Here is a 385067-nt window from a genome sequence, read left to right on the forward strand (position 1 = left end):
GGTACGAAGCTGAAGTAACCCGCGTTCCGCGCGTGCGAAGGCCCCGGGCCGGTGACCCGGGGCCTTCGCCGTGCCGGTCCGGGGCCTGCGCGGTGAGACCCGGGGCCTTCGCTGTGACACCCGGGGCCTTCGCCGATACGGCATGCCGCAGACTTGGACCCATGGCCATTCACAAGGATCTGCTCGGGGGACCGCCCCCGACCCACCTGCCCGACGACCCCGAGCCGCGCGAGCTGCTCGCGAACGGCGCGGCACCCGCCGACGTCGCCGCGAAGTACCCGACGTCCTCGCTCGCCTGGGCCCAGCTCGCCGACGAGGCGTACGAGCGGGGCAGCGTCGTCGAGTCGTACGCGTACGCCCGCACGGGTTACCACCGGGGCCTCGACTCCCTGCGCCGCAGCGGCTGGAAGGGCCACGGCCCGGTGCCGTGGGAGCACGAGCCCAACCGCGGCTTCCTGCGCGCGCTGCACGCCCTGGCGCGGGCCGCGCAGTCGATCGGCGAGCAGGAGGAGTACGAGCGCTGCGCGGGCTTCCTTCGCGACTCGTCCGAGACCGCGGCGAAGACGCTCGGCTGACGTGAGCGGGGTCCGGGGCTGCCGTCACGGGGGCGATGCCCCCGGACCCCCACCCTCGGGGGCGCCGCCCCCGGACCCCCTCATCGGCCTGAACGGCCTCGTCCTCAATCGCCGGACGGGCTGAAACCCTCCCCGGCGCCGCTCAGCCTTCAAGGGGAGGGGAGAGGTCTCGTTTTTAGGGGCGCGGGGAACTGCGCGATCAGCCACCGCGGGCCCGCGGGAGGAGTCAGCTCAGGCTGCGCAGCATCCCCGCGTCGTACGGGATCGCCTCCCCGAGGCGGTCCGTGAGGGCCTTGTTCGCCCACTCCGGGTCCGCGATCAGCGAGCGGCCCACCGCGATGACGTCGAACTCATCGCGCTCCATGCGGTCGAGGAGCAGGTCGATGCCGGTCGACGCGGTCTTTTTGGCGAAGCCCTGCGGGCCGATGAACTCCTTGTCGAGGCCGACCGAGCCGACCGACAGCGTGGCCTTGCCGGTGAGCTTCTTGACCCAGCCCGCGAGGTTCAGGTCGTCGCCGTCGAACTCCGGGAGCCAGTAGCGGCGCGTGGAGGCGTGGAACGCGTCGACGCCCGCGGCCGCGAGCGGGGCGAGCAGCGCCTCCAGTTCCGCCGGGTCCGTGGCGAGCCTCGCGTCGAACGCGTACGCCTTCCACTGGGAGAGCCGGAAGATCACGGGGAACGAAGGGGAGACCGCCGCGCGCACCGCCTCGACGATCTCCGCGGCGAACCGGGTGCGGGACGCGAGGTCGCCGCCGTAGCCGTCGGTGCGTCGGTTGGTGCGGCTCCAGAGGAACTGGTCGATCAAGTAGCCGTGCGCGCCGTGCAGTTCGACCCCGTCGAAGCCGATGCGCTCGGCGGCGGCCGCACTGTCCGCGAAGGCCTGGATCACGTCGTCGATGTCGGCGCCCGTCATCGTGTGCCCCTTGGCGTTGCCGTCGAGGCCGAGTCCGGAGGGGCCCGCGGACGGCGCGGAGGGGACCGGGCCCTGGCCCTCGTCGCGGTCCGTGCCGACGTGCCACAGCTGCGGGACGATCTTGCCGCCCGCCGTGTGCACGGCCTCGGCGACGCGCTGCCAGCCCGCGAGCGCGGCCTCGCCGTGGAAGCGCGGGACGCGGTGGCTGCTGCCGGCCGAGTCGTGGTCGACGTACGTGCCCTCGGTGACGATCAGGCCGACACCGCCCGCGGCGCGGCGCGCGTAGTACTCGGCCACATCGGCGCCGGGCACGCCGTCCGGGGAGAACTCGCGGGTCATGGGGGCCATGGCGATGCGGTTGCGCAGGCTGAGGCCGTTGATGTCGAAGGGGCGGCCGAGGAGTCGGGCGGCACGCGAGGTGGTGGTTTCCGTGGCATCCATGCGGGCATCGTACGCCCATGACAGCACTGTAAGTATTTAGCTCATGTCTTTCGGGGACGGTGGCCGAGAGGCTAGTACCGTGAAGGGCATGAACTGGCCCGCGACCGAGCGCCTCGGCCTGACCCCCGCGCCCGGCGGCCTCGCCCTTGTCCAGGACCTCCTGAACACCGCGCCCGCCGACCGCCCCGACTCCGTCGACCTGCTCGCCGACGGGGCGCTCGACCGTGCCCAGGAGTGGGCCGACCCCGTCGTGCGCGGCTGGGCGGCCGAGACGGGGCGCGGTGACGTACGCCTGTCCCTGTCGGCGGAGGACCTGTCCAAGCTGCGCTGCCTGCGCGACCAGGTGCGGCGCGCGCTCGCCGCGGGCGACTGCGGCGGCGGCGCGGTGCGCTTCACCTCCGCGCCGGTCGTCGTCGGGCTCGCGGGCGACGGCACCCTCACCCTGGAGCCGGAGGGCGCGGGCGCGCGCTGGCTGGCGTCCGCGGTGCTCGCCGAGGGCCTTCTCGCCCAGGCGTCCGGCACCTGGCGCCGCCTGAAGATCTGCCGCAACACGGCCTGTTCCGCCGCGTTCTACGACCGCTCGCGCAACAACAGCGGCGTCTGGCACTCGGTCCGCGGCTGCGGGAACGCCGCCCATCTGCGCGCCTGCCGGGAGCGGCGCCGCGGACACGCGGGCGCGGAGGAAAGTGGCGTAACGGCTTAGCTGCTGTCACGCGAGGGCATGCCTTGCCGATTCGGGGAAAGTTGCAGAAGATTCCCGTGGGGACCGGGGCCCCCGTGTCGGTAACGGCAGGGGCGGACCGCTACCCGGAGTACGTATCGAGGAGACAGTGATGTCCCCAGAGACGCAAGAGGCATCCCCCGAGGAGCGCGCGGCGTCCACCGAGGCCAACGAGGCGGAGAGCCCGAACCTCGACTTCGCAGGCACCACCCCGTACGAGGACTACGTGCAGGCGGACGTCCTCACCCACCTCCAGCACCTGCGCTCGGACGACCCCGGCGAGATGGTCTTCCTGGTCACCACCCAGGTCATGGAGCTGTGGTTCACGGTGATCGTCCACGAGTGGGAGACCGCGGCGCACGCCCTGCGCCGCGACGACATCCCCGTGGCGGTGGCCGCGCTCAAGCGCAGCCTGCGCGAGCTGGAGGCCCTGAACGCATCCTGGCGTCCGCTCGCCCAGCTCACCCCCGCCCAGTTCAACTCGTACCGCGGCGCGCTCGGCGAGGGATCCGGCTTCCAGTCCGCGATGTACCGCCGCATGGAGTTCCTGCTCGGCGACAAGTCCGCGTCCATGCTCGTCCCGCACCGCGGGGCGCCCCGCGTCCACGCGGAGCTGGAGAAGGCCCTCCAGGAGCCGAGCCTGTACGACGAGGTGCTCGGCCTCCTCGCCCGCCGCGGCTACGCGATACCGGCGTCCGTCCTCAATCGCGACCTCTCCAAGCGCTACGAGCCGTCGCCCGAGGTCGAGGCCGTCTGGACCGAGCTCTACTCCGGTGACGAGAGCGCCGATCTGGCCCGTCTCGGCGAGACGCTCACGGACGTCGGCGAGCTGGTCTGGCGCTGGCGCAACGACCACCTCGTCGCCACCCGCCGCGCCATGGGCTCCAAGACGGGCACGGGCGGCTCGGCGGGCGTCGCCTGGCTGGAGAAGCGCGCCACGAAGAACGTGTTCCCCGAGCTGTGGACTGCGAGGAGCCATGTCTGACCCGCGCGAAGACCTCCCGCGCGAAGACCTCCCGCGCGAGGACCTCAGATCCGAGGCCGAGGCCCTGGACGCCAGAGACGAACTCGCCGCGAAGCGCAAGGAGTTCGTCCTCGACGAGACGGTGTACCTGGACGGCAACTCGCTGGGCGCCCTGCCCGCGAACGTGCCGGGCCGCCTCGCCGAGGTGATGACCCACGAGTGGGGCAGACTCCGCATCCGCTCCTGGGACGAGAGCGGCTGGTGGACCGCGCCGGAGCGCATCGGCGACCGCATCGCGCCGCTCGTCGGCGCCGCCCGGGGCCAGATCGTCGTCGGCGACTCCACCAGCGTCAACGTGTTCAAGGCGCTGGTGGCCGCGGTCCGTATCGCGCGGGCCTCCGGCAACCCTTCCGAGGGGCGCGACGAGATCGTCGTTGACGCCACGACGTTCCCCACGGACGGGTACATCGCGGAGTCGGCGGCCCGCCTCACCGGATGCCGTCTGATCCCCGTGGCGCCCGGCGACGTCCCCGGCGTCCTCGGCGACCGCACCGCCGCCGTCCTGCTCAACCACGCCGACTACCGCACCGGCCGCCTGCACGACCTGCCCGGCCTCACGGCGGCCGTCCACGCGGCGGGCGCGCTCGTCGTCTGGGACCTGTGCCACACGGCGGGCGCCCTCCCCGTCGGCCTGGACGAACACGGCGTGGACCTCGCGGTGGGCTGCACCTACAAGTACCTGAACGGCGGCCCGGGCTCCCCCGCCTACCTCTACGTACGCGAAGCCCTCCAGCCCCGCTTCGACTCACCGCTGCCCGGCTGGAACTCGCACGCCGAACCCTTCGGCATGCGCCCCGAGTTCGCGGCGGCGGACGGTGCGTTGCGCGGCCGCGTCGGCACGCCGGACATCCTGTCGATGCTCGCCCTGGAAGCGTCCCTCGACGCCTGGGACGGCGTCTCCATCGACGCGGTCCGCGCCAAGTCCCTGGCCCTGACGGACTTCTTCCTGCGGTGCGTCGGGGCGTACGTGCCGACGGGCCGCGTCGAGTCCCTCACCCCGGCCGCGCACGCCGAGCGCGGCAGCCAGGTCGCGCTGCGCTGCGAGGGTGCGGGTGACGTGATGCGGCGCCTGATCGAGCAGGGCGTTGTGGGCGACTTCCGCGCCCCGGACGTGCTGCGGTTCGGATTCACGCCGCTGTACGTCTCCTTCGGCGACGCCGAGCGGGCGGCTCGTGTACTCGCCCGCACGCTGGCCTGATAGCGTCCGGCGGATCTTGCCCCCGCTTTCCCGTGCGCCGGGAGAGCGGGGGCCGAACGCCAGCCGCACTGCTGTGGAGAGGTTGCCGCATGCCGGACGACGCCGCCGTGGCCCGCGATGCCGCCGAGGCCGAAGCCGCCTTCTCGCATCCCGCCGTGGAGCCGGACGCCACCGTCGCGTACGGCGACCACCCCGACCAGGTCGTGGACCTCTACGCCCCCAGGGGCGACACCCCGCGCCCGGCCCCCCTCGTCGTCGTCCTGCACGGCGGCGCCTGGCGCGCGCCCTACGACCGGCAGCACGTCACCCCCTTCGCCGACTTCCTGGCCCGCCGCGGCTTCGCGGTGGCCAACGTCGAGTACCGCAGGGGCAGCCCGATCCCCGCCCAGGGCGGCACCGGCCCCGTCGCCGGGCGCTGGCCGGAGACCTTCGACGACGTGGCCGCCGCGTTCGACACGCTCCCCGCGCTCGTACGGGACGCGCTGCCCTCCGCCGATCCGCGCCGCACCGTGGTGACCGGGCACTCCGCCGGCGGCCACCTCGCGCTGTGGGTGGCCGCACGGCACCTGCTGCCCGCCGACGCTCCCTGGCGCACCGGCAGGCCCGCCCCGCTGCGCGGTGTCGTCGCGCTGGCGCCGATCGCCGACTTCCGTACCGCGGAGGCGCTGGAGGTCTGCGGGGGCGCGTCCGCGCAACTCCTGGGCGGCGCGGCCCGCTTCGAGGAGCGGCTGCCGTACGCCGACCCGGCCGCGCTGCTGCCCTCCGGCATCGCCACGACGGTCGTGCAGGGACGCACCGACATCGTCGTGCCGCAGGCCGTGTCCGAGGCGTACGCCGACGCGGCGGCCAGGGCGGGCGAGGTCGTGGGCCTGACGCTCCTCGAGGACGTGGGGCACTTCCCGTTGATCGACCCGGCGGCCGACGCGTGCGCGGTCGTCGCGGAGGAGATCGCGCAACTGGCCTTCTGACGACCGTCGGTGGGCGCCCGTGGGATGGTGGGGGCCCGTGGGATGGTGGAGGCCCGTGGGGCCCCGGGATACCCGTAATACCTGAGAGCTACGCGCGGCTGTATACCCCAGCGTGATGTGAGCTACAGAGCCTGATCCATAACTTCCTTTCCGTGAGCGCGAGTCGGAACCCCGGCCCGCGAAGAAGCGGAAGGGTAGGACGTGATGAGGTTCCGGGCCGGACGGCTGCGCCGCACCCTGTTGGCCGTCGGCGTCGCCGCCGCCGTGGTGATCCCGCTGTCGGGCGCCGCCCGCCCGGAGATCCCGGCCCCCGCCCCCGCCTCCCTCGGCCGCGTCACGGCGGCCACGCTCCCCGGCGCGTACACGGCGAACCGGGCCAACGCCAGCCGGGCGGCGGCCCTGGCCGAGGGGTACGGCGCGAAGGAGCGGGCCGCGACCCTGCGCGCCATGGCCTCCCCGCACCGCACGTTCCTCGCCTTCGACGGGCGCGGCACCGGCCGCACCGCCGAGGTGTTCGGCGACCTGGCGGACGCGGACCGCGTCGCCGTCCTCGTACCGGGCTCGGACACGTCCCTCGACTCGTACGACAGGCTGCGCTCCGGCGCCCTGGCCCTGCGCGCGGAGCTCGACCGGCAGGCCGGGCCCGCCCCGCGCACGGCCGTCGTGGCCTGGCTCGGATACGAGACGCCGGGCACCGTCAGCCCCGCCGTCCTCACCACGGGCCGCGCGGACGCCGCGGCGCCCGCCCTGCGCTCCTTCGTCGGCGGACTCCACGCGATCAACGCCCACGCGCGTGTGTCCCTGCTCTGCCACTCGTACGGCTCGGTGGTGTGCGCCAGTGCCGCGGCGGACCCGCGCGGCCTGTACGTCGCCGACATCGCGCTCTACGGCAGCCCGGGCACCGGCGTCGACAAGGCCGCCGACCTGCACACACGGGCCCGGATCTGGGCGGGGCGCGGCTCCGACGACTGGATCGCCGACGTGCCGCACACCAGCGCCGACCTCTTCGGCACGACCGTCGGCTTCGGCACCGACCCGGTCTCCGCGGAGTACGGCGCCCGCGTCTTCGCGGCGGGCGACGGCGGCCACAGCGACTACCTGAAGCCGGGCTCGGTCCCGCTCGGCAATCTCGCACGGATCGTGCGAGGCGACGCACCGGAGGTCACTCATGCGTGAGCACCGCCTTTCCGCCCACCGCCTTTCCGCCCTCGTCCGGCGCGTGGACGCCGCCACACCACCCGGCAGGGACCGTGCCCTCGACGCGCTGCGGGCCCTCGCCATCCTCGGCGTGGTGGGCGGCCACTGGCTGGTCACCGCCCTGGTCCCGGACGGCGGCACGCTGCACACGGCGAGCCCGCTGAGCGGCATGCCGTGGCTCGCGCCGATCTCCTGGGTCTTCCAGACGCTGGCCGTGTTCTTCCTGGTGGGCGGATACGTGGCGGCGAAGGGGTACGCGGCGGCCCGCGAGCGCGGCACCGGATACCGCGCGTGGCTCGCCGCCAGGATCGGCCGCCTCTTCAGGCCGGTCGCCGCCGTACTCGCGCTGTGGACCGCCGTCACCGCGGGCCTGCTCCTGTCCGGCGCGGACCTGGCCACCGTCCACACGCTGGTCGAGCTGGCGCTCTCGCCCCTGTGGTTCCTGCTGGTCTTCGCGGCGCTCACCGCCGCCACCCCGCTGGTGCGGCGGCTCAACCCGCTGTGGCCGCTGGCCGTCGTTCTCCACGTGGACCTCGTGCGGTTCGGCTTCGGCGGCCCCGCGTGGCTGGGCTGGGTGAACGTGGCGGCGGGCTGGCTCGTGCCGTACACCCTGGGCGCCGCCTGGTCGCGGGGCGAGCTGACGCGGACGGCGGGACGGGTGCTGCTCGTGGGCGGCGCGGCGGCCACCGCGGGCCTCGTCCTGTGGGCCGGCTACCCGGCCGCGATGGTCGGCGTGCCGGGCGGGACGGTGTCGAACCTGGACCCGCCGACCCTGGCGGCCGCCACCTTCGGCCTCGCCCAGTGCGGCCTCGCGGTGCTGCTGCGGGAGCCCCTGGGCCGGTGGCTGCGCAGGCCCGCGGCCTGGGCGGCGGTCGCCCTCGTGAACCTGTCCGCGATGACGATATTCCTCTGGCACCAGACCGCCCTGATGGCGGTCACCGCGCTCGGCCTGCTCGCCGGAACCCCGCTGCCCGGCCTGCACACGGCGCCGGACGGCCCGAGCTGGGTACTGGCCCGCGTCGCCTGGCTCCCGGCCTTCGGACTCGGACTCGCGGTATGCCGGTCGGCGTTCCGCACGTACGAGAGGGGCGCCCGGGGCGGGACCCCCGGTGGGCAGGCGCCGGCCCCCGGTGGGCAGGCGCGGCGTGGGGTCGGGGGCGTGGCGGCGGAGGGGGTGCGGCGTGCCTAGGGTTGATCTTGTGAAAGAGGCGGACCGCGGCAGCGGTGACGGGGAGCGGTTCGACCGGGCGGTCGTGGCGGGGCTGAAGGTCTTGCGCCGCGATCTGGGGACGGCGGCGCGCATGCCGCTGCCGCCGTTCCGGCAGCCCCGGCTGCTGCGCTGGTTCCCGCACGTCGTGGTCGTCGGCGTCACCGTCACCACGACCGTCGGCAACCTCGACCAGCTGTCGCAGCGCTACCACCTCGGGCACACCGTCGGCACGCTGATGGCGCTGCTGCAGGCCGCCGCGCTGCTCCTCGCGCTGGTGCGGCCGGTGCCCGCGTGGTGGCTGTCCCTCGCCATGAACACGACCGCCGCCGCCCTGACGACGGTGCCGTCCGTCCAGGGCGCCGCCCTGGTGGCAGTGCCGTCCGACCAGGGCCCCCAACCCTGGCCGTGGGGCCCGCCCGCACTCTTCGCACACGCCACGGTGACGCTGCTGCTCGCGCTGCGGCTGCCGGCCAGGGCCGCCTGGGCGGCGTGCGGGCTGAGCGTCGGCGTCCCGCTCCTGCTGCAACAGACGAGCAACCCCGGCCCGTACGACACGACGGTGCCCCTCGCGGCCCTCGTGTTCGGCGCCGTCACCCTCGTCGGCACCCTCCTGCGCGGCCGCCGCGAGGTCCGCACCCGGCTCGTCGAGCAGGAGACCATCACCGCCGAGGAGCGGGCCCGCCGCACCCTCCTCGAGGAGCGCAGCCGCATCGCCCGCGAACTGCACGACGTGGTCGCCCACCACATGTCCGTCATCTCCATCCAGGCGCAGGTCGCCCCGCACCTGGTCGAGGACCCGCCCGACGAGCTCAGGGAGAACCTCGCGGGCATCAGGGAGAACGCCCTCGAAGCCCTCACCGAGCTGCGCCGCGTCCTCGGCGTCCTGCGCTCGGAGAACCCCGGGGACCCGGAGGCCGCCCCGCAGGCCCCGCTGCCCACCCTGGACCGTCTGGACGTCCTCCTCGACAACGCGCGCGCGGCCGGGCTCACCGTGCGCCGCGAGAGCGCGGGGGAGCCGCGGCCGCTGTCGCCAGGCGTCGACCTGTCGGCGTACCGCATCGTGCAGGAGGCGCTCAGCAACGCGATCCGGCACGCGCCGGGCTCGACGGTGCGGATCGACCTCACGTACGCGCGGCCCGGGCTCCACGTCCGGGTCACCGACTCCGGCGCGCGCACCGCCGCGCCGCCGTCGCCCGGCGCGGGCCACGGGCTGCTCGGCATGCGGGAGCGGACGGCGATGCTGGGCGGCGACCTCGCCACGGGCCCCACCCAGGACGGCGGCTACGAGGTATCGGCCTTCCTGCCGTACACGACCACACCCACACCCACATCCATGACACCGACCGACGGAGAGACCACGCCATGACGATCAAGGTCCTGATCGCCGACGACCAGATCATGGTCAGGCAGGGCTTCTCCGTCCTGCTCAACGCCGAGCCGGACATCGAGGTGATCGGCCAGGCCGTCGACGGCGCGGACGCGGTCGCCAAGGTCGCCGGGCTCGTGCCGGACGTGGTCCTCATGGACATCCGCATGCCCGAGCTGAGCGGCATCGAGGCGACCCGCCGCATCACGGCGGCCCAGCCCGACGTGCGCGTCCTGGTCCTCACCACCTTCGACCTCGACGAGTACGTGTACGAGGCGCTGCGCGCGGGCGCCTCCGGGTTTCTGCTCAAGGACGCGTCGGCGGACCAGCTCGCCGAGGCGGTCCGTGTCGTGGCGGCCGGGGACGCGCTGCTCGCGCCGGGGATCACCCGGCGCCTCATCGCGGAGTTCTCCCGCATGGACGGCGGGACGCGCGGCCCGCTCAAGCCGCGGGTCGGCGAGCTGACCGGACGCGAGACGGAGGTCCTCGCCCTGATCGCGCAGGGCCTGTCGAACGCGGAGATCGCCTCCCGGCTCGTGGTCGCCGAGCAGACCGTGAAGACGCACGTCGGCCGCATCCTGGTGAAGCTGGGCCTGCGCGACCGCACGCAGGCCGCGGTGTACGCGTACGAGACGGGCGTGGTGCGCCCGTCGGGCCGCGGCACCCCGTAGGGCCGCCGAGTAGTACCTGCGACGGACCCCGCGGAACCCGTCTTGCTGTGGACGACCCGTCTGCCGCCTGCCCTTACCTTCGTAGACGTGACCGATACGACTGAGCAGCTCAAGGCCAGAGGCCGGAAGAGCCCCGAGTACCACCTCGTGCGGGAGGCCTTCGGCGGCCTGCGCGAGGCGCTGTTCCACGACGCCTTCGCCTACCGGCTGCTGCCGCCCGCGGCGACGGAGGGCCGCCTGGCCCGCCTCCTCCCGCAACGGATACGCGGGTACGCCGTGTGGACCCCGCACGCCCTGGTGGGCGCCGCGGCCCTCTTCACCCTGACCATCGCGTACAACGTGGGCCTCGGCACCGACGAGGTCGCGCACCTCCTCACCGGCTTCGTCCCGGCGGCCGCCGTCCTGATGACCCTGGTCAGGCCGGTCGGCGCCTTCTGGGTCTCGCTCGCCACGACCCCGTTCACCGCGGTGCTCGGCAACACGTACGACGGCTGGCCGTGGACGCCCGCCGCGTTCTTCGCGCACATCGTGGTGATGGTCGTCGTCGCGGCCAGGACCGGCCCGCGCACCGCCCTGTGGATGTGGCTCGCCACGGCGGCGTACAGCCTCGTCACGGAGGTGTGGCTCGGGTCGCCCGGCGCCTCCGACGCCCCGATGATGCTGTTCTTCTCGGCGCTCGCACTCCTGGTCACCACCGTGGTGCACGTGCGCCGCGAGGCGCAGCGCGAGGTCACCGTGCAGCGCACCGTCACCGCCATCGAGCGCGACAAGCGCACGCTGCTCGAGGAGCGCACGAACATCGCCCGCGAGCTGCACGACGTGGTCGCCCACCACATGTCCGTCGTCGCCATCCAGGCCGAGGCCGCGCCCTACCGCGTGGAGAACCCGCCGCCCGAGCTGGAGCAGGCGTTCGTGACGATCCGCGAGAACGCGGTGTCCGCGCTCACCGAACTGCGCCGCGTCCTCGGCGTCGTACGGGCGGAGGACTACGAGGCGCCGGACGCCCCGCAGCCCACGCTCGCCGACCTCGACCGGCTCCTGGACAACGTCCGCGACGCCGGCCTGACCGTCGACAAGGTGATCACCGGAGCGGTCAGGGAACTCCCGCAGGGCGTGGAGCTCTCCGCGTACCGCATCGTGCAGGAGGCGCTGAGCAACAGCCTGCGCCACGCGCCCGGCGCCGCCGCGCGCGTCGAGGTCGGCTACGTCCTCGGCGGCCTGGGCCTGCGCGTCGTGAACGGCCCGGCGACCGGCCTGGTCAAGCCCTCACCGGGCGCGGGCCACGGCATCACCGGCATGCGGGAGCGCGTGACGATGCTGAACGGCGAGATGACGGCGGAACCGGCCGCCGACGGCGGCTACGAGGTCACGGTCTTCCTGCCGGTGCCGCTCGCGGACCGCATGGACCCGGCGGGAGATGACGCATGACGATCAAGGTGCTGATCGCCGACGACCAGATGATGGTGCGCGAGGGCTTCTCCGTCCTCCTGAACGCCATGCCCGACATCGAGGTCATCGGCGAGGCCGTCAACGGACGCGAGGCGGTCGAGCGCGTCCGTGAACTCGCCCCCGACGTCGTCCTGATGGACATCCGCATGCCCGAGCTGAACGGCATCGAGGCGACCCGCGAGATCATCGCGTCCGAGGGCAACTCGAAGGTGCTCGTCCTGACCACCTTCGACCTCGACGAGTACGTCTACCAGGCGCTCCGCGCGGGCGCCTCCGGCTTCCTCCTCAAGGACGCGTCGGCACGCCAACTCGCGGACGGCGTAAGGGTGGTGGCGTCCGGCGAGGCACTGCTCGCGCCGACCGTGACGCGCCGTCTGATCACGGAGTTCTCGAAGCTCGCGGAGACGCCGCGGCTCTCGGCGACGGTCCAGGCGCAGCAGTACGGGGAGCTCACCGAGCGCGAGACGGAGGTCCTCGTCCTCATCGCGCAGGGCCTGTCGAACGCGGAGATCGCCTCCCGGCTCGTGGTCGCCGAGTCGACCATCAAGACGCACGTCAGCCGGGTCCTGGTGAAGCTGGGGCTGCGGGACCGCACGCAGGCGGCGGTGTTCGCGTACGAGGCGAGGCTGGTCACGCCGGGCTGAACGGGACTAGCGTCCGTCCATGGACGTAGCCTCCGAGGTCTTCGCCCCCTCGTCACCGGAGTTCCTGGCCGACCCCTACCCGGCGTACGCACGCCTGCGCGAGGCGGGCCGCGCCCACTACTACGAGCCCACCGGCCAGTGGCTGATCCCGCACCACGCGGACGTGGCGGCCCTCCTCCGTGACCGGCGCCTGGGCCGCACGTACCTGCACCGCTTCACGCACGAGGAGTTCGGCCGCACGCCCCCGCCGCCCGAGCACGAGCCGTTCCACACCCTCAACGACAACGGCATGCTCGACCTGGAGGCTCCCACCCACACCCGCATCCGCCGCCTGGTCTCCAAGGCGTTCACCCCCCGAACCATCGCCCAACTCCACCCGTACATAACCCAGTTGGCGGAAGACCTCGTAAGCGACTTCCTGACGGCCGGCGGCGGCGACCTGAAGGCCCGCGTGGCCGAACCGCTGCCGGTGGCGGTCATCGCCCAGATGCTGGGCATTCCCGAGAGCGACCGGGCCCTGCTGCGCCCCTGGTCGGCGGCGATCTGCGGAATGTACGAGCTGAACCCCTCCGAGGAGACGGCGGCACAAGCGGTCCGCGCCAGCCGCGAATTCACCGCATACCTACACGAACTGATAACGGCCCGCCGCAACAAACCGGGCGAGGACCTGATCTCGTCCCTGATCGCGGCGTACGAGGACGGGGAGTCGCTCAGCGAGCAGGAGATGATCTCCACGTGCGTGCTGCTCCTCGACGCGGGCCACGAGGCGACGGTGAACGCCACGGTCAACGGCTGGTACGCGCTGTTCCGCAACCCGGCACAGCTGGCCGCGCTGCGGGCCGACCCGGCCGGACTCGCCCCCACGGCGGTCGAGGAACTGATGCGGTACGACACCCCGCTCCAGCTCTTCGAGCGCTGGGTCCTCGACGACATCGAGATCGGCGGCGTGACGATCCCGCGCGGCGCGGAGCTGGCACTCCTCTTCGGCTCCGCCAACCACGACCCAACGGTCTTCGACGCCCCCACCGCACTGAACCTGTCCCGCCGCGACAACCCGCACATCTCCTTCAGCGCGGGCATCCACTACTGCATCGGCGCGCCCCTGGCCCGCATGGAACTGACGGCATCCCTCCACGCCCTGCTCCGCCAGGCCCCCACCCTCACCCTGGCGACACCCCCGCCCACCCCCCAAAACTTCGTGATCCGAGGCTACGAACACCTCCTGGTAACCCCCTGAGCCCGCATCCCGCCCCGCCCCGCCGCCGCACCCGCGTACGAGACGCGAGGGGACGTGGGGGTATGTGCGCACGGAGCACAGAGCAAACGAGGACGCCCGGAAACATCCGACCCTGACGCAGGGATGGCGAGTACGCACATACCCCCGCGGCCCCGCCCCCCACCGAACGCCAGGCGCAGAAACCCAGCCCAAGGCGCCCCCCCCTTAAGGCCCCCCAAGGCGCCCCGCCAGAACCCTCACCGAGGCAACGTAAGCCCCCAGGCCCGAGCCCGCACCGTCCACGTACGAGTCCGCACAGGCCCCGCCACCACCGAGTCCGCCCGGTACCGAAAATCCGCCCCCGAAACAGTCACCGTCCGCGCCCGCACCCGTACCGGCGAAGCATCCGCCCCCGCCGACGGCGACGGACGGACCTCCACACGGGCCAGCCCACCGCCTCCCGCGGTGACGCGAACGCCCTCGACGGGCTGGTCGAGGCCCACGAGCGTGACCCCGTCCGCCTCGATCCGGAGCCGGGCCGGCGGCGCGGTCCGAGAGGGCCGGGCGGGACGCGCCGCGAGCGTGCGTACGAACGACTGGCAAGAGCGGAACCACGCATGCCCCTCCGCCGTGCCCCCCACCCTCCCGGCGACCACCCGAGAGGACCCCGCGCCCACAGCCGAGGAGACGGCATCCACGTCATCAACCCCCACCCGGCCCCTGCCCACCGGCGGAATCCGAAGATCACCGACCACGACCCCGTCACTGTCGTCCACCAGCAGGTCGAGTCTCCGTTCGGCGCCCTCGAGGACCGCCCGCGCCGCGGCCACGGCCCCCGCCGGCACCCCGAGCCCGCGCGTCAGCGTCAGCGTCTGCGCGGCGCCCACGGGGACGACGGAAAGCGCGCACCCGGCGAGGTCCCGCTCCCGGTGCAGCACCCCCACCGCCCGCAGCAGCGCCCGGTCGTCCCCGACCACCACGAGCCGCCGCGTACCCCTCCTGGCCAGCGCTTTCGTGAAGTCCTCGGGCCCGTCCGGCAGGCAGAGACGGACCGCCGCACCCGCACCGAGCACGTCCTTCGCGATCCGCACCGACTCACCGTCCGTGCGCCGGGCGACCGGGTCGATGACGACTAGGAGCTGGTCGCGAGCCGACAACGTGCGCCCTTTCTTTTAGCCGTTCTTTGAGACCTCGGGTAGCATCTTTGTGCAAGAGCCCCTTGCGCTATTGCGCCAGGGGCTTCGTCTATTCCGGGGCAGCATCCAAGGCACACCCATACGGCGGCTACGGCCCCAGACCTTGGACATGCCCCGCCCGGAAGGGGTGTACGCCTGTGCCCGCACTTGTGCTGCTCGGTGCTCAGTGGGGTGACGAAGGCAAGGGAAAGGCCACTGACCTGCTCGGTGGCTCCGTGGACTATGTAGTGCGCTACCAGGGCGGCAACAACGCCGGCCACACGGTCGTCGTAGGCGACCAGAAGTACGCGCTGCATCTCCTCCCTTCCGGGATTCTCTCCCCGGACTGCGTGCCCGTCATCGGCAACGGAGTCGTCGTCGACCCGTCGGTCCTGCTCTCCGAGCTGAGCGGTCTGAACGAGCGCGGCGTCGACACGTCGAAGCTGCTGATCAGCGGAAACGCGCACATCATCACGCCGTACAACGTGACGGTCGACAAGGTCGGCGAGCGTTTCCTCGGCAAGCGGAAGATCGGCACGACGGGCCGCGGCATCGGCCCGACCTACGCCGACAAGATCAACCGCACCGGCATCCGCGTGCAGGACCTCTATGACGAGTCGATTCTGCAGCAGAAGGTCGAAGCGGCCCTGGAGCAGAAGAACCAGCTCCTGACGAAGGTGTTCAACCGCCGCGCGATCGAGGCGGAGCAGATCGTCGAGACGCTCCTGGAGCACGGCGAGAACATCAAGCAGTACGTCGCCGACACCACGCTGATCCTGAACAACGCGCTCGACGACGACAAAGTCGTCCTGTTCGAGGGCGGCCAGGGCACGCTCCTGGACGTGGACCACGGCACGTACCCCTTCGTCACCTCCTCGAACCCGACCGCGGGCGGCGCCTGCACGGGTACGGGCGTCGGCCCGACGAAGATCAGCCGGGTCATCGGCATCCTGAAGGCGTACACGACCCGCGTCGGCGCGGGCCCCTTCCCGACCGAGCTGTTCGACCAGGACGGCGAGGACCTGCGCCGCATCGGCGGCGAGCGCGGTGTCACCACGGGCCGTGACCGCCGCTGCGGCTGGTTCGACGCCCCGATCGCCCGCTACGCGACGCGCGTCAACGGCCTGACGGACTTCTTCCTCACGAAGCTCGACGTCCTCACCGGCTGGGAGCAGATCCCGGTCTGCGTGGCGTACGAGATCGACGGCAAGCGCGTCGAGGAGCTCCCGTACAACCAGACCGACTTCCACCACGCGAAGCCGATCTACGAGATGCTGCCGGGCTGGTCCGAGGACATCACCAAGGCGCAGACCTTCTCCGACCTGCCGAAGAACGCGCAGGGTTACGTGAAGGCGCTGGAGGAGATGTCCGGCGCGCCGATCTCCGCGATCGGCGTGGGCCCGGGCCGCACGGAGACGATCGAGATCAACTCGTTCGTCTGAGCCGTCGTCGCGAGACGACGGGTAGCTCACTCGAAGGGGTGGGTCGCGCTGGAGTGCGACCCACCCCTTCGTCATGCCCGGAAGACTGGCGGGCATGACAGCCAGCGGCGTTACCGTGGGAGGGCATCTCCGACATGCCCGAGCGAGGAGTAGGCCGATGAGTGCGCAGCCTTGGCGGAGAACCGGGGTGAGCGGGTGCGGGCAGACATCACGGATCAGGAGATCACCGTCCACATGATGTCCCCCTCCAATCCGCGCGGTCGGATCGTGATGCAGATCGGCCTGCAGGTCGAGAACCAGGATCGCGACGCAGTCGCCCTCCCCGGAACACGGGTTCACCGTCCCGACCTGGGCCTGGGCCGGACGGCTGACCTGCTGATTCTGACGACCGAGGCCTGGGACCGGCAGACCGAGGACTTCGCCACCTTCGCCCCCGACGTCTCCGCCGCTGTCGAAGTCGTCTCCCCCTCGAACCCGGGTAACGACCACGTCACCAAACTCCGCGACTACCCCCGCATGGGCGTACCCGTCTATGTGATCGTCGACCCCCGTGACGGCACCATCACCGTGCACTCCGGCCCCGACACGTCCGCCGGCGAACCGCGGTACGCGGACGCCCCGCGCCACTACAAGTTCGGTGACACCGTCCAGATGGGTGCCTGGTCCGTCGACACCGGCAACTTCCCCCGCTACCGCTCCTGCCCCCGTCAGCCGGGCCGTGAGTCGTCGCCGCAGACGCGCAGGCCCTCCGGGGTCGCGCACGGCAGATGGCCGTGGGTGCGGATGACGTCGAGGCCGGTGCCGCGCGCGTAGGCGAGGAACCCCGCGGCGAGGGAGTCGGCGGGCGGCAGGCCGTAGGTGTAGGCGTACTCGATCTCGCGGTAGGGGTAGCCGGTCTTCAGGAGCTGGTCGGTCGAGGGGGCGTGGCCCTCCAGGTCGAGGCGGTGCAGGCCTTTCAGGCCGGAGGCGGCGCGGAGTTCGCTGTAGCCGATGGCGCCGGGGATGCGGCCGACGGCGTCGAGGACCTGGTCGGTGGAGTCGAGTTCGCAGCGGGTGACGGGGACGGACCGGTCGTCCTGGGCGAGGCAGTCGTTGGACGACGCCTTGATCTCGAAGGTGCCGCCGAGGACGCGCCGCTGGAGCGTGTCGCGGGTCCCGGAGCTCGAACCGCGGCTGACCAGGACGACCGGCAGGTCGGGCCCGCCGAGCTCCTTCCAGTTGCGGACGTCGCCGCGGTAGAGGCGGCGCACCTGCGGCAGGGTCAGGTTCCGCAGCGGTACGCGGTCGTTGAGGACGAGGGCGAAGACGGAGACGGCGACGCGGGTCTCGGCGAGCCGGGGCAGGCCGTCGGACTTCGGCCCGTCGGAGAAGGCGAGAAGAGGAGGCGCCCCTTTGCCGCCCCCCGCCCGCCCGTACTTCCGCCCCGCGTCGTCCAGTTCGCGCACGCCCGCCGCGCTGCCGTGGGCGCTGACCGTGATGTCGGAACCGGGGCAGTCGTCCTCGTACTTGTCGGCGAGCTCCTCGACGACCGGCGCGAACGCCGTCGAACCGAGCACCGTCAGCTCACCGGCCGCGCACTCGATGGGCGGCGGCGGGTCGTCCTCGCGGAGCACGATGATCGAGGCCAGGGTGACGACGGACAGGGTGAGCAGGACGGTCAGGAGCTGTGCGGGCCGGGACAGCAGCGGCGGCTTGTCGTCGAGGGTGGTGGAGCGGTTGGGCTGTACGTCACCGGCCTGGATGCCGCCGGACAGGGTGACCTCGCCGCCGACGGGCCCGCCGGTGAGCAGGACGAGCAGCTTGTAGTGCTGTCCCCTGTTGAGCGGGACGCGCGGGATGTGCAGGGTGCTGCCCTCGTACCGCAGCCCGGCCGCGGCGGTGAAGTGCTCCATCAGGTGGTCGTCGCCGGACGGCGCGGTGACGGCGAGGCCGCGGACGGTGCGTCCCGTGAAGACGGCGGTGAGTCCGTGCAGCGCGCGCCCGCTGTAGTCGGCGTCGGAGACGGCTTGGGAGCCGTCGTTCTCGACGCGCAGCAGGACGAGCGTGGCGTCGGACATCTCGGGGGTCTCGTCGAACAGGCCGAGGCGGGCGTTGGCGCCGCCCGTCCGCACGTTGTCGCCTATGGCGGTGTCCAGCTGCACCCGGTAGCCGATCCGTTTGCGCCGAGGGACGCGCCGCTCGTACCAGAGCGCGCCGACCGTGGCGGCGAGCCCGAGGACAGCCGTGAGCACGGCGATGGTGTTCTCGGCGCTCAACCAGTCCATGGGCGGTGACGGTAGGCGGCGCGGGCGGGCCGGGGGCGCGGGCTTCGCCGTCTGGTCGACGACTGTTCGCGGAGGATTCAGTTCCCCCGCCGTACGTCTTACGGGGCTTCAGTTCCCCCGCCCGTATGCCTTAAGGGCGCTCAGTTCCCCTTGTCGTACGTCAACTCGCCGCTGCCGTCCGTGTTGGCGCGCCGCAGCTTGCCGTTGCCGAGGATGGTGATGACGCTCGGGTCGCCGGGCGTGCAGGACACCATGGGCTCGCCGACGGTGATCTCGGTGGGTCCGATGCGCAGCCGCTCGCCGGACGCGGAGACGAGTTTGCCCTGGAAGACGCAGTGATAGGTGCCGCCCCCGGCGGCGGGTCCGTCGGCCGTCACGGACAGCACGGTGTCGCCCTCCTCGCCCTGCTGGATGGTGAGTTCGCGGGTGCTGTGACCGTCTTTGGTGTCGAGGCCGCCGGACCAGGTGCCGAGGTACTTGTCCGGGACGGCGCCTTCGCCGGTGCCGGACGCCGACGGGCCGGGCGTGCTCGGCTCGGGCGTCGGCGAGGCGGAGTCCGGAGTCTTGGGCGCGCTGCTGGCGCTGTTCCCGTTGGCGGAGTCGTCGCGCGTCTTGTCGTCGGTGCCGTCGCCGTTCATGACGGCGTAGACGGTGCCGCCCGCTCCGAGAGCCACTATCAGGGCGACGACGATGAGCGCGGCGGTGGACCGCCCGCTGCGCCGCGCGGGCTCGGGCGGCGGGACGGGCCCGTACGGGGGAGTGGGGCCAAAGCCGGGCGGGGCGGCCTGGTGGGGGTAGCCGTAGGCGGGGTGCTGGGGTGGCTGCGCCGGGACGTGCTGCGGATATCCGTACACCGGGACGCTGGGCGGAGGCGTGGAAGGGGCCTGCCCGGAGACCATGGTGGGCAGGTGGTCGAGGGGAGCGGTGCCGGGCTTGCCGGGCGGGGGAGGAGTGGCGTCCTGCGCCGCACCGACGGAGCCGTCGCCGGCACCCCCAGCACTCCTACCACTCCCAGTACTCCCCGCACCCTCAGCACTCTCCGCGTCGTCCTCGGGATCCTCGGTCTCCAGCAACTGGACGGCGTGGCGTCCCAGTTGGGCGACGAGGGCTCCCGGGAGCCAGGGATCGAGGGTGTGCCCGTCCCCCAGGGCGTCGGCGGCCCCCGTACGCTCAAGGACCTCGTCGAGGGAGGGCCGGTCGCCCGGTTCCTTGCGAAGGCAGGCGGCGATCAGCTCCGCGAGCCCTTCGGGAAGCGCCGCCAGATCCGGCTCCTCCTGCGCGATGCGGAACATCAGCGCGTGCACGCCGCTGTTGGCGGTTCCGAAGGGCAGGGCGCCGGAGGCGGCGTAGGCGAGCACGGACCCGAGACAGAAGACGTCACAGGCAGGAGTGATCCGATCCCCCCGCACCTGTTCGGGGGCCATGAAGCCGGGCGACCCGACGAGCGCGCCGGTACGGGTGAGACCGCCGTCGGTGACGGTCTCCAGCGCTCGCGCGATCCCGAAGTCGATGACGCGGGGCCCGTCGATGGTGACGAGGACATTGCTCGGCTTGAGGTCACGGTGGACCATGCCGGCGGCGTGGATGTCCTTGAGGGCGTGCGCGAGCCCGGCGCCGAGGATGTTGACGGACCGCTCGGGCAACGGCCCGTGATCGTGCGAGACGACGCTCTGCAGCGAGGGCCCGGCGACGTAACCGGTGGCGAGCCACGGGATGGCGGCCTCGGTGTCGGCGTCCAGGACCGGCGCGGTCCAGGCGCCGCCGACCTGCCGGGCGGCCTGCACCTCCTGCCGGAACCGGTTCCGGAACTCCTCCTGCTCGGCGAGCTCCTGCCGAACGAGCTTCACGGCGACCGTGCGACCACGCTCGGACCGAGCGAGGTACACGTGCCCCATGCCCCCGGCCCCGAGCCGCGCCAACAGACGGTACGCGCCGATCCGCTGCGGATCCCCAGGCACGAGCTTCTCCATCGCCGCACCGACCTCCCCCACTGGTGTGCAACAGGGTGAGGAGTCTACTGACCGTTGACACGGCGGGGAGGCAATAGGGCGCTGGTGGTGCGGGTGTTCAGAGATCGGGATCGGCGGCGGCGGATCGCCGGTCCGCGTCGACGACGTCGTCCAGGACCGTGGCAAGGCGTTCCAGCACCCGTGCCGTCTCCGCGAACTCCGCCTCGCCGAGCGCGGCCGCCAAGCGGTCCGCCAGTTCCGCGTGGCCCGGGTCGATGCGGGAGACGGCCGCCCGGCCCTCGTCCGTCGGGCGGAGCAGTTTGGCGCGGCGGTGGGCCGGGTTCGGGGTGTATTGGGCGAGGCCCTTGCGGACGAGGAGGTCCGCCACCCGCTGCACGCTCTGGCGGGTGATGCCCATCGTGCGGGCGATGCCCGCGACCGGCAGCGGCTCGCGCAGCACCGCGCCGAGCACCTGCCACCAGGCCGCGGTGAGCCCCGCGGGCCCGGCCAGTCCCTCGGACGCGGTGAGGAACCGGCCGTTGAGGCGGAAGACCGTCAGGGCCGTGCGGGTCAGCAGGTCCTGGTGGGAGGGGGCGGGGGAGGGTGAGGGGGAAGGGGAAGCGGGCGTGGGCATCTGTGCGTCGTCGCTCACGAGTTCAGCGTCTCGTACGCCGCCGGGTCCGAGTCGTGGAAGAGGCGGTACCACGCGTCGAGCTTCTCGCCGTCGAGCACGTCGCCGAGGCGGCCGAAGATCTCGCGGGCGAACGCGACCGGCTCCGTGGGGCCCGCCGTGATCAGGTCGCCGTCGGTCACCGCGTCCGTCTCGACGTATCTCTCGCCGCCCTTGTAGCCGGTGGCGGTCAGGTACATCGACGCCGCGCTCGTGTGGGCGCGGTCGTCGAGCAGGCCCTCGCGGGCGAGGCCCGCCGTGGCTCCGCAGATCGCGCCGACAGGGACGCCCGCGTCCAGGAACGCGCGGGCCGTGCGGGCGAACGGGGCGAGGTCGTCGCTCGTGTCCCACAGGTCCGCGCCCGGCAGGATCAGCAAGGAGCTGTCCTCGGGGCGCAGTTCGGGGAGGGAGAGGTCGGGCTGGACGCGCAGGCCGCCGATGGAGACGACGGGTTCGGCCGACGCGGCGACCGTACGGACCTCGTAGCCGAAGCGGGCGAGCCAGGCCGTGGCGTGGCCGGTCTCCCAGTCGGCGAACGTGTCGTAGAGGGCGAGGTGCACGGGCTTGCGGGACGTGGGGGACATACGAGCCTCCGAGAAAGCGAGTGGCGTGCCTTGCGCTTCTGTAAGCATGCTGTCCTAATGACAGCATGCTGTCAATCAATCGGCATGGGTCGCGCGGGGGCTAGTTCGTTAACGTCCGCCAGGGGCGCCCTTAACCCGCCGCTCCCTAGCGTCCTTGCCATGGACAGCACACTGACCCTCTGCGCCCACCTGGGGCTCGACCTGGCCGCCGTCGCCCTGTTGACCTTCGGCGTGTTCTATCCGCGGCACCGGAGGCGCGAGCTCGTCCCCGCCTATCTCGCCCTGAACGTCGCGCTGTTCGCGATCGTCGCCGGGCTCGGGACCGTCGGCGGTGACGGCGGGCTCGCTCTCGGGTTCGGGCTCTTCGGCGTGCTCTCGATCGTGCGGCTGCGCTCCGACGCGCTGCAGCACCAGGAAGTCGCGTACTACTTCATCACCCTCGTACTCGGTCTCCTCTGCGGTCTGCCCGCGCTCGGACTGCCCGTGGCGGCGCTCCTCGCCGGTGTCCTGCTCGTCGTGATGTACGGCGCCGACCACCCCCGCCTCTTCGCTCGCGACCGGCGGGCCGTCGTCACGCTGGACTCCGTCCACCGCGAGGAGGAGTCCCTGCGGGCGGAGCTCGCGCGGCGGCTCGGGGAGCCGCTCGGGTGGACCGTCCAGGAAGTCGATTACGTACGCGACCTCATGGTCCTGGAAGTACGTTTCCGTCAGCCGGAACCTTCCGCGGTGTCCCGGGAGTTGACGGTACGACGACGCACGACCCGGTCCCGCACGATCGCCCCCAGCCACCCGAAGGAGACCGTGTGAACCCCGCCGTACGCGCCATCGGCCGCGCCGCCACCGCCGCGCACCCCATCGCGCTGGACGAGGTCAACGCAAGGGCGGAGCTGCTCGCCCGCTTCGACAACAGCTACCTCGTACCGGTCGAGATCTTCGAGGACCTCGCCGCCCTGCTCACCGATCCACGCAGGGCCGGCGGCCCCTTCCGGGCGCTCAGCGTCGGCGGCAAACGCTGGTTCCGCTACCACTCGACGTACTACGACACCCCCGACCTGGGCACCTTCCACGACCACCGCCAGGGCCGGCGCCTCCGCTACCGCATACGGGAGCGCGTCTACCGGGACAGCGGCGAGCGGCAGTTCGAGATCAAGCTGAAGAGCGGACGCGGCGAGACCGTCAAGCACCGGCAGCGGCTCGAAGGCGACGATCACGCCCTCGACGGGGTGCGGCTCGGGTTCCTCGCGGGCGTGCTCCGCGGTTCGTACGGCATCGAGGCGCCGGACGGCCTCACCCCCTCGCTCGTCACCGACTACCAACGGGCCACGTTCGTCGCCGACGGGCAGCGCGTCACCTGCGACGCGGGGCTCGTCGTGCGGGACACGGTGACGGGACGCAGCGCCGCCGCCGACAGCGGACTCGTCCTGGTGGAGACCAAGACCAAGGGGCATCTGACGGAGGCCGACCGCGTGCTGCACCGGTTCGGGGTGCGGGCGGCGGACTTCACCAAGTACTGCGGGGGGTACGCCGCGGTCAGGCCCGAGCTGGGCATCAACAAGTGGGCCCGGGCGGTACGGACGGCGTTCCCGCGGGGTGCTCGCGCGGGGGCGTGAGGGGAAAGGTCAGGGTGACGCGGGCGCCGGAGCCCCGGGGCGTGGCCGTCGCCGTCTCGAACGTGCCGCCCGCCTCCTCCGCCGTGCGGCGCGCGATGTCCAGGCCGAGGCCCGTGGAGCCCGCGCCGCTCGTGCCGCGGTCGGGGGCGGCCCCGGGGTCGGGGAAACCGGGCCCCTCGTCGGCGACGGTCAGCTCCGCCTGCCCGTCTGATGTGCGGCGGACCGTGAGGGAGAACGCCGTGCCGTGCGGGGTGTGGTCCAGGACGTTGCCGATCAGCGCGTCGAGGGCGGCGGCGAGTTCGTCCGCGGGCACCGGGACGGGCACGGAGACGGGTGCGGGGGCGGGGACCTTGCCGTCGTCCGGCGTCGTGGTCCGCACGGCCCGGTTCTGGTCCTCCGCCAACGGCGCCCAGAACGACGTACGTTCGCGCGCCACCGCCGCCAGGTCCGCGCGCGGAGCCTCGCGCAGGGGACGCCGCGCCTTGCGGATCACGTCGTCGACGCTGCGCTCCAGAGCCGAGACGTCCGCGGCGATGCGGTGTGCCTCGTCCGGATCGCGGAGGGTCTCCGCGTCCAGGCGCAGGGCGGCCACGGGGGTGCGCAGCCGGTGCGCGAGGTCGGCGGCGTTCTCGCGCTCGGCGGTGAGGAGCTCGTCGATACGGGCGGCGAGACGGTTCAGCTCGCCCGCGATCAGGCGCAGCTCGGGCGGGCCCTCCGGCTCGGCGCGGGCCGTCAGGTCGCCGGCGGCCAGCCGGTCCGCGGTACGGGCGAGGCGGCGCGTCGCACCGACCAGGCGCGCGCCGAGCCGGTCGGCGAGCAGGAGACCCAGGAGCACGAGGCCGACGCCGATGCCGGCCAGCACGAGCCAGGACGCGAGCGTGCCCGCGTACAACTGCCGCTCGCTGAGAGTCACTTGGACGACGGCCGTGCCGTCCTTGGCGCCCTGCACGGGGACCAGGACGAGGCGGCCGCCCGAGCTGGTCTCGTAGGTGAAGGCGCGGCCGGTACGGGCGAGGCGCACCGGGTCCGTGACGGCGGACCCGTGTCCGAGGCGGGGTCCGACGACCCGGCCGTCGGCGAGGATGAGCGACGTGCTGGGCAGGTCCTTCCCGTTGACGCTCTCCACCGTCTGCTCGGCCGTCTCCCGCTCGTCGGCGGTCGCCAGGGCCGGGCCGAGGGCGTGGGCGACCCACTGGGCGCGGGCGGTCGCCTCGGCCGTGGCGCGGTCGGCCGCGTGGCTCCGGGTGAGGAGGGTGAGGGGGACGAGGAGCGCGGTGAGGACGAGGGCGGTGGTGGCGGCCGTCAGGAGGAGGAGGCTGCGGCGCATCAGGAGGGGTCCTGTTCGCCGGGTGCCGCGAGTTTGACGCCGACCGTGCGGACGGTGTGCAGGTAACGGGGGCGCTGGGCCGTCTCGCCGAGCTTGCGGCGGAGCCAGGACAGATGGACGTCGACGGTCTTGTCGGCGCCGCCCAGGGGCTGTTGCCAGACCTCGGCGAGGAGTTCGCGGCGCGAGACGACCTGGCCGGGGCGGCGGGCGAGGTAGGCGAGGAGGTCGAACTCGCGGGGGGTCAGGTCGACGGCGGCCTCGTCGAGGGTGACCTCGCGGGAGGCGGGGTCGACGGAGAGGCCGCCCACGCGCAACGGCTCCTCGGTCTCGGTCACGCCGAGCCGGCGCAGTACGGCCTTGATCCTCGCGTCGAGTTGGGCGGCGCCGAACGGCTTGACGATGTAGTCGTCCGCGCCGGCCTCCAGGACGGTGACCATCTCGGGTTCGTCGTCCCGCGCCGTCGCCACGATGACGGGGACGTCGCTGACGGCACGCAGCATGCGCAGTACCTGCGCCCCGTCGACGTCGGGCAGCCCCAGGTCGAGCACGACCAGGTCGGGCCTGCTGGTCACCGCCGCGTCCAGACCCGCCATGCCGCTCGGCGCGGTCGCCACGGCGTGCCCCTTGTCGCGCAGGGCCCGCACGAGCGCGCCGCGGAGCTGGGGGTCGTCCTCGACGACGAGAAGATGCGCCATACAACCACCGTAGTCAGGGCCGGGGTGCGCGCCTTGGCGGGGTCTTAACCGGACGTTAGGAAACGATGCGGCACAGTGGCGGGATGAGGAAGTGGCGGAACGCGGTCGTGACGGCGGCGTGGGTTGCCGTGGGGACGGCTGCGGGGGCGCTTGGCGCTTGGCAGTTGGCGAGTGCTGATGGGGCGGGGGGTGCGGCGCACAGTCGTCCGTTGGACGAGGCGGCGGTACGGAGAGCCTTGACGGCGTTTTCGTCACCCCCCACGTCACGCCCTACGCCGACGATCCCGCCCCCTTCCTCGCCCTCGTCCCCCTCCTCGACGCAGACGCCGCCCCCCTCCTCGGCGCCCTCCGCCGACCGCTCCACGGTCCGCTTCACCGGTGGCTCCGCGACGGTGGAGTGCCGGGCCGACGGTACGGTCCGCCTCGTCTCCTGGAGCCCGGCGGACGGGTTCCACATCGACGACGACGTGGAGCGTGGGCCTGCGGCGGTGGCTCGCCTGGAGGCGGAGCCGGGCGACGACGACGAGCAGTCCGACCTCCCGTACGAGATTCGCTGCGCGGGGGGCACGCCGAGGGCGAAGGTCGTCCCCGACACGGACGACGACTGAGGCCACCCTTCCCGTGCGGGCCGCCCGTGCTTGCTCGGACGCGGTCTGTTCTTCCGCGCGGCCCGAATGCGGCCGCTCGCGCAGTTCCCCGCGCCCCTAGGCAGTCCCCCCACAGCCCCCCGTCCGACCGCCCCCGACGGACCTGGCCTCTGGGGAGGCGCCCAGGAGTCCCACCCAAGGGGCGCGGGGAACTGCGCGATCAGCCCCCACCGGCCCGCACCCGGGCAACACGGCACCCGAGCCCCGGGTGACCCAGGGGCGCGGGGAACTGCGCGACCAGCCCCCACCGGCCCGCGGCCGAAAAGCCACCGCCCCCCCGGGGGAGCGAGCCCCGTGTGGCCCCGCACGAACGGAGGCGGGGAAGCCGCCCCGCCACGCGACACTCTGTCGGGTTCCACACGTCACGTGAGACAAGACGCCCATGTCCCGTCCACTCCGTGGACATCTACCCTCGGCCCCATGACCCCTCAGCCGAATCCCCAGGTCGGCGCCGCCGTGAAGGCCGCGGACCGCGCACACGTCTTCCACTCCTGGTCCGCGCAGGAGCTCATCGACCCGCCGGCCATCGCCGGTGCCGAGGGCGCCTACTTCTGGGACTACGACGGAAACCGCTACCTCGACTTCACCAGCGGCCTCGTCTACACCAACATCGGGTACCAGCACCCGAAAGTCGTCGCCGCCATCCAGGAGCAGGCGGCGACGATGACGACGTTCGCCCCCGCCTTCGCCGTGGAAGCCCGCTCCGAGGCCGCACGCCTCATCGCCGAGCGGACCCCCGGCGACCTGGACAAGATCTTCTTCACGAACGCCGGCGCCGACGCGGTCGAGCACGCCACCCGGATGGCCCGCCTGCACACGGGCCGCCCCAAGGTGCTCTCGGCCTACCGCTCGTACCACGGCGGCACCCACCAGGCCATCAACCTCACCGGCGACCCGCGCCGCTGGGCCTCCGACACCGGCACGGCGGGCGTCGTCCGCTTCTGGGCGCCGTTCCTCTACCGCTCCCGCTTCTACGCGGAGACGGAGGCGCAGGAGTGCGAGCGCGCCCTCCAGCACCTGGAGGACACGATCGTCTACGAGGGCCCGCAGACCGTCGCCGCGATCATCCTGGAGACGATCCCCGGCACCGCCGGCATCATGATCCCCCCGCCCGGCTACCTCGCCGGCGTCCGCGCGCTCTGCGACAAGTACGGCATCGTCTTCATCCTCGACGAGGTCATGGCCGGCTTCGGCCGCACCGGCGAGTGGTTCGCCGCGGACCTGTTCGACGTCACGCCGGACCTCATGACCTTCGCGAAGGGCGTGAACTCCGGTTACGTACCGCTCGGCGGCGTCGCCATCTCCGGCGAGATCGCGGAGACCTTCGCCAAGCGCCCCTACCCGGGCGGCCTCACGTACTCCGGGCACCCGCTGGCCTGCGCCGCCGCCGTCGCCACGATCAACGTCATGGCGGAGGAGGGCATCGTCGACCACGCGGCGAACCTCGGCGCCCGGCTCATCGAGCCGGGCCTGCGCGAGCTCGCCGAGCGCCACCCGTCCGTCGGCGAGGTGCGCGGCGTCGGCATGTTCTGGGCCCTGGAACTCGTGAAGGACCGGGAGACGCGCGAGCCGCTCGTGACCTACAACGCCACCGGCGAGGCGAACGCCCCCATGGCCGCGTTCGGCGCCGCCGCGAAGAAGCACGGCCTGTGGCCGTTCATCAACATGAACCGCACCCACGTGGTCCCCGCCTGCACCATCACCGAGACGGAGGCCAAGGAAGGTCTCGCGGCTCTGGACGCGGCGCTTTCAGTGGCGGACGAACACACCGTATAGCGCCCCTCACCTGGGGTGACGGCTCAGGTGGGGGTGCCGTGCGCGCTCCCGGGGCCGGAACCCCGACCGCGTAGTCTGGCGTGCTCGTAAGCAAGACGACCACGCCAGACTCCGCGGGGGAATCCAGATGCCCGGCACCGACGGCCCCGCCGTCATCCGCAGCACTCTGCGTCAGCAGATCGCCGACGCCCTCCGCGACGAGGTCCTGGCCGGCAGGCTGGAGCCGGGCCAGGAGTTCACGGTCAAGGAGATCGCCGAGCAGTACGGCGTCTCCGCGACCCCCGTCCGCGAGGCCCTCGTGAACCTCACCGCGCAGGGCCTCCTGGACGCCGACCAGCACCGCGGCTTCCGCGTCCACGAACACACCCTGGACGACTACCGCGGCATGCTGCAGGCCCGCGCCCTCATCGCCGACGGCATCTTCCGGGACCTCACGGCACACGGCGCCCGCAGGGACACGGCGGACGCCCTGTTCTCCGTACGCCGCCGCGGCGAGGAAGCCGCCCGCGCCGCCTGCGCGGGCGACCTGACCGTCCTCATCGGCTACGACCTCCGCTTCTGGCGCGAGCTCAGCGCCCTCTTCGGCAACGCCTACCTCTCCGACTTCCTGCACCGCCTGCGCGTGAAGTCCTGGGTCTGCGCCGTCACCCACCTCCGCCGCTGGAGCGACATCAACGGCGGTGACCTGCGCGGCCTGCTCTGGTCCCGGCACACCGAGCTCGTCGACGCCCTGGTGCGCAAGGATCCGCGGGCGGCCCACGAGATCGTCAGGGAGTACAACGCGCACTCCCTGTCCCTGATCGAGCGGCTGGCCGCTGCATGAGTGTGGACCTGTCCGTCGTCGTTCCCGCCTACAACGAGGAGCAGCGCCTGGGCCCCACGCTCGACGCGCTCCGTGACCACCTCGAGACGACCTACCGGGGCGCCTGGGAGCTGATCGTCGTCGACGACGGCTCCACCGACCGGACCGCGGAGATCGCCGCGGAGGCGTCCGCCGCGGACCCCCGCGTCCAGCTCCTGCGGGGCGGCCGCAACCGCGGCAAGGGCCACGCGCTGCGGCTCGGCGTCCTCGCCTCGTACGGCCGCCGTGTCCTGGTGACCGACGCCGACCTCGCCGCGCCCATCGAGGAGCTCGACCACCTCGACAAGGCGCTCACCGACGGCCACGCGGCCGCGATCGGCTCCCGCGCCCGCCCCGGCGCGACGATCGACACCCACCAGCACCGGCTGCGCGAGCTCCTCGGCCGTACCGGCAACTTCCTCATACGGTCGGTCGCCGTCCCCGGAATCCGCGACACCCAGTGCGGCTTCAAGCTCTTCGACGGCGACCGGGCCCGTGAGGCGTTCACCGCGTCCCGGCTGCACGGCTGGGGCATCGACGTCGAGATACTGCAGTACTTCGAGCGGGCGGGCTGGCCCGTCGCCGAGGTGCCCGTGCGCTGGTCCCACCAGGAGGGATCGAAGGTCAGGCCCCTCGACTACGTGAAGGTCCTCGCCGAGCTGACGACCCTCAAGGCCCGTTCGGTCCGCCGGGCCGACCTCCTCGTCGCGCTGCTCTTCCTGACCCTGTCGGTCACCCTCTACTCCAGCCGCTGGACGGCTCCCGCCCACCGCTACATCCCGGACTCGCTCCAGGACCAGAACCAGTGGGAGTGGTTCTTCGCGGTGACGGCGGACAACGTCCGCCACCTGAACAACCCCCTGTTCACCACCCTCCAGAACGTGCCGGACGGCGTGAACCTCATGGCCAACACGGTCATGCTGGGCCTGTCCGTGCCGCTCGCCCCCGTGACCTGGCTCCTCGGCCCGGCGGTCGCCCTGAACGTGGCGATGACCGGCGGCCTCGCGGCCACGGCCGTCAGCTGGTACGCGCTGATCCGCAGACGCCTCGTCCCGCACCGGGGCGCCGCCGCCGTCGGCGCGGCCCTCGCCGCGTTCGCGCCCCCGATGGTCAGCCACGCCAACGCCCACCCGAACTTCATCGTCCTCTTCATGATCCCGCTGATCATCGAGAGGGCACTGCGGCTCTGCGAGGGCACGCGCGTCGTACGCGACGGCGTCGTCCTCGGGCTCTGCACGACGTACCAGATCTTCCTCGGCGAGGAGCCGCTCCTCCTGGCGGCGCTCGGCATGCTGCTCTTCGCGCTCGCGTACGCGGCCGTGCGCCGCGACGTGGCACGCGCCGCCTGGCGCCCGCTCGCGCGCGGCCTCGCCATCGCCCTCGCGGTCACGGTCCCCCTGGTCGCGTTCCCCCTCTACTGGCAGTTCTTCGGGCCGCAGAGCTACAAGAGCGTGCTGCACGGCGACAACGTGGGCAACAGCCCGCTCGCCTTCTTCTCCTTCGCGGAGCGCTCGCTCGCCGGCAGCCACGAGACCGCCGACCACCTCGCCATGAACCCGACCGAGCAGAACGCCTTCTACGGCTGGCCGCTCGCCGCCCTGGCCTTCGCGATCGTCGTACGCCTCTGGGAGCGCACGGTCGTCAAGGCGCTGGCGTTCACCGTGCTCGGGGCCGCGCTGCTCTCGCTCGGGCCGAAGTTCCGCGTTCCGCTGACCGACATCGTCCTGCCGGGGCCGTGGGCGGTGCTTTCCGGCCGACCTCTCTTCGAGTCCGTCATCGAGTCGCGGGTCGCGATGGTGTGCGCCCCGGCGCTCGGCATGCTGCTCGCGCTGGCGCTCGCCCAACTGCTGCGCGCTCCGCGGCGCGCACACCGCCTCGCGGGAGTGGCGGCCGTCGCCCTCGCGCTGCTGCCGATCTTCCCCGCGCCGCTGAAGGCCGTGGACCGGGTCGACGTGCCGCCGTTCATCGCGCAGGGCACCTGGCGGACGTATCTGGGCGAGGGCGAGACCCTCGTCCCGGTGCCGGTCCCCGACCCCGCCAACGCGGAGGGCCTGCACTGGCAGGTCGACGCCGACCTGGGCTTCCGCATCCCCGGCGGCTACTTCAACGGCCCCTGGGGCCCGGACCGCGTCGGCATCTACGGCCCCTCGCCCCGCAACACCTCCACCCTCCTCCGCGACGTCCGCTCCTCGGGCCGCGTCCCCGAGGTCACGCCCGCCTGGCGCGAGGCGGTCCGCCAGGACCTGGAGTACTGGAAGGCGGGCCTCCTCGTCCTGGCCCCGCAGCAGAACGACGGGGAACTGCGCGCGACCGTGGACGCACTTCTCGGCCGTCCCGGAAAGTGGGTGGGCGGCGTATGGATATGGGACCTGCGCAAGGGCAGTTAGGGGACAGGAGCGCGGCTACGCTGCCTGCACGCGGGGCCGGGTCGCGTCCCCGCGGTCGTGGGCGGGCGTGTGCCCGCGGTCGTGGACACGTCCCTGCCGTAACCGCACGTGCACGTAACCGTTCCCGCCCCCACCCGACCCGAGGAGACCTTCTTGGCCTGCGACTTGTGGCTGGTTCCGCTCGTCGACGTCTTGTGTCACAGCGCCGACAACCCGTTCGCGGAAGAGCTCGCCGTCTACGACAAGGCACTGCACGAGGCGGGCCTCCCGCCCGTACCCGTCTTCGCCTACATGCCGGGCCTGTCCGGCGACGTCGCCCCGGTCGCGGGCTTCGACTACGACGCGCTGCATTTCCTGCGCCGCGCCTACCTCCTCCAGATCTGCGGCCTCGAGGTCACGCCCGTGGACGAGCTGGGCGGGGACTACGAACAGCTCCTGGAGATGTTCGACGCCACGGCCCAGCAGTCCCACCTGGTCTGGCACTACGACCACGCGGGGGCGTACGTCCCCGTGGACTTCCCGGCCCCGCTCTCCAACGACGAGCTCCTCGCGGGCGGCGGCCCGCTGGGCTCCTCGCAGGCGCTGCTGCGGGAGCTGGAGTACGTCGCCCCGTCGATCGGCATAGACGCCGCCAACCCCCCGCTGGCCCCGGCCCCGCCGTCGGCCCCCACGTCCCTGGAGGAGCCCGCGGCTCCGCCCCCGCCGGACGAGAGCCCCTTCGCGCGGGAGCGCCACGTGTGGCTGGGACTGCACGCGGCGGCGACACGGAGTCTGGCGCAGGGCTCAATGATCATCTACAGCTAGCGATGAGTTCGGGCGCCCGGCCCGGTCTGACTGTCGTACGCGCGTGCACGCGCGTACGTACAGACGATGGAGGAGCGACGTGAACCGGAAACAGAAGCGGCGGCAGCTGCTGAAGGTCCAGAACTTCATGGTGTCGCAGGACGGCTTCGGCACCGGAGAGGGCCAGAGCCTGGAGCGCCCGTTCGGCCACGCCGACCCCCGGGAGATGTCCGCCTGGGCCGGCGCGACGGCGAGCTGGCCGAACCGCACGGACGACGGCGGGACCCGCGGCCTCGACGACTACTTCACCCGCGACTTCAGCCACAACATCGGCGCCGAGATCATGGGCCGCAACAAGTTCGGCCCTCAGCGCGGGCCGTGGCAGGACCACGAGTGGCGCGGCTGGTGGGGCGACGAGCCCCCGTTCCACACCCCGGTGTTCGTGCTGACCCACCACGAGCGCCTTTCCTTCACGCTCTCCGACACCACGTTCCACTTCGTCGCCGGGGACCCGGCCACGGTCCTGGAGCAGGCGAAGGAGGCGGCGCAGGGCAAGGACGTCCGGCTCGGCGGCGGTCCCTCGATCGTCCGCGAGTTCCTGGAGGCGGACCTGGTGGACACGCTGCACGTGGCGATGGCGCCGATGAAGCTCGGGGCGGGGGTAAGGCTCTGGAACTCGCCCGAGGACCTGACCGACCGCTACCACCTGGAGGTCGTGCCGAGCCCGAGCGGAGTGACCCACCACTTGTTCTGGCGCAGGTAGAACGCCGCTCGGGTCACCGGGGCTCGGGGGGCCGCTGCCGGGGCATGTTGGGCCGGGCCCCTGGCGGCAGCGGAAACCGCCCGGGGGAGGCCGGTGCCTCGCGCGGCGCCCCGCCCGGCACCGTCGCGTGCATGGCGGGCGGCACGGGCCCGGCCCGGAACTCCACCATCCAGTCGGAGGTCTCCGCGCGCACGAGCTCCGTCACGTCGTCGGTGAACTTCCGCAGCACCCCGAGGCACCGCTCGGCGGCCTCCCCGGCGGTGCCGTCCGTGGGCCCGAGGACCTCCCGCACGCTCTCCGAGGCCCAGTCGAACTGAAGCACCTGCAGTCGCCGCTGCACGGCCTGCGCGGTCGCCACGTCCCGCATCCACCCGGACGTGAGCCCGAAGAACCGGTCGCAGCCCACGCACGCGACCCCCAGGAGCAGCGACACGAACCCCCATCCGGCGAGGCCACCGGTGGCCCCCTGGCTCCCCGCCCCCGCTCCCGCCAGGTCGAGCAGCGGCAGCACGCCGGCGCCCACGGCGCCCAGGGCGGCGCCCACGCGCAGCAGGCGCGCGGCGCGCCGCTTCCTGCCGCGGTCGGTGAGGTACCAGTCGGCGGTGTTCAGGGCGCCCCGCTCCACCCAGCGGTAGAGCTCGTCGAGCCGCCCGGCGGGGTCGCCCCAGTCACCGAGGGGAAAGGCACGCCCGGTCAAATCCCGCGAGGGGGCGCCCCCCGATGGGGTGGCCCCTGATGGGGTGCCCCCCGAGCCCCCAGAACCCTGCCCCTCGGGGGGCTCGGGGGGCACCCCCTCGGGCTGCATCTCCGGCTGGCTCACCCGGCACTCCTCCAACGAGATCACGCGTATCGACCCCAATTCCTACCGCCCAATGGGTGGCCATGAGCCCTGTTTCACGGCTTTTCCGCCTGGAAGAGCTGCTTGATCAGGTATAGGAGGACGCTGGATCTCACTCGAAAGAGTGCTGGGGCGACCCGCCCGCCGACCACGTAGGCTCGTTCTTGGCGGCAACCCCGCCAGATGGACCCGCACAAACGGACCCGTACGAAAGGGAGCTGATCGTGATCCCCGGTGGTGGCCAGCCCAACATGCAGCAGCTGCTCCAGCAGGCCCAGAAGATGCAGCAGGACCTCGCGGCGGCGCAGGAGGAACTGGGCCGCACGGAGGTCGAGGGCCAGGCGGGCGGTGGCCTCGTGAAGGCGACGGTCAACGGCTCCGGCGAGCTGCGCGGCCTGGTGATCGACCCGAAGGCGGTCGACCCCGAGGACACGGAGACGCTGGCGGACCTCGTCGTCGCGGCGGTCCAGGCGGCCAACGAGAACGCGCAGGCGCTGCAGCAGGAGAAGCTGGGCCCGCTGGCGCAGGGCCTGGGCGGCGGTGGCGGCATCCCGGGGCTTCCCTTCTAAGAAACCCCCCGGCCAACTACGGTACGTAGAAGACCGGCACCCTCGGCAGGACAGCTGCCGACAGCACTACGGGAAAGGCGTTCCGTGTACGAAGGCGTGGTTCAGGACCTCATCGACGAGTTGGGCAGGCTGCCCGGCGTCGGTCCCAAGAGCGCGCAGCGGATCGCCTTCCACATCCTCCAGACGGAGCCCACGGACGTACGCCGCCTCGCCCATGCCCTCCTCGAGGTCAAGGACAAGGTCCGCTTCTGCGCGACCTGCGGGAATGTCGCGCAGGAAGAGCTCTGCAACATCTGCCGCGACCCCCGCCGCGACCCCTCGGTGATCTGCGTGGTCGAGGAACCGAAGGACGTGGTGGCAATCGAGCGGACCCGCGAGTTCCGGGGCAAGTACCACGTCCTGGGCGGCGCGATCAGCCCGATCGAGGGCGTCGGCCCGGACGACCTGCGCATACGGGAACTCCTCGCGCGCCTGGCCGATGGCACGGTGACGGAGCTCATCCTCGCCACGGACCCGAACCTGGAGGGCGAGGCGACGGCGACGTACCTCGCGCGCATGATCAAGCCCATGGGCCTGAAGGTCACCCGCCTGGCCAGCGGACTCCCTGTCGGGGGAGATCTGGAATACGCGGACGAGGTCACCCTGGGCCGCGCCTTCGAGGGGAGACGACTCCTAGATGTCTGACGCGACGCTGAACACCGTGACCGACAACCCGGACGACTTCGCCGTCCAGATCTCCGACCAGATCGGGAGCTTCATCGTCTCGGTCAGGGAGGTCGCGAAGGGCGACGAGCCGGACTCGGCGGTCCCCTTCCTCCTCCTGGAGGTCTCCCAGCTCCTCCTGGCGGGCGGCCGCCTGGGCGCGCACGAGGACATCGTCCCCGAGGAGCGCTACGAACCGGACCTGGGCCCCGAGCAGGACGTCGACGACCTCCGCGAACGCCTCGCGTCCCTCCTCGACCCGATCGACGTCTACTCCGAGGTCTTCGACCCGTACGAGCCCCGCAAGGCCCCGGTGCCCTGCCGCATCTCGGACGACCTGGCCGACGTGGTCGCGGACCTCTGCCACGGCCTGGCCCACTACCGCGCGGGCCGCACCACGGAAGCCCTCTGGTGGTGGCAGTTCTCCTACTTCTCCAACTGGGGCTCCACAGCCTCCGGCGCCCTCCGAGCCCTCCAGTCCCTGGTGGCCCACGTCCGCCTGAACCAGCCCCTGGAAGACCTGGACGGCCTGGACACGGACGAGGACCTCCAGGCGGACGGCCTGGAGGAGGAAGCGGGCCGGGTCATGGCGGAGGAGATCGCGGGGCCGTTGGGGCTGCGGACGGTCAAGTAGGGCCCTGACCCACAAATGGCCCCCATTCACTCGTTGAGCTGAGCATATAAGGATTTCCTTCTAAAGGCCGGACGCTGGAGGGACTGGTACCAGGAGGCGATGCCCGTGGCCGAGGCGCGCTATGACGAGTACCTGGCGTCACGGGACGGTGCAGGAGAGGGCGGAGGCGTCTGATGGGTGAGTACAGCAGCTGGGCAGAGGTGAAGCGCCGGATGCGGGAGAACGCGCCCGACGTGTCCGACGCCGAGTCGGAGCGCCGCAAGCAGACGGCCCGCACCGCCACCGAGGCACACGTCCTCGGGCATCATCTGCGGGAGATCCGCGAAGAGCAGAACCTGACACAGGCGGACGTCGCCGAGGCGGTCGGGATCTCACAGGCACGGGTTTCACAGGTCGAGCGGGGCGAGATCCACAACTTGGAGACGATGCGCTCGTACGCGGCGGCGCTCGGCGCGAGACTCACGGTGTCCATCGAGTACGGGGATCGGGTCGGCGGCGCGGCATGAGGTGGTCAACTCGCCCCGGACCAGCCTTCTTTGCTGTGACACGGCGCTACGCTGAAGCACAGAACCACGCTAGAGGTGGGGGCCATGGCGGACGAGGCGAAGGCGGCGCGCTCCAAGGGCACGGTGAACCGGCTCAAGGTGACGTTGCAGCCGGTCGACTCGGAGACGGGTGAGGACGCGCAGGTCGGGGACGACGTGGGGGAGCGCCCCCGGTAGGGCGGCGGCCACGTCATGGACGTACGACGGGTCGTGGAGATCTGGAACCCGGGGGCGAGGTGCGCCGGGACCGGGTACTTGGTCGTGGACCGGATCGTCCTCACGGCGCTGCACAATGTCCGGGGCGTCGGGCGGCTGGAGGTCCGCCGACTCGGCCCGGACGGCCACGAGCAGTGGACCGAGGCCGAGCTGCTCTGGCCGGAGCAGAGTCCGGATTCGCAGCAGGACGCGGCACTGATCTACGTCACGGGCGCGTCCTGGACGCCGCTGCCGCCCGGTGCCACCCCGATGCGGTGGGGCCGCATCGATCCGGCCGTCGCCGACAGCAGACTCGGCTGCCTCGCGGTCGGGTTTCCGCGGTCGGAGGTGCGGGACGGGGTCCATGACACCAAGGAGATCCGGGGGCATGTCGAATCGCTGACCGGGCTGAAGTCCGGCGGTGAGCGCATCACGGTGTACGTGGACGGGGTCGCCGCCCCCAGCAAGCCGGACGGCACGTCGCGTTGGGCGGGGACGTCCGGCGCGGCGCTGTTCGCGCGGGGCCGGTTGATCGGCGTCGTCACGACCGACCGGGCGCGGGACTACGAGGCCGATCAGCTCACCGCCGTCTCCGTGGCGTCGCTCGCCGCGCGGCCCGGGTTCGCGATGGCGGTGAAGGCGGCGGGCGGGGACCTGGTCCTGGAGGACGTCAGCGCGGCGTCCGACACGGGGCCCCCGCGCACGGCGTACGACGTCGAGGTGCCCAGGGGGATACATAACCTCCCCGACCTTCCGTCGCGCATCTTCGTCGGTCGGGACGAGGCGCTCGCCGCGCTGGGCCTGGCCCTCTCCGAGGACTCCCAGACGATCACGCAGACCCTGCACGGGCTGGGCGGCGTCGGCAAGACGACGCTGGCACTGCACTACGCCCACGACCACCGGAACGCGTACCGGCTGGTGTGGTGGATCCCCGCGGACACACCCGAGCTGATCGACACGGGCCTGGCGGCGCTCGCGGCACGTCTGAGGGGTGACCGCGCGCCCGCCCTCGCCACGGCACAGGCGGCATCCTGGGCCATCGGCTGGCTACAGACCCACCCGGGCTGGCTCCTGGTCTTCGACAACGTGGAGAGGCCGGAGGACGTTCGCGCGGTGACGGGCCAACTCCGGAACGCGGGACGCCAGTTGATCACCAGCCGCTGCAAGGGAGGCTGGTCGGGCGAGCCGATCCCACTCCCCGTACTGGACGCCGAAGCGTCCCTGGACCTGCTCGCCCGCCTGACGGATGGCGACGAAGAGGAAGAGGCCCGCGCGCTGGCCGACGAGCTGGGCCACCTGCCCCTCGCCCTGGAGCAGGCGGGCGCCTTCATCGCGCAGACCTCGATCACGATCGGGGAGTACCGCGAGATGCTCCGCGCGTACGCGCGGCACACGACGGACGCCGCCCCCGAGGGCTCGGACCCCGCACGGACGATGGCCCGGATCTGGCGCATCACGTTGGACGCGCTCCACGAGCGGGACCCGCGCGCGGTGGACCTCCTACGGATCGCCGCCTGGTACGCCCCGACGGGCATCCCCCGCGACCTCTTCACGCCACTCGCCGAGAACCCCGTCGACCTGGCCGCGCTCCTGGCCCTCCTGGCCAACTACAACATGATCACCCTCGACCGCTCGACGCTCGGCGTCCACCGCCTCGTCCAGACAGTGGCCCGCACACCGTCGGAGGATGACCCGCACCGCACCGATTCCCTGATCACAAAGGCCCGCGACCGAGCTGCGGCTCGGATGTGCGACATGCTCCAGGGCGACCCGCTGGGCAACGTGGCTGTATGGCCGACGTGGAGAAGACTCCTGCCGCATGCCGAAGCCCTGTTGGAGGCGTGGTGTTCTGGCGAGGACACCGAGGACACCTCGGACACCGAGGACACGTGCGTAGTGATCAATAAGGTCGCGTCATACCTTGAAGGTCAAGGGGAAGTCCGTAAGGCCATCAGTCTCTTTCACCGCGGTGCGGAATCTGCCGATCGAGTGTTCGGCGAATCGCACCCGGACACGTTGAAGCTACGCAACAACTTGGCGGGGGCCTATGAGACATCCGGTGATGTGGTCCGTGCGATCTCTCTGTACGAGCAGACGTTGTCCGATTTGCTGCGGGTGTTGGGTGAGGATCACCCGGACACGTTGAGGGCGCGGAACAACCTGGCCTTCTCGTACAGGACGGCGGGCGATGTGGGCCGTGCGATCTCTCTGTACGAGCAGACGTTGTCCGATTTGCTGCGGGTGTTGGGCGAGGATCACCCGGACACGTTGAGGGCGCGGAACAACCTGGCCTTCTCGTACAGGACGGCGGGCGATATGGGCCGTGCGCTTCCCTTGTACGAGGAGACGCTGACCGCGCGACAGCGGGTGTTGGGCGAGGATCACCCCGACACCCTGTCGTCACGCAACAACCTGGCGGGCGCCTATAAGGCGGCGGGTGACGTAGGTCGTGCGACCGCCTTGTACGAGGAGACGCTGGCCGCGCGGCTGCGGGTGTTGGGTCCGGATCACCCCAACACCTTGTCGTCACGGAACAACCTGGCGGGCGCTTATCAGGCGGAGGGCGATGTGGTGCGTGCGCTCGCCCTGTACGAACAGATTCTGGCGGACAGCATCCGTGTGCTGGGTGCGGACCACCCGGGTACGTTGACGTCGCAGAACAACCTCGCCTTTGCCTATGAGTCGGCGGGTGATGTGGGACGTGCGCTCGTGTTGTACGAGCAGGTGCTGGCCGACTGCGACCGGGTATTGGGCGCGGATCACCCGAATTCACTGGGAGCGCGGAACAATCTCGCCTTGGCCTACGAGTCGGCGGGTGATGTGGGACGTGCGCTCGTGTTGTACGAGCAGGTGCTGACGGACTGCGACCGGGTATTGGGCGCGGACAGCCCGCAGACGCTGAAGTGCCGGAACAATCTGGCGGGTGCGTACATGCGGACGGGTGATGTGGGCCGTGCCCTTGAGTTGTACGAGCAGGTGCTGACGGACTGCGACCGGGTACTGGGCGCGGACAGCCCGCAGACACTGCTGTCCCGGAACAATCTGGCAGGGGCGTACATGGCGATGGGTGACGTGGGTCGCGCCATCCCTCTGTATGAGGAGACGTTGGCCGCGCGGCTGCGGGTGTTGGGCGCGGACCACCCGGACACACTGCTGTCGCGGAACAACCTCGCGGGCGCTTGTGAGGCGGCGGGCGACCTGGGGCGTGCGGTTCCCCTGTGTGAGCAGACGCTGAGCGACTGCGTTCGGGTGCTGGGGACGGAGCACTCGACCACCGTGGTCGTACGTCAGAACCTGGCTGCCATGCGTACCCGGGACCGGGACTGGCAGTTCGGGGAGTCTACGGACTGACCGGGTCCAGGGCCGCCAGCAGCTGGCCCGGCACGACGTACGGTGCGGTCGGGGTCGGTTCCGAGTACCAGAACAGGGGCCACGTGTTGCCCGCCAGGGCCGGGACGCCGATGTACGTCACCGTGCGGCACCCCGCCCCGCCGAACCGCTGCACGCCCAGCGGCCAGCTGTGGTCCCTCGCCGCGCCCGGCGCCACGAGGAAGTACATCCAACGGAACCCCGTCGCCTCGCAGATGACGGGGCCGGCGTTCCCGTCCGCCTGCGCGACCAGCCGCGCGGCGACCTGCTCCCCTCGTACGCCCTGGATGCGCAGTGCGTCGAAATGGACGCCGGAGACGCGGAGATGGTGGCCCGCCAGGGGAACCCACTCCGGCCAGTGAATTGCGTTCGTCATGGTCACACCGTGGTGCGTGCGGGGCTACGCTCGGTAGTGACTGAGGGGATACGCGCCTCCGTGTATCCGACGGAGGTGGTCACTGTGTCCGTGCAGTACAACCCGACCTGGCGGTACAGCGGGAACCAGTTGAAGCGGTGGCGCATGAAGGCGAACGTCACGCGTGAGGAGCTGGGTGCCGCCTCCCATTACGCGCCGGACACCATCAAGGCCATGGAGCAGGGCGTCAGGATGCCGACCGCCCGGGTGCTGGACGTGGCCGACGGGATGTGTGGGGCGGATGGGCTGCTGAGCGCGGGTAAGGACTACGTCAGGGCGGAGAAGTTCCCGCCCCGAGCCCAGGACTTCATGGAACGTGAGCGCGAGGCCATCGCCCACTGGTCGTACGAACTGGCGCTCGTACCCGGCCTGTTGCAGACTCCCGAGTACATGCGCTTCCTGATCGGCAACCGACGCCCGCCACTCGATGAGCGCACGGCTCGGGAGCGGATCGCGGCGCGCGAGGAGCGGCAAAGGCTCCTGACGCGTCGACCGCTCTCGTCCTTCGGCTTCGTGCTGTACGAGGCTGTGTTGCGTTGTCCGTTCGGTGGACCGGACGTACACAAGGGGCAACTCCTGCGGTTGCTGGAAGCGGCGGAGTTGCCCAACATCGAGCTGCAAGTGCTGCCGTACGACCGGGCCATCTCAACGGCGCTCATCGACCCGATGGTGTTGCTGGAGACACCTGACCATGAGCGGTTCGCCTACTCGACCGGCCAGTCCATCAGCCAGCTGACTACTGATCCCCCGGTGGTCAGCGCACACATTGAGAGGTTCAGCATGATTCGCACTGTCGCATTGGATCCCGTCGAGTCGGCCCGGTTCATCGAGCGGATGGTGGACGCGCTGTGAGTGACCGGCTGACGTGGTCCAAGTCGAGCTACAGCGACGACGAGGGCGACAACTGTGTGGAGGTCGCCCTCGACTGGTTCAAGTCGAGCTACAGCGACGACGAGGGAGCCAACTGCCTCGAAGTCGCCCGGGGTTCGGGCACGGGCATGACCGTGGCCGTCCACGTCCGGGACTCGAAAGACCCCGCGAGCCCCGAACTCACCGTCTCCGGCCCCGCCTGGGCCACCTTCATCACCGCAGTTCAGCCCGGGGCTTGAGCCCCGGGACCCGAGCTCTTTCCTGGGTCTGGTTCACCGATGAAATGAACCCAACCAACCTGACCAAAAGGGGAGTTGCGGGTTCCGTCACCCTCAAGGGTGACTTTCCGTAGTCAGCTTGCGTCGGAACGTAAAGCCGCTCTAGGTTCGCGGCAATAGAACGGCCTCGGTCGGTGCGCCAACACCGGCTCCGAGGCCTAGTCCTACGATCGATCAGAGGTCGACCGTGGCTTGCGCCAACCTTAATGCCGCCCTCCCCTCCCCGTCCCACCCGATGGCCAAATCGGGGTACGGGAAACGCCTCGCGGGTGACGCGAAACCGGACACCGAGCCCGACTTCGCACACTTGGCTCCCCGCGACGCCGAGTTCGCGACGTTTGTCGATCACCTCCCCGACGGTGCCGCGATGGGCCACAAGGTCATCGCCGCCGAACACCCCCGCTACGGCCAGCAGGCCACCCGCACCTCCCTGCGGCGCCTCACCGAGGCCGGTCACCTGCGCTGGGTCAAGGAACACATCACCGTCGAGGACAACTCGATGCGGTGGGTGACCAGGACGTACTGGTCCAGGGAGCCCAAGTCCCCGGCGTGGTGGGCCGAGTTCGTACGGGCCCGGCACGGGCGGGACGTCACGGACGCCTACCAGTCGGGGCTGGCCAGGGCGACCGAGCCGGAGCAGGATCAGGCCCCGCCGCCCGCCGACGAGCCGAGCACCGCCCACCACACCCTCGCCCAACTCCGCACCGCCGACCGCCGCATGGCCCTGTCCGAGGGGGAGTGCAGACAGCTGGAGCCCCGAGCGGCGGAGTGGCTGGAGCGTGGCGCGACGCCGCAGGACATCACCCGCGCCCTCACCGACGCGCTGCCGCCCACCGTCACCAACCCGGGCGGACTCGCCCGTACCCGACTGGAGAACAAGATGCCCCCCAAGCGCCGGGCCCCCGCCAAGGCACGTGGCCGCGTCACGCGAGCCGTCATGATCTGCCCGTTCTGCGAGGAGCCCGACACGTCCGTCGAGCTGATCAACGGAATCTGCACGGAGTGCTGCCCGCCGGAGGAGCGGTCGGGATACGTCCCGGACACGTTCCTCGCGAGGCCGCCGCGCCCGCGCCCCGCAGGAGGCGACGCGGGGCACGACTCCGTCGTGGACGTCACCGAGAAGGTGGCGGAGCTGCGCCGGGCCGCCGGGCTGCCGACGGGGCGGGGCGGCGTATGAGCGTGCAGGACGTGCCGGTCCGGGCACCATGGAGTCAAGGAGGCGACGCCATGACCCCCAGGACCACCGACCGGCCCCAGATGTCCGTCGAGGAATTCGAGGAGCTGGCCAGCCGTGCGCCCGAGACGGTGCGGTTGGAGTTCATCAATGGAAAGGTCCAGGTCAAGCCGGTGCCGGATGGTTCTCACGGCCAGATCGTCATGTGGCTGATCAAGCTCTGCATGCAGCAGCGCCCAGAGCTGTCCCTGTTCCCCGAGCAGGGCCTCAAGGTCGAGGGCTACCGGAACGGCCGGGCCCGCCCGGATGGCGTGCTCGCGCCGGATGAGAACTTCGTGGGCCAGGGGCAGTGGGCCGAGCCGGCCGGCGTGCTGATGGCATTGGAGGTTACCTCCTACGACCAGGACGCCGACCGGCGCGACCGTGTCGAGAAGCCCGACGGGTATGCCGCCTCCGGCATTCCGGTGTACCTCCTCGTCGACCGGGACGCGGGCGAGGTTCGGGTGTACGCGGATCCGAAGGACGGGAGGTACCGCAGCCTCGTCCGGCGGGCGTTCGGCGACGCCGTTGAGCTCCCCGACCCCGTCGGGTTCACCCTGGACACGGCCAAGCTCAAGGACTACACCGCCTGAGGCCCCCGGCCAGGCACCGTCAGAAGCTGTGACCCACCCCACTTTCCGGAGTGCCCCGCTCCGAACCGGGCATGTGCCAAGCCGAGCGGTCGGAACGTACGCCCCGAGAAGCGGGAACGTATGCCCGGATGATCAACTCGTGAGCGGGACATCTCACGATGTGATATCGGCCTGGCGAATTTCGGCCGCTCGTTAGACTGAGCCGACCGCAGTAGTGCGGTAAGAGACGGACTGAGCGAGGAGCGCACGTGAGCCTTGTCGTGCAGAAGTACGGAGGCTCCTCCGTAGCCGATGCCGAAGGCATCAAGCGGGTCGCCAAGAGGATTGTCGACGCCAAGAAGAACGGCCATCAGGTCGTTGTCGTGGTGTCCGCCATGGGTGACACGACGGATGAGTTGATCGATCTTGCCGGGCAGGTTTCACCGATCCCTGCCGGGCGCGAATTCGACATGCTGCTGACCGCTGGTGAGCGGATCTCGATGGCCCTGCTGGCCATGGCGATCAAAAACCTGGGCCACGAGGCCCAGTCGTTCACGGGCAGCCAGGCCGGCGTCATCACCGACTCCGTCCACAACAAAGCGCGGATCATCGATGTCACCCCGGGCCGCATCCGGACCTCCGTCGACGAGGGCAACATCGCCATCGTCGCCGGGTTCCAGGGCGTCAGCCAGGAGGGGAAGAACATCACGACCCTCGGGCGCGGTGGCTCGGACACGACGGCTGTCGCTCTCGCCGCCGCTCTCGACGCCGAGGTCTGCGAGATCTACACGGACGTGGACGGCGTCTTCACCGCCGACCCGCGTGTGGTGAAGAAGGCCCGGAAGATCGACTGGATCTCGTTCGAGGACATGCTGGAGCTCGCGAGCTCCGGCTCCAAGGTGCTCCTCCACCGCTGTGTGGAGTACGCCCGCCGTTACAACATCCCGATCCACGTGCGGTCCTCGTTCTCGGGGCTTCAGGGCACATGGGTCAGCAACGAACCGCAAGGGGACCGCAAGGTGGAGCAGGCCATCATCTCCGGTGTCGCGCACGACACCTCCGAGGCCAAGATCACGGTCGTCGGCGTGCCCGACAAGCCGGGCGAGGCCGCCTCGATCTTCCGCGCCATCGCGGACGCCGAGGTCAACATCGACATGGTCGTGCAGAACGTGTCGGCCGCGTCCACCGGACTCACCGACATCTCCTTCACCCTTCCCAAGGCCGAGGGCCGCAAGGCCATCGACGCCCTGGAGAAGACCCGCGCGGCCATCGGCTTCGACTCGCTCCGCTACGACGACCAGATCGCGAAGATCTCGCTCGTGGGCGCAGGGATGAAGACCAATCCCGGTGTCACCGCGACCTTCTTCGAGGCGCTCAGCGACGCCGGCGTGAACATCGAGCTCATCTCGACCTCCGAGATCCGCATCTCGGTCGTCACGCGCGCCGACGACGTGACCGAGGCCGTCCGTGCCGTGCACACCGCCTTCGGGCTCGACTCCGACACGGACGAGGCCGTGGTTTATGGAGGCACCGGCCGATGAGCCGTAAGCCGACGCTCGCGGTCGTCGGAGCGACCGGGGCCGTCGGCACCGTCATGCTCCAGATCCTGTCGCAGCACGCCGACATCTGGGGCGAGATCCGACTCGTCGCCTCTCCGCGCTCGGCCGGCAGGAAGCTGACCGTGCGCGGGGAGGAGGTCGAGGTCGTCGCCCTCACCGAGGACGCCTTCGACGGGGTCGACGTCGCCATGTTCGACGTACCCGACGAGGTGTCCGCGCAGTGGGCGCCCGTCGCCGCCGCCAAGGGCGTCGTCGTGGTCGACAACTCCGCCGCCTTCCGGATGGACCCGGACGTCCCGCTGGTCGTCCCCGAGGTCAACCCGCACGCCGCGCGCGTGCGGCCGCGCGGCATCGTCGCCAACCCGAACTGCACGACGCTCTCGATGATCGTCGCCGTCGGCGCGCTGCACGCCGAGTTCGGTCTGCGCGAGCTCATCGTCTCCTCGTACCAAGCGGTGAGCGGGGCCGGACGCGACGGCGTGGACACGCTGCGGCGGCAGCTGAAGCTGGTCGCGGGCAGCGAGCTCGGCACCAGCCCCGGAGACGTACGCCGTGCAGTCGGCGACGACACCGGCCCCTTCCCCGAGCCCGTGGCGCTGAACGTCGTGCCGTGGGCCGGGTCCCTGAAGGACGACGGCTGGTCGTCGGAGGAGATGAAGGTACGGGACGAGTCGCGGAAGATCCTCGGGCTCCCCGGGCTCCGCGTCGCCGCCACCTGCGTACGCGTCCCCGTCGTCACCACGCACTCCCTCACCGTCCACGCCCGCTTCGAGGACGAGGTGACGGTGGACCGGGCGCGCGAGATCCTCGCGACCGCGCCGGGCGTCGTGCTCTTCGACAACCCCGCCGCCGGGGAGTTCCCCACCCCCGCGGACGTCGTGGGCACCGACCCGACCTGGGTGGGGCGGGTCCGGCGGTCGCTGGACGACCCCACCGCACTGGAGCTCTTCGTGTGCGGGGACAACCTGCGCAAGGGAGCCGCGCTGAACACCGCGCAGATCGCGGAGTTGGTGGCCGCGGAGTTCACGGCCGGCTGAGGCCATCTCCGCATCTTCATCGGTATTGGTACATACCACCCCAGGGCCGAGCCCTACGGGGGATCTGTGTAAGTTCTGTGTCCAACTCAGTGGTCGTGCGTCCTTGAACTGGATCATCTCCACGTTCGAAGATTCGCATCTGATCACTGCAACCGGCGACAGGCGGGGGGACGTCTTTAGCGGTCGCCCTTAGGGGCGGCCCGAGCGCCGGAATAATGGGCATAGGGGAAGAGCTGGTACGCATGGGGGCATTTGATGCATCGTCACGAGCGGTGCCCGCGCGACCTGCCGCAAACGCGACGACAGATGCGTACAACCCTGACGGGGGGAAGCGTGTCCAACAAGCGTGGCAGAGGTACTCGACTTCACAGCGGTACAGGCGAGAGGCGCGGCGACACTGCGCCCCACTCGTCGTCCCCGCGCGACCGGTGGCATGCCGGTGATCGCACCCATGCCCGCGGCGCGTCCAACCCGCATCCCGGCGCAGCGCGAGGGCGCTGACGACACGATGACCGCGGGCACAACAGTCGACCATCTCACCGAGACCTACCGCGCCCACTACAGGTCGCTGCTCGGCCTCGCCGCGCTGCTCCTGGACGACACGGCGTCCTGCGAGGACGTCGTGCAGGAGGCGTTCATCCGGGTGCACTCGGCGCGCAAGCGGGTGCGGGACCCGGAGAAGACGCTGGCCTACCTGCGCCAGACCGTCGTGAACCTCTCGCGGTCCGCGCTGCGCCGGCGCATCCTCGGGCTGAAGCTGCTTTCCAAGCCGATGCCCGACATGGCGAGCGCGGAGGAGGGGGCGTACGACCAGCTGGAGCGCGACGAGCTGATCAAGGCCATGCGCGGCCTCCAGCGGCGCCAGCGCGAGGTCCTCGTGCTGCGTTACTTCGCCGACATGACCGAGGCGCAGGTCGCCGAGACGCTCGGCATATCGCTGGGTTCCGTGAAGGCGTACGGCTCGCGCGGCATCGCGGCCCTGCGGGTCGCCATGGAGGCGCCGGCATGAGTGAGCGCAAGCGTGATGAGCAGGGCGGATTTGAGCGGCATGGCAGGAACGACGACGTGAACCACGGTCCCGTAGGCGAGCCCGAATCCGATTCCGATCCCGCGCCCGATCGCGGGGCGGAGCCTGAGTCTGTGGCGGAGCCCGGGTCGACGTCGGGGGCGGAGCCGGGGGTGGATGCCGGTGCCGGTGCCGGTCTCGACAGGCTTCGCGCCGTGGTCGGGGGCGGGTCCGAGGGGGAGCGCGGCTCCGGGCGCGGCTCCGAGGGAGGGCGCGGCTCCGAAGGCGCGCAGGGTTACGAGGACGACCTCGGCTCCGACGAGCTCGCGCTGCGGCGGCTGATGCGGCAGGCCGTGCAGGAGATCGAGCCGGGCGACAGCGCCCTCGACCATCTGCGGAAGGCCGTCCCCGCGCGCAGGGCCCGCAAGCGTCAGGCCGTCGTCGGCCTCGCCGCCGCCGCGCTCTTCATCGGCACCGCCGTCCCCGCCCTCGTGCACGTCACCAGCTCCAAGGGCGACTCGGACGACCGCACCTCGATCGCGGGCAACAGCCAGGACGCGCAGGGCGGCTCCGGCCAGGGCAAGGGCCCCGACGGCGGCGAGAAGGACGCCGGAGCGAAGCCCGACAAGTCCAAGAGCAAGGACAAGAAGGACAAGAAGGGCAAGAAGGACGGCAAGGGGAAGGGCGGCACGGGCGGCGGCGGTACGGGATCGCCCGACCCCTCCACCTCCGAGGCCGCCAGCTCGCCCGCCTGTGACGCCACTCAGCTCGGTGCCACGGGCAGCACGAACCCGGCCGATGCCAACGGTGCGGTGTACGGCTCCTTCCGTGTCTCCAACATCTCCGACACCAGCTGCACCGTCGAGGCGGCGGGTGCCGTCGGCGCGGTGGCGCAGGGCGCGGCCGACCCCGCGAAGGTCGGCGTGATCGACCACACGGCGGGCGACGCGGCGGCCGGACTGCCCGACCCGTCGCAGGAGGCCAGCCCGCTCGTGCTGCAGCCCGGTGCGGCGTACGAGGTGAAGTTCGCCTGGCTGCCGTCGGACAAGTGTCCGGCGGACAGCGGAGAGCCGACGCCCAACCCGACGCCCTCCGAGGGCGGCGGCGGGACGCCCGAGGGCGGGACGCCCGAAGGGATGAACCCGCAGCTGGGGCGGACGGACGGCGGCGTGGCCGACGGCAGCGTCGTGGTGTCCCTGACCGCGGAGGCGGGGGCGCCGTCGGCGGGGACGACGATCACCAACGCGTGCGCCGGGACGGTGTACCGGACCGGGGTGCTGCCCGCTTCTTAGGCGGGCGGTGCGGTGGTCTCGGACGTCCTTGTGGTCCCGGACGTCTCCGTGGTCTCGGTGGTCTTCGTGGTCTCGGTCGTCTCCGTGGACGCGGTGGGCTCCGTTTCCGGGAGCAGGCCGAGTCGTGCGTCGCGTGCGAACTCCGCCTCGCGGCGGAACAGCCGGAACCACATGAAGATGACGAAGCCGGCGAAGACGAACCACTCGCCGGTGTAGCCGAGGTTCTGGAACGCCTTCAGGTCGAGGCCCGTGTTGTTCGGCGCGGTCGCCGGGACCGCCTTCATGCCCGCGTCGGCCTTGTCGAGAGTGATCCACGCGTCGTACACGTCGTCGCGTACGAGGTTGACCAGCGACGCCGAGCTGATCGCGCCCAGCTGGCCCCGGGGCAGGCCGCCGGCGGCGCTGACCCCGTTGGAACCCGGGCTCTCCGACGCCTGGAGTGCCCCCTTCACGGTGACCTCGCCCTTGGGGGCGGCCGGAGCCTTCGCGGCGTTCGCGTCGCCGGGCAGCCAGCCGCGGACCACGGGCAGTGACTTTCCGTCATCCGTACGGAGCAGGGTCAGCACGTAGAACCCGTGCTTCTCGTCCAACTCGCGACCCGGTACGAGGAGTTGCTTGCCGTAACGACCGGTTGCCGTGGCCTGCTCGCCGGAGGTTTCCTTGTCGACGGGTAGGAGGTCGTGGAGGGGGCGGGCCTTGGCGTCGCCGTTCGCCTCCGCGGACTGTTCCTTCGCCTGCTCCTTGGCGGACTCGTGATCCTGTACGCGGTCCTCGAAGCGGCCGAGCTGCCAGGAACCCATGAAGATGCAGAAGGGGATGGCCAGCGCGACGAAGACGTTGATCCCCCACCAGCGGGGCGTCAGCAGAAACCGGTACACACCCCCACGGTACGGGGCCCCTGCGGTCCGCCTGCCCCTGGGGTCCGCCACGTCTCACCGCCCCACGGGGCGCGCCGCCTTCCCGCCCCGCGCCGCAGGGTGGACGTAGGTGCCCCGCGTTGGCCGGTCGCCGTGTTTCGGGTTCCTGTCCCGCCGCTTCGCGGCGGATCACACCCACCCACCCGCCCGTTTGCCCCGCACCTAGCAGTGCAGGTAGGGGCGGGGGCCCTACGTCCACCCTGCGGTGCGGGGTGAACGGGTGGGTGGGTGGGTGGGATGGATCCGCCGCGAAGCGGCGAGGGAGCGTTCCGCTAGGGCAGGTGGCGGGACGTGAAGTTCAGTTCCAGGGCGACTTGTTTGATGCGTTCGTCCACGACCAGTGACCCGTGCCCCGCGTCATACCGGTACACCTCGTGCGTCGCGCCCCGCGCAACGAGGCGGTCCACGTAGTTGTCGATCTGGCGGATCGGGCAGCGCGGGTCGTTCACGCCCGCGGAGATGTAGACGGGGGCCTTCACGTCGTCCACGTACGTGAGCGGGGACGACGCGCGGAACCGGTCGGGCACCTCCTCCGGCGTGCCGCCGAGCAACGTGCGGTCCATCGCCTTCAGCGCTTCCATCTCGTCGTGGTACGCCGTCACGTAGTCCGCGACGGGCACCGCCGCCAGGCCGACCGCCCAGTGCTCGGGCTGGGTGCCGAGACCGAGCAGGGTGAGGTACCCGCCCCAGGAGCCGCCCGCGAGGACGAGCCGGTCGGGGTCGGCGAGGCCGGACGTCACCGCCCACTCCCGGACCGCCGCGATGTCCTCGAGCTCGATGAGGCCGACGCGGTGCTTGAGGGCGTCGGTCCACTCCCTGCCGTACCCCGTGGAGCCGCGGTAGTTGACGCGGACGACCGCGTACCCGTGGTCGACCCAGGCCGCCGGGCCCGCCGCGAAGGAGTCGCTGTCGTGCCAGGTGGGGCCGCCGTGCACCTCGAAGACGGTGGGGAGGGGGCCGGTGGAGCCCTCGGGGCGCTGCACCAGGGCGTGGATGCGGCCGCCGGGTCCTTCCACCCACACGTCCTCCACCGGGACGGACTTCGGTGCCTTCATGCCGGGCGGGTCGAGGACCACGCCGCCCGCCGTGGAACGGACCACCGGCGGCTCGGCCGCCGACGACCACATGTACTCCACCGAGCCGTCGGGGCGGGCCGTCGCGCCCGAGACGGAGCCCGCGGGCGTCTCGATGCGCACCAGCTCGCCGGAGGCGAGGTCGTACCGGAACAGTTCGCCGCGCGCCTCGAAGCCGTGCGCGACGAGGAGCGCGGACCCGTCCGGGTACCACTCGGCGCTCACGTCGCCCGGCAGGCCGAGCACCAGGTCGTTCTCATCGCCCGACGCGACGTCCCACACCATCGGCTCCCAGCGGCCGCGCCGCTGATGCCCGACGAGCAGGCGCGTGTCCCCGTCGACCGGGGCGAAGCCGAGGACCTCGAGGCCCAGCTCGACCGTGCCGCCCTTGGTGTCGTCCAGTTCGGCGACGGTCGAGCCGTCGGGCCTGATCACCCGGAGGGCGGAGTGCATCGCGTCGCCGTGCTCCGTGTGCTCGACGGCGATCAGCGTGCCGTCGTGCGAGAGGTCGCCGACGCCCGCCGACTCCCGGTGGCGGTACACCTCGACCGGGGCGGGGCTGTCGGGGCGTACGACATGGATCGTCGATCCTTCGTCGTCCGTCGAGCGGCCCACGACCACCGTCCCGCCGTCCCTGCCCAGGGCGAGACCCGCCGGATAGGAGGCCTCGAGGCCTTGCACCGCGGGCTCGTCGGTGCCACCTCCGAACGGCTGGCGCCGCCAGATGCCGAACTCGTCGCCGTCCGTGTCGTCGAACCACCAGATCCACTCGCCGTCGGGCGACAGCGCGCCGTCCGTCGTGCCGTTCGGCCGCTCCGTCACCTGGCGCTGGGCACCGGTCGCCCTGTCCCACGCGTACAGCTCGTACGTCCCCGTCGCGTTGGACACGAACAGGGAGCGCTCCGGAGCGTCCTCCGCCCAGTCCGGCAGGGACACCCGCGGCGCCCTGAACCGCTTCTCCCAGTCCGGCATGTCTGGCTCATCCGGCGCCGTCGGCATATCCGATGTCTTCGGCATGTCCGGCTTCTCCGGCACGGAGGTCTCCGCCCCCGTGACGTTCTCGGCACCCGGCCCGCTCGTCGCACCCGTCTCGCTCATGCCCCCATAGTGCCTGTCCCCGCCGACAAACCGCTGGCGGGATTCCCCAGCCTGTGGATAACTTTTCGACCATGTACTCCCGCACGCCCGCCGACTGGCGCGAGACCAACCGGAGACGCTGGGACGAGAGGGTTCCTCTCCACCTCGCCAGCGACTATTACGACCTCGACGCCTTCCGCGCCGGCAAGGACCCGCTGCGCGACCACGAGCTCGCGGAGGTCGGCGACGTACGCGGAAAGTCCCTGCTGCACCTGCAGTGCCACATCGGCCTCGACACCCTGTCCTGGGCGCGGCACGGCGCGTCCCGCGTGGTCGGGCTCGACTTCTCCGAACCCGCCGTCGAGGCGGCCCGCGAGCTCGCCGCCGAGCTCGGCCTCGCCCCGGAGCGGGCCACCTTCGTCGCCGCCGACGTGTACGACGCGGCGCAGGCGGTGCCCGACGCCTCGTACGACATCGTCTACACCGGCGTGGGCGCCCTCGGCTGGCTCCCCGACATCCAGCGCTGGGCCGAGACCGCCGCCTCCCTGGTCGCGCCCGGCGGCTTCCTGTACCTCTCCGAGTTCCATCCGCTGACCGACGTCCTGGACGACGCCACGGGTTCGCGCATCGAGTACGACTACTTCGCGCGCGACGCCTGGGTCGACGACACACCCGGCGGGTACGCGGACACGACGACCCCCACCGTCCACAACCGCACCGTCGAGTGGCAGCACCCGATCGGCGACGTCGTCTCCGCGCTCGCCGCCGCCGGACTGCGCATCGAGTTCCTGCGCGAGCGCGACCAGACCCTCTTCGAGCGCTTCGGCGCGCTCGAACTCCGCGACGGCGCCTACCGCTTCCCGGTGGACCGGCCCCGGATCCCCCTCATGTACTCCCTGCGGGCGAGCAGACCCGAGGGCCGGCAACCGCTACGGCAGAGGTGACGGCGGGCGCAGCCAGCCCTCCCGCTGCGGCGCGAACTCGCCCAGCTTCGTCCAGTCCCACGACTGCAGCACCTCCCGCCCCTGGTCGTCGTCCGGCCTGATGACGGCGACGACGACGTCCGACGTGTGCCGGGTGAGGAGCAGCGTCCGCAGTCGGTGCGCGACGTCCGAGCCGCGCTCCGCGGGCGCCACCATCACCTCGCTGAGCAGGAACACGCGTCCCGAAGCGGTCTGTTCGGTCAGGGCGGGGGACAGGATGTGGCGGAACGTCTCCCACCACTCGCCGCCCCGCTCGGCGCGGTAGCCGTAGAGACAGCCGACGAGGTTGCCCGCGACGTGGGCCACGACCATGTCGAAGTCCGTCTGCTGTACGTCGTGTTCGAAGCGGCGCAGGAAGTCCGGCCGGACGCCGGTGCCGGGCCCGCCGGTCGCATCCACATAAAGGTCGGCGACGGCCTCCCGCTGCCCCTCCGCCTGCCACCGGCTCTGCCGCCGCAGGAACATCTCCGCCATGTGCGCCTCCTGCCCCGCCCCGTCGAGGGCGACTCCCCCTGCACCGAATCCGCATGGTGAGCTTAATCCTGGAAGGACTGGGCAGGCGGGACAATGGATATCCGTCCCGTGCCCCCGAGCGAAGGTGAACCCGTGAGGACACCCACACAGTTGACTGCAGCATCTGTACAAGAGGAAGCACGCCCGGCTGTTGCTCCTTGGGAAGAGATGTCCAGCAGCGAGCTGCCGTGGGTCGAGGACGCGGGAAGCGTCGCGCCCAAGGACGCGCGGGATCTGTCGAAGATCTTCTTCGACAGGCTCCAGGTCCTCGAAGAGGGCACGCACGAATACCAGTACGCGCGCAACACCCTGATCGAGATGAACCTGTCGCTGGTGCACTTCGCGGCCGGCCGGTTCCGCGGCGGCAGCACCGACGTCGACGACATCGTCCAGGTCGGCACGATCGGCCTGATCAAGGCCATCGACCGCTTCGACCTGTCCCGCGAGGTCGCGTTCAGCACCTTCGCGCTGCCGTACATCACCGGTGAGATCAAGCGGTTCTTCCGCGACACCACCTGGGCCGTGCACGTCCCGCGCCGCCTCCAGGAACTCCGCGTCGACCTCGCGAAGGCCAAGGAGGCGCTGGGCGCCGAGCTGGACCGCGAGCCCACCGTCCGTGAGCTCGCCGACCACCTCGACCTCACCGAGCAGGAGGTCAACGACGGCCTCGTCGCCGCCAACGGCTACACGGCGGGCTCCATCGACGTCCCCGTCAGCCAGGACGACGGCTCGCAGGGCCGTGACTACGCCGACGTGCTCGGCGAGGACGACCCGGCCCTCGACCTCTTCGAGGACCTGCACGCGCTGGCCCCGCTCATCGAGCAGCTGAACGAGCGCGAGCGCCACATCATCGAGATGCGCTTCGGCCAGGAGATGACGCAGGCCCAGATCGGCGAGGTGCTCGGGATCTCCCAGATGCACGTCTCGCGGCTGCTGACGCGCACCCTCGCCAAGCTGCGCTCCGGGCTGCTCACCGAGCAGTAGCCCCACGTCGGGGACCAATTGGTGGACCTATTGGTGGACCTATCGGTGTCGTCCGGAGAACCGCTGAACCGTCAGCCGTACGTCCGCGGTCAGCGGGCGCGGTGACACCGCCGCCCTCGCCTCGGCCACCGTCCGGCGGGCCAGGCACCGCAGCACCGCCTCCGGTGAGGCGTCCGGCGACAGGGCCAGCGTGATGCGGGCGCGCAGCCGCCGCGGACCCCCGCGCAGCCGCACGCGCGCGTGGGCGACGCCGTTGATACCGCGCGCCCGCTCGGTCATCGCCGCCGCCAGCGCGGACCCGGACAGCGTGACGTCGGGCTGCCCCAGCGCCAGTTCGCGCAGCCGCCCGGAGCGCACCTGCGCCCACGCCCACCCCAGGAACAGCAGTACGCCGACGGAGAGCCCGGCGATCACCACCGGCGTCCACCAGCCGTGGTCCCGCCACCGCCCGAGCTCCGCCCCGTCGACCCACACCCGGTCGGCGCCGAGCCGCGGCACGTCCGACGGCAGCCGGTCACGTACGACATCGGTCGCGGACGCCAGCACGGCGCCCGCGCCCAGGAGCGCCGCGCCGAGACAGAGCAGGGCGGTGCGGTTGGCGCCGGTACGGAAACGGCCTCCCTGTAGTCGGCTCACTCGTCCTCGACCTCCCGCGCGGGCGCACGCCACGCCGGTTCCGTGCGCAGGCGGACCCGCAGCCGCGGCGCCCTCGCCACCCCGCACGACGCCAGGACCCGCTCGGCCGTCTCCGTCAACGCCGTACGCGCCGCGTCGAGTTCTCCGAAGGCGAGACCGGCGCGCACGGTGACCCCGCGCCGTCCGACCCGGACCCGCACGCGCGTGATGCCGGGCAGGCCCGACGCGGCCTCCCGCAGCAGCGCCGCCACCGTGCGCCGGTCGACGACCGCGTGGACGTCGGGCAGCGGCGGCCGCATCGGAAGACCGCCGCGGGAGCCAGGCGTGACGGCGAGGACCATCAGCCACACGCCGAGACAGAACATCGCGAACGCGGCCGCCGCGCCGGGCCACACACCCCGGTGCGGCCCGTGCGCGGCGAGCCAGTCCATGAGGTCGGACCGCCACCGCGCGGGCGGGCGCCCCGCCGCGTGCACGGCCAGGACGTCGTACAGGACCACGCCACAGACGGCGGCGGCGACGAGCGCCGCCACCGCCACGGGCACGCGGCGCGCGGACCACGGCCGCCGCGCCCGCAGGCCGCCACCGACCTCGTCCGCCGCCGGCTCCCCGGCCTCCGCGGCCCGCACACGCAGCTCCCGCACCCGCACCCGCGCCGACGGCACGGCGAGGCCGGTGAGCCGGGCCGTGCGGTCGGCGACGTGCGACCGGACGCGTTCGCCGGACTCGTCGAGCACCGCGGGATAGGGCAGCGTCACGGCGACGTCGACCCGTGCCCGGCGGCCGCGGACCGACGCCGCACTCCGGTCCGTCCGCACCTCACCGGGCGCGAGCGCCTCCGTGGCGGCCCGCTCGGCGATCCGCCGCACCGCGCGGTCGGCGATCTTCGTGGTGCCGCGGTCCGCCGCGGGGACGCTCATCGCCGCCCCCGGCCATGGCCGCCGAGGAAGCCCCGTACGTCCGTGCCGTCCTCCACGAGGCGGCCCACGACGTAGCCGACCGCGCCGAGCGCGCCGACCAGGAGGAACGCCCCGAAGCCGCCGAACCAGGCGGCGAACCCCAGGGCCATCCCGGCGACCAGGCCCACCAGAGCTGTGCTCACCGTTTACTCCACGCGCGTCTCGCCGGCGGAGTCCGTGCTGTCGTCGTCGGGCAGTCGTACGTCGTTGACGGCGACGTTGACCTCGACGACCTCGAGCCCGGTGATGCGCTCCACGGCGGCGATGACGTTCTCGCGGACCTCGTGGGCGACGTCGGTGATGGGCACGCCGTACTCGACGACGATGTCCAGGTCGATCGCCGTCTGCCGCTCGCCGACCTCGACCTTCACCCCGCGCCCGACGTTGGGGCGCCCACCGGGGACCCGGTCACGGACGGCACCTATCGTGCGCGAGAGCCCGCCGCCCATGTCGTGCACGCCGGGGATCTCCCGCGCCGCCGTTCCGGCGATCTTCACCACCACCACGTCGGCGATGGACGTCTTGCCGCGGGTCGCGGCCGGCTCGGTGGCCCCGGTGCGGCCCGTCACGGTCGTGCTGCCCGGCACGGTCTGCACGGTGCCGGTGAGGTGTTCGTCGCCGCGTGACGGCGTAGCGGCCGTCTTCGAAATGCTCTCCTGAGTCGCCATGAAAGGCATCTCCTCGTCGTCAGGTCGTCGGGGACTGCTCACCCCTATGACCCGGGTGCCCCGGATCCGTTACGCCCCTCGGAGGAATTTCCGCCGCGCGGCGGTTTCCGGCGGCTTCCGGCGGCTTCCGGCCGCGGATGCGCCCGTGCCGCGTAACGCGGGTGGTCCGCCTCGTGTCGTAGGTGTACGACTGGAGCGAGAGGAGCCACGTGTGCCGCGCGACGACGGGTTGCTGGCCGTACGGGCAGCCGAGGGCGACGAAGAGGCCTTCGAGCAGCTCGTGCGCCGCCATGCGCCCGGCCTGCTGCGGCTCGCCACGCGGCTGCTGGGAAGCCGTGCGGAGGCCGAGGACGCGGTGCAGGACTCCCTCGTGAGCGCCTGGCGGAAGGTGCCGGAGTTCCGCGGGGACGCGCAGTTCGGCACGTGGATGCACCGCATCGTCACCAACCGGTGCCTGAACGTGCTGCGGGCCCGCCGACCCGCCCTCGACCTGGGCGAGGTGCCCGAACCGCAGGCTCCGGATCACGAGGCGTCCCCGTCCAGGGTCGCCGAGTCGCACGCGGCGGTGGCGGACCTCGGCAGGGCGATGGAGGGACTCTCTCCGGAACAGCGCGTCTGCTGGGTGCTGCGCGAACTCAACGGCCTCCCCTACGACACCATCGCCGAGACGGTGGGCATCAGCCCGGAGGCGGTCAGGGGCCGCGTCTTCCGGGCGCGGCGCCATCTCACGGAGGCGATGGCCGCATGGCGGTGAACGAGGAGCACGGGCCGATGACGGACGAACCCATGACGGACGGACCCAACGAACTGCTCCCCTGCGGCCGCGAGCTGTGGGACGTCTGGGAACGCGCGGAGAGCGGCGGGCGCGATCCGCACGCCGAGACCTGCCCGCACTGCACGGAGGCGCTGCACACGTTGTGGCGCCTGGAGGACGTCGTGTCCGCCGCCCGCGAGCGGGATCGCGAGGGCGACACGCGGGAGTACGAGTCCGCCGCCTCCGCGCTCGTCGGCCGCGTCATGGACGTGGTCCGCCTCGAACTGCGCCCGGGCCGCACGCTGCCGCTGGGCGAGGCGGCGGAGGACCTGTGGATCGTGGAGGCCGCCGCGGCCAGGACCGTCCGCGCGGCCGCCGAGTCCCTGCCGGGGGTACGGGCGGGCAGCTGCCGCATCGAGGCGCTCGGCGAGGAGGAGGACGCCGGCCCGGCCGGCCGGTGGCCGCGCGGGCCCGTGCACATCCGCGCGGAAGTGGCGGTGACCCTCACCTGGAACCTCCAGGAGGTCGCCGGGCGGGTCCGCCGCGCGATCCTGGAAGCGGTCGACACCGAACTGGGCATGCGCGTCGCGGCCGTCGACGTGACGGTCGCCGACATCCTCGACGAAGCCGCCGATGACGGCGACACCACGGAAGGACGGCTCCCGTGACGGAACGACTCGATTCCGACGCCGCTTTGGCCGAGGCCGTCCGGGAGGCCGTCCTCGGCACGCCGGGTGTCGCCTTCCTGCGCCCGGGCCTCGCCGACCTGCTCCGCGCCGCCGCCCCGCTGAGACGGAGCGCCCTCGCGTCCCCGCGCTCCTCGGCGGTCCGCATCGGCCGGGACAGGGGAGGCGCGGGCCGGCACGCCGAGATCTACGTCGTCCTGCGCCGCGGCCACCGGACCCTCGACGTCACCCGCGACCTGCGCGCCGCGGTGACGGAGACGCTGGACCGGCTGACCGGGGAGCCGTCACGGGTGACGGTGACGGTGACGGGACGCGTGTGAAGCAGACGCGTGTGAAGCAGACGCGTGTGAAGCGGGCGTGTGCGGCCTAGGCGAAGGTCACGTCGCCCGTCGTGTCGGCGAGGGTCCGCGGCGTCGCCGTACGGGGATCCACCGAGGTCATCGCCACGGTGACCGAGGCCTTGGTGCCCTTCTCGACCCCTCCGGTGAAGGCGTGCCGCCAGGGGTGGGCCGTGGCGGTGCCGTCACAGGTGCCGTCGAGGATCTGCTCTCTGGAGGTGCTGGACGTGGCCGTCTTCGGGACGGGCAGCCCGGGGAGCCCCACCCACTGGTAGAGGCCCGACACCGCCTGCGCCTCGTCGGCGCTCAGCTTCCGCTTCTGCTGCGTCCGCAGCGTGACCCTGAGCCGTACGGGCCCTCGGACGCCCTCGCACGTGTACGTGCCGGTGACGACGGCTTGCGTGCCGTCCGGGGTGAGCCGGGCCGTGCGCTCCAGGGTGACCTCGTGGCGGTCGGCTGCGTTCGCCGCGCCGGGCAGCAGCGCCGTCGCCGCGGCCACCGCTGTCACGAGGACTGTCTTCACGTATCGCTGCACCGTGGGGACCGGCCCTTCCGGAGGGGAGTGGGGTACGGCCTCATGGAACCCCTTCCCTGCCGGTCCGCCCGGTAGCCACACGGGTACGTGCGGTGCCCGCCCGGGCGTGGTTCACGCGGCCAGCGGTACGCGCGCGACGATGCACTTCCCGCCCTCGGGAAGGTGCGTCACGGACACGTCGTCGGCCAGATGGCACACGGATGGCCAGCCGTGTCCGCCGCTCACGAGGAGGCTGGTGCGCGGGCGGGACCGCGGGACCACGTCGCTGCCGTCCTCGACGGCGATCTCGACGAAGCCGGACCGCACCCGGCACTCGAATCCGCGCAGGCCGCCTCCGTGCCTGAGCGCGTTGGTGACCAGTTCGGAGGTCACCAGAACCGCGTCGTCGACAGCCATTTCACTGGCGTCGCCGTGCCCCTGGCGCAGCAGTGCGCGTACGACATCCCGGGCGGCGGCCGGGGTACGGGGGCGGGTGAGGATGCAGCTTTCCTGCATGCTGTCGGTTGTCACAGCGCATCACTCCCACCGATGGTGTGGGGACTGTTCACTCTTCGGTTGCCCGACGAGTGCGGCCCCACACACGGCGTTCGGGTGGTCCGCCGACACGTGCCGCCGCCCGGGTGACGCGCCACGGGGGGCGGGGGAAGGCGTCGGCAACGATGTGCGGGCCTTCCCCCGCCGCGCCCCGAGGCGGAGCGGGGCCCTGGATCAGTGGTTGTGCGAGCCGTTGCCCGAGAGCAGCGGGATGTCCTCCAGGATGTGCGACAGCGGCTCGTCGCCCTTGGCCTGCGTCGAGTTCTCGACACACTGCTGCATCTGCGGCGCCGAGAGGATCGGGATGTCCTGAACGCCGACGTTGACCAGGGCGACGATGTTCTGGATGTTGGCCTTGGCCGGGAGGCCGACACAGAGCTTGTTCAGCGAGCCCTGAACCAGCGTCATCTGCGGGCTCATGTTGCCCTTGGTGGCGGAGTTACCGAACGCCTGGCCGGCATCGTTGCCGCTGACGGATTCGGTGCCCGTGTCGTCGCCGATGGCCATGGCCTGCGGAGCCGCGACGGTGGTCATGCCGGCGGCGGACAGGGCGATGGCGGCCGTTGCGAGCAGCTTCTTCATGGTGAGGGATTCCCTTCGAGTGAGGCTCCACTCCGGAGCCGCATGGTGACAACTGAGCGACGGAGCGGGAGTTGCGGCGATTGGGCCGTCCGGTGGATAAGTGTGCTGAATGGCGGTCGCGTTCGCGGCGTATTACGCGACGCTTCCGTCACGACGGACGCTGTTTCGTCGAGTACTTCGGCAGGAACGAAGACGGAGACGCCCCGACTCTCGATGAGGAAATATGGCTGACCGCACAGGACCATGGCAGCGGCTAGGTGTCATTCCGCCGAGCAGACAGTCACCGGAGTGCCGCGCCGACCCCATCTACGATTCTTTGCTCAGGAGTTGGTACGCGCAGGGAAAGACCATTCCCGGCCGCCCCGATCCCGAGTGGCGGAGGCTGGTCGAGCGCGACCCGTGGCCCCGGAATTGAGGTCGGCAGCGAGCCCCGGAAGCGGGGACCCGGAACGAACAAAGACAGAACGGCGGGCCGCCGAGGAGGATGCTGGCGGCCCGCCGAAAGGTGTTCTGTCTCAGTCGTTGTGGGCGCCGTTCCCGGACAGGATCGGCAGGTCCTCGAGGACGTGCGACAGCGGCTCGTCGCCCTTGGCCTGCGTCGAGTTCTCGGTGCACTGCTGGGTCTGCGGCGCCGAGAGGATCGGGATGTCCTGGATGCCGACGTTGACCAGGCCGACGATGTTCTGGAGGTTGGCCTTCGCGGGCAGGGCGATGCAGGGCTTGTTGAACGAGCCCTGGATGAGCGCCATCTGCGGGCTCATGTTGCCGTGCGTGGCCGAGTTGCCGAACGACTGCATGGCGTTGTTGCCGCTCATGGTCTCGGTGCCGCCGTCGTTGCCGATGGCGAGGGCCGTGGGCGCGGCCGCGGCCGACATGCCGACGACGGAAGCCGTGACCGCAGCTGCGGTCATAACCTTCTTGATCACAGGTGTTCCTCTCTGAGTTAGCCCCGTCCTCGGAGCACCCTGAGCAACTGCCGTGGGCGGGAGGAGTTGCTGAGATTCACTCCGATGGCCCAGTGATCGGTGTTCCGACGGGTGTGAATCACCGATCTTTGAATAATCAGACCGTCATTTCCGCGATGCGATTCCGTGAGCCGATCCGTCGCCCGGCCGACCGCAGACGATCCGATGGAGTGAATGCGCGGAACTAAACGTGGGGTGGGGAGTTGAGCAGGCCGCAGTAACGTGAGCGTCTGCCCCAGAAAAGGAACCACAAATGCTTAAGAAGGCAATGGCAATGGCAGCGGCCGCGGTGGCCGTGGCTGGTATCGCTTCCCCCGCGATGGCCATCGGTGACGACACCGGCACCCAGTCGTTGAGCGGCAACGGTGCGCAGCAGTCGTTCGGTAACTCCGCCACCAAGGGCGACATGAGCCCGCAGCTTTCCCTGATCCAGGGCACGCTGAACAAGCCTTGCATCGGCCTCCCGGTCAAGGCCAACATCCAGAACATCGTCGCCCTCGTCAACGTCGGCGTCCAGGACATCCCGATCCTCTCGGCGCCGCAGACCCAGCAGTGCACCGAGAACTCGACGCAGGCCAAGGGCGACGAGCCGCTGTCGCACATCCTCAGCGACCTGCCCGTCCTGTCCGGCAACGGCGAGCACAACGGCTGATCTGCCGCGCAGTCGAGACTGCTCGGGCCGCCCGGCCTTTTCCTCCTCGGGCGTCCCGGGCTTTCTCATGCGGTGGGGCAACTTCTTATTACGCCCGGTCATTTCGTCCGGCGTTCGCATGCGAGTGAACTTCCGAAGGTCGTCAACTTCGCGGTTTCCTCTGTCACTTCCAATCGTTAATCAGGGCTCAGGTCACGGTGCGGGGACAGGGAATGCCCGCCCGGCTTCGGCCGCCGTTCAGGCGTGACCCGAAAGAAGGGAAAGCTGTGAAGCTGAAGAAGAGCGCAACGATCATCGCCGGTGCCGTCATGGCCCTGAGCATGGCTGCTCCGGCGTTCGCCGACGCCGGTGCCGAGGGCGCGGCCGTGGGCTCCCCGGGCGTCCTCTCCGGCAACAACGTCCAGGTGCCGATCCACGTCCCCGTCAACCTGTGCGGGAACACCGTCGACATCATCGCGCTCCTGAACCCGGCGTTCGGCAACCAGTGCGCGAACGACTGACGTAGGCGCCCAGCTGTTCCTGCTGCGCCTCAGCCGGCCCCGGCAGCCCTTCCGGCGCCGGGGCCGGATTCCCCCTCGGACAGAGAAAGACCACTAGATTGCGACAGGCCCTCAGCAAAGGAATGCTCTCCGCCGCGGCCGCCACGAGCATCCTGTCCCTGTCCGGCGCCCACGCGTTCGCCGCCGGTGAGGCGAACGGGCAGGCGGCGGATTCGCCAGGCTTCTTGTCGGGCAACAACGTGCAGGCCCCGGTGGAGGTGCCGGTGAACGTCTGCGGCAACAGCGCCAGCGGCGTGGGGGTCGGCAACCCGGCCTTCGGCAACTCGTGCGGCTCCACCTCCCACGCGCACTCCGGGCCCCAGACGCCGCGCGGGGTGCCGAGCGCCCGGAAGGCGGCCTCGCACACCACCGACGACGGCTCCGCCCGCTCCACGGGCCCCGCCGCCTCCTCCTCCGCCGTCGGCGACGCGGCCCACTCGCCCGGCGCGTTGTCGGGCAACAACGCGAAGGCGCCCGCCGACGTGCCGGTGAACGCCTGCGGCAACACCGTGGGCGTGGTGGCCGCCCTGTCGCCGGTCATGGGCAACGGCTGCAACGCCGAGGCCGAGACCGAGGCCGGCACCCCGCACCACCAGCACCAGCACCAGCACCAGCAGCCGCCGTCCACCGGCGTCCCCCCGGCCGAGCAGGCCCCGGAAGGCCCCGACGCGCACCCCCGGGCCATGCCCCCGGGCCACCCCCACGCCCCCGAGCACTCCGCGATGTCCTCGTCCACCGCGCCGGGCCACGAGCCGCACGGCGGCCGGGCGGCGCGGCCGGTCCACGTCGCGTCGGCCCAGGGCGCGGGTGGCGGGCTCGCGATGACCGGAGCGGCCGACGAGCTGCTCGGCGCGGCGGGAGCCGGCGCGGCCCTGCTGCTCGGCGGGGCGATTCTGTACCGGCGCGGAATGGCATCCTCCCGGCGCTGACCGGGAATTGCGGGGCCGGGAACGGCAATACGCCGGCAGGGAAGCGGACGGAATTGCTTCCCTGCCGGCGCAAGGGAGGTAGAGACCTGCCTCATTGAATGTCGCAGTCCCACGGCATAGGAGCCGACGGCTGGTGGAAAGCGACCCGGCCTGTCCCGTGAAGCGCATTAAGTGCATCACCGCACGGCCCGCGCGGGAAGAGCCATTCACCCATTCGCCCGCGGTGTCACTCATAAGAGAGCCGCTTAGGCGGCCCGGCTTTGGTGGCTCGGCTTCGGTGGAGCGATCACGTACACGGAAGCCGAGCCCGGTGGCGTCGGCGCGTCACCTGAACCGAGGCTAGCGGCAACGGAGTTGGGCACCGGGCCCGCCACGCCCCCGCGGGTCCCGGTGCCACCCGTTCAGCGTGCGGCCGCCGCCGTCCGGCGCGTGTGCTCGTCGTACGACTGGACCGGCAGGGCCGTCCGACGTCCGCGCCGTACGTGCCGTTCGACGCCCCGCACCAGACGTTCGGCGGTGAACGCGGCCCCGTACACGAAGCGCATGGCGGGTCCGAAGCTCGACGCGGTCGTCAGGCCCGCGAGGAAGAGGCCGGGGTGCGAGGTCTCGAAGCGGTCGCTGACGTAGGGCGTGCCGTCAGAGAGACAGCGCAGGCCGCTCCGGAGCTCCGGGGGCAGGACGCCGATGCGGTCGGCCGTGGCCCGGAAGCCGGTGGCGGCGATGATGTGGTCCGTCGCGAAGCTGAGGCCCCCGCCGGTGGCGGCGACGGTGTTCACCCGGACGCGGCCGCCGACGGCGTCGGCCGACGCGACCCGGTGGCCGACCCGCACCTCGACCCGCGATTCGACGCGGTCCCTGATCCACCACGCCCCGGCCGGGCCCAGCGCGTCGGCGGCGACCCGGGCGCGGGCCGGCTCGGGGAGCAGCCGGAAGACGCCGGGGGTGTCGGCGTAGAACTTGTTGCGCCAGCCGCAGCCCAGGCCGGTGTGCGGGGCGCGCAGCGACTGCCACCACGGCCGCTGCCAGGCGGGCGGCACGGTGTTCCAGTCCACGCGCGGGGACCGGGCGAGGATCCGCACCCGGGTGCCCTGCTCGGCCAGGAGCGCGGCGGTCTCCAGGGCCGCCTGCCCGGCCCCGAGCACCGTCACGTCCCGGCCGCCAAAGCGCGCCAGGTCGGCGTGGTGGCTGCTGTGCGAGACGTGCTCGGCGCCCAGGTCCCGGACGGTGCGGGGGATCTCGGTGAAGGGCAGCACACCCACCGCGAGGGTCACCGCACGCGCGCGGTGGACCTCGCCGTCCTCGGTCCGCGCCTCGTAGCCGCCGGGGACGGCCCGGACGGAGGCGACGAGGCGCTCGTCGACGGGCGGGGAGGCCCGCTCGGCGAACCAGAGGCCGTAGGACGCGAAGTGCTCGATGGGCAGGGGCCTGCCGTGCTCGGCGGGCAGGGCCTCGCGGGCGCAGTACGCGGCGAGGCCGAAGCGGCCCGCGGGGTCGGACAGGTCGGACGCCCAGGGTTCCGACTTCAGGAACATGCCGCGCGGCATGTGGTCCCGCCAGGACGCCATGGGCCTGCCGAAGATCCGTACGTCCAGGCCGGCCGCCGCGGCGTGCGAGGCGATCGAGAGACCGTAGGGGCCCGCTCCGACAATCAGCAGGTCATGCATCGGTGACTGCTCGCTCTCTGTTGGGCGTGCCGGGGAGGACGGCGGGCGCGTGCCGGCGCGCCCTGATCGACAGGGACGTCAGGATCCGGTGCGCCCGGTGGCGTGTGCCGTCGCCGATCCTGCGCACCGCGTGGCGGCGCCACAGGCGGCGCAGGGCGGCTCCGGGGGCGGGGTCGTCGTCGGCGTGCCAGGCGAGTTCGCCGGCGGGGGAGGGGCGGGCGCCGGGGCGTGCGAGGGCGCGCAGGGCGGCCAGCGGGGCGTAGTTCTCCACCAGGAACGTGCGGCCCGGCAGGGGGGCGGGGGCCGGGGCCGGGCGGTGGGTCAGGTCGAGGTGCAGGGCGCGTACGACGTCCGTGTCCGTGCCGTCGGCGAAGAGGCGGAACTGGGCGCCGGGCCGCGGATTGAAGTCGATCAGGTGGAAGTCGCCGGTGAAGGCGTCCCTGCGGAAGTCCAGGTCGAAGATCCCGCGGTACTCCAGGGCGGCCACGACCCGCGCCGCCGCGGACCGCAGCGCGGGGTTGTCGGCCCATTCGCCGCTCACCGTCAGGCCCGCCGAGCGCGGCCAGGAGCGGTGCTTCCGTCCCGTGCCCCCGCCGCGTACGACACCGTCGCGGCCCGCGCAGCCGTGGACGAACCAGTCCGCGTCCCGGGCACCGGGCACGAAGGCCTGGAGGAGCAGGCGGCTGCCCGCCTCGGCGCGGCGCTCGAACAGCTCGGAGGCCTCGTGCGGGGAACCGATCACGGTGGTGCTGCGCAGTCCGGTGCCGCGGGGCAGCAGCCAGGGGCGGCTCCACTTCGCGACGGCGGGGGACCCCAGGCGGTCGACGGCGCCCGCGGCCTCGGCGGCGGACTCCGGTGCCAGCGTCGTGGGGTGGGCCACGCCCGCCTGCGCGCAGACCTGGGCGAGGGTCGCCTTGTCGGCGACGCGCTCGGTGACGTCGCCCGCCGTGCGGGGAAGCAGGAAGCAGTCGGTGAGCTCCTCGTACAGGGCGCTGACGGCGAGGGCGCTCGCGTCGTCCAGGGGGATCAGCACGGCGGGCCCGGACAGGCGCCGAGAGACCCGGCGCAGCACGGCGGCGACCTCGGCGAACGACGCGCCCGGCATGGGGGGCGCGTGCATCCGGTGGAGATAGCGGGAGCGCTGTACGGGGCTGCGCCGGTCGTCGGCGACCAGGTGCACCTCGACGCCGGCCCGCCCCAGCGAGCGTACGGCGCCCAGCGTCCCGTGGTGAAAGGGATTCCTGTCGATCCGCAACAGGACCGCAGGAATGCGTGTGTCCAGAGGCTGCAACGTAACCCTCGATTGTCGATCGCCCATGCGGGCGAAGTGGTGGAACACAGGATTAGAAGCTCGATTGGCGCAATAGAAATACATATGACGAAGTGTCAGTGAAAGAGGAGCGAACATGGCACCACACACCCCACAACGTCTTCGACGCCGTGGACGTGTCGCTTTCATCGCCGCGGGAATCGTTTCGTCGCTCGCCCTGGCCAACGTGCCGGGGCATACGGCGGGCATGGAACGGGACGGCGAACCACCGGGGGGCGTTTCCGCGGCCCCCGCCTTCGGCGCCTATCTCGATTACGGTCCCCGTGGGGTCGAGCGGATGACCGAACTCAGTCAATGGCTCGGCGGTGCCGAGCTGCGGGTCGGTCACACATACCTCCCGGGCGACCTCTGGAGCAACATCGAGGGCGCCCCGAACTTCCTGGAGAAATGGGCCGAGTGGCGCAAGGCGAAGGACGACAGGCTCTTCGTGCTCAACGTCCCGATGCTCGAGCGCAACGAGGACGGCGTCGGCGACGGCGAGGTGTCCAGGATGCTGAGGAGGGGGGCGAGGGGCGCCTTCGACGAGCACTTCAGGGCGCTGGGCAAACGCCTGGTCGACCTGGGTGTACCGGACACGGTGGTCGTGCTCGGCTGGGAGATGAACGGCACGACCTACACCCATCGCTGCGGTCCGGACCCGGAGTCCTGGAAGAAGTACTGGAACAGGATCGTCACCACGATGCGTTCGGTACCGGGGCAGAAGTTCCAGTTCGACTTCACGCCCAGCAGGGGCCGGGACGCCATTCCGTGGACGCAGTGCTATCCCGGGGACGACACGGTCGACATCATCGGCATGGACTCGTACGACCAGCCGCGCGGAATGTCATTCGACGAGCAGGTGAAGGAGCCCTATGGACTCCAGCACCACGTGGATTTCGCGGCGGCTCATAAGAAGCCCATCTCGTACCCGGAATGGGGTCTGTTCCGCAACGGCGACAACGAGGAATACATGCGCCGCATGCTGGAATGGATGAAGGAGAAGAAGCCGCTGTACAACACCGTCACCGACTACTGCCCGCACGGCGTGTGGCAGTGCAAGGAGAATCCGGAGTCCGCGGAGATCTACCGCAAGCTCCTCTCGGGCCGCGACACCGACCCGACCGTTCCCACCGAGCCGACCAAGCCCGAGACACCGTCGGACTGTTCACCGGTGGAATTCGGCGACTGGGTCGAATACTGGCTGGGCGGAAAGCTGTGCCTGCGCTTCGACTGGTACAAGGACCACAAGGATCCGCAGCAGACCGGGGACCCGAAGAAGTCCTGACCCCCCGCGGGGCCGCGGTGGTGCGAGCCGTCACGTCGAGGCTCCGCCACCGCGGCCGGACCCGCCGTTCCGCCGCTCCTCGCGCTCGCGCAGCCGCCGCTTCGCCCACTGGCGGCCCGCGACGCCCCAGGCCACCGCGCACACCAGCGGCGCGGTGCGCCTGCGGGCCATCAGCAGCCGCTGGTTGGCGACCGGTTCGGGCCGCCAGTGGTGCTTGTACGGCTCGTCGCCGCGCAGCAGGCTGAGCGCGCGCGGGTGCTCGCCGCCGGTGTGCCGGGTGCACGCGTCGAGGAGCATGGTCGCGACGTCGACCTTCCGCTCCCTGAGCCGCGGATGTGCCCCGTACAGGTAGCCGCCCGCCAGCGTGCCCGAGAGCAGCGTCAGGTCCGCCGCCATCACCTCGCCGTCCAGGCTGAACTCGGTCACCACCGCCTCGCCCGCCGCGACCATCGGGCGCATCGAGCGCAGCAGGTGTTCGTGGAAGCGCGGCTGGAGGTGCTCGGAGGTCACCTTCCGCCCCTGCCACTGGAGTTGGTGCAGGCGCAGCAGCGTGCGCACCGAGTTCTCCACCTCGTCGGCGGGTACGACACGGCTCTCCACGCCCAGCGCCGAGAGCTTGCGCATCTTGGCCCGGGTGCGCTGCGCACGCGGCGTCGGCAGCCGCTTGAGCAGCCCCTCCATCGGGAGCGCGGGAAGTTCGAGGCAGGCGGAGCCCGCGAGGGTGCGGCGCGGGCCCGGCCAGCGTGCGTACAGGCCCTCCACGCACGCCCCCGGCCTGACCTCGCCGAAGTCGATCAGCGCGGTCCTGGCCAGCGCGTACAGGCCGGACAGGAGCGCTTCCGTGCCCTCCTCCGTGCACGCGTCGTCCACCAGGACGTCCGTGAAGTCGGAGATCGCGCCGCCCAGCGGCTTCAGGGCGGGCAGCGGCCGGTCCACCCGCATCAGCGGCGCCGCGGCGATCAGCCGTGCGCCGTCGCGGACCAGCAGGACGCGCAGCCGCCCGGGGCTCCCGTAGGACTGCCACCAGGACGACAGCCAGGCGTGGCTCTGGAACGGCGTCGCCGCCGCGCACGACCGGTGGAGGCGGCCCCACGGCTCCGCGAGGGCGACGAACTCGTCCTCGTCCACACAGAGTTCGGCCGTCGGACGGGTGTCGGGCGTGGTGCGCGGCGAGGTGCGCGCTGCCGTACTCACGGGGCGCTCCGCACCAGCGCGGACGCGGGTCCCGGTACGGAGGGGCCCGCCACCGCCTCCGTACGGGCACGTGGGCGCACCAGAAGCGCGAGGCCGCCGAGCAGCCCGCCCGCGCATCCTCCGACCAGGGTCGTCACGCCGGTGGAGAGCGACGCGGGGGCGTTGGGCGGCAGGGCGCGCGAGAACGGGATCAGCTTGATCCGCGTGCTGTCCTTGGAGTGGTTGGCGCTGGTGGACAGCGACCGTGCCACCGCGTTGGCGGTGATCGCGGCGGACGACGGCTTGTCGGTGGTCGCCGAGACCGCGATCATCGGCGCGTCCGGCGACGTGGCGACCTGCACCTTGTCCTGCAGTTCCGCGGCCGACATGCCCGCCGCCACCTGCGCGTCGCCCAGCACGGCGAGCTGCGTCGCGACCCGGCCGTACGCCTGCGCGAAGCCGAGCGCCGTCGCCGGGTCGCCCTTCTCCTGCGGGACGGCGACGACGTAACTCGTGGCCGTGTACTGCGGGGTCTGGAGCGCGCCGTACCCGGCGCCGGCCAGGGCGCCGAGGATCGCGCAGGCGGGCAGGGCCCACCGGCGGGGGAGCCGCGCGGCACGCGCTCGCAGGGCGAGGGTGCGCGGGCGCTCGTTCACGGAGTCGCTCATCGAGGGGTCACCTCCAGGGTCGGGCCGGGAGCGACGGACGTGTATACGTCCATCAGTTGGCCGGCGCTTCGGCTGATGCTGTAGTGCCGCACCGCGGCCGGTGCCTCGCGGTGCGGCGGGACGTCACCGCGCAGGCCGTGCAGCGCCCGCGCGAAGGAGTCCGGATCGCTCGGGCAGTACGCGGCGCCGGACCGCTCCGCCGCGTCGAGGCCCTCGACGGCCGGGCAGGAGGCGTACAGCACGGGAAGACCACTGGCCAGGCCCTCCACCAGGGCGAGGCCGAAGGCCTCCTCGGGCGAGGGGGAGGCCAGCGCGTCCATGGCGGACAGGAGCGACGGCAGGTCCGGCACGTCCACGGCGGCGGCACCGCCGTGCTCGTGCGTGGACTCGCCCACGAACCGCACCCGGCCGTCGAGCCCGAGCCGGTGCGCGAGACGGCGCAGCGCCGGCTCCTCGGGGCCGCTCCCCACCAGGACGACGACGACGTCGTCCGGCAGCTGCGCGGCGGCCCGCAGCAGCACGTCGAAGCGCTTGCCCGCGGCGAGCCGTCCGACGCCGCCGACCACGAACGCGCCCGCGGGCAGCTGGAGGTGCTGCCGTGTGCGTGCCCGGCTCGCCGGGTCGAAGCGGAAGCGCTCCACCTCGATGCCGTTCGGCACCACCCGGATCCGCTGCCGCGGCACGCCCCACTGGTGCAGCCGCGCCCCCACGGCGGGCGAGACCGCGACCGTCACCCGGCCGAGGCGCTCCCCGGCCAGATACAGCGCGCGGACCCCCGCGGTCAGCGGCCTGCCCTCCATCTGCGAGTCGCCGAGGGAGTGTTCGGTGGCCACCACCGCGCGCACCCCCGCCATGCGGGCCGCGACGCGCCCGTACAGGCAGGCGCGGTAGAGGTGCGTGTGCACCACGTCGTACCGGCCCGCCCGGATGATCCTGACCAGCCGCGGCAGCGCGGCGACGTCACGGTTGCCGGCCATGCCGAGGTCGGTGACGCGGGTCCCGTCGGCGGCGATGCCCTGGGCGACGGTGCCCGCGTTGGTCAGCGCGACGACGTCGGAGTCCGTCGGCAAGTGGCGGAGCAGCAGCCGGAGTTGCTGCTCGGCGCCGCCCACGCCGAGCCCGGTGATGATGTGCAGGACCCTCATCAGGCCGTCACCGCCGAGCGGGCGAGGGCGCGGCGCCGCAGCCGGTTGGTGCGCAGCTTCAGGCGCAGCCGCCACGCGGTGTCGCTCTGCCCGATGTGGACGCGGGGCAGGGCGTACGGGCCGGTGAGGGCGCCGGGTGCGATCGCGCAGGCGTACCGGTACCCGGCCTCCCTGACGGCGGCCACGACGCGCTCGTCGACGGTGCCGTAGGGGTAGCAGAAGCCCTGCACCTCGGTGCCGGTCAGGTCGTGCAGGGCGGCCCGGCTGCCGCTGACCTCGCGGCGCAGGGCGCGGTCGTCGGCGGCGGTCAGGTCGACGTGGGTCAGCCCGTGCGAGGCGATCTCCATGCCGCGCTCGGCGATGTGCCGGATGCCGTCGGCGCCGAGCAGCGGCTTGCGGGGGCCGAGCGGGTCCCACGCGTTGTCGCCGTCGAGGCGGCCCGGCAGGACGAAGACGGTGGCGGTGCAGTCGTACTGCTGGAGGAGCGGCAGCGCGTGGTCGACGAAGTCGCGGTACCCGTCGTCGAAGGTGAGGCCCACCAGGTTGTGCTCCTGGCCCTGCGCGCACGCCTCCAGGAGGTACTTCATCGAGACGCCGCGCAGCCCCTGGCGCCGCATCCAGCGCAGCTGCGCGCCGAGCCGCTCGGGGGCGATGGTGATCTCGTACGGATCGTCGGACGGGTCCGCGACGGAGTGGTACATCGCCACCCACGCAGGGGTGCGGGGCGGCCGCAGCCGCAGGAACGGCTCCGTGCCGGACGGTGCGGGCGGGGTGAGGTCAACGGACATGGCGCAGCTTTCTGCTGACGGTTCGAAGGGCGGACGGCCAGGGCTGCGCTCTCAGGAGCAGCCCGATGAGCACGAAGGAGACGGTCACGACGGTGAAGCTCGCGAGGACCGCGAGGGCGGGCTGCGCCACCCGCTGCGCGCACACGGCGCCGAGCACCGCCGCGCCCCCGGCGGCCGCCGCGAGACGGCCCAGCTGTCCGGCGAGGGCCCGTGTCCTGATCGGCACGGTGCGCGGGCCCGTGCCGCGCAGCAGGAGCAGCGCGGTGACGCAGATGCCGGTCGCGTTGGCGGCGGCGATCCCGTGGACGCCCCACGTGCCGACGGTCAGGAAGCCGATCCCGGCGGTGGCGACGACGCCGACGGACATCGCGCAGAGCGGGATCCACGTGGTGCGGGCGACGGAGAAGTGCGCGCGGGCCAGCGCGCCGACCAGTGTGTGGCCGAGGAGGCCGAAGGCGTAGACGCGCATGACGGACGCGGTGGCGGCGGTGTCCCGTGCGGTGAAGGCGCCGCGCTGGAAGAGCAGTTCGATGAGCGGGGGCGCGGCGGCGACGACGGCAGCGGCGCCGAGCAGCACCACACAGCCAGCCAGCACGATGTCCCGCTCGACGCGCTCGCGGGCCCGCTCCGTCTCGCCCTCGGCCAGCGCCCGCGCCACCACGGGGAAGGTGACCGTGCAGATCATGAGCGAGAGGACCATCGGCATCTGCGCGACCTTCTGCGCGTAGTTCAGGTGCGAGATGGCCCCGGCGGGCAGCGACGAGGCGAGGAACCGTTCGATGAGGACCTGCGACTGACGGCAGAGCGCGAACAGCAGGACGGTCCAGATGATCGCGGTCTGGAGGGTTCTGTCCGAGGAGGCCCCGGGGGCCGAGGAGGCCGCCGTAGCGGGCGCGGGCCCCGGCTCGGGCCGGTACGGGCGCCGCAGCTGCCGCCACAGCGAGGGCGCCTGTACGACGACCATGAGCACCCCGCCCACCGCCACCCCGGCCGCCGCGGCCCGCACCCCCAGCGGCGCCGCGAGCGCGAACAGGGCGGCGATGATCGCCGCGTTGTAGGCGACGTAGACCGTGGCGGGCGCGACGAACCGCTGGTGGGCCCGGAGCGCGGCGCTGCAGTAGCCGGTGAGGCCGAAGGTCAGGGCGCAGGTGGCGGTCAGCCGGGTGCAGTCGACGGCGAGCCGCGGGTCGGGCAGGCCGGGGGCGAGCACCGCGACCAGGTAGGGGGCGGCCGCGATGAGCAGGACGGCCGTGCCCACGAACCACAGGGTCATGCGGGGCAGCGAGGCCCGGACGAACTCGCGGACCGGGTCCAGGGGCGGGCCGTCCGCGCGGCGCGCGAGGGCCAGGCTGAACGCGGGCACGAGGAAGAAGGCGAGGCCGTCCTCGATGAGCAGCGTCGCGGCCAGCTCGGGGAGCGTCCACGCCACGAGGAAGGCGTCGGTGTCGGTCCCGGCGCCGAAGAAGTGGGCGAGGGCCTGGTCGCGTACGAGCCCGAGGAGCGATCCCGCGACGGACAGCGCGGCGGTGACCAGCGCGGCCTTGGCGAGGAACGAGCCGCCCGTCTTCTCGGCGGGCTGCCGCGCCGGGGGCGCGACGGTAGCGGTGGGCGGCGCGTCCGGGTCGGGGGCCACCTCCGGCGGCACGGTCGTCATCGTGCGCCCGCCTCTTCGCGGGACGCCGCCGCGGGCAGGTCGCGGGCGCCGACCGCCCACCAGGCGGCCATGCCGAAGGCGATGGCGGTCAGGACGGTGGAGGGCCCGCCGATGTCGGCGTACACGAAGTCGATCAGCTGCCAGACGAGCAGCCCGCACGCCACCAGCGCACAGTCGAGCCTCGGCCCGCCCGTCCGGTCCCGCCCCGCGCGCTGCCCCTTCCACCGGCGCACCGCGCACACCAGGAGCGCCGCCCAGGCGCCGGCCAGCGTGCCGAGGCCGAGCAGCCCCTGCTCGCTGAGCACCAGCAGGTACATGTTGTGCGGGGACAGCAGCGGCTGGCGTACGAAGCCGCTGCCCGCGCCCGCCGTGTCGCTGCCGGAGGACAGAGCGAGGGAGGCGTGGCTGTCGCGGTGGTCGGGGAACCCCTTCAGGCCGACACCGGCCACGGGGTGCTCGCGCCACATGTCGGTGGACGCCGCCCACATCGTGTAGCGGTCGGTCACCGACTGGTCGGGGGTGTCGGTGACCTGGGTGATGCTGCTGAGGCGTTCCTGGAGCATCGCCGAGCCCACGCCGAATCCGGCGACCAGGACGACGGCGGCGGCGCCCGCGACGAGCAGGACCCGGGCCGCGCGGCGCACCCCGGCGAGCACCAGCACCACGGCGCAGGCCGCCGCGGTGGCGATCCACGCGCCCCGGCTGAAGGACAGGGCGAGCGGCACGGTCAGGAGGCCCGCGCACACCACCGCCGCCGTCCGCTGACGCGGCGAGTGCGGCCGGAAGGCCAGCCCCAGCGCGCAGACGAGGCCGTACGACACGACGGTGGCCATCCCCATGACGTCCGTGGAGCCGAACGTGCCGACGGCGCGGATGTCCTCGCCCATGTACGAGGCGCCGGTGCCGGTGAGGTTCTGGTGCACGCCGATGACGCCCTGCCACAGCCCGAGCCCGACGAACGACCAGGCGAGGAGGCGGAAGTGGTGGGCGTCGCGGACGAGCATGAGGACGGCGGCCGGTACGAGCACGAAGATCTGCAGGTAGCGGGCGGCCCCGGCGACGCCGGTCGCCGCGGAGGACGCCCCGAACGCCGCCACGGTGATGCCGACGACGGGCAGACCGAGGAGGACGGCGGCGGTGCGGGTCAGCGGCCGCTGCCGGGAGCGCACGGCGCGGACGACGCAGTGGGCGACGACGAGGGCGGACACCGCGTCGGCCGCGCCGCCGGTGCCGCCACCGCCGGACGACGCGCCCTCGGCGGGCGCGGGCAGGGCGAGCAGCGCGACCATGAGCACCACCGGCAGCACCGGTGCGCTCCGCCGCAGCCCCGGCGGCAAGGTGTCGCACAGGTTCCGCAGGCGTGCTCCGTACGGGACGGCGGTGGACGGGTCGTGGGTCACCGTGGTCAGCTCCCCGTGCGGCGGACGAGGCAGCCGAGGGTGCGCAGCAGGATGCACAGGTCCTGCCAGAACGACCAGCTGTCGATGTAGGCGTTGTCGAAGCGGCACCGGTCCTCGATGGAGGTGTCGCCGCGCAGTCCGTGGATCTGGGCCAGGCCGGTGATGCCGGTGGGCATCCGGTGCCGGTGGGCGTAGTCCGGGTAGGTCTGGCTGAACTGCGTGACGAAGAAGGGCCGTTCGGGGCGCGGGCCGACCAGGCTCATGTCGCCGCGCAGCACGTTCCACAGCTGGGGAAGCTCGTCGAGCGAGGTGCCGCGCAGGAACCGGCAGAACGCGCTCATCCGGTGCTCGTCGGCGACGCTCCAGCGGGTCGCCGCCTCCTGCGGGTCGGCGGGCCGGTGGGTGCGGAACTTGAGGAGGGTGAACGGCCGCCCGTCCTTGCCGACGCGTTCCTGACGGAAGATCACGCCGGGTCCCTCGACGGTCCGCAGCACCAGCGCGCAGGTCGCGAGGACCGGCGCCGCCGCGAGCAGCAGGACTCCGGAGACCGCGATGTCAAGGAGCCGCTTGCCGGCGCCGGCCCCACGGGTCCCGGCGGGCGTCAGGGAGCGGCAGGCGAACCCGGCCACGTACTGCCGCGGCCCGTCCGGCACGGGCGCCGGGCCCGTGCGGCGCGCCTCGATCTCCCACAGGTCGCAGCCCAGGCCGTGCAGGACCGGCAGCCATCCGGCGGGCCCGTGGCCGTGCCCGGCGATGAGCAGCACCGCTGCGACGTCGTTCTGGATGACCGCGCGGTGGACGTCGTCCTCCGTGCACAGGACGGGGAGTTCGGGCCCTGGCCCGGCCTGCGCCTCGGAGCCGCTCTCCTGGTCCTGCGGGGGGTCCGCGGTCTCGCTCACGATGCCGACGGGCCGCATGCCGCAGCCGGGGCGCCGCAGCAGCGCGGCCGCCACACCGCGCGCCGGACCGCTCGGCCCGAGGACGAGGACCGGCCGGGGACTGCGCACGGTGGCGGCCCGCCGGTGCCGGTGGACCAGCGCCCGCCCGCAGAAGCTGAGCAGGCACTGGAGCGCGGCCGTGCCGAGCAGCGCCCGCGGGGCGAGCGGCCCGACCGCGGGCAGGGCGGTGGCGAGGACCGCGGTGACCGACCAGGCGAGCACGATCCGCCCGGCGAGCGACGGCAGCAGGCCGAGCGTGTCGGGCAGCGCGGCGTACTCGTACAGCCGGCCCTGCACGTTCAGGGCGAGCACGCCGAGCACGAGTAGCGGGGCGAGGACGGCCTGCCGGAGGGGGTCGTCGAGCGGCAGCAGGGCGGCCAGGGCGGCGGCGCAGTCGACGGCCACGAGGGCGGCGGCCGAGCGTCGTCGCCGGGCCGGACGCCGTGCCGTCGCCCCGCCGCGCAGGACCGTCGCTTCGCGTGGCGCGACGACGAAGGTGCCGGGCGGGGCCTGGGTGTCCTGCCGTGACTGAGCCGATGAGGAAGCAACGGTCCGTTCCGCACTCACGTCGTGCTGCACTCCCTGTACTCGGTGGGCACCGTGCCCAGAAGCTCGCCGTACACCGCGTCGACCGCGGCCGCGGCGCGCCGTGCGTCGTGGTGGTCCAGTACGTGCTCGCGGCCCCGCCGCCCCAGTTCGTTCCGCAGCGGCCCGTCCCGCAGCAGGGCGACCAGGGCCCGGGCAAGGGCGTCGGGGTCCTCCGGCGGTACGAGGGAGTGCGGGCGGTGGGACGCGGGCAGGCTCTCCCGCGCCCCGTCCACGTCGGTGACGACGACCGGACGGCCGCAGGCCATGGCTTCGAGCGGGGCCAGTGCCATGCCCTCCCAGCGGGACGGCAGGACGACCACGTCGGCCGCCCGGTACCAGGGCGCCGCGTCGGCCGCCGCGCCCGCGAAGGCCACCCGTGGCCCGGCTCGCTCCCGCAGCCGCGCGTCGTCGGGTCCTTCCCCGACCAGGACGAGCCGGGCGTCGGGCACCCGTGCGGCCACCGCGGGCCAGGCGCGCAGGAGTACGTCCTGTCCCTTCTGGCGGCAGAGCCTGCCGACGCACACCACCAGCGGGACGTGCGTGGGGTCCGGTCCGGTGGGCGCGAACCGGTCGGTGTCCACGCCGTTGGGGATCACCTGGTACGAGCCGGAGATGCCGGCGCGGCGGCCGGTCACCCACTCGGCCTCGCTGACGCAGACGATGCGGGCCGCCCACCGCGCGGCACGGCGCTCCCACAGGCGGGCGAGGAACGCGGTGGGGCCGCCGACCGCCTCGAAGGACCAGGCGTGCGGCTGGAACACCGTGGGGATGCTGCCGCGCAGCGCGAGTCGTGCGGCGAGCCCGGCCTTGGCGCTGTGCGCGTGGACGAGGCCGGGCCGTACGGCGTCGATGACGCGCCGCAGCTCCCGCACTTCACCCGCGAGACCGCGGCCGGGGGAGCGGGACGCCGTCCAGGGGTGGACGTGGACGCCGACGGCGCGCAGCGCGCCGGGCAGGAAACCGTCCGGGGGACAGGCCACGTGGACGTCGGTGCCGGTGGCGGTCTGGGCGGCGGCCAGGTCGACGACGACCCGTGCCACACCGCCGTCCACGGGCTGGCTGACGTGCAGGACCCGTGGGGGGAGGGGTGCTGAAGGCAGAGGCATGCGCGTCTCCTTCGAGTCGGTGCGGGCACCGCGGAAGCGGAGCGGGGCAACGGTGCTAGTGCTTCGCGCCGACGGCGGCGAAGACCACGCCGACCCACGCCGGGTCCTGCGAGGCGAGGTGGACCGTCAGGTCTCCGTGCCGCCGTGACGGGTCGCCGGCCCGGGAGTCCGGGGCCTTGGCCAGCGGGAAGACGTCGGAGTCGTAGCCGAGGGTGTTCGGGTACGCGGGGTTTCTGCGGGCCGGGGCGCCCGGCTCGCTGATGGTCGAGTTGAGCGCGTCACCGGCCGGGTTGGCGGCGTCCGTCAGTGGCACGGGGCCCGTGCGTCCGGCCGAGACGGCCACCGTGTCGCCGCGTCGTCCGCGGTCGCCGTCGTAGGCCACCACGCCGACGGTGCCCTCCGTCCCGCCGGGCACGCCGCGCAGCCGCACCGCGTGCCGGTCGCCGCGGTCGCCCATCGCGTCGAAGCCGTCGTGGATCGCGAGGGCACGCAGCGGTTCGGCGGTGTTCTCGTACGCCACGACCAGCGTCCAGCCGCCCCAGGCACCGGCCTTCGAGTGCCCCTTGGCGACGTTGACCTGCGCCACGGTGTACGCGCCTGCGCCGGCCGAGCGGACGAGCCGGGTGACGTCGGCGGAGGCCTGGAAGGCGTCGGCGCCGCCGGTGACGCGGTGGCCGACCGGGGTGTCGGCGATGACGGGTTTGTAGTTGCCGCCGGGCTCGGCGATCAGTACCCGCCCGTTGTCCTTGGGGGGCTTCTGCTCGCCGACCCTGAGGTTGCCACCCCAGTACAGCCGCGCGTACGACACGCGGGAGTGCCGGGGCAGACGGACCTCGCCCGTACTGGAGTTGTAGGTGTTCGGGTCGTCGTCGACGTCGACGTAGAACATGTCGAAGTCGTCGTTCGCACCCGGACGGCCGCCCCGCGTACGGGCGCAGGACTCCGCCGTACGGTCCACCGCGCGGCGGCAGGTGATCGCCGAGTTGGCTGCCCGGACGATCCCGCCGTGCTGCAGCGCTCTGTATCGCTGTGCGAAATCGATGCGCGTCCTCCCGTCGCTCTTCCCGTCGCTCTTCGCGCCGCCGGGCGGGGCGGCCGAACCGGTCCCGGTCGCGGCGAGGCAGGCGGCCAGTGCGAGAGGGATGACGAACACGCGACGCAGGCCCAGGGAGTGACGCATGACGGCGTTGGCCTTCCGAGTGTGTGAACTCTGAACCACAGCGGAGATAAGGGCGATTCACCCTGTTTGCACGAACCTGAGGGCGTATGACTGGAATGCCCTAAAGGGAAGCGCAACTGTAGCCGTAGACGCGGGAGGCTCGGCCGACCTCCGTGCGTGTGTCGGATTGGTGAAGGTCCGCGGGGCAATGGTTGCCGCCACGCATCACCCGTCTGGGCGCACAACTCGGCACCGAGATCGGCAGTTGATCCCTCCAGACGGGCAGCCCGCCCGTACGTCGCATCATCACCAAGGAGCAGCACTCCATGTCCCGTACCACCAAGGCTCTCGCCCTGTCCGCTGTTGCCGCCGCCGCCGTGGCCGGCTCCGCGGGCGTCGCTGCCGCCGACAGCGGCGCGCAGGGCGCTGCCAACAACTCCCCCGGCGTGATCTCGGGCAACAACGCGCAGGTTCCGATCCACGTTCCCGTCAACGTGTGCGGCAACAGCGTCAACGTCATCGGCCTGCTGAACCCCGCGTTCGGCAACCAGTGCGCCAACGACTGACGCTCCGTCGGTTCAGAGCGGCCGTCCCCGCGAAAGCGGGGGCGGCCGTTCCGCGTTCTGTTCCGGTGCCCGCTCCGGTACGACCGGTGGTGCCCCGAATGGAGTGCGCGCCGCCGAACGGCCGACCGACCGTCACATCCCTGCCCCACCTGCGCAGATGCCCTCATGAACCGCGACCCGCCGATACGTTCCGCAACCGCTCGGTTGCGGACGGCGTGCGCCGCTTTCACGGTGATCACAAGATCTGATGCATCACCGAAAGGGACACACCATGCGCGCTCTGCCTGTACGGCGCCTCGCGACCACCACCCTGTGTGCGGCGCTGCTTCTCGGCACGGCGGGACCGGCCCTCGCCGCCGACGGCGACGCCTCCCGCGACCCGGCCCGGACCGCCCCGCGCGCGCCCGCGGCGCCGGACCCGCTGGCCCAGGTCCAGCAGCTGACCAACATCGGAAAGGTCCTGACCCCCGTCACCGACCTGCTCACCGCCGTGCTCAAGGCGCCGGGCAACAAGCTCTCCGCCGAAGAGGCCAAGAAGCACGCCGACGCGGTGAAGGCGGCTCTCGACGCGGCGGCCAAGCCGCCGGCCAAGGGGGCCACCGGGACGACCACCGACACGGCCACCGCCGACACGGCCACCGGGACGGCCGCCAAGGTGGCACCGAAGCCGGCCCCCAAGGCCGCGGGCGGGGCCGCCAAGGCGCTCGACCCCAAGGCCGACGCCGTGGCCGCGCTGCAGAAGGCGGTGGACGCCCTCGTCAAGGCCGCCACCGCGGGTGATGCCAAGGCCGTCGCCGCGCAGGTCCCCACGGTCCTCACCGGCGTCGTCAACTTCCTCGTCGCCTCTGTCAAGGGCGGCGGCCTGCCCGCGCCCAACCTGCCGGGCCTGCCGAAGGCGCCCGCCCTGCCGCAGACCCCCGCTCTCTGAGCCCACGTCCCGGGACCGAGCCCCGCCGCCCGCCCCGCCGGAATCCGTTCCGGCCCGGCGGGCCTTTCCGTGTGCCGTCAACTCCGTTCATAAAAAGCGCGGTTGATATGAGGATGAGATGCGTTCTTCATTCGGGTGGGTTCGGGGAAGTCTCGGGGCCAGGGGTTTCCGTACCGGCCTGCGCTCGTTAGTCCCGGAGAACAGAGACAACAGGCGAACGACGCCTGAACGGTGCTCCCAAAGGCGGCGCGCGTCGCCAAAGAAAGGAACATGATGAAGGCCCTGAAGGCTGCTGCAGTTCTCGCCGGTTCGATCGCCATGGCCGGCTCCGCCGCGCCCGCGTTCGCCTCTGATCTGGCGCCCACCAGCCTGAACGGCGGCCTCGAGGCCATCGTGGGACAGACCCCGCACCTGCTCGACACCAAGCCGGTCAGCACGAACATGCTCGACACCGAGAACAAGGACTCGGTCGTCAGCACGGTCAAGGACACCACGGACGGCCTGAACTCCGCGGGCGGCCCCACGGAGCTCCTCGGCGGACTTCCCCTCGCCCAGTAGGAACTCGCGCCGTTCCCGGCAGAACAAACGTTTCTTGCCGGGGGCGGGACACGCGAATCGCCGGCGCTCCGTGCGCGCAAGGGCCGGTCACCTCTTCCACGGACCGGTCCTTCGGCATGCCCGCACGCCAGGTCCGCCCGCCGTGTCCGCCCGCCGTGTCCGCCCGGCGTGTCCGTACGGCGTGTCCGTACGGCCCGTCAGCTCCGCGGCCGACCGGGTGACCCCATCGTGTGATGGCGTTTCCGCGCTGGGCCACACGGGTGACAACAGGGCGGGCCCCGCACACCCACGTCTATACGGTTCCCCCCATGACCTCAACTTCCAGCGAACAGCGCCCCTTCCAAGTAACTGATCTGGGAACCCTGACTGTTCTCGTCTGGAGCGGTGAACACCCCGAGGACGAGAAGGACATGCCCTTCCTGCTGGCCTACTCCCTCGGCGACACCGAGGCCGGCCCGGAGGGCACCGCCGAAGCGATGCGCCTCCTCCTCGACGAGGCGGGACTGCCCATCGGCGGCCCGCTCATCGACGGTGCGCGCAACCCCTCCCTGCCGGTCAGCCTGCTCGTCGAGGGCGACCACGTCGTCGTCAACATGCCCCAGCTGAACGCCCAGTGCGTGGCGCCGCCGGAGTGGCTGGCCGCCGTCAAGCAGCGCGGCCACGCCTACCTCATGGCCACCACGCGCGCGTGGCCGGAAGCCAAGCCGGGCGAGCCCGTCTCCGAGGAGCGCCTCACCGCGTTCGCCGGGGACGAGGAGACCGTGCTGAACGCCGCGCACTGCCTGCTGCCCGCCCGCAGCCTGCGCTGATGAGCCGCACCACCGACCTGCCGCACCGGGTACCGCTCCAAACCGTCCGAGACCCCGGTGCGGCGGGAGTGGCGGGAACGGCGCCCGCCGCACCCGCCGCCGGATGGCGGCTCGGCCTGCTCCTTGCGGCCACCGGCGCGGCGGGGCTCCTGGCCGCCTGGGTCATCACCCTCGACAAGCTCCACCTGCTGAAGGACCCGGACTACGTCCCCGCGTGCAGCCTCAACCCCGTGGTCGCCTGCGGCAACATCATGCGGAGCGAACAGGCCGCGGCCTTCGGATTCCCCAATCCGATGCTGGGACTCGTCGCCTACGCCGTCGTCATCTGCGTCGGTGCCGGACTGATCGGCGGCGCGCGCTTTCCCCGCTGGTACTGGCTGGCCTTCAACGCGGGCACGGCATTCGGCGTCGCCTTCTGCGGCTGGCTGCAATTCCAGTCCCTCTACCGGATCAATTCCCTCTGCCTGTGGTGCTGCCTGGCCTGGGCCGCCACCACGCTCATGTTCTGGTACGTGACGGCGCACAACGTGAGAACCCGATTCCTGCCCGCACCCCAGTGGCTGCGCACCGCACTCGCTGAATTCACCTGGGTCTTTCCCGCCCTGCACATGGGCGTCATCGGAATGCTGATCCTGACGCGCTGGTGGGACTTCTGGACCGGCTGACAGGACCCGTCGACGAAAGGACGCCATGGGCACCCCGTTCCTCGACCGCATGACCCGCCGCCATCTCATCGGCACCGCGGCCACGGCGTGCCTGGCCGCCGCGGGCATCGCCCGCGCCGTACCGGACACACCCCCGCAGGAGCCGCCGGTTGACGCACCGTTCGACGAGACGTACCGGGGGCGGCGCATCCAGGGCGAACCCACGGCCCACCAGGGCGGCCACACCTCCGGAGGCTGGCGGATCACCGTCGACGGACGGCAGCTCGGCCTCATGCGCCGCGCGGACGGCAGCTACCTGAGCATGGTGGACCACTACCAGTCGTACGCGACTCCGCTCGCCGCCGCGCAAGGAGCCGTCGACGAACTCGGCCCCCTCCGCGCCCTCAGCGGCCGCGTCCACTGAGGGGACGGTCATGGCTCACACACGCAGGAACCAGAGCAGCCTCAGCCGGGCCGAGCGGCGCCGCTTCGTCGACGCGGTGCTGAAACTGAAGCGCCGGGGCGAGTACGACGAATTCGTCCGCATGCACATCGACTTCTACGTGTCGGACGGCGACGACCGGCTCCGCGTCGCCCACATGACCCCCTCGTTCTTCCCCTGGCACCGCCGCCTCCTCCTGGAGTTCGAGCGGGCCCTGCGGCGCATGGACCCCGGCGTCACCGTCCCCTACTGGGACTGGACGAAGGACCGCGGGCGCGGCGGAACGCTGTGGGGCGCCGACCTGATGGGCGGCAACGGACGCCGGGGCGACCGGCAGGTCACGACCGGTCCTTTCGCGTACCGCGGCGGGCACTGGACCATCAAGGAGGACATCACCGACGGGGAGTTCCTCACCCGCGACCTCGGCCGCCCCCAGGACCCCATCGACCTGCCCACGGCACGGGACGTGGCCCGGGCCATGGAAGACCCCCGCTACGACGTGCCGCCCTGGGACTCCACCGCACCCGGGGGCTTCCGCAACAAACTGGAGGGGTGGACGTCGGCGCGGGGCGCGGAACGCTGGCGCAACCACAACCGCGTCCACCGCTGGGTCGGCGGACACATGCTGGGCGGCGCCTCCGTGAACGACCCGGTCTTCTGGCTCAACCACGCCTTCGTGGACCTGTTGTGGGACCGGTGGCAGCGCCGCCACCCCCGCTCCGCGCGCTACCTCCCGGAGCAGCCGCCCGGACCCGGCGAGCCCCAGTACCGGCGCATCGTGGCCCGTCACGAGCCGATGCCGCCGTGGGACGTCCGACCGGACGAACTCCTCGACCACAAGGGCCTCTACGCGTACGGGGATTAGCGCGCGCCCCGGGGGAGGCGCCCGGAACACGGCGAAGCCCCCGGTGGAACGTGCACCGGGGGCTTCGTCAGGGTCGGGTCAGCTGCCGTACCCGGCGCCGCCGCCGTGGTGGCCGCCGTGGTGGCCGCCGTGGTGGCCGTTGTGGTCGCCGCCCGGGTTGGCGCACTTGTTGCCGAAGGTGGGGTTCAGCAGGCCGATGACGTCGACGGTGTTGCCGCACAGGTTCACCGGCACGTTAATCGGGGCCTGGATCAGGTTGCCCGAGACGACGCCCGGGGAACCGACCGCAGCGCCCTGCGCTCCGGCGTCCGCCATGGCCATGCCGGCACCGCCGAGGACGACGGCTCCGGTGCCGAGGGTGACAGCGGCTGCCTTAGCGATGCGTGACATCACGTTCTCCTTTGACTTTGACAGAGCGGCTGCCTACACACAGCCGCGTATTTTCTAACGCCGTGCGTCAAGGCGAGGTCACGGCGTAACACGTACCGAATGCCGTGCGGGAGATCCGATTTCAGGAGTGCGAAGAGATATCGGTGAAAGAGATTCCCTCCGGTGAGAAACGGATCTCCTTCTTGACGAAGTAGGCGGTGCCGTCCGCGCGGAACCCGGAAGAGGTCACGGTGTGCCGCATCGAGTCCTTGCCGAACGAGAAGGACTCCCCCGCCCAGGCGGGCGAGGGAGCCTCGGAGTTCCAGTCGGGAGGATTCGGCGCGGCCTGCGCCGTCGGCGCTCCCGCCACCGTCAGCACGGCGGCCGCCGCCACTGCGGACATGAGGAGATGACGTGCTTTCACGAGGCTTCCCTTCCCTGGGTCCTGCCGCGAGGAGTGCGAACGTGTCTCACTTTGCGCGCAGAGAACGCGGGCGTGGGAAGTGCCCCGGCCGTGCCGGGGTGAGTAATGCGGTCATCCAACCCGATCAGCTCAAAGTATGTGGTCCTTCTCAGTCCCACACGGTGGTGTCGGTGAATTTGCCATGCGTCGAGGAACCGTTCGCCGGGGCGGTCGGGAGCTCCGGGGCCGTGGGCGCCGCCGGCGGAGTGGGGTCGTCCTTGGCGGAGGTGCGGGCGTTTGGCGCCTTGGCCGCGGGGGCCGTGGCGGCCGCTGCGGGGGTGGTGGCCGGTGCCGGGACGGCCGCCGGGGTCGTCGCGGCGTCCTGCCGGGGCGCGGTGGCCGCCGGGAGCAGCGGGTCGGCGGGCAGCGCGGCCTCGTCCGTGGAGCCGATGCTGGTGGTCGAGGTGCTCGGGGCGAACAGCTCGTTGCCCGCGAAGGCGGCCTTCACCGAGCGCGCGGAACCCGGGCTGACGGAGACCGAGCAGCTGAAGGTGCCGCGGTCGGTGGTGCGGGCGTGACAGCGCGCGGGCGTGCCTGCGGTCGCGTCGGTGACCTGGACGGTCAGCGGGATCCTGGCCAGCGGGAAGGTGAGCGTGGAGCCCTCGACGAGCCGCCCCGTGACCTTCACGCGCGCCGACGCTCCCGAGCTGATCACCTCGGCGGAGAGCTCGGTGATGGCGGAGGCGGTGCGGGTGCTGTCGGTCCGCGTGGAGACGGGGGGAGCGGAGACGGACGGTGCGGTGGCGTCGGGCGCGGCGGCGGGCTGCGCCCCGTGGCCGGTCAGGGCGGTGGCCGTCGTGGCGGTCCCGGCGGCGAGGCAGGCGACGGCCAGGGCCATGGTGCTCAGCATGGTGCGGGGGGCGGGCATCGGAACTCCGTTTCGGGCGGGTGCTGCTGGGTGCGTGGGGGGAGAGGTGCGGGTGCGGGGAGTGGGCCGCACCGGCAGGCCCCGAGGAATGGCTCCTCGGGGCCTGCTGCCCTACGGCTCCAGTGGAGCCGCCGGGTCAGGAATGCGAACCGGTCGCGTTACCCGTCGCACCGATGGAGTTGGCCGCCTTCGAGATCTTCACGAAGTAGGCCTTTCCGTCCTTGAAGCCGCTCAGGGTGTGGGACGACGAACCGCCGTAGATGGTCGCCGAGTTGTCCGACTTCCCGTAGCCCGGGCCGCTGTCGGCGGACGCGACGGTGGCACCACCGAGGACGACCGGGACGACAACGGTTCCAACGGCGATCGCCTTGGCAAGCTTGCGCATGTGACGCATTCCCTTCGATTGGCGCGAGCATCGGAGTGGCCGAGACCCCGAGGACGGGGGTTCAGGACGTTCCCTGACGGCCACGGTCAGGGCCCGCTCGCTCTGCCCTGCCGACACCACCGTGAGCACGTCCGCGCGGATATGCCTGCCGAGAATTCCGGGCGGCCGCGGCACGATCATCGGATTGCCTCCGCCACGCTGCGCTGACCTGCGATGACGAGGCGTCACCACCGTGTCCGGGGGATTTTTCCCGCGTGCACTAAAGGGGTGACGAGAGGTGGGTGATGCCCCGTCTGATCAGCGTGCCGTCGTGGTCGCGCCGGCCGACACCGCGGGCACGAACATCCCGAGCGAGCCCATGCCCAACGAGGCGGAGACCACGCACTCGTGGCCCCGGGCGAGGGGCGGCCCCGCCGCGCGCGACGCTCGCACCCGTGCCACCCGTGACGTGCCGTCACAGACGGCCGGAGCGGTGCCCGTGAAGACTCCGCCTCCCTGCGTGTCGGAGACGCCCACCTGCACCGAGTCCAGACCGGTCAGGGCGTCGCAGCGGTAGCGGACCTGTACGGACGGCTCGGCGGACGCGACCGTGAGCCGCACCACCGAGACGCTGTCGGCGGCCTGCGCGGGCGTCACGCCGCCCAGCGCGACCGCCGACGGCAGCGCACACAGCACCGCGGCCCGCAGCGCGGCCCGCGCGGCCCGTCGACCTCTCCGAAGGGTTCTCTTCGCTCGCACCGTTTCCATCGCTCTCATCGACTCTCGTCACTCCTGCTCGTGTTCGCCGGAACGGAGCCCGGCCGGGGGGCCGGTCGCGGGACCGGCGGGAAAGGCAGGACGGCGTGTGCCGCCGTGGGCGGCACACGCCGTCTCGTGTTGCCACGCAGACTCAGCACATGGGCCGGGGGCCCCGCACCTGTGTCAGGAGTGCGAACCGGTGCCGCTGCCCCAGGCGCCGTTCGGACCCGCGGTGCGGCTGACCTTGTAGAAGTAGGCCTTGCCGTTCTTGAAGCCGCTGACGACCTTGGTGCACGAACCGCCGTTCACGCCGGCCGAGTGCGTGGACTTCTCGTAGGCCGGGCCTTCGTCGTGCGGGGCCGCGGAGGCGAGGCCCGCACCGCCCAGTACGAGGGGAGCGGAGAGGGCGACGACCGCCGCGGCCTTGGCGAAGCTGCGCATCAGACTTTCCTTTCGAGGAACGGGTGCACGACAGACACGGGCGTGCCGCGCGCAGACTCAAGCTGGACCGGATCGGCGGCGTCCGCGCGCGGTCAGTGGATCCGTGCTAGGTCCGCACGTGTGAACGACAACGGATGTGTACGGCTGTGACCTGCGGCGACGCGGGCGGCAACGTGCTGTGCGACAAGTAGTCCGGCCGGGTGGTGGCCGGCTGCGGCAGGGCGTACCCCGCGTACCCGGAACGGCGGATGAGCTTCCCGAGTGAGGACGGCGCCGAACCCGTGACCTTCGCGCGGTCCGACAAGTTTTGAAAACATGACATCAGCACGACGACTCATCGCCGCCGTCTCGCTGGCCGCCGGAGCGGCGGCCCTGGCCGCGCCGGCCGCTCAGGCGTCCGCCCCTGTCCCTTCCCCCGACGCGGGCATGCTCTCGGTGACCAGCACCGTCGACGACCTCGCGACGTCCGGCATGCCCGAGGAGCAGCGCGCCCAGATGCCGAGGCTCGAGAACCAGCTCGCCGGCCTCAACCGGCTGAACGATCTGAACCAGCTGGAACAGCTGCACCAGGTCACGGACCTGGTGGCCCCCGTCACGAACCTGCTGCCCGCCGTTCAGTGACGTCGTCCGTCACCGGCGCGGCCACCGTCTCCGTCACAGGAGCCGCACTCCGCGTCTGGCCAGGTAACTCACCGGATTGATGTCCGATCCGTAGTCGCGGCGGGCCCGCACCTCCAGATGGAGGTGCGGGCCCGTGGCACGTCCGGTGGCGCCGCTCCTGCCGAGGAAGGTCCCGGCGTCGATCCGCGTGCCCTCGCGGACCGCGATGCTCGACAGGTGCGCCACGAGGGCGTAGTGCCCGTCCGCCATCCGTACCGTCACGGCGTTGCCGTACGCACCCGACCACCGTGCCACGAGCACGACGCCCGAGCCCACGGCGTAGACCGGCGTCCCCTGCGGAACGGCCAGGTCGATGCCGGTGTGGTGCCCGGCCAGCCAGTCGCCGCGGATTCCATAGGGCGCGGTGACCCTGAAGCCGCGGCGCAGCGGCAGCGCGTACTGCTGCGGAGGCCCTTCCGGGATGCCCCGCATCTCCTCCGCGCCGAGGAGGTCGTCCGCCGCCGCCAGGGATGCCTCGAACTCGGCGTCGTATCCGCCGGTACAGACATGTTCCGAGGTGTCCGGCGCGTCCGGCGGCGCATCCTCCGAACGGGCCGCCGCGCGCGACGCCGCCAGCGGTACCGTCCCGCCGACCAGCAGCGCCACGGCGGCTCCCAGAGCACGACGCCGGGTGGTGGCCGCTCCTGCCGGGCTCGCTATGTCGTGTTCCATGCCGTCAGCTCACTGGTGCCGGGCCCTGATCGCATCTCGGGGTGAGCCGCCTGGCGTACGTCGCGCGCGGCTCCGCGCAGCTAGGCGGGCGGGGACACGCCTTCGTCCGAACTCCGGTCCGCGGGCGGCGGCCAGTGCGGACGGGCGTGCTCCGGCAGGGTCCGCAGGGCCTGGCCGACCGAGTTGTGTGCAGAGAACAGGGCCGTGCTGCCGCTGTGTTCGAGCAGCGCGGCGAGGCGGCGGCCCACGCCCGCGAGCATCAGGGCGCCGGCCCTGCGCCGCAGGAGCCAGTGCAGGGCGAGCAGGCAGTTCAGACCGCGCGAGTCGCAGAACGTCAGGGCGGTCACATCGAGGATGATGTGGCGCCGGCCCGCGTCGACCGCGACGGCAAGCGTGTCCATGAAGAACTTCTCGGACGCCCGGTCGAGTTCGCCGCTGAGCCGCAGCACGGCGCAGACGTCGGAGTGCGCGAGGCCCGCGACTGACAGACGGTGCGGCGACATACCCCTCACACCTCCGGGGGCCGACAGCGAGTGCGGGACCGACGACAAGTCCGGACCGGCTCGGACGATCTGCTCTCTGCGGGTATACAGGATCGGCAGGGAGACGTCAGCCCACCGGGGACAAGTCACGGCCGCCACCCGTACCCGTCCGGCCACCGGGCCGCCTCGGGTGACTCAGTCCCGTCCGGTGGACTCGGCCCGGTCCTGTCTCCAGTCCTATCTGACGAACAATGCGCCGCCCGTGCGGCACACGTGTGCGCCTGTCGTCAGGAAAGACGTTTCACCCGTCCGTCCCGCAGCGTGGCTCACCCCGCACGTACCGCCGCCCCTTACGTTGAGGCTCCTCCCGAAGACAACAGGAGCGCGCGTGAAGATCGATTGCGTCGGTGGCGGGCCCGCCTCCCTGTATTTCGCCATCCTCGCCAAACTCCGGGAACCGGCTCACGAGGTCACGGTCCACGAACGGCACGCGGCCGGAACCAGCTACGGCTGGGGCGTGACGTACTGGCCCGACCTCCTGACCGACCTGCACGCCCACGACCCCGAGTCCGCCCGCCTCATCGAGGAGCAGTCCGTGTGCTGGCGGGGCGGGTTCGCGTACATCGGCGACCGCACCACCGCGCACGACGGCGACCCAGGACACGCGATCGGCCGCCACCGGCTGCGGACGATCCTCGCCGACCGGGCCCGTTCGCTGGGCGTGCGCCTGGAGTTCGGCAGGGAGATCGGCGGGCGCGCGGACCTGCCGGGCGCGGACCTCGTCGTCGCGGGCGACGGGGCGCACAGCAGGCTCCGCACGGAACGGGCGGCGGAGTTCGGCACCCGCGTGACCTCCGGCGCCAACCGCTTCATCTGGCTCGGCACCACCCGGGCCTTCACGGCGTTCACCTTCGCCTTCGTCGAGACCGGCCACGGCTGGATCTGGTGCTACGCGTACGGGTTCAGCGAGGAGCACAGCACCTGCGTCGTGGAGTGCTCCGCCACGACCTGGTCGGCCCTCGGCTTCGACCGCCTCGGCCACGCGGAGGCCCTGCGCCTGCTGGAGAAGCTCTTCGCCGACCTGCTCGACGGCCACGAGCTCCTCGGCCGCAAGGACATCGAGAGCCACGCCCAGTGGCAGGCCTTCCCGACCGTGACGAACACGGCCTGGTCGCACGGCGACATCGCGCTCATCGGCGACGCCGCCCACACCACGCACTACTCCATCGGGGCCGGCACGACCCTCGCGCTCCGCGACGCGATGAGCCTGGCCCGCGCGGTGGGCTCCGTCGCCGGTCCGCGGGAGCTCCCCGCCGCACTCGCCACGTACGAACAGGAACGCAAGCAGGCCCTGCTTTCGGTGCAGAGCGCCGCGCGGCACAGCGCCCAGTGGTACGAGAACCTGCCGCGCTACACGGGCCTGGAACCGCACCAGATGTTCGCGCTGCTAGGCCAGCGCCACTCGCCCCTGCTGCCCTACGTGCCGCCGCAGCTGTACTTCCACGTCGACCGGGCCCTCGGCCGCCTCCAGGCCCTGCGCTGGCTCAAGCAGCGCCTCGGCCCCCGCCTCGCCCGCACTCTGCAGAGCCGCCGCACCCCGGGGCCCTAGACGGGGTGCCGGTCGCGGGCCGGGTGGGCGTACGGAAAAGCACCGGCGCCGACGGTGTCACGTCCGTCGGCGCCGGTGCTCCGTACCGCTGCGGGTCTGTACCGCCGCGGGTCCGTACCGCTGGTGATGCTCCGTACTAGCTGTTGGCGGCCTTCGCGCCGGTCTGCACGGCCTGCATGCCGGTCTCGATCACCGTCAGGCCCGTCTTGCCCGCGTCCAGCACGTCCCGGCCCGTCCCTGCCGGGTCCATCAGGGTCTCGCCGACGACACGGCCCACATTGCGGGCGCCGTCGCCGGAGGTGGCGGCCTGGGCGGGGGCGGCAGCGGCGACGGAGGCGGCGGCCGCCGTCAGGGTCAGGGCGGTGAGCATGCGCTTCGAGGTGTTCATGGTCTCTCAAACGGGACAGAGCGCAGGAAAGGTGCGCCCGACATCATTAGTAACCCGGGCAATTCCACCTTCCGAGCGACCCGCGCCTTTACCCGCACCTTCCGCGCGGTCTGTGAGGGTGGGAGCCGTTCACGTCTGTTCCGAGGTGAGAGGAGCGTCATCGTGGGACTGCACCAGGTGTCCACCGGGACCCGTCAGACGTACGACGACATCTACAGCACACCGATCAGCGCGCGGAACCTGGCCGCCCACCGCATCCCCGAGCACAGCTCGGACCCCCGCGCGGTGGCGGCGATGGTCGAGGACGAGCTGGCGCTCGACGGCAACTCGTCGCAGAACCTGGCCACGTTCTGCACGACGTGGGCGGAGCCCGAGGTGCACCGCCTGATGGACGTCTGCATGGACAAGAACATGGTCGACAAGGACGAGTACCCGCAGACCGCGGAGATCGAGTCCCGCTGCGTCCACATGCTCGCCGACCTGTGGAACTCGCCCGAGGGCGAGCCCACGATGGGCTGCTCCACCACCGGCTCCAGCGAGGCGGCCATGCTCGGCGGCCTCGCCCTGAAGTGGCAGTGGCGCGAGGCGCGCAGGGCGGCGGGCAAGCCGGCGGACCGGCCCAACCTCGTCTGCGGCCCGGTGCAGGTGTGCTGGGAGAAGTTCGCCCGCTATTTCGACGTGGAGCTGCGCCAGGTCCCGCTGGAGCCGGGCGCGACGGGCCTGCGGCCGCACCAGCTCCGCGAGTACGTCGACGAGAACACCATCGGTGTCGTCGCGATCCTCGGCGTCACCTTCACCTGCGACTACGAACCCGTCGCCGAGATCGCCGCCGAGCTCGACGCGATCCAGGCGGACACCGGCCTCGACGTGCCGATCCACGTGGACGCGGCGAGCGGCGGCTTCGTCGCGCCCTTCCTCCAGCCCGACCTGGTCTGGGACTTCCGCGTGGACCGGGTCGTCTCCATCAACTCCTCGGGCCACAAGTACGGGATGGCGCCGCTCGGCGTCGGCTGGATCGTCTGGCGCACGGCGGCCCACCTCCCCGAGGGCCTGGTCTTCCACGTCGACTACCTCGGCGGCGACATGCCCACCTTCGCCCTCAACTTCTCCCGCCCCGGCGGCGAGATCGTCGCGCAGTACTACACGCTGCTGCGGCTCGGCCGCGAGGGCTACCGCAAGGTGTACGAGGCGTGCGCGGCGAGTGCGCGGGCGCTGGCCGACGAGGTCGCGGCCATGGGCCCCTTCACGCTCCTCTACGACGGCCGCGGCGCCCTGCCCGCCGTCTCCTGGACCCTCACCGACGGCGCGGCGTCCCCGGGGTTCACGCTCTACGACCTGACGGAGCAGTTGCGCACCCGAGGCTGGCAGGTCCCGGCGTACCCGCTGCCGCCCGAGCGGCAGGAGACCGTGATCCAGCGGGTCCTGGTCAGGCACGGCATCGGACACGACAAGCTCATGCTGCTCGCCAAGGACCTGCGGGCGGCCGTGGTCCGGCTGTCCGGCGGGTCGACGGGGGCTCCGGAGTCACCGGCGTTCCACCACTGATCCGTCCGCCGCCGCGCGCCGCCCGTACGTCAGAAGTGCATCATCGACAGCAGCTCGGGACTGCGCATGCCGGCCGACATCTCGGGGAGCCGCTGCCCAGGCCGCATCCAGCCCGCGCGCCCGGCGGCCGCGACGGCCGCCGTCTCGGCCTCGTCCGCCGCGGTGTTCAGGGCCTCGTCCACACCGAGGCCCTCCCGGCCCGCGGCGGCCGCCGCGGCCCGCGACGCCGCGAGCGCGGCACGGCAGGCGGCGACGGCGAGTTCGCTCTCGCCGTCGTGCAGCTGTCCCATCTGCGCGGTCTGGGCCGCGGCCGCCGCCGCGTTGCGTGCGCAGCGCGAGTCCGCCGCCGGATCCGCGGCGGACTCGGAGAGCACGGCGAGGGCCTGGAGCGCCACGCGGGCGGCGTGCGCGGCCTTCCGGACGACGTGCTCCGGCGCCTCGTGCCGCTCGACGTGATGGCAGACCGAGGCGGCGCGGAGAGCCGCGCTCCTGGCACGTGCGGCGTGGCTGCGTTCCGTCATGGCCGTCTCCCTCTCCGCGGGCGGATCGTGCCGGATGTGCGGCAGGGTGCCAGCCCGGGCTTCAACTGGCCAGACGTACGGCGGCAGTACGGGGAAACGTCAGGTGCGTTCCACGGGCGGGAGCAGCAGGTCCCTCTCGGGGTGTTTCTCGCCCACGACGCTTCCCTGGATTCCGAGGTCGCGCCGTGCCGCCTCGTGGAAGTCGTTGATGGCCCGGAACGCGGCGCGGTTCCGGTCGCGCCACTCCGCGAGGTTCCCGGTGATCAGTCCCGTGGCCTGCCAGTCGACCTCGGCGATCAGGGCGTTGAGCTCGTGCCCCGCCTCGATGGCGTCGTCGCCGCCCAGCAGCATGACCCGTTCGAAGGCGCTGCCCCAGATCCGGTCCGCGTCGGCGAGGTCGGCGCGGAGTTCCTCCTCCGAGCGGTCGGCGTAGCGCGCGTGCTCGCGGAACTCGTAGAGCCGGACGGCCAGGGCGATCCTCGCCTTCGCCGCGTCGACGTAGGCGCCGTACGCCTCCACCTTCTTGTCGTCCCAGCGGGTCTGGAGCTGGTGACGGTTGCGGGAGCGCTCCATCAGGTAGTTGGTCGCGTGCGTCGACAGCGCGCCGAGCAGGACGGCCCCCACGGTCACGAGTTGCTCTCCCGTACCCAACCCGCCCCCAGCCACGTCCTCTTGAGATGACCGGACGATCTTACGAGAGCGGGCCGGGGTCGCGCCCGTGGTCGCCCGTAGTCGCCCGTGGTCAGAGGAACATCCCCAGCGCGTCGTCCAGCGACCACGCCTGCCAGCTCATCGTGAAGAAGGCGACGAACGACGCCAGCGCCATCATGAGGTTCTGTCCCTGCTCGGCCCAGTCGTGGATCATCAGGATGAGATAGACGAGGTTGAGGACGAACCCGCAGATCAGGGCGATCGGCGTGAGGAATCCGACGATGAGGCCGAGGCCCAGGGCCAGTTCCGCGTAGGCGACGACGTACGCCATGACGCGCGGCCGCGGCTTCACCACCACGTTGAAGCCCTCGCGCACCGCGGACCACCGGTGCTTCTCGGCGATGCCCGCGGCCCACCCGATGCCGCCGCCGCCGAACCACTCCTTCTTGTCCTTGTGGCGCCAGCTCTCCAGCCACCACAGGCCGATCCCGATCCGGAGTACGGCCACCCACTCGGCTCCGCCGAGCCAGATCGTCTGCATTGCGCGGCCTCCCAAGGCAACCTGACGGGGCGTCAGTTCAGCGGATCGGGCCGCAAGACGCAAGGGGTCGAGTTGGGGGCGGACGCTTGCCGACGGCGGGGGGAGGCCATAACCTCGGTCGGAAGGCAAATCTGATGGAGCGTCAGATTCGGGTCGTGGAAACCGGCAGGCAGCGGCAGCAGTAGGGGGCACAGCAGTGGTCAGCAGCGAGGACGGCAGCAAGGAACTCCCCCGGGTCATCAGCGTGGACGACCACGTGATCGAGCCCGCGCACCTCTTCGAGACGTGGCTCCCGGCCAAGTACCGCGACCGGGGACCGAAACCCTTCACCGCGGGCATCGGCGAGCTGGAGTACGTAGGCGGCAAGTACAAGTTCACGACGGACCCGGCCGGACAGATCACCGACTGGTGGGAGTACGAGGGCAGCATCTTCCCGTACAAGCGCATCATCGCCGCCGTCGGATTCTCGCGCGACGAGATGACACTGGACGGCATCACCCGCGAGCAGATGCGCAAGGGCTGCTGGGACCCCAAGGCCCGCCTGGCGGACATGGACCTCAACCACGTCGAGGCGTCCCTCTGCTTCCCGACCTTCCCCCGCTTCTGCGGCCAGACGTTCTCCGAGGCCAAGGACAAGGAGGTCGGCCTCGCCTGCGTCCGCGCCTACAACGACTGGATGGTCGAGGAGTGGTGCGGCGACAGCGGCGGCCGGCTGATCCCGCTCTGCCTGATCCCGCTCTGGGACGTGGACCTCGCCGTCGCCGAGATCAAACGCAACGCCGCACGCGGGGTGCGGGCCGTCACCTTCAGCGAGATCCCGACGTACCTGGGCCTGCCGTCGATCCACTGCGGGTACTGGGACCCGTTCTTCGCGGCCTGCGAGGAGACCGGGACCGTCGTGAACATGCACATCGGCTCGTCGTCGCAGATGCCGGCCGCCTCCCCGGACGCGCCGCCCGCGGTCCAGGCCTCGCTCTCCTTCAACAACGCGATGGCGTCGATGATGGACTTCCTCTTCAGCGGCGTCCTGGTGAAGTTCCCCCGGCTCAAACTCGCGTACAGCGAGGGTCAGATGGGCTGGATCCCGTACGCCCTGGAACGCGCCGACGACGTGTGGGAGGAGCACCGGGCCTGGGGCGGTGTGAAGGACCTGATCCCGAAACCCCCGTCGACGTACTACTACCGGCAGATCTTCTGCTGCTTCTTCCGCGACAAGCACGGCATCGAGGCGATCGAGACCGTCGGCGTCGACAACGCCACCTTCGAGACCGACTACCCGCACGTCGACTCCACGTGGCCGCACACCAAGGAGGTCGCCGCCGAGCACGTCGGCCACCTCCCGGAGGAGATCGCGTACAAGCTGCTGCGCGGCAACGCGATCCGCATGCTGGACCTGCCGTTCGACCGGGCCGGGAGGTAGCGGGCGGGGGAGGGGCGGATACGGTTCATTCGACCGCGACAGCGACCGCCGCGAAGGCGCGCGCGACGGAGAGGCGATCGAATGAGCACCCCCCTTTCGGAGCTTTCGCAGCTTTCAAGGCTTTCGAGGCTTTCGGAGACGATGGTCACGCTCGGGCGGCGGTACGTGCGTGACGCCCCCGGCACCGCCGGCAAGGCGGCGCTGGCCGCCCGGTTCCTGAACCCACGCCTCCGGGAGAACCCGCGCCGCCGCGTCGTCGCCGACCGGTACGGCAACCGGTTCGCCGTCGACACCCAGGACCTCATCCAGCGCTACGTGTACCTGTTCGGCGCCTGGGAGCCGCACATGACGCGGTGGCTGCGCGGGCGCCTCGGGCCCGGGGACGTCTTCGTCGACGTCGGCGCGAACGTGGGCTACTTCGCCGTCCTGGGGGCGGGGCTCGTGGGCCCGGAGGGGCGGGTCGTGGCGGTCGAGGCCTCACCCGCGTTCCACGAGCGCGTGCTGCTGCACGCCGAGCTGAACGCCCGCCCCAACATCCGCGCGGTCAACGCCGCGGTGTCCGACGCGCACAAGCGGCTCACGTTCATCCTCGCCAGCTCGAACAACATGGGCGCGAACAGCATCGTCCCGTACGACGGGCCCGCCGAGTCCACCTTCGAGTCGGACGCCGTACCGCTGCCCGAGCTCCTGGCACCCGACGAGCTCGCCCGGGCGCGCGTGATCAAGATCGACGTGGAGGGGGCGGAGGGTGGCGTCGTCCGGGGACTCGCGCCCGCGCTGGGCGGTCTCCGCGAGGACGTGGAGATCGCCGTGGAGGTGACGCCGGACCGCATGGAGCAACTCGGCGACTCCGTGGACGAGCTGATGAAGACGATGAGCGACGCGGGCTTTCACGCGTACCGGCTGACCAACGAGTACGCCCCCGACACCTACCCGGCCGCGATCCGCCGCCCCGCGCCCCCGGTGCGGTGGCGGGAGCCGATCACCGGCGAGACGGAGCTGGTCTTCTCACGGGTCGACGCGGAGACGCTCTGAGGGTGGGTGGTATGCGGGGCAGGGCGGTGTGCGGGGCGGGCGGTGTGCGGCGAGGTCAGTCCGCTGTCGGCGGGAAGCGCCACTCGAACGCCGAGAGCGCCCTGGCCCGCTCCGCCACCACCGCCATGCGCGCGTTCCGCTCCGCCGTGTCGGTGTGCGCGCTCTGGCCCGTCACCTGGCCCTCCCACTTGCGGTAGAGGAGTCCCACCTCGGACGAGAACCAGCCGCGCGCGACGGAGTTGAGCGCGAGCAGCAGACCCGTGTCCTCCGAGGCGGGCAGCGCCATCCAGCCGCCCAGGGCGACCAGCAGTTCGCGGCGGACGAAGAGCGTCGCGGGGTGGACCGGCGCACGGTAGTCGTGCCCCGACCAGTGGTCGACGACCGTCATGCGCTCGACGGGCCCGTGCTCAGGGTCGCCGGGGAAGCCGACCGTGGAGCCGTCGGGCAGCAGGTCGAGCACCCGTGACGTGGCCCAGCCGAGCGCCGGGTCCCCTTCGAGCGCCGCGAGATCGCGGGCCAGCGCGCCGGGGGCGAGCTGGTCGTCGGCGTCCAGGACCTTCACGTACTCCCCGTCGGCGTGCGCGAGCGCCATGGTGCGGGCGACACCGGGGCCGCCGGGCCGCCCCTGCCGGAACGTGACGCGCTCGTCGTCCGGGACGTGCGGCGCGACCCGGTCGGTGGTGCCGTCCTCCTGGACGATCCAGTGCCACTCCCAGCCCTCGGGGAGCTCCTGCGCGAGCAGCGACGCGTACGCGTCGGACAGGAACGGGGCCGACGGCGCGTGAACGGCGGTGACGATGATGATGCGCCGGCGCACGGCAGCACTCACCACCTTTCCAGGGGAGTGGTGAAGACGGCTTCCGTACGGTCGCCGGGCAGGATGACGTGGGCGACCTCGACGACGCGGCCCTCCGTGTCGTACGACGTCTTGCGGAGCAGCAGCACGGACGTGCCGGGCGGCAGCTCCAGTTCGGTGGCCTCCTCCGGCGTGGGCGGCCGGGCGGTGAGGCGCTCCTCGACGCGGTCGAGCTCGATGCCGACGGTGGCCAGCTGGTTCTGCGTGCCGCCGGGCCACGGCTCCTTGGTGTCGTCCAGGAGGTCCGGGTTCCCGGCGATCCGGTCGCGGACCAGATAGGAGGTCGCCAGATTGAAGGGGGCGTCCTCGCCGGCGTACCGCGTCCGGTAGGAGCGCTCGATCAGGGGCGTCCCCTCCGGAACGGCGAAGGCGGACGCGAGAGGCTCGTCCGCGCGGACCTCGCGGTACTCCGCGTGGAAGACGAGGTCCTGGAGTTCGAGTCCGGTGTCGTGCTCGGTGGCGCTGGTGCGCGCCCTGCGCTGTTCCGGCTGGTGCACGCGGTTCTTCTCCCACTGGTGGCGGGAGTTGTCGCGGACGACGCCGGCGCGGGGCCTGCGGACGAAGTTGCCGCGCCCGTGCTCCTTCTCGATGAGCCCTTCCTCCCGCAGGAGGCGGAGCGCGTCGCGGAGCGTCGGGACGCTGCGCCGGTACTGCTCGGCGAGCTTCGTCTCGGCGGGCAGCCGCTCTCCCGGCCGCAGCAGGCCCGCGCGGATGGAGCGGCGGATGTCATCCGCTATCTGCTCGTATGCCTTCGGCATCGCGCTCACCGTCCGTCGTCGGGGGACCGGCCCACACCCTACGACTCCTAAAGAGGAGTTGACGACTTCGACGGAAAGTTTCCCTACGAAACGATCTCGTGCCTAAAAGGTAAAAGCGTCGACGCAAATGGAAGGGCCCGATCGCTGGCGACGGGGGATGCACCAGCGATCGGGCTCTGTTCCAACACTAACAAGGTCGAATGGATAGTGGGAGTCAACTCCGCGAATAAAGTATGGAGTTGTGATCGGGATCACGTACCCGGCTGATCGGCCGAGAAGGCAGGCAGGGTGCCCGAACGGGCAGGACTCTGGCCGAAAAGGCGCGGGCGCGGGTGGAAACGGACCGTCCGTTACTCTGCGCGCGGCGATCGGTTACTCGCCGCGCAGTGCCCCGTTACTCGTCGCACGGCGGCTCGTACGAGAGGCGGGGCAGATACTCATCCCATTTCTCCCGCGTGAGAACACCCCGAGTGGTCGAGCAAATACGGTTAACGGCTTCCTCGGTGTCCAAGTTCCACAACCGGACGGTATCCGTGCCGCTCGCCACCCCCAGCATGTCGCTCTGCGGGCTGAACGACAGGAAGCTGCCCATCTTGGTGTTGGGGCTCATCGACTGCCCGATGGGGGAGGTGTCGGTGGGGTCGGCGACGTTCCAGAGCCGCACCGTGTTGTCGTTGCCGCCCGTCGCCAGCTTGTGGCCGTCCTTGCTGAACGTCAGCGACACGACCGCGTCGGTGTGGCCCGCGAGGGAGGCGTCGAGCCGGACCGGTTCGCGCGGGTCGCCGATGTCCCAGAGCCGCACCGTGCCGTCGTCGCTGCCACTGGCCAGCGTGCGGCCGTCCGGGCTGTAGACGACTTGGTTGACGGGACCCTGGTGACCCTTGAGGGGCGCCTGGAAGGGCACGGCGCGCCGCGGATCGGTCACGTTCCACAGCCGTACGGTGCCGTCCGCGCTGCCGCTGACCAGGGTGCGCCTGTCCTTCCCGAACGTGAGGGAGTTGACGTACCCCTGATGGCCGGTGAGCGGCTCCCCGAGCCTGCGCGGGCGGGCGGGAGAGGTGACGTCCCAGAGCTGGATGGTGCGGTCGGTGTAGGGGGTCGCGAGTGTCCGGCCGTCCCTGCTGAAGGCGAGCGCGGCCGCGAACCGGGTCCGCAGCCGGACGGGCGGCCCGTAGGGGACGGGGTGCTTCGGATCGGCGACGTTCCACAACTGCACCGCGCGGTTACCCGTGAGCACGGCGAGCGTACGGCCGTCCGGTGAGAACACCGGCGCCCGGACGTTGCCCTCACCCGGCCGGAACGGCTTGCCGAGCGGAGCGGGCCGCTCGGGCCGCTCCACGTCCCACAGCCGTACCTTCTCGTCCCGCGAGGCTGTCGCCAGCACCTTCCCGTCCGGCCGGAACGCGCCTATCCGGCCGAGCATGTCCCCCGTCGAGATCGACCAGAGGCGGACCTTGTTGTCGCCGCTCCCGGTGGCGAGGAACCGCCCGTCGGGGCTGAACCCCAGGGCGTACATCTCCCCGCTGCTGCCCGCGAGCGGCTCGCCGACCTGCGACGGATGCGACGGGTCGCGGACGTTCCACAGGCTCGCCGTGCTGTCCGCGCTCGCGGCGGCGAGCATGGTGCCCGCCGGGTTGAACGCCACCGACCAGAGCGGACCGGTGTGTCCGGTGAGCGGCGTCCCGAGCGCTGTGCCGTGCTCCGGGTCGGAGACGTCCCAGAGCCGGATCGTGTTGTCGGCGCCGCCACTCGCGAGGGTGTTGTCGTCCGGGCTGAAGGCCACGGAGTGCACGGTGGTCGAGTGCCCGCGCAGCACCGTGCCGACGGGCTCGGGCCGACGCGGGTCGGCCGTGCTCCACAACCGGATCGTGCCGTCGTCCCCGCCGGCCGCGAGGGTCCTCCCGTCATGGCTGAACGCCACCGAACGCACGGCTTGGGTGTGCCCGGTCAGTGTGGCGATCCGCTTCGGCTCGCGCGGCTCGTCCACGTCCCACAGACGCACGGCCTTGTCCTCGTTGGCGGCGGCGAGGGTCTGCCCGTCGGGACTGAAGGCGAGCAGGTAGATGGCTCCGCCCTGTCCGGTCACGGGGCTGCCGAGGAGCCGCGGATTCCGCGGGTCCCGTACGTTCCACAGCCGGATCGTGCCGTCGTCCGACGCGCTGGCCAGTGTGTTGCCGTCCGGGCTGAACACCGCGGTGCTCACCCAGCTCTTGTGCCCGGTGAGGGGCTTGCCCAGCGGTTCGGGGCGCGTCGGGTCCGAGAGGTCCCACAGGCGTACGGTCCGGTCGTAGCTCGCCGTGGCGAGGAGCCGCCCGTTCGGGCTGAACGAGGTGAGGTAGACGGCGCCCTTGTGGCCGAGGAGCGGGGTGGCGAGCGGCGCGTTCACGATCGAGACCAGCCGGTTCCGGGTGCCCTCGTCGCCGGGCCGCAGCCGGTGGGCCACCAGGTCCAGCTGGGCGGAGAGGGACGGATCGGTGTGCTGGGCGCGGTCGGCCTCCGCGACCACCTGCTCGAACACGGCGTCGTCCCGCTGCTGTCGGGCGACGACCGCGGACACGACGGCGACCATCGCCAGGACGACGAGGGTCGCCACCGCGCCCCGGCTGATCCACACCATGCGCCTGCGCAGCCGTGCCGAAGCGGCGAGGAACTCCACGGCGCCCTTGGTCAGATACGTGTCTCCGGCGTCCCGGGCCCACTCCCGGGCCTGCTCGAGCCGAGACCCCCTGTAGAGCAGCGACGAGTCGCGATCGGAGTCCTCCCAGGACTTGCCGTCCTCCTCGAGCCGCTGCCGCAGCAGATGGTCGTTCCTGTCCTCGTCGATCCAGTCGCGCAGGCGCGGCCAGGCGTGCAGCAGCGCCTCGTGGGTGATCTCCACGGTCTCCGCGTCGAGGGTCACAAGCCGGGCGCGGACCAGCGCTTCGAGGGACTCCTCCGTCTTGTGCGGGTCGGTCGACTCCTCCGCGAGCTGCCGCCGCGTACCGCGCCGCCGGGTGGCCTGCGTGTCCTCGCCCAGCCGGACGAGCCGCAGCAGGAGCAGCCTCGCCGCCGTCCGCGCCGCCGGGTCGAGCCCGGACCAGGCACGCTCGGCGGTCGCCGCGACGGCCCCCTGGATACCGCCCGCCGCCCGGTACCCGGCCAGCGTCAGCCGCCCCGTCTTCCGCCGCTGCCAGGTGGCGAGCAGCGCGTGCGACAACAACGGCAGCACACCCGCGTCGTGCGCCCCGCGCGGCCCGTCCGTGCTCACCTCCCGCACGATCAGCTCGGCGAGCCCCGGCTCGAGTTCGAGCCCCACGGCCTTGGCGGGCCCGGTCACCGCCTTGCGCAGCTCGGAGCTGGTCAGCGGCCCGAGCACCATGTGCCGGTGCTGCAACGCATCGGCCAGCTCCGGATACCCGAGGCACTCCTCGTAGAAGTCGGCCCGTATCCCGAGGACGACGAGGGCCGGAGCGCGGTCGGCGCCCTCGGCGGGGGAACAGGCGGCGTGCAGGACCCTGATGAAGGCCCGACGGTCCGCTTCGTCGGGGCAGAGGGTGAAGGTCTCCTCGAACTGGTCGACGATGATGACGGGCACGGGACGGGCGGCCGCCTCCGGGCCGATGGACCCCTCCTCCTCGGCGGCGGAACGCTCGCCCCACGCCGCGATCGCCTCCCGCACGCCCTGCGCACACGCACGAGCGCCGTCGTCCGCTTCCGCACCCGGGTCGTCCTCCCCGGCGGGCAGGACACGGGCGAGCTCGGGGATGTTCCGGGTGAGCTCGGTCAGGGGATCGGCACCGGGTACGAGCTGAATGACAGGCCCGGCGACCCACGCACTGCCCGATTCCCGGGCCAGCGAGGCACCCCCCTGAAGGGTCGGCACCAGCCCGGCATTGAGGAGGGAGGACTTCCCGGCTCCCGACGCGCCCACGAGCATGACGAGACCGCCCGACTCGGCGGCGCGGAGCTGGGCGACGAGGGCGTCGGTGCTCCGCTCGCGACCGAAGAACCACTGGGCGTCCTGCTGCCGATAGGAGGCGAGCCCGCGATAGGGGCAGACCCCAGGAACCCCGGCCCCACCACTGCCGGCCCCGTCCCCACCCCCGCTCCCCGTCCGCTCCCCACTCTCCGGGGTGCCGTCGGGACCGGCTGCCGCGCGCTCGCCGACGGGATCGGCGACGGCGAGCTCCCAGAGGCGGTGCCACTGGGCCATGTCGTAGAGACCGGGGGACACGGGCGCGGGCCGCTCGCGGCGCGCTTCGGGGATGAGGACGTGGAGCACCGCGGCGAGGGCGGCGAACTGGGCCGGCACGTTCTTGGCCCGCCGCCAGTCACTGATCCGCTGGGCGGACACGCGTACGGGTCGCCCGCGCTCGTCGACCCGCTGGAGGCGGACGACCGCTTCGGCCACACGCTTGAGGGGCGGGTTGCCGGCTTCCTTGTACAGCAGCGCGAGACGCTCCGCGAAGCTTGTGCGTGCCCCTGAGTCGGAACTCAAGGCCTCCACCCCTTACTTCCGCCGCACTTGGTCATCCGGACCGGAAAACTCACTTTATACGGCTGACCTGCGGCGAAGGAGTCCGGACGGATCCGGTGCCTCCTCTGCGGGACCCGTAACTGGCAGGATCTCGTCGCAGTAGCGAACCCACCACGCAGCGTCCTGGCAGGTCATCGGCTCACTGCTCGCGAAGGCGGCTGACACCACCGATCGTTCTGAGCCTGGCTTGTACCGGAGTGACCACGGGACCGCCGTGTGGGCCCCGAAGACTTGTGCAGACGGCTATACCCGGACCGCATTCACATCGAACGCGGATCCGGATTTTCCCTGATCCGCGCCGATACGCGGGAGCACCACGGTTCGGCGCCGTCCGCGTCGATCGGTGCCGGTCCCCACGAGGGGAGGGACCGGCACCGATACGACGCGGAGAGTACGACCTCTACTCGCCGGCATCCTCGGCGAGCGTGTGAGCCACGAGCGCGTTGGCGTGCCCGTGCCCCATCGAGTACTCGTCCTTGAGCCAGGACACGAGCTCCATGTGCTTGCGCAGCGGCGAGGCCCGAATGACCTCTTTCCACTCGGCGACCGGCCGCCCGTACTTCTTCTCGATGGAGGGAAAGTAGGCGGCGGGGCCTTTGGGGGGCTGGGGCATGGCGGGGTCCTCTGCGTAGGTCTGGTCGTGACGGGTCCGACTGATCGTCACGGGTACGTCTGATCGTCACGAGTACAGACGAGGGCGGGCGCGATGACTCATCGTCGGGGGTGGGTGATCTGCACCACGGGCCTCCGGCGGTGCTGCGGGGGAATCTCGGTGGAACCACGGCGGACCCCGGGTGGGACCCCGATGAATCACACCTTTTTGACGACGATCGTGTCCGGGACGAGCTTCTCCAGGTCGTCCACGTCTGAGGTGAAAACGGTGACCTGCCCCTTCTGCCGTCGCGCGATCACGGCCAGTACGGCGTCGATCGCGTGCTTGTGGCCGTGCAGCTCGGCGTCGACGAGGAGCCGGCGGGCCTGGCGGGCCTCGTCCTTCCCGATGTCGGCGACCTGAAGCCGGGAGAGCACCCAGTCCCAGCGCTGCTCGGTCGTCCGGCCGTCGTACGCCTCGACCAGGGGCATCGGCGACGTCACCACTTCGGCCTCCCCCCCCCCCCGCCGCGAGGTCGAGCCGGGCGATCATCATCCGGTCGCCGCGCACTGCCATGGAGAGGGCTTCACGGTCCAGGACGAAGACACGCAGTGGCCTCTGCCCTTGCGCACCGGCTCGCTTCTTCACGCGGCCTCTCCGGCGTCGCGCTGTCCGGAGGTGCGGCGCCGCGCGTGCTCGACATCGAGCTCCTCCATCTCCTCGAGGGCTGCCGCACGCTCGTCCTCGGTTACGGGACCGTGCTCTTCCTGCAACCAGTCGACCAGTTCCAGAAGCCGGTCCCGACCGAGGGTCGGCCCCCGCCGCCGTCCGCCGTGCCCCCGGCACTCCACCCAGAGGCAGCCGAGAAGGTTCGTCTACTCGAAGCCGTCCAGCATCAACCAGACAGAGTGGGCAGCCGGTGCCGGTCGTGCCCGTGAGATTGCGCGGCACCCACGGGCGCTGTTCCCGGTTCCGCAGGTTGCCCCGCATACCCGCCCCAGAGCCAGACCGTCAGGACGGGCCAAACTTCTGCCACAGGGGCCCCAGTCGCACTGTGCCGACCGCGCGCTGCTCTTCCAGGTCGGACAGCGACGTTGCGTACCTGTCACCCCAGGAGATATAGTTGTCGACCAATTTCTGACGTTCGGTGGCCAGGGCTCGCCCCACGCGGACGAGCAAGTCGTTTTGCAACTCCTTCAGCACGAACACACGCGCTGTCGGCCCGGGCGCCGAGCCCGGCGCAATGCTTTGCTCTGCTTCCCAATGCCTGACGACTCCGAGATACCCGTGGTGCCCCAGGCTGCGCAGATCCTCCCGCCTGCCCTCCCACCAAGCAGCGAACACCCCGTCGAGCTGATATTTGTCCAACGGACCCTCTGCGACAAGTCGTTGACGGAACGAATCCATGAGCTCAGCGCGACATGCGGCAGTCTCTCCACTGCCTGCCAAATGGGTAAGGCGCTCCTCTGCCTCACACCACCAGGTGCGCGTGCACTCTATGAAACGGGCTTCTCGGGAGGCGGCGAGCTCGGGGATGGCGGCGGACGTTGCGAGACAGCCCTCGCGTGGGAAGTCGAAGTAGTGGGTGTCCTTGGTTTGGAACAGATCGGCAAGATTGATACCGAAGGACTGGAACATCTCTTCCTGTGCCTCGACCTCTCTACGAGGCACGCCTCCGTGGAGCGCAGCACGTACGTCCAGCAGGGGTGCCGCGGGCGGTGTGGCATCGACGTAACGCTGAATGTTGAGGTTGTAGTCGTTCGCTTCGATCTCCTCGATCGGTACGAGACGGGAGAAGCCCGGCACCTCAAGTCTGTTCCGGAAGGCGCTGACGATCTTCTCGGTGTGCTCCGGCTCGATCCGGTTCTGCGTGCGCCCTGAAACGACCTCGTTCTCAGCGTTGATGAACAGCACCTTGCCACGGTGTTCTCGTGCCGGGCCGTTCGAGCCGCGTAGGACGAGCACGCAGGCGGGAACGCTCGTGCCGTAGAACACGTTTGGCCCGATTCCAATTACGGCTTCGATCCTGCCGTCCTTGATGATCCCGCGGCGGATATCGCCCTCGGTACCTCCTCGGAACAACACGCCATGGGGGGTGACCACGGCGCCGATCCCGTCCGGACGCAACACTGCAAGCATGTGCTGGACGTTCATCAGGTCGGCCTTTTTGCCTTGCGGTGGGGTCACCCCGTACGACATGCGTTCGGTATGCCTCATCGCGTCCGCCGCATAATTCATGGAGAACGGCGGGTTGGAAAGCACTCGGTCGAAGCTCCGCAGCCGCCCATCTGTGTCCTCGTGAAGGGGATCGACCAGTGTGTCCCCCTGGAGGATCGATGCGTCGGACGCACCGTGCAGCAGTAGATTCACTCGCGCGGTGAACCAGGTGGCAGAGTTCACTTCCTGCCCGAAGAGGGGCAGGTCGACACTCCGATTGGTGTGTTCCTCGACGTACTGCCGGGCGTGCACGAGCATGCCGCCAGAACCAACGCACGGGTCATAAATGGATTGATCCGGCTCGGGGCGGACAAGCCGAACCATCATGTGCACCACGGATCGGGGGGTGTACCAGTCCCCGCTGCTTGCGCTGCCGGCCTCGGCGAATCGTCCGAGGAGGTGGTCGTAAGCGCGGCCGACAACATCCTTGAACTCCAGGTTGTCTTCGCTCAGCGAGACGCTACCGAAGTGCTGCATTAGTGCCCTGAGTTGACCTGATTGCATTCGACTTCCTTCGAAGTCGAATGTGTCAAGCAGGCCCTCCAGCGCCTTGCGCGGACGGCTGTTACCCAGCTCTTGCAGCGCTCGGTTGAGTGTTTTCCCCGGCCTCGATTCGTTGGACGCGACCTGGTAGAGCTGCCGGTACTCCTCGGTCACCTCGAGCACACCGGTCTGGTCTGCCGCCCACTTGAGGAGGAGTAGTCCCGAGATGGCGTGGCGAATCTCGGAGACGTCCATCCGGCCGCGCAGGATGTCGGCTGCCGCGACGAGATGCTTTTCCAGTTGCCTGACGGTCAAGAGTTCCATGTCGGCTTGGCTCCCCAGGCGAGCTCGTCGAAGACTGCCGGCCGCAGGGCCAACAGGCGATCAGCCATCTGCTGATGGATCGCTACCTGATTGTCGATGTCGGCCAGAGCGGCGATGACGGTTCGCTGCTGGTCCATGGGTGGCACAGCGATGTGCAGCTGCCTCAACGTCGCTGAGTTCAGAGAAGGCACCGTGCTCGGCTGGGCCAGCCTCAGTAGTGCTTTCTGTACCGGCGGATGCGAAAGGTATGTGGCCAGATACGCGGGGAGGATCACGCTGCAATTCGGCCTCAGACGCAAGCATGACGAACCGTAGATCCAGCCGGCATGCTCCGGCCCAATGAGCCCGAGGCGCCCGAGCGACCCTTGCCGAACGATGAGGAGGTCGCCTGTGCGCACAGTGAATCGGGCGAACTTGGCCGCCGCCGCCTCCGGAACCTTCCGCAACCGGCGTGTATCCACTCCAAGTGGGCCAATGAGATCGGGTGGAGAAATCACCGGCACACCGTCGGGCCTCTCGTGCAAATCACCTACCAGGCTTCCGGAAGGGCCTGCGGCCATCTCGCAGAGGTCCCCTAGAAGGACATGCTCGATCTGGGGTGTCACTGCGTTCTCCGTTCCCACCGGGCCGGTTCTCCTCTCTCTGCGCCGCCTCTGCGGTACGGGCCCGGGTGGGCCGCGGGCCTGCGTCACCGCGGCTCACCCGGTAACGATCAAGCCATACGCAGCCCGTGTCGCATTGAGCGACGGACGAACTGCTCCGCCGCAACGGTGAGCGCCGCGGTGGCGATCGCGAGCAACGCGGCCTTGAGGTCGAAGGGCGCGATGATCGCAACCGCAACGACAATGATCACCAGAAGCCGCCGCACTTCCTTCCTGGCGCGGGGCGGCAATCGCCGTGCATCATGGGTGTTGACGTTCCTCACTAGGGCGTCCTTTCTGTCCCCGTGCTGGAGCACGAGGTGACAGGGCGCCGTGCCGCCCGGCACGTTTTCGACCCGGCAGGGCGGCGCGGCGCAGTACCAATTAATTACTTCATGGCCTACTACACGCGCGATTTCGGCTGCCCAACTCTTCCTTCTCGTTGTCAACTCTAGCACCGCACCACTGTCGAAGCTAGCTTCGACAGTGGTGCGGTGCTGCTTGAGGGAAGGTGGCGACGTCGCAGTGGCACGATAAATACGCCCTAATCGGGCATTCCGTGGACGGGGGTCCGTCAAGGTGAGATTCGTGAAGATGGTCGGTACCCAGCGCCGGCTGGCGGCGGTAGTCGTCACTCGCACACGGCAACACTGTGATGTCCGGAGGCGGTGCCTCTCCACTGGCCCGGGGTCGGCACATGCCGGGCTTCCCGGAGGCCGCGCGGGTGAAGGTGATCGCGATTTGGGCGCGCCCCCCGAGCCCTTCAGCGCGAGCTGAACGGCGAAGGTCCGGCGAAGCCGCATGGCGGCGCAGTCGCCGTACTGGTTGACGTACGCAGTTTGCAAAGGCGGGGCCATCGACAGGTGGCCGGCGAGGAGCCTGATCTTCAGGGTGGCCCCCAGGGACCACAACGCACATCAGGCCCGGTGCTGATCTCTCAGTACCGGGCCTGACCTGGTGTTTCAGCTGTCGGGGTGGCGGGATTTGAACCCACGACCTCTTCGTCCCGAATGAGGTTCGGGCAAGATCCCTACCGGGTCGGATGGGAATAGTGCCTGGTCAAGGGGTTGGAGTGGGGTGCCCTCGCGTGGTCTGGACGGGCCTTTGGGAGAAGATCATCTCCCAGATTTCTCCCAGCCGGGCGCGGAGACGGGTCTGGGCCGTGCTCGCGCATCACGTTGCGCGAGCAAGTTTGCGCAGGTGCGGTGTCACGCGAGGAAGTGCTGGAGCTCGCCCAGTCTTAGGCGCGCGTCCGGCTCGGGACGATCCCTGCTGACGCGGACTGAGGTCGGTGGCACCGTGGAGGATCACAGACCGCTATGGTGCGCTGGATCCGGCAGCCTCCTGTTTCCCCAGCGCCGGTACCAGGACCTGATCGGTGTGAACCCGCCGTACTCGACGTACAGAGGGCTCGCCACGACAAGACGGCTCATCCACCTCGTGTCGTCCAGATGCATGACCACCCGGGCGAGGCCGGCGAGGCGTTGCCGCTGGTGGCGAGGGTGATGCGTGTCAATTACGCGGAACACCCAATGGGCCACTTGATCAGGGTCGTTGACCGACCAGGCGCGGCGCTCGGGATTCACGATCTCTGGAGGAAGGGTGGTCATCCCGTCCTCGTCACGGGAGTTGAGGAGCGTGATCATCTCGTGCAGCCAGCGGGTGCCGGACCCCATCCGGCTGTCGTCGCTTCCGCCCGTCGCGGGAGCGCACCGGTCGGTGAGGTGACACGCTGAGCCGCACAGCAGTAGCTCGACGGGCCTTGCCGAGTCGGCTTGAGGCGCATCACCCCCGAACAGGACGACATCGTCCGGGAGATCGGGTAAGGCGGAGTCCTCGTGCACTGTGCCGTAGCCCATCGGCATGTCGAACCGAATCCACTCGCCAGGTCGCACCGACCGGTCATGAATCCCTCCCGCCCGGCGCGCGATGTGCTTGATGACCTTGCCGAAGCGGACCGGCTCGTTAGTGCTTTCACCGTTGGGCGAGCCCGCCTCGATCCGCGCATTGACCACCGAGACATCGACGCCGAGCTCTGCGGCTCGCAGAGCGATCGGCTGCCCGTTGGGCATGAACGTGTCGAGCTTCGGTCGTGACAGGTAGAGCAGCTCTCGCATGATCCCCTCCGCGTATGTCGCGAACAACGTGACGATTCAGTCCTCCCCTGCGAGGTGCCGCCGCAGTTCGACATGTCGGAACTCATAAGTGCCGCCCACCTGTCGGAGTACGCCGCGGTGGTGCGCGTCGTCCAGGAAGGCGAGGAGCCGCAGAGGGGTGCGCCCGGTGAGGCCGTGCCCCAGACAGGCAAGGGCGAAGTGCCCGCACGCGGTCTGGCAGTACGCGGCGATGAAACCGACAGCCATGCCGAACCCGGCCAAGAGTAAGAAGACTTGGGCGACGGTGAGGAGTAACTCCCCGTACCCGATGCCTGTCTGGTCGAGCCTCGGCAGGCTGGACCAGACTGAGGGCGCCAGAATGGAAGAGAACGTCAGCGTGATGATGAGCGTCCAGGTCAGCTGGCATGCGAGAAATGTGCGGCGGTCCTGACGCAGCAGAGACAGCGGTGTCACGGGGCGGTCGCGGTCGGCTTTGCGGGGACGCCAGCCGCAGATGACGGCACCGAGACAGGCAAACAGGGCGGCGAAGACGACGTACGAGACAGGTTCTTCAGGGAGGGCGCCGGCCTCGACGTGCGTATGGGCCATGGCCGCGCCCATGAGTGCGCCGAAGCCGACAGGGATGGGAATCCACCGCCAGTGCCAGCCGAGTCCGGCCGCTGGGCCTCGGCCGGCTGTGGGATGTCTGAGAACGGCGTGACCGAAGCCGAAGAGGACGAGGGACGCGAACAGAGCGGAGGGAAGGACGTCGGGGTTCTTGACTCCGCTCAGAAGCCAGGGGACTGCCACCATGAGCGATATCGCCCACGCGAGGCGGCGCCGGATCCGTGGACCGAGATGGTGGAGCTGCCACCAGGAGAGGTCGGTCCCCGAGCCAACGACGGACGCGGTGGCCCGTCGGTGGCGGGCCAGGTGGCGCAGAGCACGATCGGCCCGCTCGGCGGACCACGGGGGCTGCTGTTCTGCCCTGCTTTCCCGGTACACCGCCGGAAGAAATGCTTCGAAGAGGTAGGTGCGCAGGGTGAGTTCGTCTCGGAAACGGGTGGTGTCGAGGAGTTCGCCCGGCGATGCCCCGGGCGTTAGTGCCGCCCGTTCGTATGCGGTGCGGCACAGAAAGAGGGTCAGAGGGCTGCTCAGGGCGGCGCCGACTGGGCTGTCCGTGCCGAGGCTCTGCTGGAGTTCGTCCCAGTCGCCCTCCTTCTGGCGGAGGTACTTCGCGGCTTGGTCTGCTGGTACCGGCAGCAGCTCGATAGCCGCGGCGCCAGGGAGCAGATGACGGCCCGTGCCGTCCGGCGCCTCGACTGCTTCACGGTATTCGTCCGGGCGGCTCACGAGCACCAGCGGCCGCTTCGCCCGCAGTGCCGCGCTGATCTTCCGCAGCACGTGACGTCGTGCGCCGAGTGGCAGTTCGTCGAAGCCGTCGAGGACGGGCACGATCAGGCCCTCGTCCAGGAGCGCGTCGGCCCGACGGACGCGCCTGCCGTGGTTGCGTGGTGCGAACGAGCGCAAGGAGGGTTCGATCCGGATCAGGTATGACGCCATCCATGCGTCCAGATCGGGCCCTTCCAGCGGCCAACTCCCCAGCGGAATACGGACATGGACGGGACCACCTGCCGAACGCTGTCCCAGCATGCCGTGCAGTAGGCGCTCGACCAGTACTGTCTTCCCGGATCCCGCCCGACCGAGGATGACGAGGCGACCTGTCGGTATCCGGTCGCGCAGGATCTGGGCGAGATCAGCGCCCTCGCCCGCTAGTTCGTCCCCAACAGCGGGAGGCGCCACAGCGTTCGGAGGCTGTTCGGCCGCTGACTCCCACGTTGCGGCCACTTCGCGCACGGCGGCGAGATCGAGCGAGAGCCCTGAGGTGTCGCTGCGCCAGGCGACCGACAGAGCGTGGTCGTCGTTGAGCCGGTGCAGGTCCTCAGCGGCTTCCCAGTGTTGACGCATCCGCCGGGCCACCAGGTCGGCGCTGGCGCTCAGCGGCTGCTCACGTTCCCCCTCCCGTCGGCCGTCGAACTGGGACCAGAAACCCCACGCGATGGCCACCAGTGCCAGCGCAACCCCGAGTCGGCCCGTCACATCCCCGTCTTCGAGGCCCTGCTGCTTGGCACGGTAGGACCACAGGAAGGAGGCGATCCCCGCGCCCGACGCCACGGCCAAGAGCGTCAGAACGATGCGTTGTGATCTGCGCATGCCAGTGATGCTGCCATGGGTATCGGGACGCGGACGGGGGTTCGTGCGATCGGTACCTCGTGCCGTTCGGAGAGCGCAGCAGATGCAGCCGAGGGGGCACACCAAAATCGCATCAGGGGACGTGTCCGCCGTGGTGGACGAGGGCGCGTAGAGAGCGCAGCCAAGGGCGTGCCCGGCGCCGCACATCGCCACGGTGACTACGGCGCTCCGGTGGCTGGCCTTGGTGTGAGGTGAGCGCGTCGGTCGATGACCATGCTGCGCCATCGCTGGCGCACCGTCTGCTGCTCGTCGAGCCACTGCGCGCGGGAGGGGTTGTCGAGTGGAAGGTCGGCCATGAAGTGGGCGATGTCGACGTAGTAGGCGTAGTAGCCCTCGCGGGTCAGCTCACGGAGCCGGCTGATGCTGGAGGCGACGCCCGCCTGGTCGTCGCGTATGGCGTGGTGGAAGGCGCGTGCCAGCTCCAGCTTGGCCTGGACGAAGCGCAGCCCCGACGTGCTGATCTCTGCCGCGAGTACCTGTGCCCGGTCCTCGACTCCCGTGGCGGTGCCGGCGTCGCGCAGAAGCGTTGCGATCCGTACGTCCAAGGTCGCGGCGCGCAGGTCGACCTGGGCCAGGAGGTGTTCACCGAGGTCGATCTCGTCATTGATGACGGGGTCGGTCGTGAAGGCGAGGGTGAAGGCGCGCATGGCCTGTGACATGGCTGCCTCCCCGTTCTTGCCGTGCTCTTCGGCCTCCGTGCGTGCCGCCCCGAATGCCTGTGCGGCCAGGGGCATGTCGCCCTGCACCCAGCGCACGTCGCCAACGACGCGGTGGTGCCGCCCTGCCCAGCCCAGGTGTTCGGCGGTCTCAAGAGCGGTCGGGAAGTCACCGGCGAGCCGGGAGAGATGGGCGAGCCCGCGGCGTGCGTTCGGCGCAAGACGTCCTCCACCGGCGGCGACCAGTTGCATTCCCTCGCGGGATCCCTCGGTGCGTCCGAGGTCGCGCTGCGCCTTGGCCCGGTAGTAGACGGCCATGTCGGACAGCTCCGCAGGCAGCAGGCCGGTGTCCGTGACCGCGACCAGGCGTTCCACGGTGCGAGCCCTGTTCTCGTGCTGTCGGCGGGCGAGCGCGCTGAGCAACTCCACCAGTGCATCGGCGGCCGTAGCCGGGGTGCCTGCCGCCTCAGGGCTGTCGGCCAGGTCGAGCGGCTCCCACACGGAGTCGCTCACGTAGGTCCATGCGGCCTCGGTGAGCCAGCCGAGGTCAAGGCGGTAGTTGCGGGCGATGGCCAGTCCCTGCCGCAAGCAGCCGACAAGAAGCAGCCGGTCACGATCCGAGCCGTCCCTCCACTGCTCTCCCAGAGCGGCAAGGGCCCGGGTGGCGGCTTGCTGCCAGTCGGCGGGCGACCATCGGTCGTCGGTCTGGTCGTCGGCGCCCCGGATCGTCGCGCGGATGAGGGCATGGAGGTGGTAGGGCCACAGCCCGAACGGAGTCTCCCGAACGAAGGGACGCTCAATGAGCCGCAGTGCCGGCGCTTGTTGGGGCAGGCCCGCGGCCCGGGTCGCCAGGGCGATGTCGAAGGAGGAGAAGAGGCTGACGGAGCGCAGCACGTGGCGCTCGGGGGCGGTGAGGTCGGAGAGCGTGCGGGCGATCAGCGCCGGGAAGTCGTGGTCGAAGTCGGTCGGCTGTGGGGTGTGCCCGCTTCGACGGAGCTCCAGGAACCTCATCACGGAGAGGTCCAGGTACAGCGGCAGACCGTGCGAGCGCTGTCCGATCACCCTGCGGATGGGGTCGCTGATGAGGGGGCGGCCGTCTGTAGAGAGGCGGCGGGCGAGGTAGTCGTCGCAGTCCTCGAAGGAGAAGTCACCGATTAGCATCTGCCGTTCGGGGCCGGGGGGAGGGAACTCGGTAAGGGCCTGGGGGATGTCGTGGGCAGACAGGCCGGGCCAGGCGGTGGGGCCGGTGAAGTCGAGCTGCCCCTGGAGTGCTTCGTCTGCCCACTGCAGGCGAGAGCGGCCGGTGATGACGAAGAAGGCGTTCGGCATCAGCCACACCAGGCGCTGCAGGAGGCGTTCGAAGTCTCGATGGGTGCGGTCCCCAATCTCCTCGAAGGCGTCCAACAAGATCACCGGCGTGACCCTCTTCCCGACGGGTAACCGGGCGAGCTCGAAGGCGAGCAGGTGTGGGTAGTAGGACAGGGAGTCCAGATCCGGCTCACTCTCCAGGAGGTCAGCCAGGCGTGCGCAGCCGGCGAGCGCACGCACGGTCTGCCGACGCTCGCGCAGCGCTCCGACGAGCGCCCCGGTCACCTGCCCGACCGCGGAGCCCACTGTGCCAGGCAGCAGCAGCATCTGGGCGACGTCGGCGAGCGCGGACTGCATCTGCTGCGGCAGCGCCCTGCCGAACCGGGCGGCCAGGCCGCCGCGGTTGAGGAAGTCCTCCAGCGGCTCCCCCGGATGCTGGTGCTCCCAGTAGCGGCGCAACGCCAAGTCGAAGGCAGACAGAGGTTGGCCGATCTGGGCCAGCGCGAGGCGGAGGCTGAGCACGACCTTCTCGAAGTCGGGATTCGCGGAGCGTGCGAGATCGATCCGTACCGGCAGGATCCGCGCCCCGCCCCATTCGAGGGCACCCCACTGGGCGGGGCGCTGCCCCGGGTCGGCGAGGGCCGCCTCGAACTTGCGCGACAACGTGGACTTCCCGATACCGCCGACCCCGTGGAAGACCACCACGTTGTCCCGGGCGGCCTCCAGGTCCTCAGGGTCAAAGGCAGGGGTGCTGACATGCCGCAGGTGCTCGGTGAGCGCGGCCACCGCGAACTCCCACTGCGCCTGGCGGTTCGTGAACGCCTCCGCAGTTCTCAGCGTGCGGTCGTTCGTACTGAACAGCGTCCGCAGATCCCGCCCTGCCACATCAACCCCCGAACGAAGATCACCTAGGTGTCAACTTATGCCCGCCCAGTTCCTGTTGGGGAAGAATTCCCGAAGACCGCTGCGCCCGCACCAGTGCGAATTTGCCACCGGGGATGAAAGGACAGGGTCGCTGGTCGGTGAATCACCAGGCTGCGGTGCTTCATCCGGTTCCATCGAGTCGTCCCGGACAGGCCCTCAACTTCCCTGCTGGCCGAGGGATTTACCCGCCGCCTGCTCCCGGCTCACCCCCGCCACCACCCTGCACCGCTGGTGGCGAGCCTGGACGGACACCGACCCACCACCCGCAATGTGAAGGACGGCGATTTTCCCCACCCTGAACGCCATGAAATGGGACATGGGCTCAGCCCAGGTGGGGAATTACGCCGACAGGATCATGTAGATCGTGGGGAATTACGCCGTCGCTTGACGCCGAACTCCAGGCCCTGATCGACGCGGTCGCCACCGGCAGACCCCTTGGTCTCTACCACTGCGTTTAGCGAACTACCGGTAACTACCACTGCCTCTTTCTGGGCTTGGTCCAGAAACCCAGAAAGAAGTAGATCCACCAGGCGGGGTTGATGAAGTTGATCCAGTTCTTTCTGTTCTTGAGGTGACGTTCCCAGTAGGCGTCTTGTTCCTCCACGGAGCCAATAAGCCTGGCCGGGCAGTGGCCAAATGTCGGAACCAGGTCGCGAGTTGTCGACGGAAGGTGCATGTGCAGAACGTAGACCATCCATCCGCCATGCGATTTGGAGAGCCCTGATGGCCTGACATCAACTCGCGCGCCATTGCAGCAGATAGTTACTCCTTTCGGAGCCAGCTCCGCCCGAATGGATCGCAGTGCCTCGAAAACGTTGTCCCCGCTGGCCGCGGCTTCGACACCGCCAGGCGATTCCAGTCGTAGGTGCCAGGGGCCTTCGCCTTCGACGGCCACCTTCCATTCGACTTCCCGGCCGCCAACTTGGACGTAAAGTGGGATGTCTTCATTCATTGCCTGTATCCCGAGTTCTCGATGATCTCGCCGGTGGGCCTTGCGTAGCGCCATCGTTCCGCGCGGACGATACTACTCGGATCGATGTTCCGGTAAATCACTTCTCGTTCGGTCGGGAATCCGGTACCGCGTATCCAGGATCGAATGGCGCCGCCCATTGCCCGGTTCACATCGACGCCGTATCCGTTCCCGCGGATCTCGTATACCCATGTCCCACGGCCTCGGGCCGACTGCGGGAAATTGCCAGCCTGCATGGCGCTCTTGCTCGTACCTACCCAGTTCGACGGTGTGTCGTAGAGCGCGTACTGGCCGATATCTTCGTTGGTCCCCTTCGGGTGGAAGCCGTTCTTGAACATCTCCTCGGGAGATCGCAGATCTCCGCGGAACACGCGTTTCGGGTTGACCACGGCTCTGCGGCGGACGTTGAAACTGTCCGCCACGTCTTGCCGACAGGGTGCGAGTCCCTCCGGGTCAGTCGCCGCCAGCGGGTTGTGGACGTAGGTGAGGGGGTTGGGGGCCGGCGAGAGGCCGAGTGGGTCGGGGCTGGTGTAGCGGGCGGTGGTGGGGTCGTAGTGGCGGTGGTGGTTGTAGTGGAGGGCGGTTTCCACGTCGGCGTACTGGCCGGGGAACCGAAGCGGGGTGTACGCAGTGGCGTCGCTGTTCCAGGTGGTGGAGCCCCACAGCGTGGTCTGTGTGTGCCAGGCGATGTCTCCGTGCTCATCGACGAGTTCGGTGGGGGTTCCGACCAGGTCGGTGACGATCGCGTAGAAGCGAGCGTCGACCTCTTCCTGTGGTGAGGACGGCGTGAGTTTGCGCTCGAGCTGGGTCAGAGGGCGATAGCCCTCGTGGTCCCAGGTGAGGACGGTTCCGGTGGCGGGGTCGTGCTGTTCGGCCAGGACGGGGCCGTCCCAGGCGAAGTAGAGGGACTCTCTGGGGGTTTGGTCGTCGCCTGCCATGCGGTGCTTGGCCGTGCGGCGGCCCAGAGGGTCGTAGGTGTAGGTCCACACCGTGCCGTCTGGGGTAGTGCAGGATGTCAGGCGGTCTTCCGCATCCCAGGTGTAGTGCCATACGTCTGGGGTGCGGGACAGGCGTGTTTTACGGCGGTGGGTTATGCGACCTGCGGCGTCGTATTCGTAGTGGATCTGCCCGGCTGAGCGGAGGCGGGTGCCAGCGTAGGTGCGTTCACCGCGCGCTTCGGGGTCGGATGAGCGGTCCGGCCAGTGCGCTTGGGTCTGGTTGCCTGCGCTGTCGTATGTGTAGGTCTCTCTCCAGCCGTCCGCGGTGACCTCGGTCGGGCGCCCCACCGGGTCGGCGTTGAAGCGCCGTACTGTCCCGGTGAGTTGGTCGGTGATCTGGGCGAGATGGCCGTCCACGCGGTAGTCGTAGGAGCGCTGGCGGAGGGCGCCCCGGGCAGTGGTGAGGGAACGGCTAGTGAGGCGGCCCAGCTGGTCCCAGGCAGAGGCAAGAGTCACGTGGCCGGAGGCCGTGCTCAGGGTGCGTTCGCGTTCACGGCCGATCTCGTCGTGGGTGAAGGCGAGTGTGCGGCCGTGTACGGCCAGTTCGGTGCGGTTTCCTGTCGCGTCGTAGGACAGATGCGTGACAGCACCAGAGGGTGTGGTGCGCGAGGCGCGCTGCCCCAGGGCGTCGTAGGTGTAGCAAGTGGAGTGGCCGTCCACCGTCTCGGAGAGCACCTGGCCCAGGAGGTCGTACTCCCGCGTCAGCGTCGAGGAGGGGGACGTCGCAGAGGTCAGAAGACCTGTCGCGTCGTACTCGAACCGAGTCGTGACGCCATTGGCGGTCTTGGCTGTGAGATTGCCGAGTGCGTCATAGGTATGGGTGATTCTGTCGCCCAGGGGCGTGGTTCGTGCGAGCAGTTGGCCGACGGCGTCCAGTTCGTAGTGCTGTTCCCTGCCGTCGAAATCAGACTCAGCGACGAGCCGACCTGCGGCGTCATAGATGTAGTTCCAGTTCAGGCCCTGAGGGTTGGTTACCTGGGTGACATGCAGTTCGGTGTCGTGGGCGAATTCGTAGCGTGCTCCGTCCGGGCCTGTGCGGGCGGAGAGCAGGTCGAAGTGGGTGTACTCAAAGCGGGAGACCGCGCCCGTGGCGTCGGTGTGGCTGGTGCAGTTTCCTTCGCCGTCGTACGTCCACGACTCGGTGGCGCCGTCCGGAGAGATGCGGCGAGCCAGGTGACCTTCGGCGGTCCACTCCTGGCGGATCGTTGCTCCGGTGGCGTTTGTGATCGCGGTCGGCCTGCCGAAGTTGTCCCGCTCGTAGCGGGTCTCCGCTCCCAGTGGGTCAGTGATCGAGATCGGGAGTCCGGCGGCGTCGCAGTGGATCGTCGTGGTGTTGCCCAGTGGGTCGATCACCGCAGTGGGGAGGCCGTTCACGTCGTAGGTGAAACGGGTCGTCTGCCCGGCCGGGTCGATGATCGCCGTACGGTTGCCGCGCTCGTCGCAATCCTGCCGCCAGACAGCGCCTGTGGGGCCGTGCACCGCTACGGGCAGGCCGAGGTCGTTGTACTCCGTCCGTTCCTCGAGTCCATCCGCTCGTTGGATCGACACGAGGTGCCCGTTCTCGTCGTAGGAGAAGCGGGTGATCTGGCCGAGCGGATCAGTGACGGCAACCAGCTGGTGCAGGTCGTCCCATTCCTGGTGTACGGACTGCCCGTGAGGATTCGTCTCGCGTATGAGGCGGCTGGCCTCGTTGTGCTCGTAGCGGGTCTCGTTGCCCAGCGAGTCGGTGACCGTGGTGGTTCGCGTCGTGTCGTCGTAGGCGAGGGTGCCGGCGAGGAAGCCGTCGCTGCCTTCCGTGCGGACAACCCGGCCCCGGTCGTCGTAGGTGTAGTGGTAGGCAGTGTTGTTGCGGTCGGTCCAGGAAGTGATGCGGCCAGCTTCGTCGTAGGTGAAACGCAGCGGAATCCCAGAGGAGTTGGTGACCTCGGTGAGGTGGCCCTCGTCGTTATAGCCGTAGGAGACCAACAGCGTGCCCGTGCTGTCCCAGGGCTGGTCCGGGCCGAGCAGACGCACGGCGCTGATCCGCGGCAGATCAGGGTGGCAGTCGAGCTTGAGTCGGTAACCGCCGCTGTGGACGAGCCCCATAGGAGTGCCATCGGCCTCGTAGTGGATGGTGATCCGTTGGCCGTTGCGGTCCACAATGGCCTGCAGGGGTAGGTCGACGGCTTCCCCATCCGCCGTGGGATGCGGTGTGTGGAATACGTACCCGAGCCCGGATACCGGATCAGTGACGCGCAACGCGCCATCGACCTCGGTGTCCCAGGTGAGAGGCAGTCGCCCCCCAGACTCAGGGAGAACCGGTCCGTCCGTGTCCGGGCTCAGTCCCGGGTAGATCAAACGGGCGCCGTCGGGTGCGGCGTAGATGAAGCCCTCGTCGTCGGCCTGCAGACGCTGATCGAGGGTCGAGGCCCACGAAGGGCCGAACCAGCCGCCCCACCGGTAGGAGGAGATGTGGGTGCGTTCCAGGACCAGCGGCAGGGCAGCCGGGAGCTCGACGTCGGTCTGCGGCAGCAGCATGTCACCGGTGGCCACGTCGATCGGGTCGAGCTTGACCTTCTTGAGCGCGGCCCGGATGGAGGCGGGCAGTTTCTCCCACTCCGAGGGGCGCAGCTTGAGCCGGGACAGGCCCGAGCCGTCCAGCTTCAACATCTTGCCGAGCCTGTCGAGTTCGCTGGGCTTGAGCTTGCCGAGGCCCTTGCCGAGAACCTTGCCCAGACCGCCGATGCCCACTCCGAAGGCGGCCCCCAAGGCCAGGGTCTCCGCCAGTTTGTCCGGGTCCTTAAAAGTCCCCGGATCCCGTAGGGCAGCGTCGAAGGCGGCGAACTTCATGCCCTCGCCCGCGAGTTTGCCGGCCTTCGCGATCGTCTTGATCTCGCCGAGGGCCTTCAGCGCCCGCTCCAGGCCGCGGATCGCCTCCATCACGGTGCGGATGACCGAGGCCATGCGGGTGCCGGACTTCTCGATGCGGCCGATCAACACCATGATCTTCGCGGCCCGCGCTCCGGCCGCGAGGTTCCCGGCGATCACGGACAGGCCGCCGGTCAGCACCGACAGGGCCAGGCTCGCGATCTCGAACTCGGCGATCTCCGCCAGGATCACGCCGATCTCGGTCAGCAGCTCGTGGGCCTCGTCGGCGAAGTCGTCCAGCGCCTTGGCCCCGTCCCGCAACGAGTCGGCCATGTTGGTGGCCTGCGTGCGGGCGGTCTTGGCCCGCTTGTGGAGGGCCTTGGCGGCCTGGCCCTCCCACTCCAGATCCTGGAGCGCCGTCTCGGCGTCGTGAGAGGCGGCGTCGAGGCCCTTGGCCAGGCCCCGCCATTTCTTGGCGATCTCCCGGATGCCGTCGGGGTCGATGAGCGGGTCGGTGATGCCGAGGAACTCCAGGCCGCTGGCGAGGGTGTCACCGAAGGCGTGGTTGGCCTTGTTGATCCATTTCAGCGGGTTGAGGTCGTCGGCGTCGATGCCGGGGATGTCGAAGCCCATGGACGGCTCAGCCCTTCTTGGCGCGGGCCGCGGCGGTCAGCAGGACATCGAGGAGGTCGAAGGCGTCGGAGACATCGCCCAGGAACTTCGCCTCGCTCTCCCACTCCTTGTGCAGGTTCTTGGTGAGCTTGGCGATAGTGTCCATGCCGTCCTGGATGTCGTCCTTGGCGCTCATCAGCGAGCCCAGCACCCCGAAGGCGGACATGTCGTGCGAGGCGGCCTTGAAGTCGTGCAGCGGCTTGGTGGTGTGGTGGTCGACCTTGCCCAGGGCAGACGCCGCCTTGTGGAGGGATTCCGCATCCTTCTTCAGGTCCGACATGCCTGCCCGCCCCCGTGGGTTGAGATGGTTCTACGTGTGACGCGCTAACGGGTATAGACCGGATCGGCCGACAGCCTCGGTCAGCGGTTGATGGACTGGATTTCCTGGACGTTCATGTCCTGGGTGGTCTCGAAGGTGCCATCGGGCAGATCACCCTTGGTCTTCCCGCTGCCGTGCCACTCGATGGCCCAGGTCACCGATGCCTTCAGCTGATACGGCTGATCACCCGTGGCGCGCAGGTACTTGATGCCGCACGGCGGATCCTGCTCGGCATTGCCCTTCTTGTACGGGGTGCCGATGGAGCCGTCCTTGTTGAAGGTGCACTCGCCGGTTGCCGGGTAGGTCTCCGCGTCCTCCGTGCCCGGATTCAGGTGGAGGCTGACCGGCTTCGCCGTGGTCTCCGCCCACAGTCCCGTGTCGGGCAGCTCGGCACGGACCCTGATCTCCTTGAAGGTCCCCTTGTCCAGCCACACCCAAGTGGGCAAGTTCACCGTTGACGTGGCCTCGGGCTTCAGCTCGACCTTGGTGTCCGGCACCTTGGTCTGCTGGTAGGCGAGGGCGGCGAGGGTCTTGGGGTTGATGGCCTGGGGAACGTTCGCAGGCTTGCCCTTGTCCACCCAGAAGGGAGGCCGGGTGCAGGCCCGAGCAGCCGGATCGTTCTTCATGTCCTTGTTCTTGACGGCCACCCACCACATGCCCTTGCCGTTCTTGTCGGCATTGAAGTTCTTGTAAGGGTGTCCGCCCTTATAACGCTCCTTGGCGCCGGCGATCTTCTTGGGGTTGCCGCCCGCAGACTTGTGGATCGACCACTGCGCTTCCATGAAGGTCTTGAAGTCCTTGGCCTTCCAGTACGGCTCGTACCAGCAAGCGGGGATCTTCCAGTCCAGCGCCGTGGGAGTCAGGCTCCCGGAGCCATCGGCGGAAGCCTGGCGGCCCTCCACCTTGAAGACGACCTTGGACATCAGGAGCGGGCCCGTGGAGTCGCCACTCGTATCGGACTTCTGCTCGCCGGTGTCGCCGAACCCTCCAGCCGCCGCAGGGGACGCAGAGAGCAGGCACAGTACGGTAGTGAGCGCCGCTACCGCAGTGCGGCGTGTCACGGCTGGCACTTCTCGGCCCCCCGGTCCTCGCTGATGTCCCAGATCTGCCACACGCCGTCCTCGTTCTTCTTCACCCCGGCGTTGTAGTAGACGTAACTGTTCGGCGTGGTCTTGGTCCCCTGCCTCTTACCCGTCTTGCGGTTCTTGAGGTCCGCCCGGCTCTCGTCCACGCAGTACGTCACCGCGGCTGACGTCTTGCTGAACGTGGTCACTTGCCGGTCGTAGTAGCGCAAGGTCCCGGTCCAGCTGATGTTCTTGTCGATGTTGGAGGTGGCGTACTTGTACACGCCGGTCAGCGCTTGATCCGTGTAGTAGAAGGCCATCCCCGCGTGCTTCGCGTCCCCGGTCACCATCGCCTGCCACACCGTACTGACGGTTCGCTCGTTGTCCGCCAGGATGGCGTCCTTCACCGCGTCGCCTGTCTCCCGGTCCTCGAAGACCATCTTCATGTCGGACGGCAGCTTGATCACTGGCCGGTCGATCCCGTCCGCCGTCGCGGACGGCGATGGCGAGGCCGACTTTTCGCCGCCCGCGTCAGCGCCAGCGATCTTGTCGTTGTCCTTGCTGTCGTCCGACCCGCCGCAGGCGGTCAGCAGCAGGGCCGCGCATGCGGTGAGTGCGGACGTCGCGAGCCGGATCGAGCGATTCACAGAGTTCTCCGGGACGTAGGAACCGAGCCAAGCAAGTCAACGCTATCCGTGACCGCACGGTGACAATGAGGCGGGGGTGAACAACGGCCGGAGTGCGCCGGAGCGGATTGGACAATCCGGGTGGGACATGCACGAGTCGCACGGGGGTATGGACCGCGTGGGGCTGAAAATCGCTCACGCTGCGTAGGGGAGTGCAGCATGTGGGTGTTCCGTTCCGGTACGTGAAGCAGCGCGCCCGGTCCTGTGTCAGCTCCGACTGACGGCTTCTTGGGACACGGAGATAGCGAGTGCAGGCACTCGATCACCGCTCCCGCGCACCGCGGCAGTCGGGGCTGCATGCGTAACAGCCCCGTTCGCAACGCGCCTCATGTGGAACGGGGTCCTGGGCGTGAGTGCCCAGGACCCCGACGGACGATCAGTGCAGGAGCGGTGAGCCGTTCACCTGCTGTGTGATCTCACCCTTGTCGTCCCCGGCGAGGTCATAGATGACGATCGAATCCGCGGACCACCACAGGTCCTTGACGAACGGGGTTGTTGGGGGCTTGCAGCCGTTGTCCGGATTCTCGTAGTCGTCCTCCCGACCGGTGTAGGTGTCGTAGGTGTTCACCAGCTCCGTCAGGTCGCAGGTCTTGGATGTGACGACCTTGTCGTCGGCGAAGGGAGGAGTCGGGGCCGTGCGTGCTTCGATGTTTGTCGTGATCTTGAAGGAGTTGAACCGCTTGCGGGTGTCGGGCTCGGGCCCTGGGTTGATCACCCGCCAGACGGTAAGGCTGTGGCCGGTGACCTTTCCGTTCGTGGCGTCCGCACAGTTGGTGACGTAGAAGTTCGCATCAGGTCTGTCACCAGGAGTGACGATCTTGAACTCGCTCTTGAGCGTGTCAGAGCATGAGCCGACGGCGGAAGCCGGTGCCGCAAGTACGACACCTCCAGCAACGACACTGGCCGCGAGCACGCCAGCAGTAAGGCACTTGCGCATGGTGGTTCTCCGTTCCTCAACGTGCACTGGGGAAAGAGCTGGGCGGGGTGTGCCGATGCCCCGGCTGCCCGGCCGCGGGTTCCCGGCGTGGATGGGAGCTGCCCTGCACGGATAGAGCGGTGCCCGGTGGCACGTCCGGGCCATGTCCAGCCAGGGCCAGACAGTGGGTTGTCCGTTTCCGGCGCGCGCCATCGGGGCTGGGCGGGCGAGCGTTGTCGCCGAATGGGCCGTCACACGACTCAGAGAATCGTTTCTTCTTCGGCTATGCGCGGCGGATCTCGAAGACGTCGACCTTGTCGTTCCAGTTCCCGCCGCCGGGGTAATCGAGGTTCTTGAAGTTGGAGATGTGGGCCGGTGCATCGATGGCCCTGACGCGGTCGGCGGTCGGCCAGGAACGCCAGTCGGTGATCTTCGCGTCGCCGTAGTTGAGGGTCCAGTGCCAGATCCAGTAGTAGACGGAGCTCAGCTTGTTGTTCATACCCCAGTCTTTGAGGGTCTTCTTGCCGTCGGCGGAGAGCCGGACGAGCTTGCCCTTGTAGTCGGCGTGCTCGTACATGCACCAGTAGTCGGCGATGCAGCCTCTGGGCCGCGCAGCCTCGGCTCCAGGCTCCGCTTCGGCGGCCTTCAGGGTTTCCTTACGATTCGCAGCCGGCAGGTCGGGGTCGGCCAGTGCCTCCGCGTCCGAGTCATAGCAGTGGACTTCCCCGTTGGGCAGCTCGGTGCAGCTGTCCGCGCCTTCCCATGACTCGGCGAGGTTGATCTTCTGCCCCTTGTACTGGGCGATCACTGGGTTGGACAGCTCCTTGTCCGGCTCGTCGGCCGGCGGCTCTGTCGTCGGCGCCGCTGTGACCGATGCCTCCGGGGCGGGCTCATCGGCGTGTGCTGCCGTGGCGGCGGTGACCATCAGGACGGTGCTCGAGGCGGCGGCAGCGAGAAGGGTGGCGAGCGGCTTGCGTCTCAAGAGGTGTTCTCCTAGGTGGTGTCGTAGGTGTGCAGCCGGGTCCCGTCCGGGCCGAACACGTTGAGCACGTAGCCCTGGTCCAGGCGGATACCTTCGTCGGTCAGGAAAGTCGCCAGCTTGGTGGCGAAGTCATCAAAGGACGGATAGCCGGTCTTCTTGCGGGTCCATACGGTCAGCACGGGGACGTTGCTCTTGTCCTTCGCGTGACGGATGCCGTAGACGTCGCGGTCTCCACCGGCCTTGTGGTAGCGATCGGCCAGATCGCTAGCAGTTCGGTTGGGAGACGCGGTCAGGGTCGGAGGTCCGTCTCTGTCCGCGTCGTTCGCGCTGCATCCCGGAAGGAGGAGGGCACCGGCTACGGCAAGGGCGGTCAGGGTTCGTCTCATCGCGCCAGTTTCACGGGTACACGGCAGTTCCTGTGGATGGTTCGGCCAAGCGGCAGCCGACGATGGCTGCATCCCGGCACACGAACACACGAGCAGGCTGCTCGTACGTTCGAATCCGGAGGTGTGGATCAACCTGCCCGGCGCAGGTGCGTGACGGCAAGGAGTTATCGGGGTGACACAGAGGGCGATGGCGCGAAGTTGCGTTGCAGGGCTGCCCGCTCCGGAATATTGGTCTGGACCAGAAGGGGCACGTCCCGCCGCTCAAGCCGCAGGAACCGGAGGCGGCGGCCCCGATACCCCGCAAGCATTCAAAGTGGCTGGGTCCTATCGGTTGAAGGTCGCGACGAGATCTTGCTTCGGGCCGGGCGTGGGATCGGGCGCAATGAACTGTGAGTGCTGATAGGGCTGTTGCTGCTGTCACCTGGCCGCATGCCCTCAACCAATACGAGCTGCACAGACGCCGCACTCTGCTGATGCCCTGCCGCGGGGATGCTCCGAGCGTCACCGGCCAGGGCGAGCCGCAGCTCCCGGGCGCCGTCGACAGCTACCACGGGCGATGGTGAACCAGCCATTCTCTTAACTTCCGGAATCTTCCACTCAGTCCCATGCTTCACAGCACTCGCATGATCTATGCGTGAGGTTCACCAACGGCGGCCTCGTGAAGTTACAGTTCCGGATTTCGGACTTTCCGGCCACTCGCTCACCGCATGCCGGTGGAGTCGCCGATCAAGGTCTAGACCGCAGCTACGGTGATCGGGCTCGCAGCGCCGGACATGCCCACCGCCGCTCTCGATCCGTGAAGGAGAAGCCCCGTGGCTGACGAGATGGTGCGTCGCGCCCAGAGATTCATCAACACCACCTACAACGACGGCTCGTCGCTCGGCATATCGAAGCTGGAGGAGAACGGGAGAACGTCCTGGACTGTCATGTACGCCCTGACCCGGGCGCTCCAGTACGAGATGGGGATCAAGGCCCTGTCGGACGCTTTCGGCCCGACGACCTTGGCAACGATCGCCGAGAAGTACGGCAAGCTTGACGCGACGACCATCCCGTCGGCGAACTTCTGCCGGGTCATCCAGTCCGCTCTGTACTGCAAGGGCTACGACGGCGGCGAGATCGACGGCAAGTACAACGACCGGGTCAAGGCCGCCGTCGCCAAGTTGCACCGGAACATGGGCGTGGACGGAATCTATCCAGAAGGCTCACTGTGGCCGAAGACGGCCAAGGGCCTGTTCAACATGGACGCCTACGACACCGTCAGCGGAGGCTCGGACGCCATCCGGTCCATCGAGCAGTGGATGAACGGAAAGTACGTCCTCCGCAAGGACTACTTCATCATCCCCTGCGACGGTCACTTCTCTCGTGACGTACAGAAGTCGATGCTGTTCGCTATCCAGTACGAGCTCGGCATGGCTGACGGAGTGGCCAACGGCGTCTTCGGCCCCGGCACCAAGTCCGGGCTCAAGGAGCACACGCTGTCGACTGGCTCCAGCGGTACCTGGGTGCAGCTCTTCTCCGCCTCCATGATCTTTAACCGGCGCCCGGGCGTCTCTTTCACCAGTAGCTACACCTCAGCCTTGGCCAACGCCGTCCGCTCGTTCCAGAGCTTCCTCAAGCTGAGCGTCAACGGCACCGCGGACTTCCAGACGTGGGCTTCGCTCCTGGTCTCCTATGGCGATGACACCCGCAAGGGAACCGCGTTCGACTGCGCCGACGAAGTCACCGCAGCCCGCGCCAAGTCCCTGCACGCAGCTGGATACCGAGTCGGCGGCCGGTATCTGACGAATGTCCCCGGCACCAGCCTTGACAAGGTGATCAAGCCAGGCGAGCTCAAGACCATGGCCGATGCCGGACTCAGCTGCTTCCCTATCTACCAGACATACGGCGACAGCTCGTCCTACTTCAGCCGCTATCAGGGCACCTCCGATGCAGTCGCCGCCACCGAAGCTGCTATCGGGCACGGGTTCAAGAAGGGCACCCGTATCTACTTCGCCATCGACTACGACAACACCGACGAAGAGATCACCTCCCACCTGATCCCCCACTTCGAGGGGATCAACGAGGGGATAGCGCAGGCTGGCGGTCTCTACAAGGTCGGCATCTACGCCACCCGCAACGCCTGCTCCCGCGTGTCCGAGGCCGGGCTGGCCAGCGCAAGTTTCGTCTCCAATATGTCTGCCGGCTACTCCGGGAACCTCGGCTTCCCGATGCCGTCCAACTGGGCCATCGACCAGATCAAGACCGTCTCTGTCGGTTCCGGCAACGGCAAGATCGAAATCGACAACGACATCGCCTCCGGCCTGGAAGTCGGCCAGAACAGCTTCAACACCCCGCCGGCAAAGGCGGATCTGGACGTCGCCTTCGATATGTCCTGGAAAGACCAGCTGATCAAGGACGTCCAGGCGTACATGAAGTCGATCGGTATCCCAGAAGACGGTCCGCCGGATAGCTGGCCCTCGCTCGGGAAGACCAAGTACACCACCAGTTTCTGCGTCAAGTTCATGCTGAACTGGGACGACTTGTTCACCTCACTCGCCCGCATCCTGAAGATGCGCAAGGCGCTGATCCAGGTCTCTGCTATCTGGGAACTACGACACCACAACATCACGGCCATCGCTGACCTCCCCGTCCCCAAGGCCAACGACGACTTCTCCGACGCCTGCGTGTATGACTACTACAACGACGGCAACCTCCCGGACTGGGTAACTCAGTTCGGAAACAAGCTCACGCCGTTCAACGATTGCTCCACCGGCATCGGGCAGATCTTCGGCACCCGGGCCATCGTTGCCCGCAACTACGGCGTCGACTTGGGACTCCTGGACGAGGCCAAGCGTGACCCATCCAAAGATGCTGATATCTGGCCCGTCTGGGAGAAGCTGCACTTCAATCAGTCGTACAACATCTCGACCGTGCCGTACATGCACATTCTCCACGCACACGAGAACGGGCTGGCCCGCCCCGGCCTGACGACCAGTGACAAGGACACCGAGGCCCTGTTGAAGTTCTACCAGGGCAACACGAGTGAAGCGGCGCAACAGGCCAAGCTGCGTATGGGCCTGTACCGGCTGTTCGAAGACAAGTACAACAGCGTATTTCGCAAGTACGCGATCCGTGGTGTGACCCCGCGCATGAGGTGAGGACGACGAGAACTCAGGACAGCGACACCCCAGTCCGGCCCGTCCGATGGAAACGTCTGGTCCCGGTGGGGGTCAACCTGCTGCTCGGCATTCCCGCCATGCTCCCGATCCACTCTGCTTGGCTACTGCTCACCAAGTACCGGCCGTGCGCTTGGGATACCTCCGGATACGCCTCTGACTGCGGCGATCCGAGCATGATCGAAGCGGCCGGATGGCACAGGACAAGTGTGATCCTCATCGGTGGACTGGGACTGCTGCTGGTCCTGACAGTCGATGTGCTGTTCCCCGCCAGTACCGGACGGCGCTGGCGGCATTGGCTCGTGGCCTCCCTCGCTCTCCCTGTGCCCTACCTACTCACCGTGATCGCGTTCGCGCTCTTCAAGTGAAGGAACGGTTCAGCCATGACACAAGAGGCAATGCCGCGACGGGCACTGCTCAAGAGCATCGCCGGAATCAGCGTCGGCGCAGCTATCGTATCGACGTCGGCAGGGCTGCTGGCACCCGCATCAGCAGTGGCCGAGGCAGGCAGACCAAGCCCTGACGCTGACGCGCATCCGACGTCGACCAACGGCTGGGCATTGGCCGACAGTGCCAACGCCGGTCAAGGAGTGTGGACTTGTTCCATACCTGGGACAGGATTCAGCATCGACACTCGGATCGGCATGGTCGAGACCCTCCTCGTGCACGTCATCCGACGCTGGCACTACGAGATCGAGACCCTCCGGAAGGGCGAAGTGCTCGGCTGGCGTCCCATCGAGGAACTGGATGCCAAGGGACCGGAATCCAACCAGGCATCCGGTACTGCCGTAACCATCCGCCCTGGCGCCTACGTCAAGGGGATCAGCGGCGGTCTGACCAAGGCACAAAGACAAACCGTTCGCAGCATCCTGGACGACTGCGGGCGAGTCATCCGATGGGGCGGCGACGACAGCAACCCATACGAAGCCCTCTTCTACATCAACACCTCTCCGAGTGCGTCGACCCTAGACTCCATGAGCAGCCCGCTGGGAAAGGCAACCGACAGGCTAAGGAGCTGGAACCAGACCCCCGGTATAGGGGCTGGCGCTACAGCTTGATCAAGTGCCAGGGAATAGCAAGCATTCTGGCCGTTCGCAGAGACGAACTTACAGGTGCCCTGCTTCGGGAGCGCTTGCTGTAGCTTGTCGCGGCAGCTCTGGTCGGATGGTCCGGAGACGCCCTGTTCTTCTGGGCCAGGCACCGTTTGGAGGCGCGGGACAACTCTTTGCTCACTCGTGACGGTCCGGTCCTCCTGTGCGACGTCCTGCCGAGGGTCATGGTTGTGATCTGCGGAGGCATTCTGTTCGTGATGCTTCCTCGCATCTCTCCATGATCACCGCTCGTCCGCACCGAGCGCACCATTCTCGGCGCCTTCACACGAGTGCGCCAGCGCCCGCTCGCAACAGAACCGCCCCGCTGTACGACCAGTACGGCGGGGCGGAACCCGAGGGTGCGCCCCTGTGCCCCGAGGGCACACGCAGGGCACAAGGGCCAGGAAGAGCCCGGAAAACGGCGACAACTACTGAGGGTAGTTTTCGCAACTCACAGGCCCTTCCGGCGTAAGATCGCAGGTCAGACGATCACCCGAGAAGTTCGTGACCACCCGGTGACCATGAGAGCGGGTCGGACTTTAGCTGAGACGTGGCTGTGCTGAACCGCCCCGGTTCGGGTGGAGACCGCGGCGATTCCGCTACGCACGCCCCTTCTCCAGATTCTCCAGTACCTGTCCAGCCACCTTGCGCACCTGGCTGTTGAGGTCCTTCTCGGCCACCACGTGGGCGGGCGAGTACCTCTCGACGTACAGGAACTGACCCGCTCCGATGTCCACCGTGAGCGACGACCGTCAGGTGTCGCCGTACATGACCTGCCGCGCAGCGTTACGGCCCTTGAGGACCACAGGGACGGCCTTCGTCGGGCTGGAGTCCGTCGCGTCGGCGACCTGGAGCAGCGCGGTTTCGTTCTTGAACAAGCTGACGACGTAGCCTGCCGAATTTTCTTCGTCGGACGTCATCAAGAAGTAGCAGCTGACCTCGCCCTTGTCGGAGTCGGGCTCGGTGTCCTCGATACCGGCGGCCTGCTGCTGAGCATCCGTGAGCGCGGCTCGGCAGATGGAGTTCTTGTCGATTCCATCTGCCTTGATCGGTGCGGCGGCCGCCGCACGTTCGGCGGCGGGCTTGGCGGACGTTGTCGCCGGGGATTCCGAGGAGGAGCATCCCGCCATCAGCAGAGCAGCGAGTGGCACCAGGGGCCGCGCGCGCGACGACATACGCACTGCGGATTCTCCTCAATCAGCCTTGGGCTGCGGCGAGCTGAAGCGGGCACGACATCGTAGCCACCAGATCACCGCCCACCTCACGCCAACAGCAGTGCAACCTCCCGAGCGCACCCCCATGACGAGGTCACCCCGGCGCCTCTGTACCCGTAGTCGTGCACCACGGACGCCCTGCCGCCCTCACGGGTGTCGACCTCGACCTGCACCTCGGGACTGCTGCCGTCTCAGGTGAAGACGAGCCTGCGGAAGGTATTGCGGATGTCTGTCAGCGGCTGGCGGTCGCGGGTGTAGTAGAGCTTGTTGGCCAGCAGCACCGCCCACCGTTGCTGACGAGGCGAGATCCACATGCCGGTGCCGGTGAAGCCGTAGTGGACCCAGACGTCGTCGGTGGGGGCACTGCCAGGCGCGGGGTGCCAGAACAGGCCGCGTTCGGGCTCCAGTTCGCCGGTCTGTGTGGTCAGCGATTCCGTGGTCCAGGCGGGGCCGAATCCTGCCCGTCCGGGTGCAGCGGCGGGGGTGAGCATGTGGCGCAGGAAGGCGACGAGGTCGTCGAGGACGGTGAAGGCGCCGGCGATGCCGCACACTCCGCCCAGGAGCCGGGCGGAAAAGTCGTGGGCGATGCCCTTGAGGTGGGTGTCGGTGTCCTGGTCGAGTTCGGTTGGTGCGCACTGTGTGGCGATCTCGGCGGGCAGTGGTCCGAAGCGGGTGGAGTCCATGCCCAGTGGCTGCCAGGTCCGTTCTGTGGCGAGCTGGTCGAGGCGCTGGCCGGAGAGGTACTCGGCGAGGTATCCGAGAATGAGGGCGGCTCGGTCGGTGTACTCGACGGCCTCGCCGGGCGGGCGGTGCAGGGCCTCGTGGAGGACGCCGTCGCGGACGTCCTGGGGGTCTGTGCCGTACAGGTTCTTGAGCTGGGCTCGCAGGGGGACACCGGCGGTGTGGGTCAGCAGGTGGCGGGCGGTCACGATCCCGAGCGGGTGGCTGTCGACTTCGGACCAGAAGGAGCCGAGCGGGGAGTCGAGGTCGAGCTTGCCCTCCTCCCAGAGGGCACCGATCGAGGCCCACACCGCGAGGATCTTGGTGAGGCTGGCGGCGTCGAAGACGGTGTCGGCCCGCACCGGCACGTCCGGCTCGTTGGGGTCGAGGAGTCCGGTGGCACCGCGGGCGCGGATGCCGGTGGCGTCACCAACTGCCCATACGGCGCCGGGGTAGACCTTGTCGCGGACGCCTTCGCTCAGCAGTTGCTCGATGCGGTCGATGTGGTCGGTCATGGTCTCCCTGTTCGCCGTCGGCATCCTGCCGAGTCAGCGTAGTGACGCGGCCAGGGCTGGTGGAGCAATGGCGTGTCGTCGGCACCGGGCGCGGTAGACCGTTCTTCGAGACCCGGTTCGGAGTCCCGCTCATGTGAGTTGGTCGCCCAGGTCGATCAGTGCCTGAGCAGTCGTCGACAGGGGGTAGCGGGCGGCGTTCGTGTAGCCCGCCTGTCGCAGGGCAGCCAGCAGTCCGGATGCGGTCCGTAGGCGGTCGAGGTCGCGGGCGAGCACGGCGGAGTGGGTGAAGTCGGTGGTCGCTCCGGACGCGGCGAGGACCTCGTTGAGGCCGGGTACGGGCTGGTAGAGGACGGGCAGGCCGCAGGCTTGGGCCTCCAGCGCGACCAGTCCCATGGCTTCCAGGGTGGTGGACGGTATGACGAGTACGTCGTGCTCGGTGAAGGCTTTCCACAGCTGTGGGCGGCGGAGCCAGCCGAGGTAATGGGCTCTCACTCCGGTCCGTTGGAGCAGCGGGGCCAAGGCGTTGAACTGGGATCTGGGGGCGGCGATGCTCAGTTCGATGCCAGGGATGGGGGCCAGGCTGGTGATCAGGTGCTCGGCGCCCTTCTCGGCGGTCAGCCGTCCCGCGTACAGCAGCCGCAGGTGGCTGATGGAGGTGCGGGCGGGCCGGGGTGGTGGGTCGGTGAGCAGGCGGTCGGGGATGCCCCAGGGAATGTGGACGATCTTGCGGCGGTCGGCCTGTGGGGCGAGCTTGAGCAGGTGGTCGGCCATAGCGCTGGTGGGGACCACGATGGCGTCGGTGGCCCTCGTTGTCTCGCGCAGGACTTGGAGCTGGTCGCGATGGGCTTCGGCGAAGAGCAGGTCGGTGCCGTGGACCAACGCGATCCGGGGGTGGGATGGCAAGGCCCGGAGCAAGGCGGGGGTGGCGCCGAACGTGAGGTGTTGCAGGTGCAGCACGCCGATCTGGGATGGGTCAATCGCGGTCACCAGGGCATGACGCAGAGCTGCGACGTAGCGACCGAAGGCGGCGCCTTCCAGACACTTCCCGGTCACCGTCAATAGGTCGAGCCCAGTTGGTAGTTGGGGTCTGGATGGCGCGGCGGGGGCCAGCATGAAGGCCCGTGCGGGGATGAGGGGCTTGTCGCCGGTGTAGAGGTCGAGGAAGAGTTCGACGCTGCCGCCGGGGCTTCCGGCTGGGAGATCGAGGAAAGTGGCGGTCAGTGGGCCCGCAGCCGGGCGTACGAGAGGGCTCACAGCGCTCCTTGGGGGTTCTCTTCGTACAGGCGGGAGATGTCGATGCCGTTCGTGGCCGCGTACTTGGCGCGCTGTTGCTGGTAGCTGGCCGGGGTGCCGAGGGCGGTGAGGAAGACGAGCTTGCCGAAGGTCATTCCCGGATAGACGCGGGCGGGCTTGGCGGCGCAGATCTCCAAGGTCCAGCGGATCGCGTGGCCCTGGTGGCCGAGCGGGGCCGAGACGTGAACCCAGATGCCGAGGGTGCCGATGGTGCGGTCGCCGTTGAGCAGCTGCGCGTACGTTTCCGAGCCGGTCTTCTCCAGCGTGACGCCGAGGTAGAGCACGCCGGGCTGCAGGACCAAGCCGGAGACGGGGATGGGGTGTTCGGTGAAGGCGGTGGGAGCGGCGGCGTCCAGATCCCTGTCGCAGATGCGGATCGTGTCGCCCAGCCGCCAGTCGTAGGCATTGGGGGACAGCCGCGCAGGGTCGTAGGGAGCGATGGTGATCTCGCCTGCGCGGACGGCGTCGGCTATGGCCCGGCCCGTGAGGATCATGAGGCGACCGCCTGGATGCGCGCCGCGTCCCGCCAGTAGCGGGAGGACTGCGGGCCGACGGCACCCTGGTACTTGCCGCGGTACAGGTCAACGTCGCCGGTGGAGACGAAGAACATGATCTGCCCGATCTTCATGCCCGCATACACCCGCAGCGGGCGGATGGGCGAGAGCATCAAAGTCCACTGGCCGTGGAAGCCGATGTCGCCGATAGGGGAGGTGATCTCGACGAACAGGCCGAGGCGTCCGACTGAGGAACGGCCGAAGAGCAGTGGGACGAAGAGGTCCGAGCCGACCTCCTCGATGGTGTGGCCGAGGTACAGCTCGCCGGGCTGAAGTACGTATCCGTCCTTGCCGATCCGGATCGAGTGAGTGGGGTTGGAGCGATGGGCGTCGATGACCTTGGTGGTGTAGGTCATCAGGGTGGAGCCCAGGCGGATGTTGTAGCTGTTGGGGTTCGTCTGGTCCGGAGCAAAGGGGGTGATGCGCAGGCGGCCGTCGGCCACAGCCGCTTTGATCTCAGGCCCGGTGAGGATCATTGTTCGCATCCTTCGCTGGCGTCGGCAGGGTCGGAGAGCGGGGTGGCCAGCACACGGCATACGACTTGACCGAGCCCTATGCCGGCGAGTTGGGTCTCGCCTGCCTGAGCGGAGCCGCGAGCTTGGGGAAGGGGCCGCCCGCCGAGATAGTTGTCGGCGAGGTAGTCGGTGGTCAGAACGGTGCGGATCGTCGGAGCCAGGCGAGCGGGGGCGATGACCAGAGGGCCGACGAGTTCAGTGAGGTGGGCGAGCAGCTCGTCGTGGTCCTGGGTGCGATCCTCGGGGAGGAAGGCGTGCACGAGCTGGTTGCCAAAGGGCTCGATGGCCAGCAGGTCGCCGAGGGTGAGGGTGTCACCGAGCTGCACAGTACGCAGCGCGGTCTCGTTCAGAATGACCGCGTCGGCGCCGAGGCCGGTGTGCAGTCGCCTGGCGATCTCTTCGAGTAGTCGGCGCCTGTCCAAGGGCACGTTTCGGTAGAGCTCGTTCACGTTGCCGACGCGGCTCCTCAGCCGTCGCCTTACGGACGAGACCTTTCCCAGCAGTGCGTCGAGGTCGTGGGGGACGGTAGAGGCGCCAGGGAAGACGCCGGTGCGGGCGGCCCAGCGTTCCCCAAGTTCTCGGCTTCGCTCGAGCAGGGGAGACCCCAGCCCAACGGGTTCGGCGGTGGCGTATCCGACTCCGAGTTCACGTCCCTTGACCACAAGGGTGTCGCCGACGTGCACGGGGCCGAGGGCGTCTGTGTGACAGTGCCCGGCGAAGATCACGTCGATGAACGGGCAGGCGGCGGCCAGTTTCAGGTCCTCCTCGAAGCCGGAGTGGGACAGCACCATCCAGGAGTCGACGCGGTGTTGGTGCTCCAGCATCACTTCGCGCAGGGCCTGGGCAGGGTCGCTGACGCGGTGGCCGGTGCGTTGGCCGGCAGGGATGGCGTTGAACGCCTGCGGGCCCATCACCGCGGTGACGGCGACTCGTCGTCCGCCGATGTTCTGGATGCGTACGCGGTCGAAGAGCGGACTGCCGCTGTCGTCGATCGTGTTCGCACACACCGTCATCCGGTGCAGCTGCGGCTCGAAGTAGTGCGGCCAGCCGTGGTTTCCGGGCGCGAGCAGGTCGTACAGGGTGGTGAGGACTTCGCGCTCGATGCGCCCTCTGCCGAGGCGGTAGAAGCCGCTGCCCTCGAAGAAGTCTCCGCAGTCCACGATCAAGCTGTCGGGCCTGGCGGCGTGGAGGTAGGCGAGCATCGGGGCGGCCGCGTCGAAGGCGGAGTGGACGTCGGTCGTGGCGATGATCTGCCGGAGCTGCCGGTTCACGGGATCACCTCGCAGATGTCGGCGCCCAGGGCGTGCAGCTTGACGGGCAGGTCGGCGTGACCGCGCCGGAGCTGGTCGAGGCCGCCGAGGGTGGTGACGCCACGAGCGGTGAGGCCGGCGATGAGCAGGGCGGAGCCGGTGCGGATGTCGGTGCCTTCTACTCCAGCGCCCGTGAGCTGCTGCGGACCGGTGAAACGGCATTGCGTGGGGGACAGTTCGTCGATCTCGGCTCCGAGGCGAGCGAGCTGGGGCAGCAGATTGCCGTGGCGGCCGGGGTTCATGGCATCGGAGAACAGGTGAGTGCCGGGAAGGGTGAGCGCCAGGGCTATCAGCGGTGGTTCGAAGTCCGCGTCCAGGCCGCCGGGAGCCAGGGAGGCAATGGCTCGCAGCGGTCGGCCGGTGGGCTGGGCGTCCTGGGCCTGGACGGCGAGGGCGCCGCCCTCGGCATCGGCGGGTACGCCGAGCCAGCGCAGCGCGGTGACCAGCGGAGCGATGTCGTCGCTGCGTACGCCGAGGATGTGTGCGTTGCCGCCGCTCACCGCGACCGCGCAGGCCAGGGTGCCTGCCTCGATCTTGTCGCCCGGCACCCTCCACGCGAGGGTGTCACCGGAGACGGACCGAGGCGGCTGGAGCGCAAGGACGGTCTCGGTGATCCGGCACTCCCACCCGGCTGTCCGCAACGCCTCTACGACACTGAGCACTTCGGGCGACAGATTCGGTTGGCCCAGACGTAGCGGCCGTCCGGCGACGACCGCGCGCAGGAGGGCGGCGATGCTCGCACCGCGGGAGCGGAAGGGCAGCATGACTGACGCCGTCCCCTGTCCGCCTGCGGCTGCCTCCACGAGGTAGCCGTGGTCATCTACGGTCGAGCGGTCACCGAAGCGCTCGTACACCTTGAAGTGCTGCTCCATCCCGCGTTCCCCGATGTCGCAGCCGCCTGGCCAGGGCAGGCGGGCCCGTCCGTAGGCGCCGAGCAGGGCCGGGACCAGGTAGTACGAGGCCCGGATACGGGCAGCGATCTCGGGGTCGGGATCCGGCTGCGGCTTGTCGCTCGGCAGGATCACCGTGGTGTGCGGATCGCTGACCGGACGGGCCGCGTGCCAGCCGGCCTGCTGGAGAAGGGTGAGCATCGTCTCGACATCCGTGTTCGCCGGGACATTGCTCAGGTGCACCGGGCGATGCATGGTCGCAGCGGCGGCCAGCAGGGGCAGTGCCGCGTTCTTCGATCCATCGACGGTCACTGTCCCGGCCAGCGGAATGCTTGGTCGTACGGCGACCACTTCCGCGGCGACTGGGGGAATGCGTACGGCTGGCAACAGTCAACTCCTCTGCAGGGGCAGGTGTGATGCGACGGGTAGGAGCGGGGCACTGAGCTCGAACTCGGCCCAGCAGCGCTTGCCGGAAGGCAGCTGGTCGAAGCCGTGGCGGTCCGCGAGTGCGGCGACGAGGAACAGCCCGCGTCCGTCTTCCTGGTCCGCATCCGGCAGGCCGACTGCTGGAATGACGGAGCTGGTGTCGATCACCGTGATCCTGAGTGCCTTCTCGCTCAGGTAGGCGCCAGCCGTGATCGGGCCTTCGTGTGCGTGCCGCACCGCGTTCGTGATCAGCTCTGAGGCCACCAGCTCTGCCGTGTCCAGGAGTTCAGCCCCGAGAAGGGCGTCCCAAGCCCGTATCCCCTCCGCGATCTGCCGGCGCGCGGACGCGGCACCGGCTGGCGTGCCGGAGACGGAAGTCCGGATCTGGTGCGCTTCCATGAGCGGCCTCCTGGATCGGTTCGGCCACTCCACGCAACCGCCACACGGGCCCCTCGAACCAGGACGTGTGCCAGTGCTGCATCGTCTATGCAGGAGCTGCATCACGGTGAACTGCCAGTCCATTACGCTCGGTTGAGCAGGCAGGATCGGCGACGGCAGGAGGAGCCGTGGCACAGATGGCCGAAGCGCAAAGCGAAGCGAGACGGATCGGTGAAGTGATCCGTCAGGCACGCGTATTACAGCGGCGCTCGCAGCGGGACGTCGCCTCCGCCCTGGGCTATCACCAGTCCAAGGTGAGCCGCCTGGAGAACGGCAGGGGTACGGAAGACGTTCGCATGCTGCGCGAGATCGCGCAGGTGCTGGCGATTCCGCCACACCATCTCGGCCTCGCCGCCGCTTCGGACATCAGCCCTTCCGACCCCGAGACAGAGGACATGCGCCGCCGTACCGTTCTCGCCGCCGGCATCGCCGCGCTCGCGGCCCCGACCATCCCCAGCGCAGCTCACCAGGATCTGGTCCAGTCCCTGCTGCCCGGAGCGGCCCACGCGGCCACCGAACCGGTGCCGGATCTCCAGAACCTGCGGGACCAAGTCGCAGGCGTACGCCGCCTCTTCTGCACCTGCGACTACACCCAGCTGGAGACCACGCCGCCCGTCCTGATCGGGCAGCTGCGGCAGGCCATCAGCGACACCCCTGGCTCGAGCGACCTGTCCGGTCTCCTCGCCACCGCGTACCAGACCTCGGCGAGCCTGCTGCTCAAGCAGAGCGACCAGGGCAATGCCTGGCTCGCGGTCGGACGCGCCATGGCCGAGGCCGAACGCTCCGGCGATCCCGTCGTCCTCACCTCCAGCGTCCGCGTCCATGCCCACGCTCTGGCCCGTGACAGCCACACCGCCCAAGCCGTCACCCTCGTCCGCCACACCGCCGACCAGCTCACGGGCTCGTACGACCAGCGCTCCCCGAAGTACCTCGCGGCACTCGGCCTGCTGCTTCTGCGCGGAGTCACCGCCGCCAGTAGCGGTGGCGACCGCTCCGCTACCGAGGACTTCCTCACCGAGGCGAAGGAAGTCGCCTGCTACGTCGCGCTCGACAACCCTGACGCCTGGGCCAACTTCAGCCCGACCAACGTCGCCCTGCACGGACTCAGCGCGGCCGTCGCCTTCGGGGACGCGGGCATCGCCCTGGAGACCGCCCGCCCTCTCATGCGCCGGCACATCCCTGTCCCCGAGCGCCGTGCCGCCCTGTGGATCGAGGCTGGCCGCGCCTACAGCCAGCAGGGCCGCCTGGCCGACGGATACCAGGCCCTCCGTATCGCCGAGAGCTGCGCGGCCCAGGACATCCGCCGCCCGGCCGTCCGCGAACTGGTGGCTGACATGGCCGCCCGCGATCGTCGCCGTACGCTGCCTGAACTGCACCGCTTCAGTCGTCAACTGGGAGTCCCCGCGTGAGCGATCAGTCAGACCAGTCCGCCCAGCAGGCCAAGAAGCCCTTCCTGTACGTCGTCGTGTGCGCGGCTGGGATCGCCGGCGACGTCGGCAAGCTGATCACCGCGGCCCAGGAGGCGAACTGGGACGTGGGCGTCGTCGCCACTCCGCAGGGCCTCGGCTTCATAGACGCCGAGGCGGTCGAGGCGCAGACCGGCTACCCGATCCGCTCGGCCTGGCGCTCGCCCGGTGACCCGCGCCCGCTGCCGCCCGCCGACGCCATCGCGGTCGCCCCGGCCACCTTCAACACGATCAACAAGTGGGCCGCGGGGTTCTCCGACACCCTGGCCCTCGGCATCCTGTGCGAGGCGTACGGCTTCGGCATCCCCACCGCCGTCCTCCCGTACCTCAACTCCGCCCAGGCCGCCCACCCCGCGTACCGCCAGAGCCTGGACCGGCTGCGCGAGATGGGCGTCCTGATCGGCTCGTACGAGCCCCACCGGCCGAAGGCCGGAGGCGGGGCGGACCGCTTCCAGTGGGAGGAGGCACTGGAGCTGCTTACTCCCAGGCTGTCCGCCCCGGCGTGATCTGCGCCGCCGTGCTGGTCAGGTTGTGGGTCGAAGAGCGGGTTTTGGGGGTGAGGCCGTCGAGGATGTCTCGGGGATCCGGTTCGAGCGTGGCCCCTGACACCTGGGCTCCTGGTCCACTGTCGTCGGCACGATCGCCGTCGTGTGGGTCGTGGTGATCACGGTGCTGTTCATGCTGCCGCAGAGCTCCCCGGTCATCGTGGGTACCTTCAATTACGCCCCGATCACGATCACGGGCAAGAGGCGGCGTGTCTGTACGCACTTCTCTTGGGGTCTGGCCCCAATTCGTTTGAGTGGTTCCGTCGGTCCCCGACATGGCCGTGATCGACGGGAGACACCCTGCATCCGATCTGTGGGCAGCCGAACGCATGCACCCCAACGTGGTCCTGTCACCCGCGGGTTGCCGTTTCCCGCCTCATGGTGAAGCCCCTGGTCGCTGGTGGGGCGGCCGAGCGCGACAGCCCTGGCCGCTCGGTCGAGTACCTCCGGTTCGCAGTGCTCGTCACGCCTGTGGCATCGCTAATCCTGTGGCCCTCCGGCGACCTCGTATTCCACACTTGACTCCAGGCCGATACGAGGCAACCCGCTCGGCAGCGGGAACTGTCCATGCCCGAGCGTTCCAACCCGCAAGCCCGAGGTCACCACTGCGACTTGGGTCACTGCCAGTCGGCAACTCCGCTCCCCGCAAGCACCTATGCCTGCACGTTCACACGCTCCCGGACCAGGGCACCACCACGCCTCTTCCGGGATGCTCGACAAGAGAGGGAGGACGTCCGTGCCGAAGCCCCCGCGCGTGGAGTACGTCATAACCAAGCCCAACCCGCCGTCGTGGTGGAGGAGGAACCGTCACCTGGTCCTGCTCGTCGTGGGCCTCCTCGTTGGTGCGTGGCTGGTCAGCGACCACGACAGCACGGCCACGCCCTCCCCTGACCGGACAAGACCGGCCCATTCGAACGTGCCCGAACCCGGGAACAGCGTGCGCTGAGGTTTCGGGCTGCCCCGGCTCCGCGCAGTGACTGGATGCCCGGGGCGTCCGCCACCCGACCGTCCGAGAACGGTGGAAACGGCTGAAGTCAGCCGAACGGCCCAGGAAGGCCGCAGGTCGCCGACTCCCCGACTCCTGGGGCGCACGGCCGTTCTGACCGAAAGCGATGCACTCCCGGTGATCGATCCCTGACGTGATGTCAGTGCTGCGTGCTGTCATGCGAACTGTGCGGGAATGCGTGACCAACAACCTTGGCTGGAGGGGGAGTTCTTCCATGGCGGTTCAGGTGAAGGCGCACGTTCGGGGTGGTGTCCCGGTACGGGCGCACACCCGGTCTTATCCCGGATCCGGGCTTCAGCTCGCGATCGCGGCCGTTGTCGCGCTCCTGGTCTGGGGAGCATCCGAGGGCGGCATCAAGTTCGAGGGGGAGGTCAAGACACCTCCGCCGCACCGCTCCCCTTCCACCGCGCCCGCACAGCCTGGCGGGGTCCGATGAGCCGCCGCCCGGTACGGCGCACCTCGCGGCGCCGTCCGGTGCGCCGTCGTTCCAGGAAGCAGGACGAGCAGGTCGCTCTGCTGGTGGCCGCAGTCGTCGCGATCGGCCTGGTCGCCGCCGTCGTGCAGTGGCTGCTCGTGCACTGGTGGGTCCTCCTCCTCGCCGCCCTGGTCGCCGCCGGCGCGGGCGGCCTGTGGCTCCGGCAGGTACGGCAGCGGGCCGCCTGGGCACGCGTGCGTGCCCAGTCCCTGCGGCTGCGTATCGCCGAGATAGATGCCCTGGACCATCGCGCGTTCGAGTTCGCCATACGGGACTTGATGCGCCGGGATGGCTGCCAGGCCGAGCAGCTCGGCGGTGCCGGGGACAACGCCTGCGATGTGCGTGCCGTCGACCCTGCGGGCCGGGTGTGGGCGATCCAGTGCAAGCATCGCCGCGACGGTGACCGTGGCTCAGCCGTCGGCGTCGGGGTGCTCCAGCAGGTCAACGGCACCGCCCGGCAGATTCATGGGGCGGACATTGCCGTCGTCCTCACCAACGGCCGCTTCTCCTCGAAGGCGATCCCCTGGGGCCGGGAGCACCGTATCCATCTCGTCGACCGCCGCATGCTCGGGGAGTGGGCTGCAGGCTCGCGTCCGCTGTGGGACCTGCTGGACCGCATCCCACCGCCGCGTCGCCCGACGCCCCTGTCCTGACCCGTCAGGCGCAAGGGAAGCGGCATGGTGCATTCCGGGCGGCTCCGAACGCGGATGCTGCGGAGCCTGCCGGGCAACTCGTTCCACTTTTTCACCAGTTCGCCGGGGGCAGACAGGAAAGTCCCCGCAATGACTGGAGTGCTGGCGCACAGCATGCGAACGTACAACGCCCTGCTGGAAGACAGACCCCGAGCTCACGGAGGCGCCCCTGCACCCGCACGATCCCAGCGATCCCTCCCGCACTACCCCGCCGAACCCGGTGTACTGGGTCACCCCTCGCCACCTGGCCGGTAACGACGGCGTCCTCGCCGAGCAGATCGGCGCCATCTTGGTCGGTCTCGGCTGGCGTATGTGGCCCACTTCCCGCGACACCCTGCTGTATGTGAGCCCGGACGGGTTGTGCGGTGCCGAGTGGATCCTCGCCGGCTATCCGTTCGAGCTGGGTGGACTGCCCGTTGCCTGGCAGCTGAGCGCCCGCCCGGATGCCACTTCCGCGATGACGGAGTGGAACGCGTACTTCACCGCCGGCATCCCGCACGAGGCGCTCGCCGATCTCCTCGTCGCACTCGACGCCCACGAAGCACCCGACGTCGGATTCGAGGGACCGGAGACGGTCCTTGCCGCGCTCGGCGCCCAGGGTTGGATCCGCGACATGGACCGGCCCTTTACGACCGCCTCGGATCCCGGGTTCTCCGCCAGTGTCTCCCTGGAGCCGCTGCCGCCGCTCATCCAGGACGCAGACCTTCGCCCCGACCTGCTGGGCTGGCAAGCATGGGCAGAACCCGTGCTCGGCGCCCCGTATCTGTGGTGCGCCAGCTTCAGCACCAGCGTCCCCCATGACCTGGTCGCCGCGTTCGCCTCCTCACTCGCCTCACCTGTCCCGGTGCCCCGCCGCACGCTCCCTGAGAGCGCCGAGGGCCGGCTCATCGTCGTCCACCGCGGCTGAGCCGACCCACGGCCCTGGAGCGGCCGCTATGCCGCTCATTGCCGAGGCCCTGACCTGCCTGTTCCCTGCCTTGATTGATGACGGAGATGGAGTTCGCATGTTCCGAATGATTCGACGCCGTGCCCGCGCCGACCGTGAGTGGCGTGAGGCCCAGCGTGCGGGCCAGGCGATGCTGGCGATGCACGCCGAACTGCCGGCGCCCGACCTTCATGGCCCGGCCTCCGGCACGGCCACGGCTACTGTGCCGGAGGCGGCGGTGGTGCCCGACTTCCTGCCGCCCAACTTCCGCGCGCCGTCCCTGCAGGATGTTGCCGGGTTCATGATGCGCTGGGACCAGCCGCTCGTCATCGACGGGGAGATCCACGCGTGCCCGACGTGCGGCGCGTACCGGAACTGGGTCGTCTTCAACATGCGCGACGGCGCTATCTGGCTGCGCTGCCAGGCCGACCACTACACGCATGAGCGGCGTCTTGATTCGGCCTGGTACAACCGCAACTCCGGTCCGGCCGACCACTACCACCCGAACCTTGAGGACGGGCTGCGCCACCTCGGCCACTGAATCCCCAGAAACCCAACTCCCCTGTTCCTGCGCATCGCCGGCGCCTGGAGGGCCGGCCCAGTCAGACCGTCCGCTCGGCACCAACTCTTGGGTTTCACATGCGCTTTCACACCACGGCCGTCCTCCACCTGAGCGCCCTCGCTGCCCTGGCCCTGGCAGGCTGCTCCGTCGGCAGCACTCCCGCCACGACCCCGACCTCCTCGGCTGCTGCCCGCCAGGAGCACAGGAACACCCCGGCGGCCACGCCTTTGTCCTCGGCCGCGCTGCGTGAGCGGCTCCTGGACGAGCGCGACCTGGGCGAGGACTACATCCGCAGGCCGGAACGGCCCGAGCGGCACGACGACGTCACGGTGACTGGATGCCCCGCGCTGGCCAAGCTCGGTGAGGCAGCAGCTGGGGGCAGCCTCACCTTCCCCCGCCAGGCGAAGGTGTCCTTCACGTACGCGGGCGGCAGCGGCTCGGAGCTGGCAGAGGAGCTCTACAGCGCCACCAAGGGCGAGCTCTCCCGCGGCGTGAGCCGGATCGTCGGGGCGATGACGGCTTGCTCGGCCTACGACGTGCTCGCTGGTGGCACTCCGGTCACGGTCGTGCCGCGGAGGGTGCCTGCCCCGCGGCTGGGGGATGAGCGGTGGAGCCAGCTGCTCACCTTTACTGCGGGTGGGCGCAGCAGCGTCGTCAAGCAGACGGTCGTGCGCATCGGGACGGTGGTCGTGGTGGTCTCGGGGTCGGCGGCGTTGGTCGATGCCCATGTGGAGAAGGCGGTGGCGAAAGCCCGTGTGACCCGTTGAGACTGTCCAGACGCGCCGCAGGCCCGACCGGTGTTCCCGGTCGGGCCTGCGCGTACTGGTGCCGGTGTCGGCGGTGAGGGCGCCTGCGCTGGCCGAGTCTTCACGTCGGCCTATGAGCGGTGGTGGTGTTGGTCAGAAGGTGTACGGGGTGAAGGGGCGAAGTGGTTCGTCTATGAGCATGAGAAGGCGGTCGAGCTCGGCCCGGTCGTCCTTGGTCATGATCTCGACTGCGTTGCCGAGGGTCTTCTTGGTGAGCTGTTCGAAGAACGGGGCGAGGAAGTCCTGCAGGGCGTCGGGGGCTTCCTGCCACTTGCGCCGGTAGTCCATGTAGCGGTTGTGCTGTGCGTGGAACTCTTCGAACTCGGTCCGGGTGGCCGAAAAGGCGGTGGCCTGTTCCTCCTTGGTGAAGGGCCGTCCGTCGCGGTGGCTCCAGGTGTTGGTGTCGGACCGGAGCTTGCAGTCCGCGTCGCACAGGAGGGCGATGATGTGGGGTCGGATGTCGGTGTGGGGCATGCAGGGGTCTTTCCGGTGTTGGGGTTGGGACTATCAATGCTCCGGACGATCCCCGGTTTCGGTAACCGGGGATCGTCGGCTATGTTCCGCTCGCTTGTGCGGTTATCGCCGCCGCGCTGGGGGCCGCTGCTGGGTGGGAACGGTGGCCGTGGCGTGGACGGGGGCACCGGGGCGCTGTGCGGCGCGATGGGCCTGGGCGCGAGGGCCGGGGGCGTGACGTTCGCCGAGGCGGCGGATGCGCCAGGTCAGCGCGCGGGCGGGGCTGCGGGCGTCGTCCAGGGTGCGCTGGCCAAGTGCCTGGTCGAGGACGGTGGCCGTGTTGTGGCCGACGGCCTCTGCCTGGGCGAGCACGGAGGCGAGTGCGTCCCAGGCGGGATCGCCCAGGATGCGCTCGGCGTGCTCGGGCACTGCCTCCTGGAGGTAGTGGGCGAAGCGGCGCTTGGCCTGGGCACTGGGGGCGCGTTGCGCGAAGCCCGTCAGGACCGGCTCGGCGACCTGCTCGTACGCGATCTGCAGGTGGACGAGGGCCTGCTCGGCTGCCGCTTCCTGCTGGGTGTGCTGGCGGGTGCGGTGCCAGTGCATCGCGAAGGCCACCGCGGTGAGAGCGGCGTTGACGAGCATCGCGAACCCGCTGCCGTCCCCGTCCTGAGTGCGGTCATGCCAGATCGTCTGGATGCTGCGGCGCAGGACGCGGGTGCTGTCGAGGTCGGCTGCGATGCGGGAGCGGGTGGCGCGTTCGAAGGCGGCAGCAGCCTGTGCGAGTTGGGCCTTAGCTGCGGCCGGTGCGATGTCCGGCATCAGGTCCAGTGCCGTGCCGAGCACCACGAGTTGGCCCTGGGCGGTCGGGTCGTCGCTGTGGGTGAGGTGGTGGGGGATGCGTTCGGTGGCGGCGGTGGCCTGGTGCCAGGGATTGCCCGGTGGGATGGCGACGGGCTCGGGGCCGGTGTCGGCCAGGTGCTGGCGGATCTTCGGCAAGGAGAGATCGCCGGCGAGGGTGGAGCCCGCGAACCAGATGGGTTTGCCCTGCTTGTTGGCGTCGCCGGGCAGGGCGACGCTGTAGCCGGTCACGTCGCCGGACGGCTCGGTCTTGGGCCGCACGTTCACGCCGGTCGCCTCCAGGAGGGCGAAGAACTCGGCTTCGCTGGAGGCGGCGGCAACCGCGCGGCGCACCCGCAGCCGCAGGACATCGCGGGCGGCGGCGTCCTGGCCCAGGCGCTTGGCCTTGAAGTGCTCCTTGCTGGTGGGGCGTTTGGCGCCGGTGCCGTCGCCCGGCTTCAACCGCCTGAGCCCGTAATCGACTTCGATCTTTCGGGCCTCCTTCTGGACGGCGCGCTGGTCGTAGCCGCGCTGGGGGCGGCGGCCATCCTGGCGCACGAGGGTGGCGGCGATGTGGATGTGGTCGTCGGCGTGGCGAACGGCCACCCAGCGGCACGCTTCCTCGTCCCCGGTCGGGGCGATACCCGCCGCGGCAACGATGCGGCGAGCGATCTCGGCCCACTGGGCGTCGGTGAGGATCGGGTCCTCGGGTGCGGCGCGCACAGGGCAGTGCCACACGGTGTCCCTGGGCGCCTTGTCGCCCAGCATCCTTATGGGCTGGTCGAGTTGGGCGACGAGCTGCTTTTCCGCCTCCTTCGGGTCGCGGTGGGGGCTGCGGCCGGGGTCGGGGGCGAAGCCGTTCCAGGAGGCCACCAGGTGGGGGTCGGTGTGCTCGTTGGCGCGGCCCGGCCCGAAGAGGTAGCCGATCGTGCGGCGCGTGGCTTCCGGCCCCTTGCTGATGATGATCTTGGGTATCACCGGCTCCTACCGTCCCTCGGTGACCTGGGCGACGGCTGCGTCCACGTCGGCGATGGATGCCTCAACGCGGTGCAGGAGGTGCTGGACGGTGTCGCGGTGGGGCCAGGCACGGTCCTGGTTGAGGTGCCAGGTGAGCTGGTTGAGGTTGTTGCCGATCATGCCGAGCTGTCCGTTGGCGGCCATCAGCGCCTTGACCATGGCGCGGTAGTCGGCGACCGCGGCGGTGGGGTCCTCGGCGCGGGCCGCGGCCAGCGAGCACTCGGCGACGTAGCCGCCGGGCTTCATGCGGCTCAGGGCGGCGGCGTTCTTCACGAGGGCGAACTCGTCGTCGTTGTAGCGGGGATGGACGCGGTGCTCGCGCAGCTGCTTGTCGCGCAGACGGCGACGCGGCGCAGGCTGCTGCGGCACGCTCGACGACGGCTCGATACCCCCTGTCTCGGTCGGCACCCCCGGGCCGGCCGACTCCGGCGCCCCCTTGGCACCGGAAGCCTCCGCCACCCCCGGGGCGGAGGCCGGGTAAGGACTCCTTACCCCACAACTTGCTGCGCGTGTGACGGGTGTGGTGGTCGTCTCCGGTTGTGGGGTGGGCAGTTCGTGCTGTGGTGCGTGCATGGGTGACCTACTCGGGGGTGTTGATGGGGGAGGGCGGTGATGTTGGTGCGACTCGTCGCCGATGGGGGACTCGTCCCCGCGCTGGCCTGCGCGGGGACGAGTGATGCGGGACGCGGTCGGCAGGGGGCGGTGGTCAGGAAGCGATCGCCGCTGGTGTGGTCTCGCTCGGTTCGGCTGCGGCGGCTTTGTCGAGTTCGGCCTGGAGCGCGTCCTTGACGCGTTCTGCCTCGTCCTTGCCGATCGTGCGGCCGGTGCTGCGGACGGTGTCCTCGATGTGGCGGCGTGAGGCTTTGCCTCCGCGTCCAAGCGGCGCACAGCGGGCGAGGGCGAGCAGCTCGGGATCGACTGTGTCCGCCTCCTCTTCGTCGGCCGCGGGGGATGAGGCGGAGGGGTTCGCCACATCGGCAGCGTCCTCCGCCACATCTGTCGGGGCGCCCGCCACCTTGAGGCGCGCGGGCATCTGGACGTCCGAGGAGGCGCTGGCACCCAGCTCGGCGTCCTCCTGCTCAGCGGCCAGCGCGAGGTCACGCTGGATGATCTGGTAAAAGTGCACCGCGCCAGCCAGCGCGAGCGGCGGGAGCGCCGAGAGCACGGCCACGGTCCAGTCGCCGAGCTGCAGACCGCCCAGGGCCTGCTGGTTGAGGCGTACGGCGTGGAGCGCGTTGGCCCAGATGCTCAGCGCGGTGGCCAGGCTGACGAGCACCCACACGTACACACGGGCGGCCTTCGACGCGGTGCGCACCAGGAGCAGGGTCCCGATACCGATGGCGATGAACCCGTCGATCACGAGCGGGAAGCCGATCGCGAAGAGCGGGCGGATGTGGGCGGCGATGGCCATTTGCCGCAGGGCGTCGTAGGACAGGACGAAGCCGATGGTGCCGAGCAGGGCGATGCCGAAGCGGATGGCTCCGGTTTTTGGCGCGGTGGATTCGGGTGCGGTGGATTCGTGCGAGGGCAGGGGAGACCTCCGGTGGGTGGGCGGCACCTACGAGCAGGCGGGGCAGCGGGGCAGGGCGCTGTGTCTGCGAGGTGCTGGGACTCGTACCACTCGTCGCGTGCCTGGTCAGCACAGGTACGAGTGGCGTGGTGATGTCGAGACGACTCGTTGCGGGCTGTTCACTCGTCCCCGCGCTGACCTGCGCGGGGACGAGTGATGCGAGTGGCGTCGGGTCAGGCTGCGGTGCCGGGCAGCGGCCCGTCCGCTGGCGAGGCGGGCGCGTCAGCAGCCTTCGGCTCGGGGCAGTACCGCGCCCACGTGTCGAGGAATTGGTTGCGCGCGAAGCCCTTGGCCTGGGTGCCGTCGGGGAAGCGGCGGTTGGCCGAGCTGATGCCGTAGGGCTTCAGGAGCAGCTGCAGACCGCGCGGGGTCAGGCCGTTGGCGCCGTACTCCGCCCACGGTGCTTCCTTGTCCGCGTTGAGGGACTCCAGCAGGTGCTTGGTGCTCAGCACGGCCGGATCGCCGACGGTGGCGAAGGCGCGGCGGATGCCGACCAAGAGGCGGGTGCGCAGGCCGCCCTCCTCGTCTTGGCCGGCCTCGTAGTCGGTCATGGTGCGGCAGGCGGTGCGCGCCAGCATCGGCCAGTCGCCTCCGGCGAGGTCGGCGATGATCACCAGCGGTTCCCAGGTGTCCGCCGCGCGGTCCTCGACCGGCATGGCAGGCTCCATCTCCAGGGCCTGCGCGTAGAGCGGCTGGAGCCAGGCGTGGAGACGGTCGCGGATCGCGTTCAGGGCGGGGGTGTCCCGGCCGGTGCGGAAGGACGCCACCTTCTCGCCTGCCGCGCGGCGGCGCATCCGGATGACCACCGCCCGGTCCTGGATCGTGTCGGGCAGATCGCCGATCCCGGCAAGTGCGGCCATGGCGAAGGTGGGGAACTCCTGCACCTGGTGCTCGGGACCGGACACCCGCAGAGTCGGCCGACCACGCTGGTGCCCCGCGTTGATCAGGCCACGGACCTCCTCGTTCTTCTCCGCGGCCTTGGTGGTACCGAAGAGGGTGTCGGCCTCGTCGACCAGGAGGGTCGGCGGGTCGTCCCCGTCGATCGACCGGAAGATCGCCGCCGCGCTGGCGTTGACCGTGATCAGCCGGTTGTGCACCGTCTCGGTCACCACGTCCAGCAGACGGGACTTACCGCACCGCTTCTCCGGAGCGACGATCGCCAGGCGCGGCGCGTGCTGCCACGCGCGCTGCAGATGCGTCGCCGCGATCCACAAGGCCACCGCCGTGACGGCCTCCTCGCTCGGCATCGCCACGTACCGCTTGATCTGCACCCGCAGGTCGTCCAGGATCTGCGCCCCCTCGGTCCGCAGTGGTGATGAGGTGGTGTCGTCGCGGTCCCCCTCTGGCGGAGGCGCAGCGGAGCCGGACGGTTGGCCGGGCACGGCAACTGGAGGCCACGACGTGCCGGAGCCGTCGGGAAGGGATGGCGTATTCGGCTGAGGATCGGTCATACTGGGCATCAGCTCCTCTGCTTGCGGGCCATATGGGACGGCAATCCCGGTCTCCGCAGGTTGATCGCTAGGGATGGCGGTTGAGAGGTTTGCGCTTGAGCCCCCGGCATCGCCGGGGGCTTCTTTCATGTGACGTGCGGTCGTGCGGACTCCTGAGGTCGGTGGGGTGGGGTGCCACCACTATGCCACATTAATTGCAGATCGCAGAAGTGTTTTGCATCTCGCAGTGGAGGTGCTACTGTTTAGGCTGTGCTGCAAACCGCAGTGCATCGCTACGAACGGAAGGAGGTGGCGGTGGTCGAGGAAGAACCGTCCGAGGGCGTCCTGCTCAGCGGCGAGGCGAACGTCGCGACCCGCATCAGGGTGGAGCGCGAGGCCCGAGGCTGGAGCACCAACGCCCTGTCCGACCGGCTCAACGAGGCCGGCTTCGAGATGAACCCGTCCGCGGTCTGGCGGATCGAAAACGGGAAGCGCCGCATCAACCTCGACGACGCCATCGGCTTCGCCGAGGTCTTCGGCATCGACCTGCGCAACCTCGTCGGGCCACCGCAGCTGGCGGCCAAGGCCCGCGCCATGGAGCTCATCGACGAGGTCGTGGACGCGTTCCGCACGACGCAGAGAGCCAACATGGCTCTCACAGAGGCGCGCGACGCCCTCGACGCCTACCTCACCGAGCACCCCGACATCCGCGAGGAAGCCGACCTCATGGTCCAGAGCGCCATCGCGGAAGAGGCCAACAAGACCATGCTGAAGATGCATGGCCCTCCGCCTGGTGACAGCGACGCCCACCCCGCCGACGAGGCATAGCCTCCGGCGCCCACTCCCGTCCCGGGCCGCAAACCCCCAGTACGGGCAGCTCATCTCTATCCCTAGCGATCGACCGGCGGGTCGGCGTTGCCGCGCCTCATGCCCGCCAGAAGAGGACTCACCCCTTGCGCGAACCCGCGATAGCCCCTGCCTCCACACCGACTCCGCACGCCGAGGTCGGCCTGCCGCGCCTCTATGTCCCCGAGGAAGTTGCCGCCGTCCTCGGCTGCTCCGCCTGGTGGGTCAAGGACCGCGCCCGCCGCCGGCTCATCCCGTTCACCCGCGTTGGCCGTGCGTACCGCTTCTCGGACGAACACCTCGCCGAGATCATCCGCATGCACGAAGAGCGTCCGGCCCTGAAACCGCAGCGCCCTGGCGTTGCTGCTGCGCCGACTCGCAAGCCTTCCGCTCGGCAGCGATCTGAAGCGGCTCTGTCCGCTGTCCGCCTCAAGGCCCGGCCGCCGCGCCGTATGGCCAAGTCCCAGTACGGAACCGCTGCTTAACGCACCCCACACGACAGAAGGGAGGGAAATCTGTGGGGTACGCCGAGAAGCGCAGCGGCTACTGGCGCGGCCGCTACAAGATCGAGGACGGCAAGTACGGCACCGTCGCCGATTCCGCAGGCGCCGTGGTCAAGTTCGCCACCAAACGCGAGGCCAAGCAGGCCGCAGACGCCGAGGAGGTGACCGTTCGCCGTGGCCAGTGGCGCGACCCGGGCCTCGGCCAGGAGACCTTCGGCGAGTACGCGAGCCGCTGGTACGCCGCCCAGGACCTGGCGGCCTCGACGATGCAGAACTACAAGCGCCACATCGAGGAGCACCTGCTCCCCGACTTCGAGGACAAGGCGCTCGCCGGCATCCTGCGTACGGACGTCGATGCCTGGGAGAAGAAGGAGAAGGCCGCCTACGCGGCTTCCAGCGTCAAGACCTGGCGCTCCACGCTCCACCTGATCTTCGAGGACGCGATCGACGAGGGCCTGCTCACGTCGAACCCGGCGGCCAGGCGGCGCGGACGGGGCAAGCGCGCTGGCCGCTCGCGCGACCGCGGCCCGGAGAAGGTCGTCACTGACGCGCTCGGCATCCTGCTCACCGCCGAGCGGGCGGCCTTGCTCTCCGGTCGCGACGACGAGTTCGTTGCCACGGTCCTCAAGGGCTACACCGGCAAGCGCTGGGGCGAAATCGTCGGCCTGGAAACGGAGTTCGTCCGGCCGAATGCCTTCCGGGTCGAATGGCAGCTCTACGAGCTGGACACCGGCGAGCTGGTGCGCTGTCCGCCCAAGGACGACAGCTACCGCGACATCGACTCGACGGACTGGCTGTCCGCCCTGGTCTTCAACCACATCGCCCGTACGAAGCCGACTCCCTGCCCCTGCCACGGCAGGACGTACGTCTTCCGAGGGCAGGGCGCGGCACGCACCGGCGGCCATCAGGGGGCGAAGCTCGTCGACGTCGCACGACGCGCCAGAGTCTCCACGGGCACGGTCTCGAACGTCCTCAACCACCCCGACCGCGTGCGCGAGGACACTCGCATACGCGTCGAACTCGCCATCGCAGACCTCGGGTTCGTACGGGGCGGCACCACGTCGGAGCACGCGGCCCACTGGCGCCGAAACGGCTTCGCCACCTGGCTGTTCACCCCGGCGGCCTCCGGCTGGTACCCGAAGAAGGCACCCCAGGAGGCCCGCCCGGTCCCGATCCTCGGCGAGCCGTGGCCCGGGGTTCCGGCCCGAGGTCGAGGAGCTGCTGCTCGGGCGGACGCCTGCTGGCTCCCGATCGCCAAGGGCCTCACACCCCACGGTCTCCGCCATACCCATCGGACGATGATGGAGGACCTCGGCACCGAGAAGGTGCTCATGGACGAACGCATGGGCCACATCGACGGCTCGGTCTCCGCGCGCTACGCCCACGTCACGCCCGGCATGCGTCGGCGCCTCATGGTTGGCCTGACCGAGCAGTGGGAGGCGGCACTCGCCGCCAGGCGTGCGCTACACCCGCGTTCCCCGGTATCTGCGCTGGACCGGCTCCTGCAGGCCGGCGGCTGACGCGTCAGGCCCAGCCCTCCTCCTAGGAGGGCTGGGCCTCGCCAGGTCCCCAGGCGTCTCCCTTGCGGATGTTGCAGATCCAATGGGCTGCCTGCAGGTTCTCGGCTGTGTGCGCGCCGTTCTCTGCAACAGGCTGGATGTGGTCAAGGGTGGCGGACCACGGATCGGGCCATTCAACGGCGGAGTCCATCGCACGGTGGCACAACTGGCAGACCCATTGGTCGCGTTCGTAGATGTCGAACGGGTCCACTTGGTCGGCGTCGGCGTTGAGCATGCCGTAGCCGCGCATACGGGCCTGGTAGCTGTTGCGGGCCCGAGTGGAGCGCCGCCGCTTCTCGGAGCGGGCGGTGTAGGCCGGGGTCCAGAGCGTGGGCGTCGGTTCGGCGACGCAGACCCAGGCTTCCCAGTCGTAGGTCTTCCCGCTCTCGTCCACGTCACGGAAGATCTCGTTCTGCCAATGCCACTGCCGCCCGTCGTCCCCCGCGAACGACGTTTGCTGGACGAGGGGGTGCTCCTGGCCAGGCACCTTGGTCCACCACAGGACGCGGCCCGTGTAGGCGAGGAGCGCGCCGGTCCGCTGGTGGATTGCGACCATCGGCTCTGCGTCGGGTTCGGAGTTGGCCCGCACCAGCGCGACGAGCTCGTCGGCGCCCAGGGAGGTAGCGGTGGCGTACGTCGTGACGGAGCCGTGCCGCTCGATGACATCGCCCTCGATGGGGCTCAACCCGTGGAACTCATAGGGGAAGTCACCATCGGCGGCCCTGGTGCAGAAGACCCGCGGCTCCCGTGCAGCCCCGAACCGAGCTCGCTGGTCGGCATCGGCGGAGGATCGGTCGCCGTGATCCGCGATGGCGGGCACGTCGATCTCACCCCTTTCGATCCGCACCTTCGTGCGCCGCTTGAGTGTGGTGTTGCACCGACTCGAGCAGACGTGCCGGTCGCGGTGCTCCCAGTGCGCGCTCCTTGGAACGGGCTCGCCGCAGATCCGGCAAGGTTCGCCGCCGGTGGCACGTTCGGCAGCCGCGAGGATCGGGTTCCAATGAGGATCACCGGGAACCTTGCGGGTCCTGGAGAGGTCGGGCACAGGCGGTGTCCCCGGCGTGAGCGTTTGCTTCGGACGCCGCACCTTCGGCGCGTCCTTCGGTCGTTCGGCGCGCTGTTTCTTGGCGGCCGAGGTACGGCAGGGATCGGAGCAGTATTTCTGGCTGCGTGGGCGCCAGTACTCCATCACTGTGCCGCAGACCGCGCAGGGGCGCCCCGCGTGCTCAGGGGTGCTGTTGTCGGCGTCGTGGCTGCCGCCGAAGCCGTGGTCCACAGGCTGTCCTCGGGTCGAGTGGCCGACTGGAGTTCGCGAACGCGCAGGTACGAGCGGACGCGCGGGAGACACGCCGCCCCCGCCGGGCGATTGCCTGCCGGGAGAAGCCGACCAAGATCTTCTCCCAGATTTCTCCCAAACGATCACCGGAGACGCAGAAAGGGCCTGATCCGAATCCGGATCAGGCCCTTGACCTGGTACTTCACTGTCGGGGTGGCGGGATTTGAACCCACGACCTCTTCGTCCCGAATGAGGTTCGGGTGGGAGTGGCACCGGCTGTGTTGCTGTTTTGCCTGTTCAGGACGTTGGTGTGCGGTGGTCCCGGACGGTCCGGGAGGGTTCCCGGGAGGGATCCGGCTCCCAGATGGCTCCCAAGGGGGAGTCATCACTAGGACGCGTCGCTTAGATACCAAGGCTATGCCAGTGGTGTGGTCGACGGCGGTGCCCCGAGCCGTGTGGCATGAGATCAGTCTTGGCACGCGTCTCGCCTGTAAGCCGGACCGCTGGAGCGAGTGTCACGTACAGTTCGGAGCTGTCGCACGCTGGCCTATCCGTGAATCAGGGAACGCTGATGACGCAGCAGCTCTGGACCAGTCAGAGACATAACACCGCCATCGGTCGTGTCGGCCTGTCGCTCCCCGCTCGTCGTGCCGTTGGCGACCTTCAGCTGGAACCAGACATGGGGGTACTCGATTACGGGTGTGGACGTGGCGGCGATGTACGGGCATTGCTGCACCTCGGCCTCGATGCTGTGGGCTGGGACCCGGTGCACTTTCCTAACGGGCGGCGTGAGCCGGCCGAGGTGGTCCTTCTCACCTATGTCCTGAACGTGATTGAGAATCCCGCCGAACGACGCGAGACGCTCCTTCGGGCCTGGGACCTTGCCAAGTCGGTGCTAGTGGTGTCCGCGAGGTTGAGGTGGGAGCGCAACCAGATCAAAGGCACCGAGTACGGCGACGGCATCCTCACCCAACGCCGTACCTTCCAACACCTCTACGCCGCCGGCGAGCTTCGCGACTACGTCGAGGAGGCCACCGGTGTCCGCTGCGTGTCGGCTGCGCCCGGCGTCGTTTACGCGTTCAAGGACGATGCGGCCCGCCTGAGTTACCTCGCCCGACAGGTCGCTCCTGACGGGGGGTGGCTGGCGTCCGAGGACACCGCCTCGGCGATCACCTCGGTCGTCGATCATCTCGAACAGCGCGGCAGGATGCCTCAGCTGGAGGAAATGCCGCAGCCCATCATCAGCCTCCTTGGCCACCTGCGCCCCGCTGAACTCAAGCGCCTTGCCGAGCAGGAAGCCGACCCCGCGAAGGTAGAACGAAGCGCCGAGCGCGGAGCCCTCGACACACTGCAGTTCCTCGCGCTGGAGCTGTTTCACGGCCGAGGCCCGGTTAGCAGTCTGCCCCTGCCGGTTCAACTGGACATCCGTGCCTTCTTCCCGTCGTATACCGAGGCGTGCCACCGAGCGGATCGGCTGCTGTTCAAACTGCGCGACGACGCCTACGTCCGCCGGGCGATGAACGGATCGATCGCCGGCAAGTTCACCGCGACCGCTCTATACGTTCACCGCCGCGCACTCCATCGGATCCCGGCCGTGCTGCGCCTGTACGAGCAGTGCGCGAGCATTGCCGCCGGCCGTCCTGGCGAGTGGTCTGTCGTCAAGCTCCGCCATCAGGGCCGCGGGGTCAGCTGGCTCGATTATCCCGAGTTCGACGCGGATCCCCACCCGCGAATCGCGGCCTCGTACGCCGTCGACCTGAAGACCCTTAAGTCCTCCTTCACCTCGTACGCGGACTCCACCAACCGTCCCCTGCTGCATCGCAAGCACGAGTTCCTTGCCGAGGATGATCCCGACGCACCCAAGTACCGGAGGCTCACGGACGCCGAGGTTCGCGCCGGTCTTTACGAGAGCCCGCACCTGATCGGCACAGAAAAGGGATGGGAGCGCGAACTCGTTCGCTGCGAGCGGGAGTTGCGAGGCCACAGGCTCGTACGGCGCACCACCAGTACCTGAGCCTCGCTCCGGCTCTCGGCACCGCAGTGATTGTCAGTGCTGTGTGCCACGCTCCACCCATGACCACCACCCGGATGGAGGGCTCCTGCTTGCCCTCATACCGAACGCTGTCCACCCTCGCGCTGTCCGAGCCCGAGGACCATGTCCGTGAACTCACCGACTGGGTGGAGCATGCCTCCGCCGTCACAGGAGCCCCCGGGGCGCAGAGCGGCTGGGATACGGCCTACAAGTGGCTGCGTCTCGCCCAGGGCCTGCGCACGGTGACGTTCGACATGTCCTACGACGACGGCGGCATGTGCTCAGCGGGCCTCGACTTCGACGCCGTCTGGACCGAGATGATGGAGGAGTGGCAGCAGCACCAGGTCCGTCTCGGCTACCTGCGCGCAGCACTCGAAGGATTCGTCCGGCTGCTGTACCCGGACACCGCGGAGTCTGGTCTGGCGGTGGAGGCCGCTGAGCAGCAGCTGCAACACCACGCCGACGCGTGGCCGGTGCACGCGCATGCGGTCACCGACCATTTGCGGACGCATGCCTCGGACGGCGTGCCGGGCGCTGGCCCCTCGGTGGCGGCAGCGGTGACCCAGGCGATTGTCCTGCACGAGATGACCGTCCGGGGCCGCGCCGCCATCCCCGAGCCGGGAAGCGACGATGACGGAAAGGTCTTTCCCACTGGACACGCCGAGGTCTGTGCGACCAAGGAAGCCTCCACGGTACTGCTGCTGGGGATCCAGCTGTTGATGACCGCGGCGGTGAAGGAAAACCGCGTCGCTGTCTTCGACGACAAGTACCTCCTCGACGGCATGTGGATTCCCGACTCCGCAGGCGGCAGTCGATGGGTGGACGAAGAAATGCCCTACGGCGAGTACCTCGCCGTTCTCCACCTCCAGCCCGGCGAGCCGCCCGAGCTCTGATTCCGCCACCAGCAGCGCCCTGCGACGGCCACGTCGGCAGCCTAGAGGCAAACGACGGGTGGGCCCGAGGCCAATGGCTTCGGGCCCACCCGTCGTGGCCTGCTCGGCAGGTATCAGGTCATGCACCAGCCGGAGTCACATGCCCCGTCATCCTCATCGGCTTCGCCTTCCCCCGGGCTCTCATCGGGGATGGCTTGAGTGAGCGGGATCCCGTACCGCGTGAGATAGACGTCATCCCGGCCGAGCGCCGCCCTTCGGTGGTTGATCGTCTCCTCCAGCCGGACCGACTGTGCGAACAATTCGGGCTCGTGGCGACGCTGATGACGCCAGGCGTCGACGGTACGGAAGGGACAGAAGAAGCAGGAGCTCTTGGGCGGTACCGGCAGGCCGGCCTCGGTGATGATGCGCTCGCAGTCGTCTCGGCGCAACCCGAGGTCGAGGAGGGGGTACTCGATGACCTCGTGGGCTTCCCTCCGCCGACGGTTGGCGCGATGGATTTCGTCGAGCGAAATGCCGATGCCGACCGCCGCCGGTGCCTTCGCGGTGGCGCCATGCTCCCGAAGCCACCGCCCGACCACCTTGATCTTGAAGTCTGCGGTGCAGTTGCGGCGGCCAGGAGCGCCGTTGGCCATACGGACCGGGATGGGGATCGACCGGGTATCCGGCCGGTTCAGCCGCTGCATGAGGGTTTCCGTGGTCCCGTCACGACGGCGTCGCTTGAGCTCGTAGATGTGCAGTCCCGCACGCTCGGCGTAAGGGATGGCGATCTCGCGAACGTACGCGAGAGTCGCCGGGTGCTCGCTGTCGTCCCCGACATTGGCGAAGAGGAAGGTGGAGAAGTCGATCCCGCGCTGGGCGGCTAGCACCAGCAGCGCCGTCGACTGGACGCCTCCTCCGTAGGAGATAACCCTCATCGGGGATTCACTTGACTGGTGAGCCGCCAGGTCGAGGACGGCCCGTGGGCTCGATTCCGTCGGGTTGTCGTGGTGGGCTCCGGGGATGCGTGACAAGATCGGCATGTGAGAGACAGTATGGATGAAGCGTCGCGGCATCAAGTGTTCCTCTCACGGCTGTCGGCGAACACTGCTTAACTAGGCGGCATAGCGTCTCGGGGATCCATCCCAGTCAGGCAGGGGGAGGCCGACTAAGGTCGCGGCTCGATGACCACAGAATGTCCCTCCGCCAGGACTGCTGCCAGGAACTCGGCCGCGGCTACTTGGTCGGCACCAGTGAATGTTCGTGCTGCGGGCGGGGCCTTGTGCGGCGGCTGGGAGAGGGGCTCTCTTTGCCTACGCCCACGTGGTTTCTGCGGGGCGCGATGACCTGTACGCAGCAGCTCGACCTCGGACGAGAGGATGGTGCGCTGCCGCTGTTGCGCATCATCCACGATGGTGTCCAGGAGCCAGAGAGGGGACCCGGAGAGGGTCAAGTCAGCCTCGGCGATTTGTCGCCGGTTACGCCATCGGGAGATCGCCTGCGCGTCCCGCGCGAGGACGCGGGCGGCCTCCTGGATGCCGAGGATGACGGGTAGGTCCTCCTTGTCCTGGACCTCGTAGCCGCGGGGGATGCTGGTCTTGTAGGAGGCCAGCCGGTCTCGCGCCACGTGGCGGTCGCCGACGTCGTCTAGCCGCATTACCGTCGCCAGCAGCCAGTACGGGTTGCCGGACGCGACCAGGTCAGGTGCGGCGAGGGCGCCCTCTGTCCGCCATTTCTGCGATGTTTGGCGCTCCACTCGATAGAGGGAGGCGATTTCGGCATGGCCCAGCAGGAACGGGACCCGCACCTGTGCCATGAGGGGGCCTTCCTATCACCTTCGTCTCCGTGGGGTGGCGATGAGCGGGGGAGTTGCTCCGCCGCTCTACGCCGTGCACGCAGATCTTAGGTGTGCTCACGTCCTGGCCGCAGCTCCCACGAGCCCACCTCGGTGTAATAGCGGCCGAAGTGCTGCAACCAGGCCGCGAGGGTCTCCGTTGTCCTCCGGGCCTGGTCTTCCGGGTCTCCTGTCCGTTCCACGATGGCCTTCTCGAGCTCGATGTTGCTGAGGCGCTCGCCGACGAGCAGCTTGTGGAGTTCTGGGATGGCGTGCAGCCGAGCTTCGACCGCCGATTTGAAGTCGTGCTCCGCCAAACCTGCCGGGACATCGAGCAGGGCAAGGTCCTGGATGATGCCGGCCTCAACCGGCGAGGTGAATCGCGTTCGCCCGCTGTAGAGCGCAAACACGTTCTCCGGGCGCCTCGTCTCCGGGTACCAAAGGGGGGCGGGTTCACCCTCGGCCGGGGGCGCGATGCGTTCCTCCTTGAGAAGTTCTGCTTGCTGCCGGACGAGGGCGGCCACCACAGGTGTGGCCGCTGTCGAGCGGGACTCGATCAGACTGAGAACGCGCTGCACTTCGGGATGGGTGACGGGCGCATCCAGCAAGAGCTCCACGTTGGCGTTGGGGACTCGGCCGGTGGCCTTGCCGGTCAGGTTCGCGGATCCGACCAGGCATCGGTCGTCGGCGACGTAGATCTTGGCATGCAGCGACGGGCAGAGAGTGATCTGCACGCGCTCGTCCCGCTCCGCCGCCTCGACGATCTCGGGGTCGGAGACTCCGGCGGCTACTTCCGCCGGAGTCCAGCGCGTGACGCATCCGATCTTCTCCACCGAGGTCGGCACCGAGGCGAGGGTCTCCTCGAAGACGGCCTTTTTGATGAAGGGCGCCACGAGGATCACTCGCGTGGTGGCGCCCTTCATCAGGTGGGCTATCTGCTGCCAGACGTGGTCCGGCTGCGTCACTCGTCATCGCTCCCGTCTTCGATGAAGTCGCGGGCGTAGCGGCCCCAGTCGCGCCGGGCGTCCGAGATCCTGGCGCGGTCCCGCTTGTTGGGGATCTCGTCCTCCATGCGGGCCCAGGAGAAGACGAGGAGTTTGAAGGTGTCGGAGGCGCGGGCCAGGCGTTGGCGGAGTTCGGTCTCGCTCGCGTCTTCGGGCACATCTTCAAGGACGGTCATCAGCTCGCTGTGCAGCGGGTGTTCGGTGTTGAAGATCACCTGGAGCATGCCGGCCATGAGGTCGATGTTGAAGAACGCCGTGGAGTCCTGCGGGCTGGAGATCCAGCGGACACGCCAGTCTTTCTCCAGCGCCTCGTCGACCATGGACTGGGCGGTGTCCTCGTCGAGGTGATGCCGCTCGGTGAGCGCCGCGAACTGCTCCTGGCGCTTGTCGTTCTCGGTGGCTTCCTCTGCCAGCCGGTCGGTCGTTCCCGTGTGGCCGTCCTCCTGCCGGCGCTTGACCGCGTCCGTGGCCTTGGACGTGACGACGTCATCGTGACGCTTATTGCCCCCCCGGCCCATCCTGCGCTGCTTCAGCTTCCGCCGCATTTTGGGCAGGAGGTTCTTCTCCAGATAGAGCGCGAGATCGATCAGGGGCAGGCGCGGGTCGCCGAATTCGGCGATGCGGTCCTTGAACGCCTTGGGCGTCTCGTCCCCCTCGGCCTCGGCCGTCCAGTCGAAGTGGGCGAGAGACGAGAAGACCGTGGCGGTCTGCTTGTTGTTCGTGACGCCGAAGATGTCGTCGAGCTCCGGGGGGAACTCCACCTCGATGCCCCACCAACGCTCGACGGGGTCGTACCCGATGGCCCACTTGGAATCGAGGTCGAGTTCGCGCCCTTGCCGGACCAGGGAAATCCCGATGTTCCGTCGAGCATGCTGTCCCCACGGGTGGAAACCGGCGTCGCGGTTGGGGTTCGCGTTGTCGGGCCACGGATGACCTTCGACGTCGGCGCGGCGGGCCTCGGGCCGGGCGATGGAGGCCCGCACCTTCACGTTGTGCTTCGTCCCGTCGACCGTGATCGGGAAGTAGGCGACCCCGGGTTCCTTCTCGTTGCCCATGTCGAAGGGCTCGAACATGGGCTTGTTCCCGAACGGGGGCGGCGTCCCGGTTGAGTCCATGAGGTACAGGGGGTCGTTGGGCTCGGCGAAGTACGCCCCGTTGTCTCCTTCGAGGACCTTTCCTTCGCGGACTGGCGCCATCTTGATCTCCACCCTGCCGTCGTGGAGGTAGTGCCGGTACACACGGCCGATCAGCTCGGCAGTGTTCCGCAGGGTGGCGCCGGCTCCGTGCCATTTGACCCGGTCAAGGTCCGACCAGACCACGAGGGTGCCGGTGGTGCCCAGCGGTGCCTCGCTGAGGTCGCTCCAGTACTCCGGCACGGGGCGGTGTACGGGACTGGGGACGTCGTCGAGTCCGCCGTTGATCTCCTCAAGATCGAGGTAGGTGTACATGGCGTTCGGGGCGCCATTGGTCCAGGACCAGACCTCGACCTTGGTGCACTGGGACATGCTGGAGTTGGGCAAGCCCATGCCGAAGCGCCCGATGCGGTTGCGGTCGCCCCCGAGGCCGTCGCCGTACTTCAGGGCACGCCGCAGGAGTTCGGCGTCCATGCCCTTGCCGTTGTCGAGGACAGCTATGGTGTCCACCCGGTGCCTCGTCTGGGTGGCGCCCTGCACCGGGCTCTCACAGGCGAAGACCTGTACCAGCGTGGCTTCGGCGTCGATGCTGTTGTCGATCAGCTCGGCAAGCGCGTAGGCGGTGTTCTTGTAACCGCTGTCACGCATGGCCTTGACAGTCAGCGAAGGGCTGACGATCCGGTATTTGCTTTCCTCGCCGGTCACGCGGTCTCCCATACGTCTTCCCAGTTGGTGAATGCCTCGGCCACGTCTCCGAACCCGGGGAGTTCCGGGTCGACGACGGTGACGATCTCGCAGGTGGCGGTTCCGCCGGCCTTGGGCCCGCGGATGACGCGGCCGACCATCTGGCTGTACAGGACCAGTGACTTGGTCGGTCGGGCGATGACGGCAGCACTGGCCGCCGGGGCATCGAAGCCTGTGGTCAGGACCCCGAAGTTGCACAAAATCATGGGGCGTCGGCCGGCGCCCTTGAAGCGTCTGATGGCGTCGTTGCGGTGCCGGGGAGAAGACTCGCCGGTGACGAAGTCGGCATCGAGGCCGAGCGCCGACAGGACAGCGGCGATCAGGCGGCAATGGTCAACGGAGGCCGCAAAAACCAGGATCCTGCGGTGCTGGCGTTCCAGTAGCTCCAGCACGGTCTGGACGACCTTGAGGTTCCACTGCTCGTCGCTGGCCAGCGACGCGATGATGTCCGACGGGATGTCGAAGGACTTCGCGAGCAGCTGCTGATCGCGCGCGGACAGATGCAGGCCGGCTTCGGAGGCGACGGTCTTCATGATGGGCTTGGCCAGGTAGCCCTGTTCGATGAGGGCGGTTACCGGGTTGCTGTATCCGTCGATCTGCAGCATGACCTTCTGGCGGGCGAAGAAGTCTGACAGCCGCTCATCTTGCGTGACGTCTGCCCAGGTCCGGCCGGGGGTGGCCGTCAGGCCCAGCAAGCTGGCATCGGGGCGGATGGTGAGGGCGTCCACCACTCGCTGGTAGGTCGGCGCGATGATCTGATGAGCCTCGTCGAAGACTGTGAGGGTGCTGCGCGATGCGAGTTTGCGGAGAAGCTCCGGATCGCTCTTGTCCGCGGAGACGGCCTTCTCCAGCCCGAGGATGACAAGGCCGTCCGTCAGCGCCTCCACATCGGTGGGCGCCTCACCCCACATCCGGACGACCGCAATCGGACGGTCGCCGAGCTTGGACCACGCGCGCTCGAACTCCGCAGCCGCCTGCTCCAGCAGTTCCTGCCCACGCGCCAGCCAGACCACGAGCGTGGGCTCGTGCTGCCGCAGATGGTCGGCGATCAGGTTCATTCCGGTGCGGGTCTTGCCCACGCCTGTCGGCAGGTGAAGGACAACCCGCCGCGGCCCGTCGTACAGCAACTCCTTCACGCGTGCGGCTGCGCGCCGTTGGTGGGGGAACAACCCGTATTCGGGTTCGGAGTCTTGCCGAAAGAGCGGGGACAGCGCGGGTGCCCTGTCGACGCTGAAGCCGAAGAACTCCAGCAGCTCCCGCTGTTGCTCACTCGCCCACTTCAGACCGTTCAGGTAGACCAGGGCATCGGTGCCCGCGCCGTCCGCCCCAAGACGTTGGGCAAGCTCTGTCTGCTTGTCGGCGGGCAGGAGCCGCAGCAGCTCCTCGCGGTCCGTCTGATTGGACACGAGCTTCTCGGCGTCCACCGCCACGGCAGCGACTGCTCGGAGCCGCTCATCGCCGGCGCTTCCGCCGTCGATGAGGTCGAGCAGAGCGCACATGTGCTTGCCGAGCCGCTCGCGGATGTACGGCATGGGAGCGCTGTCCAGCACGGCTTGGAAGGACAGGCCGGGCGACCACGCTGTCATCGATTCACCACCCCTGCGGAACAGGGGAGATTTCCCCCGATGTCTGAATGTCCGTCAACTTGCGGAGCCCCCGCCTCAGTTCTGTGCATGCAGAGCTGCCCGCAACTCTGAGTCGCCCCAAAGTTACAGTGCCCGATCACCATAAACCCACGCACTGACACTCGGATCTCGGCGATTGATATTCACAGCTCAGGGGCGCTGATGAGGTGCGGTCGGCCCCTTAGAGGATCCCGTGCCGCCTCTGCGCCGATGTCCTTTCCCGATATCGGTTGCAGGCGCCCAAGCAATGGGGAACATTAGTTCGAGTTACAGTTTGCGCTCCGGGTTGAGTGTCGGTTTCGCTGACTGATCGATCTCGATCGCTACGATCGCGACTCACTCCTGGTGCCGCCCCCGGTGCGCACGTCCGGGTTCCACCAGGAGTAGATTGTGTGCGGTGCTGAGCGAGACGAGGTGGGGCATGAGGGATGAGTCTGATGGGCCGGTTTCGGCATATCTCGACTACAATGCGACGGCGCCAATTCGGCCCGAAGCGTTGGCGGCCGTTGTGGATGCCCTGCAGGCCGTCGGTAACGCGTCGAGCGTGCATCACCCCGGCCGGGATGCCGCCTATCGCGTAGAGGTCGCTCGTCGGCACCTTGCTGACCTGCTGAACTGCTCGCCCGGGGAGATCATCTTCACGTCAGGGGCAACCGAAGCGAACAATCTCGCGCTGCGCGCGGCTCATCGCCGCGGTGCCCGGATTGTGACGGGTAGTGCAGAGCACCCTGCGGTGCTGGAGACATCCCGGGATCTGGCCCAAAACGAGCCGGGATCGCTGACCGTCTTGCCGATGCGGGCGGACGGCCTGGTGGAAACCGTGGCCCTGGAGGAAGAGCTCGGCCGGGGCGATGTCGGTCTCGTCTCCCTGATGGCCGCCAATAATGAAACCGGCGTTCTCACCGACCTCACGCCGGTCGTCAAGGCGGCGCATGCCGCAGGCGCGCTGGTCCACACGGACGCCACACAGATGATCGGCCGGCTGACCCTGGACCTTTCCGAAGTGGACGTCGATCTTCTGTCCCTGTCTGCCCACAAGTTCGGCGGCCCTCAAGGCGTCGGTGCACTGTTCGTACGACGCGGTACACCGCTGCCGTTCAGGCCGCTGATCACCGGTGGCGGGCAGGAGAAGGGGTGGAGGGCCGGCACCCTCAACGTGCCCGGGATCGCCGGTGCCGGAGCTGCCGCTGCGGCCGTCAGCCGTGACCTTGCCGACGACGTCGCCCGCGTGACCCAACTGCGCGATCAGCTCGAACACATGGTGACCACGGCTGTGGACGGATGCCGTATCAACGGGCAGCAAGCCCCCCGCCTGCCCGGTGTGGCGAGCATCACGTTTGCAGGTGCCCCGGCTGACGCAGTCATGGCCGCCATGCCGCGCATAGCCGCATCCGACGGAAGCGCCTGCGCCTCGGGAGCCCCAACCCCCAGCCATGTCCTGCTCGCTATGGGGCTGAGCCGGGAGGAAGCGGAGTGCACTGTGCGCTTCTCGCTCGGCTACGCCACAACCGCAGACGAGATCGCCGTAGCCGCCGAGGCGGTGGTCCGCGCGGTCCACCAGGTGCGCGCCGCCATGGCAGCGACAGCCGGCGCGGCTGCTCACTGACTTCAGCAGTTCCCTTATCTCTTCTTGTATTGAGAGGCCCTCGTATGGCAGACAGTAGGCTCGCGGAAGCCGCACATTCCAGCTTCGCGCGCCATGAGACCTTCGCCCCCCGCTTCGGCTGGCTGCATAAGGCGTACATGCAGGTCAAGGAGAATCCGGCAGCTTTCCTCGCTGAAGATGCTCCGGTCCTGCTCGGCGTGGGTAAGAACATGGTCCATGCCATGCGGTACTGGTCAAAGGCGTTCAAGCTCACCCGTGAGCACGCCGACCCGGCGGGTAAGACGAAGGCCCAGTACGCCTCACCTACTTGGGAAGCGCGATGGCTGCTCGACGAGAAGGATGGCGCCGATCCCTACCTTGAGGAACCCGGCAGCCTGTGGCTGTTGCACTGGTGGCTCGTGTCGTCGCGGCCGGGCGCCAAATGCTGGGCCCCCGCGTGGTACACGGCGTTTCACCTTGCTCCGTTCTCTCGCTTCACCGTCGCGGATATGACGCAGGTCGTGACGCGGCATGTCAACTTCTCCTTCAGTGATGGACCGGTGGAGGCGTCGATCACCCGGGATGTCGAGTGCCTGACCAAGATGTATGCGCGCACGCCTGTCGAACAGAGCGGTTCCCGCGCCACCTATGAAGACCTCTTGGCCTGCCCTTTCCGTGAGCTGGACTTGCTGACCTCCGTGGGCACCCGAGGCAAGCAGGAGTGGCAGTTCACCACTGGCACGCGCACCTCTCTCCCGGCCCACGTCCTGGTCTATGCGTGCCTCGACTACGCAGCCCGCGACACCCAGGGTCCCGGCTCCATCTCCCTAGCGCGGCTTGCCAACGAGCCCGGAGCGCCCGGCCGGGCCTTCCGGGTCCGCGAGCCTGAGATCGTCGCCGCCCTGGACAAGGTCGCCGGGGGTCGCCCGGAACTCAACAGGGTGGACGCCGTCGGCCAGCGGACCATGTCCTTCTCCAGCGATCCGCGGGCGCTCGCCTGGGACATTCTCGACGAGCAGTACGACCACGTCACCCGGCGCCCCGACTTTCCCACTCGGGACGAATGGAGCGCGCAGTACCCGCAGTTGGCCGAAGCAGAGGAGGCTGAGAAGGCCGAGAAGGCTGAGAAGGCTGAACGCAAGCCCCAGGACCACCAGCAGCAGTTCACGACTCAGGAGAACGCGTGACCACCGCAGCTCCCACGCGGACCTCCCGCACCCCCCAGGACGAGGCAACCCCTCAGTTCCCGTCCGGAATCGAACTGGTCGGCTCCCAGATGCGGTCGACCAACCTCGAACGCGACGTCGAGGACGAACTGCACGGACCGTATGTCGGCGCGAAGGCAGTTGACGTACTGGAGCGCATCGTCAACGCGGTCAGCGATCTGCGGCGTCCCCGCGCGTGGTCCTTCACCGGACCCTACGGCTCCGGGAAGTCCACGCTGGCTAACCTGATCGAAGCGCTTCTCGGCCGCGACGAGGACCGCCGCGACGAGGCTCACCGGATCCTTGCGGACACCAGCCCAGCCCTCGCCGAGCGTCTCGCCACGGCTCGGGCTGAGCGGACGGGAACCGGGTTCCTCGGAGCCGTGGCCACCGCGCGGCGTGAACCGCTGGTCGCAACTGTGACCCGTGCGCTGGAGACCGCGGCAAGGCGCCGCTGGGGCAAGCGCATCCCGAAGAACATCGCCGCAGTACTCGCGGCCTGCGAAGACCCGACGACGACTGGGCCGAAGACGAAGCAGGTCATGGCCGCCATCAAGGCCCTGACCGACAATCAGCAGCCGCTCCTGCTGATCATCGACGAGTTCGGCAAGACCCTCGAACACCTTGCCGGACACAACGAATTCTCCGGCGCCGAGCACGATCTTTTCCTCCTGCAGGAGCTCGCCGAGCACAGCGCCGGGCCCAACGGCCTGCCCGTCTTCCTGGTCACCCTGCAGCACCTGTCATTCATGGACTACGCGTCACGGTCCAGTGAGCTCAAAATCCGCGAATGGGCAAAGATCCAGGGCCGCTTCGAGGACGTCACCTTCGTCCCGCACCACGGCGACTCCCTGCAGCTCCTGCGCCGGCGTCTCGACCACTCCGCGGTCGACGCAGCGGGTCAGGACCTTATCCGCGCGTCGGCCCAGGCATCAGCCCTCGCGTGGAAGAACCACGGTCTGAACGTCCTTACCGAGCTGTCCAGCGACGACTTCGCTGGCCTCTACCCGTTGCACCCACTGACGGCGATCGCTGCGCCGATCCTGGCGGCGCAAATCGGTCAGCACGACCGCAGCCTGTCGGGCTTCCTCAACAGCGGAGAGCCCAACACTGTCCGCGACTCGCTGGCCGCACACTCCCAGCCGGATGCCGAACTCGCCAGCACAGTGCAGCTGCCACAGCTGTACGACTACTTCCTCAACTCCGGCCGGACCTCGCTGCTCGCGGCCTCCAACGCCGGCCGCTGGATCGAAGTCGACGCGCGCATCAAGGAAGCCAACGGACTGCCCGACGCTGACCAGGCGCTGCTGAAGACCATCGGCGTTCTGAACCTCATCGACGCCGACGGCGCGCTCAGCGCTACCAGCGAGATGATCCACCTCGCGCTCCACGACCCCACCGATCTGACCGACGCGGGCGCTTTCGCCCGCCTTGAGGAGCAGCTCGCCGACCTCGTCCGCCGCGGCTTCCTCGTCCACCGGGAGTTCAGCGGTGAGTATCGCGTCTGGCAGGGCACAGACTTCGACATCGACGCCCGCCTGAAGGAGATCATCAGTCACCTGGACGATGCCTCCATCGTCCAGCGCCTTGGCGCACAGCTCCCCAGCGCCGTGGTCGCCGGCCGCCACAGCCAGGTCACCGGGATGATGCGGGTGTTCCTCACCGCCGTCAGCGGCCCAGAGACCCGCGAAATCCAGGCGCCGGACGAGCTGAAGGACCCGGCCGACGGCCTCCTCGTCTTCCACCTCGGCCCCCGGGACCAGCTGCCCACCGTCAATTCGGCGCTGCCGGTGATTCTCGGAACAACCACCCACCCCGACGTGGTACTCAGCTCCGCCACGCACCTCATCGCCCTGAAAGAGCTGCTCGAAGACAAGGAACTCGATCACGTCGCCCGGCGCGAGGTCACCGACCGCGCCGTCCAGGCGGAGGCCGAGCTGCGGGAGGTCATCCAGGCGGCCTTTTACCCGCCGACCCAGGACGCCACCTGGGACTTGTGGAACGCCGGACTCGCCCCGGGGGCGGACCCCGACAGCTCGAGCCTGCCGGCCCGCAGCCTCAGCGGCCTGGTCTCCCTCGCCTGCGAGAGCGTCTACCCGCACACCCCGCACATTCGCAACGAGATGCTCGGACGGCACTCACTCACCAGCAACGCCGCCCGTGCCCGCAGCGATGTGCTGGACGCGATGCTCACCCGCTCCGGCGAGCAGTACCTGGGCTTCGACGCGACGGCCGGAAGATACGGTCCGGAGCGAGCCATCTACAGCGGCGCGCTGGCCTACCTTGGCCTGCACCGGGCCAACGGCACAATCCAGGCAGAGAATTCCCCCAACAGCCTGCTGCCGTACGGCTTCTCCGCTCCAGGCGAGGGCCACGAGCACGCTCAGCCCGTCTGGGAGGCGCTGCAGGAGGCGCTGGACGCAGCAACCCGGCGTACCAGCCTTGACCACATCATCCGGGTCCTGATGAGCCCGCCCTACGGGGTGAAGGCCGGTGTCTGGCCGCTGCTGGTCGTCACCGCCCTAGTGATCCGCCGGCACGATGTCGCCCTCTTCGAAGAGGGCTCCTACTTGCCTCGGCTGACGCCGGACGTCGTCGACCGCATCCTCGCCGCCCCCGCCCGTTTCGACGTGAAGTACACGCCGGTCGGACAGGGGCAGCGCGCCAGCGTGATCAAGAAGCTCCTGGTGTCTTTGAAGGTCGAACCACCACGCTCACAGGCACTGCGTAACCCAGATCTGCTGTCCGTAGCCAGGGCGTTGCTCGAACGCGTCATGGTTTTGAACAGCTACGGCCGCAAGACCAAGCGCATCTCTCCGGATGCACTCGCCGTGCGCAATGCCCTGGCAAATTCCCAGGATCCGGACGACCTGCTCTTCCGGGCTCTGCCTAAGGCGCTGGGCCTCACCCCCATCGAAGCCGGCACCCGCGCCAACGCGGCAGCCGCCGCCGAGTACGCCGACAGGCTGACCGCAGCGGCAGACGAGATTACCGGAATCGAACGCACGCTGCGGGAAGAAGTGGTCGCGGTTCTCGCCGAAGAGTTCCGTCTGCCCGCGACGCTTCCCGAGCTGCGGTCGACACTCGCCGCGCGGCTGAGCGGCTTCGCCACGGTGTCACTGAACCCGGAGCTGAGGGGCTTCGTCGACTTCGTGCTCAGCGAAAGCCTCGCTGACGAGGACTGGCTCGACCCGATCGTCGTCCGCCTCACCAACAAGGCCCTCGGAGACTGGGACGACCGGGACGCAGGCATGTTCCCTCGCCTTGCACGCGAGATGTCCGCATCCCTCGACCGCGTCGCCCACCTCTACCAGGACAGCAGCGAGACCCGCGAGCAGGAAGTAAATCTGGAGACGCGGCTGTTGACCTTGACGGACAAGACAGGAGCGGAACGACGGACGCTGATCTACGTGCCGGAACAGTCCCGCGGCCAGGCCGACCAGCTCGCGGCCGACGTACTGCAGCAGGCTGAGCAGGCCCTCGGAGCCGACGGCGCACGGATCCTGCTCGCCGCTCTTGCACAACGCGTTGCCGATGGGCCGGCTGTCACAGCAACTGAAACGAAGGAGCGGCCATGACGGATCCAGTCACCCAGGAGAAGGTTCGCCACGTCCTAGGTATCTCAGGCGGCAAGGACTCGTCGGCGCTCGCCATCTACATGCGCGATCGCGTGCCGGACATGGAGTACTTCTTCTGCGACACCGGTGCTGAACTCCCAGAGACGTACGAGTACCTCAACCGGCTGGAAGCAGCCCTTGGTAAGCCCATCGAGCGACTCAACGCCGACCGGGACTTCGATCATTGGATGGAGGTCTACCAGGGCACCCTGCCCAGCCCGCAGATGCGCTGGTGCACCAAAAATCTGAAGATCAAGCCGCTGGAGGAATGGGTCGGCGACGACAAGGTCATCTCATACGTCGCGATCCGGGCCGACGAGAACCGCCTCGGCTACGTCAGCACCAAACCGAACATCGATGCCGTCTTCCCCTTCCGCGAGGACGGCATCGACAAGGACGGCGTGATGCGCATCCTCGACGAAGCTGGCATCGGACTCCCCGGCTACTACGAGTGGCGCACGCGCTCGGGCTGCTACTTCTGCTTCTTCCAGCGCAAGCACGAGTGGGTCGGCCTCAAGGAGCGTCACCCCGACCTGTACGACAAGGCAGTGGAGTACGAGGACAAGGTCCGGTTCCGCCACACCGCCATGAAGGGCCGCAACTACACCTGGTCACAGGGCGAGTCGCTACCAGAGCTCATAGAGCGCAAGGATGAGATCGAGGCCAAGCACCAGGCAGCTCTGGACCGCGCGGCCAAGCGCGTCAAGCCCAACCGGCCCCTCCTGGAGGTGCTCTCGGACGCGCTCGACTCCGACGACGACGAGGCCGGCTGCTCCGTCTGCCACCTCTGACGTAGGCCGAAGCCCTGGCTCAAATACGTGGGCCCGCCTCGCGAAGGATGCCCTTCGCGAGGCGGGCCTTTGCGTCTGCCGTGGGAGAACACCAGGCGATCCTGGACATTGGCTGGGGCACAGCATCGGCAGTGCCTTGTACAGGACCGACTCCTGTACTGGGCCAAGACTCGCGGTCCGGGTAAGTTGCCCTGATCACCGGCGGGATGTCAGACCAGCCTGAGACACTGACTACGCACGCGAGGTAGGTAGCGACGGGAAGAGGTCTCGGGACAGACATGACGTCGAGTCAGGCTGGGGAATCACACGTGAGCTTCACCGAAGTACCGATCAATCCTGGGCGAATCCTCCGGGCCATCGCGCGCATTGGCTACACGCCAGAGAGTGCCATCTGCGACATTGTTGATAACTCGGTGGGTGCGAATGCTCGGCGCATCGCCATCAAGCTGGAACGCGAACCGGACATGTCCGAAGCTCGCAGGAATAGTGCAGCTCGCTACATCATCGCTGATGATGGTGATGGCATGGACCGAGATCGCCTAATCGAAGCTCTGGCCCTGGGAGCAGACGGGGAATACGGATCTGGAAGCCTTGGCAAATATGGACTCGGCTTGAAAAGTGCGGGACTGTCCCAAGGTGACCGGATCGAGGTGGTCAGTGCACGCGAGGGGGGCTCATGGAACAAGGTGACCCTTGACCTTCCGCATGTGGAGGAGACTGGCAGGCTGGAGTGCCTGTTGGCGGAACCGGATTCCACCGATCTCGATAGAGTGAATGAGCTTCTTCCTGGCGCTGCGCATGGCACAGTGGTCAGTATTGAGAAAATTCATAAGCGTAATCATCCAAGTATCCGTAAGACTCGCGACGCTCTTGGGCGGAACCTTGGTGTGACCTACTTCTACTTCCTCCAGCCTAACGGCGGAGATCTTGAGATTCTACTGGATGGTGATCCGGTAGCTCCCTTCGACCCCCTGTTCGTAGACGAAGCCGACGCGGCGGGAAATCTCGATGATGCCGCGTGGGACGGTCGCGATGTTCGATGGCTCGAGCGCCCGACGCCAATCATTCTTGACGCAGAGAATCAGGTGGAAGCAATAATCGAAGCCACGCAGCTGGTCCATCCGCCAGCGTTCGGCAATTCCGCCGAGATTCGGAACAGGTACATGATAGGCGCGGGTCACTACGGCTTCTATGTCTACCGAAACAAGCGGCTAATCCGTAGGGCGGAACGATTCAACGGTCTCATTCCGACCGATCAGGATTTTTTCGCGTTTCGCGGTAGGATTTTGATCGATGACTCGGCTGATGACGCCTTTAATATCGATGTGAAAAAATCGGAAATACTCCTCAGCGAGGAAGCTGAGGACGCTCTCAGTGAGGCCATCTACGAAGCAAGGCGCCTGAGTAGGAGCGGGTGGAAGAATGCGGCGAAGATTCTTCGTGCCGCCGCAAACCAGGACCCCAATAGAAAAGCTGCGGAAGCGCTGATCGAGGTGGATTTTCCGGAATTCTTGCCTACGGATCCGGATGACGCGGCATCAGAGGACGAGCGGGCTAAGCGTGCAGAGAAGGAGTCTGCTCGACACCCGCTTAGCGACGAAGAGCGAGACAAGGCCCGCAAGGAGGGTGCGCGGGTCACATTCGTTGATCAATTGGATGACAATGCTCTGTGGGAGCGCTCGCGTGATGCCACCTTGGGGACGGTGGTGCGGATCAATCGGTCCCATCGCTTCATGAGAATGTTTGATGAGCGGTTCGGCGAGGACGCTGATGTTGTGCTGCTCGTCCAGGCGCTCTTCCTTAGTCTGGCCTCGGCGGAGAGTGGAACCGTCCGCAACAAGCAGGAACTCTCTGACGAAGTCATCGAGGACGTCTTCGTGACCTACAGAAATCAGGCTTCAGCTGCTGTGTACAAGGTCACAGCAGAGGCCCTTGAGAAGCGTTTTGCGTAGGACGAAACTGAATGCAGGTGTTGAGAGAGGACGAGACCTGGGGCGCCGCGATTGTGGGAAGCCCCAGTCTGTGTCGTGCGCGGGCATACATATACTGCGGATATTCAAGTAAGGTGGGTGCTGCTTATGTAGGCATGACAGTCGGGCGTAATGGAATTTTTGGCCGCTGGGGTGATCACCTTGGGCGTGCCCTTGAAAAGTCCTCCTTTCAGCGGCGACTGCATGAATTCGATGATTCCGCATGGGATCGCATCGACGATCTAGTGATCTTCTGGGCTGATATGGGGGAGGCGGATGAGTTTCTTACCTTGGAAACCAGTCACCGCGAAGGCGTGGAGTATCTTGTCCAGCGGGAGTTGCGCTTTCTCTTGGGTAGAGGGAGGCCTTCCTTGCGTATGATCAGCAAGGTTCGTTCAAACCGCACCGTGCAGCTCCCTCTGGTTCGGGCTGCAGCAGATCAAGTTATCGCCCACTTCAGAACCCACTTCGACGCGCTGCAGTGAAGCGTGGTTGGAGGTCATGTTCGCCCGTTGTTTCATTCCGGTATGCGGCTTTGATCTGGTGATTTGGGGTTGCGCTAGGAGGCGATGGATCAGCCGGTGAGGCAGAGGGCCGTGAAGAGTAGTGGATGACTCAACCGCCTTGCTGGACTGGTACTGCAGGCTTTTCAAACGAAGACTGTGTGTAACCCGGCCGCCGGCCTGGAGGATGCGATCTGCCTGACGTCTGCTCCTGCTGCATCGGACGGTCAAGGTTTGCCCTGAACAGGCTTCAGTTACGGCATCGAGTTTCGCACTGCGCTTACCAGGGATGTAGCACGCACGTCGCCGCCTCCGCCGATGATGTTGTTCATTGCGTAACCGAAAGCGATGCCATGTTCCGGGTCGGCGAAGCCGAGTGAGCCTCCTCGCCCAGTGTGGCCAAAGGTCCTCGGGCCAGTCATGGGGGGCCTCGGTGGGCAGCATGTATCCCGAGCTGAATCGGCTCGGGATCAGCATCACTTGGTCCTTCCCGCCAGCCTGCTCTTTGGATGCCGCCTCTAGGGTGTTCGGTGTAATCAGGCGTACCCCGTCCACCTCGCCGATCAGCGCGGCGTACATGCGCGCCAATGAGTGGGCGGTGCCGATGCCGTTGGAGGCCGGGAGTTCCGCGGTCTGCACTTTGAGCGAGTCGAAGTCGATGCTGGGACTGCTCGCGGACCTGCCGCGGAAGAACTGCTGGACCATCGCCGAAGGGGCCGGGGAGGCGACCCCCGACGCCATGCAGCACCTGCTGAGCCGCGCCAAGTACGACGCCGATGCTGTGCGTGACGACCTACGCGTCTACGTGGTCGAGCACTTGCACGACGAGCAGGCAGTACTCGTGGTCGACGAGACCGGCGACGTGAAGAAGGGCAGCCACACCGTCGGCGTCCAGCGCCAGTACACCGGTACCGTGGGCCGGATCGAGCGCTCCCAGGTCGCTCCGCTGGGTCACCCTCGCCATGCTCGCCCATCCCTTCTTGGCCGTCGTCCGCGCCGACGAGCCGCGACTCCGTCCCGGGCCTGACGACCTGATACCGCTGACGTGCACCGAAATCCAGCGACTCTTCATAGCTCTCGTCGCCGGACCCGTCCACGACGCCGGCCATTGGCTTCACTGGTCCCGCTGGAGGCGTCGTCATCAAGCCCGTTCCCAGCTCAGCCACTACAAACGCCAAGCGGCGACCCAAGCATGATCGTGATCTACAGCTGGAGTATTAGGCCGAGATCCGGGAGAAGGCGCTCAGCACACGTGCGAGCCCTGCTTATGGCTTCGCGTGCAGCAAGGTCGCTACGTTCATCGCCACTGATCTTGCGTCCCCGCCCTGCCCGCAGTCGTATGCTCACGGGCGTGACGACGGTCGGGTGCGCGTACGAGTTAGCGGAAGCACTGCTGGGTGAAAGCCTGCCACGGCGGTGGGCGCATACGCAGGGAGTGGCGTCCTGCGCTAGAAGGCTGGCGCCCGTCATAGGAGGCAGGGCTGAAGACCTGGAGGCGGGGGCTGTGTTGCACGACATCGGCTACGCACCGCCCCTAGTCGATACCGGCTTCCACCCGCTCGACGGTGCGCGCCACCTGCGGACGCTCGACGCCGTCGAAGATCGAGTTGTCCGCCTGGTGGCGAACCACTCCTTCGCCCTCCTGGAGGCCGAAGAGCGCGGACTTCGGCCCGAGCTGGCCGACGAGTTCCCCTTGCTCGATGACCAGTTGCTCGTGGATGCGCTGGTGTACTGCGACATGACGACGACGCCGGACGGCGGCTGTACGACGTCCGAGGAGCGAGTCGGCGAGATCCTGGGCCGCTACGGCGCGGACAGCATCGTCGGGCGGTTCATCCGCCGGGCCGCGCCTGAGATCCACGCCAGTGTCGGGCGGGTGCGGGCCTTGGCGGATGAAGCGGGCCTCGTGCTCTGAACCGCTATCCGAGGTAGGGGTAGGTACCGGCCAGAAAGTGGCCGATCTGTTCGTGCATGCTCGGGTGGATGTCGAGGGCGCCTAGGTCATCGGGGCGTATCCAACGCACCCCGTCAGCCTCCTCGTTGACCGTAGGTGCGCCGCCGACGGGACGCCCGATGTACGCGACCTCGAACTGCTGGCGGATCTCTCCGTCGGTGTACGCGACGATGTGCGACGGGTTCGAGTAGACGCCGAGGAATCCGGTGACCTCCGCGACGATGCCGGTCTCCTCCTCGCATTCGCGTACCGCGCACTGGGCGGGGCTCTCGCCGATGTCCTGGGCGCCTCCGGGCAGGGCCCATTGGCCGGTGTCACGGCGTCGCTGCAGGAGGATTTCCCCGTCGTCGTTCACGACGAGCAGGTTGCTGGCGGGGATCAGGGTGTTGGCCTTGGGGGCCTTGGGGTCGTAGTAGTACTCAGTCCTGCCCACTGCGGTGGTGCTCCTGCCTGTCGGGCGCCCAGGGGCGCGCTGTCTTCCAGACCGCTTCGAAGCTCTCGTCGTACCGGTCGAACCATTCTGCGTTGGCGGTGCGGCGGAGCTGGAAGAGCGGATTCGCGCTGGCCGGCTGGCCCCAGATGTGGGTGTTGACCAGAAGGTGGTCGTCGTAGCGGAAGAGGGAGTTGTACAGCGTCGTGTCGTGCAGGCGTACCTCGCATCCCGGGTGGCCGACGAGAGTGCGGTAGTAGGTGAGCGAAGCCCTGACCTTGGCGGCCAGGGTGTCGCCGATACCTTCCTCGTGGCCGCGGATGCGTACCGCTTCTCCTGCCGGATCGCCGAAGCACAGCCGCACACGCACGCCGGCCTGCGCACGTTCCTGGAGCATGCGAGCGATGTGAGGGTTGCTCTGTGCGAAGAAGGTGCCGGAGAAGACCAGGACGTCGATCTGCTTCATGGCCCCTAGCAGCAGGGAGATCCATACATCGCGGGGGACGCTCGCGCGGTTTGGGAACGTGTCCGCGATCTCGGACTGCGCGGCACCTAAGCGAGACGTCTTCTCGCCTGCCTCGGGCCACAGGTATGTCTCATCCACCCGCAACAGGTTGGCGACGGCCCAGCGGTGTCGACGGTGGGGGACCCGGCCGCTGACCCAGCGGCTGGCCGTCTTGGGGTCGACGGAGCAGGCTTCGGCCACCTCATCCACGGTGAGGCTGCGTTGCACGAGTGCGGAACGAAGTCGCTCATTCACTCAGGTAAGCCAACCGGACCGCACTGCCTGCGGCAAGAGCATCTTCCGACATCACCGGGGGAAAGGCGGAAGCTGTACATCTGCCTACGCTGGTGGTGTGCCACTTATCGTGCTTTGGGACATCGACCACACGCTCATCGAAAACTCGGGCGTCAGCAAGGAGATCTACGCGGCGGCTTTCGCGACGGCCGCCGGCCGCACGCCTGACCGCCCTGCCCGTACGGAAGGGCGGACGGACCGCTTGATCCTCGCCGACATGTTCCGGGATCACGGGTTGGAGCCACCAGCCTGGGAGCGGATCGCGCTCGCCCTGGAGGCCGCGGGCGCGAGGCGCGAAGCGGAGCTCTCGGCGCGCGGCGCTGCTCTTCCCGGGGTGCGGGAGGCACTCGCGGCAGTGGCTGCGGAACCGGACATGATCTCCTCGGTGCTCACAGGAAATATTGCCGCCAACGCCCGTGTGAAGCTGCGCGCCTTTGGGCTCGATGTGCTCCTGGACATGGAGTGCGGTGCTTACGGAGAACACTCAGAGGATCGTGCCGCCCTCGTCAAGGTGGCACGAGAGCACATTCAGCAGACCCATGGCCTTCCGCACGACACGCCCGTCGTGCTGATCGGTGACACCCCTCGCGACGTCCAGGCTGCCCTCGACTCCGAGGCTCATGTCGTCGCCGTGGCGTCTGGCATCCACAGCGTCGACGAGCTGCGGGCCGCCGGGGCAGCGGTGGTTCTCTCTGATCTGCGGGGTGTCGCCGCTCTGGTGAGTCATCTGCGCTCGCTGGCCGAGGGCAGCGACTGAAAACGTCCCAGGACGTCCCCGAGAGGTCCCAGGACGGCGTTCGGCGTCCTCGTGTTCCACGACAGTCTCTGCGTGTCGTCGGCAGCTGACCCCTCCACGGGCCGCCGGCGCATCACCCCTCCGGTTGACTGGACGGAGCACGCGCATGACGGCACTACTTAGTGGACAGACCAGCACGACCTCCACGCTCAGTGCGGTGGAACGGCTCGCAGTCAAGTACCGCGTGCCCGTCGAGGACGCGCTGCTCATCGCGGTCAATCTGCACGGCATCGACTCCGATCTGCCGCGCCACCGGGCCCGCGTCCAAGTCCGACTCCTCAGCGCGCCATCGGTGCCCTGGCAGCTCATAGTCCCCCTGAACGTCACGAGCTCCCCGTTCCGGCTCAGGGGCGAGCACCTCACGCTGGGCGGCGCGCCGGTCGGGACCGTCGAACGCATCGATGCGGACGAGGCGGTCGGCGGGTACTTCCGCGATGGCGGCGCGGCTCTCACCCTCAACCCGAACGCGCGAAGCCGTTGTGTGGGGTGCGCCTTCTGCCCGAACACCCTTGAAGCCGCCGCTGACCCTCGGCTCTCGGAGGAGCGGGGCCTGCGGGAGCTCCTCTCCGCTCTGCGGGAGCAGCACCCGCGCCGAGATCTGATGGAACTGCGTGAGGTGACCGTCTCAACGGGTTGCTTCGAACGTGAGGCGGCGGCGGTGCATCACCTTCGCACTCTGCGGGCCGTGCTCGACGAGCATGGTGTCAAAGCGCGAATCGGTTTCCTGACCTCAGTGCTGGGATCCAGGTACGCCTTTGATCAACTCGCCCGCGACGTGACACCCTTCGTTCTGCGGCTCACCGCTGAGTGCTTCACTCGCCGGGATCTGCTGCTGAAGGCCAGCAAGGCTGTACTCGTCGCATCGCAGATGCCGGGAGTGCTCCGGCGCGCGTTGGAAGCCGGTCACGGCACCTCGTTCACCTACATCGTGGGGTTGGACGGGCTTGAGGCCCTACATGCGGGCGTCGGTGCGCTGGCTCCATACGTCTCCGAGTTCCCCAACTTCCAGGTCTACCAGGCCCACAACTCAGTCATGGCCGGCCTGCGAACCCCCGGGGCCCAGGACCTGGAGCACTACTTGCAGGCCCGCGTGGTGATCGAGGACATCATGGGTCCCACTGGACTGCGGCCCGCCGCATGGGAGTGCTACCGGCCCCTGTGGTACTTCACCTTCGCTGAAGAGCCCCTGGTCGGTGCGCGGTGACCGAGACCGCCGTTCTGGCCGATGCTCTGTGGCGGGCGACCGTCTACGCCTCGGTCTGTCAGCTGCACTTGCGGGACAACGTTCTGCTTGCGGAGCCGCTGGTCGCCGAGCATGTGAAGGAGCGCCCCTCCGGCCACTGGGGCACTGTGCCTGGCACTGCGTGGGCGCTGTCCCACGTGGCGCTCGCTGCCGGGCACCTGGACCGGCGAGTGGATGTGGTGCCGCTCCTCGGCGCGGGGCACGCTGGTGTCGTCCAGCTCGCCGCGTCCTGGGTGACGGGTGAGCTAGCGAAGGTGCGGTCGCGGTTCGGCTCGGATGCGGATGGTTTGCGGCGGCTGGCGCAGGCGTTCCCGGACGTGGAGGGCCTCGGGGCCGAGGTCTCGCCCTCTCTCCCCGCCGGCGGCTTCCTCGGTGGGCGGCTCGGCGGCTGTCTTCCGTTCGCGCAGGGAGTCGCCCTCGACGCACCGGACAGGGTTGTCGTGCCCGTCATCGGGGACGGCGAGTGTGAGACCCCTACGACCGCAGCGAGCTGGCTGGGGCAGAGAGTCCTTCCTGGTGCCTCGGTACTGCCCATCGTGCACGCCAACGGTTTCCGCATGGGGCAGCAGTCGCTGCTCGGTGCGATGAACGACGACGAGCTCCGCGCATACTTCGGCGGCCTGGGCTGGACGGGCTCGGTGGTCCATGTAGTGACGGGATCTCCGCAGGAGCACCGTGCCTTCCACGCGGCGTTACGGAAGGCACTGGAGGAGACGCTCATGGGGCGGCGCACGGTACTGATCCTGCGCTGTTTGAAGGGATGGGGCGGCCCCACATCGCTCGGAGGCCGCCCCCTGCTGGGCACCCCCGCCCTGCACAAGACACCGCTGGTCAGCCCGCACACCGATCAGGAGCAGCTCACCGAGCTGACCCACTGGCTCGCCTCCTACCGGCCCGCAGATCTCTTCGACCCGGACGGACGCCCCCGCGGGGAACTAGCCGAGGCGGTGGCCATGGCTCGCTGGTGCTCCTTCGCTCCAGCCGAGCGCCCGGGAGCAGCAGGGCGGATCTCGATCCTCCGACAGGTGGACACGTTCGGTGAAGCGGTCACCGAGGTCATGAAGCGGCACGCCGCACGTGGAGATTTCCGCGTCCTCAGCCCGGACGAGCTGTCGTCCAACCGGCTCCCGGGCCTGGTCGGCGAGCCCTGGGCACACGAACTCCTCGCGGAGGAGGTGTTGCTGGAGTGGCTCGCCGGTTGGACCGCCAGTGGGCGCCGAGGGGTGATGGTCTCGTACGAGGCGTTCGCACCGCTGCTCACCAGCGGCTTGGTGAGTCACATCAAGCAGCGGCGCTTGGCCGGCGCGATGGGCTTGCCCAGCCTCAACCTTCTGCTCACGTCTTGTGGGTGGCACAACGTCTACACCCACGGTGATCCGTCTCTGGCCAGTGCACTCCTCGCCCTGGCCGATCCCCGGGTGCGCGTGCTGACACCGGCGGACCCGGTACGCACCGCGGCCGTCCTGGACGAGGTCTTCGACTGCGTCGATGGCGTCAACCTCGTGATCGCCGGAAAGCACGCCTGCGCCGGACACCCCGTCGCCACGCTCGACGAGGAGCGTGAGTATGGCTTAGCGGTCTGGCCGCACCTCAGCGACGACGGTGAGCCCGATCTCACGATCGTGACGGCTGGAGACATCCCGGCCGCCGTCGCCACGGAGGCCGTGGACGCCATCCGCGATCGGTATGGGTGTCGCGTTCGGGTGGTGAACCTTCTCGACCTGACCGTCCTCGGCGACTCGTCACACTGGCCTCACGGCCTCGACGACGGGGAGGTCGACCACTACCTCGGCACCCACGCTCCCGTGCTCGTCCTCACCCTTGGCCACTCCGCAGCTGTCTGGGGGCTGCTGGCCGGACGGCTCCGTCGCCCCGTTGACGTCATCGGCTGGCAGGAGCCGCCTGGCCCCATGCCCCAGCGCTCCCTGGCCCACGCCCTCCGCATGGATCGGTCGGGCGTGGAGCGATCCGCCGGCCTTTTGCTGGCCTCCCGCGAGGTGGTCCGATGAACCCGGCGACCATCGAGCGCCTGAAGATCACCGAAGTGCGGGAGAACACGGCCCCGGGCGACGACGCGATCTTCATCATGATCCACGGCGCGGGTGCTGTCGGCACCTACGGCCCGGTCAGTCAGCGGATCGGCAGCTATGTGAGGGATGCGTTGGCATCCGTCGTGCCTGGCGCCGACGCCCTGGATCACGTCCGGCTCCTGGAGCGGCTGCGTACGGCGTCGCGTCGAGCCCCCTCGGAGAGCGCGTCGTGGGCGGTCGGTGCGATCGACTGTGCCGTCTGGGATCTGCATGGCCGGCTCGCCTCCTGCCCCGTCGCCGCCCTCCTGGGCACCGATGCGCCACGGTCAGACGTATCGGCCTACGCCTCCTGGCTTTCCCAGGACCTGGCCGCTGTCGAGGACTTGGACGTACTTGGCAGGGTCGCGTCGGGCGGCTGGTCCTTCACTAAGTGGGGACTGCGTCGAGCGTCGGCCGACGCACCCGATCTCGCCGCCGTGCGCATGGCGAGAGCCGTGGAGCGCAGTGCCCAGGCCGTCGGTGCCCCGCTTGCCGTCGACGCGGTGGGTACCTGGACTCCAGCTGTGGCCATGGCCTTCGCCCAGAGTGTGGATGGCGGCAGCCTCCGCTGGCTGGAGGACCCGCTGCCGCGTCACGACCTGGACACCTATGCACTCCTCGCGGCCACGCACTTGCCGCTGGCCGTTGGTGAGCGCGCGCACGTCGACGAGGACCCGGCCGGGCTGATCCAGTACGTCAGCCCCAGCGCTCTGACCCTCGACGTCGTCGGTTGCGGTGGCCTTACCCGTGCACTTCAGATCCTCGACGTGGCCCGCGCCCAGGCCGTCCCCGTCTACCCGCACGGGCGCTCGCTCGTCCCCGGCCTCCACCTCGCGGCCGCCCATCACGACGCCGTACCGGCCGTGGAGTACCGGCTCCAGTGGGAGCCGAGACGGCAACTCCTCTACGACACCCCACTTCATGTACAGCGCGGACGCATTCGTCTGCCGGCCACCCCAGGTCTCGGCACGGCCCCGAGGAGCACGGCATGCCCAGCACATCGATGACCGTCGCTGTCCACGGCACGGTCGTCCAGGGACCTGATGGGCCGTTCCTGGTGCTCTCCGAGCGGCTCGACGGCCACGACACCTTCCTCAAGGGGAGCCTGGAGACGAGAGGGAAAAGGATCTTCGTGCGCATCCTCACCCTGGACGACGTCACCGTGTTACGCCCAGCGGAGCACTCCGCCGTCCCTGCTGTGGGAACGGAGTGGGACGGATCGCTCCACCTTCCGCATGGGTTACGACCACGCACCGTGCCGCCGGACCTTGAGCAGGCAGCCGCGAAGGAAGGGCGCGCCCTGGAGGCGCTGGACGAGGCGGAGCTGCGCTACGTCCTGACCTACCTGTCCGAGTCCACGACCACCACCATCAGACAGGCGCGCGTCGAGGCCATCGTCTCCGCCCTGCCGACGATCACCGGGAGGCCCCAATGACCACCGATCCCTCACTCCTGGTCATGGTCGACGTCGGCGGAACCCTCGGCACCGCCGATGGCCCGGGCCTGACGATGCGGCTGACGGAAGCCTCCCCGCTGCCCGCGGCTCAGGCCCGGGCGGTCATGCGGGCCAGCCTCCACACCCAACCGGAGATCACCGACGCCGTGGCAGCCGGGGTCTGCGAGGCATTGGGGGTGCCACCAGATTCATTCCCCCGTGATCTTTCCCCGGCCCCGTTCCGTCTCTTCCCTGGCACGACGGAGGCGCTGCGCCGGATCAGTGGCGTCGCGACCGTGGTCACGCTGTCCAACGTCACGTCCGTCGACGCCGACATCGAGGGACTGCGCGGCCTGCTCTCCCCCTGGGTGAGCGACTACTTCCCCTCCTGCCGTATCGGACACACCAAGCCGGACCCCCGCGCCTTCCACACCGTCATCGACCAACTCGGTGCCGTCCCCGATCGCGTGATCCACGTCGGCGACGACTGGGCCTGCGACATCGTGGGGGCCGTCGAATCAGGCATCAGGGCCGTCTGGATATCCCGCGGGCGCCAAGTCCCCGATGAAGACTTGGTCGTTGCCCACGGCGTACGCGTCGTAGCCGACCTGACGGCGGCCGCCACGCACATCGAACATCTCGCAGCAGGGAGCGTCACATGAGCCTCTTCGCCGGAACAACCACGTACTACCGCCAATTCCGCCCCGGCATCCCCGACGATGTGGCATCGGTGCTCGACCGCGCTGCACCGGCACGCCCCGATGGCCACCGCCGACTCCTGGACGTCGGTACGGGAACCGGGCTCGTGGCCGAGGCCCTCCTCGACCGCTTCGGCGACATCATCGCCGTCGACAACGACGCCGACATGCTTGCCGCGGCCGAGTCGGCACTGCGGCCGAAGCTCCCCGACGGCTTCAGCCTGTCCCTCGTCCAGAGTACGGCCGAGGACTTCAAGCCGCCCGCTGGCTGGCAGGCCGAACTCGCCACCATCTGCCGTGCGTTCCACTGGCTCGACCAAGCCGCCGTCCTGACTCTCCTGGACGAGCAGGTCGCTCCAGACGGCGTGGTCGCCATCTTCGGAGACAACAGCTTCTGGGCCGCTGGGAGCCCCTGGAAGGAAGCCGTCCGGGATGTGGTGAAGAGCTTCCTCGGAGAGCAGCGGCGGGCGGGATCCGGCACTTTCCAGCACCACAACCGCCCCTACAGCGAGATCATGGAGGAGTCGCCCTTCAACGAGGTCGAGGAAGTCCGCGTATCCGTCCAGCGCACCTGGGCCGCGGAGAGCATCCTCGGTTACCTCTACTCCACGTCCTTCGCCGCTCCGCACCTCTTCGGTGACCGGCTGAAGGAGTTCGAAGGCGCGCTGAAGCACCGGCTGGCCGACTTCAGCGACAACGACACCTTCCCCGAAGAGAACGAATTCCTCATCCGCCTCGGACGGCGGAGCAAGAAATGACACTTGCTGGCGAGGCGCGGTCCTACGGCAGGCTGACGGCCTCGCACCTCACGTCCGAGCTGAGTGAGCGGTCGATCCTCTGCCTGCCGGTCGGGTCTCTTGAGCAACACGGCCCGCACCTGCCCCTGAACACGGACAGCCTCATCGCCGAGCGCTTCGCCTCACGATTGGCCACGCACGTCGCGGACCGTCACAACCTCTGGGTCGTGCCCCCTGTCCCCTATGGGCTCTCTCCAGAGCACGCCTGGTCACCCGGCACCATCACCCTGAACGTCTCGCTCTACACCGCCCTGATCGAGACGCTGGTGGGCGAGTACATCAGGGCCACCCCCGCGCGTACGGTCCTCATCGTCAACGGCCACGGAGGCAATAAGGGCATCCTTGAGGCCCTCGTGCACCAACTACAGCGCACGCACGATGCGGCAACCTGCGTGGTCAATCCCGGCTCTCTCGCCGCCGGCCGACTCCAGGACGACGGCGAGTTCCCTGAGGTGCACGCCGGCGTCCGAGAGACCTCCCTGATGCTCGCCCTCGCCCCCGACGACGTACGGATAGATCTCCTCCCGAGCGAGCCCATTCACGATCCCGCCCGCCGGGAGGAGATCCAGCGCCTCGTATCCGGCCGAGGCACCACGTGGCCCTGGTCGTCGGACAACCCCGCGATCTCCGCGCACGGAGTCATCGGTGGCGATCCGCGGCAGGCCACCGCCGATCACGGCCAGGCATTCGTCACCGCCGCCCTGGAGGCGTGTGTGGACGTCCTGGACCGGCTCGTGCCACCCACATCCCACGCACCGATCGAAGCACGGGGGCCCCATGCGTCTCACAGCTGAGGAGAGGGCGACCTTCAAACGGGACGGCGTCCTCATACGACGCGGCTTGGCCGCCCCAGGCCAGGTGAAGCGAGCCGTCTCCCTGATCGATGTGTCGTACCGCCAGGAAATGACTGCGGACGACATACCCGCGTACTCCCGGCGCACCTTCGCCCCGGAACTGGGGGACAGCGCAGAACTGCTCGCCTTGTACATGGAGACAGGCGCGGCCGAGCTCGTCCGCGACCTGCTCGGCGCCGCCGCACCGGTCACGACCGCGCAGATCCAGATACGCGTGCCCGAAAGCGAGTTCCCAGGCATGCAACCGGTAAAGGCCATGCATGTCGACGGGGTCTCCTGCCCTCACCTGGACCCGCGCGAGCTGCGTACGTTCTCCCTGCTGGTCGGCGTGATCCTCTCCGACGTCAGCGACCCGCGGTGCGGAGCGCTGCACTACCTGCCCGGCGGGCACCTCGCCATGGCCCGCTGGTTCACCGAGGAGTGGTCCCTCGGAATGACAGAGCAGGTTCCGCCAGAGATCGACCGCGAGCGAGGCACCCCGTTTCTCGGCCGCCCCGGGGACGTCCTGTTGATGCACCACCTCGTTCCCCACACGGTGGCCCAGAACTTCATGCCGTTCCCCAGGGTGATGGCGTACTTCCGCGTCTCCCATCCGCATCACGCAGGCCGCCGCCTCCAAGCTCTCCGTGACCCCTGGCTCGACTACCCGCCCCTCGCGGAGATCCCCGCGCCTACTTTCCAGGAGTAGCACCATGCGCATCGTCTACCCCGGCGAACTCGATACCGCTGCCCGCGCCATCGAGGCCGGAGGGCTCGTCATCGTCCCCACCAACCGCTGGTACATGATCTGCGCCGACGCCAGCAACGCAGACGCCGCCGGCAGCATCTTCGAGGGGAAGCGGCGCCCGACCGGCAAATCCCTCGCCTACGTCACTCCCTCGCTGACTGTCTGTGAACAGCACTTCCAACTCGGAGCCGAGGCACGGAGACTCGCCCAACAGTTCTGGCCCGGCGACCTCGCACTCCTCCTGCCGTGGCGGGACCCCGACGACGCCGCACGCCATGCCGCTGTCGGCTCGCCGGCCCTCACCACCATGGCGCCCGGGTTCCTCGGCGAACTGGCTGCACGGGCAAAGGTCCCTGTGGCCGCGACGACGGCCAACATCTCCGGCGACGCCGGACCGGATGACCGTGGTCCCGCCGTCACCCTCGACGAGGTTCACACCTTCCTCGCGGCCTCCGGCCTCACGGTGTCCGTCGTCGTCGACGGAGGGGTCTGCCCTGCGGCCAACCACATGACGATCGTGGACTGCTTCACCCCGGAGGCCAAGCTCGTACGCACGGGCCTCGTCCACCAGCGAGCTGTCAACGCAGTCCTTGGACGGGAAGTGCGGCCCTCCTGATGGAGATAACGAGTCGCGTCGCGTGGGGGCGGGCGCCGGGGCCATGCAGGCTGCGGATCGCGGTTAGGGACGAGAAGGAATGAAGTCCAAGCCACTCCTCGACACGCACCCGGCGAGGGACGACGAGGCGCTGCGGCGGGTTCTCCAAGATGCCTCAATGGGCCGCTGGGAGGGCCCGCGCGATCTCCTGGGCTCTACCGGACCGGATTGGGATCGCCGGATCTTCCGCCTCCAGGTCCTCGCCGAAGCGGGGGCACGGCTCCGGTTCGCGGACACCTGGGCGAAGGCCGAACCGCGCTCACCACACGCCCTCGCCCTTCTCGCGAACGTCCAGGCTCTGCGCGCCATGATCGTCGGACGGGACGCGGGCCGGACGCTCATGGAGGAAGCGTGGGCCACCTCCCGTGCCGCTCTGGATGTGTGGCCGCAGGATGTCGCCCCCTTGATTGTCATGCTCGCGCTACTTCGCACCCATGCTCCCGATCGGGACACGCTCTGCCACGTATGGGAGGAGATCAAGCAGCGTGACCCGTGGAATCGCGAGGCGCACCACGAGGTCGTCGCCTACCTACTCCCTCACAACCATGGCGCTCAGGGCGAGGCCGCGTGGTGGGCCGAGGAGCAGGCATCCGTCGCGCCCCAAGGCTTGCCCATAGCGGCCCTGCCCTTGGTCGCCCTGGCGGAAGCACACCGGTCCCGCCAGGAGCAGGACCAGACGTCATACGGCCTGACGATCCACCCCTGGGTCGATTGTCCGCAGATCGATCCGGTGCTGGAGCGCTGGTGGCGCTACCGAGCACCGCAGCCTCACGCCTGCTTTGCCGACGACGCCAACTACCTCGCCCACGCTCTGTCGTTCGCGAACCGCCACCACGAGGCCCTGGAGGTCTTCGATGCGATCGGCCCGTACGCCACGCAAGTGCCGTGGTCGTACTGCGGCCAGCCCCGCGAACTGTTCCTGCGGCACCGCGGCTGGGCCTACAGCCCTCCGCGACGCCGACACCGCTGAGCATCCGAACCATCCCCCTTTCACGTACGAAGGACGGAACCCCTGTGCCTCTCGATGTCTCCCGCGTCTCCGATGAGGAACGCCTCAAGCAGCTCGGCTACCAGCAGACGCTCTCTCGTTCGATGTCCGGCCGCGCGAACTTCGGCGTCAGCTTCACGATCATCTCGATCCTGTCCGGCTGCATGACCATGTACGGCTACGGCATGAACACCGGCGGCCCGGCGGTGATCATGTGGGGCTGGCTGTTCGTCGGCCTCATGACACTCTTCGTCGGGCTGTCGATGGCCGAGGTCTGCTCTTCTTATCCCACCAGCGCCGGCCTGTACTTCTGGGCGCACCGCATGGCTCCGAGACGCTCGGCGGCGGCCTGGGCGTGGTTCACCGGATGGTTCAACACCCTCGGCCAGATAGCCGTCACCGCGGGCATCGACTTTGGCGCCGCCAACTTCCTCAACGCCCTGCTTGATCTCCAGTTCGGATACGCCGCCACGCCAGGGCACACCATCACGCTGTTCGGGATCATCCTGGCCCTGCACGGTGTCCTCAACACCTTCGGCGTGCGCATCGTCGCCGCCCTCAACGAGGTGTCCATCTGGTGGCACATCCTCGGCGTCGTCGTCATCTGCGGCGCCCTGGTCCTCATCCCCGACCACCACCAGTCGGCCCACTTCGTCTTCGGTGAGTTCGTCAACAACACCGGCTTCGCCTCCAGCGCCTACGTGGTGCTCATCGGGCTGTTGATGGCGCAGTACACCTTCACCGGCTACGACGCCTCGGCCCACATGACCGAGGAAACGATCGACGCGGCCACCGCCGGCCCCAAGGGAATCGTCCGCTCGATCCTCGTCTCCCTCGCGGCCGGATTCGTCCTCCTCTTCGGCTTCACCTACGCCATCGACTCCTACACCGGCGCTCTCGAATCGAGCACCGGTGTGCCTCCTGCGCAGATCCTCATGGACGCCCTCGGCGCGGCGGCCGGCAAGTGGCTTCTGCTCGTCATCATCGTCGCCCAACTCTTCTGCGGGATGGCCTCCGTGACCGCCAACTCCCGCATGATTTACGCCTTCTCCCGTGACGGCGCGCTGCCCTTCTCCCGGACGTGGCACAAGCTCCACCCCGGCACACGCACCCCCACCAACGCCGTCTGGCTCGCCACCGGCGGTGCCTTTGTCCTCGGCCTGCCCTACCTGTGGAACAGCACCGCGTACGCGGCCGTCACCTCTATCGCGACCATCGGCCTCTACATCGCGTACGTGATCCCCACGTTCCTGCGGCTGCGCCTGGGGAGCCGGTTCGAGCGCGGCCCCTGGCACCTCGGCTCCTGGTCCAACACGGTCGGCACGATCGCCGTCGTATGGGTCATGGTGATCACGGTGCTGTTCATGCTGCCGCAGAGCTCTCCGGTCACTGCGGACACCTTCAACTACGCGCCGATCGCGGTCGGGGTCGTCGTCGCCTTCTGCGGTCTCTGGTGGCTCGCCTCAGCCCGCAAATGGTTCCTCAACCCGGGCCACCCGCGTAACGCCAGCCGCGATCGCGATTAGGGCCAGGGATGCAGACGGCTCGCTGGTAGGCCCCCTCCGGACGGCTTTGACGTGGTCCGTGCTGATGCGGGGCGGGCCACGCGGAGTCTGCGTTCGGCAGCCTGGGGCGAGTGGCGGTATCTCCAGCCGTCTGCACAGCACCTTTCGCTCAAACCGCGAAACGCTTGCAGCCGCTTGGCTGAGAACCTCTGGTTCGCAGGGCTCATCGTGCCGGCGGCATCGCTAATCGAGTAGCTGCTCGACGGCTTCATATTTCACACTTGGCTCCAAGCCGATACGAGGCGACCCGCTCGGCAGCGGGAACTGCCCGTCCTTTGCACGCCCAGCCGCCACCACGGATTGGGCCCTCACCGGCAACTCCACTCGCGTAAACGTCTACGTCCGCACGCTCCCGGACCAAGGCAGCATCACGCCTACTCCGGGATGCTCTCCAAGAGAGGGAGGACCTCCGTGCCGAAGCCCCCAGGCGTGGAGTACGTCATAACCAAGCCCAGCCCGCCGTCGTGGTGGAAGAAGAACCGTCACCTGGTCCTGCTCGTCGTGGGCCTCTTTTTGGGTGCGTGGCTCGTCAGCGACCACGACAGCGCGGCCACGCCTTCCCCTGACCGGACAAGACCTGCCCACTCGACTGTGCCCGAACCGGGCAACAGAGAGCGCTGAGGTCACCCTCTGTTGCTGAGTGGCTCAACGCACTGGGACCTACCGACTCAGCTCACAGTCTGGGGACGTGGCGCTGACCGGAGGCTGCCCGTACGCCAGCCTGGTGTCTCCGCCGCCTTCGGCCGTTTGCGATGGCTCGCTCGACATCCCGCCTCGCCGCGAGTACGGGCGACGGACACATCCGTGTTTGGGACTTCTCTCCAGGGGCGCTGCTGTGGAGCCAGGACGTTCACGCGGGCCGACTGCGCTCGCTCGCTTTCGACAACAGCGGTGACCTCGTCGCTGCCTGCGGAGGCGACGGCTCTGTACGCGTATGGCACGCCCTCACCGGGGAGTTCAAGAGCCAGTTCTCCAGCCCCAGCGGGTAGGCCCGCGCCGTCACGGTCGACGGACCAGGGCATCGTGTCGCGGTCGGTGCGGGAACCGGTGACATCGCGGTGCGGCACCTCGGCACGGACAGGTTCACCTCTCACCTCGCCGGGCACACCGGTCGCATCCTTATGCTCGGCTTCACCGGCGACGAGGACCGCCTGGTGTCAGCCGCGGCGGACGGGACAGTGCGCCTGTGGTCGCTCACTGAGCAACGCCAGATCGTCAAGGTCAGGGTGGATGCTTCCCTGCACTGCGCGGCCTTCGAACCCGCAACGGAAGAGGTGCTGGTCGGCAGTGCGGGCGGGGGTAATGGCCCTGAGGATCAAGGATTCGTGAGCGACAAGCGAAAGGCTTGGACACCATGGCAGAGAAGACGTCTCGCAGCTCGGACGACGGCGTGGGCAGCGGCTCCGCCCGTCTGGCCGCCGAACGGGACGCACCGGTCATCTTGAGCAACGAGCCCGGCTCATTCGCCTGGGGCGTCTTGGCCAAGCGCCATCCGGCACTGATCCAGCAGGTACGAGACGCCTTTCCGTACGGTCCCCGCCAGCACGAGGCTCTCGATGCTCTGCTGGACGAGATCACCAACGGCGTGATCGAGCCGCTCGACCCCTCGGAGCCCGACCACGGACAGTGGTCGGCCTGGGGACGAAGGCACTTCGGGCGATCCTGGTTCGACGCCCCGTTCCTGTGGGCGGAGAGCTACTTCTACCGCAGGCTCCTCGACGCCACCGAGTACTTCGGTACGGGCCCGTGGCAAGGGGTCGATCCCTTCTCCCCCTTCAAGAGGGCGGAGCTGCGCGGCACGGCAGTGGACGAGGAGCTCCGGGCCCTGGGCGCGCTCGCCGACGCACCGGCCGACGAGCGAGCCACAGCTCTGCTCCACGCCTCGCTCTGGGGCAACCGCGCGGACCTCGGCTTCCGCGTTACGGAGGGGGACGCAGCGCCCGGCGTGGCTAACGATGGGCTGGTCACCGATGACAGCGCTGTGCTCTGGCAGCTCCTGCCCGCCGGAGCCGGCGCTACGGTCGCCGTGGTGGCGGACAACGCGGGGCGGGAGCTGACCCCGGACTTGATCCTCATCGACCACCTCCTACTGCACCGGCATGCCGAGCGGATCGTGCTCCACGTAAAGCCCTACCCGTACTACGTCTCCGACGCGATGACGGCCGACGTCGTCGACTGCCTGCGCCGCCTCGCCGAGGCCCCCGGCGAGGCGGGCGGGATCGGCGGGCGCCTCTGGGACGCCATGGCGACCGGGTGCTTGGAGATCCGCGCCCACCCGTTCTTCTGCGCGCCGCTGCCGTACAAGGACATGCCGGAGGACCTGCGAGAGGAGTTCGCGGCCGTCACGCTGACCATCCTGAAGGGCGACCTCAACTACCGGCGGCTGGTGGGCGACCGCCTGTGGGACGCGACGACACCGTTCGCCGACTGCACGGCGTACTTCCCCGGGGCCGTCGCGGCGTTCCGCACGCTCAAGTCCGACGTCATCGTGGGGCTGGAGCAGAAAGCGCTGGACGCTCTGGAGCAGTCAGGTGCGGCTTGGCGTACGAGCGGTACTCATGCCTTGATCCAGGTTCGGCCGTAGAACTGGCCGCCGCGCCGAGCCAGCGGCTGGGAGGAGGCGCTGGAGCTGCTCCTCCCAAGCTGCCCGCGAGGCCGTGATCACCGCCGGTGTGGTCGCGTCGCTTCCTGTCGGGGAACGGTCCCCGTGACGGGAGCGGCATTCGGAGCAGGGCTTGGCTCCGACCGCGGACGCCGAGGCGTCGGAGAGATGAAGCCAAGGTGGTGGAGTCGCCAGACCAGGACGTCGCTGGCTGATTCGGCGGTGCCGAGTTCGCGTTGCGCGGCGGCCTTGGCCAGCAGGGCGGCGGTGTCGTATCCGGCGTGCTCGGCCTGGTCGAGCACCATCACCAGGGAGTCCCAGCCCGGCTCGGCCTGGAGGCGGTCGGCGAGGTGCGGTAGGGCGGCGTGGACCGTGGCGGTGTGGCGCCGCCGACGGGTCACGGGCAGGTGTGCGCCGTGGGCGCGCAGGGCAGCCAGCGGTTCGGCTGCGGCGGCCTGGTAGGCGGTATGCAAGTGGTCGGCGGCCTGCTGGGCGGCCTCTGCCTGCTGGGCGTGCCCGCGGGCAGCGTGCCAGCGGGCAGCGGCGATGACGGCCAGGATCACGACATCGAGGATCAGTGCGGTGGCGGTGCCATCTGTACCGCGGCCGAGAGCGGTGCCGGAATGGACGATCTGACGGGCCGCGCGGCGCAGGGCGTACATCTCCTCGTTCCTGGCGCGGATATGGGAGCGGCTGGCGCGCTCGAAGTGCCATGTCGCTTCTAGCAGTTCGGCGCGGCTGGGCCCATCTGTGGTCTGCGCCAGCGCGTCGAGGACCTCCCCGACCCCGACCAGGTGCGCGGCCGCTGTGCGCTCGTCGCCGGAAGTGAGCGTGGCGCGGGCGGTATCAGCGGGCTGGGCGGCAGCGTAACGGGCACGGGCCGGTGCCGAGGCGCCACTGCGGTCCAGGGCCGTGAGCCGTACGCCTGTGTCCGTAACGGTGGTGAACCGCTTGCGGATGCGGGGCAGGGACAAGTCGGGAGCGAGGGTCGAACCCGCGTACCAGACGGGTTCGTTGTCCGCGTTGCGGTCGCCGACGATCGCGACCTTGTAGCCGAGGACATCGCCGGACGGTGCGATGCGCTTGTCGATGCGCACGCCCTCGGCGGCGAGCCGGTCGAAGAACTCCGCCTCGTCCACGGCACCGGCCAGAGCACGGCGGACGTGCGCGCGCAGCAACTCCTGCGAAGCCGCCCGCTGACCGAGGCGTTCGGCCTTGTGGCGTGCGGCGTTGGTAGGGCGCTTGGCCGCCGTCCCATCACCCGAGGCGACGCAACGCAGGCCGTAGTCGGCCTCGATGCGGCGAGCCTCGGCCTGAGCACGGCGGGCCTCATTGTGCAGACGGGGGCGACGCCCGTCATCGCGGACCAAGGTGGCAATGATGTGGATGTGGTCATCCGCGTGACGCACGGCTGCCCACCGACACGCTCGTTCGTCGCCGTCAGGGGCGATGCCGGTGGCGGCGACGGTGCGGCGGGCGATGGCGGCCCAGTCCGCGTCGGACAGAATCGGGTCCTCCGGGCTGGCTCGCACGGAGAGGTGCCACACGTGCTTGGCCGGGCGCCGGCCCTTGGGCAGCACGTTGACGGGCTGGTCGAGCAAGCGCTGCAGCTGCCGATAGGTGGCGTCTCGGTTGCGGCCGGGGTCAGGGGTGAGCGGGTCGAAGGCAGCGACCAGATGCGGATCGGTGTGCTCCTCCTTGGTGCCTGGGCCGTAGAGGTAGCGGATCAGTCCGACGGTGTCGCTACCGCGCTTGTGGATGCTGGGGATCACGCTGCGGCACCGCCCTCCGCCGCGTCGTCGCGGTGGGCGAGCAGGGCGTCGGCCGCGTCCTCCATGCGGGAGGCCGCGCTGGCGACCCTCTGGGAGGCGGCATCGAGATGAGGTACGTCGGCGCCGGAGTTGAGGGCCTTGACCATCTGGTTGAACAGGCCGTGGATGCGGCCCAGGTGTCGGCGGGCGGCGAAGAGTTCGTCGATCACTTGTCGTTCGGCGGCGATCTCGGCAGCCGTGCGGTTCAGGTCGCGAGCGGCCTTGTCGACGGCGTAGGCGAGGAAGGCGGCGTTGCTCATCTGGCACGCATCGGCGGCGGCGGTGAAGCGCGTGAACTCGGCATCGTTCATACGGCAGCTGGGCTGATGCAGACGCTTGCGGTGCGTGGGCTGGCGGGGACGCTGACGCTTGCCCGCAGGCATCTCGGCAGGCCGGTTCCATCCCTGCTGCGGTCCGCCCTGGGCCGCAGCCTGCTCGCCAGGCACCCCCTGGTGCCGGACTGCTCCCGCCACCCCCGGGGCGGGGACCCCGGGAGCATTGCTCCCGGGACAACTTGCTCGCGCTGTGGGGCTGGCGGGAGCTGCGGTATCTGCGTGGTGGGTGGGGCGTTCCTGGTGCGGGTCGTGCATGGGCTGGTTCTCCGTGGGGTGCTGGTGCCGGGTGCTTGGCTGTGGGCGGCCCCTGTGTCCCGTGCTTGTCTGCACGGGACACAGGGTGGGGCGATCGGTGCGTTGGCGGGGGTCAGGCCGCGTCGGCCGGGGCTGTGCTGAGTTCCCTCTGCGGCTGGGAGGCGGCCTCGTCGGGACCGTCGAAAGGCTCGGCCTCGAAGCCGTCGTACGCGACGGGCTCAGCCTGGCCGGTCCGCTCGGCCTGCAGCTGGTTGCGCAAGACGCGAGCGCGCTTCTGGCCGACCCGTAGTTCGGTGCGCAGACGCTCGGCGGTCAGCTCGTCGTCTCCCCAGGCAGCGGTCAGGAGTCGGGCCTCGTCGAGGACTTCGGCGTCGGTACGGGAGCGGGTGCGGTCGGCGGTCGACTTGGTAGTGGCGGGGCCCCGACCAGTCGCCCGACGCTGGGCGGCTCCGGTCGACTCCGCCACAACCGACCGGGGCGGTCGGGCAGCAGGGGCGGTGGCCGATTCGTCGGTCTCGGTCGGCCTCGCCACGGGCGCCTCGGCGACCTCCACAGAGGTCGACTCGGCCAGCTGGTCGAGGGCCGATTCGGCCTGGTCAGATGCCGACCGGGCAGCCTGCTCACTGGCTTCCTGACCAGCCGACTCGCCGGCTTGTCGGCTGACCGACTGGGCCGAGGACACTTCGGCGGAGTCGGCCGACTCGGGGTTGTGGTGCAGCACCTTCGCCACGAGGTCCGACCCGAAGTAGATCGACCCGACCGGGAGCGAGGTCGCCAGCAGCACCAGGGCCCAGTTCGCAGGCTCCCAGTCGGCCAGTCGGCCCCATCGGATCGACGAGGTGTGCAGGGCCGGAGCGAGGCCGTGCACGTAGTTCAGAAGGAGGCTGGCGATCGTGTAAGTCGCCAGGACCCGCAGCGCGAACTTCCGGTCGGCGCCGGGCAGCACGAGCGTGGCGACCAGTGCGAGGGCCATCAGCCCGTCGACCACGATCGGGTAGAGCAGGGCGGCGGTGGAGTCGGCGCCGATGGCGCGGGCCACGTCGGACAGCGCGTTCCATGAGACGCGGAAGGCCATGAGGACGACGGCAGCCAGGCCGCCGACCAGGGTGCGGCGTGCCTTGCGGTACGCACGACGACCCTCAGGGGGTGCAGGTGCGGGGGTTCGGCGAGCATCGCCAGGATCGTCACCTAGGCGAGGGCCCCGTCCTCGGCGGCTGGAGCAAGCGGGAGCAGGGTCGATGCCGGCGTGGGTTCTGCGGTTGCCGCGCATGGCTGTAGGTGCGCTCGGGGCGGGGGAGGGCAAGGCAGTGGGCTCCAGGGTGGAGAGGCGGGGCTTGTGGGGTGGGAGTGAGGGGCGTTCACGCGGGCCCGTCTTGAAGGGGACGCTCGCGTGATCGCTGCGCGCGCGCCGGTAGGGGTTCAGCCGACGGCGGTGAGGTGTCGGGCGGTGGCGTAGGAGCGGGTCTGCTCGCCCCCTTCGGCAACGCCGTCGGGCTTGGTGGTCAGGTTGCTGTCGACGAGGTGGGCGAGGTGGCGCCGGGGAGCAAGGGCCTGTTAATACCCGCGCGGGCCGGTGACCGTGCCGCGCCTGCGGTCGGGGCCGTCGAGGATGACGCGGCGGGTCATCTCGGCGAGGCGGGAGGCGACGCGGTCGCCGACGGCTGTGCGCAGGTCGGTGATGGGGAGGTTGGTGGTGATGAGGGTGGGCAGCTCGTGGACGTACCGGTGGTCGACGAGCCGGTAGGTCAGCTCCTCGGTCCACTCCGATGCCTTGGCGGCGCCAAGGTCGTCGAGGAGCAGCAGCGGGCTGCGGGCCAGTTCCTGGAAGTGGCGTTCGCTGTCGTGGCCCTGCCGTGGGCGCAGGGTGGCATGGAGTTCGGCCGTGGTGATGGCCTCCCAGCGCAGCCGTACCCCGGCGCCGAGCAGCGAGCGGATGGCGCCGTACGCTTGGTAGGTCTTGCCGGTTCCGGTCGGGCCCACGATCAGCAGCGAGGGCCCGTAGGCGATGCCCGGTGCGCCGCCGGGCCCCGGTCGTCCGGCAGCCGCGATCTCCTCGACCCAGGCCGATACGGCGGCGTGGTCGCCCAGGGCGTCGCGGTAGCGGCGCGGGATGCGGGCGGCGGCCAGCTCCAGAGCGGTCGCCGGCTCCGACGGCGGTGCCGCGTCGACCACAGCGGTGGGATCGATATCGCGGGCGGCAAGGATCGCCTCCAGCTTGGCCACGGCGCCGCCCAGTTGGCGTGGCTCGCGGGCAGAGAACGCAGAGGTCGCCGTGGTCACAGCTCACCCCCGTACGCGGCCTGCGCGTCGACCGGGTTGGTCCACGGCCGGTGCCCTGCGGACGTGCCGCTCGACGCGGGCGGGTTCATGGCCTCGTTGACCAGACTCGGCAGGACGCTGGGATGCAGGCCCTTGGCACGCAGCCGCTCGAGACCGGCGCGCACGTATGCCGCGTCGATGCCTTCGGCGAGCAGGCGGGCGGTCTCCTTGCCGAGATGCCCCAGGAAGCTGCTGGGCGGTCGGTTGGCGCATGCGGTGGCGTACTCGGCGATGAGCGCCTTGGCCGAGACGGACTCGGGTACGGGGGCGCTCGCGCCCTCCACCGGAGGTGATCCTAGATCCAGGATCCTAGGTCCTAGATCCGGACCATGAGGGCTCACTGAGTCCTCAGTGAGCCCTCCCGCAATGTTCGGTGATGCCTCACTGAAACCATCATGAGCTGCGGGTTCGCCGCTCCTCAGCGAAGGCTCCCGCAGAGTGCGCGACTCCTCAGCGAGGACTCCGGGAGAGCTCACCGAAGGCTCCGTGAGTCCTGCGTGCCGGCTCCCGGAGGGCTGCGCGGGCCGTCCGCCCTCGTGGCGCGGACAGGCGGGGCAGCGGCTGCCGCTAGGCCGGTTGATCTTCTGGTGCTTGGTCCAGGTGACGATGTGCAGATAGTTCTTGCCGTCGTCGCCTTCGTAGCGGCAGATCAGGCCGGCTCCGGCGAGCTGGGTGAGGTCGTCCTCGACCGCCAGCGGGCCGTGTTCGGGGCGCAGTGACCACAGGGCACCGGCGATGACGGCAGCTTGGTCGCGGAAGCGGCCGTGGTCGTCGGCCTGGGTGAGGAGCCCGAAGAAGGTCCGTTCCGCGGAGATCGAGACCTCGGCCAGCGACTCAGAGATGAAGGCTTCCGGCTTGATGGTGCGTATCCGTGCCAAGGCAGGTGGGTGTCCTCACTCGGTGGCCGGGCGGTTGGGCAGGGCTCACCGTCGTTGGTCGGGGGAGGGGAGAGGGGCGGTTCGTGACCTACGGCGTGGCGTGCGCCGCAGGCATCCGCGTATCCGGGGGTGTCGTCAACACAGCCACACCCCACCGCATAAGTCCACCCCCATCTCTCACGGCAGAAATGCCGCTGGAAATGAGGCGGGCGGCGCCCCGCCAAAACAGTAAGACGTGATCCCCGGTCGCCGAAATCGTCGGCACAATTAGCCGAGCCAGAAGGATCACATTGCCGCACAGTTGACGGCCCGCTGCCGGGGAAGCTACAACACAACACCGCACGTCAGGGCAGGGTCGGGCATTCCACCCCCGACCCCCTGAATGCCCGAGTTGCCGGTTTGGGAATCGCGGCGGCGCTTTATAGCAGACGATCCCCGGTTAGCGAAACCGGAGAAGGCGAGCTACAAAAAACCCATGGCAGCCCGACCCATTGAAATCGGTCCAGCAGGAATCCGGACCGCCCGCACCATCGAAATGCTCCGCACCGAGCGGGGACTTTCCCAACGCCAGCTTGCTGCCCGCATCACCGCTCTTGGCCACCCAATGTCGAACACGGCGCTCTCCCGTATCGAACGCGCCCAGCGTCGCTGCGACATCGACGACCTCGCTGCCCTGGCCCAGGCCCTCCACGTCCCGCCCTTCGCCCTCCTGGAGGGCGACACCGCGCTGTGATCGCGGGCATCCCAACTCATGCCCCACAGCACCGCCTACGTAAGGACCCCTCACTCTTGCCCCAAGCCGCAATACCCGCCGCGCCCACGCCTGCTCCGCTCCGCCCCGAAGGCGGCTCCTCGCTGCCGCGCCTCTACGTCCCCGAGGAGATCGCCGACGTACTCGGCTGCTCGGCCTGGTGGGTCAAGGACCGCGCCCGCCGACGGCTCATCCCCTTCACGAGGGTCGGTCGTGCCTACCGCTTCACCGACGAGCACCTAGCGGAGATCATCCGCATGCACGAGACCCGCCCCGCAATTCCGCGGCAGCGAGCCGGAGCTCCGCCTGCGCCCAAGTCCCCCTCATCTCAGCCTTCTCCGTCGTCTGCCGCGTCCACGGCTCGCCTGCGCGCCCGGCCACCACGCCGAGCCCGTCAGAGCCAGTTCGGGACCGCCGCCTAGTCGACGACACAGGAAGGGGAGGAATACGTGGGTTTCGCGGAGAAGCGCGGAAACTACTGGCGCGGCCGGTACAAGATCGCGCCCGGCAAGCACCTCACGGTCGCCGACGACAACGGCAAGGCGATCAAGTTCGCCACCAAGGGCGAGGCCCAGCGTGCCGCGAGTGAGGCGGAGAACAAGTACCGGCGCGGAGACTGGCGCGACCCGGCACTCGGCCAGGAGACCTTCGGCGAGTACGCGAGCCGCTGGTACGCCGCCCAGGACCTGGCCGCCTCGACGATGCAGAACTACAAGCGCCACATCGAGGAGCACCTGCTCCCTGACTTCGGGGGCAAGTCGCTCGCGGGCATCCTGCGCACGGACGTCGAGCTGTGGGAGAAGAAGGAGCGGGCCGCGTACGCGGCCTCCAGCGTCAAGACCTGGCGCTCCACGCTCCACCTGATCTTCGAGGATGCGATCGACGAGGGCCTGATCACGTCCAACCCGGCCGCCAGGCGACGCGGGCGCGGCAAGCGCGCCGGCCGCTCCCGCGACCGCGGCCCGGAGAAGGTCGTCACCGACGCGCTCGGCATCCTGCTCACCGCTGAGCGGGCGTCCCTGCTCTCAGGCCGCGACGACGAGTTCGTCGCCACAGTCCTCAAGGGCTACACCGGCAAGCGCTGGGGCGAAATCGTCGGCCTGGAAACGGAATTCGTCCGCCCCCGCGCCTTCCGCGTCGAGTGGCAGCTGTACGAGCTCGACACCGGCGAGCTGGTGCGCTGCCCGCCCAAGGACGACAGCTACCGCACCATCGACTCGCCGGACTGGCTGTCCGCCCTGGTCCTCAACCACATCGCCCGTACGAAGCCCCTGCCGTGCCCCTGCCACGGCAGGACGTACGTCTTCAGGGGCCAGGGTGCAGCCCGCACCGGCGGCCACCTGGGCGCGAAGCTGGCCGATGTCGCACGCCGCGCCGGAGTCTCCACCGGCACGGTTTCCAACGTCCTCAACCACTCCGACCGCGTACGCGAGGACACCCGAGCCCGCGTCGAGCAGGCGATCGCCGACCTCGGCTTCGTACGTGACGGCACCACATCGGAGCACGCGGCCCACTGGCGCCGAAACGGCTTCGCCACTTGGTTGTTCACCCCGGCGGTCTCCGGTTGGTACCCGAAGAAGGCACCCCAGGAGGCCCGCCCGGTGCCGATCCTCAGCGAGCCCTGGCCCGGCATCCCAGCCCGAGGCCGCGGCGCCGCCGACCGGGCCGACGCCTGCTGGATCCCGATCGCCAAGGGCCTCACACCCCATGGCCTGCGCCACACCCACCGGACGATGATGGAGGACCTCGGCACCGAGAAGGTCCTTATGGACGACCGCATGGGCCACATCGACGGCTCGGTCTCGGCTCGCTATGCGCACGTCACACTGGGCATGCGCAAACGACTGATATTGGGCCTGACCGAGCAGTGGGAGGCAGCACTTGAGACTCGGCTGGCGATGTTCCCTCGTTCGCCGGTGCAGGTGCTCGACGAGATTTTGCAAGCGCGCAGAATTGCAAGACGAAGGTAGTCGCAGTGGGGTCGCGTTTCGCGATGGGCATGACGACTGACAAGAGGACTACTTCGGAGCTTCGCCGGCCGGGTCTGGCCCGCCAACTCCTGCGCCATCGAGATTGTCACCTTGTCTTCATGTGCCATCGCGACCGCTGCGCGACCTGCCGTATCGTCACTCCTGCGGTCCGGGCCGTGTCCCATCCTGTTGGGGCACCGTAAGACGGGGCTGCGTGGAACGCTCCGAAGGGCGCAGATGCCGCTCCGGATCACGGATACCAGCGATCTCTCCGAGCCCGATCACGTACGGCCGCAGGCGTTCCTGCAGTTGGCGAAGTTCTGTGCGGAACGCGGTGTTCTCCAACCACTCGGATTCGTCCTTTTCAGGGTGGCTTTCCTCGAAACGCTGCAGGCTTGGGTGCCACTTGGCCAGGAACGGAGCTAACTCGAAGTTGAGCATGTCTAGGGCTAGTTCGTACACCGAGTCCCCCTTGGCAGGTGGAGGAGGGGTCGTATGGCCCTCTAGCGGATCGCGATAGAGGTCGAAGAGCGTATTGAGAGAGGTCAGGGCCTCGCGTAGGTTCCCGCTCCCTTCTTCCAGCGGGCGAGTAGCCACCCGGGTGGCGGCTTGGAAGAACATCCTCTGAGCGGCCTGACGCATGTCCGTCTTAGTGATGAACGACATCTCGTTGCCGAAAAGGACGAGGCGGACCTCGGTCAGCTGAGCAGTCCTGCGATACAGCTCCAGGCCAAGTGCTGCGGCCACACCGGTGAGGCACCCCACGATGATCGACAATTGCTGCCCACCAGTCTGACTGATGGAATACGTTGCAATGCCGATCACGCTGCCTATGAGACCGGCTAACACCATGCGTAAACCTATTCGAACCGTGCTGTTGCCCTCGCGTCCACTCTGCCTGGCCACCGGACTCCTCACGCGCTGACGCTTCGTATTATCTGGTGGCCCTCGCTGGCACACGGCGGCCACCTGGTGCCCCCGGAGGGTTGGACTCCGCTCCGGTGAACGTGATCATGCCACTCTGGAAGGGGCGCGTCGGTAGCCGAGTCGGCGGTTGTGTTCGTGGGCTAAGCGGCTTCTTCCTCTCGTACCACGTCAGCGATCTGTCGTGCGATCTCCCCGATGGAATAGTCGCTGGTGCTCATCGCCACCTTGTCTGCGAGGGAGGGGCTGTAGCGCCGGACGTCTTCAACGTGCAGGTTGTGCCAGATCGGCAGGAGCGACTGCTCCCCGGCCACGTTACGGGTGATGAGTCCGTCGAGTTCGTGGTTGGTCCAGCCCTTGGCGAAGAAGGGGGCCGAGAGCACGACGATGCCGATTCGGCTTGCTCTAATCCCTTCATCGATCTTGCGGCGGAGGCTGTGGCCGATCCGCATCTGGGCTTCGTCGAGCCAGACAGTCACGCCTAGCGTGGTCAGTGCGTCTCGAAGGGGGCGGGCAACAGCTCCTTTGTCCTCGGACGCATGGGAGATGAAGACGTCCCAGGTCTGGCCGCCAAGCACGTCGCCAGGGGGCTCCTCCGGCTCATGGACCGCGACGGAGCGGGCCGGGCTGCCGTGCTCGTTGCGGGCTGGGGGCAGGAAGCCCAGCGGAGGCGGTTGAACCTGAACCGATGAGGTGATGCGGCCGGTGCGGCCGCCGAGGTCGATGGCCGCGACCCAGTGTCCGTTACTCGGGATGGCGATCCGGTGAGGGGACCGATTGACGCGACCGCCCAGGTATCGGTACCTCTTCCCCGACTTGTACTTGTTGTACTCGCTGCGCGTCATCACCTGGACATTGGCTTGGTTGCGCAAGGTGACGACGACTGTGGAACCTCTCTTGAGGCTGCCGAGGTCGTAATAGGCGTGTTCCATAAGCGCTCCTGGGAGGCGTGCGGTGCGGCCAAGCGCATCCCAGCGTATGGACTGCCACTGACAGTCGGCGGTGTAAGGCAAGAGGGAGACGCCGACTGGGCGCTTACCGCTCACTGGTGTCAGTCGGAGCCGACTTTCGGAAGTCGGCTCCCAAACGGCTCCCAGATCGTCTCCAGAAACCACTCAGGGGCCTGACCCGCTCTCGCGGATCAGGCCCCTGACCTGGTCTTACAGCTGTCGGGGTGGCGGGATTTGAACCCACGACCTCTTCGTCCCGAACGAAGCGCGCTGCCAAGCTGCGCTACACCCCGATGTCGTTGCTCCACCGGCCTGACGGGCAGGTCGTGGCGACATCGATTACTTTAGCGGACCGGCGGCCGGAGACGAAATCCGGTTTTCGCCGGACCGCTCCCGGGGGCTCGCGGGACCGGCCGGATGCGGTCGAGGCCGACGATCAGGAGGGCCAGGGCGTAGAAGGCCAGGCCGAAGATGACGGCGTTGCCGAGGACGCCGGGGTAGCCGTGCAGATCGACGTCGAGGAACGGGTAGGGGTAGCGGGACATCGGGCCCGGGGTCATGATCGCGCCGCGGGTCAGGGCGAAGGCCAGGTAGGCGAGGGGGTAGAGCAGCCACAGGCCCGCGTGGCGCGGGCGCAGGCCGCCCGGCCCGGTGAGCAGGAGCCAGTCGAGGGCCACGCCGATCGGCGTCACCGTGTGCAGGAGCTGGTTGGAGGCGGAGTGCCAGCTGGAGAAGGCGGCTGCGCCCTCCGTCATGGAGAAGCCGCTCGCGTCGTTCGCCAGGATGAGGTGGTAGACGAGGCCCGTGATCAGGATGAAGAGCAGCGTGCCGGCCGTCGTCCACGGTGGGAGGGGAGGCCTGCCCTTCCACGAGCGCCGTGCGGAGAGCCCCAGCACCACCGCCACCAGCACATTGCTCTGGACCGTGAAGTAGCTGAGGACGCGCAGCGGGTCCCCGATGACCAGGTCGATGACGGCCCCGGTCACCGCGGCGAGCACGATCAGCGCACGGAAGGCGGCCACGAAGGGGCGGCGGACCGGGGGCACGACCGCCTCCGCAGGGACGCCCGTGCGCATGCCCACGCCCGTGCCCACGCCCGTACCCGTGCCTCGGCCCCCGCTCGTACCCCTGCCCCTGCCCCTGCCCTTGTCCCGGTCCCTGTCCCTCGAAGAAGTCGGCGCGATCATGCCTCCACCGTAGGCACGCTCGCCGGAAGCGTGCCTTCCGTGCGTACGTCTGCGCCCTCTCAGTCCCGCGCCGTCAGCGTCAGCAGCGTCGCCTCCGGCGGGCACGCGAACCGCATCGGCGTATAACGGTTCGCCCCGCACCCCGCCGACACGTGGAGGTACGACGTCCGGCCCTCGGACTCGTGCCGGGAGAGGCCCTTCACGCGGTCCGTGTCCAGGTCGCAGTTGGTGACCAGGGCGCCGTAGAAGGGGATGCAGAGCTGCCCGCCGTGCGTGTGCCCCGCGAGGATCAGCGGGTAGCCGTCGGCCGTGAAGGCGTCCAGCGACCGCAGGTACGGCGCGTGCACGATGCCCATCGAGAAGTCGGCGCCCGCCTCCGGACCGCCCGCCACCTCCGCGTATCGGTCCCGCTTGATGTGCGGGTCGTCCAGGCCCGTGAACGCGATCTCGTAGCCGTCGATCTTCAGCGCGCCCCGCGTGTTCGTGAGGTTCACCCAGCCCGCCGCGTCGAAACCGTCGCGCAGGCCCTCCCAGGGGTTGCGGGGAACACCCACAGCCGGCGCGTTGCCGTTCAGGCCGTGCCTGCCCTGCACCTTCTCGATCAGGTAGCGGCCGGGGTTGCGCGGCTTCGGGCCGTAGTAGTCGTTGGAACCGAAGACGTACGCCCCGGGGAACTCCATCAGCGGCCCGAGCGCGTCCAGCGTCTCCGGGACGCCCTCCGGGTCGGACAGGTTGTCGCCCGTGTTGATCACGATGTCGGGTCGCAGGCCCGCCAGCGAACGCAGCCACCGCTGCTTCTTGCGCTGCCCGGACACCATGTGGATGTCGGAGACCTGGAGGACCCGCAGGGAACGCATCCCCGGCGGCAGCACGGGCACCGTGACCCGCCTCAGCCGGAAGGAACGGGGCTCGACGCCCACCGAATAGGCGAGACCGGCCGCAGCCGTCGCCGTGATGCCCAGGGGTACTGCGTATCGCGCGCGCATCCCTCCATCGTGTCAGACCCGAGCGGCAACCCCTGAGGGGCAGTCCTGGAGCAACCGGCCCGCGGCCCAAGGGAATCGACCCCCGGGAAATCGATGGGCGGAGAATCGTCCGCACCTGCCACAATCAACACATGACCACGCTCAAGTCGAAGCTGCACGAAGACCTCACCGCCGCGATCCGGGGGCGCGACGAGCTGCGCTCCTCGACGCTCCGGCTGACCCTCACCGCGATCACGAAGGAGGAGGTCTCGGGCAAGACGGCCCGTGAGCTCTCCGACGACGAGGTGCAGAAGGTGATCGCCCGCGAGGCCAAGAAGCGCCGTGAGGCCGCGGAGGCCTTCGCCGACGGCGGCCGTGCCGAGCAGGCGGCGAAGGAGAAGGCGGAGGGCGAGATCCTCGCCGAGTACCTGCCGAAGCAGCTCTCCGACGACGAGCTGCGGGCCATCGTCGCCGAGGCCGTCGCCGAGGCCAAGGCCGGCGGTGCCGAGGGGCCGCGCGCCATGGGCCAGGTCATGAAGCTCGTGAACCCGAAGGTCGCGGGCCTGGCCGAGGGCGGCCGCGTCGCCGCCACGGTGAAGAAGCTCCTCGCGGGCTGAGCAACGGACGACGGACGACGGACGACGGACGACGTGCGGCAGGCGGTACGCGGCACGCCCCCCGCTTCCGTCCCGTACGACGATGAGGGCGCCCCCTGCTGAAGGGGGCGCCCTCATTCACGTACAACCGTCGAGCCGGCTGGAGCTACCTCCGCCAGCCACCACCGATCCCGCCCCCGAAACCGTTCCCACCGTTTCCGTTGCCGTTGCCGTTCCCGCCCAGCACATCCGACGGAATCGAGATGTCGGGCCAGGGGTTCCCGCCCCCGCCGCCGCCACCATTACCGCCGCCACCATTACCGCCGCCGCCGTTGCCACCGCCGCCGAGACCGCCGCCGTCACCGCCCGGCCTGCCGTCGTCGTGGCCGTCGCCACCGCCCCCGTGGTCCTCGTCCTTGTCCTTGTCCCCGCCGGGGATGTGGACGGTGTTGAAGTTCGGCGCGGGCGTGCCCGCGAGCGCGCCGTTCATCGCGTCGCGCCAGATCGGACCGGGCACCTCGCCACCGAAGACCTTGCCGTAGGGGACGCCGCCGATGGTGATGTCGACCATGCGCCGCTTGTGCATCGGGTCGCCGACCCAGACCGCGCCCGACAGGTTCGGGGTGTAGCCCACGAACCAGGCGGCGTAGCGGTAGTCCGTCGTACCCGTCTTGCCCGCGCTCGCGCGGGAGCCGAGACCGGCCTGCTTGCCCGTACCGTCCTCGACCACGCCCTTGAGGAGCGTGTTGATGGTGTCGGCGGTCCTCTCCGACATCGCGCGCGAGCAGGTCGACTTCGGCACCGGCAGCGACTTGCCGCCGAGCGTGGCGATCGACTCGATGGCGATCGGCGTGCAGTACGTGCCGCGCGAGGCGAACGTCGCGTACGCGCCCGCCATCGTCAGCGGCGACATCTCCTGCGTGCCGAGGGCGATCGACGGCGCCTGGTCCATCTTCCTGCCGTCGGCGCGCTCGACGCCCATCTTGGCGGCCAGCTTCGTCACCGGGCAGATGCCGATGTCGCCGATGAGCTGCACGTAGTAGGTGTTGACCGACTTCGCGGTCGCCTCCCGCATGCCGTACGGACCGACCTCGGCCTCGTTCTCATTGGTCAGCTTCGCGTTGCCCGAGTTCACCCACTGCTTGCCGCCACAGGCGGACACCCGCTCCGGGTACGGCATCTCGTACGGGGACGAGTAGCTCTGCCCCGCCGACTTGCCGCCCTCCAGGGCCGCCGCCGCGACGATCGGCTTGAACGTCGAACCGGGCTGGTAGCCGGCGCCGCCGCCCATGGAGTGGTCCACGGAGAGGTTGATCGTGGTCTCGTCCTTCTTGAAGCCGTAAGGACGCGACTGGCCCATGCCGCGGATCTTGCCCGTGCCCGGCTCGACGATGCTGGCGGCGGTCGCCACGTCGTCGGTCTTGTTCACGTGGTTCTTGATCGACGCCTGCACCGAGTCCTGCGCCTGCGGATCCAAGGTCGTACGGACCTTCAGACCGCCCCGGTTCCAGACCTTGGCCCGGTCCTCCTTCGTCTTGCCGAAGACCGGGTCGTTGAGGAACACCTCGCGCACGTAGTCGCAGAAGAAGCCGGCGCCCCTGGCCGAGGTGATGCAGCCGTTCTTGGGGCGGCTCACCTTCAGCCCGAGGTCGGTCTTCTTGGCCTCGTCGGCCTCGGCCTGCGTGATGTCGTGCGTCTCGGCCATCCGCTGCAGCACGACATTGCGTCGCTTGGTGGCCTCGGCCGCGTCGTTCACCGGGTCGTACCGGCTCGGCGACTGCACGATGCCGGCGAGGAGCGCGGCCTCCTGGACCTTCAGGTCCTTGGCGTGCTTGGAGAAGTACCGCTGGGCGGCGGCCTCGATGCCGTACGCCTGCTGCCCGAAGTAGGTGATGTTCAGGTAGTTCTTGAGGATCCGCTTCTTGCCCAGCTCCTCCTCGACCTGGATCGCGTACTTCAGCTCGCGGACCTTGCGGCCGATCGTCTGCTGCGTGGCCTCGGCGACCTTCGTCGGATCGTCCCCGGCCTCCTCGACGAACACGTTCTTCACGTACTGCTGCGTGAGCGTGGACGCGCCCTGCGAGACGCCGCCGCTCTGCGCGTTCTGGTTGAGCGCGCGCAGGATGCCCTTGAGGTCGACCGCGCCGTGCTCGTAGAAGCGGGCGTCCTCGATCGCGACGATCGCCTTCTGCATGTACGGCGAGATGTTCTTGAGCGGGACGACCGTGCGGTCACGCGAGTAGACCGTGGCGATCTGCCCGCCCTTGTTGTCCAGGATGGTCGTGCGCTGACTGAGCGGCGGCTGCTTCAAGTTGGCGGGGATCTCGTCGAACCCCTCCACCGAGCCCTTGGCCGCGAGGCCCAGCGCCCCGAAGGCGGGCAGGGCGATCCCGGCGAGCACCGCACCCGCCAGAACGCTGACTCCGAGGAACTTCGCGGCCTGCTGAGTAGGTGACAGACCACCGCCCGAGCGCTTCTTTCCCATGAGGGCAGCCTACGTTCTGATTCGCCGGACAGGCCTTAATGCCTTGGCCTAAGCTGCTCCCAACTGTCACAGCAGAGTGGTTCGGCAACAAGCCCTGCTCGCTCTACATTCCGACGGAATCATGTCCGAATTCGCCTTATGTGGCGCCCGGTGTCCGTTGTGACTCAACTGAACTGTCCCGGAATGCCGGGTTCCTCACGGATGTCGCCCGCTCACTCCGTCGGGTGATCTGCCGCTTACGCATAGTCCGTTCGGGCCATTCAAGATTGGGCCCGAAGGGGGTGTTGCGCTGTGCCCACCTTCCGTAACGTCCTCAACTGGCGGCGGTGCATATGCCGCTGCCGCCGTGGGGGAGCCTCGATTCGGGAGAGGACGGCGCCGGTATGGGCTGGGTAACCGACTGGAGTGCGCAGGCGGCCTGCCGCACTACCGATCCGGATGAACTGTTCGTTCAAGGAGCAGCGCAGAACAGGGCCAAGGCGGTGTGCACCGGATGTCCGGTGCGGACCGAGTGCCTGGCCGACGCGCTGGACAATCGCGTCGAGTTCGGCGTGTGGGGTGGCATGACGGAGCGAGAGCGCCGCGCACTGCTGCGCAGGCGTCCCACCGTCACCTCATGGCGCAGGCTCCTGGAGACAGCGCGCTCCGAGTACGAGCGCGGTGCGGGCCTGCTGCCCGTGGACTTGGAGGACGAGGAGACGTACGAGAGCTACGCGGCGGTCGGGTAGGCCGTCGGGACGCGAAAGATCCGGGTGAACCCGAAAGGGCCCCCGGGAAGAACCTGGCAAGAACCGACGGGCGGGGCCCAGCGCCCCGCAGCCGGGCAGCCCCACAACCGGGCATCCGGGCCGACGAACCCCACGTTCCGTCAGCCTGCCAGCCGGTCCCCTACGGCCCGGAGCCCCGCAAGGTCATGAACATCACCGGGCAGCGCGGCCACCTCGGCCACCGCCACCTCGGGGTGGAGCGCGGTGAAACGGTCACGCGTGCGCTGCTCACGGTTGAGCAGCTGCATGCGCTCCGCGTGCAGCCGCAACAGACCCGCGGTCAGCTGCTCGACGGACGGGTCGGAGGACTCGGAGTTCGCGGAAGTTTCGGAGTTCGCGGAAGTTTCGGCGTTCCCGGAGGGATCGGGGTTCCCGGACGGATCGGGGGCCCCGGAGGGATCGGGGTCCTCGGAAGGCGTGGAGTTCGCTGCGTCGGACGGCGCGGGATTCTCTGAAGTCGCGTCATTCTCGGGGGAGTTACGAACAGCTACCTTCCCGTCCTCCTGATCCACAATGCCGCTCTCCTCAAGATTTTCCGCGGCGGCCAGCGCCCGCTCGGCCGACAGCTGAGCGGCACCGCTGCCGTGCACACGGTTCAGCACGAGACCCGCGAGCGGCATGTCGTCCGCGGCCAGGCGCTCCACGAAGTACGCGGCCTCCCGCAGCGCGTCCCGCTCCGGCGAGGCGACCACCAGGAACGCCGTGCCGGGCGCCTGCAGCAGCCGGTACGTGGCATCGGCCCGCGTACGGAAACCGCCGAACATGCTGTCCATGGCCGTCACGAACATCTGCACGTCACGCAGGAGCTGACCGCCGAGCAGCTTGCCGAGGGCCCCCGTCATCATCGACATACCGGCGTTCAGGAACTTCATCCCGGCCCGGCCGCCCACCTTCGCCGGCGCCATCAGGAGCCGGATCAGCTTCCCGTCCAGGAAGGACCCGAGGCGCTTGGGGGCGTCGAGGAAGTCGAGGGCCGAGCGCGAAGGTGGCGTGTCCACGACGATCAGGTCCCACTCGTCCCGGGACCGCAGCTGCCCCAGCTTCTCCATCGCCATGTACTCCTGCGTGCCGGCGAAGCCCGCGGAGAGCGACTGGTAGAAGGGGTTGTTGAGGATCGCCTTCGCGCGCTCCTTGTCCGTGTGCGCCTCGACGATCTCGTCGAAGGTGCGCTTCATGTCGAGCATCATGGCGTACAGCTCGCCCGAGCCCGCCGCACCGTCGCCGGACCCGTCTGTCTCCATCGGTTCGATGGACTTGACCCGGCGCGGGACGTTGTCGAGCGAGTCGATGCCCATGGACTGCGCGAGCCTGCGCGCAGGGTCGATCGTGAGCACGACGACCTTGCGGCCACGCTCCGCCGCGCGCAGCCCGATGGCGGCGGCCGTGGTCGTCTTGCCGACGCCTCCGGAGCCGCAGCAGACCACGATGCGGGTCTTCGGGTCGTCGATCAGGGCGTCCACGTCGAGCGTGCGATGGGGTGCCAGGGAGCGTGCCGGTTCCTGGGGCGTCCGGTCCCTGGTCGTGCCGCGGTCCCTGGTCATGAGATCCCTTGCTTCCGCAGTGCCGTGGCGAGCTGGTACAGGCCCGCGAGGTCCATTCCGCCCGCGTGCAGCGGCAGTTCGTGCAGCGGCTGGCCGAACTCGGTCAGCTCGGCGCGCTGGTCGCGCTCCAGGGCGTACCGCTCGGCGTACTCCGCGGCCTGCTCCAGGAGCGGGTCGACCAGCCGTTCCGCGCCGCCGCCGCGCCGCGCTCCGCCGAGTCCGGCGGCGGACAGCGTCTTGGCGATGGCCGTACGGGGCGTGCGGTCGAGGCCCAGTTCCAGGGAGGCGTCGCCCAGCAGCGCCGGACGCACCATGTTGACGATGACGCGGCCCACGGGCAGCTGCGCGGCCCGCAGCTCGGCGATCCCGTCCGCGGTCTCCTGGACTGGCATCTCCTCGAGCAGGGTCACCAGGTGAACGGCCGTCTCCGGGGACTTCAGGACCCGCATGACGGCCTGCGCCTGATTGTGTATCGGCCCTATCTTCGCGAGCCCGGCGACCTCGTCGTTCACGTTCAGGAAGCGCGTGATGCGACCGGTCGGCGGGGCGTCCATCACGACGCAGTCGTACGTGTACCGCCCGCGCTTGTCCTTCCGGCGCACGGCCTCACAGGCCTTGCCGGTCAGCAGCACGTCCCGCAGTCCGGGCGCGATGGTGGTGGCGAAGTCGATGGCCCCGAGCTTCTTCAGGGCGCGTCCCGCTCCCCCCAGTTTGTAGAACATCTGGAGGTAGTCGAGCAGCGCGAGCTCGGGGTCGATGGCGAGGGCATACACCTCCCCGCCCCCGGGAGCGACGGCGATCTTCCGCTCCTCATAGGGCAGCGCTTCGGTTTCGAAGAGCTGCGCGATGCCCTGCCTGCCCTCGACCTCCACGAGGAGGGTGCGTTTGCCCTCCGTCGCGAGGGCGAGCGCGAGGGCCGCGGCCACCGTGGTCTTGCCGGTACCGCCCTTGCCACTGACGACCTGGAGCCTGCTCACCCTTCCGAGCCTAACCAGTCGCCGCCCGGACCATGCAGGAGCCCACCCTGAGCAGTGCCTCACAGCGACTACAGTCGGCCATATGACCAAGTGGGAATACGCAACCGTGCCTCTGCTCGTCCACGCCACGAAGCAGATTCTTGACACCTGGGGCGAGGACGGCTGGGAGCTGGTCCAGGTCGTGCCCGGGCCGAACAACCCCGAGCAGCTCGTGGCCTACCTGAAGCGGGAGAAGCAGGCATGAGCGGCGCAGTCGAGGCCCGGCTCGCCGAGCTCGGACTGACGCTGCCGGAGGTCGTGCCGCCGCTGGCGTCGTACCAGCCGGCCGTTCAGTCCGGTGTCTACGTCTACACCGCGGGCCAGCTCCCGATGGTGGAGGGCAAGCTCGCGGTGACCGGCAAGGTCGGCGCCGAGGTGACCCCGGAGGAGGCCAAGGACCTGGCCCGCACCTGCGCGCTGAACGGGCTTGCCGCGATCAAGTCGGTCGCCGGTGACCTGGACCGCATCGCGCGCGTCGTGAAGGTCGTCGGTTTCGTCGCGTCGGCCGCGGACTTCACGGGCCAGCCCGGCGTGATCAATGGCGCGAGCGAGCTCCTCGGCGAGGTCCTCGGGGACAAGGGCGTGCACGCCCGCAGCGCCGTCGGCGTCGCCGTGCTGCCGCTGGACGCTCCGGTCGAGGTCGAGTTCCAGGTGGAACTGACCGAGGCGTGACCGGTTTTCGGCCGTTCAGGGGCGCCGGTCTTGCGTACCGGGGCCCCTGTAGGCACCGATAGTTGCCTCTCGAACATCAGCTCACCAGGGGATAGCCTCCGCCCATGGCAAATGGGCAGTGGTACCCCCCGGAGTGGCCCGACCGCATCCGCGCCCTGGCGAGCGGTGAGCTGACGCCGGCGACCCCGCGCCGCGCCGCGACCGTCATGCTGCTCAGGGACGGGCGGGACGAGGCGGGGAACGGCGCGCCGGAAGTACACATGCTGCGCAGACGCGCCTCCATGGCCTTCGCCGGAGGCGCGTACGCGTATCCCGGCGGCGGCGTCGACCCGCGCGACGACGACCACCTGGTGCGCTGGGCGGGCCCCATGCGCGCGTCCTGGGCGGCCCGCCTCGGCGTCGACGACGAAGCCGAGGCCCAGGCCATCGTCTGTGCCGCGGTCCGAGAGACGTACGAGGAAGCGGGTGTCCTGCTCGCGGGGCGGACGCCGGACACGGTCGTCGGTGACACCACGGGCGACGACTGGGAGTCCGACCGCGAGGCTCTGGTGGCGCGCGAGCTCTCCTTCGCGCAGTTCCTCGACCACCGGAACCTGTACCTGCGCAGCGACCTGCTCGCCGCGTGGGCGCGCTGGATCACTCCCGAGTTCGAGCCCAGGCGCTACGACACGTTCTTCTTCGTGGCCGCGCTTCCCGAGGGCCAACGCACGCGCAACGCCTCCACGGAGGCTGACCGCACGGTCTGGATCCGTCCTTCGGAGGCGGCCGACCGCTACGACGACGGCGAACTCCTGATGATGCCGCCCACCATCGCGACCCTGCGGTCCCTGAGCGCCCACCCGACGCCCCGCGCGGCCCTCGCCGCCGCCCCGGACCAGGACATGACGCCGGTCCTGGCCCAGGCCCGCCTGGAGAACGACACGCTGGTGCTCTCCTGGCCGGGGCACGACGAGTTCACCAAGCGGGTGGGGGCGGGCGGAGAGCGGTGACGACGCGCCGGGGACGTGGTCGCCGGACCGGGAGTGCCTACGTGCTCCCGTGGCCTCCTACGTGCCCGAGCGCCCCGTGTACGTGCCGTCTCACGCCTCCGTACGTGCCCTGATGGCCCGGCGCCACAGACGAACCCCGCCCGGCCCCCGCCCGCCCCAGACAGGAGTCACCCCCGCATGACCGATGCCGCCGCCCTCCCCGGGCAGCCCCGCGGCGGGGTCCTCAGCGGCCCCGCCACCGCCCGCGCGGTCAACGTTCTCGCGCCCAACCCCTCCGCGATGACCCTGGACGGCACGAACACCTGGATCGTGTCCGAGCCGGACTCACCGCTCGCCGTGGTCATCGATCCGGGCCCCCAGGACGACGCCCACCTGAGCCGCGTCATCGAGACGGCGGAGAAGCTGGGCAAACGCGTCGCCCTGACCCTGCTCACCCACGGCCACCCCGACCACGCGGAGGGAGCCGCCCGCTTCGCCGAGCTGACCCGCACCCCCGTACGGGCCCTGGACCCCGCTCTGCGCCTCGGCGACGAGGGGCTGGCGCCCGGCGACGTCATCACCACGGGCGGCCTGGAGATGCGCGTCGTCGCGACCCCCGGCCACACCGCGGACTCGCTCTGCTTCCACCTGCCCGCGGATCAGGCGGTCCTGACGGGCGACACGATCCTCGGCCGCGGCACCACGGTCGTGGCGCACCCCGACGGCCGCCTCGGCGACTACCTGGACTCCCTGCGGCGGCTGCGCTCCCTGGCGGTCGACGACGGCGTCCACACGGTCCTGCCGGGCCACGGGCCGGTCCTGGAGGACGCGCAGGGGGCCGTCGAGTTCTACCTGGCCCATCGGGCCACGCGGCTCGCCCAGGTCGAGACGGCCGTGGAGAACGGTCACGCGGAGGCCTCCGACGTCGTCGCGCACGTGTACGCCGACGTGGACCGCTCCCTGTGGCCCGCGGCGGAGCTCTCGGTCAGGGCGCAGCTGGACTACTTGCGGGAGCACGGGCTGATCTGACGCGGCTCGGACAACGTGAATGGGTCCCGCCTCCCAAGAGGCGGGACCCATTCACGTACAGATACGGCGTCAGCGCGACCGCTTGGCCAGCCGCTCCACGTCCAGCAGGATCACGGCGCGGGCCTCGAGCCGCAGCCAGCCGCGCCCCGCGAAGTCCGCGAGCGCCTTGTTGACCGTCTCGCGGGAGGCGCCGACCAGCTGGGCCAGCTCTTCCTGCGTGAGGTCGTGCACGACGTGGATGCCCTCCTCGGACTGCACGCCGAAGCGGCGCGACAGGTCGAGCAGCGCGCGGGCCACACGCCCGGGCACGTCGGAGAAGACCAGGTCGGACATCTGGTCGTTGGTCTTGCGCAGGCGCCGGGCGACGGCGCGCAGCAGCGCGGCGGCCACCTCGGGCCGGGCGTTCAGCCACGGCTGGAGGTCGCCGTGGCCCAGGCCGAGCAGCTTCACCTCGGTGAGCGCGGAGGCCGTGGCGGTCCGCGGACCCGGGTCGAAGAGCGACAGCTCACCGATGAGCTCGCCGGGGCCGAGCACCGCGAGCATGTTCTCGCGCCCGTCGGGCGAGGTGCGGTGGAGCTTCACCTTGCCCTCGGTGACCACGTAAAGGCGGTCTCCGGGGTCACCCTCATGGAAGAGAGCATCCCCGCGCGCGAGCGTCACCTCACTCATGGAGGCGCGGAGCTCCGCGGCCTGCTCGTCATCGAGCGCCGCGAAGAGCGGGGCGCGCCGCAGAACGTCGTCCACGAGTTCTCTCCTTGTCGACCTGCTCAGGGGATCTTGATTCCCCCGCATATCAGGGGTCCGTGTTCCCCATTTTGCCGGACGGTCCAAACAGTGTGATCAGTCACAAGTCTGCCGCACCGGCGTCGCAAGCTGTGCGGGAGGGGGCCAATTGGGGGCCGATCCCGGGGGTCAAGGACGAATGTCAGTGCCGGGCTCTAGGCTGGCCGGGTGTCCAAAAAGCCGGTGAGAGCGCAGGCCGAGGGGGCTGAGCAGGTGGCCGCACCCCGCGATTCCGCTGTGGGCGAACACGCGTCCTACACCCCTGACAAAGCGACAAATCGGACAGAATCCTTGATGTCCCCGGCGATGAGGTCGGCCTTGTGAGCACGAAGAAGACGACGAAAACGACGGCGGCGAAGGCGGCGGCGGTGACGCCCGCGAAGAAGAGCGCTGCTCCCGCCGCGAAGACCGCTGCCCCGGCCAAGAAGAGCGCTGCCCCGGCCAAGAAGGCTGCGGCGACCAAGAAGGCCGCGGCGGCCGAGAAGACCGCTGCCCCGGCCAAGAAGGCCGCAGCAACCGAGAAGACCCCTGCCCCGGCCAAGAAGGCCACCGCAACCAAAAAGCCCGCCGCAGCAAAGCCCGCTGCAACCCAGAAGGCCACCGAGGCCAAGAAGGCGCCGGAGTCCCACACCGCCCTCGTCCGCCGCGCCCGGCGGATCAACCGGGAGCTCGCGGACGTCTATTCGTACGCGCACCCGGAGCTGGACTTCGAGAACCCCTTCGAGCTCCTGGTCGCCACGGTCCTCTCCGCCCAGACCACCGACCTGCGCGTGAACCAGACGACCCCGCGCCTCTTCGCCGCGTACCCGACCCCGGAGGACCTGGCCGCGGCCGTCCCCGAGGAGGTCGAGGAGCTGATCAGACCGACGGGCTTCTTCCGCGCCAAGACCAAGTCGATCATGGGCCTGGCGAAGGCGCTGCGGGACGACTTCGGCGGCGAGGTCCCCGGCCGCATAGACGATCTCGTGAAGCTGCCCGGCGTGGGCCGCAAGACCGCGTTCGTCGTGCTCGGCAACGCGTTCGGCGTCCCCGGCATCACCGTGGACACCCACTTCGGCCGTCTGGTGCGGCGCTGGAAGTGGACCGAGGAGACCGACCCGGAGAAGGTCGAGACCGCGGTCGCCGCACTCTTCCCGAAGAGCGAGTGGACGATGCTCTCGCACCGCGTGATCTTCCACGGCCGCCGCATCTGCCACTCCCGCAAGCCCGCGTGCGGCGCCTGCCCGATCGCCCCGCTCTGTCCGTCGTACGGGGAGGGGGAGACCGACCCGGAGAAGGCGAAGAAGCTGCTGAAGTACGAGATGGGCGGCTTCCCGGGTCAGCGCCTCAAGCCGCCGCCGGACTACCCCGGCAAGCCGGCGCCCCCGCTCGCCGCGGGATGAGGTGACACCGACGCAGGGTGGAACGAACCGCAGGGGAAAGAGCGTTTTCCAGAGACGGACGGGGGTGCCGATGACGCACGCGAGCGAGACGACGAACGCGACGAACGAGGCGAACGCGACGAACGCCGAGAACGGCGACACGACCCGAGGGACCCCAGGGACCCGAGGGACCCCAGGGACCCGAGCGACCCACGCGGGCCGGCAGCCCCGAGGGGAGTTGCTCAGCACCGCGGGTCTGCCCTCCTGGCTCGACCCGGTCGTTCATGCCGCGCAGACCGTCCAGCCGCTCCAGCTGAGCCGCTTCCTGCCTCCGGAGAGTGGCGCCGGACGCCAGTCCGCCGTACTGATCCTCTTCGGAGAGGGCGACAAGGGCCCCGAGATACTCCTGATGGAGCGCGCGGGGTCCCTCCGGTCGCACGCGGGACAGCCCTCGTTCCCCGGCGGCGCCCTCGACCCCGAGGACGGCGACCCCCAGGGCGAGGGGCCCCTGCGCGCCGCGCTGCGCGAGGCCGAGGAGGAGACGGGCCTCGACCCCCGCGGCGTCCAGCTCTTCGCCGAGCTGCCGCGCCTGTTCATCCCCGTGAGCGACTTCGTCGTGACGCCCGTCCTCGGCTGGTGGCGCACCCCGACGCCGGTCGGCGTCGTCGATCCGAACGAGACCGCCCGGGTCTTCACGGTTCCCGTGGCCGATCTCACGGACCCGGCGAACCGGGCGACGACGGTCCACCCCAGCGGTCACCGCGGCCCCGCCTTCCTCGTGGAGTCCGCTCTGGTCTGGGGTTTCACGGCCGGCGTGATCGATAGAATCCTGCACTTCGCGGGCTGGGAGCGCCCCTGGGACCGCAGTAGGCAGGTCCCGCTCGACTGGCGCGCATGACAAGGTTGCGTGGAACGGCGGCCGCGATGCGAGGCGAGGATTGAATCGGTGAACGTGCTGGACGTCCTGCTGCTGCTCGCCGCCGTGTGGTTCGCGGTCGTGGGGTACCGCCAGGGCTTCGTGGTCGGCATCCTCTCGGTGATCGGCTTCCTGGGCGGCGGCCTCGTCGCCGTCTACCTCCTGCCGATCGTCTGGGACGCGCTCAACGACGACGCGGCGACGGTGAGTACGACCGCGGCGGTGATCGCCGTCGTCATCGTGATCGTCTGTGCCTCCATCGGGCAGGCCTTCACCACGCACCTCGGCAACAAGCTGCGCAGATACATCACCTGGCAGCCGGCCCGCGCCCTGGACGCGACGGGCGGCGCGCTGGTGAACGTGGTGGCGATGCTCCTCGTCGCCTGGCTGATCGGCTCACTCCTGGCGGGCGCGACGCTGCCGACGTTCGGCAAGGAGGTCCGCAACTCCAAGGTGCTGCTCGGCGTCGACCGTGCCCTGCCCGGCCAGGCCGACACCTGGTTCACGGACTTCTCCTCGGTCCTCGCGCGCAACGGCTTCCCGCAGGTCTTCAGCCCGTTCTCCGACGAGCCCATCACGGAGGTCAAGCCTCCGGACCCCAAGCTCGCCAAGAGCGCGGTCGCCGCGAAGGCGAAGCGCTCCATCGTGAAGGTCCGCGGTGAGGCCCGCAGTTGCGGGAAGGTCCTCGAAGGCACCGGCTTCGTCTTCGCGAACCGCCGCGTGATGACGAACGCGCACGTGGTCGGCGGAGTGGACGACCCGACGGTCCAGATAGGCGATCAGGGTCAGATCTACGACGCGAAGGTCGTCCTCTACGACTGGGAGCGCGACATCGCCGTCCTGGACGTGCCCACGCTGCGGGCGCCTGCCCTGCGGTTCACGTCCAAGGACGCGGCGAGCAGCGCGGGCGCCATCGTCGCCGGCTTCCCTGAGGACGGGCCCTACGACGTGCGTCCCGCGCGCGTGCGCGGTCGCATCACGGCCAAGGGCCCGGACATCTACCACCGGGGCATCGTGCGCCGTGATGTGTACTCGCTCTACGCGACCGTCCGCCAGGGCAACTCCGGCGGCCCGCTGCTCACGCCCGACGGCGAGGTCTACGGCGTGGTCTTCGCGAAGTCCCTGGACGACCCGGACACCGGCTATGCGCTGACGGCGGACGAGGTGCGCGAGGACATCGAGAAGGGCCGCACCGCCAACCAAGAGGTCGACAGCGAGGGCTGCGCGCTCTAGAGCGGCGGCCGGGGGGCCCGGACGGGAACGGGGTCAGTCGCGGGTGTGCCGGAGCCGCGCGGAGACCCAGCGGGCCCTCCGGCGGAGGATGCGGGGAATGCCCATTTCCTGAGGGGGGCCGTGATGACCCGGGTCCTGCGGCCCGCCCCTCTCACGGCTGTTCAGCGCTGTGGCCGAGCGGCGATTGCGTGCTACGTCACTGTAGTCGTGCGTCCAGCCCATACCCCGACGTGTGCCCGTGCCCCATGGTCGGTAATCGCGCTCAGGGGCCCCAATTGGCCTATGCGCGAGGCAATTGGCGTTCGTAGGACAGACGTTCGCATGGATCCGTCAGCGATCGGGCTCGGGGTCCTTCAGCCAGTTCACGAGTTCCGTCGAGAACGCCACCGGATCCTCCTCGTGCGGGAAGTGTCCGAGGCCGTCGAACAGCCGCCAGCGGTACGGCGCTTCGACGTACTCACCCGATCCCGCCGCGCTCCTCGTCCGCATCACGGGGTCCAGCGAGCCGTGCAGGTGCAGCGTCGGAACCCGCACCGGGCGCTTCATGCGGCGGTTGAACTGGATGCCGTCGGGGCGCGCCATCGACCGGACCATCCAGCGGTACGGCTCGATCGAGCAGTGTGCCGTCGACGGAATGCACATGGCCCGCCGATACGTCTCGACCGCCTCGTCGTCCGGCAGGCCGGGACCGGACCAGTCCCGCACCAGACGGCCCACCAGGGCGCCGTCATCGGCGATGAGTTGACGCTCCGGCACCCACGGCCGCTGAAAGCCCCACACGTACGACGCCGACGCGGTCTGCTTGCGGTCCGACAGCATCGCCGAACGCCAGCGCCGCGGATGCGGCATCGAGGAGACGGCGAGGCGGCGCACCAGCTTCGGCCGCATCACGGCCGCCGTCCACGCGAGGTACCCGCCCAGGTCGTGCCCGACGAGCGCGGCGTCCGGCTCACCGAGGGAACGTACGACACCGGTGATGTCGAGGGCGAGGTTCGCCGGGTCGTAGCCGCGGGGTGTGCGGTCGCTGCCGCCCACGCCCCGCAGGTCCATCGCGACGGCCCGGAAACCGGCGTCCGCGAGGGCCACCATCTGGTGCCGCCACGTCCACCAGAACTGCGGGAAGCCGTGCAGGAGCAGGACCAGCGGCCCGTCCCCCATCTCGGCGATGTGGAAGCGCGCACCGTTGGCGGCCACATCCCGGTGGGTCCAGGGTCCCTCGATGCGTACGACCGAGGCGGAGGATTGGGCCGATTGGGCGGCGGGGTCCGTCATGAGGACGAGCGTGCCACAGTGGCCCCCGTCTCACCGAGTCGGACGTCGACAGCACCCGCAGGGCCCACCGCGCGGGGATGCGGCTTGACGTTCCCCAGTACGGCAGCCGTCTCCTTGGCCGAAGCGGCGACCTTCTGCGGGCCCTTGCCCTTCTTGGCCTTCTTCGCGAAGACGACGCCGATCAGCGCGAGCAACCCGGCCACCAGCACGTTCGCGGCGAAGGACAGCAGGAAGCAGACGGCGAGGTTCCAGCCGCTCCAGGTACGGATGCCGTATGCGAGCGCGAAACTCAGCATGGGCAGCGAGAAGATGAGGACCGCTCCGGCCGCGGCGAACGCGCCACCGCCGATCGCTCCGCGCTTGACGTCCTGCCGCAGCTGCGCCTTGGCCAGCGCGATCTCGTCGTGGACCAGCGCGGACATCTCACCGGTCGCCGTGGCGACCAGTTGGCCGAGGCTGCGCTCGGCGCCGACGGGGCCGTCGGGTGAGCTCATCGCGTTCTCCCCTTTTTCTCTTCTGATCTCTTCTGAGAAGTGTCTGCTCAGATCATGCCGGACCGTTGCCATCCTCGCGTTCCCCACCCGCTACTTCGGCAAGCCTTCGGTGCTCCGCGGCCTTCTTCTCGTAGATGGCGGCCATCCGGTGGTGGTACTCCGGGTCGTCCATCTCGTAGATGTCGGGGACACCGCTGAGGTCGTCGTCGCGCTCCTCGTCCTCGCACAGCTTGCGGTACTTGGCGTTGCGTACCTTCAACAGGATCCCGGAGAACAGCGCCGCGATGAGAGAGCCGGTCAGGACGGCCGCCTTGATCTCGTCCGTGAGCAGCGGGTCCTCGGTGAAGGCGAGCTCGCCGATCAGCAGCGAGACGGTGAAGCCGATGCCCGCCAGTGAGGCGACCGCGAACACGTCGGGCCAGGCCAGATCGTCGTTCAGCTCCGCCTTGGTGAAGCGCGCCGCGAGCCAGGTGCCGCCGAAGATGCCGACGGCCTTGCCGACCACCAGGCCGAGGACCACGCCCAGCGTCTCCGGCTTGGTGAAGACGTCGCCCAGCGCGCCACCCGTGACCACCACTCCGGCGCTGAACAGGGCGAACAGCGGCACGGCCAGGCCCGCGGAGAGGGGGCGTACGAGATGTTCGATGTGCTCGCCGGGGGAGTGCTCCTCGCTGTCGTCCTCCTTGTGGCAGCGCAGCATCAGGCCCATGGCGACGCCCGCGATGGTGGCGTGGATGCCGCTGTTGTACATCAGGCCCCAGATGGCGAGCGCCAGCGGAACGTAGATGTACCAGCCGCGCACCCGCTTCCTGAGCAGCAGCCAGAACACGACGAGGCCGAGGACGGCGCCGCCGAGCGCGGCGAAGTTGAGGTCGCTGGTGAAGAAGACCGCGATGATCAGGATCGCGAAGAGGTCGTCGACGACGGCGAGGGTCAGCAGGAAGGCGCGGAGCGCGGACGGCAGCGAGGTGCCGATGACGGCGAGGACCGCGAGCGCGAAGGCGATGTCGGTGGCGGTCGGTACCGCCCAGCCGTCCAGTGAGCCGCCGCCCGCGGTGTTGGTGAGGACGTACACGAGCGCGGGCACCGCCATGCCGCAGAGCGCCGCGACGACGGGCAGCGCCGCCGCCCTGGGGTCGCGCAGGTCGCCCGCGACCAGCTCACGCTTGAGTTCGATGCCGGCCACGAAGAAGAAGACGGCGAGCAGACCGTCGGCCGCCCAGTGCTGGAGGGAGAGGTCGAGCCCGAGCGAGCCGGGACCGAGGTGGAAGCTCCGAACGGAGTCGTACGATCCGCCGGCCGTGTTCGCCCAGATCAGCGCGGCGACCGCGGCGACGAGCAGCAGCACACCGCCGACGGTCTCGGTGCGCAGGGCTTCCGCGACGAAGTTCCGCTCGGGCAGGGAGAGGCGGCCGAGCACTTTGCGGTTGTTGTTGCTGGGGACGGGCGCGGACACGTGGGTCGACCTCCGGTCGGGTAGGCAGGGCTGAGCACATGCCGACCAGACTTCCCGGCGCACCTAGGTACTTCTCGACGCGTCACCTTGTCGCGATGTTGACGCGATCCTTAGCTTACCTAACGTACGCCCGGACGAATCCAGTGATCTTCACCCTAAGTGCAAACAGGGCACCCGGCGCGCTTGGCGCCGGATGCCCTGTGCCGTCTTGCGGGGAGGTCTAGTCCTCGCTGGGAGCGGCCGGGAGCTTCGTCTGGATGAGGTCCATGACGGAGGAATCGGTGAGCGTGGTGACGTCACCGAGCTCCCGGTTCTCCGCGACGTCCCGCAGCAGGCGGCGCATGATCTTGCCGGATCGGGTCTTGGGCAGCTCGGCCACCGGCAGGACCCGCTTGGGCTTGGCGATCGGGCCGAGCGTGGCGCCGACGTGGTTGCGCAGGTCCGCGACGAGTCCCTCGTCCTCGGCGCTCGCCGTGCCGCGCAGGATCACGAACGCCACGATGGCCTGGCCCGTCGTCTCGTCCGCCGCGCCCACGACCGCCGCCTCGGCGACCGCCGGGTGCGAGACGAGCGCGGATTCGACCTCGGTGGTGGAGATGTTGTGCCCGGAGACGAGCATCACGTCGTCCACCCGGCCCAGCAGCCAGATGTCGCCGTCCTCGTCCTTCTTGGCACCGTCACCGGCGAAGTACTTGCCCTCGAAACGCGACCAGTACGTGTCGATGAACCGCTGGTCGTCACCCCAGATGGTGCGCAGCATGGAGGGCCACGGCTCGGTCAGGACCAGGTAGCCACCGCCGCCGTCAGGCACCTCGTTCGCCTCGTCGTCGACGACGGTGGCGGAGATGCCCGGCAGGGCGCGCTGGGCGCTGCCCGGCTTGGTCTCGGTCACGCCCGGCAGCGGCGAGATCATCATCGCGCCGGTCTCGGTCTGCCACCAGGTGTCCACGATGGGACAGCGGTCGCCGCCGATGTTCTTGCGGTACCACATCCAGGCCTCGGGGTTGATCGGCTCACCGACCGACCCGAGCACCCGCAGGCTGGACAGGTCGAACTTCGCGGGGATGTCGTCGCCCCACTTCATGAACGTACGGATCGCCGTGGGCGCCGTGTACAGGATGCTGACCTTGTACTTCTGGACGATCTCCCAGAAGCGTCCCTGGTGCGGGGTGTCGGGGGTGCCCTCGTACATCACCTGCGTCGCACCGTTGGCCAGCGGCCCGTACGTGATGTACGAGTGGCCGGTGACCCAGCCGATGTCGGCCGTGCACCAGTAGACGTCGGTCTCCGGCTTGAGGTCGAAGACGGCGTGGTGGGTGTACGCCGCCTGCGTGAGGTAGCCGCCGGAGGTGTGCAGGATGCCCTTCGGCTTACCCGTGGTGCCCGAGGTGTAGAGGATGAAGAGCGGGTGCTCCGCGTCGAAGGCCTCGGGGGTGTGCTCGGCCGGCTGCTTGGCGACGACGTCGTGCCACCACACGTCGCGGCCCTCGGTCCACGCCACGTCCTGCTTGGTGCGCTGTACGACCAGGACGTGCCGCACGCCCTCGACGCGGCCGACGGCCTCGTCCACGGCGGGCTTGAGCGCGGAGGGCTTGCCCCGGCGGTAGCCGCCGTCGGAGGTGATGACGACCTTGGCGTCGGCGTCCTCGATGCGCTTGGCGATGGCGTCCGCGGAGAAGCCGCCGAAGACCACCGAGTGGGCGGCGCCGATGCGGGCGCAGGCCAGCATCGCGACGACCGCCTCGGGGATCATCGGCAGATAGACGGCGACGCGGTCGCCCTTCTGGACGCCCAGCTCGGTCAGGGCGTTGGCGGCCCGGCTGACCTCGTCCTTCAGCTCGGCGTAGGTGATGGCCCGGCTGTCGCCGGGCTCACCCTCGAAGTGGATCGCGACGCGGTCGCCGTTGCCGGCCTCCACGTGACGGTCCACGCAGTTGTACGCGACATTGAGCTTCCCGTCGGCGAACCACTTGGCGAACGGCGGGTTCGACCAGTCGAGCGTCTCGGTCGGCTCCGTGGCCCAGGTCAGCCGGCGGGCCTGCTCGGCCCAGAAGCCGAGCCGGTCAGCCTTGGCCTGTTCGTACGCCTCCGCCGTGACGTTGGCGGCGGCCGCCAGCTCCGCCGGCGGCGCGAAGCGACGCTCCTCCTTCAAGAGGTTGGCCAGGCTTTCGTTGCTCACGACATCTCCCTTGCGCTGCTTTGCCGGGGGCCACCGTTGTGTCCGAAGCCACAGCTCATCAGACACAACCCGTGGTGACAAGGGTCTGCCGAAAATTGGTTTAGACCTTTACTCGTGCGTTTCCCGGCGGGGTCACACGGAGGGCGTCCGCTCGGCCTCGGCATGCGCTGTGGGCGCCACCTGGTCGAAGACCTCCTCGGGAAGCGGCTCGGCACCGCTGCCCTCCGTCAGCAGATAGGACTGCGCCTCTCCGACGTGGAAGTACATACCGTGCAGCTCAAGATCACCTTCGGCAAGTCGGCGCGCCACCGACTCGTGCGCCCTCAAGTGCTCCAGTTGCTGCACGACGTTGGTGAGGCAGAGCTGTTCGACCGCGTCGCCGGGCGCGCGCCCGGCGAGACGCGCCCACGCCCTGTCCTGCGCGCCCATGCGCTCCAGGCTCGGCAGGCCGTGCCGAAGCCACCGCTTCAGCGGGGTCTGAGCGCCGCCCGGCGGTGTGTTGAGCAGCGCCTGCATGGCGCCGCATCCGGAGTGCCCGCACACGGTGATGGACCGCACCTTGAGCACGTCCACCGCGTACTCGATGGCGGCGCCCACCGAGTCGTCCCCGCTCTCGGCGCCCGGCAGCGGCACCAGGTTGCCCACATTGCGGACGACGAAGAGGTCACCCGGCCCGCTCGACGTGATCATCGACGTGACGACGCGGGAGTCCGCGCAGGTCAGGAAGAGCTGTGCGGGCTGCTGCCCCTCACGTGCGAGCCGGGCAAGCTCACCCCGCACATGAGGCGCCGTGTTCCGCTGGAAGGCGCTGATCCCGCTGGCCAGTTGGTGGCCGCTGGGCCGACGCCCCTCCTGTCCCTCCTGCCGTTCTTCCTGCGGCCGGTCGCAGTGGTGATTGCGCCACGGCGCCCACGGTCTGCAACAGGAGTGGGAGGCGCCCACCAGCTCCCGGCTTCCCGGTCCCGAGCCCCCGGCGGGCACGGAGATACGGGTCCCCGCGCGGCCGGTGACCTCGACGCTGCCGCCATGTGCGGTGTGCGCGTCCTGCCAGCACTGCAGTGATTCGTACGCGGCATGGTCCATGAAAGATCCGTCCAACTCCACCATCACATCGGCCCCGTGGGGCACCTGGTGCAGTGCCTTGCTGAGTCGCGGCACCGCGAGGAACGTCAACTGACCGCGCACCCGCACGTGGTGGACGCCGGCGTCCTCGCAGTGGGTGATGCGGGTGCGGGCGAGCCGGTGCAGCGAGACGCCCACGGCGACGGCGACGCCGAGCGCCACGCCTTCGAGGACTCCGAGGAAGACCACGCCGAGGCTCGTGACGGCGTAGACCACGATCTCGCGGTGGCGGGTGATGGTGCGGATGTGGTTGAGGCTGACCATCTGGATGCCGACGACCATGACGAGCGCGGCCAGGGCGGCCAGGGGGATCAGCTCCAGGACGGGCACGAGGAGCAGCGCGGCGACTACTACCCAAACGCCGTGCAGCATCGTGGAGTTCCGGCTCACGGCGCCCGCCCGGATATTGGCCATGCTGCGCACGGCGACCCCGGCGACGGGGAGCCCGCCGAGTGCTCCGGACACGATGTTCGCCGCGCCCTGGCCGAGCAGCTCGCGGTCCAGGTCGGAGCGGCGTACGCCCGGGTGGAGCTCGGCCTGTCCTGCGATGACCTTGTCGACGGCGACGGCGCCGAGCAGCGACTGCACGCTGCACACCAGTGTGATGGTGAGCACGGCGGCGACGAGGCCGAGCGCGGGCCCCTCCGGGAGCCCCACGAGTGCGTGGCTGCGCCAGGACGGCAGGTCGACCTCGTCGACCCGGAGTCCGGCGAGCGCGGAGACGGCCGTCGCGGCGGCGACGGAGATGAGGGCCGCGGGCATGACGCGGGTGAAGCGCCCGGCCCGCCCGGGAATCCGTGGCCAGAGCAGCAGGATCGCCAGGGTGAGCAGGCTGATCGTCAGGGCTGCCGGATGCAGGTCGGCCAGTTGGGCGGGGAGCGCCCGCAGGTTGTCGAGCACGGAGCTCTGCGGGGTGCCGCCGAGCACGATGTGCAGCTGGGCGACGGCGATGGTGACGCCGATGCCGGTCAGCATGCCGTGGACGACGGCGGGGCTGACGGCGAGCGCGGTGCGGGCCACGTGCAGGCAGCCGAGGCCGAGTTGGGCGAGTCCGGCCAGGACGGTGATGGCGCAGGTGGTCCGCCAGCCGTACCGGTGGATGAGGTCGGCGGTGACGACGGTGAGGCCGGCGGCGGGGCCGCTGACCTGCAGCGGCGATCCGCCGAGCGCACCGGCGAGGATGCCGCCGACGGCAGCGGCGACGAGGCCCGCCTGGAGCGGGGCTCCGGTGGCCAGGGCGATGCCCAGCGACAGCGGCAGGGCGATCAGGAAGACGGCGACCGACGCGGAGAGGTCGGCACCGGCGATGTGGAACCTCTTGCCGGGTGGCGGTGCGTGGGGCTTGTTGGCGCGAGGCGTGTGAGCCGAGTCAGGGGTGCGAGTGGGGACGCAGGCAGACATGTTTCCCGTCTCCTCCGGGGCAGCGCGGTCGCGGGACAAGGGGTCCTCCGGAGGTCTCCGGAGGGCATTGCGCGGCCGTGGGTCACGGCTTGCAGCAGCGGGATTTCTCAACTCTCGGTAAATGGATCGTAATCCAGAGTAAAGGTCTGGGACGGATTTTCAGGGCAAATGGTGCAATCAGTCACCCTGATGAGTGAATAAAGAATTTAATCGGCTCGTCGGAATATCAGATTCCACATGCCGTGCGAGGTTCGGTGGGAAATGTCCCGACTTGCACGGAAGTAGGTGGGCGGAACATGGCCGCCACCCGGAGGATCACCGCGAGCCTGACCGCCCTCGTGGCGTGCGGAGCGGCGTTGGCCGGCTGCGCCGACGGCAGCAGCGGCGCGAAGGAAGGCACGCAAGGCCCGAAGAAGGGCACCGGTGCTCACGCCCCCAAGAACGCCGTCCGGATGATCGGTGACGGCTCCACGGCCTTCACCGGAAAACAGCCGCACCTGCCCAGACCCGCCCGCCTGAAGCCGGGCCAGAAGCCCCCGCAGTTCGTCGTCTTCTCCTGGGACGGGGCGGGGGAGGACAGCCAGAAGCTGTTCTCGCACTTCCGCAAGGTCGCCAAGCGGAACGACGCGACGATGACGTACTTCCTCAGCGGCGTGTACATGCTCCCCGAGGGGAAGCGGAAGCTCTACAAGCCGCCGCAGCACATGGCCGGCAGCTCGGACATCGGCTTCAACGACCGCAAGGGAATCAAGGACACCGTGGACCAGCTCCGCGGCGCCTGGCTCGAGGGCAACGAGATCGGCACGCACTTCAACGGCCACTTCTGCGGCACCGGCGGCGGCGTGGGCGAGTGGTCCGTCGAGGACTGGAAGAGCGAGATCACTCAGGCCAAGTCCTTCGTGAAGGCCTGGAAGACCAACACCGGCGCGAAGAAGGCGCGGCCCCTGCCCTTCGACTACGACAAGGAACTGATCGGCGCCCGCACGCCCTGCCTCGAAGGCCAGAAGAACTTCATGCGTGCCGCCCGCGAACTGGGCTTCCGCTACGACACCAGTGGCGTCAACAACCAGGTCTGGCCCAAGAAGAAGGAAGGGCTGTGGGACCTGTCGATGCAGCTCGTCCCGGTCCCCGGCCGCAAGTTCGAGACGCTCACCATGGACTACAACTTCATGGTCAACCAGTCAGGTTCGACCTCGCACGGCGACCCTTCCCAGCACGAGTACTGGGGCGACCAGATGCGTGACGGCCTGCTCCAGGGCTTCGGACGCGCCTACAAGGGCAACCGTGCACCGCTGATCATCGGCAACCACTTCGAGTCCTGGAACGGCGGCACGTACATGCGCGCCATCGAGGAGACCATCGAGGCGGTCTGCACCAAGCGCGAGGTGCGCTGCGTCTCCTTCCGCCAGCTCGCGGACTGGCTCGACGCGCAGGATCCGAAGGTGCTGGCGAAGCTGACCGGGCTGCCGGTCGGCAAGGCGCCGAAGGAGGGCTGGGCGGCGTTCCTCTCCGCACAGCCAGCACCGGCCCCGAAGGGCGTCCCGGGCGCTCCGGCGGACAAGCGGTAGCGCCCGGCGTCCCGGCCCGGGCTCAGGCCGTGGCGGCCATGCGCTCGCGGAGCACGAAGGCGGGGTCGACCTGGGCCGCCAGATCGGCCCCCGTCCGTTCGTTGCCCCAACTCTGCGCGTTCTTCAGGTGGAAGTGGACCATCTGGCTCGTGTACCGCTCCCAGTCCCGGCGTTCGTACGAGGCGTCGACCGCTGCCTGCAGCGCACGCAGCGAGCGGCGGTTCTCCTCCTCCAGGAGCTCGAAGCGCGGCGGGCGCCCCTTCTCCATGGCGCGCACCCAGTCCGAGTGCCCGACGGTCGCCAGGAGGTCGTCACCGACCTGCTCGCGCAGGAAGTCGATGTCGTCCTGGCCCTGCACCTTGTTGCCGACGACCGCGAGGCTCACGCCGAAGTCGCGGGCGTACTCCTTGTACTGGCGGTAGACGGAGACGCCCTTCTTCGTCGGTTCGGCCACGAGGAACGTCATGTCGAAGCGGGTGAACATGCCGGAGGCGAAGGAGTCCGAACCTGCGGTCATGTCCACGACCGCATACTCGTCGCGGCCGTCGACGAGGTGGTTCAGGCAGAGCTCCACCGCTCCCGTCTTGGAGTGGTAGCAGGCGACACCGAGGTCGGCTTCGGTGAACGGCCCGGTGACCATCAAACGGACGGCGGCGTCGTCGAGTTCCACGGTCCGCGCGCACGCGTCGAACACGGGGTTGTCCTCGCGCAACCGCAGGAGCCGTGAGCCCTCGCCGGGCGGCGTCGTCTTGATCATCGTGTCCGCCGAGGCGATCCGCGGATTGGAGCCCCGCAGATAGTCCTTGATCAGCGGCAGGCGCGCGCCCAGGGCGGGCAGGTCGGCGGCCTCCGTCTCGTCGAGGCCCAGGGCGGGGCCGAGATGCTGGTTGATGTCGGCGTCCACCGCGATGACGGGCGCACCGGTGTCGGCGAGGTGCCGGATGAAGAGCGAGGACAGCGTGGTCTTGCCGCTGCCGCCCTTCCCTACGAAAGCGATTTTCATAACCACGTAGCGTAGTCGCTCGCTGACGGTGAGTGGAGCATGTGCGTGAAGAAGACCACTCCTTCGTGGAGCGGGGCCCGGAAGTACGTAGGGTCGTACTCATGAGTACGACAGCCGATCCGCTCGCGACCCTCGGGGCTCTCCCCGGCGTGGCCGACTCCGTGGACTCCGTGCGCAAGGCCGTGGACCGGGTCTACGGACACCGGGTCATGCGGCGCCGCAGCAACGAGATCACCTCCGAGGCCGCCCTGCGCGGCGCCCGGGGCTCGGCGGCGCTCTCCGGTGCCGATTGGGCGCTCGAGGAGGTGCGTCGGCGCACCGACTTCAGCGGTGATGGCGAGGGGCGCACGGTCGGCGCGGCGCTGCGGCTCACGGCGGAGGCGGGCCAGCTCCTGTCCATCTGGCGGCAGTCGCCGTTGCGGGTGCTCGCGCGTCTGCACCTGGTCGCCGCGGCCGACTCCACGGAGGGTGCGGGCCGTCCGCGACTCGCCGGCGAGCCCGTCGACGAACCGTTGATCGAGCTTCCCGTGCCGGACGCGGACGAGGTGGCGGGCCGCCTGGAGGGGCTTTCGCAGCTGATCATCGCGGGCAGCTCGGCGCCCGCGCTGGTGACGGCGGCTGTCGTCCACGGCGAACTGGCCAGCCTCCGCCCCTTCGGCTCCCACAACGGCCTGGTGGCCCGCGCGGCCGAACGTATCGTCCTGGTGGGCAGCGGCCTCGACCCCAAGTCGGTCTGCCCGGCCGAGGCGGGGTACGGCGAGCTGGGGCGGGCGGCCTACGTGGCGGCCCTCGACGGATACGCGTCCGGCAGGCCGGAAGGCATGGCCGCCTGGATCGCCCACTGCGGCAAGGCGGTCGAGCTCGGCGTCAGGGAATCGACGGCGGTCTGCGAGGCGCTGCAGCGCGGCGCGGCGTAAGGGTCCCGAAAAGGGTTGCGGCGGTACGGAATCCGTACCGCCGCTGGCATGTTCACCGGGTTACCAAGCGTCCTCGAAATGTTGCCCATCAGGTCGGGACGTTGCCCGTCACCTGGTGCGGCTGGCCCGTAATCGACGGGTCGACGTCGCGTGGGTGCTCGATGTTCATGCTTCGGTCCGTGGGGCCTTTACTGCGTTTAAAGGTGATCCTCTCGGATGTCCTTGGTCTCGCGGGCCGTTGACTCCTTTGTACTCCTGTCCTGGAGTAAGCGGAAGTCCTGGCCGCACTTCTTTACTTTTAGGTTCAAACAGGTGCTAATCGGACGGGTTGTATTTGGGGAGTGCCGCCCTGGCGCTGAGGGGTCTACGGGGCGGGATCAGTCCACGGTCGCGCGGCGCCGACTGGCGAACCAGACGAGCCCCGCCGTGGCCGCGGCGGCGCCCACCGCGGCGGCTGCGACGAGTGCGGGCCGGGGCGGCGCGGGGATGCGCTGCTTCAGGCGCACCGGACGGTGGAAGTCGAGGATCGGCCACGCGCGCGTGAGCGCCTCGCGGCGCAGTGCGCGGTCCGGGTTGACCGCGAAGGGGTGCCCGACCGCCTCCAGCATCGGCACATCGGTCGCCGAGTCGCTGTAGGCGTAACAGCGGTCGAGGTCGTACCCCTCCGACTGTGCGAGCTCCTTGACCGCCTCCGCCTTGGTGGGGCCGTACGCGTAGTACTCCACCTCGCCCGTGAAGCAGCCGTCGTCCCCGACCACCATGCGGGTCGCCACCACGCGGTCCGCTCCGAGGAGTTCCCCGATCGGCTCGACGACCTCGGCGCCCGACGTGGAGACGATGACGACGTCGCGGCCCGCGGTGTGGTGCTCCTCGATGAGGGACGCCGCCTCGTCGTAAATGATCGGGTCGATGAGGTCGTGCAGGGTCTCGGCCACGATCTCCTTGACCTGTTCCACGTTCCAGCCGCGGCACAGTGCGGACAGGTAGGAACGCATCCGTTCCATCTGGTCGTGGTCGGCGCCGCCCGCGAGGAACACGAACTGCGCGTACGCGGTGCGCAGTACCGCTCTGCGGTTGATCAGGCCGCCTTGGTAGAACGACTTGCTGAAGGTGAGAGTGCTCGACTTCGCAATGACCGTCTTGTCCAGGTCAAAGAACGCGGCGGTGCGGGGCAGGGAGTGGTTTTCCACGAGGCCGAGCATAGGCGCCCACCATTCGGCGTAAGCTGAGGCGCGTGGGTTTGCCTGAGAAGGCTCTCGGGTACACCATGGAAGTCACGGATCGTTCGCGACCGTGCTAACCCGGTCTGGCTCCTCCCCCCCCGAGTCGGACCGTGGGGACGACCCCCGCTCTCCCCCCCGGCGGGGGTCGTCGCATGTCCGGATGGGTTTTTGAACCCTCCGCTGATCCTCCTCCGGCCCTTGAGCCGTTCTCGTCGCCTTCTCGACCGTCCCGCGCTCTACCCAAGGGTCGTCACTGTGTGTAGTCGCAGTGCTGCTCTGTGGAAGTCGCGGCGAAGGCCTGCGGGATGTCACCGGTATGGGTGATGGGGTTATTCACAGGCGCCGTCTTGTCCACAGTTATTGACCAAGATCCACATGTTTTGCGGCGCCGTCGCACGCTGATTCCGCCCGTTCCACTCGCGAAGTTCATGGCCGGATTGCTTTGCCGGTTCTTCGCGGGATGACGAGCGCGGCATTCACAGGAGTCATGTGCCAAGAGGGGGACGGGGATCGTGGGCGGAGTCTTTTCGAGTGACGTGGCCGCGCAGGCCGAGGGTCGGCGGGGCGGACCGCTGATCGTCACGGAGGACGTGGAGCTGCTGGATGACCTGCTGCGGCTGTGCGCCGCGGCGGGGGCGCTGCCGGAGGTCCATCACGGGGGGCCCGAGCGCCGGGGGAGTTGGGACGCGGCTCCGCTCGTTCTGGTCGGGGACGACGCGGCGGACCGGGTGCGCGGAGCGGTGCGACGGCGTGGCGTCGTGCTGGTTGGGCGGGATCAGGACGATCCCGGTGTCTGGCAGCGGGCGGTGGAGATCGGCGCCGACCACGTGCTGGTCCTGCCGGACGGCGAGCAGTGGCTCGTGGACCGCATCGCCGATGTGGCAGAGGGCGTGGGGTGCCCAGCGCTCACCGTCGGGGTCATCGGCGGCCGAGGAGGCGCCGGAGCCTCCACTCTGGCCTGCGCCCTCGCGGTCACGGCGGCCCGTGAGGGGCGGCGCACGATGCTCGTCGACGCGGACCCGCTGGGCGGCGGCCTGGACGTCGTCCTCGGCGCCGAGCACGCCGAAGGGCTCCGCTGGCCGGCCTTCGCCGCCTCGCGGGGCAGGGTCGGCGGCGGCGCGCTGGAGGAGTCCCTGCCGCACATGCACGCGTTGCGGGTTCTGAGCTGGGACCGGGGTGAGGCCGTCGCGGTCGCCCCCGAAGCGGTGCGGGCCGTCGTGTCGGCGGCCCGCAGGCGGGGCGGCGCGGTGGTCGTGGACCTGCCGCGCCGGGTCGACGAGACGGTCGCCGAAGCCATGGCCCAGGTGGATCTGGGGCTGCTCGTGGTGCCCGCGGAGCTGCGCGCCGTGGCGGGTGCCCGCCGGGTGGCTTCCGCTGCGGGCATGGCACTGCGGGACCTGCGGGTGGTCGTGGCGCGGGGTCCGGCGCCCGGCGGGCTCGACTCGGAGGAGGTCGCGGGGCTCCTCGGGCTTCCGCTGGCCGGGGAGGTGCCCTGGGAGGCGGGCCTGGCGGCGCAGCAGGCTTCGGGAACACCGCCGGGCGGAGTGGCACGCGGGCCGCTCGCACGGTTCTGCTCCGCCCTCTGGGGCCGACTGCCGGTCGACGCCGTGGGAGGAGGCGTATGAGCGCCGTGGTGGGGGCCCGGATGTTGGACGGGGTGCGGCAGTGGCTCGCGGAGAGCGGCACGGAGCCGACCCCCGCCCGGGTCGCCGAGGCGCTGCGGGCCCAGGGGCGTGTGCTCGGTGACACGGAGATCCTCGGAGCGGCGGATCAACTGCGCTCGGAGCTGGTCGGTGCGGGCCCTCTGGAGCCCCTGCTCACGGACGCCTCCGTGACCGACGTGCTGGTCTCCGCGCCCGACCGGGTGTGGGTGGACCGGGGCGGCGGCCTGGAGCTCACGGACATCACGTTCCGGGACGCCGCCGCACTGCGCAGGCTCGCGCAGCGCCTCGCGGCCGTGGCGGGCCGCCGCCTCGACGACGCACGCCCCTGGGTCGACGCGCACCTGCCGGACGGCACCCGCCTGCACGCCGTCCTGCCACCGGTGGCGGTCGGCTCGACGTGCCTCTCCCTGCGGGTCGTACGCACCAAGGCCTTCACGCTCACGGAACTAGTCGAGGCAGGGACGATCCCACCGGGTGGCGAGGTGATCCTGCGGTCCCTGCTCGACGCCCGCCTCTCCTTCCTGATCAGCGGCGGCACCGGCACCGGCAAGACGACCCTGCTGAGCGCGCTGCTGAGCCTGGTGGGCTCGAGGGAGCGAATCGTGCTGGCCGAGGACTCGGCGGAGCTGAAACCCGACCACCCGCACGTGGTGCGCCTGGAATCCAGGCCCGCCAACCAGGAAGGGGCGGGTTAGGCCAAGTATTGCTAGTTGTCTCACAGTTGCTTCTGAGGCGTACGAGATCAGCGAGGCCCTTGTTAGGTTCAGTGATCTCTACATGTCTCAGGGGAGGGGCAGTTGGACTACTTCTTTGTGTCGTACGAGAAGGTGCGCCGCTACTACGAGCCGATTCCGGGGGTCCCGCTCGATGCGTCGGCGGCGCTGGCGTACGTACAGCGGCCCGGGGCGGTGAAGGAGGGTACGCCGTTCTTCCTCGGGCAGGACATGCGGCCGTCGGAGCCGTTGTGCGGCTTCTTCCTGGAGTTGGCGAAGACGGTGAAGGCGAAGTCGATGCAGGACTACGCCTACGACGCCATGGACTTGGTGGATTTCCTGGAAGAGCTGGATCCGCCGACTGACCTGTTGTCCGCCACTGAGGACGACCTGCTGGCCTACCGCGAGGACTGCACCGAGCTGCGAGAGTCGCCGGACATGCCGGCGACCTGGAAGCGCCGCCGGGCGACGATCAACAACTTCTACACCTGGGCGACGGATCCGAGGACGAAGCTGCTGGCGGAGCGGCCGTATCACCGCCGCAGCAACGGCCGGGACGTCCTGTCCTGGGGTGCGACGAGCGAGCTGGACGTGCGGCACCTGACCTTCCGCCAGTGGCGCTTCTTCAAGCTGGTCGGGCTGCGTGGTCTGCTGCCAAATGACCGTGTCGACCCGGCGTTTCGTGGCCAGTCCCCGCTGCGGAACAGTGCCGGTGGGGAGCTGGCGATCACGACTGGGATGCGGCTACGGGAGTTCAGCTGCCTCTTCGACATCGAGGTGCCCTCACCGCGGCGGGATGGCTCACCGGCCGAGGTGCCGCTGCAGGCGATCGCGAAGTTCGGGATTCCGCGGGTGGTCACGGTCCAGGACATGACGCTGCGCGAGATCGACATGTATCGGCGCACGGAGCGGGCCGCGATGGTCCGGGCGTCCGCCAAGGCGCTTGCCCGGCGGCGGGATGAGCTGTTCGTAGTCTCGGACATCGACCTGCGTCGCAGGAAGCTGACCGGGATGCTCAACGGACGCCGTCGCACGTTCCGCATCGAGGCCATACCGGCCGAGACCCGGCGCCGGGCGGTGTTCGAGGGCGACCAGGGCCTGGAGCCGATGGCGTTGTTCGTCGGCCGGGGTGGGCGGATGCCGACCAAGACGCGGTGGGAGCAGATCTTCGACGAGGCGCTCGTGCGCACGCTGCGAATCATCGAGGAGTACGCGTGTGACGTGGTCATGCCCGCGCAGATCAAGATCCACGACACCAGGCACACCTTCGCGATCTACATGCTGCAGATGCTGACGCAGCTGGTGGTGCAGGAGGAGGCCGAGCGACTGCGTGAGGGCGGCCATGGCGCGTTCCTGGCCGATCACATCTCCAGGAACCCATTGCTGATCTTGCAACGGTTGCTGGGACACCGGAGCCCAAAGTCCACGATGCGGTATCTGCGCTACATCCGGGACACAAATGCGCTGGTCAACAAGGCAATTGAAGAGTGGAACAACCAGGACAGGACTTACGCGGACTATGCGTCGGCGCTGGTGGACAGGGAGGCGGGCTGATGGCCCGGCGGGGAGAACGCAAGGTCCGTACGCGGGCGGCCGCCCCGGCCCCGCCGTCGTCGCCGGGGCAGATCGGGATCCGTAGTCTCCTGGTGCCCGAACGGGGCCGGGAGAAGACGGTCACGCTGGACCCGGGGGCCTATCGGTGCTCGGTGCTGGTGGCCCAACTCGCCGATGAGTGGCTGAAACTGGCGCGGGGCACGGCTCTGCGCAGTGGCGGCCAGAGCTATGCCCACGGAGTGAGGAACCTCGCCCGGTTCGTCGACAAGCACCTGCCCACGCTCGGCCTGGACCCGCAGAAGGTCCGGCTGGACGGGGATGCGGTCGATCTCGTCGCTGTCCTCTACGCGTGGGAGGCCGCCATGCGCGAGGAGAGCGGGGCGGAATCGGGCAACTCCTACGATCGTGCAACCTCGGTGCTGGCGCTGATCGCGAACCGGGCGGCCTGGGACGGGGCGGTGCCGGAGAGCCTGCGGCTGCGAGCGCAGGCCCGTCCCGCCTTCCGCAAGCCGCCGGAAGAGCCGCTGGACGAGTTCTCCAACGCCGAGCGGATCGCGCTGCGGGACGCCTCCCGGGCGGCGATTCGGGCGATGGAGGAGCGTCTGGCCTGGGGACGGGAACTGCTGGAAGCCGGTGTCGATCCCCGGCAGGACAGCTGGAGGAAGCTGGAGAACCTGGTCTGGGCGGCCCGGTTCGGACTGCTCAACTCGGCGGCGCTGACGGCGAATCTGCCCGCGCACCCCAAGTGGTGGCCGCAGCCGTTGCATGACGTGATGCTTGAGCCGTCCCCGGACGGCAAGTCCCGCCGCCCCGGCATCCGGCAGCTGGGCCGGGGCGTCGGGCGGCTGCTGTTTCCCGACGACATGGATCTTCACCCCTTCCGGGTCCTGATGCTCCTGGGCATGGCTGACACCACGCCCGAGGAACTGAACGACCTGAAGCTCGGCGATCTGGAAGTCACCGATGGTGGCCTGCGGGTAGTCCAGAGCAAGTTCCGGGCCGAGCGGATCCGCGCAGATCTTCATCCCGCGACTGCCGCCGGTGAGTACTTCGCCGGAGCGGGCGCCTGGGACGTCCCGGGCCTGTTCAGGCGCCTGCTGGCAGCCACAGAGCTGAGCCGGGAAGTGTTCGCCGACGTGGACCCGTGGCTGATGCTGGAAGTGACCCGCGAGGCCAAGGACGGCTCACTCAGGGCCGGGGTCTGCTCGTTCAAGCGGACGGATCGCCGCTTCACCCACTGGATCGCGCAACAGCGTGATGCGGCGGGCAAGTTGCTGGAGATATCCGAGCCGCATGACGCACGCCGCCTGCGCAAGACCGCGAAAGTCGTACGGGCCACGGTCCTGGGCGGAACGGTGTCCGACCTGGCCGGTGATGACCACCACGTCGAGGTCTATCGCAATCACTACGCCCACGGCACGACCGCGCACATCCTGGCTGGCCGGGCAGTCAACCGGGCCCAGGAATGGGTTTTCGGTCGCACGATCCAAAGCCCTGTCCTGGTTGCCGAGGAAGCCGAGAAGCGGCTGGAGGACGCCGAGGTCGCAGCCGATCTCGGCCTTGAGGCGTCGCAGGCCAAGGCGATGCTGGCGGGTGAGCTGGACATGGGGCTGGTGAACTGCCGCGATCCTTACGACTCGCCGCACAGCGCCCGGGGCAAGGTCTGCCATGTTGCCCCGGCGATGTGCATGCTCTGCCGCAATGCGGTGGTGTTCACCTCCCAGCTGCCGCGGCTGCTGATGCTGGCGGACCACATCGAACGGATGCGGGCCGCCCTGGACCCGCCCCGCTGGCAAGCCGTCTGGGGGCGGCAGGCCGCCGCCCTGAACAAGATCTTCGCCGAGTGCGGCGAACTCATCCCGGCCGCCCGCCGGGAGATCGACGAACTGGGCCTGCGACTGGACCTCCCCCTGGGCCAACGAACGGAGTTTGACCGATGACGGCCCGCCCCGCTCTTGCCCCCACCGCCTTGGCCTCGGAGCGGTTCGGTGACGACGAACCCGTCTTCGGCACCGGCTACCAGCTGCTGGCAGGAGTGAAGGTTCCCGTCTTCGGAGACCTCGTTGCCTGGTCGGGCGACTGCATCGGCAGACGGGCCAACTTCAGCCGCTCGGACTGGACGCTCTACTTCCCCACGGACGACGCGCTGGCGTCACTGCAGCTGCGGGAGTTCGCGTTCTCACTGCTGAACCCGACCCATGCGCGGCTGCGGCAGGCATCCGTCTACCTCCTCGCGGAGCCGGCGCCGTTCCTCTCGGTGGTGGCGGACTGCCGGAAGCTGCGGATCGCCTTGCGGATGGCCCGGGAACACAACTGGCCCGAGGACTTCGGACGATGGGAGACAGAGCACTGGCAGGCACTGATCGCCGAGCGTCTGAAGACAGTTGAGCCCAAGACCCTGACCGGCGACATCGCGGCAGTGCGGCGGCTGCGGCAGCTCACTTCGGTGATCACTGGGATGAGCGCGTTCGAGGACCCCTGGGAGGGGCGTCCCGCTCTGCACGTGGTGAAGGAGGCCGAGGCGGACGCCACTCCCGTCAACGACGGGCTGTCCACCACGGCCATCCCGCCCGAGACCTGGTGGCCCTTGCTGCGGGCAGCCTGGACCTATATCCACACCTTCGCCCCGGACATCCTGCGGTGGAAGACGGAGTTCGAGGAGCGGGCCGAGACTCTGGGCAAAGGAACAAAGCCGCCCCGCAAACGCAGAACCCCGATGAGCGCGGACGAGGCGGACGCGATGGTCGCGGCCTGGCTGACTGACCCGGCCAACCTTGTCCCCCTGCACGAGAAGCCGTTCCGGCAGGCACCGGCAGGCTCCCCGATCTGGACGACCCTGAGCCAGATGATCTCCCACGGGCAGAACCGTTTCCTGTTCGCGATCCGCCCGGGCGTCCACCACGACCGTGTCGAGGCCCGCAGAGCCAGCGTTCTTGCCGCCGTCGAGCAGGGCCGCGGCTGGACGGTTGGACCCCGTGAGGTCGGCCGGCTCACCGCGGGAGGCCGTTACCGCCCCAACGGCGCCCACCCCACCCGGGGCACACTCGACGACGACATGAAGAAGTGGCTGTCCGACCCGGCCAACCTGGTGCCGGTCCGGGCCGAGGACGACGATCAGGGTGATGCCGGGACGCCGATGCTGGGCACCTTGGCACGGATGATCTGGGGCCTCCCGCGTTATGGCCACCGCTTCGGCATGACGGCGGCCGGACACGAGCGTCGACGGGTGGTCGAGGCGGCGGTGGCCGCTGGCCAATGCCAGGCTGTCGGGCAGCGCGGAAGCCGGGGCTATCGGCTGTTGCCGCTTCAGACCTCCGGCGCGGCCCAGGTCACGCGAGGGGACGGCAGCACGGGACCCTGGCGGACCCGGATCACCCATGATGAACTGGGCGAAGAACTGCGGATGTTGCGGGCATCCTGCTACGTCTTCATCACGGCGTTGAGCATGATGCGCGACTCGGAGGTCCAGGAGATCACCCGGGAAGCGGTGGGCAGCCACTTCGGCTCGCCCGCCGTGAAGTCCCGCAAGACCAAGAAGGAGCCGACCCGGCCGGAGCGGTTCTGGTGGATCATCGAGCCGGTCGCTGAGGCGATCGCCGTCGCTGAGAAGGTCTCCTGGCACCCGACCCACCTGTTCGCCACCCTGGAGCCCCCGACGCGGGGCGAGACGAGCTACAAGGGACGCCCCGGCATCATCGCGGGCGACGAGATCGACTACTTCATGGACCGGGTCAATGCCACCGGCGACCGCTTCGGGCTGGCGAAGATTCCGCAGGCACACGTGCGCCCGCACATGTTCCGCAAGACGATGTCCCTGATCACCAGCCGGGAGCCGGACTCCGAGATCGCTCTTGGGCTGCAGCTCAAGCACGCCGCACGCCGGGCGATGTCGAACCGGACGACCCAGGCATACGGGCGGATGGACGCCTCCTGGATCAAGGAGTTCGACGATCAGCTGGAGCACGCGGCGGCCCTCAGACTGGTCGAACTGCTCAAGGCCCGCCGCAGCGGCGACGTGGTCGCGGTCGGCCCCGGGGCAGCCCGGCTGCATGCCGGCCTGGACAAGGTCATCGCCGCGGTCGACAGCGACTCCGAGCTGCGGGCCCAGATTGCCGACGAGCGTCTTCAAGCCTCCCTGCTGGCCTCGGAGTTTCCCGAACTGCACTTGGGCACCTTGAACCACTGCCTGTTCGACGCCCCGCAGGCCGAATGCCAAAACGAGTTGCCAGAGGATCAGCGGGGCCGGGCCCCGCTGATCGGGGCCTGCCAGCCTGACCGCTGCCGCAACTCGGTGATCACCCGGGCCCACGCGCCGATTTGGGTCGCCGAAGAGGAGGACCTGACCGCTATGGCGAAAGAACCCCGCATGGCGCCGCCCCGCCGCGAAGCCGTCCTGATCCGGCTCGACGACGTCCATCGCATCACCCGCGCACTACGAGAAGAGGGAGCCGCCTGATGCCGGTGTCCGCCGCGACCGAGACGAAGCTGCGGGAAGCCATGGCCCGGCTGCTGGCCGGAGAGCCCCTGCACACCGACGGGGCCCTGACCAAGGAGAACCTCGCTCGCGAGGCCAAGGTCAGCCACGCGACCGTCCACCGGGCCGAGGCCATCCTGGCCGAGTGGGACACCAAGGTCGCCCGCCCGGTCCTGCGCACCCCCGGCGAGGTTCAGAGGGACGAGACGATCGCCGACCTCCGCAAGCAACTGCGGGAAGCGAAGAAGCAAGTCAGTGAAGTCCAAGGCAAGATCGACGCTCTGGCCACGGTTGCCGCGAACCTCTACGCGGAGAATCTCGGACTGAAGAAGAAGCTCGGCACCAGCCGTCGGCTGGCCTCAATCCCGGCCCAGGAGGGCTGATGCGGCAGCCTGACGGCGGTGACCGAAGCGACGTCCTCGAAGCCCTGCCCGCCCAACCGCACAGAACCGGGACGCGACATGCCCCCTGAGCCCAGCCCGCCCCCGACCATCACTCTCGATGGCCAGCAGGCGGCGTCCCTCGCCCGGCTGCTGCGGGAACTGGAGCGGTTCTTCGACGGCTGTGACGAGACCACTGCCGATGCCATCGCGGACTTCTTCGACCTCCACCCGGCCGCAGAGGCATACAGCGCGGCCATCTGCCATCACGCCGACACCCTGGAGAAGGTTCTGGGCACCTCGTCCGCAGAGGTGGCCGAGTCGCAGGCCCGCCACCTTCGCGGGCTTTCCCGTCCTGGAACAGGTAGTTGAAGCAGGACCGAGCGGCTCGAACAGGCGGCTGAGCACAGAGATTCGTACGCGATGGTGCACGCCAGAGTCGTACGCGACTGAGTACGTTCACTGGTACGTCCCCCTTCCTCGAGGAAGGGGGGACAGACCGCTCAGCCGTCGGTCTGGGCGGGGGTGAGGTGGAGGGCGAAGACGCCGAGGGCTTCTTTCTCGGGTGGGTAGATGTCGCGGATCGCGGCGGTGAGCTGGTCGTGGGTCATGTCCGGGCCGCCGATCGCGGCCGCGTCCTCCGTCTCCAGCATGGCGTTGAAGGAGTCGTACTCCTTCACGTCGGTGACGCGGCGGGTGAGGGTGTCGTCGCCGCAGCTGATCCGCAGGAGGTCCCCGGCCGTGATCTTGCGGATCTTGGGATAGCCGACGCGGACCTCGATGGTTTTGGCGCCGCTGGCGATCAGGTCGAAGTAGGGCTTGCGGATGTTGAGCGTGTGCTCGGCCATCACGGTCTCCTTCACGCTCCAGTGGGTGCGGTGGGCAGGGCCGGGCGGGCGGCCGCACCGGCGGCGGCGAGCCGTTCGCGCAGGCCCTCGACGGCCGTCTGGCGGGGATAGCGGCGGGTCAGGAAGGCGGTGAGGTCCCCGGCCCGGCTGCGGACGGAGTCGACAACGCGGGCGGAGCCCAGGGCCTGATGGCCGAGGGTGACGGCGTCGTCGGGGTCGCCGAGCTGGGCATGCGCGAGCGCCAGGTCGATGCGGGCGATGGCTTCGCGGCTCGGGGACCGGGATGCTTCCGGCGCCGACTCATAGGTTCGCAGCGCGTGTTCGGCATGCTGGCGGGCCTGTTCGGCCTGGCCGAGCCAGATGAACGAGGTCGCCGGATACGAGGTGAGGGCATAGTCGGCGAGCGGGGCGGTGTCCATGCCGAAGCGGCGGGCCGGGCGGGGCGGCAGATGCCGATAGGCGTCCTCGGCGGCCTGGAAGGCGGCGGTGAACCCTTCGGCGTCGCCGTCGGCGGCGGCAGCTCTGGCGGCCTGGGCATGCAGGCGCACGGTCAGCGGATGCCCGGTCGGCGCTTCGGTGAGGCCCTTGAGGGCGGCTTCGCGGGCTTTGACGGGCCGTTGTTCATACAGGTTGATCGAGGCGGCGGCGTCCATCGCCCACGCGCACAGCTGGCCGTGTCCGGCCTGCTGGCCCTGGACGAACGCGTCGGTGGCGAACGCCAGGCCGGTGCTGGCGTTTCCGAGGTCGTGGGCGAGCCACGCTAGGAGTTCGGACAGCCATCCGGCGAATGCCCGCAGGTCACGTTCCTGCCGGTGGGTGTGGTCGTCGGTGAGGAACCGGTCGACCTTGCGCCGGTAGTCCAGCACGGCGTCGAAGACCGCCTTGGGCGGCTTGATCGAGTATGCGCGGTTGAACTCGGTGACCGCGAGGTCGAGGTGGTCGAGGGTGCCGGAGCCGAGCGAGGTCGCCTCGGCCTGCCGGGTGAACTCCATGGCCTCGGCCGCGGCCGCTTCCAGGATCTGTGCTGCGGTGGCCGGGGCCGTCAGGGCCAGTCCGGCGAGCTTCACCGCGTCGCGACGCTTCGTCTCCTCCACCTCCGCCCCGTCAACCGGGCTGGTTCCCCTGGCACTTGCCTGCCCTGCGGGGAGTGTCGCACCCGTCGCGGTCCCGCTCCAAAGTGGATCAGAATCCCCGGGCGAGTAGTCGTGGGCGAAGCCCAGACAGACAGGGCTGGTGGCGAACAGGCGGCACAGCAGGTCCTGATAGTCGGGGCTGGGCAGGTGGCCGGCTTCCCAGTCCTTCCAGGACCGCTCCGACAGCCCGACCTTGGGCAGGCCCTGGTCGGCGACGAGCTGGTGGGCGGCGGCCACAGCCTGGGTGACGGTCCAGCCCGTCGCCAGGCGGCGGCATTTGAGGAGACGGTGGCCGCAGTGGCCATGGATCTCGGCGGCGATCATCGAGACCACGAGGGGCGGCACGGGGTCGGGGGATCCGGCCTGGCCGAGTAGGCGTTCGCGCAGGGCCCGGCCGCAGGAGACGTCGTGGACCGGCTTTGATCGTCTGGCTGCTGCGGCTCTCACGGGATGCCTCCCCCGAACGGCACACGGACGGCGCCGGGTTGCGCCGCTGGTGCTGACGAAGATTGCTTGCCTGCCCCACCGGACGGTCAAACCCCCGCCGCCGGGCGGCCTGCCCGCCCTCCGTGGGCGGCGGCACCGCCCATGGAGGGCGGGGACCTCTCACTACCTGCGAGAACGCTGCCGGGCGACTCTGATGACGGCGCCGCGTCCGGCCGACGAACCCTCGTCCGCTCCTCCGACGGCGAACCGGGCATCCGGCCGGACGCGTCGCGCCCCAACCCCGTCCGCCACCGCCTCGGCCCCCGGGCCGGGGCGGGAGTTCGAGAGGGACGTCATGGATGACGAAGTACGGCCTCTGCATGCCCTGTCCGGGCAGGTCGCCCAGCTGGACCGGCTCGACGGACAGCTGGTTGAGCGGCTGCGGCACGAGGCCCTGACCGCCCCGGCGCCCTGGAAGGCCGCCTACGGCGACTACCAGTCCGGCGGCTGGTGGACCACCTCGCTGATGAACCCCACCGGCGACGCCGCCGATGTGAGCATCGCGGACGGCACCGCCCGCCCCACCGGCCTCCTCCAGCAGATGCCCGCGACGGCCGGGCTGCTAGCCGACCTCGGGTTGTCCTACATGTGGGTTCGGCTCGCAAGGCTGGAGGCGAACGCGTTCCTCTGGGAACACCGCGACTACGACGAGCTGGACCAGGTCGAACGGCACCGCCTGCACATCCCGCTGCACACCAACTCCTCCGCGTTCCTGGTCACCGGCGGCACCAAGGTCCACATGACCGGCGGGCAGATCTGGCGGCTGACCCCGACGTTCCCGCACGGGGTCTGCAACCTGCTGGGCCCGGACCGAATCCACCTGATCGCGGACGTCTACGCCGACGACGCCTACAGCCATCTCGCGGAGCGGTCGCAGCTGCATCCGTCGACCGCCGAGCCGCTGCCCACCGCCTCCCAGGCCGAGCTGGCGGACAGGCTCGCCGACGCCCGCCGTCTCGCGGACCTGGGCTACGTGGATGCGGCGGAACAGCTGCTGCTGCGGCTGTTCTACTCCGCCGCTCTGCCGGAGGGCACCGGCTACGACCTGATCGCCGACCTGCACACCGCACTCGGCGACATGGAGGCCGCCGGCCGCTGGAGGGCCGCGAGGGACAAGCTCCTGGCCCGCACCGTCTGCTGACCCGTTTCCGCTGTCCGCGCGACTCCCCGGCCCGGAAGGAACCGCTCATGCCCATCGCTCTGCCCCAGACCCCGGCACCGGCTGAACTGCAGCTGGCCGCGCTCGCCGAGGCCAACCGGCCCCGGCAGCTGCCGCTGCTGACCCGCATCGCCGAACTCCTCGCCCTGTCCCCAAAGGTGACGCACCTGGTCGTCCGCGGGTCGCTCGCTTCGGGCACCGCCGACCGGCTCTCGGACGTGGACTTCCTCGTCGGCGTCCACGACGGTGCTCTGCCCGCGTTCACCGCGGCCCTGGACGATCTGATGACGGTCGCGGCCGGGGCTCTGCTGCCCGGCTGGCGCGACAGCATCGTCGCGGACCTGGGCGGCATCGGGTTCGTCTTCCTCGTCCAGCACGAGGGCAAGCTCCAGCAGGTCGACCTCTACCTCGCCCCCACCTCCCAGATCCCCGCCGCCCGCCGGAAGCTCGCCGGGAAGGTGCTGCTGGAACGGCCGATCGGCACTCTGACCGCCTCGCAGGTCGAGGCCGCCCGCACGTTCGTCACGGAGCACACGGGCCGTCCGAGGTCGTGCACCGAGCTGTTGATCGAGCACTTGGTGCTGGCGGTGCTGCTGCACAAGCGGATCCAGCGCGGACAGCGGTTCGTCGCCTACGGCGAATGGCACCTGCTGCACACCGCGACGAAGGACCTGATCAAGACCGCGCTCGTTCCCGGGTCGCGGTTCTGGGGCTGGTATCAGCTGCGCGAAGAGCTCGCGCTCACCCCGATCGGCCGGGCCTGCCTCGCGGACCTGGACACGGCGATCACCTCCCCGGCCGTCCCCACCGCCGCCGACGTCGAGACGGCCCTGGACCGAGTGCTGGCGCTGACCGAGCGGGCCTGCCCGAACGCCCTGGACGGCCTCGCGGACGCCGTCACCGCCTACCGCACCTACCTGGAGCTGGCATGACCACGAGAGACGAGAGCGGCATCGCGGTGTTCCTCGGCGGCGTCGTCCCGCCCTCCGACACCGAGGAGCACATGGCCGAGCAGATCGGCGGGCTGCTGGCGGCGGCCCAGTTCACGCTGCTGCACGGCGGTTACAACGGGCTGATGGAGGCCGCCGCCCGCGGGGCCGCCGCCAAGGGCGGCACGATCGCCGCCCTGACCCTGGCCAGCAAGCGGCAGGAGTGGGGCGAGCTGAACGAGCACGTCACCGAGGCGACCTACCTGAAGACCCTCGGGGAACGGCTCGATCACTACTTCGCGCACGCGGACGTGGTCGTCGCGATGGGCGGCGGGGTCGGCACCCTGCACGAGCTGACGGCCGCCCTCTACTACGCGGGCAACATCCGCCCAGTCCCTGTTTGGATCACCGGGCCGACCGCCCTGAACCTGCTGTCGTTCCTCAAGCAGGAGAAGTGGCTGTTCGAGTCCCCGACCCGGCCGCTGGACTTCATCACCGAGATCCCGACGGCAGCGGACCTCGCCGGGGCCCTATCGGGGCTGATGACCGGCACGGACGGAGGCGAGGCATGACCATCACCCCCACCACGATGCTGCCGCTGGCGGGGCGGCTGGCCGCGACGACCTGCGTCCGCGGCCCGTTCGAGCTGGCGGACGGACGGATGCTGGATGCGTACTTCGACGAGTACCAGCTGGCCGCCGACCCGCAGCTGCTGCACGACGTCGCCGACGCCATGGCCGCCCTCATCCCGACCGATGCCCAGGTGCTGGCCGGGATCGAGCTCGGCGGCGTCCCGCTCGTCGTCGCCCTGTCCGCGGCGACCGGGCTGCCGGCCGCGTTCCTGCGGCGGGCACCCAAGGGCTACGGCACCCGCCGCCAGGCCGAAGGCGCCGCCGTTGAGGGGCGGCGGGTGGTCCTGGTCGATGACGTGGTCCGCTCCGGCGGGCAGCTGCTGGCCATGGCCCGCATCCTGCGGACCGCCGACGCGCAGGTCACCGACGCGCTCTGCGTCCTCGAACGGCCACTCGGCGGGCGGCTGCTGCTGGAGGGACACAAAATGACACTCCGGTCACTGCTGCACGAAAGCGACCTCCCGACGAGTGGGGCGGCGTCATGACGGGGGCGGTGCTGTTTGACCTGGACGGAGTGCTGCTGGACAGCCGCCAGGCGGTGCTGGCCACTCTCGCCGGGGTCGCCACCGCCGCCCTGGGGCGGCGGATCACCATCGCGGACCTGCCGCCGGACGCGGTGACAACCCCGAGGGTCGAGGTGCTGTCCGCGCTCGGCGTCAGCGAGCCGGACGAGCTCTGCGAGATCTGGTGGGACGTCGCCCTGGCCACCGCGGCCGGCACCCGGCTCTTCCCCGGTGTCCTGGAAGGGCTCATGGCCCTCAAGGACGCCGGGGCCGCGACCGGGCTGGTCACGCTGCAGACCCGGAACCGGCTGCCCTGGCTGCTGCCCCCGGCGGCCCTCGCACTGCTGGACACGACGGTCTGCCGGGAGGACGCCGAGCCCAAGCCCGCCCCGGACGGGATCTTCCTGGCTCTGGCCCGCCTCGCCGTCGCCCCGCACACCGCGGTGTTCGTCGGCGACACCCTCACCGACCGGGCAGCCGCCTTCGAGGCAGAGGTCGTCTTCGCCGGGGCCGGATGGGGATACGCCGGACCGGCCGCCCTCGCGGCCGCCGGCTGCCCGGTGATCTTGAAGGACCCGTCCGAGATCGGGCCCGGCCTGCTCGCTCTGAGCTCGGCCGGGCAGACCCGGCAGTGGGTGTCGGCGCCCGCACGCTAAGCGATCTTGACTGCGGATTCGCTACAGTCGGTGCTGCGGCAGGCCAGGACAGCTGCTCTGGTGGTCTGCCGCGACATCGCTTTGATCAACGGAATCTGGAGTCAAAGGTGCGGCCCATGGGGGCGCGAGCTATCTGCGTCGAGCTGGAGAACTGAGAACTTCCTCAGTCCCTGTTCTCGGCCCGGCTCGGCGTGTGATCTTCCCCCACCACCTTCCGTGACTCTTCCGTGAGGCCATGCCGCCATGCGCTCGACGCAGATCCGCACCACGTTCACCGACTTCTTCACCTCCCGCGGCCACCACCAGGTCCCGTCCAGCCCGCTGGTCCCCGACGACCCGACGCTGCTGCTGGCGAACGCCGGGATGAACCAGTTCAAGCCCTACTTCCTGGGCGAGACCGTCCCCGCCTTCCCCCGGGCGACCAGCATCCAGAAGTGCGCTCGCACCTCCGACATCGACAACGTCGGCCGCACCAACCGGCACGCGACGTTCTTCGAGATGATGGGCAACTTCTCCTTCGGCGACTACTTCAAGGAAGACGCCATCGCCTTCGCCTGGGAACTCCTGACCCAGGGCTACGGGCTGGAGAAGGACAAGCTCTGGATCACCGTCTTCGAGGACGACGACGAGGCCGAGCACATCTGGCGCCGCATCGGCGTCCCCGCGAGCCGCATCCAGCGGCTCGGCATGGAGGACAACTACTGGTCCATGGGCGTCCCCGGCCCCTGCGGGCCCTGCTCGGAGGTCAACTACGACCGCGGCCCCGCCTTCGGCAAGGAGGGCGGCCCGGCCATCGACGGCGAGCGCTACGTCGAGATCTGGAACCTGGTCTTCATGCAGTTCCAGCGCGGCCAGGGCGACAAGAAGGGCAACTTCCCCATCCTCGGCGAGCTCGACCGCAAGGGCGTCGACACCGGGCTCGGCCTGGACCGGCTCGCCGCGATCCTCCAGGACGCACCCAACGTCTGCACCACCGACCTGCTGCTGCCGACCCTGCACACCGTCCAGGACCTCGCCGGCCGTGAGGCCCCCAGCGAGGGCGAGGAGAAGGTGTCCTTCCAGGTCGTCACCGAGCACGCCCGCTCCATCGCCTTCCTCATCGCTGACGGTGTCCTGCCAGCCAAGGACGGCCGCGGCTACGTCCTGCGGCGCCTGATGCGCCGCGCGATCCGTCACGCCCGCCTGCTCGGCATCGACGGCCCGGTCCTTCCGGCCGCGACCGCGTCCGTGATCGGCAACCTCGGCGACGTCTGGCCGGAGCTGTCCGCGCAGGCCGGGCTGATCGAGCAGGTCGTCGCCGCGGAAGAGGAGTCCTTCACCCGCACCCTGGCCCAGGGCACCCGGCTGCTGGACGCCGCGATCAGCCGCACCCAGGGCAGCGGCTCGGCGGCACTACCCGGCGAGACGGCCTTCGAACTCGCCGACACCTACGGCTTCCCCCTCGAGCTGACCGTCGAGGCCGCCCGCGACGCCGGACTGACCGTCGATGAGGACCGGTTCGCCACCCTGCTGGACGAGCAGAAGAAGCGCGCGAAGACCAGCGGCAAGGCCAAGACCGCCGAGGCCCTGCGCAAGCTGGACACCTACCGGGAGCTGTCCGCGGCCCTGCCCCGCACCGAGTTCCTCGGCTACGACCACCTGACCGCCGAGGCCACCGTCACCGGACTCATCGCGAACGGCACCGTCGTCCCCACCGCCGGCGCGGGCAGCGACGTCGAACTGGTGCTGGACCGGTCGCCGTTCTATGCCGAGGCCGGCGGACAGATCGGCGACACCGGCGCCCTGCACTTTGCTGACGGCACCTTGCTGGAGATCACCGACACCCGCTACGGCCTGGAAGGCTTCCGCGTCCACACCGCCCGCGTCCTCGAAGGCGAACTGACCACCGGCACCACCGGCGAGGCCGTCGTCGATGCTGAGCGGCGGGCCGGGCTGATGCGGTCGCACTCGGCCACCCACATCCTGCACGCCGTCGTCATGGCCACCCTCGGCGACCACGCCCGCCAGCAGGGCTCCCTCGTCGAACCCGACCGGCTCCGCTTCGACTTCGCGCACTTCACCGCCCTCACCCCCGACCAGCTCCACCAGATCGAGAACGCCGTCAACGGCCACGTCCTCGACGACCCCGAAGTGCGGGCCTGGCACGCCGACCGCGCCGAAGCCGAGGCCGCGGGCGCCATCGCGCTGTTCGGAGAGAAGTACGGCGACACTGTCCGCATCGTCGACATCGGCGACTTCTCCCGCGAGCTCTGCGGCGGCACCCACGTCGCCCATGGCTCCCAGGTCGGCGCCTTCCGCCTGCTCAGCGAGTCGTCGATCGGCTCCAACCTCCGCCGCGTCGAGGCCCTCACCGGTCACGGCACCCTTCGCCACCTGGACACCGAGCGGCGGCTGCTGAACGAGATCGGCGGCCTGCTCGGCTCCCGCCCGGCCGAGGCCCCCGGCGCCCTGCGCAAGCGCCTGGACGCCCTGGCCGCGGCCCAGGAGAAGCTTTCCCGGCTGCGGTCCGAGGAACTGCGGCAGCAGGCCGGACGGCTCGCCGACCAGACCCAGCCCACCGGTCGCGGGCAGCTGGTCGTCCAGCACGTCACCGGCATCGCCCCGGACGAACTGCGGGGCCTCGCCGCCGACACTCTCGCGCGGCTCGGCCGCGGCCCGGCCGTCGTGATCCTGGGCGCCGAACACGAGGGCAAGGCCCTCCTCGCCGCCGCGATCTCCCCCGACCTCCACCAGGGCGACACCCAGGCCAGCCAGATCCTCGCCCAGGCCGCCCGCACCGTCGGCGGCGGCTCCGGAGGACGCGGCCCCCTCGCCAGCGCCGGAGGACGCCACCCACACGCCCTCAACGACGCCCTGGACCTCGCCGCCCGAGAAGCCGCCCACCTGCTCGGCGACCACTGACCGGCGACGCGCCAGGGGCGGTCCATGCCACTGCACGAACCGCCCCCGAGTCCCTCACCGCTACCGCAGGCCCGTCGACCGAAGTGCCTGGTCACGGGCCTGCGGCTGCGTGGTTCACGGAACCGGAGGGGCTGAAGGGGCCGACTTTTCAGGAAAGGCTCAAGCAGTGCCCAGGGTGACGCGGCCCCGAGGCGACATCGGGAAGGTTGCGAACCCATAACGTCTGGCGGCATTTTCTGAGACACACCTGCCCTCGACTCACCAGATCGCGGCGAGCCGAAGAGCCACTGGCCAGTGAGACAGCGGGGCCCGTGAGACACCCGAACTGTTCCTAACAAGCGCCTCGTCGGCCTGGACGACCTGGTGCGCCAGGCCCTGCGGATGCGCCCGGACCGCCTGGTGGTGGGCGAGGTGCGGGGCGCGGAGGTCGCGCACCTGCTGGCCGCGCTGAACACCGGGCACGAGGGAGGCTGCGGCACGGTTCACGCCAACGCCGCCGGGGACGTGCCCGCCCGCCTGGAGGCCCTGGGCACGACCGCCGGCCTCGACCGGGCCGCCCTGCACAGCCAGTTGGCGGCCGCCCTGTCGGTGGTGATCCATCTCGTACGCGACCGGACGGGCCGCCGCCGCATGGCCGAGGTGCACGTCCTGGAGCGGGCCGCGTCGGGCCTGGTGGTGACGGTACCGGCACTGAGGTGGGGCGAGCGGGCCTTCGCACGGGAGCGGGGCTGGAGCCGCCTGAACACCCTTCTCGCAGGCGGGGGTGAGGGCTGATGACCACGGCGATGGGCGCATGGGCAGCGGCGTTGACGATGTGCGCGGGGGCCGCTGTCTGGCTGCTGGGCCGACGGGACCACGAGTCGCGCCGCCTCCGAAAGCTCCTGGCACCTCACGCGTCACAACCGTCTCCCATTCCGCGGTGGCAACGGTTGATCGCGACAGTCCGTGGCCGGTCGCGCCCCGAGTGGTGGTGCCTGGCGGCCGGGGCGGTGGTGGGGCTGTTGGGCGAGTCCGTGGTGCCGCTGGTCGTGGGCGCGGCCGGGGTTCCGCTGGCGGCGGGCGTACGGCGTGCCAGGGACGCGCGTAGGGAACGGGAGCGGCGCCGGGCCGCGGTGATCGCCTGGCTCGGGGAGCTGGCGGCCGAGGTGCGGGCGGGCCGCCAGCCCGGGGAGGCGCTGCGACTGACTCTCCACGACCCCGCCGACGCCGGTGTGGGGTCCGGCGACGCCCGGAGTGCGGTGCTGGCCGCGGCACGGTTCGGGGGCGACGTGCCGGGTGCGCTGCGCTCGGCGGCCCGAGAGCCGGGCGCCGAGGGCCTCCTGGGGCTGGCGGCGTGCTGGCGGGTCGCGGTGGACCGGGGCGCGGGCCTCGCCGCGGGACTGGGTCGGCTGGAGGCCGCCCTGCGCTCCGAACGCGACCAACACGCGGACCTGCGAGCCCAGCTCGCGGGCGCCCGGTCAACAGCCGTGATGCTGGCCGCCCTCCCCCTGTTGGGCCTGCTGATGGGCAGCGCGTTGGGAGCGGAGCCGCTGCGGGTGCTGTTCCACACAGGACCGGGGCTGGCGTGCCTGGCCGTGGGCGGAGTCCTGGAGGGCGTCGGGGTGTGGTGGGCGCTGCGCATCGTGCGAGGGGCGGAGGAGCGGTGAACGTTGTCCACAGGCTGGGGGTGATCGTGTGGGTGGCCGCAGCGGTGCTCTGGCTGACGCTGACGGCACTGGCCGCGCGAAGGGAGAGAGCACAGCGAAGACGAGCGGAGAGGGCTCTGCCCGGGGCGAGGCCACCGGAGGGCGGTGACCGGAAGGCACCCCGGCCGAACCACTGGGCGCGACAACGGCTTTGGCTGACGGTGGCCGGAACGGCGAGTGCGGCCTATGTGCTGGTGGGCGGCGTGCTGGGGGTGATGGCCGCGACAGCAGTCGGCTACCTGGCCTGGCGCCATGTGCGGCAGAAGCGTGCGTCTTGTCCGGGACGGCCTGACGACACACATGAGGCGGCCCGGCAACTGCCCCTGGCAGCCGACCTTCTGGCGGCGTGCATCGCGTCCGGAGCGAGCCCGATTGTGGCGGCTCACGCGGTGGGCGAGTCCTTGCGGGGGCCGGTCGGCGAACGGCTCTCCCGGGGCGCGGCAGAGGTACGCCTGGGCGGTGAACCAGCGGACGCATGGCGCCAGTTGAGCGTGATACCGGGCGCCGCGCCGCTGGCCCGCCTCCTGGAGCGCGCGGGCGACTCAGGGGCACCGACGGCCGACCCGGTGGCCCGCCTGGCCGCGGATGCCAGGGCGGACCGCGCCAGAGCGGCGACGGCCGAGGCACGCAAGGCGGCGGTCCTGATGACGGCCCCGGTCGGCCTGTGCTTCCTGCCGGCGTTCGTGGCGGTCGGGGTGCTGCCGGTGGTGATGGGGCTGGCGGAGGGGCTGCTGAGCGCGGGCTGAGGGCCGACGGCGCCGAACCGGACACGAAGGCTGAACGGGACACGAAGGCCGAACCGAACACGAAGAAGGGCTCGAGGAAGACATGACGAAGGTTGCGATGCGGGGACGAATGATGCGAAAACTGCGCGTTCTGAGGCGTCTGAGGCGTCAGAGCCGGCAATCCCGAAGGGCGCTGGAGCCGCTGGGCTCGGACGCGGGGATGGTGACATCCGAGTACGCCATGGGCTTGATCGCGGCGGTGGGTTTCGCCGGCCTGCTGTACAAGGTCGTGACGAGCGGGCAGGTCAAGGCGGCGCTGCAAGGACTGGTGGAGAGGGCGCTCGATGTCCCGTTCTGAGAGGGAGCGGAAACGCCAGGGGGGCCGCGCCCGGCTTCGAGCGCACTTCCCCGGCCGCTCCGACCGGGGATTCGTGACGGCGGAGGCGGCCGTGGTGCTGCCGACGCTGGTGCTCTTCACGATGGCCTTGATCTGGACGCTGTTGGCGGCCTCCGCGCAGATCCAGTGCGTGGACGCCGCCAGGGCCGGGGCGCGGGCGGCTGCCCGGCAGGACCCCGACGACGTGGCCATGGCCGCGGCACGGCAGGCGGCGCCGCGCGGGGCGAACGTGTCCGTGCGGCGCGAGTCCGACCTTGTGCGGGTCGAGGTGGTGGCAGACGCGCCGGGGCCCGAGGTACTGGGCCTGGGCCTGCGTCTGGGGTCCGAAGCGGTGGCGTTGGCCGAGGAGAGCGTGGGGGTGGCCGTATGAGAGTCGCTCTGTGGCGAGGTGCGGGGCGCGATCGCGGGGCCGCCACGGTGTGGGTGGTCGTCGTGATGGCCGTACTCGGGGTGATCTGCGGGGCGGTGCTCGCGATGACACAGGTCGTCGTGGCCCGGCACAGGGCGGGCGGCGCGGCGGATCTGGCGGCGCTCGCGGCGGCGGACCGGTGGTCGGCGGGTTCCGACGCGGCGTGCGCGGGGGCGGGGCGGGTGGCTGCGGCGCAGGGAGGGCGGGTCGTTCGGTGTGGGCTGCGGGGTGAGACCGCGGAGGTCTCGGTCTCCTCTTCGGCGGGCCCCTTCACCGCGACGGCCCGGTCCCGGGCGGGTCCGGCGATGTTTCGGGGGGCGCCGCTGCGACGACCTGCTGTAGGGGCGCTCACCGGCCCTGGCCTAACCGGTCCCCCGTGCCCCCGCTGCGACGTCCCGCAGGGTAGGAGCACCAACCCCCACCGCCCCCGGCGAATCCATGCCGCCCGCCTACCCGTCCCCCCCCCGCGTACAGCGGAAGCAGGGGCTCGCCCCATCGACCCGAGGGCGGCCAGTGCCCTAATCGTGTTGACCGCCCCGGCAGGCAATGCTGAAGTCGGCACGTGGACAGCATCCCCGCCAACCGGCGGCTCTGGAACCGGATCAGCAGCGCCTACCAGCACGAACACGACCCGCAAATCGGCGCCGCACCCCGGCTGTGGGGCATGTACTCCATCCCCGACGCCCACCTGCACGCCCTGGGCGACGTCACCGGCAAGCGCGTCCTCGAACTCGGCTGCGGCGCCGGCCAGTGGTCCAGGGCGCTCGCCGCCGAGGGCGCCACCGTGGTCGGACTCGACCTGTCCGAAGCCCAACTCGCCGCGGCGGCCCGGGTGATGGGAGCGGCCCGCTACCCGCTGGTGCAAGGCGCCGCCGAACAACTCCCCTTCGCCGCCGACAGTTTCGACCTGGTGTTCTGCGACTTCGGTGGGCTCAGCTGGGCGCCCCCGCACCTGGCAGTTCCGCAGGCCGCACGCGTCCTTGTCTCAGGCGGGCGCCTGGTGTTCAACGTCGCCAGCCCGTGGTTCGAAGCCTGCTACGACGAAGCCGCCGGTCGCGTCACCACGACGCTGCGACAGGACTACTTCGGACTGAACACCATCGCCGAAGGCGCCGACGCGACCAGCTATCAGCTCACCTACGGCGACTGGGTCAGGGTCCTGCGCGGCGCGGGTCTCGTCATCGACGACCTCATCGAGCCGCGGCCCGAAACCGGCACACCCAACGGCTACAACGAAACCGACCCACCCGACTGGGCACACCGCTGGCCTGCGGAACTGCTCTGGGTAACCCACAAACCGTGAGTTCCGCCGCGCCGAGACGTGACGGCACCCCCTCGCCGGACACCCTCGCCGGACAGGCCTAGGCGCCCTCGCCGGTCTCCGCGTCGCGCAGCAGCACCGAAAGCAACCGCACCGCCCCCCGCTTGTGCAACGGGTCGTTGCCGTTGCCGCACTTGGGGGACTGGATGCACGAAGGGCAGCCCGCCTCGCACTCGCAGGAGGCGATGGCCTGGCGCGTGGCCGTGAGCCACTCGCGGGCCGTGTGGAAGGCGCGCTCGGCGAAGCCCGCCCCGCCGGGGTGGCCGTCGTACACGAAAACCGTGGGTAGGAGCGTGTCCGGGTGCAGCGGCACGGAGACGCCGCCGATGTCCCATCGGTCACAGGTGGCGAAGAGCGGGAGCATGCCGATGGACGCATGTTCGGCGGCGTGCAGTGCGCCGCCGAGGATCTCGGGGTTGATGCGCGCGGCGTCGAGCTGGTCCTCGGTCACCGTCCACCACACCGCGCGCGTCCGGAGCGTACGAGGAGGGAGGTCCAGCTTGGTCTCGCCGAGCACCTCGCCGGTGATGAGGCGACGGCGCAGGAACGAGACGACTTGGTTGGTGACTTCGACGGAGCCGTAGCAGAGGCGGCCCGCACCCCAGGGGATCTCCGTGTCCGTTTCCAGGATGGAGATCGCCGTCGTGTCGCGAGCGGTCGTGGAGTAGGGCGGCGCGGCCTCCTCGACGAGGGCGACCGAGTCGTCCAGGTCGAGGTGGCGCACGAGATACGTACGCCCCTGGTGGAGGTGGACCGCGCCCTCGTGCACGCTCGTGTGCGCGGCGGAGGCGTCGACCGTGCCGAGGAGCCGGCCCGTGCCCTCCTCGACGATCTGGACGGGCTTTCCGCCCTCGCCGCGGATGTCGGTGAGGTCGGCGGCCCGTTCCCGGCGGGTCCAGTGCCAGGCCTTGGTCCGGCGCCGGAGAAGCTTCGCGGCCTCCAGCTGCGGGAGGAGTTCTTCGGTGGTGGGGCCGAAGAGGGCGAGGTCCTCCTCGACCAGCGGGAGTTCGGAGGCGGCGGCGCAGAGGTGAGGGGCGAGGACGTACGGGTTGTCGGGATCGAGGACCGTGCACTCGACGGGCTGCTCGAACAGCGCCTCGGGGTGGTGGACGAGATACGTGTCCAGCGGGTCGTCCCGGGCGACGAGGACGGCCAGCGCGCCCTGCGCCGACCGCCCCGCCCGGCCGGCCTGCTGCCAGAGCGAGGCCCGCGTGCCCGGGTAGCCGGCGATGACGACCGCGTCCAGGCCCGAGACGTCGACGCCGAGTTCGAGGGCGGTGGTGGCGGCGAGGCCGAGGAGTTCACCGGAGTGCAGGGCGCGCTCCAGGGCGCGGCGCTCCTCGGGGAGGTAGCCGCCGCGGTAGGCCGCGACACGCCGGGGGAGGGAGCGGTCGACTTCGGCGAGGCGTTCCTGGGCGATCACGGCGATCAGTTCGGCGCCGCGCCGGGACCGTACGAAGGCGACCGAGCGGACTCCCTGGACGGTGAGGTCGGTGAGGAGGTCGGCTGTCTCGGCGGTGGCGGTACGGCGGACGGGGGCGCCCTTCTCGCCGTGGAGCTCGGTGAGAGGGGGCTCCCAGAGGGCGAAGACGAGGTCGCCGCGGGGTGAGGCGTCGTCGGCGACCTCCTTCACGGGAAGGCCGGTGAGGCGCTCCGCGGACGCCGCGGGATCGGCGCAGGTGGCGGAGGCGAGGAGGAAGACGGGCTCGGAGCCGTAGCGGGCGCAGAGGCGGCGCAGGCGGCGCAGGACCTGGGCGACGTGGGAGCCGAAGACGCCGCGGTAGGTGTGGCACTCGTCGATGACGACGTAGCGCAGGGAGCGCAGGAAGGACGACCAGCGCGGGTGGGAGGGGAGTATCCCGCGGTGCAGCATGTCGGGGTTGGTCAGGACGTAATTGGCGTACTGCCGGACCCATTCGCGTTCTTCGAAGGGGGTGTCGCCGTCGTAGACGGCGGGGCGCACCGCGTTGCCGAGGGGGGCCGCCAGTTCGCGGACGGCGCGGCGCTGGTCGGCGGCGAGGGCCTTCGTGGGCGCGAGGTACAGGGCGGTCGTGCCGCGCCCGTTCGGCGCTTCCGAGCCGTCCAGGAGGGCGGAGAGGACGGGGGTGAGGTAGGCCAGGGACTTGCCGGAGGCGGTGCCGGTGGCGACGACGACGGATTCCCCGTCCAGGGCGTGCTCGGCGGCGAGCGCCTGGTGCGCCCAGGGGTGCTCGATACCGGCGGCCCGGACGGCGGATATGACCTCTGACCGGATGCGGTCGGGCCAGACTGCATACCGGGCCTCACGTGGGGGCAGGTGCTCCGTATGAGTGACGCGCGATGCACGGCTCGGCCCCGCGGTGAGCCGGTCGAGAACGGTCCGCGGGGACGTGCGTGCCGGGGCGCCCGCAGAGGGTCCTCCGGGAGGAGAAATTTTGGCCATCGGCATCGAGTGTGTCACTGGCGGGATGGACAATGGTCCGAAGGCGTCGTGCACGCCTACCAGTAAGTGATTGAATGCCATCGCGGCTGGCGATCCGTCCTGGGGGCTCTGCCGAGGTGTCCCGAGGGATGACCGCTCGATAGCAAGGTGCTGGAGGATCCGTGGACCTGTCCCTGTCGACCCGTACCGTCGGCGATCGTACGGTCGTCGAGGTCGGTGGCGAAATCGATGTATATACCGCGCCCAAGCTGCGCGAGCAGTTGGTCGAGCTGGTGAACGACGGCAGTTTTCATCTGGTCGTCGACATGGAGGGCGTGGACTTCCTCGACTCCACCGGGCTCGGCGTGCTGGTCGGCGGCCTGAAGCGGGTGCGTGCCCATGAGGGCTCGCTGCGCCTGGTCTGCAACCAGGAGCGCATTCTCAAGATTTTCCGTATCACCGGCCTGACCAAGGTGTTCCCCATCCACACCTCGGTCGAGGAAGCGGTCGCGGCCACCGACTGAGTGGCCTTCGACCGAGCGCCGGACCTCCCGGGCCCCTGGGCCCGGGACGGCAGTACAGCAGGGGACCGGGCCTGCGGCCCGGCCCCCTGACAGCACGCGCGTATGTCGAGGGGGATGCATGGCCACCGTTGAGCTCCGCTTCAGCGCCCTGCCCGAGCACGTCAGGACCGCCCGTCTGGTGGCGGCCGCGGTGGCGCGCAGGGCCGGGGTGGACGAGGCCGTTCTCGACGAGGTCAGGCTCGCCGTCGGCGAGGCCTGCACGCGCGCCGTCGGGCTGCACCAGAGCGGCGGAGTGACGGCGCCGGTGCGGGTCGCGCTGATCGAGGACGAGAAGCAGTTCTCCATCGAGGTCGGCGACGAGGCCCCCCGTGCGGCTCCCGGTGACCGGGCGCCCGGCGCGCGTCTCGACGACGGCGAAGAAGCGGATGCCGAGGGCGAGGACGAAATGGGCCTCGCGGTCATCAGCGGACTCGTGGACGACGTGGAGGTCACGGCCGGCGAGGCCGGTGGCCTCATCCGTATGAGCTGGCCGACGACGCCGGCGCCGCTCGTGCCCTGACCCGTTCCACCCCGCCTCCAAGGCCCTGTCACCACCACGGTGAACTGGGCCTTTTCTTTTTCTGATCATTTAAGGCCCTAGATCGACGATCTCCCGTCGATGCCCCGCCGATCTATCGTCAACGGTTTTGAGGCATTACCGCTTTCGGGGTCAATCCGGGCGCCCGATCATTTGCTGAGAGGCAATCTCAAGTCAATTCCGTTTGTGGCGCTCTGTTTTGATCAGGTTCCGCTCCCTACAATCCGTCCACATCTTGAGCTCAGCCCAAGCGTCAAGGAGGACGAATGGCGGGGCTTTCTACCCCTCATCAGTTTGACCATCCCACAACCTTCGCAGCCGCAGTCCTGACAGATGACAACCGTCTCATCGTGATGGCGATCGCTGCCGTCGCGCTGGCGGCGCTCGTCGTCGCGGGTGTGCTCGTACGACAAGTACTCGCGGCGGGCGAGGGCACCGACAGCATGAAGAAGATCGCGAAGGCGATCCAGGTGGGCGCGAATGCCTATCTGGGACGCCAGTTGCGCACTCTCGGCGTATTCGCCGTCGTGGTGTTCTTCCTGCTCATGCTGCTGCCCGCGGACGACTGGAATCAGCGCGCCGGACGATCGATCTTCTTCTTGGTCGGAGCGGCGTTCTCGGCGACCACCGGCTATATCGGTATGTGGCTCGCCGTACGCAGCAATGTGCGCGTGGCAGCCGCCGCCCGAGAGGCCACTCCGGCAGAAGGTGAACCCGAAAAGGATCTCACCGCTGTCTCGCACAAGGCCATGAAGATCGCTTTCCGCACGGGCGGCGTAGTCGGCATGTTCACGGTGGGGCTCGGTCTTCTGGGCGCCTCCTGTGTGGTGCTCGTCTACGCGGCCGACGCACCGAAGGTGCTCGAAGGTTTCGGCCTCGGCGCCGCACTGATCGCGATGTTCATGCGTGTCGGCGGCGGCATCTTCACCAAGGCCGCCGACGTCGGCGCCGACCTGGTCGGCAAGGTCGAGCAGGGTATTCCGGAGGACGATCCGCGCAATGCCGCGACCATCGCCGACAACGTGGGTGACAACGTCGGCGACTGCGCCGGTATGGCCGCCGACCTCTTCGAGTCGTACGCCGTGACGCTCGTCGCGGCGCTGATCCTCGGCAAGGTGGCGTTCGGCGACTCCGGGCTCGCCTTCCCCCTGATCGTCCCGGCCATCGGCGTCGTGACGGCGATGATCGGCATCTTCGCGGTGGCGCCCCGGCGCTCCGACCGCAGCGGGATGAGCGCCATCAACCGCGGCTTCTTCATCTCCGCGGTCATCTCGCTCGCCCTCGTGGCCGCGGCGGTCTACGTCTACCTGCCGTCCACGTACGCGGACCTGGACGGCGTCACGAGCGCCGCGATCAAGGGCCACGACGGCGATCCGCGGGTCCTCGCGCTCGTCGCCGTCGCCATCGGCATCGTGATGGCCGCGCTGATCCAGCAGCTCACCGGCTACTTCACCGAGACCACCCGGCGTCCCGTCAAGGACATCGGGAAGACCTCGCTCACCGGCCCGGCCACCGTCGTCCTCGCCGGCATCTCCATCGGTCTGGAATCGGCCGTCTACACCGCGCTGCTGATCGGTCTCGGCGTGTACGGGGCGTTCCTGCTCGGCGGTACGTCGATCATGCTCGCCCTCTTCGCGGTCGCGCTCGCCGGTACGGGACTGCTGACCACGGTCGGCGTCATCGTCGCCATGGACACGTTCGGGCCCGTCTCCGACAACGCGCAGGGCATCGCCGAGATGTCCGGCGACGTCGAGGGCGCGGGCGCGCAGGTCCTCACCGACCTGGACGCCGTCGGCAACACCACCAAAGCCATCACCAAGGGCATCGCCATCGCGACCGCGGTCCTCGCGGCGTCGGCGCTCTTCGGGTCGTACCGCGACGCCATCGCGGAAGCGGCCAAGGACGTCGGCGAGAAACTCGGCGACGGCGCTCCGATGAACCTTGTGATGGACATCTCACAGCCCAACAACCTGGTGGGCCTGATCCTCGGCGCCGCGGTCGTCTTCCTCTTCTCGGGGCTGGCGATCAACGCGGTGTCGCGGTCGGCGGGAGCCGTGGTCTACGAGGTGCGGCGGCAGTTCCGCGAGCACCCCGGGATCATGGACTACACCGAGGAGCCCGAGTACGGGCGCGTCGTCGACATCTGCACCAAGGACGCGCTGCGCGAGCTGGCCACACCGGGTCTGCTCGCCGTGCTCACGCCGATCGCGGTCGGCTTCTCGCTCGGCGTCGGCGCGCTCGGCTCGTTCCTCGCGGGCGCGATCGGCACGGGCACGCTCATGGCGGTCTTCCTCGCCAACTCCGGCGGCGCCTGGGACAACGCCAAGAAGCTCGTCGAGGACGGCCATCACGGCGGCAAGGGCAGCGAGGCCCACGCCGCGGTCGTCATCGGCGACACCGTGGGCGACCCGTTCAAGGACACCGCGGGGCCTGCGATCAACCCCCTGCTGAAGGTGATGAACCTGGTGGCGCTGCTCATCGCGCCCGCGGTCGTCAAGTTCAGCTACGGGGACGACGCCAGCGTCGGAATGCGGGTGCTGATCGCGACGCTCTCCATCGTGATCATCATCGGCGCGGTCTACATGTCCAAGCGGCGAGGCATCGCCGTCGGGGACGAGGGCAACTCCGAGCGGGTGGCCAAGCCGGCCGACCCGGCGGTGGTCTCGTAGGGCCGTGGTTTCGTAGGGCCGTGGCCCAGTAACCCGGCTCGGTGACTCCGAGTCGGGCTCTGCCCAACACGCGGGCGGACGGCGCTTTTTGATGCGCCGTCCGCCCGACGTGTGTCCACGGAGAGATCCGTGAGCCTTCTCTCGCGCCCCGTTCCCGTACGCCGCTTGGTGCAAATGGCTGCAATAGAGGATGTACCGAGCCCCCGGCATGCGGATGTAGCCCAGTTGGCGTGTAAGTTCCGGGGCCGAGAGCCATGGAAGGGACCAATCCGGTGAACAAGAAGCTTGCAGCCGCACTGTCCGGCGGTGCGGTACTGGTACTCGCTTTGTCAGGGTGCAGCGACGACGGCAACAAGAAGCTGGACGACTGGGCCAAGAAGGTCTGTGACTCGGTGCAGCCCCAGTCGAAGAAGATCGCGGACGCCAACGCCGCGATCCAGAAGGAGACCTCTGACAACAGCTCGCCGGGCGACGTCCAGAAGACCGACTCCAAGGCGTTCAAGGACATGTCCGACGCCTACAAGTCGATGGGCGACGCAGTGAAGAACGCGGGCGCGCCCCCGGTCGACGACGGCAAGAAGAAGACGGACGACGCCGTCAAGGAGCTCAACGCCATCTCCAAGTCGTACGGCGACCTGAAGAAGCAGGTCGACGGCCTGGACACCAAGAACCAGGCGGACTTCGCCGACGGCCTCAAGGACGTCGCGGGCGAGCTGGACAAGCTCAGCAAGAGCGGCAACGAAGCCCTGGAGAAGCTGCAGGAGGGCGAGGTCGGCAAGGCGATGGGCAAGCAGGACAGCTGCAAGAGCGCGTCCGCCACGCCCTCCGCCAAGAGCTGACCCTTCCAGCCATACGTGTCGTACGTGCCGCTCTTCCGGGCGTACGTTCCGTACGCTCCCCGAAGTTCCCGATGCCCTCGGCGCCCACGCGGTGCCGAGGGCATCGGCGCGCCCGGAGGGCCACAATGGAGGGGTGAGTAACGCCACCCTTCCCCTGCCCTCGTCCGACCGCGCCGATGTCGCCGCCGCCCTGCGCGACGCCCTGCTCGCCGCCGACTTCACCGCCGACGGGCTGCTCGAGCTGCTCGGGGCCCCCGCCTACACCGCGCTGGCGCGCAGCGAGACCGTGCCCGCGCTGCGGGCCACGCGCGGGGACGGTGCCCTCCCGGCGCTCGTACGCCTCTTCCTGCTCCAGGAATCGGTGCCCCACGCGCGCGTGGCCGACGTTCTCCCCGTCGACGTACTCCTGGAGAGCGACTGGCTGGCCGAGCGGGACGGCGAGCTGTGGGCGTCGGTGGACGTGCGGCCGTACGGAGGGCCGAGCGGCGAGGACTGGTTCATCGTCTCCGACCTGGGGTGCGCGGTCGGCGGCGCCGGTGGCATCGGCAAGCACGAGGAGGGCGTCGTCCTCGGCGTGGGCGGCGCGTCCACCACGCTGGCCGGCATCACCGTGCGCCTGCCCGTCGCGAGCGCCCTCGACCTCGGCACCGGCTCCGGCATCCAGGCCCTGCACGCCGCCCAGCACGCCACGCGCGTGACCGCGACGGACCTCAACCCCCGGGCCCTGCGGTTCACCCGGCTCACCCTGGCGCTGTCCGGCGCCCCGGAGGCCGACCTGCGGGAGGGCTCGCTCTTCGCACCGGTGGCGGACGAGACGTACGACCTGATCGTCTCCAACCCGCCCTTCGTCATCTCGCCGGGTGCACGGCTCACGTACCGGGACGGCGGCATGGGCGGGGACGATCTGTGCCGCTCGCTCGTTCAGGAGGCGGGGGAGCGGTTGAACGAAGGGGGGTACGCGCACTTCCTGGCCAACTGGCAGCACGTGGAGGGCGAGGAGTGGCAGGACCGGCTGCGGTCCTGGGTGCCGCGCGACTGCGATGCCTGGATCGTGCAGCGCGAGGTGCAGGACATCACGCAGTACGCCGAGCTGTGGCTGCGCGACGCGGGGGACCACCGCACGGACTCCGCGGAGTACGCCGCGCGGTACGACGCGTGGCTGGACGAGTTCGAGGCGCGGGGCACGCGTGCCGTCGGGTTCGGCTGGATCACGCTCAGGAAGACGGCTGCCGCCGAGCCGTCCGTCACCGTCGAGGAGTGGCCGCACCCCGTCGAGCAGCCGCTCGGCGACACGGTGCGGGAGTTCTTCGAGCGGCAGGAGTACCTGCGTGCCCACGACGACGCCGCGCTGCTCGCCGCGCACTTCAAGCTCGCCGACGAGGTCGTGCAGGAGCAGGTCGGACTGCCGGGCGCCGAGGACCCGGAGCACGTCGTGCTGCGCCAGAACCGCGGGATGCGCAGGGCCACCAAGGTCGACACGGTGGGCGCCGGGTTCGCGGGCGTCTGCGACGGCTCGCTGAGCGCCGGACGGATCCTGGACGCCATCGCGCAACTGGTCGGCGAGGACCCGGTGTTGCTGCGGGACCGTACGCCCGCACAGATCAGGCTGCTCGTGCAGCAGGGCTTCCTGCTGCCCGTGTCGGAGTAAGGGCTGACGGGAGGGGTTCACGGGAGGGGGTCACGGGAGGGCCGAGGGGGACCGGCAGGGGCTGATCAGGCCAACATGCCCGCCGCCGTTCACCCCGATTTCGTCCTCCCGATTCCCGTGCGTGTCAGCCTCCCCGCAGGGGAACTCGGCACGGGAAGGCAAGACCATGGAGAGCGGGCCAGCGATCTTCGCCGGAACGGTGTTCGCGCTGTTCGGCGCCGGACTGCTGATGTGGACGGGTGTGCGTGTCGCGCACCGCGACCCTGTCGCCCAGGGTGTGAACCCCGTCGCATCGGTGACGTTGGCGACGCTCGCGGGAGCGGTCGCCGTCCTCCTCGGAGTGTGGTGCTTCACGCGGCTGTGAAGCGGAGGCAAAGCGGCTGGAGAGCGGCCGCGTCGCGACTCCGGCGACGCACGCTTCCCAGTGATCACACAGGCCTCGGGCGGGCTCCGGCCGTGAGAGGTGCTGAAACAGCGGGTCGCGACGCCGGGCGGCAGGAATGGCGGTAGTCGGGTTACCGTTCGAGTGGCCGTTGCGGGCTTTTCCCGTTTGACACGGGGGCGGGATGTACCGTCACACTCCGCAGCGACAGCGCAACGCAAGCCATGCGGGCACTGTCACCGCACCGCCACGAGCATCGCCACCGCGCAATGCGACCGAGCGGGGCGACGCGACAGTACGACCGAGTACTGCTGCCGCGCACTGCCACCGAGCGTCGACCGGAGAGAAGAGCGAAGTTGTCCCCGACCAGCGAGACCGCACAGGGCGGCCGCCGACTCGTCATCGTCGAGTCGCCTGCCAAGGCGAAGACGATCAAGAGCTACCTCGGCCCCGGCTACGTAGTCGAGGCCAGCGTCGGGCACATCCGCGACCTCCCCAACGGCGCCGCGGAGGTGCCGGAGAAGTACACCGGTGAGGTGCGCCGCCTCGGCGTGGACGTCGAACACGACTTCCAGCCCATCTATGTCGTCAACGCCGACAAGAAGGCGCAGGTCAAGAAGCTCAAGGACCTCCTGAAGGAGTCCGACGAACTCTTCCTCGCCACCGATGAGGACCGCGAGGGCGAAGCCATCGCGTGGCACCTCCTCGAGGTCCTGAAGCCCAAGGTCCCCGTCCACCGCATGGTGTTCCACGAGATCACCAAGGACGCGATCCGCAGCGCCGTCGCCAACCCGCGCGAGCTCAACAAGCGCATGGTCGACGCCCAGGAGACCCGCCGCATCCTCGACCGCCTCTACGGCTACGAGGTCTCGCCGGTCCTCTGGAAGAAGGTCATGCCGCGCCTGTCGGCCGGCCGCGTGCAGTCCGTGGCCACCCGCCTCGTCGTCGAACGCGAACGCGAGCGCATCGCCTTCCGCTCCGCCGAGTACTGGGACCTGACCGGCACCTTCGGCACCGGCCGCGCCGGTGACGCCTCCGACCCGTCGCAGCTCGTCGCCCGCCTCACCACGGTCGACGGCAAGCGCGTCGCGCAGGGCCGTGACTTCAACTCCGTCGGACAGCTCAAGTCCGACACCCTGCACCTGGACGAGGCGAACGCCCGCGCGCTGGCCGCCGCCCTCCAGGACACCGACTTCTCCGTGCGGTCGGTCGAGTCCAAGCCGTACCGCCGCTCGCCGTACGCTCCGTTCCGTACGACGACGATGCAGCAGGAGGCCTCGCGCAAGCTGGGCTTCGGCGCGAAGGCCACCATGCAGGTGGCCCAGAAGCTGTACGAGAACGGCTTCATCACGTACATGCGTACGGACTCCACGACCCTGTCGGACACGGCGGTCGCCGCCGCGCGCTCCCAGGTCACGCAGCTCTACGGCAGCGACTACCTGCCGGACAAGCCGCGCACGTACGCCGGGAAGGTCAAGAACGCACAGGAGGCGCACGAGGCGATCCGACCTTCGGGTGATCGTTTCCGCACGCCCGCCGAGACCGGTCTGACCGGCGACCAGTTCCGGCTCTACGAACTCATCTGGAAGCGGACCGTCGCCTCCCAGATGAAGGACGCGACGGGCAACTCCGTCACGGTCAAGATCGGCGGCCGCGCCTCCGACGGCCGCGACGCCGAGTTCAGCGCGTCCGGCAAGACCATCACCTTCCACGGCTTCCTCAAGGCGTACGTCGAGGGCGCAGACGACCCGAACGCCGAGCTGGACGACCGCGAGCGCAGGCTCCCGCAGGTCAACGAGGGCGACGCGCTCTCCGCCGAGGAGATCTCGGTCGACGGCCACGCGACCAAGCCCCCGGCCCGCTACACCGAGGCCAGCCTCGTCAAGGAGCTCGAAGAGCGCGAGATCGGCCGTCCGTCGACGTACGCGTCGATCCTCGGCACGATCCTCGACCGCGGATACGTCTTCAAGAAGGGGACGGCCCTCGTGCCCTCCTTCCTGTCGTTCGCCGTGGTCAACCTGCTCGAGAAGCACTTCGGGCGCCTCGTCGACTACGACTTCACCGCCAAGATGGAGGACGACCTCGACCGCATCGCGCGGGGCGAGGCGCAGGCCGTGCCGTGGCTGCGGCGCTTCTACTTCGGTGAGGGCGAGGGCTCCGGCGGCGCCGCCGACGCGGGCAACGGCGACGGCGACCACCTCGGCGGCCTCAAGGAGCTCGTCACCGACCTCGGCGCGATCGACGCCCGCGAGGTGTCGTCCTTCCCCGTCGGCAACGACATCGTGCTGCGCGTCGGGCGCTACGGCCCCTACATCGAGCGCGGCGAGCGCGACTCCGAGAACCACCAGCGCGCGGACGTCCCCGACGACCTGGCGCCCGACGAGCTGACCGTCGAGTACGCGGAGGAGCTGCTCGCCAAGCCGAGCGGCGACTTCGAGCTGGGCGCCGACCCCGAGACCGGCCGCCAGATCATCGCCAAGGACGGGCGCTACGGCCCGTACGTCACCGAGGTGCTCCCCGAGGGCACCCCGAAGACCGGCAAGAACGCGGTCAAGCCGCGTACGGCCTCCCTCTTCAAGTCCATGTCGCTCGACACGGTCACTCTGGAGGACGCCCTCAAGCTGATGTCCCTCCCGCGCGTGGTGGGTGCCGACGCGGAAGGCGTCGAGATCACCGCACAGAACGGGCGGTACGGGCCGTACCTGAAGAAGGGCACCGACTCGCGCTCCATCGACGCCGAGGAGCAGCTCTTCACCATCACGCTGGAAGAGGCCCTGGAGATCTACTCCAAGCCGAAGCAGCGTGGCCGCGCCGCCGCGAAGCCGCCTCTGAAGGAGCTCGGCGAGGACCCGGTCAGCGGAAAGCCGGTCGTCGTCAAGGACGGCCGCTTCGGGGCGTACGTCACGGACGGCGAGACGAACGCGACGCTGCGGGCGGCCGACTCCGTCGAGGACATCACCCCCGAGCGGGGCTACGAGCTCCTCGCGGAGAAGCGGGCGAAGGGCCCCGCCAAGAAGACCGCGAAGAAGGCACCCGCGAAGAAGGCACCCGCGAAGAAGGCACCCGCCAAGAAGGCGCCTGCCAAGAAGACCGCTGCCAAGAAGACGGCGGCCAAGAAGACCACTGCCGCGAAGACCACCGCCAAGAAGACGGCCGCCAAGAAGACGGCTGTTTCGAAGGCTGCTGCTTCGGAGGAGTGACGCCGCTGCCCCGGCGGCGTTCCACGTCGCCCAAACCGGGCGCCACCCGGACCTGACGGTCGTTTGTTCGGGTGGCTCCGCGGGGAGTCGGTCCGTCCAGATAGGCTGGACGGATGACGCGTGCCGAGCAGCCAACGGCCGGAAACCCGGCCCCCGACGACGCCCTGGTCGCAGATTCCCGAGAGCGTGCAGTCCGCGCCTTGCTGCGCGTACCGCAGCTGAAGAGGTTGTGGAGCGCCCAACTCGTCGGCAGTGTCGGCGACGCGCTCGCGCTCCTCGTCCTGGTGATCCTCGCGCTCCAGTCGGCCATCGCCGAAGCCGCCTTCGGGGGCGGCTATCGGGGTGTCGCCCTCGCCGTGACCGCCGTCTTCGGAGCACGCGTTCTCGCGACACTGCTCTTCGGAGCGGTGCTTCTGGGCCCGCTCACCTCGCTCACCTCCCCGGGCGGTCCGCTCGACCGCCGCTGGACCATGGTCGGCGCCGACGGAGTGCGCGCCGCGCTCCTCGTCGTCGCACCCCTGTGGATCGACTGGACCCCGGACAACGCCCTCGCGATGATCCTGGTGACGTCCTTCGTGGTCGGCGTCGCCGAGCGCTTCTGGACGGTCGCCAAGGAGAGCGCGGCGCCCGCGCTGCTGCCCGCGCCGCCCCTGGAGGGCGCGACGGTACGGCCGCTGCCGGACCACATGGACGCGCTGCGGCGCCTGTCCCTGCGTACGGGATTCCTGGCGCTGCCCCTCGCGGCCGCGACCCTCGTCGCCATCACCCTCGTCGGCAACCTGCTCGGCGCCGGCCTCGACTGGTTCGAGCTGCACCAGGCCGGACTCGCCTCCTTCGTGGCGGCCGGACTCTTCGCCGCCTCGCTGTCGATCCTGTACTTCCTCGAACTTCCCCGTACGCAGACGCCCCGTGCGCGCAGCCCGCTCGAGGGGCTCCGCAGGCCCCGTACGGGCACCGGCACCGACAAGGGCCGCACCGGCGCCATCCCGCTGTTCGTCACGGCCTGCGCCGCCGTCGCGGGGGCTGTCGCGGCCGCCGTCGCCGTCGCCGTACTGCACGCCAAGGACCTGGGCGGCGGACCCGTCACGTACGGCCTGATCGTCCTCGCCGTGACCGGCGGCACCGCCGTCGGCATCCACACCGCGCCGTCCCTGCTGCCCACGCTCTCGCGCCGCAGGCTGCTCGCGCTGGCCATCGCCCTCACCGGCATCGCGCTGCTCGCCGCCGGCCTCGTGCCCGACGTCACGACCGTGCTGCTGCTCCTGGCCCTCTCCGGGGTCTGCGCGGGCGTCGCCGCGAACATCGGCCACGCGCTGCTCGACCAAGAGGTCGAGGACTACCGCAGGGCCCGTACGACGGAACACCTCCACGCGGTCGTACGCCTCACCCTCGCGCTCGGCGCGCTGGTCGCCCCGGTCGTGGCCGCCGTCATCGGCCCGCACCGCATGGTCAACGGCAAGTTCGTCTTCGACCACGGCGGCGCCGCGTTCACGCTCATGCTGGTCGGCGCGCTGCTCCTGCCGGTGGCCGCGCTGGTTCTGGCCAAGGCCGACGACCGGCAGGGCGTTCCGCTCCGGCACGACCTGCTCGACGCGCTGCGCGGCGGCGACGACCCGGTGCAGGCGCCCTGCGCCACCGGTTTCTTCATCGCCCTGGAGGGCGGCGACGGCGCCGGGAAGTCGACGCAGGCCGAGGCGCTCGCCGAGTGGATCCGCGCCAAGGGCCACGAAGTCGTCGTCACGCGCGAGCCGGGGGCCACGCCCGTCGGCAAGCGGCTGCGCTCGATCCTCCTCGACGTCTCGTCGGCCGGTCTGTCGCACCGCTCCGAAGCGCTCCTGTACGCCGCCGACCGCGCGGAGCACGTCGACACCGTCGTGCGCCCCGCCCTCGAACGCGGCGCCGTGGTCATCTCCGACCGCTACATCGACTCGTCCGTCGCCTACCAGGGCGCCGGCCGTGACCTGTCGCCGACCGAGATCGCCCGCATCAACCGCTGGGCGACCGGCGGCCTCGTACCGAACCTGACGTGCCTGCTCGACGTGTCGCCCGAGGCCGCCCGCGAGCGGTTCACGGAGGCACCCGACCGGCTGGAGTCCGAGCCCGCCGAGTTCCACGCGCGCGTGCGTTCCGGATTCCTCACGCTCGCCGCCGCCGACCCGGGGCGGTACCTGATCGTCGACGCCTCCCAGGAGCCGGAGGCGGTCACGACCGTGATCCGGCACCGGCTCGACCTCGTGCTGCCGCTCTCCGAAGCCGAGGTGAAGGCACAGGAGGAGGCCCGCAAGGCGGCCGAGGAGGAAGCCAGGCGCAAGGCCGAGGAAGAGGCCGCGCGCAAGGCCGAGGAGGAGCGTCTGGAGCGCGAGCGCCAGGAACAGCTCGCCAAGCTCCGTGCCGAGGAGGAGGAGCGCAAGCGGCGCGAGCTGGAGGAGGCCCAGCGCCGCGAGGCCGAGCGACAGGCCGAGGAGGCCAGGAAGCGTGCCGAGGAGGCACGGCGCAAGGCCGAGGAGGAGAAGGCCAGGCTCCTCGCCGAGGAGAAGGTGCGGGCGGCCGAGGAGGCGCGGCGCAAGCGCGAGGCCGAGGAAGAGGCGCGGCTGCGCGCGGAGGCCGAGGAGCGGCGGCTCGAGAAGCAGCGGAAGGCCGAGGAGGCGCTGCTGCGGGCGGAGGAGGCGCGACGGCTCGCGGCGGCTTCCGCGGCTGCGGCGACGGCCGCGGCGGCTCCGGCGGTTCCGGAGCGGAAGACTCCGGCTCCTGCGCGCAAGGCGGCTGCGGCGCCGACGGCTTCTGAGAAGGCTCCGGCGCCCGAGAAGAAGGCTTCGGCTCCTGGGAGGACCGCCCCTGAGGGGACGGCTCCTGAGGGGACGGCCCCTGCTCCCGGGCAGAAGGGTCCGGCCGGGTCGTCCGTGCCCGACAACGAGACCACGGTGCCGACGCCCGTCGTGAAGCCCCCGTCCGGCGCCACCGACGAGACGGCCGTGCTGCCTGCGGTCGGTGCCGGTGACGGTGCCGGTGCCGGTGACGGTGCCGGGTCAGGCGCCGAGGGGCTGAGCGCGGAGGACACCGCGGTGCTGCCGCAGATGTCCGAGCCCGCGGGTGCGGCCGACGAGACGGCCGTGCTGCCCGCCGTGGGTCAGGACAAGGTGCCGCCGGGGTACTTCCGGGACGAGCGGCCCGCCGCCGGGCCCGCGTCCTCGCTCGACGGTGCCAACGAACGGACCCGTGAGCTGCCGCAGGTCGACGAGCAGGGCGTGCCCCGGCGCGCGGCCTCCGACTGGGCCGAGGAGACGCCGCTGGACGACCTGCCGTCGCTCGCGGACGAACTGCTCGGATCGCACGAGGACGAGGACGAGGTCGACGCGGGCGAGAACGACGGTGGTCGGCGGGGACGACGCGGCCGACGGGGCCGCTGAGCACCAGGGCGGCCGAGTACCGAGGCGGCTGAGTGCCAGGGCCGCTGGGCGCCGAGGCGACTGAGTACCGAGGCGGCTGAGTACCAGGGCCGCTGGGCACCGAGGTGGCTCGGCGGCGAGGCCTCCGAGTACCGAGACCGCTGAAGGCCCGGCCGTCGAACATCGCGGCCGGGCCGGATTGTCAGAGGCGTCCCTCACAATGGGCAGTCCGGCAGAGCAACAGCAGCAGAGCGCAGCGTAAGGCGGTGACCCCATGAGCGTGTGGGACGACCTGGTGGGGCAGGAGCGGGTGAGCGAGCAGCTGGGCGCCGCCGCCCGGGACGCCGACGCGCTGGTGACCGCGGTCGCGACGGACACGCCGCCTCCGGAGTCGTCGAAGATGACGCACGCCTGGCTGTTCACGGGCCCGCCGGGCTCCGGGCGAGCCACCGCCGCACGGGCCTTCGCCGCCGCCCTGCAGTGCACCAGCCCGGACCGCGCGCTCGGCGGAGCCCCAGGCTGCGGGTTCTGCGACGGCTGCCACACCAGCCTGATCGGCACCCACGCCGACGTGGAAGTGGTCCGCACGGACATGCTCTCCATCGGCGTGAAGGAGACCCGCGAACTCGTCCGGCGCGCACAACTGTCGCCCGCCGTCGGCCGGTGGCAGGTCATCGTCCTGGAGGACGCCGACCGTCTCACCGAGGGCGCGGGAAACGTCCTCCTGAAGGCCATCGAAGAGCCTGCTCCCCGCACGGTGTGGCTGCTCTGCGCGCCCTCTCTGGAGGACGTGCTGCCGACCATCCGTTCGCGCTGCCGGCACCTGACGCTGCGTACGCCTCCCGTGGACGCGGTCGCCGACGTGCTCGTACGCAGGGACGGCATCGAGCCGGACGTGGCGGCGGTCGCGGCGCGCGCCACCCAAGGACACATCGACCGCGCGCGACGCCTTGCGACCGACCCACGCGCGCGGGAGCGCAGGAACGCCGTCCTGAAGCTGCCGCTGCGGGTGGAGGAGATCGGCGGCTGCCTCAAGGCCGCGCAGGAGCTGATCGACACGGCGACGGAGGACGCGAAGCAGGTCGCCGAGGAGGTCGACGTCAAGGAGACCGAGGAGCTGAAGGCGGCCCTCGGCGCGGCGCAGGGCGGCAGGATGCCGCGCGGCACGGCCGGTGCGATGAAGGAGTTGGAGGACAGGCAGAAGCGGCGCAGGACGCGTACGCAGCGCGACAGCCTCGACCTCGCGCTCACCGACCTGACCGCGCTCTACAGGGATGTGCTCGCCCTGCAGCTCGGTTCGCGGGTGGCCATCGCCAACACCGAGGTCCAGGACATGCTGCAGCGCCTGGCCCTGGCCGCCGCGCCCGAGGCCACGCTCCGCCGCATCGAGGCGATCAGTGCCTGCCGCACCGCCCTCGACCGCAATGTGGCACCGCTGCTCGCGGTCGAGGCGATGACGATGGCGCTGCGGGCGGGCTGAGCGACGGCCGAGGGCCCGCCCCGGCCGAGGGCCCGCCCCGGCTGAGGTCCGGCGGCGCGTGCTGACACGTGCCGGCGTGCGTCTACGCGTGCCGACGTGCGTCTACGCGTGCCGACTTCACCCGTACGAGCGCGTTGTGTGACCGCTCGCACGCGGAGAGTTACCCTCGCGAGATGGACATCAGTAGTCGCGGTCGCAGCGGTCGCCTCCGCAACAGTCGCAGCAGCCGTCATCTCCCCTTCCGCACGGGCGGCATCCTGCTCGTGGCGGCGGGGCTGCTCATCTCCGGCTGCTCGAACGGGAGTTCACCGGCGGACGCCTCCCTGGCATCGCTGTCCCGCTCGACACCGGCGGAACTCTCCCCGTACTACGGGCAGAAACTGAGCTGGCGCGACTGCGGTGCGCCCGGGTTCCAGTGCGCGTCGATGAAGGTCCCGCTCGACTACGCGAAGCCCGCGGCGGGCGACATCCAGCTGGCGGTCTCCCGCAAGCAGGCCACGAAGAAGAAGGGCCGGCTCGGTTCGCTCCTGGTCAATCCGGGCGGGCCCGGCGGCTCGGCGATCGGGTACCTCCAGTCGTACGCGGCCCTCGGCTACCCCGCGGAGGTCCGGGCCCGCTACGACATGGTGGCCGTCGACCCGCGCGGCGTCGCCCGCAGCGAGCCCGTGACCTGTCTCGAGGGCGAGCGCATGGACGCGTACACGCAGACCGACGTCACCCCCGACGACCGACGCGAGACCGACGACCTGCGCACCTCCTTCCAGTCGTTCGCGTCCGGCTGCAAGGAGCGGTCGGCGAAGGTCCTGCCCCACGTCTCCACGGTCGAGGCGGCCCGCGACATGGACGTCCTGCGGGCGATTCTCGGCGACGGGAAGCTGACGTACGTAGGCGCCTCGTACGGGACGTTCCTCGGTGCGACGTACGCCGAGCTGTACCCCCAGCGCGTGGGCCGGCTGGTCCTGGACGGCGCGATGGACCCGTCGCTGCCCGCGCGCCGCATGAACCGCGACCAGACCGCGGGCTTCGAGACGGCGTTCCGTTCCTTCGCGAAGGGCTGCGCGTCGAGGGGCGAGGAGTGCCCCCTGGGCGCGGGGAGCCCCGAGGACGCGGGAAAGCGCCTCAAGACGTTCTTCGGCGAACTGGACCGGCGGCCGCTGCCCATCGGGGGGAGCGGCGGCAGGCGGCTCGGCGAGGCGCTCGCCACGACGGGTGTGATCGCGGCGATGTACGACGAGGCGGGCTGGCCCCAGCTGCGGGACGCGCTCACCTCGGCGATGAAGAACAAGGACGGCTCGGGCCTGCTCGCCCTCTCCGACGGCTACTACGAACGGGACGGCGACGGAAAGTACGCGAACCTCATGTTCGCGAACGCGGCCGTGAACTGCCTGGACCTCCCGCCCGCCTTCGCCTCCCCCGCCGAGGTGCAGAAGGGCCTCCCGTCGTTCAAGGAGGCCTCCCCGGTCTTCGGCGAGGGCCTCGCCTGGTCCTCGCTGAACTGCGCGTACTGGCCGGTGCGTGCCACGGGCGAGGCGCACCGCATCGAGGCGAAGGGCGCGGCGCCGATCCTGGTCGCCGGCACGACCCGCGACCCGGCGACCCCCTACCGCTGGGCCCGGGCCCTCGCCTCCCAGCTCTCCTCCGGCCGCCTCCTCACCTACGAGGGCGACGGCCACACGGCGTACGGCCGCGGCAGCGAGTGCGTCGACTCGACGATCAACGCCTACCTCCTGGAGGGCACCGTCCCCAAGGACGGAAAGCGCTGCTCATAGCCTGCTCGTAGCCGTTCGAAGGGGGTGTGCGGAGCACCCTCAAAAACTGTGTAGACTTGGCCGCGTTGCTGATCGCACCATGGTGCGGACGGCGCGCCGCCTTAGCTCAGATGGCCAGAGCAACGCACTCGTAATGCGTAGGTCTCGGGTTCGAATCCCGAAGGCGGCTCATCTGGAACCCCAGGTCAGACTCTTCTGGCCTGGGGTTTTCTGCGTTCGGTGGTGGTTGTCAGGGGACTGGCTCCGGCGTGGGGGACGACGGGGGTGGTGTCGGGTGGGAGAAGGCGTTGTGGCAGTGGTGGAGCAGTTGGCGTAGGGCCGGGTTGTCCGTGGTGGGCCAGGTCAGGGAGAGGACCGGCTCCGTGTGGATGTCCGTGATGGTGCGGGTCGTCAGGTGCGGGCGGTGCGGGGCCACCAGGGACTCGGAGAGGATCGCCACGCCCAGGCCGCGGATCGCCAGGTCCGCGATCGCGCTGGGCGCGGCGGCCTGGAACGCGATCTCCACGTGGACTCCCGCCGCCGCGCACGCGTCGTCGAAGACCTTCCGCACTCCGGCGCCCGTCGGGAGGCTCACCACCGAGTGCCGGGCCAGGTCCGCGAGGGTCACCTCCGGTCTGTCGCACAGGGGGTGGCCGATGGGCATCGCTGCGACCAGGGGCTCGCGGATGATCTCGTATGCCTCCAGGCCCGGGGGTGGCGTGCCGGAGGTGCTGACCAGGGCGAGGTCGGCGGTGCCCGCGCGCAGTCGTTCCAGGAGGCGGTCGGAGGTGTCCTCGAGCAGGGTGATCTCCACGCCGGGATGCTGGTGGTGGAAGGCGGACAGGGCGTCGAAGAGCGGGGTGACCGTGCACGCCGTCACCATGCCGACCACGAGTCTGCCGCGTATCAGGTCGTTCACCTCGTCCACCGCCTGCCGCACGGCGTCCACGGCGGCCAGGGCCGAGCGGGCGTGGCGCAGTGCGGCACGGCCGGCCGCGGTGAGTCTGGTGTTGCGGCCCGAGCGGTGGAACAGGGGTGCGCCGAGGTCGTGCTCCAACTGCCGGATCTGGGAGCTCACTCCGGACTGGCTGATGTGTACGCGCTCCGCGGCGCGCGTGAAGTTCTCCTCCTCGGCCACCGCCACGAAGTATTCGAGCTGCCTGAATTCCATGGCTCGCGATTCTAGGAATCGGCGCAGTCAGGCGTGTGGCTTCTGGTCGAATATCGCTTGAGGGGGAGGGGAGGGGAGGGGAGGGAGTAGGGGGAGGGGATTGGGGGCGGGGCGCCTACTAGATCTTTTGGTTCTGGTCGCTATGAACAAGAGGAGTTGGACTTGCTCAAACCCCGCGGACAAGCTGGTCAGAGCTGTGTATCCGCTCCGAACGAGAGGCTCCTTGTGTCCGCATACGAAAAGGCCCACCAGCCGGAAGACATCACGCGTCTGTTCGTCGAGCGCGCCAACAAGGGTGACGCGGCCGGCGTCGCGGAGCTCTACGCCGAGGACGCCGTCGTCGCCTACCCGCCCGGGCAGATCACTCAGGGGCGCGAGGCCATCCGCAAGCTGTGGGAGATGGCGATGACGGCCAACCCGAAGTTCGAGCCGGAGGAGTCGCTTCCGACTCTGCTCAACGGTGACATCGCGCTCACGTCCACCGCGCCGAAGGACGGCGCGGGCGCGCGGGCCCAGGTCGTGCGCCGCCAGCCCGACGGTTCGTGGCTGCGCATCCTCGACCAGCCCGAGTTCGTCCAGCCCAAGTAATCCGCGGTTACGGCGGCCACGGGGTGGGGAGCGATCGTCCATGGTCGAGAAAGTGCTGACAGCCGAGGAGGTCGCCGCCCGGCACGGGCTGCGACCGCTCCCCGTGGAAGGCGGGCTGTACCGGCGGACCTGGGCGGGGCCGCCCGACGCGGACGGGCGCCCCGCGGGCTCGGCGATCATCGTGCTCCTGACCACCGCCCCCGGCGACTTCTCCGCCCTGCACCGCCTGCCCACCGACGAGGTCTGGCACTTCTACGAGGGTGACGCCCTGGAGCTGCTGCTCCTCGCCCCCGACGGCACCGACCGCACGGCCGTACTGGGGCCCGGGGGCCACGTGCAGCTGGTCGTCCCCGCGGGCACGTGGATGGGCGCGCATGTCCCGGCCGCCGGGGGGCGGCACGGCTGGGCGCTGTTCGGGACGACCATGGCACCCGGCTTCGTCGAGGAGGATTACGAGGGCGGGGACGCGGAGGAGTTGAGCGCGCGGTATCCGGGGCGGGCCGGACTCATCCGGGAGCTGTGCCGGGCGGGGGAGCCGCTGCGGATGCCGTCGGAGGACAGGGAGGCTGGACATGGGGAGACCGGACATGGGGAGGCCGGACATGGTGGGTGAGGCGGGGTCCCTGCGGGACGAGTCGCTGCCCGGGCTGGGCGGCCGGGTCGCTCTGGTCACCGGGGCCAGCGGGGGAATCGGCGCCGGGATCGCCCGGCGGTTCGCGCAGGCGGGTGCGGCGGTCGTCGTGCACTACCGGCGCGGCAAGGAACGGGCCGAGGAGGTGGCCGGGGGAATCGTCGCGGCGGGGGGTGACGCCGTCGCCGTACCGGCGGACCTGACGCGGGAGGACGAGTGCCACCGTCTGGTCGAGGAGGCGCGGGCCTGGCGGGGGCGGCTCGACGCGCTGGTCAACAATGCCGGGATCCAGCCCTTGCAGGAGCTGGCCGGCATGACGGCGGCGGACTGGCGGGAGCTGTCCGAGGCGAACGTGACCAGTGCGTTCTGCTGCACGCAGGCCGCCGCGGAGGTCATGGCCGGGCAGGACGGCGGCGGTACGGTCACGCAGATCGCCTCCATCGAGGGCTCGCACCCCGCCCCCGGTCACGCGCACTACAGCGCGTCCAAAGCCGCCCTGATCATGTTCGCCCGCTCGGCCGCCCTGGAATACGGGCCGCGCGGCATCCGCGTCAACAGCGTCTCGCCGGGCCTCATCGACCGGCCGGGGCTCGCCGGGGACTGGCCCGAGGGCGTGGAGCGGTGGGGCCGCGCGGCGCCGCTCGGCAGGCTCGGCACGCCCGAGGACATCGGCAGCGCGTGCGTGTTCCTCGCCTCGGACGCGGCGTCCTGGATCACCGGAACGGATCTGGTGGTGGACGGTGGGGTGGGGGCGCGGCCTACCTGGTAGTGCCGTGTCGTGCAGTGCAGTGGCGTGTCGTGTTGTGCCGGGGCATGCCGTGGCGTGTCGTGCTGTGCTGTGCCGGGTCGTGTTCCGTACTTCTTGAGGTGCGTTTCGATGTACGTCTTGAGGTTGATGGGGGGTACGACCTCTGTCTTTCGGTGGGGGCGGAGGTTCGTTCTCGGGCCGTACGAAATCGGGGGCTCGGGGTCGAACACTGGTGGCATGTCCCCGCACCCATCCATAAGCAGGAAGAAGGCCGGCGTCGTCGTTCTCACCGCGGCCGGTTGTCTGGCCGCGGTCGGCGCTGTCGCCGTTGCGGCGCCCGCGTTCAAGGACAGCGCGCTGATGCCGGACGCGGTGAGCGAGCACGTCTTCAAAGAGAAGACGAAGTCTTTTCCGACGGCGGCGGACGCACCGGCGCCCGGAATCCCGTCGAAGAAGGGTGATCGGGCGTTCGTGCTGCCCGCGTGGATCCCGAAGGACGCCAAGAACGTCAAGGTGAAGGTGAAGACGAACGGCGAAGCAGCCAAGCTGATCCGCTTCACCGTGACCGGGGCCGGGGCTGGGGCTGGGGCCTGGGCCGGGGCCGGGTTGGACGGCGGCAAGGGGTGCGGTGGCGAGGAGGGGGCCGGGGGTGCGGCGCGGGACCTGGTCGGTGAACCGCGGCTCGACGCGTCGTGGTGGCCGGACCGGACTCCGCGCGACGCCCGCGAGGAGTGCGGGGACCGCTACCGGTACCGAGTCGCGGTCCAGGGCGACACGGCGTACGCCTGGACGAACGGGGAGCTCTCGTCGGGCGGGCGGAGGCGGTAGGCGGTGGGTGGGGGGGGCGGTGGGCGGTGTGGCCCGTAAGGCTTGGTGGAGTCCAGTGAGGCCCGGAGCAGCCTGGCAGCAACTTGTGAGGATCCTGTCAGGCCGCCGTCGCGATCCCATTTGCCCCACCGGAATCCGTCGGGCGGTGCCTATCCTCAACGCCATGTGCGCTTTTGTCCTGGTCGCGGAGGATGACGAGAAGCAGGCCGAGCTGGTCCGCCGCTATCTGGAACGCGAGGGCCACGAGGTCGCCGTCGTCCACGACGGGTCCGCCGCTCTCGCCGAGGTGCGGCGCAGGCTGCCGGACCTGTTGATCCTCGACGTGATGATGCCGGGCACCGACGGCCTGGCGGTCACCCGTTTCCTCCGGGACGGGAACAGTCCTGGCGAGCTGACCCGCCTCCCGGTCCTGATGCTGACCGCCCGCACCACCGAGGACGACCTCCTCATGGGCCTCGACACGGGCGCCGATGACTACCTGACCAAGCCGTACAGTCCCCGCGAGCTCATGGCTCGGGTCCGGACACTGCTGCGCCGCGCGGGCGGCATCCACCCGCCGCTGCCCGACACCGACCGGCGGATCCTGCGGGTCGGCGGTCTCGTCGTCGACCCGCTGCGGCACGAGGTGACGGTCGACGGGCGGCACGTCGACTGCACGCCCGGCGAGTTCGACCTGCTCTCTGCCCTGGCGGAGGAGCCGGACCGGGTCTTCACGCGACCGCAGCTCCTCGACCGGATCCACGGGTCGTCGGGCTACATATCCGCGCGCACGGTCGACGTGCACGTGCTGAACCTCCGCAAGAAGATCGAGTCCGACCCCCGGCGTCCCGACCGCCTTCTGACGGTGTTCGGGGTGGGGTACAAGTTGACGGGGACGGGGACGGGGACGGGGACGGGGACGGGGACGGGGACGGGGACGGGGACGGGGACGGGGACGGGGACGGGGACGGGGACGGGGGCGGCGACGGGTATGGGGGCGGGTGTGCGTACGGGCGTAGACGTCGACGCCGGTTCGGGCGCGGGCGCGGGGGCGACGCGTGGCGCGTGACGTCCCGCTGCGCAAGAGCCTGCTGGCCCGGCTGCTCGCCGTATCCGTGCTGGTCTCCATCGGCTCCATCGCCGCCACCGCGTGGCTCGCCGCGCAGACCACGTCCGGCGCGCTGCGGCAGGAGCAGGGGCAGGTGCTCGCCGACGACGCCCGTATCTACGACAAGCTCCTCGGTGTCGGCGCGACCTCCCCGGAGTGGCGGGGCGCCGACGAGGCCGTCCGTGAACTGTCCCGGCAGACCGGGCGCCGTATCGCCCTCACCACGCAGGAACGCAAAGTGATCGCGGACTCGGCGGCGCCGAGGAGGGGTGGCCCCGGTGCCGCCAAGGGCGGGGGGTCCGGGAGTCCCACTTCCACCGCCAAGAGCAATGCCGGGCACCAGTCCAAGGACAAGTCCAAGGACGACGCCAAGGACGACGCCAAGGACAAGATCAGGGACAAGACCGAGGACGACGCCAAGGACGCCCCCGAGTCCGATGCCAAGTCCGCCGCCCCTCTCCCCCCGACCGCCTCCGCCGTTCTCGATCCGCTCTCCGTCGACACCACGCTCACCCCTGGACTCACGGACGAGACAGCGGCGGACGAGGACACCGCCGGCGCCGCCGACCGCATCGACCCGCGGGCGGTCGGCCCGTACCGGCTCACCAAGGCGGAACGTACGCGCCTGAAAGACGCCGCCGACCGGCGCGCGGCCTGTCTGGCGGACCTCGGCATGACTCCTCAGGTCGTCGTCGGACCCGGCGGCCGGCCCACCGTCCGCGTCGACCACGACCCGGGCGAGTTCCTGCGGTCCCAGTGCCGTACGCCTCCCCTGGAGATGCCCACCGAGACCGAGCAGAAGGCCCTCAAGAAGCTCAACGCCCTGACCGGCGCCTGTCTGAAGCGGCAGGGCCTCGACCCCGTCCCGGTCGGCCTCGACCTGGAGGGGCGGGGCGGTCCGAAGCCGGTCGCCGCCTCCGTACCGACGATGGCGGCGGCGGAGCGCGACGTACCCGAAGTACCCGATGAACCCGGCGGGCCCGACGGTGCTGTCTGGCCCAGTGACGAGCGCACGGCGGTCCGCCCGAACGCCGGGTCGGTCGGGCCGGAGTCCACCACGGCCGCCACCGCGTCCTGTGTCGACACGGCGCGCCGTGAGCAGCTCGGCCCCTACGTCTCGTCGCCCGCGCTCCTCTTCATCACCAGCTCCGACGGCACCCGGAGCGCCCCCGCCTTCAGCCTCTCCCGCGCCAACACCATCCGTCTGGCCGGACTCGCCGCGGCCGTACTCGCCGTCACGGTCGCCGTCACCGCGCTGGCCGCGACCCGGCTGACCCGGCCGCTGCGCGCGCTCACCACCGCGACGCGGCGCATGAAGACGGGGGAGTCGAGCGAGCCGGTCCCCGCGCGGGTCACGCGTTCCGCGGGTGAGATCAGCCAACTGGCCGCCGCGTTCAACGACATGGCGGCCCACCGCAAGGCGCTGGAGGAACAGCGGAAGGCGATGGTCAGCGACGTGGCGCACGAACTGCGCACGCCGCTGTCCAACATCCGCGGCTGGCTGGAGGCGGCGGAGGACGGGATCGTCGACACCGACCCCGAACTGGTGACCTCGCTCCTCGAAGAGGCGCTGCTGCTCCAGCACATCGTCGACGACCTCCAGGACCTGGCGGCCGCGGACGCCGGTACGCTCCGGCTGCACCGTGAGCCGGTGCGGGCCGCCGAGATCGCCGACCAGGTGGCCGCGGCGCACCAGGCGCACGCGGACGGAGCGGGGGTGCGGCTCAGGGCCACCGCGTTCGGCGACCCGTGGGTGACGGCCGATCCGCTGCGGCTGCGGCAGGCGATCGGCAACCTCGTCTCCAACGCCGTCCGCCACACCCCCGAGGGCGGCAGCGTCCGCATCAGCTGCCGCACGACACCGGAGGCGGTGCTGATCGAGGTCGCCGACACCGGTACGGGGATCGCGCCCGCCGACCTGCCGCACGTCTTCGACCGCTTCTGGCGCGCGGACAAGTCACGGACGCGGGCGACGGGGGGCAGCGGGCTCGGTCTGTCGATCGTGCGGAAACTGGTGGAGGCGCACGACGGGGCGGTCTCGGCGCAGAGCGTTCCGGGCAAGGGCTCGCTGTTCACGGTGCGGCTGCCGGTGGGGTGAGGGCGTGCTCCCTGCCGGGGGTGCGATGTCCCGTGGGTCGGGGAGGGCGGTAGCAGCTCCGGCGGTCGGGTGGGGGAAAGCCCCCGGCGGCGGGGTGAGGGGAAACCCCGGCGGTCGGGTGAGGGGAAACCCCGGCGGTCGGGTGGGAGGAATCCCCGGCGGTCGGGTGGGGGAAACCCCGGCGGGTCGGCAGGGCGAAAGCCCCGGTCGCTCACCTCCGCGACCGGGGCTCTCTCTGCCCCCGGACCCGGCCGCGGCGGCGACACTCCCCCGAGTAACGCGCTCCGCGCGAGTACCGGCGGGCCAGGTCCGATGAAGAGATCACATCAGGCCACGCCAACAGATCGCTAACATGTGGCCAACGGTCCTGCGGTACGGCGCGACATGGCATGGGAGAAGGCGTTGAGCGAGCGGTGCGGACTGCGGTTCGGTCTGCTCGGGGCTCCCGCCGTGTACGACGCGGAGGGCGTGCCGCACGCCCTGCGCAGCGCGAAGGGGCGCGCGTTGCTGGCCGCGCTCCTGCTCGAACCCGACCGGGTCGTCTCCGTCGGCGCTCTCAAGGACGCCCTGTGGGGCGACTTCCCGCCTGCCTCGGCGCAGGCGTCCCTCCAGAACCATGTGACGCGGCTGCGCAGGCTCCTGGACGACCCGGGGCGGCTGCACGCGGTTCCGCCGGGGTACCGGTTGCGGGTCGGTGAGGGCGAGTTGGACGTACGGGTCTTCGAGCAACTCGTGGCACGGGCGCGGACGGCCCACGCGGAGCGGGACTGGGTGCGGGCGGCGGGGTGCGCCACGGATGCGCTCGCGCTGTGGCGGGGCACGCCGTTGAGCGGCCTGCCCGACTCGCTGGACGGCCACCCCCTCGTACCGCGCCTGGCAGAGGCACGTCTCCTTGCGTTGCAGTGGCGGTACGACGCGGAACTGGAACTCGGCACGGGGCTGAGCGCGTTGGCGCCCGAACTGGCGTCGCTGGTCGCGGAGTACCCCCTCCGCGAGGTCTTCCACCGCCAGCTGATGCTGGTGCTCCACCGCACGGGCCGCCAGGCGGAGGCCCTCGCCGTCCACCGCGAACTCCGCCGCAGACTGATCGAGGAACTCGGCACGGAGCCGGGGGAGGGGGTACGGGACGCGCATCGGGAGGTGTTGCGGGGGCGGGGGGTTCGGGCGGTGCGGTCGGTGCGGTCGGTGCCGCCGGGTCCGGCGTCGGCGCTCCCGGTGACCGGGGGGCGGTTGGGGTCGGGGTCGGGGGCTTCGGGGGTGGGGCCTGTCGTGTCGGGGTCTGTCGTGTCGGGGTCTGAGGGGGCGGGGTCTGCTGTGCCGATGCCCGTAGTGCCGGGGTCGGGGGTGCCAGCGTCTGGAGTGCAGGCGTCTTCTGTGCCGGGGTCTGAGGGGGCGGGGTCTGGGGTGCCGGCGTCTGGAGTGCGGGCGTCGTCCGTGTCGGGGTCTGCGGTTTCGGGGCCCGAGGTGCCGGGGGGTGCGGTTTCGGGGCCTGCTGTGCCGGCGTCGGGAGCGCCGGGGCCTGTCGCACCGGGTTCGGTGACGGCGTCGACGGGTGCTGTGCCGGTGCCCGGCGCGCCTGCTTCTGCCGCCCCGGAGGCTGATGGACCCGAGCGTGTCGTGCCGGGTTCGGCGGCTCCGGTGGATTCGGCGGCTTCGGCGGCTTCGATCAAGCCGGTGCCCGCCCAGGCGGGCGAGGAGCGCGGCGGGCCCTACGGGGCCCCAGGGCTCGGTGAGGCCACCGGGTCTGCGGCGTCCACCGGACCTACGGCAGTCTTCGACGCAACCGGGCTCACCGGGGGGACTGGGCCCATCGGGGACGCCGGAACCGCCGGGCAGGCCGGATCCACCGGACCAGTCGGAGCCGCCGGGGCCGCAGGGCCTGCCGGAGCTGCCGGAGTTGCCGGGGTGGCCGGATCCACCGGATCCACCGGGCCGACCGGAGCTGCCGGGCCGACCGGGTCTGCCGGGGTCGCCGGAGCGGCCGGGGCCGCAGGGCCTGCCGGAGTTGCCGGGCAGGCCGGAGCTGCCGGAGTTGCCGGGCAGGCTGGATCCGCCGGGCCGACCGGGTCTGCCGGGGTCGCCGAGGCCGCAGGGCCCGCCGGAGCTGCCGGAGTTGCCGGGCAGGCTGGATCCGCCCGGCCGACCGGGTCTGCCGGGGTCGCCGGGGCTGCAGGGCCTGCCGGAGCCGTCGGAGTTGCCGGGCAGGTCGGAACTGCCGGAGCGGCCGGGGAGGCCGTATCCGCCGGGCCGACCGGGTCTGCCGGGGTCGCCGAGGCCGCAGGGCCCGCCGGAGCTGCCGGAGTTGCCGGGCAGGCTGGATCCACCCGGCCGACCGGGTCTGCGGCGTCCACCGGACCTACGGCAGTCGTCGACGCAACCGGGCTCACCGGGGGGACTGGGCCCATCGGGGACGCCGGAACCGCCGGGCAGGCCGGATCCACCGGACCAGTCGGAGCGGCCGGGGCCGCAGGGCCTGCCGGAGTTGCCGGGCAGGTCGGAACTGCCGGAGCCGCCGGGGAGGCCGTATCCGCCGGGCCGACCGGGTCTGCCGGGGTCGCCGAGGCCGCAGGGCCTGCCGGAGCCGCCGGAGCCGCCGGGCAGGCCGTATCCGCCGGGCCGACCGGGCCGGTCGGAGCTGCCGGAGCTGCCGGGCCGACCGGGCCTGCCAGGGTCGCCGGACCTGCCGGATCCGCCGGACCTGCCGGATCCGCCGGACCTGCCGGATCCGCCGGGCCAACCGGATCTGCCGGAGCCGCCGCTTCGACCGGAGCCGTCGGACTCGTCAGCCCCGTCGGCCCCGCCGCTCCCGCCCAACTACCCCCCGCCCCCGCCCACTTCACCGGCCGCACCCGCGCCGTGCGGGAGTTGCGGCTGGTCCTCGGCGGAGGGGGGCGCGTCGCGGTCGTGTCCGGTATGGCCGGGGTCGGCAAAAGCGCGCTCGCCGTGCACGTCGCGCACGCGTTGCGCGCGGAGTTCCCGGACGGGCAGCTCTACGTCAACCTGCGCGGCGCCACCCCCGGCATGGCCCCGCTCACCCCGTCCCAGGCCCTCGCCGCGCTCCTGCGTGACCTCGGTGCCGAACCCCGGCACGCCCAGGACGGCACCGAAGACCCCGCCGCGGCAAGCGCGTTGCTGCGGTCGCTGCTCGCGCCCACCCGCACCCTCATGGTCCTCGACGACGCCGCCACGGCCGCGCAGGTGCGGCCCCTGCTGCCCGCGGGCGACGGATGCGCGGTCGTCGTCACCAGCCGCTCCCCGCTGACCGCACTCGACGGCGCGGAGCGCTTCCCGCTGGAGCCCCTCTCCGACGGGGACAGCGCCGCGCTCCTGCGCGCCGTCTCCGGTCGCGCCGGGCTCGACGCCGGGCACCCCCTCGTCGAGCTCGCGGGACGCCTCCCCCTCGCCCTGCGCATCGTCGCCGCCCGCCTCGCCGCCCGGCGCGCGCTCACCCCGGACGCCCTCGCCGAACTCCTCACCGTCAGCGGCGGCCGCCTGCACCACCTCGAGTACGACGACCTGAGCGTGCGCCGTTCCCTCGCCGTCGCCCTCGACGCCCTGCGGACCTCCGACCGCGAGGCCGACCGCGACGCGGCCCGCGCCCTCGTCCGGATCGGCGCGCTCGACCTCCCCACGTACGGAGTGCCGCTCCTGGCCCGCCTGTTGGGCACCGACGAACTGCGCGCGGGCGCGGCCCTCGACCGCCTCGTCGACGTCGCCCTCCTCGACGAGACGTCCTACGGCCGCTACACCCCGCACGACCTCGTACGCGACTTCGCGAGGGAGACAGCGGCGGGGACGGACAGAGGACCGGACAGAGGACCGGACAGAGGGATGGACCGAGGAACGGAGACGGGCCTCGTGGAGGAGGCGTTCCGCTGGTACGCCGAGTCCGCCCGCCGCACCCTCCTCGCCATCCTCCCGGAAGGCCTCGACCGCACCGACCGCCTCCGCGGCGTGGCAGCCCACCTTGCGCACCCCGGCCGGCCCGCCGCCGACGAGGGCCCGCCCCTCACCGCCGAGGCCGCCTTCGCCTGGGGCGACACCGAACTCGCCAACGTCCTCGCCCTCACCGAACGGCACCCCGCCCCCGCGGGACTGCTCCCCGTCCTGGTCCGCTGCCTCTTCCCGTACCTCCAGCGCCGCGGCCGCCTCACCGAACTGGCCGCACTCGGCACGCTCGCCCTCGACGCCGCCCGCCGCCAGGGCGACACCGCCGCCGAGGCGCAGGCCCTCACCGACCTGGCGGGCGTGCACTTCATGTCCGGCCGCAGCAGCGAGGCCCTCGCCCTGAACGACGAGGCCCTCACCCTCTGGCGCACACTCGGCTACGTCTCCTGCGTACGCCGCGGCCTCAACAACCGCGGCCTCCTCCTCGAAGGCCTCGGCCGGCACGCCGAGTCCGCCGCCTCCCTCAACCAGAGCCTGAACCTCGCCAGGGAACTCGGCGACCCGCTCAGCGAGGCGATCACCCTCAGCCATCTCGGCAACCTGTACGAGCACACGGACGCCCGCGCCGCCATCGCCCACCACGAACGCAGCCTCGCCATCGGCGACACCCTCGGGCACGCCGTCGTACGGCAGTCCGCCCACTGCAACATCGGCTACGCCCACCTCACCCTCGGCGAACCCGCCGCCGCCCTCGGCCACTTCGAGGAGAGCCTGCGCCTGCACGGCGAGTACGAGGACTGGCACGGCGCGTCCCAGGCCCGCCTCGGCCTGGTCCGCGCCCTGCGCGGACTCTCCCGCACCGCGGACGCGACACGTGAGTGCGGCGCGCTGCTCGACCGCGCCGAACACCGCGGAGACACCCACATGACGGGCCTGGCCCGGCACCAGCGCGGGCTCCTCCTCCGGGCGGAGGGGCGCGAGCGGGAGGCGTACGAGCAGTGGCGGGCGGCGCTGGCGGCGCTGGACGGCACGGACAGCAAGGTGGCGGACGAACTCAGGACGCTGCTGACCCCGTAGCGCCCGCCGCTCTCGACGCCACTTCGCGTCCGCACAGCTCTCCGCCCAGCTCTCGACGTCATTCCGCGTCCGCCGAGCACTCCGCCCAGCTCTCGACGTCACTCCGCGTCCGCGCGGCGCTCAGCCGAGCTCTCCGCCCACCTCTCGACGTCACTTCGCGTCCGCGTAGCACTCCACGATCGCCGTGGTGAACGGGAAGCGGACCGGCGTCTCCCCGAACGCGATCCGGCCCGCGAGATCCCCCGCCTCGCGCACGGCGAGCGACACCGTCTCCGCCTCCTCGGCGGGACAGTGCACGATGACCTCGTCGTGCTGGAAGAACACGAGCTCGGCCCGCAGCCCGCCCTCCGCGATCGTCCGCCGCAGGGCGGCCAGCATCAGCAGCGCCCAGTCCGCCGCGCTGCCCTGCACGACGAAGTTGCGCGTAAAGCGGCCCCGCGCGCGGGCGTTGGTCGAGGCGTACCCGGGAACGAACTCCCCGTCGCCGGACCCGAGTCCGCTGCTACCGCTACCGCTACCGCTACCGCTACCGCTACCGCTGCTGCTACCGCTACCCGGAACGTCTTCCTGCGGGATGCCCGCCTCGTCGTCCTCGCCCGCGCCCGCCGCCGGGGGACTCGTCCGGCCCAGCCACGTCCGTACGAGCCGGCCCTCCTGGCCCGCTTTCGCCGCGTCGTCGACGTACGCCACGGCCAGCGGGAAGCGGCGGCGCAGCGCGGCGAGGTTCTTCAGGCCGTCGCCCGACGTCTGGCCGTACACCGCGCCCAGCAGCGCGATCTTCGCGTGGTCACGGTCGCCGGAGAAGGCGCGGTCCGACAGGCGCGTGTACAGGTCCTCCTCGCTGCCCGCCACCTCCATCAGGCCCCGGTCACGCGAGATCGCGGCGAGGACCCTCGGCTCCATCTGGTCGGCGTCGGCCACGACGAGCCGCCAGCCCGGGTCGGCGACGACGGCCCTGCGGATGACCTTGGGGATCTGCAGCGCCCCGCCGCCGTTGGTCGTCCAGCGGCCGCTGACGGAGCCGCCCGGGGTGTACTCGGGGCGGAAGCGTCCGTCGTGCACCCAGTCCTGGAGCCAGCTCCAGCCGTGGGCCGTCCAGATCCGGTACAGCTTCTTGTACTCGATCAGGGGCTTCACCGCCGGGTGGTCGAGCCCCTCCAGCTCCCAGCGCCGCGTCGACTTCACCCTGATGCCGGCCTGCGCGAAGGCCTTCACCACGTCGGCGGCCAGGTCGGGGCGGACGCGGCGGCCGAACGCGGCGGACACGTCGTCGGCGAGCTCGGCGAGGCGGCGGGGTTCGCCCCGGCCCGCGTACCGCTCGCCGAGCAGTTCGTTCAGGAGCTCCCGGTGGACGTCGGCACGCCAGGGCAGCCCCGCGGCGTTCATCTCGGCGGCCACCAGCATGCCCGCGGACTCCGACGCGGTGAGGAGCCGCATCCGGCCGGGGTGGGCGGTGGCGTCGTGTCTTCGCTGCTGCTCGGCGTGGATCTCGACGAGGTCGTCGACCGTGACGGGGGCGCCGCCGGGGCGCGGCTCGAAGAGGGAGTCCTGCGTGCCGGGCTCGGCGGCGCGGGGCGGGGGGTCCGGGGGTACGGGGGTGTGGCGGAGCCGGGCGAGCGCGGCGGCCGCGGAACGGGGCTCGCCGAGGCGGCCCTCGTGGCCGAGGAGGAGAAGTTCGGCGGCCTCGATGTCGTAGCAGCGGGTGACGCGGACGCCGGCGGCGAGGAGGCGGGGGTAGATCTCGGCGGTGGACCGCCAGACCCACCGGTCGACGTCCGGGCGCGAGCGGACGGCTTCGGCGAGGTCGGGCTCGCGGACGGCACGGCTCGCGGGCAGCCCGTCGCTTCCGAGGGGGACGAGCTCCGCGCCTCCCCCTTCCCCCACAGCGACAACCCACCGCTGACCAGCCATACGCCGAGTCTCGCACCCGCCACTGACATCGCCCGGCCGGTGGGCCGAGCTGCGCAGCGGTGGCCCGCCCCCGTTCGTCACCCCCCCGTTCGTCGGACCCGTTCGTCGGACCCGTTCGTCGCCCCCCGTTCGTCGGACCCATTCGGCGGACCCGTTCGCAGGGCCGTCGGACCCATTCGCAGGACCCATTCGCGGGACCCATTCGCAGGACCCGTCCGGAGGACCTCCGCATGCGGGTGCCGCACACCGCTGCGAAGCTCGGTCCATGCGAGTCGCGCTGGCACAGACCGACTGCGCTCTGGGAGACGTCGGCCGGAACCTGGACACCGCACGGGACCACATCGCCCAGGCCGCGACCCAGGGCGCGGACCTCGTCGTCTTCCCGGAGCTGAGCCTGCACGGCTACCACCTGGGCGGCCTGGCGAAGGACACGTCGATCACGACGGACGACCCGCGCCTGCTCGCCCTCGCCGCTCCCGACGGCCCGGACGTCCTGGTCGGCCTCCACGAGCACACCAGCCTGCGCGCGTACAACACCGCTGCGTACTACACGGGCGGCGGCCTCCTCCACGGACACCGGAAGCTGTACCTCCCCAACTACCTGGCGTGGGAGGAACGCAAGCACGTCAGCCCGGGCCAGCACCTGCGCGCGTACGACCTCCCGGGCGGGCACGGCCGCGCCGCCACCCTCATCTGCAACGACGCCTGGCAGCCCGTGCTGCCGTGGCTCGCCGTGCAGGACGGCGCCGAGGTCATCGTCGTACCGACGAACAGCGCGGCGAGCCTGGACCCGGAGGCGATGGATACCGGCCTGTACTGGGACACACTGCTCTCGTACACCGCCCGCATGCTCCAGTGCTGGGTCGTCTTCGTGAACCGCGTCGGCAACGAGAACGGCGCCTCCTTCTGGGGCGGCTCCCGCGTCGTCGACCCGCGCGGCACGGTCGTCGCGCAGGCGCCGAAGTGGGAGCCGGGACTGGTGACGGTCGACATCGACGTGCACGAGGCGCGCAGACAGCGCCGCGCCGTACCGCTCGTCGCCGAGGCGCGGCTCGGCCTGGTGGACCGTGAGGTGCGGCGCCTCATCGACGAGGGCGGCGACAGCTGAGGCGTGGCGGCAGCGGATTCATCCACAGCCTGTGGACGAAGTGGATGAAGTGAAGGGAGCGGGTGAGGCCGCTTTCGCCCCGACCCCTACCCTGATCCCATGGATTCGGTGATCGACAGCGCGTTCGCGGCGGCGCTGTACGGCGACGGCGACGACGGTCTGGACACCGGCGCGTCCCTCCTCGCGGCCGCCCCCGACGCGGACGCCGACCTGCGCCGACGCGGCGAGGAGTACCTGCACCGGGCCTGGCGGCACGGCTGGCAGCCCGCCGACGTGATCCGCCTGGTCCGCCGCGACCTGGACGACCCGCACGTACGCCTCGCCGCGGACCTCATCCGCGCGGAGACCGCCCGCTACGCCCACCTGCCGCCCCGCTGGCCCGCCCAGCTCGCCGACCTCGGGCCGGAGGGAGAGCCCACCCGGGGCAGAGGCGGGGACCAAGGCGTGGACCGCTTCACCCGCGCCACCGTCCACCTCCAGCTGTACCGGCTCCTCCTGCGCCTCCCTCCGATCGAACCGGCGGGCCCGCCGCCCGGCGACACCGTCCCCGGCCCGGTCCAGGGCGAGCCCCGCGCGCTCACCCGTATCCGCGCCCTCCTCGCCAAGGCCGAGGCGACCGGCTACCCGGAGGAGGCCGAGGCGCTCACCGCCAAGGCGCAGGAGCTGATGGCGCGGCACTCGCTCGACGAGGCGCTGCTCGCGGCCCGCACCCACGCGAAGGACGTCCCGACCGCGTGCCGGATCGGCGTGGACGCCCCCTACGAGACGGCGAAGGCGATCCTGCTCGACGCCGTCGCCGCCGCGAACCACTGCCGGGCGGTCTGGAGCGAGGCGTACGGCTTTTCGACCGTCGTCGGCTTCGACCCCGACCTGGAGTCGGTCGAACTCCTCCACACCTCCCTCCTCGTGCAGGGCACCGCCGCGATGACCAGGGCGGAGGCAGGCCAGCGCGCCGCGGGCCGCAAGCGTACGAAGACGTTCCGGCAGGCCTTCCTGATGGCGTACGCGCACCGCATCGGCGGCCGCCTGGCGGAGGCGGGCGAGCACGCGGTGCGGGAGGCGGCGACCGAGGCGGCGGGGGAGTCCCGGGGCGCGGCGGCGCTGCTCCCCGTCCTTGCCGCGCGCGACGTCGCCGTCACGGATCACGCGGAGCGGATGTTCCCCGAGACGACCACGACGCGCGTACGGGGAGTGACGGATGCCGAGGGCTGGCACCACGGCACGGCGGCCGCCGACCGCGCCCACGTCGCCCCGCGCGACCGGGGCCCGGCACTGCCCTGAACCACCCCGTTCACCGCAGGAAGTCCGCACACTCCTCATGTAGCCCGATATGCCCCGTATCATCACAGAGTGACCTGGCTCCGCGCGCTGAAAGAGACAGCTCGCGCGGGTCTGACCGTCGAGCGCAAACGTCTGGAACCCCTCGTCGCCCTGCGCGGCGCCGCCGGCCTCGCCGTCGTCATCGGCCTCAGCCTCACACTGTTCGGCCCGGCGGTGGCGGCGAGCTCCGCGTTCGGCGCGTTCCAGGCGGCCATCGCCACGTTCCAGCGCAGCTGGCGGCCGCGGCCCGAGCTCGCGCTTGCCTCCGGCACGAGCCTCGCCGTCTCCACCTTCCTCGGCTACCTCACCGGCTCCCACCTGCTCCTCTTCCTCGCCCTGCTCTGCCTGTGGACGTTCCTGGCGGGCCTGAGCTGGGCGGCGGGCCCCACGGTCGGCATCATCGCGTCGTCCAACGTGGCGATCATGCTGGTGACGGTCACGATCCCGACGTCGGTCGCCGCCGCGGCGGGGCACGCGGCGATGATGATCGTGGGCGGCTGTGTGCAGGCGGCGCTGGTGATCCTCTTCCCGGTACGCCGATGGGGCGCGCACCGGGATGCCCTGGCCGACGCGCTGGCGGCCGAGGCGGACTACGCGCGCCGGCTCCGCCACGATCCGGTGGCCGCGTTCGACCCCGAACCCCTGATGGCGGCGCGCGACGCGGCGACGATCACCGCGCGCCAGGCCCGCACGCGCCCCGCCGAACTGCACGGGGCGCGGGGCGTCGCCGAACGGATCCGCCCGGTCCTCGCCTCCCTGGCGGACCCGGCGGTGGGCGTCCCCGCGGAGGGCAAGGAGCGGGACCGGGTCAGGGAACTCCTGGCGGCCGCGGGTTCGGTCCTGGACGCGGCGGCGCGGGCGATCCGGCACGGCGAGCCGGTCAAGATCCCTCCGGAGGCACAGGCCGCGCTGCGGACCCCGGACACGGGGGCGATCCTCACGGGCCCGGCGTACCGCGCGGCGACCCGCCTGAGCGCGCTCCTGAAGGACGTCCTGGAAACAGCAGGCACCTCGAACAGCCCAACCCCGGAAACCCCCCGAACACCACCCGCCCCCCTCCTCCGCCCCACCCTCTTCGCGCTGGTTCCCGCCGCTGTTCGGGCCGTGCGGGCCGAGTTGCGGCACGAGTCGCCGGTGACTCGGCACGCCATCCGCGTCACCGCCGTGGCCGCCGCGGGTTACCTGCTCGGGCACTGGCTGCCCCTGGGGCACGGCTACTGGGCTCCCATGGCCTCGGTCATGGTGATGCGGCCCGACTTCTCCCAGACGTACTCCCGCGCGGTCGCCCGTTTCGGCGGCACCCTCGTCGGCGTCGCCCTCGCCACGGGCCTCGTCCAGCTCGCCCACCCCGGCACGGGGCTCTCCGCCGCGCTCGCCGTGCTCTGCGCCGGGATGATGTACCTGCTGATGCGCACCGGCCAGGTCGCGGCGCAGGCCTGCGTGGCCGCGTACGTCGTCTTCCTGCTCGGCATGGGCGGTCAGCAGTGGACGCAGACCGTCCCGGAGCGCGTCGTCCTGACCCTGCTCGGCGGCGTTCTCGGGATGATCGCGTACGCGCTCTACCCCGCCTGGGAGACGCCCCGCCTCCGCACCCGCCTCGCCGACTGGCTGGTCGCCGACGGCCGGTACGCCGCCGCCGTCGTCGACCGCTACGCCCACCCCGCGGGCAAGGCCTGCCCCGACGTGCGCGAGGCCCTGCTCGCCGCCCGCGACGCCCGCGTCGCCTGGCAGGAAGCCGTCGACCGGGCCAAGAACGAGCCGGTACGCCACCGCGGCCTCTCCCGCGCCGCGGCCGCCGACGCGGAGGAGGTACTCGCCCAACTGGGCCGTGTCGCCATGCTGATGGAGGCGCACCTGCCGGAGAGCGGCGACACCCCCGTCCCCGCCGCGGCCCGCCTCGCCGACGCGCTGCGCAAGTCGACGGAGCAGGGCGCGAAGGCGCTGCGCGAACGCCGGGTGCCCAAGTGGGAGGCGGTCCGCACCGCACTGGACGAGTGGGACGGCGAGGGCGTCCCCGACCGCGTGGTCCGCAGGGGCGCTGGCCTGCTCCTGGAGACCCTCGACGAACTGTCCGACGCCCTGGACACCTCACCCCCGCCGATGCTGGTCGACGGTTCGTCCACGAAGCGCCCGGAGGACGACGGGCCGCGGAACCCGGAGGGTCCCGCGGCCCGTTGAAGGCAAAGCGTCAGTACGGCTCGACGTCAGTACGGCACTGCGTCAGTACTGCACTGCGTCCGTGCGGCAAGTACAGCCCCTCAGGACTGCGGCATTCCCGCCGTCGGCAGCCCCTCGGGCAGCTTGCCGCCCTCCGTCTTCAGGAACTCGTCCGTGCCCGCGCCTTCCCAGGCGACCTTCATCGACTTGCTGTTCACGGACTCGACGCGCCCCGCCGTACGGTCCCCCTTGCCCTTCGGGCACTTGAGGGTGAGCGTCTGCGAGCCCGCCTCGCCGTCCACGGTGCCGTTGCACAGCACGTCCTCGCCGAGGAGGGTCGCGGTCTTCCCGTTGACCGCGAGGACGAGCGGCTTCCCGCCGGACGTGGCGATCCACGAACCCTCCAGGCTGCCACCCTCGGAACTCGAGCCGCCCGAGCCACCGGACCCCCCGTCGGACGAACCGGACGAGCCGGACGAGCCCGAGGACCCGGACGAGCCCGAGGACCCGGACGAGTCCGACGAGCCGCGGTCCTTCTTGCCGCCGCCCCCGCCCCCGTCCCCATCCCCGTCACTCCCGCACCCGCTCAGCACCAGCGCGGCCGCGAGACCCGCCACCGCCGTACCGAGAATCCGGACACTACGGACGTACGTACGCACTTGAAGTCCCCTTGGCCGACACAGCGTTGCGCCGGGCGGTCACGGCCCGGCCGAGTCGCGCGCCAAGCTACCAGGACGACTTGCGTACGCCGGGGAGAAATCCGGCGTGCGCTTGCTCACGCAGCTTCACCCTCGACAGCCCGAACGCCCCCACGTATCCGCGCGGCCGCCCGTCGACACTGTCCCGGTTCCGCACCCGCGTCGCACTCGCGTCCCGCGGCTGCCGCGCCAACTCCCGTTGTGCCGCCAGTCGTTCGGTGTCAGGCGTGGACGGTTTGCGGATGATCTCCTTCAGCTCCGCACGCCTGGCCGCGTACCGCGCGACGATCACCCGCCGCTGCCCGTTCTTCGCGATCTTGCTCTTCTTGGCCATCAGATCCTCACCCCGCGCGCACGGATCCTGGCGACGGCGGCCTCGATCCCGATGCGGTCGATGGTCCTGATGCCCTTCGTGCTGAGCCGCAGCCGCACGTACCGGCCCTCGCTCGGCAGCCAGTACCGCTTGCGCTGGACGTTGGGGTCGAAGCGGCGGGACGTACGCCTGTGGGAGTGGGAGATGTTGTTGCCGAAGCGGGGTTCCGCTCCGGTCAGCAGGCAGTGGGCGGACAACGTGACGCACCTCTCGGTCGGAATGCGGTGACGGGAAGGACTCCCTATTGAAAACGAGAGTCATTTTCATATACTAGCCCCATGGCCCGCAACGAACTCCGCCCCGTCATCAAGCTCCGCTCGACAGCGGGAACCCGCTACACCTACGTGACCCGCAAGAACCGGCGGAACAACCCCGACCGCCTCACCATCCGCAAGTACGACCCCATGGCCCGCCGCCACGTCGACTTCCGAGAGGAGCGCTGACCGCCATGCGCAAGGACATCCACCCCCCGTACGGCCCCGTCGTCTTCCGTGACAAGGCCGCGGGCTTCGCCTTCCTCACCCGCTCGACGGCGGCGGGCAGCGAGACCGCCACCGGCGGCAGGACGATCGAGTGGGAGGACGGCCGTACCTACCCCGTCATCGACGTCGAGGTCTCGTCCGCGAGCCACCCCTTCTACACGGGCACGTCCCGCGTGATGGACACGGCGGGCCGCGTCGAGCGCTTCGAGCGCCGGTTCGGCAAGCGCTGATGGCGCCCACGGACCCGCCGGGCCGCATGGACGTCGTGCTCGTCGGCGGTCTGCACGCGGTCGCCCGCAAGGCGGCCGTCGACGAGCTCCTCGCCACCGTCCCCGACAGCGTGGCCCTCCATCACGACCTTTCGACCGCCGTGCGCGGCACCGTCGTCCGCACGGTCCGCGACACCACCGGCGTGCTCTCCACCGGCGACGCGCCCCTGGTCAACGACTGCGCGTGCTGCGCGCTCCGCGAGGACCTGATGCCCGAGCTCGGCCGCCTCGCGGACGCGGGCCTCACCCGGCTCGCGGTCGTCGAACTGTGGGACTCGGTCGAGCCCAAGGCGATGGCCGAGGTCGTCGCCGCGCACGCCGGTGACGCCCTCGTCCTCAGCGGCGTCGTCACGGCCGTCGACCCGGCGCTGCTCCTGCCCTGCCTCAGCAACGGCGACGACCTCATGGACGCCGGACTCGCCGCCGCCCCGAGCGATCAGCGCACCGTCGCCGACACCTGGGCGCGCCAGCTGGAGTACGCGCCGGTGCTCGCCGTCGCGGACCCCGCTGAGGGTGACTCCGAGGGGGCCGACGGCGAGGACCGTGCTCTCCTGGCCCAGCTCCACCCGACGGCGCGGCAGGTGCCGCTCGGTCGGGGCGACCTGGCCGCGGCCGCCCTCGCCGGGTTCGACGTCGAGGCCGCCGCCGCGGCGCAGCACCCCGCCTGCGCGCTGCTGCCGGCCGAGGCCGACGCGTGCGGGGTCGCGACCTTCGTGTGGCGCGGGGAACGGCCGTTCCACCCGGAGCGGCTGTACGACGCGCTGGAGGACCTGACCTGCGCGGCCGCCCGCAGCCGGGGCCGGTTCTGGCTGGCCGACCATCCGGACACGCTGCTCGGGTGGGACGCGGCGGGCGGCGCGCTCTGCGTCGAGAGCGCGGGACCGTGGCTCGCCTCGCTGCCGGACGCCGCGTGGGAGATGGTCCCGCCGGTGCGCCGCGCGGCCGCCGCCCTCGACTGGCATCCGGAGCACGGCGACCGCTGCAACCACCTGGTGTTCACCTCGCCGGGCCTGGACCGCGACGGGCTCGAACAGGTCCTGGAGGCCTGCCTGTTGACGGACGAGGAGTACGCCGCCGGGCGCGACGCCTGGAAACACCTGCCCCCTGCCTTCGACACTCTCCTGGAGGTCTGACCCTTGGCCCCGCGCAAGCCCGCCGCCCGCCCCCACAAGCCGAAGCCCAACCCGCTGGACGCCGCCGGGATCACGTACATCGACTACAAGGACACCGACCTGCTCAGGAAGTTCATCTCGGACCGCGGCAAGATCCGCGGCCGGCGCGTCACGCGCGTGACGGTACGGCAGCAGCGACGGCTCGCCGCGGCGATCAAGAACGCCCGCGAGATGGCGCTCCTGCCGTACGGGTCGCCCCGCTGACGGCACGAGAGCGCGGAACCGGCCTCCCCGAGCACCCCAAGGTGCTGGGGGAGGCCGGTCTCGTCGTGGGGGAGCCCGGGGACCATCTCGCTGACCGTGGAACACGAAGGACGCGGCACGCGTCTCTTCCTGTGTCGTGCGGACTCCGGAGCGGGTGCCGACGACTCCGGAGCAGGCGCTGACGAACCTGTAATCAGGGGAACACCCCGCGTGCACGTGCATCTGCCCATGCATCCGCATGTGAACACAGCTATGATCCGGGACAGTTGACCACTGCATCTAGAGCCACTCACGGCACCGCACCACCCGGGGAGCGATCTGTGCACCACGCGTTTAACGGCATGGCGGCCACGGAGCTTCACGGGGTCGTCTGGCAGAAGAGCAGACACAGCAACTCGCAGGGCTCGTGCGTGGAGTTCGCGAAACTGCCGGGCGGCGACGTCGCCGTGCGCAACTCGCGGTTCCCGGACGGTCCGGCGCTCGTCTACACGCGCGCCGAGATCGAGGCGATGCTGCTGGGGATGAAGGACGGGGAGTTCGACCACCTGATAGGTGGCTGACTCGACCCGGCCGGGCGGGCGGCGCCGCTCACGCGGCCTCGGCCCTCGGCTTCGGCTCAGCTCAGGCTGAAGAGCGCCCAGACCACCTTGCCGCGCAGCGCGCCGGCGAGCGGGTGCCAGCCCCAGCTGTCGCTGAACGAGTCCACGAGGAACAGGCCCCGCCCGGACTCCGCCGAGAAGTCGTCGTCCGTGTCGCGCGCGACCGGACTCTCGTCGCTGGGGTCGCGCACCGCGCACACGAGCCGCGTCGCCCAGTGCATCAGGTGCAGCCTCACCGGCGGTTCCTGGTGATCGCGCGGGGTGTCGGCGGGCAGCGCGTGGCGCAGCGCGTTGGTGACGAGTTCGGAGACGACCAGCGCGATGTCGTCGAACCGCTCGTCGAGGTCCCACTGGCCCAGCGTCTTGCGGGTGAACTGCCGTGCGCAGCCCACTGCTTCGTAGCGGGCGGGGAGGGCGACGGAGGCCGCGTCCGAGACGGCGGAGGGGTCGATGGGAGGCAGCCCCTGCCTTAACGGCTCGAGCATGGTCGATCCATTCGTCCCCATGCGAGGCACTCCCCGGTTTCGCGGTACGTAGCGATGGAGCGGTGGCGCGGTCGGTCGCCGATGGTGCGGTCGGTACAGCGGTGGCGCGCGGACCATGGTTCCGAATGCGTACAGCAGATGCAAGGGCAGATGCACGTGCACGCGCCAGACTTGGTCGTTCCCGTGCCGGTTCTTGCCTATTTCTTCCCACGACTTCTTGCGGAGACCTTTCGGACCCTTTCTGTTTCTGTAACCGGACGTGTACGGCCCGAAGCGTTTAATGGCAGACTGCTGGCTTCCAGTCGATCGGGAGGATTGAGCGAAGTGACCGCAGGGGAGTCGAGCGGCTCGGTGGTACGGCGCATCCTGCTGGGCTCGCAGCTGAGGCGGCTCAGGGAATCCCGCGGCATCACCCGCGAAGCGGCCGGGTACTCCATCCGCGCCTCCGAATCGAAGATCAGCCGCATGGAGTTGGGACGGGTGAGCTTCAAGTCCAGGGATGTCGAGGACCTTCTGACGCTCTACGGCGTCACCGACGACGCCGAGCGCGGCGCGCTGCTCTCGCTCGCCAAAGAGGCCAACCTCACGGGCTGGTGGCACAGTTACTCGGACGTCCTGCCCGGCTGGTTCCAGACATACATCGGTCTTGAGGGCGCGGCCTCGCTCATCCGCGTCTACGAAGTCCAGTTCGTGAACGGCCTGTTGCAGACCGAGGCGTACGCGCACGCGGTCGTCGCCCGCGGCATGAAGGGCGCGAGCAGGGCCGAGATAGACCGCCGCGTCGCCCTGCGCCTCGAACGCCAGAAACTCCTCACCTCCGAGCACGCGCCCCGCTTCCACTGCGTCCTGGACGAGGCGGCGCTCCGCCGGCCGTACGGCGACCGCGAGGTCATGAGGGGCCAGATCCAGCACCTCATCGAGATCTCCGAGCGCCCCAACGTCACCCTCCAGGTCATGCCGTTCAGCTTCGGCGGGCACGCGGGCGAGAGCGGCGCCTTCACCATGCTGAGCTTCCCGGAGTCCGACCTCTCCGACGTCGTGTACGTGGAGCAGCTCACCGGCGCGCTCTACCTCGACAAGGCGGAGGAAGTCGCCCAGTACGAGCGCGTGGTCGCGCAGTTGCAGAAGGACAGCCCCGATCCGGTCGGCAGCCGGGATCTTCTCCGTGGTCTGCTCCAACTCACCTGAAAGATAAGTACTATGACGTGAGATCAGGTGTCTGCTTCCGTTTGCGGCCGTCTGCTGCCGCGGCAAGGGGTCCGCTCATGTCCTTCTTCACCGACCTGGCTCATCAGTACATCGACGGGGAGTGGAAGGCCGGGTCGGGTTCCTGGGACATCATCGACTTCAATCCGTACGACGGGGAGAAGCTGGCGTCCATCACGGTCGCCACGGCGGACGAGGTCGACCAGGCCTACCGCGCGGCCGAGCGGGCGCAGCGGGGCTGGGCGGAGACGAACCCCTACACGCGCCGTGCCGTGTTCGAGCGCGCCCTGCGGATCATCGAGGACCGCGAGGAAGAGATCACCGAGGCGATCGTCGCCGAGCTCGGCGGCACCAGACTCAAGGCCGCCTTCGAGCTCCACCTCACCAAGGAGTTCCTGCGCGAGGCGGTCCATCTCGCGCTGCGCCCCGAGGGCCGCGTCCTGCCGTCCCCGGACGAGGGCAAGGAGAACCGTCTCTACCGCGTTCCGGTCGGTGTGGTGGGCGTCATCAGCCCCTTCAACTTCCCGTTCCTGCTGTCGATCAAGAGCGTCGCCCCCGCTCTCGCCCTCGGCAACGCCGTGGTCCTGAAGCCGCACCAGAACGCCCCGGTGCTCGGCGGCAGCCTGGTGGCGAAGGTCTTCGAGGACGCGGGCCTGCCGGCCGGCCTGCTCAACGTAGTGATCACGGACATAGCCGAGATAGGCGACGCCTTCCTCGAGAACACCGTGCCGAGCGTCATCTCCTTCACCGGCTCCGACCGCGTGGGCCGCCACGTAGCGACGGTCTGCGCCTCGCACTTCAAGCGCTCGATCCTGGAGATGGGCGGCAACAGCGCGCTGATCGTCCTGGACGACGCCGACATCGACTACGCGGTCGACGCGGCGGTCTTCAGCCGCTTCGTGCACCAGGGTCAGGTCTGCATGGCCGCCAACCGCATCCTCGTGGACCGGTCCGTGCTGGCGGAGTTCACCGAGAAGTTCGTCGCCAAGGTCGCGAGCCTCAAGGTCGGCGACCCGGCCGACCCCGCCACCCACATCGGCCCGCTCATCAACGCCTCGCAGGCGGACGCCGTCACGGCCGTCGTCGAGCAGGCCGTCGCGGCCGGCGCGAAGGCCCTGCTGCAGGGACGCACCGACGGCAACCTGGTCGCCCCCTCGGTCCTGACCGACCTCCCCGAGGACTCCCCGGTCCTCGCCCAGGAGATCTTCGGCCCCGTCGCCCTGCTGCTGCCCTTCGACGGCGAGGACGAGGCGGTCCGCATCGCCAACGACACCCCGTACGGCCTGAGCGGCGCCGTGCACACCGCCGACACGGAGCGCGGCGTACGCATCGCCAAGCGCGTCAGGACCGGCATGATCCACGTGAATGACGGCACCGTGCACGACGAGGCCATCGTGCCGTTCGGCGGCGAGAAGAACAGCGGCCTGGGACGGCTGAACGGTGAGTCGACGGTGGACGCGTTCACCACGCAGAAGTGGATCTCGGTGCAGCACGGCAGGTCGCGCTTCCCGTTCTGATCCCCTCTGATCCTGATCCCCTTCTGAGCGACCCGAATCTTTCTGAGGCCTCCCGGAGCCTTGCGGACAGAACCTGACCGCAAGGCTCCGTAGCGTCTGTGGTGTCGGAAAAGCCCGGCGGAACAGCCCGTGACAGCGGGCGGCAGAGAGGCGGACACCATGGTCACCCACGTCAGCGCGGAAGCCCACGGCGACGAGCGCGGCGCCCTGATCGCCTTCGTGGAGGCACAGCGCGGCGGCGTGCGCCGCTCGGTCATCGGTCTCACCGACGAGCAGGCGAAGGCCCGCCCGAGCGCCAGTGAGCTGACGCTCGGCGGTCTCGTGAAGCACGTCGCGGAGGTGGAGCTCAACTGGCTCCGCATGGCGCAGCGCAAGCCCAACGAGAGGGCCCGCACGCAGGAGACCTGGGGCGAGGGGTTCCGCCTCGTGGAGGGCGAGACGCTCGCGGAGACGCTGGCGTTCTGGGACGGGGTCGCCCGCGAGACGGAGGCGTTCATCCGTGAGGTGCCGAGCCTCGACGACACCTTCCCGCTGCCCGACGCGCCGTGGTTCCCGAAGGACGGCGCCGTGTCGATGCGCTGGCTGATGCTGCACTTGGTCGAGGAGATCGGGCGGCACGCGGGCCACGCCGACATCGTCCGCGAGTCGTTGGACGGGAAGACGGCCTTCGAGCTGGTGGCGATGGAGCAGGGCTACCCTAGTCAAAGTTGAAGACCGGGGGCGGGGGCGGACAGGTCCGGGGGCTGAGCGAAAGGGCGCGGTACATGTCGGCGATCCGGCTGCTGGTGATGGGGGCCGTGCGCCAGCACGGCCGCGCCCACGGCTATCAGGTCCGCAACGACCTGGAGTACTGGGGCGCCCACGAGTGGTCCAACGCCAAGCCCGGGTCGATCTACCACGCCCTGAAGCAGCTGGCGAAGCAGGGACTGCTGCGCGCGCACGAGATCGCCCCGTCCACGGTCGGCGGCCCGCCGCGCACGGAGTACGAGATGACGGACCGGGGCACGGAGGAATACCTCTCCCTCCTCCGTGAGTCCCTGACGACGTACGACCAGCGGCCCGACATCCTCACGGCGGCGCTCGGCCTCATGGTCGACCTGACGCGCGAGGAGGTCGTGGGCCTCCTCAAGGAACGGGTGCGGCGCATCGAGGAGTGGCGGACCTCCGTCACCGAGTACTACACGCCGGAGGAAGGGCCCGGACAGCTGGGCCACATCGGCGAGATCATGAACTACTGGGTGCACTCCGCCGACACCGGCGCGGACTGGACCAGGAGCCTCATCGCGCGCGTGGAGGGCGGCGCGTACACCTTCGCGGGTGAGGGCGACCCCTTCGTCGGCGTGCTCGCGGACGGCGAGGAGAACCCGTACGCGTCGGGGGACCGGCACGCGGGGAACGACCGCTGAGCCGGTGGCCCCGGCCGCACCGCTTCCGCACTTGCACCTCACGCGACGTGAGGACACAGGCTGGTCCGCGTACCGAGAGACGAGGGGCGGACGCCATGAGCTACTCCGTGGGACAGGTCGCCGCTTTCGCCGGAGTGACCGTGCGCACGCTGCACCACTACGACGAGATCGGCCTGCTGGTGCCCGGCGGGCGCAGCCACGCGGGTCACCGGCGCTACAGCGACGACGACCTCGACCGGCTGCAGCAGATCCTGTTCTACCGAGAGCTCGGCTTCCCCCTCGACGAGGTGGCGGCCCTCCTGGACGACCCGGACACGGACCCGCGGGACCACCTGCGGCGCCAGCACGAACTGCTGACCGCGCGGATCCACAAGCTCCAGGAGATGGCCGCCGCCGTCGAGACCGCCATGGAGGCGAAGAAGATGGGCATCAACCTCACGCCCGAGGAGAAGTTCGAGGTCTTCGGAGACCACGATCCCGACCAGTACGCCGAGGAGGTCGAGCAGCGCTGGGGCGACACGGACGCCTACCGCGAGTCGCAGCGCAAGGCCGCCACGTACACCAAGGACGACTGGAAGCGGATCAACGACGAGTTCAACGCGGTCCACGCGCGCGTGGGCGAGCTGCTCGGCCGCGGCGTGCCCGCCGACTCCGAGGAGGCCATGGACGCCGCGGAGGACCACCGCCGCTTCATCACGGCGAACCACTACACCTGCTCGCACGAGATGCACACCTGTCTCGGCGAGATGTACGTGGCCGACGAGCGGTTCACGGCCTTCTACGACGCCATCAGGCCCGGCCTGGCGGTGTACCTGCGGGACGCGATCCTCGCGAACGCGGCACGCAACGGGTGAGGCGCGTGCGGTCCGGCTATGTCCCAGTTGTCGCACGGTGCGGCGGGAGAAGGGCACTGGAACCTGGCCGGGCCGCCCCGCGTTGCTAAATTTGGGGGGCTGCACCTGCCGCCGCCCCGCCCCCTCACCCCTCAGGAGCCCGGAACCGTGACGACGCTTGCGCTCGGACCAAGCTGGTTGGATCCGGATTACCTGCTCAACCAGTTCGGTCTCTGGGGCCTGCTGGTGATCGTCTTCGCCGAGTCGGGCCTGCTCATCGGATTCTTCCTGCCGGGTGACTCGCTGCTGTTCACCACGGGCCTGCTGATCACCACCGACAAGCTGGACACCCCGCTGTGGCTGGCCTGCCTGCTGATCTGCATCGCCGCGATCCTCGGCGACCAGGCGGGCTACCTCTTCGGCAAGAAGGTCGGCCCCTCGCTCTTCAACCGCCCGGACTCCAAGCTCTTCAAGCAGGAGAACGTGGTCAAGGCCCACGACTTCTTCGAGAAGTACGGCCCGAAGTCCCTGGTCCTGGCCCGCTTCGTGCCGATCGTGCGCACCTTCACGCCGATCATCGCCGGTGTCTCCGGCATGCGGTACCGCTCGTTCCTCACGTTCAACATCATCGGCGGCGTCATGTGGGGCGCGGGCGTCACCCTGCTCGGCGCCTGGCTCGGCAACATCGAGTTCGTGCACAAGAACATCGAGGCGATCCTCATCCTGATCGTCCTCATCTCGGTGGTGCCGATCGCCATCGAGTTCCTGCGGGCGCGGAGCAAGTCCAAGAAGGCCGCGTCCCACGAGGGCGCGGGCGCCCCGGGCACGCCCCCCGCGCAGCAGCGCGGCCGTCACGCCAAGCGCTGACGCGCACCGGCCGCCCCCCGAACGCTAGAAGCCGCGCGTCCGCTTGGCCGCGCGGCGGTTCGCCGCCGAGGCCGCGCCCGGCACCTTGAGGATCAGCCGGGAGACCTCGCTCCCCAGGTTCACGCCGATCGCGATGGCGAGGGCCGTCGCGACCGCCTTGGTGAGCGAGTTCATGCCCGTGTTCAGGTCGTTCTGTGCCAGCGCGAGCAGCCCGAAGTACGTCGCGCTACCGGGCAGCAGCGGGCCGATCGCCGCCGTGACGTACGGCAGCGACGACGCGAACCGGTACCGCGAGAAGAGCTGCCCGAACAGGCCCACCAGACCGGCCGCGACGGCCGTCGCGGCGACGGGCGAGAGCTCCAGCGGTGTCTGCGCCAGCGCGCCGAACATCACCCAGGCGATGCCGCCGTTGAGGGTCACCATCAGCACGGTGTTACGTTCCTGCTGAAGCAGGATCGCGAAGGCCAGACTCAGCGCCATCGACGCCAGGATCTGGATGATCGGCCGCGACGACGTCACGCCGAACTTCGTCTCCGGAGTCAGGTTCGTCGCGTCGAGCATGACGCCGAGCGACAGCACGAGCAGCACACCGCAGACGATGCCCACGATGAGGTACATGACCTCCAGAAGGCGTGCGGCCGCGGTGATGTAGTAGCCGGTCAGACCGTCCTGCACGCCCGCCACCAGGGCCCGCCCCGGGATCAGCGCGAAGAGCCCACCGGTGATCACCGCCGAGGCCATGGACGCCTCGGTGTGCACGAAGCTGAGCGCCACACCCATCCCGGCGGGCGGCATCGCGGCGCCCACGAACTGGTAGAACTCCGGCAGCCCGCGCCCCGCGCACAGCCAGGCGAGACGGTCGCCGAGCATCGCGCCCACAGCGGCCACCAGGAAGACCAGCGCGCCACCGCCCACGAGCACCGACGCGGAGCCCGCGAGGAGCCCGCTGGCGGCCGTGAGGGCCCAGCCGGGATAGGGGTGACGGTTACGCCGAATGCCCGCGAGCCGGCGGTAGGCCTCCTCCAGGGAGATCTCGAGGTCCGGGTCGCTGATGTCGTCCACCAGGTGGAAGACCGCCGCGAGACGCGTGTAGTCGGTGCCGCGTCTGCGCACCGTCCTGGAGGCCGTGACCGGATCGTCGACCAGGGAGGGCTGGTGCGAGATCGACAGGAGCGTGAACGTCACGTTCGGCTCGCAGCGGTCGAGACCGTACGAGCGGCAGACGGCGAACATCGCCGCCTCCACGTCCTCGGCGCCCTCACCGCCCGCAAGCAGCAGCTCGCCGATACGCAGCGTCAGGTCGAGCACGCGCGGCACGGCGGGCCCGGTGTCGTCCTCCTGCTTCTGCGCGGGCTCCGGAGCGGGCCGCTCGGTGACCGGCATGCGCAGCATCGTGCGCATCTGGTCCTGCCACGGCACGTCCTTGGTGAGCTTCACCAGGGGTATGCCCTGCGCGGGCGTGAAGGCCTGCGGGGCATTGCGGGAGGTGTAGGTGTGCGGCGTGGTGAACGCCGACTTCTCGGTCTCCTGCGTCGTCGTCGACGGCGTCGAGAAACCGGTGGGAATGGCGAACTCGGACGTCGTCTGCGACTCGTCCTCGGTGGCCGGTGGCTGCGCCATCACACCGCTGGGCTGCACGAACGCGCTACGTGCTTCGTCCGACTGCGGCTTGCGGTCCTCGGCCTCCTGCTCGGCCACTGATGCCCTCACTTCTCATACGACTCGTACGCACCCTCCGTATGGCCAGTATGGGCACAGATACACGAACGGGCCGCGTGACCCCCTTGGGTCGCGCGGCCCGCCCGGGGCGAGTGGCTCAGTGGCCGCCCTCGTCCTTGAAGCGCTTGTAGGAGCGCTCGATCTCGGCCTCGGCGTCCGCGCGGCCGACCCAGTCGGCGCCCTCGACGGACTTGCCGGGCTCCAGGTCCTTGTAGACCTCGAAGAAGTGCTGGATCTCCAGGCGGTCGAACTCGGAGACGTGGTGGATGTCCCGCAGGTGCTCCACGCGCGGGTCGGAGGCCGGGACGCAGAGCAGCTTGTCGTCGCCGCCCGCCTCGTCGGTCATCCGGAACATGCCGATCGCGCGGCACTTGATGAGGCAGCCCGGGAAGGTCGGCTCGTCCAGGATGACGAGGGCGTCCAGCGGGTCACCGTCCTCGCCGAGGGTGTTCTCGACGAAGCCGTAGTCCGCGGGGTAGCTGGTCGACGTGAAGAGGCGACGGTCCAGACGGATCCGGCCGGTCTCGTGGTCCACCTCGTACTTGTTCCGCGAACCCTTCGGAATCTCGATGGTGACGTCGAACTCCACGGGTGGCTCCTCCATGATCAGCACATACTTCGGGTGATTAAGTGTCCCTCACGCAGATGTGTGATCGCGAAAGGGGCTGGTCGTCGTGCCGGAGCTCAAGCCTTGGCAGCGGCCTCGACAGCTTTTGAGACAGCTGCCAAAGCCTTCCGCCACCAAGCTCTCCGGGTTCTCCGGGAAGCTCACGACCTGGCAGCTCACAGCTGGATCCGCCGCCTTCGGCCTGGTCATCGCGGCCGGGGCGGTGGCCGCGGCCGGCCCTTGGGACTCCTCCGGTCAGCGTACGGCGGAGCGGGACCGGGCCGCTTCCCAGGAGGCCTGGGGTGGCACAGATCACGCTGGTCGGGCGCCCGGGAGCGGGCCCGAAGCCGCTCCGAGCGCTCCTTCGGTGCTCGCCGGGCTCGGCGCGCCCGCGGGCGTGGCACCGGCACCGACACATTCCGCCATGGCGGAGGTGCTCGATCCGCTCATGCGGGACCCTGCGCTCGGCCCGCGGCGCTCGGCCGTCGTGCTCGACGCCGCCTCCGGGAAGCAGGTCTACGGCAAGAGCGCGGGCGACGGCCTGACACCCGCCTCGACGACCAAGATCGCCACGGCCGTCGCCGCGCTGTCCGCGGTGGGCCCCGACCACCGCATCGCCACGAAGACGGTGATCGAACCCGACGCCTCCGGAGCACCCGACGTCGTCCTCGTCGGCGGCGGCGACCCCACGCTCACCGCCCGCGAGGACGGCCGCTACACGGACACGGCGGCGAGCCTGCGCACGCTCGCCGAGGACACGGCGCGCTCCCTCAAGAGCCGCGGCATCGACAAGATCAAGCTCTCGTACGACACGTCGCTGTACTCCGGACCCGCACAGCACCCGATCGGCCCGAACGAGAACATCACGCCGGTCAGCGCCCTGATGGCCGACGAGGGCCGCCTCGACGACTCCACGAGCGGCCCCGCGCCGCGCACGGGGGACCCGGCGGGCGAGGCGACGAAGAAATTCGCCTCGTTCCTCCGCGACAAGGGCATCGACACGTCGACACCCCCCGACGCCACACCGGGCCCCTCCAAGGCATCGGGCCGCGCCGAGTCCCTCGCGAAGGTCGAGTCGCCGCCGCTGTCGGCCCTCGTCGAGCGGATGTTGACGCACAGCGACAACGACATCGCCGAGGCGCTGGCCCGCCAGGCGGCGATCGCCGCGAAGGAACCGGCGAGCTTCGACGGCGCGGGCAAGGCGGTGCGCGAGGCCCTCTCGAAGCAAAAACTCCCCCTCTCCGGCACGAAGTTCGCCGACGGCAGTGGCCTGGACCGCGCCGACCGCGTCTCCGCGGAGCTCCTCGCCGCGCTCCTGGACCACGCGGCGGACCCGGGCCGCCCCGAACTCCGCTCGGTCGTCACGGGCCTGCCCGTGGCGGGCTTCACCGGCACGCTCGTCGACCGCTACCCCAAGGACTCCCCGGGCACGGGCGTGGTCCGCGCCAAGACAGGCACGCTGACCGGCGTGAACAGCCTCGCGGGAACGGTGGTGGACGCGGACGGCCGCCTCCTGGTCTTCGCCTTCATGACCACCGGCACGACGGACCCCCAGTCGGCCCAGAAGGCTCTGGACCACATGGCCTCAACGGTGGCGAACTGCGGCTGCCGCTAGAAGGCCCCTTGAACGGCTGATCGCCGGGTCCTGAAACCCGGGCGCCCAGGGGTCGCGGCCCAGGGGCGCGGGGAACGGCGCGAGCAACCCCCGCCGGGCCCGCAGACGAAGGACCGCTGATCGCCGGGTCCTGGAATCCGGGGGCCCAGGGGTCGCGGCCCAGGGGCGCGGGGAACGGCGCGAGCAACCCCCACCGGGCCCGCAGACGAAGGACCGCTGATCGCCGGGTCCTGGAATCCGGGCGCCCGGGGGTCGCGGCCCAGGGGCGCGGGGAACGGCGCGAGCAACCCCCACCGGGCCCGCACGGGACCAACCGAGGCGCACCCGCCCCAAACGGGCCCTAGGGGCCGGCTCCAGGGCAATGTCAGGGGTGCCAGCCCCTCCACGGGAGGGAGCCAGCACGTACCGTTGACGCATGACGAGCATCGGTGGTGCCGAGATGGTCGACTGGAATCTCGCGGTGGCGACCGCGACCCGCCTCGTGAGGCCGGGCCCCGAGGTGAGCCGCGACGAGGCGCGAGCCGTCGTCGCGGAGCTCCGCCGGCACGCCAAATCCTCGGAGGAACACGTCCGCTCCTTCACGAGGATGGGGACGGAGGCCACCCACGACACCCCGGTCCTCGTGGTGGACAGGGCCGGCTGGGTCCGGGCGAACGTCGCGGGCTTCAGGGAGATCCTCAAGCCCCTCCTCGACAAGATGCAGGACCGCCGCACGGGCCCCGGCGGCGCCGTGCTCGGCGCGGTCGGCGGCAAGGTGACGGGCGTGGAGCTCGGCATGCTCCTGTCGTTCCTCGCCTCCCGCGTCCTCGGGCAGTACGAGACGTTCGCCCCGGCCACCCGCGACCTCCCCGCGGGAGCGAACGGCGGCGGCAGGCTCCTCCTGGTCGCCCCGAACATCGTGCACGTGGAGCGCGAGCTCGACGTGGACCCCCACGACTTCCGCCTCTGGGTCTGCCTCCACGAAGAAACGCACCGCACTCAGTTCACCGCCGTGCCGTGGCTGCGCGACCACCTGGAGGCCGAGATCCAGTCATTCCTCGGCGAGACCGAGGTCGACCCGATGACGGTCCTGGAGCGCGTCAGGGAGGCCGCCCAGTCCCTCGCGGGCGGCCGCACCGACGCCGAGGGCGAGGAGTCCGAGGGCGGCCGCTCCCTCGTCGAGCTCGTCCAGACCCCCGCCCAGCGCGAGATCCTCGCCCGCCTGACGGCCGTGATGTCCCTGTTGGAGGGCCACGCGGACTTCGTGATGGACGGCGTGGGCCCGGACGTCGTGCCGTCCGTCGGCGAGATCCGCGAGAAGTTCCAGCAGCGCAGGGCCCGCGGCGCGAGCCGCCTCGACCAGGCGCTGCGCAAGCTCCTCGGCCTCGACGCGAAATTGCGCCAGTACCGCGACGGCGAACGCTTCGTGCGCGCCGTCGTGGACGAGGTCGGCATGGACGGCTTCAACCGCGTGTGGACGTCGCCGAACACGCTGCCCACGAAGGCGGAGATCGCCAAACCCGCGGACTGGGTCGCGCGGGTGCACCGTAAGGGAGACTGAGAGGCCGGATGCGGCCGATGGCAGGAGAACGCCCCCGTAATCACCCGTCCGAGGGACCGTAGGCAAGGGGTAGGCGTGCAATGCTCGGGTAACGGCTCGGCTCTGTCACCATCGACACACTCTGAGTGACCGAACGCGCGGGAAGCGAGGCCCCCCGAGGGGCCGGACATCCCGAGTGGGTCCTGAGTGACTGGCCCGAGCTCACCCCCGAACTTCACGAAGGGAACCGGACATGGGTCCCCATCCTGCGGTCGCGGCGATACGCCTGGCGGTCCGCCGCGTACTCCACGACGTCCTGACCGACCTGCAGCGCACCTCCGAGAACGCCCCCCCACACCCCTCGCACCCCCCGCACGAGCAGCCCGCGTCGCCGCTCGTGTTCGTCGCCTGTTCCGGCGGCGCCGACTCCATGGCGCTCGCCTCCGCGCTCGCCTTCGAAGCCCCCAAGCTCGGCATGCGCGCGGGCGGCATCACCGTCGACCACGGCCTGCAGCCGGGGTCCGACCTGCGCGCCGCCGAAGTCGTCGTGCGCCTCACCGCCCTCGGCCTGACCCCGGTCGAGTCCATCGCCGTGGACGTGGGCCGCGACGGAGGCCCCGAGGCCGCCGCCCGCGACGCGCGCTACGCAGCCCTGGATGCCGCCGCCGAACAGCATTCAGCCGCCGCCGTCCTGCTCGGCCACACCCGCGACGACCAGGCCGAGACCGTCCTGCTGGGCCTCGCCCGCGGCTCCGGGATCCGCTCGCTGTCCGGAATGGCGGCGACCTCGGGGGTCGCCGGCCGTTACCGCCGCCCCTTCCTGCACCTCGACCGGCAGACCGCCCGCAAGGCCTGCATGGTCCAGTCGCTGCCCGTCTGGGACGACCCGCACAACGCCGACCCGGCGTACACCCGTTCCCGTCTGCGCCACGAGGGCCTGCCCGCCCTGGAGAAAGCGCTCGGCAAGGGGGTCGTCGAGGCGCTCGCCCGCACGGCGCAGCTGTCCAGGGACGACGCCGACGCCCTCGACGCCTGGGCCGCCCAGGCCGAGACGAGCGTGCGCGACGCCGCCGGCCTCCTGGAGTGCGCGAAGCTCTACGCGCTGCCCCCCGCGGTGCGCCGCCGCATCGTGCGCCGGGCGGCCATCGACGCGGGCGCCCCCGCGGGTTCGCTCTTCGCCCGGCACATCGAGGAGGTCGACCGCCTGATCACCGGCTGGCGCGGCCAGGGAGCCATCAACCTCCCGGGCAAAGTCGTGGCGCAGCGCCAGGGTGGCAGACTGGTGATCCGGCAAGGCTGACGAGAGGCCCGTGTGACTGACGGGCCGAGTCGGCCGGTGGGACGACCGAAAGTGATGCGGGTGGACGCGAAAGACATGGGCACCGACCTCCAGTCGGTGCTCATCACCAAGGAAGAGATCGACGCGAAGCTGGCCGAGCTGGCCGCCAAGATCGACGCGGAGTACGCGGGCAAGGACCTGCTGATCGTCGGCGTCCTCAAGGGCGCGGTGATGGTCATGGCGGACCTGGCGCGTGCGCTGTCCACTCCCGTCACGATGGACTGGATGGCCGTTTCGTCGTACGGCGCGGGGACCCAGTCCTCCGGCGTCGTGCGGATCCTCAAGGACCTGGACACCGACATCAAGGGCAAGCACGTCCTGATCGTCGAGGACATCATCGACTCCGGTCTGACGCTGTCCTGGCTGCTGTCCAACCTCGGCTCGCGCGAGCCCGCCTCCCTCGAGGTGTGCACGCTGCTCCGCAAGCCGGAGGCGGCCAAGGTCGCGATCGACGTGAAGTGGATCGGCTTCGACATCCCGAACGAGTTCGTCGTGGGGTACGGCCTCGACTTCGCCGAGAAGTACCGCAACCTCCCGTTCGTCGGAACGCTCGCTCCGCACGTCTACGGAGGCTGACGTCTCGTAGCGCCGCGTACGACGCAGGGGAACCCTCACCCGTTTCCCGACGTTGGAGCATGCGAAGGCCGGATTGCCAGCAGTCCCGGGCAGCTTCGGGTCACAATGCTGGGGTACCGTCCGAAGAACAGTCTTTATCAAACTCACTATGGCAGGAGGGACGGGGCGTCATCGCTCCGTATGGATGGACGTGAAGCGATACTTCCGTGGGCCAGTCATGTGGATCGTGCTGGCCGTCCTTGCCGTGGTCGTGTTGATGCAGGTCGTCGGCTCGTCCGGTGGCTACAAGACGGTGGACACCGGCCAGGTCGTCCAGGCGATCAACGACAACAAGGTCGAGTCCGCCAAGCTCACCACCGGTGACGAGCAGATCATCAAGGTCGAGCTCAAGGACGGCCAGAAGGTCAAGGACAGCAGCAAGATCCAGGCGAGCTACATCGGCGACCAGGGCGTCGACCTCGCCAAGACCCTGCAGTCCAAGTACCAGACCAAGGACATCCCGGACGGTTATACCGTCTCGCCGTCGAAGCAGAACCCCTTCGTCGGCATCCTGCTCTCCCTGCTCCCCTTCGTCCTCATCGTCGTCGTCTTCCTGTTCCTGATGAACCAGATGCAGGGCGGCGGCTCCCGGGTCATGAACTTCGGGAAGTCCAAGGCGAAGCTCATCACCAAGGACACCCCGAAGACGACGTTCTCCGACGTGGCGGGATCCGACGAGGCGGTCGAGGAGCTCCACGAGATCAAGGAGTTCCTGCAGGAGCCGGCGAAGTTCCAGGCCGTCGGCGCCAAGATCCCCAAGGGCGTGCTGCTCTACGGCCCGCCCGGTACCGGTAAGACGCTGCTCGCGCGTGCCGTCGCCGGTGAGGCCGGAGTTCCGTTCTACTCGATCTCCGGTTCCGACTTCGTCGAGATGTTCGTCGGTGTCGGTGCCTCCCGCGTGCGCGACCTCTTCGAGCAGGCCAAGGCGAACGCTCCGGCGATCGTCTTCGTCGACGAGATCGACGCCGTCGGCCGTCACCGCGGTGCCGGTCTCGGCGGTGGCCACGACGAGCGCGAGCAGACGCTGAACCAGCTGCTCGTCGAGATGGACGGCTTCGACGTGAAGGGCGGCGTCATTCTGATCGCCGCCACGAACCGCCCCGACATCCTCGACCCGGCGCTGCTGCGTCCCGGCCGCTTCGACCGGCAGATCGCCGTCGACCGCCCGGACATGCAGGGCCGTCTGGAGATCCTCAAGGTTCACCAGAAGGGCAAGCCGGTCGCCCCGGACGTCGACCTCTCCGCGGTCGCCCGTCGCACGCCGGGCTTCACCGGTGCGGACCTGAGCAACGTCCTCAACGAGGCCGCGCTGCTCACCGCCCGCAGCGACAAGAAGCTGATCGACAACAGCATGCTCGACGAGGCGATCGACCGCGTCGTGGCGGGCCCGCAGAAGCGGACCCGGATCATGTCCGACAAGGAGAAGAAGATCACCGCGTACCACGAGGGCGGACACGCCCTGGTCGCGGCGGCCTCACCGAACTCGGACCCGGTCCACAAGATCACGATTCTGTCCCGCGGCCGTGCCCTGGGTTACACCATGGTCCTGCCCGAAGAGGACAAGTACTCGACCACGCGCAACGAAATGCTCGACCAGCTGGCGTACATGCTGGGCGGGCGCGCGGCCGAGGAGCTCGTCTTCCACGACCCGACGACGGGCGCGGCGAACGACATCGAGAAGGCCACGGGCACGGCCCGCGCGATGGTCACGCAGTACGGCATGACCGAGCGGCTCGGCGCGATCAAGTTCGGCGGCGACAACACCGAACCCTTCCTCGGCCGCGAGATGGGCCACCAGCGGGACTACTCGGAAGAGGTCGCGGCGCTGGTCGACGAAGAGGTCAAGAAGCTCATCGAGACCGCGCACAACGAAGCGTGGGAGATCCTCGTCGAGAACCGCGACGTGCTCGACAACCTGGTCCTCCAGCTCCTGGAGAAGGAGACCCTCGGCAAGGACGAGATCGCCGAGATCTTCTCGACCATCGTGAAGCGCCCGGCCCGCCCTGCGTGGACCGGCTCCTCGCGGCGCACGCCCTCGACCCGCCCGCCGGTGCTCTCCCCCAAGGAGCTGTCGCTGACGAACGGTGCGAACGGCGCGACCCCCGCGGTGACGTCGGGCAGCACGGAGCAGCCCATCGAGGTGGCCCCGGAGGACCGCCCCGAGAGCTGATCCCGCGCGCCTCAGCAGGCCCGGAATGGATGCCGCGCCCCCCTGGTTCTAGCCTGGGGGGCGCGGCTTATTTCGTACGCCCGCGTGAGACGCACAGGAACGAGGCACAAGATGACCGACCCGGTGACGCTGGACGGCGACGGCCTGATCGGCGAGTTCGACGAGAAGCGGGCCGAGAACGCCGTACGCGAGCTGCTGATCGCCGTGGGGGAGGACCCCGACCGGGAAGGGCTGCGAGAGACCCCGGGACGCGTCGCGCGGGCCTACAAGGAGATATTCGCCGGGCTCTGGCAGAAGCCCGAGGACGTGCTCACGACGACGTTCGATCTCGGCCACGACGAGATGGTCCTGGTGAAGGACATCGAGGTCACCTCCTGCTGCGAGCACCACCTGGTGCCGTTCCGCGGCGTGGCGCACGTGGGGTACATCCCGGCCACCTCCGGCAAGATCACCGGCCTGTCGAAGCTCGCCCGCCTCGTGGACGTGTACGCACGCCGCCCGCAGGTGCAGGAACGCATGACGACGCAGATAGCGGACTCGCTGATGGAGATCCTGGAGCCGCGCGGCGTCATCGTCGTCGTGGAGTGTGAGCACATGTGCATGTCGATGCGCGGCATCCGCAAGCCCGGTGCCAAGACCATCACCTCCGCGGTCCGCGGGCAGCTCCGCGACCCCGCGACGCGCAACGAGGCGATGAGCCTGATCATGGCCCGCTGAGGAGGCCTCCGGATCCGAGCGGTCCGGAGTCTTTCGTTCCGATCAACTCGCGTTCTCCGTGCGGGCGTTGTGGCCGAAAGTGGTGGACGGTGGGGGCGGTGGCCGAAAGACTGCGTGTATGACGAATACGAGCACGCAGCCCCTGCCCACCCGCAAACTCGGCGGTCTTGAGGTCTCCGCCCTCGGCTACGGCGCCATGGTGCTCTCCCCGGGGGTCTACGGAGAGGTCGACGACGAGCGCGGCGAGCGGGCTCTCCTCGCGGCGGTCGACGCGGGCGCCACGATCATCGACACCTCCGACGGGTACGGCGTCGACGGCCACAACGAACGCCTCATCGGCAAGACCCTGAGAGGGCGCCGCGACCAGGTCGCGATAGCCACCAAGTTCGGCTTCCGGCTGCCGGAAGGCGTGGAGCCGCACCCCTTCCCCATCGGCTACGCCTTCGGTGAGCTGGCGGTCAACGGCGACCCGAAGCACGTACGCGGCTATGCCGAGGCGAGCCTGCGGGGCCTGGAGACGGACTACATCGACCTGTACTACCCGCACTTCCCCGACCCGCAGATCCCCCTCGAGGACACCGTCGGGGCGGTCGCCGAGCTGATCGGGGAGGGGCTCGTCCGGCATCTCGGCCTCTCGAACGTCACGGCCGCCCAACTGCGGGCCGCGCACGCCGTGCACCCCGTGTCGGCGGTGCAGATCGAGTGGTCGATGTGGAAGCCCGCCGAGCCGGAACTGCTTGCGGCGGCGCGTGAGCTGGGCGTCGGGCTCGTGCCGTGGTCGCCGCTGGGTGCCGGCTTCCTCACCGGCACGGTCGGCCAGGTCACGGAGGGCGACTTCCGGCAGAACGCACCCCGCTTCGACGCGGCGAACCTGAAGGCCAACAACGACCGCTTCGCGCCCGTGCGGGGTGTCGCGGAGGAGCTGGACATCACCCCGGCGCAGCTGGCGCTGGCCTGGCTGCTGCACCAGGACCCGAACGTGGTGCCGATCCCCGGCAGCCGTACGCCGAAGCACATCGAGGAGAACCTCGCGGCCGCGCACGTACGGCTGGACGCGGACGTCCTGCGGCGCCTGGAGCGGATCCTGGGGGAGACGGAGGTCGAGGGCGGCACGCTGCTGTAGCGCCCGCCCGACGGCCGCCCGCGCGTTCCTGAACGGTCCTACGCCGCCGCGGTGGTCTCGCCGTTCTCGTCGTCGTCCTCGGGGAGCTTGCAGACCCGCTCCATGAAGAAGCCGGCCGCTATCACCGCGATGCCCATCAGGACCGAAAGCCCCGCGTACACCGCCTGGTCGCGGCGGGGCGGGATGTCGAGGGACTCGAGCAGGAACGCGCCCGTCCCCCCGTACATCCCCGCGACCAGTGCCGCGACCAGGGCGCTCGCCTGGCCGAAGACGACGGCGCGGGCGGCCATCATCGGCTCGACGCCCTTCGCGCCGGGGCGCCGCTCGCGCTGGGCCCGCAGCCGGGAACGCAGGGAGAGCGCCGTCGCGAGGAGGACGACGGCGATGACCGCGAGCACGATGGGCGCGGCCAGCGGAACGCGCGGCAGCGTGCCGACGGAGTCCCAGAGGCGGGCGCCCGACCAGGACAGCACTCCGGCGACGAGGAAGAGGCCGAGCAGTGTCCTGATGCGCAGTTCCTTCACGGGTGACCCTTCATCGGCTTGCTTACCTCGACCGCCTTCTCCAACGACTACTCCGGCAGCCGGAGTTCCAGGTCGGCGCGGGGAGCCACGCCGTCCCGGGTGGTCGCGGCGAGCAGCTGCGCCACCGGGCCCCGGCCGGTCAGCTGGGCCTCCGGCTCCACATCGTGCCAGGGAGCGAGGACGAAGGCGCGCTCGTGGGCGCGCGGGTGGGGCAGCGTGAGGGCCGGGTCGTCGGACACCACGTCCGCGTACGCCACGATGTCCACGTCGATGGTGCGCGGGCCCCAGCGCTCGTCCCGCACGCGGTGGAAGGCCTCCTCGACCGCCTGGGCGCGCTCCAGGAGCGAGGCGGGCGGCAGGGTCGTCTTCACCACGACGACCGCGTTGAAGTACGAGGGCTGGGTGCCGGGGTCGACGCCCCAGGGCTCGGTCTCGTACACCGGAGAGACCGCCTTGACCCGCAGGCCGGGGGTGTCCTCCAGGGCGTCGACGGCGCCCTGGAGCGTCTCCAGGCGGTTGCCGAGGTTGCTGCCGAGGGAGATCACGGCGCGCTTGGGGTTGGACAGGGTCGTGTCCGCGGCATCCACCTGCGCGACGACGGAGGTGGGCACCGGCTGGACGGTGGGGTCGCTCTGACCCGCTTTGAAGGGCGAAGTCATACTCGGCTCCGGGTGATGGTGACGGTCACGTCGTCGAACGGGACGGTGATCGGGGCGTCCGGCTTGTGCACGCAGACCTCGACCTCCAGAACTCCGTCGTGCTTGAGACACGCCTGGGCGATGCGCTCCGCGAGCGTCTCGATGAGGTCGACGGGCTCGCCCTCGACGACGGCCACGACCTCTTCGGCCACGATTCCGTAGTGCACGGTCTTCGCCAGGTCGTCGTCGGCCGCGGCCGCTCGCGTGTCCAGACCAAGCACCAGGTCCACGATGAAGGTCTGGCCCTCTTCGCGCTCCCGCGGATAGACACCGTGGTGCCCGCGGGCCTTGAGGCCGCGCAGCGCGACACGATCCACGCGAATCACTCCTGCAATCGTCGGTATCGGCAGGCCTGTACCGAGTGCGGTCGGCACACCAGCCTCGTTCGAATCTACCTGCGAGCACTGACAGCACTCGCCCGCGGGGCCCGTCGGGCGCCTCGGCACACACTGGTCGAACCGCGCCTACCCACTTACGTGGGTGTCTCCTCACCCTCTTCGTCATCGGTTTCCGCGAGGACGGGCGACGCGTGGTGCGACCACAGCTTCCAGCCGTCGGGTGTGCGGCGAAACACATTCGTGGCGACCACGAGCTGGCCCACGAGCGGGCCGAGCTCGCCGCCGCCCTCCGGGGGCGGACCGCCGCTGAGGATGTTCTCGGTGCACGTCACCAGAGCGGTGTCGCCGGCCACGCGGACCTTCAGGTCGGTGAGGAAGAACTGGATGTACTCGGTGTTCGCCATGATCAGCGCGTACGACCTGAGGACCTCGCCGCGGCCCGTCAGAACCGGCCAGCCGGGGTGCACGCAGGAGACGGCGTCACCGGCCGTGTCACCGTCCTCCGCGCCCTCGGCGTCCTCCGCGTCCCCCAAGCCCTCGGGAGTGTCCTCGGAGTCCAGCCAGAGGTCGGAGACCTCGTCGAAGTCGCCGCGTTCGAGGGCTTCGTAGAACGCTGTGTTGGCGAGTTGTACCTGCTCGATATCGGTCCTGGCGGCCGTCACCGAGGGCCGCCTGCCGCGCCGGTCACGGCGCGGGCGACGCGGACCGCGTCGGCGGTCGCCCGCACCTCGTGCACGCGGACCGCCCAGGCGCCCTGGTGGGCGGCGATGGCGGAGACGGCGGCGGTGGCGGCGTCGCGCTCGCGGGCGGGCGGCGGGGCGCCCTCAGGGCCCGCCAGGACGCGGCCGAGGAACCGCTTGCGGGAGGCGGCGACGAGGACCGGGTGGCCGAGCTCGCGCAGCCGCTCCAGGTGGGCGAGGAGCGACAGGTCGTGCTCGGCCTCCTTGGAGAAGCCGAGGCCCGGGTCGACGACGATGCGCTCGGGGGCGATGCCGCCCTCGATGGCGGCCTCCACGCGCGCGTGGAGCTCGTCGAGGACTTCGGAGAGCACGTCGTCATAGTGCGGCTCGGCGTGGAGGTCGGTGAGGAAGCCGCGCCAGTGCATGACCACGAAGGGGGCGTGCGCGGCGGCGACCGCCGGGACCATGCGCGGGTCGGCGAGGCCACCGCTGACGTCGTTGACGAGGACGGCGCCCGCCGCGAGCGCCTGCTCGGCGACGGTGGCGCGCATCGTGTCCACGGAGACCGTGACGCCCTCGGCGGCCAGCCCCCGCACGACGGGCACGACGCGCTTGAGCTCCTCGTCCTCGTCCACGCGGGGTGCGCCGGGGCGGGTGGACTCGCCGCCGACGTCGACGAGGTCGGCGCCCTGCGCGACCAGGTCGATGCCGTGCTTGACGGCGGCCGTCGTGTCGAACCAGCGCCCGCCGTCGGAGAAGGAGTCCGGCGTCACGTTCACCACGCCCATGACCGCACAGCGGTCCCACTCCGGCAGCCCCTGGACCGATCCCCGCCCGCGCAACGTACTCATACCTCCAGCCTAGGGCCTGTCGTTTGGGTCAGGCCGGATCAGGGAGCGGGGTCTGGTGCGTGCGATCGCAAGGCGGAGGAGGGCGGCAACGCGGAGCGTTGGCAACCGACGACAACGCGGCGAGCGTGCGTGCCAGACCCCGCGAGCCCGGCCTGACCCAAACGACAGGCCCTCAGCCCGGAAGCGGCGCGATTACGCCGCCTGGACCTCCCGCTCCGCGGCCCGGTGCGGGCAGGGGCGGCGCTGGGGCGTACCCCGGCGCATGAAGCGCGGCAGGGCGAGCGTGACGAAGCCCTCGGCCTGCATCGCGGCGAAGCCGATGCGGGGGAGGTCCTTGCTGGAGCGGTAGACGACGAAGCGGGGCTCCCAGCGGGGGCGGAACTTCGCGTTGAACTTGTACAGGGACTCGATCTGGAACCAGCGGGACAGGAAGACCAGCAGGCCGCGCCAGGCGCGCAGGACCGGGCCCGCGCCGATCTTCTCGCCGCGGGCGAGGGCCGCGCGGAACATGGCGAAGTTGAGGGACACGCGCGCGATGCCGAGCTTCGGGGCCGCCTGGAGGGCGGCGACGATGAGGAGCTCGTTCATGCCGGGGTCGGCCGCGCGGTCGCGGCGCATGAGGTCCAGGGAGACGCCGTCCTTGCCCCACGGGACGAAGTGGAGGACGGCCTTCAGGTCGCCGTAGGGGCCAGGCGCCTCGTCGGCCTTGTGGGCGGTGGCGATCAGACAGTCGCCGTCGTCCGGGTCGCCGATGCGGCCGAGCGCCATGGAGAAGCCGCGCTCGGTGTCGGTGCCGCGCCAGTCCTCGGCGGCCCGCTGGATCCGGGTGAGCTCCTGTTCGCCCAGGTCACGGATGCGCCGTACGCGCGTCTCGTAGCCATTGCGCTCGATCCGCTTGACCATCTGGCGTACGTTGCGCATCGCACGCCCGGACAGGGAGAAATCCGCGACGTCCACCACCGCCTCGTCACCCAGCTCGAGGGCGTCCAGGCCGGTCTCCCGGGTCCAGACCTCGCCGCCCGTCTCGGAGCAGCCCATGACGGCCGGTGTCCAGGAGTGGGCCTTCGCCTCGTCCATGAAGCGCTCGATCGCGCCGGGCCAGGCCTCGACGTCGCCGATCGGGTCGCCGCTGGCGAGCATCACTCCGGAGACGACGCGGTAGGTGACGGCGGCCTTGCCGCTGGGGGAGAAGACGACGCCCTTGTCGCGGCGGAGCGCGAAGTGACCGAGGGAGTCGCGGCCGCCGTGCTTGTCGAGGAGCGCGCGCAGCTTCGTCTCGTCGTCCTCGGTGAGACGCGCGGCCGGGTGCTCGGGGCGGAAGGCCAGGTAGATGGTGGTGAGGGCGGTGAGCATGCCGAGGGCGCCGAGGGAGAAACCGACCGTCCAGGACGTGCGTCCGTAGTAGTCGACCGGGCCTTCGAAGCCGAAGAGTCCGTAGAGGACGTGCTCCAGGCGGTCCGTGATGCTGGGGTCCCCGATGACCTTGCCGGGGTGGACGCTGACGATCACCAGACCCAGCAGAATCGATCCGGCACCGAGGAGGACGAAGTTGGCAAGAGCACGCCAGCGGCTGCGCGGATCGGGCAGGGCGGTGAACTCACTCCGATGGCGCAGCAGCAGCGCCAGGAGCGCGATCGAGATGACGACGCCGATGATCGAGTGCCGGTACGCGAACTGCGCCACGGCACCCGCGGGCAGCAGCACCACGGCGGCCCGCCAGGCCCGCCGCTTGTGGCGCCGCAGGCCGTGCGCGAGCAGGAGCAGCAGGATGCCGGAGCTGAGCGCGAGAGCGGCGGCGAAGGGGCCGAGAGCGCCGGGCAGGACCTCGGCGATGGCGTGCATCCGGCTGTGCCGGAAGCGGGGGAAGACACCCGCCGCGACGTTCAGGAGACCGACGAGGGTGCAGGCTCTGGCGACCAGCGTGGGCACCGCCTCCGGGCGTGGCCCGCGCAGCACCTTGTGCAGCCGACCGTCGCGGTGGCGCACCTCACTGTCCGGAACCCCGCCCGACATTTCCCCATCTATCCTGACAGACATCGCATCCCGTAGTTCTGCGAGAGAGCTTTAATCCGGTGCCAAAAACGCATCCGGCTACATTGCGCCCTCTAGGACGGTCCTTCAGGGAGACGGGTTCATTCCCGACCGGAAACGGCTGGAAATGCTCTGGCAGGCCCCGGCGGGCTTGCGGCATCTCCGCCGGCCGGGCCGTCCAGGGTCCGGTCATGCCGAGGCACGTGCCCGGCACAGGTTAGAAAGCGCAGGCAGAACTCCCCATGGGTCTCACGAGCAACAAGGTCCTCGCCCTTGCGGTCTTGCTGGCGGTGCTGTTCTTCGTCGGCACGATCTGGCTCTGGCCGCGGCTCGCCCGCCGCAGCTGGAAGGCGGTCACGGGCCGTGTCGGGCTGCTTCTCGCCACCCAGGTCGCCGTCTTCGCCTCGGTGGGGCTGGCGGCCAACCAGGCCTTCGGCTTCTACGCCACGTGGGCGGACCTCTTCGGCCAGGAGACGGCTCCCGGAGTGGTGGTGGACCACGATCCGGCCAAAGGAGCAGGGCCCGTCAAGGTCGTCGACACCCAGACCGTGAACGTGCCGGGCGGTGGCCGGCCCACCGTCGGGGGCCAGATCCAGAAGGTCGAGGTCGGCGGCGAGGAGTCCAAAATAGGCAGCCCCGCCTACGTCTACCTGCCGCCCGAGTACTTCCAGCCGCAGTACAAGGACCGCAGGTTCCCCGCGTCCGTGGTGCTCACCGGCTACCCAGGCACCGCGGAGGCGCTCATCAAGGGCCTGCACTACCCCCAGACCGCCCACAAGCAGGCGGCCGACGGCAAGATGCAGCCGATGATCCTCGTCATGATGCGGCCGACCGTGGCGCCGCCGCGCGACACCGAGTGTGTGGACGTGCCGGGCGGGCCGCAGACCGAGACGTTCTTCGCCAAGGACCTGCCCCAAGCGATATCCGACCACTACAGGGTGGGCCGCAAGGGACAGAACTGGGGCGTCATCGGCGACTCCACCGGCGGTTACTGCGCGCTGAAACTCGCCATGCACCACCCGGGCACGTACGGCGCGGGAGCGGGCCTGTCCGCGTACTACAAGGCGCCCATCGACGTCACCACGGGCGACCTCTTCCACGGCGACAAGGAGCTGAAGCAGCGCGCCGACCTGGACTGGTACCTCGACCACATGCCGCCGCCCAAGACGTCCCTCCTCGTGACCACCAGCAAGAACGGCGAGGGCAACTACCGCGACACCCTGAAGTTCATCGACAAGGTGAAGGCGCCCACGCGCGTCTCGTCGATCACGCTCGAGAGCGGCGGGCACAACTTCAACACCTGGCGCCGTGAGATCCCCGCGACGCTGGAGTGGATCAGCGGGCGGCTGAGCGCCGACTAGGACGGCTCAGCGCCGACTGGCGCGGATCCCGGGCTCTCCGGGGAGGGCGGGGCTCCGGAGGGGGGCTCATGCCCCCTTGATCGCCGCCACCGTCTCCAACACGACCTCCGCGCGAGCGATGTCCCGCGCGTCCGCCGCCGTCGACCGCCGCAGCGCCTCGTGCAGCCGGGCCGGTGTCAGCACGCCCAGGAAGCGGCCCTCGCTGTCCTTGTCGATGACCGCGATCCAGCCCGCGTCGTGCTGCAGCATCGTCGCGAACGCCTGCTTCAGGCTCGCGCCGACCGGCAGCCACGCCTCCATGCGGCGGGCGTGCTCGCGGACCGTGCCGCTCTCCGCGCGCGCGTGCTCGGCAGAGATCCAGCCGTGCAGGTTGTTCTCGCCGTCCAGGACGACCGCCCAGCGCGCGTCGAGCTCCTTGGGCAGCGCGTCGTCGAGGTGCACAACCGGCGGCTGCTCCAGGTCGCCCTCCTCGATCGGTGTCACGGAGAGCCGCTTCAGGCCGCGGTCCGCGCCCACGAAGTCCGCGACGTAGTCGTTCGCGGGCGCCCCGAGGACCGTCGAAGGAGTGTCGAACTGCTCGATGCGTCCCTCCCCGTAGACCGCGATGCGATCCCCGAGGCGGACCGCCTCCTCGATGTCGTGCGTGACGAAGAGCACCGTCTTGCGCACGGCCTGCTGGAGCCGGAGGAACTCGTTCTGCAGATGCTCGCGGACGACGGGGTCGACCGCGCCGAAGGGCTCGTCCATCAGCAGCACCGGCGGATCGGCGGCCAGGGCGCGGGCCACGCCGACGCGTTGGCGCTGACCGCCCGAGAGCTGCTCGGGGTAGCGGTCGCCGAAGACGGCCGGGTCGAGGCCGACCAGGTCGAGGAGTTCGGCGGCGCGCTCGCGGGCCTTGCCGCGCTTCACGCCGAGGAGATGCGGGACGGTCGCCGTGTTCTCAAGCACCGTCTTGTGCGGGAAGAGACCGACCTGCTGGATCACATAGCCGATACGGCGCCGCAGTTGTACGGGATCGATTCCGGATATGTCGTCGCCGTCGACGAATATCCGGCCCTCGCTCGGCTCGATGAGCCGGTTCACCATTTTCATCGTCGTCGTCTTGCCGCACCCCGACGGGCCGACGAGCGTGACCAGTTCGCCCTCGGCGACCTCGAAGGACAGATCGTCGACGGCGGTGGTGCCGTCCGCGTACCGCTTGGTGACGTGCTCGAACCGGATCATGGTTCCCCATTGTGGAGGGCGGCGACGGGCTGTGCGTGACGGCCGTGTTGCGGCCGTACAACGACTCACTGCGATTGTCGGTGCCGCGCGTTAGGGTCGCCAGACACGGGGGGACGTGTGTACGGCATACGTCCGGGAATTCGGGGGAGGTGGGGCGCGTGGCCGAGCAGAACTGTCTGGTGACGAACGACTGGATCTGCGGGGAATATCTCCGCTCCCGCAGCCAGGAGTTGGTCGACGCGACCCTTGAGCACGTCGGGATCACCGTCGCCTCCGTGGCGATCGGGGTCGCCGTCGCCCTGCCGCTCGCGCTGCTCGCACGGCGCTTCCGCTTCCTCGCGGGACCGATCCTCGGCGTGACGACCGTGCTCTACTCGGTCCCTTCGCTGGCGATGTTCTCGCTGCTCCTGCCCTTCTTCGGGCTCTCCGTCTCCCTGGTCGTCACCGGCCTCGTCCTGTACTCGCTGACGGTCCTCGTCCGGAACATCCTGGCCGGTCTCCAGGCCGTCCCCGAGGAGGCCAGGGACGCCGCCAAGGGCATGGGCTACGGCCCGTTGAGGCTGCTGTGGGAGGTGGAGCTGCCGCTCGCGCTGCCCGCGCTGCTCGCCGGTGTGCGCATCACCACGGTCTCCACGGTCGCCCTGACCACGGTCGGCGCGATCGTGGACTACGGAGGCCTGGGCACCCTCATCCTCGACGGCCTCGACACGACCTTCAAGGCGCAGGTCCTGACCGCGTCGGTGCTCTGCGTGCTCCTCGCCGTGGTCGCCGATCTGCTGCTGCTCGGACTCCAGCGGTGGCTGACCCCGTGGACGAGAGCCCATCGCACACGGACGAGCCGGGCGTCGCGCAAGGCGGCCGCGACGAAGGTGGCTGAGCCCGCATGAACGCGATCACGGGCGCGTGGGACTGGCTGACCACGGGCGCCAACTGGCAGGGCGAGAAGGGCGTCTGGCACCGCCTCGCCGAGCATCTGTACTTCAGCGGGGTCTGCCTCGCCGTCGCCTGCGCCATCGCGCTGCCCCTGGCGCTGTACCTCGGCCACGTGGGCAAGGGCGGCGCCCTGGCCGTCAACATCTCCAACGTCGGCCGCGCGGTGCCCACGCTGGCCCTGCTGATCCTGCTCACGCTCACGCCCCTCGGCGAGCACGGTGACGCGCCGACGCTGATCGCGCTGGTGCTCTTCGCCGTCCCGCCGCTGCTGACCAACGCCTACCTCGGGATGCGCGAGGTGGACCGCGCCGTGGTGGAGGCCGCGCGCGGGATGGGGATGAGCGGCGGCCAGCTGTTCGCGCGGGTCGAGCTGCCGCTCGCGTATCCGCTGATCATGACCGGCATACGGTCCGCGGGGGTGCAGGTCGTCGCGACGGCCACGCTCGCCGCGATGGCGGGCGAGGGCGGTCTCGGCCGGATCATCACGGCCGGGTTCAACCTGCAGAACACCCCGCAAGTGGTCGCGGGCGCCGTCCTCGTGGCGCTGCTCGCGCTTCTCGTGGAGGGGGTCCTGGTGGTGGCGGGGCGGCTCTTCGACCCGATGCGGCGGTAGCAGGCAGCCCGTGGGCGGCTGTGAGTTCTGATTCCTTTCCTTTCGAAATGGTGGTTCACCGATGAACAGCACAACGCGTCGCGCGCGACGGATGGCAGGGGCGGCCGCGGCCGTCGTGGCGCTGACCGCGGGTCTCGCCGCGTGCGGCGGGGACAGCCTGGAGGACGACGGCAAGGGGTCGGACAAGGCGGGCGGTGACAAGAAGGGCTCGCTCGTGGTGGGCTCCGCGCGGTTCACCGAACAGAAGGTGCTCGCCGAGCTCTACGTGGGCGTCCTGGAGAAGGCCGGTTACGACGCGCAGGTCAAGACCGTGCAGAACCGCGAGATCTACAAGCCCGAACTCGAGAAGGGCTCGATCGACGTCGCTCCCGAATACGCGGCGACGCTCACGGAATTCCTCAACCGGGAGAAGAACGGCCCGAAGGCCGAGATGCTTGCCTCCAGCGATCCGGATGCCACGGTGAGCGAGCTGGAGAAGCTCGCGGAGCCGAAGGGCCTGAAGGTGCTCCCGCCCGGTGCGGCGGTCGACCAGAACGCGTTCGCGGTCTCCGAGGAATACGCGAAGGAGCACAAGCTCAAGACGCTCTCGGATCTCGGCAGGTCGGGGGAGAAGGTCAAGATCGCGGCGGGCGACGAATGCGAGTCCCGCCCGTTCTGCGCGCCGGGTCTGGAGAAGAAGTACGGCATCGACGTCACCGGAATCGACCCCAAGGGTGTCGGCACCACGCAGTCCAAGCAGGCCGTCAAGAACGGCACGGACCAAATGATGCTGACCACGACGACCGACGCGACGCTGAAGAACTACGACCTCGTCATCCTCGAGGACGACAAGAAGCTGCAGAACGCGGACAACATCCTTCCCGTGGTGAACGCGAAGGAGGCCGGCAGCAAGGAGATAGCCGACGCGCTCGGCAAGCTCACCAAGACGCTCACGACGGACGACCTCATCGAACTCAACCGGAAGGTCGACGAGGAGCGTCAGAAGGAAGCGGATGTCGCCGAGGAGTATCTGAAGTCGAAGAGCCTCATCTGAAGTCGATCCGAAGTTGATCAAGAAAAGCGCCGAGAAGGCCCGCGGGCGCGACGGAAGTTGAGCGCTGAATCAGAGTGGGGAGTGGCGGCGAGTTGCGAAGAGTTACGGCCTTGATGACCGCTTTTTGCCGGGCGGGGCACCACACTTCGCCTACGCGCGGTAAGTTTCTGGCCATGCCACGTGGACGCCACCGCCATTCCCCACCCCTGCACAGGCTGCTTCCTCCTACGACGATCGCAGGCGTTTCGATTCTCAGCGCCGGCGGCGCCTGGATGTTCGCGGAACCGGTCGTGCTCCGCGGGCTCGTCGCGGCCGCGGCCGCCGCTGCCGTCGTGGGCTCGGTCGTCATGCGCCGCTGGGACCAGACGGCCGGCAAGCGTGTCGCCGAGCTCACCCGCGCCCGCGCGAGCGACGAGTGGCGCTACGAGGAACGGATAGCCGAGGCCGAGTCCGACCTCGAGGAGTCCCGCGAGCTGCGGGGCAGGCTCGAGACGAAGCTGCGCGCCAAGCGCGCGGAGCTCGCGGCCCTGCGCAACGAACACGCCGCGCTCCTGCGGCGGTACGCCACCGCGGAGACGGAGCGGGCCAGCGCTCTGGAGGGGCGGCGCCTGCTCGCGATCGAGGCGACGTCTTCGGGGCCGCCCGCGCTGCCCGCGTCGGGGGCGGCTTCCGGTTCCGGTGCCGAGGACTTGGTGCCTGCGGTGCGCGCCGGGGCGCCGGGGCGTGTGCCGTCCTCCCCGTCTCCGCGCACGGAGACCTCTGCACGTACGGAGACCTCTGCACGTACGGAGACCTCTGCACGTATGGAGGCTCCTGCGCGCGGGGAGACTGCCCCGCGTACCGAGGCTCCCGCGGCGCGTGCGCAGGCCTCCGCCAGGCCGGGGGCGTCTCCCACGCCCTCGCTGTTCCTGCGGGCCAACGCGGCGCTGGACCGCATGACTCCGGCCGCGCCACCGCAAGCGGCGTCGGAAGCCGCGCCGGAAGCGGAGGACGAGTCGCGGGGGAAGCCCGGGGCGGCCGATGGATACGCCGGGCACGAGCGCGCGGTCGCCGTCGCGCCGCCCGCGCAGTCGCGCCGTCAGGCTCCCCAGGGCGGATTCGACTTCTTCGGTACGAAGAACGTGGCTCCGGCCGCGCTGGAGTCCGTGCAGAACGAGGACCTCGCCGACGTGGTGGGCGAGGAGGCCCTCGCGGTCCACAAGGCGGAGACCGAGGGCGAGTTCAAGGACGCACCCGAGGGAGACGCGGCGCGGGGTGTCGGGCAGGTCATCGACCTGACCGCCCACGACGAGACGGAGCAGATCGACGTGGGAGAGCTGCGGACCGCCCTCCGGGCTTAAGGCCCCGCCCGGATGTCAGGCCATCCAGCGGTCCGGGACGGCCTCTCTGCGGCCCGTTCGGGAACGGTCCGCCTGGGCGCGGAGGAGTGCTGCCGCCTCGTCCGCGGGGCGTAGGCGGGCCGTCACCGTTTTGTTGGCGCCGGTGTCCACCTGTACGTCCGCCACGCCCTTGAACCGCTCCCAGGGGCCCTGGCAGAGCCGTACGCTCTGGACCTTCGCGTGCGGGACGAGGGACAGGCGGCGCTTGAGCAGGCCGTGGCGGGCCGCGAAGACCTCGTCGGTGACCGCGAGGCCGTACCCCTTCCACCACAGCGGCATGCACCACCCCGCGCGCGCGGGCGGCCGCACGAGGTCCGCGGGATCCGGCACGCGCACCCCCGGCAGGACCCGCCCGATCACGTCCCCGGCGAGCTCGCGCGGCGCCACCGGCACCAGCACACTGTTCGACGAGCCCGCCACGTCCAGTTCCACCCGCACCCAGCCGCGCCGCCGCCACAGCAACGGCTGCACCACGTGCACCGTCTGCACCCGGCCCGGCGGCACCGTCTCGTGGGCCTTGTCGAGCAGCCCGTGGTCGATGCGGATGCCGTCGGGGGACTCGCCCACCGTCCAGTCGTACTCCTTGATGAAGCGGCCGCCGCTGCTCGCGAACGCGCCGCCCAGCATGGGGAGGGCGGTCGCGAGGACCGTCCACACGTTGTGCGTGGCGAACCAGAGGAAGGCGGGCACCACGGTCGCGGCGAGGAGCATCGCCCAGGGCGCGCCGGTGAGCAGCAGGGACAGGGCGAGCACGCGCGGCTGGACGTGCAGCAGGCCCCGCACCGGCGCCTCACCGACCCCGCGCGCCTCCTCGGGTGCGAAACCGGCCGCCCGCGCGAGCAGTTCGGCCCGCAGCTCGGACGCTTCGCGCTCGCCGAGGTAGGCCAGCTCGTCCTTCTTCTCCGCCCCGACGACGTCCAGTTTGAGCTTGGCGACTCCGGCGATGCGCGCGAGCAGGGGCCGGGTCACGTCGACGGCCTGGAGCCGGTCGAGGCGGATGTGGGCGGTGCGCCGGAAGAACAGCCCGGTGCGGATGCGCAGCTCGGTGTCGGTGACCGAGAAGTGCGTGAACCACCAGCTCAGGAAGCCGTACAGCGCGCCGCCGACGACCACGGCGGCGCTGCCGAGGAGCAGCGTGGTGGCGGTCAGCGCGGAGAGGCGCTGCTGCGCGCCGTTCGGGTCGTGGACCGCCCAGCCCACCAGGACCGCGAAGGGCGCCCACGCGCGGCGCAGCGGCGTGACGGGGTGCAGGCGCCGCTCGGGCATCGCGTCGTCCGTCCCGGGGCGGGCTTCGTCCGCCGCTTCCCGTACGCCCTTCACAGCCCCGCCGATCGGGCTTCGCCGAGCTCGGTAAGACGGTCGCGCAACCGCTCCGCCTCCTCGGGGAGCAGCCCCGGGATGCGCGCGTCGGTGGCCGCCGCCGCGGTGTGCAGTTGGACGCTCGCGAGTCCGAAGCGGCGCTCCACCGGTCCCGACGTCATCTCGACGAGCTGCATCCGGCCGTACGGCACGACCGTCTCCTCGCGCCAGAGCACGCCCCGGCTGATGAGCAGGTCGTCGGCCCGTTCCGCGTACCGCCACGAGCGCCAGTTGCGGCCGAGCACCGGCCAGCCCCAGGCGACGAGGGCGAGCGGCACCAGCGCGAACGCGGCCCACGCGGGGCCCGCGAACAGGCCGAGCAGGGTCCCGACGGCCGCCGCGAGCGGCACGAGCCAGACCACCAGCAGGAGCCGCCGCAGCTTCAGCAGCCCCCTCGGCAGTCCGGTCCACACCGGCTCGGTCCGCTCCTGTGCCGGCCCTGTGGGCCCCGCTGTCCCCGTGTCCATGCCTCAAGCGTACGTAGGGCCGCCGACACGGCGGCGCGTGCGAGAGACTGTGGCCATGAGTCCCACGACGGAGACGACCACGGAGACCACGCTCGGCATCGGCGGAGCGGCCGAGAGCACCGACATGGTGCTCAACATCGGCCCCCAGCACCCGTCCACCCACGGCGTGCTCCGCCTCCGCCTGGTCCTGGACGGCGAGCGCATCCAGCACGCGGAGCCGGTCATCGGCTACATGCACCGCGGTGCGGAGAAGCTCTTCGAGGCGCGGGACTACCGGCAGATCGTGATGCTGGCCAACCGCCACGACTGGCTGTCGGCGTTCTCGAACGAGCTGGGCGTCGTCATGGCCGTGGAGCGGATGCTCGGCATGGAGGTCCCGGAGCGCGCCGTCTGGCTGCGCACGCTCCTCGCCGAGCTGAACCGCGTACTGAACCACCTGATGTTCCTCGGGTCCTACCCGCTCGAACTGGGCGGCATCACCCCGGTGTTCCACGCGTTCCGCGAGCGCGAGGAGCTCCAGAACGTGATGGAGGAGATCTCCGGCGGCCGCATGCACTACATGTTCAACCGCGTCGGCGGCCTCAAGGAGGACCTGCCCGCCGGATGGACCACCCGCGCGCGGGAGGCGGTCGCGTCGGTGCGGTCGCGCATGGACGTGTACGACCGTCTGGTGCTCGGCAACGAGATCTTCCGGGGCCGCACACGCGGCGTCGGCGTCCTCAGTCCGGAGGCGGTGCACGCCTACGGAGTGAGCGGTCCCATCGCCCGCGCCTCCGGAGTCGACTTCGACCTGCGCCGCGACGAGCCCTATCTGGCGTACGGGGAGCTCCAGGACACGCTGAAGGTCGTCACGCGCGAGGAGGGCGACTGCCTGGCCCGCTTCGAGTGCCTCCTGGAGCAGACCCACAACGCCCTGGACCTCGCGGACGCCTGCCTGGACCGGCTCGCGGAGCTCCCGCAGGGGCCGGTCAACCAGCGTCTGCCGAAGGTACTCAAGGCCCCGGAGGGCCACACGTACGCGTGGACCGAGAACCCCCTCGGCATCAACGGCTACTACCTCGTCAGCAAGGGCGAGAAGACCCCGTACCGCCTCAAGCTGCGCTCGGCCTCGTACAACAACATCCAGGCGCTCGCCGAGCTCCTTCCGGGGCAGCTGGTCGCGGACATGGTGGCGATCCTGGGGTCACTGTTCTTCGTGGTCGGCGACATCGACAAGTAGCGCGTCAGCTGCGAGCAGCGTGTCAGTGTCGAGCAGCGTGTCAGTGTCGAGCAGCGTGTCCAGGGCGACGCCGACGGGCTGCAACAGCCACCCGAAGTCGCCGAGGCCGCCGGGCGCGGTGAGTTCGGCGGCCTCTCCCGCGCGCGTGAGGGCGCGTACGTACGCCCTCGGGTCGCTGGAGGCGAGCGTCAGCGGCGGGCGGCCGCCGCGCACCCCCAGCGCGCCGAGCGCGGCCCGCTGGGTGAGCAGCGCGGCCCCGTCCGCCGCGCAGGCGTCCAGCGCCACATGTGCCGTGATGTCGCAGCTGCCGTCGGGCACGGGCGCCGTCTCGCGGCCCTCTCTGAAGCCCGTCAGCGTTCCGAAGGGCGGGCGGGCGTGCCGGGTGTGGGCGTAGTCGACGGCGACCGCGAGGCCGCGCGTCAGGGTCGCCGCGGCGGCCGCCCACGCCTCGTCCCTAGGGCGCCCGATCTCGGCGCGCAGGCCCGGCTCGGGGTCCAGGGGCCACCAGCGGGCCAGCCAGTCCGCGTCCGGCCCCGCCACCGGCCCGCCCGGCGTCTCGGCGCCGTCACCGTCCACGAGCATCCGGCGCGGCACTCCGTCGGCGGCCACCTCGACGACGTCCACGGGGACGTTGTCCAGCCACTCGTTGGCGAACAGCAGGCCCCTCACGCCGGCCGGCGGGGTGCTCAGCCACTCGATGCGCGGGTCGAGGTCCGCGGGGCGCTCCGCGAGCTCCACGGCGTACGCACGCACGCGTGCCGCCACGTCGGCGGGGAGCGCGGCGAGGACGGCGGCGGTGAGTTCGCCGCGGCCCGCCCCCATGTCCACGAAGGCCACCTCGTACGGGTGACCGAGTTCCGCGTCCAGGCGGGCCAGCAGACGCGCCACGGCGCCCGCGTAGAGGGGCGAGGCGTGCACGGAAGTGCGGAAGTGGGCGGCGGGGCCTTCGGGACGGCGATAGAAGCCCTGAGGGCCGTACAGGGCCGCTTCCGTGGCCTCGCGCCAGCCGCGCGGGGCGGCCGTTCGCGGCTCTTCCTTGTCGTTCGTCACAGACCGCAGGCTAAGTGGGCCTCCACCTTGGGGAGTACACGTACTCGCTACGGATCGGACCTTCGGTTGACCCGGGGGCGCCGATCGCCTGCCTACGCTGGGTTACGTGCAGCGCCTCTATGACTTCCTCCGCAGACACCCGACATGGGTCGACGGCTTCTGGGCCTTCGTCCTGCTCGGGATCTCCGGGCTCGGTCTGGTCACGATGGCCGAGGCGGGTGGCGACGACCCGGAGGTCGCGGCGGTCCCGATCGCCGTGGGCCTGTCCGTGGTGGTGGCGCTGCGCCGCCGCATGCCCGAGAAGATGTTGGTGCTCGCCGCGGTCCTCGGCTTCCTCCAGCTGGTCCTCGACGTGGAGCAGATGCCGGCGAACTTCGCGATGCTGGTGAGCATCTACACGGCGGCGGCCGTCGGGAAACGCTGGGCCTCGCGGTTCGCGCTGGTCGGCGGCCTGTGCGCCGCGCCGCTCGCCATGATGCGCTGGCCCGCCGAGAACACCAGCGCGTTCGGCAACGTGCTCTTCACGCTCTTCCAGATCGTGCCCTTCGCGCTCGCCTGGGTCCTCGGCGACTCCATCCGCACCCGCCGCGCCTACCTCGCACAGCTGGAGGAGCGCGCCGACCGCCTGGAGAAGGAGCGCGAGGCGCAGTCGAAGGTCGCGGTCGCGGCCGAGCGGGCCCGCATCGCCCGCGAGCTGCACGACGTCGTCGCGCACAACGTCTCGGTGATGGTCGTCCAGGCCGACGGCGCCGCGTACGTCATGGACGCCGCCCCCGACCAGGCGAAGAAGGCCCTGGAGACCATCTCGGGCACCGGCCGTCAGGCGCTCGCGGAGATGCGCAGGCTGCTCGGGGTGCTGCGCACCGGGGAGCCCGAGGAGAGCGGCGAGTACGTCCCGCAGCCCGACGTCGAGCAGCTCGACGACCTCATCGAACAGGTCCGCACGGCGGGCCTGCCCGTCGACTACAAGGTGGAGGGCACCCCGCGCCCCCTGCCCAGCGGCGTCGAGCTCACCGCGTACCGCATCGTGCAGGAAGCCCTCACCAACACCCGCAAGCACGGCGGCGAGAACGCCGGGGCGAGTGTCCGCCTCGTCTACTTCGACGACGGCCTCGGGCTGCTGGTCGAGGACGACGGCAAGGGCGCCCCGCACGAGCTGTACGAGGACGGCGGCGCCGACGGCAGCGGGCACGGCCTCATCGGCATGCGCGAGCGGGTCGGCATGGTCGGCGGCACGCTCGACGCGGGGCCGCGGCCCGGCGGCGGCTTCCGGATCAGTGCGCTGCTGCCGTTGAAACCCGCACACTGATCACACCACCTGACGGCCTCGATGTGAGCAGACAGCCCACAGCCCTTCGGAAGGACCCCCTTGATGTCGATCCGCGTGATGCTCGTCGACGACCAGGTGCTGCTGCGCACCGGGTTCCGGATGGTGCTCGCCGCCCAGCCGGACATGGAGGTCGTCGCGGAGGCGGGCGACGGCGTGGAGGCCCTGGAGGTGCTGCGCGGGACCGAGGTCGACGTGGTGCTGATGGACGTCCGCATGCCGAAGCTGGACGGCGTGGAGACGACCCGGCGCATCTGCCAGGACGCGAACCCGCCGAAGGTGCTGATCCTGACCACGTTCGACCTCGACGAGTACGCCTTCTCGGGGCTGAAGGCCGGGGCGTCCGGCTTCATGCTCAAGGACGTGCCCCCGGGGGAGCTGCTCGCCGCGATCCGCTCCGTGCACAGCGGTGACGCGGTGGTCGCGCCGTCCACCACGCGACGGCTCCTCGACCGCTTCGCGCCGATGCTGCCGAACGCCGGGGGACAGCCGCAGCACAAGCACCTGGAGCGCCTCACCGACCGCGAGCGCGAGGTCATGATCCTGGTCGCCCAGGGTCTGTCGAACGGCGAGATCGCCGCCCGGCTCGTCCTGTCCGAGGCGACCGTGAAGACGCACGTCGGACGCATCCTGACCAAGCTGGACCTGCGGGACCGGGTGCAGGTGGTGGTCCTCGCGTACGAGACGGGACTCGTGCGGGCCGGGGGCGCCTCCTAGGGCGCTCGTCGGGGAGCGGCGGGCTCTAGCGCAGCACGCCCTCGATGAAGTCGCTGCCCAGGCGGGACACGACGCTGATGTCCAGCTGGTGCTGGACGTAGCGCCCCCGGCGGCGCGTGGTGATGAGGTCCGCCTTCTTCAGGACGCTCAGGTGCCGGGATATCTCCGGCGCCGTCATGCCGTGCGCGTCGGCCAGCTCGCTCGTGGTGTACGCCCCGCGCGCGAGGTGGCGGCACAGACGCATCCGCACCGGGTGGGCGAGTGCGGACATGCGGCGGGTCAGCTGCTCCACGGTGGGCGGGGCGGTGAGGCCGGGGGCGCTGATCGGGTACGTGATCGACGCCTGCCAGCCCTTGCGGTGCAGCACCCACAGGTGGGGCCAGCCGAGGCTGGTCGGGACGATCGTCAGGCCTCCGGAGCCGGTGGTGGTCCGGCCGTCGGACATCTTGTCCACGGTGATGACCTGACCGCTCTCGTCCAGGGACACCGCTCCGGAGATGGCCTTCAGGGCCTCCGCGAGCCCCTTGCGCCGCAGCAGCTCGGTCTTGTGCCGGGCGTCCGCGGCCAGTTGGTGGTGCACGCGGGCCCAGGTGTCGGCGAAGAAGGCCTCGTCGCAGTCCTCCATGAGCGTGCGGAACCACGCGCGGACGACCGGTGGCTCCTCGAGGAGCCGCTTGGTGAAGCGCACCTGGTGCGGACCGCGCGCGGCCGCCAGGTCCAGGGCGCGCCGCTGCACGGCGGGGTCGGAGAGGAGCTTGCGGTCCGGCTCCGCGTACGTCGACTGGCAGGTGAACTCCAGGGCCGCGTCCACGAACTGTTCGTCGCTCAGCTTGTCCAGCTGGTCGAGCTCCTCGGCGAGCGTGGCCCCCGGCAGCGCGCTCTGCCCCGGCACCCCCGCGAAGGGCGCGAAGACGTCGGAGAACGTCGTGCGCCACAGGAAGTCGGCCTCGCAGAGGCGGTCCGCGAGGCAGGGGTCCAGGCGCGTGGACACGGCCGTCACCCAGCCCTGCAGCCCCGGGTGGTGGCCCGGCTCGGACAGGGCGTGCAGCGACATGCCGAGTTCGGAAAGGGGCGAGGGCACGACGTGGATCCGCTCCTGGGCCAGCCCGCTGATGTCGATGCTCACGCTCATGGCCCCATGGTGCACCGCGCCACTGACAGCGCGACCGCCGATTGACGAGCGCCGTCAATCGACGCGACGCGGGAGGTGCGGCGGGCGCAGGCTTGTGGTCATCGGGAGGCACGGCAGCGCCGTCGCGACCGACACACCCGCCCTCCCCACCCCACCCGTCACCGTCGACGACCGAGCCGAGGCACGACCGGTCCATCGATGTCCGTTAAGTACTATTTATACCGAGAGGGTTTCCGTCATGAGCGTCACCCAGCAGTTCCTCCTCGACTCCTACCGCGCCGCGCAGCACGGCGGACCGACGCCGCCCGCGCCCGGACAGCACGACTGGCAGGCGGTCCGCGAAGTCCGCGACTACGGCCGCTTCCGCGCGGTCCTGGCCGAACGCCCCGCACGCGGCAGGGTCCGCGCCGCCCTGGCCCGCCTCATGCGGGGATCCGCCGTACGAACTCCGCGACCGCTTCCCTGACGTCATGGGCCGCCCACTTGAGGCCCTCCCCGGTCACGGTGACCTCCGTGACCGAAAGGCTGGGCGGCCCGTCCGGGAACCAGCGCCCGAAGAGCAGCGTGCCGGTCTCCTCGGCCTGCCCGAGACAGGCCTCGTTCAGTACGTCGGGGGCGTACGGCAGCCACACCTGGAACTGGTGGGTGTGCGGGCGCTCCGGGTGCACGCGCGACCAGGGCACCCCCGCGGCCGCGAACCCCTCGTGCAGCGCGGCGGCGACCACGCGCGCGTGGGCGACGTACTCCGGCAGCCGGGGCAGGGTGTGCTTCAGGCCGAGGAGGGCCGAGACCGCGACGGGGAACTGCTGGAACAGCTGCCCTCCGTAGCGGTGGCGCCAGACCCTCGCCTCCTCGACGAGCGTGCGCGGGCCGGCCAGCGCGGCGCCGCTCAGGCCCTCCAGGGACTTGTAGAACGACACGTACACGGAGTCGGCGAGCCCGGCGATCTCCGCGAGGCCGCGGCCGAAGTGCGGTGTGCACTCCCACAGCCGGGCGCCGTCGAAGTGCACGACCGCGTCCCTCTCGCGGGCCGCCGCCACGACCGCCTCCAGTTCCTCCCACTCCGGCAGGACGAAACCCGCGTCCCGGAGCGGCAGTTCGAGCATCAGCGTCCCGAAAGGCTCTTCAAAGTCCCGCACCTCGTCCGCCGTGGGCAGCCGCGGCTCCTCCGTCGGATGCACCGTCCGCAACCCGCTGACCACGGAGAACGCGGACCCTTCGTGCACTTCGGGATGGGCCTTCGGATGCAGTGCCACGGTCGCGTTCCCCGTGCGGCCCGCCCAGCAGCGCAGCGCGACCTGCTGCGCCATCGTGCCGGTCGGGAAGAACGCGGCGTCCTCCTTGCCCAGCAGCCGCGCGACCTCGCCCTCCAAGGTAGCGACGACGGCGTTGCCGTACACGTCGGTGGGCTCCTCGGGACCGACCACCTCGGGGGCCGCGGCGGCCAGGGCCGACAGCCGCTCGGTGAGGGGGACGTGCAGGACGGAACGGTGCAGGGTCCGGGCGGCGGCGCGGCGACGGGCCGACCGGAGCTCGTCCGCGTCCTGCGTGTCCCGAGGGTCCGGCTGGTCTTCCACTGCGCTTTCAGAGGGCATCCTCCGAGCATGACCCGTTCACCGCCCACCGGTCATATGAATAACCACAGCCTGTGGACAGCCGAAGACGCGGCGCCAACCAATCGCGTTAACATGACGAGAAATCGTCCGGTACCCCGAGCGGACTGGAACGGAAGGCGCCGCAGCGTGAACGCATCGCATCAGCCAGACCCGCGGGACCGCCCCGCGAGGCTCACCGTGGGAGTCGTGGGAGCGGGCCGGGTGGGCCCCGCGCTCGCCGCGGCGCTGCAACTCGCCGGCCACCGTCCGGTGGCCGTGTCCGGCGTGTCCGACACGTCGGTGCGACGGGCCGCCGCCCTGCTCCCCGACGTCCCCCTCGTCCCGCCCGCCGAGGTCCTCGAACGCGCCGACCTGGTGCTCCTGACCGTCCCCGACGACGCGCTTCCCGGCCTCGTCGAGGGCCTCGCCGAGACCGGCGCCGTGCGCCCCGGACAGCTGCTCGTCCACACCTCCGGGCGGTACGGCACGCAGGTACTGGAACCCGCCCTGCGTGCCGGAGCCCTGCCGCTCGCGCTCCACCCCGCCATGACCTTCACCGGCACCGCCGTCGACGTGCAGCGCCTCGCGGGATGCTCCTTCGGCGTGACCGCCCCCGAGGAATTGCGGCTGGCGGCGGAAGCCCTGGTCATCGAGATGGGCGGCGAGCCCGAGTGGATCGCCGAAGAGAGCCGCCCGCTCTACCACGCGGCCCTCGCCCTGGGCGCGAACCACCTGGTGACGCTGGTCGCCGAATCCCTGGAGCTGCTGCGCGACGCGGGCGTCGCGGCCCCCGACCGGATGCTCGGCCCGCTGCTCGGCGCCGCCCTGGACAACGCGCTCCGCTCGGGCGACGCGGCGCTCACCGGGCCCGTCGCGCGCGGGGACGCGGGCACCGTCGCCGCCCATGTCGCCGAGTTGCGCAAGCACGCCCCGCAGACCGTCGCGGGATACCTCGCGATGGCCCGCGCCACCGCCGACCGCGCCCTCGCCCACGGCCTGCTCAAGCCCGAGCTAGCCGAAGACCTCCTCGGAGTGCTCGCCGACGGAGGCAGCGGCGCCTCCGGAACCGGCGGCGGAGCCGAAGGGGGAACCCGATGAGCGCCCGCACCACACTCCTGCACACCGCCGAATCGCTCCGCACGCGCGCGCGTGCGGGCCGCCGGGCCGTCGTCATGACCATGGGCGCCCTGCACGACGGGCACGCCTCCCTGGTCCGCGCCGCCCGCCGCGTCGCCGGACCCGAGGGCGAGGTCGTCGTCACGGTCTTCGTGAACCCGCTCCAGTTCGGCGCGGGAGAGGACCTGGACCGCTACCCGCGCACCCTCGAAGCCGACATCAAGATCGCCGAACAGGCCGGTGCGGACGTCGTGTTCGCCCCCTCCGTGGACGAGGTCTACCCGGGCGGCGAACCCCAGGTCCGCATCGGCGCGGGACCCATGGGCACCGTCTTCGAAGGCGCCACGCGCCCCGGGCACTTCGACGGCATGCTCACCGTCGTCGCCAAACTGCTGCACCTCACCGCGCCCGACGTGGCGCTCTTCGGGCAGAAGGACGCCCAGCAGCTCGCCCTGATCCGCCGCATGGTCCGCGACCTCAACTTCCCCGTGGAGATCGTCGGTGTCCCCACCGTCCGCGAGGACGACGGCCTGGCCCTCTCCAGCCGCAACCGCTACCTCGCCCCGGAGGAGCGGCGCACCGCCCTCGCCCTCTCCCAGGCGCTCTTCGCCGGCCGCGACCGGCACGCCGCCCAAGAGGCGCTGCGCGCACGGGCCGCCAGCGCCCCCGCCTCACGCGCGCGTGCCGTCGCCCTGAACGAGATCGGCGAGTCCCGCGCGGCGGCCGACGCCCACGCCGTGGCGGAGTCCGCGGAAGCCTCCGCGACCGGCGGACCCACCGCCGTCGTCGCCGCGGCCCGCCTCGTCCTCGACGAGGCCGCCCGTCTGGTCCCCCCGCTGGAGCTGGACTACGTGACGTTGGTGGATCCCGCCGACTTCACCGAAGTACGCCCCGGCCACCGCGGCGAGGCCGTCCTCGCCGTGGCCGCCAAGGTCGGCTCGACGCGGCTCATCGACAACATCCCGCTGACGTTCGGAGCCTCGGTATGAGCGCGCACCGCGCGGCCCCGACCGCAGCAGCCGTCCACGCGAACGGAGTCCCCGCATGAGCGCCACCGGCATACGGCTGCACGCGCCCGCCCCCGGCTGGTCCCTCGACGCCGACATCGTGGTCGTCGGCTCCGGAGTGGCCGGACTGACGGCCGCCCTGCGGGGCGCGGCCGCCGGCCTCAGGACGGTCGTGGTGACCAAGGCCCGCCTGGACGCGGGCTCCACCCGCTGGGCGCAGGGCGGCGTCGCCGCGGCGCTCGGCGAGGGCGACACCCCCGAACAGCACCTGGACGACACGCTCGTGGCGGGCGTGGGGCTCTGCGACGAGGAGGCCGTGCGCACCCTCGTCACCGAGGGCCCCGGTGCCGTACGCCGCCTCATCGACACCGGCGCCCTCTTCGACAAGGACTCCGAAGGCGTCATCGAGCTGGCCCGCGAGGGCGGCCACCACCGTCGCCGCATCGTGCACGCGGGCGGCGACGCGACCGGCGCGGAGATCTCCCGCGCCCTCGTCGAAGCGGTCCGCGCGCGCGGCATTCCGACGATCGAGAACGCGCTGGTCCTCGACCTCCTCACCGACGCCGACGGCCACACCGCGGGTGTCTCCCTGCACGTCATGGGCGAGGGCCAGCACGACGGAGTGGGCGCCGTCCACGCCCCCGCGGTCGTCCTCGCCACCGGCGGCATGGGCCAGGTCTTCTCCGCGACCACGAACCCGTCCGTCTCCACGGGCGACGGCGTCGCACTCGCCCTGCGCGCGGGCGCCGAGGTCTCCGACCTCGAATTCGTGCAGTTCCACCCCACGGTGCTCTTCCTCGGCGCGGACGCCGAGGGCCAGCAGCCGCTGGTCTCCGAGGCCGTCCGGGGCGAGGGCGCGCACCTCGTGGACGCCGACGGCGTGCGCTTCATGGTCGGACAGCACGAGCTGGCCGAGCTTGCGCCGCGCGACATCGTCGCCAAGGGCATCACGCGCCGCATGCAGGAGAAGGGCGCGGACCACATGTTCCTCGACGCCCGGCACTTCGGCGCCGACATGTGGGAGAACCGCTTCCCGACGATCCTCGCCGCCTGCCGCGCGCACGGCATCGACCCGGTCACCGAGCCCGTCCCCATCGCCCCCGCCGCGCACTACGCCTCCGGAGGCGTCCGCACCGACCCGCACGGCCGCACCACCGTCCCCGGGCTCTACGCCTGCGGCGAGGTCGCCTGCACCGGAGTGCACGGCGCCAACCGCCTCGCCTCCAACTCCCTCCTCGAAGGCCTGGTCTACGCCGAGCGCATCGCCGACGACATCGTGGCGCGCCACGCGGAGAACGCCCTCCACGCGCGCGTGCCGGCTCCCGTCACCCCGCCCGGGACCCCGACGCATCCCCTGCTGCCGGCCGAGGCCCGCTTCGCCATCCAGCGCGTCATGAGCGAAGGCGCCGGAGTCCTCCGCTCCGCCGCCTCCCTCACCGAGGCCGCCGCGCAGCTGGCCCGCATCCACGCCGAGGCCGCGGGCGCGCTCGCCGAGCACGGCAAGACGGCCGAACCCGGCGTCGACACCTGGGAGACCACCAACCTCCTGTGCGTCGCCCGCGTCCTGGTGGCCGCCGCCCAGCGCCGCGAGGAGACCCGCGGCTGCCACTGGCGCGAGGACCACGCCGACCGCGACGACGCGGCCTGGCGGCGTCACATCGTCGTACGCCTCAATCCGGACAGGACCCTGGCGGCACACACGACCGAGACCCACGACTTCCCTCCGACCCGTCCCAGTCCCCAGGAGCAGTGACCGTGAGCACCCCCGACGACCTCCCCCTCGCCGCCCCCTCAGCCGCAGGCGGTGGCTGCGGCGACGCCTGCGGCTGCGGCGGTGACGACGCCTACGACCCCATGGAGTGCGGCCTCGACCCCGCGCTCGTACAGCTCCTCGTCGAGGCCGGCCTCGATCCCGTGCAGATCGAGGACATCGCGCACCTGGCCATCGAGGAGGACCTGGCGGGCGGAGTGGACGTCACCACGGCTGCCACCATCCCCGAGGACGCCGTCGCCACCGCCGACTTCGCGGCGCGCGAGGCGGGCACCGTCGCGGGTCTGCGCGTCGCCGAAGCCGTCATCTCCGTGGTGTGCGAGGAGGAGTTCGAGGTCGAGCGGCACGTCGAGGACGGTGACCGCGTCGCGGCCGGCGACGTCCTCCTCAGCGTCACCACCCGCACCCGTGACCTGCTCACCGCCGAGCGCAGCGCGCTGAACATCCTGTGCCGCCTCTCCGGCATCGCGACCGCCACGCGCGCGTGGGCGGACGTCCTGGACGGCACGAAGGCGAAGGTCCGCGACACCCGCAAGACGACGCCGGGCTACCGCGCCCTGGAGAAGTACGCGGTCCGCATGGGCGGCGGCGTCAACCACCGCATGTCGCTCGCCGACGCGGCCCTGGTCAAGGACAACCACGTGGTCGCCGCGGGCGGCGTCGCCGAGGCCTTCAAGGCCGTGCGCGAGCAGTTCCCCGGGCTGGCCGTCGAGGTCGAGGTCGACACGCTCCACCAGCTCCGTGAGGTCGTCGACGCGGGCGCCGACCTCATCCTCCTGGACAACTTCACGCCCGGCGAGACGGAGGAGGCCGTCGCCCTCGTCGACGGCCGCGCGTTCCTGGAGTCCTCGGGCCGCCTCACCCTGGAGAACGCCAGGGCGTACGCCGAGACGGGCGTCGACTACCTCGCCGTGGGCGCCCTCACCCACTCGTCCCCGATCCTCGACATCGGACTCGACCTGCGAGAAGCGGTGCGCGACTGATGCTGCTGACCATCGACGTGGGCAACACCCACACCGTCCTCGGCCTCTTCGACGGTGAGGACATCGTCGAGCACTGGCGCATCTCCACGGACGCGCGCCGCACCGCCGACGAACTCGCCGTGCTCCTCAACGGCCTGATGGGCATGCACCCACTGCTCGGCGACGAGCTCGGCGACGGCATCGACGGCATCGCCATCTGCTCGACCGTCCCCTCGGTCCTGCACGAACTGCGCGAGGTCACGCGTCGCTACTACGGAGACGTCCCCGCCGTCCTCGTCGAGCCCGGCATCAAGACCGGCGTCCCGATCCTCATGGACAACCCCAAGGAGGTCGGCGCCGACCGCATCATCAACGCGGTGGCGGCGGTCGAGCTGTACGGCGGACCGGCGATCGTCGTCGACTTCGGCACCGCCACGACCTTCGACGCGGTCTCCGCGCGGGGGGAGTACGCGGGCGGGGTGATCGCCCCCGGCATCGAGATCTCCGTGGAGGCCCTCGGTGTACGAGGAGCTCAGCTCCGGAAGATCGAACTGGCCCGGCCGCGCAGCGTCATCGGCAAGAACACGGTGGAGGCCATGCAGGCGGGCATCCTGTACGGCTTCGCGGGGCAGGTCGACGGGGTCGTGAACCGGATGGCCCGCGAACTGGCGGGCGCGGGCGGCGACCCCGACGACGTCACGGTCATCGCCACGGGTGGCCTGGCACCCATGGTCCTCGGGGAGGCCTCGGTCATCGACGAGCACGAACCGTGGCTGACGCTGATCGGGCTTCGGCTCGTCTACGAGCGGAACGTTGCCCGTAGCTGACCGATTGCAGCCGATTGGCGACCGGCATGTGTGCACTGAGCCTCCGCTTCTGCAAGAGTCTGCGCTGGACGGGGACTTGAGTGCGTGTGGGGCGGGCTGGGGCGGATGAGGCACAAGAGGCGACTGTGGGTGGGCGTTGTGGTGCTGGGGGTGGTGCTCGGTGGGCCCGCGCCGGTCGCCCACGCGGCCGTGCCGTCCTCGTCCCCCCTCGCGGGGGCCGGGGCGGGGGTTCTTCCCTGGCTCGCCGTCGTGGCGGTCGCGGCGCTCGGTATCGGGGCGGTGGCCTACGCGCTGGCCCGCCGCCGCGCGGACTGAGGCCCTGCGGGGTGGGGTGGGTGGGGTTTACATCCCCCTCACCGCCCCGCGCGGGTAGGAGCCCCAACCCCGCCGCTCCGCGGCGGATCACTCCCACCCACCCACCCGTTCACCCCGCACCGCCCTGCGCGGGCAGAACCCCCAACCCCGCCGCTTCGCGGCGGATGCTCCCCGCCCGCCCGCCCGTTTACCCCGCACCGTCCTGCGCGGGCAGAACCCCCAACCCCGCCGCTTCGCGGCGGATGGTCCCCGCCCGCCCCGCGCAGGTAGGGGCGGCCCCCCCCCACTCGCCCGCAGCCGCTCGCGTGCCCGAGGGGACGTGGGGGTATGTGCGCACGGAGCACCGAGCACACCGTCCCGGTCAGGAATGTCGGGCGGGGCGCAGGGATGGCGAGTACGCACATACCCCCGCGGCCCCGCCCCCACAGACGGACAACAGGCGACCCCCACCCCAGACGACCCGCCAGAATTGGCGTTAAGCGGATTTTGTCCGATTAGCGCGTATCGTCAGTCCATGCCCACGCCATACGGATCCCGGGGCGGCATGGCCTTCAGTGCGGAGGAGCTGCGTGTGCTCCGTCGCGCCCTGGGTCTCGCCCTGCACCCCAGCCCCGTCCGCGACGAGGACGTCCAGGACTGCCTCCGGCTCGCCGAATCGGTCGACGAAGCGGTGCGCGAGGGCGCCAGGCTGCGCGCCTTCCTGGTGGCCGATCTCGCCCGCTACCGCGCCGCCCTCCCCGGCACCGCCTCCGGCTACCTCGCCCTCCTCGACGACGTCCTGAGCGGCGGCTACCAGCCGACCTCCGACGACCTCGCCGCCCTGCGCGCCCTGCGCGGCAACCCCACCGCGGCCGCCCTGGTCGACCGCTGCCGCGTCATCGCCGAGCGAGCCGTACGCGCCCGCCTCGCAGGCCGGGCCGTCCCGGCCGCCCCCGCGAGGAGCCCCCTCCCCATCCCGGCCTCGCGCGCCCACCTCCTCGCCCTCCCAGGAGGGCTGGAATCCACGAGCGCCACCAGCGCCACCAGCGCCACACATGCCACCAGCGCCACACATACGACCCGCGCCACGGGCGCCGCCCCCGCCCCCCGCCGGCCCTCCGAACGCCCCGCAGCCACACCGCCCCGCCCCGTCCCCACCCCGGCCGAGGTGTTCCCACCCAAGCGGCGGCCCGAGGCACCCGAGGCACCCGAGGCGCCCGGGACGCCCAAGGCACCCGAGGCACCCACCGTTCCCGCGGACCCGCCGCACCAGCTCGTCGCGGGCTAGCTACTCTGGAAGGCATGGACTACGTTTCCGCGCTCGTGCCCCCCGTAGTGATGGCCGTGTTCTTCACGGGGCTCATCGTGACGATCGTGAAGACCCAGGGCGGCGCCAACAAGGCCAAGGAGGACGCGGCCGTCGACGCCGCGATCTCCCGCGCCGAAGCCGTCCGGCAGACCCCGAAGACCGGTAACGCCTGACCCGCACCGCCTCCGACGGCAAACACGGCAGCGCCCCAGCAGCACCCCGCCCCTCCCGGGCCCCGGCGTACGACTCACGCGCGTTTCGAGTCGTACGCCCTTTTTGTTGCAGAAATTAGGGGTACGCCACGTCCCTCACACATCATGCCAATAGTGACGTCTCCCACTATTGTTCTGCTGTGCCTCGTCCATTGGGAGAACTCGAAGACTCAGTCATGACGCGGGTGTGGAAGTGGAACCGCCCCGTGACCGTTCGAGAAGTCCTGGAAGACCTTCAGGAGGAACGGTCCATCGCGTACACGACCGTGATGACCGTTTTGGACAATCTCCATCAGAAGGGCTGGGTGCGCCGCGAAGCGGAAGGCCGCGCCTATCGATATGAGGCGGTCTCCACTCGTGCCGCCTACGCAGCCGCACTGATGAACGAAGCCTGGTCGCAGAGCGACAACCCCGCCGCCGCACTCGTCGCCTTCTTCGGCATGATGTCGGCGGAACAGCGGGAAGCGCTGAGCGACGCGATGCGTATCGTCCAAGGCCCCGAAGTCACGCAACGCCCTGAACTCGCGCAACGCCCCGAAGTCGCGCAACGCCCCGAAGTCGCGCAAGGCTCCGAAGTCGCGCAACGCTCCGAAGTCGCGCAACGCCCTGAAGTAGTCCCGCCCCCCGAGAACCCCGCCTCCGTCGAGCGCGGAGCAGAGCGATAGCGTCCCCTTCATGCCAGCAGAGGTCCCCGAACGCAACGAACTCAGCGAACTCAGTGCAAAAGCAGTCTCCGTCCGGAGGGCGCGAACCTCCGATGTGCCGGGCGTCCGTCGCCTCCTCGACTCCTACGTCCGCGAGCGGATCCTCCTGGACAAAGCGACGGTGACGCTTTACGAGGACATCCAGGAGTTCTGGGTGGCGGAACGCGACGACAACGCGGAGTTGGTGGGCTGCGGCGCTCTGCACGTCATGTGGGAAGACCTCGCCGAAGTGCGCACACTCGCGGTGAATCCCGAGGTCAGGGGTGCCGGAGTGGGGCATCAGCTGTTGGGCAAGTTGCTGCAGACCGCCGGGTGGCTCGGCGTCCGCAAGGTTTTCTGTCTCACCTTCGAAGTCGACTTCTTCGCGAAGCACGGCTTCGTGGAGATCGGCGAGACTCCGGTCGACGGAGATGTCTACAGCGAGCTCCTGCGTTCCTATGACGAGGGCGTCGCCGAGTTCCTCGGCCTCGAACGAGTGAAACCGAACACCTTGGGCAACAGCCGGATGCTTCTGCATCTGTGATCGTCACGCGGATCGTCACGCGGTATTCCAGACCGTCCCTGCCCAGGTGGGCTATGTCCGAAACGCGCACGTTTCCAGGGTTCTAGGGGTGCCCGGTCTCTCCCAGGGGTTTGTGTTTTTCCAGCAAAAGCGGTTTGCTTTCCGACGTACTGCAGTACTGCATATAACAGGGGCCGGTGAATCGACGGCGCGTGTCGTGCGGCTTGCGGCCCGGTCTCACAGTTATCGATGAAAGGAAATCCGGTGGCACAGAAGGTTCAGGTCCTTCTTGTCGATGACCTCGACGGTGGCGAGGCAGACGAGACCGTGACGTTTGCGCTGGACGGCAAGTCCTACGAGATCGACCTCACCACGGCCAACGCGGACAAGCTCCGTGGCGCCCTTGAGGACTTCGTCAAGGCCGGCCGGCGTACCGGTGGCCGCGGTTCGGGCGGTCGCGGCAAGGCGCGCGCCGCGGCGGCGAGCGGTGGCCAGGACACGGCCGCCATTCGTGCCTGGGCGAAGGAGAACGGTTTCGAGGTCAACGACCGCGGCCGCGTTCCCGCGTCCATTCGCGAGGCCTACGAGAAGGCCAACGGCTGACGGCTGCGACGCCGCAGCCGGACCCGGTGGCACTGCGTCGCCGCCGTGTCCACGAGTCGTACGAGACCGGAGCCCACGGCGGGATCGCTGTGGTGCGCAGTCCCTCCTCCCCCCACCCCGGGCAGGGACGGCGGCGCGGGCAGCGTCGGCTCCACCTCACAGCCGGGCTCCGGGGGTCGCAGCCAGACGGCGGCCCCCCGCGAGCCGGACCACCCCGGGGGCGTCGGCGCGCCGATCCGCCCGCCCGCCCCGACCGCGGTGAGCCCGAGGGGGATGTGTCCCCACTCCAGCCAGTCGAGCAGCCCCGGCAGCTCGTCCGCGCTGCCGGCGCTCACCAGGAGGCGCATCGTTTCCCCGTGCAGGGCCACCGGAGCCTTCGGCCCGAGGTGGCGCAGCGCCGCGAAACCCGCCTCCGCGGGTAGTTCCAGGACGTCGAAGCGCAGTCCCGTCAGGAGCTGCGCGGGTCCGGGCCCGGGGGCGGTCGCCCAGCCGAGCTCGTTCTCGTACCACTGCCGCACCGGGGCGCTCTGCTCGACCGGTGTCCGGGGCTGAGGAACTGTGGGGGCCATGCCGGAGCAACAGTCGCAACGGCGCATGGGTTACGCAGGGTGGCGGCACGAATGCGCGCCGTGCCCGAAAAGGAGGCGTCAAGGCGTACTCGGCGACGCAAGGGTGTTCGCCCGTAGCTGAGGGAACCGGGGCGCGCCGCATGGAGTGTCAGTCCTTACGGGTAAGACATCCCTAGTGGGGAGGGGCGACACGCGGTCCCGGGCGCCACACGTTCGCCATCGGCGTAGTGCTGGTGGGGGTAACTGCCTGGCCTGCGGGAACATCGTCTCGCACCATCGGGTTGGAGCAGTTGTCGGCGTTCGGGGTCAGGAGATCCTCCGAGTTGGGGTCCGGGTGTCGGCAGTTGGAATGAGCGGTCCCCGCTTGCGGGACTAAGCTGCGGAAGGACAGGGAGGGGACCGACCCCTTTACTGCCTGACCGCTCTGAGGAGCGATTAACGATGTTCGAGAGGTTCACCGACCGCGCGCGGCGGGTTGTCGTCCTGGCTCAGGAAGAAGCCCGGATGCTCAACCACAACTACATCGGCACCGAGCACATCCTCCTGGGCTTGATCCACGAGGGCGAGGGTGTCGCCGCTAAGGCCCTGGAGAGCCTCGGGATTTCGCTCGAGGCGGTCCGCCAGCAGGTGGAGGAGATCATCGGGCAGGGCCAGCAGGCTCCGTCCGGTCACATTCCCTTCACCCCTCGTGCCAAGAAGGTCCTGGAGCTTTCGCTCCGCGAGGCCCTTCAGCTGGGCCACAACTACATCGGCACGGAGCACATCCTGCTCGGCCTGATCCGTGAGGGCGAGGGCGTCGCCGCCCAGGTCCTGGTCAAGCTGGGTGCCGACCTCAACCGGGTGCGGCAGCAGGTCATCCAGCTGCTCTCCGGTTACCAGGGCAAGGAGACCGCCACCGCCGGCGGTCCTGCCGAGGGCACGCCCTCCACGTCCCTGGTCCTCGACCAGTTCGGCCGGAACCTCACCCAGGCCGCTCGTGAGTCCAAGCTCGACCCGGTCATCGGGCGCGAGAAGGAGATCGAGCGGGTCATGCAGGTGCTGTCCCGCCGTACGAAGAACAACCCGGTCCTGATCGGTGAGCCCGGCGTCGGCAAGACCGCCGTCGTCGAGGGTCTCGCCCAGGCCATCGTCAAGGGTGAGGTGCCCGAGACCCTCAAGGACAAGCACCTCTACACCCTGGACCTCGGCGCGCTGGTCGCGGGCTCCCGCTACCGCGGTGACTTTGAGGAGCGTCTGAAGAAGGTCCTCAAGGAGATCCGCACCCGCGGCGACATCATCCTGTTCATCGACGAGCTCCACACCCTGGTGGGTGCGGGTGCCGCCGAGGGCGCGATCGACGCCGCCAGCATCCTCAAGCCGATGCTGGCCCGCGGTGAGCTGCAGACCATCGGTGCGACCACGCTCGACGAGTACCGCAAGCACCTGGAGAAGGACGCCGCGCTCGAGCGCCGCTTCCAGCCCATCCAGGTCGCGGAGCCGTCGCTGCCGCACACCATCGAGATCCTCAAGGGCCTCCGCGACCGGTACGAGGCGCACCACCGCGTCTCCATCACGGACGAGGCCCTGGTGCAGGCCGCCACGCTGGCCGACCGGTACATCTCGGACCGCTTCCTGCCGGACAAGGCGATCGACCTGATCGACGAGGCCGGTTCCCGGATGCGCATCCGCCGGATGACCGCGCCGCCGGACCTCCGCGAGTTCGACGAGAAGATCGCGGGCGTCCGCCGCGACAAGGAGTCCGCGATCGACTCGCAGGACTTCGAGAAGGCCGCCTCCCTCCGCGACAAGGAGAAGCAGCTCCTGGCCGCCAAGGCCAAGCGGGAGAAGGAGTGGAAGGCCGGCGACATGGACGTCGTCGCCGAGGTCGACGGCGAGCTGATCGCCGAGGTCCTCGCGACCGCCACCGGCATCCCGGTCTTCAAGCTGACCGAGGAGGAGTCGAGCCGCCTGCTGCGCATGGAGGACGAGCTCCACAAGCGCGTCATCGGCCAGAAGGACGCCGTCAAGGCGCTCTCGAAGGCGATCCGGCGTACGCGTGCGGGCCTGAAGGACCCGAAGCGTCCCGGTGGCTCGTTCATCTTCGCCGGCCCGTCCGGTGTCGGTAAGACCGAGCTGTCCAAGGCGCTCGCCGAGTTCCTCTTCGGCGACGAGGACGCGCTGATCTCCCTCGACATGTCGGAGTTCAGCGAGAAGCACACGGTCTCGCGTCTCTTCGGTTCGCCCCCCGGTTACGTGGGCTACGAAGAGGGCGGCCAGCTGACCGAGAAGGTCCGTCGCAAGCCGTTCTCCGTCGTCCTCTTCGACGAGGTCGAGAAGGCCCACCCGGACATCTTCAACTCGCTCCTGCAGATCCTGGAGGACGGTCGCCTGACCGACTCCCAGGGCCGCGTCGTGGACTTCAAGAACACGGTCATCATCATGACGACCAACCTTGGAACCCGTGACATCTCGAAGGGCTTCAACCTGGGCTTCGCGGCCCAGGGCGACACGAAGTCCAACTACGAGCGGATGAAGAACAAGGTCAGCGACGAGCTGAAGCAGCACTTCCGCCCGGAGTTCCTGAACCGCGTGGACGACGTCGTCGTCTTCCCGCAGCTCAGCCAGGACGACATCCTCCAGATCGTCGACCTGATGATCACCAAGGTGGACGAGCGCCTGAAGGACCGGGACATGGGCATCGAGCTCTCCCAGTCCGCGAAGGACCTCCTCTCGAAGAAGGGCTACGACCCGGTGCTCGGCGCGCGTCCGCTGCGGCGCACGATCCAGCGCGAGGTCGAGGACACCCTCTCCGAGAAGATCCTCTTCGGCGAGCTGCGTCCCGGCCACATCGTGGTCGTCGACACGGAGGGCGAGGGCGAGACCGCCACGTTCACCTTCCGTGGCGAGGAGAAGGCGGCGCTGCCCGACGTGCCGCCGATCGAGTCGGCCGCCGGTGGCGGCGCGGGCCCGAACCTGAGCAAGGACGCGTGACGCCCACCCAGGGCTGACCGTTCGAAGGGGCTGCCCCGGACCGTTTCACACGGTTCCGGGGCAGCCCCTTCCGCATGCCGTGCTCACGCCGTGATCGTGACGCCCTCCGGTACGTTCCGTACGCGCGGCAGGCGCGGGTTGACGCGCAGGACGTGCAGGCCGGGGAAGCGGGCCAGCCACGACATGTCCTGGTCGGGCAGCTCCGCGTTGATCCACAGGTGGGTGAGCCGCTCGGGGACGAGGCCCGCGAGGAGTTCGTCGGTGCGCATGACACCGGCCACCTGGATGCGGGGCCGCCCGCCGAGACCGCGCAGGGCGGCCAGCTCGGCCGCGTCGGACACCGGGAAGTACAGGCCCGCCGGATCGAGGTGGGCGATGATCTCGCGCGCGTACCGCTCGGTGTCGAAGTGCCGCCAGGGGCGGGCCAGCTCGGTGCGGATGGCGAGGGAGGAGCGGCCGCGCAGCCGGGCCAGGTAGTCGATCGCCGCGTCCTCCTGGACGCGGGTCGCCGTGATGGCGAGGAGCAGCGCCTGCTGGTCGCCGGTCACCTGCTCGGGGTCCGGCAGCTGCTCCAGGACGATGGGGCCGACCCAGCCGAGGCTGCGGGCGCCCTGCTCGGTGGTGGGGCGCAGGAGGTTCTTCGTGCGCCGGTGGACGAGTTCCTGGACGGCCGGGTCTAGCTCGCTGACGTGTTCCAGGCAGGCCGCGGCCATCAGGCGCCGGTGGTTGACGTGCGGCCTGCGCAGGCCGGGGGCGGCGGCAAGCAGGCGCTCCAGGAAGGCGGCGCACTCGTCGGGGCGGGCGTGGGCGGCGGACATGCGGATGACCTCCTCCCACTCCGGCTGGTGGGCGTGGTCGACGAGGGTGCCCAGTCGGCCGCGGGCCACGATCTCCTTGGCGGCCAGGTAGTCCTGGAACGTGCGGTGGATGAAGTCGACCGAGACGCCCGCCTGCTCGCGCAGCAGCCCGGTGCGGTGCAGCAGATGCCGGAAGATCTTCTCGCCGTCGCCCGCGGCTCGGGCCGAGGGAATGGCGGGCAGGGCGGCGTTCAGGACGTCGATGACGCGGTGGCGCGGCAGCTCCGAGAGGCCCTCGTCGAGCATGGCGAGGGCGAGCTTGCGCAGGAGCAGCTCGCGGGCGCCCTGCTGGAGCCGTACGTCATCGGCGTACAGCACGTCCCTCTCCGGGTCGCGGCGCTGCAGGAGCATCTCCAGGGCGGCGTCGTAGAGCTCCTTGCGGCCCTTGGGCAGGGAGCCGGAGCGGTCCCGGTTGAGGGCGCATATGAGGCCGCACATCAAGGGGTTGGTGGCGAGGCGGCGCAGCTCGCGGTAGATGCGTACGGAGTGCAGCAGGCGCTGCTCGTACTCCTTGAGGGCGTCCCGGTCCCGCTGTTCCCTGCACTGTTCGTCGCCCATCGCCGCGGTGTGCCAGTCGCGGATGAAGTGGGTGACCTGGTCGCGGGACATGGGGGCCAGGGACAGTTCCGTGAACCCCTCCTCGGCGAGGCGTTCCTGGGAGAGCCAGCCGTCCTCGACGGCGGAGGGCCGCGAGGTGACCAGGCAGGCGGTGCCGGAGAAGATGCGCAGGAGCCGGCGGAGCTGGTCGCGCAGGGCGCCGCGGGTCTCCTCGGGCGCCTCGTCGATCCCGTCGACCAGGAGCAGGGCGCGGCCCGCGAGGAGGGTCCGCACGACCCATCCCTCGGGCTCCCGGTCGGCCAGCGGGTGGCGCACGGCGCGCAGGAAGTCGTCGGGGGCGGGGAAGCCCTCGCGGGCGAAGCGGCGAACGGGCAGGACGAACGGCACACGCGCCCCGTCACGGGCCGCGTCCACGGCCAGCCGCTGCACGAGCGTCGTCTTCCCGGAGCCCGCGACACCGCGCAGCAGCACCCGCTCGTGCCCCTCCAGGGCCCGGTCGGCGAGGAGTACGGTGCGCTGGTGCGCACCCGCCGCCGAGGCGGGGCCGCCGCTGCTCTCCTCCGCCTGGAGGCTGAGATAGGTGTCCTCGAGTGGCCACCGGTCGGGTGCGTTGGCGAAGTCGACGCCCACGATGGTCAGCCAGCCGTGCTGGCGCACGACCTCCTGCGCGTACGCTGCCTCGAACTCGGCGTCCTCACGGGAGGGTTCGCTGCGCCGGGCGGCGGCCGCCACCTCGGCGTCGTTGAGGTCGACGAGCTGACGGACGCGGCTGGCGCGCTCCGGCATGTGGCGCTGGATGTACGGGGAGCGGCGCACGAAGTGGTGCAGCACGTGCAGACAGACGGCGACGAGCAGCTCGTCGTGGAACCAGGCGGCGCCGGGGCTCAGACCGCGGTCCGCGCCCTGCACGGCGCCGCGCAGCCGCCGCGCGTAGTCCTGCGGTCCCAGGCGCACGGCGTCGGCGTCGGTGAGGTCGAGCTCGCCGATGGCCAGGAGCGTGCGGGTCAGTACGTCGGCGACGGCGGGGAGTTCACCGGTCGGCGCGGTGTGCCGTTCCGCGGCGAGCTGGATGAATTCGGCGGCGGTGCGGTGGACGTGGTCGGGGTCGGCGGGCGCGTCGGGGCCGCGCCAGGTGGTGAGGGCGGCGATCAGGTCGGGCGTGGTGGGGGGCCGGGACGGGGCGCGGAAGAACCGTTGTACGAGGGGCATGGCGCGGGCCGAGGGGGTGCGTACTACGGGCTCCATGGCATCGGGGTCCCTGGGAGTCGCGAAGGCGGACGTCGATTCAACCGTAGGTCAATTGCCGGGAGACAGAGGCCTGTTGAAGCGAACGCGGGACGGCAGCTGCCGGGCCTCGGTCTCGCTCACGTCCGCGTGCACGACGAGCTCGGCCAGGCACGGGAAGGCCGAGAGCCAGGCGAGCCCCTCGACGGGGTGGGGTGCGTCCAGCGTGAGGCGGGTGAGCCGCTCGGGCACGATGAGTTCCGTGAGGTCCTCGACGCGGTAGGTACCGGCGACATGGATGTCGGGCCAGCCTCCGATGGCGCGCAGGGCGCGGAGGTCCTCGGGGGCGTGGACGGGAACGGTGGGCCGGAAGGACAGGTGCGCGAGGACTTCCCGTACGTAGAGCTCCCGATCGAAGACCCCCCACTGCTGTGCCAGGGTCAGCTGGACCCAACGGCCGGGGTGGTCGCGGAAGCGCGTCAGGAAGTGCAGTGCCTGCGGGCTGCCGACCCTGGCGGCCGCGAGGACCACCAGGCGGGCGTGCTCGTCGTCGACCTCGTCGGGGCCGGGCAGCAGGGGGAGCACCAGGTCGCCGCCCGCCTCCGCCAGGTTGGAGGCCTGGCGGTCCGTCCGCGGCGGAATCAGCGACCGTACCCCCTCCTCCACGCCCTGCCGCACGGCCGGTGCCAGCTCGGCCGCGTACGAGGCCGCCGCCGCCGCGAGCAGCGTGCCCCGCGCCGTACCACCCCCCACCAGCCGCTGAAGCATCCGTTCCGCCTCCTTGGGCCGCGCGTGCGCGACGGCCAGCAGGATGACGTCCTCCCACTCGGTGCGGTCCGCGTTGTTCAGGAGCAGGTCGAAGTCCAGCTCCTGTACGGCGAGACGGGCGCCCAGGTAGTCCTGGAAGGTGCGGTGCAGGAAGTCCACGCGCCCGGCGGCCGGTTCCCGCAGCAGGCCCGACCGGAGCAGCAGCCAGCCGTACACCTCCTCGCCGCTGCCGTCGAGATTCATCGAGGGTGCCGCTTCCCCGAGGATGTGCACCGCCTCCGACCGGTCCATCTCCGCGCGGCTGTTGCGGATCAGCCACCAGGCGAGCTTCTGGAGCAGCTGAACCTGGGTGGCGAACGGCAGTCTGGTGGCGGCCCCGAGGTCCCGCTCGACGTCCCTGCGCTCCAGGAGCATCGCCAGAGCGGCCCGGTACAGGGACTTCCTGTCCTGCGGCAGGAAGCCGCGCCGCTCGCGGTGGAGGGCGCAGAGCATGCCGCACATCAGCGGGTTGGTGGCGAGCCGGTTCAGCTCGGACGCGGCCCGCACGGACTGCAGCAGGGCGGTCCCGACGGATTCTTCGGCGCCCGCGGCCCGGTGCCAGCGCCGCACGAACGCCTCGACGTCGTCGCGGGTCATCGGCGACAGCGTGAGCTCGGCGAAGCCGGTGGTGTCCAGCCACCGGTCCGGGACGGCGGAGGGGCGGGTCGTGACGAGCCAGAGGTTGCCGGGGAAGGTACGCGTCAGATCGCGCAGCCAGCGCTTGGCGGACTCGCGCCGGTCCTCGGAGATCTCGTCGAGCCCGTCGACGAGGAGCACGCCGCGCCCCGCCCGCAGCACGCGGTTCACCCACCCGGGCGGCTCCTCCCCGGCGACGAGGCACCCCACGGCGGACAGGAAGTCGCCCGGCACGGGGAGTTCGGAGCCCGGCCGGACGATCCGCCGCATCGGCAGCACGAACGGCACCCGCCCGATGAGGTGGGTCAGCCCGTGCTCGTACGTCCGGTCGGCCGCCGTCACGGCGAGCCACTGGACCAGTGTCGTCTTGCCGGACCCGGCGACTCCGCGCAGCAGCACGTGGTCGTGCTGGGCGAGGACCTGCTCGGCGACGACCTGGGTCGCGCCCTCCTCGGGGCGGTCCCTGGTCGCCTCCAGGCTGAGGTAGGCCGTGTCGAGGGGCCACTCGCTGGTGCCCGCGTAGACGTCGAGGCCGTAGATGGTGAGGGAGCCGTGGTGCGAGGTGATGTACGACGCGTACCGCGCCTCGAACGCGGCGTCCTCTGCCGACTGCGACGGCAGCCGTTCGAGGAGCACGTCGACGGCTTTGACGAGCTGCGCGAGCTGGCGGCTCTGTTGCGTCTGCCGGCGGGCGATGTACGTCGACCGCTGCGTGAAGAAGTTCAGGATGTGCAGGGACGCGGTGTGCAGCAGCCGCTCGAGGAACAGCTCGGCGTCGCGGCTGAGCGCGAACGTCGCGACGGTCACGGCCGAGTGCGAGCGGAGGGTCCGGGCGAACGCGTCGGGGCCGAGCGCGACGGCTTCGTAGTCCTCGATGGTGAGGGTGCCGAGAGTGGCGAGGCAGCGGGCGAGGGCGGCCCTGACCGCGACGGCTTCCCCGGCGTCCACGGGGGCCTCGCCGGGTCCGGCCGCCCGCAGCGCCCTGCGGACGAGTTCGTCCGCGATCTTCTCGACGTCCTTCGGGGTGACGTCCCGCTTCTCACCCGTGAACGAGACGAGCCCGGAGATCCGCACCGGCCTGGTGACCAGCGCGGCGCCCGGCTGGTCCTTCACGAAGAGCTTCTTCACGAGGGGCGCGACCGCGCTGGACGCGAGTCGGGCACCGAGGGCTCCGGGGTCGACCATGGTTCGAGGTTAGGTCAACGGGCTTACCCGGAAGGGGGTTTAAGGGCTGCCGAGTCAGCCGGCCTCCGCCTGCTCGATGCCGTCGATGGCTTCCTGGACGACCCGGGACAGGTCCTCCTCGGTGGGGATCAGCTCACGCTCCGCTGGGGCGAGCGTGGAGTAGGAGGCGACTGCCATGGGGTTGTTGCTGGCGTCGAGGGCCAGCTGAACGGCTGCCTTGTTGTGGCGGGCCCCGATGAGGAAGCCGATGGTCCCGTCGTCCCGTTCCGGCTCGCGCACCATCTGGTCGACCACACTCACGTAGAAGTTGAGCTTGCCGACGTGCTCGGGGCGCACGTCCTTCGTCTTGAGCTCGAAGACGAAGTAGCGGTGGAGCTTGAGGTGGTAGAAGAGCAGGTCGATACGGAACTCGTCGCCCCCGATGACAACGGGGTACTGGCGCCCCACGAAGGCGAAGCCGACACCGAGCTCCGTGAGGAACCGGATCATCCCGTCGACGATGGCGGTCTCCAGTTCACGCTCGGCGTGATGCTTGTCGAGTCCGAGGAAGTCGAGGCGGTACGGGTCCCGGACCAGATCCTTGAGTGCGTCGGAGCCGTCCGGCACGGTCGCCGCGAAGTTGTTGGCGGCGGCGCCCTGGGTGAGGTGCAGCCCCTGGTGGATGAAGCGGTCCAGAATGGCGCGGGACCAGCCGTTGCGGACGGCTTGGGCGGCGTAGAAGTCCAGCTCGGACGGGGTGTCCAGCTTGGTCATGAGGACGGTGATGTGTCCCCAGGGCAATTGTGCAACGGGTTGTTGCACAATTGCTCCCGGCCACGTGCGGGCCATCTTCTGCATGTACATCAGGTTGCGTCGAGAGAACCCGCGCTGGTTCGGGAAGGCCGCTTTCAGGTCGGCGGCCAAGCGAGTGACGACCTTTGTGCCCCACCCCTCCTGTGCCTGCCGATCAAGAATGAGATGTCCGATCTCCCAGTACAGCTGCACCAGTTCGGTGTTGACGGCCCGTTGGGCGCGGGTCCGGGCGCAGGACACGGCCCCCTTGATCTCGCTCAGGAGGTCGCCGTACCAGGAGGGCAGGTTGTTCTGCTGGGCGGGGATCTCTGCTCTGGCCTCGGTGTTCTTGCTCATGGCGCCGACGATCGCGCGGGGAGCCTTGTCCGGGGCGCGATTGGGGTCACGTCACCCGAACGGTGTGGTCGGACGAGGTGAGGGTGCGTATGAGGGCGGCGAAGGCGGTGGGACTGGTGGTGAGTGTGGTGGCCGGGGCGTCGCTCTCTCGGAGGTGGATCCGCCCGGTGGGGTGTGCGGCCACGTAGACGCAGTTCGCCTGGTCGCCGCTGAAGGAGGACTTCTGCCAGTCGAGAGTGCTCATGCTTGTGCTCCCAGGAGGGTGTACAGGATGTGTTGGACGAGGCCCAGCGAATCCCGTGTTCCGTGCTTGACGGGGATCACCGTCGTGTCGATCGCCGGGAGTGCTGCTGCGCCGAGCCGTTCAAACTGGCGGCGGTACTTGGTAACGGTGTCTTCCCCGTGGAGGAACATCGACTGCGCGGGATGTTCCATCAGTACGGTCTCCAGCGCGCCGCCATGCGAGGCGATGTGGCAGAACGGTGTGGTGAGCGCCGACACTGCGACGGCCGTGAAGGGCACGACCTGAACGGTCACGTGCGGGAGTTCGGCCAGCTCCACCAACTTGAGCAGCTGCTGGTGCATGACCTGCGCGCCGCCGAAGCGCATGTGGAGGGCGGCCTCGTGGATGACGGCGTGGACGTGGGGTGGCCGGTCGTCGACAAGTACACGTTGGCGTGCGAGGCGGAAGCGGACGGCGTCCTCGATCTCCGCCGTCGAGCTGACGGCGTCGCTCGCCTCAAAAATGGCGCGCGTGTAGCCCTCGACTTGGAAGAGGCCCGGCAGGAACAGCGACTCGTACGAGCGCAGCTGCACGGCTTCGGACTCCAGCTCCGCCAGGTCGAGCGCAGAAGTGGGCAACTGTGACTTGTAGTTGGACCACCAGCCCTTGCCGGACGATTGGCCGAGGCTCACTAAGGCATCTACGAAGGGTGAACTAGTAACCCCGTACGCCCGGCATAGAGCGCGGATGCGCTCGGCGGAGATCGGAGTGCGGCCGTTCTCCGCGTGCGTCAGGTGCACCCGCCCCATATCGATGACATCTCCGGCTGCCTGCACGGTGAAGCCGCTGTGCTCACGCAACCTCCTGAGTTCGAAGCCGAGTCGGATCTGTCGCTCGGTCGGGGCTGTTCGCAGGGCCAACGCAGTCTCTCTTCTTGAAGATGGGGTCAGTTTGCCCGGCCGGGGCGTCCGGGGCCACCAAAAGCAACGATTAGGTTGAACAAGTAAGCCCCGTATCGCTACCGTACGTATAGCGACGCTCACGCAACCATGACGGAAGCCTCGCTGTCGACGCATTCCCCCGCCCCGCCCGCCCGCAGAAGCGCACCGCCCGATCCAACTCCCCGTGCCGGACGGGGGATTGCTCGCGAGGAGCGGTAGGCCACTGCGGTCGGGCCACGTGGGACCGGTCATCCACCAGTCGAACCAGCGACCCCAACGCCATGGAGGCGTCTCATGGGCGTACCCCCGCATGACCTCACGTCGGACACCTACACCCTGTTCGCCCCCGGCAACGCTCACTCCGCCAAGATCTGCCGCGACTTCGTACAGCGCACCCTGGAAACCCTCGGCCTCGGTCACCTCGGGGACACCGCCGCTCTGTGCACCTCCGAGCTGGTGACCAACGTGCACCAGCACACGAAGAGCGACGTCCACCTGAGAGCCGCCGTCGCCACCACCCACGTACGCATCGCCGTGTACGACGGCGGCGACCAACTGCCCGCGCCCCGCAGGCCTGACGCGGAGGAAGAGGGCGGACGGGGGCTCTTCCTCGTCACCGCGCTGTCGGACATGTGCGGGGTGACGCCCGCGAGCACGGGCAAAGGAGTGTGGTTTCAGCTCAATCGGTGAGCGAGTCGTAGCGTCAGCCGACGGCCGGGCCGTAGTCGTGTACGTCGATGTGGGCGGGCAAGGTGTCCAGGCCGGTGGCCACGGCGTGGACCGTCAGCTCCGTCAGGGTCGGGTGGCAGGCCAGCGCGGAGACGTCGATGGGGGCGTGCCGGTCCCGGCTGCTGACCGGGTGATCGTATACGTAGAGGTGCCTGAGCCTCGGCGCGACCGTGCCGAGCCGGGAGGTCATGACTGCCCAGGACGCGTCCGGAGAGAGCTGTAGGAGTGCCAGGCCGGGCAGGGCAAGTCCCGGCGGGACGGCCGTGAAGGCGTGCGACGGCAGGTGCAGCACGGTCAGGCCGGGAAGCGCCGCGAGCACCTCCCAGTCCGCGGCGGACAGCGGATCGTCGTAGCCGAAGGCCACCCGCTCCAGCGTCGGCCACCGGGTCGCGAGGTGCAGATCGGTCAGGGAGCCCCGGGAGTCCACGAGGTTGAGGAACGTCAAGGGCGCCTCGGCGGGGAACGGCGAAAGACTCCACGGCTCCTGCATGCCGACGAGGCTGAGTCCGTCGAGGCGGCCGAGGGCGTTCAGTGCCTCGGCCGTCAGCGAGGCCGGCGGGAACCTGTTCAGCATCAGGAAGGTGGGCTCGCAGGCCGCGATGAAGCGGGAGGCCACGGCGGGGGTGACGCCCGGCCTGATGTCCAGCTTCCGAGGGCGCAGGCCCAGCCGTTCGAGCTCGGCGATCTGATCGTCGGTGCGGAGAGTGAAGTGGATGTCCTCGGCGTCGTCGAACCGGGCGATGATCTGGTCGGCATACGCACGGCAGTCGTACCGGTACCACCCCCACATCAACTGGCTGCGGACCCCGAGACCCCGGTGCCGGGCGAACCGGGCGAGGAAGGGGATCGCCGCGTCCGAGTCCACGCGCGTCGCGGTGATGGCCACCAGCACGGCCTCGTCGTCGGACAGGCCGTCCGGTCCGGGCAGCAGGTCGAGCACCATCGCGCCGACCTTCGCCAGTGTCTGCGCGCTCGCCACGTCGTGCGGAGGAATCAGCGCCGCCGTCCGCCGCTCCACCTCGGCCCGCACCGTCGGCGCCAGCTCCGCCGCGTGTTCCAGGCAGGCCGCGGCCAGGAGATGGACACGCTTGCGGGCCCCCTCCTCCGGAAGCCCGTCCCCGTACGAAAGCAAGTCACCCAGCAGTTCGGCCCGTTCGCGCGGCCGCGCCTGCGCCACGGCCATGCGGATGACGTCCTCCCACTGGTCGTCCGCCGCGTGCCGGGCGAGTACGCCGAAGTCGCCCTCGTCCACCGCCGCCCGCGCCCCCAGAAAGTCCTGGAAGGTGCGGTGGACGAAGTCGACGGTGCCCGGACCCGGCTCGCGCAGAAGGCCGCTGCGGTGCAGGAAGTGGGTGTAGACCGCGTGGGCGTCACCGAGCGGGGCCAGTTCCGGGACCGCGGGGAGAGCGTCCGCGATGATGGACTCGGCGCGCGAACGGTCCATCATCGTACGGCCGTTGCGGATCAGCCAGTACGCCAGCCGCTGGAGCAGCTGGAGCTGCGGCTCCTCCCGCAACTCCGGGACCGCCATGTGGCGTTCGCGGTCCCGGCGGACCAGCAGCATGGAGAGGGCCGCCGTGTAGAGGTCCTTGCGGCCCAGCGGCAGGAAGCCGCGCCGGTCCCGGTGGAGGGCGCAGATCAGGCCGCACATGAGCGGGTTGGTGGCGAGGAGGCCGAGGTCCGGCTTGGAGCGCACGGCTGCGAGGAGCTGACTCTCGTACGCGACGAGTTCGGCGTCCTCCTCCGGAACCCCCGTGGCCGCCGCGGTGTGCCAGCGCCCGATGAACGCCGTCACTTCGTCCTGCCCCATCGCGGAGAGCGTCAGCTCGGTGAAGCCCTCCTCGGTGAGCCACTCCTCGCGTACGGCCGAGGGGCGGGACGTCACGAGCCAGCGGTTGCCGGGGAACGCGTCGATGAGGTCGCTCAGCCAGGCCCGGGTCCGGTCGCGCTCGGCGTCCGGGATCTCGTCGATGCCGTCGATCAGGACAAGAGCGCGCCCGGCCGTCAGAACGCGCGCTTCCCACCCCTGGGGCTGGGTGCCCGCGAGCGGACAGCCGACGGCGGCCAGGAAGTCGGCGGGGGCGGGCAGGCGCTCGCCGTGGCGGGTGAGGGTGCGCAGGGGGAGTACGTAGGGGACGTGGTCGGCCAGGTAGGCCATGGACGGATGCGTCGCGGAAGGGTCCGGGCCCGCCACGTCACGGCGCGTCGCGCCGACCGCGAGCCACTGCACCAACGTGGTCTTGCCGGAGCCCGCCTCGCCGCGCAGGAGGACCCGGTCGTGCGTGGCGAGGGCCTGGTCCGCCGGGAGCGGGGGCGCGTGCTCGGCGACGTCCATCGCGTCCGCGCGGTACCCCCCTACTGCGCGGCTCTCCGCTTCCGTCAGATGGCGGAACGCCGCCACGCGCCCCGGCTCCACCGCCTCCAGCGACATGTACGCCGCGTCCAGCGGCCACTTCCCCGGCGACCCCGTCAGACCGATGCCGAAGATCGTCAGCTTGGAGTGCTTCTTCGCCACGTACGCGAGATAGCGCCGCTCGAAGGCGAGGTCCTGCGCCCCGGCGGTCGGCCTGCGGGCGATCAGCTCGTCGACCTTCGCGATCAGCTCGTCCTGCCCCCGGCTCTGCGCGACCAGCGTCGCCGCCACGAACGTGGAGCGCTGCGTGAAGAACTGCAGGATGTGCAGGCACGCCCACTCGGTGACCGAGTCGAGGTAGAGGGCGGCGTCGGCGGAGAGGCCGGCGGCCGACGCGTCGTGGATCAGGGCGCGGGCCAGCTTCCGGTGGCCGAGGCGCACCGCCTGGACGTCGTCCATGTCGAGGTCGCCGAGCGAGAGGAGCGCCCGGGCCAAGGCGTCGGTGACCGCCTCGGTCTCGTCCGGCGGGAAGGTGCGCTCGTCGGGGGAGGCGAGGGAGGCCGCCACGAGCCGCTCCGCGAGGCGGCGCACGTCCCGGCGGCCCAGCGTGCGCTTCTCCCCTTTGAACGACACCAGGGAAGAGAGCCTGACCGGCTTCTCCACCAGACCCGCGCCGGGGCCCTCCCGTACGAACAACCGCTTCACCAGTGGGGCGACGGCACTCGACGCCAGGCGGGTGCCCATGACCGCGGGATCCATGGGCGTGAGCGTAGTGGGGGTCACATTCGGCGTGGGGCGGATCCGGTGGGCCGGTGACATGCCGCACAGGCGATTTGACCGGTACTAGGCGGAATAGTGGCGAGGGCGGGGGTCCTCGCCGGGACTTTCGGCCCGCAACCTCCGGGACCTTGGACGCGTACGGGTTCCGCGGGCGGGGTCCTGGTGTAAGTGGAGGTCGGGAGCGGCTCCGACGTGCGGTTAAACGAGCGGAGTCGGACGAACTTCTGTTACCGGTCTGTGGGGTAATTGTCTGGATTTGGGTGTGTCAAGCGGTCTAAATCCTTGCCTCTTGCTACGGCTTTGGGTAGTAGATGGGCGTTTTGGGCCCCGGGGTGGGTGGGGGTTACCAAGGGATGGCAGACCCGGCGAAGCGTGGTCAGCGGGCGATCCGCCCGCCCCGCCTGCCGGGTCCGTTCATGCCCCCCTCGGTCGTACGCGTCAGGCGTCGCCGCAGTCGTCATCGCAGCTCACACCCCGGAGGACATCCCCATGTCGAAGCGCACCAAGTCCCACCGTCCCGGCCCGTCGTTCTTCCGTACCCGCGTGGCCTTCGTCGTCGCGGGCGTCGGAGTGTCGACGGCCCTCGGCGCGGGGGTCTCGGTCGCCGCCGGTGACACCAAGAGCGGTGGCGCGCTGCCCGGCGTCGCTGTGAACTCCGTCCAGGCCCAGGCCGCCGCCCAGGCGAAGAAGGCCGCGGGCGTCAAGAAGGCCGCTGCCGCGAAGGCCGCCGCCTGGGTCGACCCGGTCAAGAACTACACGCTTTCCGCGACCTTCGGCCTCGGCGGCACCATGTGGTCCCACAAGCACTCCGGCCAGGACTTCGCCGTGCCGGTCGGCACCTCGGTCGGGGCCGTGCACGGCGGCACCGTCGTCAAGGCGGGACCGAACGGCGCCGGCGACGGTCCCGCGTACGGCAACGCCGTCGTGATCAAGCACAGCAACGGCACGTACTCCCAGTACGCGCACCTCTCGCAGGTCGACGTCCGGGTGGGCCAGGCCGTGGGCACCGGCCAGCGCATCGCCCTCTCCGGCAACACCGGCAACTCCAGTGGTCCGCACCTGCACTTCGAGATCCGTACGACGCCGAACTACGGCACGGCCGTGGACCCGGTCAAGTTCCTCGCGTCGGTGGGCGTGAAGGTCTGACGACCCACGTCCCCACAACCGCTCAGGCGCCCGTGTGCGCCCGCGTCACCAGATCGATGGCGACCTCCAGGATGGCCTTGCGCTTCTCCTCGGGGTCGCCTTCGACGTCCTTGAGTACGAACATCCCGCCGTGCATGGTGAACAGCGCGCTGAAGCAGCGCACCTGGTCGGACATCGGCGCTTGCGGGTCCTTCAGGATGTCGTAGATCCCGAGCATGCGGTCCTTGAAGCTCTCGCCGGTCTTCAGGTCACGCATCGTCGCCTGGTTCTCCTGCATGAAGCGGAAGAGCGGCGCCGCGTGGATGAGGATCTCGCTGTACCGGGTGAGGGTCTCCTGCTTGATCTCCAGGGAGACGGGGTGCGGCTGCTCGTGGCCCCAGGCGATCAGCTCGTCGATGGGCCTGGTGAGGTCATCGAAGATGCTGGTCAGGATGTCTTCCTTGGTCTTGAAGTGGTAGTAGAGCGCGGCCTTCGTCACCTCCAGGCGCTCGGAGATCTCGCGCAGCGACGTCTTCTCGTACCCCTGCTCGGCGAAGAGTTCGAGGGCCACGTCCTGGATCCGTTGGCGCGTGTTCCCGCGGCGCTGCTGCTTGCTCGTGCCTGTGCCCGTGCCCATCGGGGTGCTCCTCGGCTCCACTGAACTGGCTCCACTGAACTTCAAAAGAACTTACTTGACGACCGGCAAGTTACGGGTCTACCTTCCCCAGTGTAATCAACTAGCCGGGCGGCAAGTAAGTGTCGGGGGCCCGGCATCGTGCGGGGAGTGGGGAACATGCCGGAGAAACGGACCGCGGCGGTACAGCGGAAGGCGGAGCCGCAGCCGCGCAGCGTGCGCGTGGTGCTGATGGCACTGATGATCACGATGCTGCTCGCGATGCTCGACAACATGATCGTCGGCCCCGCGATGCCGACGATCGTCGGCGACCTCGGCGGCATGGAACACCTGTCGTGGGTGGTGACCGCCTACACCCTGGCGACCGCCGCCTCCACTCCCATCTGGGGCAAGCTCGGCGACATGTACGGGCGGAAGGGCTCCTTCCTCACCGCGATAGTCATCTTCCTCGCCGGCTCCGCGCTGAGCGGCATGGCACAGAGCATGGGCCAGCTCATCGGGTTCCGGGCCGTTCAGGGCCTCGGCGCGGGCGGTCTCATGGTCGGCGTCATGGCGATCATCGGTGACCTGGTGCCGCCGCGGGACCGCGGCAAGTACATGGGCATGATGACCGGCGTCATGGCGGTCGCGATGATCGGCGGACCGCTGGTCGGCGGCTCCATCACCGACCACTTCGGCTGGCGCTGGGCCTTCTACATCAACCTGCCGCTGGGCGCCGTCGCCCTCGCCATGGTCACCTCCGTCCTGCACCTGCCCAAGAAGAAGGCACAGGGGCGCATCGACTACCTCGGCGCGGCGCTGCTCACCGTGGGCATCAGCGCGCTCGTCCTCGTCACCACCTGGGGCGGTTCGGAGTACGCCTGGGGCTCGGCCGTGATCATGGAGCTCATCGGCATCGGCGTCGCCTCGCTCGTAGGCTTCCTCTTCGTACAGAAGAAAGCCGCCGAACCGATCCTGCCGCTGCACATCTTCGGCAACCGCAACTTCACGCTGATGGCCGTGATCGGTTTCATCACCGGCTTCGTGATGTTCGGCGCGATGCTGTTCCTGCCGCTCTTCCAGCAGTCGGTGCAGGGCGCGTCCGCGACCAACTCCGGTCTGCTGCTCCTGCCGATGCTGCTCTCGATGATGGCCGTCTCGATGGTCGCGGGCCGCGTCACCACCTCGACCGGCAAGTACCGCCTCTTCCCGATCGTCGGCACCGTCCTGATGGTCACCGGGTTCTACCTGCTGGCCCAGATGGACACCGGCACCTCCCGCCTCACCTCGGGCCTGTACATGGCGGTGCTCGGTGCCGGCATGGGCTTCCTGATGCAGATCACGATGCTGGTCGCGCAGAACAGCGTCGAGATGAAGGACATGGGCGTCGCCTCGTCCTCGGCCACGCTCTTCCGTACGCTCGGCTCCTCCTTCGGCGTCGCGATCATGGGCGCGCTCTTCAACAACCGCGTCCACGACGTGATGGCCGAGCGCGCGGGCACGGGCGGCGGCAAGGTCACCGAGACGTCCGCGCAGCTGGACGCCGAGCACCTGAAGATGCTGCCGGCGGCCATCCGGGACGCCTACCAGCACGCGGTGTCGGCCGGTACGCACTCGGCCTTCCTGCTCGGCGCCGCCATCAGCGTCGTGGCCCTGATCGCGTCGTTCTTCGTGAAGGAGGTCCCGCTGCGCGGCTCGGGCCCCGCGGACAAGCCCGCCGGAAACGCGGACAAGCCTGCCGGAAACGCGGACAAGCCTGCCGGGAACGCGGACGGGGACTCCGCGCGGGCGGCGGGGCGGACGACGGTCGCGGAGCCGGTCTGATCCCACCCCCGCCCCGGCGGACGACAGCCCCCGGCGCATCGCGCGCCGGGGGCCGTCGTACGTCGTCCGCCGTAAGCGGTAAGCAGTAAGCGGTAAGCCGTGACCGTCAGAGGTTGTCGGGCAGCTTCAGCACCGGATAGCTGCCCGTGTTCGTGGGCGCGTGCTCCGGCAGCCACAGCACCGCGACCGCACCCTCGGAGGGCACCCCGGGAGCCGCGCCCGCGGGGCGTACGTTGCGGAAGGTGAGCCGGGCGCCGAGCACCCGCGCCTGACCCGCCGCGATCGTCAGACCGAGGCCGTGCCCGTGGCCGGCGCGGTCGGCGCTGCCCGTGCGGAAACGGCTCGGACCCTCGTCCAGGAGCGCCTCGGGGAAGCCGGGACCGTGGTCGCGCACCCGGACCACACGGCCCTCGACGCTGACCTCGATGGGCGGCTTGCCGTGCTTGGCCGCGTTGGCGACGAGGTTGCCGAGGATGCGCTCCAGACGGCGCGGATCGGTGGTGACCTCCGACTCGTGCACCACCGTCACCGTCACGTCCGTGCTCAGGACGGCCATGCGCCGGGACACGAACTCGCCCAGCGTGATGTCCTGCAGCTCGGCCCGCTCGGCGGCGGAGTCCAGACGGGCCACTTCGAGCACGTCCTCGACGAGCGTGCGCATCGCCTGCGCGCGGTCCCTGACGAGCTCGGTCGGACGGCCCGGCGGCAGCAGCTCGGCGGCCGTAAGGAGTCCGGTCACCGGTGTGCGCAGCTCGTGCGCGATGTCCGCGGTCACCCGCCGCTCGGCCTCCAGGCGCTGCTTGAGGGCGTCGGCCATGGCGTCCACGGCGCTCGCCACGTCGTCGGTCTCGTCCTTCACGACCCCGCCGATCGCGTCGCGGACGCTCACGTTCGTCTGTCCCTGGGCGACCTCGCTCGCCGCCGTCGCGGCCTTGCGCAGGCGCCGCGACAGCTGTCCGCCGATCAGCACGCCGAGGGCGCAGCCGCCGAAGACGACCGCGATCGAACCGATGACGAGCGCCTGGTCGAGGTCCTTCATCACGGTGGCGCTGCGGTCGGTGAAGCGGGAGTGCAGCGAAAGGACGTGCCCGTCGGCGAGCGGCACGGCGGCCCAGATGTCGGGCACGCCGTCGGGTTTCTCGTCGACGTAGGTGGCGCGGCGGCCGGTGAGGACCTTCTGCCGCAGCTCCTGCGGCAGCTCGGGGTCGTCGACCTTCGTGCCGAACTGCAGCGTCTGGCGCTGGGACGGGGAGGAATAGAGGCGCAGCGCGAACTGGATGCGCTCGTCCTGCACGTCGCGCGCGTTGTCGAGCATCGAGACACGCGCGGCGTTGTGCACGACCAGGCTCAGTGCGATCGCGACGAGCGCGCCGACCAGGGCGATCGCGGCGGCGATCTTCCAGCGCACGCCGGTGCGCAGCTGTACGCCGCCGCGCGGCCGCCCGCCGGACCGGAAGACCCCGTCCGGCCGGAAGGTCCCGCCGGACCGGAACACCTCGCGGACACGCCCGGCCGCCCTGCGCCCCCCGTTCATATGCGACGTCCCCTGAGTTTCCTGATCGTTGCCGGTTGCGGCACGAGTCCCGCTCACGCCTTGAGCTTGTAACCGAAGCCGCGGACCGTCTCGATGCGGTCCTGGCCCACCTTCGTGCGCAGCCGCTGCACGTGGACGTCGACGACGCGGGTGTCGCCGCCCCAGCCGTAGTCCCACACGCGCTCCAGGAGCTTGTCGCGGGAGAGGACCGTGCCGGGCGCGGACGAGAATTCGAGCAGCAGGCGCATCTCGGTCGGCGTCAGCGCCACCGGCGCCCCGCCCCGGTGCACCTCCATGCCGACCGTGTCGATCTCCAGGTCGCCGAAGGTCAGCACCCCGCCGTCCTCCGCACCGCCGTCCTCCTGATGGGAGCCCGCCGAACCGGGACCGCTCGCGTGCCCGAAGCGGCGCAGGACGGCGCGGATGCGGGCGACCAGGACGGCGCCGTCGAACGGCTTGGTCACGTAGTCGTCGGCGCCCGCCTCCAGGCCGAGCACCACGTCGATGGAGTCGGCACGGGCGGACAGCATGATCACCGGGACGGTCGACTCCTCGCGGATGCGGCGGCACAGCGAGACGCCGTCCATGCCGGGCACCATCACGTCGAGCAGCGCGATGTCCGGCTGGTCGGCGCGGAAGGCCTCCAGGCCCGCGAGGCCGTCCGGCATGGCGGTCACGGCGAAACCGTCGCGCTCCAGGGCGAGCTGGGTGGCCTCACGGATGACGTCGTCGTCCTCGACGAACAGGACGTGGGTCTGCTCTGCCATCGGGTGCTCTCAGTCCTTTTCGGTGCGTCAGGTGCGTCGGGTGCGTCACAGGCGTGCGGTCGGAGGGCCGCGTCAGTCGACGGACGGCTCGGTCGGCCCGTCACCCACCGCGTTTCCGAAGTCGTTGCGCGTACGCCCCGACTCCGTGAAACGGTTCGCCGACCAGCGGTACGTGATCACTTCCTCGCCGGAGGGATAGGCCACCGAGTCGCCCGACTCGTACAACTGCTTCGTCACGACCAGGGCGCCCCGGTCGATCTCGGCGTAGACGGAGGCGGGCTCCTCGGCCTGGAAGACATTCTCGTACTTATCGCCCTGGGCGCGATAGACGTAACTGCCGATCCCCACAGCATCACCGCAGGTCAGCACGTTCACCACAACATCTGAGGCGGATCCCCCGGTCAGGTCCCCGTACGACACGTCGACCGGGTACGTCTTCCCCACGCACGGCTTCAGGTCCCGCTTGATCGACGGGCTGACCTTCGGGTCATCCTTGACCAGCCGCACCGCGTCGATCTTCTTCGCCGGCACGGACGCCGAGGGCGAGGGGGACGGCGCGGTGGACACGACGGGCTCGCTGCGGGCCGGGCCCTCGTCACGCGCACCGGATCCGCCCGTCGAACAGGCGGAGAGCAAAAGGCCGAGGGCGGCGAACCCGGCCGTCGCCGCGCTCACCGCCTGCACGCTGTGTCCGGCCCGAGGGCCTAGGCCGCGCAACTCTCCCGCTCCTCACGTTCGAGCGCGCGCGCGTCCAGGTCACGGCTCTCCAGCTCCTGACGGAGCCTGGCGAGCGCCCGGTGCAGCGTGCTCTTGACCGTTCCGGCCGACATGCCGAGGGCGGCGGCCGTCTCCTCTGTGGACATCTGCTCCCAGTGTCGCAGCACGACCACGCTGCGCTGCTTGGGTGCGAGCACCTTCATGATGTCCATCAGCAGCGCGCGGTCCGCGTGCTGCTCCGTGGAGTCTTCCACGCTCGCGTCGGGCAGCTGCTCGGTGGGCACCTCGTCGAGCTTGCGGGCGCGCCACCACTCCGTACGGGTGTTGATCATGACGCGGCGCAGGTAGGCGTCCGCGAGCCGCTTGTCGGCTATGCCGTCCCAGCGGCCGTACGTCCGCACGAGAGCGGTCTGCAGCAGGTCCTGGGCGTCCACGGGGTCCGGGACCAGGCGCCGGGCACTGCGCAGCAGAGCATCCTGCCGAGTGCGGACGTACTCTTCGAACTCGAGCACCTCGCCGTGCGCCATATCAAACCGCCTCCGTTCCGTCCCATTGCCGACCGCCGTCCCTGCTGTGCGGTACAGGTAAGAAGCTACGGAGGGGTTGTCACGAGGTTGTGCGGAGCAGCCAGCGGCGGACGCACGGCTGTACGTAGGTTGTGTAACAGAAGTAGGGCCCGAGTAAATACCTGCGTTTACCAGGGCCCCAGGCGTCACGGCCATCGGGTCGAAGGCGGACAGGCCGGATAATCTTGCATTAACCGGGCCAAAGGCGGTCAGGTCAGGGGTAGCCGGTACAAACCGTCCGGCAGCGGCTCCACGAGACCGTCCGCGACGAGACCGTCCAGCGCGCGGGCCCGCTGCACCGGCTCGTCCCACACCCGGTCGAGCACGGCCTGCGGGACGGGCGCCACGGCCTCGCGCAGCACGGCGAGCAGCTTGCCCCGCACCTGCCGGTCCGTTCCCGCGTACGTCTGACCGCGGCGGGCCGGGCCCTCGTGCGCGGGCTTCCCCGCCGTACGCCAGGCGCACTGCGCGGCGATCGGGCACTGCGTGCAGTCCTCGTTCTTCGCCGTGCAGACCAGGGCGCCCAGCTCCATGGAGGCGGCCGCCCAGCGGGACGCGGTCTCCTCGTCCTCGGGCAGGAGGGCACGGGCGAGCTTGCGCTCGGCGGCGGTCGTCGCGTTCGGCGGGTACTGCACACCGGTCACGGCCCGCGCGAAGACGCGGCGCACATTGGTGTCGAGCACGGCATGCCGCTGCCCGTACGCGAACGAGGCCACGGCCGCCGCCGTGTACTCCCCGATGCCGGGCAGCGCGAGCAGCTGGGCGTGCTGCCGCGGTACGTCGCCGCCGTGCCGTTCCGTTATGGCGACGGCCGCGCCGTGCAGCCGCAGGGCGCGACGCGGATACCCGAGCCGCCCCCAGGCGCGGACGGCCTCACCCGGCGCCTCCTTGGCGAGGTCGGCGGGGCGGGGCCAGCGGGCCAGCCACTGCTCGTACACGGGCAGGACGCGGCTGACGGGCGTCTGCTGGAGCATGAACTCACTGACCATCACGCCCCACGGCCCGGCGTCCTCACGACGCCACGGCAGATCACGGGCATGCGTGTCGAACCACGCGATGACGGGACGGTGCAGGGACTCGCCTGCGGGCTCGGGGGCGTCCCCGGGGACGGGGCTGTTCGGCAGGGGCTTCGTGGGCGCAGTCATGGCACGTCCGATCCTGCCACGGGCTCGCCGACACGCGGGACAACCGCGCGGCTCGCGGTGCGGGTTTCGCCGGTCCAGCCGCCCCCCGACCGCTCCCGAGGAGGAGGCCACCGCCTGGGGGGGGCAGCACGGGCGCGGGGTGACTTCGGGGGTGTGGGCACGGGGCGACTTCCGGAGGTGCGGGCGTGGGGCGGCTTCCGGGGGTGCGGGCGTGGGGCGGCTTCCGCGGGCGCGGGGCGGCTTCCGGGGGGCGGGGCGCAGGGTGGGTCAGGGGCGCGGGGAACTGCGCGACCAGCCACGAACAACCCGCACCGGCACCCGCACCGGCACCCGCACCCGTCCCCGCACCCCTCCCCGCACCCCTCCCCGCGCCCGTCCCCGTCGTCGATGACCTGACGATCGGCAGGGGCGATCCCCACGAGCGGCCAGTAGCGTCGGGGAAGTGGATCAGGGCGCGCGGAAGAGCAAGAGGAAGAGCAAGCGGAAGAGCAAGAGGAGAGGCGTCGGCACACGCACCAAGGACGTGCTGCTGTGGACGGCGCTTGCCGTGCCCGTCGTGAGCGTGGACCGGCTGGGGCTCAACGAACCGCGCTCCGTGGGACAGCAGCTCACCGGACTCGCCGTCCTCGCCGTCGCCGTCGTCGTCCGCCGGGCCCACCCCCTCCCCGCCTTCCTCCTCGCCGCCGCCCTCGGCCTCGCCACCGCCCCCTCCCTCTTCACCCTCGCCTACGGTCCCGCCTTCGCCGTCCTCGCCCTGCTCCTCGGCCGCCGCGCCGACCGCGCGAGGACCGCGCTCATCGGCTTCGGAGGCGTCGCCGTCGCCGGCACCGTCAAGATCGCCGCGCGCGACGTCGACCCGACCGTCGAGTGGGCCGTCCTCATGGCGACGCTCGTCTTCGGCGCGGTCTTCCCCTGGCTCGCGGGCCGCTACTGGCGCCAGGGCCGCGAACTGGCCGCCGCAGGCTGGGCCCGCGCCGACCAGCTGGAGCGCGAGCAGCGCATCGTCGCCGACCGCGCCCGGCTGCGCGAACGGGCCCGCATCGCCCAGGACATGCACGACTCCCTGGGACACGAACTGAGCCTGATCGCCGTACGGGCGGGGGCGCTCCAGGTCGCCCCCGACCTGCCGGACCCGCACCGCGAGGCCGCCGCCGACCTTCGCGCGGCCGCCTCGCAGGCCACCGACAGGTTGCACACGATCATCGGACTGCTCCGCGAGAAGGGCGACGAACAGGCGCCGCTCGCCCCGGCAGGCGAGAGCGTCGCGGCCCTCGTCGCGCGCGCCGAGGCGTCGGGGCTGCGCATCATGTACGTCGATGAGGGGGACCGCCCCGGGGCACGGGCGAAGGGTGACCCGGCGCGCCGGGGGCTGACCGAGGGGGCCGTCCACCGTGTCGTCCAGGAGGCCCTGACCAACGCCGCGAAGCACGCGCCGGGCGCGCACGTCACCGTCACGGTCACGCGGGACGGCTCCGCGACGACGGTGACCGTCACCAACGGACGTACCGAGACCGAGCATTCGGCACCCGCCTCGCCGGGCGGCGAATCCCCGCCGGGCGGCGGCTCCTCGCCGGGCGGCGGCTCCTCGCCGGGCGGCGGCTCCGAGTCACGCGACGACTCCCCGTCACGCGACGACTCCCCGTCACGCGGCGGCTCCGAGTCACGCGGCGGCTCCGGCCTCCGCGCCCTGCACGCCCGCGTCACGGACCTCGACGGCACACTCGAAGCGGGCCCGCACGGCGACGGCTTCCGGGTCACCGCCCGCCTCCCCGACCGAGGCGTCGCCCCACGGCCCGCCGCGCCCCGCCTCACCGAAGCCCGCCGCCGCACCGCCCTGGCCTTCGGCGCCGCCGTCGCCACGGGAGCCCTGCTCGTCGGGGGCACCTTCGCCTGGTACGCGTACACCCGCACGCACTCCGTCCTGGCCCCCGCCGACTACGCGCGCCTCCGCATCGGCGAGTCCCGCGCCGAGGTCGAGCGCGTACTCCCCGACCGGACCGTCGCCGACCCGCCCCTCGAACGCGCCCCGAGCCCGCCGCCGCGGGACGCCGACTGCGCGTACTACCGGTCGAGCGGCGAACTCTTCACCTCCGTCGTCCACTTCAGACTCTGCTTCGAGGGCGGGGCGGAGGGCCGCCTCGTGGACAAGGCGGTCATCCCGACGGCACAGGACCAACAGAACAGGGAGCGTGCGCGATGAACGAGGTGCGATCGGACGAGGCGCGGTCAAGGGCGGACGAGGCGCGATCGGAGGCGGGCGGCGCCCCCGCCATCCGCGTTCTCCTCGCCGACGACGAGGCCATGATCCGGGCCGGCGTGCGCGCCATCCTCGCCGCGGGGCGGGACGTCGAGGTCGTCGCGGAGGCCGGCGACGGGCGCGAGGCCGTGGCGCTGGCACAGGCCCACCGGCCCGACGTGGCGCTGCTCGACATCCGCATGCCGCTCCTGGACGGCCTGACCGCGGGGGAGGAGATCGTACGGACGGTGCCGGGCACCGCGGTGGCGATGCTGACGACGTTCTCCGAGGACGCGTACATCGCACGGGCCCTCGCCGGCGGCGCCACCGGCTTCCTGCTGAAATCCGGCGACCCGCACGAACTCATCGCGGGCGTACGGGCCGTGGCGGGCGGCGCCGCCTTCCTCTCGCCGAAGGTCGCCCGGCACGTCATCGACGGCTTCGGCGCCCGGCGCATGGGCCGCGGCGCCACCGCCCGCGCCCGCGTCGAGGCCCTCACCCCGCGCGAACGCGAGGTGCTCGGCCTGGTCGGCGCGGGCCTGTCCAACCCGGAGATCGCCGCGCGCCTGCATCTCGTCGAGGGCACGGTCAAGGCGTACGTGAGCGCGGTCCTCGACCGGCTCGGGGTCAAGAACCGCGTTCAGGCGGCGATCGTCGCGTACGAGGCGGAACTCGTACCGGAGACGGACTGACGGACCCGGGACGAGACGTTCGGGTCAGTGGGGCCGCTGTGTGTCGTCCCGGCGGATCGTCATGGTGGGCGGGTCGTACGCGGCGGGGTCGTAGACCGGCGGCTGGAGACTCGGCGCAGGAGCCGGCGCGGGCGCGGGCGCGGGAGCCGGGATGCGGGCGCGGCCCCGGCCGGGACCCGGGCCCGCGAACCACGTCACGATCCCCGTGGACGACCCGCGCATCGCCAGCGTGATCCGCGCCACCGGACGCGTCATGATCCGTACGAGCAGGAACACGATCACCGCGCCGAAGACGAGACCCACCGCCACGTCGTGCGGGTAGTGGACACCGACGAAGACCCGCGAGAAGGCCATGAGCACGGCCATCGGCACGGTCAGCGCCGCGATGCGCGGCCAGGCCAGCGCGAGACCGATGGCGGCGGCGCCCGCGATGGTCGAGTGGTTGCTGGGGAAGGACCAGTCGCCGTGCGGCGGGCACTCGACGAGCGGCCTCAGCGCGCCGGACACCGCCCGGCACGGCCGCTCCTCGTCGATCGCGGACTTGGCCAGTTCGCTGCACACGTACGCCACCGCCGTGGCGAGAGGAGCGAGCACCGCGACCGCCAGCGCGCGGGGGTCCCCGCGCCTGGCACGCCACCAGGCGACGACGAAGAGCACCCCGAAGAGCAGCAGTCCGAGCTCCGTCCACACCTCGGCGAGGTGCTGGAACCACGAGGGCGTGTCGTGGGCGAACTCGGTGATATCGCGGTAGAGATCGTCGGTCATGGTGTCCATGATTACGGACGGTACGTAGTACGGCCGAATCGTCACATCTGGCGATCGTCCGGTCACGCACCTGACGATGGACAGGGTCGAAGAGGCGTCCCGGGATGATGATCCGGAAACTTTGTCGCTCAAGGCGGCGGGTGGGGCGGGAGAAGCACCGGATCTCTCGTAAGGTTTGGGCGTGGGATCTCTGCGCAATCCGGTCGGGCCGCTTCCCTCCACCATCTACTGGCGTCGGAGGGCCGTTCTGCTGTCCGTACTGGGCCTCCTGGTGCTCCTCGTCGTCTGGATCGTCACCTCCGGTGGCGGGGGCGGCGGCAACAACGCGGACGGGCCGGGCGGCAACGGCCCCGCCACGTCCATCACTCCGGGCCCCACCGGGTCGGGCCCCGCGATCAGTGAACACCCGGGCGGGCGGGACGAGTCGAGCGACGGCTCCGGCTCGGGCGGCTCCGGCGGTTCGGGCGGGTCGGGCTCCGGCGGTTCGGGCGGCTCCGGCGGCGCGGCGGGCACCGGTGGCGGCGGCTCCGGTGACGACGCGAAGGGCGGCGGAGGTTCGGGCGCCCGGCTCCCGGCCGGTACGCGGCTGCCCAACTGCACCGGCGGCGACGTCAAGTTGAAGGTGCGCAGCATCGAGAACCGGTACGCGGTCGATGAGAAGCCGAAGTTCGAGCTGATCGCCGAGAACAGCGGCGGCAAGGCGTGCAAGGTCGATCTCGGCGGCAAGGGCACGGTGCTGACGATCACTCAGGCCGCGGGGGACGACGAGTTCTGGTCCTCGGCGGACTGCCCCGAGGGCAGCGGGAGCCTGTTGCTGCGGGTTCCGGCGGAGGGGCGGATCACGCACTCGGTGCAGTGGGACCGGCGGGCCAGTGAGCCCCAGTGCGCGACGCCTTCGGCGGGATCGGCGGCTCCGGGAACGTACCTGGTCGAGGCGAAGGCCCCCGGCCTCGGCACGGCCCAGGCATCCTTCGTCCTGGAAAAGGACTGACCCCCACACCGCTCCCGGCGTGGGGGCGGCCCGCCCGGTGACAGTGGGCCCGCCCGCCGAAGGCTAGACGTACCGCTCGAGGATCGACGACTCCGCCAGGCGCGACAGGCCCTCGCGCACGCTCCTCGCCCGTGCCTCGCCGACGCCGTCCACCGTCTGGAGGTCGTCCACACTCGCGGCGAGGAGCTTCTGGAGCCCGCCGAAGTGCTCGACCAGGCGGTCGATGATCGCGCCGGGGAGACGGGGGACCTTGGCGAGGAGGCGGAAGCCCCGCGGGGACACCGCGGAGTCCAGCGCCTCGGGGGAGCCCGTGTAACCCAGGGCCCGCGCCACCGTGGGGAGTTCGAGGAGCTCCGCGTGCGTGAGGGAGTCCAGCTCGGCCAGCGCCTCGTCGACCGTGCGCGACCGCTTGGCCGTGGGCTCGGGCACGTAGTCCCGCACGACAAGCTCCCGCTCGGGCTCGACGCCCGCGATCAACTCGTCCAGCTGGAGGGCGAGGAGACGCCCGTCCGTGCCGAGCTCGACCACGTACTCGGCGATCTCCGTCGCGATACGGCGCACCATTTCGAGGCGCTGGGCGACAGCGGTGACGTCCCGCACCGTCACCAGATCCTCGATCTCCAGGGCCGACAGCGTGCCCGCGACCTCGTCGAGCCGGAGCTTGTACCGCTCGAGGGTGGCCAGCGCCTGGTTCGCGCGGGACAGGATCGCGGCCGAGTCCTCCAGGACGCGCCGCTGACCGTCCACGTACAGCGCGATCAGCCGCATGGACTGGGAGACGGAGACCACCGGGAAGCCGACCTGCTTGCTCACGCGGTCCGCCGTGCGGTGCCGCGTGCCGGTCTCCTCCGTGGGAATCGTCGGATCCGGCACGAGCTGCACGCCCGCGCGGAGGATTTTGGTGATGTCCTTGTCGAGGACGATGCCGCCGTCGAGCTTGCACAGCTCACGCAGCCGCGTCGCCGTGAACTCGACGTCCAGGATGAAGCCGCCCGTGCACATCGACTCGACGGTCTTGTCCCAGCCGAGGACGATCAGGCCACCCGTGTTGCCGCGGAGGATGCGCTCAAGGCCGTCCCGCAGTGCCATCCCGGGCGCGACGGCGCTCAGGGAGGCGCGCATCAGCGCATCGGCACCGGAGCCCGAACCCGGCTTGCCGGGAACCGATGCCCGGTCGTTGGCTGCCACTGCACTCCCTCGGTCGCAGGTTCTCCAGGCCTTCGCCGGCACCTTGCTTCGTACGGATGGGCGAGACCAGGGCAAAGTCTACCGGCGCTCTTCCTCCTCCCGTGGGGCCTCTCGGCGACGCGACCTCGGAAGGACACGGAGGGCGTCCCCCATGTCGGCGACTTCGATGACCTTCATACCGGCCGGAATCCGTCCTGGATCGGCCGGTACGAGCGCGTGCGTGAAGCCCAGGCGGTGCGCCTCCGACAGCCTGCGCTGGACACCCGTGACCCGTCTGACCTCGCCCGCCAGGCCCACCTCGCCGATCGCGACAAGGTTCTTCGGCAGCGGAGTGTCACTCGCGGCGCTGGCCAGGGCGAGGGCGACGGCGAGGTCCGCCGCGGGCTCGGAGAGCTTCACGCCGCCGACCGTCGCGCTGTAGATGTCGCGCTTGCCGAGCGCGGTGATCCGGCCGCGCTGTTCCAGGACGGCGAGCATCATCGAGACGCGGGAGGTCTCCAGGCCGGACGTGGTGCGGCGGGGGCTGGGGATCTGCGAGTCGACGGTGAGGGCCTGGACTTCGGCCACCAGGGGGCGGCGGCCCTCCAGGGTGACGGTCAGACAGGTGCCGGGAACGGGCTCGGCGCGGCGCGTGAGGAAGAGGCCGCTGGGGTCGGCGAGTCCGGTGATGCCCTCGTCGTGCAGTTCGAAGCAGCCGACCTCGTCCGTCGTGCCGTACCGGTTCTTGACGCCTCGGACCAGACGCAGGCGCGCGTGCCGGTCGCCCTCGAACTGCAGGACCACGTCGACGAGGTGCTCCAGGAGGCGGGGGCCCGCGATGGCGCCGTCCTTGGTGACGTGTCCGACCAGGAGCGTGGACATGCCGCGCTCCTTGGAGGCGCGGATCAGCGCGCCCGCGACCTCGCGGACCTGCGCCATCCCGCCGGGCGCCCCGTCGATCTCGGGGGAGGCGACCGTCTGGACCGAGTCGAGGATCAGGAGGGAGGGCTTGACCGCGTCCAAGTGGCCGAGGACGGCGGCGAGATCGGTCTCGGCGGCCAGGTACAGGTGGTCGTCGATGGCGCCGATGCGGTCGGCGCGCAGCCGCACCTGGCTCGCCGACTCCTCACCCGTCACGTAGAGCGTGCGGTGCGCGTCGCTCGCCGCCTTCGCCGCGACGTCCAGGAGCAGCGTGGACTTGCCGACGCCCGGCTCGCCCGCGAGCAGCACCACGGCGCCGGGGACCAGACCGCCGCCGAGCACACGGTCCAGCTCGGGCACGCCGGTGGAGCGCGCGGTGGCCTGGCGCCCGTCGACCTCGCCGATCGGGACGGCGGAGGAGGTGACGCGGCCGGGGGCGGTCGTGCGGACCGCGGGCGCGCCGTACTCCTCGACCGTCCCCCAGGCCTGGCATTCGGGGCAGCGGCCGAGCCACTTGGCCGTCTGCCAGCCGCACTCCGTGCAGCGGTAGGACGGACGGTCCTTGGCGGATTTCGTACGGGCAGCCATGGTCGAACCGTAGCCGAGGCCACTGACAACGCCGCCGCGTCGGCGTCTCGTCCGCCACGTGTGCGAACCGGGGCCACGGAATCGGGGGTTCCTGTCCCCTTTTGAGGGATCTGTTCACCCGTAAGGATTAAATGTGCTCAAGGGGGAGGAAGCGAGCTGCATCATCCGCATAACTTCGCACGGGTGATGAGCAGCAGTCCGGAATCTCCCACGAACACAACCGGCGCACACCGGGCGCACCGTGATGCGCGCAAGCGCGTGGTGCCCCGCCCGGCACCCCGGACCCTGCCTCCCGGGCGCTACGAACCGTGTCTGGACGGCCTGTTCACGTACTGCCTGTCGGTGCTCTGCGACCACGACGCGGCGACGGCGGCGCTGGGCGACGTGCTCCATCACGCCGACCGCCGTGGCGCCCGCGGCCCCTCGGCCGAGAGCGAGCTGAAGACCTGGCTCTACGCCCTCGCCCGCTGGGTCTGCCTGCGCCGACTTGCCGAGGCGAAGCGCAACCGGGAAGGCGGCGGCAGGCACGCGCAGGGCGCGGCCAAAGCCTCCTCCGACGGCGCCGACGGCGGGAAGACCTCGGGGACCTCGACGGGCTCCGGGCCCACAGAGGCCTCCTCCGCTTCCCCCACCTCCGCCACCGCAGAGGCCTCCTCCGCTTCTCCCACCTCCGCCACCGCGGAGGAAACCGTCCGCCAACGCCGTCGCGAACTCGCCCAGCTCGCCTGGCCCGAAGCCGCCGGCACCACTCCCGAGCAGCGCGAGGCCCTCGAGCTGGCCGTCCGCCACCAGCTCACCCCCGCCCAGGTCGCCGCCGTCCTCGGCATGGACCTCACCAAGGCCCGCGGCCTGCTCGCCTCCGCCGCCTGCGAGGTGGAGCGCACCCGCGCGGCCCTCGCCGTCGTGGAGACCGGCAGCTGCCCGATCGTGGCCCGCCTCACCGGCGACAACCAGCTCCTGCTCGGCACCGCCCTGCGTCGCGAGCTCGTCCGGCACGTCGACGACTGCCCGCGCTGCCGCCGCACCGCCGAGCGCGCCGGATCGACCGCCTGGCCCGGCACGGCCGTCAGCCCGGCCGCGCTCCCCGTGATCGAGGCCCCGCGGGCCGCGCTCCACAGGGCGATGGCACACGTCCCACGCGCGCGTGGCGGCAGCCCCCGCTACGACCGGCGCGGTTTCCCGATGGACCCCAAGGACCACGCGGCCCGCCGCGACCGCTTCCGCGCGCGTGCCGTCACGACGACCGTCGTCGCCACCGTGGTGGCCGCCCCGGTGCTCGCGCTCTGGGCCGCGTACCGGGGAGCGCCGCTCACCGGCGAGGGCCACGACGGCCGTTCGGTCACCGCGAGCGAGGACGGCGGCGCCGGAGGCCTCGGCGGCGACCGCCCGGGGGACGGGTACGAGAACGCGGGCAACGCCCGCAAGGGCCCCGAGCCCCGCTTCACCAAGGGCAGCCACTCGCCCGACGTCTCCGTGGAGGTCATCAGCGGCGGTTCGGCCGGCTCGACAGGACCGGGCCGCCTCACCGTGGAGGCACAGCCCAGCGGCGACACGACGCTCATCACGCTGACGGCGTCCGGTGGTTCACCGGTCCACTGGTCGGCGGCCGAGAGCGCGCCGTGGCTCTACCTGAGCCGCTCGTCGGGGACGCTCGCGCCGGGCCGGTCGGTCACCATCCAGGTGTACGTCGACCACACCCGCGAGCCGGCCGGGCACTGGCGCGCGCGTGTCTCGATCGCACCCTCGGGCGCGATCATCGCCATCGACGGATACGGGGACGGACGACCGCCGACCCACCCCGGACCGGGCCCACGGCCCACGGACCCCCGCCCGTCCGACCCGGGCCCCTCGGACCCCGGCCCCTCCGACCCCGGCCCTTCGGACCCGGGCCCCTCCGATCCAGGGCCGACCGACCCCACGCCGATCCCATCGGACCCGACCCCCACCCCGTCGGACCCGGGCCCGGGCTCGGGCGACACATCACCGCCGCAGGGCGACGGCAGTGGCGGACCCGGCTAGGGCAGGCCCTGGGCCGGTGCCGGAAGCGCTGCCCGCCCCACAGGCCCCAGCGCCTGTGCCGGAAGTCCCGCCTGCCCCGCGACGCACGGCACAGGCCCTAGCGCCCCACGGGATCCGCCGGATGCGGCGCGAGCAGCGGAAGCTGGGAGGCCAGACGCTCCTCGCACAGCTCCACGAGCCGGTCGTACCCCTCCCTGCCCATCAGCTCGATCAGCTCGGGCCGGTAGGAGACGTACACCGGATCGCCCGCGCCGTGCGCCGACGTCGCCGACGTGCACCACCAGTGCAGGTCGTGGCCGCCGGGACCCCAGCCCCGCCGGTCGTACTCACCGATCGACACCTGCAGCACGCGGGTGTCGTCGGGCCGGTCGATCCACTCGTACGTCCGGCGCACCGGCAGCTGCCAGCACACGTCCGGCTTCGTCTCCAGCGGCTCGCGGCCCTCCCGCAGCGCCAGGATGTGCAGCGAGCATCCGGCGCCGCCCTCGAAGCCGGGACGGTTCTGGAAGATGCACGAGCCGTTGTACGGACGGGTCTGGCGGTCGCCGTCCTCGTCCGTGGAGACCCAGCCGGTCTCCCGGCCCACGTCGTGGTGCTGCCAGATGTCGGGCGTCAGCCGCTCGACGTACCCGGCGACCCGCTTCTCGTCGTCATCGTCGGAGAAGTGGGCACCCAGCGTGCAGCAGCCATCGGCGGCGCGGCCCGGCTGGATGCCCTGGCAGCCACTGCCGAAGATGCAGTTCCACCGAGAGGTCAGCCATGTCAGATCGCAGCGGAACGTCTGCTCGTCGTCCGCGGGATCAGGGAACTCCACCCAGGCACGGGCGAAGTCGAGCCCCTTCTCGTCCGGCTCGGCCTGCGCCACCTCCGCCGGTTTCCCGGACTTCCCCGGCTTCTCCTTCTTCGCTACCTTTCCCGGCTTCTCCGGCTTCCCCTTCTTCGTCGGCTTCTCCGACGCGGCCTGCTGGGTCGACGGCTTCCCCGGCTTCGATTTGTCGGTCTTCGCCTTTTTCGTCTTTGGCACGTCTCCAGGGTATGCGTGCGGCCGACCGCCCGCGGCCAGCCGAACGCCCCATCCGGCGTAGCGTTCCGTACATGAGACTCGGTGTCCTCGACGTGGGGTCGAACACGGTGCATCTGCTCGTGGTCGACGCCCACCCCGGCGCGCGCCCGCTGCCCGCGCACTCCCACAAGGCCGACCTGCGCCTGGCCCAACTCCTCGATCCCGCCGGTGCGATCGGCCCCGAGGGCGTCGACCGCCTGGTGACCGTGGTCCGCGAGGCGATGGTGGCCGCCGAGGACAAGGGCGTGGAGGAAGTCCTGCCCTTCGCCACCTCCGCGGTGCGCGAGGCGAGCAACGCCGACGCGGTGCTCGCCAGGGTCAAGGACGAGACCGGCGTCGACCTGCGGGTCCTGACCGGCGAGGAGGAGGCCAGGCTGACGTTCCTGGCCGCCCGGCGCTGGTTCGGCTGGTCCGCGGGCAAGCTCCTCGTCCTCGACATCGGCGGCGGCTCCCTGGAGATCGCGTACGGCATGGACGAGGAGCCCGACGCGGCGGCCAGCCTGCCGCTCGGCGCCGGCCGCCTCACCGCCGCCTGGCTGCGGACGGACCCGCCGGACCCCTCCGACGTGAAGGCACTGCGCCGCCACGTGCGTGCGCAGATCGCGCGGACGGTCGGCGAGTTCAGCAGGTTCGGCGCCCCCGACCACATCGTGGCGACGTCGAAGACGTTCAAGCAGCTCGCCCGCCTCACGGGCGCCGCACGCTCGGCCGACGGTCTCTACGTACAACGCGAACTGAAGCGCAAATCCCTGGAGGACTGGGTTCCGCGGCTCGCCGCGATGACCACGCAGGAGCGCTCCGAGCTGCCCGGCGTCTCCGAAGGGCGGGCCGGACAGCTGCTCGCCGGAGCGCTCGTCGCGGAGGGCGCGATGGACCTCTTCGGGGTCGAAACCCTGGAGATCTGCCCGTGGGCGCTGCGCGAGGGCGTGATCCTGCGCGAGCTCGACCACCTGCCCGCATCGTGAGCCGACGGCATGCGACCTGACCCGGACCCGACGCCGGACAGCGGGCCGGACCGGACACCGGACGGTACGCCGGACAGCAAGCGCGCCCGGACGGCGCCGGACGGTACGCCGGACCGGGCACCGGCCGACCGCACGGGCCCCGACCAGGGCGGCACGAGGCCACCTCCCCGGCGCCCGGACGCGGCCCGTACGCTGTCCCTCGTGGCAGAACCAGTGGTGCGCATCCCGGATGCGAAGGTCGCCCTGTCGACGGCCTCGGTCTATCCGGAGTCGACGGCGACGGCCTTCGAGATCGCCGCACGCCTGGGCTACGACGGCGTCGAGGTCATGGTCTGGACCGACCCCGTCAGCCAGGACATCGAGGCCCTGCGCAGACTGAGCGACTACCACCGGATCCCCATCCTCGCCGTCCACGCGCCCTGCCTGCTCATCACGCAGCGCGTCTGGTCCACGGACCCGTGGGTCAAGCTGCAGCGCGCCAAGGCCGCCGCGGAGAAGCTCGACGCGTCGACCGTCGTCGTGCACCCGCCGTTCCGCTGGCAGCGGCAGTACGCCCGCGACTTCGTCGACGGAATCTGGCGCATGGCCGACGAGACGGACGTCCGGTTCGCCGTCGAGAACATGTACCCCTGGCGCTACCGCGACCGCGAGATGCTCGCGTACGCACCCGACTGGGACGTCACCAAGGACGACTACCGCCACTTCACCGTCGACCTCTCGCACACCGCGACCGCCCGCACCGACGCGATGGACATGGTCGACCGCATGGGGGACCGGCTCGGCCACGTCCACCTCGCCGACGGCAAGGGCTCCGCCAAGGACGAACACCTCGTCCCGGGCCGCGGCACGCAGCCCTGCGCCGAGCTCCTGGAACGCCTCGCGGTCAACGGCTTCGACGGACACGTCGTCATCGAGGTCAACACGCGCCGCGCGATGTCCAGCGCCGAACGGGAGGCCGACCTCGCCGAGGCCCTCGCCTTCACCCGGCTGCACCTGGCCTCCGCCGTGAAGGTGCCGCGCTCATGACCTCCGGCGCGCCGTCGGAGGCCACCGCCCCGCGGCGCCGGGGACGCCCGTCCCGTATGCAGACGGAGACCGGCCCCGCGACGCGCGACCAGATCCTGCGGGCGGCCCGCGAGGAATTCTCCGAACGCGGCTACGAGAAGACGTCCGTACGCGGCATCGCCAAGGCCGCGGGCGTGGACCCGGCACTCGTACACCACTACTTCGGTACGAAGGAGCAGGTTTTCGAGGCGGCCATCACGGTCGCCTTCGCTCCGGCACTGAAGGCTCCCGCCGCGATCGACGACGGGCCGCTCGACGGGGTCGGCGAGCGCCTCACCCGGTTCGTCCTCGGCGTCTGGGAGAACCCCGCGACGCGCGCCCCGCTGCTCGCCATCGTGCGCTCGGCCGTCGACAACGAAACGGCCGCCGCGGTCTTCCGGCGCCTCGTCTCCACCCAGCTCCTCGGGCGCATCGCGGGCCGCCTCGACGTGCCGGACGCGGAACTGCGAGCCGAGCTCGCGGCCGCGCAGCTGGTGGGCGTCGCGATGCTGCGGTACGTGATCCAGGTGGAGCCGCTGGCCTCGGCGGACGTGGAACAGCTGGTGGCGCGGCTGGCTCCGGTGGTGCAGGGGCATCTGACGGGGGCGTGAGGGCGGCACGGACGCACGGGGCGCGTGAGACAGCCGTCCCGCCATCCGGACACCCTGTCCGGATCCTGGAGCCGCGGCGTACGCTCGAAGGCAGACTTGTCCCTCCGTATACCGCCGGAAATCCCTGCCATTCCCTGAAGGAGCGAGCGACCATGCCCGAGCTCAGGTCCCGCACAGTCACCCACGGCCGCAACATGGCGGGCGCCCGCGCCCTTATGCGCGCCTCCGGTGTACCCGGGGCCGACATCGGGCGGAAGCCGATCATCGCCGTGGCCAACTCCTTCACGGAGTTCGTCCCCGGCCACACGCACCTGCAGCCGGTCGGCCGCATCGTCTCCGACGCGATCCGCGAGGCGGGCGGCATCCCGCGCGAGTTCAACACCATCGCCGTGGACGACGGCATCGCGATGGGCCACGGCGGCATGCTGTACTCGCTGCCCTCCCGCGACCTGATCGCGGACTCCGTGGAGTACATGGTCGAGGCCCACTGCGCCGACGCCCTGATCTGCATCTCCAACTGCGACAAGATCACCCCCGGCATGCTGATGGCCGCCCTGCGCCTCAACATCCCGACGGTCTTCGTCTCCGGCGGCCCGATGGAGGCCGGCAAGGCCACCCTGGTCGACGGCACGGTCCGCAAGCTCGACCTGGTCAACGCGATCAGCGACGCCGTCGACGAGAGCATCTCGGACGAGGACATCCTCCGTATCGAGGAGAACGCCTGCCCGACCTGCGGCTCCTGTTCCGGCATGTTCACCGCCAACTCGATGAACTGCCTGACCGAGGCCATCGGCCTCTCCCTGCCGGGCAACGGCTCGGTCCTCGCCACGCACACCGCCCGCAAGGCGCTGTACGAGAAGGCCGGGCAAACGGTCGTCGACATCACCAAGCGGTACTACGACGGCGACGACGCCTCCGTCCTGCCCCGCAACATCGCCACCCACGCGGCCTTCGAGAACGCCATGGCCCTCGACATCGCCATGGGCGGCTCGACGAACACGATCCTGCACCTGCTCGCCGCGGCCCGCGAGGCCGAGGTCGACTACGACCTGAACGACATCGACGCCGTCTCGCGCCGCGTCCCCTGCCTCGCCAAGGTCGCGCCGAACGTCGCTCCCACGACGACGTACTACATGGAGGACGTGCACCGCGCCGGCGGCATCCCCGCGATCCTCGGCGAGCTGTACCGCGGCGGCCTCCTCAACGAGGACGTGCACACCGTCCACTCCCCGTCCATCAAGGAGTGGCTGGACACCTGGGACATCCGCTCCGGCGCCGCCTCCGAGGAGGCGAACGAGATGTGGCACGCGGCGCCCGGCTGCAAGCGCTCCGCCGAGGCCTTCTCGCAGTCCGAGCGCTGGGACACCCTCGACACGGACGCCGCGGGCGGCTGCATCCGCGACGTCGCGCACGCCTACTCCAAGGACGGCGGTCTCGGCGTCCTCAAGGGCAACATCGCCGTGGACGGCTGCGTCGTGAAGACCGCGGGCGTCGACGAGTCGATCTGGACCTTCGAGGGTCCTGCCGTCGTCTGCGACTCACAGGAAGAGGCCGTCGAGAAGATCCTCAACAAGGTCGTGAAGGACGGCGACGTGGTCGTCATCCGCTACGAGGGCCCCAAGGGCGGCCCCGGCATGCAGGAGATGCTCTACCCGACCTCCTTCCTGAAGGGCCGCGGTCTCGGCAAGACCTGCGCCCTGGTCACCGACGGCCGCTTCTCCGGCGGTACGTCGGGTCTGTCCATCGGCCACGCCTCGCCCGAGGCGGCGGCCGGCGGCACGATCGCGCTCGTCGAGGACGGCGACCGCATCCGCATCGACATCCCCGGCCGCTCGATCGAACTCCTCGTCCCCGAGGAGGAGCTGACCGCCCGCCGCGCGGCGCTCGGCGGCGTGTACGCGCCCAAGGCCCGCGAGCGCAAGGTCTCCGCGGCCCTGCGCGCGTACGCGGCGATGGCGACCAGCGCCGACAAGGGCGCGGTCCGGGACGTGTCGAAGCTCGGCTGAGCACGGGGCCGACACACGGAAACCTTTTGGGGCGCGGGCGCGTCCTTGGTGTGAGACATGCACCGAGGGCGCGCCCGCGCCCTCGTGTACGGGGGGAGAGCACTGTGAGCGAGAACGTCATGGCGCCGGAAGCGGACGGGGCGGTTGGGACGGTCGGGGCTGTCGGGGCGGCCGAGCCCGTCGGGCCGGAGGGGGCCGTCAAGGCACAGGCCGCGAGGAGCTACGCGATCGTCGCGGACGTCAACGTCCGTTCCGGCCCGGGCACGTCGTACCGCAAGGTCGGCCGTCTCAGCGCGGGTTCACGCGTCACCATCGCCTGCCAGAAACCGGGCGAGACGGTGACGGGCCCGACCGGCACGTCGAAGATCTGGGACCGCATCGGCAGCGGCCGGTACGTCTCGGACACGTACGTCCGCACGGGCAGCGGCGGGTACGTGGCACCGCGCTGCTGATACCCGGCCCTGGTCCTGGTCCTGGCCCTGGTCCCGGAGTCCGGCCGGACGTCAGCGTTCAGCCGGACTCCCGTGTTCAGCCAGGGTTCGGTATCAGCCGGACTTCGGCGGCTTCGTCGCGTCGAAGGCGAACACCGTGTTCTTGGCGGCCGCCACGACCACCACGCCTCCCTCGACGCTCACGCGCGGACTTGCGCCCACCTCGCCCGCGAGGCCGTCGGCCCGCGGGTTCGTGGACCACCGCTGCACGCCCTTGCGGGAGGTGAGCGCGGCGACGCGGCCGCTGGCCGAGCTGAAGTACAGCATCCCGTTGCCGTTGCCGTTGCCGTTGCCGTTGCCGTCCCCGGACACCGGCCCGGACAGGCCCTCCACGCCCGTCTGCCGGGACCACTTCTTCCTGCCGGTCGCCGGGTCGAGCGCGGTGACGAGCCCGGTCTGCCCGGTCACGAAGACGGTGCCGTCCGCCATCCCGGGCGTCCCGTCGTACGTCTTCGGGAGCCGCGTGTACGTGGCCCCGCCGGAGTCCCGGCCCACCCGCGTCACCCCGTCGTAGCCCACCAGCGCGGGCCCTTCGCGACGCTCGTGCAGAAGGACGAGGCTGCCGCCCGAGGTACCGACCGGCACGGCGGGCCCCCGGACGGCGACGGGCTTGCCGAGGCTCCCCGACGCGAGGTCGACGAGGCGCAGGTCCGGATGGCGCACATCGGTCGCGGCCAGCTCGGCGCGCGGCGCGCACATCGCGTACAGCCGCGTGCCCGCCGTGACCGGGGCGCACTGCCTGCCGGCGGGGAACGGCTGCTTCCAGGCGACCTTTCCGCTGTGCGCCTGCCGCGCCTCGAACCGGCTGTTGGACGCGTCGATCGTCACGACGGTCGAGCCGACGACCACGGCGTCCTGGGTACGGTTCGTCACGGCCGTCGACTGGGCGCCGGACGGCACCGACCACAGTTCCTTGCCCTTGTCCGCGTCGATGGCGACCACTTCGGTGGCGGGGTTGACGGGGTCGTCCTGGGCGGCGAGGCGGTAGCCGAGCACGGTGTCGCCGGTGACTCCCACCATGTGCATGCCCTGCGTGGGCACGCCGGGGCTTTTCTCCGTCCAGACGCGGGAGCCGTCGGAGAGCCTGATCCGCGTGGCGACGACACCGCCGCCCCCGCAGAACAGCGCGTCCCCGCGTGCCTCGCAGCGCAGCTCGTCCGGGATGTCGGCCCGGCCGCCCGGCACGGTCTTGCGCCACGGCTCGAACCCGCCGGGCAGCCGCGCCCCGGCGGCCGCGATGTCACGGCCCTGGTCCCCGGCGCTGGGCCCGTCCGAGTCGCCCGCCCGCAGCACGGCGACCCCGCCGCCGATGGCGGCGACGGCGAGGGCGGCGGCCAGCGCGGGACGCCAACGACGGCGCAGCCGACGCCCGAGGAAGGTCCCGGTCCCTGTCCCTGTCCCTGTCCCGGTTCCGGTCTCCGTGGAGTCCGGGACAGCCGTGGGCACCGAAGCGGCCACCGAAGTGGGCGCCGGAGTGTCGTCGTCCGCCGACAGATGGTGCTGCGTGTCGGTCTCCCGCGTGCGGCGCGGGCCCGCGGCTGCGGCCGGATCCGTCGTACCGCCGAGATCGGCCGGCAGATCCCGCAGCCGTACGAGAAGTTCGTCCGCGGAGGGCCGGTCCTCGGGATCCTTCGCGAGACACGGCTCGACCACCTGCCGCAGGGCGTCCGGCACGTCACCCAGCGACGGCGGCTCGTGCACGACTTGATACGCCGTCATGTACGGGCTGTCCGCGTCGAAGGGCCCCTGCCCGGTCGCCGCGTACACCAGCAGCGTGGCCAGCGAGAAGACGTCGGAGCGCGGCCCGACACCGCGCGGCGTCTGCAACTGCTCGGGCGACATGAACGGCGGCGTGCCGATCACCCGGCCCGTCATCGTCAGCGTCTGCTGGTCCGCGGCGCGCGAGATGCCGAAGTCGATGACCCGGGGGCCCTCGGGGGAGAGGACCACATTGGACGGTTTGAGGTCCCGGTGCACGACGCCGGCGCGGTGGATGTCGCGCAGCGCCTCGGTGAGCCCGATGGCCAGCCTGCGCAGCTCGGCGCCGCCGATCGGACCCTGCTCGGCGATGCGCTGGGCGAGGGTGCGGCCCTCGATGAACGTGGTCGCCATCCAGGGGTGCTCGGCCTCGGGATCGGCGTCGATGACGGCCGCGGTGAAGGCGCCGCTGACCCGGCGGGCCGCGGCGACCTCCTGCCGGAAGCGGATCCTGAACTCGTCGTCGTCCGCGAACTGCTGGTGGATCAGCTTGATCGCGACGGGACGGCCGGACGCCGTGCGCGCCAGGAAGACCGTGCCCATGCCACCCGAACCGAGACGTGCCTCGAGCGGGTATCCCCCGATTTCCTCCGGATCTCCGCCACGGAGCGTCATGCTCACCGACCTCCCCCGCGTTCACCGATGCAACGTTTCGCTGCCCAAACTAGCGGCCGGGCCGTGCGCCCTGGCAAGGCGGGGGACGAATAGGGCGTGCCTGTACGCGCGCCGAGGGATCCGTGGGGCGGCAGGCGATAATCGACAGGTGACTGAAGACCCCGCCCCCCAGACGCCCCCAGGCGCAGCCACGACCTCCGGCCCCGCCCGCGGCACGGCGCCCGGCCCGCGGCCGGAGCCACTCCGCTTCTTCGGGACGACCTGGGTGGCCCACGACGGCGGCTACGGCGCCCGCCGCGTCGGCGTGGCCCTCGGCTCGCTCGTGGCGGCGGCCGCGGGCTGCTTCGTGCTGCGCTTCGCCTACGAGGGGCTGGCCATCGCGGCCGTCGGCACGTTCGTGAACCTCCTCGTCGTCGTGATGTTCGCGATCTGCAGCGCCCTCGCCTTCCGCCGCACCTGGGAGGGGTTCACCCGCCGCCACGACCCGGCGTCCCAGTCGTCGACACGCGGCCTGATGACCATCGGCTTCGTCGGCACGCTCCTCGCGTACTTCTTCCGCTCCCTCTCGGAGGCCCCGGGCGAGAAGCTGCACCGCGAGGAGTACGAGGCGGCACGCGACCAGTACGAGAAGCGCACGGCCCGCCGCACACGCAACCCCTCCCGCAAAAACCCCAACCGCTGACCTCCGCCCCACCGGGTCGCGCCATCAGCCCGTGCCGGAGTTGCTCCTCTGCCAGGGGGGGGCGTGCCGGGGTGGCTTCGCGCCGGTGTGGCTGCGTGCCGGGGTTGGCCCGTATTGATTTGGCGCCGCACCAGGCGGGCCCCGACGGCCCGCCAGGGACCACAATCCCCTGATGGCCCCCGAACGGCCCCCGGCGGCCCCTGGCGGGACACACCCCCCGCGCGCCACGATCCCCACATGACTGCCGCCCCCTCGCGCGCCCACTCCTTCAACGCGGCCGCCGCCCAGTACGCGGCCTACCGCCCCTCCTATCCACCCGCCCTCTTCGACGCCCTGGAACGCCTGGCGGGCCGCCCCCTCGCCCGCGCCCGCGTCGTGGACGTCGGCGCGGGCACCGGAATCGCCACCGCCCTGCTCGCCGGGCGCGGCGCGAACGTCCTCGCGGTCGAGCCGGGGGGCGGCATGGCGGACCAGTTCCGCCGCACGCTCCCGCACATCCCCCTCGTACGCGGCGACGGCAACGCCCTGCCCCTGGCCGACGGATCGGCCGACTTCCTCACGTACGCCCAGGCCTGGCACTGGACCGACCAGGAACGCAGCGTCCCCGAGGCCCTGCGCGTCCTGCGTCCCGGCGGCGCCCTCGCCCTGTGGTGGAACTGCCAGGACCACTCGGACCCCGAGACGCCCTGGTTCGGCGAACAAGCCACCCGTATCGCCCACTTCCTGGGCGCGGACGACCAGGCCCACCGCACGCCCGACCGCGCGTCGGACCGCGTCGGCGACCTGACGACCGCCCTCGACTTCCACCGCGACCGACTCCACTGGAGCCGCCGCGTCCCGCTCGACGACCACCTCGCCAACATCGCCACGCACTCCGCGTTCCTGGTCCTCGACGAGCGGCGCACGGCGGCCTTCCTCGCGGAGGAGCGCGCAGAGCTCCTGAAGGTCTTCCCGGACGCGACGGTCGAGGAGCGCTACGCGGTGGACCTACTGGTGGCGACCCCCTGATCCCTCCCGACACCCGACCGGATCGGGTTGACGGTCCCGACCGCCGGGAGGATTATTCATCGCATGATGAATAAGAGGAGCCCGGCGGTCGGCCCCACGGCTTCGACGCCCCGCCCGGCCGACAATCCCCCGAACGCGACGAAGCCCGAACCGGCCCCGCCCGACACCGACTCACTGAAAACGGTCCTGCCAGAACCCGCCCTGCCAGGACCCGCCCTGCCAGAACCCGCCCTGCCAGGACCCGCCCCGGCAGAACACGCCCCGGCAGAAACCGGCACGGCCGCCGTCCTGGCCCGTGCCCTCACCGTCGTCCGAGGCCCCCGCACCGTCCTGCGCGGCCTCGACTTCACCGTCCCCCGAGGCCGGATCACCGGACTGCTCGGCCCCTCCGGCTGCGGCAAGTCCACCCTCATGCGCGCGATCGTCGGCACCCAGGCCAAGGTCACCGGCACCCTGCACGTCCTCGACCACCCCGCGGGCGCCCCCGCCCTCCGCTCCCGCGTCGGCTACGTCACCCAGAGCCCGTCCGTCTACGACGACCTCACCGTCCGCCAGAACCTCGACTACTTCGCCGCCGTCCTCGACCCCGGCACAGGCACCGCCGCCGACCGCCGCCGCGACCACGTCACCCGCGTACTCGACGACGTCGCCCTCACCTCGCACGCCGGCTCCCTCGCAGGACACCTCTCCGGCGGCCAGCGCAGCCGCGTCTCACTCGGCGTCGCCCTCCTCGGCGCCCCCGAACTCCTCGTGCTCGACGAACCGACCGTCGGCCTCGACCCCGTACTCCGCCGCGACCTGTGGCAGCTCTTCCACGCCATCGCCGCCGAGCGCGCCGCCACCCTCCTCGTCTCCTCCCACGTCATGGACGAGGCCGAACGCTGCCACCGCCTCCTCCTCATGCGGGACGGCGAACTCCTCGCCGACGACACCCCCGACGGCCTGCGCGCCCGCACCCACACCGACACCGTCGAAGAGGCCTTCCTCCACCTCGTGGACCAAGCGGACGCACGCCACACGGCCCCCAGGAGCACCCCATGAACGCCTACCGCACCTTCGCCACCGCCGCGCGAGTCCTGCGCCAGCTCCGCCACGACCCGCACTCCATCGCGCTGATGATCCTGGTCCCGTGCGTGATGCTGCTCCTCCTGCGCTACGTCTTCGACGGCAGCCCGCAGACCTTCGACTCCATCGGCGCCTCGCTCCTCGGCATCTTCCCGCTCATCACGATGTTCCTGGTCACCTCCATCGCCACCCTGCGCGAACGCACCTCCGGCACCCTCGAACGCCTCCTCGCCATGCCCCTCGGCAAGGGCGACCTCATCGCCGGCTACGCCCTCGCCTTCGGAGCCCTCGCCGTCATCCAGTCCGCCCTCGCCACGGGACTCGCACTCTGGGCCCTCGGCCTCGGCGTCACCGGCTCCGCCTGGCTGCTCCTCCTGATCGCCCTGCTCGACGCCCTCCTCGGCACCGCGCTCGGCCTCTTCGTGTCGGCCTTCGCCTCCTCCGAGTTCCAGGCCGTCCAGTTCATGCCGGCCGTGATCTTTCCCCAGCTCCTGCTCTGCGGCCTGTTCGCCGCACGCGACACCATGCAGCCGGTCCTGGAATGGACCTCCAACGCCCTGCCCATGTCGTACGCCGTCGACGGCATGAACCAGGTCCTCCACCACCCCGCCATCACCGGAGACTTCGTCCGCGACGTCGTCATCGTCGCCGGCAGCGCCCTCCTGGTCCTCGCGCTCGGCGCCGCCACCCTCCGCCGCCGCACGGCCTGACCCACCCCGCCCCCCCCACACATCGCGCATCCCGCCCACCGGACACCACCCCTGCCCCCGCCGCACCGATGCGAGGATGGCCCCCGGACGAAGCAACCCCGGAGGCCCCCGTTCATGAGCAGCAACACGAGCCAGAAAGTCGCAGTCCTCGGCACCGGAAAGATCGGTGAAGCCCTGCTCAGCGGCATGATCCGGGGCGGCTGGGCGCCCGCCGACCTCCTGGTCACCACCCGCCGCCAGGAACGCGCCGACGAACTCCGCACCCGCTACGGCGTCACCCCCGTCACCAACGCCGAAGCCGCCGAGCAGGCCGACACCCTGATCCTCGCCTGCAAGCCGCAGGACATGGCCAAGCTGCTCGACGAACTCGCCCCCCACGTCACCCCCGACCGCCTCGTCATCAGCGCCGCCGCCGGTATCACCACCGCCTTCATCGAAGAGCGCCTCACCGAGTCGACCCCCGTCGTCCGCGTCATGCCGAACACTCCGGTCCTCGTCGACGAGGGCATGTCCGTCATCTCGGCCGGCAGCCACGCATCGTCCGCCGCCCTGGCCCACGCGGAAGCCATCTTCGGCGCCGTCGGCAAGACCCTCCGCGTCCCCGAGACCCAGCAGGACGCCTGCACCGCCCTCTCCGGCTCGGGCCCCGCCTACTTCTACTTCCTCGTCGAAGCCATGACCGACGCCGGCATCCTCCTGGGCCTGCCCCGCGACAAGGCCCACGACCTCATCGTCCAGGCGGCGATCGGCGCGTCCGTGATGCTCCGCGACAGCGGCGAACACCCCGTGAAACTCCGCGAGAACGTCACGTCCCCCGCGGGCACCACGATCAACGCCATCCGCGAACTCGAGAACCACGGAGTGCGCGCCGCCCTCATCGCCGCCCTGGAAGCCGCCCGCGACCGCAGCCGCGAACTGGCCTCCGGCAACAACACCTGACGCGCCTACCGCGCGGCCGCACCCCGCACCGTCTCCGTGGTCACCACCTGCGCGAAGCCCCCACCGTGCAGGGAAACCGCCGTGCCCTGCGCCAGCTCCTCCGCCGTACGCCGCCAGCCGAAGGGCCCCGCCAGGTCGAAGGTGTACGTCGCGTCCAGCGCGAACACCACCTCGTACCCGAGGTTCCCTCCCATCCGCGCCGTCGTCTCCGCGCACATGTTGGTCTGGATCCCGGTCACCACGAACTGCGTGATCCCCTCGGCCTTGAACCAGGCGTCCAGATCCGGCGTCCCGTAGAAGGCCGAGTTCACGGTCTTTGCCACCAACAGCTCGGCCCCGGCCCCTTTCCCGCGCCGCTCCTCGACGTACTCCTTGAAGCCGTTGCCCACGTACCCCGGCCGCAGCGGCGACTCCGGCTTCGACGAGTCATGCCGTACGAAGACCACCGGCCGCCCCGTCGCCTGCCACACATCGATCAACGACGCGATGTTGTCGTCGGCCTCCGGATTGTTCCGCGTCCCCCAGAACTCCTCCTCCTCGAACCCCTTCTGTACGTCCACCACGACCAGTGCTGCGTTCTCCGCGATCTCCATGACCACGATGCTGCCGCCCCGCCGGGCACCGCCCCAGAGGCGCAGAAGTCAGCGATCGATGGTTTACTGCCACCGTGCCCGGCAGCCAGCGCATAGCCCTCCTGACCTTCCCCGGCATCCGCGCCTTCGACGTCTCCGTCATCACGGAGGTCTGGGGCGTCGATCGCACGGACCGGGGCGTCCCCCCTTTCGAGCTGCGCCGTGTAGCCGCCGACCGGAGCCCCGTCCCCATCAGGGGCGGCTTCACCCTCACCCCCGACCGCACCCTCGACTGGCTGACCGGCCTCACCGACGCCGACCTGGTCGTCGTCCCCGGCCTCGACGACCACGTCACCCCAGCGCCGCGCCCGGTCCTCGAAGCCCTCCGCACCGCACACGCCCGGGGCATCACGCTCGCCTCACTCTGCGGCGGCGCCTTCACCCTGGCCCAGGCAGGACTCCTCGACGGCCGCCGGGCCATCACCCACTGGAACCTCGTCGAGCAGTTCCGCGCGCACCATCCCCACGTGACCGTCGAACCCGACGCCCTCTTCATCGAGGACGACAACATCTGGACAGCCGCCGGCACCGCAGCGGGCATCGACCTCTGCCTCCACCTGGTCCGCACGGCCCACGGCTCGGAGGCGGCCGCGACCATCGCCCGATCGATGGTCACCGCCCCCTTCCGCTCCGGCACCCAGGCCCAGTTCATCGAGCACCCCACACCACGCGCCGACCGCGACGCCGATGTCCTCGCCTCCGTACGCGAACACGCCCTCCGGCACCTCCACGAACCGCTCACCGTCAGCGACCTCGCCGCCCGCGCGGGCATGTCGGCACGCTCCTTCGCCCGCCATTTCACGGCGGCCACCGGCACGACGCCGCTCCGCTGGCTCCTGGACCAGCGCATCGCGGCCGCGCAGAAACTCCTCGAACGAACCGACCTCCCCATGCCCGAGGTCGCCCGCCGCGCGGGCTTCGGCAGCGAGGTCACGATGCGCCAGCACTTCGCGTCGCGCCTCGCCACCAGCCCCCGCGCCTACCGCGCCTCGTTCACCGGCGGCAGCAGCCCGATCGCCCGATAGGCACCGTCCACCGTCGGCTTGGCCATGCCCCGCGCCCGCTCGGCCCCCCGCCGCAGCACCTCCTCCAAGTACCCGGGGTCCGCCGCGAGCTCCTTGTGCTGCTGCTGCACGGGCCTGAGCAGTTCCACCACGGCGTCCGCGGTGTCCTTCTTCAGCGCGCCGTACGACTCGTATGCACCGCTCAAGGCCTCCGGGTTCCCACCCAGACACGACGCGAGGATCTCCAGCAGGTTCGAGACCCCCGGCTTTGACTCGGGGTCGAACACGATCTCGGTGCCGCTGTCCGTGACGGCCCGCATGATCTTCTTGTGCACCACGTCCGGCTCGTCGAGCAGATAGACGATGCCGGCCCCGGCTTCGTGGGACTTGCCCATCTTCGACGTCGGGTCCTGCAGGTCCATGACCCGCGCGGCCACCTTGGGCGGCGTGGCCCGCGGTACGACGAAGGTCTGCCCGTAGCGCTGGTTGAACCGCACCGCCAGATCCCGCGTCAGCTCGACGTGCTGGGTCTGGTCCTCACCGACCGGCACCTCGTCCGCGTCGTACGCGAGGATGTCCGCCGCCATCAGCACGGGATAGGTGAGGAGCGACAGCCGTACGCTCCCGCCCCGCGCCCGCTCGAGCACGGACTTCTCCTTGTACTGGATCATCCGCCGCATCTCGCCGTCCGTCGCGACGCACTCCAGCAGATACGAGAGCCGGGCGTGCTCGTCCACATGACTCTGGACGAAGACGGTCGCCCGCTCGGGATCGATCCCCGACGCGAGCAGCAGCGTCGCCGCCTGCCGACTGAGCCTGCGCACCCGCCCGGGATCGTGGTCCACGGTCAGGGCGTGCAGGTCGACGATGCTGAAGAGGGAGTCGGCCCGGAACTGGTCGACCTCGGCCCACTGCCGGACGGCTCCCAGGTAGTTCCCCAAGGTCAGGTGCCCGGTCGGCTTGACCCCGCTGAAGATCCTCGTCATTACTCCGCCTCCTGGTCAGGACCGCCGGCCCGGCGACCGGGCTCCGGATCCTCCAGGGGGAGAAACGAGAAACGGCCGCCGAGGCGGCGGCCGTTGAGTACATGCGTATGTACGGCCGCCGTCAGGCGGCCCACCACAGTTGGGCGTACGCACGTGTAGTCACGTCACCCAGAGTAGACCTGACGGAGGCCCGTCGTCATGAGTTGACACTCCGAGGGCGGCTACGTAGTGTTCTCCGAGTTGCCCGACGTGAGCGTCGACCACATGGTCGGTCCCCGGGCAGCCATTCCGCAAGAACCATTACAACGATCGACGTCGTGCTCCCTGTTGGGTTCCGCCTTCGACTCGTTTTCATGCGTATTTGCGAAATGAGGAATCGGCGTTCGAAAGGACGCCCCCGATTAGGTCGGGAGCCAAGGTTCCGCTAAAGTCTCACTCGTCGGAACGGCCCAACAGCCGCAAAGACAACCCCCTCTGACTGGGAGTCAGGCCCGAAAGGATCTGATAGAGTCGGAGCCGCCGGAAAGGGAAACGCGAAAGCCGAAAGGCCGGAGCGGGAACCGGAAAGGCACCGAGGAAATCGGACACGAAAGAGTCTGATAGAGTCGGAAACGCAAGAACAAAA

The 385067-nt window shown here is 70.3% G+C and carries 351 protein-coding genes, 2 tRNA genes and 8 pseudogenes (1 of these 361 running past the window's edge); 209 read left to right on the plus strand and 152 right to left on the minus strand.

Annotated features, from left to right (window positions below; genetic code table 11):
* Both fbaA and AC07DO_RS13010 read left to right on the plus strand, forming a co-directional pair.
* Positions 1–18, plus strand: the 3' end of a protein-coding gene (fbaA, locus tag AC07DO_RS13005) for a class II fructose-bisphosphate aldolase (protein ID WP_479059201.1). The gene continues 1005 nt to the left of window position 1, outside the view; only the last 18 of its 1023 coding nucleotides appear in the window; its start codon lies beyond the left edge, outside the window; its stop codon occupies positions 16–18.
* A 143-nt stretch (positions 19–161) separates the two neighbouring features.
* Positions 162–575 carry a DUF3151 domain-containing protein gene (locus AC07DO_RS13010; protein ID WP_055564980.1) on the plus strand — a complete coding sequence of 138 codons (414 nt, stop codon included), beginning with the start codon at positions 162–164 and terminating at the stop codon, positions 573–575.
* A 226-nt stretch (positions 576–801) separates the two neighbouring features.
* Here the strand turns inward: AC07DO_RS13010 and AC07DO_RS13015 are convergent, their stop codons facing one another.
* Positions 802–1929 carry an NADH:flavin oxidoreductase gene (locus tag AC07DO_RS13015; RefSeq protein ID WP_479059203.1) on the minus strand — a complete coding sequence of 376 codons (1128 nt, stop codon included), beginning with the start codon at positions 1927–1929 and terminating at the stop codon, positions 802–804.
* Between the two features lie 88 nt (positions 1930–2017).
* Here AC07DO_RS13015 and AC07DO_RS13020 point away from each other — a divergent pair, with 88 nt between their 5' ends.
* The 11 genes from AC07DO_RS13020 (at position 2018) to AC07DO_RS13070 (ending at position 13614) form a co-directional block, all read left to right on the plus strand.
* The gene (locus AC07DO_RS13020; protein ID WP_479059205.1) at positions 2018–2632 is read left to right on the plus strand and encodes a CGNR zinc finger domain-containing protein; all 615 of its coding nucleotides are present in this window, start codon (positions 2018–2020) and stop codon (positions 2630–2632) included.
* A gap of 130 nt (positions 2633–2762) precedes the next feature.
* Positions 2763–3635, plus strand: a complete 873-nt coding sequence (locus tag AC07DO_RS13025) for a tryptophan 2,3-dioxygenase family protein (RefSeq protein ID WP_479059207.1) — start codon at positions 2763–2765, stop codon at positions 3633–3635.
* A complete protein-coding gene (kynU, locus tag AC07DO_RS13030) occupies positions 3628–4872 on the plus strand; it encodes a kynureninase (protein ID WP_479059208.1) in 1245 nt (414 codons plus the stop codon). The genes AC07DO_RS13025 and kynU overlap by 8 nt, the downstream gene beginning before the upstream one ends.
* An 89-nt stretch (positions 4873–4961) precedes the next feature.
* Positions 4962–5840, plus strand: coding sequence for an alpha/beta hydrolase family protein (locus AC07DO_RS13035; protein WP_479059209.1), 879 nt, complete (start codon positions 4962–4964; stop codon positions 5838–5840).
* Between the two features lie 204 nt (positions 5841–6044).
* Positions 6045–7016 carry an alpha/beta hydrolase gene (locus tag AC07DO_RS13040; protein ID WP_479059725.1) on the plus strand — a complete coding sequence of 324 codons (972 nt, stop codon included), beginning with the start codon at positions 6045–6047 and terminating at the stop codon, positions 7014–7016.
* Positions 7009–8226, plus strand: a complete 1218-nt coding sequence (locus tag AC07DO_RS13045; protein WP_479059210.1) for an acyltransferase family protein — start codon at positions 7009–7011, stop codon at positions 8224–8226. The genes AC07DO_RS13040 and AC07DO_RS13045 overlap by 8 nt, the downstream gene beginning before the upstream one ends.
* 10 nt (positions 8227–8236) lie before the next feature.
* Complete coding sequence (locus AC07DO_RS13050; RefSeq protein ID WP_479059212.1) at positions 8237–9613, plus strand: sensor histidine kinase; 1377 nt, start codon at positions 8237–8239, stop codon at positions 9611–9613.
* The gene (locus tag AC07DO_RS13055; RefSeq protein ID WP_479059213.1) at positions 9610–10284 is read left to right on the plus strand and encodes a response regulator; all 675 of its coding nucleotides are present in this window, start codon (positions 9610–9612) and stop codon (positions 10282–10284) included. Before AC07DO_RS13050 ends, AC07DO_RS13055 begins: the two co-directional genes overlap by 4 nt.
* Positions 10285–10371: 87 nt before the next feature.
* On the plus strand, positions 10372–11712 hold the full coding sequence (locus AC07DO_RS13060; RefSeq protein ID WP_479059215.1) for a sensor histidine kinase: 1341 nt from the start codon (positions 10372–10374) through the stop codon (positions 11710–11712).
* Positions 11709–12377: a response regulator gene (locus tag AC07DO_RS13065; protein ID WP_479059216.1), complete on the plus strand. Its 669-nt coding sequence runs from the start codon at positions 11709–11711 to the stop codon at positions 12375–12377. The genes AC07DO_RS13060 and AC07DO_RS13065 overlap by 4 nt, the downstream gene beginning before the upstream one ends.
* A 19-nt stretch (positions 12378–12396) precedes the next feature.
* Complete coding sequence (locus AC07DO_RS13070; RefSeq protein ID WP_479059217.1) at positions 12397–13614, plus strand: cytochrome P450; 1218 nt, start codon at positions 12397–12399, stop codon at positions 13612–13614.
* Positions 13615–13850: 236 nt separating this feature from the next.
* Here AC07DO_RS13070 and AC07DO_RS13075 read toward each other — a convergent pair whose 3' ends face one another.
* Positions 13851–14750, minus strand: a complete 900-nt coding sequence (locus tag AC07DO_RS13075) for a diacylglycerol kinase (protein ID WP_479059218.1) — start codon at positions 14748–14750, stop codon at positions 13851–13853.
* 176 nt (positions 14751–14926) lie between these two features.
* On the opposite strand from AC07DO_RS13075, the gene AC07DO_RS13080 reads away from it, so the two are divergent.
* Together AC07DO_RS13080 and AC07DO_RS13085 are read left to right on the plus strand one after the other, a co-directional pair.
* On the plus strand, positions 14927–16210 hold the full coding sequence (locus AC07DO_RS13080) for an adenylosuccinate synthase (RefSeq protein ID WP_479059219.1): 1284 nt from the start codon (positions 14927–14929) through the stop codon (positions 16208–16210).
* Positions 16211–16381: 171 nt separating this feature from the next.
* Positions 16382–17023, plus strand: coding sequence for a Uma2 family endonuclease (locus tag AC07DO_RS13085; RefSeq protein WP_479059220.1), 642 nt, complete (start codon positions 16382–16384; stop codon positions 17021–17023).
* On the opposite strand, the gene AC07DO_RS13090 is transcribed toward AC07DO_RS13085, so the two are convergent.
* The 4 genes from AC07DO_RS13090 to AC07DO_RS13105 form a co-directional block, all read right to left on the minus strand.
* Positions 16918–18474 (minus strand): substrate-binding domain-containing protein, encoded by a 1557-nt coding sequence (locus tag AC07DO_RS13090; RefSeq protein ID WP_479059221.1) that lies wholly within the window; start codon positions 18472–18474, stop codon positions 16918–16920. The genes AC07DO_RS13085 and AC07DO_RS13090 overlap by 106 nt on opposite strands.
* Before the next feature lie 140 nt (positions 18475–18614).
* A complete protein-coding gene (locus AC07DO_RS13095; RefSeq protein ID WP_479059223.1) occupies positions 18615–20444 on the minus strand; it encodes a serine/threonine-protein kinase in 1830 nt (609 codons plus the stop codon).
* Positions 20445–20541: 97 nt separating this feature from the next.
* A complete protein-coding gene (locus tag AC07DO_RS13100; RefSeq protein WP_479059726.1) occupies positions 20542–21057 on the minus strand; it encodes a MarR family winged helix-turn-helix transcriptional regulator in 516 nt (171 codons plus the stop codon).
* Positions 21058–21071: 14 nt separating this feature from the next.
* The gene (locus AC07DO_RS13105; RefSeq protein ID WP_479059225.1) at positions 21072–21677 is read right to left on the minus strand and encodes a DJ-1/PfpI family protein; all 606 of its coding nucleotides are present in this window, start codon (positions 21675–21677) and stop codon (positions 21072–21074) included.
* A gap of 159 nt (positions 21678–21836) precedes the next feature.
* Between AC07DO_RS13105 and AC07DO_RS13110 the strand changes: the two genes are divergently transcribed.
* Positions 21837–22484 (plus strand): DUF4956 domain-containing protein, encoded by a 648-nt coding sequence (locus AC07DO_RS13110; RefSeq protein ID WP_479059226.1) that lies wholly within the window; start codon positions 21837–21839, stop codon positions 22482–22484.
* On the plus strand, positions 22481–23287 hold the full coding sequence (locus AC07DO_RS13115) for a VTC domain-containing protein (protein WP_479059228.1): 807 nt from the start codon (positions 22481–22483) through the stop codon (positions 23285–23287). The genes AC07DO_RS13110 and AC07DO_RS13115 overlap by 4 nt, the downstream gene beginning before the upstream one ends.
* On the opposite strand, the gene AC07DO_RS13120 is transcribed toward AC07DO_RS13115, so the two are convergent.
* Both AC07DO_RS13120 and AC07DO_RS13125 read right to left on the minus strand, forming a co-directional pair.
* Entirely contained in the window at positions 23226–24614 is a 1389-nt protein-coding gene (locus AC07DO_RS13120; protein WP_479059230.1) for a sensor histidine kinase, read from the minus strand. The two genes, AC07DO_RS13115 and AC07DO_RS13120, sit on opposite strands and share 62 nt — an antisense overlap.
* Positions 24614–25309, minus strand: a complete 696-nt coding sequence (locus AC07DO_RS13125) for a response regulator transcription factor (protein ID WP_479059232.1) — start codon at positions 25307–25309, stop codon at positions 24614–24616. The genes AC07DO_RS13120 and AC07DO_RS13125 overlap by 1 nt, the downstream gene beginning before the upstream one ends.
* Before the next feature lie 236 nt (positions 25310–25545).
* Between AC07DO_RS13125 and AC07DO_RS13130 the strand changes: the two genes are divergently transcribed.
* The 6 genes from AC07DO_RS13130 (at position 25546) to AC07DO_RS13155 (ending at position 32506) form a co-directional block, all read left to right on the plus strand.
* The gene (locus AC07DO_RS13130; protein ID WP_479059234.1) at positions 25546–25917 is read left to right on the plus strand and encodes a hypothetical protein; all 372 of its coding nucleotides are present in this window, start codon (positions 25546–25548) and stop codon (positions 25915–25917) included.
* A 459-nt stretch (positions 25918–26376) separates the two neighbouring features.
* Positions 26377–27732, plus strand: coding sequence for an aminotransferase class III-fold pyridoxal phosphate-dependent enzyme (locus AC07DO_RS13135; RefSeq protein ID WP_479059236.1), 1356 nt, complete (start codon positions 26377–26379; stop codon positions 27730–27732).
* A gap of 127 nt (positions 27733–27859) precedes the next feature.
* Complete coding sequence (locus AC07DO_RS13140; RefSeq protein WP_479059237.1) at positions 27860–28555, plus strand: GntR family transcriptional regulator; 696 nt, start codon at positions 27860–27862, stop codon at positions 28553–28555.
* The gene (locus AC07DO_RS13145) at positions 28552–30960 is read left to right on the plus strand and encodes a dolichyl-phosphate beta-glucosyltransferase (protein ID WP_479059238.1); all 2409 of its coding nucleotides are present in this window, start codon (positions 28552–28554) and stop codon (positions 30958–30960) included. Before AC07DO_RS13140 ends, AC07DO_RS13145 begins: the two co-directional genes overlap by 4 nt.
* 153 nt (positions 30961–31113) lie before the next feature.
* On the plus strand, positions 31114–31764 hold the full coding sequence (locus tag AC07DO_RS13150) for a hypothetical protein (protein WP_479059239.1): 651 nt from the start codon (positions 31114–31116) through the stop codon (positions 31762–31764).
* A gap of 127 nt (positions 31765–31891) precedes the next feature.
* Positions 31892–32506: a dihydrofolate reductase family protein gene (locus AC07DO_RS13155; protein ID WP_479059728.1), complete on the plus strand. Its 615-nt coding sequence runs from the start codon at positions 31892–31894 to the stop codon at positions 32504–32506.
* A gap of 13 nt (positions 32507–32519) precedes the next feature.
* Here AC07DO_RS13155 and AC07DO_RS13160 read toward each other — a convergent pair whose 3' ends face one another.
* Entirely contained in the window at positions 32520–33326 is an 807-nt protein-coding gene (locus AC07DO_RS13160; RefSeq protein WP_479059241.1) for an SLATT domain-containing protein, read from the minus strand.
* 242 nt (positions 33327–33568) lie between these two features.
* On the opposite strand from AC07DO_RS13160, the gene AC07DO_RS13165 reads away from it, so the two are divergent.
* The 6 genes from AC07DO_RS13165 to fxsT all read left to right on the plus strand — a co-directional run bounded on the left by AC07DO_RS13165 (position 33569) and on the right by fxsT (position 39340).
* Positions 33569–33913 carry a YbaB/EbfC family nucleoid-associated protein gene (locus AC07DO_RS13165; RefSeq protein WP_479059242.1) on the plus strand — a complete coding sequence of 115 codons (345 nt, stop codon included), beginning with the start codon at positions 33569–33571 and terminating at the stop codon, positions 33911–33913.
* 84 nt (positions 33914–33997) lie between these two features.
* Positions 33998–34597 carry a recombination mediator RecR gene (recR, locus tag AC07DO_RS13170; RefSeq protein WP_268772516.1) on the plus strand — a complete coding sequence of 200 codons (600 nt, stop codon included), beginning with the start codon at positions 33998–34000 and terminating at the stop codon, positions 34595–34597.
* Positions 34590–35249 (plus strand): DUF5063 domain-containing protein, encoded by a 660-nt coding sequence (locus tag AC07DO_RS13175; protein WP_479059244.1) that lies wholly within the window; start codon positions 34590–34592, stop codon positions 35247–35249. Before recR ends, AC07DO_RS13175 begins: the two co-directional genes overlap by 8 nt.
* 173 nt (positions 35250–35422) lie before the next feature.
* Positions 35423–35755 (plus strand): helix-turn-helix domain-containing protein, encoded by a 333-nt coding sequence (locus tag AC07DO_RS13180; protein ID WP_479059246.1) that lies wholly within the window; start codon positions 35423–35425, stop codon positions 35753–35755.
* Between the two features lie 84 nt (positions 35756–35839).
* Entirely contained in the window at positions 35840–35971 is a 132-nt protein-coding gene (locus AC07DO_RS13185) for a hypothetical protein (protein ID WP_479059248.1), read from the plus strand.
* A gap of 15 nt (positions 35972–35986) precedes the next feature.
* Complete coding sequence (gene fxsT / locus AC07DO_RS13190) at positions 35987–39340, plus strand: FxSxx-COOH system tetratricopeptide repeat protein (RefSeq protein ID WP_479059249.1); 3354 nt, start codon at positions 35987–35989, stop codon at positions 39338–39340.
* Here the strand turns inward: fxsT and AC07DO_RS13195 are convergent.
* Positions 39330–39734, minus strand: coding sequence for a hypothetical protein (locus AC07DO_RS13195; RefSeq protein ID WP_479059251.1), 405 nt, complete (start codon positions 39732–39734; stop codon positions 39330–39332). The two genes, fxsT and AC07DO_RS13195, sit on opposite strands and share 11 nt — an antisense overlap.
* Positions 39735–39818: 84 nt before the next feature.
* Between AC07DO_RS13195 and AC07DO_RS13200 the strand changes: the two genes are divergently transcribed.
* The 8 genes from AC07DO_RS13200 to AC07DO_RS13235 all read left to right on the plus strand — a co-directional run bounded on the left by AC07DO_RS13200 (position 39819) and on the right by AC07DO_RS13235 (position 47600).
* Positions 39819–40625 (plus strand): helix-turn-helix domain-containing protein, encoded by an 807-nt coding sequence (locus AC07DO_RS13200; protein ID WP_479059253.1) that lies wholly within the window; start codon positions 39819–39821, stop codon positions 40623–40625.
* Positions 40622–40882, plus strand: coding sequence for a DUF397 domain-containing protein (locus tag AC07DO_RS13205; protein ID WP_479059255.1), 261 nt, complete (start codon positions 40622–40624; stop codon positions 40880–40882). The genes AC07DO_RS13200 and AC07DO_RS13205 overlap by 4 nt, the downstream gene beginning before the upstream one ends.
* 274 nt (positions 40883–41156) lie before the next feature.
* A complete protein-coding gene (locus tag AC07DO_RS13210; RefSeq protein WP_479059256.1) occupies positions 41157–42098 on the plus strand; it encodes a hypothetical protein in 942 nt (313 codons plus the stop codon).
* A 50-nt stretch (positions 42099–42148) separates the two neighbouring features.
* Complete coding sequence (locus tag AC07DO_RS13215) at positions 42149–42727, plus strand: Uma2 family endonuclease (protein WP_479059258.1); 579 nt, start codon at positions 42149–42151, stop codon at positions 42725–42727.
* 248 nt (positions 42728–42975) lie between these two features.
* Positions 42976–44247, plus strand: coding sequence for an aspartate kinase (locus tag AC07DO_RS13220; RefSeq protein ID WP_055569707.1), 1272 nt, complete (start codon positions 42976–42978; stop codon positions 44245–44247).
* Positions 44244–45302, plus strand: coding sequence for an aspartate-semialdehyde dehydrogenase (locus AC07DO_RS13225; RefSeq protein ID WP_479059260.1), 1059 nt, complete (start codon positions 44244–44246; stop codon positions 45300–45302). Before AC07DO_RS13220 ends, AC07DO_RS13225 begins: the two co-directional genes overlap by 4 nt.
* A gap of 346 nt (positions 45303–45648) precedes the next feature.
* Positions 45649–46311, plus strand: a complete 663-nt coding sequence (locus tag AC07DO_RS13230) for a SigE family RNA polymerase sigma factor (protein WP_079075189.1) — start codon at positions 45649–45651, stop codon at positions 46309–46311.
* 131 nt (positions 46312–46442) lie between these two features.
* Positions 46443–47600, plus strand: a complete 1158-nt coding sequence (locus AC07DO_RS13235; protein ID WP_479059262.1) for a hypothetical protein — start codon at positions 46443–46445, stop codon at positions 47598–47600.
* Here AC07DO_RS13235 and AC07DO_RS13240 read toward each other — a convergent pair.
* Both AC07DO_RS13240 and AC07DO_RS13245 read right to left on the minus strand, forming a co-directional pair.
* Positions 47597–48478 (minus strand): SURF1 family protein, encoded by an 882-nt coding sequence (locus AC07DO_RS13240; protein ID WP_479059263.1) that lies wholly within the window; start codon positions 48476–48478, stop codon positions 47597–47599. The genes AC07DO_RS13235 and AC07DO_RS13240 overlap by 4 nt on opposite strands.
* Positions 48479–48789: 311 nt before the next feature.
* Positions 48790–50607, minus strand: a complete 1818-nt coding sequence (locus AC07DO_RS13245; protein ID WP_479059729.1) for a S9 family peptidase — start codon at positions 50605–50607, stop codon at positions 48790–48792.
* Positions 50608–50759: 152 nt separating this feature from the next.
* Here AC07DO_RS13245 and AC07DO_RS13250 point away from each other — a divergent pair, with 152 nt between their 5' ends.
* On the plus strand, positions 50760–51611 hold the full coding sequence (locus AC07DO_RS13250; RefSeq protein ID WP_479059265.1) for a class I SAM-dependent methyltransferase: 852 nt from the start codon (positions 50760–50762) through the stop codon (positions 51609–51611).
* On the opposite strand, the gene AC07DO_RS13255 is transcribed toward AC07DO_RS13250, so the two are convergent.
* On the minus strand, positions 51597–52124 hold the full coding sequence (locus AC07DO_RS13255) for a GNAT family N-acetyltransferase (protein ID WP_479059266.1): 528 nt from the start codon (positions 52122–52124) through the stop codon (positions 51597–51599). The two genes, AC07DO_RS13250 and AC07DO_RS13255, sit on opposite strands and share 15 nt — an antisense overlap.
* A gap of 207 nt (positions 52125–52331) precedes the next feature.
* On the opposite strand from AC07DO_RS13255, the gene AC07DO_RS13260 reads away from it, so the two are divergent.
* Positions 52332–53147, plus strand: coding sequence for an RNA polymerase sigma factor SigF (locus tag AC07DO_RS13260; RefSeq protein ID WP_479059268.1), 816 nt, complete (start codon positions 52332–52334; stop codon positions 53145–53147).
* A 39-nt stretch (positions 53148–53186) separates the two neighbouring features.
* Here AC07DO_RS13260 and AC07DO_RS13265 read toward each other — a convergent pair whose 3' ends face one another.
* Genes AC07DO_RS13265 through AC07DO_RS13280 form a run of 4 tightly spaced genes read right to left on the minus strand, consistent with a single transcriptional unit; the run spans position 53187 to position 55410 of the window.
* Positions 53187–53783, minus strand: a complete 597-nt coding sequence (locus AC07DO_RS13265) for a hypothetical protein (protein WP_479059269.1) — start codon at positions 53781–53783, stop codon at positions 53187–53189.
* Positions 53780–54703, minus strand: a complete 924-nt coding sequence (locus AC07DO_RS13270) for a DUF6286 domain-containing Asp23/Gls24 family envelope stress response protein (protein WP_479059270.1) — start codon at positions 54701–54703, stop codon at positions 53780–53782. The genes AC07DO_RS13265 and AC07DO_RS13270 overlap by 4 nt, the downstream gene beginning before the upstream one ends.
* On the minus strand, positions 54700–54885 hold the full coding sequence (locus AC07DO_RS13275; RefSeq protein ID WP_479059271.1) for a hypothetical protein: 186 nt from the start codon (positions 54883–54885) through the stop codon (positions 54700–54702). The genes AC07DO_RS13270 and AC07DO_RS13275 overlap by 4 nt, the downstream gene beginning before the upstream one ends.
* Before the next feature lie 3 nt (positions 54886–54888).
* Complete coding sequence (locus AC07DO_RS13280) at positions 54889–55410, minus strand: Asp23/Gls24 family envelope stress response protein (RefSeq protein ID WP_479059272.1); 522 nt, start codon at positions 55408–55410, stop codon at positions 54889–54891.
* A 211-nt stretch (positions 55411–55621) separates the two neighbouring features.
* Here AC07DO_RS13280 and AC07DO_RS13285 point away from each other — a divergent pair, with 211 nt between their 5' ends.
* The 3 genes from AC07DO_RS13285 to AC07DO_RS13295 are packed head-to-tail and all read left to right on the plus strand — an operon-like array spanning position 55622 to position 57170.
* Complete coding sequence (locus AC07DO_RS13285) at positions 55622–56164, plus strand: RNA polymerase sigma factor (RefSeq protein WP_479059273.1); 543 nt, start codon at positions 55622–55624, stop codon at positions 56162–56164.
* Between the two features lie 17 nt (positions 56165–56181).
* Positions 56182–56832, plus strand: coding sequence for an Asp23/Gls24 family envelope stress response protein (locus AC07DO_RS13290; protein ID WP_479059275.1), 651 nt, complete (start codon positions 56182–56184; stop codon positions 56830–56832).
* Positions 56829–57170 (plus strand): Asp23/Gls24 family envelope stress response protein, encoded by a 342-nt coding sequence (locus AC07DO_RS13295; protein WP_479059277.1) that lies wholly within the window; start codon positions 56829–56831, stop codon positions 57168–57170. The genes AC07DO_RS13290 and AC07DO_RS13295 overlap by 4 nt, the downstream gene beginning before the upstream one ends.
* 46 nt (positions 57171–57216) lie before the next feature.
* Here AC07DO_RS13295 and AC07DO_RS13300 read toward each other — a convergent pair whose 3' ends face one another.
* From AC07DO_RS13300 to AC07DO_RS13315, 4 genes are all read right to left on the minus strand, one after another.
* Positions 57217–57711: a hypothetical protein gene (locus AC07DO_RS13300; protein WP_479059278.1), complete on the minus strand. Its 495-nt coding sequence runs from the start codon at positions 57709–57711 to the stop codon at positions 57217–57219.
* Positions 57712–57834: 123 nt separating this feature from the next.
* Entirely contained in the window at positions 57835–58233 is a 399-nt protein-coding gene (locus AC07DO_RS13305; RefSeq protein ID WP_479059280.1) for an ATP-binding protein, read from the minus strand.
* Between the two features lie 198 nt (positions 58234–58431).
* Complete coding sequence (locus AC07DO_RS13310) at positions 58432–58839, minus strand: rodlin (RefSeq protein ID WP_479059282.1); 408 nt, start codon at positions 58837–58839, stop codon at positions 58432–58434.
* A gap of 515 nt (positions 58840–59354) precedes the next feature.
* A complete protein-coding gene (locus AC07DO_RS13315) occupies positions 59355–59765 on the minus strand; it encodes a rodlin (RefSeq protein ID WP_479059284.1) in 411 nt (136 codons plus the stop codon).
* A gap of 292 nt (positions 59766–60057) precedes the next feature.
* On the opposite strand from AC07DO_RS13315, the gene AC07DO_RS13320 reads away from it, so the two are divergent.
* From AC07DO_RS13320 to AC07DO_RS13330, 3 genes are all read left to right on the plus strand, one after another.
* Entirely contained in the window at positions 60058–60456 is a 399-nt protein-coding gene (locus AC07DO_RS13320) for a rodlin (RefSeq protein ID WP_479059286.1), read from the plus strand.
* A 272-nt stretch (positions 60457–60728) separates the two neighbouring features.
* Positions 60729–60956, plus strand: coding sequence for a chaplin (locus AC07DO_RS13325; protein ID WP_479059731.1), 228 nt, complete (start codon positions 60729–60731; stop codon positions 60954–60956).
* A 98-nt stretch (positions 60957–61054) separates the two neighbouring features.
* Positions 61055–61924 carry a chaplin gene (locus AC07DO_RS13330; protein ID WP_479059288.1) on the plus strand — a complete coding sequence of 290 codons (870 nt, stop codon included), beginning with the start codon at positions 61055–61057 and terminating at the stop codon, positions 61922–61924.
* Between the two features lie 401 nt (positions 61925–62325).
* On the opposite strand, the gene AC07DO_RS13335 is transcribed toward AC07DO_RS13330, so the two are convergent.
* Together AC07DO_RS13335 and AC07DO_RS13340 are read right to left on the minus strand one after the other, a co-directional pair.
* Positions 62326–63588: an FAD-dependent oxidoreductase gene (locus AC07DO_RS13335; RefSeq protein ID WP_479059289.1), complete on the minus strand. Its 1263-nt coding sequence runs from the start codon at positions 63586–63588 to the stop codon at positions 62326–62328.
* Positions 63581–64879, minus strand: a complete 1299-nt coding sequence (locus AC07DO_RS13340; protein ID WP_479059291.1) for a carboxylate--amine ligase — start codon at positions 64877–64879, stop codon at positions 63581–63583. Before AC07DO_RS13340 ends, AC07DO_RS13335 begins: the two co-directional genes overlap by 8 nt.
* Positions 64880–64994: 115 nt before the next feature.
* Here AC07DO_RS13340 and AC07DO_RS13345 point away from each other — a divergent pair, with 115 nt between their 5' ends.
* Complete coding sequence (locus tag AC07DO_RS13345) at positions 64995–66182, plus strand: glycoside hydrolase family 26 protein (RefSeq protein WP_479059293.1); 1188 nt, start codon at positions 64995–64997, stop codon at positions 66180–66182.
* 30 nt (positions 66183–66212) lie between these two features.
* Here AC07DO_RS13345 and AC07DO_RS13350 read toward each other — a convergent pair whose 3' ends face one another.
* The 9 genes from AC07DO_RS13350 to AC07DO_RS13390 all read right to left on the minus strand — a co-directional run bounded on the left by AC07DO_RS13350 (position 66213) and on the right by AC07DO_RS13390 (position 76822).
* Complete coding sequence (locus AC07DO_RS13350) at positions 66213–67376, minus strand: GNAT family N-acetyltransferase (protein WP_479059295.1); 1164 nt, start codon at positions 67374–67376, stop codon at positions 66213–66215.
* Positions 67373–68023 (minus strand): Wzz/FepE/Etk N-terminal domain-containing protein, encoded by a 651-nt coding sequence (locus AC07DO_RS13355; protein WP_479059296.1) that lies wholly within the window; start codon positions 68021–68023, stop codon positions 67373–67375. The genes AC07DO_RS13350 and AC07DO_RS13355 overlap by 4 nt, the downstream gene beginning before the upstream one ends.
* Entirely contained in the window at positions 68020–69168 is a 1149-nt protein-coding gene (locus AC07DO_RS13360; protein ID WP_479059298.1) for a glycosyltransferase, read from the minus strand. Before AC07DO_RS13360 ends, AC07DO_RS13355 begins: the two co-directional genes overlap by 4 nt.
* Positions 69168–69956: a polysaccharide deacetylase family protein gene (locus tag AC07DO_RS13365; RefSeq protein ID WP_479059299.1), complete on the minus strand. Its 789-nt coding sequence runs from the start codon at positions 69954–69956 to the stop codon at positions 69168–69170. The genes AC07DO_RS13360 and AC07DO_RS13365 overlap by 1 nt, the downstream gene beginning before the upstream one ends.
* Positions 69946–71610 (minus strand): murein biosynthesis integral membrane protein MurJ, encoded by a 1665-nt coding sequence (gene murJ, locus AC07DO_RS13370; RefSeq protein WP_479059301.1) that lies wholly within the window; start codon positions 71608–71610, stop codon positions 69946–69948. The genes AC07DO_RS13365 and murJ overlap by 11 nt, the downstream gene beginning before the upstream one ends.
* Entirely contained in the window at positions 71607–72899 is a 1293-nt protein-coding gene (locus AC07DO_RS13375; protein WP_479059733.1) for an O-antigen ligase family protein, read from the minus strand. Before AC07DO_RS13375 ends, murJ begins: the two co-directional genes overlap by 4 nt.
* A 116-nt stretch (positions 72900–73015) precedes the next feature.
* Positions 73016–74515: an exopolysaccharide biosynthesis polyprenyl glycosylphosphotransferase gene (locus AC07DO_RS13380; RefSeq protein WP_479059303.1), complete on the minus strand. Its 1500-nt coding sequence runs from the start codon at positions 74513–74515 to the stop codon at positions 73016–73018.
* A complete protein-coding gene (locus tag AC07DO_RS13385; protein ID WP_479059304.1) occupies positions 74512–75642 on the minus strand; it encodes a glycosyltransferase in 1131 nt (376 codons plus the stop codon). Before AC07DO_RS13385 ends, AC07DO_RS13380 begins: the two co-directional genes overlap by 4 nt.
* 55 nt (positions 75643–75697) lie before the next feature.
* The gene (locus AC07DO_RS13390; RefSeq protein WP_479059305.1) at positions 75698–76822 is read right to left on the minus strand and encodes a DUF3344 domain-containing protein; all 1125 of its coding nucleotides are present in this window, start codon (positions 76820–76822) and stop codon (positions 75698–75700) included.
* Positions 76823–77127: 305 nt separating this feature from the next.
* On the opposite strand from AC07DO_RS13390, the gene AC07DO_RS13395 reads away from it, so the two are divergent.
* The 7 genes from AC07DO_RS13395 to AC07DO_RS13425 all read left to right on the plus strand — a co-directional run bounded on the left by AC07DO_RS13395 (position 77128) and on the right by AC07DO_RS13425 (position 81613).
* On the plus strand, positions 77128–77367 hold the full coding sequence (locus AC07DO_RS13395) for a chaplin (RefSeq protein WP_479059307.1): 240 nt from the start codon (positions 77128–77130) through the stop codon (positions 77365–77367).
* Positions 77368–77638: 271 nt separating this feature from the next.
* Positions 77639–78295 carry a hypothetical protein gene (locus AC07DO_RS13400; protein WP_479059308.1) on the plus strand — a complete coding sequence of 219 codons (657 nt, stop codon included), beginning with the start codon at positions 77639–77641 and terminating at the stop codon, positions 78293–78295.
* Positions 78296–78568: 273 nt separating this feature from the next.
* The gene (locus AC07DO_RS13405; protein ID WP_479059735.1) at positions 78569–78853 is read left to right on the plus strand and encodes a hypothetical protein; all 285 of its coding nucleotides are present in this window, start codon (positions 78569–78571) and stop codon (positions 78851–78853) included.
* A gap of 308 nt (positions 78854–79161) precedes the next feature.
* Positions 79162–79662 carry a DUF5949 family protein gene (locus tag AC07DO_RS13410; protein WP_479059310.1) on the plus strand — a complete coding sequence of 167 codons (501 nt, stop codon included), beginning with the start codon at positions 79162–79164 and terminating at the stop codon, positions 79660–79662.
* Entirely contained in the window at positions 79662–80327 is a 666-nt protein-coding gene (locus AC07DO_RS13415) for a vitamin K epoxide reductase family protein (RefSeq protein ID WP_479059311.1), read from the plus strand. The genes AC07DO_RS13410 and AC07DO_RS13415 overlap by 1 nt, the downstream gene beginning before the upstream one ends.
* Before the next feature lie 25 nt (positions 80328–80352).
* On the plus strand, positions 80353–80730 hold the full coding sequence (locus tag AC07DO_RS13420; protein WP_479059312.1) for a tyrosinase cofactor: 378 nt from the start codon (positions 80353–80355) through the stop codon (positions 80728–80730).
* Between the two features lie 10 nt (positions 80731–80740).
* A complete protein-coding gene (locus tag AC07DO_RS13425) occupies positions 80741–81613 on the plus strand; it encodes a tyrosinase family protein (RefSeq protein WP_479059314.1) in 873 nt (290 codons plus the stop codon).
* A gap of 78 nt (positions 81614–81691) precedes the next feature.
* On the opposite strand, the gene AC07DO_RS13430 is transcribed toward AC07DO_RS13425, so the two are convergent.
* From AC07DO_RS13430 to AC07DO_RS13455, 6 genes are all read right to left on the minus strand, one after another.
* Positions 81692–82003, minus strand: a complete 312-nt coding sequence (locus AC07DO_RS13430) for a chaplin (protein WP_479059316.1) — start codon at positions 82001–82003, stop codon at positions 81692–81694.
* Positions 82004–82124: 121 nt separating this feature from the next.
* Complete coding sequence (locus AC07DO_RS13435) at positions 82125–82406, minus strand: hypothetical protein (RefSeq protein WP_479059318.1); 282 nt, start codon at positions 82404–82406, stop codon at positions 82125–82127.
* Positions 82407–82554: 148 nt separating this feature from the next.
* Positions 82555–83313: a hypothetical protein gene (locus AC07DO_RS13440; protein WP_479059320.1), complete on the minus strand. Its 759-nt coding sequence runs from the start codon at positions 83311–83313 to the stop codon at positions 82555–82557.
* 136 nt (positions 83314–83449) lie between these two features.
* On the minus strand, positions 83450–83698 hold the full coding sequence (locus AC07DO_RS13445) for a hypothetical protein (RefSeq protein ID WP_479059321.1): 249 nt from the start codon (positions 83696–83698) through the stop codon (positions 83450–83452).
* A gap of 297 nt (positions 83699–83995) precedes the next feature.
* Positions 83996–84454: a hypothetical protein gene (locus AC07DO_RS13450; protein ID WP_479059323.1), complete on the minus strand. Its 459-nt coding sequence runs from the start codon at positions 84452–84454 to the stop codon at positions 83996–83998.
* A 165-nt stretch (positions 84455–84619) separates the two neighbouring features.
* Positions 84620–84877, minus strand: a complete 258-nt coding sequence (locus tag AC07DO_RS13455; RefSeq protein ID WP_479059324.1) for a hypothetical protein — start codon at positions 84875–84877, stop codon at positions 84620–84622.
* Positions 84878–85192: 315 nt separating this feature from the next.
* On the opposite strand from AC07DO_RS13455, the gene AC07DO_RS13460 reads away from it, so the two are divergent.
* Positions 85193–85498 carry a hypothetical protein gene (locus tag AC07DO_RS13460; RefSeq protein WP_479059326.1) on the plus strand — a complete coding sequence of 102 codons (306 nt, stop codon included), beginning with the start codon at positions 85193–85195 and terminating at the stop codon, positions 85496–85498.
* A 33-nt stretch (positions 85499–85531) separates the two neighbouring features.
* Here AC07DO_RS13460 and AC07DO_RS13465 read toward each other — a convergent pair whose 3' ends face one another.
* Positions 85532–86209 (minus strand): M23 family metallopeptidase, encoded by a 678-nt coding sequence (locus AC07DO_RS13465; protein ID WP_479059328.1) that lies wholly within the window; start codon positions 86207–86209, stop codon positions 85532–85534.
* An 80-nt stretch (positions 86210–86289) separates the two neighbouring features.
* Positions 86290–86712: an STAS domain-containing protein gene (locus AC07DO_RS13470; RefSeq protein ID WP_479059329.1), complete on the minus strand. Its 423-nt coding sequence runs from the start codon at positions 86710–86712 to the stop codon at positions 86290–86292.
* Between the two features lie 367 nt (positions 86713–87079).
* Here AC07DO_RS13470 and AC07DO_RS13475 point away from each other — a divergent pair, with 367 nt between their 5' ends.
* A complete protein-coding gene (locus AC07DO_RS13475) occupies positions 87080–88300 on the plus strand; it encodes an FAD-dependent monooxygenase (RefSeq protein WP_479059331.1) in 1221 nt (406 codons plus the stop codon).
* A gap of 136 nt (positions 88301–88436) precedes the next feature.
* On the opposite strand, the gene AC07DO_RS13480 is transcribed toward AC07DO_RS13475, so the two are convergent.
* Positions 88437–88688, minus strand: coding sequence for a hypothetical protein (locus tag AC07DO_RS13480; protein WP_479059333.1), 252 nt, complete (start codon positions 88686–88688; stop codon positions 88437–88439).
* 162 nt (positions 88689–88850) lie between these two features.
* On the opposite strand from AC07DO_RS13480, the gene gad reads away from it, so the two are divergent.
* Positions 88851–90233, plus strand: coding sequence for a glutamate decarboxylase (gene gad, locus AC07DO_RS13485; protein ID WP_479059334.1), 1383 nt, complete (start codon positions 88851–88853; stop codon positions 90231–90233).
* A gap of 29 nt (positions 90234–90262) precedes the next feature.
* Here the strand turns inward: gad and AC07DO_RS13490 are convergent, their stop codons facing one another.
* From AC07DO_RS13490 to AC07DO_RS13500, 3 genes are all read right to left on the minus strand, one after another.
* On the minus strand, positions 90263–90754 hold the full coding sequence (locus AC07DO_RS13490; protein WP_479059335.1) for a hypothetical protein: 492 nt from the start codon (positions 90752–90754) through the stop codon (positions 90263–90265).
* A gap of 99 nt (positions 90755–90853) precedes the next feature.
* On the minus strand, positions 90854–91384 hold the full coding sequence (locus AC07DO_RS13495; protein WP_479059337.1) for a hypothetical protein: 531 nt from the start codon (positions 91382–91384) through the stop codon (positions 90854–90856).
* Positions 91385–91496: 112 nt separating this feature from the next.
* Positions 91497–91946: a DoxX family membrane protein gene (locus tag AC07DO_RS13500; protein WP_479059338.1), complete on the minus strand. Its 450-nt coding sequence runs from the start codon at positions 91944–91946 to the stop codon at positions 91497–91499.
* A gap of 196 nt (positions 91947–92142) precedes the next feature.
* Between AC07DO_RS13500 and AC07DO_RS13505 the strand changes: the two genes are divergently transcribed.
* Positions 92143–93366 (plus strand): amidohydrolase family protein, encoded by a 1224-nt coding sequence (locus tag AC07DO_RS13505; RefSeq protein ID WP_479059339.1) that lies wholly within the window; start codon positions 92143–92145, stop codon positions 93364–93366.
* Between the two features lie 141 nt (positions 93367–93507).
* The gene (locus AC07DO_RS13510) at positions 93508–94401 is read left to right on the plus strand and encodes an FkbM family methyltransferase (RefSeq protein ID WP_479059341.1); all 894 of its coding nucleotides are present in this window, start codon (positions 93508–93510) and stop codon (positions 94399–94401) included.
* 55 nt (positions 94402–94456) lie between these two features.
* Here the strand turns inward: AC07DO_RS13510 and AC07DO_RS13515 are convergent, their stop codons facing one another.
* From AC07DO_RS13515 to AC07DO_RS13610, 20 genes are all read right to left on the minus strand, one after another.
* The gene (locus AC07DO_RS13515) at positions 94457–95218 is read right to left on the minus strand and encodes a glycosyltransferase family 2 protein (protein WP_479059343.1); all 762 of its coding nucleotides are present in this window, start codon (positions 95216–95218) and stop codon (positions 94457–94459) included.
* 8 nt (positions 95219–95226) lie between these two features.
* Positions 95227–96015 carry a GntR family transcriptional regulator gene (locus AC07DO_RS13520; protein ID WP_479059344.1) on the minus strand — a complete coding sequence of 263 codons (789 nt, stop codon included), beginning with the start codon at positions 96013–96015 and terminating at the stop codon, positions 95227–95229.
* Positions 96016–96409: 394 nt separating this feature from the next.
* The gene (locus tag AC07DO_RS13525) at positions 96410–100501 is read right to left on the minus strand and encodes an nSTAND1 domain-containing NTPase (RefSeq protein ID WP_479059345.1); all 4092 of its coding nucleotides are present in this window, start codon (positions 100499–100501) and stop codon (positions 96410–96412) included.
* A 430-nt stretch (positions 100502–100931) separates the two neighbouring features.
* Positions 100932–101144, minus strand: coding sequence for a DUF4287 domain-containing protein (locus AC07DO_RS13530; protein WP_479059346.1), 213 nt, complete (start codon positions 101142–101144; stop codon positions 100932–100934).
* A 197-nt stretch (positions 101145–101341) separates the two neighbouring features.
* On the minus strand, positions 101342–101626 hold the full coding sequence (locus AC07DO_RS13535) for a hypothetical protein (RefSeq protein WP_479059347.1): 285 nt from the start codon (positions 101624–101626) through the stop codon (positions 101342–101344).
* Positions 101627–101767: 141 nt separating this feature from the next.
* Positions 101768–101896: a hypothetical protein gene (locus AC07DO_RS13540; RefSeq protein ID WP_479059348.1), complete on the minus strand. Its 129-nt coding sequence runs from the start codon at positions 101894–101896 to the stop codon at positions 101768–101770.
* A gap of 238 nt (positions 101897–102134) precedes the next feature.
* A complete protein-coding gene (locus AC07DO_RS13545; RefSeq protein ID WP_479059349.1) occupies positions 102135–104147 on the minus strand; it encodes an N-6 DNA methylase in 2013 nt (670 codons plus the stop codon).
* Positions 104135–104752 carry a restriction endonuclease subunit S gene (locus AC07DO_RS13550; protein WP_479059350.1) on the minus strand — a complete coding sequence of 206 codons (618 nt, stop codon included), beginning with the start codon at positions 104750–104752 and terminating at the stop codon, positions 104135–104137. Before AC07DO_RS13550 ends, AC07DO_RS13545 begins: the two co-directional genes overlap by 13 nt.
* A gap of 107 nt (positions 104753–104859) precedes the next feature.
* Positions 104860–105072 (minus strand): hypothetical protein, encoded by a 213-nt coding sequence (locus AC07DO_RS13555; RefSeq protein ID WP_479059351.1) that lies wholly within the window; start codon positions 105070–105072, stop codon positions 104860–104862.
* 1023 nt (positions 105073–106095) lie between these two features.
* Positions 106096–106905 carry an SAVMC3_10250 family protein gene (locus tag AC07DO_RS13560; protein WP_479059352.1) on the minus strand — a complete coding sequence of 270 codons (810 nt, stop codon included), beginning with the start codon at positions 106903–106905 and terminating at the stop codon, positions 106096–106098.
* A gap of 36 nt (positions 106906–106941) precedes the next feature.
* A complete protein-coding gene (locus AC07DO_RS13565; protein WP_479059354.1) occupies positions 106942–109098 on the minus strand; it encodes an NACHT domain-containing protein in 2157 nt (718 codons plus the stop codon).
* A 197-nt stretch (positions 109099–109295) separates the two neighbouring features.
* Complete coding sequence (locus AC07DO_RS13570; protein WP_479059355.1) at positions 109296–111986, minus strand: ATP/GTP-binding protein; 2691 nt, start codon at positions 111984–111986, stop codon at positions 109296–109298.
* A 511-nt stretch (positions 111987–112497) separates the two neighbouring features.
* Positions 112498–112977, minus strand: coding sequence for a hypothetical protein (locus AC07DO_RS13575; protein WP_479059356.1), 480 nt, complete (start codon positions 112975–112977; stop codon positions 112498–112500).
* Positions 112974–117473, minus strand: a complete 4500-nt coding sequence (locus tag AC07DO_RS13580) for a DUF6531 domain-containing protein (RefSeq protein ID WP_479059357.1) — start codon at positions 117471–117473, stop codon at positions 112974–112976. Before AC07DO_RS13580 ends, AC07DO_RS13575 begins: the two co-directional genes overlap by 4 nt.
* 7 nt (positions 117474–117480) lie before the next feature.
* Entirely contained in the window at positions 117481–117792 is a 312-nt protein-coding gene (locus AC07DO_RS13585) for a hypothetical protein (RefSeq protein WP_401998069.1), read from the minus strand.
* An 80-nt stretch (positions 117793–117872) separates the two neighbouring features.
* Positions 117873–118901 carry a hypothetical protein gene (locus AC07DO_RS13590; protein WP_479059358.1) on the minus strand — a complete coding sequence of 343 codons (1029 nt, stop codon included), beginning with the start codon at positions 118899–118901 and terminating at the stop codon, positions 117873–117875.
* Positions 118889–119542: a hypothetical protein gene (locus AC07DO_RS13595; protein ID WP_479059359.1), complete on the minus strand. Its 654-nt coding sequence runs from the start codon at positions 119540–119542 to the stop codon at positions 118889–118891. Before AC07DO_RS13595 ends, AC07DO_RS13590 begins: the two co-directional genes overlap by 13 nt.
* Before the next feature lie 415 nt (positions 119543–119957).
* Complete coding sequence (locus AC07DO_RS13600) at positions 119958–120518, minus strand: hypothetical protein (protein WP_479059360.1); 561 nt, start codon at positions 120516–120518, stop codon at positions 119958–119960.
* 262 nt (positions 120519–120780) lie between these two features.
* On the minus strand, positions 120781–121479 hold the full coding sequence (locus AC07DO_RS13605; protein WP_479059361.1) for a peptidase inhibitor family I36 protein: 699 nt from the start codon (positions 121477–121479) through the stop codon (positions 120781–120783).
* 11 nt (positions 121480–121490) lie between these two features.
* Positions 121491–121865, minus strand: coding sequence for a hypothetical protein (locus AC07DO_RS13610; protein ID WP_479059362.1), 375 nt, complete (start codon positions 121863–121865; stop codon positions 121491–121493).
* Positions 121866–122677: 812 nt separating this feature from the next.
* Between AC07DO_RS13610 and AC07DO_RS13615 the strand changes: the two genes are divergently transcribed.
* The 3 genes from AC07DO_RS13615 (at position 122678) to AC07DO_RS13625 (ending at position 126078) form a co-directional block, all read left to right on the plus strand.
* On the plus strand, positions 122678–125002 hold the full coding sequence (locus tag AC07DO_RS13615) for a glycoside hydrolase domain-containing protein (RefSeq protein ID WP_479059363.1): 2325 nt from the start codon (positions 122678–122680) through the stop codon (positions 125000–125002).
* 65 nt (positions 125003–125067) lie between these two features.
* Positions 125068–125388 (plus strand): hypothetical protein, encoded by a 321-nt coding sequence (locus tag AC07DO_RS13620; protein ID WP_479059365.1) that lies wholly within the window; start codon positions 125068–125070, stop codon positions 125386–125388.
* Positions 125389–125403: 15 nt separating this feature from the next.
* A complete protein-coding gene (locus tag AC07DO_RS13625; protein ID WP_479059366.1) occupies positions 125404–126078 on the plus strand; it encodes a hypothetical protein in 675 nt (224 codons plus the stop codon).
* A 632-nt stretch (positions 126079–126710) separates the two neighbouring features.
* Here AC07DO_RS13625 and AC07DO_RS13630 read toward each other — a convergent pair.
* The 9 genes from AC07DO_RS13630 to AC07DO_RS13670 form a co-directional block, all read right to left on the minus strand.
* Positions 126711–126848, minus strand: coding sequence for a hypothetical protein (locus AC07DO_RS13630; protein ID WP_479059368.1), 138 nt, complete (start codon positions 126846–126848; stop codon positions 126711–126713).
* Positions 126849–126863: 15 nt separating this feature from the next.
* Positions 126864–127292, minus strand: coding sequence for a hypothetical protein (locus AC07DO_RS13635; protein WP_479059369.1), 429 nt, complete (start codon positions 127290–127292; stop codon positions 126864–126866).
* A 224-nt stretch (positions 127293–127516) separates the two neighbouring features.
* Positions 127517–128560, minus strand: coding sequence for a serine hydrolase domain-containing protein (locus AC07DO_RS13640; RefSeq protein WP_479059370.1), 1044 nt, complete (start codon positions 128558–128560; stop codon positions 127517–127519).
* Between the two features lie 129 nt (positions 128561–128689).
* Complete coding sequence (locus AC07DO_RS13645; RefSeq protein WP_479059371.1) at positions 128690–129814, minus strand: glycosyltransferase family 4 protein; 1125 nt, start codon at positions 129812–129814, stop codon at positions 128690–128692.
* Entirely contained in the window at positions 129811–130347 is a 537-nt protein-coding gene (locus AC07DO_RS13650) for a dCTP deaminase (protein ID WP_479059373.1), read from the minus strand. The genes AC07DO_RS13645 and AC07DO_RS13650 overlap by 4 nt, the downstream gene beginning before the upstream one ends.
* A complete protein-coding gene (gene dcd, locus AC07DO_RS13655; RefSeq protein WP_479059374.1) occupies positions 130344–130883 on the minus strand; it encodes a dCTP deaminase in 540 nt (179 codons plus the stop codon). The genes AC07DO_RS13650 and dcd overlap by 4 nt, the downstream gene beginning before the upstream one ends.
* Positions 130880–132193: a metallophosphoesterase gene (locus tag AC07DO_RS13660; protein ID WP_479059375.1), complete on the minus strand. Its 1314-nt coding sequence runs from the start codon at positions 132191–132193 to the stop codon at positions 130880–130882. Before AC07DO_RS13660 ends, dcd begins: the two co-directional genes overlap by 4 nt.
* Entirely contained in the window at positions 132190–133473 is a 1284-nt protein-coding gene (locus AC07DO_RS13665; RefSeq protein WP_479059737.1) for a UDP-N-acetylglucosamine 1-carboxyvinyltransferase, read from the minus strand. The genes AC07DO_RS13660 and AC07DO_RS13665 overlap by 4 nt, the downstream gene beginning before the upstream one ends.
* A 39-nt stretch (positions 133474–133512) precedes the next feature.
* Entirely contained in the window at positions 133513–133947 is a 435-nt protein-coding gene (locus tag AC07DO_RS13670) for an ATP-binding protein (protein WP_479059376.1), read from the minus strand.
* 176 nt (positions 133948–134123) lie between these two features.
* Here AC07DO_RS13670 and AC07DO_RS13675 point away from each other — a divergent pair, with 176 nt between their 5' ends.
* From AC07DO_RS13675 to AC07DO_RS13705, 7 genes and pseudogenes are all read left to right on the plus strand, one after another.
* Positions 134124–135395, plus strand: a complete 1272-nt coding sequence (locus AC07DO_RS13675; protein WP_479059377.1) for a helix-turn-helix domain-containing protein — start codon at positions 134124–134126, stop codon at positions 135393–135395.
* Entirely contained in the window at positions 135392–135958 is a 567-nt protein-coding gene (locus tag AC07DO_RS13680) for a flavoprotein (protein WP_479059378.1), read from the plus strand. Before AC07DO_RS13675 ends, AC07DO_RS13680 begins: the two co-directional genes overlap by 4 nt.
* A gap of 73 nt (positions 135959–136031) precedes the next feature.
* Positions 136032–136190 (plus strand): annotated as a pseudogene (locus AC07DO_RS13685) (amino acid permease); the annotation flags it as partial.
* Between the two features lie 1245 nt (positions 136191–137435).
* Positions 137436–138131 (plus strand): restriction endonuclease, encoded by a 696-nt coding sequence (locus tag AC07DO_RS13690; protein ID WP_479059379.1) that lies wholly within the window; start codon positions 137436–137438, stop codon positions 138129–138131.
* Between the two features lie 259 nt (positions 138132–138390).
* The gene (locus tag AC07DO_RS13695; RefSeq protein ID WP_479059380.1) at positions 138391–139077 is read left to right on the plus strand and encodes an SPDY domain-containing protein; all 687 of its coding nucleotides are present in this window, start codon (positions 138391–138393) and stop codon (positions 139075–139077) included.
* A 28-nt stretch (positions 139078–139105) separates the two neighbouring features.
* Complete coding sequence (locus AC07DO_RS13700; RefSeq protein WP_479059381.1) at positions 139106–139636, plus strand: hypothetical protein; 531 nt, start codon at positions 139106–139108, stop codon at positions 139634–139636.
* A 98-nt stretch (positions 139637–139734) separates the two neighbouring features.
* On the plus strand, positions 139735–140424 hold the full coding sequence (locus tag AC07DO_RS13705; RefSeq protein WP_479059382.1) for a hypothetical protein: 690 nt from the start codon (positions 139735–139737) through the stop codon (positions 140422–140424).
* Between the two features lie 132 nt (positions 140425–140556).
* On the opposite strand, the gene AC07DO_RS13710 is transcribed toward AC07DO_RS13705, so the two are convergent.
* The 5 genes from AC07DO_RS13710 to AC07DO_RS13730 all read right to left on the minus strand — a co-directional run bounded on the left by AC07DO_RS13710 (position 140557) and on the right by AC07DO_RS13730 (position 145791).
* Complete coding sequence (locus AC07DO_RS13710; protein WP_479059384.1) at positions 140557–140937, minus strand: hypothetical protein; 381 nt, start codon at positions 140935–140937, stop codon at positions 140557–140559.
* 102 nt (positions 140938–141039) lie between these two features.
* Positions 141040–142731, minus strand: coding sequence for a relaxase/mobilization nuclease domain-containing protein (locus tag AC07DO_RS13715; RefSeq protein WP_479059385.1), 1692 nt, complete (start codon positions 142729–142731; stop codon positions 141040–141042).
* Between the two features lie 6 nt (positions 142732–142737).
* Complete coding sequence (locus tag AC07DO_RS13720; RefSeq protein ID WP_479059387.1) at positions 142738–143139, minus strand: plasmid mobilization protein; 402 nt, start codon at positions 143137–143139, stop codon at positions 142738–142740.
* Positions 143140–143476: 337 nt separating this feature from the next.
* The gene (locus AC07DO_RS13725) at positions 143477–144301 is read right to left on the minus strand and encodes a DUF2637 domain-containing protein (protein WP_479059739.1); all 825 of its coding nucleotides are present in this window, start codon (positions 144299–144301) and stop codon (positions 143477–143479) included.
* A gap of 212 nt (positions 144302–144513) precedes the next feature.
* A complete protein-coding gene (locus AC07DO_RS13730; protein ID WP_479059389.1) occupies positions 144514–145791 on the minus strand; it encodes a DUF3631 domain-containing protein in 1278 nt (425 codons plus the stop codon).
* A 249-nt stretch (positions 145792–146040) separates the two neighbouring features.
* On the opposite strand from AC07DO_RS13730, the gene AC07DO_RS13735 reads away from it, so the two are divergent.
* The 3 genes from AC07DO_RS13735 to AC07DO_RS13745 all read left to right on the plus strand — a co-directional run bounded on the left by AC07DO_RS13735 (position 146041) and on the right by AC07DO_RS13745 (position 148639).
* On the plus strand, positions 146041–146598 hold the full coding sequence (locus AC07DO_RS13735; RefSeq protein ID WP_479059391.1) for a helix-turn-helix domain-containing protein: 558 nt from the start codon (positions 146041–146043) through the stop codon (positions 146596–146598).
* A gap of 125 nt (positions 146599–146723) precedes the next feature.
* Positions 146724–147101: a helix-turn-helix domain-containing protein gene (locus tag AC07DO_RS13740; RefSeq protein ID WP_479059392.1), complete on the plus strand. Its 378-nt coding sequence runs from the start codon at positions 146724–146726 to the stop codon at positions 147099–147101.
* A gap of 32 nt (positions 147102–147133) precedes the next feature.
* Positions 147134–148639: a LacI family DNA-binding transcriptional regulator gene (locus AC07DO_RS13745; RefSeq protein WP_479059394.1), complete on the plus strand. Its 1506-nt coding sequence runs from the start codon at positions 147134–147136 to the stop codon at positions 148637–148639.
* Between the two features lie 22 nt (positions 148640–148661).
* Here the strand turns inward: AC07DO_RS13745 and AC07DO_RS13750 are convergent, their stop codons facing one another.
* Entirely contained in the window at positions 148662–149498 is an 837-nt protein-coding gene (locus tag AC07DO_RS13750) for an HNH endonuclease (protein ID WP_479059396.1), read from the minus strand.
* Between the two features lie 1027 nt (positions 149499–150525).
* On the opposite strand from AC07DO_RS13750, the gene AC07DO_RS13755 reads away from it, so the two are divergent.
* A complete protein-coding gene (locus AC07DO_RS13755; RefSeq protein ID WP_479059398.1) occupies positions 150526–151968 on the plus strand; it encodes a DNA phosphorothioation-associated putative methyltransferase in 1443 nt (480 codons plus the stop codon).
* A gap of 59 nt (positions 151969–152027) precedes the next feature.
* Positions 152028–152879, plus strand: a complete 852-nt coding sequence (locus AC07DO_RS13760) for a hypothetical protein (protein ID WP_479059400.1) — start codon at positions 152028–152030, stop codon at positions 152877–152879.
* A 113-nt stretch (positions 152880–152992) separates the two neighbouring features.
* Here AC07DO_RS13760 and AC07DO_RS13765 read toward each other — a convergent pair whose 3' ends face one another.
* From AC07DO_RS13765 to AC07DO_RS13785, 5 genes are all read right to left on the minus strand, one after another.
* Positions 152993–153793, minus strand: coding sequence for an adenine nucleotide alpha hydrolase family protein (locus AC07DO_RS13765; RefSeq protein ID WP_479059741.1), 801 nt, complete (start codon positions 153791–153793; stop codon positions 152993–152995).
* Between the two features lie 230 nt (positions 153794–154023).
* Positions 154024–154671 carry a hypothetical protein gene (locus AC07DO_RS13770; protein WP_189173932.1) on the minus strand — a complete coding sequence of 216 codons (648 nt, stop codon included), beginning with the start codon at positions 154669–154671 and terminating at the stop codon, positions 154024–154026.
* A gap of 86 nt (positions 154672–154757) precedes the next feature.
* On the minus strand, positions 154758–155654 hold the full coding sequence (locus tag AC07DO_RS13775; protein ID WP_479059402.1) for a phospholipase D family protein: 897 nt from the start codon (positions 155652–155654) through the stop codon (positions 154758–154760).
* Entirely contained in the window at positions 155651–157531 is a 1881-nt protein-coding gene (locus AC07DO_RS13780) for an ATP-binding protein (RefSeq protein WP_479059404.1), read from the minus strand. The genes AC07DO_RS13775 and AC07DO_RS13780 overlap by 4 nt, the downstream gene beginning before the upstream one ends.
* Positions 157528–159156 (minus strand): DEAD/DEAH box helicase, encoded by a 1629-nt coding sequence (locus AC07DO_RS13785; protein ID WP_479059406.1) that lies wholly within the window; start codon positions 159154–159156, stop codon positions 157528–157530. Before AC07DO_RS13785 ends, AC07DO_RS13780 begins: the two co-directional genes overlap by 4 nt.
* Before the next feature lie 436 nt (positions 159157–159592).
* Here AC07DO_RS13785 and AC07DO_RS13790 point away from each other — a divergent pair, with 436 nt between their 5' ends.
* The 6 genes from AC07DO_RS13790 (at position 159593) to AC07DO_RS13815 (ending at position 168848) form a co-directional block, all read left to right on the plus strand.
* Positions 159593–160801 carry a cysteine desulfurase family protein gene (locus AC07DO_RS13790; protein ID WP_471321540.1) on the plus strand — a complete coding sequence of 403 codons (1209 nt, stop codon included), beginning with the start codon at positions 159593–159595 and terminating at the stop codon, positions 160799–160801.
* A gap of 44 nt (positions 160802–160845) precedes the next feature.
* A complete protein-coding gene (locus tag AC07DO_RS13795) occupies positions 160846–161967 on the plus strand; it encodes a DUF4007 family protein (protein ID WP_479059408.1) in 1122 nt (373 codons plus the stop codon).
* Complete coding sequence (locus AC07DO_RS13800) at positions 161964–165563, plus strand: ATP-binding protein (RefSeq protein ID WP_479059410.1); 3600 nt, start codon at positions 161964–161966, stop codon at positions 165561–165563. The genes AC07DO_RS13795 and AC07DO_RS13800 overlap by 4 nt, the downstream gene beginning before the upstream one ends.
* Positions 165560–166393 carry a phosphoadenosine phosphosulfate reductase family protein gene (locus tag AC07DO_RS13805; RefSeq protein ID WP_435272030.1) on the plus strand — a complete coding sequence of 278 codons (834 nt, stop codon included), beginning with the start codon at positions 165560–165562 and terminating at the stop codon, positions 166391–166393. The genes AC07DO_RS13800 and AC07DO_RS13805 overlap by 4 nt, the downstream gene beginning before the upstream one ends.
* Positions 166394–166701: 308 nt before the next feature.
* On the plus strand, positions 166702–168345 hold the full coding sequence (locus tag AC07DO_RS13810) for an ATP-binding protein (RefSeq protein WP_479059412.1): 1644 nt from the start codon (positions 166702–166704) through the stop codon (positions 168343–168345).
* A 113-nt stretch (positions 168346–168458) separates the two neighbouring features.
* On the plus strand, positions 168459–168848 hold the full coding sequence (locus AC07DO_RS13815; protein WP_479059414.1) for a hypothetical protein: 390 nt from the start codon (positions 168459–168461) through the stop codon (positions 168846–168848).
* A 272-nt stretch (positions 168849–169120) separates the two neighbouring features.
* Here AC07DO_RS13815 and AC07DO_RS13820 read toward each other — a convergent pair.
* Positions 169121–169529, minus strand: a pseudogene (locus AC07DO_RS13820) (serine hydrolase domain-containing protein); the annotation flags it as partial.
* Here AC07DO_RS13820 and AC07DO_RS13825 point away from each other — a divergent pair.
* Together AC07DO_RS13825 and AC07DO_RS13830 are read left to right on the plus strand one after the other, a co-directional pair.
* Positions 169471–169806: pseudogene (locus tag AC07DO_RS13825) on the plus strand (transposase); the annotation flags it as partial. The pseudogenes AC07DO_RS13820 and AC07DO_RS13825 sit on opposite strands and share 59 nt — an antisense overlap.
* Positions 169807–170205: 399 nt before the next feature.
* Complete coding sequence (locus AC07DO_RS13830; protein ID WP_479059416.1) at positions 170206–170781, plus strand: HD domain-containing protein; 576 nt, start codon at positions 170206–170208, stop codon at positions 170779–170781.
* Between the two features lie 4 nt (positions 170782–170785).
* Here AC07DO_RS13830 and AC07DO_RS13835 read toward each other — a convergent pair whose 3' ends face one another.
* Together AC07DO_RS13835 and AC07DO_RS13840 are read right to left on the minus strand one after the other, a co-directional pair.
* The gene (locus tag AC07DO_RS13835) at positions 170786–171253 is read right to left on the minus strand and encodes an NUDIX hydrolase (RefSeq protein ID WP_479059417.1); all 468 of its coding nucleotides are present in this window, start codon (positions 171251–171253) and stop codon (positions 170786–170788) included.
* Positions 171240–172010 (minus strand): XRE family transcriptional regulator, encoded by a 771-nt coding sequence (locus AC07DO_RS13840; RefSeq protein WP_471321560.1) that lies wholly within the window; start codon positions 172008–172010, stop codon positions 171240–171242. The genes AC07DO_RS13835 and AC07DO_RS13840 overlap by 14 nt, the downstream gene beginning before the upstream one ends.
* A 97-nt stretch (positions 172011–172107) precedes the next feature.
* Here AC07DO_RS13840 and AC07DO_RS13845 point away from each other — a divergent pair, with 97 nt between their 5' ends.
* From AC07DO_RS13845 to AC07DO_RS13915, 15 genes are all read left to right on the plus strand, one after another.
* Positions 172108–172806 (plus strand): haloacid dehalogenase-like hydrolase, encoded by a 699-nt coding sequence (locus AC07DO_RS13845; RefSeq protein WP_479059420.1) that lies wholly within the window; start codon positions 172108–172110, stop codon positions 172804–172806.
* A 145-nt stretch (positions 172807–172951) separates the two neighbouring features.
* Positions 172952–174049 (plus strand): hypothetical protein, encoded by a 1098-nt coding sequence (locus AC07DO_RS13850; RefSeq protein ID WP_479059422.1) that lies wholly within the window; start codon positions 172952–172954, stop codon positions 174047–174049.
* Positions 174046–176097: a phosphoketolase family protein gene (locus AC07DO_RS13855; protein WP_479059424.1), complete on the plus strand. Its 2052-nt coding sequence runs from the start codon at positions 174046–174048 to the stop codon at positions 176095–176097. Before AC07DO_RS13850 ends, AC07DO_RS13855 begins: the two co-directional genes overlap by 4 nt.
* Positions 176094–177164: an enolase C-terminal domain-like protein gene (locus AC07DO_RS13860; protein WP_479059426.1), complete on the plus strand. Its 1071-nt coding sequence runs from the start codon at positions 176094–176096 to the stop codon at positions 177162–177164. The genes AC07DO_RS13855 and AC07DO_RS13860 overlap by 4 nt, the downstream gene beginning before the upstream one ends.
* Entirely contained in the window at positions 177146–177592 is a 447-nt protein-coding gene (locus tag AC07DO_RS13865; RefSeq protein ID WP_479059427.1) for a hypothetical protein, read from the plus strand. Before AC07DO_RS13860 ends, AC07DO_RS13865 begins: the two co-directional genes overlap by 19 nt.
* Positions 177589–178254, plus strand: a complete 666-nt coding sequence (locus tag AC07DO_RS13870) for an HAD family hydrolase (protein WP_479059429.1) — start codon at positions 177589–177591, stop codon at positions 178252–178254. Before AC07DO_RS13865 ends, AC07DO_RS13870 begins: the two co-directional genes overlap by 4 nt.
* Positions 178251–179048 (plus strand): class I SAM-dependent methyltransferase, encoded by a 798-nt coding sequence (locus AC07DO_RS13875; protein ID WP_479059431.1) that lies wholly within the window; start codon positions 178251–178253, stop codon positions 179046–179048. The genes AC07DO_RS13870 and AC07DO_RS13875 overlap by 4 nt, the downstream gene beginning before the upstream one ends.
* Entirely contained in the window at positions 179045–179881 is an 837-nt protein-coding gene (locus AC07DO_RS13880) for a creatininase family protein (protein WP_479059432.1), read from the plus strand. Before AC07DO_RS13875 ends, AC07DO_RS13880 begins: the two co-directional genes overlap by 4 nt.
* Positions 179865–180629, plus strand: a complete 765-nt coding sequence (locus AC07DO_RS13885; protein ID WP_479059433.1) for a phytanoyl-CoA dioxygenase family protein — start codon at positions 179865–179867, stop codon at positions 180627–180629. The genes AC07DO_RS13880 and AC07DO_RS13885 overlap by 17 nt, the downstream gene beginning before the upstream one ends.
* Positions 180630–180633: 4 nt before the next feature.
* On the plus strand, positions 180634–181284 hold the full coding sequence (locus tag AC07DO_RS13890; protein ID WP_358909453.1) for an L-threonylcarbamoyladenylate synthase: 651 nt from the start codon (positions 180634–180636) through the stop codon (positions 181282–181284).
* 79 nt (positions 181285–181363) lie between these two features.
* Positions 181364–182293: a hypothetical protein gene (locus tag AC07DO_RS13895; RefSeq protein WP_479059435.1), complete on the plus strand. Its 930-nt coding sequence runs from the start codon at positions 181364–181366 to the stop codon at positions 182291–182293.
* A gap of 44 nt (positions 182294–182337) precedes the next feature.
* Positions 182338–183837 (plus strand): amino acid permease, encoded by a 1500-nt coding sequence (locus AC07DO_RS13900; protein WP_479059436.1) that lies wholly within the window; start codon positions 182338–182340, stop codon positions 183835–183837.
* A 791-nt stretch (positions 183838–184628) separates the two neighbouring features.
* Positions 184629–184865, plus strand: a complete 237-nt coding sequence (locus tag AC07DO_RS13905; protein ID WP_479059438.1) for a WD40 domain-containing protein — start codon at positions 184629–184631, stop codon at positions 184863–184865.
* Between the two features lie 132 nt (positions 184866–184997).
* A complete protein-coding gene (locus tag AC07DO_RS13910) occupies positions 184998–185321 on the plus strand; it encodes a hypothetical protein (RefSeq protein WP_479059440.1) in 324 nt (107 codons plus the stop codon).
* Positions 185231–186460, plus strand: coding sequence for a damage-control phosphatase ARMT1 family protein (locus AC07DO_RS13915; RefSeq protein ID WP_479059442.1), 1230 nt, complete (start codon positions 185231–185233; stop codon positions 186458–186460). The genes AC07DO_RS13910 and AC07DO_RS13915 overlap by 91 nt, the downstream gene beginning before the upstream one ends.
* A gap of 77 nt (positions 186461–186537) precedes the next feature.
* On the opposite strand, the gene AC07DO_RS13920 is transcribed toward AC07DO_RS13915, so the two are convergent.
* From AC07DO_RS13920 to AC07DO_RS13940, 5 genes are all read right to left on the minus strand, one after another.
* Positions 186538–188250, minus strand: coding sequence for a relaxase/mobilization nuclease domain-containing protein (locus AC07DO_RS13920; protein ID WP_479059444.1), 1713 nt, complete (start codon positions 188248–188250; stop codon positions 186538–186540).
* Positions 188247–188600 (minus strand): plasmid mobilization relaxosome protein MobC, encoded by a 354-nt coding sequence (locus AC07DO_RS13925; protein ID WP_381160492.1) that lies wholly within the window; start codon positions 188598–188600, stop codon positions 188247–188249. The genes AC07DO_RS13920 and AC07DO_RS13925 overlap by 4 nt, the downstream gene beginning before the upstream one ends.
* A 391-nt stretch (positions 188601–188991) precedes the next feature.
* Positions 188992–189954, minus strand: coding sequence for a DUF2637 domain-containing protein (locus AC07DO_RS13930; RefSeq protein WP_479059446.1), 963 nt, complete (start codon positions 189952–189954; stop codon positions 188992–188994).
* A 479-nt stretch (positions 189955–190433) separates the two neighbouring features.
* Positions 190434–191159, minus strand: coding sequence for an ATP-binding protein (locus AC07DO_RS13935; protein WP_479059448.1), 726 nt, complete (start codon positions 191157–191159; stop codon positions 190434–190436).
* Complete coding sequence (locus tag AC07DO_RS13940; protein WP_479059449.1) at positions 191156–192076, minus strand: hypothetical protein; 921 nt, start codon at positions 192074–192076, stop codon at positions 191156–191158. Before AC07DO_RS13940 ends, AC07DO_RS13935 begins: the two co-directional genes overlap by 4 nt.
* A gap of 475 nt (positions 192077–192551) precedes the next feature.
* Between AC07DO_RS13940 and AC07DO_RS13945 the strand changes: the two genes are divergently transcribed.
* The 3 genes from AC07DO_RS13945 to AC07DO_RS13955 all read left to right on the plus strand — a co-directional run bounded on the left by AC07DO_RS13945 (position 192552) and on the right by AC07DO_RS13955 (position 194797).
* Positions 192552–192809 (plus strand): helix-turn-helix domain-containing protein, encoded by a 258-nt coding sequence (locus tag AC07DO_RS13945; RefSeq protein ID WP_469919674.1) that lies wholly within the window; start codon positions 192552–192554, stop codon positions 192807–192809.
* 71 nt (positions 192810–192880) lie between these two features.
* The gene (locus AC07DO_RS13950) at positions 192881–193249 is read left to right on the plus strand and encodes a helix-turn-helix domain-containing protein (protein ID WP_479059743.1); all 369 of its coding nucleotides are present in this window, start codon (positions 192881–192883) and stop codon (positions 193247–193249) included.
* 27 nt (positions 193250–193276) lie between these two features.
* The gene (locus AC07DO_RS13955; protein WP_479059451.1) at positions 193277–194797 is read left to right on the plus strand and encodes a LacI family DNA-binding transcriptional regulator; all 1521 of its coding nucleotides are present in this window, start codon (positions 193277–193279) and stop codon (positions 194795–194797) included.
* A gap of 156 nt (positions 194798–194953) precedes the next feature.
* On the opposite strand, the gene AC07DO_RS13960 is transcribed toward AC07DO_RS13955, so the two are convergent.
* The 5 genes from AC07DO_RS13960 to AC07DO_RS13980 all read right to left on the minus strand — a co-directional run bounded on the left by AC07DO_RS13960 (position 194954) and on the right by AC07DO_RS13980 (position 198844).
* Positions 194954–195622 (minus strand): hypothetical protein, encoded by a 669-nt coding sequence (locus tag AC07DO_RS13960; protein ID WP_479059453.1) that lies wholly within the window; start codon positions 195620–195622, stop codon positions 194954–194956.
* 242 nt (positions 195623–195864) lie between these two features.
* A complete protein-coding gene (locus AC07DO_RS13965; RefSeq protein WP_479059454.1) occupies positions 195865–196653 on the minus strand; it encodes a DUF1883 domain-containing protein in 789 nt (262 codons plus the stop codon).
* A gap of 237 nt (positions 196654–196890) precedes the next feature.
* A tRNA-Pro gene (locus AC07DO_RS13970) sits at positions 196891–196964 on the minus strand.
* Positions 196965–197015: 51 nt separating this feature from the next.
* The gene (locus tag AC07DO_RS13975) at positions 197016–197858 is read right to left on the minus strand and encodes a Pr6Pr family membrane protein (protein ID WP_479059456.1); all 843 of its coding nucleotides are present in this window, start codon (positions 197856–197858) and stop codon (positions 197016–197018) included.
* A gap of 59 nt (positions 197859–197917) precedes the next feature.
* Complete coding sequence (locus AC07DO_RS13980; RefSeq protein ID WP_479059458.1) at positions 197918–198844, minus strand: metallophosphoesterase; 927 nt, start codon at positions 198842–198844, stop codon at positions 197918–197920.
* A 131-nt stretch (positions 198845–198975) separates the two neighbouring features.
* Here AC07DO_RS13980 and AC07DO_RS13985 point away from each other — a divergent pair, with 131 nt between their 5' ends.
* Positions 198976–199440: a GatB/YqeY domain-containing protein gene (locus tag AC07DO_RS13985; RefSeq protein WP_479059460.1), complete on the plus strand. Its 465-nt coding sequence runs from the start codon at positions 198976–198978 to the stop codon at positions 199438–199440.
* A 145-nt stretch (positions 199441–199585) separates the two neighbouring features.
* On the opposite strand, the gene AC07DO_RS13990 is transcribed toward AC07DO_RS13985, so the two are convergent.
* The gene (locus AC07DO_RS13990) at positions 199586–201904 is read right to left on the minus strand and encodes a transglycosylase domain-containing protein (RefSeq protein WP_479059462.1); all 2319 of its coding nucleotides are present in this window, start codon (positions 201902–201904) and stop codon (positions 199586–199588) included.
* A gap of 383 nt (positions 201905–202287) precedes the next feature.
* Here AC07DO_RS13990 and AC07DO_RS13995 point away from each other — a divergent pair, with 383 nt between their 5' ends.
* Positions 202288–202632, plus strand: a complete 345-nt coding sequence (locus AC07DO_RS13995) for a WhiB family transcriptional regulator (protein ID WP_030782081.1) — start codon at positions 202288–202290, stop codon at positions 202630–202632.
* A 140-nt stretch (positions 202633–202772) separates the two neighbouring features.
* Here AC07DO_RS13995 and bagB read toward each other — a convergent pair whose 3' ends face one another.
* Entirely contained in the window at positions 202773–204212 is a 1440-nt protein-coding gene (gene bagB / locus AC07DO_RS14000) for an ATPase BagB (protein WP_479059463.1), read from the minus strand.
* Entirely contained in the window at positions 204209–205189 is a 981-nt protein-coding gene (gene bagA / locus AC07DO_RS14005; RefSeq protein ID WP_479059465.1) for an ATPase BagA, read from the minus strand. The genes bagB and bagA overlap by 4 nt, the downstream gene beginning before the upstream one ends.
* An 82-nt stretch (positions 205190–205271) precedes the next feature.
* Between bagA and AC07DO_RS14010 the strand changes: the two genes are divergently transcribed.
* From AC07DO_RS14010 to AC07DO_RS14025, 4 genes are all read left to right on the plus strand, one after another.
* Positions 205272–205433 carry a Sp36 family protein gene (locus AC07DO_RS14010; RefSeq protein ID WP_003975360.1) on the plus strand — a complete coding sequence of 54 codons (162 nt, stop codon included), beginning with the start codon at positions 205272–205274 and terminating at the stop codon, positions 205431–205433.
* Complete coding sequence (locus tag AC07DO_RS14015) at positions 205430–205900, plus strand: RidA family protein (RefSeq protein WP_479059467.1); 471 nt, start codon at positions 205430–205432, stop codon at positions 205898–205900. The genes AC07DO_RS14010 and AC07DO_RS14015 overlap by 4 nt, the downstream gene beginning before the upstream one ends.
* A gap of 104 nt (positions 205901–206004) precedes the next feature.
* Positions 206005–206889, plus strand: a complete 885-nt coding sequence (locus AC07DO_RS14020; RefSeq protein ID WP_479059468.1) for an NUDIX hydrolase — start codon at positions 206005–206007, stop codon at positions 206887–206889.
* Positions 206890–207066: 177 nt separating this feature from the next.
* Positions 207067–207897, plus strand: a complete 831-nt coding sequence (locus AC07DO_RS14025) for an MBL fold metallo-hydrolase (protein ID WP_479059470.1) — start codon at positions 207067–207069, stop codon at positions 207895–207897.
* A gap of 69 nt (positions 207898–207966) precedes the next feature.
* Here the strand turns inward: AC07DO_RS14025 and AC07DO_RS14030 are convergent, their stop codons facing one another.
* A complete protein-coding gene (locus AC07DO_RS14030; protein WP_016642758.1) occupies positions 207967–208641 on the minus strand; it encodes a Crp/Fnr family transcriptional regulator in 675 nt (224 codons plus the stop codon).
* A 359-nt stretch (positions 208642–209000) separates the two neighbouring features.
* Here AC07DO_RS14030 and nth point away from each other — a divergent pair, with 359 nt between their 5' ends.
* From nth to AC07DO_RS14045, 3 genes are all read left to right on the plus strand, one after another.
* Positions 209001–210062, plus strand: coding sequence for an endonuclease III (nth, locus tag AC07DO_RS14035; RefSeq protein ID WP_479059472.1), 1062 nt, complete (start codon positions 209001–209003; stop codon positions 210060–210062).
* A gap of 70 nt (positions 210063–210132) precedes the next feature.
* Positions 210133–210939: an NUDIX hydrolase gene (locus AC07DO_RS14040; protein WP_479059474.1), complete on the plus strand. Its 807-nt coding sequence runs from the start codon at positions 210133–210135 to the stop codon at positions 210937–210939.
* Positions 210940–210987: 48 nt separating this feature from the next.
* Positions 210988–212190, plus strand: a complete 1203-nt coding sequence (locus AC07DO_RS14045) for a MarP family serine protease (protein ID WP_479059476.1) — start codon at positions 210988–210990, stop codon at positions 212188–212190.
* Positions 212191–212223: 33 nt separating this feature from the next.
* Here AC07DO_RS14045 and AC07DO_RS14050 read toward each other — a convergent pair whose 3' ends face one another.
* The 6 genes from AC07DO_RS14050 to AC07DO_RS14075 all read right to left on the minus strand — a co-directional run bounded on the left by AC07DO_RS14050 (position 212224) and on the right by AC07DO_RS14075 (position 220114).
* Positions 212224–212412: a hypothetical protein gene (locus tag AC07DO_RS14050; RefSeq protein ID WP_079075134.1), complete on the minus strand. Its 189-nt coding sequence runs from the start codon at positions 212410–212412 to the stop codon at positions 212224–212226.
* Positions 212413–212520: 108 nt separating this feature from the next.
* On the minus strand, positions 212521–213462 hold the full coding sequence (locus AC07DO_RS14055; RefSeq protein ID WP_479059478.1) for an alpha/beta fold hydrolase: 942 nt from the start codon (positions 213460–213462) through the stop codon (positions 212521–212523).
* Positions 213459–213956, minus strand: coding sequence for a phage holin family protein (locus tag AC07DO_RS14060; RefSeq protein WP_479059480.1), 498 nt, complete (start codon positions 213954–213956; stop codon positions 213459–213461). The genes AC07DO_RS14055 and AC07DO_RS14060 overlap by 4 nt, the downstream gene beginning before the upstream one ends.
* A gap of 52 nt (positions 213957–214008) precedes the next feature.
* A complete protein-coding gene (gene nhaA, locus AC07DO_RS14065) occupies positions 214009–215412 on the minus strand; it encodes a Na+/H+ antiporter NhaA (RefSeq protein WP_479059481.1) in 1404 nt (467 codons plus the stop codon).
* Positions 215413–215632: 220 nt separating this feature from the next.
* Complete coding sequence (acs, locus tag AC07DO_RS14070; RefSeq protein ID WP_479059483.1) at positions 215633–217591, minus strand: acetate--CoA ligase; 1959 nt, start codon at positions 217589–217591, stop codon at positions 215633–215635.
* A 132-nt stretch (positions 217592–217723) separates the two neighbouring features.
* Positions 217724–220114, minus strand: a complete 2391-nt coding sequence (locus tag AC07DO_RS14075) for a bifunctional SulP family inorganic anion transporter/carbonic anhydrase (protein WP_479059485.1) — start codon at positions 220112–220114, stop codon at positions 217724–217726.
* 296 nt (positions 220115–220410) lie between these two features.
* Between AC07DO_RS14075 and AC07DO_RS14080 the strand changes: the two genes are divergently transcribed.
* Positions 220411–221682, plus strand: a complete 1272-nt coding sequence (locus tag AC07DO_RS14080; RefSeq protein WP_479059486.1) for a polysaccharide deacetylase family protein — start codon at positions 220411–220413, stop codon at positions 221680–221682.
* Between the two features lie 22 nt (positions 221683–221704).
* On the opposite strand, the gene AC07DO_RS14085 is transcribed toward AC07DO_RS14080, so the two are convergent.
* Positions 221705–222685, minus strand: coding sequence for an ATP-binding protein (locus tag AC07DO_RS14085; RefSeq protein ID WP_479059488.1), 981 nt, complete (start codon positions 222683–222685; stop codon positions 221705–221707).
* 101 nt (positions 222686–222786) lie between these two features.
* On the opposite strand from AC07DO_RS14085, the gene AC07DO_RS14090 reads away from it, so the two are divergent.
* A complete protein-coding gene (locus AC07DO_RS14090; protein WP_479059489.1) occupies positions 222787–223602 on the plus strand; it encodes a Fic family protein in 816 nt (271 codons plus the stop codon).
* A 377-nt stretch (positions 223603–223979) separates the two neighbouring features.
* Here the strand turns inward: AC07DO_RS14090 and AC07DO_RS14095 are convergent, their stop codons facing one another.
* Entirely contained in the window at positions 223980–224804 is an 825-nt protein-coding gene (locus tag AC07DO_RS14095; protein ID WP_479059490.1) for an HAD family hydrolase, read from the minus strand.
* A 533-nt stretch (positions 224805–225337) separates the two neighbouring features.
* Here AC07DO_RS14095 and ssd point away from each other — a divergent pair.
* The 7 genes and pseudogenes from ssd to AC07DO_RS14130 all read left to right on the plus strand — a co-directional run bounded on the left by ssd (position 225338) and on the right by AC07DO_RS14130 (position 233982).
* Positions 225338–226450, plus strand: coding sequence for a septum site-determining protein Ssd (gene ssd, locus AC07DO_RS14100; RefSeq protein WP_479059492.1), 1113 nt, complete (start codon positions 225338–225340; stop codon positions 226448–226450).
* A pseudogene (locus tag AC07DO_RS14105) lies at positions 226447–227181 on the plus strand (ATPase, T2SS/T4P/T4SS family); the annotation flags it as partial. The gene ssd and the pseudogene AC07DO_RS14105, both read left to right, overlap by 4 nt.
* Positions 227182–227286: 105 nt before the next feature.
* Positions 227287–228756, plus strand: a complete 1470-nt coding sequence (locus tag AC07DO_RS14110; protein ID WP_479059494.1) for a site-specific integrase — start codon at positions 227287–227289, stop codon at positions 228754–228756.
* A gap of 92 nt (positions 228757–228848) precedes the next feature.
* Positions 228849–230696 carry a hypothetical protein gene (locus AC07DO_RS14115; protein WP_479059496.1) on the plus strand — a complete coding sequence of 616 codons (1848 nt, stop codon included), beginning with the start codon at positions 228849–228851 and terminating at the stop codon, positions 230694–230696.
* A complete protein-coding gene (locus AC07DO_RS14120) occupies positions 230693–233212 on the plus strand; it encodes a hypothetical protein (RefSeq protein ID WP_479059498.1) in 2520 nt (839 codons plus the stop codon). Before AC07DO_RS14115 ends, AC07DO_RS14120 begins: the two co-directional genes overlap by 4 nt.
* The gene (locus AC07DO_RS14125; RefSeq protein ID WP_479059500.1) at positions 233212–233613 is read left to right on the plus strand and encodes a hypothetical protein; all 402 of its coding nucleotides are present in this window, start codon (positions 233212–233214) and stop codon (positions 233611–233613) included. Before AC07DO_RS14120 ends, AC07DO_RS14125 begins: the two co-directional genes overlap by 1 nt.
* A gap of 78 nt (positions 233614–233691) precedes the next feature.
* A complete protein-coding gene (locus AC07DO_RS14130) occupies positions 233692–233982 on the plus strand; it encodes a hypothetical protein (protein WP_479059502.1) in 291 nt (96 codons plus the stop codon).
* 131 nt (positions 233983–234113) lie between these two features.
* Here AC07DO_RS14130 and AC07DO_RS14135 read toward each other — a convergent pair whose 3' ends face one another.
* Together AC07DO_RS14135 and AC07DO_RS14140 are read right to left on the minus strand one after the other, a co-directional pair.
* Entirely contained in the window at positions 234114–234458 is a 345-nt protein-coding gene (locus AC07DO_RS14135; protein ID WP_479059504.1) for an ASCH domain-containing protein, read from the minus strand.
* Between the two features lie 11 nt (positions 234459–234469).
* Entirely contained in the window at positions 234470–236038 is a 1569-nt protein-coding gene (locus AC07DO_RS14140) for a tetratricopeptide repeat protein (RefSeq protein ID WP_479059506.1), read from the minus strand.
* A gap of 334 nt (positions 236039–236372) precedes the next feature.
* Between AC07DO_RS14140 and AC07DO_RS14145 the strand changes: the two genes are divergently transcribed.
* From AC07DO_RS14145 to AC07DO_RS14205, 13 genes and pseudogenes are all read left to right on the plus strand, one after another.
* Positions 236373–237218 (plus strand): aspartyl/asparaginyl beta-hydroxylase domain-containing protein, encoded by an 846-nt coding sequence (locus AC07DO_RS14145; RefSeq protein WP_479059507.1) that lies wholly within the window; start codon positions 236373–236375, stop codon positions 237216–237218.
* Between the two features lie 47 nt (positions 237219–237265).
* Positions 237266–238168 carry a nucleotidyltransferase domain-containing protein gene (locus AC07DO_RS14150; protein ID WP_479059509.1) on the plus strand — a complete coding sequence of 301 codons (903 nt, stop codon included), beginning with the start codon at positions 237266–237268 and terminating at the stop codon, positions 238166–238168.
* The gene (locus tag AC07DO_RS14155; protein ID WP_479059511.1) at positions 238165–238737 is read left to right on the plus strand and encodes an SLOG cluster 4 domain-containing protein; all 573 of its coding nucleotides are present in this window, start codon (positions 238165–238167) and stop codon (positions 238735–238737) included. The genes AC07DO_RS14150 and AC07DO_RS14155 overlap by 4 nt, the downstream gene beginning before the upstream one ends.
* Positions 238734–239282 carry an orotate phosphoribosyltransferase gene (locus AC07DO_RS14160; RefSeq protein ID WP_479059512.1) on the plus strand — a complete coding sequence of 183 codons (549 nt, stop codon included), beginning with the start codon at positions 238734–238736 and terminating at the stop codon, positions 239280–239282. The genes AC07DO_RS14155 and AC07DO_RS14160 overlap by 4 nt, the downstream gene beginning before the upstream one ends.
* Positions 239279–239956 carry an HAD family hydrolase gene (locus AC07DO_RS14165; RefSeq protein WP_479059513.1) on the plus strand — a complete coding sequence of 226 codons (678 nt, stop codon included), beginning with the start codon at positions 239279–239281 and terminating at the stop codon, positions 239954–239956. Before AC07DO_RS14160 ends, AC07DO_RS14165 begins: the two co-directional genes overlap by 4 nt.
* Positions 239957–240199: 243 nt before the next feature.
* On the plus strand, positions 240200–242857 hold the full coding sequence (gene alaS / locus AC07DO_RS14170; RefSeq protein WP_479059514.1) for an alanine--tRNA ligase: 2658 nt from the start codon (positions 240200–240202) through the stop codon (positions 242855–242857).
* 342 nt (positions 242858–243199) lie between these two features.
* A pseudogene (locus tag AC07DO_RS14175) lies at positions 243200–243631 on the plus strand (ATPase, T2SS/T4P/T4SS family); the annotation flags it as partial.
* Positions 243632–243786: 155 nt separating this feature from the next.
* Positions 243787–244503: a type II secretion system F family protein gene (locus AC07DO_RS14180; protein ID WP_479059516.1), complete on the plus strand. Its 717-nt coding sequence runs from the start codon at positions 243787–243789 to the stop codon at positions 244501–244503.
* Positions 244504–244757: 254 nt separating this feature from the next.
* Entirely contained in the window at positions 244758–245288 is a 531-nt protein-coding gene (locus AC07DO_RS14185) for a type II secretion system F family protein (RefSeq protein WP_479059518.1), read from the plus strand.
* A gap of 82 nt (positions 245289–245370) precedes the next feature.
* Entirely contained in the window at positions 245371–245625 is a 255-nt protein-coding gene (locus tag AC07DO_RS14190; protein WP_479059519.1) for a DUF4244 domain-containing protein, read from the plus strand.
* Positions 245612–246034 carry a TadE family type IV pilus minor pilin gene (locus AC07DO_RS14195; RefSeq protein WP_479059521.1) on the plus strand — a complete coding sequence of 141 codons (423 nt, stop codon included), beginning with the start codon at positions 245612–245614 and terminating at the stop codon, positions 246032–246034. The genes AC07DO_RS14190 and AC07DO_RS14195 overlap by 14 nt, the downstream gene beginning before the upstream one ends.
* Before the next feature lie 65 nt (positions 246035–246099).
* A pseudogene (locus AC07DO_RS14200) lies at positions 246100–246315 on the plus strand (Rv3654c family TadE-like protein); the annotation flags it as partial.
* 320 nt (positions 246316–246635) lie between these two features.
* Positions 246636–247376: a class I SAM-dependent methyltransferase gene (locus AC07DO_RS14205; RefSeq protein ID WP_479059523.1), complete on the plus strand. Its 741-nt coding sequence runs from the start codon at positions 246636–246638 to the stop codon at positions 247374–247376.
* Between the two features lie 58 nt (positions 247377–247434).
* Here AC07DO_RS14205 and AC07DO_RS14210 read toward each other — a convergent pair whose 3' ends face one another.
* The gene (locus AC07DO_RS14210) at positions 247435–249897 is read right to left on the minus strand and encodes a DEAD/DEAH box helicase (RefSeq protein ID WP_479059525.1); all 2463 of its coding nucleotides are present in this window, start codon (positions 249895–249897) and stop codon (positions 247435–247437) included.
* A gap of 80 nt (positions 249898–249977) precedes the next feature.
* Between AC07DO_RS14210 and bldG the strand changes: the two genes are divergently transcribed.
* The 11 genes from bldG to AC07DO_RS14265 all read left to right on the plus strand — a co-directional run bounded on the left by bldG (position 249978) and on the right by AC07DO_RS14265 (position 266438).
* Complete coding sequence (gene bldG / locus AC07DO_RS14215; protein ID WP_003975386.1) at positions 249978–250319, plus strand: anti-sigma factor antagonist BldG; 342 nt, start codon at positions 249978–249980, stop codon at positions 250317–250319.
* A gap of 118 nt (positions 250320–250437) precedes the next feature.
* A complete protein-coding gene (locus tag AC07DO_RS14220) occupies positions 250438–250878 on the plus strand; it encodes an ATP-binding protein (protein ID WP_479059527.1) in 441 nt (146 codons plus the stop codon).
* A gap of 284 nt (positions 250879–251162) precedes the next feature.
* Positions 251163–253565, plus strand: a complete 2403-nt coding sequence (locus AC07DO_RS14225; protein WP_479059529.1) for a sodium-translocating pyrophosphatase — start codon at positions 251163–251165, stop codon at positions 253563–253565.
* Positions 253566–253819: 254 nt separating this feature from the next.
* A complete protein-coding gene (locus AC07DO_RS14230) occupies positions 253820–254404 on the plus strand; it encodes a small secreted protein (protein ID WP_385930419.1) in 585 nt (194 codons plus the stop codon).
* 133 nt (positions 254405–254537) lie between these two features.
* The gene (locus AC07DO_RS14235) at positions 254538–256052 is read left to right on the plus strand and encodes a DUF7059 domain-containing protein (RefSeq protein WP_479059531.1); all 1515 of its coding nucleotides are present in this window, start codon (positions 254538–254540) and stop codon (positions 256050–256052) included.
* A 166-nt stretch (positions 256053–256218) separates the two neighbouring features.
* Positions 256219–256416, plus strand: coding sequence for a hypothetical protein (locus tag AC07DO_RS14240; RefSeq protein ID WP_479059533.1), 198 nt, complete (start codon positions 256219–256221; stop codon positions 256414–256416).
* A 374-nt stretch (positions 256417–256790) separates the two neighbouring features.
* Positions 256791–259634 (plus strand): type I DNA topoisomerase, encoded by a 2844-nt coding sequence (gene topA / locus AC07DO_RS14245; protein ID WP_479059535.1) that lies wholly within the window; start codon positions 256791–256793, stop codon positions 259632–259634.
* A 113-nt stretch (positions 259635–259747) separates the two neighbouring features.
* Entirely contained in the window at positions 259748–263041 is a 3294-nt protein-coding gene (gene tmk, locus AC07DO_RS14250) for a dTMP kinase (RefSeq protein WP_479059537.1), read from the plus strand.
* 253 nt (positions 263042–263294) lie between these two features.
* Positions 263295–264500, plus strand: a complete 1206-nt coding sequence (locus AC07DO_RS14255) for a DNA polymerase III subunit delta' (RefSeq protein ID WP_479059539.1) — start codon at positions 263295–263297, stop codon at positions 264498–264500.
* Between the two features lie 173 nt (positions 264501–264673).
* On the plus strand, positions 264674–266269 hold the full coding sequence (locus AC07DO_RS14260; protein ID WP_479059541.1) for an alpha/beta hydrolase: 1596 nt from the start codon (positions 264674–264676) through the stop codon (positions 266267–266269).
* A 95-nt stretch (positions 266270–266364) separates the two neighbouring features.
* Positions 266365–266438 (plus strand) — tRNA-Thr (locus AC07DO_RS14265).
* A gap of 60 nt (positions 266439–266498) precedes the next feature.
* Here the strand turns inward: AC07DO_RS14265 and AC07DO_RS14270 are convergent.
* Entirely contained in the window at positions 266499–267419 is a 921-nt protein-coding gene (locus AC07DO_RS14270) for a LysR family transcriptional regulator (RefSeq protein WP_479059543.1), read from the minus strand.
* Positions 267420–267644: 225 nt separating this feature from the next.
* On the opposite strand from AC07DO_RS14270, the gene AC07DO_RS14275 reads away from it, so the two are divergent.
* The 8 genes and pseudogenes from AC07DO_RS14275 to AC07DO_RS14310 all read left to right on the plus strand — a co-directional run bounded on the left by AC07DO_RS14275 (position 267645) and on the right by AC07DO_RS14310 (position 278364).
* Complete coding sequence (locus AC07DO_RS14275) at positions 267645–268007, plus strand: YybH family protein (RefSeq protein ID WP_479059545.1); 363 nt, start codon at positions 267645–267647, stop codon at positions 268005–268007.
* A 40-nt stretch (positions 268008–268047) separates the two neighbouring features.
* Entirely contained in the window at positions 268048–268620 is a 573-nt protein-coding gene (locus tag AC07DO_RS14280; protein WP_479059547.1) for a cupin domain-containing protein, read from the plus strand.
* Positions 268595–269407, plus strand: coding sequence for an SDR family NAD(P)-dependent oxidoreductase (locus AC07DO_RS14285; protein WP_479059549.1), 813 nt, complete (start codon positions 268595–268597; stop codon positions 269405–269407). Before AC07DO_RS14280 ends, AC07DO_RS14285 begins: the two co-directional genes overlap by 26 nt.
* A gap of 216 nt (positions 269408–269623) precedes the next feature.
* Positions 269624–270214, plus strand: a complete 591-nt coding sequence (locus AC07DO_RS14290) for a hypothetical protein (protein ID WP_479059551.1) — start codon at positions 269624–269626, stop codon at positions 270212–270214.
* Positions 270215–270377: 163 nt separating this feature from the next.
* Positions 270378–271085: pseudogene (locus AC07DO_RS14295) on the plus strand (response regulator transcription factor); the annotation flags it as partial.
* Between the two features lie 166 nt (positions 271086–271251).
* Positions 271252–273399, plus strand: coding sequence for a sensor histidine kinase (locus tag AC07DO_RS14300; protein WP_479059553.1), 2148 nt, complete (start codon positions 271252–271254; stop codon positions 273397–273399).
* 384 nt (positions 273400–273783) lie between these two features.
* A pseudogene (locus tag AC07DO_RS14305) lies at positions 273784–274558 on the plus strand (AfsR/SARP family transcriptional regulator); the annotation flags it as partial.
* Between the two features lie 1754 nt (positions 274559–276312).
* Positions 276313–278364, plus strand: coding sequence for a tetratricopeptide repeat protein (locus AC07DO_RS14310; protein WP_479059745.1), 2052 nt, complete (start codon positions 276313–276315; stop codon positions 278362–278364).
* Between the two features lie 150 nt (positions 278365–278514).
* Here AC07DO_RS14310 and AC07DO_RS14315 read toward each other — a convergent pair whose 3' ends face one another.
* Positions 278515–280275 carry a bifunctional 3'-5' exonuclease/DNA polymerase gene (locus AC07DO_RS14315; protein ID WP_479059554.1) on the minus strand — a complete coding sequence of 587 codons (1761 nt, stop codon included), beginning with the start codon at positions 280273–280275 and terminating at the stop codon, positions 278515–278517.
* A gap of 265 nt (positions 280276–280540) precedes the next feature.
* On the opposite strand from AC07DO_RS14315, the gene AC07DO_RS14320 reads away from it, so the two are divergent.
* The 3 genes from AC07DO_RS14320 to AC07DO_RS14330 all read left to right on the plus strand — a co-directional run bounded on the left by AC07DO_RS14320 (position 280541) and on the right by AC07DO_RS14330 (position 284881).
* Positions 280541–281383: a nitrilase-related carbon-nitrogen hydrolase gene (locus AC07DO_RS14320; RefSeq protein ID WP_479059556.1), complete on the plus strand. Its 843-nt coding sequence runs from the start codon at positions 280541–280543 to the stop codon at positions 281381–281383.
* A 99-nt stretch (positions 281384–281482) separates the two neighbouring features.
* Positions 281483–282664 carry a DUF2786 domain-containing protein gene (locus AC07DO_RS14325; protein ID WP_479059558.1) on the plus strand — a complete coding sequence of 394 codons (1182 nt, stop codon included), beginning with the start codon at positions 281483–281485 and terminating at the stop codon, positions 282662–282664.
* Between the two features lie 69 nt (positions 282665–282733).
* Positions 282734–284881, plus strand: coding sequence for an FUSC family protein (locus tag AC07DO_RS14330; RefSeq protein WP_479059560.1), 2148 nt, complete (start codon positions 282734–282736; stop codon positions 284879–284881).
* 80 nt (positions 284882–284961) lie between these two features.
* Here AC07DO_RS14330 and AC07DO_RS14335 read toward each other — a convergent pair whose 3' ends face one another.
* The 3 genes from AC07DO_RS14335 to rpmB all read right to left on the minus strand — a co-directional run bounded on the left by AC07DO_RS14335 (position 284962) and on the right by rpmB (position 286128).
* Positions 284962–285519, minus strand: a complete 558-nt coding sequence (locus AC07DO_RS14335; protein WP_479059562.1) for a hypothetical protein — start codon at positions 285517–285519, stop codon at positions 284962–284964.
* Positions 285520–285586: 67 nt separating this feature from the next.
* Positions 285587–285892: a 30S ribosomal protein S14 gene (gene rpsN / locus AC07DO_RS14340; RefSeq protein WP_479059564.1), complete on the minus strand. Its 306-nt coding sequence runs from the start codon at positions 285890–285892 to the stop codon at positions 285587–285589.
* Positions 285892–286128: a 50S ribosomal protein L28 gene (rpmB, locus tag AC07DO_RS14345; RefSeq protein WP_479059566.1), complete on the minus strand. Its 237-nt coding sequence runs from the start codon at positions 286126–286128 to the stop codon at positions 285892–285894. The genes rpsN and rpmB overlap by 1 nt, the downstream gene beginning before the upstream one ends.
* Before the next feature lie 81 nt (positions 286129–286209).
* Between rpmB and rpmG the strand changes: the two genes are divergently transcribed.
* From rpmG to AC07DO_RS14370, 5 genes are all read left to right on the plus strand, one after another.
* The gene (gene rpmG, locus AC07DO_RS14350; protein ID WP_479059568.1) at positions 286210–286374 is read left to right on the plus strand and encodes a 50S ribosomal protein L33; all 165 of its coding nucleotides are present in this window, start codon (positions 286210–286212) and stop codon (positions 286372–286374) included.
* A 5-nt stretch (positions 286375–286379) separates the two neighbouring features.
* Complete coding sequence (locus AC07DO_RS14355; RefSeq protein WP_150217121.1) at positions 286380–286643, plus strand: type B 50S ribosomal protein L31; 264 nt, start codon at positions 286380–286382, stop codon at positions 286641–286643.
* On the plus strand, positions 286643–287815 hold the full coding sequence (locus AC07DO_RS14360; RefSeq protein WP_479059570.1) for a CobW family GTP-binding protein: 1173 nt from the start codon (positions 286643–286645) through the stop codon (positions 287813–287815). Before AC07DO_RS14355 ends, AC07DO_RS14360 begins: the two co-directional genes overlap by 1 nt.
* A 3-nt stretch (positions 287816–287818) precedes the next feature.
* Positions 287819–288058: a 30S ribosomal protein S18 gene (gene rpsR / locus AC07DO_RS14365; protein ID WP_479059571.1), complete on the plus strand. Its 240-nt coding sequence runs from the start codon at positions 287819–287821 to the stop codon at positions 288056–288058.
* A gap of 320 nt (positions 288059–288378) precedes the next feature.
* Entirely contained in the window at positions 288379–288618 is a 240-nt protein-coding gene (locus tag AC07DO_RS14370) for a DUF397 domain-containing protein (RefSeq protein ID WP_223775964.1), read from the plus strand.
* 56 nt (positions 288619–288674) lie between these two features.
* Here AC07DO_RS14370 and AC07DO_RS14375 read toward each other — a convergent pair whose 3' ends face one another.
* Positions 288675–289163, minus strand: a complete 489-nt coding sequence (locus AC07DO_RS14375) for an ATP-binding protein (RefSeq protein ID WP_479059574.1) — start codon at positions 289161–289163, stop codon at positions 288675–288677.
* 303 nt (positions 289164–289466) lie between these two features.
* On the opposite strand from AC07DO_RS14375, the gene AC07DO_RS14380 reads away from it, so the two are divergent.
* The 6 genes from AC07DO_RS14380 (at position 289467) to AC07DO_RS14405 (ending at position 294971) form a co-directional block, all read left to right on the plus strand.
* On the plus strand, positions 289467–290330 hold the full coding sequence (locus tag AC07DO_RS14380) for a helix-turn-helix domain-containing protein (RefSeq protein ID WP_150170547.1): 864 nt from the start codon (positions 289467–289469) through the stop codon (positions 290328–290330).
* A 77-nt stretch (positions 290331–290407) separates the two neighbouring features.
* Positions 290408–291865, plus strand: a complete 1458-nt coding sequence (locus AC07DO_RS14385; protein WP_479059576.1) for an aldehyde dehydrogenase family protein — start codon at positions 290408–290410, stop codon at positions 291863–291865.
* Between the two features lie 159 nt (positions 291866–292024).
* Positions 292025–292576 (plus strand): DinB family protein, encoded by a 552-nt coding sequence (locus tag AC07DO_RS14390; protein ID WP_479059578.1) that lies wholly within the window; start codon positions 292025–292027, stop codon positions 292574–292576.
* Between the two features lie 53 nt (positions 292577–292629).
* A complete protein-coding gene (locus AC07DO_RS14395) occupies positions 292630–293271 on the plus strand; it encodes a PadR family transcriptional regulator (protein WP_479059580.1) in 642 nt (213 codons plus the stop codon).
* A gap of 95 nt (positions 293272–293366) precedes the next feature.
* The gene (locus tag AC07DO_RS14400) at positions 293367–294125 is read left to right on the plus strand and encodes a MerR family transcriptional regulator (RefSeq protein WP_479059582.1); all 759 of its coding nucleotides are present in this window, start codon (positions 293367–293369) and stop codon (positions 294123–294125) included.
* A 147-nt stretch (positions 294126–294272) separates the two neighbouring features.
* Positions 294273–294971, plus strand: a complete 699-nt coding sequence (locus tag AC07DO_RS14405) for a DedA family protein (protein WP_479059583.1) — start codon at positions 294273–294275, stop codon at positions 294969–294971.
* Between the two features lie 24 nt (positions 294972–294995).
* Here the strand turns inward: AC07DO_RS14405 and AC07DO_RS14410 are convergent, their stop codons facing one another.
* Together AC07DO_RS14410 and AC07DO_RS14415 are read right to left on the minus strand one after the other, a co-directional pair.
* Complete coding sequence (locus AC07DO_RS14410; RefSeq protein WP_479059584.1) at positions 294996–296669, minus strand: threonine/serine exporter family protein; 1674 nt, start codon at positions 296667–296669, stop codon at positions 294996–294998.
* A gap of 118 nt (positions 296670–296787) precedes the next feature.
* Positions 296788–297279 (minus strand): inorganic diphosphatase, encoded by a 492-nt coding sequence (locus AC07DO_RS14415; protein ID WP_055701044.1) that lies wholly within the window; start codon positions 297277–297279, stop codon positions 296788–296790.
* Positions 297280–297403: 124 nt separating this feature from the next.
* Between AC07DO_RS14415 and dacB the strand changes: the two genes are divergently transcribed.
* The 7 genes from dacB to AC07DO_RS14450 all read left to right on the plus strand — a co-directional run bounded on the left by dacB (position 297404) and on the right by AC07DO_RS14450 (position 306395).
* Complete coding sequence (gene dacB / locus AC07DO_RS14420) at positions 297404–298912, plus strand: D-alanyl-D-alanine carboxypeptidase/D-alanyl-D-alanine endopeptidase (protein WP_479059585.1); 1509 nt, start codon at positions 297404–297406, stop codon at positions 298910–298912.
* A gap of 415 nt (positions 298913–299327) precedes the next feature.
* On the plus strand, positions 299328–300452 hold the full coding sequence (locus AC07DO_RS14425; protein WP_479059586.1) for a zinc-dependent metalloprotease: 1125 nt from the start codon (positions 299328–299330) through the stop codon (positions 300450–300452).
* A 232-nt stretch (positions 300453–300684) separates the two neighbouring features.
* Positions 300685–301731, plus strand: coding sequence for a tRNA lysidine(34) synthetase TilS (tilS, locus tag AC07DO_RS14430; RefSeq protein ID WP_479059588.1), 1047 nt, complete (start codon positions 300685–300687; stop codon positions 301729–301731).
* A gap of 54 nt (positions 301732–301785) precedes the next feature.
* Positions 301786–302346, plus strand: coding sequence for a hypoxanthine phosphoribosyltransferase (gene hpt, locus AC07DO_RS14435; protein ID WP_150175769.1), 561 nt, complete (start codon positions 301786–301788; stop codon positions 302344–302346).
* A gap of 184 nt (positions 302347–302530) precedes the next feature.
* Positions 302531–304555, plus strand: coding sequence for an ATP-dependent zinc metalloprotease FtsH (gene ftsH / locus AC07DO_RS14440; RefSeq protein WP_385930512.1), 2025 nt, complete (start codon positions 302531–302533; stop codon positions 304553–304555).
* A gap of 111 nt (positions 304556–304666) precedes the next feature.
* The gene (gene folE, locus AC07DO_RS14445) at positions 304667–305272 is read left to right on the plus strand and encodes a GTP cyclohydrolase I FolE (protein ID WP_479059589.1); all 606 of its coding nucleotides are present in this window, start codon (positions 304667–304669) and stop codon (positions 305270–305272) included.
* A 118-nt stretch (positions 305273–305390) separates the two neighbouring features.
* Entirely contained in the window at positions 305391–306395 is a 1005-nt protein-coding gene (locus AC07DO_RS14450) for an aldo/keto reductase (RefSeq protein WP_479059590.1), read from the plus strand.
* A gap of 38 nt (positions 306396–306433) precedes the next feature.
* On the opposite strand, the gene AC07DO_RS14455 is transcribed toward AC07DO_RS14450, so the two are convergent.
* From AC07DO_RS14455 to AC07DO_RS14480, 6 genes are all read right to left on the minus strand, one after another.
* Entirely contained in the window at positions 306434–306919 is a 486-nt protein-coding gene (locus tag AC07DO_RS14455; protein WP_479059592.1) for a DUF3180 domain-containing protein, read from the minus strand.
* Between the two features lie 47 nt (positions 306920–306966).
* On the minus strand, positions 306967–307578 hold the full coding sequence (folK, locus tag AC07DO_RS14460) for a 2-amino-4-hydroxy-6-hydroxymethyldihydropteridine diphosphokinase (RefSeq protein ID WP_479059594.1): 612 nt from the start codon (positions 307576–307578) through the stop codon (positions 306967–306969).
* On the minus strand, positions 307575–307934 hold the full coding sequence (gene folB, locus AC07DO_RS14465; protein ID WP_055565731.1) for a dihydroneopterin aldolase: 360 nt from the start codon (positions 307932–307934) through the stop codon (positions 307575–307577). Before folB ends, folK begins: the two co-directional genes overlap by 4 nt.
* Positions 307935–308089: 155 nt before the next feature.
* On the minus strand, positions 308090–308617 hold the full coding sequence (locus tag AC07DO_RS14470) for a nuclear transport factor 2 family protein (protein WP_479059596.1): 528 nt from the start codon (positions 308615–308617) through the stop codon (positions 308090–308092).
* Complete coding sequence (gene folP / locus AC07DO_RS14475) at positions 308614–309486, minus strand: dihydropteroate synthase (protein ID WP_479059598.1); 873 nt, start codon at positions 309484–309486, stop codon at positions 308614–308616. Before folP ends, AC07DO_RS14470 begins: the two co-directional genes overlap by 4 nt.
* 192 nt (positions 309487–309678) lie before the next feature.
* Entirely contained in the window at positions 309679–311499 is a 1821-nt protein-coding gene (locus AC07DO_RS14480; RefSeq protein WP_479059600.1) for a phosphatidylglycerol lysyltransferase domain-containing protein, read from the minus strand.
* Positions 311500–311759: 260 nt separating this feature from the next.
* Between AC07DO_RS14480 and AC07DO_RS14485 the strand changes: the two genes are divergently transcribed.
* Entirely contained in the window at positions 311760–312878 is a 1119-nt protein-coding gene (locus AC07DO_RS14485; protein WP_479059602.1) for an alpha/beta hydrolase, read from the plus strand.
* Between the two features lie 66 nt (positions 312879–312944).
* On the opposite strand, the gene AC07DO_RS14490 is transcribed toward AC07DO_RS14485, so the two are convergent.
* Complete coding sequence (locus AC07DO_RS14490; RefSeq protein ID WP_479059604.1) at positions 312945–314102, minus strand: ABC transporter ATP-binding protein; 1158 nt, start codon at positions 314100–314102, stop codon at positions 312945–312947.
* Between the two features lie 158 nt (positions 314103–314260).
* Here AC07DO_RS14490 and AC07DO_RS14495 point away from each other — a divergent pair, with 158 nt between their 5' ends.
* From AC07DO_RS14495 to AC07DO_RS14510, 4 genes are all read left to right on the plus strand, one after another.
* The gene (locus tag AC07DO_RS14495; protein ID WP_479059606.1) at positions 314261–314989 is read left to right on the plus strand and encodes an ABC transporter permease; all 729 of its coding nucleotides are present in this window, start codon (positions 314261–314263) and stop codon (positions 314987–314989) included.
* On the plus strand, positions 314986–315648 hold the full coding sequence (locus AC07DO_RS14500; protein WP_479059608.1) for an ABC transporter permease: 663 nt from the start codon (positions 314986–314988) through the stop codon (positions 315646–315648). Before AC07DO_RS14495 ends, AC07DO_RS14500 begins: the two co-directional genes overlap by 4 nt.
* A gap of 61 nt (positions 315649–315709) precedes the next feature.
* On the plus strand, positions 315710–316681 hold the full coding sequence (locus AC07DO_RS14505) for an ABC transporter substrate-binding protein (protein ID WP_479059610.1): 972 nt from the start codon (positions 315710–315712) through the stop codon (positions 316679–316681).
* A 173-nt stretch (positions 316682–316854) separates the two neighbouring features.
* The gene (locus AC07DO_RS14510) at positions 316855–318021 is read left to right on the plus strand and encodes a hypothetical protein (protein WP_479059612.1); all 1167 of its coding nucleotides are present in this window, start codon (positions 316855–316857) and stop codon (positions 318019–318021) included.
* Positions 318022–318036: 15 nt separating this feature from the next.
* Here the strand turns inward: AC07DO_RS14510 and AC07DO_RS14515 are convergent, their stop codons facing one another.
* Both AC07DO_RS14515 and AC07DO_RS14520 read right to left on the minus strand, forming a co-directional pair.
* Entirely contained in the window at positions 318037–319326 is a 1290-nt protein-coding gene (locus AC07DO_RS14515; protein WP_479059614.1) for a PH domain-containing protein, read from the minus strand.
* A gap of 50 nt (positions 319327–319376) precedes the next feature.
* Entirely contained in the window at positions 319377–319886 is a 510-nt protein-coding gene (locus AC07DO_RS14520) for a PH domain-containing protein (protein WP_479059616.1), read from the minus strand.
* Between the two features lie 55 nt (positions 319887–319941).
* On the opposite strand from AC07DO_RS14520, the gene AC07DO_RS14525 reads away from it, so the two are divergent.
* Positions 319942–321105, plus strand: coding sequence for an NADH-quinone oxidoreductase subunit D (locus tag AC07DO_RS14525; RefSeq protein ID WP_479059617.1), 1164 nt, complete (start codon positions 319942–319944; stop codon positions 321103–321105).
* Here the strand turns inward: AC07DO_RS14525 and AC07DO_RS14530 are convergent.
* Positions 321070–322155, minus strand: a complete 1086-nt coding sequence (locus AC07DO_RS14530) for an SAM-dependent methyltransferase (protein WP_479059619.1) — start codon at positions 322153–322155, stop codon at positions 321070–321072. The two genes, AC07DO_RS14525 and AC07DO_RS14530, sit on opposite strands and share 36 nt — an antisense overlap.
* A 106-nt stretch (positions 322156–322261) precedes the next feature.
* Between AC07DO_RS14530 and AC07DO_RS14535 the strand changes: the two genes are divergently transcribed.
* On the plus strand, positions 322262–323464 hold the full coding sequence (locus tag AC07DO_RS14535; protein WP_479059620.1) for a sensor histidine kinase: 1203 nt from the start codon (positions 322262–322264) through the stop codon (positions 323462–323464).
* A gap of 63 nt (positions 323465–323527) precedes the next feature.
* Positions 323528–324199 (plus strand): response regulator transcription factor, encoded by a 672-nt coding sequence (locus tag AC07DO_RS14540; protein ID WP_385930544.1) that lies wholly within the window; start codon positions 323528–323530, stop codon positions 324197–324199.
* A 25-nt stretch (positions 324200–324224) separates the two neighbouring features.
* Here AC07DO_RS14540 and AC07DO_RS14545 read toward each other — a convergent pair whose 3' ends face one another.
* On the minus strand, positions 324225–325331 hold the full coding sequence (locus tag AC07DO_RS14545; protein ID WP_479059622.1) for a DUF5937 family protein: 1107 nt from the start codon (positions 325329–325331) through the stop codon (positions 324225–324227).
* A gap of 238 nt (positions 325332–325569) precedes the next feature.
* Here AC07DO_RS14545 and AC07DO_RS14550 point away from each other — a divergent pair, with 238 nt between their 5' ends.
* The gene (locus tag AC07DO_RS14550) at positions 325570–325797 is read left to right on the plus strand and encodes a hypothetical protein (RefSeq protein WP_479059624.1); all 228 of its coding nucleotides are present in this window, start codon (positions 325570–325572) and stop codon (positions 325795–325797) included.
* Here the strand turns inward: AC07DO_RS14550 and AC07DO_RS14555 are convergent.
* Positions 325754–326926, minus strand: coding sequence for a threonine aldolase family protein (locus AC07DO_RS14555; RefSeq protein ID WP_479059626.1), 1173 nt, complete (start codon positions 326924–326926; stop codon positions 325754–325756). The two genes, AC07DO_RS14550 and AC07DO_RS14555, sit on opposite strands and share 44 nt — an antisense overlap.
* A gap of 147 nt (positions 326927–327073) precedes the next feature.
* Between AC07DO_RS14555 and AC07DO_RS14560 the strand changes: the two genes are divergently transcribed.
* The 11 genes from AC07DO_RS14560 (at position 327074) to AC07DO_RS14610 (ending at position 336233) form a co-directional block, all read left to right on the plus strand.
* Positions 327074–328024: a Rossmann-like and DUF2520 domain-containing protein gene (locus AC07DO_RS14560; protein WP_479059627.1), complete on the plus strand. Its 951-nt coding sequence runs from the start codon at positions 327074–327076 to the stop codon at positions 328022–328024.
* Positions 328021–329031, plus strand: coding sequence for a pantoate--beta-alanine ligase (gene panC, locus AC07DO_RS14565; RefSeq protein ID WP_479059629.1), 1011 nt, complete (start codon positions 328021–328023; stop codon positions 329029–329031). The genes AC07DO_RS14560 and panC overlap by 4 nt, the downstream gene beginning before the upstream one ends.
* 55 nt (positions 329032–329086) lie before the next feature.
* Positions 329087–330802, plus strand: a complete 1716-nt coding sequence (locus AC07DO_RS14570; protein ID WP_479059631.1) for an L-aspartate oxidase — start codon at positions 329087–329089, stop codon at positions 330800–330802.
* Positions 330803–330804: 2 nt separating this feature from the next.
* Positions 330805–331803, plus strand: coding sequence for a carboxylating nicotinate-nucleotide diphosphorylase (nadC, locus tag AC07DO_RS14575; protein WP_479059633.1), 999 nt, complete (start codon positions 330805–330807; stop codon positions 331801–331803).
* On the plus strand, positions 331803–332609 hold the full coding sequence (locus tag AC07DO_RS14580) for a type III pantothenate kinase (protein ID WP_150170621.1): 807 nt from the start codon (positions 331803–331805) through the stop codon (positions 332607–332609). The genes nadC and AC07DO_RS14580 overlap by 1 nt, the downstream gene beginning before the upstream one ends.
* Before the next feature lie 129 nt (positions 332610–332738).
* Positions 332739–332924 carry a hypothetical protein gene (locus AC07DO_RS14585; protein ID WP_479059635.1) on the plus strand — a complete coding sequence of 62 codons (186 nt, stop codon included), beginning with the start codon at positions 332739–332741 and terminating at the stop codon, positions 332922–332924.
* A gap of 514 nt (positions 332925–333438) precedes the next feature.
* Positions 333439–334191 carry a hypothetical protein gene (locus AC07DO_RS14590; protein ID WP_479059637.1) on the plus strand — a complete coding sequence of 251 codons (753 nt, stop codon included), beginning with the start codon at positions 333439–333441 and terminating at the stop codon, positions 334189–334191.
* 14 nt (positions 334192–334205) lie between these two features.
* Positions 334206–334385, plus strand: coding sequence for a hypothetical protein (locus tag AC07DO_RS14595; protein WP_479059639.1), 180 nt, complete (start codon positions 334206–334208; stop codon positions 334383–334385).
* A gap of 191 nt (positions 334386–334576) precedes the next feature.
* A complete protein-coding gene (locus tag AC07DO_RS14600; protein WP_479059747.1) occupies positions 334577–335089 on the plus strand; it encodes a BlaI/MecI/CopY family transcriptional regulator in 513 nt (170 codons plus the stop codon).
* Positions 335090–335099: 10 nt separating this feature from the next.
* Positions 335100–335651 carry an amino-acid N-acetyltransferase gene (locus AC07DO_RS14605; protein ID WP_150185473.1) on the plus strand — a complete coding sequence of 184 codons (552 nt, stop codon included), beginning with the start codon at positions 335100–335102 and terminating at the stop codon, positions 335649–335651.
* A gap of 243 nt (positions 335652–335894) precedes the next feature.
* A complete protein-coding gene (locus AC07DO_RS14610) occupies positions 335895–336233 on the plus strand; it encodes a histone-like nucleoid-structuring protein Lsr2 (RefSeq protein WP_098243998.1) in 339 nt (112 codons plus the stop codon).
* Here the strand turns inward: AC07DO_RS14610 and AC07DO_RS14615 are convergent.
* Entirely contained in the window at positions 336212–336802 is a 591-nt protein-coding gene (locus tag AC07DO_RS14615) for an SCO3374 family protein (RefSeq protein ID WP_479059641.1), read from the minus strand. The two genes, AC07DO_RS14610 and AC07DO_RS14615, sit on opposite strands and share 22 nt — an antisense overlap.
* Before the next feature lie 441 nt (positions 336803–337243).
* Here AC07DO_RS14615 and AC07DO_RS14620 point away from each other — a divergent pair, with 441 nt between their 5' ends.
* Positions 337244–339772, plus strand: coding sequence for an ATP-dependent Clp protease ATP-binding subunit (locus tag AC07DO_RS14620; RefSeq protein ID WP_479059643.1), 2529 nt, complete (start codon positions 337244–337246; stop codon positions 339770–339772).
* Positions 339773–339855: 83 nt separating this feature from the next.
* On the opposite strand, the gene AC07DO_RS14625 is transcribed toward AC07DO_RS14620, so the two are convergent.
* The 5 genes from AC07DO_RS14625 to AC07DO_RS14645 are packed head-to-tail and all read right to left on the minus strand — an operon-like array spanning position 339856 to position 347310.
* Positions 339856–342432 carry an NACHT domain-containing protein gene (locus AC07DO_RS14625; RefSeq protein ID WP_479059645.1) on the minus strand — a complete coding sequence of 859 codons (2577 nt, stop codon included), beginning with the start codon at positions 342430–342432 and terminating at the stop codon, positions 339856–339858.
* A gap of 51 nt (positions 342433–342483) precedes the next feature.
* Positions 342484–345039, minus strand: a complete 2556-nt coding sequence (locus tag AC07DO_RS14630) for an NACHT domain-containing protein (RefSeq protein WP_479059647.1) — start codon at positions 345037–345039, stop codon at positions 342484–342486.
* Positions 345040–345093: 54 nt separating this feature from the next.
* A complete protein-coding gene (locus AC07DO_RS14635) occupies positions 345094–346167 on the minus strand; it encodes a PDDEXK nuclease domain-containing protein (protein WP_479059649.1) in 1074 nt (357 codons plus the stop codon).
* Between the two features lie 46 nt (positions 346168–346213).
* The gene (locus AC07DO_RS14640; protein WP_479059651.1) at positions 346214–346411 is read right to left on the minus strand and encodes a DUF397 domain-containing protein; all 198 of its coding nucleotides are present in this window, start codon (positions 346409–346411) and stop codon (positions 346214–346216) included.
* On the minus strand, positions 346408–347310 hold the full coding sequence (locus AC07DO_RS14645) for a helix-turn-helix domain-containing protein (RefSeq protein ID WP_479059652.1): 903 nt from the start codon (positions 347308–347310) through the stop codon (positions 346408–346410). Before AC07DO_RS14645 ends, AC07DO_RS14640 begins: the two co-directional genes overlap by 4 nt.
* Before the next feature lie 315 nt (positions 347311–347625).
* On the opposite strand from AC07DO_RS14645, the gene AC07DO_RS14650 reads away from it, so the two are divergent.
* On the plus strand, positions 347626–348021 hold the full coding sequence (locus AC07DO_RS14650; protein ID WP_479059654.1) for an ATP-binding protein: 396 nt from the start codon (positions 347626–347628) through the stop codon (positions 348019–348021).
* Between the two features lie 13 nt (positions 348022–348034).
* On the opposite strand, the gene AC07DO_RS14655 is transcribed toward AC07DO_RS14650, so the two are convergent.
* Positions 348035–351172, minus strand: coding sequence for an NACHT domain-containing protein (locus AC07DO_RS14655; RefSeq protein WP_479059656.1), 3138 nt, complete (start codon positions 351170–351172; stop codon positions 348035–348037).
* A 510-nt stretch (positions 351173–351682) separates the two neighbouring features.
* On the opposite strand from AC07DO_RS14655, the gene AC07DO_RS14660 reads away from it, so the two are divergent.
* Positions 351683–352339, plus strand: a complete 657-nt coding sequence (locus tag AC07DO_RS14660; protein ID WP_479059658.1) for a M23 family metallopeptidase — start codon at positions 351683–351685, stop codon at positions 352337–352339.
* Between the two features lie 22 nt (positions 352340–352361).
* Here the strand turns inward: AC07DO_RS14660 and AC07DO_RS14665 are convergent, their stop codons facing one another.
* Positions 352362–352955: a TetR/AcrR family transcriptional regulator gene (locus AC07DO_RS14665; RefSeq protein ID WP_479059660.1), complete on the minus strand. Its 594-nt coding sequence runs from the start codon at positions 352953–352955 to the stop codon at positions 352362–352364.
* A 156-nt stretch (positions 352956–353111) separates the two neighbouring features.
* On the opposite strand from AC07DO_RS14665, the gene AC07DO_RS14670 reads away from it, so the two are divergent.
* A complete protein-coding gene (locus AC07DO_RS14670; RefSeq protein ID WP_479059662.1) occupies positions 353112–354755 on the plus strand; it encodes an MDR family MFS transporter in 1644 nt (547 codons plus the stop codon).
* A 106-nt stretch (positions 354756–354861) separates the two neighbouring features.
* Here the strand turns inward: AC07DO_RS14670 and cseC are convergent, their stop codons facing one another.
* The 5 genes from cseC to AC07DO_RS14695 all read right to left on the minus strand — a co-directional run bounded on the left by cseC (position 354862) and on the right by AC07DO_RS14695 (position 359484).
* Positions 354862–356289, minus strand: coding sequence for a two-component system sensor histidine kinase CseC (gene cseC / locus AC07DO_RS14675; RefSeq protein ID WP_479059664.1), 1428 nt, complete (start codon positions 356287–356289; stop codon positions 354862–354864).
* A gap of 53 nt (positions 356290–356342) precedes the next feature.
* Positions 356343–357056: a two-component system response regulator CseB gene (cseB, locus tag AC07DO_RS14680; protein WP_479059665.1), complete on the minus strand. Its 714-nt coding sequence runs from the start codon at positions 357054–357056 to the stop codon at positions 356343–356345.
* A gap of 72 nt (positions 357057–357128) precedes the next feature.
* Positions 357129–357731, minus strand: coding sequence for a hypothetical protein (locus tag AC07DO_RS14685; protein ID WP_479059666.1), 603 nt, complete (start codon positions 357729–357731; stop codon positions 357129–357131).
* 29 nt (positions 357732–357760) lie between these two features.
* Positions 357761–358300 carry a SigE family RNA polymerase sigma factor gene (locus tag AC07DO_RS14690; protein ID WP_479059668.1) on the minus strand — a complete coding sequence of 180 codons (540 nt, stop codon included), beginning with the start codon at positions 358298–358300 and terminating at the stop codon, positions 357761–357763.
* A gap of 248 nt (positions 358301–358548) precedes the next feature.
* On the minus strand, positions 358549–359484 hold the full coding sequence (locus AC07DO_RS14695; RefSeq protein WP_479059670.1) for an HhH-GPD family protein: 936 nt from the start codon (positions 359482–359484) through the stop codon (positions 358549–358551).
* A 442-nt stretch (positions 359485–359926) separates the two neighbouring features.
* Here AC07DO_RS14695 and AC07DO_RS14700 point away from each other — a divergent pair, with 442 nt between their 5' ends.
* A complete protein-coding gene (locus tag AC07DO_RS14700) occupies positions 359927–361684 on the plus strand; it encodes a sensor histidine kinase (RefSeq protein ID WP_479059672.1) in 1758 nt (585 codons plus the stop codon).
* Between the two features lie 101 nt (positions 361685–361785).
* Positions 361786–362412: a response regulator gene (locus AC07DO_RS14705; protein WP_479059749.1), complete on the plus strand. Its 627-nt coding sequence runs from the start codon at positions 361786–361788 to the stop codon at positions 362410–362412.
* Positions 362413–362436: 24 nt separating this feature from the next.
* On the opposite strand, the gene AC07DO_RS14710 is transcribed toward AC07DO_RS14705, so the two are convergent.
* Positions 362437–363186 carry a phosphatase PAP2 family protein gene (locus tag AC07DO_RS14710; protein WP_479059673.1) on the minus strand — a complete coding sequence of 250 codons (750 nt, stop codon included), beginning with the start codon at positions 363184–363186 and terminating at the stop codon, positions 362437–362439.
* A gap of 172 nt (positions 363187–363358) precedes the next feature.
* Here AC07DO_RS14710 and AC07DO_RS14715 point away from each other — a divergent pair, with 172 nt between their 5' ends.
* A complete protein-coding gene (locus AC07DO_RS14715; RefSeq protein ID WP_479059675.1) occupies positions 363359–364168 on the plus strand; it encodes a hypothetical protein in 810 nt (269 codons plus the stop codon).
* A 63-nt stretch (positions 364169–364231) separates the two neighbouring features.
* Here AC07DO_RS14715 and disA read toward each other — a convergent pair whose 3' ends face one another.
* Both disA and radA read right to left on the minus strand, forming a co-directional pair.
* On the minus strand, positions 364232–365356 hold the full coding sequence (gene disA / locus AC07DO_RS14720) for a DNA integrity scanning diadenylate cyclase DisA (RefSeq protein ID WP_479059676.1): 1125 nt from the start codon (positions 365354–365356) through the stop codon (positions 364232–364234).
* 78 nt (positions 365357–365434) lie between these two features.
* A complete protein-coding gene (gene radA / locus AC07DO_RS14725; protein ID WP_479059678.1) occupies positions 365435–366844 on the minus strand; it encodes a DNA repair protein RadA in 1410 nt (469 codons plus the stop codon).
* Positions 366845–367030: 186 nt separating this feature from the next.
* Between radA and AC07DO_RS14730 the strand changes: the two genes are divergently transcribed.
* Positions 367031–368863, plus strand: coding sequence for a BACON domain-containing protein (locus AC07DO_RS14730; RefSeq protein WP_479059679.1), 1833 nt, complete (start codon positions 367031–367033; stop codon positions 368861–368863).
* 97 nt (positions 368864–368960) lie between these two features.
* Here the strand turns inward: AC07DO_RS14730 and AC07DO_RS14735 are convergent, their stop codons facing one another.
* Complete coding sequence (locus AC07DO_RS14735) at positions 368961–369887, minus strand: DUF3109 family protein (protein ID WP_479059681.1); 927 nt, start codon at positions 369885–369887, stop codon at positions 368961–368963.
* A gap of 71 nt (positions 369888–369958) precedes the next feature.
* Between AC07DO_RS14735 and AC07DO_RS14740 the strand changes: the two genes are divergently transcribed.
* The 5 genes from AC07DO_RS14740 to AC07DO_RS14760 all read left to right on the plus strand — a co-directional run bounded on the left by AC07DO_RS14740 (position 369959) and on the right by AC07DO_RS14760 (position 375004).
* Complete coding sequence (locus tag AC07DO_RS14740; RefSeq protein WP_479059683.1) at positions 369959–370891, plus strand: Ppx/GppA family phosphatase; 933 nt, start codon at positions 369959–369961, stop codon at positions 370889–370891.
* A gap of 201 nt (positions 370892–371092) precedes the next feature.
* Positions 371093–371917, plus strand: coding sequence for a sugar phosphate isomerase/epimerase family protein (locus tag AC07DO_RS14745; RefSeq protein ID WP_479059684.1), 825 nt, complete (start codon positions 371093–371095; stop codon positions 371915–371917).
* Complete coding sequence (locus tag AC07DO_RS14750; RefSeq protein ID WP_479059686.1) at positions 371914–372546, plus strand: TetR/AcrR family transcriptional regulator; 633 nt, start codon at positions 371914–371916, stop codon at positions 372544–372546. The genes AC07DO_RS14745 and AC07DO_RS14750 overlap by 4 nt, the downstream gene beginning before the upstream one ends.
* Before the next feature lie 152 nt (positions 372547–372698).
* Complete coding sequence (gene ilvD / locus AC07DO_RS14755; protein ID WP_479059688.1) at positions 372699–374552, plus strand: dihydroxy-acid dehydratase; 1854 nt, start codon at positions 372699–372701, stop codon at positions 374550–374552.
* A gap of 104 nt (positions 374553–374656) precedes the next feature.
* Positions 374657–375004, plus strand: a complete 348-nt coding sequence (locus AC07DO_RS14760) for an SH3 domain-containing protein (RefSeq protein WP_479059690.1) — start codon at positions 374657–374659, stop codon at positions 375002–375004.
* A gap of 93 nt (positions 375005–375097) precedes the next feature.
* On the opposite strand, the gene AC07DO_RS14765 is transcribed toward AC07DO_RS14760, so the two are convergent.
* On the minus strand, positions 375098–377416 hold the full coding sequence (locus AC07DO_RS14765) for a protein kinase domain-containing protein (RefSeq protein ID WP_479059692.1): 2319 nt from the start codon (positions 377414–377416) through the stop codon (positions 375098–375100).
* Between the two features lie 148 nt (positions 377417–377564).
* On the opposite strand from AC07DO_RS14765, the gene AC07DO_RS14770 reads away from it, so the two are divergent.
* From AC07DO_RS14770 to proC, 5 genes are all read left to right on the plus strand, one after another.
* Positions 377565–378098 carry an EamA/RhaT family transporter gene (locus AC07DO_RS14770; RefSeq protein WP_479059694.1) on the plus strand — a complete coding sequence of 178 codons (534 nt, stop codon included), beginning with the start codon at positions 377565–377567 and terminating at the stop codon, positions 378096–378098.
* Positions 378099–378335: 237 nt separating this feature from the next.
* Positions 378336–379106, plus strand: a complete 771-nt coding sequence (locus AC07DO_RS14775) for a class I SAM-dependent methyltransferase (protein WP_479059696.1) — start codon at positions 378336–378338, stop codon at positions 379104–379106.
* Positions 379107–379169: 63 nt separating this feature from the next.
* Entirely contained in the window at positions 379170–380147 is a 978-nt protein-coding gene (locus AC07DO_RS14780) for an ABC transporter ATP-binding protein (RefSeq protein WP_479059698.1), read from the plus strand.
* Positions 380144–380881, plus strand: coding sequence for an ABC transporter permease (locus AC07DO_RS14785; RefSeq protein ID WP_479059700.1), 738 nt, complete (start codon positions 380144–380146; stop codon positions 380879–380881). The genes AC07DO_RS14780 and AC07DO_RS14785 overlap by 4 nt, the downstream gene beginning before the upstream one ends.
* Positions 380882–380995: 114 nt before the next feature.
* Positions 380996–381820, plus strand: a complete 825-nt coding sequence (gene proC / locus AC07DO_RS14790; RefSeq protein WP_479059701.1) for a pyrroline-5-carboxylate reductase — start codon at positions 380996–380998, stop codon at positions 381818–381820.
* Positions 381821–381825: 5 nt separating this feature from the next.
* Here the strand turns inward: proC and AC07DO_RS14795 are convergent, their stop codons facing one another.
* Positions 381826–382413, minus strand: coding sequence for a cysteine hydrolase family protein (locus AC07DO_RS14795; protein WP_479059703.1), 588 nt, complete (start codon positions 382411–382413; stop codon positions 381826–381828).
* Between the two features lie 74 nt (positions 382414–382487).
* Between AC07DO_RS14795 and AC07DO_RS14800 the strand changes: the two genes are divergently transcribed.
* On the plus strand, positions 382488–383477 hold the full coding sequence (locus AC07DO_RS14800; protein WP_479059705.1) for a GlxA family transcriptional regulator: 990 nt from the start codon (positions 382488–382490) through the stop codon (positions 383475–383477).
* Here AC07DO_RS14800 and trpS read toward each other — a convergent pair.
* Positions 383432–384442 carry a tryptophan--tRNA ligase gene (gene trpS, locus AC07DO_RS14805; RefSeq protein WP_479059706.1) on the minus strand — a complete coding sequence of 337 codons (1011 nt, stop codon included), beginning with the start codon at positions 384440–384442 and terminating at the stop codon, positions 383432–383434. The two genes, AC07DO_RS14800 and trpS, sit on opposite strands and share 46 nt — an antisense overlap.
* Positions 384443–385067: the final 625 nt, after the last annotated feature.

It is taken from the genome of Streptomyces sp. NPDC045678, assembly GCF_056432085.1.

Excerpts from the sequence above, each read along its gene's own strand:
- AC07DO_RS14580 (WP_150170621.1), top strand. The coding sequence starts at position 331,803 with ATGCTGCTGACCATCGACGTGGGCAACACCCACACCGTCCTCGGCCTC.
- AC07DO_RS14695 (WP_479059670.1), bottom strand. The coding sequence starts at position 359,484 with ATGACTGCGCCCACGAAGCCCCTGCCGAACAGCCCCGTCCCCGGGGAC.
- AC07DO_RS13420 (WP_479059312.1), top strand. The coding sequence starts at position 80,353 with ATGGGCACCCCGTTCCTCGACCGCATGACCCGCCGCCATCTCATCGGC.
- AC07DO_RS14155 (WP_479059511.1), top strand. The coding sequence starts at position 238,165 with ATGACCACGAGAGACGAGAGCGGCATCGCGGTGTTCCTCGGCGGCGTC.
- AC07DO_RS14015 (WP_479059467.1), top strand. The coding sequence starts at position 205,430 with ATGAGCGGCGCAGTCGAGGCCCGGCTCGCCGAGCTCGGACTGACGCTG.
- AC07DO_RS13875 (WP_479059431.1), top strand. The coding sequence starts at position 178,251 with ATGAGCCTCTTCGCCGGAACAACCACGTACTACCGCCAATTCCGCCCC.
- AC07DO_RS13355 (WP_479059296.1), bottom strand. The coding sequence starts at position 68,023 with ATGAGCGACTCCGTGAACGAGCGCCCGCGCACCCTCGCCCTGCGAGCG.
- AC07DO_RS14490 (WP_479059604.1), bottom strand. The coding sequence starts at position 314,102 with ATGATCCGGTTCGAGCACGTCACCAAGCGGTACGCGGACGGCACCACC.
- AC07DO_RS14160 (WP_479059512.1), top strand. The coding sequence starts at position 238,734 with ATGACCATCACCCCCACCACGATGCTGCCGCTGGCGGGGCGGCTGGCC.
- AC07DO_RS13320 (WP_479059286.1), top strand. The coding sequence starts at position 60,058 with ATGCTTAAGAAGGCAATGGCAATGGCAGCGGCCGCGGTGGCCGTGGCT.
- AC07DO_RS13090 (WP_479059221.1), bottom strand. The coding sequence starts at position 18,474 with ATGGACTGGTTGAGCGCCGAGAACACCATCGCCGTGCTCACGGCTGTC.
- AC07DO_RS13280 (WP_479059272.1), bottom strand. The coding sequence starts at position 55,410 with ATGGCGACTCAGGAGAGCATTTCGAAGACGGCCGCTACGCCGTCACGC.
- AC07DO_RS13250 (WP_479059265.1), top strand. The coding sequence starts at position 50,760 with ATGTACTCCCGCACGCCCGCCGACTGGCGCGAGACCAACCGGAGACGC.
- AC07DO_RS14480 (WP_479059600.1), bottom strand. The coding sequence starts at position 311,499 with ATGTCGGGCGGGGTTCCGGACAGTGAGGTGCGCCACCGCGACGGTCGG.
- AC07DO_RS14150 (WP_479059509.1), top strand. The coding sequence starts at position 237,266 with ATGCCCATCGCTCTGCCCCAGACCCCGGCACCGGCTGAACTGCAGCTG.
- AC07DO_RS13670 (WP_479059376.1), bottom strand. The coding sequence starts at position 133,947 with ATGGAAGCGCACCAGATCCGGACTTCCGTCTCCGGCACGCCAGCCGGT.
- AC07DO_RS13110 (WP_479059226.1), top strand. The coding sequence starts at position 21,837 with ATGGACAGCACACTGACCCTCTGCGCCCACCTGGGGCTCGACCTGGCC.
- AC07DO_RS14655 (WP_479059656.1), bottom strand. The coding sequence starts at position 351,172 with ATGGATCCCGCGGTCATGGGCACCCGCCTGGCGTCGAGTGCCGTCGCC.
- AC07DO_RS14750 (WP_479059686.1), top strand. The coding sequence starts at position 371,914 with ATGACCTCCGGCGCGCCGTCGGAGGCCACCGCCCCGCGGCGCCGGGGA.
- AC07DO_RS14240 (WP_479059533.1), top strand. The coding sequence starts at position 256,219 with ATGGAGAGCGGGCCAGCGATCTTCGCCGGAACGGTGTTCGCGCTGTTC.
- panC (WP_479059629.1), top strand. The coding sequence starts at position 328,021 with ATGAGCGCCCGCACCACACTCCTGCACACCGCCGAATCGCTCCGCACG.
- ftsH (WP_385930512.1), top strand. The coding sequence starts at position 302,531 with ATGGACGTGAAGCGATACTTCCGTGGGCCAGTCATGTGGATCGTGCTG.
- AC07DO_RS14545 (WP_479059622.1), bottom strand. The coding sequence starts at position 325,331 with ATGAGCGTGAGCATCGACATCAGCGGGCTGGCCCAGGAGCGGATCCAC.
- AC07DO_RS13195 (WP_479059251.1), bottom strand. The coding sequence starts at position 39,734 with ATGACGAACGCAATTCACTGGCCGGAGTGGGTTCCCCTGGCGGGCCAC.
- AC07DO_RS14670 (WP_479059662.1), top strand. The coding sequence starts at position 353,112 with ATGCCGGAGAAACGGACCGCGGCGGTACAGCGGAAGGCGGAGCCGCAG.
- AC07DO_RS13830 (WP_479059416.1), top strand. The coding sequence starts at position 170,206 with ATGCTCACGGGCGTGACGACGGTCGGGTGCGCGTACGAGTTAGCGGAA.
- AC07DO_RS13600 (WP_479059360.1), bottom strand. The coding sequence starts at position 120,518 with ATGCGCAAGTGCCTTACTGCTGGCGTGCTCGCGGCCAGTGTCGTTGCT.
- AC07DO_RS13045 (WP_479059210.1), top strand. The coding sequence starts at position 7,009 with ATGCGTGAGCACCGCCTTTCCGCCCACCGCCTTTCCGCCCTCGTCCGG.
- AC07DO_RS13400 (WP_479059308.1), top strand. The coding sequence starts at position 77,639 with ATGCGCGCTCTGCCTGTACGGCGCCTCGCGACCACCACCCTGTGTGCG.
- AC07DO_RS14220 (WP_479059527.1), top strand. The coding sequence starts at position 250,438 with ATGGCCACCGTTGAGCTCCGCTTCAGCGCCCTGCCCGAGCACGTCAGG.
- AC07DO_RS13975 (WP_479059456.1), bottom strand. The coding sequence starts at position 197,858 with ATGATCGCGCCGACTTCTTCGAGGGACAGGGACCGGGACAAGGGCAGG.
- AC07DO_RS13805 (WP_435272030.1), top strand. The coding sequence starts at position 165,560 with ATGACGGATCCAGTCACCCAGGAGAAGGTTCGCCACGTCCTAGGTATC.
- AC07DO_RS14055 (WP_479059478.1), bottom strand. The coding sequence starts at position 213,462 with ATGACGGACCCCGCCGCCCAATCGGCCCAATCCTCCGCCTCGGTCGTA.
- AC07DO_RS14590 (WP_479059637.1), top strand. The coding sequence starts at position 333,439 with ATGCCCACGCCATACGGATCCCGGGGCGGCATGGCCTTCAGTGCGGAG.
- AC07DO_RS14095 (WP_479059490.1), bottom strand. The coding sequence starts at position 224,804 with ATGCTCGGCCTCGTGGAAAACCACTCCCTGCCCCGCACCGCCGCGTTC.
- AC07DO_RS13445 (WP_479059321.1), bottom strand. The coding sequence starts at position 83,698 with ATGCGCAAGCTTGCCAAGGCGATCGCCGTTGGAACCGTTGTCGTCCCG.
- AC07DO_RS13990 (WP_479059462.1), bottom strand. The coding sequence starts at position 201,904 with ATGGGAAAGAAGCGCTCGGGCGGTGGTCTGTCACCTACTCAGCAGGCC.
- AC07DO_RS13860 (WP_479059426.1), top strand. The coding sequence starts at position 176,094 with ATGAACCCGGCGACCATCGAGCGCCTGAAGATCACCGAAGTGCGGGAG.
- AC07DO_RS14705 (WP_479059749.1), top strand. The coding sequence starts at position 361,786 with ATGATCCGGGCCGGCGTGCGCGCCATCCTCGCCGCGGGGCGGGACGTC.
- AC07DO_RS13065 (WP_479059216.1), top strand. The coding sequence starts at position 11,709 with ATGACGATCAAGGTGCTGATCGCCGACGACCAGATGATGGTGCGCGAG.
- AC07DO_RS13730 (WP_479059389.1), bottom strand. The coding sequence starts at position 145,791 with ATGACCGATCCTCAGCCGAATACGCCATCCCTTCCCGACGGCTCCGGC.
- AC07DO_RS14730 (WP_479059679.1), top strand. The coding sequence starts at position 367,031 with ATGAGCAGCAGTCCGGAATCTCCCACGAACACAACCGGCGCACACCGG.
- AC07DO_RS14640 (WP_479059651.1), bottom strand. The coding sequence starts at position 346,411 with ATGAGCACTCTCGACTGGCAGAAGTCCTCCTTCAGCGGCGACCAGGCG.
- AC07DO_RS13155 (WP_479059728.1), top strand. The coding sequence starts at position 31,892 with ATGGTGTCGCAGGACGGCTTCGGCACCGGAGAGGGCCAGAGCCTGGAG.
- cseB (WP_479059665.1), bottom strand. The coding sequence starts at position 357,056 with ATGGCAGAGCAGACCCACGTCCTGTTCGTCGAGGACGACGACGTCATC.
- AC07DO_RS13945 (WP_469919674.1), top strand. The coding sequence starts at position 192,552 with ATGGCAGCCCGACCCATTGAAATCGGTCCAGCAGGAATCCGGACCGCC.
- AC07DO_RS14135 (WP_479059504.1), bottom strand. The coding sequence starts at position 234,458 with ATGGCCGAGCACACGCTCAACATCCGCAAGCCCTACTTCGACCTGATC.
- AC07DO_RS14510 (WP_479059612.1), top strand. The coding sequence starts at position 316,855 with ATGCCACGTGGACGCCACCGCCATTCCCCACCCCTGCACAGGCTGCTT.
- AC07DO_RS13455 (WP_479059324.1), bottom strand. The coding sequence starts at position 84,877 with ATGCGCAGCTTCGCCAAGGCCGCGGCGGTCGTCGCCCTCTCCGCTCCC.
- AC07DO_RS13965 (WP_479059454.1), bottom strand. The coding sequence starts at position 196,653 with ATGGAACACGCCTATTACGACCTCGGCAGCCTCAAGAGAGGTTCCACA.
- AC07DO_RS13360 (WP_479059298.1), bottom strand. The coding sequence starts at position 69,168 with ATGAGGGTCCTGCACATCATCACCGGGCTCGGCGTGGGCGGCGCCGAG.
- AC07DO_RS14785 (WP_479059700.1), top strand. The coding sequence starts at position 380,144 with ATGAACGCCTACCGCACCTTCGCCACCGCCGCGCGAGTCCTGCGCCAG.
- AC07DO_RS14555 (WP_479059626.1), bottom strand. The coding sequence starts at position 326,926 with ATGCCCTCTGAAAGCGCAGTGGAAGACCAGCCGGACCCTCGGGACACG.
- AC07DO_RS13880 (WP_479059432.1), top strand. The coding sequence starts at position 179,045 with ATGACACTTGCTGGCGAGGCGCGGTCCTACGGCAGGCTGACGGCCTCG.
- AC07DO_RS13565 (WP_479059354.1), bottom strand. The coding sequence starts at position 109,098 with ATGCGCAGATCACAACGCATCGTTCTGACGCTCTTGGCCGTGGCGTCG.
- AC07DO_RS14660 (WP_479059658.1), top strand. The coding sequence starts at position 351,683 with ATGTCGAAGCGCACCAAGTCCCACCGTCCCGGCCCGTCGTTCTTCCGT.
- alaS (WP_479059514.1), top strand. The coding sequence starts at position 240,200 with ATGCGCTCGACGCAGATCCGCACCACGTTCACCGACTTCTTCACCTCC.
- AC07DO_RS14395 (WP_479059580.1), top strand. The coding sequence starts at position 292,630 with ATGTCGGCGATCCGGCTGCTGGTGATGGGGGCCGTGCGCCAGCACGGC.
- AC07DO_RS14090 (WP_479059489.1), top strand. The coding sequence starts at position 222,787 with ATGAGTACGACAGCCGATCCGCTCGCGACCCTCGGGGCTCTCCCCGGC.
- AC07DO_RS13385 (WP_479059304.1), bottom strand. The coding sequence starts at position 75,642 with ATGCCTCTGCCTTCAGCACCCCTCCCCCCACGGGTCCTGCACGTCAGC.
- AC07DO_RS14450 (WP_479059590.1), top strand. The coding sequence starts at position 305,391 with ATGACGAATACGAGCACGCAGCCCCTGCCCACCCGCAAACTCGGCGGT.
- AC07DO_RS13585 (WP_401998069.1), bottom strand. The coding sequence starts at position 117,792 with ATGTCGGACCTGAAGAAGGATGCGGAATCCCTCCACAAGGCGGCGTCT.
- AC07DO_RS14165 (WP_479059513.1), top strand. The coding sequence starts at position 239,279 with ATGACGGGGGCGGTGCTGTTTGACCTGGACGGAGTGCTGCTGGACAGC.
- AC07DO_RS13215 (WP_479059258.1), top strand. The coding sequence starts at position 42,149 with ATGACCCCCAGGACCACCGACCGGCCCCAGATGTCCGTCGAGGAATTC.
- AC07DO_RS14360 (WP_479059570.1), top strand. The coding sequence starts at position 286,643 with ATGGCGCCCACGGACCCGCCGGGCCGCATGGACGTCGTGCTCGTCGGC.
- AC07DO_RS13895 (WP_479059435.1), top strand. The coding sequence starts at position 181,364 with ATGAAGTCCAAGCCACTCCTCGACACGCACCCGGCGAGGGACGACGAG.
- ilvD (WP_479059688.1), top strand. The coding sequence starts at position 372,699 with ATGCCCGAGCTCAGGTCCCGCACAGTCACCCACGGCCGCAACATGGCG.
- AC07DO_RS14310 (WP_479059745.1), top strand. The coding sequence starts at position 276,313 with ATGGCCGGGGTCGGCAAAAGCGCGCTCGCCGTGCACGTCGCGCACGCG.
- AC07DO_RS13910 (WP_479059440.1), top strand. The coding sequence starts at position 184,998 with ATGCTCGGCTTCACCGGCGACGAGGACCGCCTGGTGTCAGCCGCGGCG.
- AC07DO_RS13915 (WP_479059442.1), top strand. The coding sequence starts at position 185,231 with ATGGCAGAGAAGACGTCTCGCAGCTCGGACGACGGCGTGGGCAGCGGC.
- AC07DO_RS13390 (WP_479059305.1), bottom strand. The coding sequence starts at position 76,822 with ATGCGTCACTCCCTGGGCCTGCGTCGCGTGTTCGTCATCCCTCTCGCA.
- AC07DO_RS13850 (WP_479059422.1), top strand. The coding sequence starts at position 172,952 with ATGACGGCACTACTTAGTGGACAGACCAGCACGACCTCCACGCTCAGT.
- AC07DO_RS14520 (WP_479059616.1), bottom strand. The coding sequence starts at position 319,886 with ATGGACACGGGGACAGCGGGGCCCACAGGGCCGGCACAGGAGCGGACC.
- AC07DO_RS13430 (WP_479059316.1), bottom strand. The coding sequence starts at position 82,003 with ATGTCACGCATCGCTAAGGCAGCCGCTGTCACCCTCGGCACCGGAGCC.
- AC07DO_RS13180 (WP_479059246.1), top strand. The coding sequence starts at position 35,423 with ATGGGTGAGTACAGCAGCTGGGCAGAGGTGAAGCGCCGGATGCGGGAG.
- AC07DO_RS14320 (WP_479059556.1), top strand. The coding sequence starts at position 280,541 with ATGCGAGTCGCGCTGGCACAGACCGACTGCGCTCTGGGAGACGTCGGC.
- tmk (WP_479059537.1), top strand. The coding sequence starts at position 259,748 with ATGACGCGTGCCGAGCAGCCAACGGCCGGAAACCCGGCCCCCGACGAC.
- AC07DO_RS14185 (WP_479059518.1), top strand. The coding sequence starts at position 244,758 with ATGGCCGCGACAGCAGTCGGCTACCTGGCCTGGCGCCATGTGCGGCAG.
- fxsT (WP_479059249.1), top strand. The coding sequence starts at position 35,987 with ATGGACGTACGACGGGTCGTGGAGATCTGGAACCCGGGGGCGAGGTGC.
- AC07DO_RS13125 (WP_479059232.1), bottom strand. The coding sequence starts at position 25,309 with ATGGCGCATCTTCTCGTCGTCGAGGACGACCCCCAGCTCCGCGGCGCG.
- AC07DO_RS14605 (WP_150185473.1), top strand. The coding sequence starts at position 335,100 with ATGCCAGCAGAGGTCCCCGAACGCAACGAACTCAGCGAACTCAGTGCA.
- rpmG (WP_479059568.1), top strand. The coding sequence starts at position 286,210 with ATGGCCCGCAACGAACTCCGCCCCGTCATCAAGCTCCGCTCGACAGCG.
- AC07DO_RS13290 (WP_479059275.1), top strand. The coding sequence starts at position 56,182 with ATGACGGACGAACCCATGACGGACGGACCCAACGAACTGCTCCCCTGC.
- AC07DO_RS14780 (WP_479059698.1), top strand. The coding sequence starts at position 379,170 with ATGATGAATAAGAGGAGCCCGGCGGTCGGCCCCACGGCTTCGACGCCC.
- AC07DO_RS13470 (WP_479059329.1), bottom strand. The coding sequence starts at position 86,712 with ATGTCGCCGCACCGTCTGTCAGTCGCGGGCCTCGCGCACTCCGACGTC.
- AC07DO_RS13210 (WP_479059256.1), top strand. The coding sequence starts at position 41,157 with ATGGCCAAATCGGGGTACGGGAAACGCCTCGCGGGTGACGCGAAACCG.
- AC07DO_RS14225 (WP_479059529.1), top strand. The coding sequence starts at position 251,163 with ATGGCGGGGCTTTCTACCCCTCATCAGTTTGACCATCCCACAACCTTC.
- AC07DO_RS13770 (WP_189173932.1), bottom strand. The coding sequence starts at position 154,671 with ATGGCACAGGTGCGGGTCCCGTTCCTGCTGGGCCATGCCGAAATCGCC.
- AC07DO_RS13530 (WP_479059346.1), bottom strand. The coding sequence starts at position 101,144 with ATGCCCCAGCCCCCCAAAGGCCCCGCCGCCTACTTTCCCTCCATCGAG.
- AC07DO_RS13795 (WP_479059408.1), top strand. The coding sequence starts at position 160,846 with ATGGCAGACAGTAGGCTCGCGGAAGCCGCACATTCCAGCTTCGCGCGC.
- AC07DO_RS14400 (WP_479059582.1), top strand. The coding sequence starts at position 293,367 with ATGAGCTACTCCGTGGGACAGGTCGCCGCTTTCGCCGGAGTGACCGTG.
- AC07DO_RS14315 (WP_479059554.1), bottom strand. The coding sequence starts at position 280,275 with ATGGCTGGTCAGCGGTGGGTTGTCGCTGTGGGGGAAGGGGGAGGCGCG.
- AC07DO_RS14285 (WP_479059549.1), top strand. The coding sequence starts at position 268,595 with ATGGGGAGGCCGGACATGGTGGGTGAGGCGGGGTCCCTGCGGGACGAG.
- AC07DO_RS13890 (WP_358909453.1), top strand. The coding sequence starts at position 180,634 with ATGCGCATCGTCTACCCCGGCGAACTCGATACCGCTGCCCGCGCCATC.
- AC07DO_RS13040 (WP_479059725.1), top strand. The coding sequence starts at position 6,045 with ATGAGGTTCCGGGCCGGACGGCTGCGCCGCACCCTGTTGGCCGTCGGC.
- AC07DO_RS13135 (WP_479059236.1), top strand. The coding sequence starts at position 26,377 with ATGACCCCTCAGCCGAATCCCCAGGTCGGCGCCGCCGTGAAGGCCGCG.
- AC07DO_RS14425 (WP_479059586.1), top strand. The coding sequence starts at position 299,328 with ATGACGAGCATCGGTGGTGCCGAGATGGTCGACTGGAATCTCGCGGTG.
- AC07DO_RS14280 (WP_479059547.1), top strand. The coding sequence starts at position 268,048 with ATGGTCGAGAAAGTGCTGACAGCCGAGGAGGTCGCCGCCCGGCACGGG.
- AC07DO_RS14210 (WP_479059525.1), bottom strand. The coding sequence starts at position 249,897 with ATGGCATTCAATCACTTACTGGTAGGCGTGCACGACGCCTTCGGACCA.
- folK (WP_479059594.1), bottom strand. The coding sequence starts at position 307,578 with ATGACTTCGCCCTTCAAAGCGGGTCAGAGCGACCCCACCGTCCAGCCG.
- AC07DO_RS13755 (WP_479059398.1), top strand. The coding sequence starts at position 150,526 with ATGACGCAGCAGCTCTGGACCAGTCAGAGACATAACACCGCCATCGGT.
- kynU (WP_479059208.1), top strand. The coding sequence starts at position 3,628 with ATGTCTGACCCGCGCGAAGACCTCCCGCGCGAAGACCTCCCGCGCGAG.
- AC07DO_RS14075 (WP_479059485.1), bottom strand. The coding sequence starts at position 220,114 with ATGTCTGCCTGCGTCCCCACTCGCACCCCTGACTCGGCTCACACGCCT.
- AC07DO_RS14010 (WP_003975360.1), top strand. The coding sequence starts at position 205,272 with ATGACCAAGTGGGAATACGCAACCGTGCCTCTGCTCGTCCACGCCACG.
- AC07DO_RS13980 (WP_479059458.1), bottom strand. The coding sequence starts at position 198,844 with ATGCGCGCGCGATACGCAGTACCCCTGGGCATCACGGCGACGGCTGCG.
- AC07DO_RS14230 (WP_385930419.1), top strand. The coding sequence starts at position 253,820 with ATGGAAGGGACCAATCCGGTGAACAAGAAGCTTGCAGCCGCACTGTCC.
- AC07DO_RS14775 (WP_479059696.1), top strand. The coding sequence starts at position 378,336 with ATGACTGCCGCCCCCTCGCGCGCCCACTCCTTCAACGCGGCCGCCGCC.
- AC07DO_RS13710 (WP_479059384.1), bottom strand. The coding sequence starts at position 140,937 with ATGCCCCACACCGACATCCGACCCCACATCATCGCCCTCCTGTGCGAC.
- AC07DO_RS13365 (WP_479059299.1), bottom strand. The coding sequence starts at position 69,956 with ATGTCCGTTGACCTCACCCCGCCCGCACCGTCCGGCACGGAGCCGTTC.
- AC07DO_RS13310 (WP_479059282.1), bottom strand. The coding sequence starts at position 58,839 with ATGAAGAAGCTGCTCGCAACGGCCGCCATCGCCCTGTCCGCCGCCGGC.
- AC07DO_RS14255 (WP_479059539.1), top strand. The coding sequence starts at position 263,295 with ATGAGCGTGTGGGACGACCTGGTGGGGCAGGAGCGGGTGAGCGAGCAG.
- AC07DO_RS13870 (WP_479059429.1), top strand. The coding sequence starts at position 177,589 with ATGACCACCGATCCCTCACTCCTGGTCATGGTCGACGTCGGCGGAACC.
- AC07DO_RS13185 (WP_479059248.1), top strand. The coding sequence starts at position 35,840 with ATGGCGGACGAGGCGAAGGCGGCGCGCTCCAAGGGCACGGTGAACCGG.
- AC07DO_RS13490 (WP_479059335.1), bottom strand. The coding sequence starts at position 90,754 with ATGACGGAACGCAGCCACGCCGCACGTGCCAGGAGCGCGGCTCTCCGC.
- AC07DO_RS13460 (WP_479059326.1), top strand. The coding sequence starts at position 85,193 with ATGACATCAGCACGACGACTCATCGCCGCCGTCTCGCTGGCCGCCGGA.
- AC07DO_RS13405 (WP_479059735.1), top strand. The coding sequence starts at position 78,569 with ATGAAGGCCCTGAAGGCTGCTGCAGTTCTCGCCGGTTCGATCGCCATG.
- folE (WP_479059589.1), top strand. The coding sequence starts at position 304,667 with ATGACCGACCCGGTGACGCTGGACGGCGACGGCCTGATCGGCGAGTTC.
- AC07DO_RS13100 (WP_479059726.1), bottom strand. The coding sequence starts at position 21,057 with ATGCCCACGCCCGCTTCCCCTTCCCCCTCACCCTCCCCCGCCCCCTCC.
- AC07DO_RS14120 (WP_479059498.1), top strand. The coding sequence starts at position 230,693 with ATGACGGCCCGCCCCGCTCTTGCCCCCACCGCCTTGGCCTCGGAGCGG.
- AC07DO_RS13410 (WP_479059310.1), top strand. The coding sequence starts at position 79,162 with ATGACCTCAACTTCCAGCGAACAGCGCCCCTTCCAAGTAACTGATCTG.
- AC07DO_RS14525 (WP_479059617.1), top strand. The coding sequence starts at position 319,942 with ATGAGTCCCACGACGGAGACGACCACGGAGACCACGCTCGGCATCGGC.
- AC07DO_RS13020 (WP_479059205.1), top strand. The coding sequence starts at position 2,018 with ATGAACTGGCCCGCGACCGAGCGCCTCGGCCTGACCCCCGCGCCCGGC.
- AC07DO_RS14025 (WP_479059470.1), top strand. The coding sequence starts at position 207,067 with ATGACCGATGCCGCCGCCCTCCCCGGGCAGCCCCGCGGCGGGGTCCTC.
- AC07DO_RS14125 (WP_479059500.1), top strand. The coding sequence starts at position 233,212 with ATGCCGGTGTCCGCCGCGACCGAGACGAAGCTGCGGGAAGCCATGGCC.
- AC07DO_RS13545 (WP_479059349.1), bottom strand. The coding sequence starts at position 104,147 with ATGGAACTCTTGACCGTCAGGCAACTGGAAAAGCATCTCGTCGCGGCA.
- AC07DO_RS13070 (WP_479059217.1), top strand. The coding sequence starts at position 12,397 with ATGGACGTAGCCTCCGAGGTCTTCGCCCCCTCGTCACCGGAGTTCCTG.
- AC07DO_RS13520 (WP_479059344.1), bottom strand. The coding sequence starts at position 96,015 with ATGCCGAAGGCATACGAGCAGATAGCGGATGACATCCGCCGCTCCATC.
- AC07DO_RS14595 (WP_479059639.1), top strand. The coding sequence starts at position 334,206 with ATGGACTACGTTTCCGCGCTCGTGCCCCCCGTAGTGATGGCCGTGTTC.
- AC07DO_RS13425 (WP_479059314.1), top strand. The coding sequence starts at position 80,741 with ATGGCTCACACACGCAGGAACCAGAGCAGCCTCAGCCGGGCCGAGCGG.
- AC07DO_RS13010 (WP_055564980.1), top strand. The coding sequence starts at position 162 with ATGGCCATTCACAAGGATCTGCTCGGGGGACCGCCCCCGACCCACCTG.
- AC07DO_RS14260 (WP_479059541.1), top strand. The coding sequence starts at position 264,674 with ATGGACATCAGTAGTCGCGGTCGCAGCGGTCGCCTCCGCAACAGTCGC.
- AC07DO_RS13580 (WP_479059357.1), bottom strand. The coding sequence starts at position 117,473 with ATGGGCTTCGACATCCCCGGCATCGACGCCGACGACCTCAACCCGCTG.
- AC07DO_RS13700 (WP_479059381.1), top strand. The coding sequence starts at position 139,106 with ATGCCGCTCATTGCCGAGGCCCTGACCTGCCTGTTCCCTGCCTTGATT.
- AC07DO_RS14270 (WP_479059543.1), bottom strand. The coding sequence starts at position 267,419 with ATGGAATTCAGGCAGCTCGAATACTTCGTGGCGGTGGCCGAGGAGGAG.
- tilS (WP_479059588.1), top strand. The coding sequence starts at position 300,685 with ATGGGTCCCCATCCTGCGGTCGCGGCGATACGCCTGGCGGTCCGCCGC.
- AC07DO_RS14650 (WP_479059654.1), top strand. The coding sequence starts at position 347,626 with ATGGGCGTACCCCCGCATGACCTCACGTCGGACACCTACACCCTGTTC.
- AC07DO_RS14485 (WP_479059602.1), top strand. The coding sequence starts at position 311,760 with ATGGGTCTCACGAGCAACAAGGTCCTCGCCCTTGCGGTCTTGCTGGCG.
- AC07DO_RS13560 (WP_479059352.1), bottom strand. The coding sequence starts at position 106,905 with ATGCGAGAGCTGCTCTACCTGTCACGACCGAAGCTCGACACGTTCATG.
- AC07DO_RS13995 (WP_030782081.1), top strand. The coding sequence starts at position 202,288 with ATGGGCTGGGTAACCGACTGGAGTGCGCAGGCGGCCTGCCGCACTACC.
- AC07DO_RS13885 (WP_479059433.1), top strand. The coding sequence starts at position 179,865 with ATGCGTCTCACAGCTGAGGAGAGGGCGACCTTCAAACGGGACGGCGTC.
- AC07DO_RS13395 (WP_479059307.1), top strand. The coding sequence starts at position 77,128 with ATGTCCCGTACCACCAAGGCTCTCGCCCTGTCCGCTGTTGCCGCCGCC.
- AC07DO_RS14570 (WP_479059631.1), top strand. The coding sequence starts at position 329,087 with ATGAGCGCCACCGGCATACGGCTGCACGCGCCCGCCCCCGGCTGGTCC.
- AC07DO_RS14375 (WP_479059574.1), bottom strand. The coding sequence starts at position 289,163 with ATGGGGACGAATGGATCGACCATGCTCGAGCCGTTAAGGCAGGGGCTG.
- folP (WP_479059598.1), bottom strand. The coding sequence starts at position 309,486 with ATGAGTACGTTGCGCGGGCGGGGATCGGTCCAGGGGCTGCCGGAGTGG.
- AC07DO_RS13140 (WP_479059237.1), top strand. The coding sequence starts at position 27,860 with ATGCCCGGCACCGACGGCCCCGCCGTCATCCGCAGCACTCTGCGTCAG.
- AC07DO_RS13575 (WP_479059356.1), bottom strand. The coding sequence starts at position 112,977 with ATGAATGAAGACATCCCACTTTACGTCCAAGTTGGCGGCCGGGAAGTC.
- AC07DO_RS14390 (WP_479059578.1), top strand. The coding sequence starts at position 292,025 with ATGGTCACCCACGTCAGCGCGGAAGCCCACGGCGACGAGCGCGGCGCC.
- AC07DO_RS13480 (WP_479059333.1), bottom strand. The coding sequence starts at position 88,688 with ATGAACACCTCGAAGCGCATGCTCACCGCCCTGACCCTGACGGCGGCC.
- AC07DO_RS13760 (WP_479059400.1), top strand. The coding sequence starts at position 152,028 with ATGACCACCACCCGGATGGAGGGCTCCTGCTTGCCCTCATACCGAACG.
- trpS (WP_479059706.1), bottom strand. The coding sequence starts at position 384,442 with ATGACGAGGATCTTCAGCGGGGTCAAGCCGACCGGGCACCTGACCTTG.
- AC07DO_RS13225 (WP_479059260.1), top strand. The coding sequence starts at position 44,244 with ATGAGCCGTAAGCCGACGCTCGCGGTCGTCGGAGCGACCGGGGCCGTC.
- AC07DO_RS13500 (WP_479059338.1), bottom strand. The coding sequence starts at position 91,946 with ATGCAGACGATCTGGCTCGGCGGAGCCGAGTGGGTGGCCGTACTCCGG.
- AC07DO_RS13705 (WP_479059382.1), top strand. The coding sequence starts at position 139,735 with ATGCGCTTTCACACCACGGCCGTCCTCCACCTGAGCGCCCTCGCTGCC.
- AC07DO_RS13450 (WP_479059323.1), bottom strand. The coding sequence starts at position 84,454 with ATGAGAGCGATGGAAACGGTGCGAGCGAAGAGAACCCTTCGGAGAGGT.
- AC07DO_RS14625 (WP_479059645.1), bottom strand. The coding sequence starts at position 342,432 with ATGGAGCCCGTAGTACGCACCCCCTCGGCCCGCGCCATGCCCCTCGTA.
- AC07DO_RS14040 (WP_479059474.1), top strand. The coding sequence starts at position 210,133 with ATGACGCACGCGAGCGAGACGACGAACGCGACGAACGAGGCGAACGCG.
- AC07DO_RS14385 (WP_479059576.1), top strand. The coding sequence starts at position 290,408 with ATGTCCTTCTTCACCGACCTGGCTCATCAGTACATCGACGGGGAGTGG.
- AC07DO_RS14630 (WP_479059647.1), bottom strand. The coding sequence starts at position 345,039 with ATGGTCGACCCCGGAGCCCTCGGTGCCCGACTCGCGTCCAGCGCGGTC.
- AC07DO_RS14355 (WP_150217121.1), top strand. The coding sequence starts at position 286,380 with ATGCGCAAGGACATCCACCCCCCGTACGGCCCCGTCGTCTTCCGTGAC.
- AC07DO_RS14020 (WP_479059468.1), top strand. The coding sequence starts at position 206,005 with ATGGCAAATGGGCAGTGGTACCCCCCGGAGTGGCCCGACCGCATCCGC.
- bagB (WP_479059463.1), bottom strand. The coding sequence starts at position 204,212 with ATGACCAGGGACCGCGGCACGACCAGGGACCGGACGCCCCAGGAACCG.
- AC07DO_RS14550 (WP_479059624.1), top strand. The coding sequence starts at position 325,570 with ATGAGCGTCACCCAGCAGTTCCTCCTCGACTCCTACCGCGCCGCGCAG.
- AC07DO_RS13175 (WP_479059244.1), top strand. The coding sequence starts at position 34,590 with ATGTCTGACGCGACGCTGAACACCGTGACCGACAACCCGGACGACTTC.
- AC07DO_RS13260 (WP_479059268.1), top strand. The coding sequence starts at position 52,332 with ATGTCCAGCAGCGAGCTGCCGTGGGTCGAGGACGCGGGAAGCGTCGCG.
- AC07DO_RS14290 (WP_479059551.1), top strand. The coding sequence starts at position 269,624 with ATGTCCCCGCACCCATCCATAAGCAGGAAGAAGGCCGGCGTCGTCGTT.
- dcd (WP_479059374.1), bottom strand. The coding sequence starts at position 130,883 with ATGATCCTCACCGGGCCTGAGATCAAAGCGGCTGTGGCCGACGGCCGC.
- AC07DO_RS13865 (WP_479059427.1), top strand. The coding sequence starts at position 177,146 with ATGCCCAGCACATCGATGACCGTCGCTGTCCACGGCACGGTCGTCCAG.
- AC07DO_RS14540 (WP_385930544.1), top strand. The coding sequence starts at position 323,528 with ATGTCGATCCGCGTGATGCTCGTCGACGACCAGGTGCTGCTGCGCACC.
- AC07DO_RS13625 (WP_479059366.1), top strand. The coding sequence starts at position 125,404 with ATGACACAAGAGGCAATGCCGCGACGGGCACTGCTCAAGAGCATCGCC.
- AC07DO_RS14795 (WP_479059703.1), bottom strand. The coding sequence starts at position 382,413 with ATGGAGATCGCGGAGAACGCAGCACTGGTCGTGGTGGACGTACAGAAG.
- AC07DO_RS13345 (WP_479059293.1), top strand. The coding sequence starts at position 64,995 with ATGGCACCACACACCCCACAACGTCTTCGACGCCGTGGACGTGTCGCT.
- AC07DO_RS13650 (WP_479059373.1), bottom strand. The coding sequence starts at position 130,347 with ATGATCCTCACGGGCCGGGCCATAGCCGACGCCGTCCGCGCAGGCGAG.
- AC07DO_RS13690 (WP_479059379.1), top strand. The coding sequence starts at position 137,436 with ATGAGCCGCCGCCCGGTACGGCGCACCTCGCGGCGCCGTCCGGTGCGC.
- AC07DO_RS13035 (WP_479059209.1), top strand. The coding sequence starts at position 4,962 with ATGCCGGACGACGCCGCCGTGGCCCGCGATGCCGCCGAGGCCGAAGCC.
- AC07DO_RS13375 (WP_479059733.1), bottom strand. The coding sequence starts at position 72,899 with ATGGTCGCGCTGCTCGCCCTGCCCGCGCCCGCCGAGGGCGCGTCGTCC.
- AC07DO_RS14690 (WP_479059668.1), bottom strand. The coding sequence starts at position 358,300 with ATGGCGCACGGCGAGGTGCTCGAGTTCGAAGAGTACGTCCGCACTCGG.
- AC07DO_RS14710 (WP_479059673.1), bottom strand. The coding sequence starts at position 363,186 with ATGGACACCATGACCGACGATCTCTACCGCGATATCACCGAGTTCGCC.
- AC07DO_RS14080 (WP_479059486.1), top strand. The coding sequence starts at position 220,411 with ATGGCCGCCACCCGGAGGATCACCGCGAGCCTGACCGCCCTCGTGGCG.
- AC07DO_RS13055 (WP_479059213.1), top strand. The coding sequence starts at position 9,610 with ATGACGATCAAGGTCCTGATCGCCGACGACCAGATCATGGTCAGGCAG.
- AC07DO_RS14515 (WP_479059614.1), bottom strand. The coding sequence starts at position 319,326 with ATGCCCGAGCGGCGCCTGCACCCCGTCACGCCGCTGCGCCGCGCGTGG.
- AC07DO_RS13465 (WP_479059328.1), bottom strand. The coding sequence starts at position 86,209 with ATGGAACACGACATAGCGAGCCCGGCAGGAGCGGCCACCACCCGGCGT.
- AC07DO_RS14505 (WP_479059610.1), top strand. The coding sequence starts at position 315,710 with ATGAACAGCACAACGCGTCGCGCGCGACGGATGGCAGGGGCGGCCGCG.
- AC07DO_RS13785 (WP_479059406.1), bottom strand. The coding sequence starts at position 159,156 with ATGACAGCGTGGTCGCCCGGCCTGTCCTTCCAAGCCGTGCTGGACAGC.
- AC07DO_RS14500 (WP_479059608.1), top strand. The coding sequence starts at position 314,986 with ATGAACGCGATCACGGGCGCGTGGGACTGGCTGACCACGGGCGCCAAC.
- AC07DO_RS13415 (WP_479059311.1), top strand. The coding sequence starts at position 79,662 with ATGAGCCGCACCACCGACCTGCCGCACCGGGTACCGCTCCAAACCGTC.
- AC07DO_RS14740 (WP_479059683.1), top strand. The coding sequence starts at position 369,959 with ATGAGACTCGGTGTCCTCGACGTGGGGTCGAACACGGTGCATCTGCTC.
- AC07DO_RS13105 (WP_479059225.1), bottom strand. The coding sequence starts at position 21,677 with ATGTCCCCCACGTCCCGCAAGCCCGTGCACCTCGCCCTCTACGACACG.
- AC07DO_RS13640 (WP_479059370.1), bottom strand. The coding sequence starts at position 128,560 with ATGACCGACCACATCGACCGCATCGAGCAACTGCTGAGCGAAGGCGTC.
- AC07DO_RS14765 (WP_479059692.1), bottom strand. The coding sequence starts at position 377,416 with ATGACGCTCCGTGGCGGAGATCCGGAGGAAATCGGGGGATACCCGCTC.
- AC07DO_RS13675 (WP_479059377.1), top strand. The coding sequence starts at position 134,124 with ATGGCCGAAGCGCAAAGCGAAGCGAGACGGATCGGTGAAGTGATCCGT.
- hpt (WP_150175769.1), top strand. The coding sequence starts at position 301,786 with ATGCGGGTGGACGCGAAAGACATGGGCACCGACCTCCAGTCGGTGCTC.
- AC07DO_RS13610 (WP_479059362.1), bottom strand. The coding sequence starts at position 121,865 with ATGAGACGAACCCTGACCGCCCTTGCCGTAGCCGGTGCCCTCCTCCTT.
- AC07DO_RS13925 (WP_381160492.1), bottom strand. The coding sequence starts at position 188,600 with ATGAACGATGCCGAGTTCACGCGCTTCACCGCCGCCGCCGATGCGTGC.
- AC07DO_RS13015 (WP_479059203.1), bottom strand. The coding sequence starts at position 1,929 with ATGGATGCCACGGAAACCACCACCTCGCGTGCCGCCCGACTCCTCGGC.
- AC07DO_RS13510 (WP_479059341.1), top strand. The coding sequence starts at position 93,508 with ATGGTCACGCTCGGGCGGCGGTACGTGCGTGACGCCCCCGGCACCGCC.
- AC07DO_RS13930 (WP_479059446.1), bottom strand. The coding sequence starts at position 189,954 with ATGGCCTTCCGCGTCTCATGGAACGCGCTGTCCGACGTGGCCCGCGCC.
- AC07DO_RS14665 (WP_479059660.1), bottom strand. The coding sequence starts at position 352,955 with ATGGGCACGGGCACAGGCACGAGCAAGCAGCAGCGCCGCGGGAACACG.
- AC07DO_RS13095 (WP_479059223.1), bottom strand. The coding sequence starts at position 20,444 with ATGGAGAAGCTCGTGCCTGGGGATCCGCAGCGGATCGGCGCGTACCGT.
- AC07DO_RS13245 (WP_479059729.1), bottom strand. The coding sequence starts at position 50,607 with ATGCCGAAGACATCGGATATGCCGACGGCGCCGGATGAGCCAGACATG.
- AC07DO_RS14620 (WP_479059643.1), top strand. The coding sequence starts at position 337,244 with ATGTTCGAGAGGTTCACCGACCGCGCGCGGCGGGTTGTCGTCCTGGCT.
- rpsN (WP_479059564.1), bottom strand. The coding sequence starts at position 285,892 with ATGGCCAAGAAGAGCAAGATCGCGAAGAACGGGCAGCGGCGGGTGATC.
- AC07DO_RS14050 (WP_079075134.1), bottom strand. The coding sequence starts at position 212,412 with ATGGGCTGGACGCACGACTACAGTGACGTAGCACGCAATCGCCGCTCG.
- AC07DO_RS13335 (WP_479059289.1), bottom strand. The coding sequence starts at position 63,588 with ATGCATGACCTGCTGATTGTCGGAGCGGGCCCCTACGGTCTCTCGATC.
- AC07DO_RS14085 (WP_479059488.1), bottom strand. The coding sequence starts at position 222,685 with ATGAAAATCGCTTTCGTAGGGAAGGGCGGCAGCGGCAAGACCACGCTG.
- AC07DO_RS13145 (WP_479059238.1), top strand. The coding sequence starts at position 28,552 with ATGAGTGTGGACCTGTCCGTCGTCGTTCCCGCCTACAACGAGGAGCAG.
- murJ (WP_479059301.1), bottom strand. The coding sequence starts at position 71,610 with ATGACGACCGTGCCGCCGGAGGTGGCCCCCGACCCGGACGCGCCGCCC.
- AC07DO_RS13765 (WP_479059741.1), bottom strand. The coding sequence starts at position 153,793 with ATGAGGGTTATCTCCTACGGAGGAGGCGTCCAGTCGACGGCGCTGCTG.
- AC07DO_RS13270 (WP_479059270.1), bottom strand. The coding sequence starts at position 54,703 with ATGAGCGTCCCCGCGGCGGACCGCGGCACCACGAAGATCGCCGACCGC.
- AC07DO_RS14130 (WP_479059502.1), top strand. The coding sequence starts at position 233,692 with ATGCCCCCTGAGCCCAGCCCGCCCCCGACCATCACTCTCGATGGCCAG.
- AC07DO_RS14615 (WP_479059641.1), bottom strand. The coding sequence starts at position 336,802 with ATGGCCCCCACAGTTCCTCAGCCCCGGACACCGGTCGAGCAGAGCGCC.
- AC07DO_RS13905 (WP_479059438.1), top strand. The coding sequence starts at position 184,629 with ATGGCTCGCTCGACATCCCGCCTCGCCGCGAGTACGGGCGACGGACAC.
- AC07DO_RS13025 (WP_479059207.1), top strand. The coding sequence starts at position 2,763 with ATGTCCCCAGAGACGCAAGAGGCATCCCCCGAGGAGCGCGCGGCGTCC.
- AC07DO_RS13985 (WP_479059460.1), top strand. The coding sequence starts at position 198,976 with ATGACCACGCTCAAGTCGAAGCTGCACGAAGACCTCACCGCCGCGATC.
- cseC (WP_479059664.1), bottom strand. The coding sequence starts at position 356,289 with ATGAACGGGGGGCGCAGGGCGGCCGGGCGTGTCCGCGAGGTGTTCCGG.
- AC07DO_RS13120 (WP_479059230.1), bottom strand. The coding sequence starts at position 24,614 with ATGCGCCGCAGCCTCCTCCTCCTGACGGCCGCCACCACCGCCCTCGTC.
- AC07DO_RS13440 (WP_479059320.1), bottom strand. The coding sequence starts at position 83,313 with ATGCCCGCCCCCCGCACCATGCTGAGCACCATGGCCCTGGCCGTCGCC.
- AC07DO_RS14195 (WP_479059521.1), top strand. The coding sequence starts at position 245,612 with ATGTCCCGTTCTGAGAGGGAGCGGAAACGCCAGGGGGGCCGCGCCCGG.
- AC07DO_RS13255 (WP_479059266.1), bottom strand. The coding sequence starts at position 52,124 with ATGGCGGAGATGTTCCTGCGGCGGCAGAGCCGGTGGCAGGCGGAGGGG.
- proC (WP_479059701.1), top strand. The coding sequence starts at position 380,996 with ATGAGCAGCAACACGAGCCAGAAAGTCGCAGTCCTCGGCACCGGAAAG.
- AC07DO_RS14060 (WP_479059480.1), bottom strand. The coding sequence starts at position 213,956 with ATGAGCTCACCCGACGGCCCCGTCGGCGCCGAGCGCAGCCTCGGCCAA.
- AC07DO_RS14190 (WP_479059519.1), top strand. The coding sequence starts at position 245,371 with ATGACGAAGGTTGCGATGCGGGGACGAATGATGCGAAAACTGCGCGTT.
- AC07DO_RS14145 (WP_479059507.1), top strand. The coding sequence starts at position 236,373 with ATGGATGACGAAGTACGGCCTCTGCATGCCCTGTCCGGGCAGGTCGCC.
- AC07DO_RS14325 (WP_479059558.1), top strand. The coding sequence starts at position 281,483 with ATGGATTCGGTGATCGACAGCGCGTTCGCGGCGGCGCTGTACGGCGAC.
- radA (WP_479059678.1), bottom strand. The coding sequence starts at position 366,844 with ATGGCTGCCCGTACGAAATCCGCCAAGGACCGTCCGTCCTACCGCTGC.
- AC07DO_RS14635 (WP_479059649.1), bottom strand. The coding sequence starts at position 346,167 with ATGAGCAAGAACACCGAGGCCAGAGCAGAGATCCCCGCCCAGCAGAAC.